450 protein-coding genes, 5 tRNA genes and 4 pseudogenes (2 of these 459 only partly in view) are annotated in these 448,359 nt (G+C 63.3%); 209 read left to right on the plus strand and 250 right to left on the minus strand.

Annotated features, from left to right (window positions below; all coding sequences use genetic code 11):
• Positions 1-179 carry the 5' end (the start) of an ornithine carbamoyltransferase gene (gene argF, locus FIU86_RS14670; protein WP_152475761.1) on the minus strand. 748 nt of this gene lie to the left of the window's left edge, so the window shows 179 of its 927 coding nt (coding positions 1-179); it begins with the start codon at positions 177-179; the stop codon falls past the left edge of the window.
• Between the two features lie 11 nt (positions 180-190).
• On the minus strand, positions 191-1,378 hold the full coding sequence (locus FIU86_RS14675; protein ID WP_152475762.1) for an aspartate aminotransferase family protein: 1,188 nt from the start codon (positions 1,376-1,378) through the stop codon (positions 191-193).
• Between the two features lie 269 nt (positions 1,379-1,647).
• Here FIU86_RS14675 and FIU86_RS14680 point away from each other — a divergent pair, with 269 nt between their 5' ends.
• From FIU86_RS14680 to FIU86_RS14710, 7 genes are all read left to right on the plus strand, one after another.
• Complete coding sequence (locus FIU86_RS14680) at positions 1,648-2,553, plus strand: DMT family transporter (RefSeq protein WP_152475763.1); 906 nt, start codon at positions 1,648-1,650, stop codon at positions 2,551-2,553.
• Between the two features lie 63 nt (positions 2,554-2,616).
• The gene (locus FIU86_RS14685; RefSeq protein WP_152475764.1) at positions 2,617-3,786 is read left to right on the plus strand and encodes a PLP-dependent aspartate aminotransferase family protein; all 1,170 of its coding nucleotides are present in this window, start codon (positions 2,617-2,619) and stop codon (positions 3,784-3,786) included.
• A 58-nt stretch (positions 3,787-3,844) separates the two neighbouring features.
• On the plus strand, positions 3,845-4,237 hold the full coding sequence (locus tag FIU86_RS14690) for a hypothetical protein (RefSeq protein ID WP_152475765.1): 393 nt from the start codon (positions 3,845-3,847) through the stop codon (positions 4,235-4,237).
• Positions 4,234-5,172, plus strand: a complete 939-nt coding sequence (locus tag FIU86_RS14695; protein WP_152475766.1) for a sterol desaturase family protein — start codon at positions 4,234-4,236, stop codon at positions 5,170-5,172. Before FIU86_RS14690 ends, FIU86_RS14695 begins: the two co-directional genes overlap by 4 nt.
• 109 nt (positions 5,173-5,281) lie before the next feature.
• Positions 5,282-6,133: a DMT family transporter gene (locus FIU86_RS14700; protein WP_152475767.1), complete on the plus strand. Its 852-nt coding sequence runs from the start codon at positions 5,282-5,284 to the stop codon at positions 6,131-6,133.
• Positions 6,134-6,179: 46 nt separating this feature from the next.
• Positions 6,180-6,902, plus strand: coding sequence for an alpha/beta fold hydrolase (locus tag FIU86_RS14705; protein WP_152475768.1), 723 nt, complete (start codon positions 6,180-6,182; stop codon positions 6,900-6,902).
• A complete protein-coding gene (locus tag FIU86_RS14710; RefSeq protein WP_152475769.1) occupies positions 6,899-8,047 on the plus strand; it encodes an alpha-D-ribose 1-methylphosphonate 5-triphosphate diphosphatase in 1,149 nt (382 codons plus the stop codon). Before FIU86_RS14705 ends, FIU86_RS14710 begins: the two co-directional genes overlap by 4 nt.
• Before the next feature lie 110 nt (positions 8,048-8,157).
• Here FIU86_RS14710 and FIU86_RS14715 read toward each other — a convergent pair whose 3' ends face one another.
• Genes FIU86_RS14715 through FIU86_RS14735 form a run of 5 tightly spaced genes read right to left on the minus strand, consistent with a single transcriptional unit; the run spans position 8,158 to position 11,202 of the window.
• Positions 8,158-8,520, minus strand: coding sequence for a hypothetical protein (locus FIU86_RS14715; protein ID WP_152475770.1), 363 nt, complete (start codon positions 8,518-8,520; stop codon positions 8,158-8,160).
• Positions 8,521-8,574: 54 nt separating this feature from the next.
• Positions 8,575-9,345, minus strand: coding sequence for an MFS transporter (locus FIU86_RS14720; RefSeq protein WP_152475771.1), 771 nt, complete (start codon positions 9,343-9,345; stop codon positions 8,575-8,577).
• Between the two features lie 34 nt (positions 9,346-9,379).
• Positions 9,380-10,450, minus strand: coding sequence for a 5-(carboxyamino)imidazole ribonucleotide synthase (locus FIU86_RS14725; protein WP_152475772.1), 1,071 nt, complete (start codon positions 10,448-10,450; stop codon positions 9,380-9,382).
• Positions 10,443-10,931 (minus strand): 5-(carboxyamino)imidazole ribonucleotide mutase, encoded by a 489-nt coding sequence (purE, locus tag FIU86_RS14730; protein ID WP_152475773.1) that lies wholly within the window; start codon positions 10,929-10,931, stop codon positions 10,443-10,445. Before purE ends, FIU86_RS14725 begins: the two co-directional genes overlap by 8 nt.
• A 46-nt stretch (positions 10,932-10,977) precedes the next feature.
• Positions 10,978-11,202, minus strand: coding sequence for a YdcH family protein (locus FIU86_RS14735; RefSeq protein WP_152475774.1), 225 nt, complete (start codon positions 11,200-11,202; stop codon positions 10,978-10,980).
• A gap of 169 nt (positions 11,203-11,371) precedes the next feature.
• Between FIU86_RS14735 and FIU86_RS14740 the strand changes: the two genes are divergently transcribed.
• From FIU86_RS14740 to FIU86_RS14760, 5 genes are all read left to right on the plus strand, one after another.
• Positions 11,372-11,785 carry an Hsp20 family protein gene (locus FIU86_RS14740; RefSeq protein WP_152475775.1) on the plus strand — a complete coding sequence of 138 codons (414 nt, stop codon included), beginning with the start codon at positions 11,372-11,374 and terminating at the stop codon, positions 11,783-11,785.
• 5 nt (positions 11,786-11,790) lie between these two features.
• Positions 11,791-12,018, plus strand: a complete 228-nt coding sequence (locus FIU86_RS14745) for a DUF1150 family protein (RefSeq protein WP_152475776.1) — start codon at positions 11,791-11,793, stop codon at positions 12,016-12,018.
• A 115-nt stretch (positions 12,019-12,133) separates the two neighbouring features.
• Positions 12,134-13,009: a TIGR01459 family HAD-type hydrolase gene (locus FIU86_RS14750; protein ID WP_152475777.1), complete on the plus strand. Its 876-nt coding sequence runs from the start codon at positions 12,134-12,136 to the stop codon at positions 13,007-13,009.
• Positions 13,010-13,123: 114 nt separating this feature from the next.
• On the plus strand, positions 13,124-13,567 hold the full coding sequence (locus FIU86_RS14755; RefSeq protein ID WP_152475778.1) for a MaoC family dehydratase: 444 nt from the start codon (positions 13,124-13,126) through the stop codon (positions 13,565-13,567).
• Positions 13,568-13,673: 106 nt separating this feature from the next.
• Entirely contained in the window at positions 13,674-13,856 is a 183-nt protein-coding gene (locus FIU86_RS14760) for a hypothetical protein (protein ID WP_152475779.1), read from the plus strand.
• Between the two features lie 18 nt (positions 13,857-13,874).
• On the opposite strand, the gene FIU86_RS14765 is transcribed toward FIU86_RS14760, so the two are convergent.
• Positions 13,875-14,501 (minus strand): glutathione S-transferase family protein, encoded by a 627-nt coding sequence (locus tag FIU86_RS14765; RefSeq protein ID WP_152475780.1) that lies wholly within the window; start codon positions 14,499-14,501, stop codon positions 13,875-13,877.
• A 123-nt stretch (positions 14,502-14,624) separates the two neighbouring features.
• On the opposite strand from FIU86_RS14765, the gene FIU86_RS14770 reads away from it, so the two are divergent.
• The 3 genes from FIU86_RS14770 to FIU86_RS14780 are packed head-to-tail and all read left to right on the plus strand — an operon-like array spanning position 14,625 to position 17,073.
• Positions 14,625-15,551 (plus strand): bifunctional riboflavin kinase/FAD synthetase, encoded by a 927-nt coding sequence (locus FIU86_RS14770; protein WP_152475781.1) that lies wholly within the window; start codon positions 14,625-14,627, stop codon positions 15,549-15,551.
• Positions 15,548-16,036: a YcgN family cysteine cluster protein gene (locus tag FIU86_RS14775; protein ID WP_152475782.1), complete on the plus strand. Its 489-nt coding sequence runs from the start codon at positions 15,548-15,550 to the stop codon at positions 16,034-16,036. Before FIU86_RS14770 ends, FIU86_RS14775 begins: the two co-directional genes overlap by 4 nt.
• A complete protein-coding gene (locus FIU86_RS14780; protein ID WP_152475783.1) occupies positions 16,027-17,073 on the plus strand; it encodes a low specificity L-threonine aldolase in 1,047 nt (348 codons plus the stop codon). The genes FIU86_RS14775 and FIU86_RS14780 overlap by 10 nt, the downstream gene beginning before the upstream one ends.
• Before the next feature lie 9 nt (positions 17,074-17,082).
• On the opposite strand, the gene FIU86_RS14785 is transcribed toward FIU86_RS14780, so the two are convergent.
• Together FIU86_RS14785 and FIU86_RS14790 are read right to left on the minus strand one after the other, a co-directional pair.
• Positions 17,083-17,484, minus strand: coding sequence for a DUF2177 family protein (locus FIU86_RS14785; protein ID WP_152475784.1), 402 nt, complete (start codon positions 17,482-17,484; stop codon positions 17,083-17,085).
• A gap of 97 nt (positions 17,485-17,581) precedes the next feature.
• Positions 17,582-18,388, minus strand: coding sequence for an alpha/beta fold hydrolase (locus tag FIU86_RS14790; RefSeq protein ID WP_152475785.1), 807 nt, complete (start codon positions 18,386-18,388; stop codon positions 17,582-17,584).
• Between the two features lie 174 nt (positions 18,389-18,562).
• Between FIU86_RS14790 and FIU86_RS14795 the strand changes: the two genes are divergently transcribed.
• Positions 18,563-19,579, plus strand: a complete 1,017-nt coding sequence (locus FIU86_RS14795) for a ribose-phosphate pyrophosphokinase (RefSeq protein WP_152475786.1) — start codon at positions 18,563-18,565, stop codon at positions 19,577-19,579.
• Positions 19,580-19,696: 117 nt separating this feature from the next.
• Here FIU86_RS14795 and FIU86_RS14800 read toward each other — a convergent pair whose 3' ends face one another.
• The 6 genes from FIU86_RS14800 to FIU86_RS14825 form a co-directional block, all read right to left on the minus strand.
• On the minus strand, positions 19,697-20,047 hold the full coding sequence (locus FIU86_RS14800; RefSeq protein WP_152475787.1) for an H-type lectin domain-containing protein: 351 nt from the start codon (positions 20,045-20,047) through the stop codon (positions 19,697-19,699).
• Positions 20,048-20,171: 124 nt separating this feature from the next.
• Complete coding sequence (locus FIU86_RS14805; RefSeq protein ID WP_152475788.1) at positions 20,172-20,615, minus strand: F0F1 ATP synthase subunit epsilon; 444 nt, start codon at positions 20,613-20,615, stop codon at positions 20,172-20,174.
• 75 nt (positions 20,616-20,690) lie between these two features.
• Positions 20,691-22,115 carry a F0F1 ATP synthase subunit beta gene (gene atpD / locus FIU86_RS14810; protein WP_152475789.1) on the minus strand — a complete coding sequence of 475 codons (1,425 nt, stop codon included), beginning with the start codon at positions 22,113-22,115 and terminating at the stop codon, positions 20,691-20,693.
• 20 nt (positions 22,116-22,135) lie between these two features.
• Positions 22,136-23,020, minus strand: coding sequence for a F0F1 ATP synthase subunit gamma (locus FIU86_RS14815; RefSeq protein WP_152475790.1), 885 nt, complete (start codon positions 23,018-23,020; stop codon positions 22,136-22,138).
• A gap of 15 nt (positions 23,021-23,035) precedes the next feature.
• Positions 23,036-24,574 (minus strand): F0F1 ATP synthase subunit alpha, encoded by a 1,539-nt coding sequence (atpA, locus tag FIU86_RS14820; RefSeq protein WP_152475791.1) that lies wholly within the window; start codon positions 24,572-24,574, stop codon positions 23,036-23,038.
• Positions 24,575-25,141, minus strand: coding sequence for a F0F1 ATP synthase subunit delta (locus FIU86_RS14825; RefSeq protein WP_152475792.1), 567 nt, complete (start codon positions 25,139-25,141; stop codon positions 24,575-24,577).
• 403 nt (positions 25,142-25,544) lie between these two features.
• Here FIU86_RS14825 and FIU86_RS14830 point away from each other — a divergent pair, with 403 nt between their 5' ends.
• The gene (locus FIU86_RS14830; RefSeq protein WP_152475793.1) at positions 25,545-25,904 is read left to right on the plus strand and encodes a VanZ family protein; all 360 of its coding nucleotides are present in this window, start codon (positions 25,545-25,547) and stop codon (positions 25,902-25,904) included.
• Here FIU86_RS14830 and FIU86_RS14835 read toward each other — a convergent pair.
• On the minus strand, positions 25,901-26,653 hold the full coding sequence (locus FIU86_RS14835) for a class I SAM-dependent methyltransferase (protein WP_103763263.1): 753 nt from the start codon (positions 26,651-26,653) through the stop codon (positions 25,901-25,903). The two genes, FIU86_RS14830 and FIU86_RS14835, sit on opposite strands and share 4 nt — an antisense overlap.
• Positions 26,654-26,717: 64 nt before the next feature.
• Between FIU86_RS14835 and gloB the strand changes: the two genes are divergently transcribed.
• From gloB to FIU86_RS14850, 3 genes are all read left to right on the plus strand, one after another.
• Positions 26,718-27,485: a hydroxyacylglutathione hydrolase gene (gene gloB / locus FIU86_RS14840; protein ID WP_152475794.1), complete on the plus strand. Its 768-nt coding sequence runs from the start codon at positions 26,718-26,720 to the stop codon at positions 27,483-27,485.
• A 186-nt stretch (positions 27,486-27,671) separates the two neighbouring features.
• The gene (gene clpA / locus FIU86_RS14845; RefSeq protein ID WP_152475795.1) at positions 27,672-30,005 is read left to right on the plus strand and encodes an ATP-dependent Clp protease ATP-binding subunit ClpA; all 2,334 of its coding nucleotides are present in this window, start codon (positions 27,672-27,674) and stop codon (positions 30,003-30,005) included.
• Between the two features lie 45 nt (positions 30,006-30,050).
• A complete protein-coding gene (locus FIU86_RS14850) occupies positions 30,051-31,073 on the plus strand; it encodes a M23 family metallopeptidase (RefSeq protein WP_152475796.1) in 1,023 nt (340 codons plus the stop codon).
• 31 nt (positions 31,074-31,104) lie between these two features.
• On the opposite strand, the gene FIU86_RS14855 is transcribed toward FIU86_RS14850, so the two are convergent.
• The 3 genes from FIU86_RS14855 to FIU86_RS14865 all read right to left on the minus strand — a co-directional run bounded on the left by FIU86_RS14855 (position 31,105) and on the right by FIU86_RS14865 (position 35,081).
• Positions 31,105-33,219 carry a peptidoglycan -binding protein gene (locus tag FIU86_RS14855; RefSeq protein WP_152475797.1) on the minus strand — a complete coding sequence of 705 codons (2,115 nt, stop codon included), beginning with the start codon at positions 33,217-33,219 and terminating at the stop codon, positions 31,105-31,107.
• 3 nt (positions 33,220-33,222) lie between these two features.
• The gene (locus tag FIU86_RS14860) at positions 33,223-34,446 is read right to left on the minus strand and encodes a biopolymer transporter ExbB (RefSeq protein ID WP_254703854.1); all 1,224 of its coding nucleotides are present in this window, start codon (positions 34,444-34,446) and stop codon (positions 33,223-33,225) included.
• A gap of 104 nt (positions 34,447-34,550) precedes the next feature.
• Positions 34,551-35,081 carry a gamma-glutamylcyclotransferase gene (locus FIU86_RS14865; protein ID WP_170067193.1) on the minus strand — a complete coding sequence of 177 codons (531 nt, stop codon included), beginning with the start codon at positions 35,079-35,081 and terminating at the stop codon, positions 34,551-34,553.
• A gap of 92 nt (positions 35,082-35,173) precedes the next feature.
• Between FIU86_RS14865 and FIU86_RS14870 the strand changes: the two genes are divergently transcribed.
• On the plus strand, positions 35,174-36,169 hold the full coding sequence (locus FIU86_RS14870; protein WP_152475798.1) for a DUF2125 domain-containing protein: 996 nt from the start codon (positions 35,174-35,176) through the stop codon (positions 36,167-36,169).
• Between the two features lie 147 nt (positions 36,170-36,316).
• On the opposite strand, the gene FIU86_RS14875 is transcribed toward FIU86_RS14870, so the two are convergent.
• The 13 genes from FIU86_RS14875 to FIU86_RS14935 form a co-directional block, all read right to left on the minus strand.
• Positions 36,317-36,922 carry an extensin family protein gene (locus tag FIU86_RS14875; RefSeq protein ID WP_152475799.1) on the minus strand — a complete coding sequence of 202 codons (606 nt, stop codon included), beginning with the start codon at positions 36,920-36,922 and terminating at the stop codon, positions 36,317-36,319.
• Positions 36,923-36,927: 5 nt separating this feature from the next.
• On the minus strand, positions 36,928-37,845 hold the full coding sequence (locus tag FIU86_RS14880; RefSeq protein ID WP_152475800.1) for a prephenate/arogenate dehydrogenase family protein: 918 nt from the start codon (positions 37,843-37,845) through the stop codon (positions 36,928-36,930).
• On the minus strand, positions 37,842-38,927 hold the full coding sequence (gene hisC / locus FIU86_RS14885; RefSeq protein WP_152475801.1) for a histidinol-phosphate transaminase: 1,086 nt from the start codon (positions 38,925-38,927) through the stop codon (positions 37,842-37,844). Before hisC ends, FIU86_RS14880 begins: the two co-directional genes overlap by 4 nt.
• 384 nt (positions 38,928-39,311) lie before the next feature.
• Positions 39,312-40,733: a homospermidine synthase gene (locus FIU86_RS14890; RefSeq protein WP_152475802.1), complete on the minus strand. Its 1,422-nt coding sequence runs from the start codon at positions 40,731-40,733 to the stop codon at positions 39,312-39,314.
• A 95-nt stretch (positions 40,734-40,828) separates the two neighbouring features.
• A complete protein-coding gene (rpsD, locus tag FIU86_RS14895; RefSeq protein ID WP_152475803.1) occupies positions 40,829-41,449 on the minus strand; it encodes a 30S ribosomal protein S4 in 621 nt (206 codons plus the stop codon).
• 773 nt (positions 41,450-42,222) lie between these two features.
• Complete coding sequence (mnhG, locus tag FIU86_RS14900; RefSeq protein WP_152475804.1) at positions 42,223-42,621, minus strand: monovalent cation/H(+) antiporter subunit G; 399 nt, start codon at positions 42,619-42,621, stop codon at positions 42,223-42,225.
• Positions 42,618-42,905: a K+/H+ antiporter subunit F gene (locus tag FIU86_RS14905; RefSeq protein WP_152475805.1), complete on the minus strand. Its 288-nt coding sequence runs from the start codon at positions 42,903-42,905 to the stop codon at positions 42,618-42,620. The genes mnhG and FIU86_RS14905 overlap by 4 nt, the downstream gene beginning before the upstream one ends.
• On the minus strand, positions 42,902-43,402 hold the full coding sequence (locus FIU86_RS14910) for a Na+/H+ antiporter subunit E (RefSeq protein WP_152475806.1): 501 nt from the start codon (positions 43,400-43,402) through the stop codon (positions 42,902-42,904). The genes FIU86_RS14905 and FIU86_RS14910 overlap by 4 nt, the downstream gene beginning before the upstream one ends.
• A 1-nt stretch (position 43,403) precedes the next feature.
• Positions 43,404-45,023 carry a monovalent cation/H+ antiporter subunit D gene (locus tag FIU86_RS14915; RefSeq protein WP_152475807.1) on the minus strand — a complete coding sequence of 540 codons (1,620 nt, stop codon included), beginning with the start codon at positions 45,021-45,023 and terminating at the stop codon, positions 43,404-43,406.
• Positions 45,020-45,379 (minus strand): Na+/H+ antiporter subunit C, encoded by a 360-nt coding sequence (locus tag FIU86_RS14920; protein ID WP_152475808.1) that lies wholly within the window; start codon positions 45,377-45,379, stop codon positions 45,020-45,022. The genes FIU86_RS14915 and FIU86_RS14920 overlap by 4 nt, the downstream gene beginning before the upstream one ends.
• A complete protein-coding gene (locus tag FIU86_RS14925) occupies positions 45,379-48,255 on the minus strand; it encodes a monovalent cation/H+ antiporter subunit A (RefSeq protein ID WP_152475809.1) in 2,877 nt (958 codons plus the stop codon). Before FIU86_RS14925 ends, FIU86_RS14920 begins: the two co-directional genes overlap by 1 nt.
• A gap of 180 nt (positions 48,256-48,435) precedes the next feature.
• The gene (locus FIU86_RS14930; protein WP_152475810.1) at positions 48,436-49,500 is read right to left on the minus strand and encodes a Hint domain-containing protein; all 1,065 of its coding nucleotides are present in this window, start codon (positions 49,498-49,500) and stop codon (positions 48,436-48,438) included.
• A gap of 108 nt (positions 49,501-49,608) precedes the next feature.
• Positions 49,609-50,541, minus strand: coding sequence for a lipid A-modifier LpxR family protein (locus FIU86_RS14935; protein ID WP_368373134.1), 933 nt, complete (start codon positions 50,539-50,541; stop codon positions 49,609-49,611).
• 457 nt (positions 50,542-50,998) lie between these two features.
• Between FIU86_RS14935 and FIU86_RS14940 the strand changes: the two genes are divergently transcribed.
• The gene (locus tag FIU86_RS14940; protein WP_152475811.1) at positions 50,999-51,781 is read left to right on the plus strand and encodes an arylmalonate decarboxylase; all 783 of its coding nucleotides are present in this window, start codon (positions 50,999-51,001) and stop codon (positions 51,779-51,781) included.
• Positions 51,782-51,886: 105 nt separating this feature from the next.
• On the opposite strand, the gene FIU86_RS14945 is transcribed toward FIU86_RS14940, so the two are convergent.
• The 4 genes and pseudogenes from FIU86_RS14945 to FIU86_RS14960 all read right to left on the minus strand — a co-directional run bounded on the left by FIU86_RS14945 (position 51,887) and on the right by FIU86_RS14960 (position 53,818).
• Positions 51,887-52,474: a GNAT family N-acetyltransferase gene (locus FIU86_RS14945; protein WP_152475812.1), complete on the minus strand. Its 588-nt coding sequence runs from the start codon at positions 52,472-52,474 to the stop codon at positions 51,887-51,889.
• A pseudogene (locus tag FIU86_RS14950) lies at positions 52,474-52,875 on the minus strand (ketosteroid isomerase-related protein). Before FIU86_RS14950 ends, FIU86_RS14945 begins: the two are co-directional and overlap by 1 nt.
• The gene (locus FIU86_RS14955; protein ID WP_103763242.1) at positions 52,872-53,333 is read right to left on the minus strand and encodes a low molecular weight phosphatase family protein; all 462 of its coding nucleotides are present in this window, start codon (positions 53,331-53,333) and stop codon (positions 52,872-52,874) included. Before FIU86_RS14955 ends, FIU86_RS14950 begins: the two are co-directional and overlap by 4 nt.
• Positions 53,334-53,338: 5 nt before the next feature.
• Positions 53,339-53,818 carry a UPF0262 family protein gene (locus FIU86_RS14960; RefSeq protein ID WP_152475813.1) on the minus strand — a complete coding sequence of 160 codons (480 nt, stop codon included), beginning with the start codon at positions 53,816-53,818 and terminating at the stop codon, positions 53,339-53,341.
• Positions 53,819-54,138: 320 nt separating this feature from the next.
• On the opposite strand from FIU86_RS14960, the gene FIU86_RS14965 reads away from it, so the two are divergent.
• On the plus strand, positions 54,139-54,537 hold the full coding sequence (locus FIU86_RS14965) for a c-type cytochrome (RefSeq protein WP_152477178.1): 399 nt from the start codon (positions 54,139-54,141) through the stop codon (positions 54,535-54,537).
• A 58-nt stretch (positions 54,538-54,595) separates the two neighbouring features.
• Here FIU86_RS14965 and hisD (FIU86_RS14970) read toward each other — a convergent pair whose 3' ends face one another.
• From hisD (FIU86_RS14970) to FIU86_RS22610, 5 genes are all read right to left on the minus strand, one after another.
• Positions 54,596-55,900 (minus strand): histidinol dehydrogenase, encoded by a 1,305-nt coding sequence (hisD, locus tag FIU86_RS14970; RefSeq protein WP_152475814.1) that lies wholly within the window; start codon positions 55,898-55,900, stop codon positions 54,596-54,598.
• A gap of 80 nt (positions 55,901-55,980) precedes the next feature.
• Positions 55,981-56,748, minus strand: coding sequence for a hypothetical protein (locus tag FIU86_RS14975; RefSeq protein ID WP_152475815.1), 768 nt, complete (start codon positions 56,746-56,748; stop codon positions 55,981-55,983).
• 31 nt (positions 56,749-56,779) lie between these two features.
• The gene (locus tag FIU86_RS14980) at positions 56,780-57,256 is read right to left on the minus strand and encodes a DUF2948 family protein (RefSeq protein ID WP_152475816.1); all 477 of its coding nucleotides are present in this window, start codon (positions 57,254-57,256) and stop codon (positions 56,780-56,782) included.
• Positions 57,253-58,521 (minus strand): UDP-N-acetylglucosamine 1-carboxyvinyltransferase, encoded by a 1,269-nt coding sequence (gene murA, locus FIU86_RS14985; RefSeq protein ID WP_152475817.1) that lies wholly within the window; start codon positions 58,519-58,521, stop codon positions 57,253-57,255. The genes FIU86_RS14980 and murA overlap by 4 nt, the downstream gene beginning before the upstream one ends.
• A gap of 6 nt (positions 58,522-58,527) precedes the next feature.
• Positions 58,528-58,698, minus strand: a complete 171-nt coding sequence (locus FIU86_RS22610) for a hypothetical protein (protein WP_170067192.1) — start codon at positions 58,696-58,698, stop codon at positions 58,528-58,530.
• 89 nt (positions 58,699-58,787) lie between these two features.
• Between FIU86_RS22610 and FIU86_RS14990 the strand changes: the two genes are divergently transcribed.
• From FIU86_RS14990 to FIU86_RS15020, 7 genes are all read left to right on the plus strand, one after another.
• Positions 58,788-58,862: transfer RNA gene (locus FIU86_RS14990), tRNA-Thr, on the plus strand.
• 268 nt (positions 58,863-59,130) lie between these two features.
• Positions 59,131-60,177: a rod shape-determining protein gene (locus FIU86_RS14995; protein ID WP_057792035.1), complete on the plus strand. Its 1,047-nt coding sequence runs from the start codon at positions 59,131-59,133 to the stop codon at positions 60,175-60,177.
• 85 nt (positions 60,178-60,262) lie between these two features.
• A complete protein-coding gene (gene mreC / locus FIU86_RS15000) occupies positions 60,263-61,204 on the plus strand; it encodes a rod shape-determining protein MreC (RefSeq protein WP_152475818.1) in 942 nt (313 codons plus the stop codon).
• Positions 61,197-61,736, plus strand: a complete 540-nt coding sequence (locus FIU86_RS15005) for a rod shape-determining protein MreD (protein WP_152475819.1) — start codon at positions 61,197-61,199, stop codon at positions 61,734-61,736. Before mreC ends, FIU86_RS15005 begins: the two co-directional genes overlap by 8 nt.
• Complete coding sequence (gene mrdA, locus FIU86_RS15010) at positions 61,733-63,676, plus strand: penicillin-binding protein 2 (protein ID WP_152475820.1); 1,944 nt, start codon at positions 61,733-61,735, stop codon at positions 63,674-63,676. Before FIU86_RS15005 ends, mrdA begins: the two co-directional genes overlap by 4 nt.
• A 10-nt stretch (positions 63,677-63,686) precedes the next feature.
• Positions 63,687-64,826, plus strand: a complete 1,140-nt coding sequence (gene rodA, locus FIU86_RS15015; protein WP_152475821.1) for a rod shape-determining protein RodA — start codon at positions 63,687-63,689, stop codon at positions 64,824-64,826.
• A 5-nt stretch (positions 64,827-64,831) separates the two neighbouring features.
• Positions 64,832-65,767 carry a glyoxylate/hydroxypyruvate reductase A gene (locus tag FIU86_RS15020; RefSeq protein WP_152475822.1) on the plus strand — a complete coding sequence of 312 codons (936 nt, stop codon included), beginning with the start codon at positions 64,832-64,834 and terminating at the stop codon, positions 65,765-65,767.
• 85 nt (positions 65,768-65,852) lie between these two features.
• On the opposite strand, the gene FIU86_RS15025 is transcribed toward FIU86_RS15020, so the two are convergent.
• Genes FIU86_RS15025 through pncA form a run of 3 tightly spaced genes read right to left on the minus strand, consistent with a single transcriptional unit; the run spans position 65,853 to position 67,801 of the window.
• Entirely contained in the window at positions 65,853-66,629 is a 777-nt protein-coding gene (locus tag FIU86_RS15025; protein WP_152475823.1) for an SseB family protein, read from the minus strand.
• Positions 66,622-67,212: a uracil-DNA glycosylase family protein gene (locus FIU86_RS15030; RefSeq protein WP_152475824.1), complete on the minus strand. Its 591-nt coding sequence runs from the start codon at positions 67,210-67,212 to the stop codon at positions 66,622-66,624. The genes FIU86_RS15025 and FIU86_RS15030 overlap by 8 nt, the downstream gene beginning before the upstream one ends.
• On the minus strand, positions 67,205-67,801 hold the full coding sequence (gene pncA, locus FIU86_RS15035) for a bifunctional nicotinamidase/pyrazinamidase (RefSeq protein WP_152475825.1): 597 nt from the start codon (positions 67,799-67,801) through the stop codon (positions 67,205-67,207). Before pncA ends, FIU86_RS15030 begins: the two co-directional genes overlap by 8 nt.
• 160 nt (positions 67,802-67,961) lie before the next feature.
• On the opposite strand from pncA, the gene FIU86_RS15040 reads away from it, so the two are divergent.
• The 3 genes from FIU86_RS15040 to FIU86_RS15050 are packed head-to-tail and all read left to right on the plus strand — an operon-like array spanning position 67,962 to position 70,489.
• Positions 67,962-68,510, plus strand: a complete 549-nt coding sequence (locus FIU86_RS15040; RefSeq protein ID WP_172977518.1) for an NADPH-dependent FMN reductase — start codon at positions 67,962-67,964, stop codon at positions 68,508-68,510.
• A 47-nt stretch (positions 68,511-68,557) separates the two neighbouring features.
• A complete protein-coding gene (locus FIU86_RS15045) occupies positions 68,558-69,478 on the plus strand; it encodes a rhodanese-related sulfurtransferase (RefSeq protein ID WP_152475827.1) in 921 nt (306 codons plus the stop codon).
• Between the two features lie 51 nt (positions 69,479-69,529).
• Positions 69,530-70,489 carry an SIS domain-containing protein gene (locus tag FIU86_RS15050; protein ID WP_152475828.1) on the plus strand — a complete coding sequence of 320 codons (960 nt, stop codon included), beginning with the start codon at positions 69,530-69,532 and terminating at the stop codon, positions 70,487-70,489.
• Between the two features lie 63 nt (positions 70,490-70,552).
• Here FIU86_RS15050 and FIU86_RS15055 read toward each other — a convergent pair whose 3' ends face one another.
• From FIU86_RS15055 to FIU86_RS15080, 6 genes are all read right to left on the minus strand, one after another.
• Positions 70,553-71,740, minus strand: coding sequence for a DegT/DnrJ/EryC1/StrS aminotransferase family protein (locus FIU86_RS15055; RefSeq protein ID WP_152475829.1), 1,188 nt, complete (start codon positions 71,738-71,740; stop codon positions 70,553-70,555).
• Positions 71,737-72,669: a GDP-L-fucose synthase gene (locus FIU86_RS15060; RefSeq protein ID WP_152475830.1), complete on the minus strand. Its 933-nt coding sequence runs from the start codon at positions 72,667-72,669 to the stop codon at positions 71,737-71,739. The genes FIU86_RS15055 and FIU86_RS15060 overlap by 4 nt, the downstream gene beginning before the upstream one ends.
• Positions 72,666-73,724 (minus strand): GDP-mannose 4,6-dehydratase, encoded by a 1,059-nt coding sequence (gene gmd, locus FIU86_RS15065; protein WP_152475831.1) that lies wholly within the window; start codon positions 73,722-73,724, stop codon positions 72,666-72,668. Before gmd ends, FIU86_RS15060 begins: the two co-directional genes overlap by 4 nt.
• A 111-nt stretch (positions 73,725-73,835) precedes the next feature.
• Positions 73,836-74,576 (minus strand): glucose 1-dehydrogenase, encoded by a 741-nt coding sequence (locus FIU86_RS15070; protein WP_152475832.1) that lies wholly within the window; start codon positions 74,574-74,576, stop codon positions 73,836-73,838.
• Positions 74,577-74,649: 73 nt separating this feature from the next.
• Positions 74,650-75,816, minus strand: coding sequence for a winged helix-turn-helix domain-containing protein (locus FIU86_RS15075; protein WP_152475833.1), 1,167 nt, complete (start codon positions 75,814-75,816; stop codon positions 74,650-74,652).
• Complete coding sequence (locus FIU86_RS15080; protein ID WP_152475834.1) at positions 75,813-76,592, minus strand: hypothetical protein; 780 nt, start codon at positions 76,590-76,592, stop codon at positions 75,813-75,815. Before FIU86_RS15080 ends, FIU86_RS15075 begins: the two co-directional genes overlap by 4 nt.
• A 260-nt stretch (positions 76,593-76,852) precedes the next feature.
• Between FIU86_RS15080 and panB the strand changes: the two genes are divergently transcribed.
• Positions 76,853-77,680 (plus strand): 3-methyl-2-oxobutanoate hydroxymethyltransferase, encoded by an 828-nt coding sequence (gene panB / locus FIU86_RS15085; protein WP_152475835.1) that lies wholly within the window; start codon positions 76,853-76,855, stop codon positions 77,678-77,680.
• On the plus strand, positions 77,677-78,519 hold the full coding sequence (panC, locus tag FIU86_RS15090; RefSeq protein ID WP_152475836.1) for a pantoate--beta-alanine ligase: 843 nt from the start codon (positions 77,677-77,679) through the stop codon (positions 78,517-78,519). The genes panB and panC overlap by 4 nt, the downstream gene beginning before the upstream one ends.
• A 38-nt stretch (positions 78,520-78,557) precedes the next feature.
• Here panC and FIU86_RS15095 read toward each other — a convergent pair whose 3' ends face one another.
• From FIU86_RS15095 to FIU86_RS15110, 4 genes are all read right to left on the minus strand, one after another.
• Entirely contained in the window at positions 78,558-78,905 is a 348-nt protein-coding gene (locus FIU86_RS15095; RefSeq protein WP_152475837.1) for a hypothetical protein, read from the minus strand.
• A 111-nt stretch (positions 78,906-79,016) separates the two neighbouring features.
• Entirely contained in the window at positions 79,017-80,303 is a 1,287-nt protein-coding gene (locus FIU86_RS15100; RefSeq protein WP_152475838.1) for an acetylornithine deacetylase/succinyl-diaminopimelate desuccinylase family protein, read from the minus strand.
• A 185-nt stretch (positions 80,304-80,488) separates the two neighbouring features.
• Complete coding sequence (gene gph, locus FIU86_RS15105) at positions 80,489-81,151, minus strand: phosphoglycolate phosphatase (RefSeq protein ID WP_152475839.1); 663 nt, start codon at positions 81,149-81,151, stop codon at positions 80,489-80,491.
• A 22-nt stretch (positions 81,152-81,173) separates the two neighbouring features.
• Positions 81,174-81,611, minus strand: coding sequence for a DUF1330 domain-containing protein (locus FIU86_RS15110; RefSeq protein WP_152475840.1), 438 nt, complete (start codon positions 81,609-81,611; stop codon positions 81,174-81,176).
• A gap of 119 nt (positions 81,612-81,730) precedes the next feature.
• Between FIU86_RS15110 and FIU86_RS15115 the strand changes: the two genes are divergently transcribed.
• Complete coding sequence (locus tag FIU86_RS15115; RefSeq protein ID WP_152475841.1) at positions 81,731-82,330, plus strand: hypothetical protein; 600 nt, start codon at positions 81,731-81,733, stop codon at positions 82,328-82,330.
• A 65-nt stretch (positions 82,331-82,395) separates the two neighbouring features.
• Here FIU86_RS15115 and FIU86_RS15120 read toward each other — a convergent pair whose 3' ends face one another.
• Positions 82,396-83,088 carry an NAD-dependent deacylase gene (locus FIU86_RS15120; RefSeq protein WP_152475842.1) on the minus strand — a complete coding sequence of 231 codons (693 nt, stop codon included), beginning with the start codon at positions 83,086-83,088 and terminating at the stop codon, positions 82,396-82,398.
• 121 nt (positions 83,089-83,209) lie between these two features.
• On the opposite strand from FIU86_RS15120, the gene FIU86_RS15125 reads away from it, so the two are divergent.
• The 5 genes from FIU86_RS15125 (at position 83,210) to FIU86_RS15145 (ending at position 87,734) form a co-directional block, all read left to right on the plus strand.
• Positions 83,210-83,923, plus strand: a complete 714-nt coding sequence (locus FIU86_RS15125) for a site-2 protease family protein (RefSeq protein WP_152475843.1) — start codon at positions 83,210-83,212, stop codon at positions 83,921-83,923.
• Between the two features lie 184 nt (positions 83,924-84,107).
• Positions 84,108-85,415, plus strand: coding sequence for a histidinol dehydrogenase (gene hisD, locus FIU86_RS15130; RefSeq protein WP_152475844.1), 1,308 nt, complete (start codon positions 84,108-84,110; stop codon positions 85,413-85,415).
• A gap of 7 nt (positions 85,416-85,422) precedes the next feature.
• The gene (locus FIU86_RS15135) at positions 85,423-86,427 is read left to right on the plus strand and encodes a D-cysteine desulfhydrase (protein ID WP_152475845.1); all 1,005 of its coding nucleotides are present in this window, start codon (positions 85,423-85,425) and stop codon (positions 86,425-86,427) included.
• Positions 86,428-86,434: 7 nt separating this feature from the next.
• Positions 86,435-87,115, plus strand: a complete 681-nt coding sequence (locus tag FIU86_RS15140) for an aspartate/glutamate racemase family protein (RefSeq protein ID WP_152475846.1) — start codon at positions 86,435-86,437, stop codon at positions 87,113-87,115.
• Between the two features lie 115 nt (positions 87,116-87,230).
• Positions 87,231-87,734 carry a helix-hairpin-helix domain-containing protein gene (locus FIU86_RS15145; protein ID WP_152475847.1) on the plus strand — a complete coding sequence of 168 codons (504 nt, stop codon included), beginning with the start codon at positions 87,231-87,233 and terminating at the stop codon, positions 87,732-87,734.
• Positions 87,735-87,931: 197 nt separating this feature from the next.
• Here FIU86_RS15145 and FIU86_RS15150 read toward each other — a convergent pair whose 3' ends face one another.
• The 4 genes from FIU86_RS15150 to ubiA all read right to left on the minus strand — a co-directional run bounded on the left by FIU86_RS15150 (position 87,932) and on the right by ubiA (position 92,511).
• Positions 87,932-89,017: a cell envelope integrity protein TolA gene (locus tag FIU86_RS15150; RefSeq protein ID WP_152475848.1), complete on the minus strand. Its 1,086-nt coding sequence runs from the start codon at positions 89,015-89,017 to the stop codon at positions 87,932-87,934.
• 232 nt (positions 89,018-89,249) lie between these two features.
• Complete coding sequence (locus tag FIU86_RS15155; RefSeq protein ID WP_152475849.1) at positions 89,250-89,573, minus strand: hypothetical protein; 324 nt, start codon at positions 89,571-89,573, stop codon at positions 89,250-89,252.
• Positions 89,560-91,482, minus strand: coding sequence for an OmpA family protein (locus FIU86_RS15160; protein ID WP_152475850.1), 1,923 nt, complete (start codon positions 91,480-91,482; stop codon positions 89,560-89,562). Before FIU86_RS15160 ends, FIU86_RS15155 begins: the two co-directional genes overlap by 14 nt.
• Before the next feature lie 63 nt (positions 91,483-91,545).
• Entirely contained in the window at positions 91,546-92,511 is a 966-nt protein-coding gene (gene ubiA / locus FIU86_RS15165) for a 4-hydroxybenzoate octaprenyltransferase (protein WP_152475851.1), read from the minus strand.
• Between the two features lie 11 nt (positions 92,512-92,522).
• On the opposite strand from ubiA, the gene FIU86_RS15170 reads away from it, so the two are divergent.
• The 3 genes from FIU86_RS15170 (at position 92,523) to FIU86_RS15180 (ending at position 95,194) form a co-directional block, all read left to right on the plus strand.
• Positions 92,523-93,251, plus strand: a complete 729-nt coding sequence (locus tag FIU86_RS15170) for a 16S rRNA (uracil(1498)-N(3))-methyltransferase (RefSeq protein WP_152475852.1) — start codon at positions 92,523-92,525, stop codon at positions 93,249-93,251.
• Positions 93,248-93,760 carry a hypothetical protein gene (locus FIU86_RS15175; RefSeq protein WP_152475853.1) on the plus strand — a complete coding sequence of 171 codons (513 nt, stop codon included), beginning with the start codon at positions 93,248-93,250 and terminating at the stop codon, positions 93,758-93,760. Before FIU86_RS15170 ends, FIU86_RS15175 begins: the two co-directional genes overlap by 4 nt.
• 63 nt (positions 93,761-93,823) lie before the next feature.
• The gene (locus tag FIU86_RS15180) at positions 93,824-95,194 is read left to right on the plus strand and encodes a glutamate--cysteine ligase (protein ID WP_152475854.1); all 1,371 of its coding nucleotides are present in this window, start codon (positions 93,824-93,826) and stop codon (positions 95,192-95,194) included.
• A gap of 143 nt (positions 95,195-95,337) precedes the next feature.
• On the opposite strand, the gene FIU86_RS15185 is transcribed toward FIU86_RS15180, so the two are convergent.
• The 9 genes from FIU86_RS15185 to FIU86_RS15225 all read right to left on the minus strand — a co-directional run bounded on the left by FIU86_RS15185 (position 95,338) and on the right by FIU86_RS15225 (position 101,156).
• Entirely contained in the window at positions 95,338-95,676 is a 339-nt protein-coding gene (locus tag FIU86_RS15185; RefSeq protein ID WP_152475855.1) for a hypothetical protein, read from the minus strand.
• Between the two features lie 12 nt (positions 95,677-95,688).
• Entirely contained in the window at positions 95,689-96,114 is a 426-nt protein-coding gene (locus tag FIU86_RS15190; RefSeq protein ID WP_152475856.1) for a hypothetical protein, read from the minus strand.
• A gap of 24 nt (positions 96,115-96,138) precedes the next feature.
• Positions 96,139-96,672, minus strand: coding sequence for a GbsR/MarR family transcriptional regulator (locus tag FIU86_RS15195; protein WP_152475857.1), 534 nt, complete (start codon positions 96,670-96,672; stop codon positions 96,139-96,141).
• A gap of 125 nt (positions 96,673-96,797) precedes the next feature.
• On the minus strand, positions 96,798-97,403 hold the full coding sequence (gene plsY, locus FIU86_RS15200) for a glycerol-3-phosphate 1-O-acyltransferase PlsY (protein ID WP_152475858.1): 606 nt from the start codon (positions 97,401-97,403) through the stop codon (positions 96,798-96,800).
• On the minus strand, positions 97,396-98,682 hold the full coding sequence (gene pyrC, locus FIU86_RS15205; RefSeq protein WP_152475859.1) for a dihydroorotase: 1,287 nt from the start codon (positions 98,680-98,682) through the stop codon (positions 97,396-97,398). The genes plsY and pyrC overlap by 8 nt, the downstream gene beginning before the upstream one ends.
• A complete protein-coding gene (locus tag FIU86_RS15210) occupies positions 98,679-99,209 on the minus strand; it encodes an aspartate carbamoyltransferase catalytic subunit (RefSeq protein ID WP_152475860.1) in 531 nt (176 codons plus the stop codon). Before FIU86_RS15210 ends, pyrC begins: the two co-directional genes overlap by 4 nt.
• Positions 99,206-99,634 carry a hypothetical protein gene (locus FIU86_RS15215; RefSeq protein ID WP_152477179.1) on the minus strand — a complete coding sequence of 143 codons (429 nt, stop codon included), beginning with the start codon at positions 99,632-99,634 and terminating at the stop codon, positions 99,206-99,208. The genes FIU86_RS15210 and FIU86_RS15215 overlap by 4 nt, the downstream gene beginning before the upstream one ends.
• Before the next feature lie 17 nt (positions 99,635-99,651).
• A complete protein-coding gene (locus FIU86_RS15220) occupies positions 99,652-100,209 on the minus strand; it encodes a hypothetical protein (protein ID WP_152475861.1) in 558 nt (185 codons plus the stop codon).
• Positions 100,206-101,156 (minus strand): aspartate carbamoyltransferase catalytic subunit, encoded by a 951-nt coding sequence (locus FIU86_RS15225; RefSeq protein ID WP_152475862.1) that lies wholly within the window; start codon positions 101,154-101,156, stop codon positions 100,206-100,208. The genes FIU86_RS15220 and FIU86_RS15225 overlap by 4 nt, the downstream gene beginning before the upstream one ends.
• Positions 101,157-101,318: 162 nt before the next feature.
• Between FIU86_RS15225 and FIU86_RS15230 the strand changes: the two genes are divergently transcribed.
• The 5 genes from FIU86_RS15230 (at position 101,319) to FIU86_RS15250 (ending at position 108,210) form a co-directional block, all read left to right on the plus strand.
• Positions 101,319-102,101 carry a uracil-DNA glycosylase family protein gene (locus FIU86_RS15230; protein WP_152475863.1) on the plus strand — a complete coding sequence of 261 codons (783 nt, stop codon included), beginning with the start codon at positions 101,319-101,321 and terminating at the stop codon, positions 102,099-102,101.
• Positions 102,098-102,703, plus strand: a complete 606-nt coding sequence (locus FIU86_RS15235; protein WP_152475864.1) for a metallophosphoesterase family protein — start codon at positions 102,098-102,100, stop codon at positions 102,701-102,703. Before FIU86_RS15230 ends, FIU86_RS15235 begins: the two co-directional genes overlap by 4 nt.
• Before the next feature lie 17 nt (positions 102,704-102,720).
• A complete protein-coding gene (moaB, locus tag FIU86_RS15240; RefSeq protein ID WP_152475865.1) occupies positions 102,721-103,263 on the plus strand; it encodes a molybdenum cofactor biosynthesis protein B in 543 nt (180 codons plus the stop codon).
• Between the two features lie 96 nt (positions 103,264-103,359).
• On the plus strand, positions 103,360-104,814 hold the full coding sequence (locus FIU86_RS15245; RefSeq protein ID WP_152475866.1) for an efflux RND transporter periplasmic adaptor subunit: 1,455 nt from the start codon (positions 103,360-103,362) through the stop codon (positions 104,812-104,814).
• 3 nt (positions 104,815-104,817) lie between these two features.
• Positions 104,818-108,210, plus strand: a complete 3,393-nt coding sequence (locus FIU86_RS15250; protein WP_152475867.1) for an efflux RND transporter permease subunit — start codon at positions 104,818-104,820, stop codon at positions 108,208-108,210.
• Here the strand turns inward: FIU86_RS15250 and FIU86_RS15255 are convergent.
• Positions 108,189-108,998: a protein-disulfide reductase DsbD domain-containing protein gene (locus FIU86_RS15255; RefSeq protein ID WP_152475868.1), complete on the minus strand. Its 810-nt coding sequence runs from the start codon at positions 108,996-108,998 to the stop codon at positions 108,189-108,191. The genes FIU86_RS15250 and FIU86_RS15255 overlap by 22 nt on opposite strands.
• 149 nt (positions 108,999-109,147) lie before the next feature.
• Between FIU86_RS15255 and FIU86_RS15260 the strand changes: the two genes are divergently transcribed.
• A complete protein-coding gene (locus tag FIU86_RS15260) occupies positions 109,148-109,702 on the plus strand; it encodes a YqgE/AlgH family protein (protein WP_152477180.1) in 555 nt (184 codons plus the stop codon).
• 63 nt (positions 109,703-109,765) lie between these two features.
• Here FIU86_RS15260 and FIU86_RS15265 read toward each other — a convergent pair whose 3' ends face one another.
• The 3 genes from FIU86_RS15265 to FIU86_RS15275 form a co-directional block, all read right to left on the minus strand.
• The gene (locus FIU86_RS15265) at positions 109,766-110,527 is read right to left on the minus strand and encodes a class II aldolase and adducin N-terminal domain-containing protein (protein ID WP_152475869.1); all 762 of its coding nucleotides are present in this window, start codon (positions 110,525-110,527) and stop codon (positions 109,766-109,768) included.
• Positions 110,528-110,702: 175 nt separating this feature from the next.
• Complete coding sequence (locus tag FIU86_RS15270) at positions 110,703-113,825, minus strand: efflux RND transporter permease subunit (protein WP_152475870.1); 3,123 nt, start codon at positions 113,823-113,825, stop codon at positions 110,703-110,705.
• A 12-nt stretch (positions 113,826-113,837) separates the two neighbouring features.
• Positions 113,838-115,031 (minus strand): efflux RND transporter periplasmic adaptor subunit, encoded by a 1,194-nt coding sequence (locus FIU86_RS15275; RefSeq protein ID WP_152475871.1) that lies wholly within the window; start codon positions 115,029-115,031, stop codon positions 113,838-113,840.
• 215 nt (positions 115,032-115,246) lie between these two features.
• Here FIU86_RS15275 and FIU86_RS15280 point away from each other — a divergent pair, with 215 nt between their 5' ends.
• A complete protein-coding gene (locus FIU86_RS15280) occupies positions 115,247-115,735 on the plus strand; it encodes a DDE-type integrase/transposase/recombinase (RefSeq protein ID WP_172977520.1) in 489 nt (162 codons plus the stop codon).
• A 198-nt stretch (positions 115,736-115,933) separates the two neighbouring features.
• Here FIU86_RS15280 and FIU86_RS15285 read toward each other — a convergent pair.
• From FIU86_RS15285 to FIU86_RS15310, 6 genes are all read right to left on the minus strand, one after another.
• Positions 115,934-116,007, minus strand: a tRNA-Gly gene (locus tag FIU86_RS15285).
• A gap of 188 nt (positions 116,008-116,195) precedes the next feature.
• Entirely contained in the window at positions 116,196-116,681 is a 486-nt protein-coding gene (locus FIU86_RS15290) for a DUF1772 domain-containing protein (RefSeq protein ID WP_152475873.1), read from the minus strand.
• A 61-nt stretch (positions 116,682-116,742) separates the two neighbouring features.
• Positions 116,743-117,171: a DUF4345 domain-containing protein gene (locus FIU86_RS15295; RefSeq protein ID WP_152475874.1), complete on the minus strand. Its 429-nt coding sequence runs from the start codon at positions 117,169-117,171 to the stop codon at positions 116,743-116,745.
• Between the two features lie 25 nt (positions 117,172-117,196).
• Positions 117,197-118,024, minus strand: coding sequence for an NAD(P)H-binding protein (locus FIU86_RS15300; protein WP_152475875.1), 828 nt, complete (start codon positions 118,022-118,024; stop codon positions 117,197-117,199).
• Positions 118,025-118,132: 108 nt separating this feature from the next.
• Positions 118,133-119,137, minus strand: a complete 1,005-nt coding sequence (locus tag FIU86_RS15305; protein WP_152475876.1) for an AraC family transcriptional regulator — start codon at positions 119,135-119,137, stop codon at positions 118,133-118,135.
• Between the two features lie 100 nt (positions 119,138-119,237).
• Positions 119,238-120,589, minus strand: a protein-coding gene (locus FIU86_RS15310; RefSeq protein ID WP_152473331.1) for an IS3 family transposase whose coding sequence is annotated in 2 segments (ribosomal slippage) — positions 119,238-120,253 and positions 120,253-120,589 — 1,353 coding nt in all. Because the reading frame shifts where the segments join, the coding sequence is not laid out codon by codon here.
• Positions 120,590-120,683: 94 nt separating this feature from the next.
• Between FIU86_RS15310 and FIU86_RS15315 the strand changes: the two are divergent.
• The 4 genes and pseudogenes from FIU86_RS15315 to FIU86_RS15335 all read left to right on the plus strand — a co-directional run.
• Positions 120,684-120,989, plus strand: a pseudogene (locus FIU86_RS15315) (integrase core domain-containing protein); the annotation flags it as partial.
• Positions 120,990-121,289: 300 nt separating this feature from the next.
• A complete protein-coding gene (locus tag FIU86_RS15325) occupies positions 121,290-121,745 on the plus strand; it encodes a DUF2924 domain-containing protein (RefSeq protein WP_152475878.1) in 456 nt (151 codons plus the stop codon).
• On the plus strand, positions 121,742-123,052 hold the full coding sequence (locus FIU86_RS15330) for a recombinase family protein (protein ID WP_152475879.1): 1,311 nt from the start codon (positions 121,742-121,744) through the stop codon (positions 123,050-123,052). The genes FIU86_RS15325 and FIU86_RS15330 overlap by 4 nt, the downstream gene beginning before the upstream one ends.
• Positions 123,049-123,444, plus strand: a complete 396-nt coding sequence (locus tag FIU86_RS15335) for a hypothetical protein (protein WP_152475880.1) — start codon at positions 123,049-123,051, stop codon at positions 123,442-123,444. Before FIU86_RS15330 ends, FIU86_RS15335 begins: the two co-directional genes overlap by 4 nt.
• Before the next feature lie 25 nt (positions 123,445-123,469).
• On the opposite strand, the gene FIU86_RS22855 is transcribed toward FIU86_RS15335, so the two are convergent.
• Positions 123,470-123,628, minus strand: a complete 159-nt coding sequence (locus tag FIU86_RS22855) for a hypothetical protein (protein WP_254703855.1) — start codon at positions 123,626-123,628, stop codon at positions 123,470-123,472.
• Positions 123,629-124,414: 786 nt separating this feature from the next.
• On the opposite strand from FIU86_RS22855, the gene FIU86_RS22615 reads away from it, so the two are divergent.
• Complete coding sequence (locus FIU86_RS22615; protein WP_172977521.1) at positions 124,415-125,104, plus strand: HNH endonuclease signature motif containing protein; 690 nt, start codon at positions 124,415-124,417, stop codon at positions 125,102-125,104.
• 2 nt (positions 125,105-125,106) lie between these two features.
• Here the strand turns inward: FIU86_RS22615 and FIU86_RS15350 are convergent, their stop codons facing one another.
• From FIU86_RS15350 to ychF, 5 genes are all read right to left on the minus strand, one after another.
• Entirely contained in the window at positions 125,107-126,135 is a 1,029-nt protein-coding gene (locus FIU86_RS15350; RefSeq protein ID WP_152475882.1) for a DNA adenine methylase, read from the minus strand.
• On the minus strand, positions 126,136-127,899 hold the full coding sequence (locus FIU86_RS15355) for an N-6 DNA methylase (RefSeq protein ID WP_152475883.1): 1,764 nt from the start codon (positions 127,897-127,899) through the stop codon (positions 126,136-126,138). It lies immediately after the preceding gene.
• A 56-nt stretch (positions 127,900-127,955) separates the two neighbouring features.
• Positions 127,956-128,447, minus strand: a complete 492-nt coding sequence (locus tag FIU86_RS23110) for a terminase gpA endonuclease subunit (RefSeq protein WP_368373135.1) — start codon at positions 128,445-128,447, stop codon at positions 127,956-127,958.
• A gap of 264 nt (positions 128,448-128,711) precedes the next feature.
• Positions 128,712-128,801: transfer RNA gene (locus tag FIU86_RS15365), tRNA-Ser, on the minus strand.
• Positions 128,802-128,995: 194 nt separating this feature from the next.
• On the minus strand, positions 128,996-130,093 hold the full coding sequence (gene ychF, locus FIU86_RS15370; protein ID WP_152475884.1) for a redox-regulated ATPase YchF: 1,098 nt from the start codon (positions 130,091-130,093) through the stop codon (positions 128,996-128,998).
• 176 nt (positions 130,094-130,269) lie between these two features.
• On the opposite strand from ychF, the gene trpA reads away from it, so the two are divergent.
• Positions 130,270-131,061 carry a tryptophan synthase subunit alpha gene (gene trpA, locus FIU86_RS15375; RefSeq protein WP_152475885.1) on the plus strand — a complete coding sequence of 264 codons (792 nt, stop codon included), beginning with the start codon at positions 130,270-130,272 and terminating at the stop codon, positions 131,059-131,061.
• Here the strand turns inward: trpA and FIU86_RS15380 are convergent.
• Complete coding sequence (locus FIU86_RS15380) at positions 131,058-131,915, minus strand: carbon-nitrogen hydrolase (RefSeq protein ID WP_152475886.1); 858 nt, start codon at positions 131,913-131,915, stop codon at positions 131,058-131,060. The two genes, trpA and FIU86_RS15380, sit on opposite strands and share 4 nt — an antisense overlap.
• A 188-nt stretch (positions 131,916-132,103) precedes the next feature.
• Here FIU86_RS15380 and FIU86_RS15385 point away from each other — a divergent pair, with 188 nt between their 5' ends.
• From FIU86_RS15385 to FIU86_RS15400, 4 genes are all read left to right on the plus strand, one after another.
• Positions 132,104-133,267 (plus strand): alpha-hydroxy acid oxidase, encoded by a 1,164-nt coding sequence (locus tag FIU86_RS15385; protein ID WP_152475887.1) that lies wholly within the window; start codon positions 132,104-132,106, stop codon positions 133,265-133,267.
• 63 nt (positions 133,268-133,330) lie between these two features.
• Positions 133,331-133,999 (plus strand): DUF998 domain-containing protein, encoded by a 669-nt coding sequence (locus FIU86_RS15390; protein ID WP_152475888.1) that lies wholly within the window; start codon positions 133,331-133,333, stop codon positions 133,997-133,999.
• A gap of 1 nt (position 134,000) precedes the next feature.
• On the plus strand, positions 134,001-134,513 hold the full coding sequence (locus FIU86_RS15395; RefSeq protein WP_152475889.1) for a DUF421 domain-containing protein: 513 nt from the start codon (positions 134,001-134,003) through the stop codon (positions 134,511-134,513).
• 125 nt (positions 134,514-134,638) lie between these two features.
• The gene (locus tag FIU86_RS15400; RefSeq protein ID WP_152475890.1) at positions 134,639-135,328 is read left to right on the plus strand and encodes a 50S ribosomal protein L25/general stress protein Ctc; all 690 of its coding nucleotides are present in this window, start codon (positions 134,639-134,641) and stop codon (positions 135,326-135,328) included.
• Between the two features lie 56 nt (positions 135,329-135,384).
• Here FIU86_RS15400 and FIU86_RS15405 read toward each other — a convergent pair whose 3' ends face one another.
• Complete coding sequence (locus tag FIU86_RS15405) at positions 135,385-136,062, minus strand: FkbM family methyltransferase (RefSeq protein ID WP_152475891.1); 678 nt, start codon at positions 136,060-136,062, stop codon at positions 135,385-135,387.
• Positions 136,063-136,148: 86 nt separating this feature from the next.
• On the opposite strand from FIU86_RS15405, the gene pth reads away from it, so the two are divergent.
• The 5 genes from pth to FIU86_RS15430 all read left to right on the plus strand — a co-directional run bounded on the left by pth (position 136,149) and on the right by FIU86_RS15430 (position 140,072).
• Positions 136,149-136,865: an aminoacyl-tRNA hydrolase gene (gene pth, locus FIU86_RS15410; RefSeq protein ID WP_152475892.1), complete on the plus strand. Its 717-nt coding sequence runs from the start codon at positions 136,149-136,151 to the stop codon at positions 136,863-136,865.
• A gap of 64 nt (positions 136,866-136,929) precedes the next feature.
• Complete coding sequence (locus FIU86_RS15415; protein ID WP_152475893.1) at positions 136,930-138,093, plus strand: serine hydrolase; 1,164 nt, start codon at positions 136,930-136,932, stop codon at positions 138,091-138,093.
• A 77-nt stretch (positions 138,094-138,170) separates the two neighbouring features.
• Positions 138,171-138,557, plus strand: a complete 387-nt coding sequence (locus FIU86_RS15420; protein ID WP_152475894.1) for a DUF2237 family protein — start codon at positions 138,171-138,173, stop codon at positions 138,555-138,557.
• Between the two features lie 207 nt (positions 138,558-138,764).
• On the plus strand, positions 138,765-139,565 hold the full coding sequence (locus FIU86_RS15425; protein ID WP_172977522.1) for a hypothetical protein: 801 nt from the start codon (positions 138,765-138,767) through the stop codon (positions 139,563-139,565).
• 249 nt (positions 139,566-139,814) lie between these two features.
• The gene (locus FIU86_RS15430) at positions 139,815-140,072 is read left to right on the plus strand and encodes a hypothetical protein (RefSeq protein WP_152475896.1); all 258 of its coding nucleotides are present in this window, start codon (positions 139,815-139,817) and stop codon (positions 140,070-140,072) included.
• 33 nt (positions 140,073-140,105) lie between these two features.
• On the opposite strand, the gene trpB is transcribed toward FIU86_RS15430, so the two are convergent.
• From trpB to cmk, 9 genes are all read right to left on the minus strand, one after another.
• Positions 140,106-141,335, minus strand: a complete 1,230-nt coding sequence (trpB, locus tag FIU86_RS15435; RefSeq protein ID WP_152475897.1) for a tryptophan synthase subunit beta — start codon at positions 141,333-141,335, stop codon at positions 140,106-140,108.
• A 112-nt stretch (positions 141,336-141,447) separates the two neighbouring features.
• On the minus strand, positions 141,448-142,071 hold the full coding sequence (locus tag FIU86_RS15440) for a class I SAM-dependent methyltransferase (protein ID WP_152475898.1): 624 nt from the start codon (positions 142,069-142,071) through the stop codon (positions 141,448-141,450).
• A 43-nt stretch (positions 142,072-142,114) separates the two neighbouring features.
• Positions 142,115-142,564: a GNAT family N-acetyltransferase gene (locus tag FIU86_RS15445; protein ID WP_152475899.1), complete on the minus strand. Its 450-nt coding sequence runs from the start codon at positions 142,562-142,564 to the stop codon at positions 142,115-142,117.
• Positions 142,561-143,205 carry a phosphoribosylanthranilate isomerase gene (locus FIU86_RS15450; RefSeq protein WP_152475900.1) on the minus strand — a complete coding sequence of 215 codons (645 nt, stop codon included), beginning with the start codon at positions 143,203-143,205 and terminating at the stop codon, positions 142,561-142,563. Before FIU86_RS15450 ends, FIU86_RS15445 begins: the two co-directional genes overlap by 4 nt.
• Before the next feature lie 11 nt (positions 143,206-143,216).
• Positions 143,217-143,567 (minus strand): lipopolysaccharide assembly protein LapA domain-containing protein, encoded by a 351-nt coding sequence (locus tag FIU86_RS15455; RefSeq protein WP_152475901.1) that lies wholly within the window; start codon positions 143,565-143,567, stop codon positions 143,217-143,219.
• Entirely contained in the window at positions 143,567-143,851 is a 285-nt protein-coding gene (ihfB, locus tag FIU86_RS15460; protein WP_057792171.1) for an integration host factor subunit beta, read from the minus strand. Before ihfB ends, FIU86_RS15455 begins: the two co-directional genes overlap by 1 nt.
• Before the next feature lie 383 nt (positions 143,852-144,234).
• Complete coding sequence (gene rpsA, locus FIU86_RS15465) at positions 144,235-145,920, minus strand: 30S ribosomal protein S1 (protein ID WP_152475902.1); 1,686 nt, start codon at positions 145,918-145,920, stop codon at positions 144,235-144,237.
• Positions 145,921-146,119: 199 nt separating this feature from the next.
• Positions 146,120-146,413, minus strand: a complete 294-nt coding sequence (locus FIU86_RS15470; protein WP_152475903.1) for a hypothetical protein — start codon at positions 146,411-146,413, stop codon at positions 146,120-146,122.
• Positions 146,414-146,448: 35 nt separating this feature from the next.
• Entirely contained in the window at positions 146,449-147,063 is a 615-nt protein-coding gene (gene cmk / locus FIU86_RS15475) for a (d)CMP kinase (RefSeq protein ID WP_152475904.1), read from the minus strand.
• Positions 147,064-147,315: 252 nt separating this feature from the next.
• Here cmk and FIU86_RS22620 point away from each other — a divergent pair, with 252 nt between their 5' ends.
• Entirely contained in the window at positions 147,316-147,483 is a 168-nt protein-coding gene (locus FIU86_RS22620) for a hypothetical protein (protein WP_172977523.1), read from the plus strand.
• 41 nt (positions 147,484-147,524) lie between these two features.
• Here the strand turns inward: FIU86_RS22620 and FIU86_RS15480 are convergent.
• The 6 genes from FIU86_RS15480 to FIU86_RS15505 all read right to left on the minus strand — a co-directional run bounded on the left by FIU86_RS15480 (position 147,525) and on the right by FIU86_RS15505 (position 153,153).
• Positions 147,525-147,598 (minus strand) — tRNA-Gly (locus FIU86_RS15480).
• A gap of 64 nt (positions 147,599-147,662) precedes the next feature.
• Positions 147,663-148,280 carry a hypothetical protein gene (locus FIU86_RS15485; protein ID WP_172977524.1) on the minus strand — a complete coding sequence of 206 codons (618 nt, stop codon included), beginning with the start codon at positions 148,278-148,280 and terminating at the stop codon, positions 147,663-147,665.
• An 83-nt stretch (positions 148,281-148,363) separates the two neighbouring features.
• Positions 148,364-150,406, minus strand: a complete 2,043-nt coding sequence (locus FIU86_RS15490; RefSeq protein WP_152475906.1) for an ASKHA domain-containing protein — start codon at positions 150,404-150,406, stop codon at positions 148,364-148,366.
• A 163-nt stretch (positions 150,407-150,569) separates the two neighbouring features.
• Positions 150,570-151,916 (minus strand): 3-phosphoshikimate 1-carboxyvinyltransferase, encoded by a 1,347-nt coding sequence (gene aroA, locus FIU86_RS15495; protein ID WP_152475907.1) that lies wholly within the window; start codon positions 151,914-151,916, stop codon positions 150,570-150,572.
• Between the two features lie 206 nt (positions 151,917-152,122).
• A complete protein-coding gene (locus FIU86_RS15500) occupies positions 152,123-152,488 on the minus strand; it encodes a RidA family protein (RefSeq protein ID WP_152477181.1) in 366 nt (121 codons plus the stop codon).
• Between the two features lie 206 nt (positions 152,489-152,694).
• Positions 152,695-153,153: a hypothetical protein gene (locus tag FIU86_RS15505; RefSeq protein WP_152475908.1), complete on the minus strand. Its 459-nt coding sequence runs from the start codon at positions 153,151-153,153 to the stop codon at positions 152,695-152,697.
• 133 nt (positions 153,154-153,286) lie between these two features.
• Between FIU86_RS15505 and FIU86_RS15510 the strand changes: the two genes are divergently transcribed.
• From FIU86_RS15510 to FIU86_RS15520, 3 genes are all read left to right on the plus strand, one after another.
• Positions 153,287-153,892: a thymidine kinase gene (locus FIU86_RS15510; RefSeq protein WP_152475909.1), complete on the plus strand. Its 606-nt coding sequence runs from the start codon at positions 153,287-153,289 to the stop codon at positions 153,890-153,892.
• Positions 153,885-154,295, plus strand: a complete 411-nt coding sequence (locus FIU86_RS15515) for a hypothetical protein (RefSeq protein ID WP_152475910.1) — start codon at positions 153,885-153,887, stop codon at positions 154,293-154,295. The genes FIU86_RS15510 and FIU86_RS15515 overlap by 8 nt, the downstream gene beginning before the upstream one ends.
• A gap of 75 nt (positions 154,296-154,370) precedes the next feature.
• Positions 154,371-154,625, plus strand: a complete 255-nt coding sequence (locus FIU86_RS15520) for a hypothetical protein (RefSeq protein ID WP_152475911.1) — start codon at positions 154,371-154,373, stop codon at positions 154,623-154,625.
• Here the strand turns inward: FIU86_RS15520 and FIU86_RS15525 are convergent.
• Positions 154,622-155,743: a beta-ketoacyl-ACP synthase III gene (locus tag FIU86_RS15525; protein WP_152475912.1), complete on the minus strand. Its 1,122-nt coding sequence runs from the start codon at positions 155,741-155,743 to the stop codon at positions 154,622-154,624. The genes FIU86_RS15520 and FIU86_RS15525 overlap by 4 nt on opposite strands.
• Positions 155,744-155,900: 157 nt before the next feature.
• Here FIU86_RS15525 and FIU86_RS15530 point away from each other — a divergent pair, with 157 nt between their 5' ends.
• Complete coding sequence (locus FIU86_RS15530; RefSeq protein WP_254703857.1) at positions 155,901-156,509, plus strand: exopolysaccharide biosynthesis protein; 609 nt, start codon at positions 155,901-155,903, stop codon at positions 156,507-156,509.
• Between the two features lie 30 nt (positions 156,510-156,539).
• On the opposite strand, the gene FIU86_RS15535 is transcribed toward FIU86_RS15530, so the two are convergent.
• The 7 genes from FIU86_RS15535 to FIU86_RS15565 form a co-directional block, all read right to left on the minus strand.
• The gene (locus FIU86_RS15535; RefSeq protein WP_152475913.1) at positions 156,540-157,493 is read right to left on the minus strand and encodes a D-glycerate dehydrogenase; all 954 of its coding nucleotides are present in this window, start codon (positions 157,491-157,493) and stop codon (positions 156,540-156,542) included.
• A complete protein-coding gene (locus FIU86_RS15540; protein WP_152475914.1) occupies positions 157,490-157,831 on the minus strand; it encodes a tRNA-binding protein in 342 nt (113 codons plus the stop codon). Before FIU86_RS15540 ends, FIU86_RS15535 begins: the two co-directional genes overlap by 4 nt.
• Complete coding sequence (gene proC, locus FIU86_RS15545) at positions 157,824-158,639, minus strand: pyrroline-5-carboxylate reductase (RefSeq protein ID WP_152475915.1); 816 nt, start codon at positions 158,637-158,639, stop codon at positions 157,824-157,826. Before proC ends, FIU86_RS15540 begins: the two co-directional genes overlap by 8 nt.
• A gap of 153 nt (positions 158,640-158,792) precedes the next feature.
• Positions 158,793-159,293, minus strand: a complete 501-nt coding sequence (locus FIU86_RS15550; RefSeq protein WP_152475916.1) for a YbjN domain-containing protein — start codon at positions 159,291-159,293, stop codon at positions 158,793-158,795.
• A gap of 283 nt (positions 159,294-159,576) precedes the next feature.
• Complete coding sequence (locus tag FIU86_RS15555) at positions 159,577-160,089, minus strand: hypothetical protein (protein ID WP_152475917.1); 513 nt, start codon at positions 160,087-160,089, stop codon at positions 159,577-159,579.
• Between the two features lie 220 nt (positions 160,090-160,309).
• Positions 160,310-161,419 carry a VWA domain-containing protein gene (locus FIU86_RS15560; RefSeq protein WP_152475918.1) on the minus strand — a complete coding sequence of 370 codons (1,110 nt, stop codon included), beginning with the start codon at positions 161,417-161,419 and terminating at the stop codon, positions 160,310-160,312.
• Positions 161,420-161,554: 135 nt separating this feature from the next.
• The gene (locus FIU86_RS15565; RefSeq protein WP_152475919.1) at positions 161,555-161,800 is read right to left on the minus strand and encodes an accessory factor UbiK family protein; all 246 of its coding nucleotides are present in this window, start codon (positions 161,798-161,800) and stop codon (positions 161,555-161,557) included.
• 97 nt (positions 161,801-161,897) lie between these two features.
• Between FIU86_RS15565 and lgt the strand changes: the two genes are divergently transcribed.
• From lgt to FIU86_RS15585, 4 genes are all read left to right on the plus strand, one after another.
• Positions 161,898-162,806 carry a prolipoprotein diacylglyceryl transferase gene (gene lgt / locus FIU86_RS15570; protein ID WP_152475920.1) on the plus strand — a complete coding sequence of 303 codons (909 nt, stop codon included), beginning with the start codon at positions 161,898-161,900 and terminating at the stop codon, positions 162,804-162,806.
• Positions 162,803-163,870, plus strand: a complete 1,068-nt coding sequence (locus tag FIU86_RS15575) for a class I SAM-dependent methyltransferase (protein WP_152475921.1) — start codon at positions 162,803-162,805, stop codon at positions 163,868-163,870. Before lgt ends, FIU86_RS15575 begins: the two co-directional genes overlap by 4 nt.
• Complete coding sequence (gene pgeF, locus FIU86_RS15580; protein ID WP_152475922.1) at positions 163,867-164,622, plus strand: peptidoglycan editing factor PgeF; 756 nt, start codon at positions 163,867-163,869, stop codon at positions 164,620-164,622. Before FIU86_RS15575 ends, pgeF begins: the two co-directional genes overlap by 4 nt.
• 735 nt (positions 164,623-165,357) lie before the next feature.
• Positions 165,358-166,140, plus strand: coding sequence for a Hint domain-containing protein (locus FIU86_RS15585; RefSeq protein WP_152475923.1), 783 nt, complete (start codon positions 165,358-165,360; stop codon positions 166,138-166,140).
• A gap of 38 nt (positions 166,141-166,178) precedes the next feature.
• Here the strand turns inward: FIU86_RS15585 and FIU86_RS15590 are convergent, their stop codons facing one another.
• Entirely contained in the window at positions 166,179-166,379 is a 201-nt protein-coding gene (locus tag FIU86_RS15590; protein WP_152475924.1) for a DUF2061 domain-containing protein, read from the minus strand.
• A gap of 130 nt (positions 166,380-166,509) precedes the next feature.
• Between FIU86_RS15590 and FIU86_RS15595 the strand changes: the two genes are divergently transcribed.
• From FIU86_RS15595 to FIU86_RS15605, 3 genes are all read left to right on the plus strand, one after another.
• The gene (locus FIU86_RS15595) at positions 166,510-167,355 is read left to right on the plus strand and encodes a helix-turn-helix domain-containing protein (protein ID WP_152475925.1); all 846 of its coding nucleotides are present in this window, start codon (positions 166,510-166,512) and stop codon (positions 167,353-167,355) included.
• A 102-nt stretch (positions 167,356-167,457) separates the two neighbouring features.
• A complete protein-coding gene (locus FIU86_RS15600; protein ID WP_152475926.1) occupies positions 167,458-167,913 on the plus strand; it encodes an SgcJ/EcaC family oxidoreductase in 456 nt (151 codons plus the stop codon).
• Between the two features lie 74 nt (positions 167,914-167,987).
• Complete coding sequence (locus tag FIU86_RS15605; RefSeq protein ID WP_152475927.1) at positions 167,988-168,284, plus strand: hypothetical protein; 297 nt, start codon at positions 167,988-167,990, stop codon at positions 168,282-168,284.
• A gap of 6 nt (positions 168,285-168,290) precedes the next feature.
• On the opposite strand, the gene FIU86_RS15610 is transcribed toward FIU86_RS15605, so the two are convergent.
• Entirely contained in the window at positions 168,291-168,791 is a 501-nt protein-coding gene (locus tag FIU86_RS15610) for an Lrp/AsnC family transcriptional regulator (protein ID WP_152475928.1), read from the minus strand.
• A gap of 218 nt (positions 168,792-169,009) precedes the next feature.
• Here FIU86_RS15610 and trxB point away from each other — a divergent pair, with 218 nt between their 5' ends.
• The gene (gene trxB / locus FIU86_RS15615; protein WP_152477183.1) at positions 169,010-169,990 is read left to right on the plus strand and encodes a thioredoxin-disulfide reductase; all 981 of its coding nucleotides are present in this window, start codon (positions 169,010-169,012) and stop codon (positions 169,988-169,990) included.
• 220 nt (positions 169,991-170,210) lie between these two features.
• Here the strand turns inward: trxB and FIU86_RS15620 are convergent, their stop codons facing one another.
• The gene (locus tag FIU86_RS15620; RefSeq protein WP_152475929.1) at positions 170,211-170,753 is read right to left on the minus strand and encodes a DUF6647 family protein; all 543 of its coding nucleotides are present in this window, start codon (positions 170,751-170,753) and stop codon (positions 170,211-170,213) included.
• Between the two features lie 109 nt (positions 170,754-170,862).
• Between FIU86_RS15620 and FIU86_RS15625 the strand changes: the two genes are divergently transcribed.
• Both FIU86_RS15625 and FIU86_RS15630 read left to right on the plus strand, forming a co-directional pair.
• Positions 170,863-171,774: a LysR substrate-binding domain-containing protein gene (locus FIU86_RS15625; protein WP_152475930.1), complete on the plus strand. Its 912-nt coding sequence runs from the start codon at positions 170,863-170,865 to the stop codon at positions 171,772-171,774.
• A gap of 113 nt (positions 171,775-171,887) precedes the next feature.
• Entirely contained in the window at positions 171,888-173,963 is a 2,076-nt protein-coding gene (locus tag FIU86_RS15630) for a bifunctional sulfate adenylyltransferase/adenylylsulfate kinase (RefSeq protein WP_152475931.1), read from the plus strand.
• Positions 173,964-174,065: 102 nt separating this feature from the next.
• Here FIU86_RS15630 and FIU86_RS15635 read toward each other — a convergent pair whose 3' ends face one another.
• The gene (locus tag FIU86_RS15635) at positions 174,066-176,267 is read right to left on the minus strand and encodes a primosomal protein N' (RefSeq protein ID WP_152475932.1); all 2,202 of its coding nucleotides are present in this window, start codon (positions 176,265-176,267) and stop codon (positions 174,066-174,068) included.
• A 121-nt stretch (positions 176,268-176,388) separates the two neighbouring features.
• On the opposite strand from FIU86_RS15635, the gene fsa reads away from it, so the two are divergent.
• Positions 176,389-177,042, plus strand: coding sequence for a fructose-6-phosphate aldolase (gene fsa / locus FIU86_RS15640; protein ID WP_152475933.1), 654 nt, complete (start codon positions 176,389-176,391; stop codon positions 177,040-177,042).
• Between the two features lie 15 nt (positions 177,043-177,057).
• On the opposite strand, the gene FIU86_RS15645 is transcribed toward fsa, so the two are convergent.
• On the minus strand, positions 177,058-178,695 hold the full coding sequence (locus tag FIU86_RS15645; RefSeq protein WP_152475934.1) for a hypothetical protein: 1,638 nt from the start codon (positions 178,693-178,695) through the stop codon (positions 177,058-177,060).
• A 322-nt stretch (positions 178,696-179,017) separates the two neighbouring features.
• On the opposite strand from FIU86_RS15645, the gene FIU86_RS15650 reads away from it, so the two are divergent.
• The 3 genes from FIU86_RS15650 to FIU86_RS15660 all read left to right on the plus strand — a co-directional run bounded on the left by FIU86_RS15650 (position 179,018) and on the right by FIU86_RS15660 (position 181,443).
• Positions 179,018-179,725 carry a DUF484 family protein gene (locus tag FIU86_RS15650; protein WP_152475935.1) on the plus strand — a complete coding sequence of 236 codons (708 nt, stop codon included), beginning with the start codon at positions 179,018-179,020 and terminating at the stop codon, positions 179,723-179,725.
• Positions 179,722-180,654, plus strand: coding sequence for a tyrosine recombinase XerC (locus FIU86_RS15655; protein ID WP_152475936.1), 933 nt, complete (start codon positions 179,722-179,724; stop codon positions 180,652-180,654). Before FIU86_RS15650 ends, FIU86_RS15655 begins: the two co-directional genes overlap by 4 nt.
• Positions 180,655-180,747: 93 nt before the next feature.
• A complete protein-coding gene (locus tag FIU86_RS15660) occupies positions 180,748-181,443 on the plus strand; it encodes a phosphatidylcholine/phosphatidylserine synthase (protein ID WP_152475937.1) in 696 nt (231 codons plus the stop codon).
• Here the strand turns inward: FIU86_RS15660 and FIU86_RS15665 are convergent.
• From FIU86_RS15665 to FIU86_RS15685, 5 genes are all read right to left on the minus strand, one after another.
• Complete coding sequence (locus tag FIU86_RS15665) at positions 181,440-181,880, minus strand: methylated-DNA--[protein]-cysteine S-methyltransferase (protein WP_152477184.1); 441 nt, start codon at positions 181,878-181,880, stop codon at positions 181,440-181,442. The two genes, FIU86_RS15660 and FIU86_RS15665, sit on opposite strands and share 4 nt — an antisense overlap.
• Before the next feature lie 72 nt (positions 181,881-181,952).
• Entirely contained in the window at positions 181,953-182,900 is a 948-nt protein-coding gene (locus FIU86_RS15670) for an OmpA family protein (protein ID WP_254703858.1), read from the minus strand.
• Between the two features lie 24 nt (positions 182,901-182,924).
• The gene (locus FIU86_RS15675; RefSeq protein ID WP_152475938.1) at positions 182,925-183,497 is read right to left on the minus strand and encodes a peroxidase-related enzyme; all 573 of its coding nucleotides are present in this window, start codon (positions 183,495-183,497) and stop codon (positions 182,925-182,927) included.
• Positions 183,494-184,243, minus strand: coding sequence for a GNAT family N-acetyltransferase (locus FIU86_RS15680; RefSeq protein ID WP_152475939.1), 750 nt, complete (start codon positions 184,241-184,243; stop codon positions 183,494-183,496). Before FIU86_RS15680 ends, FIU86_RS15675 begins: the two co-directional genes overlap by 4 nt.
• Positions 184,240-184,962 carry a molybdopterin-binding protein gene (locus tag FIU86_RS15685; RefSeq protein ID WP_152475940.1) on the minus strand — a complete coding sequence of 241 codons (723 nt, stop codon included), beginning with the start codon at positions 184,960-184,962 and terminating at the stop codon, positions 184,240-184,242. Before FIU86_RS15685 ends, FIU86_RS15680 begins: the two co-directional genes overlap by 4 nt.
• Before the next feature lie 46 nt (positions 184,963-185,008).
• Here FIU86_RS15685 and sfsA point away from each other — a divergent pair, with 46 nt between their 5' ends.
• Together sfsA and map are read left to right on the plus strand one after the other, a co-directional pair.
• Positions 185,009-185,710 (plus strand): DNA/RNA nuclease SfsA, encoded by a 702-nt coding sequence (gene sfsA, locus FIU86_RS15690; RefSeq protein ID WP_152475941.1) that lies wholly within the window; start codon positions 185,009-185,011, stop codon positions 185,708-185,710.
• Between the two features lie 60 nt (positions 185,711-185,770).
• Complete coding sequence (map, locus tag FIU86_RS15695) at positions 185,771-186,598, plus strand: type I methionyl aminopeptidase (RefSeq protein WP_152475942.1); 828 nt, start codon at positions 185,771-185,773, stop codon at positions 186,596-186,598.
• A 282-nt stretch (positions 186,599-186,880) separates the two neighbouring features.
• On the opposite strand, the gene FIU86_RS15700 is transcribed toward map, so the two are convergent.
• The 3 genes from FIU86_RS15700 to ileS are packed head-to-tail and all read right to left on the minus strand — an operon-like array spanning position 186,881 to position 191,217.
• Positions 186,881-188,044: a benzoate/H(+) symporter BenE family transporter gene (locus FIU86_RS15700; RefSeq protein ID WP_152475943.1), complete on the minus strand. Its 1,164-nt coding sequence runs from the start codon at positions 188,042-188,044 to the stop codon at positions 186,881-186,883.
• Complete coding sequence (locus tag FIU86_RS15705; RefSeq protein WP_152475944.1) at positions 188,044-188,283, minus strand: DUF3253 domain-containing protein; 240 nt, start codon at positions 188,281-188,283, stop codon at positions 188,044-188,046. Before FIU86_RS15705 ends, FIU86_RS15700 begins: the two co-directional genes overlap by 1 nt.
• Positions 188,284-188,310: 27 nt before the next feature.
• A complete protein-coding gene (gene ileS / locus FIU86_RS15710) occupies positions 188,311-191,217 on the minus strand; it encodes an isoleucine--tRNA ligase (RefSeq protein WP_152475945.1) in 2,907 nt (968 codons plus the stop codon).
• Between the two features lie 153 nt (positions 191,218-191,370).
• Between ileS and FIU86_RS15715 the strand changes: the two genes are divergently transcribed.
• Both FIU86_RS15715 and FIU86_RS15720 read left to right on the plus strand, forming a co-directional pair.
• Positions 191,371-191,646, plus strand: coding sequence for a hypothetical protein (locus FIU86_RS15715; RefSeq protein ID WP_152475946.1), 276 nt, complete (start codon positions 191,371-191,373; stop codon positions 191,644-191,646).
• Positions 191,643-192,062, plus strand: coding sequence for a group III truncated hemoglobin (locus tag FIU86_RS15720; protein WP_152475947.1), 420 nt, complete (start codon positions 191,643-191,645; stop codon positions 192,060-192,062). The genes FIU86_RS15715 and FIU86_RS15720 overlap by 4 nt, the downstream gene beginning before the upstream one ends.
• Positions 192,063-192,176: 114 nt before the next feature.
• Here the strand turns inward: FIU86_RS15720 and FIU86_RS15725 are convergent, their stop codons facing one another.
• Genes FIU86_RS15725 through FIU86_RS15735 form a run of 3 tightly spaced genes read right to left on the minus strand, consistent with a single transcriptional unit; the run spans position 192,177 to position 195,042 of the window.
• Entirely contained in the window at positions 192,177-193,184 is a 1,008-nt protein-coding gene (locus FIU86_RS15725) for a YcjF family protein (protein ID WP_152475948.1), read from the minus strand.
• Positions 193,181-193,618, minus strand: coding sequence for an N-acetyltransferase (locus FIU86_RS15730; protein WP_152475949.1), 438 nt, complete (start codon positions 193,616-193,618; stop codon positions 193,181-193,183). Before FIU86_RS15730 ends, FIU86_RS15725 begins: the two co-directional genes overlap by 4 nt.
• The gene (locus FIU86_RS15735) at positions 193,615-195,042 is read right to left on the minus strand and encodes a YcjX family protein (RefSeq protein ID WP_152475950.1); all 1,428 of its coding nucleotides are present in this window, start codon (positions 195,040-195,042) and stop codon (positions 193,615-193,617) included. Before FIU86_RS15735 ends, FIU86_RS15730 begins: the two co-directional genes overlap by 4 nt.
• 104 nt (positions 195,043-195,146) lie before the next feature.
• Between FIU86_RS15735 and truA the strand changes: the two genes are divergently transcribed.
• Both truA and FIU86_RS15745 read left to right on the plus strand, forming a co-directional pair.
• Positions 195,147-195,914, plus strand: coding sequence for a tRNA pseudouridine(38-40) synthase TruA (truA, locus tag FIU86_RS15740; RefSeq protein ID WP_152475951.1), 768 nt, complete (start codon positions 195,147-195,149; stop codon positions 195,912-195,914).
• A 48-nt stretch (positions 195,915-195,962) separates the two neighbouring features.
• Positions 195,963-196,039 (plus strand) — tRNA-Arg (locus tag FIU86_RS15745).
• 16 nt (positions 196,040-196,055) lie between these two features.
• Here the strand turns inward: FIU86_RS15745 and FIU86_RS15750 are convergent.
• Entirely contained in the window at positions 196,056-197,174 is a 1,119-nt protein-coding gene (locus tag FIU86_RS15750) for a tyrosine-type recombinase/integrase (RefSeq protein ID WP_152475952.1), read from the minus strand.
• On the minus strand, positions 197,159-197,365 hold the full coding sequence (locus tag FIU86_RS15755; RefSeq protein ID WP_152475953.1) for a hypothetical protein: 207 nt from the start codon (positions 197,363-197,365) through the stop codon (positions 197,159-197,161). Before FIU86_RS15755 ends, FIU86_RS15750 begins: the two co-directional genes overlap by 16 nt.
• Before the next feature lie 448 nt (positions 197,366-197,813).
• Here FIU86_RS15755 and FIU86_RS15760 point away from each other — a divergent pair.
• Positions 197,814-199,165 (plus strand): IS3 family transposase gene (locus tag FIU86_RS15760; RefSeq protein ID WP_152473331.1). Its coding sequence is split into 2 segments (ribosomal slippage): positions 197,814-198,150 and positions 198,150-199,165, totalling 1,353 coding nucleotides; the frame shifts between segments, so codons are not numbered across the junction.
• A 203-nt stretch (positions 199,166-199,368) separates the two neighbouring features.
• On the opposite strand, the gene FIU86_RS15765 is transcribed toward FIU86_RS15760, so the two are convergent.
• Complete coding sequence (locus tag FIU86_RS15765) at positions 199,369-200,673, minus strand: ATP-binding protein (RefSeq protein ID WP_152475954.1); 1,305 nt, start codon at positions 200,671-200,673, stop codon at positions 199,369-199,371.
• Between the two features lie 8 nt (positions 200,674-200,681).
• Positions 200,682-201,365, minus strand: a complete 684-nt coding sequence (locus FIU86_RS15770; RefSeq protein WP_152475955.1) for a response regulator transcription factor — start codon at positions 201,363-201,365, stop codon at positions 200,682-200,684.
• A gap of 76 nt (positions 201,366-201,441) precedes the next feature.
• Between FIU86_RS15770 and dsbD the strand changes: the two genes are divergently transcribed.
• From dsbD to FIU86_RS15795, 5 genes are all read left to right on the plus strand, one after another.
• Complete coding sequence (gene dsbD / locus FIU86_RS15775; RefSeq protein WP_254703859.1) at positions 201,442-203,193, plus strand: protein-disulfide reductase DsbD; 1,752 nt, start codon at positions 201,442-201,444, stop codon at positions 203,191-203,193.
• On the plus strand, positions 203,190-204,062 hold the full coding sequence (locus FIU86_RS15780; RefSeq protein WP_152475956.1) for a TlpA disulfide reductase family protein: 873 nt from the start codon (positions 203,190-203,192) through the stop codon (positions 204,060-204,062). Before dsbD ends, FIU86_RS15780 begins: the two co-directional genes overlap by 4 nt.
• Entirely contained in the window at positions 204,059-204,685 is a 627-nt protein-coding gene (locus FIU86_RS15785) for a DsbA family protein (RefSeq protein WP_152475957.1), read from the plus strand. The genes FIU86_RS15780 and FIU86_RS15785 overlap by 4 nt, the downstream gene beginning before the upstream one ends.
• Before the next feature lie 74 nt (positions 204,686-204,759).
• Positions 204,760-205,314 (plus strand): L,D-transpeptidase, encoded by a 555-nt coding sequence (locus tag FIU86_RS15790; RefSeq protein WP_152475958.1) that lies wholly within the window; start codon positions 204,760-204,762, stop codon positions 205,312-205,314.
• A gap of 8 nt (positions 205,315-205,322) precedes the next feature.
• Positions 205,323-205,910, plus strand: coding sequence for a L,D-transpeptidase (locus FIU86_RS15795; RefSeq protein ID WP_152475959.1), 588 nt, complete (start codon positions 205,323-205,325; stop codon positions 205,908-205,910).
• Positions 205,911-206,102: 192 nt separating this feature from the next.
• Here FIU86_RS15795 and FIU86_RS22720 read toward each other — a convergent pair whose 3' ends face one another.
• From FIU86_RS22720 to FIU86_RS15830, 7 genes are all read right to left on the minus strand, one after another.
• Entirely contained in the window at positions 206,103-206,606 is a 504-nt protein-coding gene (locus FIU86_RS22720) for a hypothetical protein (protein WP_216647183.1), read from the minus strand.
• A gap of 652 nt (positions 206,607-207,258) precedes the next feature.
• On the minus strand, positions 207,259-208,989 hold the full coding sequence (locus tag FIU86_RS15805) for a SulP family inorganic anion transporter (protein ID WP_152475961.1): 1,731 nt from the start codon (positions 208,987-208,989) through the stop codon (positions 207,259-207,261).
• Between the two features lie 131 nt (positions 208,990-209,120).
• Positions 209,121-210,800 (minus strand): bifunctional protein tyrosine phosphatase family protein/NAD(P)/FAD-dependent oxidoreductase, encoded by a 1,680-nt coding sequence (locus FIU86_RS15810; protein ID WP_152475962.1) that lies wholly within the window; start codon positions 210,798-210,800, stop codon positions 209,121-209,123.
• A gap of 66 nt (positions 210,801-210,866) precedes the next feature.
• Positions 210,867-211,358 carry a bacterioferritin gene (locus FIU86_RS15815; RefSeq protein WP_152475963.1) on the minus strand — a complete coding sequence of 164 codons (492 nt, stop codon included), beginning with the start codon at positions 211,356-211,358 and terminating at the stop codon, positions 210,867-210,869.
• Positions 211,359-211,400: 42 nt separating this feature from the next.
• Positions 211,401-212,285 (minus strand): MBL fold metallo-hydrolase, encoded by an 885-nt coding sequence (locus FIU86_RS15820; protein WP_152475964.1) that lies wholly within the window; start codon positions 212,283-212,285, stop codon positions 211,401-211,403.
• A gap of 351 nt (positions 212,286-212,636) precedes the next feature.
• Positions 212,637-213,302: a Crp/Fnr family transcriptional regulator gene (locus tag FIU86_RS15825; protein WP_152475965.1), complete on the minus strand. Its 666-nt coding sequence runs from the start codon at positions 213,300-213,302 to the stop codon at positions 212,637-212,639.
• A complete protein-coding gene (locus tag FIU86_RS15830; RefSeq protein WP_254703860.1) occupies positions 213,299-213,859 on the minus strand; it encodes an Rrf2 family transcriptional regulator in 561 nt (186 codons plus the stop codon). The genes FIU86_RS15825 and FIU86_RS15830 overlap by 4 nt, the downstream gene beginning before the upstream one ends.
• A gap of 33 nt (positions 213,860-213,892) precedes the next feature.
• Here FIU86_RS15830 and FIU86_RS15835 point away from each other — a divergent pair, with 33 nt between their 5' ends.
• The 5 genes from FIU86_RS15835 to FIU86_RS15860 all read left to right on the plus strand — a co-directional run bounded on the left by FIU86_RS15835 (position 213,893) and on the right by FIU86_RS15860 (position 218,376).
• Entirely contained in the window at positions 213,893-214,531 is a 639-nt protein-coding gene (locus FIU86_RS15835) for a peroxiredoxin (RefSeq protein WP_152475966.1), read from the plus strand.
• A gap of 21 nt (positions 214,532-214,552) precedes the next feature.
• On the plus strand, positions 214,553-214,984 hold the full coding sequence (locus FIU86_RS15840; protein ID WP_152475967.1) for a hypothetical protein: 432 nt from the start codon (positions 214,553-214,555) through the stop codon (positions 214,982-214,984).
• 135 nt (positions 214,985-215,119) lie between these two features.
• The gene (locus FIU86_RS15845) at positions 215,120-216,532 is read left to right on the plus strand and encodes a cytochrome ubiquinol oxidase subunit I (RefSeq protein ID WP_152475968.1); all 1,413 of its coding nucleotides are present in this window, start codon (positions 215,120-215,122) and stop codon (positions 216,530-216,532) included.
• A gap of 11 nt (positions 216,533-216,543) precedes the next feature.
• Positions 216,544-217,545, plus strand: coding sequence for a cytochrome d ubiquinol oxidase subunit II (gene cydB, locus FIU86_RS15850; protein WP_152475969.1), 1,002 nt, complete (start codon positions 216,544-216,546; stop codon positions 217,543-217,545).
• A gap of 291 nt (positions 217,546-217,836) precedes the next feature.
• The gene (locus FIU86_RS15860; RefSeq protein ID WP_152475971.1) at positions 217,837-218,376 is read left to right on the plus strand and encodes a GNAT family N-acetyltransferase; all 540 of its coding nucleotides are present in this window, start codon (positions 217,837-217,839) and stop codon (positions 218,374-218,376) included.
• A gap of 518 nt (positions 218,377-218,894) precedes the next feature.
• Here the strand turns inward: FIU86_RS15860 and FIU86_RS15865 are convergent.
• Positions 218,895-219,228, minus strand: a pseudogene (locus FIU86_RS15865) (transposase); the annotation flags it as partial.
• A 245-nt stretch (positions 219,229-219,473) separates the two neighbouring features.
• On the opposite strand from FIU86_RS15865, the gene FIU86_RS15870 reads away from it, so the two are divergent.
• The 3 genes from FIU86_RS15870 to FIU86_RS15885 all read left to right on the plus strand — a co-directional run bounded on the left by FIU86_RS15870 (position 219,474) and on the right by FIU86_RS15885 (position 222,848).
• A complete protein-coding gene (locus FIU86_RS15870) occupies positions 219,474-220,805 on the plus strand; it encodes a hypothetical protein (RefSeq protein WP_172977526.1) in 1,332 nt (443 codons plus the stop codon).
• 564 nt (positions 220,806-221,369) lie between these two features.
• A complete protein-coding gene (locus FIU86_RS15880; protein WP_152475973.1) occupies positions 221,370-221,762 on the plus strand; it encodes a hypothetical protein in 393 nt (130 codons plus the stop codon).
• A gap of 210 nt (positions 221,763-221,972) precedes the next feature.
• Positions 221,973-222,848 carry a M15 family metallopeptidase gene (locus FIU86_RS15885; protein WP_152475974.1) on the plus strand — a complete coding sequence of 292 codons (876 nt, stop codon included), beginning with the start codon at positions 221,973-221,975 and terminating at the stop codon, positions 222,846-222,848.
• Positions 222,849-223,077: 229 nt separating this feature from the next.
• On the opposite strand, the gene FIU86_RS15890 is transcribed toward FIU86_RS15885, so the two are convergent.
• Both FIU86_RS15890 and FIU86_RS15895 read right to left on the minus strand, forming a co-directional pair.
• Positions 223,078-225,516, minus strand: coding sequence for a hypothetical protein (locus FIU86_RS15890; protein WP_152475975.1), 2,439 nt, complete (start codon positions 225,514-225,516; stop codon positions 223,078-223,080).
• Positions 225,517-226,167: 651 nt separating this feature from the next.
• Positions 226,168-227,085, minus strand: coding sequence for a DMT family transporter (locus FIU86_RS15895; RefSeq protein WP_152475976.1), 918 nt, complete (start codon positions 227,083-227,085; stop codon positions 226,168-226,170).
• A gap of 242 nt (positions 227,086-227,327) precedes the next feature.
• Between FIU86_RS15895 and FIU86_RS15900 the strand changes: the two genes are divergently transcribed.
• Together FIU86_RS15900 and FIU86_RS15905 are read left to right on the plus strand one after the other, a co-directional pair.
• The gene (locus FIU86_RS15900; RefSeq protein WP_152475977.1) at positions 227,328-227,768 is read left to right on the plus strand and encodes a hypothetical protein; all 441 of its coding nucleotides are present in this window, start codon (positions 227,328-227,330) and stop codon (positions 227,766-227,768) included.
• 270 nt (positions 227,769-228,038) lie between these two features.
• Positions 228,039-229,445, plus strand: coding sequence for a hypothetical protein (locus tag FIU86_RS15905; RefSeq protein WP_152475978.1), 1,407 nt, complete (start codon positions 228,039-228,041; stop codon positions 229,443-229,445).
• A gap of 104 nt (positions 229,446-229,549) precedes the next feature.
• On the opposite strand, the gene FIU86_RS15910 is transcribed toward FIU86_RS15905, so the two are convergent.
• Complete coding sequence (locus FIU86_RS15910) at positions 229,550-229,732, minus strand: ribbon-helix-helix protein, CopG family (RefSeq protein WP_152475979.1); 183 nt, start codon at positions 229,730-229,732, stop codon at positions 229,550-229,552.
• A 121-nt stretch (positions 229,733-229,853) separates the two neighbouring features.
• Here FIU86_RS15910 and FIU86_RS15915 point away from each other — a divergent pair, with 121 nt between their 5' ends.
• The 3 genes from FIU86_RS15915 to FIU86_RS15925 all read left to right on the plus strand — a co-directional run bounded on the left by FIU86_RS15915 (position 229,854) and on the right by FIU86_RS15925 (position 233,228).
• Positions 229,854-230,339: a hypothetical protein gene (locus tag FIU86_RS15915; RefSeq protein WP_152475980.1), complete on the plus strand. Its 486-nt coding sequence runs from the start codon at positions 229,854-229,856 to the stop codon at positions 230,337-230,339.
• 85 nt (positions 230,340-230,424) lie between these two features.
• Positions 230,425-230,979: a hypothetical protein gene (locus tag FIU86_RS15920; protein WP_152475981.1), complete on the plus strand. Its 555-nt coding sequence runs from the start codon at positions 230,425-230,427 to the stop codon at positions 230,977-230,979.
• A gap of 11 nt (positions 230,980-230,990) precedes the next feature.
• Complete coding sequence (locus FIU86_RS15925) at positions 230,991-233,228, plus strand: AAA family ATPase (RefSeq protein ID WP_172977527.1); 2,238 nt, start codon at positions 230,991-230,993, stop codon at positions 233,226-233,228.
• A 417-nt stretch (positions 233,229-233,645) separates the two neighbouring features.
• Here the strand turns inward: FIU86_RS15925 and FIU86_RS15930 are convergent, their stop codons facing one another.
• The 4 genes from FIU86_RS15930 to FIU86_RS15945 all read right to left on the minus strand — a co-directional run bounded on the left by FIU86_RS15930 (position 233,646) and on the right by FIU86_RS15945 (position 238,696).
• Positions 233,646-235,844, minus strand: a complete 2,199-nt coding sequence (locus tag FIU86_RS15930; RefSeq protein ID WP_254703861.1) for a xanthine dehydrogenase family protein molybdopterin-binding subunit — start codon at positions 235,842-235,844, stop codon at positions 233,646-233,648.
• Position 235,845: 1 nt separating this feature from the next.
• A complete protein-coding gene (locus FIU86_RS15935; RefSeq protein ID WP_152475983.1) occupies positions 235,846-236,304 on the minus strand; it encodes a (2Fe-2S)-binding protein in 459 nt (152 codons plus the stop codon).
• Positions 236,305-236,466: 162 nt separating this feature from the next.
• Complete coding sequence (locus tag FIU86_RS15940; RefSeq protein WP_152475984.1) at positions 236,467-237,720, minus strand: FAD-binding oxidoreductase; 1,254 nt, start codon at positions 237,718-237,720, stop codon at positions 236,467-236,469.
• A gap of 31 nt (positions 237,721-237,751) precedes the next feature.
• Positions 237,752-238,696, minus strand: coding sequence for a GlxA family transcriptional regulator (locus FIU86_RS15945; protein ID WP_152475985.1), 945 nt, complete (start codon positions 238,694-238,696; stop codon positions 237,752-237,754).
• Between the two features lie 74 nt (positions 238,697-238,770).
• On the opposite strand from FIU86_RS15945, the gene FIU86_RS15950 reads away from it, so the two are divergent.
• Together FIU86_RS15950 and FIU86_RS15955 are read left to right on the plus strand one after the other, a co-directional pair.
• Positions 238,771-239,682, plus strand: coding sequence for a 3-keto-5-aminohexanoate cleavage protein (locus FIU86_RS15950; protein WP_152475986.1), 912 nt, complete (start codon positions 238,771-238,773; stop codon positions 239,680-239,682).
• Positions 239,683-239,758: 76 nt separating this feature from the next.
• Entirely contained in the window at positions 239,759-240,523 is a 765-nt protein-coding gene (locus tag FIU86_RS15955) for an SDR family oxidoreductase (protein WP_152477189.1), read from the plus strand.
• Between the two features lie 9 nt (positions 240,524-240,532).
• Here FIU86_RS15955 and FIU86_RS15960 read toward each other — a convergent pair whose 3' ends face one another.
• Complete coding sequence (locus tag FIU86_RS15960; protein ID WP_152475987.1) at positions 240,533-241,003, minus strand: DUF1203 domain-containing protein; 471 nt, start codon at positions 241,001-241,003, stop codon at positions 240,533-240,535.
• Positions 241,004-241,082: 79 nt separating this feature from the next.
• Here FIU86_RS15960 and FIU86_RS15965 point away from each other — a divergent pair, with 79 nt between their 5' ends.
• The 5 genes from FIU86_RS15965 to FIU86_RS15985 all read left to right on the plus strand — a co-directional run bounded on the left by FIU86_RS15965 (position 241,083) and on the right by FIU86_RS15985 (position 247,251).
• Complete coding sequence (locus tag FIU86_RS15965; RefSeq protein ID WP_172977528.1) at positions 241,083-241,616, plus strand: lipocalin family protein; 534 nt, start codon at positions 241,083-241,085, stop codon at positions 241,614-241,616.
• A 14-nt stretch (positions 241,617-241,630) separates the two neighbouring features.
• Positions 241,631-243,040: a carnitine 3-dehydrogenase gene (locus FIU86_RS15970; protein ID WP_152475989.1), complete on the plus strand. Its 1,410-nt coding sequence runs from the start codon at positions 241,631-241,633 to the stop codon at positions 243,038-243,040.
• Positions 243,041-243,044: 4 nt separating this feature from the next.
• Complete coding sequence (locus FIU86_RS15975; protein ID WP_152475990.1) at positions 243,045-244,205, plus strand: acyl-CoA dehydrogenase family protein; 1,161 nt, start codon at positions 243,045-243,047, stop codon at positions 244,203-244,205.
• A gap of 225 nt (positions 244,206-244,430) precedes the next feature.
• Positions 244,431-246,464 (plus strand): acetate--CoA ligase family protein, encoded by a 2,034-nt coding sequence (locus tag FIU86_RS15980; RefSeq protein WP_152475991.1) that lies wholly within the window; start codon positions 244,431-244,433, stop codon positions 246,462-246,464.
• Between the two features lies 1 nt (position 246,465).
• The gene (locus FIU86_RS15985; protein ID WP_152475992.1) at positions 246,466-247,251 is read left to right on the plus strand and encodes a carnitinyl-CoA dehydratase; all 786 of its coding nucleotides are present in this window, start codon (positions 246,466-246,468) and stop codon (positions 247,249-247,251) included.
• 99 nt (positions 247,252-247,350) lie between these two features.
• Here the strand turns inward: FIU86_RS15985 and FIU86_RS15990 are convergent, their stop codons facing one another.
• From FIU86_RS15990 to FIU86_RS16020, 7 genes are all read right to left on the minus strand, one after another.
• Positions 247,351-248,832, minus strand: a complete 1,482-nt coding sequence (locus tag FIU86_RS15990; RefSeq protein WP_152475993.1) for a TRAP transporter large permease — start codon at positions 248,830-248,832, stop codon at positions 247,351-247,353.
• 4 nt (positions 248,833-248,836) lie between these two features.
• Positions 248,837-249,562: a TRAP transporter small permease gene (locus tag FIU86_RS15995; RefSeq protein WP_152475994.1), complete on the minus strand. Its 726-nt coding sequence runs from the start codon at positions 249,560-249,562 to the stop codon at positions 248,837-248,839.
• Positions 249,563-249,696: 134 nt separating this feature from the next.
• Complete coding sequence (locus tag FIU86_RS16000; protein WP_152475995.1) at positions 249,697-250,698, minus strand: DctP family TRAP transporter solute-binding subunit; 1,002 nt, start codon at positions 250,696-250,698, stop codon at positions 249,697-249,699.
• Positions 250,699-250,949: 251 nt separating this feature from the next.
• Positions 250,950-252,287 carry an acyltransferase gene (locus FIU86_RS16005; RefSeq protein ID WP_152475996.1) on the minus strand — a complete coding sequence of 446 codons (1,338 nt, stop codon included), beginning with the start codon at positions 252,285-252,287 and terminating at the stop codon, positions 250,950-250,952.
• A 143-nt stretch (positions 252,288-252,430) separates the two neighbouring features.
• Complete coding sequence (locus tag FIU86_RS16010) at positions 252,431-253,669, minus strand: sigma-54 dependent transcriptional regulator (protein ID WP_152475997.1); 1,239 nt, start codon at positions 253,667-253,669, stop codon at positions 252,431-252,433.
• On the minus strand, positions 253,666-255,414 hold the full coding sequence (locus FIU86_RS16015; RefSeq protein ID WP_152475998.1) for an ATP-binding protein: 1,749 nt from the start codon (positions 255,412-255,414) through the stop codon (positions 253,666-253,668). The genes FIU86_RS16010 and FIU86_RS16015 overlap by 4 nt, the downstream gene beginning before the upstream one ends.
• A 61-nt stretch (positions 255,415-255,475) precedes the next feature.
• Positions 255,476-256,198, minus strand: coding sequence for an ATP-binding protein (locus FIU86_RS16020; protein ID WP_172977529.1), 723 nt, complete (start codon positions 256,196-256,198; stop codon positions 255,476-255,478).
• 204 nt (positions 256,199-256,402) lie between these two features.
• Between FIU86_RS16020 and FIU86_RS16025 the strand changes: the two genes are divergently transcribed.
• From FIU86_RS16025 to FIU86_RS16040, 4 genes are all read left to right on the plus strand, one after another.
• Positions 256,403-257,089: a response regulator gene (locus tag FIU86_RS16025; RefSeq protein ID WP_152476000.1), complete on the plus strand. Its 687-nt coding sequence runs from the start codon at positions 256,403-256,405 to the stop codon at positions 257,087-257,089.
• Positions 257,090-257,170: 81 nt separating this feature from the next.
• Positions 257,171-257,731, plus strand: a complete 561-nt coding sequence (locus tag FIU86_RS16030; protein ID WP_152476001.1) for a thioredoxin family protein — start codon at positions 257,171-257,173, stop codon at positions 257,729-257,731.
• A 485-nt stretch (positions 257,732-258,216) separates the two neighbouring features.
• Positions 258,217-259,131 (plus strand): MBL fold metallo-hydrolase, encoded by a 915-nt coding sequence (locus FIU86_RS16035; RefSeq protein WP_152476002.1) that lies wholly within the window; start codon positions 258,217-258,219, stop codon positions 259,129-259,131.
• A complete protein-coding gene (locus FIU86_RS16040; RefSeq protein ID WP_152476003.1) occupies positions 259,131-260,078 on the plus strand; it encodes an MBL fold metallo-hydrolase in 948 nt (315 codons plus the stop codon). The genes FIU86_RS16035 and FIU86_RS16040 overlap by 1 nt, the downstream gene beginning before the upstream one ends.
• Before the next feature lie 3 nt (positions 260,079-260,081).
• Here the strand turns inward: FIU86_RS16040 and FIU86_RS16045 are convergent, their stop codons facing one another.
• From FIU86_RS16045 to FIU86_RS16110, 14 genes are all read right to left on the minus strand, one after another.
• Positions 260,082-261,128: a YeeE/YedE family protein gene (locus FIU86_RS16045; protein WP_152476004.1), complete on the minus strand. Its 1,047-nt coding sequence runs from the start codon at positions 261,126-261,128 to the stop codon at positions 260,082-260,084.
• A gap of 207 nt (positions 261,129-261,335) precedes the next feature.
• Positions 261,336-262,553 carry a 5-aminolevulinate synthase gene (gene hemA / locus FIU86_RS16050; RefSeq protein ID WP_152476005.1) on the minus strand — a complete coding sequence of 406 codons (1,218 nt, stop codon included), beginning with the start codon at positions 262,551-262,553 and terminating at the stop codon, positions 261,336-261,338.
• Positions 262,553-262,984: a DUF302 domain-containing protein gene (locus tag FIU86_RS16055; protein WP_152476006.1), complete on the minus strand. Its 432-nt coding sequence runs from the start codon at positions 262,982-262,984 to the stop codon at positions 262,553-262,555. The genes hemA and FIU86_RS16055 overlap by 1 nt, the downstream gene beginning before the upstream one ends.
• 86 nt (positions 262,985-263,070) lie before the next feature.
• Positions 263,071-264,336, minus strand: coding sequence for an NAD(P)/FAD-dependent oxidoreductase (locus tag FIU86_RS16060; RefSeq protein ID WP_152476007.1), 1,266 nt, complete (start codon positions 264,334-264,336; stop codon positions 263,071-263,073).
• A 28-nt stretch (positions 264,337-264,364) separates the two neighbouring features.
• Complete coding sequence (locus FIU86_RS16065; RefSeq protein WP_152476008.1) at positions 264,365-265,081, minus strand: c-type cytochrome; 717 nt, start codon at positions 265,079-265,081, stop codon at positions 264,365-264,367.
• 4 nt (positions 265,082-265,085) lie between these two features.
• Positions 265,086-266,303 carry a c-type cytochrome gene (locus tag FIU86_RS16070; RefSeq protein WP_152476009.1) on the minus strand — a complete coding sequence of 406 codons (1,218 nt, stop codon included), beginning with the start codon at positions 266,301-266,303 and terminating at the stop codon, positions 265,086-265,088.
• Positions 266,287-267,561 (minus strand): sulfite dehydrogenase, encoded by a 1,275-nt coding sequence (gene soxC / locus FIU86_RS16075; RefSeq protein WP_152476010.1) that lies wholly within the window; start codon positions 267,559-267,561, stop codon positions 266,287-266,289. The genes FIU86_RS16070 and soxC overlap by 17 nt, the downstream gene beginning before the upstream one ends.
• Positions 267,562-267,586: 25 nt before the next feature.
• The gene (soxB, locus tag FIU86_RS16080) at positions 267,587-269,284 is read right to left on the minus strand and encodes a thiosulfohydrolase SoxB (protein WP_152476011.1); all 1,698 of its coding nucleotides are present in this window, start codon (positions 269,282-269,284) and stop codon (positions 267,587-267,589) included.
• Positions 269,285-269,374: 90 nt separating this feature from the next.
• On the minus strand, positions 269,375-270,199 hold the full coding sequence (soxA, locus tag FIU86_RS16085) for a sulfur oxidation c-type cytochrome SoxA (RefSeq protein ID WP_152477190.1): 825 nt from the start codon (positions 270,197-270,199) through the stop codon (positions 269,375-269,377).
• Positions 270,200-270,261: 62 nt separating this feature from the next.
• Positions 270,262-270,591 carry a thiosulfate oxidation carrier complex protein SoxZ gene (soxZ, locus tag FIU86_RS16090; protein ID WP_152476012.1) on the minus strand — a complete coding sequence of 110 codons (330 nt, stop codon included), beginning with the start codon at positions 270,589-270,591 and terminating at the stop codon, positions 270,262-270,264.
• A 23-nt stretch (positions 270,592-270,614) separates the two neighbouring features.
• Positions 270,615-271,037 (minus strand): thiosulfate oxidation carrier protein SoxY, encoded by a 423-nt coding sequence (gene soxY, locus FIU86_RS16095; RefSeq protein WP_152476013.1) that lies wholly within the window; start codon positions 271,035-271,037, stop codon positions 270,615-270,617.
• 21 nt (positions 271,038-271,058) lie between these two features.
• Complete coding sequence (gene soxX / locus FIU86_RS16100) at positions 271,059-271,532, minus strand: sulfur oxidation c-type cytochrome SoxX (RefSeq protein ID WP_152476014.1); 474 nt, start codon at positions 271,530-271,532, stop codon at positions 271,059-271,061.
• A 146-nt stretch (positions 271,533-271,678) separates the two neighbouring features.
• Complete coding sequence (locus FIU86_RS16105) at positions 271,679-272,230, minus strand: thioredoxin family protein (protein WP_152476015.1); 552 nt, start codon at positions 272,228-272,230, stop codon at positions 271,679-271,681.
• Between the two features lie 17 nt (positions 272,231-272,247).
• Complete coding sequence (locus tag FIU86_RS16110) at positions 272,248-272,988, minus strand: cytochrome c biogenesis CcdA family protein (RefSeq protein WP_152476016.1); 741 nt, start codon at positions 272,986-272,988, stop codon at positions 272,248-272,250.
• An 81-nt stretch (positions 272,989-273,069) separates the two neighbouring features.
• Here FIU86_RS16110 and FIU86_RS16115 point away from each other — a divergent pair, with 81 nt between their 5' ends.
• From FIU86_RS16115 to FIU86_RS16125, 3 genes are all read left to right on the plus strand, one after another.
• A complete protein-coding gene (locus FIU86_RS16115; RefSeq protein WP_368373136.1) occupies positions 273,070-273,438 on the plus strand; it encodes a hypothetical protein in 369 nt (122 codons plus the stop codon).
• Between the two features lie 80 nt (positions 273,439-273,518).
• A complete protein-coding gene (locus tag FIU86_RS16120; protein ID WP_254704026.1) occupies positions 273,519-273,827 on the plus strand; it encodes a helix-turn-helix transcriptional regulator in 309 nt (102 codons plus the stop codon).
• A gap of 42 nt (positions 273,828-273,869) precedes the next feature.
• Entirely contained in the window at positions 273,870-274,925 is a 1,056-nt protein-coding gene (locus FIU86_RS16125) for a YeeE/YedE family protein (RefSeq protein ID WP_152476017.1), read from the plus strand.
• A 65-nt stretch (positions 274,926-274,990) separates the two neighbouring features.
• Here FIU86_RS16125 and FIU86_RS16130 read toward each other — a convergent pair whose 3' ends face one another.
• The 6 genes from FIU86_RS16130 to FIU86_RS16155 form a co-directional block, all read right to left on the minus strand.
• Positions 274,991-276,361: an aspartate aminotransferase family protein gene (locus FIU86_RS16130; RefSeq protein WP_152476018.1), complete on the minus strand. Its 1,371-nt coding sequence runs from the start codon at positions 276,359-276,361 to the stop codon at positions 274,991-274,993.
• An 11-nt stretch (positions 276,362-276,372) separates the two neighbouring features.
• Entirely contained in the window at positions 276,373-277,839 is a 1,467-nt protein-coding gene (locus FIU86_RS16135; RefSeq protein WP_152476019.1) for an NAD-dependent succinate-semialdehyde dehydrogenase, read from the minus strand.
• Between the two features lie 112 nt (positions 277,840-277,951).
• Complete coding sequence (locus FIU86_RS16140; protein WP_152476020.1) at positions 277,952-278,434, minus strand: Lrp/AsnC family transcriptional regulator; 483 nt, start codon at positions 278,432-278,434, stop codon at positions 277,952-277,954.
• 7 nt (positions 278,435-278,441) lie between these two features.
• On the minus strand, positions 278,442-279,428 hold the full coding sequence (locus FIU86_RS16145; RefSeq protein ID WP_152476021.1) for a cyclodeaminase: 987 nt from the start codon (positions 279,426-279,428) through the stop codon (positions 278,442-278,444).
• A complete protein-coding gene (eutB, locus tag FIU86_RS16150; RefSeq protein ID WP_152476022.1) occupies positions 279,418-280,425 on the minus strand; it encodes a hydroxyectoine utilization dehydratase EutB in 1,008 nt (335 codons plus the stop codon). Before eutB ends, FIU86_RS16145 begins: the two co-directional genes overlap by 11 nt.
• A 371-nt stretch (positions 280,426-280,796) precedes the next feature.
• A complete protein-coding gene (locus tag FIU86_RS16155; RefSeq protein WP_152476023.1) occupies positions 280,797-281,849 on the minus strand; it encodes a ketopantoate reductase family protein in 1,053 nt (350 codons plus the stop codon).
• Between the two features lie 126 nt (positions 281,850-281,975).
• On the opposite strand from FIU86_RS16155, the gene FIU86_RS16160 reads away from it, so the two are divergent.
• Positions 281,976-283,382, plus strand: a complete 1,407-nt coding sequence (locus tag FIU86_RS16160) for a short-chain fatty acyl-CoA regulator family protein (RefSeq protein WP_152476024.1) — start codon at positions 281,976-281,978, stop codon at positions 283,380-283,382.
• Between the two features lie 72 nt (positions 283,383-283,454).
• On the opposite strand, the gene FIU86_RS16165 is transcribed toward FIU86_RS16160, so the two are convergent.
• From FIU86_RS16165 to FIU86_RS16205, 9 genes are all read right to left on the minus strand, one after another.
• Positions 283,455-284,975, minus strand: coding sequence for a tripartite tricarboxylate transporter permease (locus FIU86_RS16165; protein ID WP_152476025.1), 1,521 nt, complete (start codon positions 284,973-284,975; stop codon positions 283,455-283,457).
• A gap of 15 nt (positions 284,976-284,990) precedes the next feature.
• On the minus strand, positions 284,991-285,518 hold the full coding sequence (locus FIU86_RS16170) for a tripartite tricarboxylate transporter TctB family protein (RefSeq protein ID WP_152476026.1): 528 nt from the start codon (positions 285,516-285,518) through the stop codon (positions 284,991-284,993).
• A 138-nt stretch (positions 285,519-285,656) separates the two neighbouring features.
• Positions 285,657-286,640 (minus strand): tripartite tricarboxylate transporter substrate binding protein, encoded by a 984-nt coding sequence (locus FIU86_RS16175; RefSeq protein ID WP_152476027.1) that lies wholly within the window; start codon positions 286,638-286,640, stop codon positions 285,657-285,659.
• Positions 286,641-286,760: 120 nt separating this feature from the next.
• Positions 286,761-287,633 (minus strand): universal stress protein, encoded by an 873-nt coding sequence (locus tag FIU86_RS16180; protein ID WP_152476028.1) that lies wholly within the window; start codon positions 287,631-287,633, stop codon positions 286,761-286,763.
• 3 nt (positions 287,634-287,636) lie between these two features.
• Entirely contained in the window at positions 287,637-289,313 is a 1,677-nt protein-coding gene (locus tag FIU86_RS16185) for a formate--tetrahydrofolate ligase (RefSeq protein ID WP_152475732.1), read from the minus strand.
• 21 nt (positions 289,314-289,334) lie between these two features.
• Positions 289,335-290,252 (minus strand): methionyl-tRNA formyltransferase, encoded by a 918-nt coding sequence (locus tag FIU86_RS16190; protein ID WP_254703862.1) that lies wholly within the window; start codon positions 290,250-290,252, stop codon positions 289,335-289,337.
• 63 nt (positions 290,253-290,315) lie between these two features.
• Positions 290,316-291,590, minus strand: coding sequence for a formyl-CoA transferase (gene frc, locus FIU86_RS16195; RefSeq protein WP_152476029.1), 1,275 nt, complete (start codon positions 291,588-291,590; stop codon positions 290,316-290,318).
• A gap of 14 nt (positions 291,591-291,604) precedes the next feature.
• A complete protein-coding gene (gene oxc / locus FIU86_RS16200; RefSeq protein WP_216647184.1) occupies positions 291,605-293,377 on the minus strand; it encodes an oxalyl-CoA decarboxylase in 1,773 nt (590 codons plus the stop codon).
• A gap of 56 nt (positions 293,378-293,433) precedes the next feature.
• Entirely contained in the window at positions 293,434-294,141 is a 708-nt protein-coding gene (locus FIU86_RS16205; RefSeq protein ID WP_152476030.1) for a GntR family transcriptional regulator, read from the minus strand.
• Positions 294,142-294,445: 304 nt separating this feature from the next.
• Between FIU86_RS16205 and FIU86_RS16210 the strand changes: the two genes are divergently transcribed.
• The 13 genes and pseudogenes from FIU86_RS16210 (at position 294,446) to argE (ending at position 306,896) form a co-directional block, all read left to right on the plus strand.
• On the plus strand, positions 294,446-294,982 hold the full coding sequence (locus FIU86_RS16210) for a hydrolase (protein ID WP_152476031.1): 537 nt from the start codon (positions 294,446-294,448) through the stop codon (positions 294,980-294,982).
• A 27-nt stretch (positions 294,983-295,009) separates the two neighbouring features.
• Positions 295,010-296,203 (plus strand): ADP-forming succinate--CoA ligase subunit beta, encoded by a 1,194-nt coding sequence (gene sucC / locus FIU86_RS16215; RefSeq protein WP_152473459.1) that lies wholly within the window; start codon positions 295,010-295,012, stop codon positions 296,201-296,203.
• Positions 296,204-296,205: 2 nt separating this feature from the next.
• Entirely contained in the window at positions 296,206-296,697 is a 492-nt protein-coding gene (locus FIU86_RS16220) for a hypothetical protein (RefSeq protein WP_152476032.1), read from the plus strand.
• A gap of 100 nt (positions 296,698-296,797) precedes the next feature.
• A complete protein-coding gene (gene sucD / locus FIU86_RS16225; RefSeq protein WP_103763471.1) occupies positions 296,798-297,682 on the plus strand; it encodes a succinate--CoA ligase subunit alpha in 885 nt (294 codons plus the stop codon).
• Positions 297,683-297,883: 201 nt separating this feature from the next.
• The gene (locus tag FIU86_RS16230) at positions 297,884-299,050 is read left to right on the plus strand and encodes a succinate--CoA ligase subunit beta (RefSeq protein WP_152476033.1); all 1,167 of its coding nucleotides are present in this window, start codon (positions 297,884-297,886) and stop codon (positions 299,048-299,050) included.
• Entirely contained in the window at positions 299,050-299,922 is an 873-nt protein-coding gene (sucD, locus tag FIU86_RS16235) for a succinate--CoA ligase subunit alpha (RefSeq protein ID WP_152476034.1), read from the plus strand. Before FIU86_RS16230 ends, sucD (FIU86_RS16235) begins: the two co-directional genes overlap by 1 nt.
• 149 nt (positions 299,923-300,071) lie before the next feature.
• Positions 300,072-300,701: pseudogene (locus FIU86_RS16240) on the plus strand (methyl-accepting chemotaxis protein); the annotation flags it as partial.
• 472 nt (positions 300,702-301,173) lie between these two features.
• Positions 301,174-302,442 (plus strand): NAD(P)/FAD-dependent oxidoreductase, encoded by a 1,269-nt coding sequence (locus FIU86_RS16245; protein ID WP_152476035.1) that lies wholly within the window; start codon positions 301,174-301,176, stop codon positions 302,440-302,442.
• A 13-nt stretch (positions 302,443-302,455) separates the two neighbouring features.
• On the plus strand, positions 302,456-303,610 hold the full coding sequence (locus FIU86_RS16250; RefSeq protein WP_152476036.1) for an aromatic ring-hydroxylating dioxygenase subunit alpha: 1,155 nt from the start codon (positions 302,456-302,458) through the stop codon (positions 303,608-303,610).
• A gap of 79 nt (positions 303,611-303,689) precedes the next feature.
• On the plus strand, positions 303,690-304,109 hold the full coding sequence (locus FIU86_RS16255; protein WP_152476037.1) for a RidA family protein: 420 nt from the start codon (positions 303,690-303,692) through the stop codon (positions 304,107-304,109).
• A complete protein-coding gene (locus tag FIU86_RS16260; protein ID WP_152476038.1) occupies positions 304,106-304,780 on the plus strand; it encodes a DUF1028 domain-containing protein in 675 nt (224 codons plus the stop codon). The genes FIU86_RS16255 and FIU86_RS16260 overlap by 4 nt, the downstream gene beginning before the upstream one ends.
• A 59-nt stretch (positions 304,781-304,839) precedes the next feature.
• Positions 304,840-305,754 (plus strand): LysR substrate-binding domain-containing protein, encoded by a 915-nt coding sequence (locus FIU86_RS16265; protein ID WP_152476039.1) that lies wholly within the window; start codon positions 304,840-304,842, stop codon positions 305,752-305,754.
• A complete protein-coding gene (gene argE, locus FIU86_RS16270) occupies positions 305,751-306,896 on the plus strand; it encodes an acetylornithine deacetylase (RefSeq protein WP_152476040.1) in 1,146 nt (381 codons plus the stop codon). The genes FIU86_RS16265 and argE overlap by 4 nt, the downstream gene beginning before the upstream one ends.
• Before the next feature lie 108 nt (positions 306,897-307,004).
• Here the strand turns inward: argE and ureG are convergent, their stop codons facing one another.
• Genes ureG through FIU86_RS16310 form a run of 8 tightly spaced genes read right to left on the minus strand, consistent with a single transcriptional unit; the run spans position 307,005 to position 312,531 of the window.
• On the minus strand, positions 307,005-307,616 hold the full coding sequence (gene ureG, locus FIU86_RS16275) for an urease accessory protein UreG (protein ID WP_152476041.1): 612 nt from the start codon (positions 307,614-307,616) through the stop codon (positions 307,005-307,007).
• Complete coding sequence (locus tag FIU86_RS16280) at positions 307,613-308,239, minus strand: urease accessory protein UreF (protein WP_254703863.1); 627 nt, start codon at positions 308,237-308,239, stop codon at positions 307,613-307,615. The genes ureG and FIU86_RS16280 overlap by 4 nt, the downstream gene beginning before the upstream one ends.
• A 1-nt stretch (position 308,240) precedes the next feature.
• The gene (locus FIU86_RS16285) at positions 308,241-308,717 is read right to left on the minus strand and encodes an urease accessory protein UreE (RefSeq protein WP_152476043.1); all 477 of its coding nucleotides are present in this window, start codon (positions 308,715-308,717) and stop codon (positions 308,241-308,243) included.
• Positions 308,718-308,722: 5 nt separating this feature from the next.
• Entirely contained in the window at positions 308,723-310,483 is a 1,761-nt protein-coding gene (gene ureC, locus FIU86_RS16290) for an urease subunit alpha (protein WP_152476044.1), read from the minus strand.
• The gene (locus FIU86_RS16295) at positions 310,483-310,788 is read right to left on the minus strand and encodes an urease subunit beta (RefSeq protein ID WP_152476045.1); all 306 of its coding nucleotides are present in this window, start codon (positions 310,786-310,788) and stop codon (positions 310,483-310,485) included. The genes ureC and FIU86_RS16295 overlap by 1 nt, the downstream gene beginning before the upstream one ends.
• A 4-nt stretch (positions 310,789-310,792) precedes the next feature.
• Positions 310,793-311,368 (minus strand): HupE/UreJ family protein, encoded by a 576-nt coding sequence (locus FIU86_RS16300; protein ID WP_152476046.1) that lies wholly within the window; start codon positions 311,366-311,368, stop codon positions 310,793-310,795.
• A gap of 20 nt (positions 311,369-311,388) precedes the next feature.
• Positions 311,389-311,691: an urease subunit gamma gene (locus FIU86_RS16305; protein WP_152476047.1), complete on the minus strand. Its 303-nt coding sequence runs from the start codon at positions 311,689-311,691 to the stop codon at positions 311,389-311,391.
• 6 nt (positions 311,692-311,697) lie between these two features.
• Positions 311,698-312,531, minus strand: coding sequence for an urease accessory protein UreD (locus tag FIU86_RS16310; RefSeq protein ID WP_152476048.1), 834 nt, complete (start codon positions 312,529-312,531; stop codon positions 311,698-311,700).
• A 299-nt stretch (positions 312,532-312,830) separates the two neighbouring features.
• On the opposite strand from FIU86_RS16310, the gene FIU86_RS16315 reads away from it, so the two are divergent.
• The 8 genes from FIU86_RS16315 to FIU86_RS16350 all read left to right on the plus strand — a co-directional run bounded on the left by FIU86_RS16315 (position 312,831) and on the right by FIU86_RS16350 (position 320,737).
• Entirely contained in the window at positions 312,831-313,142 is a 312-nt protein-coding gene (locus tag FIU86_RS16315; RefSeq protein ID WP_172977530.1) for a hypothetical protein, read from the plus strand.
• A 294-nt stretch (positions 313,143-313,436) separates the two neighbouring features.
• Positions 313,437-314,711 carry an urea ABC transporter substrate-binding protein gene (gene urtA / locus FIU86_RS16320; protein WP_152476050.1) on the plus strand — a complete coding sequence of 425 codons (1,275 nt, stop codon included), beginning with the start codon at positions 313,437-313,439 and terminating at the stop codon, positions 314,709-314,711.
• 72 nt (positions 314,712-314,783) lie between these two features.
• Positions 314,784-316,739, plus strand: coding sequence for an urea ABC transporter permease subunit UrtB (gene urtB, locus FIU86_RS16325; protein WP_152476051.1), 1,956 nt, complete (start codon positions 314,784-314,786; stop codon positions 316,737-316,739).
• 70 nt (positions 316,740-316,809) lie between these two features.
• Positions 316,810-317,214, plus strand: a complete 405-nt coding sequence (locus tag FIU86_RS23115) for a DUF6636 domain-containing protein (RefSeq protein WP_152477195.1) — start codon at positions 316,810-316,812, stop codon at positions 317,212-317,214.
• Positions 317,215-317,322: 108 nt separating this feature from the next.
• The gene (gene urtC, locus FIU86_RS16335) at positions 317,323-318,579 is read left to right on the plus strand and encodes an urea ABC transporter permease subunit UrtC (protein ID WP_152476052.1); all 1,257 of its coding nucleotides are present in this window, start codon (positions 317,323-317,325) and stop codon (positions 318,577-318,579) included.
• A complete protein-coding gene (gene urtD / locus FIU86_RS16340; protein WP_152476053.1) occupies positions 318,576-319,316 on the plus strand; it encodes an urea ABC transporter ATP-binding protein UrtD in 741 nt (246 codons plus the stop codon). Before urtC ends, urtD begins: the two co-directional genes overlap by 4 nt.
• 1 nt (position 319,317) lies before the next feature.
• Positions 319,318-320,013, plus strand: a complete 696-nt coding sequence (gene urtE, locus FIU86_RS16345; RefSeq protein WP_152477196.1) for an urea ABC transporter ATP-binding subunit UrtE — start codon at positions 319,318-319,320, stop codon at positions 320,011-320,013.
• A gap of 40 nt (positions 320,014-320,053) precedes the next feature.
• The gene (locus FIU86_RS16350; RefSeq protein ID WP_152476054.1) at positions 320,054-320,737 is read left to right on the plus strand and encodes a DUF1989 domain-containing protein; all 684 of its coding nucleotides are present in this window, start codon (positions 320,054-320,056) and stop codon (positions 320,735-320,737) included.
• Between the two features lie 4 nt (positions 320,738-320,741).
• Here the strand turns inward: FIU86_RS16350 and FIU86_RS16355 are convergent, their stop codons facing one another.
• Positions 320,742-321,380 carry a phosphoribosyltransferase family protein gene (locus FIU86_RS16355; RefSeq protein ID WP_152476055.1) on the minus strand — a complete coding sequence of 213 codons (639 nt, stop codon included), beginning with the start codon at positions 321,378-321,380 and terminating at the stop codon, positions 320,742-320,744.
• Positions 321,377-322,123, minus strand: a complete 747-nt coding sequence (locus FIU86_RS16360) for a BtpA/SgcQ family protein (protein WP_152476056.1) — start codon at positions 322,121-322,123, stop codon at positions 321,377-321,379. The genes FIU86_RS16355 and FIU86_RS16360 overlap by 4 nt, the downstream gene beginning before the upstream one ends.
• 79 nt (positions 322,124-322,202) lie before the next feature.
• Here FIU86_RS16360 and FIU86_RS16365 point away from each other — a divergent pair, with 79 nt between their 5' ends.
• The 12 genes from FIU86_RS16365 (at position 322,203) to FIU86_RS16420 (ending at position 337,395) form a co-directional block, all read left to right on the plus strand.
• Positions 322,203-322,700, plus strand: a complete 498-nt coding sequence (locus tag FIU86_RS16365; RefSeq protein ID WP_152476057.1) for a LysR family transcriptional regulator — start codon at positions 322,203-322,205, stop codon at positions 322,698-322,700.
• 152 nt (positions 322,701-322,852) lie between these two features.
• A complete protein-coding gene (locus FIU86_RS16370; protein WP_152476058.1) occupies positions 322,853-323,986 on the plus strand; it encodes a spermidine/putrescine ABC transporter substrate-binding protein in 1,134 nt (377 codons plus the stop codon).
• A gap of 66 nt (positions 323,987-324,052) precedes the next feature.
• A complete protein-coding gene (locus tag FIU86_RS16375) occupies positions 324,053-324,904 on the plus strand; it encodes an ABC transporter permease (RefSeq protein ID WP_152476059.1) in 852 nt (283 codons plus the stop codon).
• Positions 324,901-325,698 carry an ABC transporter permease gene (locus tag FIU86_RS16380; RefSeq protein ID WP_152476060.1) on the plus strand — a complete coding sequence of 266 codons (798 nt, stop codon included), beginning with the start codon at positions 324,901-324,903 and terminating at the stop codon, positions 325,696-325,698. The genes FIU86_RS16375 and FIU86_RS16380 overlap by 4 nt, the downstream gene beginning before the upstream one ends.
• 1 nt (position 325,699) lies before the next feature.
• A complete protein-coding gene (locus FIU86_RS16385) occupies positions 325,700-326,785 on the plus strand; it encodes an ABC transporter ATP-binding protein (RefSeq protein WP_152476061.1) in 1,086 nt (361 codons plus the stop codon).
• Between the two features lie 3 nt (positions 326,786-326,788).
• Positions 326,789-327,676: a polysaccharide deacetylase gene (locus FIU86_RS16390; RefSeq protein WP_152476062.1), complete on the plus strand. Its 888-nt coding sequence runs from the start codon at positions 326,789-326,791 to the stop codon at positions 327,674-327,676.
• A gap of 16 nt (positions 327,677-327,692) precedes the next feature.
• The gene (locus tag FIU86_RS16395) at positions 327,693-328,136 is read left to right on the plus strand and encodes a nucleoside deaminase (protein WP_172977580.1); all 444 of its coding nucleotides are present in this window, start codon (positions 327,693-327,695) and stop codon (positions 328,134-328,136) included.
• A 514-nt stretch (positions 328,137-328,650) separates the two neighbouring features.
• Complete coding sequence (locus FIU86_RS16400; RefSeq protein ID WP_152476064.1) at positions 328,651-330,900, plus strand: acyl-CoA dehydrogenase; 2,250 nt, start codon at positions 328,651-328,653, stop codon at positions 330,898-330,900.
• Positions 330,897-332,195, plus strand: a complete 1,299-nt coding sequence (locus tag FIU86_RS16405) for an acetyl-CoA C-acetyltransferase (RefSeq protein WP_152476065.1) — start codon at positions 330,897-330,899, stop codon at positions 332,193-332,195. Before FIU86_RS16400 ends, FIU86_RS16405 begins: the two co-directional genes overlap by 4 nt.
• Positions 332,192-334,267, plus strand: coding sequence for a 3-hydroxyacyl-CoA dehydrogenase NAD-binding domain-containing protein (locus tag FIU86_RS16410; protein ID WP_152476066.1), 2,076 nt, complete (start codon positions 332,192-332,194; stop codon positions 334,265-334,267). The genes FIU86_RS16405 and FIU86_RS16410 overlap by 4 nt, the downstream gene beginning before the upstream one ends.
• Complete coding sequence (locus tag FIU86_RS16415; protein ID WP_172977531.1) at positions 334,260-336,092, plus strand: acetyl-CoA hydrolase/transferase C-terminal domain-containing protein; 1,833 nt, start codon at positions 334,260-334,262, stop codon at positions 336,090-336,092. Before FIU86_RS16410 ends, FIU86_RS16415 begins: the two co-directional genes overlap by 8 nt.
• Positions 336,093-336,156: 64 nt before the next feature.
• On the plus strand, positions 336,157-337,395 hold the full coding sequence (locus FIU86_RS16420; RefSeq protein ID WP_152476068.1) for an FAD-binding domain-containing protein: 1,239 nt from the start codon (positions 336,157-336,159) through the stop codon (positions 337,393-337,395).
• A gap of 4 nt (positions 337,396-337,399) precedes the next feature.
• Here FIU86_RS16420 and FIU86_RS16425 read toward each other — a convergent pair whose 3' ends face one another.
• The 5 genes from FIU86_RS16425 to dctP form a co-directional block, all read right to left on the minus strand.
• Entirely contained in the window at positions 337,400-338,917 is a 1,518-nt protein-coding gene (locus FIU86_RS16425; protein WP_152476069.1) for a malonyl-CoA synthase, read from the minus strand.
• On the minus strand, positions 338,914-340,176 hold the full coding sequence (locus FIU86_RS16430) for a malonyl-CoA decarboxylase (RefSeq protein ID WP_152476070.1): 1,263 nt from the start codon (positions 340,174-340,176) through the stop codon (positions 338,914-338,916). The genes FIU86_RS16425 and FIU86_RS16430 overlap by 4 nt, the downstream gene beginning before the upstream one ends.
• Positions 340,173-341,489 carry a TRAP transporter large permease gene (locus FIU86_RS16435; protein WP_152476071.1) on the minus strand — a complete coding sequence of 439 codons (1,317 nt, stop codon included), beginning with the start codon at positions 341,487-341,489 and terminating at the stop codon, positions 340,173-340,175. The genes FIU86_RS16430 and FIU86_RS16435 overlap by 4 nt, the downstream gene beginning before the upstream one ends.
• Positions 341,489-342,040: a TRAP transporter small permease subunit gene (locus FIU86_RS16440; protein ID WP_152476072.1), complete on the minus strand. Its 552-nt coding sequence runs from the start codon at positions 342,038-342,040 to the stop codon at positions 341,489-341,491. The genes FIU86_RS16435 and FIU86_RS16440 overlap by 1 nt, the downstream gene beginning before the upstream one ends.
• An 83-nt stretch (positions 342,041-342,123) precedes the next feature.
• Positions 342,124-343,110 carry a TRAP transporter substrate-binding protein DctP gene (gene dctP / locus FIU86_RS16445; protein ID WP_152476073.1) on the minus strand — a complete coding sequence of 329 codons (987 nt, stop codon included), beginning with the start codon at positions 343,108-343,110 and terminating at the stop codon, positions 342,124-342,126.
• 133 nt (positions 343,111-343,243) lie between these two features.
• Here dctP and FIU86_RS16450 point away from each other — a divergent pair, with 133 nt between their 5' ends.
• On the plus strand, positions 343,244-343,900 hold the full coding sequence (locus FIU86_RS16450; protein WP_152476074.1) for a GntR family transcriptional regulator: 657 nt from the start codon (positions 343,244-343,246) through the stop codon (positions 343,898-343,900).
• Positions 343,901-343,909: 9 nt separating this feature from the next.
• On the opposite strand, the gene FIU86_RS16455 is transcribed toward FIU86_RS16450, so the two are convergent.
• Positions 343,910-345,232 carry an aspartate aminotransferase family protein gene (locus tag FIU86_RS16455; RefSeq protein WP_152476075.1) on the minus strand — a complete coding sequence of 441 codons (1,323 nt, stop codon included), beginning with the start codon at positions 345,230-345,232 and terminating at the stop codon, positions 343,910-343,912.
• Between the two features lie 121 nt (positions 345,233-345,353).
• On the opposite strand from FIU86_RS16455, the gene FIU86_RS16460 reads away from it, so the two are divergent.
• The 3 genes from FIU86_RS16460 (at position 345,354) to FIU86_RS16470 (ending at position 349,452) form a co-directional block, all read left to right on the plus strand.
• Positions 345,354-346,313 (plus strand): TAXI family TRAP transporter solute-binding subunit, encoded by a 960-nt coding sequence (locus FIU86_RS16460; RefSeq protein WP_152476076.1) that lies wholly within the window; start codon positions 345,354-345,356, stop codon positions 346,311-346,313.
• Between the two features lie 115 nt (positions 346,314-346,428).
• Entirely contained in the window at positions 346,429-349,020 is a 2,592-nt protein-coding gene (locus FIU86_RS16465) for a TRAP transporter permease (RefSeq protein WP_152477197.1), read from the plus strand.
• 12 nt (positions 349,021-349,032) lie between these two features.
• A complete protein-coding gene (locus FIU86_RS16470; protein WP_152476077.1) occupies positions 349,033-349,452 on the plus strand; it encodes a universal stress protein in 420 nt (139 codons plus the stop codon).
• Here FIU86_RS16470 and rnc read toward each other — a convergent pair.
• From rnc to folK, 12 genes are all read right to left on the minus strand, one after another.
• On the minus strand, positions 349,449-350,138 hold the full coding sequence (gene rnc, locus FIU86_RS16475; protein WP_152476078.1) for a ribonuclease III: 690 nt from the start codon (positions 350,136-350,138) through the stop codon (positions 349,449-349,451). The genes FIU86_RS16470 and rnc overlap by 4 nt on opposite strands.
• 7 nt (positions 350,139-350,145) lie before the next feature.
• Positions 350,146-350,985, minus strand: coding sequence for a signal peptidase I (lepB, locus tag FIU86_RS16480; protein ID WP_152476079.1), 840 nt, complete (start codon positions 350,983-350,985; stop codon positions 350,146-350,148).
• A 116-nt stretch (positions 350,986-351,101) separates the two neighbouring features.
• A complete protein-coding gene (gene acpS / locus FIU86_RS16485) occupies positions 351,102-351,503 on the minus strand; it encodes a holo-ACP synthase (RefSeq protein WP_103764769.1) in 402 nt (133 codons plus the stop codon).
• 11 nt (positions 351,504-351,514) lie between these two features.
• The gene (locus FIU86_RS16490) at positions 351,515-352,936 is read right to left on the minus strand and encodes an alpha/beta fold hydrolase (RefSeq protein ID WP_254703864.1); all 1,422 of its coding nucleotides are present in this window, start codon (positions 352,934-352,936) and stop codon (positions 351,515-351,517) included.
• A gap of 2 nt (positions 352,937-352,938) precedes the next feature.
• On the minus strand, positions 352,939-353,373 hold the full coding sequence (locus tag FIU86_RS16495) for a hypothetical protein (RefSeq protein WP_152476080.1): 435 nt from the start codon (positions 353,371-353,373) through the stop codon (positions 352,939-352,941).
• An 8-nt stretch (positions 353,374-353,381) separates the two neighbouring features.
• Positions 353,382-353,999, minus strand: a complete 618-nt coding sequence (locus FIU86_RS16500; RefSeq protein ID WP_216647185.1) for a LysE family translocator — start codon at positions 353,997-353,999, stop codon at positions 353,382-353,384.
• Entirely contained in the window at positions 353,999-354,442 is a 444-nt protein-coding gene (locus tag FIU86_RS16505; protein ID WP_152476081.1) for an ABZJ_00895 family protein, read from the minus strand. The genes FIU86_RS16500 and FIU86_RS16505 overlap by 1 nt, the downstream gene beginning before the upstream one ends.
• Positions 354,439-355,209, minus strand: coding sequence for a pyridoxine 5'-phosphate synthase (locus tag FIU86_RS16510; RefSeq protein ID WP_152476082.1), 771 nt, complete (start codon positions 355,207-355,209; stop codon positions 354,439-354,441). The genes FIU86_RS16505 and FIU86_RS16510 overlap by 4 nt, the downstream gene beginning before the upstream one ends.
• 39 nt (positions 355,210-355,248) lie before the next feature.
• Positions 355,249-355,962: a DUF2062 domain-containing protein gene (locus FIU86_RS16515; protein ID WP_152476083.1), complete on the minus strand. Its 714-nt coding sequence runs from the start codon at positions 355,960-355,962 to the stop codon at positions 355,249-355,251.
• Between the two features lie 19 nt (positions 355,963-355,981).
• Positions 355,982-358,126: a bifunctional (p)ppGpp synthetase/guanosine-3',5'-bis(diphosphate) 3'-pyrophosphohydrolase gene (locus FIU86_RS16520; protein ID WP_152476084.1), complete on the minus strand. Its 2,145-nt coding sequence runs from the start codon at positions 358,124-358,126 to the stop codon at positions 355,982-355,984.
• Between the two features lie 38 nt (positions 358,127-358,164).
• Complete coding sequence (gene rpoZ, locus FIU86_RS16525; protein WP_103764763.1) at positions 358,165-358,518, minus strand: DNA-directed RNA polymerase subunit omega; 354 nt, start codon at positions 358,516-358,518, stop codon at positions 358,165-358,167.
• A gap of 75 nt (positions 358,519-358,593) precedes the next feature.
• Positions 358,594-359,160 (minus strand): 2-amino-4-hydroxy-6-hydroxymethyldihydropteridine diphosphokinase, encoded by a 567-nt coding sequence (folK, locus tag FIU86_RS16530; protein WP_152476085.1) that lies wholly within the window; start codon positions 359,158-359,160, stop codon positions 358,594-358,596.
• Between the two features lie 155 nt (positions 359,161-359,315).
• Here folK and FIU86_RS16535 point away from each other — a divergent pair, with 155 nt between their 5' ends.
• From FIU86_RS16535 to FIU86_RS16580, 10 genes are all read left to right on the plus strand, one after another.
• Positions 359,316-359,879, plus strand: a complete 564-nt coding sequence (locus FIU86_RS16535; protein ID WP_152476086.1) for an NYN domain-containing protein — start codon at positions 359,316-359,318, stop codon at positions 359,877-359,879.
• Between the two features lie 140 nt (positions 359,880-360,019).
• The gene (gene ispH, locus FIU86_RS16540; protein ID WP_152476087.1) at positions 360,020-360,970 is read left to right on the plus strand and encodes a 4-hydroxy-3-methylbut-2-enyl diphosphate reductase; all 951 of its coding nucleotides are present in this window, start codon (positions 360,020-360,022) and stop codon (positions 360,968-360,970) included.
• A gap of 206 nt (positions 360,971-361,176) precedes the next feature.
• A complete protein-coding gene (locus tag FIU86_RS16545) occupies positions 361,177-361,836 on the plus strand; it encodes a 1-acyl-sn-glycerol-3-phosphate acyltransferase (protein ID WP_152476088.1) in 660 nt (219 codons plus the stop codon).
• Positions 361,833-362,783 carry a phosphatidate cytidylyltransferase gene (locus FIU86_RS16550; RefSeq protein WP_152476089.1) on the plus strand — a complete coding sequence of 317 codons (951 nt, stop codon included), beginning with the start codon at positions 361,833-361,835 and terminating at the stop codon, positions 362,781-362,783. The genes FIU86_RS16545 and FIU86_RS16550 overlap by 4 nt, the downstream gene beginning before the upstream one ends.
• Entirely contained in the window at positions 362,780-363,148 is a 369-nt protein-coding gene (locus tag FIU86_RS16555) for a hypothetical protein (RefSeq protein WP_152476090.1), read from the plus strand. The genes FIU86_RS16550 and FIU86_RS16555 overlap by 4 nt, the downstream gene beginning before the upstream one ends.
• Positions 363,145-363,801 (plus strand): CDP-alcohol phosphatidyltransferase family protein, encoded by a 657-nt coding sequence (locus tag FIU86_RS16560; RefSeq protein ID WP_152476091.1) that lies wholly within the window; start codon positions 363,145-363,147, stop codon positions 363,799-363,801. The genes FIU86_RS16555 and FIU86_RS16560 overlap by 4 nt, the downstream gene beginning before the upstream one ends.
• A gap of 61 nt (positions 363,802-363,862) precedes the next feature.
• The gene (locus FIU86_RS16565; RefSeq protein ID WP_152476092.1) at positions 363,863-364,315 is read left to right on the plus strand and encodes a DUF3429 domain-containing protein; all 453 of its coding nucleotides are present in this window, start codon (positions 363,863-363,865) and stop codon (positions 364,313-364,315) included.
• Entirely contained in the window at positions 364,312-364,917 is a 606-nt protein-coding gene (locus FIU86_RS16570) for a class I SAM-dependent methyltransferase (protein ID WP_152476093.1), read from the plus strand. The genes FIU86_RS16565 and FIU86_RS16570 overlap by 4 nt, the downstream gene beginning before the upstream one ends.
• Positions 364,910-365,377 carry a ribonuclease HI gene (gene rnhA / locus FIU86_RS16575; protein WP_152476094.1) on the plus strand — a complete coding sequence of 156 codons (468 nt, stop codon included), beginning with the start codon at positions 364,910-364,912 and terminating at the stop codon, positions 365,375-365,377. The genes FIU86_RS16570 and rnhA overlap by 8 nt, the downstream gene beginning before the upstream one ends.
• Positions 365,374-365,997 carry a trimeric intracellular cation channel family protein gene (locus FIU86_RS16580; RefSeq protein WP_152476095.1) on the plus strand — a complete coding sequence of 208 codons (624 nt, stop codon included), beginning with the start codon at positions 365,374-365,376 and terminating at the stop codon, positions 365,995-365,997. The genes rnhA and FIU86_RS16580 overlap by 4 nt, the downstream gene beginning before the upstream one ends.
• 1 nt (position 365,998) lies before the next feature.
• Here the strand turns inward: FIU86_RS16580 and FIU86_RS16585 are convergent, their stop codons facing one another.
• The 5 genes from FIU86_RS16585 to def (FIU86_RS16605) form a co-directional block, all read right to left on the minus strand.
• Positions 365,999-366,238: a GlsB/YeaQ/YmgE family stress response membrane protein gene (locus FIU86_RS16585; protein ID WP_152476096.1), complete on the minus strand. Its 240-nt coding sequence runs from the start codon at positions 366,236-366,238 to the stop codon at positions 365,999-366,001.
• Positions 366,239-366,253: 15 nt separating this feature from the next.
• Positions 366,254-366,496 (minus strand): hypothetical protein, encoded by a 243-nt coding sequence (locus tag FIU86_RS16590; RefSeq protein ID WP_152476097.1) that lies wholly within the window; start codon positions 366,494-366,496, stop codon positions 366,254-366,256.
• A gap of 270 nt (positions 366,497-366,766) precedes the next feature.
• Positions 366,767-367,672, minus strand: a complete 906-nt coding sequence (gene fmt, locus FIU86_RS16595; protein WP_152476098.1) for a methionyl-tRNA formyltransferase — start codon at positions 367,670-367,672, stop codon at positions 366,767-366,769.
• A 20-nt stretch (positions 367,673-367,692) separates the two neighbouring features.
• A complete protein-coding gene (gene def / locus FIU86_RS16600) occupies positions 367,693-368,187 on the minus strand; it encodes a peptide deformylase (protein WP_152476099.1) in 495 nt (164 codons plus the stop codon).
• Positions 368,188-368,191: 4 nt separating this feature from the next.
• Positions 368,192-368,716, minus strand: a complete 525-nt coding sequence (def, locus tag FIU86_RS16605) for a peptide deformylase (RefSeq protein WP_152476100.1) — start codon at positions 368,714-368,716, stop codon at positions 368,192-368,194.
• 140 nt (positions 368,717-368,856) lie between these two features.
• Here def (FIU86_RS16605) and FIU86_RS16610 point away from each other — a divergent pair, with 140 nt between their 5' ends.
• Entirely contained in the window at positions 368,857-370,026 is a 1,170-nt protein-coding gene (locus tag FIU86_RS16610) for a MalY/PatB family protein (protein WP_152476101.1), read from the plus strand.
• A 52-nt stretch (positions 370,027-370,078) separates the two neighbouring features.
• Here FIU86_RS16610 and FIU86_RS16615 read toward each other — a convergent pair whose 3' ends face one another.
• From FIU86_RS16615 to cbiE, 3 genes are all read right to left on the minus strand, one after another.
• Positions 370,079-370,429 carry a hypothetical protein gene (locus FIU86_RS16615; protein ID WP_152476102.1) on the minus strand — a complete coding sequence of 117 codons (351 nt, stop codon included), beginning with the start codon at positions 370,427-370,429 and terminating at the stop codon, positions 370,079-370,081.
• A 101-nt stretch (positions 370,430-370,530) separates the two neighbouring features.
• The gene (locus FIU86_RS16620; protein WP_152476103.1) at positions 370,531-371,061 is read right to left on the minus strand and encodes a DUF6882 domain-containing protein; all 531 of its coding nucleotides are present in this window, start codon (positions 371,059-371,061) and stop codon (positions 370,531-370,533) included.
• Positions 371,062-371,135: 74 nt separating this feature from the next.
• The gene (gene cbiE / locus FIU86_RS16625; RefSeq protein ID WP_152476104.1) at positions 371,136-372,338 is read right to left on the minus strand and encodes a precorrin-6y C5,15-methyltransferase (decarboxylating) subunit CbiE; all 1,203 of its coding nucleotides are present in this window, start codon (positions 372,336-372,338) and stop codon (positions 371,136-371,138) included.
• A 215-nt stretch (positions 372,339-372,553) separates the two neighbouring features.
• Here cbiE and FIU86_RS16630 point away from each other — a divergent pair, with 215 nt between their 5' ends.
• The gene (locus FIU86_RS16630) at positions 372,554-373,528 is read left to right on the plus strand and encodes a glutathione S-transferase family protein (protein WP_152476105.1); all 975 of its coding nucleotides are present in this window, start codon (positions 372,554-372,556) and stop codon (positions 373,526-373,528) included.
• A gap of 9 nt (positions 373,529-373,537) precedes the next feature.
• Here the strand turns inward: FIU86_RS16630 and FIU86_RS16635 are convergent, their stop codons facing one another.
• Both FIU86_RS16635 and FIU86_RS16640 read right to left on the minus strand, forming a co-directional pair.
• A complete protein-coding gene (locus FIU86_RS16635) occupies positions 373,538-375,127 on the minus strand; it encodes a methyl-accepting chemotaxis protein (RefSeq protein WP_152476106.1) in 1,590 nt (529 codons plus the stop codon).
• Positions 375,111-375,395 (minus strand): hypothetical protein, encoded by a 285-nt coding sequence (locus tag FIU86_RS16640; RefSeq protein ID WP_254703865.1) that lies wholly within the window; start codon positions 375,393-375,395, stop codon positions 375,111-375,113. The genes FIU86_RS16635 and FIU86_RS16640 overlap by 17 nt, the downstream gene beginning before the upstream one ends.
• A 279-nt stretch (positions 375,396-375,674) precedes the next feature.
• Between FIU86_RS16640 and rpmB the strand changes: the two genes are divergently transcribed.
• Both rpmB and FIU86_RS16650 read left to right on the plus strand, forming a co-directional pair.
• A complete protein-coding gene (gene rpmB, locus FIU86_RS16645) occupies positions 375,675-375,965 on the plus strand; it encodes a 50S ribosomal protein L28 (RefSeq protein WP_103764807.1) in 291 nt (96 codons plus the stop codon).
• Positions 375,966-376,358: 393 nt separating this feature from the next.
• Positions 376,359-378,461: a sterol desaturase family protein gene (locus tag FIU86_RS16650; protein WP_172977533.1), complete on the plus strand. Its 2,103-nt coding sequence runs from the start codon at positions 376,359-376,361 to the stop codon at positions 378,459-378,461.
• A gap of 135 nt (positions 378,462-378,596) precedes the next feature.
• Here FIU86_RS16650 and rpe read toward each other — a convergent pair whose 3' ends face one another.
• The gene (rpe, locus tag FIU86_RS16655; RefSeq protein ID WP_152476109.1) at positions 378,597-379,280 is read right to left on the minus strand and encodes a ribulose-phosphate 3-epimerase; all 684 of its coding nucleotides are present in this window, start codon (positions 379,278-379,280) and stop codon (positions 378,597-378,599) included.
• A 136-nt stretch (positions 379,281-379,416) separates the two neighbouring features.
• Here rpe and FIU86_RS16660 point away from each other — a divergent pair, with 136 nt between their 5' ends.
• From FIU86_RS16660 to cueR, 5 genes are all read left to right on the plus strand, one after another.
• Positions 379,417-381,054: a long-chain fatty acid--CoA ligase gene (locus FIU86_RS16660; RefSeq protein ID WP_152476110.1), complete on the plus strand. Its 1,638-nt coding sequence runs from the start codon at positions 379,417-379,419 to the stop codon at positions 381,052-381,054.
• A gap of 2 nt (positions 381,055-381,056) precedes the next feature.
• Complete coding sequence (locus FIU86_RS16665) at positions 381,057-382,070, plus strand: phosphotransferase family protein (RefSeq protein ID WP_254704027.1); 1,014 nt, start codon at positions 381,057-381,059, stop codon at positions 382,068-382,070.
• On the plus strand, positions 382,067-382,480 hold the full coding sequence (locus tag FIU86_RS16670; protein WP_152476112.1) for a PaaI family thioesterase: 414 nt from the start codon (positions 382,067-382,069) through the stop codon (positions 382,478-382,480). Before FIU86_RS16665 ends, FIU86_RS16670 begins: the two co-directional genes overlap by 4 nt.
• A 105-nt stretch (positions 382,481-382,585) precedes the next feature.
• Positions 382,586-385,033 (plus strand): heavy metal translocating P-type ATPase, encoded by a 2,448-nt coding sequence (locus tag FIU86_RS16675; RefSeq protein ID WP_302848752.1) that lies wholly within the window; start codon positions 382,586-382,588, stop codon positions 385,031-385,033.
• On the plus strand, positions 385,030-385,416 hold the full coding sequence (cueR, locus tag FIU86_RS16680) for a Cu(I)-responsive transcriptional regulator (RefSeq protein WP_152476113.1): 387 nt from the start codon (positions 385,030-385,032) through the stop codon (positions 385,414-385,416). The genes FIU86_RS16675 and cueR overlap by 4 nt, the downstream gene beginning before the upstream one ends.
• Before the next feature lie 56 nt (positions 385,417-385,472).
• On the opposite strand, the gene FIU86_RS16685 is transcribed toward cueR, so the two are convergent.
• From FIU86_RS16685 to FIU86_RS16750, 14 genes are all read right to left on the minus strand, one after another.
• Positions 385,473-386,801 carry an FAD-binding oxidoreductase gene (locus FIU86_RS16685; protein ID WP_152476114.1) on the minus strand — a complete coding sequence of 443 codons (1,329 nt, stop codon included), beginning with the start codon at positions 386,799-386,801 and terminating at the stop codon, positions 385,473-385,475.
• Between the two features lie 82 nt (positions 386,802-386,883).
• Entirely contained in the window at positions 386,884-388,068 is a 1,185-nt protein-coding gene (locus tag FIU86_RS16690) for a cytochrome P450 (RefSeq protein ID WP_152476115.1), read from the minus strand.
• Between the two features lie 30 nt (positions 388,069-388,098).
• A complete protein-coding gene (locus FIU86_RS16695; RefSeq protein ID WP_152476116.1) occupies positions 388,099-389,652 on the minus strand; it encodes a trimethylamine methyltransferase family protein in 1,554 nt (517 codons plus the stop codon).
• On the minus strand, positions 389,649-390,413 hold the full coding sequence (locus tag FIU86_RS16700) for an NAD(P)-binding domain-containing protein (RefSeq protein ID WP_152476117.1): 765 nt from the start codon (positions 390,411-390,413) through the stop codon (positions 389,649-389,651). The genes FIU86_RS16695 and FIU86_RS16700 overlap by 4 nt, the downstream gene beginning before the upstream one ends.
• Positions 390,410-391,903, minus strand: coding sequence for an aldehyde dehydrogenase (locus FIU86_RS16705; protein WP_152476118.1), 1,494 nt, complete (start codon positions 391,901-391,903; stop codon positions 390,410-390,412). Before FIU86_RS16705 ends, FIU86_RS16700 begins: the two co-directional genes overlap by 4 nt.
• On the minus strand, positions 391,900-392,808 hold the full coding sequence (gene dapA / locus FIU86_RS16710) for a 4-hydroxy-tetrahydrodipicolinate synthase (protein WP_152476119.1): 909 nt from the start codon (positions 392,806-392,808) through the stop codon (positions 391,900-391,902). Before dapA ends, FIU86_RS16705 begins: the two co-directional genes overlap by 4 nt.
• Positions 392,798-393,502 (minus strand): GntR family transcriptional regulator, encoded by a 705-nt coding sequence (locus FIU86_RS16715; protein WP_254703866.1) that lies wholly within the window; start codon positions 393,500-393,502, stop codon positions 392,798-392,800. The genes dapA and FIU86_RS16715 overlap by 11 nt, the downstream gene beginning before the upstream one ends.
• A 240-nt stretch (positions 393,503-393,742) precedes the next feature.
• Positions 393,743-394,342 (minus strand): hypothetical protein, encoded by a 600-nt coding sequence (locus FIU86_RS16720; protein ID WP_152476120.1) that lies wholly within the window; start codon positions 394,340-394,342, stop codon positions 393,743-393,745.
• Entirely contained in the window at positions 394,339-395,190 is an 852-nt protein-coding gene (locus FIU86_RS16725) for a carbon-nitrogen hydrolase family protein (protein WP_152476121.1), read from the minus strand. Before FIU86_RS16725 ends, FIU86_RS16720 begins: the two co-directional genes overlap by 4 nt.
• Positions 395,191-395,212: 22 nt before the next feature.
• Positions 395,213-395,626, minus strand: coding sequence for a hypothetical protein (locus FIU86_RS16730; RefSeq protein ID WP_103764724.1), 414 nt, complete (start codon positions 395,624-395,626; stop codon positions 395,213-395,215).
• Between the two features lie 78 nt (positions 395,627-395,704).
• Positions 395,705-397,069, minus strand: a complete 1,365-nt coding sequence (locus FIU86_RS16735; protein ID WP_103764723.1) for an FMN-binding glutamate synthase family protein — start codon at positions 397,067-397,069, stop codon at positions 395,705-395,707.
• 68 nt (positions 397,070-397,137) lie between these two features.
• On the minus strand, positions 397,138-398,007 hold the full coding sequence (locus FIU86_RS16740; protein ID WP_172977534.1) for a GXGXG motif-containing protein: 870 nt from the start codon (positions 398,005-398,007) through the stop codon (positions 397,138-397,140).
• Complete coding sequence (locus FIU86_RS16745; protein ID WP_152476122.1) at positions 397,995-398,930, minus strand: glutamine amidotransferase; 936 nt, start codon at positions 398,928-398,930, stop codon at positions 397,995-397,997. The genes FIU86_RS16740 and FIU86_RS16745 overlap by 13 nt, the downstream gene beginning before the upstream one ends.
• Positions 398,931-399,010: 80 nt before the next feature.
• Complete coding sequence (locus FIU86_RS16750) at positions 399,011-400,480, minus strand: glutamine synthetase family protein (protein ID WP_172977582.1); 1,470 nt, start codon at positions 400,478-400,480, stop codon at positions 399,011-399,013.
• Positions 400,481-400,706: 226 nt separating this feature from the next.
• Here FIU86_RS16750 and FIU86_RS16755 point away from each other — a divergent pair, with 226 nt between their 5' ends.
• The gene (locus tag FIU86_RS16755) at positions 400,707-401,390 is read left to right on the plus strand and encodes a FadR/GntR family transcriptional regulator (RefSeq protein ID WP_254703867.1); all 684 of its coding nucleotides are present in this window, start codon (positions 400,707-400,709) and stop codon (positions 401,388-401,390) included.
• A 483-nt stretch (positions 401,391-401,873) separates the two neighbouring features.
• Positions 401,874-404,501: a calcium-binding protein gene (locus FIU86_RS16760; RefSeq protein ID WP_152476125.1), complete on the plus strand. Its 2,628-nt coding sequence runs from the start codon at positions 401,874-401,876 to the stop codon at positions 404,499-404,501.
• 463 nt (positions 404,502-404,964) lie between these two features.
• Here FIU86_RS16760 and hemC read toward each other — a convergent pair whose 3' ends face one another.
• A complete protein-coding gene (hemC, locus tag FIU86_RS16765; RefSeq protein ID WP_152476126.1) occupies positions 404,965-405,912 on the minus strand; it encodes a hydroxymethylbilane synthase in 948 nt (315 codons plus the stop codon).
• Between the two features lie 93 nt (positions 405,913-406,005).
• On the opposite strand from hemC, the gene hemE reads away from it, so the two are divergent.
• A complete protein-coding gene (gene hemE, locus FIU86_RS16770; protein ID WP_152476127.1) occupies positions 406,006-407,040 on the plus strand; it encodes a uroporphyrinogen decarboxylase in 1,035 nt (344 codons plus the stop codon).
• A 76-nt stretch (positions 407,041-407,116) separates the two neighbouring features.
• On the opposite strand, the gene FIU86_RS16775 is transcribed toward hemE, so the two are convergent.
• On the minus strand, positions 407,117-408,331 hold the full coding sequence (locus tag FIU86_RS16775) for a glycerophosphodiester phosphodiesterase family protein (RefSeq protein WP_152476128.1): 1,215 nt from the start codon (positions 408,329-408,331) through the stop codon (positions 407,117-407,119).
• A 184-nt stretch (positions 408,332-408,515) separates the two neighbouring features.
• On the opposite strand from FIU86_RS16775, the gene dddP reads away from it, so the two are divergent.
• Positions 408,516-409,859, plus strand: a complete 1,344-nt coding sequence (gene dddP / locus FIU86_RS16780; protein ID WP_152476129.1) for a dimethylsulfonioproprionate lyase DddP — start codon at positions 408,516-408,518, stop codon at positions 409,857-409,859.
• Positions 409,860-409,868: 9 nt separating this feature from the next.
• On the opposite strand, the gene FIU86_RS16785 is transcribed toward dddP, so the two are convergent.
• Both FIU86_RS16785 and FIU86_RS16790 read right to left on the minus strand, forming a co-directional pair.
• Complete coding sequence (locus tag FIU86_RS16785) at positions 409,869-410,957, minus strand: FlgO family outer membrane protein (protein WP_152476130.1); 1,089 nt, start codon at positions 410,955-410,957, stop codon at positions 409,869-409,871.
• 2 nt (positions 410,958-410,959) lie between these two features.
• A complete protein-coding gene (locus FIU86_RS16790) occupies positions 410,960-411,508 on the minus strand; it encodes a hypothetical protein (RefSeq protein ID WP_152476131.1) in 549 nt (182 codons plus the stop codon).
• Between the two features lie 229 nt (positions 411,509-411,737).
• Between FIU86_RS16790 and FIU86_RS16795 the strand changes: the two genes are divergently transcribed.
• Positions 411,738-412,982, plus strand: a complete 1,245-nt coding sequence (locus tag FIU86_RS16795; protein WP_152476132.1) for a bifunctional alpha/beta hydrolase/OsmC family protein — start codon at positions 411,738-411,740, stop codon at positions 412,980-412,982.
• On the opposite strand, the gene FIU86_RS16800 is transcribed toward FIU86_RS16795, so the two are convergent.
• Positions 412,964-413,341 carry a response regulator gene (locus tag FIU86_RS16800; protein ID WP_152476133.1) on the minus strand — a complete coding sequence of 126 codons (378 nt, stop codon included), beginning with the start codon at positions 413,339-413,341 and terminating at the stop codon, positions 412,964-412,966. The genes FIU86_RS16795 and FIU86_RS16800 overlap by 19 nt on opposite strands.
• 364 nt (positions 413,342-413,705) lie before the next feature.
• Between FIU86_RS16800 and FIU86_RS16805 the strand changes: the two genes are divergently transcribed.
• The 3 genes from FIU86_RS16805 to FIU86_RS16815 all read left to right on the plus strand — a co-directional run bounded on the left by FIU86_RS16805 (position 413,706) and on the right by FIU86_RS16815 (position 417,316).
• A complete protein-coding gene (locus FIU86_RS16805) occupies positions 413,706-414,875 on the plus strand; it encodes a lytic murein transglycosylase (protein WP_152476134.1) in 1,170 nt (389 codons plus the stop codon).
• Positions 414,872-415,987 carry a class I SAM-dependent RNA methyltransferase gene (locus FIU86_RS16810; protein WP_152476135.1) on the plus strand — a complete coding sequence of 372 codons (1,116 nt, stop codon included), beginning with the start codon at positions 414,872-414,874 and terminating at the stop codon, positions 415,985-415,987. Before FIU86_RS16805 ends, FIU86_RS16810 begins: the two co-directional genes overlap by 4 nt.
• 126 nt (positions 415,988-416,113) lie before the next feature.
• Complete coding sequence (locus FIU86_RS16815; RefSeq protein WP_254703868.1) at positions 416,114-417,316, plus strand: DMT family transporter; 1,203 nt, start codon at positions 416,114-416,116, stop codon at positions 417,314-417,316.
• Positions 417,317-417,374: 58 nt separating this feature from the next.
• Here the strand turns inward: FIU86_RS16815 and smc are convergent, their stop codons facing one another.
• Positions 417,375-420,830: a chromosome segregation protein SMC gene (smc, locus tag FIU86_RS16820; RefSeq protein ID WP_152476136.1), complete on the minus strand. Its 3,456-nt coding sequence runs from the start codon at positions 420,828-420,830 to the stop codon at positions 417,375-417,377.
• A 273-nt stretch (positions 420,831-421,103) separates the two neighbouring features.
• On the opposite strand from smc, the gene FIU86_RS16825 reads away from it, so the two are divergent.
• Positions 421,104-421,607 carry a hypothetical protein gene (locus FIU86_RS16825; protein ID WP_152476137.1) on the plus strand — a complete coding sequence of 168 codons (504 nt, stop codon included), beginning with the start codon at positions 421,104-421,106 and terminating at the stop codon, positions 421,605-421,607.
• A 10-nt stretch (positions 421,608-421,617) separates the two neighbouring features.
• Positions 421,618-422,091 (plus strand): GNAT family N-acetyltransferase, encoded by a 474-nt coding sequence (locus FIU86_RS16830; RefSeq protein ID WP_152476138.1) that lies wholly within the window; start codon positions 421,618-421,620, stop codon positions 422,089-422,091.
• Here the strand turns inward: FIU86_RS16830 and FIU86_RS16835 are convergent.
• On the minus strand, positions 422,079-422,462 hold the full coding sequence (locus FIU86_RS16835; RefSeq protein WP_152476139.1) for a hypothetical protein: 384 nt from the start codon (positions 422,460-422,462) through the stop codon (positions 422,079-422,081). The genes FIU86_RS16830 and FIU86_RS16835 overlap by 13 nt on opposite strands.
• Positions 422,463-422,647: 185 nt before the next feature.
• Between FIU86_RS16835 and FIU86_RS16840 the strand changes: the two genes are divergently transcribed.
• Positions 422,648-423,289, plus strand: a complete 642-nt coding sequence (locus tag FIU86_RS16840; RefSeq protein WP_254703869.1) for a PRC-barrel domain-containing protein — start codon at positions 422,648-422,650, stop codon at positions 423,287-423,289.
• A gap of 70 nt (positions 423,290-423,359) precedes the next feature.
• On the opposite strand, the gene FIU86_RS16845 is transcribed toward FIU86_RS16840, so the two are convergent.
• Positions 423,360-424,637: an FAD-binding oxidoreductase gene (locus tag FIU86_RS16845; RefSeq protein WP_254703870.1), complete on the minus strand. Its 1,278-nt coding sequence runs from the start codon at positions 424,635-424,637 to the stop codon at positions 423,360-423,362.
• Between the two features lie 203 nt (positions 424,638-424,840).
• On the opposite strand from FIU86_RS16845, the gene FIU86_RS16850 reads away from it, so the two are divergent.
• From FIU86_RS16850 to preA, 8 genes are all read left to right on the plus strand, one after another.
• Entirely contained in the window at positions 424,841-426,241 is a 1,401-nt protein-coding gene (locus FIU86_RS16850) for a selenium-binding protein SBP56-related protein (protein WP_152476140.1), read from the plus strand.
• 88 nt (positions 426,242-426,329) lie between these two features.
• Positions 426,330-426,986 carry a hypothetical protein gene (locus tag FIU86_RS16855; RefSeq protein WP_152476141.1) on the plus strand — a complete coding sequence of 219 codons (657 nt, stop codon included), beginning with the start codon at positions 426,330-426,332 and terminating at the stop codon, positions 426,984-426,986.
• A gap of 63 nt (positions 426,987-427,049) precedes the next feature.
• Positions 427,050-427,397 carry a Lin0512 family protein gene (locus tag FIU86_RS16860; RefSeq protein WP_152476142.1) on the plus strand — a complete coding sequence of 116 codons (348 nt, stop codon included), beginning with the start codon at positions 427,050-427,052 and terminating at the stop codon, positions 427,395-427,397.
• Positions 427,394-427,756: a Lin0512 family protein gene (locus FIU86_RS16865; protein WP_152476143.1), complete on the plus strand. Its 363-nt coding sequence runs from the start codon at positions 427,394-427,396 to the stop codon at positions 427,754-427,756. Before FIU86_RS16860 ends, FIU86_RS16865 begins: the two co-directional genes overlap by 4 nt.
• A gap of 74 nt (positions 427,757-427,830) precedes the next feature.
• Positions 427,831-428,598: an FCD domain-containing protein gene (locus FIU86_RS16870; RefSeq protein ID WP_152476144.1), complete on the plus strand. Its 768-nt coding sequence runs from the start codon at positions 427,831-427,833 to the stop codon at positions 428,596-428,598.
• 206 nt (positions 428,599-428,804) lie between these two features.
• A complete protein-coding gene (locus tag FIU86_RS16875; protein ID WP_152476145.1) occupies positions 428,805-430,127 on the plus strand; it encodes an NAD(P)-dependent oxidoreductase in 1,323 nt (440 codons plus the stop codon).
• A gap of 38 nt (positions 430,128-430,165) precedes the next feature.
• Positions 430,166-431,005, plus strand: coding sequence for a class I SAM-dependent methyltransferase (locus tag FIU86_RS16880; protein ID WP_152476146.1), 840 nt, complete (start codon positions 430,166-430,168; stop codon positions 431,003-431,005).
• A 32-nt stretch (positions 431,006-431,037) separates the two neighbouring features.
• Positions 431,038-432,342 carry an NAD-dependent dihydropyrimidine dehydrogenase subunit PreA gene (gene preA / locus FIU86_RS16885; protein ID WP_152476147.1) on the plus strand — a complete coding sequence of 435 codons (1,305 nt, stop codon included), beginning with the start codon at positions 431,038-431,040 and terminating at the stop codon, positions 432,340-432,342.
• A 408-nt stretch (positions 432,343-432,750) separates the two neighbouring features.
• Here the strand turns inward: preA and FIU86_RS16895 are convergent, their stop codons facing one another.
• Together FIU86_RS16895 and FIU86_RS16900 are read right to left on the minus strand one after the other, a co-directional pair.
• Positions 432,751-433,230 carry a hypothetical protein gene (locus tag FIU86_RS16895; RefSeq protein WP_152476148.1) on the minus strand — a complete coding sequence of 160 codons (480 nt, stop codon included), beginning with the start codon at positions 433,228-433,230 and terminating at the stop codon, positions 432,751-432,753.
• A 129-nt stretch (positions 433,231-433,359) separates the two neighbouring features.
• The gene (locus FIU86_RS16900; RefSeq protein ID WP_152476149.1) at positions 433,360-433,986 is read right to left on the minus strand and encodes a TetR family transcriptional regulator C-terminal domain-containing protein; all 627 of its coding nucleotides are present in this window, start codon (positions 433,984-433,986) and stop codon (positions 433,360-433,362) included.
• 192 nt (positions 433,987-434,178) lie between these two features.
• Between FIU86_RS16900 and FIU86_RS16905 the strand changes: the two genes are divergently transcribed.
• The 8 genes from FIU86_RS16905 (at position 434,179) to FIU86_RS16940 (ending at position 441,873) form a co-directional block, all read left to right on the plus strand.
• Positions 434,179-435,429, plus strand: coding sequence for a Zn-dependent hydrolase (locus tag FIU86_RS16905; RefSeq protein WP_152476150.1), 1,251 nt, complete (start codon positions 434,179-434,181; stop codon positions 435,427-435,429).
• Entirely contained in the window at positions 435,426-436,085 is a 660-nt protein-coding gene (locus FIU86_RS16910; protein ID WP_152476151.1) for a hypothetical protein, read from the plus strand. The genes FIU86_RS16905 and FIU86_RS16910 overlap by 4 nt, the downstream gene beginning before the upstream one ends.
• Positions 436,086-436,106: 21 nt before the next feature.
• A complete protein-coding gene (hydA, locus tag FIU86_RS16915) occupies positions 436,107-437,570 on the plus strand; it encodes a dihydropyrimidinase (protein WP_152476152.1) in 1,464 nt (487 codons plus the stop codon).
• A 4-nt stretch (positions 437,571-437,574) separates the two neighbouring features.
• Positions 437,575-437,901 carry a hypothetical protein gene (locus FIU86_RS16920; RefSeq protein WP_152476153.1) on the plus strand — a complete coding sequence of 109 codons (327 nt, stop codon included), beginning with the start codon at positions 437,575-437,577 and terminating at the stop codon, positions 437,899-437,901.
• 154 nt (positions 437,902-438,055) lie between these two features.
• Positions 438,056-438,862 (plus strand): ABC transporter ATP-binding protein, encoded by an 807-nt coding sequence (locus tag FIU86_RS16925; protein WP_152476154.1) that lies wholly within the window; start codon positions 438,056-438,058, stop codon positions 438,860-438,862.
• Between the two features lie 280 nt (positions 438,863-439,142).
• Positions 439,143-440,009 (plus strand): ABC transporter permease, encoded by an 867-nt coding sequence (locus FIU86_RS16930; protein WP_152477206.1) that lies wholly within the window; start codon positions 439,143-439,145, stop codon positions 440,007-440,009.
• Complete coding sequence (locus FIU86_RS16935; protein WP_152476155.1) at positions 440,006-440,851, plus strand: ABC transporter permease; 846 nt, start codon at positions 440,006-440,008, stop codon at positions 440,849-440,851. The genes FIU86_RS16930 and FIU86_RS16935 overlap by 4 nt, the downstream gene beginning before the upstream one ends.
• A 29-nt stretch (positions 440,852-440,880) precedes the next feature.
• Entirely contained in the window at positions 440,881-441,873 is a 993-nt protein-coding gene (locus FIU86_RS16940) for an ABC transporter substrate-binding protein (RefSeq protein WP_368373137.1), read from the plus strand.
• Between the two features lie 156 nt (positions 441,874-442,029).
• On the opposite strand, the gene FIU86_RS16945 is transcribed toward FIU86_RS16940, so the two are convergent.
• Both FIU86_RS16945 and FIU86_RS16950 read right to left on the minus strand, forming a co-directional pair.
• Complete coding sequence (locus FIU86_RS16945) at positions 442,030-443,304, minus strand: TrkH family potassium uptake protein (protein ID WP_152477208.1); 1,275 nt, start codon at positions 443,302-443,304, stop codon at positions 442,030-442,032.
• Between the two features lie 73 nt (positions 443,305-443,377).
• Positions 443,378-444,034: a TrkA family potassium uptake protein gene (locus tag FIU86_RS16950; protein WP_152476156.1), complete on the minus strand. Its 657-nt coding sequence runs from the start codon at positions 444,032-444,034 to the stop codon at positions 443,378-443,380.
• Between the two features lie 294 nt (positions 444,035-444,328).
• On the opposite strand from FIU86_RS16950, the gene FIU86_RS16955 reads away from it, so the two are divergent.
• Positions 444,329-445,810: a D-alanyl-D-alanine carboxypeptidase family protein gene (locus FIU86_RS16955; protein ID WP_152476157.1), complete on the plus strand. Its 1,482-nt coding sequence runs from the start codon at positions 444,329-444,331 to the stop codon at positions 445,808-445,810.
• Between the two features lie 140 nt (positions 445,811-445,950).
• Here FIU86_RS16955 and ccoS read toward each other — a convergent pair whose 3' ends face one another.
• The 3 genes in view from ccoS to FIU86_RS16970 are tightly spaced (each overlapping or abutting the next) and all read right to left on the minus strand, a layout consistent with a single transcriptional unit that may run on beyond the window.
• On the minus strand, positions 445,951-446,109 hold the full coding sequence (gene ccoS / locus FIU86_RS16960; RefSeq protein ID WP_152476158.1) for a cbb3-type cytochrome oxidase assembly protein CcoS: 159 nt from the start codon (positions 446,107-446,109) through the stop codon (positions 445,951-445,953).
• A complete protein-coding gene (locus FIU86_RS16965) occupies positions 446,106-448,301 on the minus strand; it encodes a heavy metal translocating P-type ATPase (protein WP_254703871.1) in 2,196 nt (731 codons plus the stop codon). The genes ccoS and FIU86_RS16965 overlap by 4 nt, the downstream gene beginning before the upstream one ends.
• Positions 448,298-448,359: the final stretch of a FixH family protein gene (locus tag FIU86_RS16970; RefSeq protein WP_152476159.1), read on the minus strand. 406 nt of this gene lie beyond the right edge of the window; the window shows 62 of its 468 coding nt (coding positions 407-468); its start codon lies off the right edge, out of view; its stop codon occupies positions 448,298-448,300. The genes FIU86_RS16965 and FIU86_RS16970 overlap by 4 nt, the downstream gene beginning before the upstream one ends.

The following is a 448,359-nucleotide window of genomic DNA, read 5'->3' on the forward strand; positions in this document are numbered from 1 at the left end:
CGCGTCCGCGTCGACGGCTTCTCGAAGATCAGCGCGACCATCCGGCCCGCAAGCGGCTGCTCGTCATCGGCCGCGCCGCGCGGACGGCCCTCGCGCGCGGTTTTCATGTGCCGCGCGCCTTCGATGATCCCGCGCAACTCGCCCGCATCGGTGGTGTGAATATCCAGAAAATGCTGCATCGTCCCGCTCCTCATGCCTCGGCCAGGGCCGTCTTCACCGCAGTCGCGGCCTTGTCCAGCCGCGCCACCGCGTCGCCGATCTCGTCGTCCGAGATGATCAACGGCGGCAACAGGCGCACCACATTCTCCGCCGCCGGTACCACGGCCACTTCGGCGTCATAGCCCGCGGCCACGACGTCGGTATTGGTCGCCACGCATTCCAGCCCCAGCATCAGGCCCGATCCGCGCACGCCCTTGAAGACCTCGGGATGCGCCGCCACCAGCCCTTCCAGCTTCTGCCGGAACAGGCCCGCCTTGCGGTTCACCTCGGCCAGGAATGCAGGGTCCGACACGATATCCATCACCGCGCACCCCACCGCACAGCCCAGCGGGTTGCCGCCATAGGTCGAGCCATGCGTGCCCGCCGTCATACCGCTGGCCGCATCCTCGGTGGCCAGCACGGCCCCCAGCGGAAAGCCCCCGCCGATGCCCTTCGCGACCATCATGATATCTGGGGTGGCCCCGGACCACTCATGGGCAAAAAGCCTGCCGGTCCGACCCATCCCGCATTGCACCTCGTCGAATATCAGCAGGATGCCCTTCTCGTCGCACAGATCGCGCAGCCCTTTCAGGCACTGGTCCGGCACCGGCTTGATCCCGCCCTCGCCCAGCACCGGCTCCAACAGGATCGCCGCCGTATTTTCGTCGATGGCGGCGTGCAGCGCGTCGTGATCGCCGAACGGCACATGCTTGAATCCCGGCAAGAGCGGCCCGAACCCCTTGGTCATCTTCTCCGACCCGGCGGCGGCAATCCCCGCGCTCGACCGGCCATGAAACGAGCCGTCGAATGCGATGATGTCAGTCCGCTCCGGCTGGCCCTTGTCGTGGAAATACTTGCGGCACATCTTCACCGCCAACTCGCAGGCCTCGGTGCCCGAATTGCAGAAGAAGGCCGTGTCGGCAAAGGTCTCGGCCACCAGCTTGTCGGCCAGCTCCTGCTGCTTGGGAATCTGGTAGAGGTTCGAGGTGTGCCAAAGCGCCCCCGCCTGCTCGGTCAGGGCCGCCACCAGCGCCGGGTGCGCATGGCCCAGCGCGTTCACCGCGATGCCCGCGCCAAGGTCCAGGAAACGTCGACCATCCGCCTCGATCAGCCAGGCGCCCTCGCCTTTGACAAAGCTGAGCGGTGCACGATTATACGTCGGCAGAACGGAGGGGATCATCAGTGGTATCCTCAAACATGGAAGCCCTTTGAGTGCCGTATGGCAGGGCGTTCGTCAATGGTGGAAAGGGTTTGGTGCGCTCCGGCACCGGGGGATCGAACAGGCGAACGGGACGTCAGGCGCAGGTGCGGCGGCGTCGGCTTTGAATATATGTGCGGCGTTCGATCATGGGCGCTGACATAGCCGGTTCCGCGCCCCGCGCAAAGCGTTTTCTTCCGGCGCTTACATGACGCTTGAGTTTCCCCCGTCCGCCTGCCACTGGACAGGCGATGACACCGCCCACCCAGAACCCCGGCGCAGCCGCGCTTTTGACCCTTGCCGCCGCCGCCTTCATCGCCGGTTGTACACTGCTGGCCAAGGCGCTCGGCACCGACGCGCTCGGCCCAGCTCTGCACCCGCTGCAAATCAGCCAGGGCCGGTTCCTCTTCGCGCTCATCGCCATATCGACCTTCGCCGCCGTCACGCGGTTTCGCATTGTGCGCCCGGCGCTGCACCTGCACCTTTTGCGCTCAGGCCTCGGCTGGGGCGGCGTCACGCTGATGTTCGCCGCCGCCGCGTTCATCCCGCTCTCCGACGCCACCGCGATCAGCTTCCTGAACCCGGTATTTGGCATGATGCTCGCCATTCCGATACTGGCCGAGCGTGTCGGCCCCGTCCGCTGGACTGCCGCCGCCATCGCCCTGCTGGGTGCACTGATCCTGACCCGCCCCGGCGGCGGCACGATCGAGCCCGGCGCGCTTTTGGCGCTGGCCGCCGCCGCCTGCCTCGGCGCGGAACTCATCGCGATCAAGTTTCTCTCTGGCCGCGAACGCCCGCTGCAAATCCTGCTGATCAACAACGGTTTCGGCTGCCTCATCGCCAGCGCGGCCGCGTTCTTCGTCTGGACCGCACCCACGCCTGCGCAATGGGCGGCGCTGGCCGGGATCGGCCTCCTGATGGCCACCGCGCAAACCTGCTTCGTCAACGCGCTGGCCCGCGCCGATGCCAGCTTCGTCGCCCCTTTCTTCTATGCCACGCTGGTCTTCGCCGCGCTCTACGATGCCGCCGTGTTCTCGGTTCTGCCCGATGCGATATCCGTTCTCGGCGCGCTGACGGTCCTGTCCGGCGCAGCCCTCCTCGCGTGGCGCGAAGCCCGGCTCAAGGCGCCAACTACTCCACCCGCGCGCCCGCTCTGACCCGGCTTGCCATTGCAGGCCAAATGCCTACGGTCTGCCCCGACGCTGAAAGGAACTCGCCCCATGGCCCATCGCCCCAACCGCCCGCTCTCGCCCGCCACCAAACTGGCGCAGGCCCTGCGCTATCTCGATCCCGCCACCGGCGCGATCGTGCCGCAGATTCAAACCGCCGCCACCTACGCGCGGGATGAAAACTACGAACTGCGGCAAAGCTACATGTACCGCCGCGACAGCAACGTCACCACCGAACAGGCCGAGGCGATCATCGCCGACCTCGAAGGCGCGACGGAAAGCCTGCTCTTTTCGTCGGGCATGGGCGCGGCCACGGCGGTGATCGAACATTTGCCCGCCGACGCGCATGTGGTGGTGCCCGAGGTGATGTATCACGGCGTCCTCGCCCAGTTCAAAACCTACGAGGCTAAGAACCGCCTGCGGGTCAGCTACTATCCCGCCGGCGATCTCGATGCGATGCAGGCCGCAACGCTCAAGGGCAACACCGCGCTGGTCTGGGTCGAGACCCCCAACAACCCCAACTGGGACACGACCGACATCGCCGCCGCCGCCAAGATCGCCCATGCCGCCGGCGCAAAACTGGTCACCGACTGCACCGGCACGCCCCCCTGCGCCACCCGCGCGCTCGATCTCGGCGCGGACATCTCGTTCCACTCTGCCACCAAGTACCTCAACGGCCATTCCGACGTGACCGCAGGCGTGCTTTCGGTCCGTGAAACCGGCGCCTTTTGCGACGAGATCTTCCACGTCCGCATGATCCAGGGCACCGTCCTGCACTCCTTCGACGCCTTTCTGCTGATCCGCGGGATGCGCACGCTGATGCTGCGCTTTGAGCGCGCGACCGAAAACGCCTTGGCCGTGGCGCAACATTTCGAAGGACATCCCGGCATCGACGCCGTCATGTATCCCGGCCTGCCCTCGCATCCCGACCATGAGATCGCCAAGTGCCAGACCGGCGGCCTCTACGGCGGGATGCTCTCGATCCTCGTCAAGGGCACCGAGCAGACCGCCATCGACGTCAGCCGCTATTGCGAGGTTTTCTACCCCGCCACGTCGCTGGGCGGCGTCGAAAGCCTGATCGAACACCGCAAGACCGTCTCGGGCGAAGGCTTCCCCGTCCATCCCCGCCTCCTGCGCTTGTCCATCGGGATCGAGGACGCGGACGACCTCATCGCCGACCTAGAGCAGGCACTGGAACGCGCCGGGGCGGCCACGTCGTAACGTCACCCTTGATCGCTGCCCCCCTTCCCGGGCTAGATGTGACCCGAGGGAAGAGGACATGCCGCTCAGCATCTTGTTACCGATGGTCGTGCTCGGCATCGCAGGGATTGCGGTGCTGCTGCACCTGCTCGGCCTCTCGAAACCCGCGACATTCGAGGATGAGGCCGCCGCCCGCCGCGCCTGGCTGCGCGAATTCCCCGAGGATACGCCGACCCGCGTGATCCTCAGCCACAACCGCCACGCCGCCCTCATCGAAACCGCGAACGGCCCCGGCGTCGTCTGGCCCATGGGTGCCGACACCACCGCGCGGCACCTCGACGGCGCGCGGATCACGCAGACCGACACGGGCCTGCGCATCGACCTGCCGGACTACACCGCGCCGCGCATCACCCTGACACTCGACCCCGACGAGGCCAGCCTCTGGCCCGGCCTGATGGAGGCATCCCGATGACCGATCAACTGACCTATCCCGACGTGGTGAACTTCGCCGTGCCGGTCTTCATCGCGCTCATCCTGATCGAACTCACCTGGATCGTTCTCAAGCGCCGCGGTGGCCGGTACGAGACCTACGACGCGCTGACATCGCTCGTGATGGGCGCCGGCAACGTGGCCTCCGGCATCCTTTTGGGCTTCGTCGCTTACGGGTTCTTCATGGCGCTCTGGGCGATGACGCCACTGGACCTCGGCACGTCGGTCTGGGTGGTGATCCTGTGCTTCGTGCTGGATGACCTGCGCTACTACTGGGTCCACCGTTTCGGCCACCGCATCCGCTGGGTCTGGGCCAGCCACGTCAACCACCACTCGTCGCAGCACTACAACCTCACGACCGCGCTGCGCCAGACATGGACCGGCACCTTCACCTTCATGATGCTGGTCCGCGCGCCGCTTATCCTCTTTGGCTTTCACCCCGCGATGGTGCTCTTATGCGGCGGTCTGAACCTGATCTACCAGTTCTGGATCCACACCGAGGCGATCACCCGCCTGCCCCGCTGGTTCGAGGCGGTGATGAACACGCCCTCGCATCACCGCGTCCACCACGGCCGCAACGCGCGCTATCTCGATGCCAACTATGCCGGTGTCTTCATCATCTGGGACAAGATGTTCGGTACCTTCGTCCCGGAACAGGACAGCGAAAAGGTCGACTACGGCCTCGTGCGCAACCTCGGCACTTTTAATCCGATCCGCGTGGCCTTCCACGAATGGGTCGGCATTTTCAAGGACGTGACTCAACCCGGCATCACCTGGCGCGACCGGCTGAACTATTGCATCCAGCCCCCGGGCTGGAGCCATGACGGCAGCCGCGACACCTCGGAAACGATCAAGCGCAAGCACCTTGCCAAGCATCCCGAGGATGCGAACACGCCGGGCTTCAATACCCTCGGCTGACGCAGGCGCGGGAATTTTCTTGAAAAGAAAATTGCCCGGAATTTTTTCAAAATTCCGCCCCCGCCAAAGTGAATTCCCTTTCGCCCAGCCCCGCGCTAGGCATGACCTCATGCGCCTTTTCCTGCTCACCGCCCTGACGATGGTGGCGTTCGCCGCCAATTCCATCCTTAACCGCCTTGCCCTCGCGGGCGGGCATATCGACGCCGTTTCCTTCGGCGCGATCCGTCTCGTCGCGGGTGCCGCGATGCTGGCCGGGCTCTGCATCGTCCTGCGCGGCGGCCTGCGCCTTGGCGGTCCCGCGCGGGTTTCGGGCGTGCTCTCGCTGCTGGTTTACATGTACGGTTTCTCGCTCGCCTACACCGCCCTCGACGCTGGGCTTGGCGCACTCATCCTCTTCGGTATGGTGCAAATCACCATGTTCGCCGCCGCTCTTCTAACGCGCGAGGCCCTGCCCGCCCTACGCTGGATCGGCGCAGGTCTGGCGCTCGCCGGCCTCGCCTGGCTGATGTGGCCCGGGGCCGGCACGGCCGTCAGCCCGTGGCACGGTGCCCTCATGGCTCTCGCAGGCATCGGCTGGGGCGTCTACTCTCTCGCGGGCCGCAAATCCAAGGACGCGTTGCAGGCCACCGCCGCCAATTTCACCCTTGCCGCGCCCGTCGGCCTGCTGGCCTGGCTCGTCCTGCCCAGCCCGGCCGAAGCCGCGGCACTTTCCGGCTACGGCATCTTCCTCGCGATTCTCGCCGGCGCCGTCACCTCGGGGCTGGGATATGCGCTCTGGTACAGTGTCCTGCCCACGCTCGCCGCCTCCGTCGCCGCCGTGGCCCAGCTCACCGTGCCGATCATCGCGCTTCTGGGGGGCATCCTCCTTTTGGGCGAGTCGCTCACCGTGCAGATCGTGCTCTCCTCTGCCCTCGTTCTGGGCGGTGTTGCGCTTTCCATGCCGCGCCGCCGCAATTCCTGACGCAGGGGGCTGTATCTGGACGAGCGGAAGGCTTATCTCCCTATCCATGAAAGCCGCGATCACCGCCCTTGCCCTTCTGCTCCCTGCCCCGGCCCTGGCCGACTGCGTGGTGCTGCTGCACGGCCTGGCGCGGACCGAAACCTCCTTCATCGTGATGGAGGAAGTGTTGCAAAACGAAGGCTTCACCACCTTCCGCCCCGATTATCCCTCGACCGAACTTGATATTGCCGAACTGGCCGAGGAAACCCTGCCTTTCGCCGCCCGCGTCTGCGGCGAGGACAAGATCCATTTCGTCACCCATTCCATGGGCGGAATCCTTCTGCGCCACTGGCTGCGCGACAACCGCCCCGACGACATGGGCCGCGTCGTCATGCTTGGCCCGCCCAACCACGGCTCGGAACTGGTCGATCAACTCGGCGGGCTGGAGCTGTTCGAGTGGATCAACGGCCCCGCCGGAATGCAGCTCGAAACCGGCAAGGACGGCTTTGCCAACAGCCTTCCGCCGATTGATTTCGAGCTTGGCGTCATCGCCGGCACCCGCTCGCTCAACCCCTATTATTCCACGCTGATCGAGGGCGCCGATGACGGCAAGGTCTCGGTCGAGTCCACCAAGGTCGAGGGCATGGCCGACCATATCGAACTGCCCGTCAGCCACACCTTCATGATGAACAACCCTTACGTCATCGCACAGGTACTTGCCTTCCTGAAGGATGGCGCCTTCGACCACGACATGAATATCACCGACATGTTCATGGGCCTCACGGAATGAGCCTGTCACTGTGCCTGACCGGGGCCGAGGTGCTGACGCCCTCGGGCCTCGCAGACACGCCGCTCTGCCTGTCGGACGGTGTCATCATTGACGAGGCGCCAGCGCGCGAGGTTGACCTCTCGGGCTATCTCATCCTGCCCGGCCTGGTCGATGCCCATGGCGATGCGTTCGAAAAACACCTCGCCCCCCGGCGCGGCGCCATGAAGGACCTCGACCAGGGCCTGATCGTGGCCGAGGCCGAGCTGGCCGCGAACGGCATCACCACCGCCACGCTGGCGCAATTCTACAGCTGGGAAGGCGGGATGCGCGGGCCGGACTTCGCGCGGCGCGTGCTGGAAAGCCTCGACGACATACGCCCCCGCGTCGGCACCGACCTGCGCGTGCAGCTGCGCTTCGAGATCTCGATGCTGGACGACTACGCCACGATAGCGGATTGGATCACCCGCTACGCCATCCCCTATCTGGTATTCAACGACCACCTGCCGCATGACCTGCTGGCCAAGGGCAAGACACCGCCGGGCCATGTGGGCAAATCCCTCAGGATCGGAAAGAACCCCGACAGGCACCTCGAAGACATTCACGCACTGCACGCCGGAATGGAGGCCGTGCCTGCCGCGCTCGACGCGCTTTGCACGCAGCTTGCGGACATGCCCGTGCGCCTAGGCAGCCATGACGACAGCACCGCCGCCCAGCGCGCCGCATGGACCGCGCGCGGCGTCCACATCGCCGAGTTTCCGGAAACCGCCGAGGCTGCAGAGGCCGCCCGTGCCAGCGGCGCGCCAATCGTTCTGGGGGCCCCCAACGTGGTGCGCGGCGGCTCGCACAAGGGCAATGCCAGCGCGCTCGACCTGATCGCGATGGGGCTGTGCGATGCACTCGCCTCGGATTACCACTACCCGTCCATGCGCCGCGCCGCGTTCCTGCTGGCAGATGGCGGCCTGATGGACTTCGCCGCCACCTGGGGGATGATCTCGTCGGGTCCGGCACAGCTTCTGGGTCTGTCCGATCGCGGCACGCTCACTCCCGGCCAGCGCGCCGACCTCGTCATTCTCGACGCGACCACGCGCGATATCTGCGCCACGCTCTCGGGCGGGCAGGTGACCTACATGAAGGGCAAGGTCGCAGACCGCTTCATCGCAGCCTAGAGCGTTTCGCCTTTAACCTGAGCCATCAGCTAAAGGCGAAACGCGTGCAATCATTGTCTGCTGCGCGACGTCTGGTGATAACCGGTAATCCTGGTTTGTCGCGAAACGCTTTAGGCTGGCCCCGCCGCCGCGAACTGGCGCTGCAAACGGCGAAACACCCCCCAAAGCACCGCGCAAAGCGCCATGATCAGCGCCGCCAGTATCAGTGGGCTTCCCGCCATGTCCGTGGCCGCCCGAACACCGCCAAGCGCCGTCGGCGCCAGCCCCATCAACCCATAGTAAAACGCCCAGTAGACCCCCATGCCCGAGGCGCGGACAGACGGGCGCGTGGCCTCGACCGGCAAGGTCATGATCATCGCCGCCGCCGGGCCGATCACGACGCCGACCAGCATCAGGACCCACATGTTGCCGATCCACCCGCCGCCCATAGCGAAGGCCAGCAACACCGCGAAGGACAGCGCGAAACACCCCAACGCGGCCCCGTCCGGTCGGGGCAGGGAACGCGCCAGAACACCCCCCGCCGCGACCTAAATGACAGCGGCCCAACCGATCACGCTGGCACCCGCGGCCGCCGCCACCACCGTGGCGCCCGTGTCAGACAGCTTGTCGGCGCTCCACGTGATCACGGCAATGAAGGCCACGTTGTACAGCCCCCAAATGACACCCGCCAATCCGATCAGGATCCATTCGGTCCGCATCACCCGGTCTTTCTGCACGCTTGCCGCCCCCGTCGCGGACGCGCCGAAGGGCGATCGCCAGACCAGCGCCAGAAGCACACCTGCCCCCACGCTGACCACAGCCGGCACCATTAGCAAGGTCTCAAGGGGCAGCGACAGGCCGAGATAGGGCAGGATCAACATCGCAAGGGCCAGTCCCGCGGGCCAACTGGACACCAGGATGCCCATGGCAACCGGAAGATCGCTGCGCCCCTGGAACCAGTCACCCGCCATCTTCGTCAGCATCACGTTCAGCGCCACAGCACCCACGCCCGCCACCAGTCGCGCCGCAAGCTGCGCTTCGAATCCGGCCAGCATCGCCCCGGCAAACCCGCCTGCCGCCATCAGCGTCAGGCCCGCCAGCGCTGTGCGGATATCGCCGATGACCTGCCCGGCCCAGCCGCCAAACAGCGCCGCCACGACACCCGGCAAAAGGTAGATGCCCACAAGCGTTCCGATGGCGGCAAAGCCAAGGCTCATCTGGTCGGATATCTGCGGGGCCAGGGCCGCGATGGATTGAAACTGCAACGCCATGGCGACACGCGCCAGCGTCAGTGCCGCAAGAATCGTCCATCGTCTCATGCCGCCTCCGAACCGCCCCGCCGGAGGCGTATGCTCAATCGCGCGTGATGCGGTTCACGTGCCCCATCTTGCGCCCCGGCTTGGCCTCGGCCTTGCCGTACAGATGCAGGCTGGTGCCCGCTTCCCCGGCAATCGCCGGAACGCGGGTAATATCGTCACCGATCAGGTTCTCCATCACCACATCGGCATAGCGCGACCCGTCGCCCAGCGCCCATCCCGCCACCGCCCGGATATGCTGCTCGAACTGGTCCACCGCACAACCCTGCTGCGTCCAGTGGCCCGAGTTGTGCACCCTTGGCGCAATCTCGTTCACGATCAGGCCCTCACGCGTCACGAACAACTCCACCCCAATGACGCCCACGTAATCCAGTTCGTTCAGTATCCGCCCGGCCAGCAGCACTGCATCCGTGCGTTGCGCCGTGCTCAGCGTCGCCGGAACCGTGGTCGTGTGCAAGATCCCGTCCCGATGCACGTTCTCGCCCGGGTCGAAACAGGCCACCTGCCCGTCCACACCCCGGGCCCCGATCACCGACACCTCTTGGCTGAAGTCCACGAACCCTTCCAGAATAGCCGGTGCGCCGTTCATCTCACCCAGCGCCGTTTCGGCCTCGGACGCATCGTTAATCCGCACCTGGCCCTTGCCGTCATAGCCAAAGCGGCGCGTTTTCAGGATCGCCGGTGTGCCCATCTCTTCCAGCGCCGCCTCGAGGCTCGCCAGATCGGTGATGTCGGCGTAAGGCGCGGTGCTCAGCCCCAGCCCGGTCAGGAATTCCTTCTCGGTCAGCCGGTCCTGGCTCACCCGCAGCGCCTCGCGCGCCGGACGGATCGGGCGGGCGGCTTCCAGCACGTCCAGCGCCGACGTCGGGATATTCTCGAACTCGTAGGTCACCACGTCCACCGCGTCCGCAAACTGGCGCAAGGCGTCTTCGTCGTCGTAGGGCTTCTGCAGGTGAAAGTTCGACACGTGGCTGGCCGGGCAATCGCCCCCCGGCTCGAAAATGCAGGTCTTGAACCCCAGCCGGCTGGCGGCGACGGACAACATCCGGCCCAGTTGCCCACCGCCCAGGATCCCGATCACCGCCCCCTGCGGCAAAGGCTCAGTCATCCGATGGCTCCTCCGGGATCGAGGTCGACAGCGCCTCGCGCCACCTGTCCAGCCGCTCCGCCAACGACGCATCTTCATTGGCCAGAATCGCCGCGGCCATCAGGCCCGCATTGGCCGCGCCCGCCGCGCCGATCGCCATGGTGGCCACGGGAAAGCCCTTGGGCATCTGCACGATGGAATAAAGGCTGTCCACACCGCTCAGCGCCTTGGTCTGCACCGGCACGCCGATCACGGGCACGCGCGTCTTGCTGGCCATCATACCCGGCAGATGCGCGGCACCGCCCGCACCCGCGATGATCGCCTTCAGGCCCCGGCCCACCGCGCTTTTGCCATAGTCCCACAAGCGGTCCGGCGTACGATGCGCCGAGACGATCTTCGTCTCGTACGCCACGCCCAGCTCGTCCAGGATCAACGCGGCTTCCTTCATGGTGGCCCAGTCCGACTGACTGCCCATGATGATGCCGATCTGCGGATTGCCCATGTCTCGCTCCCCTTTGCGGAGCGCGAACTATACCGATCAGGGGTGCCTACGCAATGATATCCGGCAGCAGCCGGTCCTCGATCCACTGGATCCGGTCTTTCAGCCGCAATTTTTGCTGTTTGAAGCGTTTCACGGTCAGAAAATCGCTGGTGCCTTTTTCCTCCAGCGCGCGGATCGCCTCGTCAAGATCGCGGTGCTGTCGGCGGAACTCCTCCAACTCCACCCGCAGCACTTCGTCCGACTTCATCGAAAGGTCGTTGAACTTGTTCATTCGGCCCGATTCTCCGAAAAATGCCCCGCGTCGCGACAGAATAGCGCCAAACCCTCTCGCAGCATAGCCCTTGCAGGCCCCACCCCGCGCCCCCATATTCATTCCAAGAGGTCGCCGCGAAAGGGGCCTTCACATACGGACTGTCGCTTGACTGCATAAGGACACGCCCATGACGAAGCACACGATGGGATCGCACCCCTACATGCTCGGCTTCGAGCAACTGGAACGCCTGCTGGAACGCAGCGCCAAGTCGGGAAACGAAGGCTACCCGCCTTTCAACATCGAACAGACCTCCGACAATTCCTACCGGATCACGCTGGCCGTGGCCGGGTTTGCCGAGGGCGATCTTTCGATCACGCTGGAAGACCGCCAATTGGTGATCCGCGGACGCCAGCGGGACGATGCGGATGGCCGCGTCTACCTGCATCGCGGCATCGCCGCCCGCCAGTTCCAGCGCAGCTTCGTGCTGGCCGATGGCGTCGAAGTGGGCGAGGCGATCATGGAAAACGGGCTGTTGCACGTCGACCTGACCCGCGCCGCACCAGAAACGGTGGTTCAGACCATCAAGATAAACAAGGGGTAAACAGTATGGAAACGCAGTACGAATTCGATCACGAGGCCGAGCGTCCCATCGTCTATGTCCGCCAGGTCAACGCCGAGGATCTGCCCGAGGACATGCGCGAACAGGTGGGCGAGCTGGAAACGCTCTACGCCGTGCACAACGAGGAAGGCGAGCGCCTGGCGCTTGTCGCCGACCGCAAGATGGCCTTCGTTCTGGCCCGCCAGAACGACCTCGATCCGGTCGCCGTGCATTAAAAACTGCAATCCCGTTTCGGCCCTTATCCCGGGCCGAAACGCCGGCTGGTCAAACAGCCCCTTCGCTGGCATATGGGTTTTCGACGCTCTCCCGACGCGAAAGGCCAGTACCCCAGTGACCCAGATCATCAATTCCCTCTCCGACATCTCCGGCAATTACGACGCGCTTTTCGTCGATCTGTGGGGCTGTGTGCATAACGGCGTCTCCGCCTACCCGGACGCGGTCGAGGCATTGATGACCTATCGCGCCGAGGGCGGAACGGTGGTGCTGGTCACCAACTCCCCCAAGCCCCGCGCAGGCGTCGAATCCCAACTCGAAAGCTTCGGCGTGCCCGCGTCCTGCTATGACGCCATTGCCACCTCCGGCGACAGCGCCCGCGCCGCGATGTATCGCGGTATGGTGGGCCGCAAGGTGTGGTTCATGGGCGAATGGGCGCGTGACGCCGGCTTTTTCGAGCCGCTGGAGGTCATCGACGATCCCGTCGAGATCGAGCGTGTCGACCTAAAAGACGCCGAGGGCATCGTCTGCTGCGGCCCCAACGACCCTATGGCCGACCTCGACACAAATCGCGCCGATTTCCTGTTCGCCAAGCAGAAGGGCCTGAAACTCCTTTGCGCCAACCCCGACATCATCGTCGACCGCGGCGATGTGCGCGAATGGTGTGCTGGGGCGCTGGCGCGGCTTTACACCGAAATGGGCGGCGAAAGCCTCTATTTCGGCAAACCGCATCCTCCGATCTACGACCTTGCTCGCCGCCGCCTTTCGGCACTGGGCAAGGATATCTCCAGCGACGGCATTCTTGCCATCGGTGACGGCATCGCCACAGACATCCAGGGCGCGACGGGCGAGGATATCGATTCTCTCTTCATCACCGGCGGGCTGGCGGCAGACGAGACCAAAACGTCGCACCAGCCCGATCCGGACGCGCTAAACGCTTACCTGCAAAAGGAAATGTCCTCTCCGACCTACGCCATCGGCAAACTGCGCTAACAAAATAACCCTTGATTTTCTGCGCCTGCAAAGTAATAAAGTTGCATCCTTACCTATCGTATGGTGTTATTTATTGCGCACCCGATGCTGGCGCAGGTGGAAATGGAGGGTCTGATGTTGGACAACATGCCGCGCGGAACGATCACGATCGAAGAGATCGAAATGGGAATGACCCGGTCGCTGCGCAAAGTGGTGACCGACGAGGACATTCGCATGTTCGCCGAGGTCTCGACCGACCATAACCCGGTGCACATGGACGACGACTACGCCAACGACACGATCTTCGAGGGCCGCATCGCCCACGGGATGCTCACGGCCGGGCTGATCTCTGCGGTGATCGGCGAACAGCTTCCGGGGCACGGCACCGTCTACATGGGCCAGACCCTGAAATTCCTTGGCCCCGTGCGCCCCGGCGACATGGTCGAGGCCGAGGTCGAGGTGACCGCCATCGACTACGCCAAGCGCCGCGTGACGCTCGAAACCCGCTGCCTCGTGGACGGCAAGAAAGTCCTCGTGGGCGAGGCGACAGTGCTGGCACCGACCGGCAAATTCGACTGAGCCGCGCACAACCGCTTGGCGATAGACCGCCGCGCGTCACACGCCCGGAACGCGAATCGTGTATGATGCGTTTCGTAAGTGGACAACCAGAGGGAGGACCCAACCGATGGATGCAATCCAGACAGCCGAATACGCCCGCGCCCTGCTCAATGCCCACGGCCCCAAGGCCGAGGCCGAAGCAGCGCGCAAGATGCGTGAATCGCAAGAGGCCGGGCGCAAATCAGAGGCCGAAAACTGGGCGGCCATCCGCCAGGCCGTGATGCAGCGGCGCGGCCCTAGCCAGACCTGAGGCACGCGCCAAGGGCGATCAGCCCATATCGGGCTCGGTCGCCTTGAAGCTTTCGATCTCCTGCACGGCGGCCCACCAGCGCGCCAGCTTGCCGGTAATGATATTGTCGGCCTCCGGCGTCAGCGACACGTAATAAATCATCGGCGCCAGCATGTAGTCCGCCAGCGTCGGCTCCTTGCCGCAGATGAACGGGTCGGCCCAGTCCATCAGCAGCGCGTTCAGCGTTTGTGAATCCGCAAGGCTCTTCGACAGGGCATCGTCATTCTTGCCGCCGATCAGCTCGGGGAACAGGTGATAGCCCGCCGCCCCCATCAGGGCGTCGTACCCATAGCTGGTGAAAACGCTGATCGCCTCGTTCATCTTCGCCCGCGCCTTGGGGTCGTCCGGCACAAGGCTCGGCCCCTTGCCCGTCTCGTTGATGTAGCGGCAGATCGCGTCGCACTCGCGCAGGCGCATATCGTCGATATCCATGACCGGCACCTTGCCGAAGGGATGCCGCATCAGGTGCTCCGGCTGCTTGGGCTCGCCTTCCAGCACGTTCACATGCACCTGATCGTAATCAATATCGTTGTCCATCAGGACCATGCGCGCCGTCCGCACATAGGTCGATCCATTGAAACCGTAGAGCACGGGTATGTCGGCCATTCTTTCTCTCCAATCATCTCGTTGCTGCTGCATGAACGCATCAGAACGGTTTACGTTTCTTTCAAAACCGAATGCGCGGCACCGCCTCTTGATCACCCCCCCGCATCCGGCTACCCCTGCGCCATGCGCATCATCCGCGATTACACCTTCATTGATCCTCAGGACCGGGGCGCCTCCGTCGCCATCGGAAACTTCGATGGTGTGCATCTCGGCCACCAATCGGTGATCGACCTTGCCCGCAAGGGCGACGGTCCCCTCGGCGTGCTAACGTTCGAGCCGCACCCGCGCGAGTATTTCGCCCCCGACGCGTCCCCCTTTCGCCTGATGGGCCACGAGGCGCGCGCCAACCGCCTCGCCAAGCTGGGCGTCGAACGGCTCTACGAGCTCAATTTCAACGCCGCCCTCGCCAGCCTCACACCCGAGGAGTTCGCCCGCAACGTAATCGCCGACGGTCTCGGACTGACACACGTGGTCGTCGGCGCCGATTTCTGCTTCGGCAAGGGCCGCGCCGGCAATTCCGCCGACCTGCACCGGTTCGGGCAGGAAATGGGATTCGACGTCACCATCGCCACGCTGCTCGAAGGCGACGACGGCCAGGTCTCCTCCACCGCCATCCGCGAGGCGCTCAGCGAGGGCCGCCCCCGCGACGCCGCCGCCATGCTGGGCCACTGGCACCGCATCGACGGGCCTGTCATCGGCGGCGAACAGCGCGGGCGCGATCTTGGCTATCCCACCGCCAACATGTCCATCGAGGGGCTGCATCCGCCGCGCTTCGGCGTCTATGCCGTGCTGGTCGACGTGCTCGACGGCCCGCACTCGGGCCACTACCACGGCGCCGCCTCTCTCGGTACGCGCCCGATGTTCCAAGGTGAAGTCCCCAATATCGAAACCTTCCTCTTCGATTTCTCCGGCGACCTCTACGGCGCCGACCTCTCGGTCGCCCTCGTCGAATACCTCCGCCCCGAGGAAACCTTCGACAGCTTGGAGGCCTTCATCGCCCAGATGGACGCCGACTGCGACCGCGCCCGCGCGGTGCTGGCCGCCACATGACCGACGCCTCCGATCCCATCGACCGCTCCGGCCTGCGCCCGCGCTACTGGGAAACCGTGTCGCTGGACCGCATGACACAGAAAGAGTGGGAGGCGCTCTGCGACGGCTGCGGCAAATGCTGCCTCAACAAGCTCGAGGACGAGGACACCGGCGAGGTCGCCCTGACCCGCATCGCCTGCCGCCTCTTCGACGACAGCACCTGCCGCTGCGCCAATTACGACATCCGACACCAGTTCGTGCCCGAATGCATCTCGCTCTCGCCCGAGAATATCGAAGGGAGCCTCTATTGGCTGCCCGAAACCTGCGCCTACAAGCTTCTCTGGACCGGCAAGCCGCTCTACGACTGGCACCCGCTCATCTCCGGCACACCCGACAGTGTGCACGCCGCCGGGGTTTCGGTGCAGAACGCCACCCTGCCCGAGTTCGAGATTTCAGAGGACGAGTGGGAAGAGCATCTGATAGAGGAACCGCTGGGATGCGACTAGCCTCCGACAACACCGGCCCTGCCCTGCCCCAGGTGATGGAGGCGCTGGCCCGCGCCAATGACGGCCACGCCACGCCCTACGGCGCCGACACGCTGACCGACGCCGCCCGCGACAAGGTGCGCGCGGTCTTCGCCGCCCCCGACGCCGCGGTCGAGTTCGTCACCACGGGCACCGCGGCCAACGTCCTCGCGCTCGCCACCCTGACCCAGCCGTGGCAGACCATCTTCTGCACGCCCCGCGCACACATCCTGGTCGACGAATGCCACGCGCCCGAGTTCTACACCGGCGGCGCGCGCCTGACCCTGACGGGGCATGAGGACAAGATGACGGCCGATGATCTCGCAGCCGCTATCTCAGCCCTGCCCCGCCGCGACGTCCACGCCTCCGAGGCGGGAACGGTCGCCCTCACCCAGGTCACCGAGATGGGCCAACTCTACACACTGGAAGAATTGCGCAGCCTCTCGAACGTCGCCCATGCCCACGGCCTTTCGGTGCATCTCGACGGCGCCCGCTTTGCCAATGCCTGCGCCGCCCTCGGCTGTACGCCCGCGCAAATGAGCCATGAGGCCGGCATCGACGCCGTCTCCTTCGGCGCCTCCAAGAACGGTTGCCTGAATGTCGAGGCTGTCGTCATGTTCGACCCGGCTAAGGCGTGGGAACTGGAACGCCGCCGCAAGCGTGGCGGGCATCTGGTTTCCAAGGGTCGCTTTCTTGCCGCGCAGATGCTGGGCTATCTCGAAGACGACGTCTGGCTCACCTCGGCACGCCGCGCCAACGCCAACGCCGCCCGCCTTGTCGCGGGCCTGCGCGCCCTGCCGGACTGCACCTTCCTTGCCGAACCGCAGGCCAACATGATCTTCGCCCGCCTGCGCCGCGCCACGCACCAGCGCTTGCACGCGGGCGGCGCGGTCTATGGCCTCTACGAAGGTCCTCTGGAAGATGGCGACCCGGACGAACCACTCCTGATGCGCTGCGTTTGCGACTGGTCCCTCACCGAGACCCAGATCGACGACTTCCTGGCACTCGCCAAAGGCTGAGCCGCCGCCTCAGGCCCACCACCGCGCCACCGCGACACCCACCGTGGCTGACGTGCCCGTCAGCAGCGTGCCCCAGGTAAAGTCCGTCGCAACCATCCGCCACGTCCAATCCTTCAGCGTCGCAAGGTTGGTGAACTCGTAGGTGCCATAGCCCATCGCCCCGATCAGCGCCGCGGTGCCGAACACCCACAGCAGCGTCCGCTCATGCTGCATCGCGGGCCAGCTGACGAACCACAGCACGCAGAAGATATAGAAGGCATAGAACACCACCGCCGGGCCCATGCGCGGGCTGTCCAGCAGCAGGCCCTTGATGTCCTTCTCGAAGGTCGGCTTGATCAGGTAACTCAGGCCCAGGTAGTCCAGCCCGAGGAAGACCGCGAAGGTCACGACGTAAAGAATGGCGATGGTCATGCTTGGCCTCCTGACCGATTGAACGCAGGCCGGACCGCGCCGGTTCCTGCCGCCCTTCAAGAGCTAGCGTGAAACCCGTCAGGACAACGCTTCCGTGTCACACGTTGCGCAGAAATCGCAGTATTTCCGCACTCACCTGCCGCGCATGGGTCAGCGGCACCATGTGCCCCGCCCCGGCCATGACCGCGCGCTCGGCCTTGGGCAATCGCGCTGCCAGCCCTTCGTTGATCGCACCGATGATGGCCGGCGAGGCGCTGCCCTCGATCAGCAGAGCGGGCTGCGTCACGCCCTGCAGGACACCGGGCGCCAGCAGCCCCCCCACATCATCGTAAAGCGCGGCATGCCCCGCCTCGATCAGCGGCATCTGCGCCGCCAGTCGGTCGCGCTCCGGCGCGCTCAGGCTCTCCCATTCCGCGCCATTGCCCCAGACCGACAGGAAGGCCCGCGCCGCCGCATATCCGTCACCGGCTTCCATGCCGTCGGTGAACCCGGCCATCTGCGCCGCGAAGCCGTCCCGCATCTGCGGATGATCGGCCAGCGCCACGGCAAAGAAAACCGGTTCGATCAACACCAGAGACCGCACCAGCTCGGGCCGCATGACCGCCAACCGCAACGCCACCGTCGCACCGAAGGAATGCCCGATGATATGCGCAGGGCCGTCCAGAAGATCAGCGGCAATCTTCGCCGTCACCTCCTGGATCTCGCCGCGTTCGTCCCAATCGCCGCTGCGCCCATGCCCCGGCATATCGAACGCCGTCAGGGTCAGCGCCCCCGACAAGTGCCGCGCCAGCGCGCCCCAAGTCCCCGAGTGTGCCAGCGAACAATGGATGGCCAACGCCGGTTGCGGCCCTTGCCCGAACGTCGTCCAATACGTCGGAAACCCGGCTTTCAACGCCTCAGGCATCGCTCCTCACGGGGGCATCTGCGGGGAAATGCGGCAGGGTGCGTCTCATTTTCATGGCCTTTCGCGGCATTCGGCACCCTCGCCCAATGCATGTCTTTGCCAGACGTGCCACCCATGCTAATCGGTGTCAACGTCACGAATCTGTCAAGATCGACCACCCGGGGACCCTTTCACATGTCAGTCACTCACGAGCCGAAGCTCATTTCCGGCAACGCCAACATGCCGTTGGCCACAGCCGTCTCGCGCCGCATGTCCATGCATCGCGGCGTCAATGTCGGGCTCGTCGATGCCCGCGTCGAACGTTTCAACGACGGCGAGATCTTCGTCGAGGTGTTCGAGAACGTGCGCGGCGAGGACATGTTCATCATCCAGCCGACGTCCAATCCGGCCAACGACAACCTGATGGAACTGCTCATCATGTCCGACGCGCTGCGCCGCTCCTCGGCCAAGCGCATCACCGCCGTGATCCCCTATTTCGGCTACGCCCGGCAGGACCGCCGCACCAAGGCGCGGACGCCCATTTCGGCCAAGCTGGTGGCCAACATGATCGTTGAAGCCGGCATCGAACGGGTCCTGACCATGGACCTGCACGCCGCCCAGATCCAAGGCTTCTTCGACATCCCCGTCGACAACCTCTATGCCTCGCCGGTCTTCGCGCTGGACGTGATGACCCAGTTCCGCGACCACCTCGACGACGTGATGATTGTCTCGCCCGATGTCGGCGGCGTGGCCCGCGCCCGCGAACTCGCCAAGCGGATCAACGCTCCCCTCAGCATCGTCGACAAGCGCCGCGAGAAAGCCGGCGAAGTGGCCGAGATGACCGTGATCGGTGAAGTCACCGACAAAATCTGCGTGATTGTCGACGACATGTGCGACACCGCCGGCACCATGTGCAAAGCTGCCCAGCACCTGATGGACAACGGCGCGCGCGAGGTGCACGCCTACACGACCCACGGCGTCATGTCCGGCCCGGCGGTCGAGCGGATCACGGGCTCGGTGCTGAAATCCATGGTCATCACCGACACGATCCAGCCCACAGAGGCTGTCAAGAACACACCCAACATCCGCATCATCCCCACCGCCCCGGTCTTTGCCCAGGCGATCTTGAACATCTGGAACGGAACCTCGGTGTCGTCGCTCTTCGAGACCCCGACGCTGGAGCCTATCTACGAAGGCCAGTTCGGCACCTGATCGCAGTCAAATCGAGTGGCTGCGCCACCCACTATTGATTGATTGAGGCCAAAGGAAGAACCAAGCCTGCGCGTCTTCCTCTGGCGTAAAATATCCCCGCCGGAGGCAAAGAACTCTTCAGTAGAGCTGCCAGTCGTCCTCGTGCGGCACGGCGCCGATCGCCATCCACCGGATGCGGGCGCGGGCGACGCGCGTGTCTCCCCATGTGCGAAAGACCACATCGAACCCCGTTGCCCCCACGTTCTCGGCGGTCACGTCGGCGCGGGCGTTCGTCGCGCTGTCCATGTCCCACATCGACAGGCTGACATGCACCGAAGGCGGCTCTTTGAAAGCCTTGCCGAACGTCACCTTGCGGCGGCGTTCGCGGGCGCCGGTGCCGGTCCACATCTCGCCGCCATCCTCGTAGTCGGAAAACAGGACGTCGTCGCCCTGTTCGATCCCGATGGTCTGATTGACAAGATACTTCATCTACCGCCACACGCCGTCACGCCACTGCTCCTACTATCGCTTTTCGGCGAAATTGAGAAACAAAAAGGAAAAGGGCCCGACATTTGTGGGCCCTTTCCGAAATATGTCGTCTGCCCGACCGTGCTCAGGGAGCGGGGGCCTTGGACGAGGTCGAAAGACCGATCTGGTCGCCCATCGCCACCATGTCGGACAACAGTTTCGCGGCGTCATCCACCGGCCCAGGCTCGTTGACGAAGGTCTCCTGCGCCTTTGCCAGCCGGTCCGTGGCCTCGTCGACCATCTTCTGAAACTCGTCCTGGGTCATGTCCTCGCGCGGCAGCGCGCGTTCGGCCAGCACCGAGATCGAGTCGGCGTTGATCTCGGCGAAACCACCGGTGACGACGTACTCCTTGTCGCCCTCCGGGCCGGACACGCTGACGACACCTGGGCGCAGCGTAGTGATCAGCGGCGCGTGGTTGGCCATCGCCGTCATGTCGCCGTCGCTGCCGGGGATCTGCACCTGCGTCACCTCGATCGACGCCAGCAGGCGCTCGGGGCTCACCAGGTCGAATTGCACTGTATCAGCCATATTGGCCTCCGTTTCTGTCGCGCCAGGCTTTACCCACCCCGCGGACCGATCCGTAGGGTGGGTGAAAACCCACGCTTATGCGGCGTCCGCGGCCATCTTCTCGGCCTTGGCCTTCACGTCGTCGATGCCGCCCACCATGTAGAACGCCCCTTCGGGCAGGTGGTCGTACTCGCCGGCCACAACCGCCTTGAAGGACGCGATCGTGTCTTCCAGCGGCACCTGGATGCCGTCCGAACCGGTGAACACCTTGGCCACGTCGAAGGGCTGCGAAAGGAAACGCTGGATCTTCCGGGCGCGGGCCACGGTCAGCTTGTCCTCTTCACTGAGTTCGTCCATGCCGAGGATCGCGATGATGTCCTGCAGCGACTTGTAGCGTTGCAGGATACCCTGCACGTCACGCGCGACCTTGTAATGCTCCTCGCCCACGATCTGCGGGTCCATCAGGCGCGAGTTGGAGTCGAGCGGGTCCACGGCCGGGTAGATGCCCAGCTCGGAAATCGCCCGGCTCAGAACGGTCGTGGCGTCGAGGTGGGCAAAGGTCGTGGCCGGCGCGGGGTCGGTCAGGTCGTCCGCGGGCACGTACACGGCCTGGATCGAGGTGATCGACCCCTGCTTCGTCGAGGTGATGCGCTCCTGCATCGCGCCCATGTCGGTGGCCAGCGTCGGCTGGTAACCCACAGCTGAGGGGATACGGCCGAGCAGAGCCGACACCTCGGAGCCCGCCTGCGTGAAGCGGAAGATGTTGTCGACGAAGAACAGAACGTCGGTCCCCGACGCGTCGCGGAACTGTTCGGCCAGCGTCAGGCCGGTCAGGGCAACACGGGCACGGGCACCCGGCGGTTCGTTCATCTGGCCGTAGACCAGCGCCACCTGGGAGTTCTCCAGGTTCTCGGGGTCGATCACGTTCGACTCGATCATCTCGTGGTAGAGGTCGTTACCCTCACGGGTCCGCTCGCCCACACCGGCGAAGACCGAGTAGCCCGAGTGCACCTTGGCGATGTTGTTGATCAGCTCCATGATGAGAACCGTCTTGCCCACACCGGCGCCGCCGAAGAGGCCGATCTTGCCGCCCTTGGCGTAGGGCGCCAGCAGGTCGACGACCTTGATGCCGGTGACCAGGATTTCCGACTCGGTCGACTGCGCCTCGAACTCGGGCGCGGGCTGGTGGATCGCGCGGGTCTCTTTCGCCTTGATCGGCGCGCCCTCGTCCACCGGCTCGCCGATGACGTTCAGGATCCGGCCAAGGGTGGCGTCGCCCACCGGCACGCTGATCGGGCCGTCGGTGTCGGTCACGTCCTGGCCGCGCACCAGACCCTCGGTGGAGTCCATGGCGATCGTGCGCACGGTACTTTCCCCAAGGTGCTGCGCCACTTCGAGGACCAGCCGCTTGCCGTTGTTGTCGGTTTCCAGCGCGTTCAGGATCTCGGGCAGGTGGTCGGTGAACTGCACGTCCACCACGGCGCCGATCACCTGCGTGATTTTGCCTTTTGCTTTGGCCATTGTCGTCTCTCCGGTTGTTCTTAAAGCGCCTCGGCGCCCGAAATAATTTCAATCAGCTCGTTGGTGATCACGGCCTGACGCGAGCGGTTGTACTCGATGGTCAGGTCCTCGATCATCTCGCCGGCGTTGCGCGTCGCGTTGTCCATGGCCGACATCCGTGCGCCCTGTTCGCTGGCACCGTTCTCCAGCAGGCCGCTGAAGATCGCGGTCGCCACGCCACGGGGCAGCAGGTCGCGCAGGATCGCTTCCTCGTCCGGCTCGTAATCGTAGACCGTGCCGGCCTCGTCCGAGTCTTCGGCGGCCTCTTCGTCGATCTCGAAGGGGATCACCTGCTTCATCGTCGGCTTCTGGCTGACGACGTTCTCGAACTCCGAGAAGAAGATCTTGCAGACGTCGAACTCGCCCTGATCAAACAGGTCCAGCACCTTCTGCGCGATCGCCTGCGCGTCGGCGTAGCCCACGTTCTTGACGTCCGACAGATCGACATGGTCGATGAACAGATCCGCAAAGTCACGCTTCAGCGCATCACGGCCCTTCTTGCCGACGGTGATGACCTTCACGGTCTTGCCGTCCGACTGCAGCTTGTTGATCTCGCCCCGCGCCAGCTTGGCGATGTTGGCGTTGAAACCGCCGCACAGACCACGCTCGGCGGTCATGACCACCAGCAGATGCACGTCGTCCTTGCCCGTCCCGCGCAGCAGCGGCGGCGCGTTCTCGGCGTCGCCCGCCGCGGCGGCCAGCTTGGACATCACGGCGTTGAACCGCTCGGCATAGGGGCGGGCCATTTCGGCCGCATCCTGGGCCCGCCGCAGTTTCGCGGCGGCCACCATCTGCATGGCCTTGGTGATCTTGCGGGTCGATTTGACCGACTCGATCCTGTTTTTTAGGTCCTTCAGACTCGGCATTGCCTCGTCACCCCCTTATCCGAAGTCGGCTGCGAACTCTTCGATGGCCGACTTGAGCTTGTCTTCGGCGTCGCCCTTGATCTTGGGATCCTCGTTGGTGATCCAGTCCAGGACATCCTTGCGCTTGGAACGCATGTGGTTCAGCAGACCGTCCTCGAACCGGCCGACCTGATCGACGCTGATCTTGTCGAGGTAACCGTTGGTGCCCGCATAGATGACGCAGACGATCTCGGCGTTGGTCAGCGGCGAATACTGCGGCTGTTTCATCAGCTCGGTCAGACGCTCACCCCGGTTCAGCAGCTGCTGAGTCGAGGCGTCGAGGTCAGAGCCGAACTGGGCGAAGGCCGCCATTTCGCGATACTGAGCCAGTGACAATTTCACCGGACCGGCGACCGATTTCATCGCATTGGTCTGGGCCGAAGAGCCCACGCGCGACACCGACAGACCGGTGTTCACGGCGGGACGGATGCCCTGATAGAACAGTTCCGTTTCAAGGAAGATCTGGCCGTCGGTGATCGAGATCACGTTGGTCGGAATAAACGCCGACACGTCGCCGCCTTGCGTCTCGATGATCGGCAGCGCCGTCAGCGAGCCCGAGCCGTTGTCCTCGTTCAGCTTGGCCGACCGCTCCAGCAGCCGGGAGTGCAGGTAGAAAACGTCACCCGGATAGGCTTCGCGGCCCGGCGGGCGGCGCAGCAGCAGCGACATCTGGCGATAGGCCACGGCCTGTTTCGACAGGTCATCGTAAACGATCAGCGCGTGACGGCCATTGTCGCGGAAATGCTCCGCCATGGCGGTCGCCGAATAGGGCGCCAGGAACTGCATCGGCGCGGGGTCGGATGCGGTGGCGGCCACGACGATGGAATATTCCATCGCGCCGGCTTCTTCCAGCTTCTTCACCAGCTGCGCCACGGTCGAGCGTTTCTGGCCGACGGCGACGTAGACGCAGTAAAGCTTCTTGTTCTCGTCGTCGCCAGCCGCGTCGTTATACGACTTCTGGTTCAGCATCGCGTCCAGCGCCACGGCGGTCTTGCCGGTCTGACGGTCGCCGATGATCAGCTCGCGCTGGCCACGGCCAATCGGGATCATGGCGTCGACCGATTTCAGGCCCGTCGCCATCGGCTCGTGCACCGATTTACGCGGGATGATGCCCGGCGCCTTGACGTCTGCGACACCGCGCTTTTCCGCCTTGATCGGGCCCTTGCCGTCCAGCGGGTTGCCAAGGCCGTCCACGACCCGGCCCAGCAGCTCGTCACCGATCGGAACGTCCACGATCGACTTGGTGCGCTTGACGGTGTCGCCTTCCTTGATGTCCCGGTCAGAGCCGAAGATCACGACACCGACGTTGTCGTTTTCCAGGTTCAGCGCCATGCCCATGATGTTGCCGGGGAACTCCACCAGCTCACCGGCCTGGACGTTGTCAAGGCCGTGCACACGGGCAATCCCGTCACCGACTGACAGCACGCGACCCACCTCGGCAACTTCGGCTTCCTGGCCGAAATTCTTGATCTGGTCCTTAAGGATCGCAGAAATCTCTGCAGCTTGGATACCCATTTATCCGACCTCTTTCATTGCATTCTGTAGGGAATTGAGGCGCGAGCGGATCGACGTGTCGATCATCTTCGAGCCCACCTTTACGACAAGACCGCCAATGAGGCTTTCATCGACGGTCGCATTGATCTTCACGTCTTTTCCGACGGTGCTTTTCAGCGTTTCGGCCAGCTTCTTCGACTGCGCGTCGGTCAGCTTGACGGCGCTGGTCACATCGGCGGTCACCTCGCCCTTGTGATCCGCGATGCGCTCGTTCAGCTGGCGCACCAGTTGCGGCACCGCGAACAGGCGCCGTTTCTGCGCCATCAGCGCAAGGCCGTTCTTCAGTTCGGGCACAAGCCCCATCTTATCCGCAATTGCCGCGATGGCGCGCTCCTGGTCTTCCCGGCTGACGACCGGGCTGCTGAGCAGGTCGCGCAGATCGGCACTGTCATCAAGAGCGGCGGAAAGATCGGCGAGGTTCGTTTCAAGCTTGTCCAGCGAGTTTGCATCTTTGGAAAGCTCGAAAATGGCAGTGGCATAGCGTTCGGCAATGCCGGAGGAGATCGAAGCTGGTTCGGACACGTCCACCCTTCCGATAGTTCTGACCCCGGCTCGACAAAAGACGGCGCAAAGGCCGTCTTTACCAGGGTGGTTAGAGACGATGAAACTCGCGAGACATCGATTTTCGTGGGCGGTTTAGCAGACCGTTGTGAAGCTCGCAAGCCAGCAGGACGGACTAAGACCCAAGCAGGGGGCTTTTGATATCAATGACTTACGGGCTATGCGACCGAATGCGCAATTTTATTGCGACAAAAATCGTAACTTTTCGTCGCTTTTTTGCGATTCCTTCCTGCGCCACCTGCACAGAAGTCAGGCATGACAGGGATTTGGCGCATCAAATGCCGTTAACGCTACCACCCTCCAAGCCCGCGCATGTGGGCCCACTTTCTTCCACGTTGCACAGCGCACTCCATCTCCCTAAGGACCCCTGATGACCCGTCCCGCCGCCTCCCGTGTTCGTCTCGCTCGCGTCCTGACGCTTGCGCTGGCGCTCGGCATCCTTGTCACCACGCTTTGGCCGTCGCACGCGCCGCCCGTGCCGGTCACAATCCGCGACAAGGTTCTGCACACTCTGGCCTTCGCGGCCCTGATCCTGCCCATGGCCGTGACCGAGCCGCACCGCGCCCTGCGCCTCGCGCCCCTCTGCATCGCCTTTGGCGCGGCCATCGAGGTGATCCAGCCCGCCGTCGGGCGCGGCGCCGAATGGCTGGACCTGCTGGCCGATGCGCTCGGCGTCGGGCTGGGCCTCGCTCTGGGGTGGAGTTTTCGCGCAGCCTTCCGACGCCGTTAAACCGGCTTGGCCTCCGGTTTCGGCTTCGGCGCCAGAACGCCCAGCGGGCTGCGCACCGTATCGCGGATGGCCGAGCCGCGATCGGTGGGCGCATGCACCCGCTTGGTGGCCTGCACGATCAGCACGCCGCCTTTCAGCACCACCGACAGCTTGCCGCCCATGTTCTCCCACATGCCTGCCGTCTTGCGCCAGAATTTCCGGTGCGACGGCGGCTGATAAAGCGCCGTCACATGCCGCTCGGGCAGGAAATTCCGGGTCTTCAGCTGCGCCTCCAGCTGGCTCTGGCTGTAGGGTCGCCCGTAGCCGAACGGCGTCCGGTCGCTGCGCGACCACAGGCCCGCGCGGTTCGGCACCACGAAGAGCGCCGATCCCCCCGGCCCCAGCACCCGCCAGCATTCCTCCAAAAGCTCGCCGGGCCGCTCGCAGGTCTCCAGCCCGTGCACTAGCATCAGCTTGTCGACCCGCCCCGTTTCCAGCGGCCACAGGGTTTCCTCGCACAGAACGCTGATATTGGGCTTGTCGGCGGGCCAGTGGATCACCCCCTGCGGCGCGGGCATCAGCGCGATCACGCGCCGGCTGTCCTTCAGGTAGGGCCGCAGAAACGGCACGGCAAAGCCGTAACCGGCCACCGTCTGCCCCTTCGCCTCGGGCCACAACGCCCTGATTTCGGCGCCCACGGTTTTCTGCACCGCACGCCCCAGCTGGTTGCGGTAATAGAAATTCCTCAGGTCCTGCACGTCCAGATGCATTGCAGCCCGCGCCTCGATCCGTCACTCTCGGGGCAAACATAACCACGAATTCAAGGATGGACCAATGACATTGCAGATCGAAACCGTCCCGTGCCTTTCGGACAACTACGCCTTTCTCGCCCACGACTCTGAGACCGGCGAAACGGCTGTTGTGGACGTCCCTGAGGCCGCGCCGATCCTCGCCGCACTCGCCGACAAGGGCTGGACCGCCACGCATGTGCTGATCACCCACCACCACGCCGACCACGTGCAGGGCCTGGACGAGCTTCTGGCCAAACATGACGCAAAGGTCGTCGGCCACGCCGCCGACGCCTCCCGCCTGCCAAAACTGGATATTGCGCTCAATGACGGCGATACGATCACCATTGGCTCGGACACCGGCACCGTCATGGATGTCTCGGGCCACACCATCGGCCACATCGCCTTTCATTTCCCCGACAGCAAAGTCGCCTTCACCGCCGACAGCCTGATGGCCCTTGGCTGTGGCCGCGTCTTCGAGGGCACCATGCCGCAGATGTGGGACAGCCTGTCGAAACTCGCCGCCCTGCCGCCCGAGACGACCATCTGCTCAGGCCATGAATACACCGCCGCCAACGGGCGTTTCGCGGTCACTATTGATCCCGACAATCCGGCGCTTATATCAAGGGTGAAGGCGGTCGAAGCCGCCCGCGATCAAGGGAAACCCACCGTTCCCTCCACCCTGTCCGAAGAACTGGCCACCAACCCGTTCCTGCGTGCCACCGATCCCGCCGTTCAGGCGCATCTGGGCATGACGGGCGCAGACGCCGCCGACGTGTTCGCCGAAATCCGCACCCGAAAGGACAATTTCTAGGCACGCTGCCGGGGCGGCCAAATTGTCACGGGAGGGCCTGCAAAAGCAGCTTTTGTAAGATCGGAAAGGGAAAAGTGAACGGGTTTAGGAAAAAAGTCCTTGAAGGCTGGCCTGTATCGACCAAACTTTAATCATATAAGGCGAAGGTCGCGGGACCGGCCCTAGCCCAAGCAGAGGGAGCACACCGTGCCGTCATTCTCGAACACCCTTGAACAGGCAATCCACGCCGCTCTGGCCCTCGCCAATGCGCGGCAACATGAATTCGCGACGCTGGAACACCTCCTGCTCGCCCTGATCGACGAGCCCGACGCGGCCCGCGTGATGAAGGCGTGCAGTGTCGATACCGAGGAACTGCGCACCACGCTGGTCGAATTCATCGACGACGACCTGTCCAACCTCGTCACCGACATCGAAGGTTCCGAGGCGGTTCCGACCGCCGCCTTCCAGCGCGTGATCCAGCGCGCCGCCATCCACGTGCAATCCTCCGGCCGCACCGAGGTGACGGGCGCCAACGTCCTCGTCGCCATCTTTGCCGAGCGTGAATCGAACGCCGCCTACTTCCTTCAGGAACAGGACATGACCCGCTACGACGCGGTCAACTTCATCGCCCATGGCGTCGCCAAGGACCCCGCCTATGGCGAATCCCGCCCGGTGCAGGGCGTGGGCGAGGAAGACGCCGACTCCGCCAAGTCCTCGACCGAGGGCGAGCAGGTGGAGAACGGCGAATCCGCCCTTGCGAAATACTGTGTCGACCTGAACGAGAAATCCCGTCAGGGCGATGTCGACCCCCTGATCGGTCGCGACAGCGAGGTTGAGCGCTGCATCCAGGTGCTCTGCCGCCGCCGCAAGAACAACCCGCTTCTGGTGGGCGATCCCGGTGTGGGCAAAACCGCCATCGCCGAGGGTCTCGCGCACAAGATCGTCGAGGGCCAGACGCCCAAGGTTCTGTCGAAAACGACCATCTTCTCGCTGGACATGGGCGCGCTTCTCGCCGGCACGCGCTATCGCGGTGACTTCGAAGAACGGCTCAAGGCCGTCGTGACCGAGCTGGAAGAACATCCCGACGCTGTGCTCTTCATCGACGAGATTCACACCGTCATCGGCGCCGGCGCCACGTCGGGCGGCGCGATGGACGCCTCCAATCTGTTGAAGCCTGCGCTTCAGGGCGGCAAGCTGCGCTGCATGGGCTCCACCACCTTCAAGGAGTTCCGCCAGCACTTCGAAAAGGACCGCGCCCTGTCCCGCAGGTTCCAGAAAATCGACGTGGTCGAACCCACGGTCGATGACGCGGTCAAGATCCTCAAGGGCCTCAAGCCCTATTTCGAAGAGCATCACAGCGTGAAATACACCGCCGAGGCCATCAAGTCCGCGGTGGACCTCTCGGCACGCTACATCAACGACCGCAAGCTGCCCGACAAGGCCATCGACGTGATCGACGAGGCCGGTGCGGCACAGCATCTCGTGGCCGCCTCCAAGCGGCGCAAGTCCATCGGTCCCAAGGAAATCGAGAATGTCGTGGCCAAGATCGCCCGCATTCCCCCGAAGAATGTCTCCAAGGACGATGCCGCGGTGCTTAAGGATCTCGAAGGCTCGCTCAAGCGCGTCGTCTTCGGCCAGGACACCGCGATCGAGGCGCTGTCGGCGGCGATCAAGCTGTCCCGGGCCGGCCTGCGCGAGCCGGAAAAGCCCATCGGCAACTACCTCTTCGCCGGCCCCACCGGCGTGGGCAAGACCGAGGTCGCCCAACAGCTGGCCGATACGCTGGGAGTGGAACTGCTGCGCTTCGACATGTCGGAGTACATGGAGAAACACGCGGTCTCGCGCCTCATTGGCGCGCCTCCGGGCTATGTCGGCTTCGACCAGGGCGGTCTGCTGACCGACGGCGTCGACCAGCACCCGCATTGCGTGCTGCTGCTCGATGAGATCGAAAAGGCCCACCCGGACGTGTTCAACATCCTTCTGCAGGTGATGGACCACGGCAACCTGACCGATCACAACGGCCGCACGGTGAACTTCCGCAACGTGGTCCTGATCATGACCTCGAACGCGGGGGCGACCGAGCTTGCCAAGTCGGCCATCGGCTTTGGCCGCGACAGCCGCGAGGGCGAGGATACCGCCGCGATCGAACGCACCTTCACGCCGGAATTCCGCAATCGGCTGGATGCCGTCATCTCCTTCGGCGCCCTGCCCAAGGATGTCATCCTGCAAGTGGTCGAGAAGTTCGTACTGCAACTTGAGGCGCAGCTGATGGACCGCAACGTGACCATCGAACTCACGAAGCCCGCCGCCGAATGGCTGGCCGACAAGGGCTACGACGACAAGATGGGCGCGCGACCGCTTGGCCGCGTGATCCAGGAGCACATCAAGAAGCCGCTGGCCGAGGAACTGCTCTTCGGCAAGCTCGCCAAGGGCGGTGTCGTCAAGGTCGGCGTCAAGGACGGCCAGATCGACCTGCGCATCGAAGGGCCGGAACATCCGCGCCTCTCGGGCAAGAAGCCGCCGTTACTCACGGCAGAGTGACGCGGACGCAGCCTTTGCGCTAGACTACATGACGGGCGGCATCCCATGCCGCCCGTTTTCCGTTCGACCAACCTGCGAGACGACCCCGTGCCGACACGCCTCCCCCTTGCCGCCCTTGCCGCCGCCCTGCTGGCCGCCCCCGCGCTGGCCGAGCCGCCAACCCTTTCGCTGCCCATCGACTGCGCCCTGGGCCAGACCTGCTATATCGAGGATTACGTCGATCTCGATCCCGGCCCGGGCCAGCACGACTTCATGTGCAGCCTCAAAAGCCGCGACGGCCACCGCGGCACCGACATTCACCTGCTCTCTTTCGAGGCGATGGACAAGGGCGTCAACGTCCTCGCCGCCGCCCCCGGCCGCGTCGCCGCCCTGCGCGACGGCATGAAAGACATCCCCGTGACCGAGAAGACCCGCGAAGCCATCGCAGGCCGGGAATGCGGCAACGCCGTGCGCATCGACCACGGCAGCGGCTGGCAGACACTCTATTGCCACATGAAAAAGGGCTCCATCGCCGTGACCGAAGGACAGGAGGTCGACAGCGGCACGCCCCTGGGCCAAGTCGGCCTCAGCGGTCTGACCAACGCGCCCCACATCCACCTTTCAGTCCTCAAGGACGGCGCCGTGATCGACCCCTTCCTGCCCGACGCCGAGCTGGGAACCTGCGGCACTGCGACCGGCCCGGGCCTTTGGGAAAGCGCCCTGCCCTATGACCGTGCAGGCCTCTTCACCGCCGCCTTCTCCACCGCCGTGCCGGAATTCGACGCGGTGAAATCCGGCGACGCCCGCGTGTCCGAGACCACCCCCGACACGCCGCTGGTGCTCTACGGTCACGTCTTCTACGCCCAACCCGGGGATGCTCTGCGCGTCACCGCTTCAGGTCCCGAAGGCGAAATTTTCACCCATTCCGAAACGCTGGAGGCCCCGCAGGCCCAGCTTTTCCGCGCCTATGGCCGCCGCGCGCCCGACGGCGGCTGGCCCCCCGGCGCCTATCGCGGCTACGTGACGCTGGAACGGGACGGCCAGGTGCTGGCCAACCGCCACGCCGACATCATCGTGCTGGCAGATTAGCGCCACCGCGCGCGCCCGGCAATCGCCGCGCCTACTTCTCCGTCAGCTTCAGCTCGATCCGCCGGTTCTGCGCCCGCGCCTCGGGCGTGTCGGCGGGGTTGACCGGCTGGTACTGCCCGAACCCGTTGGCCGACAAACGCTCCGGCGGCAGCCCCAGGAAATCGACAAGATAGCGCACCACCGACAGGGCCCGCTGCTGGCTGAGCTCCCAGTTATCCTCGAACCGCGCGCCCGCACGCACCGGCACGTCGTCGGTATGCCCATCCACCTGGATCACCCAGTCGATATCCTCGGGAATATTCTCGGCCACCGTTCGCAGGATGTCGGCCACCTTCGCTAACTCCCCTTCGCCCGCGTCCGACAGCCGCGCTTCACCTTGCGCGAACAGCACTTCGGACGAAAAGACGAACCGATCGCCCACAATCCGCACGCCTTCCTGCTCCTCCAGCAACTGCCGCAACCGGCCAAAAAACTCTGACCGGAACTTCTCCAGATCCGCGCGCTCCGCCTCCAGCCGCTTGCGCTCCGCTTCCTCCAGCTCGCGCCGCCGCCGTTCCTCGGCCGCCACCCGGGCCAGCGCGGTGTTCAGCTCGTTGCCCAGCGATTGCAACCGCACGTCTGCCGCCGCCTCTCGCGCCTTGGCATCGTCCAGAAGGGCCTGCAACTGTCCTAGCTGTTCACGCAATGCGCGGACCTGCTGGTTCAGCAGAGCCTCTTCCTCTTGCGCCTCGTCGGCCAGCGCGCGCTGGCGGTCCAGCTCCGCCTGCACCTGCCCCAGCATCGCCGCGCGCTGTTCGGATTCCGTCAGCCGCGCCTCGGCCTCCTCTTCGGCGGCCAGCTTCGCCGCCAGGGCCGCGGCCAGCTGCGCGCGCACATCCTCCGCCGACATCGCCTGGGCCGTGGCCGCCTCGTTCGCCGCCATCAACGACGCGATCCGCTTGTCGCGCGCCTGCACATCGGCCTCCAGCGCCGTGACCTGCCGCTGCAAATCCGCAATCAGATCGGCATTTTCCACTGCCTCGTTCTCGGCGGCGGTCTTCGCCGCCAGCGCCTCGGCCAGCCGTTCTTCCAGGCTCGCCGCCGTCTCCGCCACTTGCCCGCTTTCCTCCTGCAAGGCCGCCAGCTCCGCTTCGGTCTCGCTCAGCCGAACCTGCAACTCCTCGGCCCGCACCGTCTCGGCCTCGGCATCCGCCAGCGCCTGCGCCAGTTCTGCCTCGACAGAGTTCAACTGCGAGCGCGTCACCTCCTGTCCGCTCTCGGCCTCCGCCAGCGCCGCCTCGGCCTCCTCTTGCGCCATCAGCGCCGCGGCCAGCCGCACATCCAGATCCTCCTGCGCGTCCTGCGCGGCGGCCAGCATTGCCAGCGTTTCCTCGGCTTTCCTGCGCTGTTCCTCCAGCGCCAGCGTCATCGCGGTCAGCTCGGCATCCGCATTCTCCAGCCGATCACGCAGCGCCTGCGCCGCCGCCGCCTCGGCCAGCCGCGCCTTCTCTTCGTCCGACAACTGCGCCTGCAAATCCTCCACCTGCGCGGTCAGCTCAGCCTGCGCGGCCTCATCCGCCTCGGCCTCGCTGCGCAAGTCGGCGATCATCGCCTCCAGCGCATCGGCCTGCGCCGCCGCCAGCCGCGCGGCTTCTTCCTGCGCATCGATCTCGTCGCGCAGACCCGCCAATGCAAGCTGCAACTGCTCCTGCTCGCTCAGCAACTCTTCGCGCTGGCCTTCCAGATCCGCAATCGTCCCAAGGTTCTCGTCGCGCTGCGCCAGAAGCCCTGCCACCTGTTCCTCGAAACTGGCGATCCGGGCCTCTGCCTCGGCGATCTGCGATTCCTGCGCCGCGATCAGCGCCGCTTGCTGTTCCTGCCGTTCGCGCGCATCGCCCAGCGTCGCGGTCAGCGCGCCCACCCGCTCGGTCAGTGTCGCATTGCGGTCCTGTTCCAGCCCCAGCGCCCGGCTCAGCGCCGCCACCTCGGACGACAGCGCGTCCAGCCGGCTTTCCTGTCCGCTGATCGTCTCGCGCAGCACGAACTGCACCACCATAAAGATGGTCAGCACGAACATCAGCACCAGCAGAAGGCCCGTCATCGCATCCACGAAACCGGGCCATATCGAGGCCTGGAACCGTGCGCCGGTGCGCCGTGACAGGGCCATCGCCTAGCTCCCCTGCTCCCGCTCGGTGCGCCGCAGCGCCCGTGGCGCCGCATCGCCCCGGCCGTGGCTCGATGCCAACTGCCCGATCGCCCGCGACAGCGAATTCAGATCGGTGCGCAACTCGCTCATGCTTTCCTGCCGCCCGGCGCTGATTTCCTCAAGAATGCGCAGCATTTGCACGTCGATCGACCGCAGCCGCATCCGGCTTTCCGCGTCGATCCCACCGCTTTCACCCTCGTGGCTCGCCATCTGCCGGATCAGCTCTTCCTGCCCGTCCGCCACCCGCGTCAACGCGTCATGCAAGGGCGCGGTATCGGTCAACCGCTCCGTCAGTTTCTCCATAGAATCCGCCAGCAGGCTCAGCTTTTCATCCACCATCGCGCGGCTCACATCGGATTGCGTCAGCATCAGCTGCAGGCTCTCCATCTGCTCGCCCATGTGGTCGATGACGCCCGCCATCACCCCGGCCTCGCTGCCGCCCTCACCGTCACCCGACGCAAGACCGACCCGCGTGATCGTCGACATCCATTCTTCCAATTCGCGGTAGAACCGGTTCTGCCCGTGCCCCGCGAAGAGCTCCAGAAGGCCCACCACCAACGACCCGGCCAGACCCAAGAGCGAACTGGCAAAGGCCACGCCCATGCCGCCCAGCTGCGACTCCAGCCCGGTCATCAGGCGGTTGAACACGTCCACGCCTTCCTCGCCATCCTGCGGGGCCAGGCTGCGGATCGTGTCCACCACCGCCGGCACCGTCGTGGCCAGACCATAGAACGTGCCCAGCAGGCCAAGGAAAATCAACATGCTGGTGATATAGCGCGTGATCTCCCGCGCCTCGTCGATCCGCTGCGCCACCGAGTCGAGGATCGACCGCGCCGAGCCCGACGCGATCTTCATCCGCTTGCCGCGCTGCTTCAGCAGGGTCGCCAACGGCGCCAGCAGCAGCGGCGCCTTGATATCCTGGGGGGTTTCGCGCTCGTGGACAAACCCCTCGATCCATCGCACCGAACCGATCAGTTGGTACATCTGCCAGAAACAGGCCACCACGCCGATCACGAACACGAACAGGATGAACCCGTTCAGGTACGGGTTCGCCTGGAACACCGGCAACACCCGCGGCAACGCGAAGAACGCGCCAAGCCCCGTCAGGGCCAGCACGATCAGCATCAGCGTGATCTGCCTCACGGGGTGTGAAAAGTTGGGCTCGACCTCACGGTCCGGCTGGTCCATCTGGACGGCTCCCGGCGCGGTTATTGTTTGGCGACACCCTACGCGTTAACCACTTTGAAGCCAAGGTTTTAAAGCGTTTCCGGCGCGTCTGCCGCGCGCCTTGCTCAAACCCCGATCCCCTTCACCCGCCGCACCAGCCAGTCCAGCTCGGGATCAACGATCCCCAGCTCTTCCAGGTGCGCGACGGTCTGGAAAAGATACTCATGGTTCGGCCCCCGCCCGCCGTGGGCGCGTGCAATGATCCGCGCCTGTTCCTCCAGGTCCAGCCCGCCGCAATACTGCACGTGATCGGCGTCGATCACATAGGTCAGCGCCCGCACCTGCCGCCCGTCGCGCAGCATGATGTCCAGCTCTTTCTCAAGGTAAGCCGCCGACACCAGTTCGCGCTCGCGCAGATAGGCCAGCACCTTGTCCTCTTCGTCCTCGTGCACCGCCAGCGCCACCCCCCGGCACAGCGCATCGGGGCTTTCGTCCAGCGCCAGCACAAGGCCGGGGTTCTCCTCGGTGCCGCGATGGTGGATCGACCGCATGCAGAAACTGCGGTGATAGCCCGGCAAGGCGGCCAGCACCCGCTGCACCGGCGTGAACCCGGGGTTCCACACCAGCGACCCATAGCCGAAAACCCACATCGTCATTTTTCCGCTCCTTGCGCTTTCCCCTGCCCCCTAATCACTTTAGATACCACTCGGCAAGGGCTCGGAAGAAGGCTGATAGGCAGATGCGCGGCATGTTGATCCTCATCGTGGTGGCGGCTTTGGCGTGGTCCGTCTACTGGGCCGTTGGCTCCACCGGCGCGACCAAGGCGTTCGAAGCGTGGTTCGAGGGCCGCCGCGCCGATGGCTGGGTCGCCGAATATTCCGATCTCACGACCCGCGGCTTTCCCAACCGCTTCGACACCACCTTCACCGATGTCAGCCTCGCCGACCCCGACACCGGCCTGGCCTGGGAGGCACCGTTCTTTCAGGTCTTCGCGCTCAGCTACAAGCCAAACCACATCATCGCCGTCTGGCCCGATCATCAGCTGATCGCGACGCCCCAAGCCAAGTACGACGTGACCAGCACCGACATGCGCGCTAGCCTTGTCACGCGCCCCGCACCCGGCCTGCCTCTGGATCGGCTGACCCTGACCGCCGAAGATCTCGCCATTCAGCCCGACACCACCGTCCAGCCGACCACCGCCGACAGCCTGAGGCTCGCCGCAGAACGCACCACCGCCTCGGAAAGCAGCTATCGCCTTGGCCTCACCGCCGACGGGTTCACCCCCGCGCTGGACTGGCGGGTCAAGGTCGACCCGGGCGATACTCTGCCCGACGCGCTTGAGGCGCTGTCGCTGGACATGACTGTGGACTTCGACAAGCCTTGGGACCTCTCGGCGATCGAGGACGCCCGCCCACAGCCCCGCCGTATCGACCTCAAGCTGGCCGAGGCCCGCTGGGGCCGGCTGGAACTACAGGCCGCAGGCGAGGTGACTGTCGACGCTGCCGGCATTCCCACGGGCGAGATCACGATCAAAGCCCGCAATTGGCGCGACATCCTGCGCTTGGCCGTAGACAGCGGCGCGCTGCCGCAGGGCTTCGCCGGCACGCTCGAAGACGGCCTCGCGCTGGTGTCGCAAATGGCCGGCAACCCCAAGACGCTCGACATTCCGCTGGGCCTGCGCGATGGCCGCGTCCTTCTGGGCCCGGTGCCCCTCGGCCCCGCGCCAGTGCTGCGCCTGCGATAGCGTTTCCGGGTCAGCCTGAAAATGCATCGCTTTTTGCGTTTGAAAAGGCAGCGAAAAGCGGTTCAATTTTTTCCCGGAAACGCGCTAGAGCGCCAAAAGATTTCAGAAATCTTTTGGCAAATCTTTTCTCGAAAGATTTGCCCCGCCCTACCGGCAGTACGACCCGCTCCGGTAATCCGCCGTGTCGAAATGGAAGTGATCGCGGTGATACCCGTCGGATCCCGGCCCCAGAACCGTACCGAACGGCCCGCAAGCCGAGCCATGCAACTGCCGCAAAATCTTGCCGCGCTTGCCTGTCCCCCAGTCGTTCAGCACCGAGATATCCGTGCCGTCCCGCAAAAGAAACGCCGAGATGTCGATCGCGTTGCCCTTGGCATGCTCCGACAGCCGTGCGCCGCGCTTGTGATTGCGCGTCCGGCACACGTAATGCGCCGCGACCTTCAGGCTTCTGACGCCGCCGCCCGTGTCCCCGACAATGGGCTTCATGTCGTTCTGCACCCAGGCGTTCAGCGTGCGCGCCGTCTTGCAATTCATCTTCGCGGGCTGGCTCAGCAGAACCCCGCCGACGGCATCCACCTCGACCGCGTTGGCTATCCCGCAGGCGCCGTTCCCGGGCACCTCGCCCACCACGACGCCCTGGATCGACGGGTCGCCGCAGACAGCCCCGCGCGTGACCAGCTCTGGGTCATCCCCATCGCCGCCCCCAAACGAACAACTTGCCAGAAACACTGGAAAAACCCACGCCAAACGCATCCTGCTCAACCCTTTTTCACGCGCCCGAAATCCGGCGCATCCGTATCTTGCCCGGCCTCGATGATACCACGCCGAATGCTGCGCGTCCGCGTGAAATAATCATGCAGCAAGTCACCGTCCCCGGTGCGGATCGCCCGTTGCAGCGCAAACAGTTCCTCGGTGAAGCGCCCCAGCACTTCCAGCGTCGCTTCCTTGTTGGTCAGGAACACGTCGCGCCACATGGTGGGGTCGCTGGCGGCAATCCGGGTAAAGTCGCGGAAACCGGCGGCGGAATACTTGATGACCTCGCTGTCGGTCACCCGGCGCAGGTCGTCGGCCACGCCAACCATCGTATAGGCAATCAGGTGCGGCGTGTGGCTGGTCACGGCGCAGACAAGGTCGTGGTGGTCTGCATCCATCTCGTCTGTCCTGGCGCCCATCGCCTGCCACAACGCCTCCAGCCGCTCCACCGCATCGCGGTCGCTGCCCTCTACCGGCACGATCAGGCAGTACTTGTTCTCGAACAGCTCGGCAAAGCCCGAGCGGGGCCCGGAATGCTCGGTGCCCGCCATCGGGTGGGCCGGCACGAAGTGCACGCCTTGCGGCAGATGCGGACCGACCGCCTCGATCACCGCCTTCTTGACCGAGCCGACGTCGCTGACCGTGGCGCCAGCCTTCAGCGACGGCGCGATCTCTTCCGCCAGCGTGCCCATCACGCCCACCGGAACGCACAGCACCACAAGGTCCGCGCCCTCCACAGCCTCGGCGGCGCTGTCACAGACCCGGTCGCACAGCCCGATCTCGCGCGCCACGTCGCGCGTCTCCAGCGACCGCGCGAACCCTGTGACTTCGCCCGCCAGACCGGCGCGCTTCATCGCCCAGAACATCGACGAGGCAATCAGGCCCAGCCCGATCAGCGCAACCCGGTCATAGATCACGCTCATTCCGCGTCTCCCATGAACTGGCCCACCGCGTGCGCGACCCGGCGACAACTGGCCTCGTCACCCACGGTAATCCGCAGGCAATGCGGCAGGTTATACCCCCCGACCCGGCGCACGATCAGACCCTCGGATTTCAGGTAGTCGTCACAGGCCTCGGCCTGTTCCTGATCGGCAAAGCGGGCGAGAACGAAATTCGCCAGCGACGTGTCCGACGGGACGCCATGCCCGGCCAGCGCCTCTGCCAGCCACGCCCGCATCCGCGCATTGTCCGCACGGCATTTGTCGACCCAGGCCTGATCGCGCACCGCGGCCTCGGCCGTGACCAGCGCCGCCTGGCTCAGGTTGAACGGCCCGCGCACGCGGTTCAGAACATCCACGACATGCGCCGGACCATATCCCCACCCCACGCGCAGCCCGCCCAGCCCGTAGATCTTGGAAAAGGTTCGCGTCATCACCACGTTCTCGCGCGCATCGACCAGCGCCGCGCCACCGTCGAACCCCTCGACATACTCGGCATAGGCGCCATCCAGCACCAGCAGCACGTCCTCCGGCACCCCCTCGGCCAGCCGGGCGATCTCGCCGTCGCCTATCATCGTGCCGGTCGGGTTGTTGGGGTTGGCGAGGAACACCAGCCGCGTTCGTTTGGTAACCGCTGACAGGATCGCATCCACATCCGTCACCCGCTCGCGCTCGGGCACCTCGACCGGCGTCGCGCCGTTGGACAACGCCGCGATCTTGTAAATGGCAAAGCCATGCTCGGTATGAATGACCTCATCGCCCGGCCCGGCATAGCACTGGCACAGCAGCGACAGGATCTCGTCACTGCCCACGCCACAGACGATCCGGTCCGGATCCAGCCCGTGCACCTCGGCAATTGCGCCCCGCAGGCCGGCATGGTCGGTCGACGGATAGCGGTGCAGATCATACGCCGTCTTGCGAAACGCGTCCTTCGCCGCCTCGCTCGGCCCAAACGGGTTTTCGTTCGAGCTGAGCTTGACCACGTTGCTTATCCCCTCCACATGGCTCGACCCGCCCACATATGGGGCGATGTCCAGTATTCCGGGCTGTGGGGTGATTTTGGTCATGTGATGTCTTTCCTCCCGGGGGCAGCGGCACACACCGCCCGGGGCCGCAGCGGCCGTGGACAGGCGGTTTTGTTCCGCATTACCGAGACGCGCACGTCCTGACCAGCCCCACCAAGGTCAAATCGCACGAGATGCGGCGCGAAGACCACGCCGCGGGCATCAAAAAACCAGCGTCGATGTCAACGTTCCAGCCCCCAGCGCGGAATCAAGGCCGCAGGCCGCCGCGCAATCGACGGGCCGCCTCCACGGCACGTCGATACCTCAACATCAGCGCGCCGATCCAAGACTTTGCGGGAACTCTGAGATAAAGCACGCCCGCTCAGACCTCGGATCGACGCACCGCGGCCCGTCGATGGCGCGGCTCAGCGCTTATCGCCCGGCCCCTCACGACGCCAGCACGTTCCGGAAAAGCCACGGATCGCTCTCGTCGATATCCTCGGGGAAATGCTCCCAGCGGTCCTGCAGGGGCGTCCAGTCGGTGTAATGCGCCTCGACCGGACCCAGATACGGGCGCTGCACCTCAAGGCACCGGGCGTGGTCCATCTCGTCGGTCTCCACGATCCCCGCCTCCGGGTTCTCCAGCGCCCAGACCATGCCCGCCAGCACCGCGCTCGTCACCTGCAACCCGGTGGCGTTCTGGTAGGGCGCCAAATCCTTGGTTTCCTCGTTCGACAGGCGCGAACCATACCACATCGCGTTCTTCTCATGCCCGTAAAGCAGCACGCCCAACTCGTCGATGCCGGTCACGATCTCGTCCACGTCCAGAATCTCGTGCGTGGTCTGCTGCCGCCCCGCGCCGAACATCTCGTGCAGCGACAACACCGCGTCGTCGCAGGGGTGATAGGCATAATGGCAGGTGGGCCGGAACTCCGGCGCCTCCGGCGCGCCCACGGTGTAGAAATCGGAAATCGAGATCGCCTCGTTATGCGTCACCAGGAACCCGAATTGCGGCCCCGGCGTCGGGCACCACGTGTGCACACGGGTGATCGCGCCGGGCCGTTCCAGCCAGATCCCTGCCCGACAGCCGGTCTCGTGGCTGTGCCCGTTTTCCGGGAACCACGTCTCATGCGTGCCCCAGCCCAGCTCGGCGGGCTGGAACCCTTCCGCGATGAACCCCTCGACGGACCACGTATTCACGAAGGTCCCCCGTGGCCGTGGCAGGGCGCGCGCCTGCGTGTCCCGCTCAGCGATATGCACGCCTTTGACGCCCAGCCCTTGCATCAACCTGGCCCAGCCGTCTCGATCTCCGGGCGCGGCGGCATCCTTGCCTGTATCGCGGGCCAGCGTCAGCAACGCCTCTTTCACGAACCAGCTGACCATCCCGGGGTTGGCCCCGCAACAGCTCACCGCCGTGGTCCCGCCCGGATTGGCCGCCTTCTCGTCCCGCACCGCCTGTCGCAGCGCATAGTTCGTCCGCGCCGCGTTGTCTGCCGTGTCGAAGTAATAGCCCGCCCACGGCTCCACCACCGTGTCGATATACAGCACACCCTGCTCACGGCAGAACTTCATCAGGTCGAGCGACGATGTATCCACGCTCAGGTTCACCACGAACCCCTTGCCCGGCTCAATGAGCCCGCCCAGCAATTCGCGGTAATTCTCCTGCGTCACCGCCTCGGGCACGAAGCGCAGTCCCAGTTCGCGCAAAGCCTCGTGATTGGCCGCGTTCGGCTCGATCACCACGAACTTGTCCGCATCATAATCGAAATGCCGCTCGATCAGCGGCCACGTTCCCTTCGCGATCGACCCGAAGCCGATCATCACGATGGTCCCGTCGATGCGCCCGTACTTGGGAAAATCCTGTACCATGCTCTGCGTCTCCTCCACTTACAAATGCCTTACAAATGCAAAAGGCCGCGCCCAGCGGCACGGCCTTCCGGATCACGGGCTGCAGACCTAAAAACTTAGTTCTGCGCGTAGAATTCGATGACGAGGTTCGGTTCCATCATCACCGGGTACGGCACGTCGCCCAGGCTCGGTGTCCGCACGAAAGTGGCGGTCATCTTCGAGTGGTCGGCGTCGATATAGTCCGGCACGTCGCGCTCGGGCAGCTGCGTGGCTTCCAGGATAGCGGCCATCTGCTTCGAACGGTCACGAACCTCGATCACGTCGCCCTCTTTAACACGATAAGAGGGGATGTTCACCAGCTTGCCGTTCACGCGAACGTGACGGTGGTTCACGAACTGACGCGCGGCAAAGATGGTCGGCACGAACTTGGCGCGGTAGACGACCGCGTCCAGACGGCGCTCCAGCAGGCCGATCAGCAGTTCGCCGGTGTCGCCTTTCAGACGCTCGGCCTCACTGAAGATGCGGCGGAATTGCTTCTCGGTCAGGTCGCCGTAATAACCCTTCAGCTTCTGCTTGGCACGCAGCTGCAGGCCGAAGTCGGAAATTTTTGCCTTGCGGCGCTGGCCGTGCTGGCCGGGGCCGTATTCGCGGCGGTTGACCGGGGATTTCGGACGCCCCCAGATGTTTTCGCCCATCCGGCGGTCGATCTTGTATTTGGCAGCCGTTCTCTTTGTCATCGACTGATCTCCTTCTCAATGTGCTTCCACGCCTTGATCCGAAAACCGGTTTCCACTTTTCGGGGCGTGGACAGGAAGGGCGTTGTCCTTTCCGTGGATTTTGCCACGGCGACAGGCTTCCCCTTGCGGGGGCCACCAACACCAATGAAGCCGCGCTTATATAAGGGTTCGTGGCGGAGTCAACACCGTCATCGCCAGCCCTTGGGTTTTCTTTAGTGCGCAACGATTCAAGAGGGCGACCAAGCAATCGCACCGCAGCATCATTGACTTTCCGTAACTACATTGTATATACAATGCATCTACAATAATACTGGCGTCCCGCCATCCTCTCAGGAGTAAATGAAATGTCCCTTATTCACGCCCGCAGCGTTCTGGTACGCAACCGTCTCGACTGGTCCACCCCTCATCTAGGCTGGCTGCCCCGCCGCGTGTATCAGCGTTTCTTCAAGCCTCAGGTTTGAATGAAGCTGGCGAACGCGTTGTGCCATGCTCTTGTAAGCCGCGCGATCGCCAAACCGTGGGATCGCGACGCAACGAGACTTCGGCGCGCATTATTCCAGCCAGACCAGAACAACCTTCAGTCGACGCGCCAACTCCAGCCAATCGCCAGCCCGATGGTGCAGTCTGGCAATCGCGCGGCGGCGCGGCAAGCCGCGCCTTTATTCCGCGCGTGCACACTTGGAAAACCGCGGTCCCGAACCTGATCCGGGACCTCTCGCCGCTTTCGTAGGGTGGGTGAAAACCCACGCATCTCAAGCCAGAAAGGGCGCGCCCTACTCTTGCGCCTTCGCCGCGTCCGCCTCGGCCTCTCTTTCTAGGTCCGGGTCCTTCAGCGTCGACCACGTGTCGTCACGCGGCGGTGCGGGCGGCGTATCGCAGGCCCGTTTGTGGATGTTCACCTTGGCGATGAAATGCGCCGAGATGGGCGCCGTCACGAACAGGAACGCCATGATCAGCGGCTCGTGATAGGACGTGTCGCCGATCAGGAACGAGTGTATCATCGACGCCAGCAGGAACATCCCGATCCCGAGCGTGCCCACCTTCGTGGGCGCGTGCAGGCGCGTCATCGGGTCGTTGAACTTCAGCAGGCCGAACACACCGACCAGCACGAAGCCCGAACCCACCAGCAGGCAGAACGCGACGGCAAGATTTCCGATCTCCAACCAGCTCATTCGATGATGTCCCCCCTCAGGATGAACCGCGCCAGCGCCACCGTGGACACGAAACCCAGCATCGCGATCAACAGCGTGACCTCGAAATAGACCTGGACGCCTTGGTAGATGCCCACCATCACCACCAGCCCCAGCGCGTTGATTACCATCGTGTCCAGCGCAAGGATCCGGTCGCCCGGTGTCGGCCCCATCACCAGCCGCACCATCGACAAAAGCTGCCCCAGCGCCAGCGCGACAAAGGAAATGACGATGGCAATATCCATGATGTCAGCAGGGTTGCTCATGCGAAAATCTCCTCCAGCCGGGCCTCGTAGCGGGTCTTGATCTCGTCGCGCACCGCGTCCGGGTCATCGGTGTGCAACACATGCACCAGCAGGCTGTGCCCCTCGTCGGACAAATCCGACGACACGGTGCCGGGCGTCAGCGTGATCGTCCCCGCGAGGATGGTAATCGCCTCGGGCTTCACCAGGTCCAGCGGCACCACGATCCACGCGGGTTTCAGCTTGTCGTTCGGCACCGTCAGCACGATCCACGCCACCTCCAGGTTGGCGATTATGATATCCTTGATCACGATCATGCTGTAGGTGAACATCTTGAACAGGCGGAACCCCTCGGGCGTGTCCGGCCACCAGATCGACGTTATCCACGGGATGATGATGCCCAGGATCAACCCGAAAACCGCCATCCCCGCCGAGAATTCGTTCTGCAACAGGATCCAGACAAGTGTCAGCAGCAGGGTTAGATATGGATGCGGGAACACCCAGTAGAACGCGCGTGTCATGTCAGTGCCCCCCGTTCTCTTGCTTGTCCGCGCCATAGGCCGCGTCGCTGTCGCCATGGTCGTCATCGCCATAGCCACCCTTGGCCTTGTCCTCGGGCCGGCCCAGCTTGCCCGGCGTCTCCAGCACTGTCGAGATGTATGGCTCCGGCGCGAACAGCTGCGCCGAGATTGCCCGCGTGTAGCCATGCACCTGCCCGGCAAAGACCGTGTGCGCGATCAGCAGCGCGATCAGCCCGCCCACGGCGGAATAGCTCAGCACCGACGGTGCCGCCACCACCGGCGCCCCCTCGGGCGGCGCGATACTGCGCGCCTTCCAGAAGACATTGCTGCCCGCCCGGGCAAACCCGACTATGCTTATCAGGCTGGACACCAGCACCACCGCCCAGATCCACGGCATCTGCGCACTGTCATAGGCCGCGTCCAGCACCAGCAGCTTGCCCAGGAAGCCCGACAACGGCGGCAGCCCCGCCATGGCAATCGCGCCAACGAAGAACATCCCCGCGGTCAACGCCGCGCCCGACACTGGCGGCTGCGCCGTCAGGGTCGGGTTGTCGCGCCCCGCCCGCGCCAGATCGGTGATCAGGAACAGGATCGCGCCCGCCAGCGTCGAATGTACGATATAATAAAGCGCCGCGGCGATCCCGGCCTCGGTGAACAGCGCAATCGCCACCATCACCATGCCCATCGACCCGATGATCGAAAAGGCCACCAGCCGGTCCAGCTTCTTCGCCGCCAGCACACCGATCATCCCGATCGCCAGCGAGATCAACGCGGCCGGCATCAGCCACACCACGTGCAGCCCCGCCGTCGCCTCAAGGTCGGGCGGGAAGATCATCGTATAGACCCGGATGATGGCATAGGCCCCCACCTTGGTCATGATCGCAAAGAGGGCCGCCACGGGTGCGGGCGCCTCGGCATAGCTCGACGGCAGCCAGAAATGCAGCGGCACCAGCGCCGCCTTGATCGCAAAGACCAGCAAGAGCAGCACGGCAGCCACGCGAATCCCCACGGTCTCCTCCGCGCCGATCCGTGTCACCCGCTCGGCCAGGTCCGCCATGTTCAGTGTCCCCGCCTCGGCATAGATCGAGCCCAGCGCGAACAGAAACAGCGTGGAGCCGATCAGGTTATACAGAACATACTGCACCCCGGCCCGCAGCCGCGCGTTGCCGCCGGCGTGGATCATCAGGCCGTAGGAGGCAATCAGCAGCACCTCGAAAAACACGAACAGGTTGAACAGGTCGCCCGTCAGGAACGCCCCCATGATCCCCATCAGCTGGAACTGAAAGAGGGCGTGGAAATGCCACCCCCGCTCGTCCCATCTCGACCCGATGGCGTATAGCAGCACGAACAGCGCCAGCACGGAGGTCAGCAGCACCATCAGCGTCGACAGCCTGTCGCCCACCAAAACGATGCCAAAGGGCGCGGCCCAGTCGCTCAACTGATAGAGGATCACGTCGCCGCCCGACACGGACCACGCCAGACTGGCCGAAATGGCGATCAGCGCCACGACACCCGCGACAGAAAATGCCCGCTGAATCCCGAAATGAAACCGTGCGGCCAGCACGATGAACGGCGCCAGCAGCGCCGGCAGCACGACGGGCGCGATAATCCAATGGGTCATTGCTGGCCCTCCGCCTGCGCGTCGTCTTCTTCGTCCGGCTGGTCGTCCACATGGTCGTCATCCGCGCCCAGGAACGACCCAAGCGCGATCATCACCACGACCGCGGTCATCCCGAACGAGATCACAATGGCCGTCAGCACCAGCGCCTGCGGCAGCGGGTCGGTATAGGTCTCCACCCCGTCAACCAGAACCGGCGGCGCCCCCACGGTCAGCCGCCCCGAGGCGAACAGGAACACGTTGACCGCATAGGTCAGCAGCGAGATCCCAAGGATCACCGGGAACGTCCTCAGCCGCAGCACAAGGTAAAGCCCGCCCGCCGTCATGACGCCGATGGCCGATGCAACAAGAAACTCCATCAGACAGGCCCCCCGCTCGCGCCCACCGTTTTCGGCGGATCATCCCGTGACGGGTCGATATCCATCGGATGCTCTGTATCCGGCGTATGCGCCCGCCGCGCCAGCCGCGAAAAGCTCTCCAGCGACAGCATCACTGCGCCCACAACCGCCAGGAAAACGCCCAGATCGAACAGCGCCGCCGTCGCCAGCTCGAACTTCTCGAAGGGCGGAATGCGCACATAGGTGAAATCCGAGGTCAGGAACGGTTTGCCCACGAACCACGAGCCGATGCCGGTGAGACCGGCGATCAGCACGCCCGCACCGATCACCCCGTGATAGGGGTATCGCAACCGCTGCGAGGTCCAGGCAAAGCCGCTGGCCATGTACTGCATCACCACGGCGATCGACACGACCAGCCCGGCGATGAAACCGCCGCCCGGCTCGTTATGGCCGCGCAGGAAGATGTAGAAGCCCACCATCAAAACCACCGGCATGATCACGCGGGTCAGCACCACCATCATCATCGGATGCATGTCCCCCGCCCGCGACTGGTCCGGTTTGCGGTTCAGCAGCCGCGCCCGCACCTTGCTGTTCAGCAGAGTCTCGGTCAGCGCATAGATCAGTAGCGCCGCGATCCCCAGCACGATGATCTCGCCATAGGTGTCAAAGCCCCGGAAATCGACAAGGATCACGTTCACCACGTTGGTGCCGCCGCCACCCTTATAGGAATTGGCCAGGTGATACTCGGAAATCGGGCTGCTGACCGCGTCGCGCAGGAGGTAGTGATAGGACAGCGCAAAGGTCGCGAGCCCGCCGACGATCCCCACACCCGCGTCGCGCACCCGGCGCAGCAGGCTGCTTTCCACGGGCGTCGTCTTGGGCAGGAAGTTCAGCGCCAGAAGCAGCAGGATGATCGTCACCACCTCGACGGTGAACTGTGTCATCGCCAGGTCCGGCGCGCTGAAAAAGATGAAGCCCACCGACACCATCAGCCCCACGATCCCTATCAGGATCAGCGAGAAGAAGCGGTTGCGATGCAACAGCACCAGCGCCCCCGTGGCCGCCACCAGCATCACCCACCCGGCGATGGTCACCGCCGTCGCTGGCTGCAGCTCGCGCGTGGCTTCGGCCACCGTGCCCGTGGCCCAGGCATAGTATCCCACCACGATAATCGCCGCCGACCCCACGGCGGCATAGCGCGTGAAGGACCCGTTGTGGATCGGATGGATCAGCGCCCGCGCCCCCGCCGCCGCCGTCTCGACAATCCACTCGAAAATCACTTTGGCCTCGGGGCGCGGTGCGGCGTCCCACAGCTTCAGCAGCGGTTTGAACAGCAGCAGCACGATCAGCCCGCCCACCACGGCGGCGATCGACATGTAAAGCGCCGGCACCAGCCCGTGCCAGATCTTGATGTATTTCACCTCCAGCGGCTCGACCCCGCCAATCACGGCCTTGGCCACAAGGAACACGAAATCCTGCACAAGGAACGGCGCGACCCCGATCACCACCACAAGCACGACCAGGATCGCGGGCGGCAGCCACATGCCCGCCGGCGGATCATGCGGCTTGGCCGGATAGTCGTCGCGCACCGGCCCAAGGAAGGTGTGCGAAATGAAGCGGAAGCAGTACGCCGCCGAAAAGAGCGAGCCTATGACGGCCAGCGCCGGCACGAACCACCACGTATCGAACAGCACCGTGTGGTTGGCCTCCTCCAGCATCATTTCCTTCGACAAAAAGCCGTTCAGGAACGGTATGCCCGCCATCGACAGCGCCGCCAGCGTGGCGATGACGAACGTCACCGGCATCAGCTTTCGCAACCCACCGAGCAGTCGGATATCGCGCGTATGCGCCTCATGGTCGATGATGCCTGCGGACATGAACAGCGCCGCCTTGAATGTCGCGTGGTTCAGGATGTGAAACACCGCCGCCATCGCCCCGAACGCCGTGCCCGTGCCCAGCAGCATCGTGATCAGCCCGAGGTGACTGACCGTCGAGAACGCCAGCAGCGCTTTCAGGTCATGCTTGAAGAGCGCGATCACCGCGCCCAGCACCATCGTGATCAGCCCTGCCGTCGTGACGATCACGAACCATTCCGGCGTGCCCGACAAGACCGGCCACATCCGCGCCATCAGGAAGATGCCCGCCTTCACCATGGTGGCCGAGTGCAGATAGGCGCTGACCGGCGTGGGCGCCGCCATCGCGTGCGGCAACCAGAAATGGAACGGGAACTGCGCCGACTTGGTGAAGCACCCCAGCAGGATCAGGATCAGCGCCGGCACGTACATCGGATCGGCCTGGATCATCTCGCGCTCGGACAGGATCACGCTCAGGTCGTAGCTGCCCACGATCTGGCCCAGGATCAGCATCCCCCCGATCATCGCAAGGCCACCCATGCCCGTCACCGCCAGCGCCATCCGCGCGCCCTGTCGGCCCTCGGGCAGATGCTTCCAATAGCCGATCAGCAGGAAGGACGACAACGACGTCAGCTCCCAGAATACCAGCAAAAGCAATATGTTATCACTCAGAACAATCCCCACCATCGCGCCTTGGAACAGCAGCAGATAGGTGAAAAACTCGCCCATATGGTCTTCGCGGCTCAGGTATTGCCGGCCATAGGCGATGATCAGCATCCCGATGCCAAGGATCAGGAACGCAAAGAAGAACCCCAGCCCGTCCAGCATCAGCGTGAAGTTCAGCCCCAGCGCCGGCATCCAGTCGATCTGCGCCATCACCGTCCCGCCGGCCAGAACCGTCGGAAGGTTGGTCAAAAGCCCGATGAAAGCGGCCAGCGACACCGTGAACGTGACGCCCGCACAGGACGACCGCCCCGCCGAATTCATCAAGCCCGGCAGAAGGGCGCCGAAGAACGGAAGTGCTACGATAAAGAAGAGGGACACGCGAACTCCTTGGCGTAACAGTTTCGTAAATTCCGACCTAAACTGCATTCCAGCGACGAAAGCGCAAGGGAAAACGACCGAAATAGTCGGTTATAATCCTGCGTTATCGCGCCATAAAAATAGATAGATGCGTCACGGCACGCCCCGCCGGGCGACGCCGTGACAAACTGTCCGGGCGGCTCAGGCCGCCTCGTGCTGAAGGATCGCCGCCTCCGACGCGCTCAGGTTGCGCCGCGCGAACCCGCCATAGGTCTGCGGCTCGAACTCCAGCGTCGGATTGTACTCCAACAGCCGCTTGCGATCCGCGTCATCCAGCGCCTGCAGCGAGGCCGAGGCAGGGTGAAAGCTCTCGGTTTCCACCCCGTTGGCCCACAAGACCTGGTGGCGCGGCAACAGCAGATGCACGTAGGTCACTTCCCGCACCGCAAGGTCGATGGCGATGTTGCCGCCATTGACCAGGTCCTTTGCCGACACCAGCACCTCGGGCGTGTTGTACAGCGCCTGCGCGACCTCACCCTGGACCAGCATCCGGTGCTCGGGACTGACCAGCAGTTCCTCGTCCGGCCGCTCGACACCCAGCGCCCCGGCGCGAATTCGCACCGGCCGCAGATGCGGCATCGCGAAAAGGCGCGCGCCGCTCATCCGGCGGCTGCCGATCCACTGGATCTCCTCCGCGCCGTTGTCCTTGGTCTGCACATAGTCGCCTTCGCGCAGTTCCTCGACCAACCGCGGCCCGTCCGGCGTCTCGATCCGCGTGCCGGGGGTGAAACAGATCACCCCGCCGCTTTCCACGTCGGTCGTCTGGCTACGATGCGCCCCCAGCGACTGGTGCACGATCCACATCTCGGTGTTCCTCGGGGGAATATCATCGAGGAACATCACCAGCGGTGGTGCGCCATGCCCCACCTCGATCACGGTGATTGTGTAACTTCGGACCCCGTTGGTCACCACGAACCCGCTGTCCATCAACGGCTCGTGCACCTCAACCTCGTCCAGTTTCGTCGTACCCGTGCGTGCCGCCGTCACCAGCCGCCGCACCAGCTTTGCCGCGCATTTGCGGCTCATTGCGTCCCGTTCCGTCCGCTCAAGGCGCAGTACTTCATTGGGCCCGTCCACCCGCACCAGATCCCCGCGCCAGGACCATGCGGCCCCCACGTTAAGAGACTGGACAGGAGCGGCTTCCAAACCGTCCACTTCCGTCTGCGACCAGGAGATGACGAACGCGCCCCGAAAGGTCGTTCCCATTGCCTGTATGCCTGCCTTTTTTAGTCTTTTTTTGTCTTTTTTTGTCTTTTTGTAGCGGCAGGCTAGCAAAAACGAATCAGTCTGCAAAGTGTTAACAAAGGGTTACCGTCAAAATCTCAAGCGCAGTCGCAGCGATCCCACAAGCTGACTTTCCTTCTGGGCCTCGAATTCCTCGCCCAGCCAAGTCAAACCGTAAAAAATCGTTCTGCCGCCTTTGCCCTGCCAGTTGACCCCGCCGCGCACCCGCGTTCGCGCATCGGTCAGCTGAAAACCCCGGTCGCGGTTCAACAGCTGGCTGCTGTCCACATAGGCCACGTCGGCCCCGAAGACAAAGCTCGCACCGGGCGCCTCGACGCCCTGCACGGCCACGTATCGCTGCCCCGTCACCGTGTCGCGCACCAGCAATCCGTCGCGCCCGCGCTGGCCAATCGTCAGGTCGAACCCAACCCGCGCCAGCGTCTCGAACCCCCAGCGCCCCTCGACAAAAGGCCGGAACTCGGCATTGCCGCCCATGTCAAAGCTGCGGCCGGCCTCCATTACTAGTTCCGGGTTCACGTCGTTGCTGACCTGGTTGCGGCGCACCCGGCCCGAAATGTCCCGTCCGCCAAGGATGTCGTGCAGGTTGCGCTGGAAATCGTCCAGCCCGGTCTGCGGCCCGGTCACGTTCACGTCGACGCCCACGGCGAAATCCATGGGTCCGCGCGCGAAATGCGTGTGCAGCCCGACCGAAAGAACTCCGGCAAAGGGCCGGTCGCCCGGCGCGGGGTTGGTCAGGTTCTGCGGCGACACGATGCGCCCGCCCAGCCGCAGCTCCAGCACTTCACCAAACCCTTGCGGCAAACGCCCGCTCCAGCCCGGCCCCCAGACCCGGCTGGTCGTCAGCGATCCGGTCTGCCAGCGGTCGTGAAAATCACCGCCAATATCGTTGGTAGTCAGCCAGCCGAATCCGATGCGCTCCCGCGGGGTCGCCTCGGCGGCATGCCCGGTCAGAAGCACGGCAAAAACGGCAAGAAACGCTGCAAGAAGGCGCGTCATGTTCATCGTCAATTTCCCTTCGCCCCCCGGCCCTGAACTGGTACAATGAAAGCGCTGCACGGGGCTATCGTGCAACACCCGAATTTCCGCACCGTGGGCTTCGCGCAACATTTTGGCAAACCACGGATCCGCCGCGAGCATGGACATCGCGAAGGGCGACTGTGCGGACTTTGCTTCAGTGCGGGTAGCAAGCCGTGCGATTGCCAGACCGCCGGCTGGCGTTCTGCCGGATGTTCAAGGCGCTTTATGGCCGACATATCCGCGAGACCTCAGTTCGAAACGCCAACGTCACCCAATCGCCAGCCCGTCCAGGCGGTCTGGCGATCGCGCGGTGGCCTGCGGCCTAGATTCCGCGCGGCACAAGATCAGCGACAGAACTAAGGGCTCGAAGCGGACAATTGCAAAGGTTTCGGTTAAGCTATGAAGGAACACACCTTCCTTGCATCTGCAAAGGTCCCCACGCATGACCCACGCCGCCCCCCTCTCCGACACCGCCCGCGACGCCATCCTGTCCGCGCCGCGTTTCGACAGCGGCGTGCATCACCGCGCCCGCATCGGCTTTGTCGTGATCCCCAACGAACAGACGATCGAGCACGAGATGCTCCGCCACCTGCCCGCCGGCGTCGGCGGCTTCTTTGCCCGTGCCTCCATGCCGCGCGAGATCTCCACCGACAGCCTCGCGCAGGTCCGCGACACGCTCGCCACCGCCGCCGCCCGCATCCTGCCCGATGACGGGCTCGACGTGGTCGCCTTCGCCTGCACCTCCGGAACCGTCGCCGTGGGCGAGGCGGAAACCTGCGCCGAACTCGCAAGGGGCGCTCCGGGTGCGCGGGCCACGTCCCTCGCCGGGTCGGTCCGCAAGGCCCTTACCGCAATGGACCTCCGCCGCGTCGTTCTGGGCAGCCCCTACATTCCCGAACTCAACGACAACGTCGCCCGCTTTCTCTCCGATGCGGGCATCGAGGTGCTCGCCACCCACGGCATGGGCCTTAACTACGACACCGAGATGATCCGCGTCGCGCCCGACTACATCTTCGACTTCGCCGGCGCCATCGACCGCCCGGATGCCGACGCCGTCCTGCTCAGTTGCGGTGCCCTGCGCAGCATCGAGGTGGTCGACCGGCTGGAACAGCACTTGGGCAAACCGGTGATCTGCTCGAACCAAGCGATGCTGTGGGATGTGCTGCGGCTGGCCGGGATCGAGGACCGGCTGCCGGGTCTCGGCCAGCTTTTGCAGGACCACTGAGCGCGCGGCCTCGTAACCCGGTCAAACCGTGAAAATCGCACCGTCGGCGTACCACCCAAATACCGACGCAATACCGACGTCCCGATTTCCGGGTGTGTCCCGCTGTTAATCTTCGAGTCGCCGCATCCAGAATTGCAACGGGTGGTCGGTCTCTTGCGGCTGGTCGATATCCTTCCAGCGATAGGTTGCAACGGCCCCCTCGACCGGGGCATATCCGCGCTTGTGCCAGAACCCGTCCAGTGGCTGGTAGGCCTCTGGACGCAAAGGATGATCCTGTGGCCTGACCACCCCGCAAAAGGCCACGTAATCGCGCCCCAGCGCCCGCACATGGGCCTCCCGCGCGTCAAAGAACGCATGTCCCAGCCCGCGACCGCGGTACTCGGGCAGCAGAACACTCTCGGCGCAATAAAAGATATCTTTCATATCAATATCTTGCCCCGAAAACGCTGCCGCGAAATCCTCGGCATGATCCTCCATCGGTGTCCCCGTCGAGGCCCCGACGAGGCGTTCCCCGTCGAACGCCGCCACCAGTATTGCGTCCTCGCTCTGCCGGTACGGCTCCAGATACGCCCGTTCATAGGCGACATCGCCATCGTAAAGGTAGGGAAAGTCACGGAAAACCGTGATCCGCAGCTGCGCCACGTCATCCAACGCCGCTACAAGGTCCTGCCCCGTCAGCCGCTCAACCCGCATCAGGCAGTGACCTGTTTGGTCCAGTCCGCAAGGTTGTAATACGTCACGACCCGCGTTATCTTGTTGTTTTCCAAAGAGAAAAACGACCCCGCCGGCAGCTTGTAGGTCTGTCAGTTCGCCTCCGGCAGCCCTTCGTCGGTGGCCAGGTAGGTGCCGTTCACCACGAACTCCGCCGCACCCCGCCTGCCGCCTTCGGCCTCAAAAATCACCATGTTATCAAGGTGTTCGCGGTAGCATCGGTTCATGTGCTCGCAGAACGCGGCAAAGGCCGCCTTGCCTGTCCGCACCTGCCCTTCATTGACGTGGTGCGCCACATCCTCGCTCAGGCATTCCAGCATGCCATCCACGTCGCCGTTGTTGAACGCCTGAAAGTAAGCCTCAATCACGTTTTTCGCAGTCATTTCATATCCTTGGGGTCGCCCCACCGTCGTTTGAGATGTTCCACGATCTGGTCCCGGGTCTGTCGGTAAGCGTTCAGTTTCGCCTCCCGCGACTCGCCCAGTCCGGTCGGGTCCAGGATCGGCCAATAGACCACGTCGAGATGGAAAACCCGTGTCAGATCAAGGGCTTTGCGCTGGCTCGCCGGGCTCAATGCCACCACCAGATCGAACGAGGACAGGTCGTCACCCCACTGCTCCATCTCGTCAAAGCTGCGGGTGCGGTGCCGGGCAAGCTCGACACCGATCTCGTCGCAGACCGCGATCGAGAACCCGTCTATGTCCATATCTCCCTTCACTCCGGCAGACTGGACATAAGTGTCTGTTCCATAGAGTTTTTTCATGATGCCCTCAGCCATGGGCGAGCGCGCGGAATTGTGGTCGCAGCAAAACAAAACGGACTGAGGAAGCTCCTCGACCATCTGCGTCAGCTCCCGAAATGCAGCACGCAGATCAGCGTGAACAGGCGCCGCGCGGTATCGTTGTCGACCTTCGCCTTGCCTTCCAGCCGCTCTTCCAGCACCCGGGCACCTTCGTTGTGAATGCCGCGGCGGGCCATGTCGATGGTCTCGATCTGGCTCGGCGGCATGTTCTTCACCGCGTCAAAATAGCTTTCGCAGATTGCCCAATAATCCTTTACGACCTGTCTAAACGGCGACAAAGAAAGGTGAAATTCCGCTGCGGGCGCATCATCCTCGGTGCGAATGTCGAACACCAGCCGCTTTTCACGGATCGACAACCCGACCCGGTAAGGCCCATCCGGCGCAACCCGGTCGTCGCGAATGGGCAGGCTGAACGAGTTCTCCTCGATAAGATCGAACATCGCCACCTTCCGCTCCTGCTCGATCTCGGGCGTGGGCGGCGGCAGGTTGGCATCATCCAATTCGATATGACAGATACGGCTCATGGGTCTTCTCTTCGGCAGTCTCGATCCTGCGTACCCCACCAATCGTAAACGGGCAATGCAGCCAAGCGTCAATATAGGTTTTTCTGGGGAACTTGTGGCCATTCGGATCAACGGACGCTTGGCACATATTCGCTGTGTTTGGCACGTGTAGACGCGGACTCAATCTTCGCTCAAGCGCCGCGAAACCCTCGCGTTTAGCATGGTTTTTCTCGGGTTTCCTTGATGACCGTCAAAGACGGCCTTTGAAACCATTGAGAGAATCGTGCGCCGGCAAAACACCGGCAAAGTTCGTGAACCAAACTTTCGAAACGGAGGATACGATGGCTTGTCTCAACAAACCTTTATCCATTGCCGTAACGAGTTTACTGCTTGCAGCGCCCACGCATGCAGACGATTTCGGGCACGACGAGTACATGAGCGCCTGTGCGTCATGTCACGGCGAAAGCGGTGCCGGTGACGGGCCGCTCGCCGAACTCATGACTGTGCCGGTACCCAGCCTGACAGGGCTGTCCGCCGGGAATGATGGCGCATTTCCGATGCTGCGCGTGATCCAGACGATCGACGGTCGCCAAGGGATCAAAGGTCACGGCTACCCGATGCCCGTCTGGGGAAAACGCTTCCAGGAGGATATCGAGACGCCCGGTCCTTACGGAGCGGAAGCGATCGTTCGAGGGCGAATCCTTTCGCTGGCCTATTATCTGGAGTCAATCCAGGAGTAATGCGCCCCTGACATTAAGGTCTTGCGCCCATTGGTTTTAACACGAAGGGCGCAAGGCGCTAGCTTTCGTTCAGCTTGTCCAGACGCGCGCGGACGCTCAGCCCATGAGCTTCCAGGCTTTCCGAAGTTGCCAATGTTTCGGCTGCGGGACCGATTGCCTTCAACGCGCCAGGCGTCATCTTTGCCATCGTGGTTTTCTTCATGAAATCCAACACGTTGAGACCACTGGAAAACCGTGCCGAGCGTGCCGTTGGCAGCACGTGATTGGGCCCGCCGACGTAGTCGCCAATCGCTTCGGGCGTCCACGCACCAAGGAACATCGCGCCCGCATGCGTGATCTTCCCGGCAAGCATTTCCGCCTCGGACACACACAATTCCAGATGCTCGGGTGCGATCCTGTCGGCCAGCTGCGCGGCCTCGTCCATGTCACTGACCACGATCACCGCGCCAAAATCGCGCCAGCTTGCCCCGGCAATCGCCTTCCGGTCCAGCGTCTCCAACCGCGTCTCGATCGCCGTCTCCACCGCATCGGCGAATGCCGGGTCATCCGTGATTAGCAGCGCCTGCGCACTTTCGTCGTGTTCCGCCTGGCTCAGCATGTCCAGCGCAATCCAGTCCGGTTCGTTGTCGCGGTCCGCGATCACCAGGATTTCCGAAGGTCCGGCAATCATGTCGATGCCGACCCGGCCGAACACCCGCCGCTTGGCCGCCGCGACATAGGCGTTGCCCGGCCCGGTGATCTTGTCGACCGCCGCGATCGTCTCGGTGCCATAGGCCAGCGCCGCGATGGCCTGCGCCCCGCCCACTCGATAGATCTCGTCAACACCGGCGATCTGTGCGGCGGCTAGGACGGCGGGATTTGCCACGCCGTCCGGCGTCGGCACCACGATGGCCAGCCGATCCACCCCCGCCACCTTGGCAGGGATCGCGTTCATCAGAACCGAGGACGGGTAGGACGCCAGCCCGCCGGGCACGTAAAGCCCTGCCGCGCTGACCGCCGACCAGCGCCAGCCCAGCGTCGCGCCGCATTCATCCTGCCATGATGCATCCGCGGGCAACTGGCGTTCGTGATAGGACCGGATGCGGGCAGCCGCCAGTTCCAGCGCCGCCATCTCATCCGGCGGCACATCTGCCACCAGCGCAGCGACCTCTTCTGTCGTGAACCGCAATCTCTCCGACGTCAATTCCAGCCTGTCGAACTTCGCCGTCAGCTCGATCAACGCCGCATCGCCCTGCGCCCTGACATCGGCGATGATGCTGGCAACGGTGTCGTCCACGTCTGGGCTGTCCTCGCGCTTGGCGCTCAACAGCGCAGCAAACCGCGCTTCGAAATCGTCATCCTTGGTGGTCAGTCGCACCGGCATGGGCATTCTCCTGTTGCCGCGCAGACTTAGACCGACGCCTGCCGCGCCTCAAGTGCCTTCGCTTTTCAAAACGGGCGCCCCTATCGCGCAAGGCTGGCCGTGTAATCGGCCAGGATACGCAGGCCCGAAGGTGTGGTGTCTGCGATCAGTCGCCGGGCGAACCCGATGGCCCCTTCGCAGTAAAGGCCGGGATCCTCTTCATTCGACCACAGATAGGCTTGCATGGCCGGCGTCGTCTCGCCCTCCGCGTCGCGCCAGCCTTTCAGGAAAATACGCCAGTCTTCTTCCGACGGCTTCTCGAAGGCCTCCGGCATATCCCGCCCTGCCGCCATCGCCGCGAACTGCGCGGTCAGCCAACGGCCATGCAGGTTTGGCTCGATCCGGCTCAATTCGACACGGCTCAGCTCGCTCAATCCGCCCTTGGCGACAGCAAGGCACAGCTTCGGCGTTTCCGACAGACCTTTCAGAAGCGCCAGCTGCGCCCGCTGGATTTCAAGCAGCGGATCGCGACCCGCATTGCGGATATGTACTGCGTTCTCGGCGCGCAACTCGGCCACGAAGGCATCGCTTTCGGCCAAAAGCTCGGGGCCTAGATCGTACCGCGACACGTCGGTATCAAGCGCAATTTCCTCGATTTCGTCGACATGCTTGCCATATTCTTCGGGAAAGCCGGCCTCGATAGCCTCGTAGAGGCCCGGGAACGAGCGCTTGCGTAGATCCTCCATCAGCTTGCCGTCTTCCACCAGGTCACGGTGCGCGGCCTCGTCGACGGTCAGCGATTGCATGACGAAGTAGATGAGAACAACGCCCAGCGGGACGGCTATCATGACGAAACGCGCGATATTCATGACTGGCGGTCCCGTTTGCGGCAATGATGCGTCATGCGTCGTGGTCCGGCGCCTTGCCGGACGGTGCGCGGTAAGGGCGCGTGACATCCCGCAGCGTGACTTCCAGCGCCTCGATCCGTGCCCGCACGGCGCCGTCACCCGCCAGCGTCAGCGTCACGTAGCCCGCGACGTCTTCGGCACTGTCTGGTTCGAACCGCACGGAGAGCACCGACAGGATCACATCAAGGTCGTCGCGGTCCAGCCCTTGGCTGGAGACGCCTTCGACATTGTCGATTACCAAGAGCGCGCGCACGCGCTCGGCCCCGTGCCGCGCCCGCGCGCCGTCTTCCCAGCGAAACCGGTTGATCAACAGCGCCAGTCGGCGCTCGCGGGGGCGCCACGCCATGTCTTGCAGGGTAAAGACCGCATCCTGCACCAGGCTCGATACCACGTCGAGATCTTCGGCATCGAAGGCCCCCAGGTTCAGCGGCGCCTCGCGCCCGTCTTCGAAACGTGCGTCTTCGGTCATTCGCCCTGCACCCGCTCTATCTTGGCACCGACATTGCCCAGCTTTTCCTCGACCCGCTCATAGCCGCGGTCCAGGTGATAGACCCGGTTGACCAGGGTCTCGCCCTCGGCGGCCAGCCCCGCCAGGATCAGTGAGACGCTCGCCCGCAGATCTGTCGCCATGACCGGCGCGCCTTTCAATCGCTCTACGCCGGTCACTGTGGCTGTACCACCGTGAACGTCGATCCGCGCGCCCATCCGCATCAGTTCGGGGGCGTGCATGAAACGATTCTCGAAAATCTTCTCTTCCAAAACGCTGGTGCCCTCGGCGGTGCACATCAGCGCCATCATCTGCGCCTGAAGGTCGGTGGGAAAGCCAGGAAACGGCTCGGTCACCACGTCGACGGCGCGCACCCGGCCATTCTTCCGCGCGACCTTGAGGCCCACGTCGGTCTCTTCAACGGAAACTCCGGCGGCGTCCAACTTTTCGCAGAACGCCTCGACCAAGTCGATCCGCCCGCCCAGGCATTCCACCTCGCCGCCGCAAATCGCGGGGGCCAGCATGAACGTGCCCAGCTCGATCCGGTCGGTCACCACCGGATGGGTCGCCCCATGCAGGCGGTCTACCCCCTGGATGGTGATCTCGCTCGTGCCTTCGCCCTCGATCTGCGCGCCCATCTTTCTCAGGCACTGCGCCAGGTCGACGATCTCGGGCTCGCGCGCCGCATTCTTCAGTACCGTGCTGCCCTTGGCCAGAGTGGCCGCCATCAGCGCGTTTTCCGTCGCCCCGACCGACACCAGCGGAAAGTCCACGACACCACCTTGAAGGCCACCGGGGGCCTTTGCATGCACATAGCCTTCCTTCAGCTCAAGCTCCGCGCCCATCGCCTCCAATGCCTTGAGGTGCAAATCCACCGGCCGTGCCCCGATGGCGCATCCGCCCGGCAGCGACACCACCGCGTGGCCATCCCGCGCCAGCATCGGCCCCAGCACAAGGATCGAGGCCCGCATCTTGCGCACGATATCGTAATCGGCCACGTGGCTGTCCAGATCATGGCTCGACAGCGCCAGAACCTGGCCGTCCTGAAGCGTCGTCACCTCCGCGCCCAGCGATTGCAAGAGCTCGGTCATCGTCTTGATATCCGACAGGCGCGGCGCGTTGGTCAGCGTCAAGGGCTCCTCGCTCAGCAGAGTCGCCGGCATCAGCGTCAGGCACGCGTTCTTCGCCCCGGCAATCGGGATTTGCCCCTGAAGTGGGCCATTGCCCGTCACGAGTATCGAATCCATGTCGTTTTATCCGCCCTTTTTCTTGTCCTGGCCTGCCTCCGGCCCCTCCTGTCCCGACGCCTTTCCGCGCGCCTGTGCCTTTCGGCGGGCCAGGTTCGCTTTCAGCGCAGCCTTCAGCCGGTCCTCGCGACTTTGCTGGGATTTGGCGCCTGATTTGGGCGGGGGGTTCGTGCTCATGCCGCCTGTCTACAGCAGTCGCCAAAAACCGTCTAGATTACGCTTGCACGAATGCACGGAACGGTCTAATCACCCCGCCACGAACCGGCGCTGCTGTAGCTCAGTGGTAGAGCGCACCCTTGGTAAGGGTGAGGTCGGGAGTTCAATCCTCCCCAGCAGCACCATAATCACCGAAAGGTGATCGTCTCAATCCAATTCCTGCAGCACTGGAACGGCGCGCCCACGAGCGCTTACCTTGCCCGTTCATCGCCGGTTTGGGCGTGTCCGCGGCCGCACAGGACTGGCGCATTGCGATCACGCCCGGCAATTTGACGCTTAACAGGCCCGAAACCACTCTTTCACCCGACAATCGCGCACTCTATAAGAGCGAACGGTGTCCGGCGGTCGAGTCGGGGGCCATATCACTATTAAAACCACGGGACGCACCACCTCATGTCCATCTTCGACAAAATTCCCGGCCTTTTCACGGCCGACATGGCGATCGACCTCGGCACCGCCAACACGCTGGTCTACGTCAAGGGGCGGGGCGTCATCCTGTCGGAACCGTCCGTGGTGGCCTATCACGTCAAGGACGGCGTCAAGAAGGTGCTGGCCGTGGGCGAGGATGCCAAGCTTATGCTGGGCCGCACGCCGGGGTCCATCGAGGCGATCCGTCCGATGCGCGAAGGAGTCATAGCCGATTTCGACACCGCCGAGGCGATGATCAAGCATTTCATCCGCAAGGTGCACAAGCGTTCGACCTTCTCCAAGCCCAAGATCATCGTCTGCGTGCCTCACGGCGCGACGCCCGTTGAAAAACGCGCCATCCGTCAGTCTGTGCTCAGCGCCGGTGCACGGCGCGCGGGTCTCGTGGCCGAACCCATCGCGGCGGCCATCGGTGCCGGCATGCCCATCACCGACCCCACCGGGAACATGGTCGTGGATATCGGCGGCGGCACCACCGAGGTTGCGGTTCTGAGCTTGGGCGACATCGTCTATGCCCGCTCGATCCGCGTGGGTGGCGACCGGATGGACGAAGCGATCATCAACTACCTGCGCCGCCAGCAGAACCTGCTGGTGGGCGAATCCACCGCCGAGCGCATCAAAACCTCCATCGGCACCGCTCGGATGCCCGACGACGGGCGTGGCAGCTCGATGCAGATCCGCGGCCGCGATCTGCTCAATGGCGTACCTAAGGAGACCGAGATCAGCCAGGCCCAGGTGGCCGAAGCGCTGGCCGAACCCGTGCAGCAGATCTGCGAAGCGGTGATGACCGCGCTGGAAGCCACCCCGCCGGATCTGGCCGCCGACATTGTCGACCGCGGTGTCATGCTGACCGGCGGCGGCGCACTTCTGGGCGACCTGGACCTCGCGCTGCGCGAGCAAACCGGGCTGGCCGTGTCCATCGCCGATGACAGCCTGAACTGCGTGGCGCTCGGCACCGGCAAGGCCTTGGAATTCGAAAAACAACTCCGCCACGCCATCGACTACGACAGCTGAAACGCCCACCCTTTGAGGTTGCGGCGCGCGGTGGTATTCGTGGTGGTAGTTCACCGCCAAGGCCTTTTGCAATCCGGGGACGCCATTGGCCCGAGAAAGAGGACAAAGCAGCGACTACACCGCCCCCCTGAAGCGTCTGCTTCTGGGGTTGGTGGTATTCTGCCTGATCGGTCTCTTTGTGTTGTGGCGGATCGACAGCCCCCGCGTGGAACGCTTCCGGGCGCAGGTGATCGACCGGGTCGTGCCCAGCTTCGACTGGGCCATGGCGCCGGTCACCGGCGCCGTAAACATCCTGCGCGATTTCCAAAGCTACCAGCGTATCTATCAGCAGAACCAGGAATTGCGGCGCGAATTGCAGCAGATGAAAGCCTGGAAAGAGGCCGCCCTTCAACTGGAACAGGAGAATGCGCGCCTGCTCGACCTGAACAACGTCCAGCTTGACCCGCGACTGACCTTCGTCACCGGCGTCGTTCTGGCCGACAGCGGTTCGCCTTTCCGGCAATCCGTTCTGATCAACGTCGGCGCCCGCGACGGCATCGTCGACGGCTGGGCGGCCATGGATGGGCTGGGGTTGGTGGGCCGTATCTCGGGCGTGGGCAACAACACGGCACGGGTGATCCTGTTGACCGATACCTCCAGCCGCATCCCAGTCACGATTCAGCCTTCGGGCCAGCAGGCACTGCTGATCGGCGACAACACACCCTCGCCGCCCATCGATTTCATCGAAGCGCCGGACAAGGTGCGCCCTGGCGACCGCGTGCTGACCTCGGGCGATGGCGAGGTCTTTCCGGCCGGCCTCCTGGTCGGACAGTTGGCCGAGGACCCGGGCGGGCGTATGCGTGTCCGGCTGGCCGCCGATTACGAGCGGCTGGAATTCCTGCGCGTTCTGCGCAACTACGGGCATGAGCGCGTGCTCGATCCAGGCAGCCTGATCCAGCCGTCCGTCCCGGTCGTGCAGGGGGCCGATCCCGATCCGGAACCGCAACTGCCCGCCGAGGCGCAGACCAGCGAGGCCACCGATGGGTGAAAACGCCACCTTGCAGATGTGGACGATGCGCGCGCTCTATCTAGGGCTCGCACTGTTCGTGATGTTCTTCAGCCTGCTGCCGCTGCAGACCCTGCCACGTGGCTGGGCCGGGCCGGAACTGATCGTCGCGCTGACCTTTGCCTGGATCCTGCGCCGTCCAGAATACGTGCCGCCCCTTCTGGTAGCGGGCGTGATGTTGTTGGGAGACCTAATGTTCCATCGCCCGCCCGGCCTTTGGGCCGCGCTGGTGCTGATCGCGGCGGAAACCCTGCGCGCCCGCCATATCGGCCTTCGGGACCTGACCTTTGCCGTGGAATGGGTCTCGGTTGCCACGACACTGGTCGTCATGACCTTGGCCTACCGCACAATCCTCGCCGTTTTGCTTGTCGATCAGGCGCCGCTGGGCCTCAGCTTTATCCAGCTCCTGATGACAATGATTTGTTATCCACTGGTCGTGCTGGTCTCGCAATCTGTCTTCGGGGTGCGTAAACTGGCCCCCGGTGACATCGACGCACTCGGAGGCCGGACATGAAGCGCCCCACCCGCGACAATACCGAAAGCCAGCGCCGCATCACCCGGCGCGGCCTGGTGCTGGGCGGCGGCATGGCGGGCTTCGTGGGGCTTCTGGGTCTGCGCATGCGCTACCTTCAGGTCGATCAGGCCGACCAGTTCCGTCTGCTGGCAGACGAGAACCGGATCAATATCCACCTGATCCCGCCATCCCGTGGCCGCATCTTCGACCGCGAGGGGCGCGTGATCGCCGAGAACATCCCCTCCTACCGGATCAACATCATTCGCGAACAGGCCGGCGACCTTGAGGACGTGATCGCGCGCCTGTCCAAGCTTGTGCGGCTGAACCCCGAAGAACTGAAAAAGGCCCGCGAAGATCTGGCCAAGCTGCGCGGTGACACGCCGGTGACAGTGGCAGATCGCGTCAGCTGGGAGGATATCAGCCGCGTCGCCGTGAATGCACCCGCCCTGCCAGGCGTCACGCCGGAGGTTGGCCTGTCGCGGCACTATCCCATGGGCGAGGATTACGCGCATGTTGTAGGCTACGTCGGGCCGGTCAGCGACCGCGATCTGGAACGCATCGACGCGCCCGACGCGCTGTTGCTGATCCCGCGCTTCCAGATCGGCAAGATCGGGCTTGAACGCCGGCGCGAGGATACGCTGCGTGGCAAAGCCGGCACCAAGCGGGTCGAAGTCAACGCCGCGGGCCGCGTGATGCGCGAACTGGACCGGGTCGAGGGCGAGGCCGGCGCGGACATCCAGCTGACGCTCGACAATGCGCTGCAATCCTACATCACTGCCCGTCTGGAAGGCGAAAGCGCCGCCGCCGTGGTCATGGATTGCGACACCGGAGACCTTCTGGCCTGTTCGTCCACCCCCGGCTATGACCCCAACCTGTTCGTGCGCGGAATTTCCCAGGCTGACTACTCGGAGCTCTTGAACAACAAGTACCGCCCCTTGCCGAACAAGACCGTGCAAGGCGTCTATCCGCCGGGTTCGACCTTCAAGATGGTCACTGCGCTGGCGGCACTCGAGGATGGACAGGTCGATCCGAACGAGACCGTCTATTGCCCCGGGTTCCTGAAGGTCGCGAACCGACGCTTCCATTGCTGGAAACGCGCGGGGCACGGCAATGTGGACCTGCACCGCTCGCTGCGCGAAAGCTGCGATGTCTATTATTACGACCTCGCCCTGCGTGTCGGCATCGACAAGATCGCGGAAATGGCCAAACGCCTCGGTCTCGGTATCGAACACGATCTGCCGATGACGTCCGTCGCCGACGGCCTCATCCCCAACAAGCTGTGGAAGGCGACCTCGCGCGGCGAGGACTGGCGCATCGGCGACACGGCGAACGCCGCCATCGGCCAGGGCTACGTGCTCAGTTCACCCTTGCAGCTTGCGGTGATGACCGCCCGGCTGGCCACCGGGCGCTCGGTGTCGCCCCGTTTGGTGCGGTCCGTCGATGGCGTCGAGGAGCCGCCCAACCGGGGCGAGCCGCTTGGCCTGAACGAAAACACCCTACGCGAGATCCGGCAAGCGATGTATGCCGTGTCCAACAACCGGCGCGGCACGGCCTATGGCAGCCGCATCATCGAAGACGCATTCCGCATGGCCGGCAAGACCGGCACCAGCCAGGTCCGGAACATCACCGCCGCCGAACGCGCCAGAGGCGTTTTCCGCAACGAGGATCTGCCCTGGGAACGCCGGGACCACGCGCTCTATGTCAACTTTGCTCCCTTCGATGCACCGAAGGTCGCCGTGGCGGTGATCGTCGAACATGGCGGCGGCGGCTCCAGGGCGGCGGCCCCGATCGCCCGCGACATCACCCTTCAAGCGCTCTACGGCGATGATCCCCCGCTTGACGCCTACCCGTCCAAGGACCGTGGCCGCATCAAGACGCAGCAGGAACAGTTGCGCTCACGCCTCGACCGTCGCGGCGACGACGACAGCGACCGGGCATAAGGGGCGCTGCATGAGCTATCTTGAATATACCGTCAAACACACGCCCTCGGGCCTGCGCAAGGTGCTGTATCTCAACTGGCCTCTGGCGCTCTTGCTGACGGCAGTCGCCGCCATCGGAATCCTGATGCTCTACTCCGTCGCAGGCGGCGCGTTCAACCCCTGGGCCGAACCGCAGGCGAAACGCTACGCGCTCGGCTTTGCCGTGATGCTGTTCGTGGCCATGGTCCCGATCTGGTTCTGGCGCAACATGTCGGTGCTGGCCTACACGGTCTCCGTCCTTCTGCTGGTCGCGGTCGAACTGGTCGGCGTCGAGGGCAAGGGTGCGCAGCGCTGGATCGACCTGGGAGTCATGCGGCTGCAACCGTCCGAGCTGATGAAGATCACGCTGGTCATGTTTCTGGCGGCCTATTACGACTGGTTACCGCTGAAGAAAACGTCGCGCCCGCTCTGGGTTCTGCTGCCCGTGGTCCTGATCCTCCTTCCTGTGGCGTTGGTCCTGCGTCAGCCCGATCTTGGCACCTCCATCCTGTTGATCACGGGCGGCGGGCTTATCATGTTCCTCGCAGGCGTGCATTGGGCGTATTTCGCCGTGGTTATCGCGGCCACCGGCGGGCTCGTTACGGCAGTTTTCAAGAGCCGCGGCACCGACTGGCAATTGCTGGCAGACTATCAATACCGCCGCATCGACACGTTCCTGGACCCGGCGTCAGATCCTTTGGGCGCCGGCTATCACATTACCCAGTCCAAGATCGCGCTCGGATCCGGTGGCTGGACAGGGCGGGGCTTCATGCAAGGCACCCAGTCGCGTCTCAATTTCCTACCCGAGAAGCACACCGATTTCATCTTCACGACGCTGGCCGAGGAATTCGGATTCGTCGGAGCCATTTCGCTGCTGGCGCTGTACGCGCTCATCATCGTCTTTTGCGTCATTTCGGCGCTGGCGAACCGCGACCGCTTCTCGTCGCTTCTGACGCTGGGGGTCGCCGTCACGTTCTTTCTGTTCTTCGCGGTGAACATGTCGATGGTCATGGGCCTTGCGCCCGTCGTCGGCGTGCCATTGCCGCTGGTCAGCTACGGCGGTTCGGCCATGCTCATCCTCATGCTGGGCTTCGGCCTGGTGCAAAGCGCTCATATCCATCGCCCCCGGTAGGTTTCATGTCTCTCAATATTCTATTCGCCGCCAGCGCCGAACGCTGGGCGGACTACGAAGCCCCGCTGCGCAAGTCGCTCCACGACGCCGGGATCACCGAATACATCCTCTCCACCGACCTGCCCCCGGACGAGGTCGACTATATCGTGTATGCGCCCAACAGCGACGTGCAAGACTTCACGCCGTTCACCCGTGCGAAGGCGGTGCTCAACCTTTGGGCCGGGGTCGAAGGCATTGTGCGAAACGACACCTTGACCCAACCGCTGACGCGCATGGTCGATGACGGCCTGGAACGCGGCATGGTGGAATGGGTGACCGGCCATACCCTGCGCCATCACCTGGGCACCGATACCCATGTACTGGGGCAGGACGGCACGTGGCGTCACGACGTGCCGCCGCTGGCCAAGGACCGATCGGTGACGATCCTCGGCCTCGGCGCCCTTGGCCAGGCCTGTGCCGAAGCCCTGGTGCATCTGGGCTTTCCTGTAACCGGCTGGTCGCGCAGCCAGAAGTCCATCGACGGGATTACCTGCCTGTCCGGCGACGACGGTCTCGCGCAGGCGCTCTCAACCGCGCAAATCGTCGTGCTCCTGTTGCCCGACACGCCGCAGACCGAGAACGTGATTGACGCCGAAACACTGGCGCAGATGCCGTCCGGCGCCGTCGTGATCAACCCCGGGCGCGGCCCTCTGATTGACGATGACGCTCTTTTGGCCGCGCTTGATAACGGTCACATCGCCCATGCGACCCTCGACGTCTTCCGCACCGAACCGCTACCGCCCGAGCATCCTTACTGGGCTCATCCGAAGGTTACCGTCACGCCGCATATTGCCTCGGAAACCCGTCCCGACACCGCGGCGCAGGTGATCGTGGAAAACATCCGCCGTGGCGAGGCGGGCGAGCCGCTGCTTCACCTCGTCGACCGCGATCTGGGCTACTGACCCACGCTGTCACTGTCCGAGCGAGGCCGGAATAAGGTCGTGGAATTTTCGGAAATTCCAGCTCGTCCTGTCTAAAAAAACTTCCTTACCGCAGCTTTGGCGGCTGCTCCGGATCGGTCCCCGGTGCCGACGGTCTCGCCTCTTCAGGCTTGGGCAAGTCGAATCGCAGCCCCACCAATGCCATCCGCGCCCCCGCCGGGTCCGAGCTATGGAAAAATCCCACGTCCAGCAATCCGGCCTCCAGTCCCGAAAGCGCCAGCACCTCCGACACGGCCCGCGCAATGGCCGGCTCTGCCCCGGGCACTGCATCCACCACACCCAGCAGGTGGCCTTTGGCCCCGCTGTCGTAAGTTACACCCACGAGATACGCCAGTTCCGCCAGACCGCCCGCCGCCGCCAACCGTGCGTCAAGCGAGGTAACAAGCTCTTCGGGCAATCCCTTGGGCGGGTGAAAGGAATCCGGCTGCGCCTCCACCTCTTCGGGACCCTCGGCCAGCGTTTCGGCCAGCCAGACCATCGCCGCGTTCGGCAACAGCGCCGCCTGTGGCCCGGCCTCAAGGTTCAATCCCAGCCCCAGCCCCGCCTCGGCCAGCATCTCGGCCACTGCCCGACCCGATAGCGCGACGTAATGCGCCTCAGCCCCGGCAAATCCCGCCAGCCGCTCTTCGGTATCAAAGGCCAGCACAAAGGTTTGACCGTCCACCTCGAAGGCTTGCGGCACAACAGCATCCTCTTCGGCCTCGGCCTCCAGCAGCAGAAACAGTTCCGCCGCCGCTAACGTCTGGTAGTAGCGCAGTCGCTCGGCCTCGCCGCCCTCATCCTTCGCCGCATGAGCCCGGTCCAAATGTGTCGCTTCAGTCATCCAGTGCGCGCCTCACTTCTTCCCGTAGTGCTGGCAGCACTTCCGCCTCGAACCACGGGTTTTTCTTCAGCCACCCGGTATTGCGCCACGACGGATGCGGCAAGGGGAAAACCCCCGGTGCATGGTCGCGCCAGTTGCGCACCGTCTCGGTCACCGGTCCCTTCTCGCCCAGGTGGTAGCGATGCGAATAGCCGCCCACGATCACCCGTAACTTGACGGCGCCCAAGGCCGCCATCACCCGGTCATGCCAAGTTTGACCGCAGATCTTCGGCGGTGGCAGATCTGACCCCTTGGCGTCATATCCCGGAAAACAAAACGCCATCGGGATCACCGCAACCCGGCGCATGTCATAGAATTCTTCCGCCGTCATGCCCAGCCAGTCGCGCAGCCGGTCGCCCGACGGATCGTCGAACGGCTTGCCCGACTGGTGGACCCGCATGCCCGGCGCCTGGCCCGCGATCAGGATTCGTGCCCCGGGACGGAACCACACGACAGGGCGCGGCGCATGGGCCGTCTGCGTTAGGGCAAAACGGTCAGCGCATATCCGGCAGGCTTCGATTTCCCGGATCAGGCCCTCAGGCAAGCGTCACACCCGCCGCGCGCATGTCCGTCAGCGCGATCTCCAATGACCCGTCCAGATCGATCCCTCGGCACAGATCGCGTAGGACAGTCACCGGATAGCCCAGCCGTGCTGCATCCACCGCCGAGTAATTTACGCAGAAATCCGTGGCCAGCCCGACCATCACCAACTCGGTGATTCCGCGGGTCCGCAAGTAGCCATGCAGGCCGGTGGGTGTCTCGTGATCATTCTCGTAGAAGGCGGAATAACTGTCGATCGCCGGATTGTATCCCTTCCGCACGATCATGTCGGCCCGGTCGGTCTCCAGGTCGGGATGAAAAGCGGCGCCTTTCGTGCCCTGCACACAATGGTCCGGCCACAGAACCTGCGAGCCATAGGGCATGTCGATAACCTCGAACGGCGCTTTTCCCTCATGGCTCGACGCGAACGACGAATGGCCCGCCGGGTGCCAGTCCTGCGTCAGGATCACGGCGCCCGCATCCCGCATCATCGTGTTGATCCCGGCCACGATCCGGTCTCCGCCTTCGACGGCCAGCGCCCCCCCGGGGCAGAAATCGTTCTGCACATCGATGACGATCAGGGCCTTTGGCATGAGTCTCTCCTGTTGCGAACACGCGGCGGACCCTGAAGCAGCGATGCGCAATGGTCAACGCCAGCCTCACTTCTGTGCGCCAATGCAGAGAACGCCTGCGAACCTTTCTGTTTCCTTCATCCACAAACCGATTATGTCTGGCGTCAAAGGAGACATGACCATGACCAAAACACTGAATTTCGCCACCATCAGCGGCTCGCTTCGCAAGGGCAGCCACAGCACGTCCGTGGCCGATACCCTGCAAGAGCTTGTGCCCGAGGGCGTTACCGTCACCCGGCACGACATTGCCGATATCCCGCTTTACAATGAGGACATCAAAGACGGCGATACCGCGCCCCAGCCCGTCCGCGACCTGGCCGAGAACCTGGCCGCTGCGGATGCCATCATCGTGGTCTCACCGGAATATAACCGCGGCACCTCGGGCGTTCTGAAGAATACCATCGACTGGATGTCCAAAGAGCCGAACGCTCCCTTCTCGGGCAAGCCCACGCTGATCATCACCCAGTCGCCGGGTGCCACGGCAGGCCTCACCGCACATTACGACCTGCGCCAAGTGCTTTCGGTTATCAATGCGAACGTTCAGGCCGGGTTCGAGATCGCGATCGGCGGTTCGGCCGGCAAGATCGAAGGCGGCAAGCTGACCGACGGCGACACACGGGACTTCATCACCAAGCAGCTGAAACGCCTGACGAGCACCGCGTCAAGCTGACCTTGCGGGTCTTGCCGAATTCTACCGAAGGGCGTAGATCGCGGCGCATGTACACCATCGCCGCGCTCTACCACTTTACCCGGTTCAAAGACCCCGCCGCCATTCAAGGGCCGCTGCTTGCGCTCTGCGAGGCGGAAAAGATATCGGGTTCCCTTCTGCTGGCGCATGAGGGCATCAACGGCACCATCGCCGGGCCACGCGGCGGGATCGACACTGTAATCGCCCATATCCGCGCGCTTCCGGGCTGTGACGACCTGGAATGGAAAGAAAGCATCGCCTCTTCGCAGCCCTTCCGCCGTCTCAAGGTGCGCCTGAAGAAAGAGATCGTCACGATGGGTCAACCCGATGTCGACCCAATCGCAAAGGTCGGGCACTACGTCGACCCGGCCGACTGGAACGACCTGATCCAATCCCCCGACGTGGCCGTGATCGACACGCGCAACGACTATGAGGTGGCGATCGGCACCTTCGACGGCGCCATCGACCCCAAAACCGACAGCTTTCGCGACTTCCCCGCCTGGTGGGATGAGAACAAGCACCGCTTTCACAACAAGCGGATCGCGATGTTCTGCACAGGCGGCATCCGCTGCGAGAAATCGACCAACTATCTCTTGGGCCAGGGTGTAGAAGACGTCTACCACCTCAAGGGCGGAATTTTGAAATACCTGGAGGAAGTCGCGCCGGAGCACAGCACCTGGCAGGGCGAATGCTTCGTCTTCGACGGCCGCGTCTCGGTGGGTCATGGGCTGAAGGAAGGAGCGCACCTACTATGCCACGCCTGCCGTCGCCCAATCCTGCCCGAAGACACCAAGCGCCCCGAGTACGAACAGGGCGTCGCCTGCCACCTCTGTGCGCATGAGACCACCGAGGCGGACAAGAACCGCTTCCGCGAGCGCCAGAAACAAATGGCCCTGGCCGAAGCCCGCGGCACGACCCACATCAAGATAGTCCACGAGGACGAGGCTTGACCGGCCCCGCCTGCTCGGACAGGCTCGGCGCATCTTAGCAAAGCGATCCACATGACGGACACTCCGACCCCCACCGACATTGCGCGTGACGTGCTGACCATCGAACGCGATGCGCTCGACCTGATGCGCGACACCCTGCCAGAGACGTTCGACGCCGTGGTCGACCGCCTGCTTGAGGTGCCGGGCCGGGTGATCGTCTCTGGCATGGGCAAGTCCGGCCACGTGGCGGCCAAGATCGCGGCGACCTTCGCCTCCACCGGCACGCCGGCGCAATACGTTCACCCGGGCGAAGCGAGCCATGGCGATCTCGGCATGGTCACGCGACAGGACGCCGTGATCCTGATTTCCAATTCCGGCGAAACGCGCGAACTGGCCGACATCATCGCCCACTGCGCACGGTTCTCGATCCCGCTTGTGGCGATTACCAAGAAACCCGACAGCGCACTGGCGCGACAGGCCGATTACGTCCTAGCGCTGCCCGACGCACCCGAGGCCTGCGGCATCGGCATGGCGCCCACCACCTCGACCACCTGCACCATGGCGATGGGCGACGCGCTGGCCGTCGCCATGATGAAGCTGCGCGGATTCGAGCGCGAGAACTTTCTTACTTTCCACCCCGGCGGCACTTTGGGCGCACAGCTGCTGAAGGTCTCGGCGGTCATGCATACAGGCGACGCGCTTCCCACGGTGCTTCCGGATACACCGATGTCCGAAACACTGATCGAGATGACGGCCAAAGGGTTCGGCGTCGCCGCATTGGTCGAAGATGGACGCCTGACCGGGATCATCACCGACGGTGACCTCCGGCGCAACCTTGACAGCTTGATGTCCCGCAGCGCAGGCGAAGTCGCCACGCGCGACCCCCGTACGATCGCGCCCGAAGCGCTTTTGATCGAAGCCTTGGGCGTTATGAACACCAACAAGATCAGCGCACTTTTCGCGGTGGACGACACCGGCCAACTGCGCGGCCTCGTCCACATCCACGATGCTCTGCGCGCTGGCGTCGCCTGAGAAAATTCGAGCGAATTTTCTCAGGCCCAGATTATTCGCAGAATAATCTGGGCGATCCGCACACTATTGTGTCACTTCATCCAGCGCCGCGCGCAGAAGGTCCCATTGATTTGTGAGTGGATAATGGTGATTGCCGATGAAAAGGCCATTGGCATCAATCTCGTCGGCATTAGTCAAACTGCCATGGATCACGTGATCCATGTGCTTCGAGACAACCTCGTTCTTGGCGAAATTGCCCGCCACGACGGGCCGGCATTCCACGCCTTGCCGACCGAGGGATTCAATTAGATCCGCACGTGAAAACCCTGCATCCGGTTTGACCACCATGGAAAAGCCGAACCAACTCGACGCGCCGATTTCGCGCTGGATACGGATCTGCGGATAGCCCTGCATCAGACCGCGGAACGCCTCAGCATTCTTACGCCGCTCGCCGACGATCATCGGCAGCTTCGCGATCTGCTCCTGCCCGATCGCCCCGCTCATCTCCAGTGGGCGCAGGTTATAGCCCGGAAGCACGAATTTGAAACTTTCCTCGAACGGGTCTTCGCTCTTCTCGCCGGTAACGTGATTGAACTTTGGCAAATGCCGCGTCCAGCCGTGGCTCCGCACCGACAGCATGATGTGATGAAGTTCCTCGTCATCGGTCACCACCAGCCCACCTTCCATCGTGGCGATGTGATGCGAGAAAAACGAGGAATAGCTGCCCGCGATCCCGAAAGTACCCGCCTGCCGTCCCTGGAACGTGGCTCCGAGGCTTTCGCAATTGTCCTCCATCACCACGATGTCGCGCCCCGCGACAATAGCCTCGATCCGGGCGAAATCGTTAGGGTTGCCCAGAAGGTTCACCACCATGATCGCTTTCGTCTCCGGCCCGATCGCTTCCTCCAGCGCGTCAAGATCGTAGTTCAGCGTATCGGCGTCGATATCCACGAACTTCAGGCGCAGGCCGTATTGGTGCAGCGGGTAATACGTCGTTGACCAGCTGACCGCCGGCACGATCACCTCTGCCCCGGCGGGAAGGTCGATCGTCGAGTGATACCGCAGCGCTGCCACCATCAACAGGTTCGCCGACGACCCCGAATTCACCATCACTGCATGGGCCGACCCCATCGCCGCCGCGAACTGCTCCTCGAAGGCCTTAACCTCCGCGCCCATCGAGAACATGCCCGACTGCACCACCCGGTCGATGGCCGCGTATTCCTTCTCGTCCCAACTGGTCGTCGCCAGCGGAAAACCCTTGGCCTCGCTCATGCCGCCCCCCGTTCCAACAGGTCCTGAAAATGCGCATAGGTCTGCGCGATCCCATCGGCCAGCGAGGTTTGGGCCTCCCAGCCAAAATCCTTCTGCGCGCTCACGTCCAGCAGCTTCTGCTTCATGCCGGTGGGCCGGGTCAGGTCATGTACGAATGCACCCTCCCAGCCGATCACGCGGGCGGCCTCGGCGTAGTACTCGTTGATAGAATAATCATAGCCCAGGCCGATATTCATTCGTCCCGGCAGCGCGTCGAACCGCTCGACTGCCGCCCAGACTCCGTCCGCCAGGTCGCCAGAATACATGAACTCGCGCCGCGCCGTCCCGTCGCCCCAGATCTCCACGGTTTCGTCACCGCTTTCCTTCGCCTCGTGCACCTTGCGGATGATCGCCGGCACAAGGTGTGAGATCTTGGGATCGAATTTATCGTTCAGCCCATAAAGGTTGCACGGGATCAAGGTCTTGTAAGCCAGGTCGTCGCGTTCCTGGCTGACGAAGGCACACAGCCGTGCCACCGCCACCTTGGCCAGCCCGTAGCCTTCGTTCGTCGGCTCCAATTCGCCTTTGCCGAGGCTGTCTTCGTGCAGCGGATTGGGCGCATCATGCGGGTACATACAGCTCGAGCCGAGGTTCAGCGTACGCGGCACGCCCGCCTCGCGCGCGGCCATCACCACGTTGAAACCCATGTCCATGTTTTCGGTCAGGAACGCCGCCGGGTTGGCCATGTTGGCCTGTATGCCGCCGACGCGGCCAGCCGAATGGACGATGATATCGGGCGCGGTGTCGGCTACGAACGCCATCACTGCAACCCGGTCCGTCAAGTCCACCTCGGCACTGGTCGGAGCAACGATCTGATGCGCCGCAGCCCCCGGGTGGTCCTGGATGGCGCGGCCCACCATGCCGCGCCCGCCGGTCAGCAGTACCTTCATCCCTGCTCCTGCGCCCGCTTCTGCGCCGCCGCTTCCTCAAAATCCGAAAGCGCCATTTCCTCGACCAGCGTCTCGAACGGCGTCTCCGGCGTCCAGCCAAGCTGTTGCCGTGCCTTGCTGGCATCGCCCAGCAGCGTCTCCACCTCGGCGGGACGGAAATAGGCCGGATCGACCCGCACGATCACGCGGCCGGTCTCGTCACGACCCACCTCATCCACACCTTCGCCTTCGAAAGTCACGCTCATGCCAAGCACGTCGGCCGCGCGTTTTACGAACTCGCGCACTGAATACTGCTGTCCCGTGGCGATCACATAATCCTCGGGTTTGTCCTGTTGCAACATCAGATGCATCATCTTGACGTAATCGCGCGCATGACCCCAGTCGCGCAGCGCATCCATATTGCCAAGGCGCAGGTCCTCTTGCGTACCCAGCTTGATCCGCGCCAGCGCCCGCGTGATCTTGCGCGTCACGAAGGTCTCGCCGCGAATGGGGCTCTCGTGGTTGAACAGGATGCCGTTGCAGGCATAGATGTCATAGGCCTCACGATAATTCACCGTGATCCAGTAGGCATAGAGCTTGGCCACCGCATAAGGGCTGCGCGGGTAGAACGGCGTCGTCTCGCGCTGCGGGGTCTCCTGCACCAGACCGTAAAGCTCGGAGGTCGAGGCCTGATAGAACCGCGTCTTGTCGCCCAGGCCCAGGAACCGGATCGCTTCCAGCAGGCGCAGCGCGCCCATCGCGTCGGAGTTCGCCGTGTATTCCGGCTCTTCAAAACTCACCGCCACGTGGCTTTGCGCAGCAAGGTTATAAACCTCGTCCGGCCGCACCGCTTGAAGGATCCGGGTCAGGGACGAGCTGTCGGTCATATCCCCGTGATGCAGCTGGAACTGGCCTGTCCGTCCCGGCTCGCCCTCGAACAGGTGGTCGATCCGCGCCGTGTTGAACAACGACGTGCGCCGCTTGATGCCGTGCACCTCGTAGCCTTGGGCCAGCAGATGCTCCGACAGGTACGCCCCGTCCTGTCCCGTCACGCCTGTGATAAGTGCTTTCTTCATGGGCCTTGCCCCCGCAATCCTGTCTCTCGCATGTCCGTAATGCCTCGCGCGGAAAATGAACAGGCCCTATGCCGCCGGGCGCGTCTGGAACTGCGCGGATAATGCTCTCGCTCAGATGCAGCGCCCGCCATCGACCTCCATGCAGACGCCCGTGATCATACTGGCCTCGTCGCTGCACAGGAAAGCCGCAGCGTTGCCCATGTCCTCAGGCGTGGAAAACCGCCCCAACGGGATCGTGCTCAGGAACTTGGCGCGCATCTCGGGCGTGTCCTCGCCCATGAAGGATTTCAAGAGGGGCGTTTCGCCCGCCACCGGGTTCAGCGCGTTCACCCTTATGCCCTCGGGTGCCAGTTCCACCGCCAGGGCCCGTGTCGCCGTAATCATCCACCCCTTGGAGGCGTTGTACCAGTTGAGCTTTGGTCGCGGGCTGACGCCGGCGGTGGAGGCGACGTTCAGGAACACGCCCGATCCCCGCGCCTTCATTCCTGCCACGAAATTCTGCACCGAAAGGTAGACCGACTTGCAATTAACCGCGAAGACCCGGTCGAAATCCTCCTCGGCCACCTCTTCCGCCGGCGTCGGCAGATGGGTAACTCCGGCATTGTTCACCACGATATCCGGCAGGCCGAACGTCATCTCGGTGGCCAGCGTCAACGCCTTCATGCTCGCCGGATCCGCCACTTCCACCGGACAGGCCGCTGCGCCCAGTTCCTCGGCCAAGGCCATTGCGCCCGGGCCATTCAGGTCGGCGATCATCACCTGCGCACCCTCGGCGATGAACTTGCGCACGATCCCTGCGCCAAAGCCGCTTGCCCCGCCGGTCACTACCGCGGTCTTTCCTTGCAATCGCATCTGAAACCTCCCTTGCCGTCTTTTGGCGCATGGCACCTTGCCTTGGCCCTCGGCGCAAGCCCTATCTGACGGATCACACCGGGCGCGGCACGCTCCAGCCCACGTCCCGGATCCCGGCCAGACGTGCGAAGCGCTCCAATTCACGCTCCAGCTTGGCCAGCCGCTGCGCGGTCCACTTGACCCGCGGTTCGGGCCAGAAGCCCGTCACCCGCATCCAGCCCGCCGCCCGGTCGGCTTTCAGTTCCAGCCGCCCGACAAACCGATCGCCCTCCAGCAGCGGGTAAACGTAGTATCCCCAGATCCTTTGATCTTTCGGCACGAACATCTCGTTGCGGTAGGCAAACCCGAACAGCCGCTCCAGCCGCACGCGGTCGCGGATCGCCGGATCGAACGGGTTGAGCAGACGCAGATGCGACGAGACGCCCTGCGCTGCCGCCAGTCGGGCTTCGATATCGGCCACGCCCCAGGCTTGCCGCCATGTCCCATCCGCGCCTTCCACTTCCAGCGGCACCAACGCGCGACGCTCGGACCAGGCTTTTGCCTCAGGGGCGGTCATCGCATCCCAGAACCGCTGCACTTCGCCCACCGTGGCAATACCCAGGCGGTCGAGCGCGGCATCACACAGCCAGTCCGCCCCCACCTCCTCGCCCGGGCAGCGCCGCAGATCCGCAGGGAACACGCGCTCGCCAAGATCATAGAACTTCACGAAATTCTCGCGGTGGCAGGTCGCCAAGTCGCCGGCATACCACATCTGGTCCAGCGCCTTCTTGTGCGGCGGGCGTGCCCACATTTCCCGGCTCTCCGCCTTGGTGTCGAACGCGTGGGTCGACAACGGCCCCTCCTGCGCGATGCGCTCACGGATCCGTTGCACCTGGTCCTGCCCCAGCCCCGAACGGTACCAATCGGACCGCGACACTTTCGCGCCCAGCCGCCGGAACTGACGCTGCCAATAGGGCAACACTTCCATCGGGATCAGCGAGGCGTCATGCGTAAAATGTTCGAACAACTGCCGGTTTTTCAGAAGCGGCCACAATTGCCGTTCGTGATAGTTCCGGTTGCGGCTCCACAGGATGTGGTGATGGGCGCGGGTGACGTTGCGGATCGTGTCGATCTGTACGAAGCCCAAACGCCGGATGATGCCCATCACGTCCACCGGCCCGCCGGGCGCATCGGCCAACCCGTTGGCATGCAGCCAAAGCCGCCTTGCCGCCCGGTTGCCGATCCGCAGCGCCGCGGTCATGGCCGGCTCATATATACCAGCGTGTCGCGTAGGGCGCGGCCCTCGAACTGAAGAACCGTGTTCATGAAAAGCCGCCCGATGGCGCAAGCTTCGGTGTTGCTGGCGTGGTCGAGATTCATCATCGCGACCATCAAGTCCCCGGCCCGGTCAGTGGCCTGGATACTGCGCGTCATGCTGGCCTGTATGCGCGCCTCGACCCGTTGCGTCGTCGCATCGCTCAACCTGACCGGCGCACGACGCGCCCCAACCCGGGCGGCTTTTGCCTGGATGCGGTAATACTCCTGCAACGCCTCGGTGTTCAGCCGTGCCGCCACGCGCGAGGTCAGTTCGGCAAACCTTGCAGGGCGCATCCGGTTGCTCACTGCCATACCGCATTGCCGGATCGTCAGCGTCTCCATGATCTTGCGCTCGACGGTGTAATAGAACTTCAAATCCCGCGTCGGCAGATGGCCCAACCCCCGCTCGATCAGTGGCCACATCAACCCGTCCGAAACCCGCACGGCGGTCGGGTCCTCGAACGCCGCGATGACCTGGTCCGCAACATAGCCCGCGATCACAGGATCACGGTAAAGCAGTTCCGCCTGCGCCACCGCCAGCTCGAGGTTCTCGCCGCTGAACCCCAGCAGGCGCAAATCCTCGCGGATCGGCGCGATATCGGGAAGTTGCCCCAACAGCCGGATCACCTCTTGCCGCTCGGACGCCGTGGCCCTTTCCTGGGCCATGGCAAGTCCTGTGCCGGCCAGGGTCAGCCAGGCGAGAACGGCAAGAAAGCGCAAGAGATGTCTCCTATCCGGGGCGGCAGGGCGTGATCGGCGCGTGCCGCCGTCACTTGCGCTCAACCTAAGGATTCTGCGACGGTTTGAAAGCCCCTTCCGGACCCCGTACCTCGAATTGCCGCGCCAGTGCCGCGCAAGCACCCGAAGATATCGTCCAATACTCCCGGATATCAGGGCCTTGCCCCAGTGCGCTTCGATGCTGGATTCGCTGTCACTTACCTGTTAGGTCATCTCGCACGAAGCCATTGCCGGAGCGTCCCATGAGCGCCACAGCCCGCAAATCAGCCCACCTGCCCGACGATATCCGCGCCATGAAAGGCGGCACGCCCATCGTGTCGCTGACCGCTTATACGACACCGATGGCGCAGCTGATGGATGCCCATTGCGACTTCGTCCTCGTGGGCGACAGCGTCGGCATGGTCCTGCATGGCATGCAAAATACGCTCGCCGTGTCCATGGAAATGATGATCATGCACGGCCAGGCCGTGGCCCGGGGGCTCAAGTCCGCGATGCTGGTCGTGGACATGCCCTTCGGCTCCTACGAGGAAAGCCCGGCACAGGCCTTTCGCAATGCCGCGCGCATGATGGCCGAAACCGGCTGCGCTGCGGTCAAGCTCGAGGGCGGCGTGCACATGGCTGAAACCATCGCCTTTCTTGTGGCCCGCGGGGTGCCGGTCATGGCGCATATCGGGCTGACGCCGCAATCAATCAACACGCTGGGCGGCTACAAGGTTCAGGGCCGTGACGCCGGCGCGGGACAGGTCCTGCGCGATGCCCGCGCGGTCGCTGATGCCGGCGCCTTCTCGGTGGTCCTGGAAAAGCTGCCCGCAAGCCTCTCGGACGAGATCACCGAGGAAATACCGATTCCGACCATCGGCATCGGCGCCTCGGCGGGGTGCGACGGCCAGATCCTGGTGCATTACGACATGCTGGGCCTCTTCACCGCTTTCAAGCCGAAATTCGTCAAGCGCTACGCCAACTTGGGCGAGGATGCGGAAAAGGCCATCGCCGCCTATGCCGAAGAGGTCCGCGCCCGTGCTTTCCCGGCCGAAGAGCACATGTTCGCGGACAAGGCCCCCAAAAAATGACGGCGCCGATCCTGCGGCAACTGGACGATCTTCGCGCCACCACCGCGCCATGGCTGCGGGCAGGGGCCCGTATCGGCGTGGTGCCAACGATGGGCGCACTACATGACGGGCACCTCTCGCTGGTGGCAGCGGCGAAAAAGACCTGCGACCACGTCATCGTGACGATCTTCGTGAATCCCAAGCAGTTCAACAACCCCGAGGACCTGGCCAACTACCCCCGGACCGAGACCGACGACGCGAAGAAGCTCGCCCGCTTCGACATCGACGCGCTCTGGGTACCGGACGGCGACCAGGTTTACCCGGACGGTTTTGCGACCAGCGTGTCGGTCTCCGGGCTGACCGACGTGATGGACGGCGCCTATCGCCCGGGCCATTTCGACGGGGTCGCCACCGTGGTGACCAAGCTGTTCACCCAGACCTCCGCCACCGACGCATACTTTGGCGAGAAGGACTTTCAGCAACTCCTCGTGGTGCGCCGCCTCGCCGCCGACCTCGACCTTGGCGTGACCGTGCATGGCTGCCCCACGATCCGCGACATCGACGGGCTGGCGCTCAGTTCGCGCAACCTGCTGCTGTCGGACCGGGCCCGCACCACGGCCCCCCGCCTGCACGAGGAAATGGAAGAAATCGCCGCGGGCCTCTCCCGCGGAGACGCGTTCGAACCGCTGCGCGAGGCTGCAACGGCCCGCCTGCTCAAGGCTGGCTTCACCAAGGTCGATTATCTCGACCTGCGTGCCCAATCCGACCTGCGCAGCGTCTCTGAGACCGCGCAGCCCGCGCGCCTGTTCGCCGCGGCGCATCTTGCCGGCGTGCGGCTCATCGACAATATCGCGGTCTGATACACCCTGCTGCCGACCCCGCCACGCGGCAAGCTTTGTCAGTACTCGTTGGGATTTCCTTCCAGGATCGTGCCTGTGCCGTCGGCTGTGTCGCCGTTCATCCAGCTGACATTCTCTCCGTCCAGCGCGACGCTCCAGCAATTCTCGCCCTCACCGTAGTCAAAGCACATCTGGTCGTCCGACACCCGCCATTCCCCGGTGTACTCGGCGCCCAGGATCGTTCCGTCGGTATCGTAGAACTCGGTATAGGCCGTCCCGTTCGACATGTCGCCCTGAACTGTATTCCCGGAGATCGCTGCCTTGATCTCTTCGCCCGACGCAAGTTCGCCCGCCGCCAGCGGTCCCGCTGCAAATGCCGCCACCGCGGTAAAAACGAAATGTTTCATGAGTGTCCTCCTGTTGGATCAACCCATCGAACTGCGCCGAACAGGCAGGAAATCAAGTGATCCTCTGGGATGGTGGGCGATAGGTGCAACGGGCGTGGGTTGTCACCCGCCCTACGCCTTTAACAACGCGTGCAACGCCAACGCCATGACTTGCGCGCTTTCCACCATATCATCGATCCCGACATACTCGTCGGGCTTATGCGCCAGGTCCAGGATGCCCGGCCCATAGGCGATGCAGTTTTTCAGCCGCCCGATCCGGTCGATATGCTTCTGGTCATAGGTGCCGGGGCTGACCACGTATTGCGCTTCGCGTCCGAACACCGTTTCGACAGCATCCGACACCGCGCCCACGACCGGCGCATCCCGCTCGGTCATCGTCGGCTCGACACTGTGGATACCCTTGATCGTATAGTCGAACCCGGCCCGGCCTGCGCGCACCCGCTCCAGCACCTCGCGGACCTCCTGCTCGACCTCGCGAATATCCTCCTCGATCAGGAAACGCCGGTCGATCACCATCCGGCAGCGGTCGGGCACGCAGGGGCTGGGCAAGCCGGTATAATCCATGTCCTGCTCCGGCTCGCCGCCATGGATCGAATTGATGTTCAGTGTCGACTGCTTTGCCCCTTCCGGCACCACCGGCATGTCCGTGCGCTTCTGCGCCAATGCAGGGAACAGGCTTTTTTCCATCTCGGCCATGACAGCCCCCATGTGCCGCACCGCGCAATCACCAAGGAACGGCATCGAGCCATGGGCAATCTCGCCCAGCGTCTCGATCTCGGCCCACCACACGCCGCGATGCCCCAGACAGATACGGTCCTTGTTCAGCGGTTCGGGGATGATCACATGCTGCACCCGGTCGGGGCTGAAATATCCCTTCTCGGCCAGGTAGGCGACGCCACCGAATCCGCCCGATTCCTCGTCGGCCGTGCCACTGATCTCGATGGCACCGGCATATTCGGGGCATATCGCGATGAAAGCCTCGGCGGCCACGATACTGGCCGCCAACCCGCCTTTCATGTCACAGGCACCCCGGCCATAGACCCGGCCGTCTTTCACCTCGCCGCCGAACGGGTCGACCGTCCAGCCATGGCCCACCTCGACCACGTCGATATGGCTGTTGAAATGCACGCATTGTCCCGGGCCGCATCCCTCGCGCCGCGCCACGATGTTCCAGCGCGGATGCCGGTCACTGTCGCCCACGGCACCCTCGGCCCGGATCAGTTCGGTGTGAAACCCGGATTTGAGCAACCGCCGGTCCAGCAGATCACAGATCTCGCGGTAGAGTGCCCCGGGCGGGTTCAGCGTCGGGATGCGGATCAATTCCTGTGTCAGTGCCACCAGGTCGTCGCGCCGCGCCGTTACCTCGGCCAGCAATCTTGCGGTCAGGTCTGCGCTCATCCCCCTGCCCCGCTGACCCGGGTCTCGACACCGTTTCTGCAAGTTGCAAATTTCGACGGGAACACATAGCCGCGCAGGTCTTCGACAAGCGATGTAATCGACAGTTTCCGCATCTTCCCCGCTCGCTCCGTTCGGACGCCCCCGCTTTGGCACAGCCTAGCAGCGCCACCGCGAATTGAAAGCGCTCAGCCTACGCCCAGCAACCGCCTTACGATGGCAGGCAGATCGTCGAACGCGTCGAACCGCGCGTCATGAGGCAACTCCTCTGCCGAGGTTCTGCGATACCCTTGGGTGTATAGCGCGAAGGGCACCTCAGCCCGCGCAGCGGTTTCGGCATCGACTTCGCTGTCGCCGACGAACAACACACTAGCTGCCCCGAGGCGCGCTGTGACCTCGTGCAGCGGCGCAGGGTCGGGTTTGCGCACCGTCAGGGTATCGCCACCGACCACCACGCCGAAATACCGATCCAGTCCCAGATGCGTCAGCACCGCGGCGGTCGGCCCTTCCGGCTTGTTGGTGCAAACTGCCAGTTTCAGCCCCTCGGCCGCCAATGCGTCAAGGCAAGCCACCACCCCTGGGTAGGGCCGCGTCAAATGAACCGCACCCTCGTAAAGCGCCAGAAAATCATCCAGAACCTCCGTTTGCAACCCCGTGTCCGCGGCCAACCCACGCGCCGACAAGCAGCGTTCAACGAACACCGCCGCGCCGTGGCCCACGAAGTCGCGCGCCTCGGCCAGCGTGAAGGGCGCGATATCCCGACGCTCCAGCACCGTGTTGGCGGCGGCATGAATGTCCGGTGCGCTGTCGATCAGCGTCCCGTCCAAGTCAAAGACGACTGCCTGCTTCATGCCTCTTGCACCTCCAACACCCTCAGCCCTCAACCATCGTCATGTCCCCGAACCCGGCGCCGGGAATACCCGGCCACATCCGGATCAGGCGCGAATCCGCGACTGCGGCCTGCCGATGCAGCACGGCCTTGCGATACATAGGGTCGCGCAACATGCCGACAAAGGCGGACACGCTGGGATACTCAGCGATAAAGGCAATGTCCCACGCCTGATCCGCCGGCCCGATCAGCATCAATTCCGGCTGGCCCGCCCAGACGATCCGCCCGCCCAACTCGCGCAGCACCGGCGCACTCTCGTGTCCATAGGTGGCATAGGCCTCGGCCCCCGTCGCCTGCGTCCCGTCGTCGTATTCCGCGACCTGCCGCAGTCTTATGAGGTTCAGCATATGCACCGGACCCGGCCTCTCCATCTCGCGGAATCGGGCGAAACGCTCTTTCGTGGGGTCAATATGGCCGGGCATCTGTGCTCTCCTGTCGTGCCGCCACCCTGCCCGGCGCGCGCCGGAAAGGAAAGCATGGTTGAACCCCGGCACCCTCTGGACCGACGCACATCCATCAACCTTTAAAAGGAGCAATCGTCATGAAACGCCTTCTCACCCTGACATTCCTCGCGATTACCACCGCCATCCCCGCCGCTTTCGCCGAAGAGGGCACCATCGCCCTGGACGACCTGACGGACGACATCGTGCCCACCGTTGCCCGGCCCGGCGCCGACCGCGATTTCGACGGCAACGGTCCGATCATGACGCTGGGCACCGAACTGACCATCGGACGGAACGGGCGGGCCGTCTTCGCATCGGTAATCTTCTCTGCTCGCGAGGACGGCGGCGACGGCACCGCCACCTCGATCCGCACCGCGCCTACCGAAGTCTGGCGCTGGCGACCCTCCGACGGGGCCCGCTTCGTCAGCCGTATCATCACCAACCCCACCGTTACCACGCGCCTGCGGTCCGTGCCCGGCTGCGCGCCCATCGGCTGTGCCACGATCGGCCCGGCCGAGGATGGCGGGCTTATCCTGACCCAGCGCAACCTGCCGGGGTATCTGAATGCGGTCACCTATCTCAGTGACACCATGGGCGACGACATTTCGACTGACCAGAATCCCCACGGCGACACATCAATCCGCAACATCAGCTTCGACCCGATCGTGGTGGAATTCTCCAGCCAGCTCGGCGGCTGACCGAAGCGCCCGGCCTCCTCTCGCTCGCCCCCCATTCAACATCGGGCCGGGCGGGCGGAGCCAGTTCACCCTTTCAGGATCTCCTCCACCCAAAGCGGCACCACCTCGCTGGCCGGCCCACGGCGGTGCTCATCAAAGTCGCGCGAAGCAGTGGAGACCTCCAGGTTCAGCTCCACCGTATGCGCGCCCATCCGCCGTGCATGCTGACCATAAGCCGCCGCAGGATAGACGTTCCCCGAGGTGCCGATCGCGGCAAAGATATCCGCCTCGGCCAGCGCCGGGTCGATCCGGTCCATCCCATAAGGGATCTCGCCAAACCAAACGACATCGGGCCGTGTCTGGCATCGCCCGCATTCGGGGCACGCATCCTCGATGCGCATCTCGTCGGGCGCGGGCCAGCGATGGCCACAGGCGTGGCACAACGCCTGGTCCAGCTGACCGTGCATATGCAGCACGTTGCGGCTTCCGGCGGCCTCGTGCAGACCATCGACATTCTGCGTGATCACCAGCACATCGCCATCATGCTCGGCTTCCAGCCGCGCCAGCGCCTGATGGGCCGGATTGGGTCGCGCGCCGGCGGCTTGCGCCCTTCGCGCATTGTAGAATGCCTGCACCAGCGCGGGATTACGGGCAAACCCCTCCGGCGTCGCCACGTCTTCGATCCGGTGCTGCGCCCACAGACCGTCCTCATCGCGGAACGTGCCCAAGCCGCTTTCGGCGGATATCCCGGCCCCGGTTAGGATCACAATCTTCGTCATGACAATTCCATCACCTCGCCGCCGCCTGCCATAGTTCTGCTCACATTAACCTCTACAAACTCTTTTGAAACCATCCAGCGCCAGAAGACGACTGCCAGATATCGGCATAAGGAAGAAAAATTTGTTCCAGGATACCAACCCCGTTTTCGAATTTCGCGGCCCCTTTGGCGTTCCTGTGCAAATCGGCGGCTCGATCTTCTTTCTGCTGGCGTTCTTTGCCTACACGGGCAGCGGTGACATCGCGTGGACGGCGGCGTTCGTCGGCATGCTCATGGCCTCGATCTTCCTCCACGAAATGGGCCACGCCTGGGCCTGCCTCGTGCAGGGCGTGCCCGTGCGCCGGGTCATGCTCTATGGCGGTGGCGGTTTCTGCGAACGCGCCCGCTCGGCGACGGCGCATCAGCAGGAACTGATCGTGGCGATGGGACCGATCGTGAACCTCGTGCTTTGGGCACTGGCCTCGCTGGCCTCGGACGCGCTTTGGGACAGCGTTTTCGCAAATGCATCGGCCTACACCGATCCGACGCTGATCCTGTCCTCACCGCAGGCCCGGCTCGCGGAATATCTCGGGCTTTTCGCCCATATCAACGGCTTCTTGGCCATCTTCAACCTCTTGCCGGTGCAGCCACTGGACGGCGGCAAACTGTTGCATCTTCTGATGCTGCGTCTGGCGCCTCAACAGGTCGCAACGACAGTCACGGGTGGCATCGGCCTCGTGCTGTCGATCCTGTGGATCCCCGGAATACTGATCGCGTTCGGTATGGGATGGTGGCTGTTGTTCTTCATTCCCTCGATCCCACAGCATTTCGCCATGCTGCGCGGCCGTCCCGCCTGACACGAAAATTCGTACGAATTTTCGCGGCGAAGATTATTCGTATGAATAATCTTCTGCCCCGGACGCAGTTTCGCCTTTCCCGAAAACGCTCTTCCGGCCTTGGAAAAACAGGGGCGCACAAGGATCACGCCCCTTGCTTGAAAGCTACAATCGGCGCAGTCGGGATAGGGACAGGAGATTTGCCATGCCCCTTACCCATCTCAAGACCGCTCCCGGTCAGCCCCCCCAAACCGCCGCCGACATCGCGGACACCGTTCAGGTCATGCTCGGCCGGCTAAGGGCCGGCGGAGCCCAAACAGCCCTGGAATATGCCCGCCAGCTTGACGGCTGGACCGGCGAGGTCGCCGTGCCCGCCGCCACGATCGAGGCTGCTATCGCGCGCGTCCCGCAAGACCTGCGCGACCATATCCGCTGGGCCCACGACAACATCTCGCGCTTTGCCGCCGCGCAACGCGCCACCGTGCAGGATATGCAGATCGAGCTGCGCCCCGGCTTGATCGCCGGACAGCGACAAATACCCGTGCAGGCCGCCGGATGCTACGTGCCCGGGGGGCGCTACACCCATATCGCCTCGGCGCTCATGTCCATTGCAACCGCCCGCGAGGCGGGCGTGCCCGATATCACCGCTTGCTCGCCTCCCAACGGTGACGCGGGCATTCCCGACGCGATGCTTTATGCCATGCATCTTGCCGGCGCCACGCGCATCCTGTGCATCGGCGGCGTGCAGGGCATCGCCGCCATGGCCTTCGGCATGTTCGGGGCTCCCGCCGCGGATATCCTTGTCGGTCCCGGCAACGCGTATGTCGCCGAAGCCAAGCGCCAGTTGTTCGGCCCCATCGGCATCGACATGTTCGCCGGCCCCACCGACAGCCTCATCCTCGCCGATCACACCGCCGATGCCGAGGTCGTCGCGGTCGATCTGGTCAGCCAGGCCGAGCATGGCACGACCAGCCCCGTCTGGCTTGCCACCACCGACCGCATGCTGGCCGAGACGGTCCTCGCCCGCGTGCCCGAGCTGATCGAAACGCTTCCGGGGCCAAACCGCGCCGCCGCTAGCCAGGCGTGGGCCGACCAAGCCGAAATCGTGCTTTGCGACACGCCCGAGGACATGGCGCAATATGCCGACGCCAAGGCACCCGAACATCTTCAGGTGATGGCCGAGGACCTTGATTGGTGGCGCGAGCGGCTCACCGCTTACGGCTCGCTCTTTCTGGGCGAAAACACAACCGTCAGCTTCGGCGACAAGGCGTCGGGCCCCAATCACGTGCTGCCCACATCCGGTGCGGCCCGCTATACCGGGGGGCTGTCCGTGCACAAGTTTCTCAAGACCGTGACCTGGCAAACCGCCTCGGACGAGGCCGTGCACGACCTTGCCCGCGCCACCGCCGCCATCAGCCGCGCCGAACGCATGGAAGGCCACGCGCTGGCCGCCGACATCCGGCTGGACAAACTGGCCGGACCTGCGAAACTCACTGCAAATTTCAAAGGATAAGACAAAGATGAACCTCGCTAAGTTTCCCCGCGTGCGCCTAGCGCATCTGGCCACTCCACTCGAACCCATGCCGCGCCTCAGCGAGGCGCTTGGCGGGCCCGAGATCTGGATCAAGCGGGACGACTGCACGGGGCTCTCCACGGGCGGCAACAAAACGCGCAAGCTGGAGTTCCTGATGGCCGAAGCGCAGGAACAAGGCGCCGCGATGGTCATGACCCAGGGCGCGACCCAGTCGAACCACGCCCGCCAGACCGCGGCGGCGGCGGCCAAGCTTGGCCTTGCCTGCCATATCCTGCTCGAGGACCGGACCGGCTACAATTACGATAACTACAAATACAACGGCAACGTCCTCTTGGATCACCTGCACGGCGCGACGATGGAACATCGCGGCCCCGACCTCGACATGAATGCCGAAATGGAAGCCGTGGCCGACAAGTTTCGCGAAGAGGGCAAAAAGGTCTACACCATTCCGGGCGGCGGCTCTAACGCCACCGGCGCGCTGGGATACGTCAACTGCGCCTTCGAGATGCTGAACCAGTTCGTCACCATGGGCCTCGAAGTCGACCACATCGTTCACGCAACCGGCTCGGCGGGCACGCAGGCGGGCCTGATCACCGGCCTCAAGGCGATGAACGCGCAGATCCCGCTCTTGGGCATCGGCGTCCGCGCACCCAAACCCAAGCAGGAGGAAAACGTCTACAACCTCGCCCTCAAGACCGCCGAGAAACTGGGTTGTCCCGGCGTCGTCGCGCGCGAGGACGTGGTCGCCAACACCGACTACGTCGGCCCCGGCTACGGCATTCCCGCCGAGGACACACTGGAGGCGATCGACCTCTTCGCCCGGACCGAGGCGATCCTGCTCGACCCGGTCTATTCGGCCAAGGGCGCCGCTGGCCTCATCGACCTCTGCCGCAACGGGCACTTCAAGAAAGGTGAGCGCGTTGTCTTTCTGCATACCGGCGGGGCCATCGGCCTGACCGGGTACAGCCATTGCTTCGACGTGCCTAAGTAACCCTGCGATGAAGCCGGTCGGAATACTGGGCGGGATGGGGCCAGAGGCCACCATCCTGCTCATGCAGAAGGTTCTCGCCGCCGTACCGGCACGGGACGACGCCGACCACATTCCGCTGATCGTGCACCAGAACTCGCAGGTGCCCTCCCGGATAAAGGCATTGATCGAGGGCGGCGGCTCCGACCCCATGCCGGTTCTGATTTCCATGGCGCAGGATCTTGAACGTGCAGGCGCACAGGCGCTGGCGATGCCGTGCAACACCGCGCATCACTACGCCGTCGCGGTGACCCACGCCACCAGCCTGCCGTTTCTGAACATGATCAACCTGACCGCCGCGCGCCTCGCCACAGCGGGAGCCCGCACGGTCGGCATGCTCGCGTCCCCGGCCACACGCAAGGCCGGCGTGTTCGAGACCGCCTTCGCAGCGCATGACCTCACCTTGCTGTGGGCCGAAGACGAAGAAGCGCTCTTGTCCATTATCCGCGCGGTCAAGGCAGGCGAGGCGCTCGATACGCTTGCTCCCAGGCTGGGGCATATTGCGGCGCGAATGACCGCGGACGGTGCGGATCACCTGCTGATCGCCTGTACGGAACTCTCGCTGATGGCCCACGCGCTTCCCCCCGGCACACCGCACACCGACAGTTTGGACTGCCTCGTGGAGGCGATCGTCAGTTTCGCCAAGGCTTGACGGACGAGTACGCCCGAGAAGCCTCACGCCTGCATTTTTTCGGACCCCTTGCAGAAAATGTATATACAATGTGTTCCCCGGAACAATACATTGAGCTCACGTACGGAGCATCAAAATGACTGACCTCACCCGCGTCACCGGCATCGACCCTGGGCTTGCCGCGCAATTAGTCGCGGCCGGAATCTCCGACGCCGAGGCACTGGCAGAGGCAAGACCGGACGACTTCCTGTCCGTCCGGGGGATCGGCGCGGGCACCGCGCCTATCCTGATCGCACGCGCAAAACATCTCATGGCGCACACGCACGCGCAGGCCTCTCCCGCCACGCCTGACAGCGCGGAAAAATCGACGAAAGATACGAAACGGTCCAAGACGTCCACGACGGAAAAAAACCGGCAAGAAAGACGCCAAGAAAAAAGACAAAAAGCCCAAGGCCGCGCCCTCAAAGGCGGACATGGAAAAGGCGGAAAAAACCGCCGAAAAGATTCAGGCGAAGGCGAAAAAGAAGGCCAAAAAGGCCAAAAAGAAAGCTGCCAAGGCCGAAGAAAAGGCCAAGAAGAAATCGGGCAAGACCAAGGCCAAGGCAAAAAAGAACGCCAGCAAGCTGAAGTCCAAGGCTAAGTCAATCAAGGCCAAAGCCGGCAAGAAGGCCGAGAAGACCAGGAAGAAGGCTTTGAAAGCTTCAAATTGACCGAGTGCCGGGTCTCAGATTATTCGCATGAATAATCTGAGACTGAAAATTCGGACGAATTTTCATGCCCCACCGCGAAAGCTGGCCACCTCTGGCGATACCGGCTGGCGGAGAAGGGCCAAGCCCCTCAACGGTTGCGATAGACGAAGACCAGCTTCTCGGGCTGGCCGCTCGGTGGACGCGGGAAGGGGGCGGCACTGCGAACCTGCGCCTGGGCGGCGCTGCGGATCCCGGACGCGCCGGAACTGTCGAGAATGCGTATCCATCCCAGCGATCCGTCCGGATTTATCTGAAAATAGACCCGCGCCATCCCCGTGGCCTTATTGTCCACCCGCGGACCGCGGTTGAGCTGCATCAAGACCCGTCCGGCATAATTCGTCGTGCCGGCATTGCCCTGCCCCCCGGAACCACCGAAATCGCCTGGGCTGGCATTGCCGACGCGACCGAGCGCAGTAAGATCGGTGCCGTCGCGCTTATAGGCGGTCAGGGGCGATTCGTAGGTAGGCGCGCGACTCGCCTGCGCCGGAGGCTTGTTCGGAACCCCAAGCTGTTCCGCGGTGGGCCGTGTCGCCGGCGGGCGCAGCGACCGTGTGACGGCCGAGGCCGCCAGGTCCGGCTCTTCGGCAGCGATCACGTTCTCCGGTGCCTCTGGCGTCGGGGCCAGCGCAGCTTCGTCGGTTTCTGGCGTGATCGTCGCGGGCTCTGGCGGCGTCTCGGTCTCAGCGGTCTCTTCGGCGGGCTCCGGCGCGGCATCCTCGGTACCTTCAGGCGGCTGCGGGGTGGCCTCCGGCGCGTCAGGCGCAATCATGGCGATGTCCGACGTGCTGCTGTCCTCGCCGCTGTCCTCTGCCGTCTCCTCGGCCGGGCGATCGGCCCCCTCATCAGGGCTTCCGGTATCGCCCGCAGGGCCATCAGGAGCAGTGACGTTCTCGGGATTGTCCGAGGCCACCATAGCCCGGCTTGTCGGCATCTGATCCGGTTGTTGCGCATCGGGTGGCTGGGGCGCCGCTGCCGGCTCTGGCGCGGGCGGCTCCGGTAGCGGTTCGACAAGATCCTCGAAATTGCGTCCGGTCTCAGGCGGTGGCGGCACCTCTTGCGTCTCCGGCGGCTCCTCGGGCGCGTCCAGGATCTGCCGCCAGCCAAAGCCTGCGACGTGCAGGAAAAGCGATACCAGGATCGCCACCACGGCCACGGGAAGGGAACGTCGTATCATACGAAGGCTCGCATGGTCATCGCACGCAGCGCCGGGCAAGGCAACCCGCCGCACTGCCCGACGGGATCATCCGGCAAACTAGGCGTTTCAGCGACAGGAACAAGCGTTACGGCTCCTCAATGCATCGGGGTTCGCCCCCGCACTGGCCGCAGGTTACGCCAAGCTGTCGCGGTGCGAAACCATGCCCTACGCTATCGTGAACCCTGCCGGATCGTCCCGAGGCCGTTATGCCTCAGGCGCGGCTTTTCTCCAGCGCGTTGCGCAATTCCTCGGCTTCGTGCCGCGCCTCGCGCAGTCCGTCCATCGTCGCCGACAATTCCGCCTCGGTCTGGCTCAGTTGGTTGGTCAACTCCGCCTCGCGCTGTTGCAGGTAGGTGATCGCCTGATCGCGGGTTTCCTCTGCCTCGTGCAACTCCTGCGCCATGCGTTCCAACTCGCCCACATCCGACCCCGAGACACGGATGAACCGATGTACCAGCCAATTGGCGAACCACCCCATGCAGAACGCCACGAACAGGACAATCGCCGTGGCTATGATAAATTCAGTTCTGTTCATCCGTCCCAGATTCCTGCTCGGCGTCCCCATCCGCCGCATCGGTCTCGTTTAGCGCTTCTTCTTCCAGCGCTTCAAGCGTTGTTTGCTGTTCCTTGATCGGTTCCGGACGGATAACCCGGAATTCGATCCGGCGGTTGGCCTCGCGGCCTTCCTCGCTGTCATTCTCGGCGATGGGGTCGCTTTCGCCATACCCCTTGGCGCGGATGGCCGAGGTCAGCACCCGCCGCGCCCGCAATTCGTTCAGCACCGACTGCGCCCGCGCCTGGCTCAGCTGCTGGTTCATCACTTCGCGCCCCTGGCTATCGGTATGGCCCTGGATTTCCATCCGGATTTCGCCGCAGGCTTTCAGGATCTCGGCGATCCGGTCCATGATCTCTGCACCGTTGGCGTCAACATCGGTCTCGCCCGGCTCGAACGTGATCTTGTTCTCGGTCTGCACCTCGGCGATCTGCGCCTCGCATTCCTCGGGCGTGGGCTTGCTGGCCACAGGGTCCAGCTCCTCCCGGTAGGCGACGTCGATGTCGAACTCCGCCGCCTCGCCAAGCTTGGCGGCAAACATCGCCGAGATTTCCGCACTGGCTTCCTCCTGCCCGGTCAGGCCCGACACGACGATATCATCCGGGCCAACCGTCACGGCGCCGTTGGACAGGTAGGCCAGCGCCTCAAGCCCCGTCAGTACTCGCACCGTCCAGTCCGCAGGCAGGTTTTCGGCCACGCGTGCAGTGGTGCTCACCACGTCCGAGCTGAACTTGGCCTTTGCGAAACTGTCGACCATCTCGCGGGCCTGCGCGCTTTCGACTCGGCCGCGGATCTGCACCAGCCCCTCGGGCGACAGCGTGGCGACGAATTCCGGCGGCGCCTGCTCGGCGTCATCCTTGGGCTCGGGCAGCACAGCCTTCAGCGCAAAGACATCGGGCAGGCTCGTCTCCAACTGCCCGATCACCGTGTCATAAAGCTTCTCGTCAGTCCCTTCCGCTGCCACGAGCGCGATATCGGCGTCCGAGAACGTCACACTACCGCCGCCCAGTTCGCCCAGCGCCCCGATCGCAAGCTCCGCCGCACGGCCCCATTGCGGCGACGGCACACCCAGCGCCAGCGTGCATGGTGCCTTCTGCCGCAAGCCGGCCTGACCGGCCGCCGCCAGGATACGGTCCCGCGCAGCCTCGGTATCGGCCGCACAGGCGTCAAAGCTGCCTTCTCCATCCTCCAGCAAAAAGCGCAGGGTGAACGGCGTGACAACCGGGCGCGGAGCCGAAATGTCCAGCGACAGGCGCACACCGTCGGGCACCCGACGCGCCAGCTGGGTTTCGAGGTTGCGCTTATCCTCGTCGCTGTCAGCCATCGTCACCACGCTGACCCTGCGGGCCTCGACCGATATCTTGGTGCGCGGCATACGTTCCAGGACACCCACGGCATAGTCTAGCGCGTCTTCCCAGGTATCGGGACGCGGGTAGTCGGCTGTTTCCAGAAGGTCCGTCACCTCCTTGCCCGGCGCGTTCTCGGCGACGTCCTCGATCAGTTGCTCGCGGTCGGTCGCGGCGGGAATCAGCCCGATCAGCGACAGCCCGCTGTCATTGCTCAGGATCTCGACCGAGAATCGCGGTGGCGCAATGTCGGCACTGTCAGCGACCAGCATCTGGTCGATGATCCGCGCCGATTCCACCACGCTTCCCGCGATGGACAGCGCCCGAAAACGCGTGGCCTCGGACGGCGCCGTGCCGGCAAGAAACACCTGCAATCCGTCCGCATCCACCTCCGTCCAGGTCATCCCGCGCTCGTCCAGCGTGTCACGCACCGCGTTGCGCGAGCCTTCCTCGATCACCTGTACCGAGAATCGCGCCGCGAAAAGGCACAGCACGAAGGCCAGGAAAAACGTCCCGAGAATGGCGAAAATGGAGGAAAGGCGCATGAACCCAAGGCTCGCCGTTGTTTACCACCCAGCCTATTTATTCGCCACGGGGCGCGAGTGCAATCAAACGAACAAGGCTGCGGCGAAAAACGGCAGGGGCAGCAGGCCCGCATCGCGGTTCGACCGGAACAATCGCAAGAGCGTCGGATCGTCCTGCATGTCGAACTGCCTGAGCTGCCAGAACATGTGCCAGCCGAACGCCCACGGTCCGATCAGCGCCACCAGAACCGCCAAGGCCGAGCCGCCCACAGCCGCGCCGATCACCGCGATAGCCATCAGGCTGACCGCGCCGATAAGAAATCGCTGAAGCCAGACTGGCGTGCGCTCTGCGAACAGACGCGCCGTGGACTTCACGCCGATCAGCGCGTCGTCCTCGGCATCCTGCTGGGCATAGACGGTGTCGTAGAACAGCGTCCACGCTATCCCGGCCACGTACAGCACCACCGCCGGCCATTCCAGTCGCCCGCTATGCGCCGTCCACGCCAACAGTGCGCCCCAGTTGAACGCGAGGCCAAGGAAGATCTGCGGCCACCATGTGAACCGCTTGGCGAAGGGATAAATGCACACGGGAGCCAGCGAGATAATTCCCAGGATGATCGCCGCCATGTTGAACGTCAGCAGAATACAGAACGCCACCAGCGCCTGCGCCACCAGCCACGCCAGCGCCTGCATCACGCTCACCTGCCCTGACGGGATCGGGCGCGAGGCAGTGCGCGAAACTGACCCGTCGATGTGCCGGTCGGTGATATCGTTCCACGTGCACCCCGCGCCCCGCATCAGGAACGCGCCAATCCCGCAGCCTGCGAAAATCCATAAATCATGCCAATGGGCGCGCCCGTCATGCAGCATAGACAAGAGCAACCCCCACCAGCACGGCAACAGCAGCAGCCACGTCCCGATCGGCCGGTCCGCCCGGCTCAGCCGCAGGTAGGGCCGGCTCCAGGCCGGGGCCGAGCGGTCCACCCAATTGCCCTTGACGGCATCGGCCACCTCGCCGGTCGCATCTGGCGTCTGGTTCGGTCCGGTCATATGTTAGCCCCATGTCGACTGCAAAGATCAGGCTTTATGTAGAGCACCCCCTCGGGGAAGGGCAAACGGTTCCTCTGGACCGCGACCAGGCGCATTATCTCTTCGGGGTCATGCGGCAGGGCACGGGCGACGCCGTCCTGCTCTTCAACGGCCATGATGGCGAATGGCACGCCACCGTGGCCGAGGCCGGCAAGCGCAAAGGCCTGCTGAACGTCGAGCGCCAGACCCGCCCTCAGCAAGACCCGCCCGACCTCTGGCTGCTCTTTGCCCCGATCAAGAAGGCCCGCACCGACTTCATCGTCGAGAAAGCCGCCGAGATGGGCGCCGCCCGCATCTTGCCCGTTCAGACCGATTTCACCAATTCCGAACGCATCCGGCAGGACCGACTGCAAGCCCACGCCGTCGAGGCCGCCGAGCAATGCGGCGGCACTTATGTCCCCGAAGTGACGGACCTGCAAAAGCTCGACCGCCTGCTTGCCGACTGGCCCGAGGGCCGCCAACTGATGTTCTGCGACGAAGCCCTCGCCGGCCCGAGCGAGGCCGCCCGCAAAGAAGGACAAGCGGCGCCCTGGGCCATCCTGATCGGCCCCGAGGGCGGTTTTTCCGACGCCGAGCGCGCGCGCCTCAACGCCCTGCCCTTCGCCCATCCCACCGCCCTCGGCCCGCGCATCCTGCGCGCCGACACCGCCGCCGTGGCCGCCATGACCGTCTGGCAACAGCGCTTCGGAGACTGGACATGAGCTTCATCCGCCCCGAAGCCGCTCAAAGCCTCACCCGCTGGCGCGAGGTGCTAATCGGCATCGCGGTGATCGCCCTCGGCGCTTGGTGGTCGCTTGGCTTCATCGGCATCCTCTCATGGGTTGGCTACGTCCTCTTGCCCATCGGCACCGCACTCGGCTTCATCGGCCTGCAACGCGCCCGCTTTCGCGGCGCCACCGGCGGGCCCGGCATCGTGCAGGTGGATGAAGGCCGCGTCACCTATTTCGGCCCGCTCACCGGCGGTACCGTCGATCTGGCCGAGATGTCCCGCCTCACGCTCGACCACGCCGCCAAGCCCGCGCACTGGGGCCTACATCAACCCGGCCAGCCCACCCTCATGATCCCGACCACCGCGCAAGGGGCCGACGCGCTCTTTGACGCCTTCGCCACACTGCCGGGCCTGCGTGTGCAGAAAATGCTCGCGGCGCTCTCATCACAAGATCGCAACATCGTCACCGTCTGGTCCAACTACTCCAATCGGCTGCATTGACACCCCCGCCCATTCGGGCCAAGCCTCTCCCCCAAGTTCGCGCGCAACGCAGGAAAATTCTCTATGTCCATCCCCCAATCTGGCGGCGGCCCGATCGAGTCAGAGGCCCAACTGGCAGGCTATCTCGAAAGCGGCTGCAAACCACGCGACGACTGGCGCATCGGCACCGAGCACGAGAAGTTCGGCTACTGCAAGGACACGCTCAAGCCCATCCCCTATGACGGCGACCGCAGCGTGCGCGCCGTTCTGGAAGGCCTGCGTGACAAGCACGGCTGGTCCCCGGTCATGGAAGGGGACAAACTCATTGGCCTGGAAAAGGACGGCGCCAACGTGTCGCTTGAACCCGGCGGCCAGCTTGAACTCTCCGGTGCCCCGGTCGAGACCATCCACCACACCTGCGATGAGGTGAACGTCCACTTGGCCGAGGTCAAGGACGTCGCCGACAAGGTCGGTGTCGGCTTCATCGGCCTTGGAGCGGCACCGATCTGGCGGCACGAAGACATGCCGATGATGCCCAAGGGCCGCTACAAGCTCATGGACGCCTACATGCAAAAGGTCGGCACTATGGGCCAGACCATGATGCGCCGCACCTGCACCGTGCAGGTCAACCTCGATTTCGCGTCCGAGGCTGACATGGTGCAGAAACTGCGCGTCGCGCTGGCACTGCAACCCGTAGCCACCGCGCTTTTTGCCAATTCGCCCTTCCTCGACGGACAGCCCAACGGCCACAAGTCCTGGCGCGCCCGCGTCTGGCGCGACCTGGATGCGGATCGCACCGGCATGCTGCCCTTTGTGTTCGAGGATGGCTTCGGGTTCGAACGCTACGCCGATTACGCGCTCGATGTGCCGATGTATTTCGTCTACCGCGACGGGCAGTATATCGACGCGCTCGGCCAGTCCTTCCGCGATTTCCTCAAGGGTCAACTGCCCGCGCTCCCCGGCGAAACCCCCACGCTGTCGGACTGGGCCGATCACCTCACCACGATCTTCCCCGAGGCGCGGATCAAGAAGTTCATGGAAATGCGCGGCGCCGACGGCGGCCCGTGGCGGCGGCTATGCGCCCTGCCCGCCTTTTGGGTCGGGCTGATGTACGACCAGTCCGCGCTCGACGCGGCATGGGATATGGCCAAGGGCTGGGATGCCGAGACGCGCGAAGCCCTGCGTGTCGCCGCCAGCGTCGAAGCGCTGGATGCCAAGGTTGGCAACATCTCGATGCACGACCTCGCGCGCGAGGTGCTTTCCATCGCCGAGGTCGGGCTAAAGGCCCGCGCCCGCCCCGGCGCAGGCGGCATGGTCCCCGATGAGACCCATTTCCTCAATGCCCTTCAGGAAAGCGTCGACTCGGGCCGCGTGCCCGCCGATGAACTGCTCGAACGCTATCACGGCGCGTGGAACGGCGACCTGACCAAGATTTACGAAGAATTCAGCTACTGACTAGCGCGCCCGCCCCGGGCTTGACCTAGGAGCCCGCCCCGGGCTTGACCTAGGAGCCCGCCCCGGGCTTGACCCGGGGCCTCCCACGCAAACAGAAAAGACCGCCCCGACCGGGGCGGCCTTCCTCGTTTACGACGCCCGCCTCAGCTATCGGCAAGCACCTTGGACCTGTAAAGCGTCAGCCGCAGCGTGTTCACCGCGTGCGAAAACCCGAGCCCGAGGCACAGCACCGCAAGCCCCAGCCCGACGAAAAACGCCATCACCGGCGCCTGCGCCAAAATCGGGAACGCCGCCGCGATCAGCAACACGCCGCCCGCTCCAATGGCGCAAAACCCCGTGGCCACGGTGACCGCCACCAGCTGCGCCGCGGCCCCGGTCTCGGGACAGTCCCGCTGCATCGATCCGATCAGCAGGATCATTCGGGTCAACACCGCCAATGCGGCCAGAGCCAGCCCGATGAAACTCAGTAAAAATACCATCATGTCGTTTCTCCTTCAGATGGGGCGCGCGTAGAACTCGCGCCGGAAATTGCGGTAGAAGATTCCGAATACGCCACCCCAAAGCGGGGCAAAGATCAGGCCGAACCCGGCGAATATGACGAATTCCTGCGCCGCGCTCTGGCCACCGGTCACCAGCAGGTACAGCATGAAGATGCCCGCCGGCACGCCGTAACTGACCAGCGCCAGCCCCGCGATGCGCCACGGTTCCGGCGGTCTGCGGCCCAGGTACCACAGCAGCACCGGCACCCCGATTGCCAGGTAGAACGGCCCGCCGAACACCACTGCGAAGACCGGAATACCCAAGGCCCAGAAGCCCCCAACGGCCACCGCCAGCGGTGCGCCCACCAGCGCAAAAAAGAACGCCACGGGATCGACCACGTAAGTCTCGCGTGGTTTTTTATTTGCAGTTATTTCTGTCATGAGTGAAATATCTAGCCAAATTTTTTATCCGGTTTTGCCTTTCGGCAGGAACTTCGCGATCCGTGCGCCCAGTTTGACGGCGCTCAACTGCACCGAACGCGGCAAGCGAGAAACGTCGCGATACCAGTCGTCGAACAGCTGCATCGTGTCGAGCGTCTCGCGGATACGTCCTTGCACGTTCTTTGGTGTGCCATCCGCTTCGGCCTCTTCGGCCACCGCTCTCAGCGCGGCCAGTGTCGGCGCGTATTCCCGTTCCCGGCGCCCCTCGATGACAACGGTCACAAGGTCGAACATATCCCGCACCGAAGTGAAATGATCCCGCCGATCGCCCAGTTGCCGGCTGACCTTCACCAGCTTCCAGGCCTGCAACTCCTTCAGGCCGTTGGAGACGTTCGACCGCGCAAGGTTGAGCGTCTCGCTTATTTCCTCGGCCGTCATCGGGTCCGGCATGACATGCAGCAACGCGTGGATCTGCGCGACCGAGCGGTTGACCCCCCACTTCGCCCCCATCTCTCCCCAGTGAAGGATGAAGTTCTGTGTGGCCGGCGAAAGCTCCATGGCGCGATTCCAAAAATTTCTGTCATAGCAGAAATATCAGAACGCGCGGAAAGGTCAAGCCCTACACCTGTGCATTTCTCTTTTAGCGATATTGGCGAAGAATGCCGCACCACCCGCGGCCGGGATCATTTCTGGCCGATCTTCGGCTCCGTCCCGTCCCGCAACCGCCGTATATTGGTGCCGTGACGAAAAAAGATGAACAGGGTCAATACGATGCCCAGCACGAACAGGTCCCTGTACCCCAGGAACACCATCCAGATTGTCGACAGCGCCGCCATGTAGATCGCCGCCATGCTCGAAATCCGTGTCGCTGCCGCCGCCACCAACCAGCTCAGGCAACATGCAATGCCCACCGGCCAGGCCAGCGCCAGCATGATTCCCAGGAACGTCGCCACCCCCTTGCCGCCGCGAAACGACAGCCAGACCGGGTAGCAATGCCCGGCAAAAGCGGCGAGCCCCGCCAGTTGCGCGGCATCCTCGCCCGCCATCGCCCGCGCCAGAAGCACGGCGACAGCGCCCTTGCCACCGTCCAGGATCAGCGTCGCCGCCGCCCCCAGCTTGTTGCCCGTGCGTAACACGTTGGTGGCGCCGATATTGCCCGATCCGATGTTGCGAAGGTTTCCAAGACCCAGGACACGGGCCACCACCATCCCGAACGGGATCGACCCAATCAGGTATCCAATGACGCCCCACAAGGCGAGAACGGTCAAACTCGACTGGAAATCAGGCATTTAAGTTCTCGAAAACTACTTTCCCGGAAACATAGGTCGCAACAACCCTACCCTGCAAGCGTTGCCCGTCAAACGGGGTATTTTTCGATTTCGAGCGCAGCGTCCAGCGGTCCAGCACGAAAGGCACATCGGCGTCGAACAGAACAAGGTCCGCCGGGGCACCCTCGGCCAAGCGCCCGGCCTCCAGACCCAGGCGCTTTGCGGGATTCAGCGCCAGCGCGCGAAACAGCACCGGCAGGTCCAGCTCTCCGGAATGATAAAGTCGCAGCGCCGCCGGCAGCAGGGTTTCCAGCGCCACCGCGCCGCTCGCCGCCTCCTCGAAGGGAAGGCGCTTGGATTCCTCGTCCTGTGGCGTGTGCATCGACCCGATGATGTCGATCCTGCCGTCTCGCACGGCCTCGACCATGGCGCGGCGGTCGTCCTCGGACCGCAGCGGCGGCTTGACCTTGAAAAAGGTGCGATAGTCCGCCACGTCCAGCTCGTTCAGGGTCAGATGATGTATCGATGTGCCAGCGGTCACGTCCAGACCCGCCGCCTTGGCGCGGTCCAGCGCCGGCAGGCTGACCGCCGTCGTCACCTGATCGATGTGATACCGCGCGCCCGTGGCCTCGACCAGCGCAAGGTCACGCTCCAGCCCCAAGCGCTCGGCCACAGTGCCCACCCCCGGCAGGCCGCGCAACGAGGCGAACTTGCCGCTCGTCGCCGCCGCCCCGGCGCTCAGCCCCGGATCCTGCACATGCCCGATGACCAAAGCGCCCAGGCTGCGCGCATAGGTCAGCGCCCGGCTCAGCACCTTGTTGTCGGTCACCACATGGTCACAATCGGTAAAGGCCACGGCACCGGCATCCATCAGGAACCCGATCTCGGTCATCTCCCGCCCCTCGCGCCCCTTGGTCAGTGCCGCCATGGGCAGCACGTTGACCGGCGCCGCCTCATTGGCGCGGCGGGCGACGAATTCCAGCGTCTCCGGGCTGTCGATCGCGGTCAGCGTGTCGGGCCGGGTGATCATCGTCGTCACGCCGCCCGCCGCCGCCGCAGCCCCGGCGCTGCGGTAACTTTCCTTGTGCCGCTCGCCCGGTTCGCAGACCTTGACGCCCAAGTCCACCATGCCCGGTGCCAGGAATTTGCCGCCGCAATCGACCCGCTTATCCGCCCCTTGGGCGGCCCGCTCATATCCCCGAGCCTTGATGCGGCCACCCTCGACCAGCAGCCAGCCCTCGGTCACCTCGCCGGCCTCGGGATCGACCAGTCGAGCGTTCTCGAACAGCACCTTCGTCATGCACTCTGCCTTTCCTGAACCTGCCGCATCAGACGCAGCACCTCCCCGGCCTCCGCGATCCGCTCGAAACCAATGTCCACGCGGTAATGCCCGTTCTTGCGCCGTCTCATCTCGTGATCGAACATAATCGACCCCGGCGTACTATCCCGGAACTCAAGCCTTGTCCGGTCCGTTGTGGGATAGCTTTTCAGCGTCCGGCCCCGAAACGGCAGGTCCTGCGCAATGAAGGCCCGCCTGTCGGTCAGCGTGTACCACGTGTGCCGCCGTTTCCAAGGCTCCCAGAAGATCCCACCAAAGGCGATCCCCAGCCCGACCGAAAAATGGATCAAGCCGAACACCCAGAACAGACCACCCGCCTGCGCCGCCATCACCATCCAGAACAGCGCGAACCCCGCGAAGAACAAGCCGAAGACCAGCGCCACGGCATTCGCGGCCCGGAACGTGATCGCCGGATCGGGCCGTCCCTGCCAAAGCACCTGTTCGCCGGGGTCGAGGATGCCCTCCCACTCGTCCTGCGGGGCTGTCATGGGCGCGCCTCCGCCACCGCCGCCTCGATCCGGGTCTTCACGGCGTCCCGGTCGGCTTGGTATTTCATCAGGTGCTTGTCTCCCCCCGCCGTGACGATCTGCACAGCCGAGCCCAGCACGCGCACCTGCGCGATGTCCCGCAACCACGCCTGCTTGCCCAGAGGGCCCAGCACGCGCCGGTCGGTCAGATCCCACCGCGCCTTCATCTCGTCCGACGCCAAATACCCGGCGCGTACCGCGATCGCGGCCAACCCGCCCACGGCACCCGTCCAGACATGCGGATTGCCGATGGCCCAAAGCACGCCCGTGCCCAGCGCCATCGCGCCCGCGGCCATCCAGGCATGGTCACGCCAATACGCCGTGCGATCAGCGTGAAAAATCTCCAAAACCCGCTCTCCGGGTTCAAGTTCCGCCTGCGGCACCATGACGGAACGCGGGTCGCTCACGAAGCCACCCACACCACAACGGCCGTCAAAACGAACAGGACTAGCAGCGCGATCATCGCCACACGGCCCAACATCGCCGCGTCCGATTTCTTCTTCGGCTCGGCCTCGGTGGCCTCCTCCGGTGCGGGTGCCACTTGCGCCCCGGCGCTTGGCAGCGGTTCGAACTGCACCGGCGCCTTCTCTTCGTTCAACGTCGCCACCAGCGTCACTGGCGCCCGCGGGGTCAAAACCTGCGCCTGCCCGCCAAAGGCCCGCGAGCCGACGATCAGCACTGTACCCTTCAGACCCTCAATGACTACGTGCTCGTCTTCCAGATCGTCCCGGGAAACGCCCATCCCCTCTTCCAGGTACTGGTGCAGGCCAAAGCCGGTCAGGTCCTCCACCTGGATCAGGTCGACATGATGCGGGTCCAGCGTTTCGGCCCCAAGGGCATCCCGCAACGGCCAACTGCCGTTGCGCCGGTTGAAGGTCTCGGCCTCCGCGCGGTCCAGATTCACGTCAAAGACGCGTACCACGCCGCTCTCGCTTTCACGGATTTCGATCCGGTCGCTCATGCCATCACCTCCTTGGGCCTTGCCCGCAGGTTTCGTGCCAGCAGGTCCATCGCGGCCATGCGCACGGCCACGCCCATCTCGACCTGTTCCTGGATCACGCTGCGATTGATGTCGTCGGCGATCTCTCCGTCGATTTCCACGCCCCGGTTCATCGGGCCGGGATGCATCACGATTGCATCCGCCTTGGCATGGCCCAGCTTTTCGGCATCCAGACCGTAGCGGTGGTAATATTCCCGCTCGCTGGGGATGAAGCCGCCATCCATCCGTTCCCGTTGCAGGCGCAGCATCATCACGACGTCCACATCCTTCAGCCCTTCGCGCATGTCCTCGAACACCTCGACACCGAAGTCGGCAATCCCCGACGGCATCAGCGTGGGCGGCCCCACCAGCCGCACCCGGTTCTCCATCTTGCCCAGAAGGATGATGTTCGACCGCGCCACACGGGAATGAGCGATATCCCCGCAGATCGCGATGCTCAACCGATGCAGCCGGCCTTTCGCCCGCCGGATTGTCAGCGCATCCAAGAGCGCCTGGGTGGGGTGCTCGTGCCGCCCGTCACCCGCATTCAGAACGGCGCAATTCACTTTTTGCGCCAGCAGGTCCACCGCCCCCGATTGCGGATGGCGCACCACCAGAAGGTCGGGATGCATCGCGTTCAGCGTCATCGCCGTATCGATCAGAGTCTCGCCTTTCTTGATCGAGGACGCCTGCATCGCCATGTTCATCACATCCGCACCCAGCCGCTTGCCCGCCAGCTCGAAACTGGCCTGCGTCCGGGTCGAGTTCTCGAAAAACATGTTGATCTGCGTCAGACCCGCCAGCGCATCGGCATGCTTCTGGTCGCGGCGATTGAGGTCCACGTACTGGTCCGACAAATCAAGCAGGGTAGAGATATCCGACTGCGCCAGGGGCTCGATCCCCAGAAGATGCGCGTGTTGAAAAGCCATGCCACCGCTCCGACGTCAACTGCCTGCGCGCTTATAGGAAAGCGGGCGCGCCGGGGCAAGCGTAGGGTGGGCGAAAGCCCACGCCCCCCGGAAAGCCAGGCCAAGCTGCCGAACATGCAACCCGTCTTCCCCCGCCTCGCCACAGCCGCTATCTTCCGCCCCATGACCGCCCCCTTGGATTCGCACACCGCCCTTGCCATGCTCGACTGGCAGATCGACCTCGGCGCGACCGAGGCGATCGGCGATACGCCCGTGAACCGCTATGAGGTACCTGAAAAGCTGACACCGGCCAAGAAACCGGAGCCAGCGCCCCCCATCCCGGCCAAGGAACCCGCGGTCGACACTGCCGCCGAGGCCGGATTCGCCGCCGCCGACGCAGGCTCCCTCGACGCGCTCAAATCCGCCCTCGCCGCGTTCGAGCATTGCGACCTGAAACGCGGCGCGCGCAACCTCGTGTTCTCCGACGGCCACCCCTCCGCCCGCCTGATGATCATCGGCGAGGCGCCGGGCCGTGACGAGGACCAGCAGGGCAAGCCCTTCGTCGGCCGCGCCGGGCAGCTCCTGGACAGGATGCTCGCCGCCATCGGCCTGTCGCGACAGAACGACGATCCCGCCACCAGCGCCTACATCACCAACATCCTGCCCTGGCGCCCGCCGCAGAACCGCGATCCGAATCCCCAGGAAATCGCCATGATGCTGCCCTTCGTGGAACGCCACGTACAGCTTGCCGACCCTGAGGTGATCGTGCTCATGGGCAATATCAGCTGTCAGGCCTCGCTCGGCAAACGCGGCATCACCCGCCTGCGCGGCCAGTGGACCCAAGCCTTCGGCAAGCCCGCCCTGCCGATGTTCCACCCCGCCTACCTCTTGCGCAAACCCCATGAGAAACGCACCGCCTGGGCCGACCTGCTCGACCTTCAGGCCCGCCTCGAAGGACAGACATGAAGCTTCTCGCCTTTTCCGACCTGCACCTTGCCCGTGCCCGCGCCGCCGAACTGGTGACCGCCAGCGCCGAGGCCGACCTCGTCATCGGCGCGGGGGATTTCTGCAACCACCGCGCCGACTTGGACGAGGCGATGCACATGCTCTCGGGCATCACCGCACCCATCATCGCCGTCCCCGGCAACGCCGAAAGCTTCGACGAACTGACCTCAGCGGCCCTGCCCAACATGACCGTGCTGCATGGCACCTGCACCAGCCAAGGCGACCTCACATTCTTCGGCCTCGGCTACGGCGTGCCGGTCACGCCCTTCGGCGACTGGTCCTGCGATCTGTCCAACGAAGAGGCCGCGGCGTTGCTCGCGCCCTGCGAGACCGCCGATATCCTCGTCCTGCATTCCCCGCCCAAAGGCGTGGCCGACCTCACCTCGCTGGACATGTCCGTTGGCTCCACCGCCATCCGCGACGCAATCGAGCGCATCCAGCCGAAGCTGGCCCTCTGCGGTCATATCCACGACAGCTGGGGCGTGACCGGACGCATCGGCGCCACGCAGGTGGTCAACCTCGGCCCCCGCCCCAACTGGTTCGACATCACCCCTGAGACCTGAAAGCACAGCATACGCCAATGTCCAAGATCGACGAAACCAAGGAATTCATCCCGGTCCGCATCGCCGTTCTGACCGTCTCCGACAGCCGCGACCTCAGTCAGGACCGCTCCGGCGCCGTGCTGGTCGAACGCATCGAGGCCGCGGGCCACGTTCTCGCCGACCGCATGGTCGTCCGCGACGAGCGCGACCAGATCACCGAGCAGCTGCGCGAATGGATCGCCAGCCCCGAGATCGACGTGATCCTGTCCACCGGCGGCACCGGCCTGACGGGCCGCGACGTGACCGTCGAGGCGCACAGGGATGTCTACGAAAAGGAAATCGACGCGTTCGGCACGGTCTTCACCATCGTCTCGATGAAAAAGATCGGAACCTCCGCCGTTCAATCCCGCGCCACCGGGGGCGTGGCGAACGGCACCTATCTTTTCGCCCTGCCCGGCAGTCCCGGCGCCTGCAAGGATGCATGGGACGAAATCCTGGCCTACCAGTTCGATTACCGCCACAGCCCCTGCAATTTCGTCGAAATAATGCCGCGTCTGGACGAACATTTGCGACGGAAGTGACCTTTGGCCGCGTATCAGCCCCATGAAACCTTGCCGCGAGCATCTATCTTTATGGTATGACTGCCCCGCGCCAAGTGGCTTAAAAGGTTGATCTGAATGCGGTTCCTGCGCCACAGCCTGACCGGACTGTTCCTGCTGTCCCTGACAGTGGGCCTGTTCGCCTATGCCGGTCAAATCGTGTTTTCCGCCGTGCAGGAACGCATGAGCGCCGAAACCCAAGCGCCCGAGCGGCGCGAACGCGTCTTCGCCGTCAACACCGTCACCGCAACGCCGGGCACGCAAACGCCCGTCCTGACCGCCTATGGCGAGGTCGAAAGCCGTCGCACGCTCGAAATCCGCTCCGATACCCCGGGCCGCATCACCGAGTTGACAGCACTTTTCGAAGATGGCGGCCGCGTCCGCGACGGGCAGGTTCTGGCGCGGATCGACCCGTCGGACGCGCAATTCGCCCTTGACCTCGCCCGCGCCGATCTGACCGATGCCGAGGCCGAGGTGCGCGAGGCCGAGCGGGGCCTCAACCTCGCCCGCGACGAGCTTGCCGCGGCGCAGTCCCAGGCCGAGCTGCGCAAAAGTGCTCTCGACCGCCAGTTGGACCTTGAAGAGCGCGGCGTCGGCACCGCCGCCGCCGTGGAACTTGCCGAACTCGACGCCGCCAGTTCCGAGCAGGCTGTTTTGACCCGCCGTCAGGCCGAGGCCACCGCCGAGGCCCGCGTCGACCAGGCCCAGACCCGCCTCTCGCGCAGCCGCATCGCGCTCGCCGAGGCGCAAAAGGCACTGGACGAGACCACCATCACCGCCCCTTTCACCGGCACGCTTCAGGGCGTCAGCGTGGTCGAAGGGCGGCTCGTTTCCGCCAACGAAAAACTGGCCGATCTCATCGACACCACCGCGCTCGATGTGGCCTTCCGTGTCTCCACCGCCCAGCACCGTCGCCTGCTGGATGAAAACGGCGACCTGATCCTCGCCCCCGTTCGCATCCGCCTCGACGTCTTCGGGCTGGAAATGGAAACCACCGGTCGCCTCACCCGCGACAGCGCCGGGGTCGAGGAAGGCCAGACCGGGCGTCTGGTCTATGCCCGCATCGACGACCCCCAAGGCCTCAAGCCCCGCGACTTCGTCTCGGTCCTGATCGAGGAACCGCCGCTCGACAACGTCGTTCGCCTGCCCGCCACGGCGCTCGGCTCGGACGGCACCGTGCTGGCCCTGACCGCCGAGGATCGCCTGCGCGCCGTCCCCGTCACGCTCGTCCGCCGACAGGGCAACGACATTCTCGTGTCCGGCGACGGCCTCGACGGGCTGGACATCGTGACCGAGCGCAGCCCGCTTCTGGGCCCCGGCCTCAGGGTCCGCCCCGTAGGCAATGCGCCCCAGTCCGACGACACCGCCCAGATGCTGGAACTCAGCGCAGACCGCCGCGCCCGCCTGCGCCAGTTTGTTGAGGACAGCCCCGACATCCCCGCCGCAATGAAGACCCGGCTCTTGGGTCAGCTCGCGCAGCCGGAAGTTCCGGCGCAGACCGTCGAACGGCTCGAACGCCGCATGGGCAGCTAACCCATGGTGCGCGACCTGCCCGACCGCGCCGGCGGCATCCTGTCCTATTTCACCCGCCACCCCACGGCGGCGAACCTTCTGCTGGTGGTGCTCGTGGTCCTTGGCCTCGCCGCCGCCCCCCGGATGCAGGCCCAGTTCTTCCCCGATGTAGTCATCGACGAGGTCAGCGTCTCGGTCCTCTGGGACGGCGCCAGCGCCGAGGATATCGACGCCGGCATCGTGCAGGTGCTCGAACCCGCGCTTCTGGCCGTCGAGGGCGTCGAGACTTCGCAGGCCACCTCGCGCGAGAACACCGCCAGCATCCAGCTTGAATTCGAACCCGGCTGGGACATGGGCCGCGCCGCCGATGACGTCTCGGCCGCCGTCGACAGCATCACCGACCTGCCCGAAGAGGCCGAGGAGCCGCGCGTCACCCGTGGCGCTTGGCGCGACCGCGTCACCGATATCGTCCTCACCGGTCCCGTCGCCACGCCCCAGCTCGGGCAGTTCGCCGACGAGCTGGTCACCCGCCTCTACGACGCCGGCGTCACCCGGACCACGCTTCAGGGCGTCGCCGCGCCGCACACCATTGTCGAAGTGCCCACCACCAACCTCATCGCCTATGACATCACCATGGCCGAGATCGCCGCCGTGATCGCCGCCGAGGCCGACACCGACCCCGCGGGCGACGTGACCGGCGGAGCCACACGCGTTCGCATCGGCACCGAGAAACGCGACACCGACCAGATCGAGGCGCTGATCCTGCGCTCCAACCCCGACGGCTCCAAGCTGACGATCGGCGACGTGGCCGACGTGCGCGTCGAAGGCATCGACCGCGAACGCCAGTACTTCGTTGGCGACAACCCTGCCCTTCAGATCCGCGTCGACCGCTCCGCCAATGGCGATGCGCTCGCCATCCAGGCCCAGGTCGAAGAGATCGCCACCCGGATGGAATCCACCTTGCCCGAAGGCACGGAACTGACGCTGATCAACACCCGCTCCGACGCGATCTCGGGCCGCCTCGACATGCTCATGGACAATGGGCTGACCGGCCTTCTGCTAGTGGTGTCGCTGCTGTTCCTGTTCCTCAACGCTCGCACCGCCTTCTGGGTCGCGGCAGGCATCCCCGTGGCGATGCTCGCCACGATAGCGCTGATGTACGTGGCCGGGCTGACGATCAACATGATCTCGCTCTTCGCACTGATCATCACGCTCGGCATCGTGGTGGACGATGCCATCGTGGTGGGCGAACATGCCGACGCCCGTGTGCGCAAATATCGTGAAAGCCCCGTTCAGGCCGCCGAACGCTCCGCCCAGCGCATGGCGCTGCCCGTTTTCTCCGCCACCCTCACCACGCTCATTGCCTTCTTCGGGCTGGTCGCCATCGGCGGACGCTTCGGCGATCTTATCATCGACATCCCCTTCACCGTGATCGTCGTCCTGTCGGCCTCGCTCGTGGAATGCTTTCTGATCCTGCCGCACCACATGTCTCATGCGCTGGCCCATGCGGGCAAGGAACGCTGGTACGACTGGCCCTCCCGGACCGTAAACCGCGGCTTCGTATGGCTGCGCGAACGCGCCTTCCGCCCGTTCATTGCACTGGTCATCCGCGCCCGTTACCCCGTGCTGGCGGGGATCGTCGTATTGTTGGCCTCCCAGGCCGCGCTCTTCATCAAGGGCGACGTGCAGTGGCGCTTCTTCAACGCACCGGAACGCGGCAGCGTGACCGGCAACTTCTCCATGGCCCCCGGCGCCACGCGCGAGGATACGCTGGCCATGATGCGCCAGATCCAGACCGCCGTCGAAGACCTCGGCGCCGACTACGAGGACCGCCACGGCGCCAACCCCATCAAGTTCGCCATCGCCCAGATCGGCGGCAATTCCGGCGGTGGCCTCGCCGGTGCCGACACCAAGGAACCCGACCAGCTTGGCGGCATCTCCATCGAACTCATCGACCCCGACCTGCGCCCCTATTCCTCCTTCGCCTTCGTGGCCGAGTTGCAAGACGCCGTCACCCGCCACCCCCTGACCGAGGAACTCAGCTTTCGCGGCTGGCGCTCGGGCCCCGGCGGCGACGCGCTCGACGTAGAATTCTACGGCGCCACCGCCGAGACGCTGAAAGACGCCTCCGAGGCGCTGAAATCCGCGCTGCTCGACTACCCGGAGGTGTCGGCGGTCGAGGACAACCTCGCCTATGACAAGCAGGAACTGATCCTCGAACTCACGCCGCAGGGCCAGGCACTCGGCTTTACAATCGACGACCTGGGCACGGTCCTGCGCCATCGCCTGAACGGGATCGAGGCCGCGACCTATCCCGACAGCGCCCGCAGCGCCGAGATCCGCGTCGAGGTGCCGGAATCCGAACTTACCGCCGACTTCCTGGAGCGCATGCAGATCCGCGCGCCCACTGGCGCCTACGTGCCCCTGGCCGATATCGTCAGCGTGACCGAGCGTGTCGGCTTCTCCACCATCCGGCGCGAGAACGGCATCCGCCACATCAACGTCACCGGCGACATTTCCGAGGATGACCCCGCCCGCGCCGCCGAGATCAGCACCGCGCTCGAGACCGAGATTCTGCCCCGCATCGCCAGCGTCCACCAGGTCGAATGGCAGCTTGGCGGCCTCGCCGAACAGGAAAGCGAGTTTCTGAACGACGCCCGCCTCGGCCTAATCCTGACGCTGACCGGCATCTACCTCGTCCTCGCCTGGGTCTTCGCCAGCTGGACGCGGCCCATCGTGGTGATGTCGATCATCCCCTTCGGTCTTGTCGGCACGATCTACGGGCACGCCTACTGGGAGGTGCCGCTGTCGATGTTCACAGTCGTGGGGCTCTTGGGCATGACCGGCATCATCATCAACGACTCGATCGTGTTGGTGACCACGATCGACGATTACGCCAAGGAGCGCGGGATTATCCCCGCGATCATCGAAGGCGCCGTCGACCGCCTGCGCCCCGTCATGCTGACGACGCTCACCACTGTGCTGGGCCTCACCCCGCTACTGTTCGAGCAATCGACCCAGGCGCAGTTCATCAAACCCACCGTGATCACGCTGGTCTATGGCCTGGCCTTCGGCATGGTCCTCGTCCTGCTGCTGGTGCCCGCTATCATTGCCATCCAGTCCGACGTCGCGCGCCAGACCGCTTCCCTGCGCCGCGCCCTGCGCTCCAAACCGAGAGAATTGCGTGGTGTTATGCTGGCGGGCGCGGTGGCCATCTCGGCGCTCTTCGCCGCCACGCTGGGCTATGCGGCACTGACCGGCAACCTGCCCGGGCCGCTCGCCGCGCTGGCCCTTGCATCCCCGATGCCGACAGCACTGGTGCTTTTCATCGCGGGAAGCCTACTGATCGTGCTACTGCTCTACGCCATGGTCGCGATCCGCCACGCCATGCGACGTCAGCCCGCCGAACAGCCCTGAATATCCACGGCGCCGCCCCGGCTCAGCACGGTAAAGCGCAGACCCCTGCGATCGACCGCAAAGGACCGCCCGTCGACATGGCTCAACACCGTCCGCGCGATCAGGCTGTTGCCCTGCCGCGTGGTCTCGGGCGGCGAAACCCAGACCTTGGGGTCGCTCGATTCAACCACCGCGTATTCCGACACGCCCAGCTTTGGCATCCGGATCGTCGCGGTCAGTTGCACGCCACCCGCCACCGGCGACAACCGGCACGCCACGCTCCGCACCCCGGCCTCGTCGGCACCATAAGGCCGCTCGGTCAGGGCCGCGACGATGGCCGGATCCGGCTTCTTCGCGGCACCCGGCAAGACCTGCGCCACGTTGACGCTGACCGGCACACAGATATCCTTGCACACGCCGATCTCCAATTGGCCCTCCAACCGCACGTCACGCCCGCCCGCTTTGGGGCGAATGTGCAACGGCACAACCACGTCATCATCGTACCCGATGGTCATGAACCCGAATTGCGGCACCGGCTTGGGCGCGGGCCAGATCACCTCCAGCCCGGCAAGGTTGCGCGACCCGCGCCAGTTGAACAATGGCGGCACACCGGCCTCGCCCGGACTGCGCCAATAGGTCTTCCACCCCGGCGCCAAGTCCAGCCGCAGCCCCGCGTAGTGACTGCCATCCGACGCCCGCCATCCGGGCAGCACATCAACGCGCACCATATCAGCAGTATCCTGGGCCGACACCGGCCCGGCACAGGCCGCGATCAGGGCGGCTTTCAAAAGGGTCATGAACTTTTGCATGGGGCCTCTCATGGCGTGTTTCAGCGGCTTTGCCAATTCACATTGAAGCGAGAAATCCCGGCAATCTCAAGGCAGGATGGTTGCACAGAACGCCCCGCACCCCCATCATGGGAGATGAAACCAAACCACCGGGGACCGCCTTGAGCGACATCGACCTGACCGGAAAACTGCTGATCGCCATGCCTGCCATGGGCGACGACCGCTTCGCCCAATCGGTCGTCTTCATCTGCGCCCATTCCCCAGAGGGCGCCATGGGTCTCATCGTCAACAAGCGCGCCGACGACCTGCGCCTCAGCGACCTGCTGGAGCAACTCGAGATCGCGCAAGGGCGCGACATGACGAACCTGCCCGTACATTTCGGCGGTCCTGTGGAACATGGCCGCGGGTTTGTTCTGCATGATTACGGCTACCATTCGGCAATCTCGACGCTCGACGTGAACGACAATTTCGCCATGACCGCGACGATGGACATCCTCGAGGATCTGGCGCTTGGCCGTGGCCCGCTGCGCAACATCGTGGCCTTGGGCTATGCCGGCTGGGGCCCCGGCCAGCTGGAAAGCGAGTTGTCCCAGAACGCGTGGCTCACGGTCGAGGCCGACAAGGAAATCGTGTTCTCGCACGCCGACGCAACCAAGTGGGAATCCGCCCTGCAAAAGCTGGGCGTCAGTTCCGTCACGCTCTCCTCGGAGGCCGGTCGCGCCTGACGGCAAAAGCCTTCAAAAAGCTTTTGCCAAATCTTTTCTGCAAAAGATTTGGCCCGCCCCACCTCACGCGGCGTAATCCGACCCTTCCTCATCCAGGATCGCCATCAGTTCCGCCAGGTGCCGGTCGCCCTGCCCCGGGTACTCTTCCATCTCGCGCGCGGTCTTCTCGGCCACCTCGTCCGACAGCACCCGCAGCGGCTGGCCGGTCTGCAATGCCCGGATATACGTCTCGGCCGCCCGCTCGAAATAGTACATCCGGTTGAAGCAATCCGCGACGGTATCGCCCATCACCAAAATACCGTGATTGCCCATGATCATCACCTTCTTCGACGCATCACCCAACATCTGCGCACAGCGCTCACCCTCATCCTCAAAGGCAAGCCCGCCATAGCCGTCATCTATGACATAGCGGTTGAAAAACGTGGCACAGTTCTGGTCGATCGGCGGCAGAGTGCTGTCAGCCAGGCTAGCCAGCACCGTGGCGTGAATCGAATGCACATGCATCAGGCAGCGATGGTGCGGACAGGCCCGATGCACCCCGCCATGCAGCCCCCATGCAGTCGGATCGGGCGCGCCGGGCCGCTCCAGCGTCTGGGGATCATTGGCGTCGATCATCAGCAGGTCCGATGCTTTCACCCGGCTGAAATGTACCTGGTTGGGGTTCATTAGGAACTGCGTGCCATCCTCGTTGACCGACAGGCTGAAATGGTTCGCCACAGCCTCATGCATGTTCAGTCGGGCGGTCCAGCGAAACGCCGCAGCCAGTTCGACACGTTCTTTCCAGTGGGCAATATTGGGGGGGCTGGCGGGTTTGGTCTGCAACATGGGACATCTCCGTTCCGGGCGTTTTCAGCACCCTGCGTCAGTATAATCCAAGTTGCAATCTACGCACCGTCGGGCCTTATCAGACTCCGTGCCCTAAACCATTCATTTCACCAAAATTCGGGCGCACGCGACGCACGCGCCTGTCAATCGCCGCCATCCAAAGGCACCAAAGCCCCTATTCGGCTTTGGCGCCCTTGTCGGTCTTCCGACCAAAACGGAACAGCCGGGTGACGATTACGAAAAACAACGGCACAAAAATTACCCCCAGAACCGTGCCGGATATCGTCCCGCCCAGCACGCCCGAGCCAATCGCGTTGCGCCCGCCTGACCCCGCGCCGGAACTCAGCACCAAGGGCAGCACACCCAAAGAGAACGCCATCGACGTCATTATGATCGGCCGAAACCGCTGCCGCGCCGCCTCGACCACCGCGTCGATGACGCGCTCGCCGGCGACATGCCTGTCTCGCGCGAATTCCACGATAAGAATCGCGTTCTTGCCCGTCAGGCCGATTACCGTCAGCAATCCGACCTGAAAGAAAACTCCGTTGTCGAATCCACCGAAATAGGCCGCCGACAAAGCCCCCACCACGCCGATCGGCATGGCCAGCATAACCGCAAAGGGGATCGACCAGCTTTCATACAAAGCGGCCAGCGAAAGGAACACCGCCGCCAGAGAAAGCGCATATAGCAACGGTGCCTGGTTGCCCGATTGCCGCTCCTCCAGCGATAGGCCGGTCCACGACAGCGCGAATCCGGGCGGCAGCTGTTCGGCCAGCCGCTCCATCTCGGCCATCGCGGCCCCGGTCGACACGCCGGGGGCCGGTGCGCCCTGCAATTGCATCGATGGGACACCGTTGAACCGATAAAGGCCCTGAGGCCCGTAGTTCCACGACCCTTTCGCGAAATTCGAGAACGGCACCAGGCCGCCGCTGGCATTGCGCACCCGCCACTTGTCGATGTCGGACGGATTGGCGCGATCTGGCGCGCCCCCCTGTACATAGACACGCTTGATCCGGCCCTGGTCGATGAAGTCGTTCACGTAGGACCCAGCCCACGCCACCGTCAGCAACTGGCCCACGTCATTGGCCGTCACGCCCATCGCACCCGCCTTGCGCCAGTCAATATCCAGATTGTATTGTGACGCGTCCTCCAGCCCGTTCGGCCGGGCCGACGCGATCAGCTCGCTCTGCGAGGCCAGTCCCAGCAATTGATTTCGCGCCTGCAACAACTCCTCGTGGCTCTGCCCACCACGCGCCTGAAGGTACACGTCAAACCCCGACACGTTACCAAGCTCGATCACCGAAGGCGGCACGATGGGAAATACCATCGCATCGCGTATCCCGCTCAGCGCGCCAAAGGCGCGTCCGGCCAGCGCCTGCACGCTTTGCGCGGGCGACTTGCGCTCGTCCCAGTCCTTCAGCTGCACAAAGGCGATGCCCATGTTCTGGCCCTGTCCGGCAAAGCTGAACCCGACGACGCCAAACATCGAATTCACCGTCTCGGTTTCCTGGGTAAGGTAGTATTCCTCGACCTGTTCCAGCACGTCCAGCGTCCGCTCGGCGGTGGCGCCGGTCGGTGTCTGAATCAGCGTGAACAAAATGCCCTGGTCCTCGTCCGGCAGAAACGCGGTCGGCGTACGCGTAAACAAAAAGGCCATCGCGACGGCCAGTGCAAGATAGACGATCGCCACCCGGAAAGGGCGCTTGACGGTCCAGGCGACGGTGCCGCCATAGCGATTCAGCACCGAGTCGAACCCGCGGTTGAACCAGCCGAAAGCGCCCTTTTTCTTGTCGCGGTCTTTGTGTTTCAGGATCGTCGCGCACAGAGCCGGTGTCAGAGTCAGCGCGACCACCACCGACAGCGCCATCGCCGACACGATCGTGATCGCGAACTGCTTGTAGATCACGCCGGTCGAGCCGGGAAAGAACGCCATCGGCACGAACACCGCCGACAGCACCAGCGCAATGCCGATCAGCGCGCCGGTGATCTGCCCCATGGACTTGTAGGTTGCCTCGCGCGGGGGCAAGCCTTCTTCCTCCATGATCCGCTCGACATTCTCGACCACCACGATCGCGTCGTCCACCAGCAGGCCGATCGCCAGCACCATCGCCAGCATCGTCAACGTGTTGATCGTGAATCCGGCCGCCGCCAGAACGCCGAAGGTCCCAAGCAGGACCACCGGCACCGCCAGCGTCGGAATGAGCGTCGCGCGCAGGTTCTGCATAAAGAGGAACATCACCAGGAACACCAGCAGGATCGCTTCGAACAACGTCTTTATGACTTCCTCGATCGAGATCAGCACGAACGGCGTCGTGTCGTAGGGAATGACGTATTCCACGCCTTCGGGAAAGAACTCTGCGAACTCGGCCATCCGAGCCTTGACCGCTTCTGCCGTGTCCAGCGCGTTGGCCCCCGGTGCCAGGCTGACGGCAAGGCCCGCCGCCGGGTCCTGGTTGAAGCGCGCGATGGTGGCATAATTCTCTGCGCCTATCTCGACGCGCGCCACGTCATCCAGCAGCACCAGCCCGCCATCGGTCTCGGCCCGCAATACGATCTGGCGGAAATCCTCGGGCGAAGTCAGCAGCGACTGCGCGGTGATCGTGGCGTTCAGCTGCTGCCCCTCGACCGTCGGCCGCGAGCCAAACGCCCCCGCCGAAATTTGCGCGTTCTGCGCCGACACAGCATTCACCACATCAGCAGGCGTCAGTTCGAACGCGGCAAGCTTGGACGGGTCCAGCCAGATCCGCATCGCGTATTGCGCGCCGAACACCTGAACTGACCCGACCCCCTCGACCCGGCTCAGCTCATCGACAAGGTTGGTGACCATGTAATCCGACAGGTCCACCTGGTCGAACCCGTCCCCGCGCGAGATCATCCCGATCACCATCAGGAAGCCGGCCGAAGATTTCTCGACCGTCACGCCCTGCCGCTGCACCGTTTCCGGCAGCAAAGGCGTTGCGCGCGACAGCTTGTTCTGCACCTGAACCTGCGCGATATCGGCATCCGTGCCGGTCTCGAAGGTCAGCGTGATGCTCGATTGCCCCGCCGATGTCGAGTTGGACGAGAAATACCGCAACCCGTCCAGCCCGGTCATCTGCTGTTCGATTACCTGAGTCACCGTGTTGGCGACCGTCTCGGCCGAAGCGCCGGGGTAATTCGCGCTGATCGTGACCGAGGGCGGCGCGATTTCCGGATACTGCGCAATCGGCAGGATGCGGATCGCCAGTACCCCGACCCCCATGATCAGGATCGCGATAACCCAGGCAAAAACCGGGCGATCAATGAAAAAGCGCGCCATGGGAGTGAATCCTTATGGGGATTTCTGGTCGTCCGCCTCGGCGGGGTCTTCGTTTGCGTCGTCGGTCGCCTCGGCCTGTGGCGCTTCGCGCTCTTCTGGCGCGACGGCCGCGCCAACCCCGGTCTTCTGGAACCCGGCGACGATCACCCGGTCGCCGTCCTGCATCCCGCCGTTGACTACCCATTCGGCACCGCGGTCCTGAAGGATGGTCACCTGGCGCTCCTCGACGACATTCTCGGCGGTCACGACCCAGGTGATGGGGCGTCCGCGCCGGTCGCGCTGCACCGCTTCCTGCGGCACCAACAGAACGTTCTCGGCGGTGCCCACCGGCAGCTCGACCTGGACGTACATCCCCGGCAAGAGCAGGCGGTCGGGATTTTCGAATTGCATTCGCAGCACCACTACGCCGGTCTGCGGATCAACATTCGGCTCCGCAGCGGTGATCGTGCCCGTCTCGTCAAATTCGGACCCGTCCGCCAGCGTCAGACGCACCGTCGTATCGGCATTGCTCAACTGGTCCTCAGTCTGTCCGCGAGTCCACCGCAGCAGGTCGGCGGCCGATTGGGTGACGTCCACGTAAACAGGGTCGATATCCCGGATCACCGCCAAGGGCTCGGCTTGGCTTGCTGTCACCAGCGCCCCGGGACTGGTCCGCGCTAGGCCGATCTCGCCCGACAGGCGCGCCCGGATCGTAGTGCGCTCCAACTCGATCTCGGCCGACCGCAACTGCGCCTCAGCCACCTCGACCGCCGCTGCGGCGGTGTCGCGCACCGCCTTGGCCTCGTCAAAGGCCCGCTCGCTCGTCACGTTGCGCTCGCGTAGCTCCACCAGCCGTTCGGCCTCGACCTCTGCTGCATCCAGCTGGACCCTGGCCTGTGTCACCGCCGCCTGCGCCTGTTCGACGGCAGCGGAATAGGTCGCGGAATCAATGCGATAAAGCGCGTCACCCTCCTCGACAAAGCCCCCCTCCCGAAATAGCCGTTCCGTGATGATACCATTGACCTGCGGCCGCACCTCTGCCTCCGCGGATGCCGCAACCCGGCCGGGCAACGTCGAGGTCAGCGTCACCGTCTGCGCCTGCAACGTGACAACCACGACAGGCACCGGCTCCTGTGCCTGCTGAGAAACCGCGCGTCCCACGGACAGGCTCGACACGGCCAGACCAAGCAGCAGGGCCGTTATCGCTAGGATTAAACGGTTGATCATGCCTTTCACCCCCGATGGCGGATGCTTGCCGCGATGCGATATGGACTGCTTAGTAGACCCTTCCGTTCAGTTTATCCATAGCAATACGTAGTGGGCCTGTTTCGCGCCGCCGCCGCGTCGACCTATGGCCTAGGGATTTAAGCAGTCCGGTTGCGACGCCGACACACTTTTGGCGTCCCGAACATCCCCACACCCAACACGCGGTCTATCCTTGTTTGCCGAGGAAGATACAAGTCGACCGTCCGAACCACGTCTGGTGTGCCGACACCACCTTCGCGCCGGTCAGGAATGGCTTCCTGTATCAAGTCGCCATAATGGATTGGGCCTCGCGCAAGGTTCTGATTTGGCGGCTCAGTGACACGATGCAAGCCGACTACGGTCTCGAGGCCCCGAACGATGCCATCGCCCGGCACGGACGGCCTGAGATCATGAACACAGATCAAGGATCGCAGTTTACGCGATCAGCCTGGATCACGACGCTAACCGAAGCGGGAGCGGGCAGATCAATGGACGGACGTGGGCGCTATCTGGACGCAATCTTTATCGAACGGCTGTCGCGAAGTCCGGAACAGGAGGCGATCTATCTCGAAGAGACAACTGACGGCTTCCAAGCCCGAAAGCTCGTCAAAGACTGGATGACATTCTACAATACCGAGCGGCCCCATTCCGCACTTGATCGGCGAACGCCGGACGACGCAAATTAGGTCGACCTGGAAGAACAAAAACAGCATGAAACCTGAAACCAATACACCTTAGGAACGCTGCAAAACTGTCCAGAAAGATGGAAGCACTTCAAAATACGCGCCGCCTGAGAAGTATCGAGCCAGCCAAATTATCTACATACAGACATCAAGAACCCAGATACGCTATACTTAGCGTTCGGTTCTCAGTTCCTGTAGATTTGGAGCGGGCGACGGGAATCGAACCCGTATCATCAGCTTGGAAGGCTGAGGTCTTACCATTACACAACGCCCGCTCAACAATTCAGAGGAGTATTTCATGCACTCGGCGGGGTCAAGTGCAACGTCCGTACACGGCCCATTCCGGACTTCCGGAATATCACCAAGTGCTGCGGCGCAGCTTCTCCAGACCGGACCTTCGCAGTGCCTCAAATCATCTGCCGCGCTCAAGATCGCATTTTTTGGACAGTGGGAACCGCCTCTGTCAAACAGTCGTCAGCCCGAGCAGCAACAACGCCGCGGCGACGCTGCAGGCGATTGTTCGAACCGTGTTCCAGAATGTCCAGCGCGGCAGATAGGTTCCTGTCCAATAAGCGTGGGTCGCCTCGCGAGAAAGATCCATGCGGGCCAGCGCTTCGTTTAAGGGAACGTTGAAAGCAATCGTGACTCCGAAGCCGCCAAGAATGTAGACCAGCCCCGCCGCTGTGATTAGCGTCGCCGCTGGTCCGGTCAACATCAGAACTGCATAGACGATCAGCGCCAGGGAGAAAACGGCAAGACCCAGGAAGAGCGTCATAAAGACCCAGCGGAACACCTCTCGGTTGACGGCTTGCATCGCCTCCGCTCCACCTTGACCGCTGGTCACAGAGAGGGCGCGCATGATGAAATCCGAGAACGCGAGAAAAACGCCGCCGACCAGTGCATAGGCGAGGACAGCGAGGTGAGCGAGGTAGAAGAACGTGGGGGACATTACGAGTGTTCCTTGTGCGGGGAGGCGGCAGAGCTTCAGGGGCCGTGCCGCCCCGGCAGATTCATTTAGCGGGCTGCGCTATGTATGGGCCTTCTGCTTGCTGCCAGAGACGCCGGTGGAAGGCTGCAAGGCAGAGAGCTGCGATCCAGAGCTCGACGACGAGGGCACCGATGATGCTGCCGAACGGCACACCGTCCAAAGCAAGCCCGACCAGCCGGCCTGCCGGGAAGGCGATGAAGACCGTCAGGGCTGCCACCATGGCGGCGGGCAGGATTCTGTGCCGCCAGATGCCGAGCAGCATCAGAAGACCGAACCCTGCAAGACCGGCGCCGGGGGCGCGCAACTCGCTCAGCAGGTTGGGGTCTTGGCCCAGAGGGATGCCGTAGCTGGCATAGAATGCGTGTGGCGCGAACAGAATGAAAGTGCCGATGTTGAGCGCGGTGAGACCGGAGATACCGAGCGCGATCTTTTCGAACAGGGTAGGTCTCATGTCATTCTCCTTTCCTGGGATGGCGTCAGGCGGCACTTGCCCAGGCCCCGGTTCGGGCAGCCTCATGAGCAAAATCCGCGAAGTCGCGAGGGGCGCGGCCCAGTGCGCGCATCACGCCGTCTGTGGTGTGGGAGTTGCGCCCGTCCAGAGTTTCGCGCGCGATGGCGGTGAAGACGTCGGCGGCGAAGGTTCCGCCAGCCTCGGCGATATTGCCGTGGAAATCCTCGAAGCTGATCGGGATATGCCGGATCTCATGCCCGGTCGCCTGAGACAGCTCGGCCGCCATGTCTGCGAATGTCATCAGGCGTGGGCCGGTCACCTCGTAGAGTTCGCCCCTGTGCCCGTCTTCGGTCAGCGCCGCGACGGCGACGTCGGCAATGTCGTCGATATCGATGATGGGCTCGGCGACATCGCCGCCAGGCATCGGCAGGACGCCCGCCAGGACCGGATCACGCAGGTAACCTTCGGAGAAGTTCTGCGCGAACCAAGCGGCGCGGACGATAGTGAAGTCGACGCCGGAATTGCGCACCACCTCCTCGCCCAGCCGGGCGTGGTGTTCGCCCCGGCCGGAAAGAAGGACGAGATGCTCGACATCCACGTCGCGGGCCGTTTCGCAAAGCGACTCGAGCTTTTCCACGGCGCCGGGGAAGGCGAGATCGGGAAAGTAGGTGACATAAGCCGCACGAGCCCCGTGCAGGGCCGGCGCCCAGGTCTCCGGCGCCTCCCAGTCGAAGGGCGTTGCAGAACTGCGTGAGCCGCGGCGCACTGGAAGACCGAGCGCCTCGAGGCGGGTGGCGACGCGGTGGCCGGTCTTGCCGGTCGCACCGATGACGAGGATTGGTTGGTCTTGCATCGGTTATCTCCTTGGCTTCGGTTTCGATATCCAAGGGATAGGCGCTTTGATGCTGTTCGGTATTGACCCGCGATGTCAGCCTTTTGACCGCCGCCGCCAATGCGCCGGTCAGCGGTCGGACAAGTCTTTTCGGAACGACGCGGGCGTTGTGCCGACCCAACGCTTGAACGCCCGGGTAAAGGCGCTTTGCTCGGAAAAACCGGTCAGGAACGCGATTTCGGCCAGTGAGCGGCTTTCGTCTTGCAACAGCCCCTCGGCGAGGTCGCGGCGTGTTTGCTCGGTGAGCGCCTGAAAGTTCATTCCGTACTCGGAGAGCCGCCTGTGGAAGGATCGGGCGCTGAGTCCGAGACCATGAGCGATCTCGGCCATCTTCGGTGCCCCCTCGTTCAGGGCCTGGGCAATGGAGGCTTTCGCCTGCGCCACCAGCTCGGGCTCCCGGGTGATCTCAGAGAGTTCGGCGTCCAGATGCGAAGTAAGATACCTCGAAATCCCCTCGTCCCCGAGGATGTTTTGCCGGGCCAGCGTTTCTTCGGAATAGAGGATCGCGTCCAGATCGGTGTCGAAACGCACTGGGCAGCCAAACCATTCCTCGTGAGCCGTAATCGAGCGCGGTGCGGGATGCCGGACCATTACTTCCAAGGGCGCGAGAGGCTCCGGGCAGACCTGCCGTGCGATGGATACGGCGCTTGCAAGGGTCGCCTCGTTCGACAGCCGCATTCCGAGGCGCCGTTCGCCCGCCCGATGCAGGATGAAGAGTGTGCCCCCGGTCGTCGGCCGCAGCTCATATTCCGCGACGCTGGTCCATAGGCGCGCATAGCGCTCCACCCGCGCATAGGACGCCCCCAGAGTCGTCGCCGCCTTGAAGGCCAGCCCGAGCGCGCCGTACTCGTCAAGCCGCATTGAGGCACCCGTGCGCACCGGCAGATCGGTCACGTCGATCTGGTCCGCGATCCTTTCGAGCAGGTCGTAGTAGCGCTCTGCCGGGATCATCTGCTTTGGGTTCCAAGGGTGATCGACATCAATTTCGACCAAAGACAGCATCTCGGCTGCGTCGATTCGGTCACCAGCCGCAGCGACTACCTTGCGCGCGAAGAGAGATGTCACATAGCCCATATCCCGCACTCTACGACACGCGCGGTTGTCCGTCTTCAGAGTTTTTCGGACAAGTCGTTTGTTTTGGTAACGGAGGCTCTGGTTCGGTTTCTGTTTGAGTTTAGGCGACCGCGGCTTTGTGCTGCAACCGGCGCTTTCGGATTGTCTGTTTCTTGATCTCCTCTCTCATTTTCAGGATCGTCCGACCCCGACCGTGGTAGACGTCAGCCGGCGTCAGGTTATCCAGGCTCTCGTGGTATCGCCGAGTGTTGTAGTATCCGACGAAGTCGCCGATCTGGCGTTCAAGATCCCCCGGCAGATAGTAGTTCTCCAGCAGAACCCGGTTCTTCATGGTCTGGTGCCAGCGTTCGATCTTGCCCTGGGTCTGTGGGTGGTGCGGCGCTCCGCGGACGTGATCCATACCTTTGGTATCGAGGTAGTCGGCCAGGTCGGCCGCAACGTAGGACGAGCCGTTGTCGCTGAGCAGCCGGGGCTTGTGAACGACTGTCGCATGAGCACAGCCCGAGGCCTCCAGCGCCAGATCCAGCGTGTCCGTCACATCCACGGCCTTCATTGTCGTGCAGAGCTTCCACGCGATGATGTAGCGGCTGTAATCGTCGAGGATCGTGCTGAGATAGAACCAGCCCCAACCGATGACCTTGAGATAGGTGAAGTCGGTTTGCCAGAGTTCGTTGGGCCGAGTTGTCTTGTCCCGGAACTCATCGGCGGCACGGATCACCACATGGGCCGGAGCCGTGATCAGGTCCTGGGCCTTGAGAATGCGGTATGCCGAGGACTCAGATACAAAATACCGTTTCTCATCGGTGTATTTGACCGCCAATTCCCGTGGCGTCAGATCCTCATGATCCAGCGCGAACTCAACGAAGGCGTCGCGGATCTCGTCCGGGATGCGGTTCCACACCGCCCGAGGCCGCGGGGACGTGTCACGCAAAGCGTCAACGCCGCCATCGGCCCACCGCGCATACCACTGGTAATAGGTGCTGCTGGGAATGCCGAGCATGGTCAGGGTCCGCCTGACCGGCAAATGCGAGGCTTCGACTGTCCGAATGATCTCGAGCTTCTCCGAGGCTGGGTATCTCATGCGTCGTCCTCCCCATCCCCGAACGTGCTTTTTTTGAGCAGCCTGTTCTCCAGTGTCAGCTCCGCGACCACTTCTTTCAGCGCGGCTGCCTCAGAGCGCAGTTCCTTGACCTCGGGAGCTGTCGCCTGACGGGCTGTGTCACCCGCCAGCCGGTTCTTCCCAGCCTCAAGAAACTCCTTCGACCAGCTGTAATAAAGGCTCTCAGCGATCCCTTCACGACGGCACAGGGCCGCTATGCTTTCTTCGCCCCGCATCCCGGCAAGCACGATGCGGATCTTCTCCTCCGCCGAGTAGTGCTTGCGGGTCTTACGCTTGATACCCCTAACAAGCTTGTCAGCAGCATCCTTGGATGTTCCGGATCTCTTGTTCATCTTCGCTCCATTATGGCTTCGATGAACCAGAAATCCTCCGTTCCTCAAACACCTAAATCTGTCCGGTAGGTGCTGACGTTAGACACGATGAACCAAAGGTATGGATCACGTCCGCGGAGCGCCGCACCACCCACAGACCCAGGGCAAGATCGAACGCTGGCACCAGACCATGAAGAACCGGGTTCTGCTGGAGAACTACTATCTGCCGGGGGATCTTGAACGCCAGATCGGCGACTTCGTCGGATACTACAACACTCGGCGATACCACGAGAGCCTGGATAACCTGACGCCGGCTGACGTCTACCACGGTCGGGGTCGGACGATCCTGAAAATGAGAGAGGAGATCAAGAAACAGACAATCCGAAAGCGCCGGTTGCAGCACAAAGCCGCGGTCGCCTAAACTCAAACAGAAACCGAACCAGAGCCTCCGTTACCAAAACAAACGACTTGTCCGAAAAACTCTGAAGACGGACAAGAGCCCTTCGATGCGCAAAATTGAACTCAGCGGCGCAAACGCGTTGCCCCCTCTCCACATGACGCCCATCGAACGTCGCGCGGCGCTCTGCAAGATCCTGGCACTTGGCCTGGTGCGCCTGCGTCAGCGCCAGTCAAGTGAAGTATCTGCACAGGTTGGAGAAAGTTTGCTTCACTCTCCGCCCGACCGGAGCGGTCATGCAACCACCGAAACCGGAGGACACGCATGACAAAGCAAGACCCGATCCCCGCGCGCCTGGCCGCGCTGAAGACCGCCTCGACGCTGGAGCTGAAGGCGCAATGGCGCGACCTCTTCGACAGCGAGCCGCCGCCTTTCAACCGCCGGTACCTCGAAAGCCGCCTGGCCTACCGCATCCAGGAACTGACCTATGGCGGGCTGAAGCCGGAGACCACCCGCCGACTGGAACGGCTGGGAGAGGAACTCGACGGCGGTGATCGCAAGAAGAGCCGACGCCGTGCCGATCACGGCATGCTCATCGCCGGCACGCGCCTCATCCGGGAATGGCAGGGCGTCGAGCAGGTCGTCACTGTCACCAGCGACGGCTTCGAGTGGCAAGGGCGACCCTACAAATCGCTTTCGGCCATCGCCCGCGCCATCACAGGCACGCGCTGGAACGGCTGGGTCTTCTTCGGGCTCAAGAACCGGAGGGCACAGACATGACGAAGCCAGTCATCCGCAAGCTGCGTTGCGCGATCTACACCCGAAAATCATCCGAGGAAGGGCTGGAGCAGGAGTTCAACTCGCTCCACGCCCAGCGGGAAGCGTGCGAGGCGTACATCGCCAGCCAGCGGTCCGAAGGCTGGGTGCTGGTCCGCGATCAGTATGACGACGGCGGCATCTCGGGCGGCACGCTGGAACGCCCCGGCCTTCAGCGGCTGCTGGAAGACATCGAGGACGGGCTGGTCGACGTGGTGGTGGTCTACAAGATCGACCGCCTCAGCCGCTCGCTCGCCGACTTCGCCGAGCTGGTCGAGGTGTTCGACCGCAATGACGTGACCTTCGTCTCGGTCACACAGTCCTTCAACACGACGACCTCCATGGGGCGGCTGACGCTGAACATCCTGCTCAGTTTCGCCCAGTTCGAGCGCGAGGTGACCGCTGAGCGCATTCGCGACAAGATCTCCGCTTCTCGGCGCAAGGGCATGTGGATGGGCGGCGTGCCGCCTTTCGGCTACCGGGTCGAGAACCGGAAGCTGCGGATCGATGAAGCGAAGGCCGAACACGTCCGTTGGATCTTCGCTCGTTTTCTCGAAATCGGCTCGGGAACAGAACTGGCGCGCGAAGTTGATCAACGCGGCATCCGCACACCAAGGGGCAACAGGATCGACAAGAAGTACCTCTACCGCATGCTTAACAACCGCGCCTTTATTGGCGAAGCGGTCCACAAGGGCGAGAGCTACCCCGGCGAACACGACGCCATCATCGATCGCGAGACGTGGGACCGCGTTCACGCCATCCTGCAGGAGAGCCCCCGTAAGCGCGCCGCCCGCACCCGCGCCGAGACGCCAGCGCTGCTAAAGGGGCTGCTCTTTGGCCCCGATGGCGCGGCCTTCTCGCCGACGCACACCCGCAAGGGCGACAGACTCTACCGCTACTATGTCAGCCAGACGGTGCTGAAGCATGGCGCAGGGTCGTGCCCGGTGGGCCGAGTCTTCGCCGCAGATATCGAGGCCGCAGTCGTCGATCAGTTGCGCACCGTGTTCCGCCAGCCGGAGATCGTGGCGGGGACGTGGAAGGCGGCGCGCGCCGACGCCGACGACATCACCGAGGCCGACGCCCGCGCAGCACTCAAGCATCTCGATCCGCTCTGGGACGAACTCTTCCCGGCAGAGCAGGCGCGCATTGTTGCGCTGCTGGTTGAGCGCGTGGACATTGGAACCGATGGCCTGAATGTCCGGCTGCGCGTCGATGGCCTCGGCGGTCTCGCACGCGAGATGCAGACCAGCGGCACCGGAGAAGTGGCATGACTCGCGCTACGCCCATCCCCGAGACCGTGACACTCCACGTCCCGTTTCTGGTTGTCCAGCGCGGCGCGCGGAAAGAGATTAAGATGCCCGAGGGCGCCCCGCAGCCACGTCGGGCAGACAACACCCTCGTAAAGGCACTGGCCCGCGCCTTCCGTTGGAAGCGAATGCTGGAGTCAGGCGAGTATGCAACCATCGGCGATTTGGCCAAGCGCGAAGGGATCGCGCACTCTTACATGACCCGCGTCCTGCGCCTGAACCTGCTCGCACCGAACATCGTCGAGGCGATCCTGGACGGGAAGCAGGGGCCGGAGTTGACGCTGGCGCGTGCGCTGGAGCCGTTTCCGTTGGACTGGGAAAAGCAGTTTCAGAGTTTCAGTCTGGAGAAACTTTAACCACTCTTGACCATCGCGCGCACGGTCATTGCCTCCAGGCCATAGAAGCCGCCAGCCCGTCCGGAGCAGCGTGATCGGTCCAGCGCAGCCAGAGCGCCTGCAGCCGTTCGCGCACCGCGCGGTCGGGATGGGTGGGCTGAGGCTTTATCCCAGCGCCGACGACATTGCCGAAGAGGTTGTCCACTGCCCTCGCCGCGACCCACGGGTTGTTCCGCTAATACCACTCGGCCACGCCCGCTGGGGTTCCCGCGTTCAAGCCGTCGACCGACTGCGCGCCCTCCCAACGCCGCCCGCCAGCCGCAGCGCCTAAGCCACGAGCGCGCGCGAGGCCGAGAAGGCGATGGAGAAAGGTCCGCATACGAGAATCTTATCTACGTCCGCGACAAGGGCGAAGACAGAGCGTTTGAGAATATTTGGCAGCGCCCCATTGTGGGCGACGTGTCTGGTCTGTTACCTTTTTTCTAGGGAGCACATCTTGGCTGCTGCCCGGATTTCTTGATCAGACGAGGATATCTTGAAAACTGCGTCTATGCTCGTATTCCGGCGAATAACGCCGGCCGACTTCTACTTCATCTATCAGGATGGAGGCTCTGGTGGTGGGCGACAGTCTTACATAGATATAGATACAAGCGGCGTCTCAATCGCCAATTGGAATGCTTTTTTCTCAGGGATAACTCCCGAAATGAAAGCAGGCGGGCCAAGTTGGACATTCGAAGTAAATAGCCTTGGTCTCGGGACCAGCCAGATGTTGCGGATTGCGCAAAGGCGGAATACCACTTTTAGTATCCGCTCGCAAAAACTCGCAAGTAGAGACTCGAATCGAGTTCACGCGTGGCATCCAGATCGGACCTCTTTCCCAAAACCAGCGAGCGTGCCCTCTGGCTCTTCTGATCCTCAAATTCCGCCCCTCATTAAGGGCTTGACGATATTCATAATTCGAGCGACGGACGACACTTATTGGGCCGGCTGGATGCGCACGCAAAACAAGCCCGCAGGTTGGGCTGTCCCAAAAACGCTTGCGGCCTTGTTCACCGAAGATGATGGCTTCATTAATTTTTCTTCGGGAATTCAATTTGACGAAAATCAACTCAATTGGCCCTTCTACGTCTCTGGAGCGACGAGTTCCTCTCCTTCTCCGTCTTCCGGTTCTTCGAGCACAGGATCTGGCAGTGCGACGGGTGCAACGTCTCCAGCGAAGACAACTACGGCGTCTACATCGACAGGTGGACGAAGCTTCATTGTGCGAACCGAAGATGAGATCGCGAGTGATCTATTCGATGCAGATTATTCCGAAGTCCCTCCGGATAAAAAAGAAGTTGTTGCCAAAGTTCGGGTGAGAAATCAAAAGGCTGTTCGCGCTCTAAAAAAATTGTATGGCGAGTGTCAAATCTCCGGAGAACAGTACGTTTTTCCCAAAGAGGATGGCGATCCCTATTTGGAGGTTCACCATCTAATACCTCTCGGGCTTGGCGGCGCGGATTCGCCTGCCAATCTGGTCGTATTGAGCGCCCACATGCATAGAATGCTTCACTATGCAAATGTTGGTGAAATCGACTTGTCAAAGATTTCCGGAGATCAGTTGACGATCCGGATCAATGGTAATGAGTACACGATCCGCTGGCGGCCCGACCATGCAGCTATGATAAAAGCGCTTGAATGAAGCTACTTTGATACCTTGAAGAGGTATTCCTGCACTGCGCCGCCTGCACCTCCATTATTGCTCTTGAAGCGCTGGTGGATCAGGCTCTCGAATTCTACGGTCCCGAGTTCGGAAAATAGATTGAGCAGTTCGTCTCTACTCAGGAGGCCATCCTCGCTGTAGCTTACGAGAAACGTCTTGCAGTCCATCTCTCGGATTATTCTTCGGAATGAATCGCGTACTCGCAGCTTCGAGCAGAAATCAGAGTATTGATCGCGCCAAGGCCTTAGGCCACTGACTCCCACGGCATCTGGGCTATCTCCGCGCGCAATCGTTTCAATGATGTGGTAGTTGGCGGCATACTGCCGCTTCATGTATGGGGGATCAATGTAGCAAAGATCGGCAGAGATCGATACTGCAAGATCTTCAGCTTGCCCTTGTAGGACGTTATGATTTGTAGAAATGCCCCAGAGAAAGGTAGAAGGTCGAAGGGACAACGGAGCAAGTGATGCTCTGTTCCAAGTCGAGCGATAGTGGCCGTACGTCCCGGCAATATTTGCTACTCGGTTTACAGCCAGAACAAGGTCATGCCGTAGGAGGGAATTTTCGACTTCGCTGATTTTGCCTTGCTCTCTCCATGTATTAACCTCCTGAGTGATCGCATCAATGAGGGCAGCGTTCTCCGTGGAAAAATACATGCGTGGACGAGTCCCACTGCTCGGTTGTCCTCCTGGTGAATACTCGCGGAAAAAATGGCCAGATACTCCAGGCAGTGTCTCAAGGTGCTTGAGAACTCCAAGGTATCCGGTTCCAGACACGCTGGAAAACGAAGGGGGGCGATCGAGCTTCAAACGCACTACAGCATGATGAAATGCATATGACATCATGTCGGAAGCAATCACTCGGTAGCCTGCAACACGAAGGGCTTCGGAGACGCTTGCGGTCCCACACATAAGATCGGAAACAACGGCACCTTCAGGTGCGAGTTGTCTTATGCGCTCGATCAGTGGTCTTAGTAGGCGCGATTTGTTGCCAATATAACGGTAGGACATTCAAGCTACCCACCGTGGCGCGACACGCAACCCCTCGCCCAATCTCAATGTTCGAATGGGTTCTAGCGCCTCCGCCTGTTCCAGTACGTGCTCCACCCAAGAGTAGGAAGTCTCGTTAAAGCCAAAGAGCGCGGAGACCAGACTTTCGATTTCAATATCAGCTTCCGTCGCGGGCATGCTGCCTTTGGTCATTCTGTCGACAGATGCTGCAATTGCTTTTGCCTGGCCCCAGCTCCTGCTCCCTTCTTCAGGCATAGGGATGGGGAGACCGGAAATGACCTTTTGCGTCACGTAGGGATGAGAGCGCCACTCATTATCACCTGTTGTTCTGAGGTGGTATGCCAAGAGAGTGCGCGAACATAAAACGCCAAGGCAGTAAGACAGAAAGAACTCAGGAGGATTTGCGTTTGGATTGGGATAATAGTGGAAGACGACCTGATTGGTCATGCATGGCTCATCGACTATGGATGCCTTGATGCCGACGCCAGTCTTCCGAATGAGAAGTCTGCGACGCGAATAGACCTCAAGGCTTTTATAATTTATCCCAGGCATACCCGTTTTTATGTATCGACTTGGTGCTGCGAAATATCTCTTCACGTCTTCTCCAACAAGGAGGGGGAAGGTCCCATCAGCATTGGGTACTTCGGAAATAATCTGTTCGGCGTGGAATTCGTGGGCCGGCGCAGAGAATCCACAGTTGCCGCATGAAAGGTGCTTTTGTTTTGTTGCTGGACGGGTAAACGAGCAAGAGGGGCAGATCAGCACTCGCCCAGACTTCGAAAGTTCTACTCCGCGTCCAGAAACAAGCCAATCTGTCCATGATGAGCGTGCTGCCGAGAAGTTTTGAATGCTATGGTCTTCCGATGTTTTGCTATCGACATCCCATCTTCCGTAGTGGTCTTTCTGAAATCGAGACTGAGGTATTCTGATAGACTTTTCGCGCCGAATTTCATCAAACTCAGCATCTCCAGAAAATATCGATCGGCGATCCTGCTTGTTGAAGCGGAGCGTCTCGATTTCGTGATCTGGGCTGGGATTGATATTTTCAAACAGGACAACGGTCGTTCCTCGAAAGACGCGAGGAAAGAAGCCTTCCCCGAGGCGAGCGACAAACCTGATAGTCGTGGATGTGTGCAAAATCTCGCGTGTGCGACTGTGCTCCGGGAGGAATAACGAGTCGGGAATAATGAATGCGGCGATTCCGTACGGCGCCAGGTTCCGAAGTGATGCCTCGATGAATAGGTCCCAGCTATCAAATTGGCCCCTTGCCAGCTTGTAGCCGATGGAATGAAGCTCTTCCCGCGACGCTGTGAGCTCTGCTCCCCATGGAGGATTTGCGATTACGCCATCGAGACTGGCAGAGTTCAGTCCAGTAGCCCAAGTCGGGATGCATACTTTGAATGGATTTTTCAGGGCGTCGCGGGTGTAAATTTTAGCTGCTGTTCCGAGCCTTTCTGCGGCTTGTAAGGTTGCGGAGGGGTCGACATCAAGGCCAAGAGCTACAACGCTCGGTTGGTGTAGCATTACGGAATGCAGAAGCTCTCCGTCGCCACACGCAGGATCGCAAATGAGTGAGTTTTCTGGAAGCGAACCCATCTCAATAAAAAGACGAGCGACCCAATCTGCAAGTTTGGACGGAGTGTACACTGCACCCAGCTTTCTCTGCCTTTGGACAGCATTGTCTTCTAAGCACGGTTCTGCCGAGTGCGATTGGGATATCATAAACTGTGGCCTGCTGGTCTTCTTTATTGGTTTTTGGGACATGCAGTGGTTGCGCCGACTGAAACCCACAATATTTGGATTACCCCATCCTCCGGAACCTAATCAAGGTCTGCGTTGCCGATCGTAGCGGTTTTCCCATTTTGGCGGCCTGAGTGGTGATCCCCTCCACCTCCTCGCTCAACCTTAGCCCCATGCCTATCAGGCCATGCAGGGAGGCCTGGGCGTAGACGACGTTGTCGAGGGCCTCGTTGCGTTCGCCGTCGAGCTTGGGATGTCAGGAGCGGATGCGGCGCCCGCGCTGAAAGCGGGTGAAGACGCGCTCGGCGGTCAGCCGCCGAGAGTAGTCGGCGTCGAGGCGGACGCAGAAGTGGATCGCTCCGGGGGCCGGGCTCGGTCAGGCGCAGGCGGGCATAGACCGCGTCCTTCCCGGCATCGACGCCGACGATTAGGAGCGGTATCCCGCCCTTATTCGTGCGGGGCGGATGGAGCGGCCAGAACGGAATGCCTGGCCCGCTGCGGCCTTTGATCGCCCAGAAGCGGAGAGGCGTGCACGCAGAGCTTAATTGTTCTCGGCCGATGTTGGCATCCATGGGTTTGATACGGGTTCCATCTCGCGAACGCGATTGGCGTCGAAGTGTTTAGCCGGGAACTCTGTAAAACCATTTTAATTCAGAGATTTACAACCTATTCACCAAATCCGCGCAGTCATGAGTTCCGGAGAAAATCCACCCTGAGAGACCGCTTCCAGGCCTTCCAGCGCGGAAGCTGGTGCTCAGCCCCACCCACATAACCCTTGAACACAACGAGAAAATCCGGCCGCAGCCGGATCTGGAGAACGCTTTCTCATGAGCAAGTGGCGGAGACGAAGGGATTCGAACCCTCGAGACCCTTCCGGGCCTACTCCCTTAGCAGGGGAGCGCCTTCGACCACTCGGCCACGTCTCCGCCGACGCGTATAGCCAAGCAAACCTACGAATTACAAGGCCATTCTGCCCTGTCGGCGAAAAACCTTCTCTCGGTCCAAATTCATTTCCGGCGACCGCCGCACGACCGGGCACCTGCGCAAGAGTATCATTCCTGGTTTGCGCACAAACGTGTCGCATCAACGTGTACACAGCCACCGGGGCGCCGCTGACACTTCAGGTGTTGAACAAGAAGTGCAGCACATCGCCATCTTTGACGACATAGCTTTTGCCCTCGGCCCGCATCTTGCCCGCTTCCTTCGCCGCCTGCTCGCCGCCCAGTCCGACGAAATCCTCGTAGGCAATCGTCTCGGCCCGGATGAAGCCTTTCTCGAAATCTCCGTGAATGACCCCCGCGGCCTGCGGCGCCGCCGTGCCGGTGCGGATCGTCCAGGCGCGCGCTTCTTTGGGGCCTACAGTGAAATAGGTCTCGAGGTGCAGAAGGTCATAGCCTGCCCGGATAAGCCGGTCCAACCCGGCCTCTTCCAGCCCCATTTCCTCGAGGAACATCTCGGCTTCCTCGGCGTCCAGCTGGCTGATCTCTTCCTCGATTTGGGCCGAGATGATCACATGCGCCGCCCCCTGCGCCTCGGCCATCTTCGCCACGGCGGCGGAATGATCGTTGCCATCCGCCGCGTTGGCCTCGTCCACGTTGCAAACATACAGGATCGGCTTCGAGGTCAGCAGTTGCAGGTTCTTCCACGCCTTCATATCCTCGGCATCCACCTCGACCAGCCGCGCGGGCTTGCCCTCGTCCAGCATCGCCTGCGCGGCGGCCAGCAGACGGTCGGCCTGTACGGCTTCCTTGTCGTTGCCCTTCAGCTTGCGCACCAGACCCGCGCGGCGCTTCTCGATGCTTTCCAAGTCGGCCAGCATCAGCTCGGTCTCGATCACCTCGGCATCCTCCACCGGGTTCACGCGACCTTCCACGTGGGTCACGTCGCCATCCTCGAAACAGCGCAGCACATGGGCAATCGCGTCCACCTCGCGGATATTGGCCAGGAACTGGTTGCCCAGCCCCTCGCCCTTGCTGGCGCCCTTCACGAGGCCCGCGATATCGACAAAGGTCATGCGCGTCGGGATGATGGATTTCGACTGCGCGATCGCCGCCAACTTGTCCAGCCGCGCATCGGGCACCGCAACCTCGCCCACATTGGGCTCGATCGTGCAGAACGGAAAATTCGCCGCCTGCGCGGCGGCGGTCCGGGTCAGCGCGTTGAACAGCGTCGACTTGCCCACGTTGGGCAGCCCCACGATTCCCATCTTGAAGCCCATGATGCACCTCTTTGCTCTCGTTCCGGCGCCTTCTATGCCCAAGCCGCGCCCAGCGCAACGCCCCCGCTTTTTCTTGCCCCAAATACTCGAATCCTGCGCGCTCCACACGCACATCCCATTGCAATTCCGCGCCGCATTCGCCAAACCATGCCGGAACATTACGACGGGACCGCGACATGACACGCATCGACGCCAAATTCGAAGACCTGCGCAACGCAAACAAGAAGGCCTTCGTGGCTTACGTCATGGCCGGCGACCCCGATTTCGACACCTCGCTCGAGGTGGTCAAGGGCCTGCCCGCCGCCGGCGTGGACATCATCGAACTGGGCCTGCCCTTCACCGATCCCATGGCCGACGGCCCCACCATCCAGCTTGCCGGCCAGCGCGCGCTCGAAGGCGGGATGAACCTGCAACGCACGCTCGACATGGCCGCCGAATTCCGCAAAGGCGACGACACCACGCCCATCGTGCTCATGGGCTACTACAACCCGATCTACAATCGCGGGGTCGAGACGTTTCTGAAGGACGCCAAGGAGGCTGGCATCGACGGCCTCATCGTGGTGGATTTGCCGCCCGAGGAAGACGACGAGCTTTGCGTGCCCGCGCAGAAGGCCGGGCTGAACTTCATCCGTCTGGCGACCCCTACCACCGATGACAAGCGCCTGCCCAAGGTGCTGACCAACACGTCGGGCTTCGTCTACTACGTCTCGATCACCGGCATCACCGGTGCCGCCGCGGCCGAGGCCGCTGATGTCCGCCCCGAGGTGACCCGGATCAAGTCGCATACCGACCTGCCCATCGTGGTCGGCTTCGGCATCCGCACGCCGGAAAGCAGCCGCGAGATCGCCTCGGTCGCCGATGGCTGCGTCGTGGGCTCGGCCATCGTGGGCAAGCTGGCCGACGGCGAAAGCCCTGCGCAGGTGCTCGACTTCGTCAAGGGCCTCGCCGACGGCGCGCACTCGGCCTAAAGCGCGCGCCGCGTCCCGTCCATCGTCAGAAGCGGACCATAGGCATCGGGCCGGCGGTCGCGGAACACGCCCCAGCCGGCGCGCATCTCCGCGATTTCCTCAAGGTCGAAGCTTTCCACGATGACCATCTCCGACCGATCGTCGGCCCGCTTCCGGATCTCGCCTTTCGGTCCGGCGATGAACGATTGCCCCCAGAATTCGGTTTCACCCAGATCGCCCGCCTCGCGCCCGACCCGGTTCGCCGCCACCAGCGGCGTCAGGTTGGCGCCCGCGTGACCGCGCATGACCGTCTCCCAATGATCGTGGCAATCCGACCCGATCGCGGTGGGATAAAGCAATACATCGGCACCCTTCAGCGCCATGATCCGCGCCGATTCCGGAAACCACTGATCCCAGCAGATCGCGGCACCGACCTTGCCATGGGCCGTCTCGAACACCTGGAACCCGGTATCGCCATAGCTGGTGTAGATCTTCTCGAAACACCCAGGCGGACCACCGGGGATATGCGTCTTGCGGTAGACACCCAGAACCGTGCCATCGGCATCGATGACCGCGTTCGTGTTGAAATAGGCGTTGTTCGCCTTCTCGAAGAAATTGACCGGGATCACCACGCCCAAGTCCCGCGCAACCGCCTGCATATGCCGCACGATGGGGCCGTCCACGCTCTGTGCCAGTTGGAAATGCTCGGGCTTCCAATCCATGAACCCGAAGAAATGCAGCCCCACGCTTTCCTGCGGCAGGATCACCTGTGCGCCCTGCGCCGCGGCTTCGCGGATCAGGCGCTCGGCCTTGTGCAGGTTTTCCTCCATATCCCAGCTACAGCGCATCTGGGTCGCGGCGACAGTCAGGGTCATCGGGCCTCCGGGCTCAAACGAGTTCATCTCATGCTGAAAGTGTTCACGCTGCAATAAATGCCGATTCCCGACATACCTGGTCGTTTTCCTGCCATCCCTCGCACCCATCCCGGCACGCGGTCGCATGGACAAGCGGACCCGATCCGGGCTAGTGGTCATGAAACCTGACCAATGCCCGAGCCAGCGCCATGCCCGTCATCACCAATATCGACGACCTGAAAAAGATCTACCGCCGCCGCGTGCCCAAGATGTTCTACGACTACGCGGAATCGGGCAGCTGGACGGAACAGACCTTCCGCGAGAACACCAGCGATTTCAGTGATATATACCTGCGCCAGCGCATCGCCGTGGACATGTCAAACCGCTCCACCGCCAGCCAGATGATCGGTCAGGACATCTCGATGCCCGTCGCCCTCGCCCCCGTGGGCCTGACGGGGATGCAGCACGCCGATGGCGAGATCAAGGCCGCCCGCGCCGCCGAGAAATTCGGCGTGCCCTACACGCTCTCGACCATGTCCATCTGCTCGATCGAGGACGTGGCGGCCCACACACAAAAGCCGTTCTGGTTTCAGGTTTACACCTTGAAAGATAACGACTTTATGCAGCGGCTTTTCGACCGCGCCAAGGCCGCAAACTGCTCGGCGGCGGTCATCACCGTCGATCTGCAAGTGCTGGGCCAGCGCCACAAGGACCTCAAGAACGGCCTCAGCGCGCCGCCTAAACTAACTGTCAAGTCCATTGCCGACATGATGACCAAGGTGCAGTGGGGCCTCGGGATGCTTGGCACCAAGCGGCGGTTCTTCGGCAATATCGTCGGCCATGCCAAGGGCGTCACCGATCCGTCTTCGCTCAGTTCCTGGACGGCGGAGGCTTTCGACGAGGCGCTCAACTGGGACCGCATCCGCGAGTTCCGCAAGATGTGGGACGGCAAGCTGATCATCAAAGGCATCATCGACCCGCGCGATGCCAAGGAGGCGCTGAATGTCGGCGCCGACGCCATCGTGGTGTCCAACCACGGTGGCCGGCAGCTGGACGGCGCGCTCTCCGCCATCCGCGCCCTGCCCCAGATCATGGACGCTGTCGGCGACAAGATCGAGGTGCATTTCGACAGCGGCATCCGCTCGGGCCAGGACGTGCTCAAGGCCATCGCGCTCGGCGCCAAAGGGACCTATATCGGCCGCGCCTACGTCTACGGCCTTGGCGCTATGGGGCAGGAAGGCGTGACCAAGGCACTCCAGTGCATCCACAAGGAGCTTGATGTGTCGATGGCCTTTTGCGGGCACACCGATATCAACAAAGTCGACCGCGGTATCCTGATGGTGCCCAAGAACTTCTCCGGCGATTGGCAATAGGCCGGGAACATCGCCCTACCTGACCGCGTTCACGCTTCATCGTGGTGAACGGGGACAGGACGGATGGCGCAAATCGACAGGGAAGATTTCGATCCGGCGCACCGCAAGCGTCCGGTCCTCATGATTTTGTTGGGGATTCTCGGCATTGCCGGTTGTATCAGCCTCGTCCTCGGAACCTTTATCGCGCCCTTTTACGTGCCAAACTACAACTGGTGGTCGGATACGATCAGCGACCTTGCCGCGGGCGAGTCGGAAATCATCATGGACGTGGCGCTCTACGGGTTTGCCATTGGCGTAATGGCCACCGCGCTTGCGGCGTCGCATGACCACCTGGGCAGGTCCGGCTGGTCGATCGGCGTTGTCAGCCTCGCGGCCATCGCAGGGATCGTGGTCATTGTGGGCGCCCGGAATGAATATGGCGACGGCGACAACGAGGGCGTCGTCATCCATATCTACCTCGTCTACATGCTGGGCGCGCTCTTCACCATCGTGCCCGCGACGATGACCAGCGGCCTGCGCCGCGTCGCACCGTGGGCAGCCCGCGCCATGATCGCTTTCGGCGCGGTCTGGGTCGTGCTCGCGCCGATCTTTCTGACGATGGGCACCCGATGGGACGGCCTCGTTGAGCGCATCATGGGGCTGGCCGCCGCCGGCGTCATCACGGTCCTCAGCCTGATCGCCATCCGCAATGGACGCGGGTGCTTCGACGATCCCGAAATGAAAGGAGGCTGACATGCCCGATACCGTCCTTCAGACCGTCGTGGCGGTCGCCGTCATCATCCTGCTGGCCCGCGTCAACGGGCTGCGCTCCTTCTCCAAGATGTCCAGCTTCGACTTCGCCCTGACGCTGGCCAGCGGCTCGGTCGTCGCCACGCTGATGACCACCTCCAGCCGCTTCCTGCCCGGCATCCTCGCGCTCGCCGCACTCTTCGCCCTGCGCTTCGCCATCTCGGCGCTGCGCGTGCATTTTCGCGCCGTGGAACACCTGGTGGATACGCGCCCCATCATCCTGATGCACGAGGGCCGCATTCTCGACGACAATTTGCGCCTCGCCCGCGTCACCCGCGCCGACATCCGCGCCAAGCTGCGCGAGGCCAACGCGCTTCAGCCCGACCAAGTCCGTGCCGTGGTGATGGAAGCCACCGGTGATGTCAGCGTCCTGCACGGCGGCGACGTCGACCCCTCCCTGCTCGAAGGCGTCTCCTGGGGCCGTATGACACCGCCCGCCGAGACCGCGCGCACCTGACCCGCTGAATCCCGAAAGACCTTGCATATTTGGTCTTTTCAAGCCGCCCGTATTCCTCTACAGGGACGGCTTCACGCGGGGCTACAGCCTTGGAGGAGCCCCGCCTTTGCATATGGAGAACACAAATGGCTGGAGAAATTCCTGATCTTCACGCCCAGGAACGCACGGGGACGGGCAAGGGCGCCGCTCGTGCTGCACGCCGCGATGGCATGGTTCCGGGGATCGTATTCGGGGGCGACGTCGATCCGCTGCCCGTCAACATTCCGTTCAACGTCCTGTTGAAGCGGCTGAAACAAGGCCGGTTCAAGTCCACCCTCTTCAACCTCAAGGTTGACGGGCACGACGACGTCCGCGTGATCTGCCGCGACGTTCAGCGCGACGTGGTCAAGGACCTTCCGACCCACTTCGACCTGATGCGCCTGCGCCGCACCACCAAGATCAACCTCTTCATCCCCGTCGAGTTCATCAACGAGGAAGAGTGCGAAGCGCTGAAAACCGGCGTCCTGACCGTGATCCGCAACGAGATCGAGCTTGTCGTCACCGCTGGCGACATCCCCGAAAGCATCACCGTCGACCTCAGCCTGATGGAGAACATCGGCGACACGATCACCATCAGCCAGGTCGAGCTGCCCCAGGGCGCGAAGCCCACGATCACCGACCGTGACTTCGTGATCTGCAACATCGCGGCTCCGTCGGCTCTGAAATCCGACAGCGATGAAGAGGAAGACGAAGACGTCGCAGCCGATGAGGTCCCGGCAACCGAACAAGAGGCCGGCCCGGACAGCGTCGAAGAAGCGGAAGGCGGCGAAGACTAAGCCCTTCCCCCGCTTGCGAAAACACCAGCGCGAGGGCCCCCGGCCCTCGCGTTTTTTCATGTGTGCCGCACGCGCCGGAAGCACAGGATCCGTCCCCGCGACGGCCCCGGATCGTAGGTCAGGTTCGAGTCCGACATGCAATCCACGATTTGCTTGATCACCCGGTCGGGATACTGGTTTGGGTGCAGCTCCATCATCACCGCCCGCACATGCGCGGGCCACGGAGCACCGAACAGATGCCGCTCAGCGCCTTCCACGTCCATGATCACCAGATGCGGTCGGTATTCTTTCAGCAGCCCCGCCAACGGCAGCATAGGCACCGACACCAGCTTTTCGGGATCGGCTTCCTCGTCGGCGATCCGCCCTGCCCAGAACACCTTCTTGGGATCGAACGCGATCTCGTCCGCGTCCCCATCCCCGGTCACCGCCCCGTGGACAAGCCGCGTTGCCTGATGCCCGTTCCGATCGAGGTTGGCGCGGATCACCGGCAGCATCGCGGGGTTGGCCTCTACCGTGACGACGTTCTCGGCGCCAGCCACGCCCGCGCAGATCGAGGCGATGTACCCCACCCCCGCGCCCAGCTCGAGCACGCGCATCCCTTTGCGCAGCCGCATCTGCGCCGCATGGGCCTCATGCGCCTCGTAGGCGCCGCTGGCCAGCTTGCCCGCGACCCGGTCGTTCAGCATCTCGTCGGGCACCACCAGCGTGACACCGTTCACCGCGTATTCGCCCATTTCCCCTGCCCGTCCTTGCCGCTCACGTGTTGATTCAACGCGCCCCGCCGCGTAGACCATCCTCACCAAAGAACGGGTGATCGGCAATGCTGCTTTTCGTGGGCCTGGGAAATCCGGGCGGAAAATATGAGAAAAACCGCCACAATATCGGTTTCATGGCGCTCGACCGCATCGCCTCCGATCACGGCTTCGCGCCTTGGCGATCCAAGTTTCAAGGCCAGCTGACCGAGGGCAAGCTCGGCTCTGACAAAGTCCTGCTGCTCAAGCCCGAAACCTTCATGAACAAGTCCGGCCAGTCGGTCGGCGAGTCCATGCGCTTTTACAAGCTGGAGCCCTCGGACGTCATCGTCTTCCATGACGAGCTGGACCTTGCCCCCGGCAAATGCCGCGTCAAACAGGGCGGCGGCCATGCAGGCCACAACGGCCTGCGCTCCATCCACGCGCATATCGGCGAGGATTACGGCCGCGTTCGCCTTGGCATCGGCCACCCGGGCCGCAAGGACCTGGTGTCGCATTACGTGCTTCAGGATTTCGCCAAGGCCGATGCCGACTGGCTCGACGACCTACTGCGCGGCATCTCCGACGGCGCACCCGAATTGGCCGCAGGCCACAATGACAAGTTCCTCAATGCCGTCTCCCTGCGCACCGCGCCCGCCCGCTCCTCGAAATCCACCCCGAAACCTCAAGCCGACGCGAAACCTCAAGCCAACGCGAAACCGGCTGCAAAGCCGGACGCGCCCTCCGCTCCGTCCGACACCGAAGACCGCAGCCCGCTGCAAAAGCTGATGGACAAGTTCCGGTAACGCCGCGTTCTCCTTGCCGCCAGACGCACCGGGTGCTTTCCTGCACCAAAGGGAGGATCTTGTCATGCGCGGCATCCTGAAATGGACGCTCCGGATACTCGGCTTTCTAGCGATCGTCGCCATCGGTATCGGCCTTTGGAAGCGCGAGGAAATCGCGCGGCTCATGGCGGTCAACACGCTTTTCGCGTCCGAGCATATCGTTGAAAATTTCTCCAACATGAACAGCGCTTTCCTGCACACGCCCGTGCCACGTGGCGACGGGCCTGTCATGCCTCTGCCGCCGGGGGACCCCATCACCCTGACCGAAGGCACGCTAGACTGGATCGAAGACCGCGCCGTTACCTCGCTGCTCGTGCTCCACCAAGGCGAAGTCGTCCACGAAAGCTACCACCTCGAAACCGCACCGGATGACCGCCGCATCAGCTGGTCCGTGGCCAAGTCCTTCCTTTCCGCGCTGATGGGCGTCGTGGTAAACGAGGACTATATCGCCTCCCTCGACGACCCCGTCACGCAATACGCGCCCGAACTGAAAGACAGCGCCTATGACGGGGCCACGATCCGCAACGTCCTGCAAATGACCAGCGGCGTGCGCTTTGACGAGGATTACCTGGATTACGATTCCGACATAAACCGCATGGGCCGTGTGCTGGCTCTGGGCGGCAGCATGGACGGTTTCGCCGCCGGGCTGGACGCCCCCGACACGCCCCCCGGCGAACGCTGGCAATACGTCTCAATCGACACGCATGTCGTTGGCATGGTCATTCGCGGTGCCACGGGCCGCGACATCCCCTCGCTTTTGTCGGAAAAGATCATCGCGCCGCTCGGGCTCGAGTCCGAGCCCTACTATATCACCGACGGCGAAGGCGTCGCCTTCGTGCTCGGCGGCCTCAACCTGACCACCCGCGACTATGCCCGCTTCGGCCTGATGATCGAACAGAACGGACAGCTAGGCGGCCAACAGGTGGTCCCCGCCGACTGGATCGCCGCGTCCACGCAACCCAGCGCCCCGACCCATCCGGGCCAGATCGGCTACGGCTACCAATGGTGGATCCCCGAAGGCTCGGAGTCGGGCCAGTTCATGGCGCGCGGCATCTACGGGCAGTATATCTATATCGACCAGGCGCGTGACGTGGTCATCGTCACCACCGCCGCCGACCGCGCCTTTCGCGAACCGGGCGCGAATGACGCCAACATCGCCATGTTCCGCCGCATCGCGGGCGCGCTCTGACGCCGCGACACACCGCCTCCCTTGCCCCGCTTCCGCCTGGCGTGCAGGATATGCCCAACCGGACCAGGGAGCATCGCATGGCAATCGAAATGGACACCTCCGTCAACGTGCTGGGCGGCAAGCTCGAAAGCTGCTCCACCGCGCCCATGACCGGCTTTTTCCGAGACGGACATTGCAACACCTGCGCCGAAGACCAGGGCAGCCACACGGTCTGCGCCCTGATGACCGCCGAATTCCTCGCCTATTCGAAATACGTAGGCAACGACCTCTCCACACCGCGTCCCGAATTCGGCTTTGACGGTCTCAAGCCCGGCGACCACTGGTGCCTCTGCGCTAGCCGCTTCCTGCAAGCCCATGACGAAGGCTGCGCGCCCAAGGTGCGGCTCGAGGCGACCCACGCCCGCGCGCTCGATATCGTACCCATCGACGTGCTGAAACAGCACGCCTCCGGCGAGACATCATAAGGCTCTCTCGCCGCTCCCCGGATGCGCATTCAGGGACTCGCCTGCGGCCCACAGGCTGATCGAATTCTGTGCATGGTGCCCGGCATTCGGCAGAAATTCAGGAACTCACATCGCGACGGCACGTTCTTTCTCCGGGACGTCAATATCGGAGGAGTGACGCCACACCCGTCCTCCCGACCGTTTGAAAAAACGAAAGGAGACATCAAGATGAAGACCCTGACAACAACCATCCTGACATCCGCCGCGCTGGCCACAGCCGCCCCCGCGCTGGCCCAGCAGAACGATGCCGAAACCGACATGCCCGACTTCTGCGAAACCGCCTTCATGCCGGCCGACCAGAACAAGGACGGCTTCATGAGCGAGCAGGAAATCAAGGACGCACGCGACGCCGAATTCGCAGCACTCGACCTCAACAAGGACGGCTCGGTCGACCGCGAGGAAATGACCAACTGCATCGGCAACGCTCAAGAGAAACAGCAGGAGGCCAAGAACACGTCGCAGACCGACGGCAATTCGCGCGACTGGTCTAACCTTGACACCGGTGGCAAGTCCGAAATGTCGGTCGAGGAATGGCAGAACTTGACCAACAAGATCTGGAAAAGCGGCGACTCGGAGATGAAGTCGGCCGTATCCGAAGACACCGACGACGCCGAGCGGTTTGCCAAGACGGCCGTTGATCGGTTCAAGATGTACGATGGCAACGGCGACGGCGTCATAACCCAAGCTGAATACGAAGGCGAAGTCGACAAGGACTGGAGCCAGAAGGCGATGGAAAAGCGTTTCGACGCGATGGACTCCGATGACTCCGGTGCGCTTTCGCCCGTCGAATATCGCGGCGCCGGGACGAAGGCGCTCGACATGACCGCAGGCACGTCCGAAAGCAAGAACATGGACAGCGGCGACAGCTCCGATGCCTCGGGCAACAGTGACTCCAGCGCAAGCGACACGCAGAACGCCAGCGACGAAACGACTGTTCCTGTCGTGATCTACTACTACTCGCTCGTGTAAGCTGACGAAGATATGCGATCCGAATGACGATGGAACGGCGCGCCGGATGTCATCGTCCGGCGCGTCGTCTATCTCTCGGCGCCGAGCGTCGGCGATAGCATCCGTGTGATATGTTTTCGCCGATGGCAACCTATCGCCAGGATCGCGAGTTCCCTCGGAGCCAACTTGCTCTGCACCCTCACGGCGCTACCTCAAGTGTGTAAAACGCGCCGGCCAGCGCGCTAGTACCAGTAAGCGAAGGAGACCCGTATGCGACGCATTATTGCTTTCTCCGCGACCGCTATCCTGCTTTCCAGTGCGGCTATGGCCGACGACTCTGTCGCTGACTCCAAGCCGGAACAGTTGGAGCTCAACGCGGCTGGTTTCCTTTTCGACGACTCAATTCGCGAAGACGGCCAGCCCGATTCCGACGGTGACGAAGCCGCAGACGACGAAGACCGCGGCAACGATGAAAATACCTCGGACGACCAAGGCCAGGAAACCGAGGACGAAGAGGACGACGACTGAACGCCCTCATTCCTTACCCGGGCGCGTGGTGCCCTAGTCGCCCTCACCCATCTCGAAGCCCAGGTGCCGTGCGACGGTAAAAATGTCCTTGTCGCCCCGTCCACACATGTTCATGCACAGGATGTGATCCTTCGGCAGCTCCGGCGCGATCTTCATCACATGCGCCAGCGCGTGACACGGCTCCAGCGCCGGGATGATCCCCTCGGCCTCGCAGCACAGCTTGAACGCTTCCAACGCTTCCTTGTCGGTGATCGAGACATATTTTGCGCGCCCGATCTCGTGCAGCCACGAATGCTCTGGCCCGATGCCCGGATAATCGAGGCCCGCCGAGATCGAGTAGCCTTCAAGGATCTGCCCGTCATCGTCCTGCAACAGGTAGGTCCGGTTGCCATGCAGCACCCCGGGCCGCCCGCCGGTCAGCGACGCGCAGTGTTCCATCTTCTCGTTCACGCCCTTGCCGCCGGCCTCGACGCCGATGATGTTGACCTCTTTGTCGTCAAGGAACGGGTAGAACAGCCCCATCGCGTTCGACCCGCCACCGATGGCGGCGATGATCGTGTCGGGCAGGCGGCCCTCGGCCTCCTGCATCTGTTCTTTGGCTTCCTTGCCGATAATCGACTGGAAATCACGCACCATCGCCGGATAGGGGTGCGGCCCCGCCACCGTGCCGATGCAGTAGAACGTGTCACGCACATTGGTCACCCAGTCGCGCAGCGCGTCGTTCATCGCGTCCTTCAGCGTGCCGCGTCCGCTGGTCACCGGCACCACCTCGGCGCCCAGCAGCTTCATGCGGAACACGTTTGGCCGCTGACGCTCGACGTCATGCGCGCCCATGTAGACCACGCATTTCAGCCCGAACTTGGCACAGACCGTCGCCGTGGCCACCCCATGCTGGCCCGCACCGGTCTCGGCGATGATGCGCGTCTTGCCCATACGCCGCGCCAGCAGGATCTGTCCCAGCACGTTGTTGATCTTGTGCGCGCCGGTGTGGTTCAACTCGTCGCGCTTCATGTAGATCTTGGCACCGCCCAGCCGCTCTGTCAGGCCCTCGGCGTGGTACATCGGGCTCGGCCGGCCGACGTAATGCTTCCACAGGAAATCCATCTCGTCCCAGAAGCTCTGGTCGGTCTTGGCGTTCTCGTACTGCTCTTCCAGTTCCAGAATCAGCGGCATCAGCGTCTCGGACACGAATCGCCCGCCGAAGTCTCCGAAACGGCCCTTCTCGTCCGGGCCGGTCATGAAGGAGTTGAAGAGATCGTTCATGGTCATCATCCCTGTTTGCTTGCGCCTCAATAGGCCACGGGCCCGCCGGTTTCCAGCGCATTCCTCTGCGACACGCGGCCCCAAGAATATTCGTACGAATATTCTCGGGCGCTCACCTCACCCGCACGACATAGCCGGTGCTCAGCAAGTCCGGCTCGGCCAGAAGGAAGGGCCGGAAGGGTGGCGTGCTGTAAATGACCTTCCACGCGCCGGACGCCGCAAGCTTTTCCAGCACCGGCGGAAAGCCCTGATCCTCAAAAGTCGCATCCAGCAGGTTGAACACGCCAATACCCCCGGGCCGTGTCACCCGCGCCAGATGTTCCAGCGTCACAGGCGGCGCATGGCCCGGCCCGAACGCCCCGACGCAGACAAATCCCGCAAAAGCGTCGTCGTCAAAGGGCAACCCCACGCCAGTATCGGCCACCTCCAGCCGCTCGTAGGCGCCGGTTCTCTCGGCAAAACTCAGCATCTCGGTCGAGAGGTCGCAGCCCACAACCCGGCCATATCCCATCAGCCGCAGCGTCTCGCCCACCAGCCCGGTGCCACAACACGCGTCCAGCACCGGCGCGTCCGCCTCGCCCAGATACCGGCCCAGCAGCGCCGCGCCCAGACCGGGCAGGCGGAACCCCTGGCTCAGGCAATCGGCATCATAGCCGGTGGACCAACTGTCGTAGATCGCCCGCGATTCCTCGGGCGTCTTGGCCCCGTAAACATCGTCCAGATCCTGGCGGCTCATGCGTCTCTCCTTTTCGCCAGCTTGGGCAAAGCGGAGTGAGGCGTCAATCCAGTGCCAGCTTGAACCCGGTATGCGACGCGACAAAACCGATCCGCTCGTAGAACCGGTTGGCATCTTTCCGGCCTGAGTTCATCGTCAGTTGCACCAGCGTGCAGCCCGCGGCCCTCGCCCGCGCCTTGACGTCCTCGAACATCGCCTCGCCCACGCCCTGCCCGCGCATATCGCCCGCCACGCGCACGCTTTCCACCTGCGCCCGCCGCGCGGCACGCAGCGACAGCCCGCTGATGAAGGTGATCTGGTAGGTGGCGACGATCCGGCCCGTCTCGTCCTCGCCCACGATCAGATGGTTGCTACCCTCAACCCGCATCCGCGCAAAGGCGGCCTGGTAGAGTTCGGGCTCGGCGCCCTCGCGCCTCTGCCCCAGCATGTCATCTGTCAAAAGCGCCACCACGGCAGCGACATCCGCCTCTGCCGCCTCGCGGAACCGGATCATGCCCGCGCCGCGTCGGCGAAGGCACGCATCTTGCCGTGGTCCTTGACCCCCGGCGCACTTTCCAGCGCGGACGACAGATCAAGCTGCCGCGCCCCCGTCACCCGGATCGCTTCGGCCACGTTGTCCACGGTCAGCCCACCGGCCAGCATCCACGGCACGGACCAGTCCCGCCCCGCGATCAGGTTCCAGTCAAAGCTTTCGGCATTTCCGCCCGGGCGGGTGGCGTCCTTCGGCGGCTTGGCATCCAGCAGGATCTGGTCCGCCACCGCCGCGTACCGGTCGATCACCTCCAGGTCGCCCGCCTCGCGCACACCGACCGCTTTCATCACCGGCAGGCCATAGCGGGCCTTGATCTCGGCGACCCGCTCGGGGGGCTCCTGTCCATGCAATTGCAACATGTCCAGCGGCACGACGCCCGTCAGCTCGTCCAGCAAGGCGTCGTCCGCATCCACCACCAGCGCAACCTTGGCCACGCCGGGCGGCACCGCCAGTGCCATCTCGCGCGCCAGCTGAGGCGTCACGTAGCGCGGCGACTTGGGAAAGAACACGAACCCCACATAGGCTGCCCCCGCCGCCACTGCGGCAGGAATATCCTCGGGCCGGGTCAGCCCGCACATTTTGATCCGGATGTCCTGCGCCATGACGCAGTCGGTTAGCTGGCCTCGTCCAGAAGCGCAAGCACCTCGTCCTGGTCCTTGTGCTTCTCGCCTTTCAGCCGCCGAACCTCTGCGCGCAGCGCCGCCATCTCGCGCGCCTGCCGCGCCGCCGCCGCGCGCTCCTTGGCCTCGCGGATCCATTCCCAGATGAACCCGATCACCAAGCCCGCAAGGATGCCACCGAACATCACGATGAACAGCGGAAGTTCGTAGGACGGGTTCAGCGCTGCCATGCCGCCCAGTTCCTGCGGCAGGATCTGCACCTCGACAAACTGCCGGTTGGCCAGCGCGATCAAGATAAGCGCCAGTCCAAAGATTGCGATCGAAAGGTAACGGATATAACGCATCAGGACTTCCCGTTCAGCCGTTCACGCAAAAGCTTCCCAGCCTTGAAGAACGGCACATGTTTTTCCTCGACCTGCACCGACTCGCCGGTGCGCGGGTTGCGCCCGGTCCGGGCATCGCGTTTCTTGACCGAGAACGCTCCGAAGCCGCGCAGTTCGACACGGTTGCCTTCGGCCATGGCATTGGTGATTTCATTGAAAATAGTGTTCACGATGCGCTCGACGTCACGCTGATACAGATGTGGATTCTCGTCGGCGATCTTCTGAATTAATTCCGACCTTATCATCGGTTCCCCCCGGGCATTGTTCTTAGTTCGCACAGCGTATCGATTTACACGACTATAGATAGAAAAAGCGCAATTAGGAACTGCAACCTACCGGATAAACTCGGAAATTCGCGAGGAAAAAGCGCGCGGCGCTGCCGCGTGCTGATGTTTGCCTACCCGAAAGGCGGGCATCGCGGCACCCCCTGGCGGCAGGGTCAGGCGCATTTGGTCATGATTCGGACGCGCCCGGTGGCCTCCTGTCGCTTGGGCATGCAATCGGCTCGAAGACGGTGCGAGATGCGCGAAAACTGCCTCGGATCGAGACTTCGCCGGTAGACCGGCACAAAACGCAAAAAGGCCCCGCGCAATGGCGGGGCCTTTCCAATTTTCCAACCGTAGCCGGCTTATTTGTCCTCGTCGCCCTTAAGAGCGGCGCCCAGGATATCCCCAAGCGATGCGCCCGAGTCCGAGCTGCCGTACTGTTGCACGGCTTCTTTCTCTTCGGCGATCTCGCGCGCCTTGATCGACAGGCCCAGACGGCGGGTCTTGCTGTCGACATTGGTCACGCGCACGTCGACCTTGTCACCGACCGAAAAACGCTCGGGGCGCTGCTCGGAGCGGTCACGCGACAGGTCGGAGCGGCGGATGAAGGATTTCATGCCTTCGTATTCCACCTCGATGCCGCCATCCTCGATCGAGGTGACCTCGACGGTAATGATCGATCCGCGCTTCACGCCGCCCACGGCCTCGGCGAACTTGTCGCCGCCCAGGTTCTTGATCGACAGCGAGATACGCTCTTTCTCCACGTCCACTTCGGAAACGACCGCCTGAACGACGTCGCCCTTCTTGTAGCTCTGGATCGCGTCTTCGCCGCGCTCGTCCCAGCTGATGTCCGAAAGGTGCACCATACCGTCGATGTCGCCTTCCAGACCGATGAACAGGCCGAACTCGGTGATGTTCTTGACTTCGCCCTCGACCTCGGTGCCCTCGGGATGCGTTTCTGCAAACACTTCCCACGGGTTGCGCATGGTCTGCTTGAGGCCCAGCGACACGCGGCGCTTGGCCTGGTCGATCTCCAGCACCATGACCTCGACCTCCTGGGAGGTGGACACGATCTTGCCGGGATGCACGTTCTTCTTGGTCCAGGACATTTCCGAGACGTGCACCAGGCCCTCGACACCGGGTTCCAGTTCAACGAATGCACCGTAGTCGGTGATGTTCGTGACACGGCCGGTATGCACCGATTCCAGCGGGTACTTGGCAGCCACCAGATCCCACGGATCGTCCTGCAACTGTTTCATGCCAAGGCTGATGCGGTGGGTTTCTTTGTTGATCTTGATCACCTGGACCTTGACGGTCTCGCCGATGTTCAGGATCTCGGAGGGGTGGTTCACACGGCGCCATGCCATGTCGGTCACGTGCAGCAGGCCGTCCACACCGCCCAGGTCCACGAAGGCCCCGTATTCGGTGATGTTCTTGACCACGCCGTCCACGGCCTGACCTTCGGAAAGGTTGCCAATGACTTCGGCACGCTGCTCGGCGCGGCTCTCTTCCAGGATGGCGCGGCGCGAGACAACGATGTTCCCACGGCGGCGGTCCATTTTCAGGATCTGGAAGGGCTGCTTCAGACCCATCAGCGGGCCCGCATCGCGCACGGGGCGCACATCGACCTGAGAGCCGGGCAGGAACGCCACGGCGCCGCCCAGATCGACGGTGAAACCGCCCTTAACCCGGCCAAAGATCGCGCCTTCGACGCGCGCGTCGTCGGCATAGGCTTTCTCCAGGCGGTCCCAAGCTTCCTCGCGACGGGCCATTTCACGGGAAATGACGGCTTCGCCACGGGCGTTCTCTGCCGAGCGCAGGAACACTTCGACCTCGTCGCCCACTTCGATTTCGGGCGCTTCACCGGGATTTGCGAATTCCTTGAGTTCGACGCGGCCTTCCATCTTGTAGCCGACGTCGATGATGGCTTGTCCCGCTTCAACCGCGATGACCTTGCCTTTGACAACCGATCCCTCTTGGGGCGTGTCCATTTCGAGGCTTTCATTAAGGAGGGCCTCGAATTCCTCCATCGATGCGTTTTGAGCCATGTGGCGTTTCAATCCTAACGTTTCGTTGTGTCCGGCCGCGCGGTTGTCTCCGCCGGTCTTCAGGGTTTCGTTGGTCAGACGGACCACCTCATATACGCAAAACAAAGAGGGCCGGTATTCCCGACCCTGCTCGCTCTCAATGCTCTGCGGCGGTTCCGCCTTGTCGACGAGGGGGCTATAGCCCGCTCGGCCATGACAATCAAGGGGTTTCGAGGGCTTCGGCCTTCTCCAGCAGCCGCAATTGCAGGTACGCGCCCGGCGCCCGGCGCATCACCCTTTGTCCTTTGAAAGGCCCGTTGGGGTTCGATACCTCGACATGCACCTCGCCACCCGCCGACAGGTCGACATAAAGGATGTTGCTGCCGCACCAGTCGATCGTGGCTCTCAGCGTATGCTGGGTCGCCGCCACCTCGACACTCAACTGGCTGTTCCGCTTGATGTGCCCGACCTCCTCGCCGGTCACGCTCAGCCGGTAGGCCCGGAACCTGTCCATCCACCCGCCACCGCGGTGAAAGGTGATTTTCGCCGTCACAGCGCCGCACGCACCCGCGCGACCTCGGCACAGGCCGCTTCGACAGCGCCTTTGATCGACAATGCCGTCGTGTCCAGCAGTATCGCGTCCGACGCGGGTTTCAGCGGCGCCGTGGCCCGCGCCGAGTCGCGTTCGTCGCGCTGGCGCAAGTCGGCCAGAACCTCGTCATAGGTCGTCTCGGCCCCCTTACTCACCAGCTCTTCCAGCCGCCGTTGCGCGCGCACGTCGTCGCTTGCTGTCACGAACAGCTTCACGTTCGCATCGGGGCAGATCACCGTCCCGATATCGCGCCCATCCAGGACAGCGCCACCCGCCCGGGCCGCGAAGGCGCGCTGAAACTCCACCAGCGCGGCGCGCACCTCGGGCACCGCGGCCACCCGGCTGGCGGCCTGCCCAACCTCGGCAGAGCGCAGGTCGTCCGCCTGAAGGTCTTCGGCCGTCAACGCCCGCGCGGCATCCACCGGCTCGGTCCCGTCCAGTGTCCGCCGCCCGGTGGCGCGGTACAAAAGCCCGGTGTCCAGATGCGCAAAGCCGAACCGTTCGGCCACCGCACGCGCCACCGTGCCCTTGCCCGCCGCCGCCGGCCCGTCGATCGCTACCGTGAAACCCATCTTCTGCCCTGCCTTGCTCAGCCCGCTGCGCGCGATACGCCCGCGAACACTCTGTTTCCGTGCTCCGCCCGGCTTTATGGGTCAAAACACCCCAGTACGGCAAGAAAAAGGCAAATTGTCCCTATTCGTGGCACCTTCCAAGCGCAAAGCGACCCTGTAAAAAGTGATGCTGCCAAAACCATGTGTAACGATCAATCAACGGATAAACCCGAAATCCGGCTCAACCCTCCCGCACCGGACCGACGCTCGCGCATGGATGTGCGCCGCGCTTGGGGCCAGGGGCTCTTGTCCGGCCTGCCCTTCGCCGAGGTGGTCCTGCTGGCGGGCTTCCTGATGTCCGCGGGCATGGTCCTGTCCATCGACCACAGCCATGCCACCACTGGTGCCGGTGATCCCACGCCGAACGCCTATACGCGCTAGCCCGCGCGCCGGTCATTCGTTGATCGTGTGGTGCTGAGGCTTGGAGCGGGTAGCGGGAATCGAACCCGCGCGTTCAGCTTGGGAAGCTGACAGGCTACCATTACATCATACCCGCCTGCGCGACCGCTAGGTATGACGCCGGCCTTCCCCGGTCAAGACGGATTCGGCGCGCCATCACCTCATTCGGCCGCCCGCACCCCTGTGTAGTCATAGGTTTCCGCGCCCCCGTCCAGCGTGCTGGCCACCAACAGGCCAACCCCCATTTCCGGCAGGTAGTGATAGCGCTCGGAATAGGTCGGGTCGTCATTGAAGGTCAGGTCGATCGCGAAGGCCGGATAGGTGCAAGGTCCCAGCTTGATCGTCGTCATCGGCCACGATGTCGCCGTCCCGCCGCCGCTGCTTTCGTTGCGCCATTCTGCGTCGGGGCGGGGTTCGTCCCATTTCTCCAGATCGGCGTAACTGGCAAAGACATCCTTCTGTCCGACCTTCACGACCCCGTCCTCGATCGGTGTCGAACTGGCCAGGTAAAGCCCGTGCCGCGTCTCCAGGATCGAGCCCGAACCGTCGGGAAACTCGGTCTGGATCAGGATCAGCTCGGGGGCAAAGCGGCGGTGCGTCTCGGTCATCCCGTCGCGGGTTTCAAAAACAACGCCGGTTTCAAGCGTCTCGGCGCCCGGACAGGCCATCGCGGGCAGCGCCGTCGCCGCTGTAAGGACCAAGGAAAGCCAAAGCGATTTCGGTGTCATATCGGCCAGATCAATCGTTTGCGCCACGCCGGGCAGGAAAAAGCAAAACACGCCGCCACGGCGGGTGCGCGGGGGCCATGACCCTACTCTGCGCAATCACCCGCCGCCGAGCAATCTTGTTGTCCGCCGTCGGCTCAGCCTCGCCGCCGCCGACGGCGCGCGCCATCTTCGGCCCCGCCGGTATTGAACGACGGGTTCGGCAACGGCGCGACCTTCGCCAGTTCCGGGAACGGGTCGGTCTTGTGCGGAATGGCGTTGGCGGCCACGAAATGCTCCTGGAACTTGGGTTCGATCGCGGTCTCGACCTTCGTGATTTCGCGCACCACCCGCTCGATCTCGCGCCGCGCGCCCACGTTGCACAAGGCGATCCGCGCGCCCGTGCCGGCCGCGTTGCCCGCGCTGGTCACTTTGTCCAGCGGCACGTCGGGGATCATCCCCAGAACCATCGCGTGCTTGGCACTGATATGCGCGCCAAAGGCCCCAGCCAGCACGACCCGGTCCACCTTGTCCACGCCCCGCTCGTCCATCAACAACCGCGCCCCGGCGTAAAGCGCCGACTTCGCTAGCTGGATCGCCCGAATGTCACCCTGCGTCACGGTGATGCGCGGACCACCCTCGTCCGTGGCGTCATAGATGAGATACGAATGCGTCCGCCCCTCGGCCACCATCCGCGCGGTCCCGGTCGCCTCGGCGGAGCCAATGAGCCCGCTTTCATCCATCAGCCCCGCCATGCGCAGCTCGGCCACCGCCTCGATGATGCCGGACCCGCAGATGCCGGTGATGCCGCCCGGCCCCACCTCTTCGGCAAAGCCCGCCTCATTCGACCACTTCTCCGAGCCGATCACGCGGAACCGCGGCTCTTTTGTCTCGGGGTCGATCCGGATGGCCTCGATCGCGCCGGGCGCCGCCCGCTGCCCGCTGGAAATCTGCGCCCCCTCAAAGGCCGGTCCGGTGGGCGAGGAGCAGGCCAGAACCCGGCTCTTGTCGCCCAAAAGGATCTCGGCATTCGTGCCCACATCCACGATCAGCGCCAGGTCGTCGGATTTGCCCGGCTCCTCGCTCAACGCCACAGCGGCACAATCCGCGCCCACATGCCCCGCAATGCAGGGCAGCAGGTAAACCCGCGCCCGGGTGTTGATCGCCGACAGGTCCAGTTCCCGAGCCTCCAGCGCCATGCTGTCGGACGTGGCCAGAGCGAACGGCGCCTGCCCTAGCTCCACCGGGTCGATCCCCAGCAGAAGGTGGTGCATCACCGGGTTGCAGACAAACACCGTCTCCACGATCAGGCTCGGATCGATCTCGGCTTCCTTGGCGATTTCCTCTGCCAGCGTGTTGATCGCCTCGCGCACCGCACGGGTCATTTCCTGGTCGCCGCCGGGGTTCATCATCGCATAGCTCACCCGGCTCATCAGGTCCTCGCCGAACCGGATCTGCGGATTCATGATGCCGGAACTGGCCTTGACCTCGCCGCTTTCAAGATCGGTCAGATGCGCCGCAACCGTGGTGGAACCAAGGTCGATCGCCAGCCCGTAAAGCCCGCTTTCATGCAGTCCCGGCCAGATCTCGATCACCTGCGGCACGCTCTCAAGGTGTGACTGGTGCAGCGCCACGGTCACCCGGAACTTGCCCTTGCGCAGCACAGGCTGCAACTTCGACAGCAGGGTCAGGTCGGCGGTGATCTCGTCGATCTCCCATTGCTCGCGCAACGCCCGTTCCAGCCGCTCCAGATCGCCCGTGGGCTCGTGCATGTCCGGCTCGTCCACCTCGACGAAATAAAGCCGCGTCGCCGGGTCCATCTGGATCACCCGGGCCGAGGCCGCCTTGCGCACCACCTGCTTGTGCACCTGGCTTTCCGGCGGCACGTCGATCACGATGTCGCCCATCACCTGCGCCTGGCAGCCCAGCCGCCGCCCGGCCTTCAGGCCGCGCTTCTGGTCATAGCGCTCCTCGACCGCGTTCCACTCCGACAGCGCGTCCTGATGCACGGTCACGCCATGCTTGGAAAACTCGCCATAGCCGGGCGTTATCTGGCACTTGGAACAAATGCCCCGCCCGCCACAGACCGAGTCCAGATCAACACCCAACTGCCGCGCCGCGGTCAGCACCGGCGTGCCTTTCGGAAACCGCCCGCGCTTGCCCGAAGGCGTGAAAACCACCAGTGGATCGGTCTCGTTCATCTTGCATCGCCTTTGGCCAAAGCACATCCCAGCGGCACCATACCGCTTTCCCGCGCCGTCGAAAGCCTGCGACCGGCAGAATTTGGCACGCCCGCGACCCCGAAAATTCGTACGAATTTTCGCCGCCAAAGATTATTCGTACGAATAACCTCCGGCAGCCCGCTCAGATGCGTGTGATTTTTGCCCCCAGCGCGGACATCAGCGCCTCGAACACCGGAAAGGACGTGGCGATCGGCCCGCCGTCATCCACCGTCACGGGGTCCTTGCTGGCCAGCCCCAACACCAGAAACGACATGGCGATCCGGTGATCCAGATGGCTGGCACAGGTCGCACCGCCCGGCACGCCGCCCGCGCCCATGCCTTCGACGATCCACCAGTCCTCACCATCCTCGACCGTCACGCCACAGGCGCGCAGACCCGATGCCATCGCGTCGATCCGGTCGCTTTCCTTGACGCGCAGTTCCTTGACGCCGCGCATCACCGTGCGCCCCGTGGCACAGGCCGCCACCACCGAAAGCACGGGGTATTCGTCGATCATGCTCGCCGCGCGTTCGGGCGGCACCTCGATACCCTTCATGTCGGGTGAGAATCGCACCCGCAGGTCCGCTACAGGCTCGCCGCCTTCCTCGCGCTCATTCTCATAGGTCAGGTCAGCGCCCATCTCGCGCAGCGTGGTGAACAGGCCCGCGCGCGTTGGGTTCAGCCCGATATTGGGCACCAGCACGTTCGACCCTTCAGTGATCAGCGCCGCGCAGACCGGAAAAGCCGCGCTCGACGGGTCTCTTGGCACGACAATGGTCTGGGGCGTCAACTCCGGCTGCCCGGTCAGGGTAATGACCCGGCCCTCGTCGGTCACCTCGGTCGATATCTCGGCCCCGAACCCGGCCAGCATCCGCTCGGTATGGTCGCGCGTCGCCTCGCGTTCGATCACCACTGTCTGCCCCGGGGCGTTCAGCCCCGCCAGCAGCACGGCCGATTTCACCTGCGCCGACGGCACCGGCACCTCGTAGCGCACCGGCACCGGCTCTCGCGCGCCCACTATGGTCATCGGCAGCCGCCCGCCCTCGCGCCCCACGGCGCGCGCACCGAACAGCGCCAGCGGGTCCGTCACCCGCGCCATGGGCCGCCCGTTCAGACTGGCATCCCCGGTGAACGTCGCGGTGATGGGCGAGGTCGCCATCGCCCCCATGATCAACCGCACGCCGGTCCCCGAATTGCCACAGTCGATCACCTGGCCCGGTTCGGCGAAACCGCCGACACCCACCCCATGCACATGCCAAACACCGTCCGCGTCTCGTTCGACCTCGGCACCCATGGCCCGCATGGCCTTGGCCGTGTCCAGAACGTCCTCGCCCTCCAGCAGACCGGTCACAACGGTCTCGCCAACGCTAAGCGCCCCCAGGATCAGGCTGCGATGCGAGATCGACTTGTCGCCGGGCACATGCGCCTCGCCTTTCAGGCCGGAGGACAGGCTGGATTGCATCGGAACGGGCGCGCCATGACCAGACATCGGACATCCTTCTTTCAATACTCGCTCCGCTGATAGCGCAGCCCCCGGTCAGCGTCCATCATGCCTTTCCTCTGGCCATAAATATCCCGGGGGTTTGGGGGCTGGCCCCCAATCAAACCTGTGCTTGAGGGCTGACCCCGATTTAGACAAGCGTTTCGAAACTGCGCCAATCAATCCAACCTGCGTGGCGCAGCCACTCCTTCAGGTCACTTGCCCTCGCGCTTGCGCACCGCCGCCGTCACCAGCAGTTCCACCTTCAGCTCGGGATGCGCCAGCTTCGCCTCGCCACAGGCCCGGGCGGGGGCGTGACCTTCAGGCACCCAAGAATCCCACATCTCGTTCATCTCGGCGAAATCGGCCATGTCGGCCAGCCAGATCGTGCATTGCAATATCCGCGTCGCATCCGACCCGGCCTCGCCCAACAGCGCCTCGACCTTTTCAAGACAGGTGCGGGTCTGGTCAGCCACGCTGTCGCCGCGATTGCCCACCTGCCCGGCCAGATAGATCGTGTCGCCGTGGATCACGATCTGGCTCATGCGGGCGGCGGTGTGATGGCGGGTGATATCGGTCATGACGGGGCTCCCTTCCGAATGGTTCACGCCGTCATAACGCGGCCCGTCCTGCAGCACCAGATACGCGCTGTTCTCCGACATCCACACGAGGTCGCTACGCGGGGTGGCCTTTGGTTTCGGCTTCGACTTGACGCGCGTCCACGCCGCGATGCCGGCGCCGAAACTTTCCGTGGTCATGTCGCCGAGAATCCCGCTGACAAACCGGCTCAGATACTACCGTCTTCCAGGTGCAGCTTCATATCGATCAGAACCTGCTGCAACGCGGTGGTTTCCTTCAGCAGGCGCTTGGCCTCGTTCACCGTGATCACCCCGTCCTCGATCGACTGGTGATACTCGGTCATCAGCATGGCAAACCGTTGCGACAACGCGATCACGTCCGAGTTCACCCCGCCCGATCCGCCGTCATTCTGCCGCCGGTCGTCGAAACTCAGCTGCGTGCCATTCAGCTCCGCCAGCGCGGCCGTCACGTGCGGATAGGAGGCCGCCGCCTCCAGCGCCGCTACCGCGTCGACCGGCATGAACCGGTCGGCATGTTCGTCATGGTCGGAATAATACCGCCCCAGCGTCGCCTTGGACTTGCCGGTCAACTCGCATGCAGGCTCAACGCCGACATCCTTGACCAACGCCTCGGTGTGTTTCTTCAGGTATGATCCAGCGTTTGCCATGGCCATCGTCCCTTTGCTTGGGTCGTTATCCTGAATACCGGCCCATTGCGCAATGGTGGAAAACCATGCCGCAGGTCTCCGGTCACCGCGCGCGACGCTTGATCCCACGCACGTCATGCGGATAACTCCGCTCATGGCCAAGCTCTACTTTCACTACTCAACGATGAATGCCGGCAAGTCGACCCTGCTGTTGCAAGCCAGCCACAATTACCGCGAACGTGGCATGAACACCCACCTGCTGACCGCCGCGCTCGATGATCGCGCCGGGCCCGCGCGCATCGGCTCGCGTATCGGCATTGGGGCCGAGGCCGACACCTTCACCGCCGACGACGATCTGTTCGCCCGGCTCGACGCCCTCCTGGCTACAGGCCCGCTGGCCTGCATCTTCGTCGACGAGGCGCAGTTCCTGACCGAGACGCAGGTCTGGCAACTGGCCCGCGTGGTCGATGACCTGAACGTGCCGGTCATGTGCTACGGCCTGCGCGTCGATTTCCAGGGCCATCTCTTTCCCGGCTCTGCCACGCTTCTGGCGCTGGCCGACGAAATGCGCGAGGTGCGCACCATCTGCCATTGCGGCAAGAAGGCCACGATGGTCATCCGCCGCGACTCGCAGGGAAACGTGGTGACCGACGGCGCCCAGATCCAGGTCGGCGGGAACGAGACCTACGAAAGCCTCTGCCGCCGCCACTGGTGCGAGGTCACGGGCGATGCCGTGCCCACGTCAAGCCGATATGACTAAGGTGCTGAAATACACCGTTCTCGGCCTCTTGCTGCTCGCGGCAGCACTAATCGCGGTTAATCTCTACGCAATCAACACAGTCGACTTTTCCTTCGACAAGGCCACCGCCGCCCACACCGAGGCGCGGCAGGCGTTCCTGGCCGACCTGCCCGACACCGACTGCCTGCGCGCCGCCGACATCACCGGCGTCGCCCGCGCGCGCGGCTGGGACGCAATGCAACCGCCGCAATTCGACTGGTGCGTCACGCCCGACACCGTACAGACATGGCTGCGCGTGACGGTGGAGCCGCCCCTGCCCTTTTCGACCGAAGACGAGAACGCCCAGATTTTCGCTTTCGACGCGGCCGGCTGCGCCGTCGACTGGTCCTACGCCTCCGGTCCCGGCTCCACCTGCGCCGAGTGACGCGCGCCGCGGTGCGCTCAAGGAACCCGGGCCTCCGCTCCTGCGTTTCACTTGCGTAATGGAAAGGAGACCGACATGGACCGCCTATCCCTCTACCTCACGCTGCTCAGCGGCAGCTTCATCACCGGCGCCATCGTGATCGCCGGGTTTACGCTGGGATATTATTCCGTCTGGACTGTCGTCATCGGCGCCGTCGCAGGCTTCCTGTTTGCTTGGCCCACCAGCTACATGATCTCGCAGCGGATCAAGCGGCAGGATCCCGAGTGGACGCCCGAGTCCGATCCTGACAAGCAGCCCGCCATTCAGCGGCCCAACGCGCCCGAGGTCTAGGCCCGCTCCACCAGCACCGAGCCCACGGAGTAGCCGGCCCCGAAGGAACAGATCAGCCCGGTATCGCCCGGCTGCAAGTCGTCCGAGTACTTTGAAAAGGCGATGATCGAACCCGCCGATGACGTGTTGGCATAATCCTGCAGGATATTCGGCTGCTCGTCAGCCTCCGGCACCCGCCCCATCACCTTGCGCCCGATGAAATCGTTCATCGTCTTGTTGGCCTGATGCAGCCACAAACGCTTCAGCTTATCGGCCTCCACACCCTCATCCGCCATGTGCTGCGCGATATGCGAACTGACCAGCGGCAGCACTTCCTTGAACACTTTCCGGCCCTCCTGCACGAACTGCATGTCCCGCCGATCTTGCAGCTCCGGGTCCCGCGTCCGCCGCAGAAAGCCGTTGTTGTTGCGGATGTTGTTGGAAAACTGCGTCGCACAGCGCGTCGAATGCACAATGAAGTGCGCGCCCTTGGCATCCTCCGCCCGCTCGATCACGAGCGCCGTGCACACGTCCCCGAAGATGAAGTGACAATCCCGGTCGCGCCACTCCAGGTGCCCCGAACAGATCTCGGGGCTCACCACGATGGCACAGCGCACGCTGCCCGACCGCACCATGTCGGCCGCCGCCTGAATGCCGAACGTGGCCGAGGAACACGCCACGTTCATGTCGAATGCGAACCCCCTCGCCCCCAGCAACTGCTGGATCTCGATCGCCACCGCCGGGTAGGGCCGCTCATGGTTGCTCGCGGCGCAAATTATCAGGTCGACCTCGCCCGCCTCGCGCCCCGCCTGCGCCAGCGCCTTGCCACACGCATCCAGCGCCATTTCCGCCATGACTCCCGGCTCCTCATTGGACCGTGCCCGCAGCCTCGGGTGCATGACCTCCGGGTCCAGAACGCCGGACTTGTCCATCACGTAGCGTTGCTCGATGCCCGATGCGTTGACGATGAACTCTGACGAGGACTTCTCCTTGGCCGCAACCTCTCCCGCCGCGATGGCGTCCGCGTTCTCCGCGTTGAACCGCTCGGCATAGGCGTTGAAGGCCACAACCAATTCGTCATTGGTGATGGTCTCTTTCGGCGTAAAAACACCCGTGCCGGTGATCGCAGGCTTGAACATGTCTCTCTCCCTCGACGTGGCGGCCACCACGCCAGAACCCTGCCCCGAGGTCAAGTGAAACGCGGCGGCAAACCCTGCGTCGCGGGGAACCGCTCTCAAGGTGGCGGCGTTCTACATCCTGACGCGCGGCGCGTGATCAAGGCCCCAAGATCAATCCGTGAAAGGCGACATGGCGCATCCCGACACCTCATCAAGACCCATCACGGCCATTATCGACCGGCTGGAGGACACCACGACACGGGATCAAGTGACCCTGCGCTGCATGATCGAGGCCTTCGGCAAAAGTTCTTTCACCACCGCGATGTGCGTGCCCGCGCTGCTGGTCACCTCGCCGCTCAGCGGAATCCCCCTGTTCTCCAGCGCCTGCGGTATCCTCATCGCCTCGATCGCCGCACAGATGCTGGTGGGCCGGGATCACCTCTGGCTGCCCTCCTTCGTGATGAACCGAAGCATTGGTAACGACAAGATGCTGGCCGCGCTCCGGCGCCTGCACCGGATAGGCGAAAGGATCGACGCCATCACCCGCCCCCGCCTCAGGCCCCTGATGACCGGACCCTTCCGCAAGCTCTACCAGGCGCTTTGCGTGCTCTGTGGCGTCCTGATGATCTTCCTCGAAATCGTGCCGTTTTCGTCCTCGGTCCTCGGCATGGCAACGATCTTGTTTGCCACGGCGATCATCGTGCGCGACGGGGTGCTGGCCTGCCTCGGGGTCGCCATCATGTGCATCGGCGCCAGCCTGCCGTTCTTCGCGCTTCAGGCGATGTAGAGTGGGGTTTCACCCCACCGCCATGCCCCGTCAATTCACAAGGTTCGGCGGCGTCTCCCCGGCCAGGGCCGCGCGCAGGTTCTCGACCGCCACGCGCCCCATCTTCTCGCGGACCTCCAGCGTCGAGGTGCCCATATGCGGCAGCAACACCACGTTCTCCATCGCCTTCAGCGCGTCCGGCACCTCGGGCTCGTTCTCATAGACGTCCAGCCCCGCGCCCCGGATCCGCCCTTCCTGCAACGCGGCGATCAGCGCGGCCTCGTCCACGATGTCGCCCCGCGCGATGTTGATCAGGTGCGCGTGCCTCGGCATCAATGCAAGCGCATCCGCGTCGATCAGGTGCCGCGTCTCCGGGCTGACCGGCACCGCCACCACCGCGAAATCCGCTCGGGCCAACAGGTCTTCCAGTTCCACACGCTCGCATGGAAATCCCGGATCCTTGTCGCTCCGCGCGGTATAGATCACGTCCATCCCGAACCCGTGGTGACAGCGCTTTGCAATCGCACCACCAATCCGGCCCATGCCGATGATCCCTACGGTCTTGCCCGTCACATGCGTGCCCAAGAGTTGCGTCGGGTTCCAGCCGGGCCACTTGCCCGCCCGCACCATGCGCTCGCCCTCGCCCGCACGGCGCGCGCTCATCATGATCAGCGTCATGCCGATATCCGCCGTGGCCTCAGTGACGGCGCCCGGCACGTTGGTCACATGCACCCCCGCCGACCGCGCTGCGGCCAGATCGATATGGTTGATCCCAACGCCATAATTCGCCAGCACCTTGCACCGCGGATTCTGCGCCTCGCGGAACACCTCGGACGAAAAAGTGTCGCCGAACATCATCAGCACACCGTCATACAGGTTCAGCGCCGCGCGCATCTGCCCGATCTTCAACGGCGTGTTCTCCTCGCGCATCTCCACGTCGAAATGCTCGCGCGCCATGTCCGCCACGCTTTCGGGCAGGGGCCGCGTGAAATAGACCCGTTTCAATGCATCCGCCCTCCGACAGGCACATCCAGATCCGGCGACAAAAGGACGATCCCGCCCTCCGCGTCGCTCACGCCCAGCACCAGCACCTCGGACATTACCGGCCCGATCTGGCGCGGCGGAAAGTTCACCACCGCCATCACCTGCTTGCCGACCAGCGCTTCGGGCTCGTAGTGCTTGGTGATCTGCGCCGAGCTTTTCTTCTCGCCCAGCTCAATCCCGAAATCGACCCACAGCTTGATCGCAGGCTTCTTCGCCTCGGGAAACGGCTCGGCCCGCGTGATCTTGCCCACCCGGATGTCCACCTTCAGGAAATCGTCGAACGTGATCTCGTCAGCCACGGCGCAACTCCTTCGAGCGGTCGGCGGCGGCCTTCACCGTCGCGGCCATCAACGGCGGCAGGCCGGTGTCCTCATCCATCAGCACCTCCAGCCCGGCTTGCGTGGTACCATTTGGGCTGGTGACGTTTTCGCGCAGCTGCGCCGGCGTCTCGTCCGCCGCCTCGGCCAGCGTCCCCGCGCCCGCCACCGTGGCCTGCGCCAGTTGCATCGCCAGCTCCGGTGCCAGCCCTTCGGCCTCGCCCGCCTTGGCCATGCATTCGATCATGTGAAACACGTAGGCCGGGCCCGACCCCGACACGCCCGTGACCGCGTCCATCTGGTGCTCGCCTTCCAGCCGCACAACCTGCCCCACGGCTTTCAACAACGCCTCGGCCAGATCCATCTGGTCCGCGTTCACTTCGTCGTTGCCGACGATGGCGGTAATGCCCCGGCCCACGGCGGCTGGGGTATTGGGCATGGCGCGAATGATCGGGCTGTCACTGCCGAACGCCGCTTCGAACGCCTCGATTGGCGTGCCCGCGGCGACCGAAACAAACAGCGTCCCGCCCCCGCCCATGGCGGCAATCGTGGGCAGCGCCTCGCCCATCATCTGCGGTTTCACGGCGATAAGCACGATGGCCGGGCGCTCGGGCAGATCGGCGTTCAGATGCACACCCGTCTTTTTCAACCAGTCCGACGGCTTGGGGTCGATCACCCAGACCGAGGCAGGCGGCAGGTCGCGCTCCAGCCACCCGGCCAGCATCGCCGACCCCATCTTGCCACAGCCCAGCAGGACCAGGCCCTTGTCGGCCACATGCTGCATATCCATTCCGGTGCGCCCCTCTTTCCTTGTCTTTCACCCGGTTGATAGTGCCCGCATTACGCCGCTGCAATACGCCACCGCCCGCCTCGGCCACACCTCGCGCAAAAGAAAAAGGGCGCGCCACCCGGCACGCCCCGTTCGCCTTAAAATTGTGCGCCGTCAGGCCCGGCCATACGCCTCGCCGATGGCAATCTGCAGCGCCTCTTTCGGCTCCCGGTCGCCCCACACCACCAGTTGCAGCGCCGGATAGAACCGCTCGGCGCTCATCACCGCCGCGCCGATCAGCGTGTCGACCTGCTCGGGGCTGATCGCCTGCGCGCCCGTCATCACCAACCCGTAGCGATAGACCATCAACTGCTGCTCGGCCCAGAAGGTAAAGGCACCGGCCCAGCACTGGTCATTCACGTCGTTCAGCACGTGGTACAGCGCCGGCAGCTTGTCCTCGGGCGGCTCCATCTCGAAAGTACAGACCATGCGCAGCGTCTCGTCATAGGCCGACCAGGCCAGCGTGATCGAATAGGTCCGCCACTGTCCTTCCACCGCCATCGCGATCTGGTCGTCGCCGATCCGGTCGAAATCCCAGTCGTGATGCTCGGCCAGGTGTTCGACGATGTCGATGGGATGAAGGTCTTCTGAAAAGTACTGCTCGGAAAGTGCCATGGCGCCACCTCGTGTGTTGTAGCGGGGGCTGGCAGCGCCCCAAACGCTAGCTGCCTGCTCTAGGAAAGGGGTTCATTCCCGCTTTTCCTACAAGATATGGTGAGGGCGGATTTGCGGCCTGTAAAGCTATTTCTTGGGGATAACCGCAATAAGTTGTGGATGACATGAAAATTTCATCAAGGCTTGGCCCAAAGCGGCCAGTCGATTCAAACCACGCGATCCGAAATGAAAATGGCTGCCCGAAGGCAGCCATTTCCGTGAATTCTTTACTGTATCGGTGGTCTTAGCCGCCCGACGTCGTGCTCGCCTGCGCCTTCAGCGCGGTCTCGAACTCGGCTTTGGTCATGTTGACGGTCACGCCGTTGTCACCGACCATCATGGCGTTCAGCGGAATGCCAGCCCGTTCGACGGCCCGGTCATCTGCGCCTTCCATCTCGCCGTCCAGATCGACGACCGCGATGTTACCTTGCGAGTCTGCGTCGTTATACGTGCCGATCAGCTCACCGTCGGTGGTGTAAACCTCCGCGTCGCCGGTCAGCGCGGCGTCAAGTTCCGCCGAAACGTCACTTGCGGCGTCATAAGCGTCTTCGGCCACGCCACCCACGGCATCGACCCCGGCCTGTGCCGTGTCGGTCGCGCTCTCACCGATCGCATAGACGGTGTCACCGGCTTGCTCCGTCACGCTTGCTTCGTTTTCGGTCTCGACCTTGCTGGCCTCGTCGCTCGCGGCGAAGGTCATGACAGGTGCGGTTGCCAAGGCAGCGATTGCCAGTGCGGATGTGAACGTCGTCTTCATAAGGACTTCTCCTTCTTCCATCTTGCGGGCGTTTGGCCCGCGTGAATGTACCGGGGAAATGCAACCACCGCGCCACGTGTTCCATATCGTTTTCCCGAAGACGCCGGACCATGCCACGTCAGCATCATCCTGCCGAAACCCTACCGTCGGAGGGGCGGAAACTTACCAGCAATCAAGTGTTCCGGAACCGCGTTGGGTGGGGGATAACCCACCTCTGCCCCTACTCCGCGTCCAGCCGCATCTCTTCGCGATAGGCGTCCATCTTGGCATCCGCCTCTTCGCCCAAGGCCTTGAACCGCCCGATCAGGAAGCCGCCGTCGATCTCGATCTCAAGCGCATGCGCCGTCAGGATCTCCGCGCAGGCCGCCTCGGGCGTGGCATCACGCTCAGCCTTGCGCGCCCGGTTGATCAGGGCCGACTTTCTCTTCATCGGATCGTTCCGCGCGTAGCATCCCGCCAGCGCGACCCGCGCGTTGTGATAGGGCACCGCGATCCGGCCCAGATTGGCATTCACGCAATTGCGGTACCGCGCCAGCGACGCCTCCGCCGCCTTGATCGCATCAAGCTGCCGGCGCAACGCGGCCACGTCGTCCGCCGGGTAATAGGTTCCGCCCGCCGCCTCGGCGATGGCCTCCAGCTGCGCCGCCGTCTCGGCATCCACATCGAACCCGATCGTGTTGACCGTCGTGCGCACGCCCGCCTCATAAAGCGCCGCCGCCTGCGCCGCCGGATCCCCGTCACAGGTCTCTTCCCCGTCGGAGATCAGGTAAACCACAGGCGCCAGATCACTCTCCTTGGGCGGCTCCAGCCCCGCGACCACCTCCGCCGAGTAAGCCAGCACACCGTCCAGGGGCGTCCAGCCCACCGGCTCCAACGCCCCGATGCTCGCCTCTAGCGCCGCTCGCGGCGCATCGAACCCGTGCACCAACTCCGATGCCGCGCAAGACTCCGCCTTGCCGGACTCCTCGTTGTTCCCCTTGTGGCCATAGACCACCAGACCGACCGAAACCTCCTCGGGCATGTCGGACAGAAAGCCCAGCGCCTCGCGCTTGGCCGCCGCCATCTTGGTCTCGCCCCCGATGCGCCCCGCCATGGACCCCGAGGCGTCAACGGCCAAAAGGATATGGCTGCTGGGCCGTCCGCGTGCCGTCTGCGGTGCCTCGCACTGGCGCAGCTCGACCGGCACGATCTTTGCCACGCAGGATTGGTATTCCGTGGGACGGTCCGCCAGCACGTCGTTCAGCACCGCCTGGCAGTCGACGCTGCCCTCCTGCGCCAGCGCTGGCACTGCCATCGCGACACCCGCCGCCCAAACCACCAAACTGCGCATGACCCAAGCTCCCACAGCCTTCGCTCCGGACTTTTATACCCGGTTTCCCAACCGCGCGGCCAAGTTTTCCCATCCGCACGAAAAAGCGCGGCTCGTTGCCGAACCGCGCCACATCTTCCAGCCACTCAAAGCGGCTTATTTCGCGCTTTTCTCCAGCGCGTCCAGCCGCGCCTTCAGCGCCTCGTTCTCCTCGCGGGCCTTCTGCGCCATGGCGCGCACCGCGTCGAATTCCTCGCGGGTGACGAAATCGCGGTCGGCCAGCCAGCGGTCCACCATCGAAGACATCGCCGTCTCGGCTTCTTGCCGGGCGCCCTGCGCCACGCCCATGGCGTTCGTCATCAGCTGGCTGATATCGTCCAGAACCTTGTTGCGCGTCTGCATATCGCTCTACCTTCCGTTACACTTGACCTCTATATGGGCACCAAACCGCGTCGGGGCAAGGTTGACTTCGCCGCGACCCAACAGCAGAACGGCGCCCATGAAAGCAGCGATCCCCTTCCCCGACATCTCGTCCGAGCTTTTCTCGTTCACCGTCTTCGGGTTCGAGATTGCGCTGCGCTGGTACGCCCTGTCCTACATCGCGGGCATCCTGATCGGCTGGCGGCTGGTCGTAATGGCCGTGAACCGCCCCCACCTGTGGAAGGACAACATCGCCCCCATGACCGTGAAGCAGGTCGAGGATCTGGCCACATGGGTCATCCTCGGCGTCATCCTCGGCGGGCGGCTGGGCTTCGTGCTCTTTTACCAGCCGATGTATTACCTGCAGAACCCGGCCGAGATCCTGCTGATCTGGCAGGGCGGCATGTCCTTCCACGGCGGGCTTCTGGGGGTCATCATCGCCTGCATCACCTATTCCAAGCTGCAGGGCATCCGCTGGCTGACCGTGGCCGATATCCTGTGTGCGGTGACGCCCGTGGGCTTGCTCCTGGGCCGCATCGCGAACTTCATCAACGCCGAGCTTTGGGGCCGTCCCACAGACCTGCCCTGGGGCGTGATCTTCCCCGGTGCGGCCGCGCAGGACTGCGCCGGTGTGGCCGTCGGCATCTGCGCCCGTCACCCCTCGCAGCTTTACGAGGCCGCCCTCGAAGGTCTGATCCTCGGCGCGATCCTCCTCTACCTCGTGTTCCGCAAGGGACTTTTGAAACGCGTCGGCGCGGCCACCGGCATCTTCTTTGCCGGCTACGGCATCGGGCGCTTCATCGTCGAATTCGTCCGCCAGCCCGACGCGCAGTTCATCAGCCCCGGCAATCCGCTGGGCCTGGCGTGGCACGTGAACGGGTATGGCCTGACCATGGGCCAGATCCTCTGCATCCCGATGATCGCGATGGGGCTCATCACGCTGGTGCTGGCCTACCGCAAGCACGCCCGATCCACCGCCGCCGGATGACCGCGCTGGCGGACATCCTCCAAGCCGAAATCACGGCAAGCGGCCCCATGCGCCTCGACGCGTTCATGGCCGCCTGCCTGATGCACCCCGAGCATGGATACTACGCCACCCGCGATCCGTTCGGTGAAAAGGGCGACTTCATCACAGCCCCCGAGATCAGCCAGATGTTCGGCGAACTCACCGGCCTCTGTCTCGCGCAAACCTGGCTCGATCAGGGGGCCCCCAACCCCGTCGCCCTTGTCGAACTCGGCCCCGGCCGTGGCACCCTGATGGCCGACGCCCTGCGTGCAACGCGCGGCGTGCCCGGCTTTCACGACGCCCTGAAAGTGCATCTGGTGGAAACGTCCCCCGCCCTGCGCGCCCGCCAAGCCGACACCCTGTCCGCCCATGCCCCCACTTGGCACGACAGCGCCGACACCCTGCCCGCCCTGCCCACGCTCTCGATCGCCAACGAATTCTTCGACGCGCTGCCCATCCGCCAGTTCCAGCGGCAGGGCGACGGCTGGTGCGAGCGTGTCGTCGGGCTGGCCGAGGGCACCCTTTCCCTCGGCCTCAGCCCGAAACGCCATGAGCCCGCCCTCGCCCACAGGCTCGAAGACACGTCCCAAGGTGACATCGTCGAGACCTGCCCCGCCGCCGCCTCCGTCATCGACGCGCTGGCCCGCCGTATAGGGGCGCATGGCGGCGCGGCGCTCGTCATCGACTACGGCGACTGGCGCTCGCTCGGCGACACGATGCAAGCCGTGCAAGGCCACGACCGCGCCGACATCCTCGCCGCGCCGGGCATGGCCGACCTCTCGGCCCATGTCGATTTCGAGGCGCTGGCCGACGCCGCCCGCGGCACCTGCAAGACCACACGCCTCGCGCCGCAGGCGTTGTTCCTGTCGCGCCTCGGCATTACCCAGCGGGCCGAGGCCCTTGCCGCGCAAATGAGCGGTCACACGCTAGACGCGCATCATGCTGCATTTCATCGCTTGACCGGGCGGGATGAAATGGGGACGCTCTTCAAGGTGATGGCGCTCTATCCCGAGGGTGCCGCACCCCCACCCGGACTGGACCCATGACGCTGGAAATCCTCACCGACGACAGCCTCGCACCTGTCACCCACGGCTTCTTCACCCGTAAGGGCGGGGCGTCTTCCGGCGTGTTCCACGGGCTGAACTGCGGCCAGGGCTCGTCCGACCAGTCCGAGATCGTGACGATCAACCGGGCCCGCGTCGCCTACGCGATGGGCGTACCCGAGGATCACCTCGTCACCGTCCACCAGACCCATTCCACAGATGTCCATGTCGCCACCGGCCCGTCCGGGACACGGCCCAAGGCCGACGCCATCGTCACCGCCACGCCGGGCCTCGCACTCGCCATCCTCACCGCCGATTGCCAGCCGGTGCTCTTTGCCGACCGCAAGGCCGGCGTGATCGGCGCGGCCCATGCCGGCTGGCGCGGGGCCTTCGACGGCATCCTCGAATCGACCCTCGACGCGATGGAAACCCTCGGCGCCGACCGCGCCGAAACCACCGCCGTCATCGGCCCCTCGATCAGCCAGCCCGCCTACGAGGTGGGCACCGAATTCTTCGAACGCTTCGCCGACGACGACCCCGACAACACCCGCTTTTTCACCAACGGCAAGCCCGGCAAGTACCAGTTCGACCTGCCCGGCTTCGGCCTGCACCGCCTGCGGGCCGCAGGCGTGGGCGACGCCAGCTGGACACGGCACTGCACCTACAGCGACGCCGACCGCTTCTTTTCCTTTCGCCGTGCCACGCATAAGGGCGAGGCCGACTATGGCCGTCTGATCTCCGCCATCCGCCTTTAGGCTCGGGTCATGCCCGAGCCGGCCCAATTCTGTCGCGATCTGGGCAAGTGCGTCCACAAGATTGCCTCAATTTAGGAAACAATCACCCCGCCACACCCCGGATTGGTGATACGGACCGCGCGATTAACCTTGTTTTACTGAACTTCCACGACTGGGACGGTTCCACCACATTCCAGCCAGCGCCACCCCAAAAATTTTCAAAATTTTTTTCGCGCCGCCCAACCATGGCCCAAAACCGGGGGGAATATAGGGGCATCAGAACAACACGCCCCAAAAGGCGGCGAGGCAGAAAAGAGTTGAGAGGAAAGACCATGAAGAAGCGTTGGATGAGCTCCCTGATCGAAACAAGCCAGCAGGCCACCCCGGACCTGCCGTTCTCGCGCCGGGTGCGCTACGCCAACCGCGTTGCCCCCAAGCCGTCGGCACTTCGGATCGCCTGATCCACTCCACTCCCCGATCCCCGGACACCGTCGATGGCCGCCTCTTTGCTGGGGGTGGCCATCGCTGATTCTAACAAGCTCCTGACTTGAAATGTGGCGGGTCGGTCCCGCCTGCGCAGACAATATCCCGGCTTTTCGGGAAATTGTTCGGTCCCGTCGGACAATACTCCCCCAAATTTGACTACAATTCGCCCTTTCCGCCTTTATTGAGCCCATAACGCACATGACGGACCATCCCTCTGTCGTTGTCGGTGGGGGCCGACGCGGTTGTGATGACCCCAAAAAGGATCGCACCATGGGCACCCCGACCTTTGCCACCCCTCTCTCGGTGGCGGGCAACACAGATGGCACACCCGGTCGCACCGGCACGGCGTACGTCCCTCCCGCCGCCCGATCGCCGCGCCCGATGCGCAAGTTCCAGATGGCCTACCTGCGCCCGGACGGAACGCCCTGTTGGACCGAACAGATCGCGCCAGCCGCTCCGATCTTCGACAGCGCGTTCTCCGCCTTTTCCCATGGCACGCTGCTGCAGACGCCTTCCGGGCAGGTCGCCGTGCAGGATCTCGAACCGGGAATGAGCGTGTCCACCGCCGATCACGGTCCCTCCCGCGTGCTCTGGATCGGGTCGATGACCCTTGTTCCCGCCGCGCTCGGCGTCGATCAGGCCGCCTGCCGCCTGACCCGAATCATGCCCGACACTTTCGGCCTGGGTCGGCCCGAGGCGGGCCTCACCGCCGGCCCCGGCGCCCGCATCCTCGCCCGTCCCCCCGGCCTGCGCGACAGCTTCGGCCACGAACGCGTGCTGACCCCGGCCAGCGACCTTGTGGACGGCATGAACGTGATCGAACTGGTGCCGCCGCGCCCCGTGACGGTCTATCACCTCTGCCTGCGCCGCCATGCCATCCTGCGCGCCTCGGGGATCGAGGTCGAAAGCTTCCATCCCGGCCCCGGATTCGAGCGCGCCATGGGCCCCAACATGCTGGCGCTTTTCCTGTCGCTCTTTCCGCATGTGAAAAAACCGTCGGATTTCGGCAGCACCAGCCACCCGCGCCTGCCGCTGCAGGGGCTGCCCGTCTGACTTGGCCCGTTTAAGCTGGCCCGTCTTACCCGACCCGCTCAGGACCGGCCCCAGCCGATTCCGGCCCAGACCCGCTCGTGCAGAAAGAAAGTGACGAAACCGATCGTCGCCGTGATCATCGCATAGGCGCCGCCCTCGGCCACAGATCCGGTCATGAAAAACCCGATCAACGTCATCACCATCAGGCCCAGCACCTGCCAGGTTGTCGCCTTGGCCAGCGTGCGCTTCTTCGTTTCCATGTCCTATGCTCCCTTGCCGCGTCACGTTTTTCGTCTGCGCCTCAGCTAGCATCGCAGCGCCCTGTGGTATATTCTGTCTTTGCTTAACAAACCTGACGTATGTCCATAAAGCTGGACAAACAGCACCGATATGAACAAACAGGCCCGCGCCACGATCTTTCGCGACCGGCTCACCGGCGCCATGACGATGACCGGCACCAATCTCAGCGCGCTGGCGCGCCAGACCGGCGTCAGCCGCTCCACCGTGTCGCAACTGCTCGATACCGAGGCCGCCCGCATGCCCAACGCCCACCTTGCCGCCGGCTGCGCCGAGGCGCTCGGGGTCAGTTCCGACTGGCTCCTCGGCCTCACCGATCGTCCCGAACGCCCCGGCGACGTGATCGAAGCCGCGCTCAGCATGACGCAAGCCGACCGCACATCCGCCGACGCCCAGCTCCTGGACTGGCACCGCGAGGCCAGCGGCTACAAGATCCGCCACGTCCCCGCCACCCTGCCCGACATGCTCAAGACCGAGGCGGTCATGCGCTGGGAATACGCCGCCTTCCTCGGCAAGACACCGGGCCAGGCCGTGCGCGCCATGCAGGATAATATCGACTGGCTGCGCAGCGAAGCCACCGAATACGAGATCGCCATGCCCCGCCACGAGCTCGAAGCCTTCGCGCGCGGCACCGGTTACTGGCAGGGGCTCGACCGCGATGCGCGTCGCCAACAGATCCTGCATCTCGCTGAACAGGCCGAAACGTTCTTTCCCTCGCTGCGCCTCAACCTCTTCGACGCGCACAACCTCTTTTCGGCGCCCGTCACCCTCTTCGGCCCGCTCATGGGCGTGATCTACGTGGGCCGCTTCTACCTCGCCTTCCGCGAACCCTCGCGCCTGAAACTGCTTTCAGGCCACATGGACTGGCTGATCCGCGAGGCCGTGGTCGATGCCCGCGACGCCCCGGGCTGGATCGCCGGACTGACGAAACACCTCTGACCCCGCGTCGGACGCGCACCCGTTGCGCCGGGCCGCGCAACGCCGCTATCGTGACGGCACGCCCTAACTCCCCGGTCCATTTCCAAAAGAAAGCCTTTGCCCATGCCCCGCCTTTTCGCGCTCAGCCTCGCCACCTGTCTCGCCCTGGTCGCCGCCCTGATCCTGACCTTCCCGGCCCAGGTTCAGGCCCAGGCCCAGGACAATCCCGTCATCGCCCGCATGAACGCCTTCGTCGTCACCTACAACGCGCAGGACGCCGAAAGCCTCGCCGGCTTCTACGCCCCCGACGCGGTCCTCCTGCCGCCCGGCCAGGCCTCGGTGCGGGGGCGCGAGTCCATCGCACAGCACTACGCCCAGGCCTTTGCCGCCGGTGCGCGCGACCTGCAATTCAAGACCTTCGACATCCGCGCCTTCGACACCAGCGCGGTCGAGATCGGCGAAACGGTCGTCATGGTGGGCGAACAGCGCATCGTCGGCCGCTACATGCACCTGTGGGAGGTGATCGACGGCCAGCTCCTGCTGACCCGCGACATGTATCACGTGCTCAAGATCGAGTAGACGCGGGCCTGACCGCTTGCCGCGACAAGGCAAACGGCGCAAACTCCACTCATTGAGCCAAAACGGGGGTCCACATGCGCCATCTTCACCTGACCTGCCTTGCCATCCTCGTCCTTGCCCGGACCGCAGCTGCAAACGACCGCCCGCCGCCCCGCGAAAACGATCCCGACGATTTCGTCCGCTACATTTTCGAGGTCAACGCCTGCGTCCTGACCGAGGCGCAACTGCTCAAAATCTATCAGGATGCCGGCTACGGCCTCATGGGCGCCAACAACGCCGTCATCGCCGTGTCGAACCGCGAGGATATCGAGGTGCTCGACCGCAACCCGTTCCGCTATCGCTATTACGGCTCGGATTACTGCGGCTTCTGAGCGCGCTCACGCCGACCGGCTCAACCGCTCCTCCAGGATCTCGAAGGGCACGCCCGGTTCGTCCTTGGCACAGCGAATGACCAGCGAGGTCTTCACCGACGCCACGTTCTCCGCCGCCGTCAATTCGCCGGTCAGGAAGCTCTGAAAGGTGCTCAGGTCCGGCGCCACGCATTTCAGGATGAAGTCCACCTCGCCATTTAGCATGTGACACTCGCGCACCAGGGGCCACTCCCGGCACCGCGCCTCGAACGCGCTCAGATCCGCCTCCGCCTGGCTCACCAGCCCGACACTGGCAAAGACCTGCACCTCGAATCCCAACTCGCGCGCGTCCACGTCGGCGTGGTATCCCTTGATGTACCCTTGCTCCTCCAGCGTGCGCACCCGGCGCAGGCAGGGCGGCGCGGAAATCCCCACGCGGCGGGCCAATTCGACGTTGGTCATCCGCCCGTCCGCCTGCAATTCGGCCAGGATCATGCGGTCGATGTCGTCAAGGCGGGTCGCAGGCATCTCATCCTCCCGTGAGTTTCGCAATTGTTATAGCACCACTACCGGCACGCGCAATATTGTTTCACCTCAGCGCAATATCCTTTCGGGAAAGAAAATGTCGTCCCGATCCCCGCATACCGGGCTTGCGGGGCTACACACCCCCGCCCGGCCCCGTTATATCTGGCCAGACTCAGACGGGGCGTGTCATGCCCCGCTACACGGATCAAGGGGGATCGGACATGGCCGAGACACGTCACACCAGGGTTTTGATCATCGGCTCGGGGCCCGCGGGCTATACCGCCGGCGTCTATGCCAGCCGCGCCATGCTGGAACCCATCCTCGTGCAGGGCATCGAGCCCGGTGGCCAGCTGACCACCACCACCGAGGTCGAGAACTGGCCCGGCGACACCGAGGTGCAAGGCCCCGACCTGATGGTCCGCATGGAAGCGCATGCCAAGGCCATGGGCTGCGAGATCATCGGCGACATCATCTCATCGCTCGACGTCGATGCCCGCCCCTTCGTGGCCAAGGGCGATTCCGGCGCAACCTATACCGCCGACGCCGTCATTCTCGCCACCGGCGCCCGCGCCAAGTGGCTCGGCCTGCCGTCCGAGGATGCGTTCAAGGGCTTCGGCGTCTCGGCCTGCGCCACCTGCGACGGCTTCTTCTACCGCGGTGACGAGATCGTCGTCGTGGGCGGCGGCAACACCGCTGTCGAAGAGGCGCTCTTCCTGACGAACTTCGCCTCCAAGGTCACGCTCATCCACCGCCGCGACGAGCTGCGCGCCGAAAAGATCCTGCAGGACCGCCTGCTCAAACACCCCAAGATCGAGCCCCTGTGGTTCCACGAACTCGACGAGGTGCTGGGCGACGACAATCCCAAGGGCGTCACCGGCGTGCGCGTCAAGCACACCAAGACCGGCGAGACGCAGGAAATCCCCTGCAAGGGCGTCTTCATCGCCATCGGCCACGCCCCGGCCAACGAGTTGGTCAAGGGCAAGGTCGAGATGCATCACGGCGAGTATGTCAAGGTCGAGGCCGGCTCCACCCGCACCTCGATCCCCGGCCTTTTCGCCGCCGGCGACCTGACGGACCACGTCTACCGCCAGGCGGTCACTTCGGCTGGCATGGGCTGCATGGCCGCGCTCGACGCCGAGAAGTTCATCGCCGAGATGCCCGAGGACGCCCCCGCCCCCGAGGCCTACGTCCCGCAGGCCTGATCCGCATCGCCCTTCCGCCTCCGGTCTTCCTCTGGCCACAAATATCCCGGGGGTTTGGGCGCTGGCCCCCAATTGAACCTGCGTTTGGGGGCTGGCCCCCAATAAGGCCCGCACGTGCGAGATCGGTTGAAAACAAGGCATCGCCCGGACCTCGTCCGGGACCTCTCCAGGCAAGACACCACGCCGCAGAGTGGGTGAAAACCCACCTCTGCCCGTCCCCTCAATCCGGGTGAATGTCCCGCGGCGTGCATCCCGCCTCCAACACCACCGCCACCCAGTTCACATCCGGCTCCAGCCCTAGCGCATTCAGCCACGCCTGCTGCGCCCGGTAGGCCGGCAATTCCTGTGCGCCGGGGCAATACCAATGCCCATGCGCCGCCTGCCGGTGATGCATCAACTCGTGCAACAGCACGCTCACGTCATACGGGTTCTTCGCAGTCCAAGGCCGCACCAGCCAGATCGTCTCGGTGTCGGGATCATAGAGCCCCCGCGTGTGCGAGGATTCCGACGCCGCCCGCATCGGCGCCAGCCGCGCCACCTTGGCCTGCGACGTCAGGCGGATCTCCGGCATCGCGGCGCGTCTCGGCAAATCGGTGTTTTCATCCAGCCAGACCTCCATGTGCTCCACCAGCTCCGGCATCGCTTTCGCCTCGCGCCATGCCAGCAGATCAGCCGCCATCGCAGCACCAGAAAAGGCATTGAGAACAAGACAGAAAAGACCGCTACGCGCCGACCACAGGCCGGCTCGGGACAGGATGCGCATGGCAACCTCCTCTCGGGATTTGGATTGATGTCCCTAAAATGCTAAGCTGCGGTCGCGCCCCGGCGCAAAAGGCCATTTTTCATGTGCCAATGAAGGAAATTCATCTGCCATGGGACGGCACCTGCCCCCCTTCGCCGCGGTCAAGGCGTTCGAGGCCGCCGCGCGCCACAAAAGCTTCAAGCACGCAGCCCAAGAGCTGTGCCTGTCGCCCTCTGCCGTCAGCCACCAGATCCGCGCGTTGGAAGAGTATCTCGACACCGCGCTGTTCGAACGCAGCGGCAACCGGATGGACCTGACGCTGACCGGTCGGGCCTATGCGGGCAAGCTGACCGGCCTTCTGGACCTGCTCGACGACAGCACCCGCTCGGTCCGCGAGGCCGGGGACAAACCGCTGCGTGTACTCTGCACGCCCGGCTTCGCCGCCCGCTGGCTGGTGCCACGGCTGGGCGGGCTGTCCTTCGGCGACCGGATCCGCCTGCGCGTCTCGACCGGCGCACCCGACATCGATTTCTCGTCCAATGACAGCGACGTGGTGATCCAGTGGCGCGACACGCACCATCCCGGCGTGCATACCGAACCGCTGATGACCTCAAGCCGCTACCCTGTGATCTGCCCGGACCTCAAGGAACAGGAAAACATCCGCTCCCCGCAAGATCTGCTGCGAATGCGCCTGATGTACGACGAAACCGACGACTCCTGGGACGAATGGTTCGCCGCGACAGGCCTCCGCGCGCCCGACCTGCCGCCCGGCCCCACCTTTCCAAATTGCGAACTGGCCACCACCGCCGCCGAACAGGGGCACGGCGTGGCCATGGCCTTCGACGCGATGGTGCAGGGCACGCTGTCCTCGGGACGCCTCGTGCGGCTCTTCGACACCGACACCATGCCCGAGGTGATCTATTCCGTCGCCTGCGCCGAGGCCCGTACCGACGACCCGATGATCCGCGCCTTCCGCACCTGGCTGCACGACGAGGTTCGGCTGTCGCAGCCCGGATCCCCAAGGGTCTCCGCCGCCGAGTAGCCGTGACTCATCGGCAACATCGGGCAAACCTCGAAGAATTTAGGCATCTCCCCCTTTGCCGCGGCTGCAAACTGTGACATGTGTTCATGCGTGAACACACTTTGAGTCGCCGCATGACCGCGCATGATGCAAAACAAGGCCTTCCCGACCGGGACCTGCTCTTCCGCCTCCTGCGGCAGCTTGACCGGTCGTCCGAGGCCTCGCAGCGCTCACTCGCGGCGGCGCTCGACGTGTCCCTTGGCCGGCTCAACGCCCTGCTCCGGCAGGCGACCGAGGCCGGGTTCGTCAGCGTCGGCAACCGGTCCGGCCCCGACAAGCGCCAGCGTTTCGCTTATGCGCTCACCTCCCGCGGCGCGGCAGAGATGCTGCGCCTCACCGACGACTTCCTCGCCCGGAAATTCGCCGAATACGACGCGCTTCATGCCGAACTGACCGGCACGCGAAGCGGGCTCGACCCCCTCAAACACAGGACCAGACTAGTGCAGAACAACCTCGCCCCCATCCCCGAGCTTTACGTTTCCTACGAAAGCGCCCAGAAACTGAAGGTCGAAGCGGCCGATCTTGTCAGCTGGGATCTCTCCCCGCGCCAGATCTGCGACCTCGAACTGCTGATGAACGGCGGCTTCAACCCGCTCAAGGGCTTTCTGTCCGAGGAAGATTACAACTCGGTCGTCGACACCATGCGCCTGGCCGACGGCACGCTCTGGCCCATGCCCATCACGCTCGACGTCTCCCAGGATTTCGCCGACAGCATCGAGCCCGGCCAGGACATCGCCCTGCGCGACCAGGAAGGCGTGATCCTCGCCACCATGACCATCACCGACCGCTGGACCCCGAACAAATCGCACGAGGCCGAAAAGGTCTTCGGCGCCGACGATTCGGCGCACCCTGCGGTGAACTACCTGCACAACACCGCCGGCCCCGTCTATCTCGGCGGCCCCATCACCGGCATCCAGCAGCCGGTGCATTACGATTTCCGCGCCCGCCGCGACACGCCCAACGAGCTGCGCGCTTTCTTCCGCAAGCTGGGCTGGCGCAAGGTCGTCGCCTTCCAGACCCGCAACCCCCTGCACCGCGCGCACCAGGAATTGACCTTCCGCGCCGCGAAGGAGGCACAGGCCAACCTGCTCATCCACCCCATCGTCGGCATGACCAAGCCGGGTGACGTCGATCACTTCACCCGCGTCCGCTGCTACGAGGCGGTTCTGGACAAGTACCCCCAATCGACCACCACCATGAGCCTGCTGAACCTCGCCATGCGCATGGCCGGCCCGCGCGAAGCCGTCTGGCATGGCCTGATCCGCAAGAACCACGGCTGCACCCATTTCATCGTCGGCCGCGACCACGCCGGCCCCGGCAAGAACTCGGCAGGCGAGGATTTCTACGGGCCTTATGATGCGCAGGACCTCTTCCGCGAACACCAGGACGAGATCGGCATCGAGATGGTCGACTTCAAACACATGGTCTACGTGCAGGAACGCGCCCAGTACGAGCCGATGGACGAGATCGAGGACAAGGATAACGTCACCATCCTCAACATCTCGGGCACCGAACTGCGCCGCCGCCTGCAGGAAGGGCTGGAAATCCCCGAATGGTTCTCCTTCCCCGAAGTGGTCAAGGAACTGCGCCGCACCCGCCCGCCGCGGGCCAAGCAGGGCTTCACCGTGTTCTTCACCGGCTTCTCGGGCTCCGGCAAGTCCACCATCGCGAACGCGTTGATGGTCAAGCTGATGGAAATGGGCGGCCGCCCGGTGACGCTGCTGGACGGCGATATCGTCCGCAAGAACCTCAGCTCGGAACTCGGCTTCTCGAAAGAGCACCGCGATCTCAACATCCGCCGCATCGGCTACGTGGCCTCCGAGATCACCAAGAACGGCGGCATCGCCATCTGCGCGCCCATCGCGCCCTATGCCGCCACACGCCGCGCGGTGCGCGAAGACGTCGAAAACTTCGGTGCCTTCGTCGAGATCCACGTCGCCACCTCGATCGAGGAATGCGAGCGCCGCGACCGCAAGGGCCTCTACAAGCTGGCCCGCGAAGGCAAGATCAAGGAGTTCACCGGCATCTCCGACCCCTACGACGTGCCGGAAAACCCCGAACTGCGCGTCGAGACCGAGAATGTCGATGTCGACAACTGCGCCCACCAGGTCGTGCTGAAGCTCGAACAGATGGGCCTGATCGCGGGCTGAATTGCGCCTGGCAAATGACAAGGGCCGTCCCCACCGGGGCGGCCCTTTTCCTATCGGTCGCGCACAGCGTAAGGTGGGGTTCCACCCCACCGCCCGCCCGGATCACATGAAACTCTGCGGGTCGATATCCACCGCCAGCCGGAACTGGTTCGAGCCCTTCACCGGCGCGATCCATTGCGCCAGCGCCCCCTGCAAGGCCACGCCCTTCGGTGCCTTGACCAACAGCCGCACCCGGTGCCGCCCCCGCACCCGCGCAATCGGCGCCGGCGCAGGCCCGAACACCTGCGCCCCCACCGCCCGGATCTTGCCATCGTTGCGCGCCAGCGCATTACCGATATCGAACGCCTCTTGCATATCGGTCGAGGACAGGATGATCCCCGCCATCCGTCCGAATGGCGGCACGCCCGCGTGCTGCCGCTCCCCGGCCTCGGCGCGCCAGAAGCCCTCTTCGTCACCGGTCAGGATCGCCCGGATCACCGGATGCTCGGGCTGGAACGTCTGCAACAGCGCCACCCCGGCCTTCTCGGCCCGCCCTGCGCGCCCAGCCACCTGACGCATCAGCTGAAACGTCCGCTCGGCGGCCCGCAAATCGGACCCCTGCAGCCCCAGATCGGCGTCGATCACGCCGACCAATGTGAGGTTGGGGAAGTTATGCCCCTTCGCCACCAACTGCGTGCCGACGATGATATCGGCGCCCCCCGCCGCAATCTCCTCGATCTGCGCCTTTAGCGCCCGGGCCGAGCCGAACATGTCCGACGACAGCGTCGCCACCCGCGCCTCGGGGAACAGCGCCACGGCCTCTTCCGTCATCCGCTCCACGCCGGGGCCCACGGCGGCCAGCTTGCCCTCCACCTCGCAAGCGGGGCAGGCTTCGGGCATCGGCTTGGTCTCGCCGCACTGATGGCACATCAGCCGCTTCAGGAACCGATGCTCCACCATCCGCGCGTCGCAATGATCGCACCCCACCTGATGCCCGCAGGCCCGGCAGATCGTCACCGGCGCATAGCCCCGCCGATTGAGAAACAAGAGCGACTGCTCGCCCCGCGCCAGCCGCGCTTCCACCGCCGCCCGTAGGGTGGGTGAAACCCACGCGTTGCTAGGCAACCGCTCGTCGCGCATATCCACCGCGCGCAGCTCCGGCATCACCGCCGGCCCGAACCGCGCCGTCAGGTCCAGCCGCCGGTACTTGCCGGCCTCCGCATTGGCCCATGTCTCCAGGCTGGGCGTGGCCGAGGCCAGCACCACCTGCGCCGCACACAGGCTCCCGCGCAGCACCGCCATGTCGCGGGCATTGTAGAGCACACCATCCTCCTGCTTGTAGGAGGTGTCATGCTCCTCATCGACGACGATCAGCCCCAGATCCTGAAACGGCAGGAACAGCGCCGACCGCGCGCCCACGACCAGCTGGCACTGGCCCTGTCCCACCATCTTCCAGATGCGCCGCCGCTCGGTCATGGTGACTCCCGAGTGCCACTCGGCGGGCTTCACTCCGAACCGCGCCTGCACCCGCGTCAGGAATTCCGAGGTCAGCGCGATCTCCGGCAACAGCACCAGCGCCTGCCGCCCTTGCGCGATGCACTCCGCCACGGCCTCCAGGTAGACTTCCGTCTTGCCCGACCCGGTCACGCCGCGCAGCAGCGTCGTGCCGAATTCCCCGTCGCGCAGCCCGGCCCGCAGCGCCTCGGCCGCCACCGCCTGATCCTCGGTCAGCGCCGCGCCCGGCCGCGCCGGATCGAGCCGTGGGAACGGCGCATCCCGCGGCGTGTCCTCTTCGCGCACAACCCCCTGTTTCACCAACCCCTTCACCACCGAGGACGTCACCCCGGCCATGTCACTCACTTCCTTTAGGGTGAACCCCAGCCCGCCATACTCTTCCAGCACGGCGATCACCTTGCGCCGCGCCTCGGTCTCGCGGTCGGGCCGCCCCTGCCCCAGACGATAGATCTTCTGCATCGACGGCGGATCGCCCAACCCCGGCGCGCGCGTCGCCAGCCGCAGCATCGCGGGCAGCGGCGTCAGCGTGTAATCGGCGGCCTTCTGGATAAACGCCTGCAACTCCTCGCGCATCGGCGCCGCGTCCAGCACCCGGATGACAGACCGCACCTTGCTGAGATCATAGTCTCCCTTGCCCGCCCCCCAGACCACGCCCAGCACCTTGCGCGGCCCCAGCGGCACCTCGACGAACGCCCCCAGATGGCACCCCCCCTCCGGTGCCTTGTAATCCAGCACACGGCCCAACGGCTGCGTCGTCAGAACGCCCACCAGCTGGCCGGTCTCGAAAAAACTTGCACCGGAATACGTCAAAAACGGCGACCTTCGTCACGAGGTCCCGGATCAGGCCCGGGACAGGGGTTTCGGGCGCATACCTTATGAGGTAAAGCATCCGACAGGAAACCCCAACGCGGCCAAGAGAGGGCCTTTCGAGATGAAATTCTTCGTAGACACCGCCGACGTCGACGCCATCAAGGAACTGAACGAGCTTGGCATGGTCGACGGCGTCACCACCAACCCCTCGCTGATCCTCAAATCGGGCCGCGACATCCTCGAAGTGACCAAGGAAATCTGCGACATCGTCGAAGGCCCGGTCTCGGCAGAGGTCGTCGCCGTCGAGGCCGACCAGATGATCGAGGAAGGCCGCAAGCTTGCCAAGATCGCCGACAACATCGCCGTGAAGGTCCCGCTGACATGGGACGGGCTGAAGGCGTGCAAGGTACTGGCGGGCGAGGGCAACATGGTCAACGTCACGCTGTGCTTCTCGGCCAACCAGGCGCTCTTGGCGGCCAAGGCGGGGGCCACGTTCATCTCGCCCTTCATCGGGCGTCTTGATGACATCAACCTCGACGGGATGGACCTCATTGGCGACATCCGCACGATCTATGACAATTACGGGTATGAGACCCAGATCCTCGCCGCCTCGATCCGCACGGTCAACCATGCCACGCAGTCAGCGCTGATCGGCGCCGACGTGATGACCGCGCCGCCGGACGTGATCAAGAAAATGGCCGCCCATCCGCTGACCGACAAAGGGCTGGACGCGTTCCTGGCGGACTGGGAAAAGACCGGGCAGAAGATCCTCTGACGTCGCGGCCCCGCGTCAGTTCTGCTGCATCTGCTGGCCGGTCTGGTTAAAGGCCTGCATCGGGTTGAAATTGGCATTGTTGGTCAGCACGATAGATCCGTTCTGCAACTGCCATGCGTGGTTGTAGTTTTGGTTCAGCATCACCGTGCTGCCTGACGGCGTCTTCCACGGCTGCACCTCCCAGATACCATTGACGGACGCGTAATGGCCCGCGTCCTTCATCCCCTCACGCTTCTTCCAGCTTTCAAACATCATGTCCCCTATCGACGTCGTGTCCTTCACCACGCCGCCACTGCCGCCGCCGCTAGGCCTTGGCTGTTGCAGCTTTACAGACCACCATTGCTGCTCCAGATGCTTCCACTGCGGATTGGCCCTCAGATTGTTGAGGACCGTCGCAAAGCCCGGATGCCCCTCGTCCAGCTTGCCAACCGGGGTAAAGATCCCGAGGATCAACGCCGTCCGCCCGTCGCGGATCTGAATACCGGAATAGGTGGCCTCAGCATGTTTGGAGATGACGACGAAATAGGCGTCATTCTCTCGCGTCTGGGTGCTTACCCGGGCGCGCACCAGCACGCCGTCCACCCAGACATTTGTACTGGACGGCCAGCCGGCGCGCCAGCCCTGACCGATAAGCTGGACAATCGGCTCAAGTTCCGGCGCGCGCTGCACGTCTTCGATATTGACCCGCATCGCGCCCGAGATCGCCTGCAAATAGGTGCGCGCCACCATCTCGGCATCGGTCAGGTCCTGTCCCAGGCACATGTAGCGCACCGGACCTGTACTCGAAACGCCCCAGCTGATCGGGTCCATGAAGGCGATGCCATAGCCTTCGTCCTGCGTGCCCGTCCCCCACATCACCTGAGCACCGGTGAAACAGCCGCCCTGCCCGTCGGCGTTGCTCCACTTCACGCCGCCTTGGGTTTTCCATCCAGCAGGCACCAGCGTCTCATAGGCCACCACGGGTTGCCCTGCCGGACCGGCCTGATCCATGATCTGCACCTGGCGCACTTCCAGCGTCTCTTCGGGCCCGGACGCAGCGCCTTCCGCGACCTGCGCCGTGTGCTCTTCGGTCTGCGGCGCGGGCGCGTCGGACCGATCGCTGCCCGCCGTTTCGCTGAATGAGGTGAAATAGGCCTGCACATCGCCCACGGCGGCAAGACCGACACCGCCGAAGCCGAAAAGATCACCGCCGACAGATCCCAGCGACGTGCCGTTCAGCAAATACGAAATCTCATCACCATTTTCTTCGATGCTCAGCATGTTGGCCCCGCCTTGCTGAAACGCACTGCTGGATTGTTCCACCAGGGGCCGGAAGCCCTCACCATCACGGCGAAAGACACGCACCATGCCCTGCGCATCGAGCGTCACCATGTGGTAAAGATCGCGGGCATCACTCAGCCCATAAAGCAGCCCGGCAGACCCGGTGCTGTCAGGATGGATTTCAAGCACCGTACTGACCCGCCGCCGCCCTTCTGTCCCGGCTTCCGGGCCGATATAGAAATACTGGATCGCGTTCGGATCGCCGGTGTTCGTAATCTCGAAACTGGCGCCATCGTTGGAATAGCGCCAGATGTCGTCCTGTCCCGATGCAGGCAAATAGTCCGACAGACGCCCGAAACCCTCGCTGCCGGACTGCGCGGCAGCCGGGGTCACGTGCGCTACGCAGGTTAAGAATGCCGACAACATAACGGGAAGAAAAAATCGAAACGCTCGCATGGCATCTCCTTGGAAATTTCTGATCGCAATAAATTATGGTGGTGACGGTAAGGGAGAATCGGGTCCGGACAAAGAAAATTAGCCGACGATCGGCGCAGTGACCCAAGGCCTGAACCGCTCGATCCCTTTAGCCGCGATGATCGAACCCGCCACACAAAGCAGCCACGCAATTTGCAAAAATCCGACCGTTTCAAAGAAAATTATTGCGGCAAGCCTCCCTCGCATCTGATAAGCTTGCTAAAAATAATCAGAGGCAAAAATGAGCAGCAAGCCCGAGATCAACGACCAGATGCGCGACCACATCATCGCGCAACCCGATGTTATCCTTGAGGATCAAGACCTTATGCGCGCCCTCATCGCCGCGAACGAACGCGCGATGGGCAACAATATCGTCGACCTGCGCGGCATCGCAATGGACCGGCTCGAGGCGCGGCTGGAGCGGCTGGAGGATACCCACCGCTCAGTCATCGCCGCCGCCTACGAAAACCTCGCCGGCACCAACCAGGTGCACCGCGCCATCCTGCGCATGCTCGACCCTGTCGAGTTCGAGGACTTTCTCAAGGATCTCGGCGGCGACGTCGCCACCATCCTGCGCGTCGATTGCGTCAAGCTGGTACTGGAATCCGTCCAGAACGACGACGACCCCGCCGTGAAGCGCCTGGGCGACGTGCTGTCCGTGGCCGAACCCGGTTTCATCGAGCAATATCTCGGCGCCCGCCACTCCGGCCCCGTGCGTCAGGTCACCCTGCGCCAGGTCCACGAGGGCGACGCCCGCATCTATGGCCGCGAGGCCGAGTTCATGCGCTCCGAGGCGTGCCTGCTGCTCGATTTCGGCGAAAACCGCCTGCCCGGCCTGCTGGTCTTAGGCTCCGAGGATCCGCACCAGTTCAGCCCGCAACAGGGCACCGACCTTCTGTCCTTCTTCGCGGGCATCTTCGAACGAGCCATGCGCCGCTGGCTGTCATGATCTCGGCCGCGGCCCGCGACGCGCTTCAGGCCTGGCTCGATCACCACAAGTCCCTGCGCGGTGCGTCCGATCACACGCTGGACGCTTACGCGCGCGACGTGTCCGGGTTTCTGGCCTTCATCACCCAGCATAAGGGCGAGTCTCAAGGCCTCGGCGCGCTGGCCAAGCTCACCGTCTCCGACATGCGCGCCTGGATGGCCTTCACACGGGGCCGCGACGTGGGCGCCCGCAGCCTTGCGCGCAAGCTCTCGGCGGTCAAAAGCTTCTTTCGCTGGCTGGCCGAGCGCGATGGGGTCGATCCGGCGGCAGTCCTTGCCGCCCGCGCGCCCAAGTTCCAGCGCAAGCTGCCTCGGCCCCTGTCGCCGGACGCCGCGCGCGAGGTGATCGAGACCACCGAGGCCCAGCACCCCACCACCTGGATCGCGGCTCGCGACCAGGCCGTGATTACCCTCCTCTACGGCTGCGGGCTGCGTATCTCCGAGGCGCTTGGCCTCACGGGCCACGCCCTGCCCGTGGGCGACAGCCTGCGGATCATCGGCAAGGGCGGCAAGGAACGCATCGTACCGGTCATCGCCCCGGCCCGCGCGGCCCTCGCCCGCTACCTCGACCTCTGCCCATACCCGACCGAGCCCGACACGCCGCTCTTTCGCGGCGCGCGCGGCGGCGCGCTCTCGCCCCGCGCGGTGCAGAAACTCATGGCCAGCGTCCGGATGCAGCTTGGCCTGCCCGCCACGGCCACGCCCCACGCCATGCGCCACAGCTTCGCCACGCATCTGCTGAACGCCGGCGGCGACCTGCGCGCGATCCAGGAACTACTGGGCCACGCCTCCCTGTCGACCACCCAGGCCTACACCGCGGTCGACACAGCCCGCCTGATGGAGGTCTACAACCAGACCCACCCCAAGGCGCGCACCCCCCACAAGGCCTGACCCTGTCAGCCCAAAGCCACAAAGCCCCCACCAGACGTCGCACGCATGGATTTGCAATTGCATCCCTCCGCCCGATCCCCCATCACGGGTGCCATGACCCTGCGTATGAAAGCCCTCCTCGTGCACCTGCTGACCGCCACAGGTGCGGTCTTTGCCATGCTGGCGATGCTGGCCGCCATCCAGGAGAAATGGTCGCTGATGTTCCTCTGGCTCGTGGTGGCCTTCGCGGTGGACGGCATCGACGGTCCGCTGGCGCGCAAATACGATGTAAAGACCAACTTCCCGCTCTTCGACGGCGTGCTCCTGGACCTCATCATCGACTACCTGACCTACGTGTTCATCCCCGCCTTCGCGCTCTTTGAATTCGGCCTGCTGCCCGGCTGGACCGGCTGGGTCGCGATCATCATCATCACATACTCCTCGGCGCTCTATTTCGCCGACTCGCGAATGAAGACCAAGGACAACTCGTTTTCGGGCTTCCCCGGCTGCTGGAACATGCTGGCGATCGTGCTCTTCGCGATCGAGCCCAACTTCTGGGTCTCGCTCACCATCGTGACGCTGCTGGCGGTCTCGATGTTCCTGCCGCTGAAATTCATCCACCCCGTGCGCACCAAGCGCTGGCGCTGGATTTCCCTGCCGATGATCATCGCCTGGACCTTCTTCGCCGGATGGGCCGCCTGGGTCGATTTCCACCCCGAAAGCTGGGCGCATTGGGGCCTTGTGGTAACGTCCGTCTACCTCACCCTCGCAGGCGTTGCGCAACAGCTGATCCCCGAGCGCAACGCCTAGATAAGCAACCCCGCCGCGCCTTCGTGGCGCAGCAGCCAGACCTTGGTTTCGATCCCGCCCGCGCCGGAATAGCCGCCCAAGCCAGCGGCGCCCAAGACCCTGTGGCACGGGATGATCACCGGAATCGAATTGCCGCCGCACGCCCCGCCCACCGCCTGCGCGGGCACGCCCAGCGCCCTCGCGATGTCGCCATATTCCCGCGTCTCGCCCCACGGAATCGCCAGCATCGCCGCACAAACCTCGCGCTGAAAGTCCGACCCTTCGGGCGCCAGCGGCAAATCGAACGCCTGCAAACGCCGCTCGAAATATGCCGCCAGCTGTGCGCAGGCCTCATCCAGTTCGGGCCGCGCCTCCGCAGCCCCGGCCTGCCCCCAGCCCAAACCGACAATCGACGCGCCGTCGCTCGTCACCCGTAAAGGTCCCACCGGGCTCTCCATCCCGGCCTCGAAAACCGCCCCCGGCTTTTTCTTGCCAAAAATACTCAAATCCCGCCCTCTCGGCTCCGCGCCTCACTCGGTATTGAGCAGCACCGCCTCCACCCGCCGGTTGGCCTCGCGCCCCGTTTCCGTCAGGTTGGAGGCGACGGGCGCAAGATATCCCATCCCTTCCGCCTCCAGCTGGGTGCGCGGGATATCATACTCCGACACCAGCCGCTCCAGCACCGCCGCCGCGCGGCGGCGCGACAGCGCGGTGTTGTTCTCCAGCGTGCCCACCGTGTCGGTATGCCCGACGAGGGCAACGCGGCGCTCGGGGTCCTCGCGCAGGAACGCCGCCAGCGCCTCCAACGACGGGTGCGGCCCGGGCCCCAAGGACACCGTGCCGGTCTCGAAATCCAGGTCCGACAGCACCGCGTGCCCGCTCTGCAACAACCGCTCTGCCAGCGGCCCTGTGACCACGTCCGGCATGGCACCGGTTGTCACCGTCTCCTGCGCTGCCGCGCCGTCCTCGGCGGTCAGGCTCCCGGTCGCGGCCTCGGACTGCGCCAGCCGGATCACCTGGATATAGCCGCTGCCCGACACTTGGCTGACCAGCACGGTCACGTAATCCGAAAGCCCGTCATCGCCCTCCTTGCGAGCCGACAGGAAGCGGTAATCTCGCAGGTCCACGAACATGTCCGGCGCCGGCAGAACAGGCGTGTTGAACCGGAAATCAAAACCGCCGCATTCCCGCGCCGCGCAGTCCAGCATGATGGAATATCCCGCCTCGATGATCTGCCGCCGCAGGGGCCGCTGCAATTGCAGGCTGGTAAGCCCCGGCGCATCCAGCCGCCACGCCTGCTGCAGGAAAAACCCTTCGGCGTCGATCGCCGGGATCTGCCCGTCGGCAAAGACATCCGTCGGCACAAGATAGGCTTCGGCAGCCCGGCGCACCTCCCGGATCATCGTGGCGCCCTGTGGCAAGGTCAGTTCCAGCGCCCCGACGCCACCTGCGGACCAAAGGCCCAGCGCAATCCCCACCGAAGTCGCCCGCCGCCCCACCGATCAGCGGGCCTGGCCGTGATATTCGGGGTTGGGCTTCATGCCCACCGCACTGGCCATCCGGTTCGACATGCTGAAAAAGCCCACGACGGCGGCGATATCCCAGATATCGCGCTCGGAAAAGCCCGCATCACGCAACGCCTGCCGGTCGGCCTCCACCGTCTCGGCGCTCGCCTTGGTGACCTTTTCGGCAAATTCCAGCATCGCCGTCTGCCGCGCGTCCAGATCGGCGGCCCGCCAGTTCATCACCATCGCCTCGCCCAGGGCCGGGTCGCCCGACAGTGCCCGCACCGCGGCCCCGTGCGCCACCTGGCAATACCAGCACCGATTGATCGAGCTGACCACCACCGCGATCATCTCACGCTCCAGCTTGCTCAGGCCACTGTCACCCAGCATCAGCTCGTTATACATCGCCGTGAAGGAATTGAGCTTTTCTATATCGAACGCATAAGCCCTCAGCACGTTCGGGATCATGCCCAGTTTGTCCTGGCACACGTCGAAATATTTCCGCGTGTCCTCGGGCAGCGGGTCCGCCATCGGCAGGTTCAGGGCGGTGGGCAGATCATCCTGGCTCATGTGGTCGTGCCGTCCTTCTTGATACGGTAATGGTACTGTCCCACAAGCGTCATGCCGAGGGAAGAGTAGAGCGCGTTGGCCGCGTCGTTCGCGATGGTGCACAGCACGCTCACATGCGTCGCCCCCTGCCCGGCAGCCCAATGCGCCGCGTGATGCGTCAGGTGCCGGCCCAGCCCGCCGCGCCGCTCGCCCTGCCGGACCTCCAGCGCGTGGATCATCGCCACCCCGTCCGAGATCGCGACAAACCCGGTGGCCGCGGGCCGGTTCGCGGTCCGCCCGAAGAGCGACGTCTTGGGCCCCTCGACCCGGCGCATCACGTCGATCCGCGCAGGCCCGATGCCGCCTTCCTTCCAGATATCCATCTGGATCGCCATCGGCTCCCACAGGTCAAAGGTCGTCACCGGCGGCGGGTCCTCGGCAGTCAGCGTATCGACAGGACATACATACATGTTCACCGGGTCGATCACGTCATACCCGGCGGCCCGCAGCATCGCATCGAGCGACTCGTCACCATGCCGGATCATGAAGAGCAGATCCTGCCCCATTTTCCGCATCTTTGCCTCGGCCTCGGGCAGCGCGTCGCGGCCGACCGGCGTGCCCGGCTCGCGCAGCGTCGCCGCCGACACCCGCTTGCCGCCGCCCTTACCGTCGCGCAGGGTCCACGGCCCCGCGTCAAACATCTCGGCGGCGGGCCACGTGGCCTCCGTCACGGCATAAAGCGTCTTGGCATCGGGCAGCCCGCTCATGCCGGAAACGCCTCTTCCAGTTCCTTCATGGCGCGTGTCACCTCCGCCTCGTCCTGTCCCCGGATCACCACGTTAACCCCAAAGCGCCCGTTCACGATAAACGGATACGACCCGAAGGACAGCGCGTCATACCGCTCCGCCAATGCGCCCAGCGGCCCCGCGATGTCGCCCTCGCCGCGTTCCACGCGCAAGGTCTGCGACACCACCGGCTGCCCGCCTGTCAGCGTCGGCAACAGCCCTTCGACCATCGCCTCGAATATCTTGGGCACGCCGGCCATCACATGCACGTTCTCCAACGTGAACCCCGGCGCCCCGCTCACCGGGTTGTCGATCAGCGTCGCGCCCTCCGGCACCCGCGCCATGCGCAGGCGCGCCTCGTTGATCTCCAGCCCCTGCTTCTCGTAATGCGCCTCCAGGATGGCCCGCGCATCGTCGCGCACGCCAATAGACAACCCAAAAGCCGCCGCCACGTTCTCGGCGGTGATATCGTCATGCGTGGGCCCGATCCCGCCCGAGGTGAACAGTTGATCATACGCCTCCGCCAGCGCCTTGACCGCCTCTTGGATGGCGCGCGGATCATCCGCCACCACGCGCACCTCTTTCAGGTCGATCCCATGCTCGGTCAGACGGCCCGCAAGATGATGCATGTTGGCATCGCGCGTGCGGCCCGACAGGATCTCGTCACCGATCACCAGCATCGCGGCGGTTGGGTTGGGCATGGCGGCTCTCCTTGCGGCAGGTCTTGCTCCGGTATAGGCATGGCTGATGCGCTTTCAAACCCCTCTTGAGCCGGCCACGCTGATCCGCCGCTACAACCGCTTCCTCGCCGATATCCGGCTCGAGGACGGGCGCGAGGTCACGGCCCATTGCGCCAATCCCGGCTCGATGATGGGGCTGGCGGACGAAGGAATGCGCATCTGGGTCGAACCCAACGACGACCCGAAGAAGAAGTTGAAATACGGCTGGCGGCTGGTCGATCACGGCGACGGCCATTTCACCGGCGTCGACACCGGCCTGCCGAACAAGGCCCTTAAGGCCGCGCTGACCGCCCGCGACATCCCCGAACTGGCGGCCTATGACACCGTCCTGCCCGAGCAGAAATACGGGCAGAACAGCCGGATCGACTTTCTTCTGCGCGGCGCGGACCTGCCCGACGCCTATGTCGAGGTCAAATCCGTCACCCTGTCACGCAAACAAGGCCTTGCCGAATTCCCCGACAGCGTCACCGCCCGCGGTGCCAAGCACCTGCGCGAACTGGCCGAGATGGCCAAATCGGGCCACCGCGCCGTGCTCTTCTACCTTGTCCAGCGTACCGACTGCACGCGGCTGACCGTGGCCGCCGATATCGACCCCGCCTATGCCGAGGCACTGCTGATGGCCCGCCTCGCCGGGATCGAGGTTCTGGCCTATGATTGTGCAATTACCCCCGAAGAGGTCGAAATTCGCCGCACATTGCCCCTGCGATGACCTGCCCCTCTGGTTCTCGGGCCGAATTCGGCCTACATACACCTCAAAGAATTGACTCGCATGGACCCAGACGTGAACGAACAGCACCGAGGCAGACTGACCCGCGACGGTATCCGCATCCACGAGGCCGCGGATTTCGCAGGCATGCACAAAGCCGGCGCATTGGCGGCCGAAATCCTGGACGAGGTCGCCGACCTCGTAGAGGTGGGCCAGACCACCGCCGTTCTGGACAAGTTCATCGAGGACAAGGTCAACGAGGCCGGCGCGAAATCCGCCACCATCGGCTACAAGGGCTATCAGCACGCCAGCTGTATCAGCGTCAATCACGTGGTCTGCCACGGCATCCCCGGTGACAAGAAGCTGAAGGATGGCGATATCCTGAACATCGACGTCACCGTGATCGTCGACGGCTGGTATGGCGACACCTCTCGCATGTATGTCGCGGGCAAGCGCAATCGCAAGATCGAGCGCCTGATCCAGATCACCCATGACAGCCTGATGAAGGGGATCGAGGCGGTAAAACCCGGCAACACCTTCGGCGATATCGGCCACGCCATCCAGAGCTTCGTCGAAGGCCAGCGCATGAGCGTGGTGCGCGATTTCTGCGGCCACGGTCTGGGCCGGGTGTTCCACGCGCCGCCCAACGTGCTGCATTACGGTCGCGCGGGCACGGGGCCAAAGCTCGAGGAAGGCATGTTCTTCACCATCGAGCCGATGGTGAACCTCGGCCGCCCCGAGACCAAGGTTCTTTCGGACGACTGGACGGCCGTGACCCGCGACCGCTCGCTCTCGGCCCAGTTCGAACACTCCATCGGCGTCACAGCGGACGGCTGCGAGATCTTTACGCTGTCGCCCGGCAACCGCTTTCACCCGACGTGGAAGGACTAGGCGAAGCGCAAGGCCCGCAAGGGCGGCTTTGATCCAAAAGTGCTGTTGTTGAACTGTTGACGCACGGAATCAAGGCCGCAGGCCGCCGCGCGATCGCCAGACCGCCCCCCGGGCTGGCGATTGGGTGCCGATGGTGTGTCGCTCTAAAGTTTATCGGAATTTGCGGGGATCAAGTGCGCTGAAGGTCTGTGGGCCGCCAGCCCGCGGTCTGGCAATCGCGCGGCTTGCGACACGAGAGTCGGCCTCGTCCGCAAAGCGGTCATGCGCACGTGTCGCCGTGCACTAACGGTCGTGGCCCCTCTGCAAAACCTTCACGACCTGCACCAGCCCCCCGGCCAACAGCCCCCACACGGCCCCGCCCAGCCCGAACACCGTCACGCCCGACGCCGTGACCACAAAAGTGATCACCGCCGCCTCGCGATAGTCCGCATCGCCCAGCGCGGCAGCGGTCGAATTGGCAAACACGCTCAACAGCGCCACGCCGGCCACGCTGGCCATCACCATTGGCGGCGCAAGGCCGGCGAAGGCCGTGATCACACCGGCAAACACCCCCAACACGCAGTAAAACACCCCCGCCATCACTGCCGACCAATAGCGCAACCCTGCATCCGGGTGGCTGTCCTCGTCCGCGCACATCGCCGCCGTGATCGCCGCCAGACACGTCTGCGGCGCGCCCCCCGGCGCCGACAGCACGCTGAACCCGCCGACGACACTCAACAGCGGCCCCGGCTCCGGCGCGTATCCATGCGCCCGCATCACCGCCAGCCCCGGCACGTTCTGCGTCGCCATCGTCACCACGTAAAGCGGCAGGCCGATCCCCACCACGGCAGCCAATGAGAATTCCGGCATCACGAACACCGGCGCCGTCACCCAGCCCCCAGCGTCGAAAGCACCCAGATCACCGTAAACCAGCACCGTGATCCCCGCCGCCACGACCGCGCCCGGCACCGCCAACAGCTTGTTGATCCGGCCCAGCACGAACCAGGTCGCCAGGATCGGCGCAATCACCACCGGCGTCTCGGCCACGGCCAGCACTGGCGTGATCACCAGCGGCAACAGTACACCGCCCAGCATCGCCTGCGCCAGCGGCGCCGGTATCGCCGCCGCCAACCGCCCCAGGGGCCGCCAAAGCCCCGAGATCACTGTCAGCGCCCCTGCCACTAGAAACCCGGCGACTGCGCCGGCGAAGCCGGCTTCTACCGGCGCGGTTACAGCCAACAGCGCTGCCCCCGGCGTCGACCACGCCACCGAGGCGGGCATCTTCGTCCACAGGCTCAGCACGATCCCCGCCAGCCCCATCGCCAGCGCCGCCGCCATCAGGCCGGATGCCGCCTGCGCGTCGCTCGCCCCCACGGCGGCCAGCCCCTGCAACACGATGGGAAAGGAACTGAAAAAACCGACCATGGCCACCACGAACCCGGTCGAAATCGTCTGAAGGGGCGGCATCACGTCTCTCCTTCGGCCAAACCCAGCCGGATCGGCCCCTTGGCCTCCACCGGATCGACGGCCACGCCTTTCTGCGTCGCCACCAGCGGCAGTCCTGCCGCCACCTCGCGCACCCTTGGCATCAAATCCCGCCACTCTTCGGACAACACCCGCGCCGCCTCGGACGGGCAAAAGGTCTTGCCCGCCCAACGCACCCGCGCCGGCCGCATCAGTTCTTCGGCGATCTCGTCATCCGTCATGTCGTAGGGTGGGGTTTCACCCCACCGTCACCCCAACGCCTCGTTACACCGCGCGCAGGTCCCGTGATGACTGTGCGTGCCCACATCCGGCAGGATCTTCCAGCAGCGCTGGCATTTCTCGCCTGCCGCACGCTCGAACACCACGGTCACACCGTCCACCTCGGGCAGCCGGTACGCCTCCGCCGGGCTGGGATCATCGGTCAGCCGGATATCGGACGTGATGCAGATATCGTCGAAATTGACACTCTTCAGCACCTCCAGAGCGTCGGCATCCCGCACATGCACCACCGGCGCCGCCTCCAGCGACGCCCCGATCACCTTGTCGGTCCGCTGCACCTCCAGCGCCGCCGTCACCACGCGCCGCGCCTGCCGCACCGTGGCCCATTTCGCCGCCAGCGGCTCGTTCAGCCATTCCTTCGGCGTCTCCGGGATATCCACCAGATGCACGGAACTCTCATCCCCCGGGAACCGCTCCAGCCAGACCTCTTCCATGGTGAACACCAGCACCGGCGCCAGCCATGTCGTCAGGCGATGGAACAGGATATCCATCACCGTCCGCGCCGCCCGCCGCCGGGCCGTGTCGCCGTCGCAATAGAGCGCGTCCTTGCGTATATCGAAGTAGAAGGCGCTCAGCTCCACCGTGGCGAAGTTGAAGAGCGCCTGAAACACACCCTGGAAATCATAGGCGGCGTAGCCCGTACGCACCCGGTGATCCAGCTCGGCCAACCGGTGCAGCACCCAGCGCTCCAGCTCCGGCATGTCGGCGGGCGCCACCCGGTCCGCGTCGCTGAAATGGCTCAGCGCCCCCAGCATGAAGCGCATCGTGTTGCGCAGCCGGCGATAGCTGTCGGCGGTCCCTTTCAGGATCTCCGGCCCGATCCGCTGGTCGTTGGTGTAATCCGTCTGCGCCACCCAAAGCCGCAGGATATCCGCGCCATACTGCTTGACCACTTCCTCGGGCACGATAGTATTGCCGAGCGACTTGGACATCTTGTTGCCCTTCTCGTCCAGCGTGAACCCGTGGGTCAGCACGCCCCGGTACGGCGCGTGCCCCGTGGTGCCGCAGGATTGCAGCATCGATGAATGGAACCACCCCCGGTGCTGGTCCGTGCCTTCCAGGTACAGATCCGCCATCCCGTCCTCGGATCCGTCCTCGCGGTCGCGCAGCACGAAGGCATGAGTCGAGCCGGAATCGAACCAGACGTCGAGAATATCGTCGACCTTCTCCCACTCTCCGGGGTCATAGTCATTCCCCAGGAACCGTTCTTTGGCACCGTCCTTGTACCACGCATCCGCGCCCTCGGCCTCGAACGCCTCCAGGATGCGGGCATTCACGGTCTCGTCGCGCAGCAGAAAGCCTTCATCCGTCGGCATCGCGCCTTTCTTCACGAAGCAGGTCAGCGGCACGCCCCAGGCGCGCTGCCGGCTCAACACCCAGTCGGGCCGCGATTCCATCATGGAATACAGGCGGTTGCGCCCGGTCTTCGGCGTCCACTGAACCTTGTCGATCTCGGTCAGCGCGCGCTGCCGGATGGTCGTGCCGCTGTCGTCCTGCCCGTCGCCAACTTCCTTGTCGATGGCAGCGAACCACTGTGGCGTGTTGCGGTAGATCACCGGCGCCTTCGACCGCCAGCTATGGGGATAGGAGTGCTTGATCTTGCCCCGCGCCAGCAGGCCACCGACCTCAACCAGCTTGTCGATGATCACCTTGTTGGCGTTGCCCTCCTTGCCCTTGCGATCAAGGATATAGGTGCCGCCAAAGAACGGCAGATCGGCGCGAAAACCGCCATCGTCCATCACGTTATAGGTGATCACCTGGTCCAGCATCCCGAGACCACGATAAAGCTCGTATTCCTCCATCCCGTGGGACGGCGCGCAATGCACGAACCCGGTGCCTTCCTCGTCGGTCACGAAATCGGCGGCGCGGAAATCGCGCAGGTCGTCCCACTCGCCGTTCGATCCTTCGGCACCATGCAGCGGGTGCTTCAGGCTGAGGCCCTTCAACTCATCGGCACTCACGTCCCGCACCCGAGTCCACTGATCGTCGTTCAACCGTGCGCGGCCCATGACATCCCCGGCCAGCTTGTCGGCGAGGATGAACCTGTCGCCCACATTGGCCCAGCACTCGTCCGGCGTGCCCGTGACCTCGTAGAGGCCATAGGCGATGTCCTCGCCATAAACGACCGCCTTGTTCGACGGCATGGTCCAGGGCGTGGTGGTCCAGATGACCACATGCGCGCCTTCAAGACCGCCTTCGGCCACGGCGAACTTCACCCAAACCGTAAAGCTTTCCTTGTCGTGGTACTCCACCTCCGCCTCGGCCAGCGCGGTCTTCTCCACCGGCGACCACATCACCGGCTTCGAGCCTTGATACAGCGTCCCGTTCATCAGGAACTTCTGGAACTCCTCCGCGATGATCCGCTCGGCGCGGAAATCCATCGTCAGATAGGGCTTTTCCCACTTTCCGGTCACGCCCAGCCGCTTGAACTCGTCGCGCTGGATGTCGATCCAGCCTTCGGCGAACTTGCGGCACTCGGCGCGGAAATCGACGATATCCACCGCGTCCTTGTTCTGGCCCTTCTTGCGGTACTGCTCCTCGATCTTCCACTCGATCGGCAGGCCGTGACAGTCCCAGCCGGGGATATAGCGCGCATCGCGCCCCATCATCTGCTGGGACCGCACAACCATGTCCTTCAGGATCTTGTTCAGCGCGTGGCCGATATGCAGGTGCCCGTTGGCATAGGGCGGTCCATCATGCAGCGTAAACGGCTGGCGCGTCTCCGCTGTCGCCTTCTCGCGCAGGCGGTCGTAAACCCCCAGCCCGTTCCACCGCTCCAGCCACTCGGGCTCGCGCTTGGGCAGGCCCGCGCGCATCGGAAAATCGGTCTGGGGCAGGTTCAGCGTATCTTTGTAATCGGGTGTGTCAGAACACATCTGTGACGTCCTTTGTCACTGGCATTTCAATCCCTGGGTGGGGGCGGCGCGGTGGTCCTATACGCCTATGATCCCGGCGGCTCGTCTGTTTCAGAGCGCCGGGCATGTAATTCGAATGATGATCGCAAAGCGGGTCATGATGGGGGGCGTTATATGTGTCAGCGTTCCAAGGGGCAAGCCGTAGAACCCGACCCCGCCATCCGCGCCAAGACTTTTCAGAAAAGTCTTGGCAAAAGCCTTCTCAAGGCTTTTGCAACGCCCGCCCCGTTAACCGACCGGATCGGCAAAATCCGCACCGTCGGCGGACCACCCAAATACCGACGCGATACCGACGTGCCGATTTCCGGCAATCCGGCGGCGTTAACCATTTTCCCGAATCGCGTTTCCCATTGCATCCCGCCCATCCAACGGCCAGATTCCAGGCCATGACACCGGTCCTGCCCCCCCGTTTCGAGATCACCCGCGCCGAGATCGAGCGCGTGGTCTCGGCCTTCTACGCGTCATGCCGCGCGCATCCTGGGCTGGCCCCGGTCTTTGCCGCGCATGTCACCGACTGGCCCGCGCATGAGGCCCGCGTCAGCGATTTCTGGGCCAACACGATCCTGCACGAGCGGTGCTACGTGGGCAATGCCATGCAGGCCCATGTGCAGGCGGGTAACGTCAAGCCGGGCATGTTCTCGATGTGGCTCGACCTCTTCGACAGCACCCTGCAGTCCGAACTTCCCCCGGCAAAGGCCGCCGCCTGGTCGGCGCTCGCCCACCGCATCGGTCAGACCCTGCGCGCGGGCGTCGTGAACCGTGAGACACATACCGGCGGCATTCCAAAACTGGGCAACCCGTTCTGACGCGCGCACCGGCGACCGGACGTTAAGGTTTTTCTGTCAGATTGGACACAATCGCGAGGTCTATCCGGCCTTCCGGCAAGAATACCGACCCACCGACCGAAAACCATCGCTCGTTTACCCTTTGTTAACCCCGCCGAAGAGGCCCGTCAGCGCCCTTTGCACCATCCGCGTCACCGACGGCCGCTTACCCGCCCGGAACGGCAAGGGCCGGCACACTTCCATCGCCGCCACGCCCACCCGCGCGGTCAGCGCGCCATTGACGATCCCCTCGCCGAACCGGCGCGACACCTTGGACAAAAGGCTTCCCCCGGCGACCGAGCCAATGAGGTCGTCGCCCACCGCCACGGCCCCCGTGGCCACCAGATGCGTCATCACCGCCCGCGCCAGCCGCCAGCTGCCCAGCGTGCCCGAACGTCCGCCATAAATCTCGGCAATCCTCCGGATCATCCGCAGGTTCGACGTCAGCGCCGCGATCACGTCGGCAAAGGCCAGCGGCACCACCGCCGTCACCGTCGCCACCTGTCGTGCGGCCGCCTCGATCTCCTTCGCCGCCGCCCGGTCCAGCGGCGCAAGAAGCTCGGTTTCCGCCAGCCCCAGCAGGCTGCCCGCGTCCATCTGCTCGGGGCCATACTCGCGCAGACGATCCCGGCCCCAGCTGGTATCCTCGCGCCCCGCATAAAGCTGCGTCAGGTCCTGCACCACGCCCCGCGCCTGTTTCAGGTCCGCCCCCGCCAATGCCGCATCCGCCGCCCGGTGCAGCTTGTCGATCCGTGCCAGCCGGGAAAACGCCGCCATCTCGCGGATCACGATGATCAGGCAAACCAGGGCAAACGCCGCGATCAGCGCGGTGACGGCGTAGCCCAGCACCACGTTCCGCGCCAGCAGCGCCATGACGAAGTCCCACGCGGCAAAGGAAATCACCGCCCCCAGGATCGACAGCAGCAGCCCCCAGAACCATCGTGCCAGGCGCGAGGGTTTCTTCGCCGCCAGGGTCGCCACGGTCTGCATCGCCCGCCCCTCGGGATGGCCTTCCACAACGGGGTCCGGCACCGGCGGCACCATGTCGGGACGCGGGCTGTCATCCCCGTCTTCGATGTCGATCAGAACCGGCCGCTTGCTCATGTCTCTACCCTTGGCTCCACCCTGCGCTCCGGGGGCCAGACCATCAGGATCTCGGGCCGCCCCTCGTCATTTCCCGCACCGTCAGCACGTGTCTTCTCGGCAAAGCCATGCCGGCAATAGAACCGCCGCCCTCCAGCGTTTTCCTGGGCAACCCAAAGGTTTAGCCGATCCCGCTCTCGCTTGGCATCCAGCAACAACAGGCGGCCCACCCCTTTGCCCTGCGCCTTTGGATGCACGTAAAGCGCATGTAGTTCGGGCCCCGTGCAAAGAATGAAACCGGCCAGTCGCGTATCGTCGCGCACCGCCCGGACACAGCCGCGCCGGGTCATCCTGACCATGATTTTCACGTCATCCCACCAATGCCCGGTGCGATGCTGCCACAAGACGGCCAATAGGCCCGGCACATGCTTAAGACGTGCGTCGAAAGGGGTCATAACCGATCCCCGATCAGAAACTGCGCCGCCCGATCCAGCCGGATATGCGGTGGGCCTTCGCCGCGTTTCAGCGTCAGGCGCGCGGGCGCGAAATTCATCACCTCGTACTCGGCCTCCAGCCACGCTTCGGCTCCGTCCCGCGCCGGCCCCAGCAAACGCGCCGGGTCCTCCGGCAAGGCACCGGGATAAAACGCCGCCTGCTTGCCGCGCCCGCCTTCGGGGCCCATCAGCGTGCCGCGCACACAGTCCAGCGTCTGGCCCCCATGCTGCCGCGTTTCCTCGGTCGTGGCCCGCAAGGCGGCAATCGCCATGCCTGCCGTCTCCGCCCCGGCGAAATCCGCCCGGTTCCGGGCATCCCGCATCAGCGCCTCGATGATCCCCGTAAGGCGCCCATGTTGCGTATGGTGCAAATGGTCGGCCTTGGTCGCCGCGAACAGGATTTTCTCCACTCGTTGCCCGATTAGAAGCCTGGACAAAAAGGCGTTCCGCCCGGGACGGAACGCCCCAAGGATATCGGCCATCGCGCGGCGCATGTCCTCGACCGCCTGCGGGCCGTTGTGAATGGCACCCAGCGCATCCACCAGCACGACCTGCCGGTCGATCCTCGAGAAATGATCACGGAAGAAGGGTTTGACGACCTTGGATTTATAGGCCTCGAACCGCCGCTCCATCTCGCGCCACAGCGACCGGCGCGGCGGACTGTCGGGCGCGGGCAACGGCGTGAAAGTCAGCACCGGAGAGCCGGCAAGATCGCCCGGCAGCAAGAACCGCCCCGGCGTGCAATCCGACAGTCCCGCCGCGCGCGCGGCGTTCAGATAGGCGGTAAACGCCTCGGCCAGCGACTGCGCCACGGGCTCCTCCAGCTTGGCCGTCGCATCCACCTCACGGGCCTTTGCCAGAAAATCCTGCGCCTGCTCGCGGCTTTCTAACCGGCCCAGTGTTTCCTCGGACCATTCGGCATAGCTCTTGTCCATCAGTCCCAAGTCCAGCAGCCATTCGCCGGGGTAATCCACGATATCCAGATGCACGGTTCGCGGCCCCTGCAGGCCCGCCAGCAGGCCCGAGGCACGCACCCTCAGCGACAGGCGCAGCTCCGACACCGAGCGTGTGCTGTCGGGCCAATGCGGCGTCTCGGCGGTCAGCGCGCCCAGGTGTTTTTCATACTCGAACCGGGGCAGCGTATCGTCGGGCTGCGGCTGCAAGTAGGCGGCCGAAATGCGCCCCTCGGCGGCGGCGACAAGCCCCGGCATCCGCCCGCGATCCATCAGGTTGGCCACCAGTGACGTGATGAACACCGTCTTGCCCGCGCGGCTCAGCCCAGTGACACCCAGCCGGATCACCGGCTCCATGAACGCGCCCGACAGCGTGTCGCCCACGCGCTCCATCCCGCGTGTCAGCCCATCTGCGATATCCGAAAGCACCAAACTGCCCCTTCTCTTTGCGCTCAAGATAGGCCGCACGCCCGCCATGTGCCAGAGGGGAGCGTTGGGGGATTGTTCCCCGCCGCCGGCCACGCTAAGGGCTTTTCATGCCTCGGTTTGCATTGAAAGTCGAATATCACGGCGCGCCCTTCGTCGGCTGGCAGCGACAGGCCGATCAGCCCTCGGTGCAAGGCGCAATCGAGGATGCGCTGGCGCGGCTTGAACCGGGCCCGCACACCATTGCGGCGGCGGGCCGGACGGATGCGGGCGTGCATGGGCTGGCGCAGGTCGCACAGTGTGACATGGCCAAGGATTGGGACCCCTTTCGCCTGTCCGAGGCATTGAACTACCACCTCAAACCCTTGCCCGTCGCGATCCTCGACTGTGCGCAGGTCGCAGACGATTGGCACGCCCGGTTCTCGGCGGTCGAGCGCCGTTACCTTTTTCGTCTGCTGACCCGCCGCGCACCGGCCACCCATGGCAAGGGGCTGGTCTGGCGGGTGCAGAATCCACTGGATATCGAGGCCATGCGCGAAGGCGCGGCGCATCTCGTGGGTCATCACGATTTCACCACCTTCCGATCGACCATTTGCCAGGCGAAAAGCCCGGTGAAAACACTGGATGACATCGTCATTTCGAAGATCGAAGGCCTCAGCGGGCCGGAGATCCAGTTCCGTCTGCGCGCCCGGTCTTTCCTGCACAACCAGGTACGCAGCATCGTCGGCACGCTGGAACGCGTCGGCGCCGGAGCCTGGTCACCGGACCAGGTCAAAACGGCGCTCGACGCCCGCGACCGCGCCGCCTGCGGCCCGGTCTGCCCGCCGCAAGGGCTCTATCTGGCCGGCGTGGGGTATCCCGAAGACCCTTTCGCGTGATTTCGCCTTTGAATTCGCAACCGCGCTTGGGTAAGGCTTTTGCCAAGCGGTCCCGTAGCTCAACTGGATAGAGCAGCTGACTTCTAATCAGCAGGTTCGGGGTTCGAGTCCTCGCGGGATCGCCAACCTCTGAAATTATGCTTATTTTTTCAGTGGCTTAGAGAGGTTTTTGGCGAACTTTCTCGGAAGGTTCGCCGCATTTCGTTCACCATTTGGCCTTGCGATCAGTTTGTCGAATGCAGAATCCGCCATACATTCGCGTTCCACTTCTTCGGTATATCGCTGCACCTCTGCGAGTGTCCTGTGGCCAGTAACGGACATAATTTCGTGTGCGGATGCCTTTGCCTCGGCCAGACGTCGCGCACAGGCTTTGCGCAGTCCGTGGGAGGAGCAAGTCGCAAGCCCGGCTTGGTCGCACCATTCGCGCATCATGTTGCCAAGTCCATCTGGCGAACGAGGCTTCCCGTAGGCAGTAGCCAAAAATGGCTGATCCTTCGACAGGTCAGCCAGAACAGCAGCCAAGTCAGGGTGTAGGGGGATACTTACCTTTACGCCATTGCTACGGATCGTTTTTTGACGACGGTATTCTATCCGGTGATCCTTGATATTCCATGGCCCCAACTTCACTGCGTCCGCTCGCGCCGCGCCGGTGTAGAGCATCAAGGTCACGGCACGATGCGCCATGGTGCCGCTTTGGTGAACTTCAAAGAATCGCGCGATCTCACCCTCTTCCCAAGTGTGATGCCCGCCGAGGTCAAGGCGATAGGGTTTTGTCGTGCTGACCGGGTTATCGTCCCGCCACTCTAGCGACACGGCATGATCCAGCAAGGTCATTAAACGTTTGCGAAGGTTGTTCGCCGCTGCTGGTGTCTCGGCTTTCTCGGCAAGGATGTTCTGCACGTGCCTGCGCTTCATAAGCTTGACTGGCTTGTCGCCGTGTTTCTCGCGAAAGCGCTCAATGATGCTGCGGTAGTTACGTTTGGTGCCGTCGGATAGACCTAGAAACTCCGGCGAACGGTAATAGGAAGCGATCAGTGCGGAGACGGAGCCCGGACGTGTGCGCTCTACACCCACGAGCCCGCGCGTCCTGTGGCCTTCGACTGCCGCTTCATAGCGACGCTGAAAGACTTCTGATCCATAGTCTGTGCCGAGTTCTGCTGAAAAGGCACCCTTACGGAACCGCCAGCGTCTACGGCCGTGGCGGTCTGTATAAGGTGATGCGCCGGGGTATTGCCTACGATGCTTCATGCTGCATCCCATGGGTTTGGTTCTTCGACAGCAGCGCTATCGAATGTGTGGATTGTTACCTTGCCATCACGCCCGATTTCAGTTCGCGCCACCGGAATACCTGCATCCCGATACGCTTTAAGATATCGGGTAAGCTCTGCTTGGGTGACAGTTGCGCGGCGGCTCGGGCGCGAATTAGTTATATCATTGGTTTCTATTTGCATGTCCCGAAAGCCTTACCAAATGACAGGTTTCAGGAAGGTTTAAGAGACCGTTTACCTCTATTTTTCTTCGTTCACCTCTCTTAAGCTCTTGTTTGCATCCGCGAGTATGTCTTTCTACTCGCGTTTCGATACCCTCCAGAATTTAGAATTTGGACGTTGCGACTCCGCACACGACAAATTGTTTGGCAATATTAAACCCAGCCTAAGAGCCGTCAGTATCAAGTCAAAAGAAACTCAAACGGCTCCAGGCAATCATGCCAATCTGTCCTGTCGATGTATGATCAGTGGGTCGTGGACCTATCCCACTCCTCTTGTTTCGGAAGTCGCTCAAACGTATGCTCCGGCGGTGGTGATGGCAACGTCTGTCTAACGTCAGCACCTACCGGACAGATTTAGGTGTTTGAGGAACGGAGGATTTCTGGTTCATCGAAGCCATAATGGAGCGAAGATGAACAAGAGATCCGGAACATCCAAGGATGCTGCTGACAAGCTTGTTAGGGGTATCAAGCGTAAGACCCGCAAGCACTACTCGGCGGAGGAGAAGATCCGCATCGTGCTTGCCGGGATGCGGGGCGAAGAAAGCATAGCGGCCCTGTGCCGTCGTGAAGGGATCGCTGAGAGCCTTTATTACAGCTGGTCGAAGGAGTTTCTTGAGGCTGGGAAGAACCGGCTGGCGGGTGACACAGCCCGTCAGGCGACAGCTCCCGAGGTCAAGGAACTGCGCTCTGAGGCAGCCGCGCTGAAAGAAGTGGTCGCGGAGCTGACACTGGAGAACAGGCTGCTCAAAAAAAGCACGTTCGGGGATGGGGAGGACGACGCATGAGATACCCAGCCTCGGAGAAGCTCGAGATCATTCGGACAGTCGAAGCCTCGCATTTGCCGGTCAGGCGGACCCTGACCATGCTCGGCATTCCCAGCAGCACCTATTACCAGTGGTATGCGCGGTGGGCCGATGGCGGCGTTGACGCTTTGCGTGACACGTCCCCGCGGCCTCGGGCGGTGTGGAACCGCATCCCGGACGAGATCCGCGACGCCTTCGTTGAGTTCGCGCTGGATCATGAGGATCTGACGCCACGGGAATTGGCGGTCAAATACACCGATGAGAAACGGTATTTTGTATCTGAGTCCTCGGCATACCGCATTCTCAAGGCCCAGGACCTGATCACGGCTCCGGCCCATGTGGTGATCCGTGCCGCCGATGAGTTCCGGGACAAGACAACTCGGCCCAACGAACTCTGGCAAACCGACTTCACCTATCTCAAGGTCATCGGTTGGGGCTGGTTCTATCTCAGCACGATCCTCGACGATTACAGCCGCTACATCATCGCGTGGAAGCTCTGCACGACAATGAAGGCCGTGGATGTGACGGACACGCTGGATCTGGCGCTGGAGGCCTCGGGCTGTGCTCATGCGACAGTCGTTCACAAGCCCCGGCTGCTCAGCGACAACGGCTCGTCCTACGTTGCGGCCGACCTGGCCGACTACCTCGATACCAAAGGTATGGATCACGTCCGCGGAGCGCCGCACCACCCACAGACCCAGGGCAAGATCGAACGCTGGCACCAGACCATGAAGAACCGGGTTCTGCTGGAGAACTACTATCTGCCGGGGGATCTTGAACGCCAGATCGGCGACTTCGTCGGATACTACAACACTCGGCGATACCACGAGAGCCTGGATAACCTGACGCCGGCTGACGTCTACCACGGTCGGGGTCGGACGATCCTGAAAATGAGAGAGGAGATCAAGAAACAGACAATCCGAAAGCGCCGGTTGCAGCACAAAGCCGCGGTCGCCTAAACTCAAACAGAAACCGAACCAGAGCCTCCGTTACCAAAACAAACGACTTGTCCGAAAAACTCTGAAGACGGACACCACCTCCGGTATCACCCTCCGGTCACATAAAGGTGCTCCGGAGCCGCACTTCACGAATGGCGTTTGCGCCATCGTCTAGCATGCGGATATCTGGAGCGAACTTACAGACCCAGCGATGGGTCGCCACTTTAGAAATTCAATGTAAGCGTGACAGTCTGCCCACGCTCAGGTCCCTTAAAAAACTCAATACTGCCGCCAAGGCGCTCCATCGCGCTTGCAACGATGGACAGGCCCAGCCCGCTTCCATTGGCTTCTTGACCACGTCCCCGGGTAAATCGCGTTTGCATGCGATCCAGAAGCTCCGGCGGTATTCCATTTCCTTCGTCACTAATGATGAACGAACGATCTCTAAGCGCCACGCTCACTCCCTCCCCAACGGGCGACGCATTGATTGCATTCTCGATCACGTTGCGCAACGCCGCTTGCAGAAGAAACGGGTTGGTACGGACATACGAAGTTCTTCTAGGCGCGTCGACTTTAAGCGTGACTTCCCGCTCCGCAGCAAAAGCCCGAAGGTCCGTTACAGTCTCGCGCATCAGCTCTGATAGATCGACTTCCTCCATTCCTTCCTCGGATCGTTCTACGGCGGCTAATTCAAGCAGTTGACGCACCATACGGTCGGTCCGATCCACAGACCTCTCGATTGCCGCCAACGCTTTTTCGCGCACCTTCGGATCATCGGTTAGGCGCATCACCTGCGCGTTCGTGCGGAGGCCGGACAAAGGTGTTTTCAGCTCATGCGCCGCATAGGTGGTAAAGTCTCGCTCAACGTCCCGCGCCGAGGCCACCCGTTCGAACAAGCTGTTAAGAGCAGAGCGCACTGGTTTGATCTCGCGTGGGTCGGTCCCTCCGAGCAAAGGACTCAGGTCCGACGGCGAGCGGTTCCGGAGCGCGTTCGCCAAATGATCGAGCGGCGCAAGCCCCCTCGCCACACTGATCCACAAGATCACAGCCAAGATCGGTAAAACGAGTGCGCCCGGTAACAACAGCCCTTCCAGCACGTCCCGAGCCAGGTTGTCACGTACGGCCAAGCTATCACCTACCATAACCTTGACGCCAAGCTCCTGATTAATCAGCGTGTAGACCCTCCACGGCTCTCCATCGATGACTGAGCGGGTATAGCCTTCGACCGCAGCGTTGGTCAGTTCGACATCGGGCGCCCCGTCCGACCGACCAACCATGCTGCCATCCAGCGACCAGATTTGGCACGACAGTTGTTTCGAGTATGTCGCATCTCGCGGGGTCGGAATCGGCAATGTCTGGTTTCCCGCCCGGGCGACTTCGATCCGGTGATCCGAAATCAGCGACGACACCATCTTGGCTGCCTCTGCGAGTCTGGCGTCTAGCACCTGCTCCACCTCGGACCGGGTCGAAGTCTGAATCCAAAGTGCGGCGGACAGCCAGACCGCGCCCGTGGCCAGAGCAAGGATCACGAAAAGTTTCAGACGGATCGAGATGATGCGTCCTCCTCTTCGGCAAGTCGATAACCGAGACCTCGCACAGTCTCGATGAAGTTACGCCCAACTTTAGTACGCAGCTTGTGAATATGAACTTCCACTGCGTTGCTCTCGACCTCTTCCTGCCAGCCGTAAAGCCGCTCTTCCAGCGTATCGCGACAGGTCACGCGGCGGGGATGCTCCATTAACGCACAGAGGATCGCGCACTCCCGGCGCGAAAATTTCAGGCTTTGCTCTCGGAAGCGGCCGCTCAGCGTGGCCGGATCAACCGTCAGTCCATTGTGGCTCAGGGCATTCGAGGCACGCCCCTCCCGCCGTCTCATCATAGCACGCAACCGAGCCGCCAGTTCGTCCAAATCGAATGGCTTGCCAAGGTAGTCATCCGCCCCCGTGTCCAATCCGCGAATCCTATCTCGCACCTGATCGCGCGCGGTCAGTAGCAGCACTGGCAGGTTCGATCCTTGCGCACGCAGCTCTGTCAGCAAGTCCAACCCAAGGCCATCGGGCAACATGATATCCAACACGACCCCGTCGAAATCAGACACCTCCAGCGCCGCACGGGCATCGCCAAGCGTCTCGACGGTATCCGGCGTAAAGCCGGACAGCCGAAGACCGGCAGACAAGCCTTCGGAAAGGACATCGTCATCTTCCACGATCAATATGCGCATCTCGCCTCCAGTTCGCCGGGGCTATCACTCAAGAACCTTAAGGCCTGCTTAAGGTTTCCGAGCCATTCGGCGCAACATGATGATGATCCGTACTTTTCTGGCCACGCTGGCGGCCCTTGCGATTTTGGCGCCAACAGATGCTTTTGCGCAAACCTCCTCCGACCCGCTTCTGGCTGAGCAGGCATTCGACCTTAGGGTCGACCATGATGACAGCGCCATGACCCTTACCTGGGACATCGCCGAAGGCTATTATCTCTATCGGGACAACTTAAGAGCGGAGGGGCCTGATGGATCTTCATTAGCGCTTCAAACGCCGGATGGTGAAATCAAGGAAGACCCGAACTTCGGCACGGTCGAAGTCTTCTACAATCAGGTAATCGCACGCCTCGATGCTACCGCCGGACCCGTCACGCTGACTTGGCAGGGCTGCAAAGATGCCAGCATTTGCTATCCACCGCAGACACGGGTTATCGACATCGTTGGCGACAAGGGGTCAAGCGCCACGGGCAACGCGTCTGATGTGGATGCCGAACCCGCAGGCTTCAGCTTGGCCGATGAACCTGGCCTCTTGGCCGACATGTCGGATCGCGGCGGTGCAACGCTCGTGGTAGCTAGCTTCTTTGGCCTGGGCCTGCTTCTGGCCTTTACACCCTGCGTTTTCCCGATGTTTCCAATCGTGGCCGGTATGGTCATGGGGTCTCAGTCTTCACCAGGCCCGCGCCGCGGGCTGACCCTTGCGGCAGTCTATGTGCTGGCTATGGCGTCCGCCTTTGCCGGGCTGGGCATCGTCGCCGCATGGTCTGGACAGAACCTTCAAATCGCCCTGCAGTCGCCCATTGCCATCGGTGTGGCCGCTACGATCTTCGTATTTCTCGCGCTCTCAATGTTCGGCCTCTTCACCTTACAAATACCCCAAGTCATCACCGCACGCCTCAAAAGGGTCGAGGGTCGACGCGGCTCGGTCGGAGGCGCTGCGTTGCTAGGCTTCACCTCTGCGCTAATCGTCGGTCCGTGTGTGACTGCGCCGCTGGCCGGGGCACTACTCTATATAGCGCAGACCGGCGACGTGGCTTTGGGCGCACTTGCACTCTTCGCCCTAGGTCTCGGTCAGGGCATACCTTTGTTGGCCATTGGTGCATTCGGACCGCGCATCCTGCCGAAATCAGGGTCGTGGATGGACACGACGGAATGGCTTTTCGGAGTTATCTTCCTTGGCGTCGCAATCTGGCTTGTCGGGCGCGTTCTACCAGGTCCGCTGACACTTGGATTGTGGGCAGTACTACTAATTGGTGTTGGTGTGGTCCTGGCTGATGCGCCAATTCCGGGTATGAAGGGCAGGCTGGGCCGCGCCGCAGGCGTGATTGTCCTAATTGCGGGCGCGCTCCAGGGAATCGGCGCAGCGGTCGGTGCAGTCGACCCCACGCGTCCGCTCGCCCCTTTCACGGCGCGTGGCCATGAATCGACGGCCCCTGACGATGGATTCGCCGACATACGCACGCACGACGGGCTGAGATCCGCTTTGGCCGAAACCAACCGCCCAACCCTCGCCTACGTCACAGCTGACTGGTGCACCACCTGCCGCAGCATCGAGCGTGGCCCGATGTCTGACGCAAAGGTGCGCGCTGCGCTTGATCCGCTTACCCTACTAAAAGTCGATGTCACCGACTTCGGCCCCGAAAGCCAAGCGATGCTGGACCTGCTGGGCGCAGCGGGACCACCCACCATGGTTTTCTTCAACGCCAACGCGGCCGAAGCTACTGGCAGCCGGATCGTCGGCGATACCGGAAATGAGGAGATGTTGCGCTCGCTGCGGATGGTCTCGCGATGAACGCCATCGAACTTGGTCCGTTCGTTTTTGCAACCGAACGCTTCGCCTTCCTACTTGCTGCGGTGACCTTTTTTGGGTCGTTCCACTTGCTAACGTTGTGGCATATCGCAGGAGTCAGGGAAGATGTGCGCGCTTGGGCTTTTCCAGCGGCGATGATCTGGCTTCTGGGGGCTCGCACGGGATACGTGATGCAGCAATGGGATGTGTTCTCACAACATCCCCTCGACATCCCAAAAGTTTGGCAGGGCGGCGTTTCGGTCTGGACGGGGTTCGCCGGGCTGGCGGCTTTCGCCATCCTGGCCTACGCACGGCGTCGGGCCGCAGTAGCTCCTTTGCTCGCCGCAGCCTTCGCCGGCGGGCTGGTAAATCTGGGCTTGCTGAGCCTCAAGGAAACTGACGAAACCGCAGCCCTACCCACAACCGCCTTTCCTACCATGGCCGGCGACTTCACTCAGTTGAACGAGCGCGATGGTGCACCACTGATCCTCAACCTCTGGGCCAGCTGGTGCCCGCCGTGCCGACGCGAGATGCCGATGATGATGGATGTGGCCAATACCATCCAAGGCGCCGACCTGGTCTTCGCCAATCAAGGCGAGACGCCAGCGCAAGTGACCGATTTCCTAGACACGCTTGGTCTCGGCGACCGCCATTTATTGCTCGACCCGACCTCTAGCCTCATGGCTCGCTTTGACGCAGTTGGACTGCCGACGACGCTGTTCTTCGACGCCTCCGGCACCCTGCAAAACGTACATTTCGGCGAAATCTCACGCACCGAGCTGTTGTCGCAGATTGCGACAATCGACACCGCCGCGTCCAACTTGGGCGACGGTGACATACCAGATTCCGACCAGACAGGAGACCCCCAATGATCCTTACAAGACGAAACCTCATCGCAACCGGCGCCGGCGGCCTGCTTTTGGGCGCCGGGGCGGTCTCCCTTTGGCCCGAAACCGGTCAGGCGCAACAACTGACCATCGACGCCGTGCTTAACGATCCTGACGCGCCTGTGCAGGGCAACCCTGACGGCGATGTAACTCTGGTCGAGTATTTCGACTATCAGTGCCCGTTCTGCAAACGGATGCATCCGATGTTGAAGGACGTGGTAGCCGAGGACGGCAAGGTGCGTCTCGTGATGAAGGACTGGCCAATTTTCGGCGCGGCCTCGATCCGGGCCAGCCAACTCACTCTCGGCGCGGTGTCGCTCTGGGCATACGAGCAGGTGCACGACGCGCTCATGGCGACTGAGGCGCGCCTCAGCATCAAGGACGTGGAAGCCACCATTGCCGAAGTCGTCGCAGTGGAGAAGGCCGAAGCTGCCTACCACGCTAACCGCGACACTTGGGCCGGCCTGCTGACTCGCAACGACCACCAGGCCGTAGCTCTCGGTTTTCGCGGCACGCCGGCTTTCGCCATTGGAACGACACTCTACACCGGCGCACAGAAGCGCAAGAACCTTGTCGACGCTATCGCGAAGGCCCGTGCCGAAGCTTAAGCCCCACTTAAGCTGCGGCTGCGACTTGAAATAAGTTCACAATAAAACAAAGGGCTGACAAAAAGGAAATCCCGATGAAACATCTCCTGACACGTCGCGCGGCCATTGCACTCGGCCTCGCCACCGGGGCTGGCCTTGCCGCGCCATCATTGGCTATCGCCCAAACAACCAGCCGCAATACGTCAAGCTTCACCATGCAGGATTGGCGCGACCACTTCGAAAATCTCGGCAAGGCGTCCATCGTAGCGGACACCACTTCGCGCGCGCTACATTTCTGGAATCATGACGGCACCGACTACCGGATCTACCCAACATCCGTGCCGATGTCGGAAGAGCTGACCAAGCGCGGTTACACAAGAATCGTGCGAAAGAAAGTGGGGCCGGACTGGACGCCGACTCAATCCATGTTGGAGCGCAATCCCGACCTTCAATACATGCCACCGGGCCCCGACAATCCACTTGGCACTCATGCGATGTACCTGTCTTGGCCCGCCTACATCATTCATGGCACCCATGACACGCGCAAGATCGGGCGCAAGTCCTCGGATGGCTGCATCGGTCTCTATAACTCGATGATCGAGGAACTCTATGGCCTCTGCCCCGTCGGCACTCAAGTGCACGTGATCTGAGGGCAGGTATGAAACGCAGAACCTTTATCCTAAGCGGGGTCGCCCTCGGGGGCCTTCCGACTACCGGACAGGCCGTTGCAGAAGATGCATCCCCGCTGATGGTGCCTCATATCGTCCAGATGGCGTCGCCCGCCCCGCCGCCGGGCGAGGTACATGTTGTGCCGGGTCCTTTCCGGCTCTACTGGACGCTGCCTAAACGGCGCGCCATCGTCTATCCTGTGCGCATTGGACGTGCTGAGCTCTACGAGGCCGGGGAATATTATGTTGGTGCGAAGAAAGAGTGGCCGTCCTGGATGCCAACGCCGGGAATGATCGCACGAGAGCCCGAGCGTTATGCCAAATACGCGGACAGTGGTTTGCCGGGCGGGCCAGGGAATCCGCTAGGGGCTCGAGCGCTCTATCTTTTTACCAAAGAGCGCGGCGATACCTTTCTGCGAATTCACGGCACAGATGATCCAAGCACTATCGGGCGTGCAGTATCTAACGGCTGCGCGGGGCTGATAAACGCGCACATGATCGACCTGTACGAAAGGGTTCCCATGAATGCGCGTGTGATCCTGCACCCGAAGCCGATAGGCGGCGGATTTTCCGATTGAAGGCAAGCAACTCATCCCTCTTCCGATACCAAGATGATCTGCGGCATGTTGCAGGTACAGTTGTAGAGATAATATCAACGTTTAGTTGCGGGAAGCCGGTTTATGATGAGACGACGCAAGTTCCTATCCTGTTCCATGGCGGTATTTGTTCCCGGCACGACGCTCGGGAGTGACACGCTTCCACCTGCCCGCTCAATACACGACCGTGAAGGCGAAAGCACACTGCTTCCGGCGCATGGCGCGGGTCCGTTGGTCTACGTTTCCCACAGGCTCGGCGGCGTTCCGGCGAAGGGCCGCCAGCGGGAAGCGCCGTGGGTAATGTTCGACGCGATGCGGCGTGCTGGCTGGCATCTCGTGCGAAGTGCCGATGCCGGTCCCGACACGTACGGAAACGACCTTGCTCTGAGCTATTGCGCACGTATGTGTAGCAAAGCAATCCAACGGGTCGAGTGGAACGGACAATTGTTTGCGCTTGGAATCTCTATGGGCGCGTTGCCAGCGCTTCAGATGACGTGGAAAGGGTTGTTTCCCCAGCCAGTTGTTGCCGTGGCGACAATTGACGGGGCGATGAATCTGCAGGCCATCCATAGCAGCCCGCCAGAGCGCCGTAAGAGGATCGAAGCGGCATACGCAGAAGAGGAAGAAGGTTCCTTCAGAAAAGCCAGCCGGGGCCATGACCCCTTGAATGATTTTCACGATTTCTCGTATAGAGGCATCCCTCTGCTAGCGCTAGCCAGTTCAGACGACGCTGTACTTCCTATAGCAGAGCATTCTAAGCTGATGGTGGCTGCTAGCCGATCAATTGGCGGAAAGTCTGAAATTGTGCGAACAAAAGGTCCGCATCTTGCTGATAGCCATTTTTCCGAAGACGCCTCTAGGCTCATAATCGAATTTTTCTCAAAGCATGCGCACGGGTTGTAGAAGCGGTAGCAGCCATTGGAGGTCTCTTGAGCAGGAGCAACCCTTTGCAGTGAATGATGCATATGAGAACCGGGAGTCACCTTGGAGCAAAATGATCGCTTCAAGTCCTTCTTGACCGCGACAAGGAACAGAGTTCTCTCAGTTCCAGCACGAACGGCCGGGGTGTGAACAGCCCATTGCCGACGTCCGGCGATCTAAAGAAAAACGCGTGCGCAATCCGCGTTGCCAAAATTCGCTTCAAGCGCAAGCTTGTTAAGCTTGTTGTAGTCTTCAGCGCGTGGCAAAGCCGCAATATGCTTCTTAGCGCTTCGTTGGCGTCGTCGGCAGATTTCAACCCTTGCACTTAAGTGAACCTAATGCGCCAGCACAGCTTACGGATCTGTACAATTCTCCGTCGCATTTTCCATTGAGGTACCGCCCCAGCCAGCTATTCCGACGCAGACCTAGGCGATTTTGCTAGCTGCCTCCAAGCATCGAACTGAGACAAGAATACCTCGCCGTTTAGCTCGTCCAGAAAATGGGAACGACTGAGTCGATCCATCACCGGTCCTTTTACTTCTGACAGGTGCAAACCAACCTGCATATCTCTTAAACGGAGATTGATCGCTTCAAGGCTTTCGAGGGCCGAATAGTCGACTTCGTTCACCGCCGAAAACATCAAGACCACGTTCATGACGTCACAGCCGTTGGTCACCCGCTTCTGGATCAGGTCCTCCAGAAAGCGGGCATTTACGAAGTAGAGGCTTTCATCAACACGCAGCGTCACAAGGGTTGGATCGGTTTTGACCTTGTGCCGATGAATGTTACGGAAGTGTTGGGTCTCAGGGACCAGACCGACTTCGGCCACATGTGGTCGCGAAGTTTTGTAGAGGTGCAAGAGAACAGACACTGCGACACCGGATGCTACGCCGACCTCCACGCCCAGACTAAGAGTAAGGATAATCGTCGCGGCAACGGCCGTGAAGTCGGCACGGCTGTAGCCCCATGTCTTTTTGAGGATCGAAAGGTCCACAAGGCTGAGCACAGCGACTATGATAGTAGCGGCAAGCGTTGCGTTCGGCAAAAAGTAGACCAGCGGCGTAAGAAAAAGTGCCGCGATAGCGAGCCCAAGTGCAGTGTAAGCTCCAGCTGCGGGGGTCTCGGCACCAGCGTCGAAGTTGACGACTGAGCGCGAAAAGCCACCCGTTACCGGAAAGCCGCCTGTAAACGCAGCACCAAGGTTTGCGGCACCGAGACCGATCAACTCTTGGTCAGGATCAATACGCTGACGCTTCTTCGCCGCAAGTGTCTGCGCAACAGAAACGGATTCGACGAAGCCGATGATCGAAATCAGAATGCCTGGGACCAGAAGAGTACTGAGCAGGTCCGGCGAAAACCCAGGGAGCGTAAGTGGCGGCAGACTTTGCGGCACCTCGCCGACGATCTTGACACCACGGTCGGCAAGCCCGAATGCCCAAACCGCAACAGTGGTGGCCACGACCGCGGCCACCGGCCCCGCCTTTGTCAAAATGTCGGCCACCAGACGCGACGCGCCCAGTTTTAGCAAAGACGCCTTTAGGTTCTTGCGCACCCAGAAAAGAAACGCTGTTGCGGTCGTTCCGATCATGAGCGTGATCCAGTTCACCGCATTCAGATGCGCAAAGATCGAAGCAATCATCTCGGGAAGCGTATGGCCATGCGCGCTCACTCCGAGGATGTGTTTCAATTGGCTAGTGGCGATAAGAATACCCGACGCCGTGATGAACCCCGCAATCACCGGGTGGCTCAGGAAATTTGCTAGAAAGCCCAGTCGAAACACGCCCATCAGCACAAGAAAGCCACCAGACAGGAGTGCAAGCGTCAGGGCTGCGACAGCATAGCCCGCTGTCCCTTGTTCCGCGACTTGGCCAAGCGCGGAGGCGGTCAAGAGCGAAACGACTGCTACCGGACCGACCGCCAATGCCCGGCTCGTGCCGAAGATCGTGTAGAGCAGGATCGGGGCAATCGACGCATAGATACCCGCCTCGGGTGGTAGGCCAGCAAGAAGCGCATATGCCAGCGACTGAGGGATCAGCATAATCGTTACAATCACCGCAGCGATTAGGTCGTTCGATAGGGCCAGCCTATTGTAGGTCCGGCCCCAATCGAGAATTGGAAAGTATTGTCGCAGGCTGGGCATTGTCGTTTCGCAATCAAGAAGGGCGGTGTGAGGCGCGACGCCGCCAACCACCGAATTTCAGGCCAGACCGAAAGGTTCTGATCGTGCTTTTTGAGACGGACGCATCCGCCTCAAAGTGGCCTCTAGTTGAACTACTCGGCTGCGACCTTTAGCTGCTCAGGTTTTGCCATCCATTCCTTACCCCTCAGCATGGCTTGCCAATAGATTGGAGGAAGCATCTTTTCCTTAAGGAACCAGGCGGCACGGGTAGGCTTAGTGCCATCGACCAGCCAGGCTGGGAAGGATGGCTTCAGGGCCCCGCCATATCCGAACTCTGCCAGCACAATCTTACCGCGCTCGACAGTGAGCGGGCACGAGCCGTAGCCGTCGTATTGGGCAACGGCCGACCGACCACGTATGTCCGCGACAATATTTTCGGCTACGGTCGGAGCCTGCTTGCGCGCCGCCGCAGCCGTCTTGGCGTTCGGGGCATTCATCACATCGCCGAGCGACCATATGTTGTCGAATGATTTGTGACGCAGAGTGGCCTGATCCACGTCGACCCACCCAGTGGCATCGGCCAGGGGCGAAACACGGATGAAGTCCGGCGCAGTCTGTGGCGGACAAACATGCATCATGTCGAACTCGACGGTGACCTCGGTTGGATCCGTATCGGGTTTCGCCACCCTGAACGTGGCCGTCTTGGCCGGACCATCGACAGAGATGAGGTTATGGAAAAAGTTCAGCGTCGCGTCGTACTTTTCGACGTATTCCATGAGAGCCGGCACGTAGTCCTTCACGCCGAACAGTACGCCCCCGGCATTCATGAACTGGATATCGATGTTCTTCAGAACGCCGCGCCGAAACCATGCGTCACCAGACAAATACATCGCTTTCTGCGGTGCGCCCGCACATTTGATCGGCATCGGCGGCTGCGTAAAGAGCGCTCGGCCCTGCTTCGTCTCCTGCACAAGCTGCCAAGTATAGGGCGCGAGATCGTAGCGATAGTTAGAAGTCACGCCGTTGCGCCCAAGCGTTTCTTCCAGACCTTCGACGCAACTCCAGTCCAGCTTCAGGCCCGGGCAGACGACAAGGCGGTCGTACTTCACGACCCGGCAGCCATCGAGGATAACGGCATTGTTCTGCGGCTCGAAGGCGGCGACAGCAGCCTTGATCCATTTGACACCGCTAGGTATCAGGCTGCCCATTGTCTTTGCGGTCTGGCTTGCCTCGAAGATGCCGCCGCCGACCATGGTCCAACCGGGCTGGTAATAATGGATATCGGCAGGATCGATCACAGCGATACTGAGGCCGGATTTCCGAGACTTCAGGCTGGCAGCAACCGAGATACCGCCGGCGCCCGCCCCAACGATCACAACATCATATTTGGCATCGCCAGTATCTGTCGGCGTCTTGCCGCCGTTGGCGATACGCCGTGCAACGCCGTTCATGTCGTAGCCAGCGTCCTTGGTCGCTGCCAGGATGTCCGGCATCGAACGCGTCTTGGCTTCACTTAAGGACCAGAGCGTGGCGGACCGAGTGCCCGTGCGGCAATACGCCAGAACCGGACGCGGCAAGTCTTCGAGAGACGCACCGAAAGCCGCCACATCTTCATCGTTGACCATTCCGGACTCCACCGGAACATAACGCGCGTCGATTCCGACGGCTTTCGCTGCAGCTTCAACTTCCTCAAAGCTTGGCTGGTCCGCTCCTTCGCCGTCCGGGCGGTTGCAGATGATAGCGCGGAAACCCGCAGCCTTGATCTCCGCAATATCGTTGACTGTAATCTGTGGTGAGACCGATACTTTCTCGGTGATTTTTTTGATGTCCATGTCATGCACCTTTTCGCGTTTCAGAAGTGCGGCGCAGAGGCGCCGTCAGACCAATTTATGGTGCCGTTACACGGCCGGGGCCTCTTCCTGAGTCACCGAAACCAGCTTCGCACTATACGCTTGCTCACCGATCCGCTCGATAAGATCGATTTGCAGCTCAAGCCATGACTTGTGACCTTCCTCATCAAGCGCAATTGTCTCGAAGAGCGTGCGCGAACCGATGTCATTCGCCTCGAATGCTTCTCGCGCAGCACGCGTATAGAATGCGATTGCGTCTTCTTCATCGGCAAGGTCAGCTTTGAACATTTCGTTCAACGTCTCGGCGCGTTCTGGAAGCTTCGCAAAGGAGATCTCTGGGGTACCCTTCAGAAATAAGATGCGCTCGATGAAGAGATCGGAGTGCCCGATTTCCTCGGCCTGCTCTTCACGCATCTTGGCTGCAAGAAGGTTGAGGCCCCAATCGTCAAGCACATGCGCATGCAATTGATATTGGTGCGCGGCGCTCATTTCCATCTGAAGCGCACGGTTCAAGTTTTCTACCGTCTTGTTATTAGACATAAGTTATTTCCTTTCGAAGGGATGAGTGACGCAATTCTCGTTTCAGAGACCGTTCACCGGCACCTTGAGCATCGGGTTGCCGTCCTTGTCCTTCGGCACCTCGCCCGCGCGCATGTTCACCTGAAGGGACGGGATGATCAGCTTGGGCATCGCCAGGGTCGCGTCCCGCTCGGTGCGGAACTTGACGAAATCCTCTTTCGTCTTGCCACCGCCGACATGGATGTTGTGCGCCTTTTCGTCGCCCACGCTGGTCTCCCACGCGATATCCCGGCCATTCGGCCCATAGTCATGACACATGAACAGCCGCATCTCGTCGGGCAGGGCCAGCACTTTCTGGATACTGTCATAAAGCTGCCCCGCATCCCCGCCCGGAAAATCCGCCCGCGCCGAGCCGCCATCGGGCATGAACAGCGTATCGCCCACGAAGGCCGCGTCGCCCATTACATGCACCATGCAGGCCGGCGTATGACCGGGCGTGTACATGGCGAAACATTCCATCTCGCCCACGCGGTACGTATCGCCATCCTCGAACAGCGCGTCGAACTGCGACCCGTCGCGCTGAAACTCCGTGCCTTCGTTGAACACCTTGCCGAACGTGTCCTGCACGATCATGATCTTGGATCCGATCCCGATCTTGCCGCCCAGCTTTTTTTGGATATAGGGCGCGGCGGACAGGTGGTCGGCATGGACATGCGTCTCGATGATCCACTCCAGCCGCAGGCCCTGATCCTCGATCTGCCGGATCAATTCGTCAGCATGATCATAGGTGATCCGCCCGGCGGCATAGTCGATGTCCATCACGCTGTCGACAATGGCGCAGGCGTCGCTGGCGGGGTCTTTCACGATGTAGCTAATCGTATTCGTCGCATCGTCGAAGAATGCCTGAACCTCTGGTTTGATATTCATGGTCACGGGATAGTTTGTCATATCATCTCCTCCGAAAGAGCTCATGCAGCAGCGCGTGCCGCGGTATTTCGAGGCAACTTTTGCAGTAAGACCCCGCGGCAGTCGCCAGTGGTAAAACAGCGATGCCCGCCACCTATACCCAGGACCGGGATCGCCGCATCGTATGTGGTGACCGGCACGCAAAGCGAAGCAGGCCGCCCAAGAAGACTGGGTGAAGATGCCCGGCGCCAAGCACTACATACCTACCGCGAACGATGGCGCCGATTTCGGTCGCCGCAGCCTCCTCCACACGAATAAGTTCTATTCTGAGTAGAAGTTAAAAAATTCCGCGTCAGTGATATTGTCACCGAAGCTTCAGTTTAAGCCACCGCGCTACGTGCTCTCGGCCAGTGCGCGCAGCGCCGGCTTGTCGACAATGGCGATCCGACCGCGCGACTGCGCGATGTAGCGACGCTTCTGGAAGTCATTCAAAACACGACTGATCACCTCGCGCGCGGTCCCAAGCTCACTGGCGATCTGGGCATGGGTTGCGGAAATTTCCTTGTCACCGCCGACCAGCGTCAGCAGGCGCTCCGCAAGACGCACATCGATGCGGCCGAAGGCTACATCGTCAACCACGCGCAGCAGGTCGATCAATCGCCTGGAATATGCGCTGAAGACGAATTTCCTGAACGTTTCTTCTTCAGCCACGAGGCCGTCGAACGCGGCTTGCGGAAGGACGATGACCGTAATGTCTGTCTCGGCCACCCCCTCTGCGTTGTAGGCTTCCTCGGCAAGCATGCAGGCCGTCGTCAGAACACAGCTCTCTCCCGCGTCCACGCGGTAAAGCACGATGTCCCGACCGTTTTCCGAGGTCTGCGAAACCCGAATCGTACCTTCGAAGAGAAACAGCAGGCTGTCGGGAACATTGCGGGGCCCGAAAACCTCGTGACCTTTGGAGTACCTGCTGACCTTTGCGACCTTGATCAACCGATCTCGCACAGACCGCGGCAGCGCCCGCGTTCCCTGAAATTTCTCCGTCCAGTCCCCGATATTCATTGCGCCCTCCGCATTGGTGCAACGATGCCATCCTGAAGGGGGGCAATTCGCTCCAGCAATTCGTCCTTGTTCGAGGCAATGTCTGCCAGCGTCAGGTCATCAAGGACGGCCATGAAGGCTTTGGTCGCCGTCTGCAGGGCACGGGAAAGCTTGCATATACCGATCAGCGGGCATGTGTTTCGTTCAGGATTGAAACACTCGACCAGATCTAGGGGCCCTTCAGTAAGGCGGATGACATCGCCGATGATGATCTCGCCGGTCGGACGCGCCAAGCGGAAGCCCCCGCCCCGCCCCCGCAGGGTCTCAAGGTATCCCGCGCGCCCAAGCTCGTGAACGATCTTGACGATATGCGGGCGCGCCAACCCGTGAATGCGCACCACGTCATCCACCTTGATCCGATCCGGGGCCTTGAGCGCCGCAAGTTGAAGCGACCGCAGTGCATAATTCGAATAAGCCGTGAGTTTCATTCTGTCCTCCACTCTAAAACTTATATTGCTGATATAAGTTTTTGCAAGTTCGGTGACGATGTCACTGAACACCTGGTCGAGAAAGCGCACAGTCCCTGTCATACATATCGAAAGGACCGAACAATGACGCTGCTCCTTGGGGATACCGTTCCCGACTTCACGGCGAACACGACCACGGGACCGATCTCTTTCCACGACTGGATCGGCAATGACTGGGCTTTCTTCTTCAGCCATCCGGCCGATTTCACGCCGGTGTGCACGACAGAGATGGGACGCACCTCGCAATTGAGCGATGAGTTCACAAAACGCGGCGTAAAACCTATCGGCCTAAGCACCGATACCGTCGAAGAGCATCTGAACTGGACCGAAGACGTGAACGACACTCAGAACACCACGCTGCGCTTCCCAATCGTCGCGGATCCGGATTTCCAGATCGCCAAGCTCTTCGAGATGATCCATCCCGGCGAGTCGGAAACCGCCGCCGTGCGCTCTGTTTTCATCATCGACCCTGACAAGAAACTGCGTCTTTCGATGACATACCCGATGAGCGTTGGCCGGAACTTTGACGAAATCCTTCGCGTGATCGACGCGCTGCAAACCGGCGATGCCCACGGCGTGGCCCTGCCCGCCGATTGGCGACCGGGCGACCGTGCCATCATTCCTCCATCCCTTTCGGACGAAGGTGCAAAAGCCAAGTTCCCACAAGGCTTCGACACGATCCGTCCGTATTTGCGCACCGTCGAAATCGACTTGGTCAAATAGTTCAAAACAAAGGAACTCCTGATGAAAAAGACACTCCTTTCATGTGCCGCAGCCCTGGGGCTGGCGGGTGCGGCCCACGCCGATGAGACACCGAATCTGGTGACGATCCTCGCCTCGGGCGAGCCACAGACCCAATTGATGAGCATGGTGCTGTCCATGCAATCCATGCAGCAAGGCGCAGAGACGCGTATCCTGCTATGCGGTCCGGCGGGAGACCTGGCCCTGAAGGACCCACCGGTCTCCGCCACCGCGCCGCAAGAGCCTCGTGGAATGAGCCCGCAGGGATTGATGCAAAAGATAATGGCAGGCGGCGCCACGGTCGAGGTTTGCGCGATTTACCTTCCTAACAAAGGGGTTGAAGCAGACGCATTGCTGGATGGTATCGTTGCCGCTGCGCCTCCGGACATGGCCGCGCGCCTCTTGGCTCCGAATACGCGCATCATGTCTTTCTGAAACGCTGTTCTTACGCTTATCCCGCCGGTCTGATACGGCGCCCCAAGGGCGGCGCGCTTGGCCCGGAGGCAAATACAGATCTCCCACTTCATCTGCGACGATCTTGTGGGAGATTTATCTTAAAGGTGGCTCAACATGTTCGACAGTTTCAGTGCAGAAATGCTTGCCAGGGTCCAGTTCGCCTTCACGGTCTCGTTCCACATCGTCTTCCCGGCTTTCTCCATAGGCCTTGCCAGTTATCTCGCCGTCCTGAACGGGTTGTGGCTGAGAACGAGAGACAAGACCTATCTGGCACTCTTCAACTACTGGAAGAAGATCTTTGCGGTTGCCTTCGGTATGGGCGTGGTTTCGGGCATCGTGATGTCCTACCAGTTCGGAACCAACTGGTCGGTCTTCTCCGACAAGGCTGGCCCCGTGGTTGGCCCGCTCATGGCCTACGAAGTCCTGTCGGCCTTTTTCCTCGAAGCGGGGTTTCTGGGCATCATGCTTTTCGGCCGTGAGCGCGTGGGCGACAAACTGCACATGTTCGCGACTGCGATGGTGGCCTTTGGGACGCTAATGTCGGCAACCTGGATCCTGTCCGTGAACAGTTGGATGCAGACGCCCGCTGGCTACTCCATCGCAGAAAACGGCCAGTTCGTTCCGGAAGATTGGTGGGCGATCATCTTCAATCCATCCTTCCCATACCGCCTCTTCCACATGGTTCTAGCCGCATATCTGACGACTGCGCTGGTTGTCGGTGCCGTCGGCGCGCTTCACTTGCTGCGGGACAAGGCAGACAAAGAGGCTCGACGGATGTTCTCGATGGCGATGTGGATGGCCGTGATTGTGACGCCGATCCAGATCTTTGCCGGGCACGAACACGGGCTGAATACGCTCGAGCATCAGCCGGTCAAGATCATGGCCATGGAAGGCCATTACGAAAGCTATCCCGAAGGTTGGACGCCTCTTTATCTGTTCGGAATACCAAACGACAAGGAACAACGGCTGGACTACGCCATCGGCATTCCCGGGCTTGGCAATCTGATCTTCGAGCACCCGCTCGATTATCCAACAAAAGGCCTCGATACGATCCCCGACGCGGATCAACCGCCCGTGTTCATCGTCTTCTGGTCCTTCCGCGTGATGGTCGCCTTGGGCTTTCTGATGCTCGGTCTTGGAGTGTGGTCCGCTTGGGCGCGCTGGCGCAACAAGCTCTTCGAGGCTAAATGGCTGCATCGCGCCAGCATAGCCATGGGCCCCTCGGGTTTTATCGCCGTCTTGGCCGGCTGGATTACGACAGAGGTCGGCCGCCAGCCTTACACGGTCTACGGGCTTTTACGCACCAGTGACAGCCTTGCTCCCATCGATGCCCCGGCGGTCGCGGCCTCGCTCATCGCCTTCATCATCGTCTACTTCGCCGTTTTCGGTGCCGGCACCTACTATCTGCTGCGTATGATGAACAAACGCCCCGCGACGCCAAAACTCGGCCTCCGCGACGGCCCGATCCGCACCGCTGGCATCACACCGGCTCCGCAAGTCGATCCCGACTTCATCCTCGGCGAATAAGGAAATCAGGCATGGAATTCGATCTCGCTTTCATCTGGGCCGGCCTCATTGCATTCGCAGTCTTGGTCTATGTCATCCTCGACGGGTTCGACCTGGGGATTGGCATCCTCTTTCCTTTTGGAAAATCCGACGGGGATCGGGATCTCATGATGAACTCTGTCGCGCCGGTTTGGGACGGCAATGAAACCTGGCTTGTTCTGGGCGGCGGCGGCCTCTTCGCCGTGTTTCCGCTGGCTTACGCCGTCGTCATGCCCGCGCTTTACATGCCGATCACCCTGATGCTTCTGGCGCTGGTGTTCCGGGGCGTTTCGTTCGAGTATCGCTGGCGAACCGAGAACAAGGGCCTTTGGGACGCAGCTTTCTTCGGCGGTTCATTTGTCGCCGCGCTATGCCAAGGGATCGCTCTAGGCGCTCTCGTTCAGGGGATCGAAGTCGATGGCCGTGCCTATGCTGGCGGCTGGTTCGATTGGCTGACCCCATTCTCGGTTCTGACCGGATTCGCCGTGGTCGTGGGCTATGCCCTTCTCGGTGCCACTTGGCTGGTGTTGAAAACTGAAAACGATATCCAGATCCAGATGCGCAGCTACGCGTGGTGGCTGGGCGCGGCAACCCTTGGACTGATTGGCGTTGTAAGCGTCCTGACGCCATTCCAAGAACCGGAGTACTTCCAGCGCTGGTTCAACTTGCCGGGCAGCCTGTTCTCAATGATCGTACCCCTCATTATGCTCGGTCTTACGTGGAAATTCTTCGCTGGCCTGAACGACGGAAAGGACCTTCAACCGTTTCTTTCAGCACTCGGTTTCTTTGTTGTCAGCTTCGTGGGCATCGGCATCAGCTTCTACCCCATGATGGTCCCACCATCCCTGACCATCTGGGAAGCGGCAGCGCCGGATTCGAGCCTTGCCTTCGCGCTTGTGGGCGCGGTGATCCTGGTACCGATAATCTTGGCCTACACCGCCTACGCCTACTGGGTGTTCCGCGGAAAGTTGGACCCATCGGAGGGGTATCACTGATGAAATATCCGCGGCTTTCAAAATGGGCCTGGTTTATCGGTCTGTGGGCTGCAAGCGTGCTTTCACTTGGCATCATTGCAGCGGTGATACGGACAGTCTTGCTCTGAGGTCGACCCAATCATTCGTCGATATCGAAAACCAATCGAAGCAAGGCATCTAGCGCTGTGCAGATTTCCTGATGGGGTCCGATGTTGGCATCCTGGCAGATTTCGAAAAATATTTTGAAGTGGAAATCAGTTGTTTCGTTTCAAAGGCGCGGGTTGCGACTGAGACAAACCGAAAGGTCCTCCAATGGAATTCACCAGTGGTTATGCAGACCGCAGAGACGACATCATCCGACTGTTCAAGGATACCTTCACGGTCTCCGAGGGTGCGGCCGAAGGCGATCTCATCGCCAGCCTCGTGACAGACATGTTCGGCAAGGTGACGCCGGGCGACATCTTCGTATTCTCGGCGTTCGAGGGCGGCACGCTGGTCGGAGCCGTCATCTTTTCGCGAATGACCTATGCCGAAGATGAACGCACGGTTTTTATCCTGTCTCCTGCAGTCGTCGCGACCGGGCAGCAGGGCAAAGGGATCGGTCAGGCACTGTTGTCGCATTCCATGCGCAGCCTGCGCGAGAACAGCGTAGATGTCGTTCTCACCTACGGAGATCTCAATTTCTATTCGAGGGTGGGCTTTCATCGGATCACCGAAGAGATCGCCCAGGCCCCGCTGCCTTTGTCATATCCGGAAGGCTGGCTAGCGCAATCGCTGACAGAGAGTACTCTCACACCGCTAAGGGGATCATCGACCTGCGTCGAACCACTGAACGACCCAGCGATGTGGTAATAGCTCAGCAAAACAGGAAGAGGCGCAAAGTCGAACTCCTCGTGCCTCCTCGACAAACCGACATTCGACCCGCGATCATCGGCTGACGGAAAGGATTCATAGCAGTTGCGCGGCGGCGTTGCGGGAACTCCAGTTCGGACTCGACTACCATTTTCGCTCACGGCCCGTTCCGGACCTTCGCTAACCTGGCAGTCGCTGCGTTGCGGATACCCCAGAGCGGCCGTTCGCGTTAGCGCGCAACATCGCTCGGATAATGAATGTTCTCTGTGAATGGTTCCTGCGTCGCAAGAGTTGTCTTGTGGCTTCTGCGGTCATGTTCGTCAGTACCGTCGTTCGTCCGACTTAATTGCGTGGCGGCATTGTCGCCACCCGTCCTGATGAGTTACGCGATCGAGGTTCCGATTGGCTTATCGTCCTCAAAAGAGGGCCGCTGACATTCCCAGAGTGTCCTTGCTCTTGGTTGACTAAACTCTGGATTATCACCTCAACGTCCGGCGAATGGTAAACACTCGTCGTTCTCAGAACGCGGGCTGCCGATATTTCTGTTTACTCGATAGCGTGGCCCAGATGATCTCCGCTTTCTTGTTCGCCATCGCGGTTGTGGTCAGCCGGAATGGCTTGTCCGGGATGAGCTTGGCGCTCCATAGGTCGACTTTCTTGGGTGAGCGCTTCGCCATGACGGCGCACAACGTCATGCTGACGACAGCAGCTTTCGAAGGAAGCGATCGCTTTCTTAATGATCTTACCGAGATGCCCCTTGCCCCGACACGATTTGTTGAGCGGGGTCACGCCCAACCACGCCGCCAAGTCACGTCCTGCACGGAACTGATGCGCGTTAACGATAGTGGCGACAGTTCCTGGCGCGATAATCGGCCCCTTCTGCCTCATGCGCTGAGCGGGACCATGCCGACATCGTGATCACCCGTTTTCTGGGAAGTTTCGCGGAGCAGGGTAGCAAGCCAAAAAAGGTTTGGTCCAGGGGAATAGCAGGATCACTCTGCAGGACAAAAAGGCGCAGGAAGCGGTGCAGAACATAGAACTCCAGACGTTACCGTCGGCGGACCATGGGCTATTGACAGCTAAGAACGATGCTTGCCATGGTTTCACTCATTGTAAAGAGAGTTACATTCTTCGGCGGAGATGATTTTGTTATGCATAGATTTGAAAATCCCGCTTTTGAATTTCTCTTACTAAGAGTGGTTGGCAGCGACCGATGGAGCGTCTCGTCAATTGTTTCCATTCTCGCCCTTATTCTCCTCATTGTCCTTATCTCCGCCGGGCAGGCCAGCTCTCAGGATATAGCCGATCTCAAAATCAGAATGACGAACGCGGGCTGTTACGACGGCAAGCCTCCCCATGATGAAAGGCAGAGCCTGAAGTTCCGCACTGGCGTCCGATGTGTCCAAGACATGATAGGTCAAGATCGCACCGGCAATCTCACAACTGAGGTCATCAATCACCTTGCTGGTTTCTCACCTGAAATCCCAGAAGAACCGGCGTTGATTCTCGGGGTGACTGAGCAGATGATTGACCGGATTCGCATGGAGGTCGAAGGTTCGAGGGAGGTGGCCCCCGATTTTTATACCGGCCCAATCTTGAGCGGCGTGCGTGCCTACAACTTACTCGACCGGATTTACCGTGGGGATTTCGCCCGCATCCCATCTGCACAGCGCGGCGAGGTCGCTGCCGCCTATGCCGCACTCTTATTGGAATACCATACGCTTGTGCGCCGTTTCGGGCCGACCTGCGTCTACCCTGGCGACGTCCAGTTCAAATTCACGCATACACGGTCAAGCCGCACAGCTTTTGGGATCGCGACGAGCGATCACTACGAGCAGGACTTGTTTGCGCCGCAGGCGCATGAGAAAACTGCGCGTGCCAGTTTTTCCTCGGTCGGCATCACCCCGGGCCTGAGCATCCTGCAGGACATGATGCGGATTGCCAAGCGTGAGGGTTGCCGAAGCCCGCGCATGGCGCTCTTGCGTGAGAACCTCCATCGGTATCTCGCGGGGATCGCTCCGTCAAACCTCGATAGCATGAAAGCACGCTACCCACTGCCTGCCCCGACCGCGCAAGCGTCCATTGGCGGAGGTTTCCCCGATGATCCAAGACCCTTCAATAATTCTTGCCTGTTGGGCCAGAGGGAGGTTGGAGGTCACCCGTCCGCATTGGGGGCTGCTATCTATTGCGTCTGCATCGAGCGACACCTGCGTGCTGCCGATTTGGCGGGTATCGATGTTGTCGAGCTTTATGCACTTTTGACTTCAAACTGGGCGGTCGGATATGATCGCTATCGTTCGCAAAAGCTCATCAATACGCTTATGAGCACGTGCAACCGGTACCCTTATGAGGGCGATCTTGAGGAGGGAAGGAACCTACTGCGGTCGAGGGGTATCCCGCTCGACATGGGGCCACGCGGAATTCGGTAGCTACCGGAGAGGTCTGGGCCTGACGCAGCTCGGTGTCGCTCCTTTTTACATCATCTCGTTTTGCTAAGAACTTCTGCGTTACGTTCGCACGCAGTTCAAAACCGTAAAGACCGGGCCGCCTCGCTCCGGACCTGCTCTGCAGCCGCGGAGCAACCGCCATGACAATTGCGGACTTAACTGCCTTGCAAGCCTGCCGACCTACCCAGAACAAGGGCCGTGTCGTAGGCCAGAAGCTCGCAATCGACAGCAATCTGCAAGGTTGTGACCCGGTGTAGCGAAACGTAGTTGATATTTACGCATCCGTTACGTCAAGGAGCGCGTCTCGGCCATCCAAGCCAAAACCCAGAAACCAGTTAGCTTCGAACCTACGGAGGGGACCGAAAGTATGGATGCCATGACCAGATCCATCTGCCAATACGGTCGAGATCGGAAGAAACGCTGTCTTGCTGCCTCGTGTCGAATATCTCAGTTAGCCTGGAAAACTTGACTGGTTCAGGAATTTGCAGGACCGTTAGACCGGATCGTCAACTTAAAGACGGCGAATTGCTTAGGGAAGTTTTGACAATGAGAAGTTTTATTCTTGGCTGCTTGGCCGTAATAGCGCTTTCGGGTGCCGCTACTGCACAGGATGTCATGGCAATTTATGACGCCCGGCTCGATCCACATGATCTCGTTAACTCAGGCGGGCAGCCTTTGGGCAGTGTGTGCGCCGCGGTTCAACAGGATCGGGCCAACTACCACCGTTTCAAAAAGCGCGGAGAGGTCGATGACGCCGATCCTATCTTTGCTGACAAGACAATGCGGGCGCGGATCGCCGGGAGCTGTCGCATCATGCCGGGCCATGAACATCTGCGGGAGGCTGTCTTCAGCGGCGTTGGATATGGTATAATTGTACGCGTACAGGTGCTCAACGATGCTGGAACTTTACAAATCCTTGTCAGCGAGCGTGCCGGTTAGAACTTTTCGACGGCCGCACAGCAGTTTGAATCAGCAAATGTCGAAAACGCTCAGTGCATGAAATGACTATTGACCGCGAAGTGAGAGCCGCGGACGGTTTCGGATTTACAGGAAAAAGCGCAAAGTTCGCTAAATTTCTCTTATGATTGCCAAGCAAGAGGAGTCGTATCTTATAATCGTTCCCTGGGTTTCGGCACCTAATTCGCCACCATGACCCGCGATGCGATAAATTCCGTAAGTTTGTGGGGCGTGCTCGTGTTTTCGGGTATCATGTTTTCGAACATGGTTTCGGCATGCGAACCTGTTGATTTCCATGCGGCTGAGCTGCCCGCGAGACAGGATCAACCCATTAAAACCGCCTTGGAACTTGCTTACCCTGATCTTCGCGTTACTGGCGAACCAGCTAAGGTGGTCTTGCCTGGGTCCGCGGCGCTTCCGCTTGAGACGGTGCGGGAGGTTGCGCCAAAGGATATGCTGTTCGCGCCCACGATTGCCGAACAATTCGTCTATATATACCCATTGGGTTTCGACTTGACGCAGCGGCTCAAGCCTTTCCATGATCCCGGGCGCTTGCGGAATGCGGCGTTTTTCCAGACGCTCTATTTCAGCGAGCCACACGCAGCCCGTGCCAGCCTTCGCACGATACCTCTCGGCGCTCTGGGCAAGGGAGCTTTCACTGTGACTCGGAAGCATGGTGTCGACTGCCAACTGGAGACCGTGCTGGCGCATCTGCAGACCTTGACGACTGACTATTCGGCATTCTTCGGATCACCCGGTGGAAGCTTCAACTGGCGCAGAATCGCCGGCACCGACCGTCTGAGTGCCCATTCCTTTGGGATCGCAGTCGATCTCAACGCCGATCTGGGCAACTATTGGCGCTGGAGCGGTGCGCACAGGGGCAATGTGGGTCGGTACGACAACCGCATGCCTGCTGAACTTGTGGCGACGTTCGAACGCTATGGTTTCATCTGGGGCGGGAAATGGCATCACTATGATGGAATGCATTTTGAATACCGTCCCGAACTCATCCTGTATTCGAGATTGTCCAAAACTGGAAGTGGAAACGGCAAGGCGAATGAAAGGTGATCGATAAGGAGAACACTCTCAGAAAGCGAACATTGGATGGTCCGCAAGACTCTGATGCTGAGTAGTGGAAGGAAGCGTAGAGAAAGGCGCAGGCCAAAGAGGATAGACGCGACGCCCGGCTTCGCGAGCGGGCCAACAGCGCCCCGAAGCCAAGCCGATACTAAAAGCCACAAGAACACGGCATTCTTCGGCGTGTGTCATGTTGGCCAGGCTGTCCCTTCACAATTCTTCAGCGCGACACGCGTTCGACGCTGACAGCCTTCAGCAGATCGGCCGACAAGCGCTTTTCCGCCATCTCGACCAACGCAGCGCCGGTTGGAATGTCGTCGCCGCGATAAAGCGGTGCACCCTGTGGCGGGGCATGCCACGAGATAAGTTCCCCGCTTTCGCCATAAAGGTTTTGGCCGAAAGTCACATAGTCCGAGAACTCGGGTGGCAACTCCTGCCCGTTCAGCGAGATCAGCTTCAGTGCATCCTCGACCCCATCGGCGCGCGGATTGAAATAAGCCACGGCAGTTCCCTCCCGCACGAATTGCAATACGCCGTCGCTGTCCTTGATGACCACGAGGATCCGGCCGGTATCGTCTATGACGGCAACGTGTTGTTCCACATCCAGCCCACCGGCCAGCGCGGCACCTCCGTCGCGTGCCACTTCAATAAGGGCAAGACGCCTTTGAAACCCACCGGGCTGCTCACGGATCTCGGATCGCGGTTTCGCAGTTTGGCCATCATGCACGTAGAGCGTGGCCAATGGGCCATCATCGTCGCCATAGCGACGGACGACGGACATCAGCAAGTCACGCCCCGGTAGCCAGGCGGCATATGACACCGGAGGAGCCTCCAACCTTCGCACTGACATGTCCGTCAAGTCGGCCACGAATACTTTCTGGTCGCCTCTCACCGCAAAGGCGGCGTCGTCATGGGAGAAGCCCAGCGGCACAATTTGAGTCGACGAGCTACGCTTCGCGACCGGGAACGATAGGCTGCTGCGATGGGCACCGGTAGCGGTGTCGTAGAGGTGGACAGTCGCAACCCCGGCCTCGGTTAGAGCAACCACGTCGCCGGCAGCGGTGAAGAACGGGTATGTGGTCGAGCCATACGCGCTACCATCTGCGCGGCGCAGCGAGGCAATCAAATCGCCCGAAGGCATGGCGTAAAGTGCCGGGTCATCGCCGCCGAGGGCCATCACCTGCCCCTTGGGGCCGACCATCGGAGCCGGCGCGACTGTGTTCATACGGGGCCATGGGATCGGCAGTTTCAGCGAGCGCGAGGCTATTGCCCGGTAGAGCATCAGGTGCGCCGCACTGAAACGCTCGAGGTCGGCCTCTGACGGAGTATCGGGCAAACCCTTCAGCGCCTCGGCAATGGCACCGATCGTGTCACCTGACCCCAGGAGGCGTGCCGCCTCATGGGCAAAGGCATCGGATCGCCGCTTGGCCGTGTCACTGGTCTGGGCCTCTGCGGACTGCCCCGTCGCGACGACGCCGCTCACCAGAGCGCTGGCGGACTCGTGCAGGTCCAGCCCAGTCGGTTGCCCTCCGCCGTAGTAGGCGGTGTTCGGGTCGGTGGTGTCGACGCCACCGACTACGTGACCCGACGCGCCTCTTATACTCTGGAACAGCAAGGTGTAGTCCTCGGGGCCGGTGGGAAGTGGGTTGCCGTCAAGATCGTAGACGTCAATGCGCACCTCGGCATTGCTGCCGGTGAAATCGTGCAGGACGGCAAAGGCTGCACCGCCCCGAGCAAACTGGCCGGACCACGAATTTACGGGAAACTCCGCCCTCAGTTGACCCTCCGCGCTGTAGATACGGTATTTGTCCTCGCCGGCCACCAAGAACACCTGGTGGGCCGGGGCGGCGACCACGCGCCCCATTGGGACATCGTTCAGCATCGTCATGGTCGCACCGTCCAACCGATGATATTCAACCGACATCCGCCCGGCCTGTTCCCTTGGCCGACCCAGCACTACGCCATCATCCGTTGCCCAGGATGCCATAGCAGGAAGTGCAGTCAGGGTGGCCAGTTGTTTACCCGTCTCCAGATCCCAAACGGTATCGGTCAATAAAAGCTTCCCACCGCCGGGCGAAAATCTTGGCTGCAGGCTCGCCGCCGGCAACTGCATAACCTCACTACCGTCCACCGCGTCAACGACGACAGTAACAGAGTCGGTGGTAAAACTGACCGCAGCCAGCCGGCTATCTGACGAGAAGGCCAAGTAGGGCGCGGCCGCGCCGCTTGTGCCGATGGGTTTCTGCGCCGTGATCGGCGCGCCAATCGGCGCCATGGTTAGGGCATCGACCAGCTGTGCCTGAAGGTGCGCACCCGAGGAAGGTTGCTCGAACCGACCTATCAGCGCGCGGGTGCCATCCGGGCTGATCGCGCCAATGTGAGGATGGTCGTCCTCTGTCCGAAGAAACCGCATCCAGTGCGCCATTGCCAGCGCCGCCCAGGCTTCGGGATAGTGATTGAGGTCGGCCTCGGCTGGCGCTGGCGGCAGACCAGCGAGTGCAGCCTGCATAGCAGCCGTTCGATCACCATTGTCGCGGAGCGCGGCGATGGCCATTGCCGCTTGGGCACGAGACTGTTCGGCGCTCAGATCCTGTGCAAAACCGGAGGCTGCTTGAAGCACCAGTAGGCATGCGAGTGTTAAAAAATGCTTAAATGTCATGTAACGTCTGCCTTCTTAGCGTTCGCTAACTTCCGCGAACCACAAAAATCTATAGCGTTTGGAGGCAGGAAGCCTCTTGGATTGAATGCTGGCAACAATATACATATCGCGATGACGATAGCCAGCCCATACGGTTCACCCGCACGCGAAGCTACCAGTCTCGCAGTCCTGTAGGATTGCACGACGTCGCCTCTTGACGAACCAGAAGCGAGCGGACTGCCTGATTGATAGCTCAAGACAATAGCTGGTCCACTCTGGAGTGCCTCAATCCCTGCAAGCGGCGATCAAACAGGCAAGCGTCAGGCTTGAGAATTATCAAATAGCCGCCGTTCTGGCATACCGCAGCGAAGGTCGGCTCCCCGCCCTTATTGTTATAAACTTTTCGATCATACTAAACGTCGGCTGATTGCACTGCCCCCCAGAAAGCAAACCCCGGTCAGAATAGCTTTCGAGCCCGGAATTCTGCGCTGCTCCGTAACTTGGTGTGGATGTTTGATTTCGTTCAGGGCGAATTGTCGAGGTTGCCAACGGAGCCTGCCGCAGGCGGCTACAGTGTGGAATGGCTCATCTTCGGACCATTCGCGCCAAGTGCAGTTTACCCCGCCACCAGCCAACAGAAGAAGCACATCGGGCTGCTCAATAAAGAAAATTCTACGGCGACGTAATCGGTGGCGGCTTCCGGCGTTTACCCGAAATCGCATTGCCGGCAATCGCCAATAGCAGCACGGCACCGCCGATCAGAGTATTGACGCTCGCCGTCTCGCCGAGAAACAACCAGACCCAAACCGGCCCGAGCAGCACCTCTGCCAATGAAAGTAAGGCCAGCTCCGCGGCGGGAAGGCTACGAGATCCGAGCGTGTAGAGGATCAGTCCGGCTCCGACCTGGAACAGCCCCATACCCATTGCGACCCCGCCATCGTTCCAAGTCAGTACAAGCGACTGCCCCAGTATCAGGCATATGGACGACGTGATGATGATCGCAAAAATGCCGGACAGGAAAACAGCCGGAAGCATCTCCCCTGTCCGCCCCCAACGCAGCGCGACGGTGAACACGGCAAACCCGAACGCCGATCCGAGCGCTGCAAGGCTGCCTGCCAGAACCACACCGCCGGACTTATCGGCCACCATTATGCCGATACCACCGATGGCAACCGCGATGGCAATCCAGGTCGCGGGCCTTACGGGCTCTCGCAAAACGAGCCAGCCCAGGACCGCAGCCATGAACGGCGCTGTCGCGAACAACAGCATCGCATTTGCGACTGACGTGTTCTGGATCGCGAATATGCCCCCCGAATACGCCGCAACCAGCGACAGCCCTGCGACAACGGCGGGCCCGCCGATACGGCGCGCCTGAGCGAATGGACTTTCACCTGACCTGACACGAATGACGACATATAGGAACACTGACATGCTGACCGACCGATACAGCAGGATCTGCCAGACCGATGCCTCCTCGATCAGGCGGATCCCCAGGCCGACCGTCGACCACAGAACGCCTGCCGCGAACACGAACAGCACGCCATATCTGTGGCTCTCGCCGTGCGAAGCGGGTTGATCAATAGACGTCATTGGGTCCAATCTGGAAAACCTGCGCGGCAAGGCAGAGTAAAGTAGATCCATGCCCCCTGCCCTTACCATTGTTGAGAACGTACTTCTGCGTCTAAGGCATTTCTTTCAGAGCGGCCATAGAGCGGTCGACATTTGAAACGGACTAGCATTTCCTTCGCCGTGGTCAAAATGCATGTCCACCGCTCGGGATTAACGTTCTAGCAATGTAGGCCTCCATCTTCTCCCAAGACAGGGAGAAGGACATGAGTAACAGCCCGAATTCAGAGAGCGACACGTGGCGCGTTTCAGCCGAAGAGACGAGGCGAGACTACACCTCATTTGCTTTGGCCGGGTTAAGAGCCCGGCACTACGCAGGCGTGTTTCACAGAGTCGAGCGCGCAAAGAACCCAACGTTCCTGGCGACCATCCTGCTCGACGGGTTCGAGCGGGCGCTGGAAGTCAAGTTCACTTCTGTGCCGAAGACCGGTGGCAATGTCCTCATACAAGGCCAACTTTCGGGGTTACCCCTTTCCGAGAACCACCGCCGCTTTGACTTCTGCCGCGATGTCGAAGCGCCGTACCGGGCACAAGGCATCATCAGTCTGACTGGAGCAACTCTGAGCATTGGCATTCTGCCGGCGCGCTCCGCCGACGGCTCGAGGATTTACGTTTGTCACCTGGAGATCGTTCGAGACCATGCATAATCCGACGAAAAGCCCGAGGCCGAAAGTTCAACAATTCCGTTACCAGACCGCGCATTTCTGCGACCGAAGTTTGGCGGTGCGTTATCGCGATATCGGACACAGGGCTTCTGGCGCCTTCGGTTTTTCATTCAACTTTCACGTTCTGAATAACCATCCTCCCCCTCCGGTCCAGGGGGATCACTATGGACAGCGGCGGACTCTGAAGAAACGCTCCCTTATTCCAGCACGAATTTCAGGTCACCAAATTTTCAATTTCTGGAGACATCTCAAATGACGAAACATGATCGCGATCTCACACGGTCTTCGCAGAGCAGTCCTGCAGCAACAGGTAATCCTTCAGACGACTTCGAAGGCTACAACACGGACCTGTTAGAAGCCTCTGTGCAAGCACACGAACTCGCCGTCAGAGCCCAAAAGAGTGTTTCAGCCACGTCACTCTATGAAAGCGGTACCTGGGCAAAATACGAACAGCGTGCCAAGTCTCTCGCAAGAAAGCACCCGTCACGTGATCCGTTTCGCGCATACCTTTTATATGATGAGCACGGCACCTTTTCGAGCTCGAACAGCCGGCAGAGCTACAGGTCCGCGCTCGTTCGCCTCGCGGCACGAGATGTCCTCGAATTGGCGCCCTCGTTGTGGCGTCAAATCCTGAACTTCGCAGCCGGAGAAGAAAAAATACGCGATCTGGAGCCAACGATTTCAGCATTTATTGACGGAGAAACCTGGGATCATATTCAGCAAGCGAGTGGCACTCTTTCCAATGTCCAATTGCGTAAGCTCGAACGTGCGGTCGAGTTCATCATCACAGTTCAACCCGATCCTGACCACACAGCACTGCGGCACCGATCTCGCCAGCCGTCGTCAATGGAGACCAAATCGGGCTCTTCCACTTCGAAGAACAGCACTCTCTACAAGCTGAACCAGCATCAGCGACGCAGGGCCAAGATGCTTCCCGCATACGATTGGCGCAGCCATTTCTGGAACGCTGCGGTCATGCCCGACACACATCTCGATGATCGCAGGCGTGCTTGTATTGCAGTCATGATGCTCACTGGCTGCCGGCCCTCAGAGCTCTGCGATGACCTCGGCATTACAGTCGCTGCTATTGCCCTGGGTGACAATCACCACCTTGCGTTTGAGATCGCCGGGGCAAAGTGCACAGAAAGTGGCGGCACTCATCCCGGCAAAGGTCAGCAGAGCCGGTACATCGAAATCGCATGCGAAACACCGGAAGCCGCATGGCTTTTCGACCATGTTGCCGAACAGCCAGATCGTGCAGTCCGGTTGTTTCTCGGCGCCCCGACATATGACCGGAAAGGGATTGCATTGATGCCGACAGAGCGCCGGCGTCGGGTATCCAACCAGCTTGGCAAACTGATCTGCAGGCTCGGGAAGGTTGCCTTTCCAAGGTTGAGTAGCAATCTGTCGCCATATGTATTCCGGCATGCTCTTTCATCCGATCTGCGCGCGCCTGGACACCAATCCGACCGCGGCGGTATCGCGTCAGCACTCGGGCATCAAAGCGAGAAGACGCAACAACATTATGGAAGTCCGAATACTTCGAAAGGATTGAACGGCAGCCGGGCCGCGCAGATCACGCATGTGTCAGCGACCTCACCGGTCCGGACATTCGAGCGCACACGATATGGGCAAAATCCCGACGTCACCCCAGAATAATTTTCCGGCATTTCGAAAGAGGCGCGTGAAGGTTTGGCTTTGCACCCCCCCCACCGGCATCTCCTGTCCTCTCGACAGGCAGATTTCAATCTCTGGAGACCAACTTACCTGTCGGAATCTTGTATTTTTTGGTCGAGCCAATCCGCGATGATCCTTCGGATCATTTCCGGTCGTGTCGGAACATCCACTTCTTCGCGCCGAATATCATCTATTGCCTGAAGCATATCGGCATGAAGGCGCAACGTGACGGCGGATGTGTCTGTTTTTGGGCGTCCGAACTTGCTCATCTGGGGTGATTCCAAATTAAGGGTTGACTTTATGATGGCAAAATGTCATAAAGTCACGAGCAAGGCAAGAGTGGCTGCTCCTGCCTTGCTCTAACCAAAGCGATCTACAGAGGAGATCACCATGACTAAAAATATTCATATCACTTCCAACCCGGCTCCGAAAGCGAGCGCGAAGCCGCAAAAATATTTGTTTGACGGGTTTTCGGACCTGCTGATCAGAATGCACTACGCATTGGAAGAAGAAGAGTGGGCCGATGATACCATGTGGGACATCGCCTGCGCGCAATCCGCCTCGGAGGTGGAAAAGGCCTGGTGTTTTGTCAAGCTGAAAGCCGAAGACCTCATGGCAGTTCAGCCACTCTCTGAAAACGACCTAGTCCTGTATCGCATGGCGGGCTTGGTGAAGCGCGCAGTCTCCACCGACAATATCGTCACACTGTGCGCAACGCATGCGAAAGCGCTCGAGTGCCTTTCAAACGCGTCTCAAGGCCTTGCGCCTGCCGTCAGGGATCTGGCTCAAGAAGCCGAAAGCTGCCTCGATCAAATGTTCGAGCATGCCTTGGAGAGCGAAGGCACTCCGGACAGCATTCTGCCGCTCGCCGCGTAACCGTCACCACAATTAAATCAGCCGCTTTGCCCGGTCGGTGTTCCAACCGACCGGCAGCTCAGACTCATTCAAAAGGATATTGAAAATGAAGAAACAACCACCATTGCGTGGCTTCGAAGAGCTGTTCGACTCTGAAGAGCCGTCGTACAGCGAAGACCTGCGGGATTTCCCTAACTTGTCACGAAACACTCTGGCCCGAAACGCAAAGTGGTTCGGGCTCGCGGGAGAGCATTTTGTCGACAGCATTCTGTTCCGCTTCGGTCTCCACTCCTCCGACCTGCCTGAGATGCTTCCGGCCGATAGGGTCGTGTATTTTGCAGGTGTAGGACTGCGCATGCAGATCAAAACCGCCTGCCGGCCGAGGAATGGATTTTTCCACTTCAACCTAGTGAAGGGTTATCATCGGTCCCCAACGGGCGTTCGGCATTACGACCGAGAGGACTTCGATATCGTTGGCCTTGTGGCGCTGTCCGAGAACGTCGTGAAGTTCACCGCCGACCGGCGCCAGTCGCACCGGATTGCGACCTCCGAAATCGGGAGATTGCGCGCGAGCCCCTGCACGAGTTTCATGCACGCGATGGAGGATCTGGGAGTTTCGAATGCTCTGGCCGCAACCAACGCGCCGGGAGGTCAAAGATGACGGAGCAACACATGAACACACCGACAAAGTCCGCGTCTGAGACCTCATCGGAATTCGCAGAACGCCTGTCTCGGTCAACCGTCTTGAGCCTTTTCGAGACCGAGTGGCTCGGCTTCGTCTCTGTCGACCACTCCCCGGATCCCGATGAATTTGAGGATGATGAAGATCCTGAATTCATTGCGAACCTGCCTGACGATGTAACGGAGGTTGCCGCGAAACGGTCCTGGAAGAGCCCCAAGACTCCGCTTGCTCAGGCTATGACCGAGGCTGAAATCGCGGAGGCAATCGGCAACGGTTGCGACCCCTGGGCACAGTCTTCGCCAACTGAAGGCAGGATGCAGCAAAAAGACGATCCACCTGCATCCATCATCACCGCAGCATTGGGTCTGAGCATGCTTGTGGACAGCGACGAGCATTTGCATGAGCTCTTTGCGCCAGGCAGCGTGACGAACTTTGTGTGTCCGAAACAGTTTTTGTGGCAGATGCTGCAGATCCTGGAGCGAGCAGCGAAGCGCTGGAAAAGCCATCTGCGCGACCCGGAGGGCGTCGAACTACGTCACTTCGTCCAGGACGAAGATGACAAGCGCGGCCGTCGCCTGAAACCTCTCAAGCAAGAGATGTGGGGTGCGCGTTTGGAACGAAGCCTCTCGCAAGGTGGTGCCGTGCTTCTCGTGACGACTGATGGCGGACAACTCGATGATGCAATGAACGCCCTCGTGACGCGTCAGGTGTCGTGGCGCGGTCTTTCGTCGGATGTGGTGCTGGAGACGCTGCGGTTGACGCACTCAGCGACGGGCCAGCTTTCCGAGGCTGAAATCCGCAGGCGCTTGCCGGGTGATCAGAAATTGAACATGTTTCAACCGGCGCAGATCGACGCGGCTTTTGCTGCACCTACGTCGATCAAAGTTGCAGATGGCCTCGCCAAAATCGCAGGTAAACTGACGCGCCAAGTACCAACGGTCACGCTCGATGCGGTATTCGGTCTCGCTGAAGTTCGGAAGTCGCTTGATCGCATGTTGAACGATCTCAACCTTTGGCAACACGGTGATCTCGCTTGGGCAGACGTCGCGTCGAGCGCGGTGTTCCATGGGCCTCCAGGCACTGGCAAAACGACACTGGCGAAAGCATTCGCAGGGTCTGCCGGCATTCCGATTATCGCGACATCGTATAGCGATTGTCAGAAATACGGACACCAGGGCGACATGCTTGGCGCTCTCGACCGCGCTTTTGTCGATGCGAAACAATCCGCACCTGCGGTGCTCTTCATCGATGAGCTCGACAGCTTCTCGCAACGGGACGCACGAGCGCAAAATGCTGATTACCTCCGAGGCGTCGTAAACGGACTGCTGGAACAAATTAACCGGACGAAAGATATCGGTGGCTTGGTGCTGTTCGGAGCCACAAACTACCTCGATACCGTCGACCCGGCAGTCATTCGCAGCGGCCGCTTCGACCTAAAAATTCACGTCCCCTACCCCGACAAAACCGGGCTCGACGCAATCCTGAAAGCAAAGATTGGGTCCGCAATCGCAGAAGATGTGGATACTGGTGCGATTGCAGACCGCCTGGTCGGGCTCTCTGGCGCAGACGCAGAGGCTGTTGCGCGCGATGCGCTCGGACGCGCGCGGGCCGATGCCGTCCATGTGACTCAGCGGCATCTGGAGATTGCCGCGGATCAGGTTGCGCCCCAGCTCGACGACGACACTTTCAGGCGCGCAGCGGTGCATGAGGCTGGACATGTCTTGGTCATGCTGCAGCTTGGATTGCCGCTTCCGAAGCGCGTTTCGCTCTCCACACAAGGGGGCCGGGTAGAGCACGTGCCCGTCAATTCGCTGACGCCTGAGACAGCCCAAATGCGGCTTCAGGTCCTGCTCGCCGGGCGCGCTGCGGAGATCTGCGCCTTCGGAGATGCGAGTTCCGGCGCTGGCGCGGGGGAGCAAAGCGACCTGGCAAAGGCGACAAGCCTCGCACTGGCCATCGAACGCCACTGGGGGTTCGGTGACAGCGGCTTGCTTTGGGACGGCATTGAAGCTGCGGATGTGTGGCGTGCGCCGTCAGATGTCCGGGATCGAGTCGAGACCCATTTGCGTCGCGCGCAAGACCAAGCACTTGATCTGGTCGACAAAAACAAGGGCTTTCTTCTCCGCCTTACCGAGACACTGATCCAGCAGCGAGAAATCCACGGCGAGGACATTGAAGCCGTCAAACGGGAGTGCACGCATTCCCCTGAAGCAGGCTATGCGAATTGAACCCAAGGTCTATTGATCATAGAGGCCGGGGCGCCAATCGCACCCGGCCCCACTTGGCTATTCTCAGTAGAATGCAGCTGGCGTCGAAATTTCGGGCTGGTCCTGAAGCGCGTTCTACAGCCACCGGTACGTCGAATTCCAACCCCTAACCCGAAGCCTTCTACAGCGTCATTGACCGCAGATCCACGCACCACTTCGCCAAAATTTCTTTTGCCGCATCTTGGTACAGGCGGTTCGCCAGACTGAGAAAATCAGCTATAAAATCAACAGCAGCTTTCTGCCGGTTCGCCGACGTAACTATTTGATTTATTTACATTGCCCCACTCCTCGCGGGATCGCCAGTAGCTCCGCCGCAGTTCGCCGGAACGGAAAAAAAGGGGCGTTGCCGCCCCTTACTGAATTTCATGCCAGGCGTGGTCAGGCCAACCCGTGCTGCGACATCGGCAGGCTGCGCACCCGCTCTCCCGTCGCCTTGTAAACCGCATTGGCCACGGCAGGGCCGATCGGCGGTGTGCCCGGCTCACCAATGCCGGTGGGCGCCTCGGTCGAGGGTACGATATGCACTTCAACCTCGGGCATGTCCGAAATCCGCAGCGGCGTGTAGTCCGGGAAGTTGAACTGGTCCACCTCTCCGTCGGTCATGGTGATCTGCTCCCGCAGGATGGATGACAGGCCGTAACCAAGGGCGCCCTCAACCTGTGCCACGATGTTGTCGGGGTTGATCGGAACACCGCAATCCACGCCGCAGGTGACTTTCTCGACCTTGATCGTGCCGTCTTCACGCAGTCGCACATCAGCCACTTCGGCCACGTAGCTGCCAAAGCTCTTGTGCACGGCAATCCCGCGATGGGTACCTTCCGGCCCGGACTCTCCAGCCTTTTCTACCGCCAACCGCAACGCTCCGGCCAGCCGCGCATCTTCGCCCAGATAGGTCAGGCGAAACTCGACCGGATCTCGCCCGGCGGCTTCGGCCAGTTCGTCCATCATGGTCTCCATGACATAGGCCGTGTGCGTGTGCCCGACCGAGCGCCACCACAGGACCGGCACGCCGACATCAGGGTGGTGCACGTCGACCGCAAGGTCGGGAATGGCATAGGGCGTGGGGTGAATGCCTTCGATCGTGGTGTCGTCGACCCCTTCCTTGACCATGTACTGCTCGAACGGCGTGCCCTTGGCGATGCTCTGGCTGACGATGCGGTGCTCCCAGCCCGAGATATTGCCGTCGGCGTCAAGCCCGGCCCGCACGCGGTGCATCGTGAGGGGGCGATAGTAGCCGCCCTTGATGTCATCCTCGCGCGTATAGACCAGCTTGATCGGCCGCGCGTCGTGACCGGCCTCCAGCCAGGCCTTGCCGATGGTTGCGGCCTCGGCGACCAGGTGCGCGTCGCCCGTCGCGCGACGACCGAATGATCCGCCGCCCCACTTGGTATGCACCTGCACCTGCCCCATCTCCAGCCCGAGGACCGAAGCCGCGGTGCCGTGATCCACGGTCTGCAACTGTGAACCGCCCCAGAACTGCGCGGAACTGCCGTCGAACAGCACGGTCATGTCCAGCGGCTCCATCGGCGCGTGGGCCAGATAGGGAAAGACGTAATCCGCCTCGATGATCGTCTCGGCCTGCTCCAGTTTGGCGGCGGCGTCGCCTTTTGGCTCTGCCGGGTTTCCGGGCTGATCCAAAAGCGCACGGAACTCTTCCATCAGGGCGTCCGTCCCCCGGGTCTCGCCCGAGCCTTCAGCCCATTCCAGCGCCAGCGCATCCCGCGCCTGCATCGCTTTCCACGTGGTGTCGGCCACCACGGCAATGCCTTGGGGGATTTCCAGTACGTCGTGAACGCCGTCCATCGCTTTCGCGTCGGCCGCGTCCATCGAGGCCAAGGTCGCGCCGAACCGCGGAGGGCGGGCCGTTACGGCAACCAGCCCACCCTCGGGCTGCTGGTCGATCCCGAACATGCCGACGCTGCCTTGCGTTTTTTGCGGCACCTCCACGCGGGCAAAGGACTTGCCGATATAGACCCAATCCTCGGGTGCCTTCAGCGTAACATCCTCGGGCGGTTGCTGGCCGGCCGCAAGGCTCGCCATCTCGCCGAAAGTGACACTGTTTTCGCCAGCCGATAGTTTGCCCTCGGAAACGCTGATCTCGGAGGCATCGACGCCCCACTCGCTTGCCGCCGCGTTGATCAGCATCGCCCGGACGGTCGCGCCGGCCTTGCGGTACTGCTCCCACGAATTGGGCATGGCGGTAGACCCGCCGGTACCCTGCACGCCGAACGCGGTGTTGGCATAGACCTCGGGGTTCGAAGGCGCGAAGTCCGTGGTGATCTGGTCCATCGAGGCATCCAGTTCCTCGGCCACCAGCGTGGCAAGGCCCGTTGCCGTGCCCTGCCCCATATCAAGGTGCTTGCTGAGCACCAGGACGGTGTTGTCCGGCATCACGTGCACGAACGGCGTCACCAACACTTCGCCCTCGGCACCGGACTGGGCCAGACCGCGCACCGGCACGGCAGCCCCAAGCAGCAGACCACCGGCGGCACCGGCAGACAGGGTCAGGAATCCGCGCCGCGTCGTGGTGAGCGCGCGTGTGGCGGGCATCAGGTCGCGTTTGTCGATCAGTCTCATCTTACGCCTCCATGATTTCTGCGGCCCGGTGAATGGCCTTGCGGATACGGGCATAGGATGCGCAGCGGCACAGGTTGCCATCCATCGCCGTGTCGATGTCTTCGTCGGTGGGTTTGGGCGTTTCGGCCAGCAGCGCCGAGGCCGACATGACCTGCCCCGATTGGCAATAACCGCATTGCGGTACCTGAAGCTCGACCCATGCTTCTTGGATCGCCTTTGCAGCCTCGTTTTCGACGCCTTCGATCGTGGTGATCGACGCGCCCTCGAGGTCGCCGAGGTAGGTCTGGCAGGATCGCGACGGCACGCCGTCGATATGCACCGTGCACGCCCCGCAAGAGGCGACGCCGCATCCGTACTTGGTTCCGGTCATTTTCAGTTCATCGCGCAGCGCCCAAAGCAATGGCATATCCGGGCTTGCATCGATTTCCGTTTCTTTTCCGTTGAGCGTGAATGTCGTCATGTCTGGCTCCTATCCCTGTTGGCAGTCGCTGGAACGTCAAACGGGCGCGAGGACCGCGCCGTGGTGATTACAACTTACGAGTTAGAGCGGATCCGCAAAAGTCGATACCGGCCACGTCACCCGCACAGACCTGCGTTCAAATTCGCACAAGGCTTCGGCGGATCAGCGCGTGAAACGGTCCGGCGCAAAGGGTGTAACGTCGATATTCGGACGCTTGCCAGAGATCATCTGCGCCAGCAATCGGCCGGTTTTTGGTCCGCCGGTCAGCCCCACGTGATCGTGACCGAAGCCGGTATAGGCACCGGCAGCGCCCGGCACCGCCCCGATCAACGGAAGCGAGTCCGAGACTGCCGGTCGATGGCCCATCCAACGCGTGGTTTCGCGCCATGTCAGACCCGGCAGCGCCGCTTTCAGATGACGCATGAACATGCGGTAGGGCGCCTCCGGCGGCGGCGCGTCGAACCCGCCATACCCGACCATCCCGGCCAGCCGGATGCGGCCCTCCATCGGCGTGATCACGAACTTGCCCGCCGAAAACATCAGGGGCGACCGGGGCATCTGCGACGGCTCCCAAAGCTCGACGTGAAAACCGCTTTCGGGATGCAGGGGAACCGCGATGCCAAGTGACTCCGTCAGGGGCTTCGACCATGCGCCGGCCGTGACAACGGCCGTATCCACCGCCAGCGTTTCGCTCGGCAGGCGTACCCCCGTGACCCGTCCATTGGTGCGTTCGATCGCTTTGACCTCGTCGCGGATCAGCCGCACTCCAAGGCGTTCGGCGGCCTTTGCCAGTGCCTTGACGTACGCGCCCGGATCCGAAATGCGCCCATGGTTCGCGATACGGGCGGCACATCCGATCGCGTCCCCGTAGACCGGGTCGTAAGCACGCAATGCATCGCGATCCATCACCGAAAAGTCGAACCCCTGCGCCGTGCGGGTGTCCCATGTGAACCGATCCGCATCGAACGCCTTGCGGGTCGCGTAACCATAGAGATAATCGCAGGGCACGACGTATTTTTCGGCTTCGGTTCCCGCCGCAAGGGCCTGGTGGTCGGACAGACTGTCGCCGATCAGGGGCAGGATCGCGTGCGCCCGGGTCTTGGCGGCCTCCGCCGTCGCGTGACGCAGGTATTTCATCAGCCAGGGCGCAAGTGCGGGCAAATGGCGCCACCGGATGTAAAGCGGTTCGCGCGGGTCCAGTGCCATGCGCGGCGCCTTGCGCAAGAGGCCGGGACCGGGCACAGGCAATGTGCCCGCGGACGCCAGAAGGCCCGCGTTTCCGAAACTTGTCGCCTCGCCGGGACCGGCCTTGTCGATCAGGGTGACGGTATGACCTTCGCGCGCCAGCCAAAGAGCGGTGGAGAACCCCACGATGCCAGCGCCGATCACCGCTACATTGCATGTCTTGCTTGTCATGCGCGCAGCTTTAGCGGCGGCTTTTTCGCTGTCAATGGGATCGCAGCATCCGGGGCGTGGTGCCGTATTGTTGCCGGATGGCACGGGTCATGGAGGACGGCGAATCGTACCCGCAGCGGATGGCGATCTCGGCAATCCCCAATGTGCTGTCCTCGATCAGCTTGCGCGCGGCGGCAAGGCGCAGATGCCGATAGACCTTGCCCGGAGCCGCCCCCAACCGCGCGCGAAACCGGCGGTCAAGTGTGCGGGGCTGGCACGACAATCGCGCCGCAAGCTGTTGCAGAGTCAGCGGTTTTTCGACGGTGTCGCGCATGATCTGCAATCCACGGCGCACCAGTGGGTCAGCGACCTGCGTGGTCCTGCCCCGCCCCACCGGCGGCTCGCCATGCAGAAACAGCGCCTCGACGTCCAGCCGGACGGCCATGCCGGCATGCTGCGCGATCAATTCCAGGGTCAGGTCGAGCGCCGACATGGCCCCGGCGCAAGTGATCACGTTCCCATCCCGCAATACCCGGGCCTGCTCGGCATCGACGGCCAGAAACCGTTCGGTAAAGGCGTCCAGAAGGTCCCAATGTACCGTTGCCCGGCGTCCGTCCAACAACCCGGCGGACGCCAGCAGCCACGGCCCTGCATCCAGTCCCACAACGACGTCGGCGTGGTGAACGGCATCGCGCAATCGCCTGCGGGTGCGCGGGCTGTCATGCGCTTCATGGCCGTAGCTGGCCACTACGAACAGGTAGTCGATCTTCGGCATCGCGGTCACCGAGGTGCGGGCGATCATCTCGATGTCGCTGGAGGACCGGGACGGGCCGCCATCAAGGCTGAGCACCGTCCAGTCGAAAATCGGCCTTGGTCCGACCGTATTGGCCGCTCGCAGTGGCTCGATGCAATTGGCCAGGCACAGGTTCGAGAACCTGTCGAACAGCAAAAACCCGATCCGCGTGGTGTGATGTGCTGATTTTGTCCATTCCGGCATGATTTTTGTCAATTACCGTAAACTCGGCAATATCGCCAGCGCGATATGATCTGGCCAACGAAAGGGAGATCACCATGCCGCTTACCATGAACCGAGAGGTTTTCATCACCTGTGCCGTGACCGGATCGGGCGGCACACAGGACAAGAGCCCGCACGTGCCGCGAAGCCCCGAGCAGATCGCAGACAGCGCCATTGCTGCGGCCAAGGCGGGGGCGGCGGTGGTGCATTGTCATGTGCGCGATCCCGAGACCGGGGTGCCGTCGCGGGATGTGAAGATGTTCCGCGAAGTGACGGAGCGGATCCGGGATGCGGACGTCGACGTGGTGCTGAATCTGACCGCCGGGATGGGCGGGGACATGGTGTTTGGCGATGTGGAAAATCCGCTGCCGCTAAACCAAGCGGATACGGACATGATCGGCGCAACCGAACGGGTGGCGCATGTGGCCGAGTGCCGCCCGGAAATCTGCACGCTGGACTGCGGCACGATGAACTTTGCCGAGGCCGATTACGTCATGACCAACACGCCCGGCATGCTGACCGCGATGGGCCGGATGATGACCGAACTGGGCGTGAAGCCCGAGATCGAAGCCTTCGACACAGGGCATTTGTGGTATGCAAAACAGCTGGTTAGCGACGGAGTTCTGGACAGCCCCGCATTGGTGCAGCTGTGCATGGGCGTACCGTGGGGCGCCCCGGATGACCTGAATACCTTCATGGCGATGGTGAACAACATCCCCGACGACTGGCACTTCAGCGCCTTCGGCCTCGGGCGCAACCAGATGCCTTACGTCGCCGCCTCGGTGCTGGCGGGGGGCAATGTGCGCGTCGGGCTGGAGGATAACCTGATGCTGGACAAGGGTGTGCTGGCCACCAACGAACAGCTTGTTGCCCGTGCAAAAGAGATCATCGAGAGGATGGGTGCCCGTGTGATCGGGCCCGAGGACGTGCGCAAGAAGCTGGGGCTGACCAAGCGGGCGCCGGTCTGAAAATGGCTGTCGTTATCGCGTCGGTATTTGGGTGGCATCGCGTCGGTGTCTTTTGCGCATGTCGGGCAACCCGGCCATGAGCCGCCGCGTGGTCATCACCGCCGGGGCGTCGGGCATTGGCAAGCGGCTGGCCGAGCGGTTTTTGGAAATGGGTGACCGCGTGGCGATTTGTGACGCCGACCCGATGGCGGTGGCGGCGATGGCCGACGCCAACCCGTCGCTTATCGCGCAACAGGCCGAAGTCACCGATGAAGCCGAGATGGACGCCTTTCTGGGCCAGGTCGAAGGTGAATGGGGCGGGGCCGACGTCGTATGCGCAAATGCCGGTACCGGCGGACAGGCGGGACTGATCGAGGACCTCGATTATGCCGCGTGGCAGCATTGCGTGGCGGTCAACCTGCACGGGTCGTTCCTGACCTGCCGCTGGGCCGCGCGGGTGATGCGGGCGCAGGGCTCGGGGCTGATCGTGCTGACCACCTCGACCGCGGGGCAATGGGGCTATCCCTATCGCTCGCCCTATTCCTCGGCCAAGTGGGCGCTGGTGGGTCTGACAAAGACACTGGCGATGGAGCTGGGCCCGGCAGGCGTGCGGGTGAATGCCATCGCCCCCGGTGCGGTGGAAGGCGACCGGATGGACCGCGTTGTTGCCATGGAGGCCGCCGCCAGCGGCAAGACCGAGGACGAAGTGCGCGCGCAATACGTCAAGGGCGTCAGCCTGCGCTCGTGGGTCAGCGCCGATGACCTTGCCGACATGGTGCTGTTCCTTGCCTCGCCGGGCGCCGCGAAGATCTCGGGGCAGGTTATGGCGGTGGATGGCCACACCGAGACACTGGTGCCATGACCATGCGCTCTATTCGGCCCGCACCACCCGGCACAGGAAGCAGTTGTTCGACGCGCTCCGGATGTCGACGAACGCGACCTTCGGGTTCTCCAGCAAGCGTGCCGCGTAGCTCCGAATCCGTGGCGTCGCTGTCACCTGACCCGTGCCCGGGCATATCCGCTCGTCATGTGTGTAGCCCCGGACGATATAAGCCGGTGCCACAAGCATCAGCGGCAATGCGTCTGATCGCGAGGCCGCCTCGCAGTCGTCTGCACATAGAAAGATCGGACCGGTTTCGGCGTAGGGGTTCAGCCCCCGGAACGGCCGCCATGCCAACACGAGATAACCCTGCCCGTACGGGACGTTGCGCAGGCAGTGACGACAAGGGGCTCCCACGCCGTCGGAAACCAGCGCCGCGATGGGCTGATCGTAAATGTCGCGCAGGGTTCCGCGCAGGTGCCGCACCTGATCGGTCGGCAGAGGTTGAAACTGGATGCTCATCATGTGTCTCCTTTACCAAGGGCAGTCTTGCCGCGTTCGGCGGCGCGGACGACCCGGATTTTGCGGAAAGGAACGCGCGATGCTGAGATACGTGACCGGAGCAGGTATAGGCTTGCTGATGCTGGCGGGCTGCGCCAGCGGGCCGATGGCCCCGGACAGATCATTCCGCGACACGGGTCAGCCGCTTTCGGTGACGACGCGCGGTAACGGGATGCAGGACATGGGCGGGCCGTGGTTCGTGCGCGGGTATTTCCCCGGCGACGGCGGGCTGGCGATGGTGACCTTCCTGCCTGACCTGCGCGGCCAGCAGGCGGTGGAGTTTCGCACCGAGGCGTGCCTGCTGTCCGGCGACTGTGAGACGGACACCGAGATATGGACGGCCAGGCCGCTGGGTCAGAACCGCTGGCAACTGAACCGCGAGGGCGTAGCGCCGCGGCAGATGTGGGTCGTGTGGGTGGATGACGATTTCCGCACGGCGGCGATCGGGACGCCCGATGGCAGCTATGGCTGGATCCTCGACCGCCGCCCCGAGGGCGGTGCGGACCGGCTGCGGGCGGCGGCGGAGATCCTGAATTTCAACGGCTATGACACCTCGCGGATCAAGGTGAGATGACGAAGGGAACGACGATGACGAAACGAGCATCCATCATCGGTGGCGGCGTGATCGGCGGCGGCTGGGCCGCGCGGTTCCTGCTGAACGGCTGGGACGTGCGGGTGTTCGACCCCGACCCGCAAGCCGAGCGCAAGGTGGGCGAGGTGCTGACCAATGCGCGCGGCGCGTTGCCGATGCTCTATGACTGCGCCCTGCCCGCCGAGGGGAAGCTGAGTTTTCACGGCTCGATCGCGGAGGCGGTCGACGGCGCGGACTGGATACAGGAAAGCGTGAGCGAGCGGCTCGACCTGAAGCAAAAGGTCTTTGCCGAGATCCAGGCCGCAGCACCGGGCGTGCCCATTGGCTCCTCGACCAGCGGGTTCAAGCCGTCGGAGTTGCAGCAAGGTGCTTCCGACCCGTCGACGATCATGGTCACGCATCCGTTCAACCCGGTCTACCTGCTGCCGCTGATCGAGGTGGTGCCGTCCGAGGCCACGGCGCCCGCGATGGTCGAGGCGGCCAAGGCGGTGCTGACAGACGTGGGCCTTTACCCCCTTCATGTGCGCAAGGAGATCGACGCGCATATCGCGGACCGTTTCCTGGAAGCGGTCTGGCGCGAGGCGCTATGGCTGGTGAAGGACGGCATCGCCACGACCGAGGAGATCGACAACGCCATCCGCTATGGCTTTGGCCTGCGTTGGGGGCAGATGGGCTTGTTCGAGACGTACCGCGTGGCCGGCGGCGAAGCCGGGATGCGGCATTTCATGGCGCAGTTCGGCCCGGCGCTGAGCTGGCCCTGGACCAAGCTGATGGATGTGCCGGAGTTCACACCCGAGTTGGTGGACCTGATCGCGGACCAGTCTGACGCGCAGTCGGGCCACCTGTCGATCCGCGAGCTGGAGCGCAAGCGCGACCGCAACCTGATTGCCATGATGCGGGCGCTGAAGCAGCAGGGGACGTCGTCGGGCAAGCTGGTCGGTCAACATCAACGCACGCTGATGCATCCGCCGCAGGACACCCGGCCGATGATCACGCAGGACCGGATGGTTCCGGTCGATTGGACCGACATGAATGGCCACATGAACGAAGGCCGCTACGGGCAGGTGTTCAGCGATGCGGCCGAGGGGGTGATGGCGTATGTGGGCGCGGACGAGGCCTATGTGTCCGAGCGGCAGCTGAGTTATTTCACTGTGGAGACCACGATCAAGTACTTGGCCGAAACGCAGGCCGGAGAACAGATCATCGTCGAGAGCCGGGTGACCGAAGGCGGCGGCAAGAAACTGCGCTGTTTTCACCAGATGAAGCGCAAGAGCAACGGCGAAGTGATGGCGACCTGCGACCAGCTAATGCTGCATGTGAGCCTGGAGACCCGGCGCACCTGCGCGCCGCCCGAGGATGTGGCAGAGAAGGTGGCGACGCTGGCTGCCCTGCACGCGGAGGAGTGAGACCATGCATTTCGGATTGACGGACGAGCAGGAGATGATCGTCTCGACGGTGCGCAGCTTCGTCGAGAAGGAGATCTATCCGCACGAGGAGCTGGTCGAACGGACCGGCGAGGTGCCGGACGAAGTGGCGCAGGACATCAAGCGCAAGTGCATGGATCTCGGGTTTTACGCCTGCAACTTTCCCGAAGAGGTGGGCGGCGCCGGTCTCGGCCACGTGGACTTCGCGCTGGTCGAGCGGGAACTGGGGCGCGGGTCGATGGCACTGACGCATTTCTTCGGCCGTCCTCAGAACATCCTGATGGCCTGCGAGGGCGACCAGCGTGAGCGGTACCTCCTGCCCGCCGTGCGGGGCGAGCGTATGGATGCGCTGGCGATGACCGAGCCCGATGCCGGGTCGGACGTGCGCGGAATGAAGTGCTTCGCCAGACGTGACGGGGGCGACTGGGTGGTGAACGGCACCAAGCATTTCATCTCGGGTGCGGATCATGCCGATTTCATCATCGTCTTCGTCGCCACGGGCGAGGACGACACGCCCAAAGGCCCCAAGAAACGCATCACCGCCTTCCTTGTCGATCGTGGCACGCCGGGCTTCACCATCCGCGACGGCTACAAGTCGGTCAGCCACCGGGGCTACAAGAACATGGTACTGGAATTCGACGATTGCCGCCTGCCCGACGCGCAGGTGCTGGGCGAGGTCGATGGCGGTTTTGCGGTGATGAACGAATGGCTTTACGCCACGCGCATCACCGTGGCGACGATGAGTGTCGGGCGGGCCCGGCGGGCCTTTGACTACGCCTTGAGTTACGCCGCCGAACGCCGCCAGTTCGGCCAGCAGATCGGCAAGTTCCAGGGCGTGAGCTTTCAGATCGCCGACATGTTCACTGAGATTGACGCCGCCGACTGGCTGACTTTGGCCGCCGCGTGGCGGCTGGATCAAGGCCTGCCGGCGAACCGCGAGATCGCTTCGGCCAAGCTTTATGCCAGCGAGATGCTGGCCCGCGTGACCGACGCGGCTTTGCAGATCTTCGGCGGCATGGGTCTGATGGACGACTTTCCCATCGAGCGGTTCTGGCGCGATGCACGGGTCGAACGGATCTGGGACGGAACCTCGGAAATCCAGCGTCACATCATCAGCCGCGAGCTTCTGCGGCCGCTGGGAGCATAAGAGACGAATGCCTTCGGCGAGGATATTTGTGGCCAGAGGAAAAGGGGGGAGCCTGCAAAGCTCCCCCCGGGAAAAGGTGTTGCCTCTTCCCCTGGCGCGGTCATCGGCGTCCCCGCCTGTACCGCAAAGCAAGCTTTGCAGGGTGTGGTTAACAAACCGTTTCTTCCTCTGGCCACAAATATCCTCGCCGAAGGCAAAATACTCTTTGGTGCAAGGATCGGCCCCATGCGTGACCTGAGCCGCCTCTTTCAACCCAAGTCGATCGCCGTCATCGGCGGCGGCGCCTGGTGCACCAACGTCGTGGAGCAGTGCCAGAAGATGAGCTTCTCCGGCCCGGTCTGGCCGGTCCACCCCATCAAGTCTGAAATCGCGGGTCTGCCCGCTTTCGCCAGGCTGGAAGACCTGCCCGAACCGCCGGACGCAGTCTTCATCGGGGTGAACCGACGCATAACGGTAGAGACGGTGCGCCAACTTCGCGAGATAGGCGCGGGCGGAGCGGTCTGTTTCGCAAGCGGCTTCAGCGAGGCGCAGGCCGAAACCGGCGACGGGGCGGACCTGCAGGTGGCTTTGCTGGAGGCCGCGGGCGAGATGCCGATCCTGGGACCCAACTGCTATGGCTTCATCAACTACCTGGACGGCGCGCTGCTATGGCCCGACCAGCATGGCGGAGCGCCAGTCGAGAGCGGCGTGGCGGTGTTGACGCAAAGCTCCAACATGGCGATCAACATCTCGATGCAGTCGCGCGGCCTGCCACTGGCCTATGTGGCCACGGCCGGAAACCAAGCGCAGACGGGTTTGGCGGAGTTGGGCACCGCCCTGCTGCAAGACCCGCGGGTTACGGTACTGGTGCTGCACATCGAAGGTATCGGCGACGTGCACGCGTTCGAGCGGCTGGTGCGGACCGCAAGGGGCCTGGGCAAGCCCATGGTCGCGCTGAAAGCCGGCAAGTCGGCACGGGCACAGGCGGCGGCGGTGTCGCACACGGCCTCGCTGGCAGGCAGCGACGCCGGGGCGCGCGCGCTTTTGCGGCGACTGGGTGTGGCTCAGGTAGACAGCCTGCCCGCCTTGCTGGAGTCGGCGAAACTGTTGCACTACGCGGGTCCTTTGCCCGGCGCCTCGTTGGCCTCCCTGTCCTGCTCGGGCGGCGAGGCGAGCCTGATGGCCGACAGCGCCGAAGGCCTGGAGGTGCAGTTTCCCGAGCTGACCCAAGCGCAACGCGACCACCTGCGCGAGACGTTGGGGCCGATGGTCGCGCTGGCCAATCCGCTGGATTACCACACATTCATCTGGGACGATGCGGAGCGCATGGCGCAGGTCTTTGCCATCATGCAGGAGGGCGCGGCGGACCTGACCTGCGTGATTATCGACTTTCCGCGCACGGATCGGTGCGACCCCGCGGCCTGGGATTGCGTGTTCGAGGCCGGGGCGGCAGCGGTCGCCAAGACCGGCAAGCCGCTGGCGCTGGTCTCGACCCTGCCCGAACTTCTGCCCGAGTCGATGGCCGGGCGGGCCACCGCAGGCGGCATGATCCCGATGCAGGGGGTGGACGATTTTCTGACCGCAATGATGGCGGCGGCTTTCACTGGCGGGTGCGGCCCGCTGCCTGCGCCCGTGTTGCAGGGCGACCGGCCCGAAGGTGCGCGCTTGCTGGAAGAGGCCGAGGCCAAGTGCGCGCTGGCCGCCGCCGGCCTAGACGTGCCGCGAGCAATGGTCGCGGATACGGCGGAGGAGGCAGTGGCGGCGGCCAAGGACATCGGCTTCCCTGTGGTTTTGAAAGGTACGGGCGTCGCACACAAGACCGAGGCCGGACTGGTGGCGCTTGACCTGAAAGACGCGCTGGAAGTCGAGGAAACGGCCAAAGGCATGGTCTGTGACCGCTTCCTGCTGGAGGAGATGATCGGCGGCGGCTTGGCCGAGCTGTTGCTGGGGGTCGTGCGGGACCCCGCGCACGGTTTCGTTCTGACGCTGGGGGCTGGCGGGACGCTGACGGAGATCCTGCAAGACACGGTGTCGCTGATCCTGCCGGTCACCGAAGACGAGGTATTCGGGGCGCTCGACAGATTGCGCATCGCGCCCGCGCTGGCGGGGTATCGCGGCAAGCCCGGAACAGACCGCACCGCCATTGCACGCGCCGTTATGGCGGTGCAGGACTATGTCACCGCCGAACGCGACCGACTGGAGGAAATCGAGATCAACCCGCTGATCTGCACGCCCACCCGCGCGGTGGCGGCGGATGCGTTGATCCGGAAAGGAGACTGATATGACGGAGAGCCCTGTAAAGACCGAGACACGCGGCCATGTTCTGGAAGTGACACTGGACAGGCCCAAGGCCAATGCGATTGATCTGGCGACAAGCCGGATCATGGGCGCCGTCTTCAAGGAGTTCCGCGACGATCCGGAGTTGCGCGTGGCGCTGATCACCGGGGCGGGCGACAAGTTCTTTTGCCCCGGTTGGGATCTGAAGGCCGCCGCGGATGGTGATGCCGTGGACGACGACTATGGCGTTGGCGGCTTCGGGGGCTTGCAGGAGATGCGCGCGATGAACAAACCGATCATCGCCGCCGTCAACGGCATATGCTGCGGAGGCGGGCTGGAATGGGCGCTGAGCGCGGACATCATCCTGGCGGCGGATCATGCGCAGTTCGCTCTGCCCGAAATCCGCTCCGGCACGGTGGCCGATGCGGCCAGTGTGAAGCTGCCCAAGCGCATCCCCTATCATATCGCGATGGAAATGCTGCTGACCGGGCGCTGGATCGACGCCGAAGAGGCCGCGCGGTGGGGGCTGATCAACCAGATCCATCCCGGCGATCAGCTTGTGGCGAAAGCGCGGGACATGGCGGATTTGCTGGCCAGCGGCCCGCCGCTGGTCTACGCCGCGATCAAGGAGATCGTGCGCGAGGCCGAGGCGATGACGTTTCAGGACGCGATGAACCGGATCACCCGGCGGCAATTCGAAAGCGTCGATGTGCTGTATGACTCCGAGGACCAGCTGGAAGGCGCCAAGGCCTTTGCCGAAAAGCGCGACCCGGTCTGGAAGGGGCGCTGAGGGCGGCCCCGGGCGCCTGAAAATTCGGAGGATTTTCTGGCCACAGTCTTTTGCGAAGACTGTGCTGGCGCGCGACGAGCAGGCCGCGCGCCAGTGACGTCAGTTGGTGATGATCTCCGGCCCCATGAAGGTCGTGGGCAGGTAGGTCGATATCCACGGGATATACGTCACCATGATCAGGAAGACGAAGAGCACGGCGAGGAACGGCAGGGCCGCGCGCACCACGTTCATCATCGGCATGCCCGCAACGCCCGAGGTGACGAAGAGGTTCAGTCCAACGGGGGGCGTGATCATCCCGATTTCCATGTTCACCACCATGATGATGCCAAGGTGAATGGGGTCGATCCCAAGCTCGATGGCGATGGGGAACACCAGCGGTGCCACGATGACCAGCAGGCCCGATGGCTCCATGAACTGGCCGCCGATCAGCAGGATCACGTTGACCATCACCAGGAACATCACCGGGCCGAGGCCGGCTGCCAGCATGCTTTCGGCGATGGCTTGGGGGATTTGTTCATCGGTCAGCACGTGCTTCAGGAGCAGTGCGTTGGCGATGATGAACATCAGGGTGATCGTCAGCTTCGCGCCCTCAAAAACGGTGTTGACCGTGTCGCGGTGCCAGAAGGCGGTCACCAGCGCCCAGGGCTTTTGCAGCAGGGATGCCGGGCGCGGCGCCTCGGCGGCGTTGACGCTGCGCTCGCCCATGGCGCCGGTATAGGTTTCCTCTTCCGAAGGGGCGGCCAGGGGCCCCATGTCGCGGTAGATGAAGCAGGCCACGAAGAACGCGTAGACGGCGGCGACGGCGGCGGCCTCGGTCGGGGTGAAGGCGCCGGGTTGCCAGTAGATCAAGCTGCCTTCGCCAGTGAGGTTGACCCATGGATGGCCATAAATGCCGCCCATGATGATCCCGATCAGCAACAGGCCCCAGAAAGCGTCGCGGAAGCTGTCGAGGATTTCGCCCCAGCCTTTCCACTCGCCCGCGGGCATGTTGCGGATCCGCGCCATGATGTAGATCGTGATCATCAGCATGGTGCCGGCCAGAAGGCCGGGGATGACGCCCGCGAGGAACATCCGCCCCACCGACACGTCGGTGGCCGAGGCATAGACGACCATCACGATGGAGGGCGGAATGAGGATGCCGAGCGTACCGGCGTTACAGATCACCCCGGCGGCGAAGTCCTTGGTGTAGCCCACCTGCCGCATGGCGGCGATCACGATCGTGCCGATGGCAACCACGGTAGCGGGCGAGGAGCCCGAAAGTGCCGCGAAGATCATGCAGGCCAGAACGCCGGCGATGGCCAGGCCGCCCTTGAGGTGGCCCACGCAAGCGATGGAGAAGCGGATGATCCGTTTCGCCACGCCGCCCGTCGACATGAAGCTGGAGGCGAGGATGAAGAACGGGATGGCCAGCAGTGTGTAGTGTTCGGCCATCGCGTCATAGAGCGACTTTGCCACCGCGCCGATGGACGTGTTCGAGAACATCAGCTGGAAGACGATCGAGGAGAACCCGAGCGAGACCGCGATCGGCACGCCGATCAGCAACAGGCCGATGATCATGATGAAGAGAAATGCGACTTCCATAATCTCAGACCTTGTTCGCGTTTTCGCCACGGGCGAGCTTGTCGGCGGCGGTTTCCACCGCGTCCTCGGCCTCGTGGCTGGTGATGATGCGCTGGCGGGCGCCGCGGATGACGCCGAGGGTGGCCTGACACACGCGGAACAGCAGTAGCGCTGCGCCGATTGGCAGGATCAGGTAGGGGATCACGCGGGGTAGGTAGTCGTATTCCTCGACCACGCGGGTATCGCCATCCATGTACCAGTTGAACGTGTTCTCCAGAAACTCCTTGCCGAAGGGGATCGGCACGGGGCGGACCACGGCATAGCCTTGGGCGCGGGCCTCTTCAAACCCGGTGGGGAACCAGCGGCCGGAGGTCGGATTGAGGTTGGAGAACGGCGCCCAGAAATCGTAGGCCCCCTTGAGCAGAAGGAACGCATAGGCCACACAGACGACACAGGCAATCAGCGCCAGCGCGCGTTTGAGTCCACCGCCAAGCATGTTGATGATGGCATCCACGCCCAAATGGGCGGTGACCTTGAACCCATAGGAAATGCCGAAGAGCACCAGCCAGGCGAAGAGGATTTCCACCACTTCCTGCCCCCAGAGCAGGCTTTCGGAAAAGCCGTAGCGCAGGACGACATTGGCGAAGGTGATCAGGGTCATCGCGCCAAGGATCAGGGCAATGAAAATTTCCTCGGCGCGGTGGACGACGCGTCCGACCGGGCCCGATGGTGTGTATCCGCTCACGCTCATGGCGTTTCCCTCCGGATCATGTGGGGTAAGGCCGGTGCAGGTTCCGGCGGCACGGGGTGTGCCGCCGGGGTCCGGCGCTGCGGGCGCGCTCTGGCCTCAGAGAAGCCGCAGGCGCGCGCCCGCTTTGCCCTAGGTCAGCTGCCGCTGTTGTGGGACTGAGCCGCGTCGATGTTGTCCTGGCCAACATCCTCGACGAACTGGTCCCAGACCGGGCGCATCGCGTCCACCCATGCCTGACGCTGGTCGGCGTCGAGCTCGCGCACCTCGCCACCGGCGTCGATGATCGCCTGGCGGTTTTCCTGGTTCACGTTGTAGCTTTCGGCGTTCCGGGTCTGCGTCACTTCGCTGACGATGGTCATGAACTGATCGCGCACGTCAGGCTCCAGCGAATCCAGCCAGTCGCTCGATGTCACCAGAAGGTAGTCGATGATGCCGTGGTTGGTTTCGGTGATGCCGTCCTGCACCTCGAAGAACTTCTGGCCATAGATGTTGGACCAGGTATTTTCCTGCCCGTCGACAACGCCGGTCTGCAGCGCGCCGTAGACTTCGGAGAAGGCCATCGGCTGCGGCGAGGCGCCGAGTGCTTCCATCTGTGCCACCAGAACATCCGAGGTCTGCACGCGGAACTTCAGACCTTCGGCGTCTGACGGCTCGATCAGCGGGACGTTGGCCGAGAACTGCTTCATGCCGTTGTGCCAGAAGGCCAGGCCTTGCAGGCCACGGCGCTGCATGGAGTCGAGCATGTCCTGGCCGGCCTCTGAGGCCTGGAAGCTGTCCACGGCGTCGATGTTCTTGAACATGAAGGGCAGGTCGAAGATGCGGAAGACCTTGGTGAAGTTCTCGAATTTCGACAGCGAGGGCGCGGCCAGCTGGACATCGCCCTGCAGCATCGCCTCAAGCACCTGGTCATCGTTGTAGAGCGTGGAGTTGGGGAACACCTCCATGCACATCTTGCCGTCCATTTCCTCGTTGACGCGCTCTTGCAGCAGCGAGGCGGCGATGCCCTTGGGGTGCCGGTCGGTGTTGGTGACGTGGCTGAACTTGACGACAATTTCGCCATCGTCACAGGCGGCGCTTACGGCGCCGGCAGACACGGTCAATGCGAGTGCCGCGGTGGCGGCATACAGGAATTTCATGGTCTCTCCTCCCAAATTCGAGACTGGTTTCGATACCGTCACGGTATTGCGGGGCACAGAATGGCGATTAAGAGAAATGCAACAAGCTGATTCGGGGAAAGAACGACCGGATCAAGATTTTCCAATCGGTATCAACGCGTTGGTCGTCTCGAATCGCTATGGGAGGCAATGCATTCGAGATGTCTGTGCGGATTCTCGCACGCGCCTCGTCGCTGCTGTGCGGATTTCCGCACATTCACGGTCTACGGCGTTCAGGCCGCCTTGCCCGGCCAGCGCCGCGTCGCCACCAACACGCCGACCGCCACAAGACCCACGGCCAGCCAGTTGACGCCGGTTGCATTATCAGCGCCCAGCCCGACCATGGCCATGACGATAAGCCCGGCGCAGGTCATCAGGGCGCCCAGCATGGCGAGGATCGGGCCGGGGCGACCGATGGGTTTGGTGCGGCTTCCGGCCTCGAACCTAACGAAGATCAGGACGAGCGGCACCAGTACCACGGTGAAAAGCGCCAGCCACAGGGGGCGCATGGCCCACCACGCGCCGCTGCCCGGCGGCTCTTGCAAGCCGACGCCGCCAAGCAGCACGGCGACGCCCACGACGATGATCAGCGCCGTCATGTGCCACAGGTAGATCGACATGATCATCTGGTTGAAGAGGATGACCAAGGCCCAGGGACGCGTGCGTTGCAGCCACGCCTGTGCGATATCCGTAAACAGCAGGATCGCACCGATCTGCACCGCGCCGACGGCCAGCATCGCCGTGGTGGGCGGGCGGGTGTTGGACATTTCGGCGCCCGGCACGCTGACCATCGCGACGGGGTATCCGAATTGCACGATCAAAACGTAGAGGCCCGCGACGCCCAAGCCGATGAAGCCCAGCGCCCATGTCTTGGGTCGCGCGGCGCGGCGCCACCAGTAGCCAAGCTGGTGCACCGCAAGCCAGACGAAACCGTAGTTGGCCCAGCGCAGCCAGCCCTGGTCCAGCCCGAAGGCGATGGCGTCCACGGCGATGGCGCCAAGAGCCAGCAGAAGAACCGACAGGACACCGATGCGATCCCAGAGCGCGACGGTGACCGGCACGGCCATGGTGATGACGATGTAAACGGCCAGAAACCAGACCGGGACCAATGCGGCCTGCGAGGCGAAACCGATCAGCTCGGGCGAGACGCCCATGGCGCGAGCGACGACCCCGCCAGCGGCCCAGGCCAGAACCACGGGAACGGTGGGTTTCAAAAGGCGTGACAGGCGTGTGGCGGCCCAGGCGCGCTTCTTTTCCGGGTCTTTCCGGGCGGAGTCCCACGACAGGCTGTTGGAAAACCCGCCGACGAAGAAGAAGACCGGCATGACCTGGAAAAGCCATGTCGCGTAATGGGTCCACCTTTGTTCGGCCAGCAGTATGACCAGCGTCGCCTCGCCGTCGCGCATGACGGCGGCGACGAGGAGCCAATGACCGAGGATCACGAAACTGATCGCTATGGCCCGGTAAAGGTCGACGGCGCGGTTGCGGGTGTCGGGTGTGCGCTCGGCGGCCCAGCGGGCGGCGGCCATCAGGCCCTTGGGCATCTTGTCGGGGGGTGTCGCGGTGGTCATGGGGTCTGCCTGCTCTGCCGTCCTTCGTCCGCGGTCTGGCGCCGCGTGTCTTGTCGCAGAATCCTAAGGTTTTTGAGCTGTGCGCGGAATCACCGTTTGCCGATCTGAGCGCCAAGGCCCCGGTCTGTGGCACGGATGCCGCGTTAGCTATCGCCGCGTCGATAGTCCTCGGGCTTTATTCCGTAGCGGGCCAGCTTGTCGTAGAACGTCTTGCGCGGCAGCTTGAGCGCCTTCGCTGCCTCAGACGCACGGCCATTCTGACGGCCGAGCGCGGCGATCAGCAAAGAGCGTTCCACTTGCGCCATCTGTTCCGAGAGGCCCAGATCGGCGGCGCGGGTGACCTCGTCTGGCATACCGAGGACAAAGCGCATGGCGGCGCTCATAAGGGAGCGTGCGTTACCGGGCCAGTCCTGTGTCATCAGGCGGGCCAGATGATCCGGCGCGATATCCGGCGCGGCGATACCCGACTGTTCGGCGGCCTGTGCCACGTAATGCCGAAAAAGCACCGGAATGTCCTCGGGCCGTTCCGACAAGGCCGGGATGCGCACCAGCGCCACGTCAAGGCGGTAATAGAGTTCGGGATAGAAACGCCCGTCCTCGGCGGCCTTGGCGAGATCCGTCGTCGTGCCTGCTATCAGCCGGGTTTCGGCGCCTTCCTCGAGCCGGTCCAGAAGGGCGTGCTGCGCGTGCGGCGGCAGCGCCGTGATCTCTTCGATGAACAGGCTTCCGCCGCGGGCCGAGGCGAGGGCGTCGTCCAATGCCGACACGTCAAGCGCCGCCGCAGGGCGTTTGACATAAGGTCCGCGACCCGCGGGCGTCATCAGGTGCACCACCTCGGCCACCTTCGATATCCCCGCGCCGGGGGGCCCGATCACCAGCACGTCGGCCCCCATCGCCGCGACGCGCCGCACCCGTTCGCGCAGGTTTTCGGCCAGTTCGGAAGTGCCGAACAGCATTCGCGCCGCGGCATCCCCCGTCTCGAGCTGGCGTTTCAGCCGGCGGTTTTCCAGAACGAGCGAGCGGGTCTGCAAGGCCCGGGTCAGGACAGGCAGCAATCCATCGGGAGCACAGGGCTTTTCCAGGAAATCGAACGCGCCTTGCCCCATCGCGCGGACCGCCATGGGAATATCGCCTTCGCCGGTAAGCAGGATGACGGGCAGTTCTGCATCCGTCTTGCGGGTGTAGTCCAGAAGGTAGAACCCGTCGCGTCCCGGCATACGGATGTCCGACAGGATGACGCCCGGGAAATCGGGAGTGATATGGTCCTTGGCCTCGATGAACGAGCCGGCGACCCGCGCCGAAAGCCTGTTGAGTTCCAGTGTCTGGGCCAGGGCTTCGCGCACGGACGCATCGTCGTCGACGATCAATACCTCCGTCGTCATGCTGCGGCCTCGTCCTGCCAGGGATCCAGTTCGACACGGAAGATCGCACCGCCGTCCGAGGCGTTGCTGCCGCTGATACGGCCACCGAAGCTTTCGACCAGGCCGTAGGATATGGAAAGACCAAGACCGAGCCCGTCCTCGCCACCGACTTCCTTGGTGGTGTAGAACGGCTCGAAAATCTTGGCCGGATCAGAAATACCGGGCCCGGTGTCCCGCACCGTTACGGTCGGGCGGTTACCGGCAACAAGTGTCAGTTCGATGCGTTTCCCGGGCTGTCCGCTCATGGCGTCAATCGCGTTGTTGATCAGGTTCACGAACACCTGGCCCAGCCGCACTTCGCCCGCAAGCACATAGACCGGGAATTCGGGGCGCTGCCATTCAAGCGCAACGCCTTCGCGGGCAAGGCGCTGTTCGGTCAGTTCGACCGCGCTGTCGATGACGCCCACAAGGTCGACCTTGCCGGCAGGCTCGGCCTCGTTGCGGGCAAATGCGCGCAGATTTCGGATAATGCGTGCCGCACGTGCCGCAAGGTCGGAAATACGGCTGAGGTTGTGCCGAGCGGCGGGTGTCTTGCCGGCGTCGAGGAACGAGGCTCCATTGTCAGCAAATTGCTGAATCGCCATCAAAGGCTGGTTGAGTTCGTGGCTGATGCCCGCGGACATCTGCCCCAGCGCACCCAGCTTGCCGGCCTGCACCAGGTCCTCCTGGGCGCGGGTCAACGCGGCCTCGGCCTCCATCCGCTCGGCCACTTCACGGCGCAGGGCAGCGTTGGTGTGGGATAGTTCCGCCGTGCGGTCCGCCACGCGCGCCTCCAGTTGGGCATTGGAAATGGCGAGCGCGCGGCGGCGTTCGGCCAGAAGCAGGAGCACCGCTCCGAAGGCAAGACAGATCGCCGCGAAGAACGCCGATTGCAGGCTTGCCATGCGGGACACCGGCGCGACATTCATCAGCGCGTGTCCGGTCATTCCGATCACGGGCTTGGGGCTGGCAAGGTGTAAAGCGCGCTTCGGCAGGTATTCGCCGTGATCCAGCGTCCAGATATCCGGGGCCAGGCGCCTCGTTTCGCCAGCCGTTGCGTCGTCTTCGGGCGGGGCAAGCCCGGCCCCGTCGGGCCGAATGCGCCAGCCAAGGATCTCTGCACGATTGGAGAGAAAGACCCGACGATTCTGGTCGGTAAAAAAGACCACCGGCTGACCGCCGATCCAGCCCCACTCGATTTCAGCGATGTCGACCACGGCAATAAGGCTGCCACGAATCGAACCGTCCGCCGCGAAGGAAGGCGCGGCATAGGCGTAGACGCGTCGTCCGTCGGGTCCGAGCCTGCCGAAGAACGACCCCAGCGCCCCATGCATGGCACGGGTGAAATAGCTGCTGCCGGATGGGTCGAGCGCAACCTCGCCGGCCTCGGCCAGCACCGCGCCGGCGGCATCGGTGAAGATCAGCGCAGCGGCACCGCTTTTGTCGACGGCTTCCTGAAGCAGTTGCGTGGCCGCTGGAACGTCGGGAGAGTCCCCTGTCAGGTTTGCCAGTTCGGGATGATCCGACATGAGAACCGCCAGTTCCCGGAAACGGCGCATTTCGCCGGTAAAGCGATCGGCCGCGAGCGCGAGGTCGGCGCGCCCCTGCTTGGACAGCTGCGTCAGACCTTGGCTGTAGCCGTAGCGCCAGACTGTCGCCGCCGCCGCGACAACGGCGAGCAGGAAGAGGGTAATGACAATCCACCGGGCGCGAAGGAGCGACAACATGCGATGGTGATAGCAAGCCTATCCCCAGCTTGACCAGACAAAGCGTGAGGAATGGACAGGGTCAGTGACCGCCATCCGCGCGCGGCAGGTCGAAGAGTAGGCTCAGGCCGCGGGGCGCCTCTGTCGGGATAATCGCGATCTCGCCATGCAGACTGCGCACGACTTTCTGCGCGATGGCGAGACCGACGCCGGAACGGCCCGTCTCGCTTTTCGGGTGCAGGGTGGCGAGGGGCTTGAAGACAGCGGTCCAAAGAGCAGGTTCGATCCCGGGACCATCGTCGGTCACGACCACCTGAACACGGTCTTGCCACGGCGTAGCCGTGACCCGCAGCTTCCCGAAGTCGCGGTCGTGATGCACGGCGACGTTGCCGAGGACCGCCTCGAAGAGCCTTTTCAGGTCGTTCCTCGGGCCCGTCACACTCAGCCCGCCGCAATCAATGTCATGGCTTAGCGCAGGGTGCGCAGGCAGATCGTTGCACACTTCGGTGACCAGCCCTTCAAGAGCATGCATTGCGGGCGGATCGGCCAGGCGACCCACCCTGGACAGCCCAGTCAGGGCGGTCAGCGTGTCGTCCAGCCGACGCGCGTAGTCGCGCAACATGTCGAGGTTGTCCGCGGCGTCGGTCGACAATACAATCCGCTGCGCCGCGAGATCCTCGCCGATCCAGTCGGGAATCGTGCGCATGGCCCGGGCGAATGCTTTGAGGTCGTGCGTCAGGATGTACAGAAACTCCTCGGCCTCCCGTACCGGGTCCTGACTGTCGGAGGTGAACGAGTGTGACACGTATCTCCTCTCTTTCCTTGACTGTTCGCGCAACCGCAACATTCGCAGAGGCGGGTTTCCAACCAGTGAACACCTCTGCCGGATAAACGGATCAATCGTTTAAAATCCACGGTATCGGAAATTTCGCCGGTAACGGATTGGTAAGGTACACGTATCTAGCATCGGATCACGCATTCAGGATGTTTTCGTAAGAAAGGAAACGAAATGGCGTCTATTTCCCCCATCCCCGAGGAACCGATGGTCGCTCAGGCGCTTCCAGCCACCAGCCTACACGGCGGCCGGCGCGGCGATTGCTTTGACGTGCTTATCCTTGATGACGATCCGTTTGATCAGAAACGACTGGCGCGCACTTTGGACGCCACCGGGATGCCGGTGAATTCAGTCAGTGCCGCGACGATCGGCGAATTCGGCGCAGCCTTGGATTCGGGCAGTTTCGACGTGATCCTGATTGATTACATGCTGCCTGACAGTGACGGACTGGAGGCCCAGAAAATGGTGCAAAGCCATCCGACGAACTTTGCCGCCGCAGTGGTGATGATGTCGAACCGGATGCGCACCGACGTTGCGATCGAATCGATCAAGCAAGGGTCGCTGGATTGCCTGGACAAGGTCGAGTTGAACACCGACAAGCTGCGCGAACTCATGATGGCGTCGGTCAAGGTTCTGGCGGAAACCTCGCGGCACTGGCTCGGCGAGCTTCTGGCGCAGCAACGAACGCTGATCGCGCAGGATGTTGCCAAGCTGGTGCGTGACGAAATGGAATTCGGACGGTTGATCGACACGATCGACAAGCGCATTCTGGATATGCTGGCCGCCCGCGGGCTGACGCTGGCGGACCGCTGGGATGCCGAAGGTGTCATGGACCCGGACCCGCCCTTCGCATTTCGCTAGCGTCGGCCTAGGCAGACGCCCGTTGCCAAGCCGCCTTTGCTCGGCAAGACTGTCCCCGGTTAACCGAGACGGAGGACGATCATGGCTGCAAACGAACCGCCCGTGTGTGATTTCAATTGTCCCGCCCCTGATTTCCGGCTGCCGGCCACGGATGGGCGTATCTATACTTGGGACGATATCGCGGGCCCACGGGGCACGCTGATCATGTTCATCTGCAACCATTGCCCCTACGTTCTGGCCGTGCTGGACAGGATCGTGCGCGATGCAAAGGACTTGCAGGGGATTGGTATTGGGGTCGCCGCAATCTGTTCCAATGACGCCGACGCCTATCCGGACGACAGTTTCGAGAACATGATCAAGCTTGTCGAGAAGGCGGGCTTGCCGTTTCCCTATATGCATGACGAGGATCAGTCGGTGGCACGGGCCTATCACGCGGCCTGCACGCCGGATTTCTTCGGATTCGACGCGCGCGGCGGGCTGCAATACCGCGGTCGGCTGGACGCATCGCGAATGAAACCGGCGCCGGAGGACGCGCCGCGCGAGCTCTATGACGCGATGAAGCAGGTGGCGGAAACCGGCGAAGGCCCGCGCGACCAGGTCGCGTCGGTCGGGTGCTCGATCAAGTGGAAACCGGCAGCGTAAGGACCGGTCCTTTGCGGTACATGATGCAATTCCGAGATTAGAGCCGTTCAAGACGGGCCGATGACAACAAACCAGTTCCCGAAGAATTTCTCGGGAACTGGTTGCGATGAGTGTCGCCAATGCGGACTTTGCTTCCGTGCGGGTAGCAAGCCGTGCGATTGCCAGGCCGCGGGCTGGCGTCCTGCCGGATGTTCAAGGCGCTTTATGGCCGACATATTCGCGAGACCTCAGTTCGAAACGCCAACGTCACCCAATCGCCAGCCCGTTCGGGCGGTCTGGCGATCGCGCGGCGGCCTGCGGCCTTGAGTCCGCGCGGCACAAGATCAGCGACAGCACTAAGGGCTCGAAGCGGTCATTGCGCTTTGATCTCGCAACGCGTTGTCGCGTGCATCAGTTACTGCAAAGGGCTGGGCATAAGGGACGGCGCTTGCGCTGCGCGCAACATTCGCACATATTCCTATAAGAGAATTCTTGGGAGGAACACCATGCGAATGACCCGACGCCACCTGATGGCGACCGGTGCGGCCCTGCCCCTTGCCGCGGCGTTGCCGCGCTGGAGCCTGGCGGAAATATCCATTGGCGATGCGACGGTCACGACCGTCAGCGACGGCAACCTCGTTTTGCCGGGCGATTTCATCTTCGAGCCGATGCCGCAAGATGAACTGATGCCGATCCTCGAGGCCACCGGCCAGAGCCGCGACGAGTTGCGCCCCGAATGCAACCTGACGCTTTACCGCGATGGCACCAACACCGTGCTGTTCGATGCCGGTGCCGGGTCGAATTTCATGCCCAGTGCAGGCGAGTTGCCGGCGAGCCTGGAGGCCGCGGGGCTGTCGCCCGAAGACATCACCCACGTCGTCTTCACCCACGCGCATCCCGACCATATCTGGGGCGTTCTGGACGATTTCGGTGATCCGTTGTTCACGGAAGCGGTGCACATGATGGGCCGCACCGAGTGGGATTACTGGTGGGATCCCGAGACGGTGAAAACCATCGGCAAGGCGCGCGCCGCGTTCGCCGTGGGCGCCAAGAACCGGATGGAAGCGATTGAGGATGTCGTTGAGTTCTTTGATGATGGTGAGGAAGTGCTGCCGGGCATCGCCGCGGTCTCGACCCCGGGCCACACGCCCGGACACATGAGCTTCGAACTGCGTGGCGGAAGCGAGGCCGCGATGGTAATCGGCGACGCGATCGGCAATCACCACGTGGCCTTTGCCCGGCCCGCGTGGCCCAGCGGATCGGATCAGGACGCGGACTTGGCGGTGGCCACGCGCAAGACCCTGTTCGACCGCCTGACCGCCGAGGACATGACCCTGATCGGGTTCCACCTTCCGGGGGGCGGCGTGGGCCGGGCCGAGGCGTCAGAGACCGGATACCGGTTTGTCGGGAAGGATGCGTGATGCGTACGCTTGCCGCTTGTCTTGTCGCCCTGTGCACAGCCCCCGCGCTGGCCGATGAGAATATCCCCGACCAGTATCCCGGTTCTCCGCTTTATTCCAAGCCGGTCGAGGTGATCCCGCATGTCTGGTCGGCCATCGGCGCGACCGCGCCGCCGACCTATGAAAACACCGGGCATAACAACAACCTGAGTTTCATCGTCACCGGCGAGGGCGTTGTCGTGGTGAATGGCGGGGCAGCGTATGTCCTGGCCGAGGCTCTGCACGACGAAATCACGCGCATCACCGATCAGCCGGTGAAGCTGGTGATCAACGAGAACGGCCAGGGTCACGCGATGCTGGGCAATGCGTACTGGGCCGAACAGGGCGTGCCGATCCTGGCGCATGTGGATGCCGCCGAGGAGTTCGAGGAATACGGCGCGCAGATCCTTCGGCGGATGGAGGAATACAACCGGGACAAGGCCGAGGGTACGGTTCTGGCCGGACCGACGGAAACCTTCGAGGATGAGAAGATCATCGAGATGGGCGATTTCCGGATCGAGGTGCTGCATCTCGGCCCCGCGCACAGCCCCGGCGACATCTCGGTCTGGTTGCCCGAGCAGAGCCTGGTGATCGCGGGCGACATGGCGTTTCACGAGCGGATGTTGCCGATCTTCGAGGATACGATCACGAAGGACTGGCTGGAAACGTGGGAGACCGCGTTCGAGCCGCTGGAGGCGACGTATGTGATCCCCGGCCACGGGCACCCGACCAACATGGCGCAGGTGCGGCGATACACGCGTGACTACCTGGTTTACCTGCGGGAACAGGTGGGCGCCCATCTGGAGGAAGGCGGCAGCCTGGCCGATGCCTATTACGTCGACCAGACGCCATACAAGCATCTGCATACATTTGAAGAACTGGCCACCAAGAATGCGGGCCGGGTCTTTGAGCAGATGGAGTTCGAGTAGGGCTTACTCGGCGGGAACTGCGACACCGCGCGGTGCCAGCACGCCGCGGGCCGCGACCGCGCCCAACACGATGAACCCGAGCGCCAGCAAGGCGGCGATGCTGAGGTTCGCGCCGCCGCTGAGGCCTGCGCCGATGGTGCAGCCACCGGCCAGCACGCCGCCGAAGCCCATCAACACCGCACCGGCGCTGTAGCGCAGGGTTTGCACAGGGGACTCGAAGCTGTGCAGGGCAAGTTCGCCGCGCGCGGCGGCGCTGAGGAAGCTGCCGACGATGACGCCGCCGATCACACCGACACCGAAGCCTGCGGGCACGGCGGTGGACGCGATGGCGTAGAACAGAGTGTCAGTCCACGGCAGGGTGAAGGCCATCGACTGGACGGGCAACGGATCGAAATCGTCCATCAGCAGAACGGACGTTCCGGCCCAGCCGGCCACGACCACGAGGCCGATCACCGCGCCCATGACAAGGTGCAGGGCGCGCGCGCCGGAGCGGTGTGCTAGCAGCACGGCGACGGCCAGCAGCGCCAGCGCCACCGCCGGGGCAACACCCGGAATGGTCGCGAGGCTGCCGATGCCGAAATCGTACTGGACCGCGCCGAGCGATGTGCGGACCGGCGCAAGCACACCTTTCAGAGTTGCGTGGGCGACGATGGCAAAGAGCGCGATGACGCTGACCGCGCGCAGATTGCCGGTGCCGGCCAGCACCGTCAGGCGGGACATGCAGCCGCGCGTCAGGACCATTCCAATGCCAAAGGCGAGACCACCGAGGGCGATCGCGGCGACCGGCACGCTGCTGGACAGGTAGCGGTGGTCGCCAAGCTCGATGAAGCCCATGCCACCGGCCAGGGCGATCCCGACGATGGCCACGGCCAACGCGACCAGCCAGACCGAAAGCGCGGAACGATCCACACCGTTTTCGCCCGCCACGGCACGCCGCAGGCAGAAGCGCGAGATCTGGGCGGCAATGCCGAAAGCAAGGCCCAGAAGTGCGCCCAGCAGCAGGTGCAGAGTTTGCGCGGGCAGTTCGAACGGCAGGGATTCAAGCAGCATGGGTCATGTCCTGATTCAAATGATCCGCTCTTATCTGGTGCGTTTTCGCGCGAGTCAAAGCCCAGCGGAAAGAGCGTTGTTCCGCTTTCCGCAGCGAAGGCGGAACAACGTTCCGGAACGCGGAAAACGTTACAACGCCGGACCATCAGGAGACGGTCCGGCGAAACGGGTTTTCCTATTTTTCGCGTTGGCGGGAAATTTTTCCGATTACTGCGCCGCGATGGGCAGCCGGGCAAGCTGGCACTGCGCCCAAAGCTCTTCAAGGGCGGAGATCAGCCGGTCGACATCCTCGGCGGAGTGCACTGGCGACGGCGTGATGCGCAGCCGTTCGGTGCCCTTGGGCACGGTCGGATAGTTGATCGGCTGGATGTAGATGCCGTGGTCGCGCATCAGCACGTCCGAGATGTATTTGCACTTTACCGGGTCGCCGACCATCACCGGGATGATGTGGCTGGGGTTCTCGATATGCGGCAGGCCGATGGCGTCAAGCCGGGCGCGCACCTCGGCGACGCGGGCCTGTTGCTGGTTGCGTTCCTCGCTGCTGTGCTTGAGGTGGCGCACGGCGGCGGCGGCACCGGCGGCGACACAGGGCGGCAGGGCCGTGGTGAAGATGAAGCCCGAGGCGAAGGAGCGGACGAAATCGCAAAGCTCTGTCGAGGCGGCGATATAGCCGCCCATCACGCCGAACGCCTTGCCCAGCGTACCCTCGATCACGGTCAGGCGGTGCATCAGCCCCTCACGCTCGGCAATGCCGCCGCCGCGCGGACCGTAGAGGCCCACGGCGTGCACTTCGTCGAGATAGGTCATGGCGCCGTACTTGTCGGCCAGATCGCAGATCTCCTTGATGGGGGCGATGTCGCCGTCCATCGAATAGACGCTCTCGAACGCAATCATCTTGGGGGCGTTGGCGGGCAGGGCCGCCAGCTTGGCCTCGAGATCGGCGAGGTCGTTGTGTTTCCAGATCACCTTTTGCGCACGGGAATGGCGGATGCCTTCGATCATCGAGGCATGGTTGAGCGCATCGGACAGCACCACCAGCCCCGGAATGCGCGACGCCAGTGTGCCCAGCGCGGCCCAGTTCGACACGTAGCCGGAGGTGAAGAGCAGCGCACTGTCCTTGCCGTGCAGGTCGGCTAGTTCGGCCTCGAGCTGCACATGGGCGTGGGTGGTGCCGGAAATGTTGCGCGTGCCCCCTGCCCCGGCGCCGGTGGTGTCGAGGGCATCGTGCATGGCATCGAGCACGACCGGGTGCTGGCCCATGCCGAGGTAGTCGTTCGAACACCAGACCGTCACGTTCTCGGGGCCGTTATAGCAATTCGCCTGCGGAAACTGGCCGCGCCGCCGCTCGAGTTCGGCAAATTCGCGATAGTTGCCTTCCGCCCGCAACCCATCGAGTTCGGAGCGGAAAAATTCCTGGTAGTTCATCAGTTTTCTGTCGCCTCTTTCACGATCTCGGCCAGCAGCGCCTCGACCTTTTCCATCGGACCGTCGGGGTAGTCGCGGTAGCCGATCGTCACGGCGCCTTCCGCATTCTCGGCCACGAAAATGCCATAGGGGCAGTGCGCGATGTTCATCGGGTCGGCCTCCATCACTTCGCGCGACACCACGGCGGAGCAGAAGATGAAGATATCCGCCTCCTTGAACAGCATCACGTCGCTGCCCACGTCCTCACCCGTGCGGTTGAGCATTTCGCCCACATGGCTGACATAGTCGATCACGAGCCCCTGCCCCACGATTGCGGTTTCAACCGCAAATGCCGCGTCGTCGAACGAGCCTTCGTAAGGCACGGTGATAGGGCCTTCGGCATGGGCCGCGGTAGCCAAGCCAAGTGCGGCCGCAAGAATCACGGGTTTCATGGTCAGTCCTCCTCGCTGTCGTATGTTTTTCGCATGAGGGACCGCCCCGGTCTTTGCTCCAGATCAAAGCCGGGGCGGAGAAGCGCCTAGCCGAACATGTCGGTCGTGATGCCGGTGTACCAGCCTTCGGATTCTTCGTAGGTTGCCTTGCGCAGGGCGGAATCCTCGCCGGTTTCGCTGATGAAGCCGTCGACCTTGGCGATTTTCTCTTCGGTCGCTTCGTAGGTCGCACCCACTTTGACGCCGTCATCGGTGGCGATGAGCGACCAGCAGGTGTTCGAGAACTTGGCCGGGAACACCTTGGACCCCGTGAGCGCACCGCGCACGGCATTGGCGCAGACCTTGGCCTGGCTGTTGGCGGCAAAGCCCGATTTCGGCATGTCGCCCTGTGCCGCCGCGTCGCCCAGAACATAGACATCCGCGTCGGCCTTGGTGGACATGTCGGCGGCATTCACAGGCGCCCAGTTACCGTCGGTCACGCCCGCCATGTCGGCGATGCGGCCCGCTTTTTGCGCGGGGATGACGTTGCAGACGTCGACGCTGGTTTCCTCGCCGTCGATGGTGACGGTCATGTTCGCCGTGTCGACCGAGACGTTGCCGCCGCCGAACTCTTCGCCGATCCAGTCGACCATGCCCGGGTAATGCTTGTTCCAACCTTCCTGGAACAGCGCCATCTTGGAGAATTTCGGCTTGGGGTCGGCCACGATGATCTTCGCGGTCGGGTTATTTTCCTTCATGAAATGTGCGACCATCGAGATCCGCTCGTACGGCCCCGGGGGGCAACGATAGGGGTTCGGGGGGGCCACCATGGCGAATGTGCCGCCCTCGGGCATCGCCTCCAATTGGGCGCGCAGCAGTTCGGATTGCGACCCGGCCTTGTAGGCGTGGGGCATGGCGTTCTGGGCCTCGACGCTCCAGCCTTCGACGGCGCCATCGACGAAATCGATGCCGGGGCTGAGGATCAGCTTGTCATAGGGCAACGTGGAGCCACCGGCGAGCGTCACACTCTTGGCGTCGCGGTCGACATCGACAGCCCAGTCGTGGATTACGTTCACGCCGGTCGAGGCGATGGTGCCGTAGGTGTGGCCGATGTCGCTGAACTCCTTGAAACCACCAAGGTAGAGGTTGGAGAAGAAGCAGGTGAAATAGGTCCGTGTGGGCTCCACGAGCGTCACGTCGATGGCGCCGTCGCTGTCCTTGGCGATATAGCGGGCCGCCGTGGCCCCGCCTGCCCCGCCGCCGATCACGACCACACGCGGTTTACCCGCGCCTTGCGCCAGCACGTTCGGTGCCGCGAGCGTGGTCGCTGCGGCGGCTGTCGTTCCAAGGAACGTCCGTCTGTTAAGTGTCATTTTTTGTCCTCCCTAGGGTAATTTATTTTTATTCTGTGGTCATTTGGCCGAAATAGGCGGCCAGTGCGGCGATCTCCTCATCGCCCAACCGCCCGGCGACCATTTGCATCACCGGATGTTTGCGTTGCTTGTTCTTGTAGGCGTGCATGGCCACCACGAAATCCTCCTCCGGCCAGAGCACGATAGACGGAATGCCGTCATTGGCGCCACCCACCTGATGGCACGACACACATTCCCCGCTGAGATATTCGCCATATTCCGGGTCGCCCACAAGTGCGAGGATTTCCGGGTCGAGGTCATGGTCCATGCCCTGGATGGTCGGGTCCGCCTCGGGGATGTCGCGGGGATTGTCGGAAAAGCGCCGCAGATAGGCGATGAGGTCCAGACGCTCTTGCGGGTCCTCCAACCCGTCAAAACTCATCCGGGTGCCCGAGGCGATCGCGGTGGGATTTTCGAGGAAGATGTCCAGTGTTTCGGCGTGCCATTCCAGCCCGCCGGTGCCAGCGCGCTGGAAGCTTTCGGAATAGCGAAACCCCTCTTGCGTAGCGGCTTGCCGACCGAAAAGGCCGTTGAGATGCGGACCGATGCCATGCTCGGCGCCCTTGCCCACCTCGTGGCAGCCGGAGCAATAATCGAACACTTCCTTGCCGGCCTCCGGGTCGCCCTCTTCAGCCGCCGCAGAGGTGGCGCAGGCCAGAAGGCCTGCCGCTAGGGCGAAGGGGAGAGTGCGCAGTCCGACCGTCATGCGGTCAGTCCCCGAAGCTTTGCAGATAGGCGATGATCGCGTCGATATCCTCGTCTTTCTTGAGACCGGCAAAGCTCATCTTGGTGCCTTTCATGTAGCTTTTCGGCGCGGCAAGGAATTCGGCCATGGCGGCCTCATCCCACACGCGGCCTGCTTCTGCGGCTTCCTGGAACACGCTGGAGTACTTGAAGTCGTCGTGGCCGCCGATGGTCGCGCCCATGACGCCGTTCAGCACCGGGCCGACCCGGTTCTTGGCAGCCTCGCCGACCATGTGGCAAGCCTTGCACTTACGGAAGACCTTTTCACCCGCTGCGACCAACTCGGGATCGGGGCCGGCGCCCTCGTCGGCATCTGTCGTGGTCGTCTCGACGGGTTCGGGGTCTGCGGCGGCCATCTTGACCTCCTCCGCCGCTTCTTCGGCGGCGGGTTCGGCGGCGGCTTCTTCCTCGGCGCCCTCTTCCTCGGGCGTCACGTCGACGACGGAGGCCCGCATGGTGATCTCGACGCTGTCCTTGCAGCCTTCCATGCAGGGCTCGGTACGCCAGATGGTGTATTCGTTTTCGGGGCGGTCATCGACGATGAAGCCGTCGGCGTTGGGCATCTCGAATTCGGCAAAGTTCTCGTGGCTGAGCTCGAAATCATCTTCCACCAGGTAGTTGGAATAAAGGATGTAGGCGGTGATCGCGTAGACCTCATCGGGGCTCAGCGACTGCGCGTTGCCGAAGGGCATGGAGCGGTGCACGTAGTCCCAGACGGTCGACAGGTACGGCCAGTAGGAGCCGACGGTTTTCACCGGGTCCTTGTCGTCGAGCGTGTCGAAGCCGCCCGCCAGTACCGGCCAGTTGCCCACACCCTCGGCGAAGTCGCCGTGGCAGACGGCGCAGGCTTCGGCGAAGACCTCTTCGCCTGTGGCCACGTCGCCGCGCCCTTCGGGCAGGCCGATGCCACCGGGGCGAACGTCGACATCCCAAGCGGCGATTTCCTCGGGCAGCGCTTCGCGGCCCAGGCCGAAGCCACCTTCGGGTGTTTCGGTTGCGGCGGCTTGGGTTTCATCCGTGGCACTGTCGGCCGCATCGGTCGAGGCGGCACTGGCCTGTGACACCAGCGCGGGGGCAATCGAGGGGATGTCCACGACGAACTGGTCAGCCAGCACGTAAGCCATTGTCAGAACGCCCGCGGCGCCACCGGCGGCGGGTGCGAATATCTTAAGAAACTTCGACATTTTCGGCCTCCCCGTTGGCTTTGACGTGCCAGGTCTGAATGCAGTTGTTGTGGTAGATCGAGTTTTCGCCGCGCACCTCGCGCAGCTGCGCCTTGGTCGGCTGGACATAGCCCGTCTCGTCCATCGCGCGGGCCTGGAGCAGCATCTCCTCGCCGTCCCAGGTGGTGTCGAGGTAGAAGCGGGTCAGCGCCTTGGCATCACCCTGCGTGCCGAGGCGGGCGGTTTCCCACGTCACGCCGCCATCGCGGGAGACATCGACACGGGTGATCTTGCCGTGGCCGGACCAGGCGAGGCCGGAGATGACCAGCGGACCGGGTCCGTGGCTGATGGGCGATTGCGGGCTGGGGGAGGTGATGACCGATTTGGCATCCATCACCCAGGTCCATTTGCGGGCCGTGCCGTCGGCCAGTACGTCGGTGTATTTCGACGTCTCCTCGCGGCTTTCCACGGGGCCGTCCATAACCTCGATCCGGCGCAGCCATTTGACCCACATGTTGCCTTCCCAGCCGGGCACAACAAGGCGGACGGGGTAGCCGTGCTCCTTGCGCAGCGCCTCGCCATTGGCCTTGAAGGCGACAAGGCAGTCGTCCAGCGCCTTTTCCATCGGGATCGAGCGACCGTTTGAGGACGCGTCGGCGCCTTCGACATAGACCCACTTGTCCTTGAGATCGCCTGCGGCATCCAGCCCCGCCTCTTCAAGCAAGGTGCGCAGGGTGACGCCGGAATATTCCATGTTGTGGATCATGCCGTGGGTGAACTGCACGCCGTTCAGCTGTGCGCCCGCCCATTCCATTCCGGTATTGGCCGCGCATTCGCAGAAATAGACGTGGTTTTCGCGCGGGAAGCGTTCGAGGTCGGCGTAGTGGAAGACCAGCGGCTTATCCACCAGACCGTTGATCATCAGACGGTAATCTTCCTTGGCGAGTTCGATGGCGCCGGAGTGGTGCCGCTCGAACGCACAGCCTTGCGGGGTGATCGTGCCGTCCAGCGCATGGATCGGCGTGAAGTTGATCGAGCTGATCGGGTCGGCGGTCAGCCACGGCACGTTGCGGCGTACCACGTCATCCTCGAACCGGATCGGCAGGCCATAGGGGGTCTCATCCACGCCCTCGCCCGTGATCGCGGCCCAATCCTGAACCTCGGTGATCAACGGGTCGGGATCTTGTGCCGAGGCCGCGCCGGCCACCGAGCCTGCGACCGCTGCCGCGCTGCCACGCAGGAAGGCGCGGCGGGACGGTGATTTGAAAAGATCATTCATGGCTGAACGCTCCCTTGATGAATGCTCAGACGCCGGTCACTTCGACGCTGTCGTTTTCCTGCACCGTGACGGTGCCCATTTTGCGGATGTGGCTTTCGACCACGTCCCAGATCTGCGGTCCTTCGGTGCCCTCGTTGACCGAGGCCCAGCCGGCGATGACGTAGTTGCGCGACGGGTCGATCGGCTCGCCGCTGCTGAGCAGGGTCATGTTGCTGATCCGCTCGCCCTGCGGCTTGCTGACGTCGATGCTGTAGCCAAGGCCGCCGGTGCGGACCATGTCGCCGCCTTGCTGGTAATAGGGGTCGGGGTTGAAGATGTTGTCGGCCACGTCTTCCAGCACGACCTTGAGGAATTCACCGGTCATTTCCGTGCGATACGCCTCGCCATAGGTCATGGAGGTGACGTTCCAGATATCCTCGCGGGTGATGTCCTGACCGGGGATCAGTGACGGCCCCCAGCGCACGCCGGGGCTGAGCGCGATTTCGGCGTCCCGCTCGGACAGGAGCGCGTCGCAAATGAGGTCGTCCCAGCTGCCGTTGAAGTTGCCGCGACGGTAAAGCAGACTATCGGTCTGGCCGATCACCTCTGACAACTTGTCCTCGTAAGGTGCGCGCTGTTCATTGATCAGGGCGGTCATGTCCGCATCGGGTTCGATCACGTCCGAGAAGATCGGGATCAGCTTGTGACGATAGCCCATCATCTGGCCGTCGCGGATGTCGAGATCGACGCGGCTGACGAATTTGCCGTTGCTGCCTGAGGCGATGATGAGCGTCTCGCCCGACAGAACCGGTTCCGGCAGCGCATCGTGGGTGTGGCCCGACAGGATCACGTCGATTCCGCTGACCACGGTGGCCATCTTCTTGTCCACGTCGAAGCCGTTATGGCTGAGCACCACGACACATTCCGCGCCCTCGCTGCGGACCTGGTCGACCATGGTCTGCATGTTCTCATCCCGGATGCCGAAGGCGTATTCCGGGAACATCCAGCCCGGGTTGGCGATGGGCATGTAGGGGAAGGCCTGACCGATCACGGCGATCTTGGTGCCGCCGCGTTCGAACATCGTGTAGGGTGGGAAGAGATCGGTGGGTTCGTCCCACTCGGCGTCGAAAATATTCTGGCCGAGCGCGGCGAACGGGAGAGACTCGACGAGCTCGGCCACGCGATCGGACCCCAGCGTGAATTCCCAGTGGAATGTCATCGCATCGGGTTTGAGCGCGTTCATCACGTTGACCATGTCCTGGCCTTGGGTGTGATAGCAGGTGTACGAGCCGTGCCACGTGTCGCCGCCATCGAGCAGAATGGCGTCGGGACGGTCGGCCCGGATGGCGTTGACGACGGTCGCCACGCGGTCCAGCCCGCCGACGCGGCCGTATTCACGGGCCAGCGACGTGAAGTCGCCGCTGCTGAGCGCATAGTGGCTGGGGCTGCCATCCTCGATGCCGTAGAGGCGGCGGAAATCGGCGCCGGTGACATGCGGCACCTCGCCCTTGTTCTCGCCCACGCCGATATTGACCGAAGGTTCGCGGAAATAGATCGGTTTCAGCTGCGCGTGGATGTCGGTGACGTGGATCAGGGACACGTTGCCGAACGTGTCGAACTGCAAGAGCTGGTCCTGTGTCAGCGACTGTTGCGCGGCCAGCTTGGCCCAGTTGCCGAAGCCAGAGGCCCCGACGAGTGCCGATGCCGCAATGCCGACCTGTAGGAAATCCCTGCGCGAAATCATGAGTGGTTCATCCTTCAAGACATATGCGCATATTTGAATGTAGCGCAGATGAAAAAGGCCCCGCCTATGCGACGGAGCCTTGAATTGAGTTTAATTTCGGACCGACGGTCCTTCGACGCTGAGGCCGTTGCCGCGCGATGCGACATAAAGCTCGAGCGCCACGAACTCCGGGCTGCCGGGCGAGAAGGTGTGTGCCCGGGTGTCTCGGATGCAGCCCTTGAAGCGGGCATGCACGGCGTTCAGCTTGGTGTTCTTCAGACGGTAGGTCGGAAAGCCGTTGATCTGGCCCTGGCTGAGATGGTCGGCGCGGATCATATTGCCGTAATTGTCTTCGTGACAATTGGCGCAGCTGAGTTCCAGCTGACCGTAGCGGGTATAGTAGATCTCCTTGCCCTTTTCCCAGGTGGACTGGGCCGGGCCGTCGATGGCCACGTTCACGGGCATGCCACGCGACACCGAGGCCAGCAGCGCCGACATGTTGGTCATGTCACCGCCGGCGTATTTCCACGGCTCGGCCCCCATGCGGTTTTCGCGGCAGTCGTTGACCTGCATCTCGATCGTGCGAACTTCGCCGGCATCCTCGTTCCACTTGGGATAGACCGCCTTGACGCCAGCCATGCTGTCGACGTCGTTGTGGCACGACGCGCAGGACTTGCCCTCGGACCCTTCCGCCGTGTTCCAGACCTCGGCGGCCTGTTCCACCCAGAGCATCGCCGGGTTGTCGAAATCGTCGGTCTGCACCGCCTGCGTCTCGTCCGAGCGGAACCGCCAACCCGAATAGATCGTGTCGATGTTTTCCATATGCGCAGGCGCATCGGTCTTGGTGACCATTTCGATATCTTCGTTGACCACCAGTTCGTCTTCGTCGGGCCCGGCATAGGCGGCCAGCGCGAACACGCTGGCGGCTGCTGCCATGATCAGACGCCCACCCGTTACAGTCGTTCTTGTCATGTTATCCTCCCTGACGCCGAGGCGCCTTATCCGACCGTAACCGTCTTGGTCTCTTCGTAGACGGACCCGTCATCGTCATGCCAGGTGAACGTGAAGTCACCGGTTTCGGGCACGGTCGCCTCGAATTCGAAGAACGGGTTGGTCGAGATCGCCGGCTCCAGCGTGACGTCGATCACGTTCTCGCCGTTGAAGTCTACAACGAAGCGGTTGATGATCGAGCGCGGAATGACGTTGCCGTCATCGTCCTTGCGCTGACCGCTTTCCATCTGGTGGCTGATCAGCGTCTTGATGGTGATCGTTTCGCCGGCGGACGCCGACTTCGGGACCTTGACGCGGGGTTTTACACCTTCGGCCATGTTCTAATCTCCTTGTCCTCTACTCAGCCGCCGCAGCCGCCGATGGTGACTTTGACGTTTGCCGATGCCTGCTTGTACGAGCCATCTTCCATCTGGGCGACGGCGATGACGTTCTGCGTGCCGGCAAGGCGGATACGGGTCGACGCGAATTGCGACGCGGCCAGCGGGCCGAACTTGAACGTGGCAACGGCGGGCGTCGGGTTGCCATCGGCGAAAACCGAAATGGCAACGGCGCCCGGGGCGCTGACCTCGATCGGCACGGTGTTGCCGTTCTCGGCGATTTCCGGCGCGGTCAGTTCGACACCGCCCTCGCCCACATCGGCGCCGCCGGTGAATTTCGCGATTGCGTCTTCGGTGGCCGACGCGAAGGCCGGCAGCGCGCCGAAGGCCGTCACGGCTGCGCCTGCGGTGCTCAGCACCAGCATCTTTCGGCGATTCAGTTTCATCTTGTCCTCCAGATATCTGAGTTATTCGTACTTGAGCGTCATCAGGTAGGAGACGACGTCTTCGATTTGCTGGCCAGTCAACAGCGGCTCGACCTCACCCTCGTGGGCCTTGCCGGTATAGGCGTCGCCAAGGCGCGTGAAGCCGTCGACCTTGTAGAAGGCCGGCATCATCGTGCCTTCGAACATGACCTTGGCGTTGGCTACGATGCCGCGGATCTCGGCCTCGCTCCAGCGGTCGGCAACGCCATCGAGCGGCGGGCCGATTTCCCCGTGAAACTGAAGCTGCGACTGGTCAGAGATCATGTGGCAGGCGATGCAGTTGCCCGCCCCCTTGTTCATCAGCACGGCGCCCGCTTCGGGGTCACCGGGCTGGCCGGTCAGAGAAGTTTCAACCGCACCATCGACGTATTCGACGTCTTGCGGTGCAATGGTTTCCGCAGCCGCAACGGTCGCGAAAAGCGCTGCTCCGGCTACAAAAGCAGTTAGACGTGTCATGTGACCTCCCGTATGACAGTTACTGTATACTTGCACACACAAAACCGATTCACGCAACAACAAATTCAAGTAAGTGAATTTTTAAATCTGTTCGCTTTCGCAGAAAAAACAGGCGGATTTCTTTGCGCGCGCAGCATTACCTGTGCTTATTCCGCGAGTTTCCGCGCCAGGTATTTCTGGAACGGTTCGTCGCTCTCATACCCCTTTTCGACGACCCAGCGCAGCAGGTTCAGGGTGGTGCCTTTCTCGAATGCGCCGGGCATGGTGACGACCGCCAACTCGTCGGCAGGCAGCTTGCCTTCGGACTCTTCGGGGAAGAACATCATGGTGGGCGTGAACATGGCATTCCAGCGGCGCACGGCGTCTTTCTCGGGCATCGCCTCGCCGTCGAAATCGGTCACTTCGACATCGCCGAACATGTTGATCTGCACCACGAAATAGTTGTCCTCGATAAACTGCTCGATCTCGGGGACGACGAACACTTCCTCGTGCATCTTGGTGCAATAGATGCAGCCGCGCTGTTCGATCAGGACGAGCAGGCGCTTGCCTTCGGCGGTCGCCTCTTCGAGGTCGTCGCCAAGATCCTTGAAGGTGTCGCGCATCCACGGGGCCTTGTGCAGGCCGTCGTCACCCAACTCGGCCGCGAAGACCGGCAGCGCGATCAGCGCGGCAGTCAGGAAAGCGAAAATTCTGGTCATCTGAAGACTCCTCCCGTTTATCCGATTGTGCTGAACCAGGGGACATTTTCAAGCATCCACTGGGCGATGATGTTCACCGAATTGGTCGCGATCAGGACGCCGAACAGGATCAGCAGCGCGCCCATGATCCTCTCAATCAGGCCTAGATGGCGGCGGAACCGCGCCATGAACCGCATGAACGGGCCGATGAAGAGCGCCGCCGCGATGAAGGGCAGCGTCATGCCGAGACCGTAGACGAAAAGCAGCGTGGCGCCCTGTGACGCCGACTCCTGTCCCGCCGCCGTGAACAGGATCGCGGCCAGAACCGGCCCGACGCAGGGCGTCCAGCCGAAGGCGAAGGCAAGGCCGATCACGAAGGCGCCGGCAAGCCCGACATTGCTGGTGTCGCCGGCATCCGCCCGAAACTGGCGATAGAGAATGCCGATGCGGACTACGCCAAGGAAATGCAGGCCCATCGCGATGATGATCGCCGCCGCGACCCAGCGCAGGACGTCGAAATACTCCTGCACCAGCTGGCCGAAGGCGGTGGCCGAGGCCCCCAGCCCGACGAAAACGGTGATCACGCCAAGCGCAAAGAAGCATGCCGCGAGGAAGGCGCGCACGCGCACCCCGCGTGAGATTTCGGCCTCTGCCGTGATCTGGTTCATGCCCACCCCGGCCAGGTAGCTGAGGTAGAATGGCACGATCGGCAGGATGCAGGGCGACAGGAACGACAAAAGCCCCGCGATCAACGCCCCGTAGATCGTTACGTCAAACATTCACAGACCCACCGCATTTTCTTGAAATATTCGAATATTAGATTATGATCGGTTCTAGCAAGCCGTCAATCGGAGTTTCACGTGGCAGCGATCAGAGCATTCCTGCTCGTTATCCTGACCTGGCTTCCCGCGCCCATGCTGGCAGAGACCTATCTGCTGATGGCCGAGGAAGACGGGTGTTATTGGTGTGCCCAGTGGAACGAGGAGGTTTCGGCGAAATATCCGAAAACCCCCGAAGGACAAGCCGCGCCACTGCGCCGCTATGATCTTTACAGCGAATCGCCGGACGTGGAATTCGCCCGGCGCGTGCGCTTTACGCCCACCTTCATCCTTGTCCGGGACGGCACCGAACTGGGCCGGATCGAAGGATACCCCGGAGAGGATTTCTTTTGGGGTCTGCTTGGCATGATGCTGGAAGAGGCGCGCATCGACCTCGACAAAACAGGCTGACGAAACCTATGACACTCGATCCCCAGAATTCTTCCGACGCATCCGAGCCCGAAACGCGGCTGCCGGTGCTCGACGCGAACATGCGCGCCGAGGACATGGAAAAGATGATGAAGAACGCCCAGCGGGCGTCGAACTTCCTGAAGGCGATCAGCCACGAGGGGCGGCTGATGATCCTGTGCCATCTGGCCTCGGGCGAGAAGTCGGTGACGGAACTGGAAGACCTGTTGTCGGCGCGTCAGGCGGCGGTGTCGCAGCAGCTGACACGCCTTCGGCTGGAAGGGTTGGTGACGCCCCGGCGCGAGGGCAAGGCGATCTACTACAGCTTGACAGACGACAGACCGCGGCAAATCATGGAGGTCGTCTATGACCTCTTTTGCAGGGAAGACTGACCGGGATTGAGGAGAGGTTCCGGTCGTTAAACGGGAACCAAGATGCTGGACGTTCTGGGCGAAGCCAATAGCGCAGCCTTGATCGGGCTGTTGGGTGGTCTGGCCTTGGGGCTGGCCGCGCGGCTGGGGCGATTCTGCACGCTGGGCGCGATCGAGGACGTGCTCTATTCCTCGGATGATCGCCGCATCCGCATGTGGGGCATCGCCATCGGCGTGGCCATCATAGGCACGCATTTCGCCATGGCCGGTGGCTTGATGGACGGCACCGCCACCGCGTATCTCGACAGGGTCTGGAACCCTTTGGGCACCATCATCGGCGGGCTGATGTTCGGCTATGGCATGGCGCTGTCGGGCAATTGCGGCTACGGGGCGCTGGCGCGGCTGGGGGGCGGCGACCTGCGGTCTTTCGTCATCGTGATCGTGATGGGACTGTCGGCCTACCTGGTGATGTCCGGCCCGCTGGCCCATTTCCGCGTCTGGCTTTTCACTGTCGAGGAAGGCGCAAGATCGCCCCAAGGGTTCAGCCAGTTGGCGCAGGTGCATCTGGGGATTGGCCCCGCTCTGACCGGTCTTCTTCTGGGAGGGGCCATCCTGATATTTTCCCTCGCCAGTGCCCGGATGCTGCGCTCGCTGAACATGGTGTTCTGGGCCGCCGTGGTGGGCATAGCTATCGTCCTTGGCTGGGTCGGCACCTACTGGGTGGCCATGACGGGGTTCGAGGCCGAACCGATCGAGACCCATTCCTTCGCCGCGCCCATCGGCGACACAATCTATTACGCGATGACCGCCTCGGGCAACAGCCTGTCGTTCAGCGTGGGTTCGGTACTGGGCGTGGTTGTGGGCGCCTTCGTCGGGTCGCTTTTCAAGGGGCATTTCCGCTGGGAAGCCTGCGAGGACCCGCGCGAATTGAAGCGGCAGATCTTCGGTGCGGCCCTGATGGGGCCGGGTGCGATCTTGGCGGTGGGGTGCAGTATCGGACAGGGGGTTTCGGCCTTTTCGGTGCTGGCCTTTTCCGCGCCGGTGGCGTTTCTGGCGATCTTTGCCGGGGCGGCGCTGGGGTTGAAACAGCTGATCACCGGGTTCGCGCCGGCGGAATAACCAACCGGCGGACAAAAAGGCCACGCCGGGATAGCGCGGCCTTAATCGATTCCCACAGGACGGTCTTAGCCCAGCACGTTTTTCACGACCTTGCCCAGCTTGGTGGCCACTTCGTCGGCCTCTTCGCGGGTCATGCAGAAGGGCGGCGCGAAGCCAAGGATATCGCCCTGCGGCATGGCGCGGGAAATCACGCCCTCCTTGACCAGTTCACCGGCCAGCCGTGCGCCGACCTTTTCCGAGGCGTCGAAGAACACGCGATCGTCGCGGTCCTTGACGAACTCCACGGCACAGAGCAGGCCCTCGCCGCGCACTTCGCCGACATGGGCATGGTCTCCCACGGCCTCGGTCAGCGCCTTCTTGAAGTAGGCGCCCACCTCGCCGGAGTTTTGAACCAGATTCAGGTCGTCGATCAGCTTGAGGTTGGCGACACCGGCGGCGGCCCCGATGGGATGCGCCGAGTAGGTCCAGCCATGGCCGATGGGGCCGTTCTCATCCGTGCCTTGCTCCAGCACTTTCCAGACCTTGTCGGACACGATGGACCCGGACAGGGGCGCATAGGCCGAGGTCAGGCCCTTGGCGATGGTGATGATGTCGGGCTTGATGCCGTAATGGTCCGAGCCCATCATGCTGCCCAGGCGGCCAAAGCCGGTGACGACCTCGTCGGCGATCAGCAGGATGTCGTGCTTGGCCAGCACTTCCTGAATCGCGGCCCAATAGCCGGCGGGCGGCGGCACCAGGCCCCCGGTGCCCAGCGCGGGTTCACCGATGAAGGCGCCGATGGTGTCCGCCCCCTCGCGTTCAATCAGCGCCTCCAGCTCGGCCACGCAATGGGCGACGAACTGCTCCTCGGTCTGGTTCACATCGGCGCGGCGATAGTAATAGGGCGCCTCGGTGTGCAGCACCTGCGCCAGCGGCAGGTCGAACTTCTGGTGAAACAGGTGCAGCCCGGTCAGCGAGCCGGTCATCAGGCCCGAGCCGTGATAGCCGCGCCAGCGCGAGATGATCTTTTTCTTCTGGGGAAGCCCGCGGATGTTGTTGTAGTACCAGACCAGCTTGATGTTGGTCTCGTTGGCGTCCGAGCCGCTGAGGCCGAAATAGACTTTCGACATGTGGTCCGGCGCGCGGTCCAGCACCATCTTGGCCAGCGTGATCGCGGCCTCGGTGCCGTGGCCGACATAGGCGTGGTAATAGGCCAGTTCGCGCGCCTGTTCGGCGATTGCGTCGGCAATCTCGGGCCGGCCATAGCCGACGTTCACGCAGTAAAGCCCGGCAAAAGCATCGAGCAGGCGGTTGCCGTCGCGGTCCTCGATATGACAGCCGGAGCCGCCGGTCACGATGCGCTGCGGGGCCTCACCCCGGGCGAATTCCGCCAGGTGGGTCGAGGGATGGAAAAAGTTTTCGCGGTCCCACTGGTCAAGTTGATCGTTCTTAAGCATTCGTACTCTCCTTAGCCCCAATCGCGGCAGACGTATTTGATTTCCATGAACTCTTCCATGCCCTTTCGCGCGCCCTCGCGGCCGAGGCCGGACTGCTTGACCCCGCCGAACGGGATCGGCGCGCCGGTCACCTTGGTGCGGTTGACCGCGACCATGCCGAACTGCAGCGCGCGGCTGAGCCGGTAGATGCGGCGCGGGTCGTGGGCGTGGACGTAAGCCACAAGGCCGTACTCGGTGTCGTTGGCGCGGCGGATGGCCTCATCCTCGGTTTCGAACGGTGTGATCGGCGCGACGGGACCAAAGGTTTCCTCGCGCATGATCTCGGCCTCGTCGGGCACGTCGGTCAGAACGGTCGCGTCATAGAACAGCCGCCCGAGCGGATTACGCTGGCCGCCGCAGGCAAGTTTCGCGCCTTTTTCCAAAGCGTCGGCGACATGTGCCTCCTGCTTGGCGACGGCGCCTTCGTTCATCAGCGGGCCAAGGTCGCAGTCATCCATGCCGACGCCAATCGTCAGCGCCTTTGTCGCGTTGGTGAAACGCGTGCAGAATTCATCGTAGATGCCACGCTGGACATAGATGCGGTTCGCGCCGAGGCAGTCCTGACCGGACGTGGCGAACTTGGCCTTGATGGTCTCGGCCACGGCATGATCGAGGTCGCAATCGTCGAACACGATCACCGGCGCATGGCCGCCCAATTCCATCACCAGTTTCTTCACGGTTTCCGCCGATGCGCGATAGAGTAGCCGCCCGACCTCGGTCGAGCCGGTGAAGGACAGCGCCCGCACCCGCGAGTCGTCGGTCCATGGCGGCACCACGGTCGAGGCGCGGCCGGTGACCACGTTGAACACGCCCGGCTCGACGCCTGCACGCTCGGCCAATTCGGCCAGCGCCAGCGCCGAAAATGGCGTCTCGTGGCTGGGATGCGCGACGATGGTGCAGCCGGCAGCGAGAGCCGCGGCGGCCTTGCGGGTCAGCATGGCCGAGGGGAAATTCCACGGCGTGATCAGCGCCACGACGCCCACGGGTTCAAGCCACAGCTCGACCTCGGCGGTGTTCAGGTGGCTGGTGACGCCCTCGATGTTGGGGCGCTTGGCTTCCTCGGCGTAGAATTCGACGAAAGACGCGGCATAGTCGATCTCGCCCCGCGCCTCGGACAGGGGTTTGCCCTGTTCGGCGACCATCAGCTTGGCCAGATCCTCGCGGTTCTCGATGATCAGGTCAAACCAGCGGCGCAGGATCGCGGAGCGGTCCTGTGGCAACTTGGACGACCACTTGGGAAAGGCCTCCTGGGCGACGGTGACGGCCTCGGCGCTTTCATCAGCAGAAAGGCTGGCAACCTCTCCGACGACCGCCCCGTCGGCGGGGTCGGTCACGGTCAGGGTGCTGCCATCGGCGGCGGCGACCCATTTGCCGCCAACATAGGAAAAGTTGCGGACGAGCCGCAGGTCTTCGATCAGGCGCAAAGACGTGTCAGGCATAAGTTCCTCCTTTAACTTACGGAGGTTTTATATGGCTTGAGCAATGGGTGAGCCTGAATGGGCCTGCCGTGGAGGTGGATTTTTCTGCAAACCGCAGCGAATGCAGAAGAATCTACTGCGCACCCAGAATCACGTCGATGGGCGGGGCGGTCAGGCCCTTGACCGGCTTGGTCACGACATAGCTGAAATACCGCGCCATCCCGATCCGGTCGTTGAGCATCTGGTCGACAAGCCGCTGATAGGCATTGATGTCGGGGGTCACGACCTGCATCAGGTAATCGTAGCCGCCGCCTATACCCCAGCAGGCGACGATCTGGGGATATTGGTGCACGGCATCCTCGAAAATGCGGAATGTCGCGGCGGTATGATCGGTCAGTTCCACAGCCACGAAGACCGTCACATGCGGGCCGATTTTCCGCAAAGCGATCTCGGCGCGGTAGCCGCTGATCAAACCCGCCTTTTCCAGCCGCTTCAGTCTTTCCCAGCACGGCGAGGCCGACAAGCCCACACGTTCGGCAAGCGCGGCCTTCGTGATCCGTCCGTCCTCGGCCAGGACCTTGAGGATCTCGATATCGCGCGCGTCCAGCCGTGTCATGGCCGGGTCAGGTCCGAATACGCGTACCGGCGTCGGGCAGTGCCGCGCGGACGTGACTGGCGATAGCGGTATCCTGCGCCCCGGTGCCGGTGAGGTCGCAAATGGTGATGTCCTGCGCCGACTGTCGGCCCCGGGCTTTGCCGGCGATGATGTCTCCCAGTTCCGGCGGGGTGGCGTCCGTCAGAACGCCCGCGGCCCGGGCGGCTTCCAACTCGCCGCTGGTCTCGCATTGGCTGACCCGATCACAGGCGTAAAGGTCCGCGGCCGCGATGGCCTGCGGGTCGATCTCGTTCTTGCCTTCCTGGTCGGAGCCCATGGCGGTGATGTGAAGACCGGGATGAAGCCAGTCGGCCATCAGTACAGGGGATCGCGCTGGCGTGGTGGTGACGACAAGCTGGCTGTCAGCCACCAGCGCGGCGGGATCGGTGACGGCCTCGGCCTCGACCCCCAGAGCCGCGGCAAGATCCTCGGCACAGGCGGCGGCCTTGTCGGCGTCGCGCCCGTGCACAAGCACGCGCTTGAAAGGACGGACCAGATGGGCCGCCTGAATCTGAAGCCTGGCTTGCACGCCGGTTCCGATGACGCCGGCTGTCTTGATCGTGTCCGGGGCGAGGTGCCGCGCGGCCACGGCACCCGCGGCCGCCGTACGGATATCGGTGAGATATCCGTTGTCCAGGTATACCGCCTCGACCAGTCCGGTCTTGGCTGAAAACAGGATCATCAGGCCGTTGAGGCTGGCAAGACCCAGTGCGGGGTTGTCGAAAAAGCCCGGGCTGACCTTGATGGCGAAGCCGTCGAAGCCGGGGATATAGGCCGTCTTGACGTCGACCTCGGCATTGGCTTGCGGCAGGTCCATGGAAAGGATCGGCGGCATCACGACATCGCCGCCCGCCAGCGCGGCAAAGGCGCGTTCGATGACATCGACCATGTCCACGTCCAGCCGGATCGCCGCGCGCAATTCGGCCTCGGTCACGATCTGGATTTCATGCGCCATAGGTGTTCCCTTTCACCAGCGTGTCGCCCAGCTGAATATCCTCTCCCGCCATGATTTGATGAAACATTCCCATATCGAGGTTGCGGCCCGTGATGATGGTGCCGATCGGCCCCGACACCTCTGGCAACTTGCCTGCTAGAAGCGCGGCGATTCCGACAACGCACGCCCCTTCCGCCACGATACGGTCCTCGTAGAACAACACCTGCATGGCGTGGTAGATTTCTTCTTCGGTGACCAGCACCGTGTCGTCGAGGTGGTCACGGCAGAGCGCAAAGGATAGTTTGTTGTCCATTCCAATCCCGCCCCCAAGGCTATCGGCAAGGCTTGCGACCTCTTCCACCTCGACCGGGTGACCGGCGGTGATGGAGGCGTGCATGGCGGCGCCTCGATCCATGCTGATGCCGATGACCTTGATCTGCGGGTTGATCGTTTTTGCCGCGACGGCAACGCCCGCCGCCAACCCGCCGCCTGACAGTGGCACAAGGATCGTGCGCAGATCGGGACGCGCCTGCAACATTTCCAGCCCGATCGTCCCCTGCCCTGCAATGACATGCGGATCGTCGAACGGTGAAATTTCCACCAGGCCCTCGGCCTCGACCAGCCTCAGGCTTTCGGCCAAGGCGTCGTCCTGGCTTTTACCGCAGGTCCGCACCTCGGCGCCCAGGGCCTTGATGCCGTCCACCTTGGCCTGCGGCACTAGGTTGGACATGCAGATCACGGCGCGCAGCCCGCGATGCTCGGCGGCATAGGCCACGCCGCGCCCGTGGTTCCCGGTCGAACAGCATGTGACGCCTTCAACATCCTCGGGCAGGTTCATCACCGCGTTCACCGCACCGCGCAGCTTGAACGCGCCGATAGGCTGCATGTTCTCGAGCTTCATCAGGAATTCGCTGCCTGCCTTCTGCGTCATGAACGGGGACGGCACGAACGGGGTGTTGTCGGCAATTCCCGCAATCGTCCGTCGCGCGGCAAGGATGTTGGACAGCGCAAATGCCAAGTGGAAACTCCTCTGGCTGTTAGCTTTGCAGACCCGGAAGTGATGTGACCCGGTCCCTTTCGGAACAGGATGCGGGATGCGATGGGTCAAACGCAACCGGAATGCGCCTCGGCGCAGTTAGTGGGTCGTATCGCTTGGGCGAGCACACGGTTTCGGCGCGTGCCGGCCTGGGTACGGGGTACGGACAGAACGAACTGCTCGAGCCGGGCCAACGCTTTTGGCTTTGCGACCAGAAATGCAATTGGCTTGCGGTTCAGGATGGGTCCATAAAAGATGCGATACCCCCCTGGCTGGCTGATCCCGGCGCAAAAACAAGACCGCCCCGGTAACGCACATCACGGGACGGTCCAGTTGCCCTTGGTCCGGAATAGTCAGGCGGCCTTCTTGCGGTTCTCTTCCAACCGGGCGTTGATGATATCGGCCGTCTCGTCCGCTTCTTCCATTGGCTGCCCCATCTGGTCCGCGATCAGTTTGACCAGCAGATCCACCCGCTCAATTTGCTCGGCACCACCGTCGATGGCCCGCGCGGCCGAGGACGGTTTCAGAAGGCCGTTCGCCGCTTTGGCGTATTTCTCGAAGGGAACCTGATCGTCTTCGTCTGCCCCCAGGTGCGTGACGAGATCGCAGACTTTCTTGTAGATCGATTGGGATTCCAAAAGATCACCATGCACAGCCTCCTTGATGGGACGGATGCCGTCGCGCTGAACACAGCGGTAATTGCCGGTCAGCAGCATGGCCCATTTGGCGAAGGGCACGAACAGCGAGTCGAAGAGGCGCAGTTTGACCGGCACGTCCTTTCCGTCCACCCGCACCGCTTCGATCTTTTCCTCCAGCTCGCGCACGATGGCGGTATGGGCCGGATCCTCGAAAGGCGCGGCCTTGAAGTTGGTGGGCAGTCCGACATGAAGGACATTGGGACCCTCCTCCGGCGGACGGAAGGCTTGCGGGTCGGGGCTGCACAGCGAGACAAGGCCGGGCTTGAAACCCTCCCACGGCTCGACGTGGTTGAAGGCGGGGCGCAACTCCTCTGCATCCAGCTTCTCGATCCGCTTCAGGTACGGCAGCGGCGGCATGTTCATGATCGACATGCAAGGACAACCGGACGCTGCGATGCGCTTCATCAACGCGGTTATCTCGGCGTTGCCATATTGCGGCTCGGACATGGCCAGCGCGACCAGATCATACTCTTCGGGCGCCACGTCGGCAGGCGCCTTGGCATCGAGCCGTCCAGGAAGATCCCCCGATTTGAATGCGCGGTGCTCGTCTTCGTCGCGCAGCTTGATGCGGACTTCGGTTCCTTTTTCGTTGATGGTGTCGGCGGTGGCTTGGCGGCACACAAGCGTCACGTCCTGCCCTGCCATCAAAAGCTTTGTCCCCAGCAGCGAGCCGTAGGATGCACCCAGAATAAGAATCTTGCGAGCCATGTGATCTCTCCTTGCACTATCACCGCGCAACATAATTACCCATAGAGATTCTGCTACAAAATTCGTGTAAATGTGTTATTGATAATATTTACAAGTCAACAAATCGTAATTGTGTAAACTCGCTAGATGTCAAAGACTTTCATCGGACCCAAGTTACGGCAGCTTCGGATCAGCCACGATCTGACGCAGGCCGATGTTGCAGATCGGCTTGGCGTCAGCGCCGCATACGTTAACCTGCTGGAAAACAACCAGAGAAGCCTGTCGGTCAAGATATTACTGGCCATTTCCGAGGCGTTTGATGTCGACGTGAAGGAACTGACCCAGGACGATGGCGCGCATGTGCTTGCGGACCTGCGCAATGCGTTCAGCGACACGACGCTGGAAGGCGATCCGCCGGATGTGCAGGAGCTGCGCAGCGCGATTGAACGTGCGCCGGCGTTTGTCGATCATTTCCTGCAACTGCATCGCGCGCACCGCGCCGCTTTGAGGGTCATCATGCGGGGCGGGTCGGAAGGCCGCGACGAGAAAATTCTGCACGCCTCCCCGGAAACCGCGATCCACGACTTTTTTCGTAAGAACAGCAATTATTTCGCCGTGCTCGAAGTTGCGGCCGAGAGCGCGCGGCACTCAATATCGGTGGCGCCGGAGTCCCTTTTTGTCGATCTTCGCGCCGGGCTTCGCGAAATCCATGGCGTGTCCGTGGAAGTGCGACCCATCGAGGAACTTGGCGACTCGCTGCGCATCTACGACGAAGACAGCCGCACGCTCTTGTTGTCGCAGGCGCTCAATACCGAAAACCGGGCGTTCCAGATGGCGCATATCCTGGCCTTCCTGACCGAAGGCCGAATGATTTCGAGAATGGCGCGCAATGCCCAGGCCGACCCCGAGCGGGTGCAGCCCAGGCTGGAGGTCGAGCTGGGAAACTACTTTGCGGCGGCCTTCCTGATGCCCTACGAGGATTTTCTGGCAACAGCCGAAAGCACTGGATACGACATCGACCGCATCGCGCTGGCCTTCGGCGTCACGTTCGAACAGGTCTGCCACCGCCTGACAACCATGCAGCGCGACAAGGCGCACGGGATTCCGTTTTTCCTGCTTCGGCTGGACCGGGCTGGAAATGTCACCAAACGGTTCAATGCCTCGTCCTTCGACCTTGCCGAGTATGGCGGGGCCTGCCCGGTTTGGAATGTTCATGCCGCTTTCTCGGTGCCGGGCGTCATCTTTCCGCAGTTCGTGGAAATGCCCGACGGACAGCGCTTCTTTTCGATCAGCAGGACCGTGCATCGCCCGGTTTTCAGTGCGGACACGCAGGACCGGAGGCTGACACTGACGCTGGGCTGCGAGGCCCGGCACGCGCATCGCCTCCGCTATGCAGCTAGCTTCAAGATCGACGATCCGACGCTTTATCAGCCGATCGGTATCAACTGTCAGCTCTGCCCGCGTCAGGCGTGTTCGCAGCGCGCGCACCAGCCATTGTTCATCAACCTGCCGATCGACGCCAACCGGCGCGGCTCTACCCGTTACGAAAGTTGACGGCGTAAAAAAGCCTGCCCCCCGGGAGATCAGGGGGCAGGCGTTGGGCGTCGCGGTCAGACGTGGCCCGTATCAGGCCTGGCCTTCCGCCGCCTTCTTGCGCTTGCGCATGATGCGTTGCACCACCGGGAACAAGACCAGCGCCAGTGCAAGGCAGATGCAGACCAGCGAGATCGGGCGGGTGATGAACGTGGTCGCGTCACCCTGAGCGGAGATCAGCGACTGGCGAAGCGACCGTTCGGCCAAGGGCCCCAGAACGATGGCCAGCACCGCCGGCGCCACCGGATAGTTCAGCTTGCGCATCAGGTAGCCCACCACGCCGATGATCAGCATGATCCAGGTGTCGAACATCCGGTCGGTCGTGGCGAAGACGCCCAGCACGCAGAGCGTGAAGATGATCGGCGTCAGCAGGGTGAACGGCATGGCCAGCACCCGGATGAAGACCGGGATCAGCGCGATGTTCAGGATCACCGTCACCGCGTTGGCCACGTACATCGAGCCGATCAGGCCCCAGACGAAGTCCGGACTTTCGGTGAACAGCAGCGGCCCGGGGCGCAGACCCCAGATGATCATGCCGCCCAGCAGGATCGCCGTGGTGGGCGAGCCCGGAATGCCCAGCGTGATCATCGGCAGCATCGAGCCTGTCGAGGCCGCGTTGTTGGCCGATTCAGGCGCGGCCACACCGGCCACGTTGCCCTTGCCGAAGCTGTCGGGATCCTTCGAGAACGTCTTGCTGAGGCCATAGGACATCAGCGCCGCCGGGGTTGCCCCCGCCGCGGGCAGCGTGCCCACGAAGAAGCCGAGGAAAGAGCCGACCCATGTCGAGTTGATGTATTCCCGAATCTGCTTGAAGTTGTTCTTCATCCGCGACATCGAGATCTTGACGTTGTGCATCTGGACCTTGCCGCTGGTGGATTCCAGCGTCCAGAGCATCTCGCCCACACCGTAGATGCCGATCGCCAGCACCAGGAAGCCGATGCCACGCTGGAACTCGACCATGTCGAAGAAGATCAGGCGCGGGCTGCCCGAGATGATGTCGAACCCGACCGCGGCCAGAACAAGGCCCAGAAGGATCGAGAAGATCGTCTTTGGTATGTCGTCCCCGCCCAGACCGATGAAGGTGGCGAAAGCCAACAGCATCAGCGCGAACTCCTCCTGTGGTCCGAACTTCAGCGCGAAGGCGGCCAGTGGCGGCGCGAAGAGCGTGAAGAGGATGATCGAGACCGTGCCGCCGATGAACGACGCGATGGCCGCGGCCATCAGGGCCTGGTCGGCCCTGCCGCTCTGGGCCATTGGCCTGCCGTCGAACACTGTCGCCACGGCCGTCGAGGCCCCGGGAATACCCAAGGTGATCGAACTGATCGCGCCCCCGTACATGGCGCCGTAGTAAAGTGCGGCAAGGAAGATGATCGCCGTCGTCGGCGGCACCAAGAAGGTGATGGGCAGCAGGATCGCCACCCCGTTGACCGAGCCGAGGCCCGGCATGCAGCCCACGAACAGCCCCGCAAGGCAGCCCGCGAAAATCATCATCAGGTTCAGGGGCTGAAACGCCTCAAGAAGGCCTGCTGTCAATGATACAAGTATCGTTTCCATTTTTCGTCAGACCTCTCAGTAGAACCATTCGTAGCGGAAGTTGTCGACCCAGAGGAATGCGTCCTCGAAGATCGGCAGACCCTTCGGCAGGTACTTCGTCAGCGCCACCTCGAAGAGCAGGTAGACGAAGATCGGCGTGCCGATTGCGAATGCCAGGGTCATCGGCCAGGAATGCCGCCCCATGAAGCGCACGAAGAAGAGCATGAAGACGACCAGCGCGACATATGTGCCGACGAACGTCATCATGATCAGCAGTGCCAGGATCGACCCCGCCGAGATCGACACGAGGAAAATCGTGTCTCTCGAAATGTAGGGATCGGTGTTGCGCGACTCGGGCGTCTTTTTCTGCGCCCACCGCACGAGTGTGGCGACGGAAGCCAAGGCCATCCCCGCCGACAACCAGAACGGCCACATGCCTGCACCGGGACCTCTGCCCCTGACCCAGCCGATACTGAGGTCGTCTGTGTATACGTTTAGCATCAGGCCGAGCGACACTATCAGTGTCGTGATGGCCATCAGAAGTTCCGCTGTCCGGACCGTCATTCTCTTTGGCTCCGTATAAATCGTTTGCGATCTTTCGAGGGGGCGTGTCCCTGCCGGACGAATCTGCCCGCGCCCGGATCGTCAGGCATCCAGGTGCAGGGCCCGGTACATCCGGACCCCGCCGTTTTCAGGACTGTCTTACTCGCCGGTAATCGACGCGGCGCCGACCTTTTCGATCAGCTTCTCATGCGCGACCTTCTGGTTAGCGTGGAACGCGGCGAGGTCTTCGCCCTTCATCATCGTTTCGCAAGTCAAACCGTCGGACTTGCAGAACGCCTGCCATTCCTCGCTGTCGAACAGCTCCTGGAAAAGGTTGGTGTACCATTCGACCGCTTCCGGATCCATGTCCGGCGGGCCATTCACGGAGCGCTGCATGTAGTACTCGATCTCCACGCCCAGTTCCTTGGCTGTCGGCACGTCCGGGAAGGCCGGCATGCGTTCGGCGGTGAACTGCACCAGCGGCTTGGTGTTGCCCGCGCGGAAGAACTCCATCTGCTCGGCGGGGTTGTTCACCGTGCTGTCGATCTGGTTGCCCACCAGGTTCTTGGCCACCGTGCCGCCACCCGGGAACGGGATGTAGGTCACATCATAGCCGAACTCGGCTTCCATCATCGCGGTCAGAACGCTGTCTTCCTGCCCCGATCCGGTGCCGCCGACCTTCCAGTCCTTGCCCGCCTCGGACACCGTCGCGTTGAAGCTGTCGAGATCGGTGATGTCCTCGCGGTCGGTGTTGACCCACAGCAGGAACGTGTCCATCGCCATCAGGCCGATCGGCGTGAACTCGGTCACGTCGACGCCCAGGTCCTCCTGGATGATCGGCGTGGTGTAGAAGCTGTTCAGCGTCATCATGACCGTGTGGTTGTCGCCGGCCTTGTCCTGCAGGTAACGCAGTGCCTCGGCGCCCGAGCCGCCCGGCTTGTTGATCGGAATGAACGGCCGCGGGCTCAGGTCCTTTTTCTGGATCAGGCCCTGCAGCAGGCGCGCGATCTGGTCAGCGCCACCGCCAGTGCCGGCCATGATGATGAACTCGACCGGTTTGCGCGGCTGCCATTCCGCCAGCGCCGCCGGCGCCGTCAACGCCAGCGCCGATGCGCTCGCAACGAGTAGTTTAAACGTTTTCATGGTTATCCTCCCTATGGTCTCCATGTGTGTCAGGGCTGGTGTGCGCTCTTTCTTGATATGCTTGGCGCCCGCCCCATTCTTGGTACTGCGGTCAGTCTTCGCCTGTCCTCCCTTCTCTCCTCAATGAACCATGACGACCGGAAAATCCGCCTCGGCGACAACAACTTGCGAGTTGCCACCGAACAGGGATTCCCGTTCGTAACTGTCGTGATAGGCGCCGATGATCAGCATTCCGGCGCCCGCCGCGCGGGTTTCCGACAGAAGCTGCCGGCCCACGTTGCGTCCCTCCGCCTTGAACAGCCGGATCTCGGACGCGACGCCGCGCAGTTCGAGATAGCGCTGCAGCTGATCCGCCCCGGGATGTTCGTCCTTGGGACTGTCGCCGGTGTGCAGGATCGTCACCTTCTTGGCACTGGAAATCAGCGGCATCGCCATGGCCACGGCCCGCGTCGCCTCGAGCGACCCGTTCCAGCCGATGGCCACGTGATCCGCGAAACCCGCGTCCGACACGTCGTTATCGGGGCACATCATCACCGGGCGGCCCGAGGAAAACAGCGCCGATTTCAGCGTGTTGACACCGAGGTTCATCTTCTGGTCCGGCTTGGCCACGCAGACGATGTCGCACAGGCGACCGTATCTTTGCACCGCGTCGACCTGTTTGCCCTCGTATTCGATGAACCGCGTCGTCGGCTTGTCCATCTCGTGATCGGCAATCTCGAGCCCGAGTTTCTTGGCTTGCTTCTCGAACTCACCGTAGAGCTGGTCGCGGGTCACGTCGGCATTGGCATGCGCCGCATCCTCGATCTGGCGGCGCAGCATGGTCGGGATCACGACGCCGTACGGCATCATGTCCTCGGTTTTCGGATGACAATGCACCACGCGGACCCGGGCGCCGAAGCGCCGCGCCAGGGCGGCGGCGTGGGCAAACACGTTGTCGCCTTTGCCGTCGCCCCGCACCGGAAGCATGATGCTGTGAATGGAGTCGTAAGCCATGGCTTAGAACAATCCTTCGATTTCGCCTTGGTCGTTCAGGCGGATGGATTCGGACGCGGGTCTGCTGGGCAGGCCCGGCATGGTCATGATCTCGCCGCAGACGACGACGACAAAGCCAGCACCCGCCGACAGGCGCACTTCGCGCACCGGGACCGAGTGGCCCGTGGGCGCGCCGCGCTGCGTGGGATCGGTCGAGAAGCTGTATTGCGTTTTCGCCATGCACACCGGCAGGTTGCCATAGCCCTGCTCTTCCCAGCTCTTCAGCTGGTCGCGCACCTTCTTGTCCGCGATCACCTCGTCGGCGCGGTAGATCTTCTTGGCGATCGTCTCGACCTTCTCGAACAGGCCCATCTCGTCGGGGTAGATCGGCTTGAAGTCCGCCTCGCCCTTCTCGATCGTCTCGACCACTTTCGTCGCCAGGTCCGCCGAGCCTTCCGAGCCCAGCTCCCAGTGGCGCGACAGCACCGCCTCGGCGCCGTTCTCGGCCACGAAGTCCTTCACCGCCTGCACCTCGGCATCGGTGTCGGTCACGAAGTGGTTGATCGCCACCACCACCGGTACACCGAAAGACTTAACATTCTCGATATGCCGGCCCAGGTTCGGGCAGCCCGCCTTCACCGCGTCCACGTTCTCGGCCCCAAGATCCGCCTTGGCCACGCCGCCGTTCATCTTCATCGCCCGCACCGTGGCGACCAGAACCACCGCCGACGGCGCGATCCCGGCCTTGCGGCACTTGATGTTCATGAACTTCTCGGCGCCCAGGTCCGCGCCGAAGCCGGCTTCCGTCACCACGTAATCGGCGAGTTTCAGCGCCGTCTTCGTGGCGATCACCGAGTTGCAGCCATGCGCGATGTTGGCGAACGGGCCGCCATGCACGAAGGCCGGGTTGTTTTCCAGTGTCTGCACCAGGTTGGGCTGCATCGCGTCCTTCAGAAGAACGGTCATCGCGCCCTCGGCCTTGATGTCGCGGCAATAGACCGGGCTGCGGTCGCGACGATAGGCCACGATCATCGCGCCCAGCCGCTCCTCGAGGTCCTTGAGGTCCTTGGCCAGGCACAGGATCGCCATGACCTCCGAGGCCACGGTGATGTCGAAGCCATCCTCGCGGGCAAAGCCGTTGGCCACGCCGCCCAAGCTGGACGTGATCTGACGCAGCGAGCGGTCGTTCATGTCCACGACCCGGCGCCAGACGATCCGGCGGGTGTCGATCTCGGCGTCGTTGCCCCAGTAGACGTGGTTGTCGATCATCGCGCTCAAGAGCGCGTGGGCCGAGGTGATCGCGTGGAAGTCGCCGGTGAAGTGCAGGTTCATGTCCTCCATCGGCACCACCTGCGCATAGCCGCCGCCCGCGGCGCCGCCCTTCATCCCGAAGTTCGGGCCCAGGGACGCTTCGCGGATGCAGATCATCGCCTTCTTGCCGATGTGGTTGAGACCGTCGCCCAGCCCTACGGTCGTGGTGGTCTTGCCCTCGCCCGCCGGCGTCGGGTTGATCGCGGTCACCAGGATCAGCTTGCCGTCCTCGTTGCCCTGGACCGAGTTGATATATTCCTGGCTCACCTTCGCCTTGTCATGCCCGTAAGGCAGCAGATGTTCGCCCGGAATCCCAAGCTTGTCGCCAATCTCCTGGATCGGCTTCTTCGACGCCGCACGCGCAATCTCGATGTCTGATTTGTGGCTCATGATGTGTTCCTTTGTCGCGTTTCAGCTTGGAAATTCTTCGCCGACCTCAAGGCCGACTTCGGATGCCCACTGGGCGGCGGGTGTCTTGTCCCCGCCCTCGGGGCGTACTCGTTTCACCAGGATACGTCCGCCGACGCACTGCACCTCGATGCCGTCGTCGGTGATGGCGCGGACCCGGCCCGATATGCCATCGCCGGAAGCGCGGGCACTGTCGAAAATTCCCAGCTTGGCACCCTTGTAGGTCGTCCATGCGCCGGGGGCGGGGTTGGTCCCGCGAATGAGATCATAGACCTGTCCCACCGGGCGGTGCCAACAGATTTCCGAGTGCCGCGCGGTGCAGCGGCGCTCGTAGGTGGCCTCTGCCTCGTCCGGCACGATATGCGGCGGATTGCCCGCGCGGAATAGGTCGCAGACCTCCAGCACGCTGTCCACCGCCGCCGGGTAGATCTTCTTGAAATAGAGGTCGATCACCGTGTCGTCGGGGCCGATCTCGCATTCCCATTGCATCAGGCTGTCGCCTTCGTCCAACCCGTCCGAAGGGTAGAACCAACTGAAGCCCGACTTGTCCGAGCCCATGATGATCGGCCAGTTGACCGCGCTCGGGCCGCGATGCAGCGGCAGGAGCGACGGGTGAAAGCAGATCGAGCCGTGCGTGGGCGTGTCCCGCGCCGCTTCGGGCACGAAGACGTTGACGAAGGCCATGACCATCAGGTCGGCGTTGTAGCCTGCCAGCGTTTCCAGTGCCTCGGCATCGTCGAAATTCGCCGGCTGGTGTACGGGCAGGCCCTTCTCCAGCGCGAACTCCTTGATGGGGTCCACCGGCTTGCCGTCCCGGTCAGGCTCGCAATACACGGCCACGACCTCGTCGGTTCCGGCTTCGATGATCTTGGCCAGCGCGTCCTTGCCGAAGGCTTGCTGCCCCATGACGATCAATCGCATTTTCTTCCTCCCTTGGGTCCGGCAGGCGCGGATTTGCGCCGCACGCCACCGGTCTTTCCTTTTCTATTCCGCCGCGGTTTTCTGGGCATCACCCACGGCACCGCTATCCAGCACCGCCTGCAGCTCGTCGCCGTCATAGCCCAGCACATCGCGCAGGATCTCCACCGTGTGCTCTCCCAGAAGCGGCGAGCGGGTCACGTCCACCGGGCTGTCGCTCAGCTTGATCGGGCAGCCCACCGACGCATATTTGCCGCGCTTGGGATGATCCACGTCCACGATCGTGCCCGTCGCCCGCAGGCCATCGTCCTCGATCAACTCCTTGGTCGACAGGATCGGGCCCACCGGGATGTTCAGCGGGTTGCAGATGTCCATCACCTCGAACTTCGTCTTGGTCATGGTCCACTCCTCGATCGCGCCGAAGATCTCGTTCAGCTTGTCCAGACGCTCGGGCGGCGTGGCATAGCCCTCGGCCGTCTTCCACTCCGGCTTGCCGATCACGTCGCAGATCTGCTCCCACACCGCGGCCTGGGTGATGAAGTAGGTGTACGCGTTGGGGTCCTCCTCCCAGCCTTTGCACTTCAGGATCCGCCCCGGCTGGCCACCGCCAGAGTCGTTGCCCGCGCGCGGCGTCGCCTCGCCGAACTCGATGCCCTCGCCATACTGGCTGTATTCCTTCAGGGGCCCCGCCTCCAGCCGCTGCTGGTCGCGCAGCTTGACGCGGCAGAGGTTCAGCACCCCGTCCTGCATCGGCGCCAGTACCTTCTGGCCACGGCCCGTGCGCTCGCGCTGGAAGAGCGCCGTCATGATGCCGAGCGCGAGATGCAGGCCCGTGCCCGAGTCGCCGATCTGCGCGCCGGTCACCAGCGGTGGACCATCGCGGAAACCCGTGGTCGAGGCCGAGCCGCCCGCGCATTGCGCCACGTTCTCGTAGACCTTGCAATTCTCGTAATTGCCGGGGCCGAACCCCTTGACCGAGGCCATGATGATCTTTGGATTGATCTCCTGGATCCGCTCCCAACTGAAGCCCATGCGATCCAGCGCGCCGGGCGCGAAGTTCTCGACCAGCACGTCACATTCCTCGATCAACCGGGTCAGCACCTGCTTGCCGGTCTCGTTCTTCGAGTTCAGCTCGATCGAACGCTTGTTGTGGTTGAGCATGGTGAAATACAGGCTGTCCGCGCCCGGCACATCCACCAGCTGCTGGCGCGTGGCATCGCCCACGCCCGGCCGCTCCACCTTCAGAACATCCGCCCCGAACCACGCCAGAAGCTGCGTGCAGGTCGGTCCAGACTGAACATGCGTGAAGTCCAGAATCTTGATGCCGTCCAATGCTTTCATTGTCTCTCTCCCGCTCAAATCTTCTTGGCCTGGGGATAGCGCGCCTGCGCCACCACCGAGGAGGGGTTGAGGTTGCCGATATTGCCGCTTTCCTTGCCCGCTGCGGGGTCGATGGCGGCGTTGATCAGCGTCGGCGTGCCGGAGGCCAGCGCCTCTTCGATGCCCTGGCGCAGTTCGTCGGGGTTCTTGGCCCAGACGCCCACACCGCCGAAGGCTTCCATCATCATGTCATAGCGCGAGTCCTCGACGAAGACCGTGGTGGCCGGGTCATCCCCGTCGCCCCAGTTCTCGCCATCCCCGCGATAGATGCCGTTGTTGTTGAAGATCACGATGCAGACCGGCAGGTTGTAGCGGCAGATCGTTTCGATCTCCATGCCGCAGAACCCGAAGGCACTGTCGCCCTCGACCGCCAGAACCGGTTTGCCGGTTTCCACGGCGGCGGCCACGGCGGCGCCCATGCCGATGCCCATGACACCCCAGGTGCCCACGTCGATCCGGTGACGCGGCTTGTGGATGTTCACGATCGAGCGGCACATATCAAGCGTGTTCGCCCCTTCGTTCACGAGGATGGTCTCGGGCCGCTTGTTGACGGCCTCCTTGATTACGCCGAGCGCGGCGAAATAGTCCATCGGGTCGTTGTTGTTCTGCAGCTTGGTGGCCATCTTCTCCATGTTGGCGGTGGCCTTGGTATTCACCTGGTCCAGCCACTCTTTCGGCGCCTTGATGCCTTCGTTTTCCATGGCGTCGATCAGGGCCTGCGCGCAGGAGCCGACGTCACCCACCAGCGGCGCCGCGATTTCGACGTTGCTGTCCATCTCCTCGGGGTCGATGTCGATCTGGATGAATTTCTTCGATCCCGGCTCACCCCATTGCCCGCCTTTGCCGTGGCTGAGCAGCCAGTTGATCCGCGCGCCCATCATGATGACTGCGTCGGATTCCTTCAGCACCAGCGACCGCGCCGCAGCGGCGCATTGCGGATGGGTGTCGGGCAGGATGCCCTTGGCCATCGACATGGGCAGGAACGGCAGGCCGGACTTCTCGACCAGCTCCTTGATCACGTCGTCGGACTGGTCATATGCCGCGCCCTTGCCGATGACGATCAGCGGGCGTTTGGCCTCTTTCAAAACATTGATCGCGCGGTCGATGGATTCCTTTGACGGGGTCTGGCGCGGTGCGGGGTCGATGACCTTCACGAGGCTTTTCTTGCCCTCTTCGGCGTCCATGATCTGGCCCAGCATCGCGCCGGGAATATCCAGGTAGACGCCCCCGGGGCGACCCGAAACGGCGCTGCGGATGGCGCGCGCCACGGCGATGCCGATATCCTGTGCATAGGTCAGACGGTAAGCGGCCTTGCAGAACGGACGCGCCATGGCCAGCTGGTCCATTTCCTCGTAGTCGCCTTGGGCGAGGTCGACGATCTCGCGCTCGGAACTGCCCGAGATCAGGATCATCGGCCAGCAGTTCGTCGTGGCGTTGGCCAGCGCGGTCACACCATTCAGGAAGCCCGGCGCCGACACGGTCATGCAAACGCCCGGCGTCTTGGTCAGAAACCCGGCGACAGAGGCGGCATAGCCCGCGTGCTGTTCATGCCGAAAAGAGATCACCCGCATGTTCTGCGCTTGCGCATAGCGGCCCAGGTCAGTGATCGGGATACCCGGGACGTTATAGATCGTCTCGATCCCGTTCAGCTTCAGCGCGTCGATCAGAAGATGAAACCCGTCGGTCAGCGTTTCCGGCGCCGTCTCGGCCCGTGCGACGAGGTCATCGGTCATCTGGGTCACACCCATGGTCTTCCTCCCTGTTCGGGGCCCCGTTCGGCCCCTTTTCTAGTACTCATTCCCTGTTAGCTGGCCTTGGCGCCTCCCGCGCCGACAGCCAGTTCGAAACTGCTCCAGGTGCGATTGACGTGTGTGTGCAACCGCATCGTGTGCTCGCGGACGAGGCGCTCCGACAGATCAGCATCCCGCGCTTCGATCGCCTCTATGATTTCCGCATGATCGACGACCGACCGCCGCACGCGGTTGCCCTCGCCCATCGCCCGAACCCGCACCGCGTTCATGTGCAGAAACAGGCCGTCCGCCATCTTCCGCAGCAATTTACAGCGCGAGATCTCGAGGATGCGCTGATGAAAGCGGATATTGTCGTCGGAGTATTCCGAGATGCGCGTGTTGGCGATCTCGTCGTTGTATTTCGCCGCGATGGTGCGCAGGCTGGCAATCTCGCGATCCGTCGCGTGTTCGCAGGCCAGACGCGCCGCCATGCCTTCCAGCGCGGCCCAGGCAACGATCATGTCCAGGATGTCCGAAAGGCTCTTGCGCTGCACGAACACGCCTTTGCGCGGCTGAACCTCGACCAGACCATCACGCTCCAGCCGGGCCACGGCCTCGCGCAAAGGTGTCCGCGAGACGCCCAGCTGCTCGGCCAGATCACGCTCGTCCAGACGCAGATCTGTCGCGCTGTCGTAGATGTTCATATCAGTGATCGCTGCCCGAAGCATTTCGTAGACGTGATCCTTCAGCGTGAAATTCGAAGGCACAGGTTTCAGCTTCATGCGCCCTCTCCGATCAGGTGTTGCGCGGCGTCGTTTGCGACGCTGGTATACCATACACAGCATACCTTACACGACAAACGATTTTTCAGTTCTGCTCAAAAAATCGCCGGTATCCGGCAAAAATCCAGTCCAAAATTCTAGGTCAAGATGCTTTTTTTATTGCACTTTTTCACACGAAAAAAAATCTGCCCGAGCGATCAATCAAGGTTATCAAAGGCACGAATCTCGCAGGTTGCGATACTATGAGTTTATTGGTATCTGGTATTCCACAAGGTCATCACCATGTGCATGAAAGGACCTGTTTTTGCTTATCCGCGCCGACGAATCAGCCCTCATCGTCATCGACATGCAGGAGCGCCTGGTGCCCGCAATGCAGGCACCGGCCCGCACGATTCGCAATACGAGAACGCTCTGTGCCGGCGCACGCGAAATGAACATCCCCATCGTTATGACCGAACAATATCCAAAGGGGCTTGGCAAGACCGTGTCCGAGCTGGAGACGCCGGAGGCCACGGTGCTTCCGAAGATGCATTTCTCCTGCATGGAAGACGAAGATTTCGCCGCGCATTTCCGTAGCCTGAATCGCAAACAGGCCGTGATCGCGGGGATGGAGGCGCATATCTGCGTGGTCCAGACCGCCGCCAGCCTGATCGAGGATGGCTACGAGGTTTTCGTGGTCTCTGACGCCACGGCCTCGCGCACGCTGGAAAGCGAGGCGGCCTGTATCGCTCGGCTGAGCGCCTGTGGCGCCGGCATCGTCACCACGGAGATGGTCGTGTTCGAATGGCTTGGCAAGGCCGGGACACCGCAATTCAAGAACATGTTGCATCTCATCAAGTAAAAAAGCATCGGGAGGAGCTTTGAGACAATGAACATCCATGAATACCAGGCGAAGGCCTTGCTGCGCTCTTACGGGGCGCCTGTATCGGACGGGCGTGTCGTTTTGCGCGCGGAAGAGGCGAAGACGGCGGCGGGGGAGCTTGACGGCCCCGTCTGGGTGGTCAAGGCGCAGATCCATGCGGGCGGCCGCGGCAAGGGCACCTTCAAGGAGGCAGGCGCCGGCGACGCGGGCGGCGTGCGCATCACCAAGTCGGTCTCCGAGGCCGCCGAGGAGGCCAAGAAGATGCTGGGCCGCACGCTGGTGACCAAGCAGACCGGCGACGCCGGCAAGCAGGTGGGCCGCATCTATATCGAGGAAGGTGCGGCCATCGCCAAGGAATTCTACCTGGCGCTTCTGGTGGACCGGGTGACCTCCCGCGTCAGCTTCGTCGCCTCCACCGAGGGCGGCATGGACATCGAGGAAGTGGCCGAGAAAACGCCCGAGAAGATCCTCAGCCTGAGCGTCGATCCCGCCACCGGCTACCAGCCGTTTCATGGCCGCCGCATCGCCTTCATGCTGGAGCTCGAGGGCGCGGCGGTGAAGCAATGCGTCAAGCTGATGGGCACGCTTTACAACATGTTCCTGGAAAAGGACATGGAGATGCTCGAGATCAACCCGCTCATTCTCACCGAGAGCAACGAGCTGAAGTGCCTCGACGCCAAGATGGGCTTTGACTCCAACGCGGTCTATCGCCATTCCGACATCGCCGAGCTGCGCGACACCACGGAAGAAGACCCCAAGGAGCTGGAAGCGTCCAAGTACGACCTCAACTACATCGCGCTGGATGGCGAGATCGGCTGCATGGTCAACGGCGCGGGGCTGGCCATGGCGACGATGGACATCATCAAGCTTTACGGCGCCGAGCCGGCGAACTTCCTCGACGTGGGCGGGGGTGCCACCAAGGACAAGGTGACCGAGGCGTTCAAGATCATCACCTCCGACCCGCAGGTGAAGGGCATCCTGGTGAACATCTTCGGCGGCATCATGCGCTGCGACGTGATCGCCGAGGGCGTGGTCGCGGCCGTGAAAGAGGTCGGCCTGCAGGTCCCTCTCGTGGTCCGGCTCGAGGGCACCAATGTCGAGAAGGGCAAGGAGATCATCAACACCTCCGATGTTGACGTGATCGCCGCCGACGACCTCAAGGACGGCGCCCAGAAGATCGTGAAAGCCGTCAAAGGCTGACGATGGGGCGCTCGGTAAACCTTGGCCTGCTGGCCGCCACGCTCCTGCTCTCCGCTTGCGGGTCCGGCGGCGACGGCATCTCGCGCTCCGGCACCGACCCGGTCAGCCTCGATCGCGTGATCGTCCTGAACGACAGCATCTGCGGCCCGACCCGCCCCGATTTTGCCGGGGCCAAGGCGCGCATGGTGGCCGAGGGCCTGACGGTCGAGGAGGGCGGACGCAACTTCTCGCCCACCGAGGCCGTCTCGGCCGCCGTCACCCGCACGCCCGAGGGCCGGACGTTCTGTGCCGTCAGCGCGCGCTTTCCCGGCAACGTCTACACGCTGGAACAGGCCATGACCGAGCGCTTCGGCGCGCCGCGCATGACCGACCGGATCACCCCGCCCGCACGCGTCTACAACCTGGGCGCCAAGGGCAACCTGATCCTGGTGATCCGGGGCACCCCGGGCCGCACCGTGACCGCCTATGACCTGGGCTATGCCACGGGCATCTGAGAGGTTCGAGATATCCGCGTGCGGGGGCTGAGCCCCGCGCGCCAAGACCAACATAACCCCGGTCGCCGGGGACAGAGATCATCAAGGAAGGAGACGCCACATGGCCGTTCTCGTCGACGAAAACACCAAAGTCATCTGCCAGGGCCTGACCGGCAGCCAGGGCACGTTCCACACCGAGCAGGCCATCGCCTACGGCACCCAGATGGTCGGCGGCGTCACCCCCGGCAAGGGCGGCCAGACGCATCTCGACCTGCCGGTCTTCAACTCGGTCCACGAGGCCATGCATGAAACCGGCGCCAACGCCTCCGTCATCTACGTGCCGCCGCCCTTCGCCGCCGACTCGATCCTCGAAGCGATCGACGCCGAGATCCCGCTGATCGTCTGCATCACCGAAGGTATCCCGGTTCTGGACATGATGCGCGTCAAGCGCGCGCTCGAGGGCAGCAGCTCGACCCTGATCGGCCCCAACTGCCCCGGCATCATCACGCCCGACGCCTGCAAGATCGGCATCATGCCCGGTCACATCCACAAGCGCGGCAGCGTCGGCGTGGTCTCGCGCTCCGGCACGCTCACCTACGAGGCGGTCAAGCAGACCTCCGATGTGGGCCTGGGCCAGTCGACCTGCGTGGGCATCGGCGGCGACCCGATCAAAGGCACCGAGCATATCGACGTGCTGGAATGGTTCCTCGCGGATGACGAGACCGAAAGCATCATCATGATCGGCGAGATCGGCGGCAGCGCCGAGGAAGACGCCGCGCAGTTTCTGAAGGACGAGGCCAAGAAGGGCCGCTCCAAACCCTGCGCCGGCTTCATCGCAGGCCGCACCGCGCCTCCGGGCCGCCGCATGGGCCACGCCGGCGCCATCGTCGCCGGCGGCAAAGGCGGCGCCGACGACAAGATCGAAGCCATGAAATCCGCCGGCATCACCGTCGCCGAATCCCCCGCTGGATTGGGTGAGGCGGTGCTAGAAGCGATCGGAAAATAAGACGTCAAGCGTCGGGCCGGGAGCAGTTCCCGGCCCACGCAATCCGCGGCAGCCCCGTCATGCGGACCCGCGTTCATACCAAGGTCTAGCCTTCAAGGGGGCTGGCGCCATAGGCCAACACGACGCATACTCACCTCATTGACACGAAGCTTACTCTTGGCATACCAAATACCAAGAGCCATCGCCGAGGGGAGGCCGCGCATGCTGCTTGCAGAATACCAGTCCAAGGAATTGCTGGCCCAGTACGGCGTGTCCGTACCGCCGGGCAAGATGGCCCGCACGCCCGACGAGGCCGAAGCCGCCTGCGCCAACATTCCGGCGCGCAAGTTCGTGGTGAAGGCGCAGATCACGTCGGGCGCGCGCGGTCTTGCCGGCGGCATCAAGTTCGCCGCCACCGCCTCTGCGGTAAAGGACGAGGCTGCCAGGCTTCTGGGAAAGCAACTGGTCACGAACCAGACCGGGGTCACCGGGGAAACGGTGCATGCCGTCTATGTCGAAGCCGACGTCAAGCATGACGCCCAGTATTACATTGCCTTCGCGCTCGATCCCGACACTGGCGCGCCACTGCTCGTTGCCTCCCCCGATGGTGGGGTGGAGTTCGAGCAGAAGGCGCAGATGAATGCCAGCGAAGTCGCCAAGCACAGCCTGACCGGCAGCCCTGACGCGGATCGCGCCGGTCTGACCGAGTTTCTGTCCGGCCTCGGGATGAAAGACGAGAAGGCAGTCGAACAACTGCTGTCGGCCTGCGAAGCGTTCATCGAGAACGACATGGCCCTGCTGGAGATCAACCCGTTCGTCCGCACGCCCGACGGCACCTGGATGGCCATCGACGCCAAGGTCGCGCTGGATGCCAGCGCCGCGTTCCGGCACCCGGAGTGGGATTCGATGGTCTCGGGCGAGGGCCTGCCCGCCGTGGAAACCGCGGCGCAAAAGAGCAACATCAACTTCGTCAAACTGACCGGCAACCTCGGGGTCGTGGTCAACGGCGCGGGGTTGGGCCTGGCCACGAACGACATGATCATCGATGCGGGCGGAAAGCCCGCGAACTTCATGGATATCCGCACGACCGCCACCAGCATGGACATCGCCCGCGGTGTCGAATTGCTGCTGCAGGAGCCTTCGGTCACTGCCATCCTGCTGAATGTGCATGGGGGCGGCATGACGGTCTGCGATACCATCGCCGAGGGCGTCAACTTCGCCTATTCGCGCAACAACGGCACCAAGCCCGTGATCGCACGTCTGGCCGGCCAGAACGCCGAATGGGGCCAGCGCATTCTCGTCGACCGAAAGGTCCCGGTCGAGATTTGCGGCACCATGTCCGAAGCCGTGAAACGCGCGGTCGAAATCGCATCCAAGGGGGGACGCTGATGGCCATTCTCGTCGACGAAAACACGCGCCTTCTGGTGCAGGGCATGACCGGTCGCGCCGGCACGTTCTATACCGACCAGGCGATGCGTTACGGAACGAACTGCGTTGCGGGCGTACGCCCCGGGCGTGGCGGCACCTCGCATCTCGGCTTGCCGGTCTTTCACACCTGTGCCGAAGCGGTCAAGGAAACAAAGGCGAATGCCAGCCTTGTCACCGTGCCCGCCCCCAAAGCCGCCGACGCCATGATCGAGGCGATCGAAGCCGAGATAGAGGTAGTCGTCTGCATCACCGAACGTGTGCCACAACACGACATGCGCAGGGTCAAGGAGGCGCTCGAAGGGTCGCAAACGGTACTGATCGGCCCGAACAGCCAGGGGATCCTGACGCCCGGACAATGCAAGATCGGGGTGATGCCGACCGTCGATGCAAAGCCGGGCCAGATCGGCATCGCGTCGCGCTCAGCCTCGCTCACTTCCGAGGTTCTGGCCAGTTGCAGCGCCGCCAATCTGGGCCAGTCCACCACCGTCGGTGTCGGAGGTGACGTGCTGCACGGGATCGGCTTTGTCGGCTGCCTGGAGAAGTTCCGCGACGACCCGGATACCAAGGCCGTGGTCCTGATCGGCGAAATGGGTGGACGCGAAGAGGAACTGGCCGCGGAGTACCTCTCTTCGGTCGATTACGGCAAGCCCGTGGTGGGTCTGGTGGTGGGGCGCCACGCGCCAGTCGGCCGCCGGATGGGCCACGCCGGCACGTTGTCGGTCTTCGGCAACCTGTCGGCCGATGACAAGGTTTCGCTTCTGCGCGATGCGGGCGTTGTGATTGCCCGCGATGCAGGAACCGTGGTGGAAACCGTCCAATCCTGCCTGTCCTGATATTGCAAACGCGCAAACGGGTTGTCGGGCGGGCTCTGAAGCGTTTCGCTTTTCGCTGATGGAGCAGTGTGAAGGCGGAACGCTCTAGTGACGTGATGTTCGCCGCTGCCGACGAGATCCACACCCGCGCAGAGCAAATAGGTGCGTTTTCGAACGACTTGTCTCACCGCACCGAAAAACAGGCGACGACCCTCGAAAAGGCAGTCGCTTCGCTGGACGAGCTTACCGGGTCAGTATGCTCTAACGCTGACCGCGCAATCGAGGTCGAAAGTGTTGTTCAAAGCGCACGCAACGAGGCCGAATCCAGCGGGCGAGTAGTGATCGACGCGGTGAACGCAATGGACGAGATCAAGCGCTCGTCCGAAACGATTTCCAAGATAATCCTGCTGATTGACGATATCGCTTTCCAGACCAATCTACTTGCCCTTAATGCAGGGGTCGAGGCGTCTCGTGCCGGGGATGCAGGGCGCAGCTTCGCAGTTGTCGCCTCGGAAGTCCGTTCGCTTGCCCAGAACTCGGCGGATACCGCCAAGAACATCAAGGACACCATCACAGCCAGCTCGCAACACGTAAACTCCGGCGTCGATCTGGTAAACCGTGCCGGGCAGGCGCTCGAGGATATCGTCGAACGCGTGATCAAGATCTCCGAACTTGTCAGCGAGATCGCCAAAGGAGCGCAGTAACAGTCCGTCGGCCTCGCCGAGGTCAACGGAGACATGACCCAGATCGATCAGGTCACCCAGCAGAACGCGACCATGGTCAAAGAGGCGACTGCGGCCAGTGTCACGCTCAAGCAGGAGGTCGACGGCCTTCGCAGCCAGGTGGCCCGATTTGGCCTGCGCAGCGGTCCTGCCGACGTTTCGACCTCTCCGAACCTGTTGGTGGTCGGCGCTTGAGCGCCGCATTCCGGTTGTCGCCTTCGCTCCACCAAAACCGAAGACATCACGCGTCGGCGCTGCGGTTACACCAACTCCGCCAGAAAAAACTGGTGCAGTTCAGACCACTTCAAAATGAATTTGCGCGGCGACGCGGCAGACACTCAGCATATCCCATCTTAGGATTTGCCTAAGCGACCCTGAGGGACGTTCTTCTTTTCCCCTTTCGCAAAACGTGCCACTTCAGTTCCAAGCCTAATTGCTTTTCGTTCACGTGCTGGAAGGTCAGGCGGTTCGTACCGTGGGCCAGACTGCATTTCACGAAGACTCCGATAAACGGCTTTTCGGAGAACGAAAATATGACGGGAGACAAGACATGACCGACTACACCGACACATTGGTCGTCGGCGCGGGCCAGGCCGGCATCGCCATGAGCGAGCATCTTCGTCGCCACGGCATCCCGCATATCGTCGTGGAAAAGAACCGTATTGCCGAGGCCTGGCGCACACGCCGCTGGGATTCGCTGGTGGCGAACGGTCCGGCTTGGCATGACCGGTTCCCCAACATGGAATTCAGCGCATCACATCCCGAGGCCTTTCCGACCAAGGAAGAGGTGGCCGATTACATGACCGCCTACGCGCAGATGATCGACGCTCCCATCCGCACCGGCGTCGAGGTGAAACGACTGGACCGCAATGAAGGCCGCCCCGGATTTACGGTGACCACCTCGGACGGCGTGATCGAGGCCAATTCCGTGATTGCCGCCACCGGCGCGTTCCAGCATCCCGTTATCCCCGGCATCGTCCCCGACTGCGCGGGCGTCACGCAACTGCACTCCGCCGACTATCGCAACCCCGCCACCCTGCCCGAGGGCGCGGTGCTGGTGGTGGGCGCGGGCTCTTCCGGCGGACAGATCGCCGACGAGCTGCAACGCGTAGGCCGCAAGGTATTTCTCTGCGTCGGGCCGCATGACCGTCCGCCGCGCATGTACCGGGGTCGCGACTATTGCTGGTGGCTGGGCGTGCTGGGCCTGTGGGATGTGCCGGCCAAGGCGCCGGGCACCGAGCATGTGACGATTTCGGTCAGCGGGGCCGAGGGCGGCAAGACCGTGGATTTTCGCAAGCTGGCGCAGGGCGGCATGACGCTGTTGGGTCGTGCCAATGCCTTTGAGGGCGGGACGTTGTTCATCGGTAACGACCTGCAAGCCAATATAAAAGCGGGCGACGATTATTACATCGACCTACTCGATCAGTGCGATGCCTATGCCGCGCGTCACGGCCTTGACCTGCCGCAAGAGCCTCAAGCGCGGGAGTTTTTGCCCGACCCAGATTGCCTGACCAATCCGGTCCGCACGTTGGACCTTGCGGCCGAAGGTATCGGCACGATCATCTGGGCCACCGGATATCGTCAGGATTTCAGCTGGATGAAGGTCGACGCCTTCGACGAAAACGGCAGCCCCATCCATAATCGTGGCGTCTCGCCCGAGACTGGCATCTACTTCCTCGGCCTGCCATGGCAGTCGCGGCGCGGCTCGACCTTTATCTGGGGCGTTTGGCACGATGCGGCTCATGTCGCCGATCAGATCGCGATCCAGCGCAAGTACCGTGACTATAGCCCGACACCCAATGCCGCCGCAGCGGAATGAGCAGAGCCACAGCATGACCCTCGCCAAGTCCATCGCAAACCCGATCGACGCCCTGCGTGCCAATGTCTCGGTCCCGTTCGAACAGGCCCGTGCCATGCCGCCCGAGGTCTACAAGACCGATGCGTTCCTGCAGGCCGAGATCGATCATATCTTCCGCAAGGAATGGTACTGCGTCGGCCGCGCCGACGCGCTGGCCAAATCGGGCGACTACGTCACCTGTGATCTGGCCGATCAGCCCATAATCGTCCTGCGCGACCGCGAGGGCGACCTGAAAGCGTTCTCGAATGTCTGCCGCCACCGCATGTCAACGCTCTTGCATGGTCGCGGGCATACGAAATCCATCGTCTGCCCCTACCACGCCTGGACCTACAACCTCGACGGCTCGCTACGCGGCGCGCCTGCGATGTCCGGCAACGCCGGGTTCTGCAAATCCGACTACTCCCTGCCCCGGATCCGCTGCGAGGTATGGCTGGGCTGGGTCTTCATCACCCTGAACCCAGAGGCCGAACCAGTCGCCGCACGGCTTGCCGAACTGGAGCATATGATCGCCGGCTACGACATGAATAACTACACCGAAACCTTCTTCGAGGAGCATGTCTGGGACACGAACTGGAAGGTGCTGGCCGAAAACTTCATGGAAAGCTATCACCTGCCCGTCTGTCACGCGGGCACCATTGGGGGCCTCTCAAAGCTGGAGGAAATGGTTTGCCCTCCGGGTTACGCCGCCTTCAACTATCACACGATCCTCAAGGACGACTCCCTGCGTATCGCCATGGCGCACCCGAGCAACACACGCCTGGAGGGCGATGAGCGCCGCATGACCTATCTCATCGCGATCTATCCCAGCCTGATGATCACCCTGACGCCGGGCTATTTCTGGTATCTGAGCCTGCATCCACAAGGCCCGTCGCGGGTGCGCATCCGGTTTGGAGGCGGCATGTCCAACGACTATGCCGGAGACGCCGAAGCGGAACAGAACCTGGCGGACCTCAAAGCCCTGCTGGACGACGTGAATATCGAGGATCGCGGCTGTACCGAGAAAGTCTATCGCGGGCTCTGCGCCGACGGGGCGGAGCCGGGACATCTGTCGCATCTCGAACGGCCCAACTTCGACTTCGCACAATACCTGATGAGCCGGATCGACCCGGGCTTCGAGCCGAGACTCTGACGCGGGGGGCGGGCAATCGCCTGACAGACCCGCCCTTTTCGGCTATGGCCGACCCATCATTCGTAACGGAGCAGCCCGCATGGCCCACACCCGCATCCGCCCCTTCAACACCTCGGATACCTACCCCGAACAGAACCTCGACAACGACCTCTGCCAAGCCGTTGTGACCGAGGCCTCGGGGCGCATCGTCTGGCTGCGCGGCCAATGCCCGCAGAACCTGGATGACGCCCGGAACATCGAAAGCCACGACCCGGTCGAGCAGACCCACAAGGTGATGCAGAACATCCGCCAGCTGATCGAGGAAGCGGGCGGCGACATGAGCCACCTCGTGAAGGTCGTGGTCTATATCACCGATGTCCGCCACCGCGAGGCGATCTACCGGACGATAGGAGAATACATAAAAGGCGTGCACCCGGTGTCGACCGGACTGGTGGTGCAGGCGCTGGCGCGGCCCGAATGGCTGGTGGAAATCGACGGCACAGCGGTGATCCCGGCATGACTTTCTCGCTTGTCGCCCGCTGCGCCGAGACCGGCATGTTCGGTATCGCCATCTCGTCCTCGTCGCCCGCCGTGGCGGCGCGATGTTCCTTCGCGCGTGCCGGCGTTGGCGCCGTCGCCTCCCAGAACGTGACCGACCCGACGCTTGGCCCCCTGACGCTCGACCTGATGGAAAGCGGTCTTTCCGCATCCGACGCCATCGCCGAAGTACGAAAGCGCGGCGCGTTCATCGAGTACCGTCAGGTGCTGGCCGTCGACGCTCAGGGCCGCACCGCCATCCACTCCGGCCCCAACTCGCTGGGCATCTGGACTCAGGCCGAAGGTGCCGACGTGGCCTCGGGCGGCAATCTTCTGGCAAACGATGAAGTCCCCGCCGCTATCGTCGCAAACTTCACCAAGGCCACGGGCCATATCGGCGACCGCCTTTTGGCGGCCATGCGAGCCGGACTTGCGGCAGGAGGCGAGGCCGGGCCGGTGCACTCGGCAGGCATGAAGATCGTGGATCGGGTTGCCTGGCCCGTGGCCGACCTGCGCTGCGACTGGACCGAGGACTGCCCGATCGAGGCCGTGGCCGCCGCTTGGGAGGTCTATAAGCCACAGATCGACGCCTACGTGCAACGCGCCCTCGACCCGCGCGAGGCTCCGTCCTACGGCGTGCCGGGCGACGATTGAAGCACTGGACGCAGGCTTACCCATCCGCCACCATGGCCTGGCCTATCGGAGACCCGCTCATGCCTCTCAGGTTCACCCTGCGCCAGCTTGAATATTTCGTTGCCGCCGGCGAAAGCGGCAGCATCGCTGCGGCCAGTCAAAAGCTCAATCTCTCGTCTCCCTCGATCTCTGCCGCCATCTCGCAGTTGGAGTCGGAACTTGGCGTGTCGCTTTTCGTCCGACAGCACGCGCACGGGCTGCGCCTGAACGAAGCGGGCCGGACACTTTCCTTGCAGGCGCAAACGGTCCTAAGCGAGGCGACGGAACTGATCCGGCTTGCCGCTACAGTCTCGGGCACCGTTCAGGGGCCGCTGCGCGTCGGCTGTCTCGTCACCTTCGCCCAGATCGTCCTGCCCAGCCTGCGCCGCAGTTTCGAGGCGCGGTTTCCCGAGGTGCGGATGAGCCAGGTCGAACTTACACAAAGCGACATCTTCGCCGGCCTGCGCCGGGGCGAGATCGACCTCGCGCTGAGCTATGACATGACCCTGCCCACCGACATGGAATTCCATCCCATTTGTGAACTCGCGCCCTTCGTACTTCTGTCGCCGGACCATCCGCTTGCCTTGCGGGACAGCCTGACCGTGCGGGACCTCGCGCCGCATCCGATGGTTCTGCTGGATCTGCCGATGAGCGCGGATTATTTTCTCTCGTTCTTCACACGCGCCGACCTGCGGCCGATGATCAGTGAACGCACCCGCGACATGGCGGTGATGCGCAGCCTTGTGGCCAACGGTTTTGGCTATTCCATCGCCAATTTCCGCCCGCGCAGCACCAGTGCGCCCGACGGCAAACCGCTTAGCTTCGTGCCGCTTGTGGGCGATGTCTCCCCGATGGCGATGGGTATGCTGAGCCTGCCCGGTGCTTTGAACAGCCGGACCAACGCCGCATTCTTCGAACATGCGAGCCGCGAAATGGCCCACGAGGACGCGACATGACCGACACCTTGGCGTTGCTCGACCGCCTGATCGGCTTTGAGACGGTCAGTGACCAAAGCAATCTCGCCCTGATGGACTTCGTCGCCGATCACCTGTGCAGCTTGGGCTTTCGCGTCACCCCCCTACCCGCACCCTGCGGCGACAAGATGGGCCTCTATGCCGAAATTGGGCCGCAGAGCGCGGGCGGGGTGCTGCTGTCGGCCCATACCGACGTGGTGCCCGTCGCCGGACAGGACTGGACCCGCCCGCCCTTTCGCCTGACCCGTGAAGACGGTCGATTGTACGGGCGCGGGACGACCGACATGAAGGGTTTCGCCGCCTGCATGTTGTCGCTGGCGGCCCGCGCGGCGCGGGCGGACCTGAAGGAGCCACTGAAACTGGTTCTATCCTATGACGAGGAGATCGGCTGCAAGGGGATCGCGGAGATGCGGGACAGGCTGGCACCTTTGCTGGCCGCGCCCAGGGTCTGCATCGTCGGCGAGCCGACGCAAATGGACGTGGCCACCGGCCACAAGGGCAAGCGTGCACTCGCCGCACGTTTTCACGGCGAAGCGGGCCATTCGGCGCTGGCCCCGCGCTATCTCAACGCGGTGCATCTGGCTGCGGATTTCCTGTCGCGCCTGCGCGCCTTGCAAACCGAGCTGGAAGAAAGCGGCGCGCGCGACCCGGCGTTCGACATTCCCTTCTCCACGGTGCATTGCGGACGTTTTTGGGGCGGCACGGCGGTCAATATCGTCCCCGACGCCGCCGAGATGGATTTGGAATTCCGCCACCTTGCCGCCGATGACCCCGACGCGCTCCTCGCCCGGATCGACCGCATCGCGCAAGATCTCGAAGCGACGCACCCGGCGGCCAAGATCACGCTGCACGAAAAGAGCGCCTATCCCGGCCTCGACACACCGACGGACTGCCGCGCGGCAAAGGACGTGGCCGACTGGGCGGACACCGGGATGACGAAGGTGGCGTTCGGCACCGAGGCCGGCACGTTCCACGGGTTGGGCATTCCGACGGTTGTCTGCGGCCCCGGTTCGATGGAAGGGCAAGGCCACAAGCGCGACGAATATATCGATGAGGGCCAGTTGGCCGACTGTGACCGGATGCTCAACCGGATGCTGGCCGATATAGCCGCATCGCCGCCCTAGCCGTGAAAGCCGCCTGAGACTGCGAATAGCAACGGACCAAGGTTCCGGGATGTCTGCGCGCCTGATGGTCCACCTCCGCACGTTCACACGCTGCACCAAAGGCCGCGTTCAAAGCCCGGACAGGCTCTTGATCTCGGCTATTACCGCATCGGCACCGTCACCCGCCTTGAGGGATGTGAAAAGAAACGGCCGGTCCTGCCGCACGCGCGTGGCATCATCGCGCATTACGTCCAGCGACGCCCCGACATGCGGCGCGAGGTCGGTCTTGTTGATGACCAGAATGTCCGATCGTGTGATCGCCGGACCACCCTTGCGCGGGATTTCCTCGCCCGCGGCGGTGTCGATCACATAGATCGTCAGATCGGCCAGTTCGGGGCTGAAGGTGGCGGACAGGTTGTCGCCGCCCGACTCGATCAGCACCACCTCCACATCCGGGTGCCGTTCGCGCATCTCGGCCACGGCGGCCAGGTTAATAGACGCATCCTCGCGGATCGCGGTGTGCGGGCAGCCCCCCGTCTCTACCCCGATAATCCGGTCCGAGGGCAGGATCTGCATCCGCATCAGCGCCTCGGCATCCTCCTGCGTATAGATGTCGTTGGTGATCACCCCGATCGAGTAATCGTCTTTCAACCGCTCCGACAGGCGCGCGGTCAGGGTCGTCTTGCCGGCGCCTACGGGACCACCGATCCCAATGCGCAGGGGGCCGTTCATACGTGTCATGACTGGAAAAGCCTCGGTTCGAGGGTTTCGTGCCGCATCGCCGCGATGTCGGACAGAAACGCGTTGCTGAAAACGTCGTGACGGGTTGCGCTGCGCGTCTCGGCCTCGATGATCAGGATATCGTCCTGAAGAGCCGCAAGAACCTGCTGCCCTTCGGTCTGTCCCAGGGGCATCAGGCGCAACGCCGCAGAGACAAGGTTCGATGCGACGGACTGAAGGTACAGCAGCACTGCCGCGTCCACATCGAGTGCCATCAAATGCACAGCCCGTCCCACAGCCATGGGCAGCAGCAGGTCGGGCAGGTCCAGCCCCCAGACCGCGTTCGTCGTCCGCACGAAAGCCGCCCCCTGCCGTGCCGTCTCGGCCAGCCGTTCGGCGGAGGGTGCGAAGGCGCGCGCCTCTGCATCTAGATCATGCACGTCGCCCTGCCCTGCTGCCAACCGCAGCCAAATCGCATCGGAGCGCCCCGAACCTTCGCGCAGGCAGCTGCGCAACCAGCCCTCTAACCCGATCGCATCGGCAATCCGGCCATCCTGTATCGCCTGCTCCACACCGTGGGACCAGGCAAAGGCGCCGATGGGATAGGCCGGTGACAGCCATTGCGCCAGCGTCAGAAGCTTCATGTCAGTGCGCATGATGCGCCGAGGCCCCATGCTCGTGACTGTGCGTGCGACCGTGCCCATAGGCACCGCCTTCGGGCCGGAAGGGCTCGGTCACCGTTGTTGTGCTCGCCCCCAGATGCGCCAGCATGTGCGCGATCACCGGGTCTTGCCGGATCAGCAACCTGTCCGCCTCGACCTGGCAGGGCGTGTGCCGGTTGCCGATGTGCCAGGCCAGCCGCGCCAGGTCCGGCCCCGTGACCGCCAGCAGCGCCTCGGGCGCCGCCACGATCCGCACCAGCAACCCCTCGCCGATTTCCAGCGCGTCGCCGTCGTTCAACGACACCGTCTTCTGGAAATCCGCGATGATCGACCAGCCGTCCTCGACCGTCAGCTTGCGGCGGCGGAAAAAGCGGTCCTCGTAGGTCAGCGGACACAGCGCGGCCACGCCGCGCCACGTTCCGGCGGGATGAATTATCTGGGCTACGGGAAATTTTGTCATGGCTCTCAATACAAAAAGTAACGCTGGGCCATCGGCAGTTCGCTGGCCGGCTCGCAAGTCAGCAGCTCACCGTTGGCGCGCACTTCATAGGTTTCGGGGTTCACGTCGATCTCGGGGCAGGCATCGTTCAGCTTCAGATCCGCCTTGCCGATGCCACGGGTGTTCTGTACTGGCAGCGTCTGCTTGACGATCCCAAGCGTATCGCCGATGCCGTTGTCATGCGCCGCAGCTGACACGAAGGTGACAGCGGACGCCTCCAGCGCTCGTCCATAGGCACCGAACATGGGCCGCGTGTAGACCGGCTGCGGCGTCGGGATCGAGGCATTTGGGTCGCCCATCTGCGCACAGGCAATCGAGCCGCCGATCAGAACCATGTCTGGCTTCACGCCGAAAAAGGCCGGGCTCCACAGCACCAGGTCGGCGCGCTTGCCTTCCTCGATGGACCCGATGTGATCGGAAATGCCATGCGCGATGGCCGGGTTGATCGTGTACTTGGCGACATAGCGACGGGCCCGCAGATTGTCGTTCTCGCCGGTTTCGTCAGCCAGCCGTCCGCGCTGTTTCTTCATCTTGTCGGCGGTCTGCCACGTGCGGATGATCACCTCGCCCACACGACCCATCGCCTGGCTGTCCGAGGCGATGATGCTGAACGCCCCCATGTCGTGCAGAATGTCTTCGGCGGCGATCGTCTCGCGGCGGATGCGGCTTTCGGCAAAGGCGATGTCCTCGGGGATAGACTTGTCCAGATGGTGACAGACCATCAGCATGTCCAGATGCTCTTCCAGCGTGTTGACGGTGAAAGGACGCGTCGGGTTGGTCGAGGACGGCAGCACGTTGGACTGCCCGCAGATCTTGATGATATCCGGCGCATGGCCTCCGCCCGCGCCCTCGGTATGGAAGGCGTGGATCGTGCGGCCCTTCATCGCCGCCACCGTGTTCTCGACGAACCCGGATTCGTTCAGCGTGTCGGTGTGGATCATCACCTGCACGTCCATCGCATCGGCCACCGACAGGCAGCAATCGATGGCGGCCGGGGTGGTGCCCCAGTCCTCGTGCAGCTTCAGCGCGCAGGCCCCGGCCATCACCTGTTCCTCCAGCGCAGCGGGCAGCGAGGCGTTGCCCTTACCGGCAAAGGCCAGGTTCATCGGGAACGCATCGGCGGACTGCAACATCCGCCCAAGGTGCCACGGCCCCGGCGTGCAGGTGGTGGCCAGCGTGCCGTGCGCAGGTCCAGTGCCACCGCCCAGCATCGTCGTCAGTCCCGAATGCAGCGCATCCTCTATCTGTTGCGGGCAGATGAAATGGATATGGCTGTCAAAGCCGCCGGCGGTCAGGATACGCCCCTCGCCCGCGATGATCTCGGTGCCCGGGCCGATGACGATGTCGATACCGGGCTGCGTGTCCGGGTTTCCTGCCTTGCCGATCTTGTGGATCGCCCCGTCCTTCAGGCCGACATCGGCCTTGTAGATGCCGGTGTAGTCCAGAATCAGCGCGTTTGTGATGACCGTATCGACCGCCCCGTCGGCGCGCGTCGCCTGGCTTTGGCCCATCCCGTCGCGGATCACCTTGCCGCCGCCGAACTTGACCTCCTCGCCATAAAGCGCCGCGTTCCCGCCAATTCCACCCGTCGCGGCGGCACCGGCATTCAGCGCGGTCAGGTCGCGCTCGACCTCGACGATCAGGTCGGTATCGGCCAGGCGCAGCCTGTCGCCCGTGGTGGGGCCGAACATGGCGGCGTATTCTGAGCGAGAGATGGTTGCGGGCATTACAACTCTCCCATGATCTGCTGGTTGAAGCCGAACACGCGGCGGGCGCCCGATATCGGAATCAGTTGAACCTCACGGCGCTGACCAGGCTCGAACCGCACGGCTGTGCCAGCGGCAATGTCCAGACGGTGCCCTCGCGCCGCATCGCGATCGAAGTCCAGCGCGGGATTCGTCTCGGCAAAATGGTAATGGCTGCCCACCTGCACGGGTCGGTCGCCGGTATTGGCGACCTCCAGCGTGATCGGTTGGCGGTCCGAATTCAGTTCCAGCATGCCCTCGGCGGGAAAGATCTGTCCGGGAATCATAGTCTTACCCCGCCATGACCAAGGCAGACCCACCCAACGCGACAGCGACTCCGGCCCCGCGCGCCACCAGCGCGCCGCCGAGCCGGCCCAGCGCCCAGCCCGCGGCGGCCCCAAGCGCATGAAGCGCCGCCGTTGCGGTGACAAAGCCGGCAAGATAGCTATGCGCCGTCGCACCGCCGATCTCGGCACCATGGGCGTGGCCGTGGAAAAGACCAAGTGCCGCCGTGATCGCAACTGCCGCGGACAGCGGCAACCGAGCCGCTGTGGCGACCAGCACCCCCAAGACAAGGACCGAGACCAGAATCATCGGCTCGACCATCGGCAGCGCCAGACCGCCCAGCGATACCAAGAACCCCAACGTCATCGCGCCCACAAATCCCACCGGCAAGGCCGCGAAAGCCCGACCTCCAAGACTTGCGGCCCACAGGCCCACCGCCACCATGGCGAGGATATGGTCCGCCCCTAAGACCGGATGCGACAGCCCCGCGGCAAAAGACCCGTGCGCGCCCGGATCCAGATGGGCAAAGGCCGGCCCGGCCGCCAGCAATGCGGGAAAGAGTGTCAAAACGAGGCGTCGCATGGGTCAGGTCTCCTGTCGGGTCAGCGAATGGGGTTATGTACGGTGACAAGCTTGGTGCCGTCGGGAAAGGTGGCCTCGACCTGCACTTCGTGGATCATCTCGGGCACACCCACCATGCAGTCGTCCCGGGTTATGACCTCGGCCCCGGCCTCCATCATGTCGGCGACGGTGCGTCCGTCGCGGGCGCCTTCGACCACCGCGTCGGTGATCAGCGCAACCGCCTCAGGGTAGTTCAGCTTGACCCCCCGCGCCATTCGCTTGCGCGCGACCTCGGCGGCCATGGCCACCATCAGTTTGTCTTTCTCTCTGGGCGTCAATTGCATCTTGGGTCAAAGCCTCCAGGATCTTGGCAGGGCCGCATTCGACAGGGTTTCGAGCACAGGACACAGCGTTCGGCGCAACTCGAAGCCGTCGCGCGCCAGTACCCGCACCACCAGCACGTCCGGCCCCAACAGGCTTGCGCCCCCGGTCACCGGCAGTAGCGCCCGCACTTTGGGCAAAAGGCTTTTCGCCCGGCGCCCCGCATAGAGCGCGCTTGCCATCGCAGTCATCCCCGCAGCGACCGCCGCTTGTGCCAACCGACCGGGAATGTCACCAGTCAATGCCACGCGATCCGCGTAAACCGGACTATTGCCACGGCGCACGATGACCCGGTCAATGAAATCTGCGTGCGCGACTGTTTCGCCCATGGCAAGGCGGCCGAACACGACCGGCTCGGCCATGATGAACTCTGCCGTATCGTCGATCTCGGCCTCCAGCCGTCTCTCCAGCGCGGCGCCGTCGAATACCAATAACTCTTGCGGCAGCCAGCAAAGCGTCGCGCCCGCCCCGACATGCAGCCTCGACCGCACCCGTGCCAAGCCTGAGTTGCTGCGATATGCCCGCTCGGCCGCCTGCGTTGTGACAACAAGACGGCTGCTTTCCCCGGCCGTCGCCTCGATGTCGAACCGATCCCCCCCGGTCAGACCACCCGAGGTGTTCACCACGACCGCCTCTACCGCGTCGGTCCGGCCCGTGAACAACGCCCGAGCACAGCCCGCGCTATGCAGCTTGTCCAGAACACTTTTTCCCTCCCGTAGCTTGGACGAAACGCGCAACTGTCCGGTAGCCCTTGGCAGGGCCGTGGCGTCGGAACGAACCGTGATGTCCGGGGCAAGAAGCATGGCAGCCTTGTGTCTTCGCAACGCGCAAAGCCAGCACCAAGGGGTGCACCTGTTCCACCTCCACCAGCGGCCGCACACTGCGCGCCAGCCTTGACGACCAACAAAGTGGCAGATTTTGGCGGTTATGCTTCGTTTTTGGGCGCAATCGGTACCGCAGGAACACACCCGGCCAAAAAGGGAGCGCGCGGTCGAATGCAGGAGTTGCCCGCCCGATTTACAGGCGTGACGATCAAGGCATGTGCGGTTTAAGAACTTTTCTCGTAGTTTGCTGCCTCTGTATCGGCACGGCGTCATCCGCCTTGCCCTTGCCCGAAGTTTTCGCCGGCTGCACAGGCCGCTTTTCCGCAGAACTCGAACATGCCTGGCTGCTCCGAGATCCCAAGGCTGACCTTTTAGAAGCCCGGCGCGCACGATTCGAGCAAATGCTCGCGGCCATATCCTTGGCCGATCGGCGCAGCCACCTGTTGGCACATCGCATCAGCGCCAAGATCGTCCACGCGCAAATTCTCAGCACCGCCCAATTCTCGCGCGATCCGCATCGGGCACGCTGGGCGCGGCGGCGGGCAGATGCGGAGATCCGCTACTGCCAGAGTTTTCTTCTTGAGAGTTGAGGTCAGCTGGACACCGCGCCGTCGAAAAAATAGGCGCTCGCGCCAAAAACCGCTGAATAAATAGACCACTCCGGCAGTAACGGCGTCTCGGGCCGCCTGAATCGTCGCCGCAGCGCAGAATCTTGTGAAACCAATATGTCCGACGGGCGCTTGCCGCCCGCTCGAACGTGCGATGGTGCCGGTCTTGCAATCCAGAAACACCACCGCACTCCGCAATCAAGTTGCGTGGGGGAGATATGGGACATTCGGTTTCGGCTCACAAGAACCCTGCGCGTTACGCAAGGGAATTTTGACATGACTAGCAAACTTTTGAGCACTGCGGCCGTCCTGACGACGCTGTCTGCTCCGGCCTTCGCACAGGACTGCCCGATCAAGGTGGGTGTGCTGCACTCGCTGTCCGGCACGATGGCAATCTCGGAAACGACGCTCAAGGACACTATGGAAATGCTGATCGAACAGCAGAACGAGAAAGGCGGCGTTCTGGGCTGCGACCTCGAAGCAGTGGTCGTCGATCCAGCCTCTGACTGGCCGCTATTTGCCGAAAAGGCACGCGAACTGCTTACCGTGCACGAGGTCGACGTGATCTTCGGCAACTGGACCAGCGTCAGCCGCAAATCGGTGCTGCCGGTCATCGAGGAATTGAACGGCCTTTTGTTCTATCCCGTGCAATATGAGGGCGAGGAAAGCTCCAAGAACGTGTTCTACACCGGCGCGGCACCGAACCAGCAGGCGATCCCGGCAACGGATTACTTCCTCGAAGAACTCGGCGTCGAAAGCTTTGCGCTGCTGGGCACCGATTATGTCTATCCGCGCACGACGAACAATATCCTGGAATCCTATCTGAAATCGAAGGGCATCGCTGACGAAGACATTTTCGTCAACTACACGCCCTTCGGCCATTCCGACTGGTCCAAGATCGTGTCGGACGTGGTAGCGCTGGGTGCGGGCGGCAAGCAGGTCGGCGTGATATCGACCATCAACGGCGACGCCAACGTGGGTTTCTACAAGGAATTGGCAGCACAAGGCGTGTCGGCCGATGACATCCCCGTCGTCGCCTTCTCTGTGGGCGAAGAAGAGCTTTCGGGTCTTGACACCTCGAACCTCGTCGGGCATCTGGCGGCGTGGAACTATTTCCAATCCGCTGACACCGACGCCAACGCCGAATGGATCGAGGCGTGGAAGGCCCGCATGGGCGAGGAACGTGTGACCAACGATCCGATGGAGGCGCATTACATCGGCTTCAACATGTGGGTGAACGCCGCCGAAGAGGCCGGCACCACCAAGGTCGACGCGGTGCGCGAGGCGATGTACGGGCAGGAATTCCCGAACCTGACTGGCGGCACCGCGGTCATGCTGCCGAACCACCACCTGGCCAAGCCGGTTCTCATCGGCGAAATCCAGGAAGACGGCCAGTTCGACATCATCAGCCAGACCGAGGAAGTGCCGGGGGACGCCTGGACGGACTACCTTCCGGAATCGGCCGTGCTGAAGTCCGACTGGCAGGAGCTCGAGTGCGGTATGTACAACACCGAGACCGAGACCTGCGTGCAGATCAAGTCGAACTACTGATCCACTGAGATCCGAAGGGCGGCCCCTGCGCCGCCCTTCACCCCCTTCTTTTTCCCTTTGGGAGGTTCGTGCATGGCACGCCTGTTGCTGATCCTCACGCTCGTTTTCACATACTTGCCCGCCGCGGCACAGCAAGCGGATGCGCCGATCCAGCAACTGATGCAGGAGCATGCGGACCAACTGGCCAAGCCATCGCGCACCAAGGTCGCCCCCACCATCGACGCCATCGCCGGAAGCGGCCTGCCTGAGGCACAGACCGTCCTGCGCAAGTGGCAGGACAAGGAGCTGTGGCGGAATGCTGAGACCGGCCTTTTCATCTGGGCCGAAGAGATCGACCGTGACACGATCCGCGGCTTTGACTTTGCCGGGGACACGCCACTGGGCGAGTTGCCCGACGACGACTACGACCAGTCCAAGCCCAATTCAGGCGTGCGCAAGATGATCGGCGCCGCGCTGGTGAAATTCCAGCTGACCGCCGAAGACCTCGCCACCCGCCGCACCGCCATCGACAATGTCGAGCGGGACGCCGAAGCCTCGCACTTGCCCCCCCTGCGCGCGGCGATCGAGGCCGAGACCGATCCGACCCTCAAAGCCCGCGCCGAACGCCTCGAACGCTTGCTGACCATCCGTTTCGGCGAAACCGAAGAAGAACGCATCGCCGCTATCGAAGGTTTTCAGGGCGATCTGGGCGTCGATCTGCGCGGCACGCTGAACCCGCTGGTGACGACCCGGCTGGAAGCAGCGGAAACCGCGCCCGCGAGTCCCGAAATCGCCCGCGTTCTGAAACCCGGCTCCGAGGTTCTGTCCCGCGAGGACGCCTATGACCTGCTGGTCTCGGAAGGCTTCGCCAAGCCACGCATCAGCCGTGCCGACAAGGCCGCAGCGCTCGTGGCCAATCTTGAAAACGACACGGTTGCCGGGGTTCAGGTTGCCACGCTCGACACCGAAGACGCCCGCGACATGGCCTATGCAAAGCTCGCGGAACAGGGCACGGTCGACCCAGTCGCCACCGAGGCCGAGATAGACGAGACGCTTGGCCAGTATTCTTTTTACGAGGTCTTCACCGGCGCTCCACCCGCCGTCGCGCTGGCCGCGATGGTTGCCCTCAACGGCATTGAAACGCGCGTTGCCGTCAACCAGGCCGCCGACCTTGCGCTCGACGCCATTTCGCTCGGGTCGATCTATTTCCTCGCCGCCATCGGACTTGCCATCACCTTTGGCGTGATGGGCGTGATCAACATGGCCCATGGCGAGTTCATCATGATGGGCGCCTATACCGGCTTTGTCGTGCAACAGATCATCCCGGACCAGACGCTGTCGGTGATCCTCGCCATCCCGCTGGCCTTTGCCGTGACCTTCGCGGCGGGCGTGGCGATGGAACGGCTGGTCATCCGCTGGCTCTATCACCGCCCGCTGGAAACGCTGCTGGCCACCTTCGGCATCTCAATCGCGCTGCAACAGATCGCCAAGAACATCTTTGGCACGCAGGCCCGCCCGCTGACGGCGCCCGGATGGCTTGACGGTTCACTGGTGTTCAACGACATCGTCTCGATCAGTTATATCCGCATCGCGATCTTCGTTTTGGCACTCTTGTTCCTCGCCCTGTTCCTCCTGGTGATGAATCGCACCCGGCTGGGGCTGGAAGTGCGCGCGGTCACGCAAAACCCCCGCATGGCGGCCTCGATGGGGATCAACCCCGACCGGATCAACATGCTGACTTTCGGCTTCGGGTCGGGCATCGCGGGCATCGCGGGCGTGGCCATCGGGCTTTACGCCAAGGTCACGTCCGAGATGGGTGCCGACTATATCGTGCAAAGCTTTATGACCGTGGTCGTGGGCGGCGTCGGCAACATCTGGGGCACGCTGCTCGGCGCTACACTCGTGGGCTCGCTCCAGAAAGGCATCGAATGGCTGAACCCGTCGAACACGCTGGCGGCGCAAACCTACATGATCCTCTTCATCATCCTCTTCATCCAATTCCGGCCGCGCGGCATCATCGCGCTCAAGGGCCGGGCGGCGGAGGCATAGATGCGTCTTGACAGAGGAATGCCGGATCGGAACGCTAGGGTCATATTCAGCATGGATGGAGATTTGCATTATGCGCATTTTGACTGCTCTTCCTTTTCTTTTTGCCAGCCCAGCGCTTGCGGACGTTTTCCTGTTCGAGACGCCGTCCGGAAACATCGAATGTTCCGTCGGCATAGGGCAAACCTCCTCCGACATAATTTGCGAAATCATAGAGAAAACCGGACCGGATGCGCAGCCAAGACCGTCGAATTGCAGCGCGACCTGGGGGCACAAGTTCTCGATGCTAGAGACCGGGACGGTCCAGATGGAATGTGCCAACACACCGAGGAATTCCGACATTGCCGAAAAGGCTCCCTACGGCGTAAGTGCGACCTGGGGCGAGATCACATGCTGGTCGGAACGCACGGGATTCGAGTGCCGGAACGCCTCCGGTCACGGGTTCTTTCTGTCTCGACGCGTGCAACGCGTCTACTGACCCGCATCGGCCTCGGCCCCGGCCATAGACCGAGGCCGACACCTCTGCGCCAATTGTCCACCATAAGGCTCGATATCCAGACACTTCGAGCACACGGAGGGCATGGCAATGTCTGATGTCGCGCTATCGACCCGTCGCCAACCGCTGGTCCTGCGCTTTCCGGCGATCCTGATCTTCATGGCGTGCCTCGCGCTCTTCACGGTCGGCGTAACCATCCTGTCCGAAGGGTTCGGCATCGGCGCGATCTCAACCAGCTTCGTCAAGACACTGGGCAAGACGCTTTGCCTGTGTCTCGTGGCGCTGGCGATGGACCTCGTCTGGGGCTATTGCGGGATCCTGTCGCTGGGGCACATGGCCTTTTTCGGGCTGGGCGGCTACGCCATCGGAATGTGGCTGATGTACGAACGCACCCGCCTCATCGTGGTCGAAAGCATGTCCGCCGAAGTGCTGCCACCCACCCCCGAACAGATATCCGACGGCATCGCCAGCCAGATCTTCGGCGTCGTCGGCGCGTCCGAGTTTCCGTCGATCTGGGCGGTCGCCCACTCGCTGCCCCTGCAACTGGCCGCCGTGGTGTTGGTACCCGGCCTACTGGCGCTGGTCTTCGGCTGGTTCGCCTTCCGCAGCCGGGTAACGGGCGTGTACCTGTCGATCCTGACCCAGGCGATGACCCTCGCGCTCGCCCTCTACCTCTTTCAGAACGACAGTGGCTTGCGCGGCAACAACGGCCTCTCGGGCCTACAAAACCTGCCCGGCCTCGGCAATGTTCCGCAATCGGTCGTCTCAGTGTGGTTCCTCTGGGCCTCGGCGCTCGCGCTCGGGCTGGGCTACTGGCTGGCCACCTGGGTCGTCTCGGGCAAGTTCGGCTCGGTCCTGCGCGGCATCCGCGATGACGAGGCGCGCGTGCGCTTCCTCGGCTACCCGGTCGAGGCGTACAAGCTTTTCGTCTTCACACTATCGGCCGTCATCGCGGGCATCGCCGGCGCGCTTTATTATCCGCAGGCCGGCATCATAAATCCCGCGGAACTGGCGCCCATCGCCTCGATCTATCTCGCCGTCTGGGTCGCCATCGGCGGGCGAGGGCGGCTTTACGGCGCGGTCATCGGCGCCGCTTTCGTGTCGCTTTTGTCCACGTGGTTCACCGGCGGGCAGGCCCCCGATATCGTGCTGGGCAGTTGGCGCATCCAGTGGGTCGACTGGTGGACGGTGCTGCTGGGCTTGTCATTCGTCGCGGTCACGCTGTTCGCCCCGAAAGGCATCGGCGGGCTCTTCGACCTGCTGGCGGATCGCCTGACCCCCGATCGCCACGGCGCCGACCTCGGCCCCGACCAGGGCGCCCTGCGCGAACAGGAGGCCGACAAATGAGCCAGCTTCTGGAAGTTTCCGGCGTCTCGGTCAGCTTCGACGGCTTCAAGGCGCTAAACAATCTGTCGTTCTCGATCGGAAACAAGGAGTTACGCGCCGTTATCGGCCCCAATGGCGCGGGCAAGACCACTTTCATGGACGTGGTCACCGGCAAAACCAAGCCCGACGAGGGCCGTGTCCTCTGGGGCGAGCCGCCCGTGTCGCTGCTTGGCAAATCCGAAAGCACCATCGCCATGGCGGGCGTGGGCCGCAAGTTCCAACGCCCCACCGTGTTCGAGGATCAGACGGTTGAGGCCAACCTGATGATGGCGCTGCGCAAGCCACGCTCGCCTTTCGCCGTTTTGTTCTTCAAGCCCAGCACCGATGATCGTGAGCGCGTCGCCGACCTTGCCGAAACCATCGGTCTGGCGCAAGCGCTTGGGCGCAAATCGGGCGAGCTGTCGCACGGACAGAAACAGTGGCTGGAAATCGGCATGCTGCTGGCGCAAGACCCGCAGCTTCTGCTGGTGGACGAACCGGCCGCGGGCATGACCACCGCCGAGCGGGAAAAGACAACCGACCTGCTGCGCGAGGCCGCCAAGACCCGTGCCGTCGTGGTCGTCGAACATGACATGGAATTCGTCCGCCGCCTTGGCTGCAAGGTCACTGTCCTGCACGAAGGCTCGGTGCTGGCCGAAGGCTCCATCGACCATGTGACCAAGAATGAAAACGTGATCGAGGTGTATCTTGGCCGATGATATCCTGAGCGTCGAGGGCCTGACCCTCCACTATGGCGGCAGCCAGATCCTGAACGGCATCGATATGGGCGCGCGGCAGGGCGAGGTCACCTGCATCATGGGCACAAACGGCGTCGGCAAGACCTCCCTGCTCAAGGCGCTGTCCGGCACCCATCCCCGCTCCGGCGGGACCTACACGCTGGCGGGGGAAAGCATCGGCAAACTGGGCGCTTATGACATGGCACGCCGCGGTATCGGCTATGTCCCCCAAGGGCGGGACATCTTCCCGTTTCTGACGGTCGAGGAAAACCTCGAGACAGGATTTGCCTGCCTGCCGCGCAGTGAACGCCACTTGCGCGACGATATCTTCGACCTCTTTCCAATCCTCAAGGAATTCATACCAAGGCGCGGCGGCGACCTGTCGGGCGGTCAGCAGCAACAGCTTGCCATCGCCCGCGCGTTGATCACCAAACCCAAGGTCCTGCTGCTGGACGAGCCCACCGAGGGCATCCAGCCCAACGTGATCCAGCAGATCGGCGAGGCGATCCGCCTGTTACGATCCCAAGGCGACATCGCGATTATCCTGGTCGAGCAGTACTTCAGCTTTGCCTTCGACCTGGGCGACCGATTTTACGTGATTGAACGCGGCGCGGTGAAACTCGATGGCGACAAGGACAGCCTGACCAGCGACCAATTGGCGGAAAGCACTGCGATTTGACCCGCTTGGCGTACCGACGCCAATAGGTCTAGGATACGCCATGCAGCAATACGATCCCGGCCGACCCGACGGCACGAACGCCAGCCTTGACATCGCCATTTCCCCGGACGGCACGCCCGAGCCCGGCCGCACCTACTCGGTTGAGGCCCGCTGCGGCCTGGCCGTCCGCATGGCCAAGGGTCAGACCCTCACCGTCATCAATCCCAGCGGCCACCAGGTTTGCGACTTCTGGGCCTTCGCGGATCGAAACATGCACGAGCATCTCTCCATGGGCCGCCTGCATACCACGCTCGGTTCGATCTTTCCCAAGACCGGCGATCCACTGGTCAGCACCCTGCGCCGCACGCTTCTGACGATCACCGAAGATACCTCGCCCGGCGTGCATGACACGGTCATCGCCTCCTGCGATGACGCCCGCTATCGCCAGCTCGGCTGCACCGCCTATCACGACAACTGCGCCGACAATCTTCGCATGGCGCTGATCGCCATCGGCCTTCGTGCGCCGGTGATCCCCGCGCCGTTCAATCTTTGGATGAACGTGCCATTGGCCCCGGACGGAACGACCCGCTTCGCCCCGCCGGTCGCCGCCCCAGGCGACCGCATGTGCTTTCGCGCCGAGGCGGACGTTATTGCCGTCATGTCCGCCTGCCCGCAGGATCTGACTCCGGTCAATGGCGACGGCGTGGCTCCCGGCCCGCTCGCCTTCGTGGTGAACGACATCTGAGGCTTCAAACCGGAAAGGCGCGCTCCGGTTCATAAATCTCAAAGCTCGACAGTGTTTGCGCATTGCACTCTTCTTGCCAGCGTGACCCCGGCACCACCGCCGATACACATGGATACGCTTCGCGATATGCGACAGTGCGCGCGTTCTCCTCGATGGCCACCGCCACCATGCCCGCCACGACCCCTTTCTGCCGCTCCACCAGCCGGATTGCACCATCCATCGTGCCACCTGTTTCGACCCATTGATCCGCCAGCAAGACCCGCGTTCCCGGCGCGAAGGCCGGCAAGCGCATCTCCATCTCCTGCGTCCGGCCCGAGTAGTTGCCGAAACTCACTTTGTCGGTGTCCACGCAGAGCTTGCCCGCCTTGCGGATGGGCAAAAACCCCACACCAGACCGCGCCGCCAGCGCCGCGCCCAGCACGAAGCCCATCGCGTCGAGTCCCGCAACCACGTCATAGTCCACGCCCTCAAGGTCCGCCATCAGGTCATCCAGCAAGTCCGTGAACGCCCGCTGATTGATGTAGATCGAGGTCGGGTCCAGCCACGCGAACGTCTCGCCTTTGGTATTGGGCGCCATGATGTTGAGATACCAGCGATCATCGCGTGGGCCTTTGTCGTGCTCCGTAATGTCGTGATCCGTCATGCTGCATCTCCCGTGCCGATCTCGCGACTGGCGGCCATCAATGCGGCAAGCCTGTCGGGTTCTATGTCGTAGAAATTGCCCTCTGCATTGATGCCCGTCGCCACCATGAAACAGTCGACATCGCGATAGGCCCGCGCGTTATCCGGCGTGATCCCCGAGGCAAGCGCCAGCGGCACGTGTCCGATAGCCTGCCGGAATGTCCTAATTTTCGACAGGTCCGCCTCCTGCCCGGTCGCCACGCCCGAGGTCGTGACCACGTCCATGAAGGCGCAGGCCTCGCGCGCGGCGTCGCCATAATGCTCTGGCGCAACCTCGCGCTGCTTCTTGAAACAGGTGCCGCCGAAATACATCCCGCGCCAGCCCGCGCTCTCATAGACGCGTCCGATCTCGCGCGCCTCGGCGTTTTCTCCATGTTCGTCGATGCGGGCGTCATCAGCCCAGTAGGCGTCGATCACACAGCCTTTCTGTTGAAGCCCGGACAGTATCGGAAAAGCGTCCCGCCCCGTCACGCCAAGAAAGTTCACCCCCATCCAAAGTCCCGGAAACCGGGCACGCACATCGCGGATGATGGGCAGAAACCGCTCTGGCTCGAAATCGTGGTTAATCAAGAAACACCCCGCCGCTCCGGCGGCGATGACCTCGCGCACGTTGCGCAGCGTGCGCGGCGTGTCCAGCACATGGATCACCGGCAGAACCACCGGGCCCACGGATTTGAAATGCTTGTGAAACTCATCGCGTGTCATGCAGGCAGTCTACGCAGGCGCAAGCGAATAAAGAAATTTATTGTTGCAATTAGCCCATTTAAATCTGAAATGAGTTCCGATGCGGACCGTGAACCTGCCAACTGACCTGCTGCGCACCTTCGTCACTGTGATTGAAGTCGAAAGTTATACCCGCGCGGCCGACCTGCTTGGCCGGTCCCAACCGGCCGTCAGCCTTCAGATCAAGCGATTGGAAGATTTGGTCGGATACAAGCTGATTACCCAGAAGGGCCGTACGATGCAGGTCAGCGAACGTGGCGATGCGCTGGCCATGCACGCCCGTCAGATCCTGCGTATCAATGACCGCGCCATGGGATTGTTCGACCAGCGTCGCGAAACGGCCACGCTGCGCGTCGGCCTGGGGTTTTCCGCGCCAACGGCCTCGACCATCCAGACCGGGATGCGCCCAATCACTGCGCAGAACGGATTGCCCGATCTGGACCCGTTGCAGATCGGCGTCTTCTACCGACAGACCCGGCTTGGCAGCTGGGGAGATCTGGTCGCCGGATGTCTGACCGATACGATAGAGAGCAGCCTGCACGATACAACGTCTGGGTGACCACTAAATAAGCGATCCTAATGCAGCCATATCGGGCATAAATTTCCATTCGAAATCGAAACTGTCTAAAATCCCAGCAGAACCGCGCGACGACAAATCCGCCGCACGATTCCCATTAAGAATAACGCAAAAACAGCGGGGAGCTACACCAGATGACCACCCATAAAAAGAAGCCGGGTCAGTATCTTAGACGTGACGTCCTGCGGCTCGGCGGAGGTATCGCCCTCAGTGCGCCTTTCGTCAGCCGGGCCTGGGCGCAGACCACCGAAATCAATATGCTGGCGTGGTATGGACACGGCGAACCCGACATCGTGGGCGCCTTCGAGGAGGCTAACAACGTCAAGTTCGTGCCCAAATACTATGCAGGCGGTGACAATATGTTGGCACTCATCGCGCAATCGCCTCCGGGTACATACGACCTGATCCTGTCGGATGCCGAGTTCGTGCAGCAGCTCAATGCGCTGGGATACATCGAGGAGTTGAACGCCGCCGACTATCCCTTCGACGACATGCTGCACCCCGACTTCGAGAAGTTCCCCGGCCACTGGGCCGATGACAAGCTCTTCTCGATGATGGTCCGCGGCGGTCATTTGGGCGTCAGCTACAACACCAATTCGGTCAGCGCCGAGGAGGCCGCCAGCTATGACGCCTTCTGGAAGCCCGAACTGGAAGGCAAGGTCGGTCATTTCGACTGGCACCTGCCCAGCCTTGGAATGATGAGCCTCAAGAACGGCAACGGCGCCGGCCTGTGGGACCTCGACGACGACCAGTGGCAGGCGGTACAGGAAACCACCATGTCGCTGCGCCCGCAGGTCGGCGGCTTTTTCGACTATGGCGGCACTTTTAATGGTCTGAAGAACGGCGAGATGCAGGCGATGGTCGGCATCGGCGACTGGATCACCGGCGTTCTGGAACGCGACGGCGCGCCCGTCGCCTCGGTCATCCCGACCGAGGGTGGCATCCAGTGGACCGAAAGCTATTCCATCGGCATCGGCAGCGAAAAAGCGGATATCTGCAAGCAATTCATCCAGTACATGCTGTCGCCCGAAGGCCAGGTGAAATCGGCGCAGATGGCGGCCTATCCGGGATTCTGCATCACCAAGGCCGGCCGCGCGATGCTGCAAGAGGTCGACCCCAAGGAAGCCAAGCGCAGCCACCAGATGGAGGGTATGCCCAACGACCCGATCGCCCTGATAAAAGAGGGGCGCATCCATTACCGCGACATTCCCCAGCAGCAATCGCTGGAGGACTGGAACGACTTCTGGTCGGAGTACAAGAACGCCTGAGCACGCACCCCCGCCCCGGGTCAAGCCCGGGGCGGCGCGCGCTGCAAGTAATCCGGTACTGCCGACATGAAGAAACGCCTCGATCTCTATGCCATAACATGGCGCCTGCCCATCATCCTGTGGCAGCTCGTCTTCTTTGTCGGACCGGTCCTTTTCATGGTTGCGATCTCGTTCTTCGTGGTCCGAAATTACCGGATGCAACCGGCGTTCGACTTCGTAAATTGGGAAAAGATGCTCAGCCGCGGTTATGTCTGGGACAGCTATTGGTACACGCTTCTCATCGCCTCCCTCAGCGCCACCATCGCCATGCTTATCGCCTTCCCCGCGGCCTATGCGCTGGCCTTCCGCGCCAGTGAAAACCTGCGCCGCTGGGCGATCTTCCTGCTGATCATTCCCTTCTTCACCTCCTACCTCGTGCGGACCTTCTCGTGGTACGTGATCCTTGCCGAAACCGGCGTGCTGAACGCGTTGCTGGGCTATGTCGGACTTGGCCCCTACACCATGCTCAACACCCATTTCGGCACGATCGTGGGGTATCTTACACTGACACTGCCGCTGGCGGTGATCCTGCAAACCGTGACCATGGCCAATATCGACTGCACGCTGATCGAGGCCGCGCGGAATCTCGGGTGCAAGCCGCTGGCCACGATCTGGCGCGTGGTCATCCCGCTGTCAAAGACCGGGCTGATCATCGCCGCGCTCTTCTGCTTCATCCTGTCCTTCGGCGACTTCATCGCGCCTTTCTACCTGGGCGGCAGCCAGGAACCGACCCTGCCGATCCTGATCCTCGACACCACGAAGTCGGGCCAGCAATGGCCCCGCGCCGCCGTCGTGGCGATCATGATGATGGTCACGCTGTTCGCAATTGCCTTCACCGCCATCGCGCTGGCCTACCGCAAACCGAGAGGGGCCCGATGACCGGCAATCGCACCCTCAACCTCATCCTCGGGCTCTACGTCCTGCTGATCTTCGTCTTCGTCTTCGCGCCCATCATCTTCAGCCTCGTCTTCTCGCTGAACTCGCAGCGGTTCCCGACGATCCCGCTGGGCGAATTGTCGACCGAATGGTACGAAAAGATCCTTGCCGATCCCGATATCTGGCGCGCCGCGCTCAACTCGCTGATCGTCTCGGCCTCCAGCGCGGTACTGGCCACGATCCTCGGCTTCGCCACCGCCTATTCCGACTTCCGCTACAGCTTTCGCTTCAAGGGGCCGTATCTGGCGCTGATCCTGCTGCCGCCCACGATCCCGCTGATCATCATGGCGCTCGCGATGCTCGCATGGCTGTCGCGCCTCGGCATGTCGGGACAGCTCTGGTCGATCATCATCGCCCATTCCGTTCTGACCGCACCTTTCGCCATGGCCATCATCCGCCTGCGCCTGCAGCAGATGGACCCGGATCTGGAGGCCGCCGCATGGAACCTCGGCGGCAGCGAATGGCAGGCGATGCGCCACGTCATCCTGCCCTACTGCGCCCCGGCCATTGTCTCGGCGCTCTGCCTCACCGCAGCCGTCTCCTTTGATGAATTCGCCGTGGCGTGGTTCGTCTCGGGCCTCAACAAGACCGTGCCGGTCGCCATCCTGGAAATCGTGCAGGGCAATATCGACCCGCAGGTCAACGCCATCGGCACGTTCGTCTTTCTCACGTCCATGACGCTGGTGATCCTCGCGCAGGTCTTCTTCATCAGCCGCCAGCTAAGAAAAACATCCTGACATGTCCGATCCACTCGTCACCTTCCGCAATGTCCAGAAACGCTTTGGCGATTTCGTGGCGGTGCGCGACATGACCCTCGACATTCAACCCGGCGAGTTCCTCGCTATCATGGGCTCCTCGGGCTGCGGCAAGACTACGACCCTGCGCATGTTGGCGGGGCTGGAACAGCCCTCGTCGGGCGAGATCCGCATCGCGGGCCGCCTGATGAACGACGTCAAACCCCATGACCGCGATACCCCGCTGGTCTGGCAGTCGCTCGCACTCTTCCCGTTCCTGACCGCGCGGGAAAACGTCGAGTTCGGGCTGAAGATGCGCGGCGTCGATAAGGCCGAACGCAAACGCCGCGCCCTCGACTGGCTGGAGCGAATGCATATCGGGGAATTCGCCGACCGCAGTGTCGACACCCTGTCGGGCGGTCAGAAACAGCGCGTCGCGCTGGCCCGCAGCCTGGTTATGGAGCCACAGATGCTCTTGCTGGACGAGCCGCTCTCGGCGCTCGACGCCAACCTCGTGATCCGGATGCAGGGGGTGCTCACCCAATTGCAAAAGGAACTGGGCATCACCTTCGTGTACGTCACCCACTCGCAGTCCGAAGCCTTCGCCATGGCCGACCGCGTGGTGATCATGAGCCAAGGCGACATCGCCCAGGTCGGCACGCCCAGGGATATCTACCGCGCCCCCGCCAACCGCTTTGTGGCCGAGTTCGTTGGGCGAAACAACATCCTGACCGGAACAGTCAAGGACGTCAGCCCCAAGGCCACGCAACTCGCCACCCCAGCGGGCACCTTCACGGTCGAGACGCCCGAAACCGCACCGAAGACGGGGACGAAACGCAGCTTCGTTGTCTCCGCCGACCTTGTCACGCTGTCGATCGAAGACCCCGAGGCAACCAATAAGGTACAGGCAAAAGTAATCTCCGAAGAATTCATCGGCTCAGTCGTCACCCTCTTTCTGGAAAGTGGCGACGGGCAGGAATTCAAGGTACAGATGCAGGAACGCCAGTTGATGAATTACGATCTGCAGGCCGGATCGCAGGTCTGGCTCGGATGGGAGACCCGGAATGCCCACATGCTCGACGGTGACTGAGCGATGATCCGCAACCCCATCCCCTGGCCAAACAAGGCGCGCTGCGCGGTCGCCATCACCTTCGACATGGACGCCGATAGCCTCATTCACATCGCGCGATCCGAGGACAGCCATCGCAGGCTCTATCCGACCAGCATGGGCCGCTACGGGCCGAACGTGGCCCTGCCTCGCATCCTCGACACCTATCGCCGCTTCGGGCTGAAACAGTCCTTTTTCATCCCAGGCTGGTGCCTCGAGCAGTATCCCGGCACGGTCGAGGCTATCCTTGAGGACGGGCACGAAATCGGCCACCACGGCTGGATTCATGAGGACCCGATTGCCACCTACGGCAACCAGCGCGAACCGTTCGAGCGGGCGCTCGACGCGCACCGCCGCATCTGTGGGCGGGTGCCCCGCGGTTATCGCGCCCCTGTTTACAACATCACCGACGAGGTGGTGGACCTGATGCTGGAACACGGGATGACCTATGACAGTTCGCTCATGGGCGACGACGTTCCGCATGTTCTGAAAGCGCCCAAAGGCCGCCTTTACGAGATGCCGGTGCATTGGGGCACGGATGATTGGCCGCCCTTCGCCCATAACGATGAGATCGGCTACCTCATGCCTGTCAAATCCCCGTCCGAGGGGCTGGCCGCCTTCTGGGAAGAGTTCGAAGCGCAGTATGAGGCCGGCGGTTTCTTCATGCTGATCCTGCACCCATTCCTGACCGGGCGGCTGGCCCGCTGGCGGCAGGTCGAGAGATGGATCGAAGGCGTGCTCAAGACCCGCAACGTTTGGTTCACCACTCTGGGCGGCATCGCCGATCACATGGCGGCGCTGGAAACCTCCGGCGACTGGTCGCCATCGGTCGAGCCTCTGCCCTATTTCACCACGCCCCCCGCGCAACATTAGCAAGAGGCAGACCATGATGACCGACGACGACACGCGCATGCTGCGCATCGCCTATGACGAGGCCAAGGCCGGGTTCGACGAGGGCGGCTGCCCTATCGGCTCGGTGCTGGCCCGTGGCAGCACGGTCGTGGCGCAAGGCCGCAACCAGCGCGTCCAGCAGGGCGACCCGATCGCCCACGGCGAAATGGACGCTTTGCGCAAGGCGGGCCGACAGTCCACCTATCGCGACACTGTGCTTTATACCTCGCTCAGCCCCTGCATGATGTGCTCGGGCACCATTGTTCAGTTCGGCATCCCGCGCGTCGTCATTGGCGACACACAGAATTTCGGCGGAAACGAGGATTTCCTGCGCAGTCGCGGCGTCGAGGTGGTGATCGCCGACGACCCGGACTGCATCGCGCTGATGCAGCGTTTCATCGCCGAGCGCCCCGAACTGTGGGCCGAGGATATCGCTGAATAGGTGCCCGCGCGCGCCGTGCGGACCCTGGCCAAAAAGGCGGAATTGACACCGGGCCAACGCCAGCTGTGGCCTGTTCTGTGTGCGCAACCGCCGACGCGCATCAAGCCGCCACAGGGCAGTCTGCGTGGCACCGTTGTTGACCACGGACTGCGCAAGGTCATGGGACGTACCGCCAAATTGAAAATCGAAGCGTTTCACTGGTAAGCTAAGATTCAGGTTTGTCGCGAAAACGCTTTGGCGGCCCGAACGCTCAGAAAGATGCGCGATGCACCTGGCCTTTCGCCGATGACCGGCAGCGCCAGCCTTGTTGCGCTTTCCCGGATCGACCGCTCTTGGCAAGCGGGTTGGATGACGCAGGCGCACGGAGCGCGATCCGAAACCCGATCCTTCGTGATTACTCCCTCAAGTAAACGGATAGGTGATATCTTGATATGACTTTGCCGGTCTTGACCGACCGCGCGCGAACGGAACTTTTGCTCAAGCCCGCACGTTTTGTGAAGAAAGGAGTTCCCGCATGTCCAGCTTCCGCGCACGCGCGATTACCAAGCCCATCTTCAAATGGGCCAAGGGCGTTCTGCCCGGAATGTCCAAGACCGAAAGCGAAGCCCTGAACGCCGGCGAAGTCTGGTGGGAGGCCGAGCTGTTCTCGGGCAACCCGGACTGGTCCAAGCTGCGCGCGGTCAAGACGCCGAAATTGTCGGACGAGGAACAGGCGTTTTTCGACGGTCCCGTTCAGGACCTCTGCGAAATGATCGACGATTGGAAGATCAACCACGAAACCGGCGACCTTGCCCCGGAGGTCTGGCAGTTTCTGCGCGATAACAAGTTCTTCGGGATGATCATCCCCAAGGCACATGGCGGGCTGGAATTTTCCGCCTTCGCCCATTCCGAGATCGTTCGCTATATCTCTACACGCTCTGTCGCCGCTGCCGTGACGGTCATGGTGCCCAACTCGCTTGGCCCCGGCGAGTTGATCCACCAGTTTGGCACCGACGAACAGAAAGACTACTGGCTGCCCCGCCTCGCCGACGGTTGCGAACTGCCCGCCTTCGGTCTGACCAGCGCCGAGGCCGGGTCCGACGCCGGCGCCATGGTCGATGACGGGGTTGTCTGCAAGGGCCAGTGGAACGGCGAGGAAGTGCTGGGCATCCGCCTCAACTGGGCCAAGCGCTACATCACGCTGTCGCCGGTCTGCACCGTGCTGGGTCTGGCCTTCAAGCTGCGTGACCCCGATGGCCTGCTGGGCGACACTCCCGATATTGGCATCACCTGCGCGCTGGTTCCGACCGACCTCGAGGGTGTCGAAACCGGTCGCCGCCACATCCCGTCCTCCACGATGTTCATGAACGGGCCGACCACGGGCAAGGACGTGTTCATCCCGCTCGAAAACATCATCGGCGGGCAGGAGTATGCCGGCGAAGGCTGGATGATGCTGATGAGCGCGCTCGCCGCCGGGCGTGGCATCTCGCTGCCCTCCATGGGCTGCGCCGCCATTGCCTTGTCGGCCCACACGACCGGCGCCTACGCCCGCATCCGCGAACAGTTCAACCTGCCCATCGGTAAGTTCGGCGGCGTGCAGGCCCGCCTTGGACGCCTTGCCGCCGACGCCTACTCCATGGATGCCGCCCGCCACCTGACCTGCGCCGGGCTGGACGAGGGGCGCGCGCTGTCGGTGATCTCGGCGATCATGAAGGCCCATGCGACCTTCCGTATGCGCGAGGCGCTGAATGATGCAATGGACGTGCATTCCGGCAAGGCTGTGATCGACGGCCCGTCGAATTACCTGCTGCCACTCTACCGCGCCGTGCCCATCGGCATCACGGTCGAGGGGGCGAACATCGTCACCCGCAGCCTGATCATCTTCGGGCAGGGCTCGATCCGCGCCCACCCCCATATGCTGGACAATATGCTAGCGTTGGAAGAGGACGACCCCGACAAGGCGCTTGAGATGTTCGACAATTCCCTTTGGGCCCATGTCGGCCACAGCACGCGCACCTTGTTCCGCAGTTGGGGCCGCGCCCTGACCGGCGGTCGGTTCGCGCCGGCCCCAGCGGCGGGCGCTGCCACGGACATCTACAAGCAACTGTCGCGCTGGTCCGCGGCCTATGCGCTGACCGCCGACATGCTCTTTTTGTCGTTGGGCGGGGAGCTCAAGCGCAAGGAAATGATCTCGGGCCGCATGGGCGACATCCTGTCCGAAATGTACATTCTGTCCGCCGCCCTCAAACGGTGGGAGGACGAAGGCCGTCAGAAGGCCGACCTGCCGGTTCTGCGCTATGTCGCCGCCGACGCGTTCCACAACATCCAGACGGCCTTGGACGAGGTCATTGCCAACCTCCCGGCCCGCTGGGCGGCGTGGCTATTGCGTGTCTTCACGCTGCCGGGCATGGCCCAGCGCAAGCCCGACGACAAGCTCACCGCTGAGTGCAGCGACATTCTGTATGACCCGTCTGAGGCCCGGGGCCGGATCGTCGGTCGTATCGCCGGCGGGTGCAACCGCGACGGTGTGCAGGTGCTGAACGAATGCTACGCCAAGGTCACCCAAATGGCGCCGGTGATGAAGCGCCTGCGCGATGCGAAAAAGTCCCCGCAGGAGGCACTGGAGGCCGGCATTCTGAGCGATGCCGAAATGGCCGATATCGAGGAAATGTCGCGCCTAGTCGATGAGGTCGTCGCCGTGGAAGACTATGCGCCCGAAGATTTCGCGGCGCTTTTCCCCGCGCCGCAGCAAAATGAGCGCACCCAGCGCGAGGCGGCGGAATGACGGCGACAAATGGCAACCGCGTCTTTCTCGTAGACGGCGCCCGCACCCCTTTCCTCAAGGCGCAAGCCGGCCCCGGGCCGTTCACGCCCGTGGATCTTGCCGTGCAATGCGGCAGGCCCCTGCTGGCACGTCAGCCGTTCGACCGCGCCGCGCTCGACCTCGTGATCCTTGGCTGTGTCAACGTCATCGCCGACGAGATGAACCCCGCACGCGTCGCCGGACTGCGTCTTGGCCTGCCCGAGGCAACCGTGGCGTTCACGGTTCAGATCAATTGCGGCTCGGGCATGCAAAGCATCGACACCGCCTATCGCTATATCTGCGAGGGCAGCCACCAGATGATCCTTGCCGGCGGGGCCGAGGCCCTCAGCCACGCGCCCCTGACCCTGCGCCAGTCCGCCGTCGAATGGTTCGGCCGGATGAGCACCGCCAAGGGACCGCTGGAGCAGGCAAAGAACATGGCCGGGATCAAGCCCGACTTCTTCAAGCCGGTCATCGGCCTGGAACGCGGCCTGACCGACCCCATCACCACGCTCAGCATGGGCCAGACCGCCGAGGTGCTGGCGCACCATTTCGGCATCGACCGCGAAACCGCCGATGCCTACGCCATGCAAAGCCACCATCGCCTTGCTGCCGCGCACAAGGAAGGCCGGCTGGAGGGTGAATTGATGCCCGCCTTCGCCAAGGACGGCACGGTCTATGACCATGACAACGGCGTGCGCCCCGACAGCGACATGGACGGCCTGTCAAAGCCCAAGCCGGTGTTCGAGCCGCCCTACGGCAAAGTCACGGCGGGCAATTCCAGCCAGATCACGGACGGTGCAAGTTGGTGTATCCTCGCCTCGGAAAAGGCCGTGGACGCGCACGGCCTCGAACCGCTCGCCGAGATCACCGACAGCGAATGGGCAGGGCTCGATCCGTCGATCATGGGCCTCGGTCCGGTCATGTCTTCCACCCCGATCGTGAAACGCCATGGTTTCGGCATCGGGGACATTGACCTGTGGGAGTTGAACGAGGCGTTCGCGGCACAGGTGCTGTCCTGTCTCGCCGCCTGGAGCGATGAAGACTTCTGCCGCGAGGTGCTAGGGCTCGACGGCGCCTTTGGCCGGATCGACCGCGATCAGCTGAATGTCGATGGCGGCGCCATATCGCTGGGCCACCCTGTCGGCACCAGCGGTAACCGCATCGTGCTGCATCTTGCCAACGCCATGAAGACGCGCGGTGCGAAACGCGGCATCGCAACGGAATGCATCGGCGGCGGGCTTGGCGGCGCGATGCTGCTGGAGGCTGTGCAATGACCGGACACGTTCTGAAATTTCTCGGCGACACCAAGCTGGAACTGGGCCCGGTCGAGGAGACCGACGGCAACTGGCGCACGGCGCGGGACGGCGACAACGTGCTTTGGCTTGTCCTCGACAAGACCGGCAGCAGCGTCAACACGATCTCCGAGGACGTGATCCGCGAGCTGGACGAGCATATCGCCGCCGCCGAGGCCGAGAAGCCCGCCGCCCTTGTCATCCGATCCGCCAAGAAAGCCGGTTTCGCCGCCGGGGCCGACATCACCGGGTTCGAGTCGATGACCGATCAGGGCGCCGCTGACCTGCTGCGACAGGCGCATGACGTTCTTGACCGGATCGAGGCGCTGCCCTGCGCCACCATCTGCGTCGTTCACGGCGCGGCCCTGGGGGCCGGCTTCGAACTGGCGCTCGCCTGCGACTACCGCATCGCCACGCCCGGCGCATCCTTCGGCTTTCCCGAGGTACAGCTTGGCCTGCACCCCGGCCTTGGCGGCACGTTCCGCCTGCCCGCCCTGATTGACCCGACCGACGCCATGACCATGATGCTGACCGGCAAGACCGCACATACCAAGCGGGCCAAGTCACAAGGCATCGCCGACAAAATTGTCGAGGAACGCCACGTTGCCACCGCGATCACGGCGGCCCGAAACGGCAAGATCGAGCGTCAGGCGCCCAGCCTTAAATCCCGCGCTTTTTCGTTCGACCAGGCGCGCGGCCTCGCCGCCCGCCAGATGCGCAGCAAGACGGAAGAGAAAGCACCGAAAGAGCATTACCCGGCGCCCTACGCCCTGATCGACCTGTGGGAAGAACATGGCGATGACCGCGATGCGATGCAGCAGGCCGAAATCGACAGCTTCGCGCGGCTTCTCGATACGGACACCTCGAAGAACCTGCGCCGTGTTTTTTTCCTCCAACAATCGCTGAAGGACGCCGGGCGCGGTGGCGACGGCATCGCGCATGTCCATGTGATCGGCGCCGGCGCCATGGGCGCAGAAATTGCCGCCATCGCCGCGATCAAGGGCAAGAGCGTGACGCTTGGCGATATCGAAAACGATCCGCTGGGCCAGGCGATCAAGACCGCCGCGAAAATCTGCGAAGACAAGCACCTCAGCGGAACCGAGACGCGCGATGCACTCGACCGCCTTATGCCCGACCCACACGGTTACGGCCTTGCCCATGCCGATCTGGTGATCGAGGCGGCCAGCGAAGAACAGGACATCAAGCAGAAGATCTTCAAAGGGATCAAGGGCGCTTTGAAGAAGGACGCGATTCTTGCCACCAACACATCCAGCCTGTCGGTGGATGACCTCGCCGCCGCCGCGCCTGCCAAGTCTCGCTTCGCCGGGCTTCATTACTTCAACCCGGTCTCCAAAATCGACCTCGTCGAGGTCGTCAAGGGCACCGCCACCAATGACAAGACCGCCAGCAGCCTTGCCGCGTTCTGCGGTGCGACCGGCAAGCTGCCCGCATTGGTGACCGACTATCCCGGTTTCGTCGTGAACCGTGCTCTCGTGCCCTACATGCTAGAGGCGATGGTCTTGATGGACGAAGGCGTTGCGAAAGAGGTCATCGACACCGCCGCCATCCGCTTCGGGACGCCCATGGGGCCGGTCACGCTGGCCGATCAGGTCGGGCTGGATATCGGCCTGCACGTGGCCGAAAGTCTTGCCGACAGCCTCGACACCGCCATGCCACCGATCAGCGACGACTTGCGTCAGCGCGTGGAAAATGGCGAGTTGGGCAAGAAGACCGGCAAAGGCTTCTATGACTGGTCCAACGGCACGCCGCACCCGGATGCCGACATGGACAACGCACCGGCCGACCTGACCGACAGGTTGATCCTGCCGATGCTCAACGCCTGCGTCGAAGTCCTGCGCAAGGGTGTGGCGAAAGATGCCGACCAACTGGATGCCGCAATGATCTTCGCCACCGGCTGGGCGCCCTTTCGCGGCGGCCCCATGCACTATGCAAAGGCCCGCGGCACCTCAGAGATCACCACGAAACTGAAGGAGCTGGAGTCCACCCACGGCCCGCGCTTCGCCCCTGATCCCGGCTGGTCAAACCTTGGCTGAAACGCCAAAGGTCCATACCGACGCCGACGCGATAGCGCGGGCCACCTATGACGCGACGGGCGGCGAGATCCGCCTCGCGCTTCCGCTTGGACTTGGCAAACCCGTCACTTTCGTCAACGCGCTGGTGCGGGCCGCGGTCGATGACCCGTCACTGTCGCTCAAGATCTTCACCGCGCTGACCCTGCAACGCCCCGAGCCCTCATCGGACATCGAGGCGCGCTTTCTCAACCCGGCAATGAACCGCTTTTTCGGCGCCGCCCCGTCTCTGGCCTATGCCGACCTCATCAAACAAGGCGCCCTGCCCGACAACATCGACGTCTCCGAGTTCTTCTTTCAGGCCGGGGCATGGCTCGGCAACGACTACGCCCAGCGCAAGTACATATCGGCCAACTACACCCATGCCCGCGATGTCCTGATCGCACAGAACCCCAACGTTCTGGCCCAGCTCATGCCGCGCGAGGGCGACCGCTTCAGCATGTCGTGCAACACGGATATCTCTGCCGATCTCTTTGCGCGCCGCGCGGCGGGCCGGATGGATTTCATCGCCGTGGCCGAATTGAACGATGCGCTGCCTTTCATGGGCGGCCCCGCGGCACTGGATGCCAGCGAATTCGCCATGGTCTTGGACCCGCCGGAACAGATCGACCTCTTTTCCGCCCTGCGCCGCCCCGTGGCCGATGCGCAGCATGCCATTGCCCTGCATGTGTCGCGCCTCGTGCCCGATGGCGGCACGCTTCAGATCGGCATTGGCGCCATCGGGGATGCCGTGGCCAACGCCCTGATCACCCGCGACCGCGCATCCCTTCACGAGGTCTGGCGGCAATCACCTCTCCCGCTTCAGGGCGCCGAGGAAGGACCGTTCCGCACGGGCCTTTACGCGGTCACCGAAATGCTGGTCGGCGGCTTGGTCGCCCTGTTTGAGGCCGATATCCTGAAACGCGAAGTGGACGGCGCGGTGATCCACGCGGGCTTTTTCGTCGATGCCCGCGACATGTACGAACGCCTGCGCGCTCTGCCGCCCGACCGCCGTGACAAAATTCAGATGATGCCGGTCAGCTTCACCAACGCGCTTTACGGGGACGAAGCGGCCAAGCGCACTGCGCGGCAGGACGCTCGTTTCGTCAATGGCGCCATGCAGGTCAGCCTTCTGGGCGACGCGATGTCCGACGCCGCCAAACCCGGCCAGGTGGTCAGCGGGGTCGGCGGCCAGTTCAACTTCTTCGAACAGGCCTTCGCCCTCGAAGACGCCCATGCCATCCTGACACTGCCCGCGACGCGGCAAAGCGGTGGCACGCTCACTTCGAACATCGTCTGGCAGCTGCCTGTCACCACGGTTCCCCGCCACATGCGCGATATCGTCGTCACTGAATATGGCGCGGCCTTCCTGCGCGGCTTGCCCGACGAAGAGGTCATCAAGCGCCTTGTCTGCATCGCAGACAGCCGGTTCCAGCCTGGCCTTCTGGAAAAGGCCCGCAAGGCAGGCAAACTTGACCCGGACTGGGAAATTCCCGACGCGCACACGCGAAACACACCCGAGACGATTGCTGAATGGCTCACCCCCTACCGGGACAGTCTGTTGCCCGACTATCCCTTGGGCACCGACTTCACCGAGACCGAGAAAATCCTTGTCCGCGCCCTCTCTCATCTCAAGGACACCTCTGGCAGCAAGCTTGGTCTTCTGTCGCTGGTATGGTCAGGTGTCGCCCACGCACCACATTCGCACGAGGGCCCGGCGATGGAGCGCATGGGCTATGCCGCCACACCCCGCCTGACAGAACCGCTTCAGGCGCGCGCCCTGCGTGGTGCGTTGCGCGACATAGCCTGAGGCGCGCGTCGACAACCTTCCGGTTCGCATTACCTCTCTGACCGACTGGCAGAACAGGCGCGCAATGACCGACAATATTTCCACTCCGGACTGGCCCACCCCGACACGCGAAGCCGCCGAGCAGCATCTTGCTGCCGTCCTGCCGCGCCTTGGCGCCCGATACGCCCACCGGCGGAACGTCGATCATGGTCCGGGACAGCACCACCACGTCTCGCAACTCTCTCCCTTCCTGCGCCGGCGTCTGCTTCTGGAAACCGATGTAATGGCTGCGGCCATCGCGCAGCACGGCCCTGAAGGAGCCGAAAAATTTCTGCAGGAAATCCTGTGGCGCAATTACTTCAAGGGCTGGCTCGAACGCCGCCCGCAGATCTGGCACAGCTACCGCGACGGGCTTCGTGCCGACCTAGACCGCCTCGACGGCGACCCCGACCTGCGCGATGCCGTCGAGCGGGTCCGAACGGGTGAAACCGATCTAGACTGCATGAACGCCTGGGCGCGGGAATTGACCGAGACCGGCTACCTGCACAACCACGCCCGCATGTGGTTTGCCTCGATCTGGGTGTTCACCTTGCGCCTGCCGTGGCGGCTGGGCGCGGATTTCTTCTATCGCCACCTGCTTGACGGCGACCCGGCCTCGAACACGCTCAGCTGGAGATGGGTCTGCGGGCTTCATACCCGGGGCAAGTTCTATGAGGCGCAGGCGTGGAACATCGCCAAGTTTACCGACCATCGCTTCACACCCGACGCCGCCGACCTCGCCGAGGTGACCGCCGGACTGGAAGATCACGAACCGGGTGGCCTGCCGGACCTTCAGCCCTTGCGCCGCCCAAACGCGCCCGATCCCGACAGGCCGACTGCCCTGCTTGTGACCGAAGAGGACTGCCGGCCCGACGACTTCCCACTGGACCGTTTCGATATCCGCGCCACGGCCACCCTCGCCGCAAGCGCCCTGCGCGCCCCCGGCCCCGTGGCCAAAAAGGTGGTGGAATTCGAAGCCGCGGCGCTGGCCGACACGGCGCAACGCATCGCGCGCAAGGCCGACAACCTGCAGGCGGGCGATCCAGACATGCTGGCGCATTGGGCCGCCGAGGCGGGCGCATCCCAGATCGTGACACCCTACGTGCCAACGGGGCCCTTGCGCGATTGGCTCGACGCCGCCGAACCCGAGCTGGAAAAGGCCGGCATCACGCTGTGCGAATGGCGCCGAGATTGGGACGCGCTTGTCTGGCCCCACGCGACGGCAGGTTACTTCAAGGTCCGCAAGAAACTGCCGGACCTTCTGCACCAAGCCGGTCTGGCCTAAGCCGTCAGGCCGCGGTGAACAGGTCCTTGAACTCGTCCCGCAGAAGGTTCTTCTGCACTTTCCCCATGGAATTGCGCGGCAACTCGTCCCTGACGATCAGTTTCCGGGGATGTTTGAACCGCGCCAGCGCCTTGGACGTGGCTGCGCCGATCGCATCAAGGTCCGGCTGCGCCCCGGCCTCGGGCACGATCACGCCCACAACCGTCTCGCCGAAATCCGCATGCGGCACGCCGATCACCGCGCTTTCCAGCACGCCGGGCTGCTCGTCCAGCACCAGTTCGATCTCTTTTGGATAAATGTTGTATCCACCCGAGATGATCAGGTCCTTGTTGCGCCCCACGATCTGGACATAGCCGCGATCGTCGATAACGCCGAGGTCGCCAGTGATGAAAAACCCGTTCTCCCGCAGCTCTGCCGCGGTCTTCTCGGGCATCTGCCAATATCCCTGGAACACGTTCGGCCCGCGCACCTCGATCTGGCCGACCTCGCCCTGCGCCACCTCCTCGCCCGTCTCGGGGTCGGTGATCTTCAGCTCCACCCCTGGCAGCGGAAAGCCCACGGTACCGGCGCGCCGGTCCCCGTCATAGGGGTTCGACGTGTTCATGTTGGTTTCCGTCATGCCATAGCGTTCGAGGATGCGATGGCCGGTGCGTTTTTCGAACTGCGTATGCGTCTCGGCCAGAAGCGGGGCACTGCCCGACACGAACAGCCGCATATGCGCCACAAGGTCCTTGTCGAACCGCGGATCGTCCAGAAGGCGCGTGTAGAAGGTCGGCACCCCCATCATCGCGGTGGCATCCGGCAAAAGCTCGATGACCGTGTCCAGATCGAACTTCGGCAAGAAGATCATCGCGCCACCCGCCACCAGCGTGATGTTGGTGGCCACGAACAGACCGTGCGTGTGAAAGATCGGCAGCGCGTGCAGCAGGACATCATCACTGGTAAACCGCCAGTGCTCCGCCAAGGTCTCGGCGTTCGACAGCAGGTTCTCCTGGCTCAGCATTGCGCCTTTTGACCGCCCCGTCGTCCCCGAGGTGTAGAGCAGCGCAGCCAGGTCATCTTCCTTGCGGCTTACGGTCTCGAACGTCTCGGACGCCTCCGCCGCCTTCTCCGACAGACTGCCAGAGCCATCTTCGTCCAGTGTCTCCAGCGCCGCGCCGTGCTCCGACGTGATAGACCGTAGCGCACTCCGCCTGTCGCCCTTGCAAATCACCATCGACGCGCCGCTGTCCTCGATGAAATAGCTCAGTTCCTCCACCGTGTAGCCGGTGTTGAGCGGAAGAAAGACCAACCCTGCCTGCACACAGGCAGCATACACGGCCAGGGCGTGGTGCGATTTTTCAACCTGCGCCGCAACCCGGGCACCGGGCGCCAGTCCCGCATCCGCAAAGGTGTTGGCATATTGCGCGGCCAGCCGCAGAAACCGATCATGGGTCAGCGTCTCGCCGTCTGGCAGATACAGAAACGGCGTGTCCTTGCCGACGTGATCGCCGAACAGGGCATCGAAAAGGGGATTGGTCATGCGTGTCCCTCCTCCGGCAGTGTTTTTGCGGCACTTGCGGCCTGCGATTTGATTTCGCTCGACGTCGCGACCCTCTGTTCCGCCGCGAAGCGTTCGTGGTTCTGCGACACCTTGCCCAGGTCATAGAGGTAATTCACCATCACCCCCGCGGATTGCTTCATCCCGTTGGTGGATACGTCCGCATTGGCGTGAACCTTGTGAACCTGCGCCCCGTTGCCAAGGTGGAACCGCGCCACCGGGTCCAGCGGCAGGCCATCGTCGCGCTTGGCCTGCGTCAGGTAATAGGCCGCGTAATCGCACAGCGCATCGGGCTGCTGCGCCTCCGCGTTGATGTCCTGGCTTTCCATCCAGCGGGTCAGGCCGGGGATAGGTGACAAGGTGACGAAATTCCTCAGCGCGGGGTTTTCCAGCGCCAGATCCGCCGCCACCTGCTTGATCAGCGAGTTGCCGAAAGAGATCTGCGCCAGACCGGACTGGCAGTTCGAAATCGAGTAGAACACGGCGGTGTTCGCCCGTTCGACGTCGATCTGGTCGCGCTCTTCAGCCAGAACCTCCTGAATCGAGCCCGGGATTCCATCGGTCAGCGCCACTTCCACGAAGATAAGCGGCTCGTCCGGCATGGCCGGGTGAAAGAACGCGAAACAGCGCCGGTCCGCCGGCTCCAGCCGCCGGCGCAGATCGTTCCAGCTGTCGATCGCGTGCACGGCCTCGTAGGCAATGATCTTTTCCAGGATATGCGCCGGGCTTTCCCAACTGATCGGGCGCAGCACGAGGAACCCGCGATTGAACCAGCTTGCGAACAGATGCCGGAAATCCAAGTCCAGCGCCTGAAGCTCACCATCGTCCCGGCCCAACCGCAGCAGGTCCGTGCGCATCCCGACCAACCGCTTGGTCGCGCCCGGCACCTGGTTCATCCGCCGGATCAGTTCCTGCCGGGGCGACTCCGAGGCGTTCAGGAAAGCGCGATAGGTGGCCTTGGACTGGCCGCGCTCATACGAGTCCAGCGCGTCACGCACCTCTTCGGGGTTGATGACCATATCCCGCGCGAGGTGCCGGAAAAACGCCAGCTTCGCGGCATCGTCCCAGCCTTCGTACCGGCCCAGGATCTGCCGCGCCACCGCCTGGCCCGAAACCTCGCCGGTGGCCCCGATCAGGTCGGCGGTCAGATCCTCGATGGGACGATCGTCACGCGGCACCCCCCGGGACGCGCCGTAGCGACGCTCGAACACTGTTGACAGAAGATCGGCCAGCAAGGTCATAGCTCCGCTCCCATCACCATATCGGGCAGCCACGTGGCGATGCCCGGAAACAGGCACAACAGGACAATCGCGATAACCATGCAGGCCACGAAGGGCAACGACCCGGTCAGGATCGTCTTCAGCGAGATGTCCGGCGCAATGCCGTTGATCACGTAAAGGTTCAGGCCCACGGGCGGCGAGATCAGCCCGATTTCCATGTTGATCGTCAGAACCACGGCAAACCAGATCGGGTCGAACCCGGCAGTGGTGATGATCGGCAGCAGGATCGGCGCGGCCATCAGGATCACCGCGACCGGCGGTAGGAAAAAGCCCGCGATTATCAGAAAGACGTTGATCGCGCCCATCAGCACCCAGCGGTTCACGTCCAGCGTGCCGATCCACTCGGCGATGGACTGCGTGATGAAAAGCGACGACAGCATGTAGGAGAACACGCCGGCCGCCGCGATGATGAACAGGATCATCACGCTTTCACGCGTGCTGTCGCGCAGCACGGTCCAGATCTGGCGCGGGTCCCACATGCGGTAGATGATCATCGCGATCAACATGCACATCAGCGCGCCGACGGCGGCCGTTTCCGACGGCGTGGCGATGCCGCCATACATGGCGTAAAGCACGCCTAGGATGATGAACAGGAACGGCAGTACACGCGGCAGGATCTCCAGGCGTTCCTTCCAGCTATAGCTGCCCGCCGACAGGACGCTCGCGTTGCCCGACTTCCACGTGGAATAGAGCGACCACGCCATGAACAGGCCCACCAGCAGCAGGCCGGGGAACACACCCGCAAGGAACAGCCGCCCGATCGAGGTCTCGGTGGCGATGCCGTAGACGATCATCGTGACCGACGGCGGAATGAGGATACCCAGCGTCCCGCCCGCGGCGATGGACCCCGCTGCGACGCCATCAGGATAGCCCCGCTTGCGCATCTCGGGGATGCCCATCTTGCCGATGGCCGCACAGGTGGCCGGGCTTGACCCCGACATCGCGGCAAACAGCGCACAGGCCCCGAGGTTCGACACCACAAGCCCACCCGGCACCCGGGTCAGCCAGCGTTCCAGCGCCTCGTAAAGGTCCGCGCCTGCACGGGTCGAGGCGATGGAGGCGCCCATGATGATGAACATCGGAATCGACAGCAGCGCGAAGTTGTCCAGCTTGCCAAAGAAAATCTCCGGCATCAGCGACAGCGAGCTCATCCCGTCGAAAATGATCAGGAATCCGGCAGAGACGACCAGCAGGCCCGCGGCCACGGATATCCCCGAAAACAGGACAACGATGGTGATGATGGCAACCAGACCACCCAGTGCAAGCGGATCCATCAGACGTCCTCCAGCCCGAAGGGCTTGTCGATGCCCGTCGTCATTGCGAAAAGATCAGCCGCCAGTTGCAGCGCATAGAGGCCAAAGCCCAGCGGCAGCGCAAGATACGGCACCCACAGCTTGGGGTTCCACGGCGTGTTCGACGTCTCGCCCCAGTCCCAGGCCTCGTGCCAGAAATGATAGCCATGCCAGAGCATCATGCCGACCACGGCGAGCGTCAGCGCCATGACGATCCCGGCCAGCACCCGCCGCGCCTTGTTGGGGATCATGATCGGCAGCAGGTCAACGTTCACATGCCCCCGCACGTATTGCACGTAAGGAAGGCCCAGCATGGTCGCACCGATCATCAGGTACGTCACGCCTTCGGTGTGCCAAATCGTGGACTGGTTCAGCACGAACCGGATGAAAATCATCTGACAGACGATCAGGACGGACACGACGATCATCAGCGCAGCGACGACGCCGCAAGCCTGGCTGATCCAGCCGATGACGCGCAAGATTGGGTTGCCACCGTGGCGGGCGGCCGCTGTGGCGTGGGCGGAACCGGACATCGCTCGGCCTCCGTTGAAAAAGTGGAAAGGGTACGCGGCGGCGGGCCCGGCGCGGTGCCGGGCCCGACGATTGGTTCAGCGGATCACTCGACGGCCAGCGCCTTGTCCAGCAGCGCCTGACCTTCGGGCGAGCCTTCCAGGAACGCCTTGTAGGCCGTTTCCTGCGCAATCTCGCGCCACGCGTCGAACTCTTCCTGGCTCATCTCGGCGATCTCGACACCGTTCTCGGCAAAGACGTCACGCGCATTGCCGTCCTGGCTCTTGGCCTCTTCGAGGTAGAACGCCTCGGCCTTCTCGGCGGCCTCCATCAGAGCGGTCTGCTGTTCCTCGCTCAGGCTTTCGAACTTGGATTTGTTCATCAACAGCGGCTGGTACATGAACCACAGCGCATAATCGCCCGCCGGGGTAAAGCACGACACCTGCTCGTAGATGCGGTAGCTGACAAAGGAGGAAGACGAGGTATTCGCCGCGTCCAGAACGCCGGTCTGCATCGCGTTATAGATCTCGGCCGAGCTCATCGACGCGATGGAGGCACCGGCCCCCGCCAGCATCTGCTCGAACGCCTTGCCAGCGGCACGGGTCTGCAGGCCTTCCACGTCCTCCGGCGCGGTGATGCACTTTTCCTTGCCGGCAAAGCCACCGGCCAGGTAGCCGTGGACCAACACCATGATGTCATCCTCGGCCATGATGCCTTCGATATCGCCCATGAACTCGGATTCGTTCAGACGTGCGGCGTGGTCGTGGTTCTTCACCAGCCCGGGCATCAGGGTCAGGTTGTAGGCGTTGCGCAGGCCGCCCGCATAGGACAGCGGAAAGACGATCATGTCGACCTGCCCACGGGCCAGCGGCTTGTATTGCTCGCGCGCCTTGAACAGCGACTGCGACGGGAAAATCTGGATGTCAAGATCGACATCCGCCGCCGCGACTTCGTCTGCGACCATCTGGGCCACCTTGTGACGCACGTCGCTCGTGGACCATTGGTGCGACAGGCGCAACTCTTCGGCACTCGCCGTCAGGCTGCCTGCGAATAGCGCTGCTGCCGCGACTGCGGCTGTGAAATTCAGTTTCATATGTTCCTCCCAAAACGTCCTGATTCGTACTCGGACTGCCCCGCACCCTAACGAGATTGTGTCACCAGTCAAATTTTTTGTATACAAGAACGGATTTCTTGCGCTCTAGGCGGCGCTGTGCTAGCGGATTGAAATGGAACGCAAGCGCGCAGATCTCATCGCGGACGCCATCGAAGAGCTGATTTTCGATGGCACGTTCGAGGATGGCGCCCGCCTGGACGAGGTCCAGCTGGCCGAACGCTTCAACGTCTCCAGAACCCCGATAAGAGAGGCCCTTCAAAGGCTTATCCTGTCCGGACTGGTGGAACAGCTGCCACGTCGCGGGGTCTTCGTGCGTCAGCCTGGACCGGTCGAACTGATCGAGATGTTCGAGGTCATGGCCGAGCTCGAAGCGGTCTGCGCCCGGCTGGCCGCGTCACGCATTTCCGACGCGGCCCTTGCCCAACTGCGCGCCATAAACGAGCGATGCCGCACCGCGACCCAGGCGCAGGACGCCGATGGCAACTACGACCAGAACGATCTTTTTCACGCCACGCTCTACGCCCAGACCGGCAACGCGTTTCTCGAACAGGAATGCCTGCGGCTGCAACGCCGCCTGCGCCCGTTCCGCCGCCTGCAATTGCGCTGGCGCGGGCGCATGGCGCAATCGGTGGCCGAACATGACGCCATCCTCGCCGCGATCGAGGCCGGAGACGGCGATCAGGCCGGCAATCTGCTGCGCCAGCACGTCGCGGTCCAGGGCGAGAAATTCCACCGCCTAATGTCCAGCCTGAAGCCCGCGGCCGAGTAACTCCGGCGCTCAGGCCAGTACGGTCTCAACCGCCTGCCCCAGCTTGTCGACCAACTCGTCCAGCTGGCTTTCGGTCAGAATGAAGGGCGGTGCCAACAGCACGTGATCGCCGCGCTGCCCGTCCACGGTGCCGCCCATCGGATAACAGATCAGCCCCGCCTCGAACGCCGCCGCCTTTATCTTCGCGTGCAGCTTTCGGCCCGGATCGAATGGCGCTTTCGTCTCGCGATCCTCGACCAACTCGATTCCCTGGAACAATCCGCGCCCGCGAACGTCGCCCACATGCGGATACTGTCCGAATCTGTCGACCAGCCGCTCCCGCAGCGCATCGCCCAGCGGTGCCACCCGCGCCGCCACGCCGTCGTTCAGCAAACGGTCCAGCACCGCCCCCGCGGCCGCGCAGGCGGTCGGATGGCCCAGATAGGTATGGCCATGCTGGAAAAAACCGGACCCTTCCGCGATCGTGTCGTGTATCTTGGCCGTGCACATCATCGCGCCGATCGGCTGATACCCGGCCCCAAGCCCCTTGGCGATGGCGCAGATATCCGGCGCGATCCCGTCCTGCTCGCAGGCGAACAGCGTGCCGGTGCGTCCCATTCCGCACATCACCTCGTCCAGGATCAGCAGGATGCCATGCCGGTCGCAAACCTCTCGTACCGCACGGTAATACCCGTCGACCGGCGGCACCGCGCCCAGCGTCGCCCCCACGACGGGCTCGGCCACGAAAGCCATGATCGTCTCGGACCCATACTCCTTGATCTCGGCCTCCAGCTCGGCCACAAGCCGCGCGACATAGCCCTGCGCTGTCTCGCCCTCCTGCATGCCCCGATAGGCATAGCAGGGCGAAACATGGCTCACCTCCATCAAGAGCGGCGCGAACGGCGCGCGCCGCCACGCATTGCCGCCCGTCGCCAGTGCCCCCAGCGTATTGCCGTGATAGCTTTGCCGCCGCGCGATCACCCGGCTGCGCTGCGGCTGTCCAGCTTCGATGAAATACTGTCGCACCAGCTTCAGCGCCGCTTCCATCGCCTCGGATCCTCCGGACACGAAGTAAACCCGCTCCAGACCCTTGGGCGCCACGGCCACCAACCGATCCGCGAGGGCCTCCGCCGGTTCGGACGACAAAAATCCGGTATGCGCAAACGCAACCTTGTCCAGCTGCGCCTTGATCGCCGCCGTCACATGCGGGTCGCCATGCCCCAGGCACGACACCGCCGCGCCGCCGGACCCATCGAGATACGCCTTGCCCGATGTGTCGTAAAGATAGGCCCCTTCGCCCCGCGACACGGTCGGCGGCTCGGCGCGGCTGTTGCGGTGAAATACGTGGCTCATTCGGCTAACACCTTGAATTCAATAATTTGTCGTCCGATGGCCTTGCAAGCGGGGCCAGTTCTGGCTCTACTGTGCACATCGACTCATCCCAGGATGATGTTCGCAACACAGGGAGAACACCATGAAAAACTACCTTCTCGGCGCGTTTGCCGCCGCAGGAATCGCCATTTCCGCCCCCGCATCGGCGCAGGAGTTCATCTCCATTGGCACCGGTGGCGTGACGGGCGTCTATTATCCCACCGGCGGTGCGATCTGCCGTCTTGTCAACAAGTCCCGCAAGGATCACGGCATCCGCTGCGCCGTGGAATCCACCGGCGGCTCGGTCTACAACATCAACACCATCAAGGCCGGCGAGCTGGAATTCGGCGTCGCGCAGTCCGACTGGCAGTACCACGCCTATAACGGCACCTCGAAATTCTCCGACAACCCGTTCCCGGAAATCCGCGCGGTGTTTTCGGTTCACCCCGAACCCTTCACCCTTCTGGTGCGCGGCGACAGCGGCATCGAAAGCTTCGAGGGCCTCAAGGGCAAGCGCGTCAACGTCGGCAACCCCGGCTCGGGTCAGCGCGCCACGATGGAAGTCGTGATGGACGCGTTCGGCATCACCATGGACGATCTTGGCCTCGCGACCGAGTACAAGGGCTCTGAGATGGCCAAGCAGCTGTGTGACGGCAATATCGACGCGATGATCTATACCATCGGTCACCCTGCCGCCGCGATTAAGGAAGCGACCACCACCTGTGACGTGAAACTGGTCGACGTCGTGGGCGAGCCCATCGACAAGCTGGTGGACGAGAACCCCTACTACCGCGTCGCCACCATTCCCGGCGGCATGTATGCTGGCAACGATGAGGACAACACCACCTTCGGCGTCGGCGCCACCTTCGTCACCTCCTCCGAGGTGTCCGAAGACGTGGTCTATATCGTGTCCAAGGCGGTGATGGAAAACATCGACGATTTCCGCCAGCTGCACCCGGCCTTCGCCAACCTCGAGCCCGAGCAGATGGTTCAGGACGGCCTTTCGGCTCCGCTGCATGCCGGTGCGGAGAAAGCCTACAAGGAACTGGGGCTGATGGAATAAGCCTCTGAAACTGGAAGGGCGCCCCGATGCGGGCGCCCTTTTCACGACGACAAGAGTTGCTTGAGGGGGCAGTACAGTGAGCGATCAAACCGAGAATACCCGCAGTGCCGATGATATGGTGGCCGAGGCCGATACCGGCGCGCGCAACCCGTCCGCGGCGTGGCAGACCAAGCTGATCGTCGGCACCTGCATCGTCTGGTCCCTGTTCCAGCTCTACATCGCCTCCCGCGTGCCGGGTATCGTGGCCGAGGTCACCGGCATGTCCATCTTCGCCAATATCGTCGCACAGGCCCGCTACGTGCACCTGGCCTTTGCCATCATGCTGGCGACGCTCGCCTTTCCGCTGTTCAAGACCTCGCCGCGCGACCGCATCCCGCTTTATGACTGGGTGCTCATCATCCTTGGCGTGTCCGCCTGTCTTTACCTCGTGGTTTTCCGGTTCGAGATCGCCGACCGTCCGGGGCTGTGGAACACAACCGACGTCACCATGTCCGCCATCGGCATGACCGTGCTGATGATCTCGGTCTATCGCTCGCTCGGGCTTCCACTGGTGATCATCGCGTCCTGCTTCATCCTGTTTGCCTTTTTCGGCGGCTATTCGGAATGGGCCCGCAACATCACCAATTACGGCGGCGCGTCCCTGTCCAAGGCGCTCGGTCACTACTGGATGCAGACCGAAGGCGTGTTCGGCGTGGCCCTTGGCGTGTCGACCACGATGATCTTTCTCTTCGTGCTGTTCGGCGCCCTGCTCGACCGCGCTGGGGGTGGCAACTGGTTCATCAAGGTGGCCATCGCCCTTCTGGGCGCCCTGCGCGGCGGCCCGGCCAAGGCCTCGGTCCTGTCGTCCATGATGACCGGCATGATCTCGGGCTCGTCCATCGCCAACACCGTCACCACCGGCACGTTCACGATCCCGTTGATGAAACGCATCGGCTTTCCGGCGGAAAAGGCCGGCGCGGTCGAAGTGGCGTCCTCTACCAACGGTCAGCTGACCCCGCCCGTCATGGGCGCCGCGGCCTTCCTGATGGTCGAATACGTCAACATTCCCTATATCGACGTGGTCAAACACGCCTTTCTTCCGGCGGTGATCTCCTACATCGCCCTGCTCTACATCGTGCATCTCGAAAGCCTGAAAATGGGCCTCAAGGGGCTGGAGAAACCGGGGCGCCGCATCGGCGTGCTCATGATCCTGATCCTGTTTTTGTCCGGCTTCATCTTCCTCGGTATCTGCACCTTCCTGATGATCGGCCTGCGCAGCATCCTCGAGCCGATCATGGGCAATTCCATTTATGCGGCGGTCGCGCTCGTCGGTGTGCTCTACGTGTTCCTCGTCGCTGTTGCGGCGCGCTACCCGGACCTTGCGATGGACAAGGATGACGACGGCCCGCCCGTCGCCCCCCGCCTGACACCGACGCTGATCGGCGGGCTCTATTTCGCCATCCCGATCTTCATCCTGGTGTGGAACCTGATGGTGCGCACCGACACGCTCGACCGTCTATCGCCCGCACTTTCGGCCTTCTGGGCGACGATCTTCATGATCATCATCGCGCTGACACACCGCCCCTTGAAGGCGATGTTCCGGGGTGAGGGCTTTGCCGGCGAAACCTGGCACGGCTGGCGCGATTTCATCGACGGGCTGATCCTGGGCGCGCGAAACATGATCGGCATCGGCGTCGCCACCGGCGCCGCCGGCATCATCGTCGGCACGATCTCCCTGACCGGCGCACACCAGGTCATCGGCCAGGTGATCGAGGTCATCTCCGGCGGGAATATCTGGGCCTTGCTGATCCTCGTCGCGATCCTGTCACTGATCCTCGGCATGGGCCTGCCCACCACCGCGAACTACATCGTGGTCTCGTCCCTGATGGCTCCGGTGATCATCTCGGTCGGCGCCACGGCGGGCTACCAGTTCGAACTCATCGCCGTGCATCTGTTCGTCTTCTACTTCGGCATTCTGGCGGATGATACGCCACCCGTGGGCCTCGCGGCCTACGCGGCGGCGGCAATCTCACGCGGCGACCCGATCAAGACCGGTGTCCAGGGCTTTGGCTACGATATCCGCACGGCGCTCCTGCCGTTCCTGTTCATCTTCAACACCGACTTGCTTCTGATCGACGTGGGGCTGCTCAAGGGCGTGATGGTTTTCTTCATATCACTCATCGCCATGCTGCTCTTCGCGGCCGCCACGCAAGGCTATTTCATCGCCAGATCGCGCAAGTGGGAAAGCGCGATGCTCCTCGTCATCGCCTTCATGCTGTTCAGGCCCGGCGTCTTCCTCGACCAGATATCAGAGCCGTACCAGACTGCCACAGGCAGCGAGGTCTTTGCGCTCATGGACACGGCCGACACCGGTCAGGACATTCGCCTGACCATCGAGGGGCCGGACTTCGACACTGCCGAGATCCGGCCAACCACCATCGTGGTCCCGGGTATCGCCGGCGACGGCACCGCGGCGCTCTCTGAACAGGGGCTCAATGTCATCGAAGAAGACGGTGTGCTCAAACTCGAGGAGCCCTTCCCCGGCACCCCGCATTTCGAAGCTATCGGCATCGAGTACGACTTTTACGGCGACAGCCCCGTTGTCCTGGACAAGGTCGAGATCGAGAATGACCGCATGCCGAAGGAGCTGTTCTTCATCCCCGCCCTGATCCTGCTGGCAGGGATCGTCCTGATCCAGCGGCCCAGGGCCAAGCAACCGGCTTTCTGAGGAGGACACGCCATGTTCCAGAAACTGCTTCTGGCCGTCGACATCAACGCGATGGAAGGCGCCGGCCGGCTGGCGCAGGCGGCCAAGCTGCTGGCAGCCGGCGACGATGCCGAAATCCACGTGATCAACGTGGTCCCGGGCAGCGGCATGAACATGGTCGGCGCCGCGTTCGAGGGCGACTATAACCGCTCCGTGAAAGGTGCGGCCGAAAAGGCGCTGAAAGACTGGACCGACAGTGCCTTCAACGGCAAGGCGCATCTGCACGTGACCGAGGGCACAATCTATGACAGCGTGCTGCGCATGGCCGACAAGATCGGCGCGGACGTGATCGTCGTGGGGGCGCATCGACCAGAGTTGCGCGATTACCTCGTCGGCCCGAACGCAGCTCGGATCACGCGCCACGCCAACCAGTCCGTGATCGTCATCCGCTAAGGCTTTTTCGCCGTCACCCGCGCCAGCAGCGCCTTTGCGGCCGACTGCTCCGCCTGCCGCTTGGCCCCGGCGGTGGCCTCTTCGGCCTCGCCGTTTTCCAGCCGCGCCTCGATGGTGAATTGCGGCGCGTGATCCGGCCCGCTGCGCGCCGTCTCCGCGTAGACTGGCGGGGCCAGCCCCTGCGCCTGCGCCCATTCCTGCAGCGCGGTCTTGGCATCCCGCGCGTCGGCCTTGACGGACGTCACGCGGTCCCCCCACAGCCGCAGGATCACCTCCTGCGCCGCGTCAAACCCGGCATCGCGGTAGACCGCGGCGATCACCGCCTCCATCGCATCGCCCAACAGCGCCTGCTTGCGCCGCCCGCCCGACATCATCTCGGACCGTCCCAGCTTCAGCACCTGACCAAGCTCGATCTGCCGCGCCACCTCGGCACAGGTCTCCTTGCGCACCAGCGCGTTGTAGCGCGGGGCAAGTTGCCCTTCGGCGGCGCCCTTGTCGCTTTCCAGAAGCGCCTCGGCAATGACCAGCCCCAGAACCCTGTCGCCAAGGAACTCCAGCCTCTGGTTGTCATCCCGGTTGGCCGTGGTCATCGACCCGTGCGTTACCGCCCGCACCAGCAGTTCGGGCCGCCCGAACGCATGCCCAAGGCGGCTCTCGAACGCTTTGAGATCGCCCGACAGCTTCATTCCTGCCTCAGTCCAGCTTCTCGAAGAAGCGGTCGCCGCGCCATGTCCAGAAGAACAGCATGGACCGGCCCGCAGACGAAAAGATCACCCGGTCCGCCCGGCCAATCAGGTTCTCGAACGGAACATAGCCCACTCCGCCCGGCGCCGTGAGCGGCGCGCGGCTGTCGGTTGAATTGTCCCTGTTGTCGCCCATGAAGAAGTAATGCCCGTCCGGCACCTCGTAGACACCGGTGCTGTCGTAGCGTTGCGGCCCCACGTTCAGGATGCTGTGCGACACGCCGTTGGGCAGGGTTTCGATCTGCCGCTCTTTCTCGCAAATACCCCCCACGCCCACGGCGCCATTGGCACAGCGCGGCGTCTTGCCCAGCGGACCCTGCGCTTCCAGCACTTCCTCGAAGGTTCCGGCATCTTCCAGTTCGACAGGCTCGCCGTTGATGTTCAGCACGCCGCCCTTCATCTGGATACGGTCGCCCGGCAGGCCCACGACCCGCTTGATGTAATCCGTGCCGTTGCTGGGGTGACGGAACACGATGATGTCCCCCCGCTCGGGCTCCGAGCCGAAGAGCCGCGTGTTGTCACCGTCGAGGAACCCGCAGATGTTCTTGGCGTCGATGTCGATCCCGAGCCGCTCGATCTTGATGTTCGGGCAGGACGCATAAGAATAGCCATAGGCGAACTTGTTGACGAACAGGAAATCCCCGATCAGCAGAGTATCCTTCATCGACCCGGACGGAATCCAGAACGGCTGGAACAGGATCGTGCGGAAAATACCGGCGATCAGCAGCGCCCAGAAGACCGTCTTGACGGTTTCCCAGATCGTGCTCGATGTCTTGGATTCTTCGGCCATGCCTGCCTCCGCTTGCTCTTCTGCGCTACATGCGGGGCGGGGTGACGAGTGTCAAGCCAAGCTCACGTGTGCAGTCGGCGTCGCAGCCAGCCACAGCGTCGCACCGCACAACGATTTCACGCCGCCTGTCGCGCCTCGATCACCACAAAGGCCTGCGCCCAGGGGTGGTCGTCGGTCAGCGTCACGTGAATAATCGCCTCATATCCCTCGGGCGTCATTTCCGCCAAGCGCTCCGCAGCCCAGCCCGTAACCTTCATCACCGGCTGCCCGGTCTCCAGATTGCTGACCGCCATGTCCTTCCACGCGATCCCCATGCGCAACCCCGTGCCCAGCGCCTTGGAACAGGCCTCCTTGGCGGCCCACCGCTTGGCATAGGTGCCTGCCACATCGCGGCGGCGCTCGGCCTTGCGCTGCTCGATTGGCGTGAACACCCGGTTGCGGAACCGGTCACCGAACCGCTCCAGCGTGCCCGCGATCCGGTCTATGTTGGCCAGGTCCGTGCCGATGCCCAGGATCATGAATGCGCCCCTTATCCGGCTGAAAACAGGGGGAAACTTACACCCAAAGCCCAGGCAAGCGCCAGCCCCAGACCGACACCCGGGCCAACCGCGCCAAAGCGCAGCGCCGCCATGCGCCCAGTCCAGCCGAAGCTAAGGAAGAACAAAACGATCACCGGCGCGATCAGCAGCAGAAAGAAAAGCCCCTTGAAATCCAGCGCCACCGCGATGGCCAGCGATACCAGAAAGCCAAGCCTTGCAAGCACCCTGCGCCCCAGACCCGCGCCCTGAACCGCCCACGCGTCGGCCAACATGAACGGCACGGCCCCCAGCGCCAGCGCCGCGATGACCCCGTACCGTTCGGGCACGGGCCAGAAATTGGCGCCATAGCGATCCAGAGCGAACCCCAAGACGCCCACGGTCCAGACCAGCACCAGCACCGCGCCCAAGATGCTGATCGACCCCGGCCGCGCCCCCGTGGCCGAAAGCGCGCCAAGCTGCACCACGCCATATATCAGCAGGTGCAGCGCAAGGTAATCCGCCACCAGAACCGGCAAGACCTGCGTATCCACAGGCGCGGACAGCATCGGGGCCGCAAGCATCGGCACCCCCACGATTGCAGCGAACCGCCGCCACGACAGCTCATCGGGCACTCCCGCGACCGACGGGAACAGCCGTGCGACGGGCGCGAACAGGATCGTGATCGCCGCCAGCAATCCGATCAGCGCCCAGCCCGTCTGGCGCACCCGCGCCTGTCCATCCCATCCGTAATAGGCGTTCAGCCAGTCCAGCGCCGCGGCCCGGCCTGCACGCGAGTGCAGGATCGCCACATGCTCCACCGCCGGTGCCACGATCGCCTCGCGGCGGACGCCATCCGAGGCCTCGGCCACTGCGTCAGCGGCAAACCCTTGCAAACGCGGCTCCCACGCGCCGGTGATCATCAGCATGTCATCGGGCGCCTGCGGCGTGACCGCGCCGGAAAACGTGGCCAACAGGACCAGCGGCCCGATACCGTCGCTCTCCAGCGCCGCCCGGACCAGCACATCGGTCGCCATCGAATGCCCGACCAGCGCCACGTCTTCGGCATCGGCCCGCGCCGCCGCGATCACCTCCAGCGTCTGGTTCACCAAGAGCCGCGTGGTGCCATCCACGGCCGTGACATCGCCCGACATCGGCGTCGGATGCCGCCCGTGGCCTTCGAAATCATAGGCATATACCCGGTACCCCGCCTGTGCCAGAAGCAGCCCATATCCCTGCATCATCTGCCGCGACCCGGCAAAGCCATGCGCCATGACCACCGCGGGTCCCTCCTCGGACCCGGCCCAAACGGTCACAGGCGTCGGCCCCACATTCATCTCTTCGAACGTGACCCCTGAACGCGCGCGCTCCAGCGTCCAAAGCGCCCAACAGCCCAAAAGCAGCGCCGCCACGGCCAGCCACCGATGCCGTCGCACCGTCACCTCAGGCTGGCCTCGATCGCACCGCTTGCCTGGTTCACGCTGAATCGCAGCATCCGGTCCTCGGCCTCGATCGGCCCCGGGATCCGCACCGCAAGCTCGAAGATCAGCCCAACCGACGGATCATAGTCCGCCTCCAGCGAACTGAAATCGACGTCCGCGAACCCGCGCGTACCCTCGACGCTCAGAATCCGGCACTGCCGCGCGCCCAGCACGTCATAGGGCGGTGACAGGATCAGGATGTGCAAGGGCGACGCGCCCGGCTCGATCCGGTCCACGAGGGCGATCCGCACTTTCCCGTCCGAGAACGTCCGCGTGTAATCCTCCCAAGGTTCGATCAGCCCTTCGGCACCGCTGCGCCAGTCGCACGGCCCGACCTCCTGCGCGTGCACAAATCCACCCCACCCCATCATGGCCGCGACCAACGAAAACATTATCCGTCTCAAGGCTCTGCCCTCCAGAACAACAACCGCACACCTGCTAGGCCAAAAAACAGGGCAAAGGCCGCTTCGATCCCGCGCCGCGCTCTCGCATACCCCGCCCGGACAGGCATAAGCGAAAAGACGGTGGCGTAGAACAGATAAAGCCCAAGACCCACACCGGCACAGAGCGCAATGGTCAATGCATCCCCGGCACCCAGTGCCAGCGCCACGACCCAGGCCAAAACCGCCTTCGGATTCAGCACGTTGAGCAACAGCCCGCGCCGGAACATATCCGCGTTGCCTTGCGCCAGGCCCTGCGACTCCAGGTCCGGTGCCGCGTCGGTGCGCAGCGCCGACCGCGCGGACACGAAAGCTAGAAAGATCAGGTACGCCGCGCCCACCAGCTTCAGCGCCAGCAGCGCGGGGGCGAAATGCGCGATCAGCAGACCCAACCCCAACCCGGCCAAGACGCCCCAGACCGCAAGCCCGAGTGACAGCCCCAAGGCCATCGCGACGCCCGCGCTGCGGCCTCGTGCCATCGCCGTTCCCGCCACGGCCAGCGTCGCCGGCCCCGGCGATCCGGCAGCAAAGGCAAAGCTCGCCACCGAGGTCAGCATCGCCAGTTCGCTCGCGCTCATCACTTGCCTCCCCGCTCCTCGCGGGCCTTCTCGCGGCTCATCGTGTTGCCAGCGCCGATCCCGTAAAAGAACCGGTTGGCCAGCAGGTAGCCGCCCGCATACATCAGCAGCAACGTCACGAATTGCTGCGATCCCGGCGCGGCGATGGCCAGCTTGGCAAACTCAGGCGCCACCTGCGGCCCGGCATAGGCCAGCGCCACGTTCAGCACCGTCGCCACACCCATCCCGATGAAGCCAAAACGCCAAGCCCGGCTCGACCCGGGCAGCGTGGCGTGACGGCGCACATATTGCTGCCCTTCGATCAGCGCGGCGATCATTGCCGGCACTATGATCTGCGCGGCCGAGCCCAGCATCTCGTCCTTCGTGATCCCCAACAGGCGCACCACCTGCGCCACGCCGATGGCCACGGCCAGAAAAACGGCGCTGTAGCGCAGCCAGATCATCCCGCCGAGCGCAGCGTTTCGCCCCGCGCCTCGTCCATCAGCCGCCGCATCTCCTCGATCGCCGGCCCGAGCCCGCGAAAGATCGACTCACCGATCAGGAAGTGCCCGATATTCAGCTCCATCACCTCGGGGAACGCCGCGACCGGCTTCACCGTGTCATAGGTCAGCCCATGACCCGCATGGACTTCCAGCCCCAGCGACTGGGCGAAAGCCGACATTTCCCGCAGGCTGTCCAGTTCCCGGTCGCGCTCTTCGAAACGGCCCTCTGCATGGGCATCACAATAGGCCCCGGTATGCAACTCGATCACCTCGGCGCCGATCCTGTGCGCGGCTTCGATCTGGCGCTTGTCGGCGGCGATGAAAATCGACACCCGGCACCCTGCCTCCCGCAAGGGCGCTATGAAATGCGCCAGCCGGTTTTCCTCGCGCGCCACTTCCAGCCCGCCTTCGGTCGTGCGTTCCTCGCGCTTTTCGGGCACGAGGCACACCGCATGCGGCTTGTGGCGCAGCGCGATCTTCTGCATCTCGTCGGTCGCGGCCATCTCAAAATTCAACGGCCCCTTAAGCGCCGCCATCAGCCCGTCTATATCCGCATCCGAGATATGCCGCCGGTCCTCGCGCAGATGCGCGGTGATCCCGTCCGCCCCGGCCTCCTCGGCCAGCTTGGCGGCCCGTACCGGGTCGGGACAGGCCCCGCCGCGCGCATTCCGCACCGTCGCGACGTGGTCGATATTCACGCCAAGGCGCAGTTTTCCGGCTTCGCTCATGAAATTCTCCAGCTTTTGATCGGCGACTCGTCCTTGACCCTAGTGCTTCTCGGGCTTCACGTCAGCCTTGTCCTTCACGGCCGTTCTGGCCTCCTTGGCCGCGGCCTTTTCCGCGGCTTTCTCTGCCGCCTTTTCCCGGATCGCGGCGAGCTTGGCCTTGATCCGGCCCTTGCGGCGGTTCTGATAGGCCTGGATCAATGGCAGGCTGATGTAATAGCAGGTCAGCCCCGCAATCGTGCCCGGGATCAGCGCGCCGATCATGTAGGGAAAGAACACTTCGTCGTAAAAGACCGTCAACCGGCTCCAATCCGCCGTCTGCTCGTTGAAGATTGCCCACAGATTATCCTTCAGGTCCCGCCCCGCATCGACGAACTTGCTGCCAAGGGTGCCATGCGCCTCCAACTCAGGATTGTTGCGCAGACCCAGCAGGTAATACCCGGTCTGTAAAGACGACGCCCCGATAAATACGAACGTGAGGGGATTGCCGAAAAACGTCGACAACAACGCCGCAACAATATTCGCACGCAAGATCCATGCGAGCGCGACCGCCAGGAAAAAGTGCAGCCCGAAGAACGGTGTGAAGCTGACGAAGACCCCGGCAAAAATGCCGCGCGCGATCCGGTGCGGCGGATCCGGCAGGCGTCTGACCCGGTGCTTGACGTAATGAAAGGCCCGCGTCCAACCCGATCGTGGCCAGAGAAACCGTAACGTGGCCTTCCACCAAGGCAGTCTGTCACGGCGTTTGAAAACCACGGGGCGCGGCTCCTTCGGGTCAGCTCTGTTCCGTTCCGCTACTGGCCGCCAGCCGGCCGGGGTCGCGGAACCTTTCCACCGTGGCCACGTCGCTTTCGGCATCCAGAACCGAGATCACACCGTGCAGATGCTCCGCATCGCGCAACTCGACATCTATCAGCAGCCGGTAAAAATCCGGTTTGCGGTCCACGAATGTCAAGTCCGAGATATTGGCCTTCTGCTCTCCGATCAACGTGCAAATACGTCCCAGCACCCCGGCGTCATTGCCGATGGTCACATCCAGCGTCGCCTCGTAGACCGCCGCGTGCGTGCCGCCGTGCCATTGCAGGTCCATCCAGCGCTCGGGCTGTTCCTCGTAACGCTGCAGGTTCTCGCAGTCGATCGTGTGCACCACCACGCCCTTGCCGCGATAGGTGATCCCGACGATCCGCTCCCCCGGCAGCGGCTGACAGCAGGGCGCACGGTCGAATCGCTGGTCCGGCTCCAGACCGATAACGGCACGGTCCAGCCCCACCTCGTTGCCGGTATCCGGCGCAAGGTCCGGGTAGACCGCGTTCAGAACCCGGCTGGTGGTCAGTTCGGCACTGCCCAGCCGCGCCAAGACCTCGTCACGCCCCTTCAGACGCAGGGTCTTGGCCGCGCGTTCCAGCGCCTTGTCGGTGGGTTTCTTGCCCACATGCTCGAACGCCGCCCGCGCCAGCTCCCGGCCCAGCCGGATATAGCGGTCGCGATCGACCTCGCGTAGCGCGCGGCGGATCGCGGCCCGCGCCTTGCCCGTCGTCGCGATGTCCAGCCACGTGGCCTGCGGCGTCTGCCCGTCGGCGGTGATCACCTCGACCGACTGGCCATTCTTGATCCGGGTCCACAGCGGCACCCGCATCCCGTCCACCTTGGCGCCCACGCAGCCATTGCCGATCCGTGTGTGAATTGCATAGCCGAAATCAATCGGCGTCGCGCCCCGCGGCAACTTCACCACGTCGCCCTTGGGCGTGAAGCAGAACACCTGGTCGGCATACATCTCCAGCTTCACCGCCTCGAGGAATTCGTCGTGGTCCTCCTCGCTGTCGAACTGCTCGGTCAGGCTGGAAATCCACTTGGCCGGGTCCACGGCAAAGGGGTTTTCGGCCGGCACGCCGTCACGATAGGACCAGTGCGCCGCAACCCCCGTCTCGGCCACCTCGTGCATCTGGCGTGTGCGCAACTGCACCTCGACCAGCTTGCCGTCACGCCCTGACACCGTGGTGTGGATCGACCGATACCCGTTCGATTTGGGCTGGCTGATGTAATCCTTGAACCGCCCCGGCACCGCGCGCCACCGCCGGTGGATCACGCCCAGCGTGCGGTAACAATCATCCTCCGACGCGGTGATGATGCGAAAGCCGTAGATGTCGCTCAGCCGGGAAAAGCCCATCTCCTTTTCCTGCATCTTGCGCCAGATCGAATAGGGCTTCTTGGCCCGGCCCAGGATCTCGGCCTTGATCCCCGCCTCCTGCAATTCCAGCCGCATGTCCCCGGTGATCCGCTCGATCACGTCGCCCGCCTCGCGCTGCAGGGTGATGAAGCGCCGCATGATCGACGCCCGCGCCTCGGGATTGATGACGCGAAACGCCAGGTCTTCCAGCTCCTCCCGCATCCACTGCATACCCATCCGGCCCGCCAGCGGCGCGAAGATATCCATCGTCTCGCGCGCTTTCTTCAACTGCTTCTCGGGCCGCATCGCGCGGATCGTGCGCATGTTGTGCAGCCGGTCCGCCAGCTTGACCAGGATCACGCGCATGTCCTTCGACATGGCCATGAACAGCTTGCGAAAGTTCTCCGCCTGCTGGGTCTCGGTGCTGGACAATTGCAGGTTCGTCAGCTTGGTGACGCCATCCACCAGGTCGGCGATCTCGCCCCCGAACCTTTCGGCCACAGCGTTGTACGATGCACGCGTGTCCTCGATCGTGTCATGCAACAGCGCGGTGATGATCGTCGCATCGTCCAGCCGCTGTTCCGTCAGAATAGCCGCGACCGCCACGGGATGGCTGAAATAGGGCTCCCCGGAATGCCGGGTCTGGCCCTCGTGCATTTCCATTCCGAACGCATAGGCGTCGCGGATCAGGTCGCTATGACTTCTCGGGTTATAGGCGCGGACAAGATCGACAAGCGTATCTGCACCAATCATCTGGTCCGCGTCCCATCACCTGCCCGCAGGCCGGGGTCTCAGCCCTGGCCCTGCGCCTCCATCAGCGCGCGCAGCAGTTTCTCTTCGGACATGTCGTCCTCGGCAGGCTTCTCGGCTTCTTCGCCCATCAGCAGCGCCATGGAATCGTCTTCCGGCTCGTCGACCTCGATCTGGCTCTGGTTCGATTCGATCAGACGCTCGCGCAGATCGTCCGCGGCTTGCGTTTCCTCTGCGATCTCGCGCAGCGCCACGACCGGGTTCTTGTCGTTGTCGCGGTCCACGGTGACCGGCGAGCCCGACGAAATCTCGCGCGCACGGTGCGCCGCCAGCATCACCAGGTCAAAGCGGTTCGGGACTTTGTCAACGCAGTCTTCAGTGGTTACGCGCGCCATGTGGCCTCCGGATAGGGCAGATATCTAAAGAAGCCCTTCGTTTAAAGCGTCTCCCTAGGCTTTACAAGCAGAGAATCAGTCCAGCGCCACAACCTCCGCAACCGCATCGCCCGGCAGATCCGACAGCATTTCGGCCACGGTCCTCTTCAGAACCGGATGAACCCAGCCTGACGCGACGTCATTCAGCGGCACCAGCACGAAGGCCCGCTCGTGCAACCGCGGGTGCGGCAGGATAAGGCGGTCGGGCGCATCCCGCATCTGCCGCTCAAGCGGCAGGCCTTGCCATGCGGTGTATGTCACTTCGTCCGGCACCACGCGCGCCCCCGCAGCCAAAAGATCAAGGTCCAGTGTCCGCTGCCCCCAGCGCTGGTCCCGCGCGCGCCCGAACGCGCCCTCCAATTCGTGCAAAAGTTGCAACAATTCGGCAGGATTGGCCTCGACCGCAAGCTCAGCAGCCGCATTGACATAGTCCGGTCCCGCGCCTGCGGGAAAGCAAGGCGTTCGATACATCCGGCTTGCCTGCAACACGCGCGCACCCATCTGCGGAAACCGCGTTAACGCGGCCCGCAAAGTCGCTTCCGGCGCACCCGCCTCGGACGGCAAGTTCCCGCCCAAGGCGATCAGGTAATGTTGCTCGGACATCCCTCGGCCCTATCCTCATTCTTGCGTAACGCTCTTGCGAAGGTCAGACTAAACTTTTAAGTACAGCACTTGCTCTGCCGAGTTTCAAATCCACTCACCGGTTTTTCGTCTAGAACATCGTCGCGGCAGGGCAAACACATTCGGAAGGACATTTTATGTTTTACAAGGACGAACGGCTCGCGCTGTTCATCGACGGCTCAAACTTATACGCTGCGGCCAAGGCACTGGGCTTCGACATAGATTACAAGCTTCTGCGGACGGAGTTCATGCGCCGTGGCAAGCTGCTCCGTGCCTTTTACTACACGGCGCTGCTCGAGAACGACGACTATTCACCGATCCGCCCGCTGGTCGACTGGCTCAACTACAACGGCTTCACCATGGTCACGAAACCGGCCAAGGAATACACCGACAGTCAGGGCAGACGTAAGGTCAAAGGCAACATGGACATCGAACTGACGGTGGACGCCATGGAACTCGCGCCCCGAATCGACCATATCGTCCTGTTTTCCGGCGACGGCGATTTTCGCCCGCTCGTGGAAAGCCTTCAGCGCCAGGGCGTGCGTGTGTCGGTCGTCTCGACCATCCGCAGCCAGCCGCCAATGATCTCCGACGACCTGCGTCGTCAGGCCGATAATTTCATTGAGCTTGAAGACCTCAAGGAAGTCATCGGACGCCCCCCGCGCGAGGAAGCGCCCGAACGCCAGCAGGCCTCTGCCTGACGTACCGCCGAGCTTGAGAACGGCCCGGGACGCGCATCATGCCGACGTCCCGCGCCGCCACGCTTATGCGACCGATATTCCCACCCCCTCTGGACGCAGCCTGTCACAGCCTTTACGTCTGAGGGCGAACAGGAGTGTCCATGACCAAGCCGCCCCTTACCCTCTACCTTGCCGCGCCACGCGGTTTTTGCGCCGGTGTCGATCGCGCCATAAAGATCGTGGAAATGGCGCTCGGCAAATGGGGAGCGCCGGTCTATGTCCGCCACGAGATCGTGCATAACAAGTACGTGGTCGACGATCTGCGCGCCAAGGGTGCCGTCTTCGTCGAGGAACTCGACGAATGCCCTGATGATCGCCCCGTGATCTTTTCGGCGCACGGTGTCCCCAAATCGGTCCCGGCCGAGGCCGCCTCGCGCGAGATGGTCTATGTCGACGCGACCTGCCCGCTCGTGTCCAAGGTCCATATCGAGGCCGAGCGCCATGCCGCGAACGGCCTTCAGATCATCATGATCGGCCATGCCGGCCACCCCGAGACCGTCGGCACCATGGGCCAGCTGCCGGACGGCGACGTCCTGCTGGTCGAAACGCCCGAGGATGTGGCGCATGTCGAGGTCCGCGATCCCGCCCGTCTGGCCTTCGTCACGCAGACCACCCTTTCGGTGGACGACACCGCCGATATCGTCACCGCGCTGCAAACCCGGTTCCCCGACATCACCGGCCCGCACAAAGAAGACATCTGCTACGCCACCACCAACCGGCAGGAGGCGGTCAAGGCCATGGCTGAAAAGGCCGACGCGATGCTTGTGGTCGGCGCACCGAACTCCTCAAATTCCAAACGCCTGGTCGAGGTCGGCGCCCGCGCCGGCTGCTCGTATTCCCAGCTTGTGCAACGCGCCGCCGACATCGACTGGCGCGCGCTCGACGGCATCACCACCATGGGCATCACCGCCGGCGCCTCGGCCCCCGAGGTGCTGATAAACGAGGTGATCGACGCCTTCCGCGACCGCTATGACGTCACCGTCGAACAGGTGGAAACCGCGCAGGAAAACGTCGAATTCAAGGTCCCCCGGGTTCTGCGCGAACCGGCCTGATGACATGGCCCGCCACGGCATCGCTTAGCGCACAGATTTTGATCCGTCCCGATGTCACCAGCACCACGCCACTCGAAACGCAGCAAAGGCGCCACTTGCACCACCCGTCCCGGGCCTGACCCGGGACCCTCCGTTGCGAGTCAGGTTTTCCTGTCTTTCCAAATTCCACGGTGACTGTAGGCTCTTGCGAAAGACGGGAACTCAACTTGACACGCGACATCCTTGCCTGGCTCACCGGCAGCGCCATCACCACTTTCGCGCGGCTCATCACCGCGGTTCGCGCCATCTGGGACGGCACGGACCCCGAACCGGTCCAGCGGGTCTATTTCGCCAACCACACCTCCAACGGCGATTTCATCCTGATCTGGACGGTCCTGCCGCCCAACCTGCGCCGCCGGACCCGCCCGGTGGCTGGGGCCGATTACTGGCTGAAATCTCCGCTCAAGACATTCATCGGCCGCGATGTGTTCAACGCGGTCCTGATCGACCGCGACACCGAAACGCGCACCGAGGACCCGATGAAGCTCATCCTAGACGGGCTCGATACCGGCGCCTCGCTCATCATCTTTCCCGAGGGCACCCGGAACACCACGGACAAGCGTCTGCTGCCGTTCAAAAGCGGGCTCTACAACATCTCCGATGCCCGCCCCGAGGTGGACCTGGTACCGGTCTGGATCGACAACCTCAACGACGTCATGCCCAAGGGCAAACTGGTGCCGATCCCGCTGCTGTGCACCGTCACCTTCGGCGCACCGATCCGCGTCGAACCCGGTGAAACCCGCAAGGATTTCCTCAAGCGGGCCGAAACCGCCCTGTTGGCGCTTGCACCTGCCGATGACACATCGGCAGAGGAGGCGCCGGCATGACCGACACGCACGCCGATTTCCTCACCCTGCTGGCCGGCATCATCGGAGTCCTCATCGTCGCCAGCGGCGTTGGCTACGTGCTCAAGCAGCGCGTCGCGCCCGATGGCTCCAACGCCACGATCGAAAACCTCAACGCCCGCATCCTCGCCTGGTGGGGGATGACCGCGTTTCTCGCGGTGGCGTTCCTCGCCGGACGCGGCGGCGTGATCGCGCTTTTCGCCTTCACTTCCTTCGCCGCCTTGCGCGAATTCGTCACTCTCACCACCCGCCGCGCGTCCGATCACTGGGCCATCGCCTGCGCCTTCTTCGTGATCCTGCCCCTGCAATACTGGCTCATCTGGTATGAATGGTACGGCATGTGGTCGCTCTTGATCCCGGTCTACGCCTTCCTCATACTGCCCATCATCGCCGTGCTGCAGGGCGACAGCCGCAATTTTCTCGTCCGCATCAGCCAGATGCAATGGGCCCTGATGATCTGCGTTTTCTGCGCCAGCCACGTGCCCGCGCTCCTGTTCCTCGAAATCCCCGGCTTCGAGGCGCGCAACGTCCTGCTGATCGCCTTCCTCATCGTCGTGGTCCAACTGTCGGACGTGCTGCAATACACCTGGGGCAAGCTCTTTGGCCGCCACCCGGTCGCGCCCTCGCTCTCGCCCTCCAAGACATGGGAAGGGCTGATCGGCGGCGTCGCCTCGGCCACGCTGATCGGCACGGCGCTGTTCTGGATCACGCCCTTCACCCCGCTGCAGGCGGCGGGCATGTCGCTCGTCATCACGCTCGCGGGCTTCTTCGGCGGGCTGGTGATGTCGGCCATCAAGCGCGACCGCGGCGTCAAGGACTGGGGCCACATGATCGCAGGTCACGGCGGCTTTATCGACCGGCTCGACTCAGTGGTCTTCTCCGCCCCGCTCTTCTTCCACCTGACGCGGTACTACTGGTCGCTCACATGAGCCTCCTGCGCTCGAACCTCGTGCATATGGCCGGCGGATTCGTCCTGATGGGCGGCTGGGCGGTCTTTGCCAACGCGGGCCACCCGATGCCGGCGCCGGTGATTGCGGGCCTCGTACAAGGCGCATTGTCCGCCGGCATCACGTTGGCACTTAAATCTGTGATCGAACGCCTGCTGCCGCATATCTCGGGCACCCCCGGCCTGATCCTGCCGCCGCTCGCCTGTGCCACGGTGTCGATCACGCTACTGTTCCTCGTGCATCGCACCGTGGGCACGCCGGAAATCGCGGCGACGCTCGCCCTGCCCGTCACCGTCGCCACCAGCTATGCCGCACTCTACAATTACCGCCTGAGGCACGCCCCATGACCGACACCCGCCGCCCCCTGAACAGCCGAGACACCGGCTGGGCCCGCCGCATCGCCCGGTGGCTCAGCCGCACCTCGCTCACACCCAACCGCATGAGCCAGGGCTCGATCCTCTTCGCGGCGCTGGCCTGCCTCGCCTTCTGGGCCTCCGCGCACACGGGCAAGACCGCCGCCATCGTCCTGCTGCTCCTCGCCGCTCTCGGCTGTCAGTTGCGCCTGCTCTGCAATCTTTTCGACGGCATGGTCGCCGTCGAAGGCGGCAAGTCCGAACCCGACGGCCCCTTCTGGAACGAGGCACCGGACCGCGCCGCCGACCTGCTGATCCTGACCGGCGCGGGGCTGGCCACCGGACAACTCGCACTCGGCCTGCTGGCCGGGGCTTTGGCCATCGCCACCGCCTATATCCGCGAGCTGGGCCGGGCAGAGGGGCTGGGCCCGGATTTCTCGGGCCCCTTCGCCAAGCCGCAGCGTATGGCCGCGATCACCGCCGGCGCAGTCCTGACCGCGATCGAACTGGCGCTTTTCGACACGCGCTACGCCTTGCTTGTCGCGCTGATCGTGACCGTTCTCGGCACAGGAACCACCGCCCTCTCCCGCTCCGCGCGTATGATCCGCGCGCTGAAACGACGCCCGCGCGACATGTCGGACACTTGATCCCGCCTAGGCGGCCTTCTAAACCAAGTCTGACGCTTGCAGCCAAGGACCGCCCCGCCCCGTGAACGAGATCCCCCGCACACCCCTGATCCTCGCCCTGGCCGGCCTGCTGCCGTTCCTCTGGAGCGCCGCGACCGTGCTTTGGCCCGATCTGGCGATCTGGACCCAGCGCGTGGTCGGGCCGCGCTTCGTCGGCCCTTATGTAGGGCTGTTCTACGGCGCGGTGATCCTCAGCTTCATGTCCGGCGTGCTCTGGGGGTTTGCCACGCGCATGACCGGCCCCTCGGCCACCACCGGCTACGTGCTCTCGGTCATTCCCGCGCTCTGGGTGTTCTTCACCCAAGGCGGCGGCGCGTACCAGGCCGGGATCATGCTGATCCTCGGCTTCGCCGGCATCCTCGCGCTCGACTGGCTCTTTTGGCGCGACGGGGTTGCGCCGAACTGGTGGATGCGCCTGCGCCTGATCATCACCACCGTGGTCGTGCTCTGCCTCGTGATCGGCCTCACGCAATGAGCCATGACGACGAGACCATCCGGGTCTACGGGTCCGAGGCCGCACGCTATGCCGACGTGACGAAGAATGCAGGCAAGGACCCGGCGCTGCGCCTCTTTCTCGACCATCTCGCCCACGGCAGCAGCATCCTCGACCTCGGCTGCGGCCCGGGCATCGCCTCGGGCATCATGGCCGCCGAAGGGCACGCGGTCACCGCCACCGACGCCACACCGGAAATGGTGGCCCTCGCCGAGGCGCGACCGGGCGTGACCGCCCGGCGCGCCACCTTCGACGACATCGACGAGGTCGCGGCCTATGACGGGGTCTGGGCCAACTTCTCGCTCCTGCACGCGCCCCGCGCCGACCTGCCCCGGCACCTTGCGGCACTAGCGACCGCGCTGAAACCCGGTGGGCTTTTCCACATCGGCATGAAAACCGGCACCGGCGAACACCGCGACACGCTCGGACGGCTTTATACCTATGTCACCCAGACTGAGCTTTCCGACCTCCTGAACGCGGCGGGCCTGCACCCGTTCGAGACGCGCACCGGTGCCGACAAAGGCCTTGACGGCAGTCTGGCGGAGTGGGTGACCATCCTTGCAAGAAAGCCCAACGATGGCTGAACTTTTCGCCTATACCGACGGCGCCTGTTCCGGCAATCCCGGCCCCGGCGGCTGGGGCGCGCTGCTCCAGGCCAAGGACGGCGATGATGTCGTCAAGGAACGCGAACTCAGCGGTGGCGAGGCCGAGACCACGAACAACCGGATGGAATTGCTGGCGGCCATCACCGCGCTCGAAACCCTTTCGAAACCCACGCGCATCACCATCGTCACCGACAGCGCCTACGTGAAGAACGGCGTAACTGGCTGGATCCACGGCTGGAAGCGCAACGGCTGGAAAACCTCGAACAAGAAACCGGTCAAAAACGTCGACCTGTGGCAACGCCTCGATGCCGCGGCCAATCGACATGATGTCTCCTGGGAATGGGTCAAAGGCCATGCCGGCCACCCGGAAAACGAGCGCGCCGACGAACTGGCCCGCGCGGGCATGGCGCCCTTCAAGCCCGGCAAGGCCAAGTCATGACGGCGCTTTTCCTGCTGGATCATGCCTCGGTTCTGATCTTCGCACTGACCGGGGCACTGGTGGCGTCGCGCGCGCAGCTCGACGTGGTGGGCTTTGCCTTCATCGCCTGCCTGACGGCCGTGGGCGGCGGCACGGTGCGCGACGTGCTTCTTGACCGCAACCCGGTCTTCTGGATCGCCAATCCCAGCTTCATCGCCACCGCCTGTGCCGCCGCGCTCCTGATCTTCTTCACTGCGCATCTGTTCGAGAGCCGGTACCGCCTCCTGCTCTGGCTCGACAGCCTCGCTCTCGCTGTGGCTGTTCCGGCAGGCGTCGCCACCGCGCTGGCCATGGCGCAACCGCTGCCCATCGTGGTGATCATGGGCATGGTCACCGGCTGCCTGGGCGGGTTGATGCGCGACGTGGTCTGCAACGAACTGCCTCTGGTGTTGAAACAGGGCGAGCTTTACGTCACCGCCGCCTTCGCCGGGTCGCTGGCTGCGGTGGCAACGCTGATGGTCACAGACCGCGAGCTTTTCATCCTCGCCGCCTGCGCCGGCGTCACCTGGGCCTTGCGTGCAGGCTCGCTGGCCTTCGGCTGGCGCCTGCCGGTCTACCGCTCTCGCCCGCCGCGGGCGTAAGCTATTTTCGCGCCTTGTAGGCCTGATACCCCCAGATCAGCACCAGCGCGCCCAGAACCGCGCCGATGATCCCGCCCAGCAGGCCAAGGAAGGCCAGGATACCTTGCAGGATCAGCCCGCCCAGCAGTGCCCCGGCCACACCAATGCCGATCGTCACCAGCGGATCGGCATCGATGCGCATGATACGTGTCGCAAGATACCCCGCCACGGCGCCGATGATGATGAGATAGACCAGCCCCATAAAGCTTCTCCCTTTTCAGCGCCCCCGGCGCCAATGCGTCGGAATGATAATCAGCGCCCCGATGGACGAAATGATCGCGTCCACCCCGGGCGCGCCGAAGCGGAAGCCGAACATGATCCGCACGAAATAAAACAAAAATGCCCCGCCGACGCAGATGATGATCGACTGCAGGATGCCATTGCGGGTGAAGCCGGATTTCTCGCTGAGATAGCCGACGATCCCGGCGATCACCACGGTGCCGAACAGTTGCAGATACATGAGACCTCGTTGCTCTGGTTGGCGCGATGCTGGCCTGTTTCCGGACCGGAAGCAAGCGCGGGGCCGCGGGTTTCGGACGCGCAGGCGCAGTCCGACCGGGGCGAGGGGCCAGCCCCTCGCGCTCCCCGAAGCGTTTTACGAAAGACTGGCGTGGCCGCTTTCGGAAATCGCGGCGCGACATGCGGACGTTGCGCGCGTTCTGCCCCCATCCCGGAAAACGTGATCGGGGCAGAACGCTTTGGGATATTTATAGCCAGAAGAAGAGGGCGGTCAGAGTTGGGTCCCCTTGGGCAGATCCATGCCGCGCAGGAAATCGTCGGTCGCCTGTGCGCCACGTCCGGCCTTTTGCAAACGCAGGACTTTCACCGCGCCGCTGCCGCAAGCGATGGTCATTGCATCGTCGAGCACCTCGCCGGGCGTTCCGCTGCCCGTTCCGACACGTGATGCGAGGAACTTGATCCGCGTGTCCTCGTGGTCGATCCAGGCGCCGGGAAAGGGCGAGAGGCCGCGAATCTGGCGGTCGACAACTTCAGCGGGACGGGTCCAGTCGATCCGCGCCTCCGCCTTGTCGATCTTGTCAGCATAGGTGACGCCGTCCTCCGGTTGAGGTTCGGGCGTCAGCGTATCGAGCTGTGCCAGAGCCTCGGTAATCGCCTCGGCACCCAACCGCGACAGGCGATCATGCAGCGCCCCGGTGGTCTCCTCGCCGCCGATCGGTGTCTCGCGGCGCAACAGCACCGGGCCGGTGTCCAGCCCCGCCTCCATCTGCATGATGCACACGCCGGTCTTGTCATCCCCCGCCATGATCGCACGGTGGATCGGCGCCGCCCCGCGCCAGCGCGGCAGCAGGCTGGCGTGGATATTAAGGCAGCCTCGCCTCGGCGCATCCAGAATGGCTTGCGGCAGGATCAGCCCATAGGCGACAACCACCGCCGCATCGGCGTTCAGTGCCGCGAAATCCGCCTGCTCCGACTCGCCTTTCAGGCTGAAGGGATGGCGCACGGTCAGCCCCAAAGCCTCGGCCCGCGCCTGCACCGGGCTGGGGCGGGCTTTCTTGCCGCGCCCTGCCGGGCGGGGCGGTTGGCAATAGACCGCCGCGATCTCGTGCCCGGCATCGACCAGCGCGTCCAGCACCGGCACCGAAAAATCGGGCGTTCCCATGAAGATCAGGCGCATGACACTCTCCTGCTGGCGCCTCAGCGCTGTTTGCGGGCGCGGCGCAGCAGCATGTCCCGCTTCACCTTGCTCAATCGGTCGAAATACATGCGCCCGTCAAGGTGATCGACCTGGTGTTGCACGCTCGTCGCCCAAAGCCCGACGAAATCACGTTCCTCGACCTCATCTTCGGCGTTCAGGAACCGCACCGTCACGGCGCGCGGACGGCTGATCCTGGCATGCACACCGGGCAGGTTCGGGCTGGCCTCGTCATGCTCGCGCATCTGGGCACTGACATGTAGGATCTCGGGGTTCGCCATGCGTACCGCCTGACCACGCGTGTCGCTGGCATCGACCACGGCCAGCCGCTTCATCACCCCGATCTGCACGGCGGCCAGACCCACCCCCGGCATCGCGTCCATCGTCTCGATCATGTCGTCCCAGATCGCCTGCTCAGCCTCCGTCACCGCCTCGACCTCGGCCGCCGGCGTGCGCAAACGCCTGTCCGGCCAGGGCACGAAGGGACGAACGGCCACGGGGCTAGCCCCGCGCCTTTTCGCGCTTCAGCTTCTGCATCTTGCGAGTGATCAGCTGCCGTTTCATCGGACCAAGGTAGTCGATGAAAAGCTTGCCGTTCAGGTGGTCGATCTCGTGCTGCACACAAGTGGCCCACAGCCCGTCGAACGTGTCCGACTGCTCGTTGCCATCACGGTCGATCCACGTCACTTCTACCACCTTTGGGCGCGTCACCTCGGCGAACTGGTCGGGAATCGACAGGCAGCCTTCCTCGTAGACGTTCTTTTCGTCCGACGCCGCCACCACCTCGGGGTTGAACATCACCAGCGGGCGCGGCGGCTCGCCGGCCTCCTCGTCCTTGGCGCAATCCAGCACGATCAGCCGGTCCATCACCCCGATCTGCGGCGCGGCCAAGCCAATGCCCGGCGCGTCATACATCGTCTCCAGCATGTCGTCGGCCAGTGCGCGCAAATCGTCGCTCAGGTCGGATACCGGGTCGCACACCTTTTTCAGGCGCGGGTCGGGATGGATTAGGATCGGTCGCAGCATGCGTGTTATGTAACCGTTCGTCGTCAGATTTTGAAGCCGGGCGCCCGGCCATCGCGCGGAATGCTTTAGGCGATTGCGCCCGGCCCTGCAACGCCATAGCTTGCGCCGGACGCGACCAGACACCAACAGCGGAGACAGCCTTGAATTTCGACGACCCGATCGACCGCCGCGGCAGCAATTGCAGCAAGTGGGACAAGATGGAACAGATCTATGGCGTGACCGCCGAGGACGGGCTGGCCATGTGGGTCGCCGACATGGATTTCCGCCCGCCACAGGTTGTCAGCGATGCGCTCGCCGGGATGCTCGATCACGGCGTTTTCGGCTATTACGGGGATGAGGCCGGCTATCGCAAGGCCATCACGTGGTGGATGGACACCCGCCACGGCTGGCAGGTGGACCCGTCCTGGATCTTCACCACCCACGGACTAGTCAACGGCACCGGCATGTGCGTCGACGCCTTCACTCAGCCGGGCGACGGCGTGGTCCTTTTCACGCCGGTCTACCATGCCTTTGCACGTGTGATCACATCGGCAGGACGTCGGGTGGTCGAGTGCCCGCTGACCAACAATGACGGCCGCTACGAGATGGATTTCGCTGCCTATGACGGCATTCTCGACGGGTCCGAGAAACTGTTGGTCCTGTGCTCACCGCACAACCCGGGCGGGCGCGTCTGGACGAAGCGGGAGCTTGAAGACGTGGCCGAGTTTGCCCGGCGGCACGACCTCATTCTCGTCTCGGACGAAATCCACCACGACCTCGTCTACCCGGGCCAAAGCCACACCGTCATGGCCCATATCGACGGCATCGCCGACCGGCTGGTGATGATGACCGCCACCACCAAGACGTTCAACATCGCAGGCGCCCATGTCGGCAACGTGATCATCCCCGACGAGACTTTGCGCAGCCGCTTTGCCGCACGGATGGCCGGCCTGGGCCTGTCGCCCAACGCCTTCGGTCTGGTCATGGCCGAGGCAGCCTATTCCCCCGGCGGGGCGGACTGGGTGGATGCGCTGATGACCTATCTCGACGAGAACCGAAAGGTCTTCGACGCGGGCATCAACGCCATTCCCGGGCTACGTTCCATGCCGCTCGAGGCGACCTATCTCTCGTGGGTCGATTTCTCCGGCACCGGAATGCGCGCCGATGAGTTCACCGCGCGGGTCGAGAAAACGGCCAGGATCGCGGCCAACCACGGGCCAACGTTCGGCACCGGCGGCGAAAGCTTCCTGAGGTTCAATATCGCGACGCCACGGGCCCGGGTCAAAGAGGCGGTTGCGCGGCTGCAAGACGCGTTTTCCGACCTGCAATAAGCGTCTGTACGCATGTCCCCGGCCGTCGTCGCGGCCCGGGACTCACCCCGGTTCAGCCTTCCGCGATCAGGGCCACCGGCGCGTCATCGGGCCTCTCGAAATCCACCGGCTGCTCGCCCGAGGCCTCGTTGACAACCTTCAGCTCAAATCGGATCTCGCGTCCGTCCTCTTCGGACGCCACGATAAGACACCGCTTGAGGTGCCGCGCACCATCGTAAAGGTCCACCAACCCACGCAGATGCGGCGCCGCTCCGGCAGGCAGTGCAAAACCGTCGTTCCAGGCCCGCAGAACGGCGTGCGATTGCGCCCCGGCCTCGACCCTCAAACGATTGCTCTTTTGCCAGCCACGCATCCGCGCTTCTTCGAGGCCCGCAAGGATCTCGGGGGAAAGAAAAGTCGTCATGGCCAGCACCCTTGCAGAGAATCGTCCCGACAGAATGTAAGGCTAAACCATGACAGTCACGTAAAAATTTCGCCGCATTGCCGCAATGCAGGCGCGGCGCATCACGTTTCCAGAAGACCGTTCAACTGATCGCCCAGGTAATAGCAGACAGCCACCTGCCCACCTGCGCCATGCGGCCCCATGAAAACCCCGTCGGCATCCGAGATATAGGCGCAGATTGCCTGGAACTCCGCCAGCCGCGCCGCGTCCAGCGGCCCGCCCCGGCTCAGCAGCTCCTCGATCTCCTGCCGCTCCCCGAATTGCTGCACCGCCCATGCCGCCTGCTGCATCGGCAGCGGCACGTCCGGATGACCCCAAGCCCACATCCAGCTGCCATCGTCGGAATAGGTGCCGATCACCTGCGCCTGCGCCGCGGTCTCCTGCCCGCCATCGTGGAAGAACACGATCCGGCCTTTCTTCAGGTTCAGTCGAAACGCGTTTGATCCGTCCCGTGGCGGTGTGAAACTGCCACCGGCCATGCGGGTCTTCAGGAAAAAGCCCGAATTGACCGCCAATTGCCGATAGGTCTCCGGCAATTGCGTCGCCCCGGCATCGGCTTGACGACCGGCGAATTCCAACAGGATCTCGTTCATTCTATCGTTCCTTTCGGGATGGCGGGTGGGGCGGCGTTGCGCCACGGCGCAACCAGCGTCACCCGCCATCGTGGCTAACGCTTCACCAGGCTCCATTGCATGACCGGCTGCAACGCGCGCCAGCGGGTGTCGCCCGCCACCGGCTCGGCCCGCTCCACCGACAGTCTGACAAGATCTCCGCCATGCGCACCATGCAGATCCGACAGCAAAGCTTCGGTTTCCGGCGTATCCGCATTCGCCACCAGCCGCCCCAGCGGGCGCAGCCGCGACCACGCCGCGTCGAACACGTCCCGGCTCAACCCTCCGCCGATGTACACGGCGTCCGGCGCGGGCAGACCCTCGAACGCCTCCGGCGCAGTGCCGTCGACAAGCTCAAGCTTCGGCACGCCCAGCGCCAGCGCGTTCGCCGCGGCCATCGCCCGAAGCTCGGCCCGCGGCTCGACCCGGATAGCCCGAGCATACCGCGCGCCGCGCATCCATTCCACGGCGACCGACCCGCACCCGGTCCCGATATCCCACAGGACCGCGCCACGCATGGGCATCAGCTTGGCCAGCGTCGCGGCGCGGACCTCGCGCGGGGTGACGGTGCCGTCATGTTCGAACATCTCGTCCGCAAGTCCCGGCACGCGCGGCAACAGTGCGGCGTCCGGCGCGGCCACACAGTCCACCGCCAATGTGTTGAACGCAGGCACCTCGTGATCCCACGTTTCCGCCACCCCATCAAAGCGTGCTTCCTGCGCGCCGCCCATCGCGGCAAGTACCGTCATGCGGGACGCGCCGAACCCCCGCGTCGTCAGGAACTGCGCGATCCGGCCCGGAGTGCCCGAGCCTGTCGCCAGGATGATCAACCGCGCGTCCGGCTGAATGAAGGCGATCATCTGTTCCACCGGGCGGCCATGCACGGTCAGCGTTTCCACGTCCGGCAGGCTCCAGCCCATCCGGGCGGCAGCCAGTTGAAACGCGCTCAGCTGCGGATGATAGGTAATGTCTCCAGGATCGAGAACGCGCCCGATCCGCGCGCCGATGGAAAACCACAAGGGGTCCCCCGCCGCCAGCACCACCACGCGCCGCCCGCGCAGGCTGCGCAACAGCGCGATCAGGTCATCGAACGCCTCGGGCCACGCCAGGCGCTCGGCCTCGCCCGCGCCCTTCAATACCGGATGACGGTCGCCGCCAATGATGACCTCGGCGGCTTCGACCACGGCCCGCGTCGCGGGCAACAGGCCATCCATGCCGTCCTCGCCGATGCCCACGACATGCAACCAGGCTGTTTCCATCGCTCGTCCCTTCCCGGCGTGAAGGCCGCGCGGGGCGCTGCGCCACCTGTCGCGAAGACACCTACAGCAGGCGTCGCGAACGGGCAAACCAAAGCGGGCGCGTGGTGGCCGATACGACATCCCTGTGTGTGCCCGCACAGCCTCTGCGCGGCGATCGGTCCTGCCCGAAACCTTCCGTGCCGCTATGTGTTGAGCCAAGGACAAAGGAGGATCCGATGGGCGAACTGATAGACGGCACCTGGCATACCGGCTGGTACGACACCAAGAAACACGGCGGCGCGTTCAAACGCGACACGTCGAAATTCCGCAACTGGATCACCGCCGACGGCAGCGCCGGGCCAAGCGGCGAAGGCGGCTTCAAGGCCGAGCCGGGTCGCTATCACCTCTATGTTTCGCTGGCGTGCCCTTGGGCGCACCGCGCGCTGATCTTTCGCCGCCTGAAGGCGCTGACGGACATGATCGACGTCTCCGTCGTCCATCCTCATATGCTGTCGGACGGCTGGACATTCGACACGGATTTCCCCGGCACCACAGGCGACAAGCTCTACGGTCTTCCCTTCGCGCGCGATATCTACATCCGCGCCGACCCAAACACGACCGGCCACGTCACCGTGCCGATCCTGTGGGACATCCAGCGCGAAACAATCGTATCGAACGAAAGCGCCGAGATCATCCGCATGTTCAACACCGCCTTCAACGATATCACCGGCAATGAAGACGACTACTATCCCGAGGACCTGCGCAGCGAGATCGACCCGGTCAACGACCGCGTCTATGACACGGTGAACAACGGCGTCTACAAGGCCGGCTTCGCCACGACGCAAAAGGCCTATGAAGACGCCGTCAAACCGCTGTTCGAGTCGCTTGACTGGCTGGAAGACATCCTGTCACGGCGCCGCTACCTTGCCGGCGACCGCGTAACAGAGGCCGACTGGCGGTTGTTCACCACGCTCATCCGCTTCGACAAGGTCTATCACGGGCATTTCAAATGCAATCGCGCCCGGATCGTGGATTACCCGAACATGTGGGGCTATCTGCGGGAACTCTATCAATGGCCCGAAGTGGCGATGACGGTGAACTTCGATCACATCACCCAGCATTACCACTACAGCCACGATACGGTGAACCCGCACCGGATCATTCCCATCGGTCCCGATCTCGACCTCACCGCGCCCCACGGGCGCGGCTGACAAGGCCGGTCACGCGGCGCGCCAATCCCCGGCTTCCGGCTCCGCACCGGCGTCTTCGCCATCGGCATTAGCTGCGCTTTCGGGCTTGCGCGCCTTCAGGCGGAACGCTGTCACCATTCCGTGCAGGGTTTCCGCCTCCGTCTTCAGCGCAGTCGAGGCTGCTGACGATTCCTCGACCATCGCGGCGTTCTGCTGTGTCACCTGGTCAAGCTGCGCGACGCTGGTGTTGAGTTCCGAAAGGCTGGTCGACTGTTCATTCGCTCCATTGGCAATATCGCCGATCAGGCCCGCGATGTTCCCCACGCGAGTGACGATGTCGGTCAGCGCGTCGCCCGCGCTGTTGACCAATGACACGCCATTCTCCACATGCGCGCCACCCGCACTGATCAAGCTCTTGATTTCGCGTGCCGAGTCCGCACTACGCTGCGCCAGCGCCCTCACCTCGGAGGCGACAACCGCGAAACCGCGCCCCGCATCGCCCGCACGCGCCGCCTCTACCCCGGCGTTCAACGCAAGAAGATTGGTCTGGAAAGCGATGTCGTCGATCACGCCGATGATCTGATTGATTTCGTCCGACGACTTCTTGATTTCGGACATTGCCCCTATCGCGTCACGCACGACCTCTCCACTGGTCTCTGCCTTGCCACGGGTCTGTTCTACGACCTCCTTGACACGCGTGGTGCCCTCGGCTGCCGATCGCACGCTGGACGTCATCTCTTCAAGCGCCGCGGCTGTTTCCTCCAGCGTGGCAGCCTGACCTTCCGTCCGTCGGGACAAGTCCAGCGACCCGGTGCTCAGCTCTTCGGCCCGCAAATGGATCTCCGTCGCATTCTCGGCCACCGCGCCGATCAGGTCGCGCAGGCTCCCGACCGTGGTGTTGAAGTCCTCCCGCAGGCTTTCATACTCGGGCGGGAACGGATCTTCGATCGTCTCGCTCAGGTCGCCAGCGGCAAGCATTTTCAGCCTATCGCGCAGAACACCGACAAGATCCTGCGCCTCCTGGCCTGCCCGCTGCGCCGCCTTCCGCGCAGTGTCCGCCTCTTCGGTCAGCCGCAATGCCTCGCTGCGCTGCTCGATCATCGCCGCGCGCCGCCGGTTCGCGTCCAGCATCGAAAGCGAAAGGATGCCGCCCTCGATAACGACGATTGTGCCATGTATGGCCGTGCGCATCACGTTGCTCAGCAGATCGGCCGAAGGGTAGACCATCGCCGGCAGCGCCAGCGTCAGGCCAAGGTGGTGCACCGCCGTCAGGCCGCAGGCCATGATCAGCACCCGTATACTGCCCATGGTAGACACCACCGCCAGCACGGCGAAGAACATCATATGGGTGTCGATCTGCCACGGGTGTCCGGCCAGCGCCGCCGTCAGCAGGGCCGATTGCCCCACGAGTCCCGCCGCCAACACGCCGCGCGCCAGCCCGCTGCGCACCCGATGCGCCAGCAGGCCCGCTCCGGCGAAACCAAGCGACAAAAGCATGAGCGGCAGGGCGGCGTTGCCGACGGCCCATGCAGCCGCCGCCGGTAGCGGCGTCATCAGCAGCAGCATAAGCACCGCGAATTTCATGCGCTTCTCACCGTGATCGCTATCGTACTCCGTCATGCCAAGCTCCCTGGAAACCGCAAATTGACGCCAGCGCCGTCGCGTCGAGAACTGCCCACGCCCCGCCCGCGACCGCGTCCGCCGGTCTGTCCAGCACGGCAAGCCGCGCCAATGGTGCCGCCACCAGCCCGATTTCCCTGCCTCCGGCCGCCGCGATGATCCGGCCCGGGTCCGCGCCCCATGGCGGCACCAAGACCAGCGCCGGCCACCCCGCCTGTGCGGGGCCGGACATCATCAAAGTCACGGGCAGCGTCGCCAGAAGCTGCACGGCGAGAAACCCTGCAAGGCAGGAATCGATGACAAATGACCGTCGCACATCGCGGGTTTTAGAGGTAGAATCCCTAACAGCAGGTTTAGCCGGCCGAAAAAACCGGCCACGCATTTGCATGGGGGAACGCAGGCCTGCAAAAACCCCGCCCGAATCCCTTGACGGCCTGTCCCAATGGCCGTAGACACGCGCAACGGAATTCAGGGCGCTGCCTATGGCGGTGCCCCTTTGCATTGAGTGGGTCCGCCCGTGCGGCCCGACAAACACGAGGATGAACCCATGTCGCGCCGCTGCGAACTGACCGGAAAAGGCCCGATGGTTGGCAACAACTCCAGCCACGCCAACAACAAGACCAAGCGTCGCTACCTGCCCAACCTGAACGACGTGACCCTGCAATCCGAAACGCTGGGCCGCGGCATCAAGCTGCGTATCACCGCCGCTGCCCTGCGCAGCGTCGACCACCGCGGCGGGCTGGACCGCTTCCTGGCCAAGGCCAAGGACACCGAGCTTTCGGACCGCGTACTGAAGGTCAAGAAAGAGATCGCCAAGGCCCAGGCCGCCAGCGCCTGATCGCCTTTCGGCATCCCACAAGACGAAGGCCCTGCCGTTTGGCGGGGCTTTTTTTTTGCGCACAGGGCGCCGGGTTGGGCGGGGCCCGGGCCAAGGTCGCGGCAAACAAACGAATGGCGCCTCGAGATCAGAGAACCGCAGCTGGCAATGGGTGCCTCAGGCCACCTGCGTGGTCCCGCCTGACTCCTGAAAACCCTGAAGTGTCGCCAGAGGGCCGCGCTCCGCGTGGTCACGGCACCGGTGAATTTCCTGTTGGTTGAGCGAATTCCCAGAAGGAAACATTCCCCGATCTCGACAGAGAGCGGTCTTAATTAGGCCCAACTGGAATCCCAAAATGCGCATAAACAGGGGCTTGGGTCTAAAATGGAAACAATACAGGTCTTTTTCGACAGTGTGATTGCGGCGCCGTTCAGCCTGAATGTGCGCTACTCCCTATTTTATCTGTGCTGCATGGTCGTGATCGCGTTCTTCATCTGGAAATACCAGGGAAGCAACGGCAGTTTCGTCAAGTGGCTTCTGCCGAAAGAGGTCTATCGACACAAATCCAACCTGCTCGACATAAAACTGTTTTTTGCCAGTCGCGTGTTCGCTTTTTTGGGCCTCTTCAGCGCGGTTTTCTTTCCGACGACAGTCGCCTACACGCTGTTGGTCAACCTGACCAGTGCGGATTTCACGCCACCGCCTATCACCTGGACACGGACCCTGGTTGTCACGTTAATCGTCGTGGTCGCCTCGGATTTTTGCAAGTACTGGGCACATCGGGCGCATCACGAATGGCCGTTTCTCTGGCCGTTCCATGCGGTCCATCATTCGGCAGATGTTCTGACGCCGCTGACGGTGCAGCGCGTCCATCCGGTCGAGCCGATCATACGAAACCTGCTGATGACCGTTCTGGTTGGGATCGTTCAAGGTCTGGCGCTCTATGCGTTTATCGGCCAGATCAACGTCACCACCATCGGCGGCGCGAATGCAGTGTACTTCATTTTCAACGCCCTAGGCGCAAACTTCCGGCACAGCCACATCTGGATAAGCTACGGACCGATCCTTGAACGGATCCTGATCTCCCCGGCGCAGCACCAGGTGCATCATTCCGTGGCGATCAAGCATCATGACAAGAATTACGGGTCCATATTTGCAATCTGGGACTGGATGTTCGGCACGCTTTACATCCCGACCGAGCGTGAAAAGCTGACCTTTGGTGTCTCCGACGGAACAGGAAAACCCGCCGATCAGCCCTATCCCACCCTGATTGCCGCGCTGGTCTCTCCTTTCAAGGAAAGCTGGCAGGCATGTGCCGCTCATATGAAAGCCAAACCCGGCATGACGCAACCGGTCAGTGCCGGCCTTCCAGCGATGACCACAGGGTTTTCACTCTGGCTCGATGTCCTTCGCGCTGCTGCGGCCTTTGCCGTACTCTTCGGCCACATGGCGCATATCCGGTTCACGCGCGGCGACTATTACTTTCTCAGGGAATGGAATATCGCCAGTGATGCAGTCGTCGTATTTTTTGTGCTGTCCGGCGTGGTGATCGCCTATGCCGCGGGCCGCGATCAGACTCTCGGGCGCTTTGCCTTCAACAGGATTACGAGAATTGCAACCGTCTTGATTCCGGCGCTGCTGATGACTTTGATCTTTGACGCCATCGGCACGCGTGTCAATATGACGGCCTATCCTGAGCGGTACTACCAAGCGTTGCCCCTTGGAGAGTTCCTGTGGCGTGGCCTGACCGTTACGAACCTGTGGACAGGGACAGCGGACTGGGTCCGTTTGGGGTCCAACGGTCCGATCTGGTCGCTAAGCTACGAGGTCGGGTTCTACCTGATCTTCGGCAGCATCATGTTCCTGCACGGTGCTTTACGCCTCGTGATACTGGCCACCCTGGTCCTGCTCGTCGGCCTTCCGGTTCTGGCATTGTTCCCGGCTTGGTGGCTGGGCGTGATGGTCTGGCGCAATGCCGAGGCCGCGACTGGATCCAGGCCGCTCCGCGCCCGATCCTGGCTGATGGCAATCGGCAGTCTCGCGGTTCTGGTGACGCTAAAAGCTTCGAACCTGCCGCAGTTCCTGGAATATGTGACATACACGGCCCTGCAACCGATGAGCCATCACGCGGTGCTGGTCTATTCCAACGAGGTGCTGTGGAATTCGATCATCGCGATCTGTATTGCGATCCATCTGGTCGGTGTGCGGCGTCTTGCGATGAACGCGCCCCAGCCCGAAGAAGGGCGGCTTGTCCGCGCCGTCCGCTGGGTCGCCGGGGGCAGTTTCTCACTCTACGTGATGCACTACCCGACACTGCACCTGCTCGATGCCACCTTGCCCGAAACCCTGCCGGCATACGACCTGTGGCTGCTGGGGCTAACGCTAACGGTATGCTTCGTCTTCGCGGCGCTGTTCGAGCGTACATTGAAACCGTTTCGGCTCTACACGAAAACTTTCGGAAACCGCATGGCCCAGGCCTTTGCTACCCCTGGGCAGACCAAGTCACCGATGTTGTGATCGCGGCCCGGTCGGCAGAATTGCCGCCTGACGCAGGTCAGACCTTGCGCGCGCGGCCATTGGCTGCAAGGCAGGCTGTTCGGGCCGTCTTTCAACCTTAAGGGCGCTCACCACGGATGGGGCGAGCCCTTCGCCTCAGCCGCCCACCGACGCCCGGATCGCCGCCATGTTCTGTCCGTAGACTTCCGGTTTCTCCACCGAACCACCCTTGAACACCGCCGAGCCGGCCACCAGCACATCCGCGCCCGCCTCCACCACCAGCGGCGCGGTCTCTGGCGTCACGCCGCCGTCGATCTGGATATGCACCTCGCGGTCCCCGATCATCTGGCGCAACCGCCGCGTTTTCTCGATGCCCGACGTAATGAACCTTTGACCGCCAAAGCCAGGGTTCACCGTCATCAGAACCACCATGTCCACCATGTCGAGCACGTATTCGATGCTCTCCAGCGGCGTGCCGGGGTTCACGCAAACCCCCGCCTTGCACCCCGCCCCGCGAATGGCCTGCAAGGTCCGGTGAATATGCGGCCCCGCCTCGACATGGGCGCTGATCATGTCCGCGCCCGCCTCGGCATAGGCGTCGATATACTGATCCACCGGCGCAATCATCAGATGCACGTCCATGAAGGTCGTCACATGCGGACGGAACGCCTTCACCGCCGGGGGCCCGAAGGTCAGGTTCGGCACGAAATGCCCGTCCATCACGTCCACATGCACCCAGTCCGCGCCCTGATCTTCCACCGCCCGGATCTCGGCCCCGAAATTGGCGAAATCTGCGGACAGGATGGATGGAGCGATCTTGACGGAACGGTCGAACGGCATGGCAGGCTCTCCTTGGGGTTTGCCCTGCTCTTGCGGCGTTTGGCGCACGCCGTCAAGCCTTACGCCGCCGGATTGCACCGCACCGCCATCCATGCAACCAATTGATCCCGCCATACCGTCAAGGGGGACCCGCGCCATGCTCGGCCAGATGCAGCACCGCCCGCTCAGGATCATCGACATCCTGACCTACGCCGCCGAAGCCTTCCCCGAACAGGGGCTGGTCTCGGTCCGTGACGAAGGCGACATTCACCGCACCACCTATCCACAGGCGCTGGCCCGTGTCTGCCAACTGGCCCACGCCCTCGACGCGCTCGGGCTGAAGACGGGCGACCGCATCGCGACGCTGGCCTGGAACGGCTACCGCCATTTCGAGCTTTACTATGCCGTCGCCGGCATCGGCGGCGTCTGTCACACGATCAACCCCCGCCTGCCACCCGACCAGATGCAGTATATCCTCGACCACGCGCAAGACAGCGCGATCTGCGTCGACATCAGCCTCGTGCCGCTCTTGGAAAAGGTCACCCTGCCCGAGGGCTGCCGCGTCATCGTCCTGACCGATGCCGCGCACATGCCCGACGCCCCCGACGGCGCCCTCGCCTACGAGGACCTTCTGGCGGACCAGCCCACCACCTACGACTGGCCCAGCTTCCCCGAGGAGACAGCCGCCGGCCTCTGCTACACCTCCGGCACGACCGGCAACCCCAAGGGCGCGCTCTATTCGCACCGCTCCACCGTCCTGCACGCGCTCCTGGTCATCGCCGGCCACCCGCAAAGCCTGCGCCACGGCGCCCGCGTCCTGCCCGTGGTCCCGCTCTTTCACGTCAACGCCTGGGGCATGCCCTACACCGCACCGCTGGCGGGCATGACCATGGTCATGCCGGGCCGCCACCTCGACGGGGCCAGCCTTTATGATCTGATGGACCGCGAAGAGGTCTTCTCCGCCTGGGGCGTGCCCACCGTCTGGGCCGGGCTACAACAGGAGATCGCCAAGCGCGGCACGCCACCCGACGGATTCAAGGACCTCGTGGTCGGTGGCTCCGCCGCCCCCCGCTCGATGATCGCCGCCTTCGAGAAAATGGGCATCAACGTCAACCAGGCTTGGGGCATGACCGAGATGAGCCCCATCGGCACCCGCGGCATCCTGCCAAGCCACCTTGCCGACGCCCCCCTCGAAGAACGAATCGACGCCAAGGTCGGCGCAGGCCGCCGCCTTTTCGGTGTCGAATTCAAGCTCAAGGACGACAACGGCACCCTCGTGCCGCACGATGGCGAAACCCCGGGCGAGCTCTTCGTCCGTGGCAGCACCGTGATCTCGGGCTACTACAACAATGACGACGCCACCGCCGCCGCCATGGACGACGACGGTTGGTTCGGCACCGGCGACGTCGCCACCGTCGATGACAATGGCCGCCTGATCGTGCGCGACCGCGCCAAGGATCTGGTGAAGTCGGGCGGCGAATGGATCAGCTCGATCGACCTCGAAAACGCCGCCATTTCACACCCGCTGATCGACACCTGCGCCGTCATCGCCATCCCGCATCCCAAATGGGACGAACGCCCGGTTCTGGTCGTGGTCCCGGCCGGTGACGAAAAGCCCACGCTGGAGGACATCCACACCCATCTCGAACCGCATTTCGCCAAGTGGCAGATGCCCGACGACATCCTCTTCACCGATGCCCTGCCGCTGACCGCGACGGCCAAGGTCTCCAAGCTGACCCTCCGCGAGCAATTTTCCGATTACGTCCACCCCGACCTGCGTGAGGGCGGCGCGTGAGCCTGCCCCTCGACACCGCCGCGCTGGAGGCGTGGGCCAAGACCCACCTGCCCGCCCTCGGCGGCCCGGTCACGGCCACCAAGTTTTCCGGCGGGCAATCCAACCCCACCTACCTTCTCGACGCGCCCACGGGCCGCTTCGTGCTGCGCCGCAAACCCCCCGGCGTGCTGCTCAAATCCGCCCATGCCGTCGACCGCGAATACCGCGTGCAAAAGGCACTGGCGGACACCGACGTGCCGGTGCCGAAGATGCACGCCCTCTGCGAGGACGACAGCGTGATCGGCTCGGCCTTCTACATCATGGACCACATCGAAGGCCGCAATTTCGACCAGCCGTCCCTGCCCGACGTCGCGCCCGAAGACCGCGGGCCGCTCATCGACGCCATGAACCGCACTCTCGTGGCCATCCATTCCGTCGATCTCGACGCCACCGGCCTTGCCGACTACGGACCCCCCGGCCACTACTGCGAACGCCAGACCGAGCGCTGGACCAAGCAATACCGCGCCACCGCGACCGAGGACATCGCCGAGATGGACGCCCTCATCGACTGGCTTTTCGCCAACATGCCCCCCGATGACGGCCAGCGCACGCTGGTCCACGGCGACTACCGCCTCGACAACCTGCTCTTTGCGCCGGACGCCCCCCGCGTCGCCGCCGTGCTGGATTGGGAACTGTCGACCACCGGCCACCCCTATGCCGATCTGGCGGCGGTCATCATGCAATGGTCCATGCCCGCCACGACCGAGGGGCGCGGGCTGGAGGGGATCGACCGTACCGCCCACGGCCTGTGGTCCGACCAGCAGTTCATCGACACCTATTGCGAAAGGCGCGGCCTCCCCGGTATTGCCGATTTTCACTTCTATCTCGCCTTCACCTATTTCCGCATGGCCGCCATCCTTCAGGGCGTCAAGAAACGCGCCCTCGACGGCAACGCGTCGGACCCCGACCGCGCCCTGAAACTGGGCGCCTACGTTCCCTTCTTCGCCCGCTCCGGGCTTGAGGCCGCCACCCAATGACCGACACGTTCGATCCCAACCTGCGCGAGGCGCCCTCGCCGCTCTCCGCAACCCTCGGCTTCGACATGACCGACTGGTCCGAAGGCTACGCCCGGGTCGAGGCCCCGCTCGCGCCGCACCTGATGAACCGCCAGGGCCTGCCCCACGGCGGCGTCTATGCGGCGATCCTCGACACCGCGATGGGCTTCTGCGGATGCTTCACCGGCGATCCGAAGGTCAAACAGAACGCGCTTACGCTCAGCATGACGGTCAACTACCTCGCACGCGCCACCGGCACGCACCTGGTGGCCGAAGCCCGCGTGACCGGCGGCGGTCGCTCGACTTTCTTCGCCAAGGGCGAGGTCCGCGACGACACCGGCACCCTCATCGCCGAGGCGACCGGCGTCTTCAAACTGCGCTCCCGGAAGTAACCGCCAACTCCGCAAGGTGGGGTTCCACGCCACCACCCGCACCCTACACACAAATCCCACGTCGCCCCTTGACCTTCCAGTCACTGGAACCCTTATCTCTGCGACATGACAACGCTTCGCCTAGAGATTGACGGCATGTCCTGCGCCGGCTGCGCGGGTCGGGCCGAACGCGCGCTCACGTCCCTTCCGGGCGTGGACACCGCGACCGTGAACTTCGCCACTCATAGCGCTCAGGTGTCGACCGGCACCGCGTCGCTCGACGCCATCACCGGTGCGCTCTCCTCCGCCGGCTACCCTGCCCGCACGGCGCAGACGACCCTGGCGATCGACGGCATGCACTGCGCCTCGTGCACGGGCCGGGTCGAGGACAGCCTGACCGCCATGCCCGGCGTCCTGACCGCCGCCGTCAACCTTGCCAGCCAGACGGCACAAGTCACCTACCTGGCGGGCACCACCACGCCCGCCGACCTCGCCCGCGTCGTCACGCAGTCCGGCTACCCGGCCCGCCCGTCCGAGGAAGACACGCCCGATCCCGCCGCCTCCCGCCGCGCCGCAGAGATCACCCATGCCCGCCGCATGACCCTGCTGGCCGGCGCCCTGACCCTGCCGGTCTTCGTCACCGAAATGGGCGGTCACCTGATCCCGGCCTTCCACCACTGGCTGCACGGCGCGATCGGCCAGACCCCGCTCTGGACCCTGCAATTCCTGCTCGCCACGCTGGTCCTCGCTTGGCCCGGACGGCAATTCCTGACCTTGGGTATCCCCGCCCTCCTGCGCGGCGCGCCCGACATGAACAGCCTCGTCGCCTTGGGCACGCTCGCCGCCTGGGGCTACTCCACCCTCGCGCTCTTCGCGCCGACTGTCCTGCCCCCCGGCACCGTCGCCGTCTATTACGAGGCCGCCGCGGTCATCGTCACCCTCATCCTTCTGGGCCGCTGGATGGAGGCCCGCGCCCGCGGCCAGACCGGCGCCGCCATCCGCCGCCTGATCGGCCTGCAACCCGACACCGCCCGCGTGATCCGTAATGGCGAAACCACCGAAATCCCCGTCGCGCAGGTCGGCGTCGGCGACAGGGTCCAACTGCGCCCCGGCGAGCGCATCCCCGTCGACGGCACCGTCACCGGTGGCACGTCCTACGTCGACGAATCCATGATCTCGGGCGAACCCCTGCCGGTCTCCAAATCCGACGGGCACGCCCTCATTGCCGGCACGATCAACGGCGACGGCGCGCTCACCATGACCGCCACCGGCGTCGGTCGCGACACCATGCTCGCCCGCATCGTCGCCATGGTCCAAGAGGCCCAGGGCGCCAAGCTCCCGATCCAGGCGCTGGCCGACAAGGTCGTACGCATCTTCGTGCCCGTGGTCATCGCCGTCGCACTCCTCACAGTCCTCGCATGGCTCGCCTTCGGTCCCACTCCCGCCCTCGGCCTTGCCCTGGTCGCCGGTGTTTCCGTCCTCATCATCGCCTGCCCCTGCGCCATGGGCCTCGCCACGCCCACCTCGATCATGGTCGGCACCGGGCGGGCCGCCGAGCTTGGCGTGCTCTTCCGCAAGGGCGACGCGCTCCAGACGCTGGCCGAGGCCCGCGTCGTCGCTTTCGACAAGACCGGCACGCTCACGATGGGCCGCCCAACCCTCACCACGCTGCACCTCACGCCCGGCTTCGACCGCGCCGAAACCCTCGCCGCTATCGCCGCCGCCGAGGCGCAATCCGAGCACCCCATCGCCCGCGCCATCGAGGCCGCCGCCCACGACGAAGGCCTCAATCTGCCCGCGGTCAAGGCGTTCAAGGCCATGTCCGGCCACGGCCTCTCCGCGACCGTGGGCCAACACGACATCCTGATCGGCACCGCCCGCCTGATGCAGATGCACGACATCGACACCGCACCCTTCAAGGCCAAGCTTGATGAGCTTGCCAGCAAAGGCGAGACGCCCGTCTTCGCCGCCATCGACACCCGGCTGGCCGCCTTGCTCGCGATCTCCGATCCCGTCAAGGACCAAGCAAAAGACGCAGTCCAGGCCCTGCACGACATCGGCCTCGAAACAGCCCTCATCACCGGCGACACATCCGCCACGGCCCACGCCGTCGCCACGCATCTCGGCATTGACCATGTCGAGGCCGAGGTCCTGCCCGGCGACAAGCGCGACACCATCGCCCGCCTGCAAGAGGCGCATGGCGCAACCGCCTTCGTCGGCGATGGCATCAATGACGCGCCCGCGCTGGCACAGGCCGATATCGGCATCGCCATGGGCACCGGCACCGACGTCGCCATCGAAAGCGCCGACGTGGTGCTCGTCTCCGGCAACCCCGCAAACGTGCTGACCGCACTCCATGTCTCGCGCCGCACCCTGCGCAACATCCGCCAGAACCTGTTCTGGGCGTTCGCCTACAACGCCGCGCTCATCCCCGTCGCCGCCGGCGCGCTCTACCCGATGACCGGCACGCTCCTGTCGCCCATGCTGGCGGCGGGCGCCATGGCGCTCAGTTCGGTTTTCGTGCTGACCAACGCCCTGCGCCTGCGCCGCCTGACCCCGGAGACCACGCAATGAATATCTCGCAGATCGCAGAGAAAACCGGCCTGCCGCCCAAGACCATCCGCTATTACGAGGAGATCGGCCTCATCGCGCCCGACCGTGGCGCCAACGGCTACCGCGTCTTCACCGACAGCCACCTGCACAAGCTGGCCTTCCTGGGCCGCGCCCGCGCCTTGGGCTTCTCCATCGAGGATTGCCGCACGCTGCTAGCCCTTTACGAGGACGACACCCGCGCCAGCGCCGACGTCAAATCCATCGCTCGCCAGCACTTGAAACAGATCAATGAGAAAATCTCGCAACTGCAATCCATGGCCGACACGCTCGGCCACCTTGTCGAGTGCTGCGCCGGCGACAATCGCCCCGATTGCCCGATCCTGAACGACCTCGCCCGCCACTGAGCACCAGAATTTTCGCACGAAAATTCTCCCCCAATATTATTCCTACGAATAATCTCTCACAGCTCCGCGCCTGCCTTCCATTCCCCCCACTTCATCGTCGCATTCGCCCCGATATAGGTGAACGGCAGCGGCGGCAGGCGTGATGGCTCCCCCTGCGCCATGACGTGTTCCGCGATTTCCGAGCGGTACCCCGAGGCCAACTCCGCCATCGCCATCCCGTGCAGCGTACCCCGCGCCGTCCCCAGCCCGTTCTGGCAACAGGCCGAGAACAGCCCTTCTTCCACCTCGCCCAGCGCCGGCGCGCCGTTCCAGCTGAGGCACAGCCGTCCACCCCAGCGATACTCCATCTCGGCACCCGCAAGCTGCGGAAACCGTGCCGCGAACGCCGTGTCATGCGACCGGCCCATTGCCGCTACTCGCCTTTGGGAAATCTTCAGCGACGGATCATAGGTCACACGGTTGCGCATGATGATCCGCGTGCCGCCCGTGCCACTGATCTTGCGCACCGTGCTGCCCATCGGGTCCGCCGGTGTCAGCCCCCAGCGTTCCGCGCCAAGCCGGGCAGTCTCGCTGTCAGTCAGCGGCCGCGTCATCGAGGCATACAGAAACAGGTGCAACAAGCGTCCCGTGAATTGCCCGAAACTCTCCGCATGACCATTCACCGCCAGTATTACCTTCGGCGCCGTCACACGGCCCCTGGGCGTCACCGCAACCCAATCGCCCTCGCGCCGCAGCTCGGTCACAGGCGACTCCTCGCAGATGCGCACCCGGTTGCTGGCCAAACCCTTTGCCACGCCCCGCACGAACAGCGCCGGCTGGATCATCGCCGTGCCGGGCGTATAAAGCCCGCTACGATAATACTCCGATCCGGTCATGTCCCGCATCGCATCGGCATCCAGCAACTCATGCGCCTCGCCCATCGCTTCAAGATGCGCGGCATAATCAAGGTTGTGGCGATGCCCTTTCTCGCTCGCCGCCGCGTTGGTCTTGCCCGACCGCGTAAAGGCTTCCGCGCCCAGCCCGAACGCCTCCGCCATCTCTCCGGCAAAACCGATGGCCGTCCGGTTCATCCGCGTCTGCCTGACGTCCTTCTCCAGCGCCCCGCCGTAATCCTGCGACGACAGGTCATGCGGCAAATCGATCATGAAGCCCGAGTTGCGGCCCGCCGGCCCTTCCCCGATTCGCTTGGCTTCCAACAGGACGATCCGAGCCTCCGGGTGCAGCTGGCTCAACCGCCGCACGGCCGCCAGCCCGGCGAACCCGCCGCCGATCACGAGCCAATCCGCCGTCATCGCCGAATCCAGCGGCTTTGCAGGCTCCGCTTCAGGCAGGATCGCGTTCCACCCGGTCACACCCGGATCACACGGCAACTGGCGCACCTTCATGGCAGATGCAACCTTGCGAACCGGCCCACGCCCCAAGCCCGGACCTCGTCCGCAACCAGCGCACCCGTAACCGGACACCGCATCACGCCACCTCGTAGCGAACGGGCAGGCGCAGCGCGCCCGTGTTGCCGCTGTCCGGCAACCATTCCGGTGTGCCGTCATACGCAACCGTACGGAATGTCTGACGCAACGCATCCAGCGCACAACCCGTGTCGGTCCGCGCCACGAAATGCCCGATGCAGTGATGCGCCCCGCCGCCGAACCCGAAATGCCGCTTGCGCTTGACCGTGATGTCAAAGCCCGGGTCCTCGCAAATCTCCGGGTCCCGCGCCGAGGCATGGACCAGCAGATTCAGAACCGTGCCCTTCGGGATCACCATCCCGTCCATCTCGACAACCTCCACCGCCTCGCGGGTGGACCACGTCGTGGTGGGCCGCGCGCGAATGAACTCTTCCACCGCGTTCGGGATCAGGCTCTCATCCTCGCGCAGCATTTGCCACTGCTCGGGGTTCTCGATGAACAGCGACAGGCCAAGCCCCAGCAACGCCCGCGTCGTATCCACGCCCCCGAAGATCGAAATCACGATGGTGTTCAGCAATTCCTCGTGCGTGCAGTCCCCGTTGCGGTCGAACTCCGCCACCATGCGCGCAACATACGACTGCGTATCCTCGCCGCGCCGCACCCTGGCCACCAATTGATCGGCCAGCTGGAACAGCGTCTCGCAGGCCGCGTTGAACCGCTCCTGGTATTTCGGCGCCTCGATCCCCATCGCCAGCCCCAGATCGGCGGCATTGTGCGCCACCAGCGGCCACGCCTCACGCTCCATCCCCAGCAGCGTCGTGATCGCTTGCCCCGCAAAGGGCTCGCAAAACGCCGACTGAAACTCGCAGGAAGATTTGCCGCGCAGGTCCGCACAAAGGTCCCGCGCAATCTCATCAAAGGCCGGGACCAGCGACAGCACATACTCCTCGCTCAACGCCGGCACCGCCAGCGCGCGCAGCTTCTGATGCGCCTCGCCCTCTCGCCCGATCACCGAATCCCGCCAAAAATCCGCGAACCGGCCTTCAATCCCGACCGTCTCGGGCCAGTTGTGGCTGCCCTGCCGAAACCGCCGGTCGCGCAGGATCTTGCCCACCTGACGGTATCTCAAAACCGCCAAGCCAAAGGGCGTCTCGGCGCACCAATGGGCCTTGCGCGCCGCGACAACCTCCGCCCCCCGGGTCGAGAACTCCGGGTCTTTGAGGTCCAGATACGGCAGGTTGCCCATTCGCGTCACTCCCCGCGCCGCGGCGCGTTCTCAATACTCCTGGTTCAGCGCATCCGCCGCCGGGATCTCGCTTTCGCGCGTGGCAATATACGCCAGCAGCGCCTCGTTCACACCTTCGTCCAGCTTCGGTGCCTGATACTCGTTCAGCATCTTGCGCGCATAGGCCTGCGCCCGCGCATTGGCCTCCACAGCGCCCTCGGCCTGCCACTGCTCGATCGAGTTGTTGTCGAACAGGTCCGGCATAAAGAACGCCCGCTGAAAATTCGCCAGCGTATGGGGATGGCCCAAGTAATGCCCGCCCGGCCCGATATCGCCCACGGCGGCCACCGCCTCGTCGAAATCGTCCCAGCGGATGCCTTCGGCCATCCGGTAAGCCATCGCGCATTGCTCGGCGTCAATCACGAACTTTGCCATCGAGCAATGCATCCCCGCCTCGTTCCAGCCCGCGGCGTGCCACATGTAATTCGTCCCGGCCATCTGCAACGCCATCAGGGTCGTCGCACTCTCGTACCCCGCCTGCGCGTCCAGCGTCTTGGCCCCGCCAAGGCTGGCAGAGGACCGCCACGGCACGCCATAGAACCGCGCCATCTGCCCGATCATCATGTTCATCAGGCTGATCTCGGGTGTCCCCGCCATCGGCGCGCCCGACTTCATGCTGACCGTCGACAGGTAGTGCCCATAGATCGCCGGTGCCCCCTTGCGAATGACCTGCGTATAGGCCAGCGCGCTCAGCGCCTCGGCATTCAACTGCGCCACCGTCGGCGCGACAGACGCCGGCGTATTGGCCCCGCCCAGCACGAACGGGCTGCACAGCACCGGCTGGTTGCGGCGGCAGAACGCCCGCATCGCACCCAACATGGTTTCGTCCCAGACCAGCGGGCTGTTGCCGTTGCAGTTCCCCGTCACAACCGGGTGCGTCTCCATGAACTCCTCGCCAAAGAGGATCGCGCACATCTCCATCACGTCCTCGGCGTTCTTGGGGCTGGTCGTCATCCCCATGAACGTCTTGTCCGAGTGCTTCATCGATGAATAGGTGATCCGCAGATGCCGCTGGCTGATCGGGTGGTCATACGGCTCCACGATATGATGCGCGCTGGAATGCAGCGCAGGCGACATCTGCGCCAGCTTGTGGAAATTCGCCAGATCCTCCAGCGTCGGGTTCCGCCGCACGTCGTCCAGATCGCGCAGGAACGGCGCGCCCGTCATCGGCACGAAAATCGCATGCTCCTTGCCGAAGGGCAGGTTATTGGCCGGGTTCCGCGCGTGATAGGTGAACGTCTCGGGGATCGTCCTGATCAACTCCCGCACCAGCCCCCGGTCCAGATGCACCCGGTCGCCATCGCGCACCTCCGCGCCGACCCGCTTCCAGTCGGCAATCGCGATCTCGTCGCGAAAGATCACGCCGACGTTTTCGAGGATATCCATACTCGCCGCATCGATTCGCTCGATCTCGCCGGCACTCATCGGCTCGGTCAGCGGCAACCCCCGCTTCAAGCTGGGCAACATGGTCACGTCCCGCACGGCCCGCAACGCGGTCCGCGTGCCGCGCCCTCGACGCGCCGGTTTTTCTGCAATTGCTGTCACGCGTCGTCCTCCATGCTGTCTGAAATTCCGTCCAGTATTCCGGGCAACCCGTCAAAGGCCCTCTGCGCCGCCAGCCCCTCGACCATCTGCAGGTTCAGGGTGTTGGGCGTGGCCAGCGCCATCTTCTCGTTGTGCAACTCTCCCGCGTGATCTCGGCCGAGGCCGTTCAGCACGCCTGTCACCAGGTTGCTGACGTAGATTTCCGCCGCCTCGGGCGACCCGGTCTTCCCCGCCAGCCACCCGGCGCCTTCTTCCAGAAGGCCAAGCGCTGCGGCCACCATCGTCGAGGCCGCGAAATGGTGATTCAGCGCCGCCTCGTCCGCCTGCGGCAGCACAGGGTTCTCGGCCCCAAAGAGCGCCCGCACGACGCCCGGATCCCCCGCCACTGGCAAGGGGCAGCCGCCGTTCTCGATAAACCCGTAAGGGATCGTCACCGACACATCGCGAACCGGCGCACAGGCTGCCTCGATCTCGGCCAACGGCACGCCCGCCATGACCGACACGATCTTCTGATCCGCCCGGAACGGCAGGCCCGCAACGACGTCTTTCCAGACCGCCGGACGCAAGCACAAAAGAACGATCTCACTCCGCTCCACGACCTCGGCATTCTCCGCCACCGCGATGCCCACACCACTCTCCGCCAGCGCCGCCGACACCGCCTCACTGCGCCGCGACACCGTCACGTCATGCCCGGACCGGGCCAGCGCCCGCGCCATCGGCGCCGCGATATGTCCGGCTCCTAGGAATCCAACCCGGCTCATCCCACCAGATCTCCGTCCTTGGGATCACTCAGATCGACCCAGATCGTCTTGACCTCGGTGAACTGGTCATGCGCATGCACGCCATTGTCACGCCCGCCGAAACCGGACTGCTTGTAGCCCCCGAAAGGCGTGGCGATGTCCCCTTCGCCATAGCAGTTCACCGTCACAGTCCCCGCGCAGATCTCCCGTGCCGCCCGGATCGCCCGCCGCACATTCGAGGTATAGACCGACGCCGCCAGCCCATAGGCCGTGTCATTGGCCAACTCGATGGCCTCCGCCTCGCTCGCCACCTCGATCACCGACAGGACCGGGCCGAAAATCTCTTCGCGCGTGCGCTTGTCGTCTTTCTTGACCTCGTAAACCGTCGGCTCGACGAAATTGCCCTTTGGCTTGCCGCCCCCGGCCACCGCCTTGCCCTTCAGATACCCGGCCACCTTCTTGCAATGCTCGGCATCCACCAGCGCGCCCAGATGGTTCGCCGGGTCCAGCGGATCGCCGGTTTTCCAATCGCGCATCCGCGCCACGATCCGCTCCATCAGCGGCGCCTTGACGGCCTTGTGCACGATCAGGCGGCTACAGGCCGAGCAATTCTCACCCATGTTCCAGAACGCCGCGTTCACCACATGCTCGGCTACGTGATCGAGGTTCTCGGCATCCTCCAGAACAACAGCGGGGTTCTTGCCCCCGCATTCCAGCGTGACCTTCTTCATGTTGCTGTCCGCCGCATAGCGCAGGAACCGCTTGCCGATCTCGGTCGAGCCGGTAAAGCTTACCATGTCCACGCCCATGTGCAGGCCCAGCGGCTCGCCCACGCTCGGCCCATCCCCCGGCAACACCTGCAACACGCCGCGCGGCACGCCCGCCATATGCGCCACCTCCGCCAGCCGCAACGCGGTCAGGCTGGTCTGCTCGGCGGGCTTCACGATCACCGAATTGCCTGCCGCCAGCGCTGGCCCGATCTTCCAGGCCATCATCAACAGCGGAAAGTTCCACGGCAGCACGCAGGCCACCACGCCCAAAGGCTCCCGTACGATCAGGCTCAGCGCGTCGTCCCCCGACGGCCCCACCTGGTCATAGATCTTGTCGATCAGTTCGGCATGCCACTTGATCGTGTGAATGACCTCGGGAATGTCCACGGTCTCGCAGTCCCGGATGGGCTTGCCGCTATCGAGGCTCTCCATCACCGCGAATTCGTGCCGCCGCCGCGTGATCAGTTTGCACAACCGGATCAGCACATCCTTCCGCGCGCCCGGATGCGCCTTCGCCCACTCGCCGCGCTCGAACGCCTCCCGCGCCTTTTCCACGGCGAAATCCACATCCTTCGCGTTCGCGGTCGATATCTTCGCCAGAACGTCCCCCGTCGCGGGGTTCACCGTCTCCATCACCGGCCCCGACCCCTTGCGGAACTTGCCATCGACAAAAGGCGCCTTGGGCAGATCGATCTCGGCGGCAATCGCGCCGTATTCTTCCCGTGTCAGAAGCTCGCTCATGTCCTGCCCCCTTCGATCGCGGCAATCGCCGTGTTCATCGTGCGGATCACCTCTTCGAGGTTCCGCTTGTCATCCTTGTTCAGCGGCAACAGCGGCTTGCGCGGCGGCCCCGCCGGAATGCCCCGCATCGTCACACCATGCTTGATGCACTGGATGAACTTGCCGCCCTGCTCCAGCACCCGCATCAGCGGCATCATCGCCGACATGATCGCCCGGCCTTTGGTGAAATCCCCCTCCACCACGCAGGCCCGGTACAGCGCCACATGCGCCTCGGGCGCGAAATTCGACCCGGCACAGACCCAGCCCTTCGCCCCCCAGGCAAAGAATTCCAGCGCCTGGTCATCCATCCCGCACAGAAGGCCCATATGCGGATACTCCCGGGCGATCAGGTGCAGCCGGTTGATGTCGCCGCTGCTCTCCTTGATGCCGCAGAAATTGGGCGAACGGCCCAGGCGATCCAGCGTCTCCTCGTCCATGTTCACGCCCATCCGGCCCGGGTAATTATACAGCATCACCGGCATATCCACCGCCCGGTCGATGGCCAAAGCGTGCAGCGCAATCTCGCGCCCCGTCGGCACCGAATAAGGCGGCGTCGCCACCAGGATCGCATCCGCGCCCACATCCTTCGCCATCTTCGCAAACGCGACGCTATCCTCGGTACGCAGCGCGCCCGTGCCCACGACCAGCGGCACACGCCCCTTGATCAGCGCATGCGTCTTCCGGGCCAGCCATTCGCGCTCTTCAAAGCTCTGCGCATAATACTCCCCCGTGGTCCCGGCACTGATGATCCCGGCCACGCCGCCCGCGATCAGCTGCTCCACCACGTCCCCCAGCGCGCCCTCGTCCACCGTGAAATCCTCACGATAGGGCGTCACGATGGGCGTCCAGATCCCCTCAAACTGCATCTTCACGATCCTTCATCGGCAAAACGTCGATCGGCAACGGATCGGGACTCACGAACCGCTCCAGCCGATCGCGCGACAGGTTCCAGTGCTCGATCGTCAGATCCACCATCAGGCCCGGCTCCTGCCGCTCGATGGCCACGATCATTGCGTCATGGTGGTCGCACGCCTTCACCACCCGCAACGACTCGTCCGCCGAGGCGGGGCGATAGAATGTCTGGCTCAGCCGCGTATGGTCGATCAGCATGCGCTTCAGGCTGGGCAACAGATAGGGATTGTGCGCCATCTCCCCCATCGCCAAGTGAAAGCGGTGGTTCTGCAACGCCGCCTTCGCCGCGTCGCCCGTCTGCGTCGCCCGGCGAAACGCGTCCTGGATCCCCTTCAGCCCGTCGATCTCATCCGGCCGCCGGTTTTCCGCCGCCAGCCGCGCGACATTGGCATAGATCATCGGCGCGGTCTGAAAGAACGTCCGCAGCACCGGCAGATCCATCGACGCCACCTTGGCGCCGCGGTTCTGCGTCAGGTCCACATACCCCTCACCGCCCAGCCGCTGCAGGATCTCCCGCATCGGCGTGCGCGACATGCCGTACCGCTCGCACAGCGTCGCCTCATCCAGATCGCTGCCCGGCGCGATATCCTGCGTCAGGATGCGCATCCGCAAGTCTTCCAGGCACTGAGTCTTCTTGTCGGCGGTCAAAACGAATCTCCTTTCTGAATACACAATGTATACATCTCGTATTCATACGTCGATTCAATTCGACATCGCCCGACCGATTGCCCCAAGCCCATATTTTTTCTTGCCAAAAATACTCGCGCCGCAGGCCCCCCGTCTGCCACGCGCGCACGGTCAGGCACAGCGCGTCACGCTGCCCTCACGCCCACGAGGCCAAAGGCCGAGACAAACCTGCGCGCGTGAAACGCGCTCAATCTGACTGGATTACCGCCGCCCACCCACCGGCGGATCGGCCCGGCTCGCGTCCCAGTCGGGCTCGAACCCCAGAACCTCGGTCGCCGGCGGCAGGGTCGGATTGAACAGCACGTTATGCGCCATCGTCGACTGGTGCAGCATGTTGTGCGGCGCCAGCCGCCAGACCTTGCAAGCCAGCTCGAACTCCTGCCCATAAGCCGCGAAGCGCAGCGTCGCATGGCCCGCCTCGTGCAGCGTCTTGGCGCCTTCGCTGCCCGGAGGGAAGGTCGCGGTCAGGATGTCCGAGAACTCCTTGGCCTTCTGATAATACGTCGCCGACAGGAACTGCAGCGCGTTTTGCCGCCGCTGCGCCGGGTCGTTGGTCTTGGCCGCCATGTGCTGCAACTCGGGCGTCACCGAATACCCCGGCGCTTTGTTCAAAAGCGTGATCACAACGCCCATCGGCTGGTCATGCCCCTCTGGCGTGACTTCCGGCATAATCGCGTCATCCGGCCGCCCGTCATTGTTGCGCATCGCCAGCTGCCGCACATGGCACTGCCACTTCAAAAACCCCAGTCGCAGCGGATTGTCGGAATAGCTTTGCCCCAGTTGGGCCGCCAAAGATGTCATGCCACGCTCCTCTCGGGGTCTGGCGTTTCCATATCGAACTCCCGGTCGCTGGTCAGGCTTGGCACCCGACCGGCGGCCTTTTCCACGTCATCCAGGTCGATCTCCGCCTGCACCACGCCCGGCTCCGTGCCACCCTCGGCAATCACCTCGCCCCACGGCCCGACGATCAGCGAATGCCCGAAACATTCGCCCCCGCCCGGCACCGGCCCGATGGCACAAGGCGAGACGACAAAGCGCGTGTTTTCGATCGCCCGCGCCCGGTTCAGCACATGCCAATGCGCCTCACCCGTCTTCCTGGTAAAGGCGGCAGGACATATCAGCATCTCCGCGCCGGCCTGCGCCAGCCCACGCCACAGCATCGGAAACCGCAGGTCATAACAGATAGTATGCCCGATCCGCCCGAACGGCGTGTCGTGAATGACGGCCCGGCTGCCCGGCGCCACCCGTTCGCTTTCGCGATAGACTTCCGTCTCGCTCAACTGGATATCGAACATGTGGATCTTGTCATACCGCCCGGTGACCCTGCCGGACGCATCCAGCATGATCCCGCGATTGATGATCCGCCCGTCCGGGCCATCGACGGCGATGGAGCCGAGGTTGATCCACACCCCCGCCTCCCGCGCGAACGCCTGCGCCTCGCGCAAAAACGGATGATCGTCCTCGGGGGCCGAGGGCGCCGCCACAGCCGCACCCTCCGTTTTCAACCCGCCGCAATATTCCGGCAGGAAAAGAACCTGCGCCCCGTCAGCGACCGCCTGTTCGGCCAGTGGCCGAGCCTCCGTCCAGGCCGATGCGAAATCGGGCATGGGCCGTGTCTGCAGGCAGGCGATATTGATCGGGCGCGTCATGTCTGGTCCTTTCAAAGTTCCTTCAGAACTTCATATAGGCCTTGCGCAGGTTCACCAAAGGGTGCCGGTCCGACATCTGGAACTTGATCAAGAGTTCCCGCGCGATCATGTCCCGATCCTGCTGGTTGTCGGGCAGCTCGATCGTGTCGGGCACCCGCACCCAGCCGTTGTTGTTGCGGTCGAACACCGCCGGCGAGCCTTCCTCGTAGCCCATGTGCACGTCTTCCAGCCAGTTCAGGTCGTCCCAGCCCATGGTCTCTATGTATTTTTCCAAGAACGGTGTGATCCGGTCATAATCCGGCACAAGGTTCACGTCATAGCGATAGCCGATATGCTGGCCGATTTCCTTTTCACGTTCCGAGCCAAGCCCGTCCTTGTCCTTCAGGAACTGGTCGACATCGGTAATCTCCGAGCCGCGATATTGTGTTCCAGCCATTGTTTTCCCTCCTTGTCGGGAGGTGGGGTGAAACCCCACCCTACGCCGTAAACGTAGGGTGGGTTTCCAACCCACCGTTTAGAAATGGTGATAATCCTCGACGCCAACCGTATGGCCGGTGCCCGCCAGCGGAACCCCCGCCATGGCCGAGGCTTCCATCGTCAACGCGGCCAAGTCCTCCGGTTCCAACGAGTGCAGATAGGTCTTGCCGCACGCCCGTGCGAACAACTGCGCCTCGATGGTCAGCGTGTGCAGGAAGTTGTACACGCGCTCCGCCGCCTCGTCCGGGTCCAGCCGCTCGCGCAGCTTGGGGTCCTGCGTTGCCACGCCCACCGGGCAGCGGCCCGTGTGACAATGGTAGCAATAGCCCGGCTCGGCCCCGATCTCTTCGGGATAGTTGGCCTCGGGAATATCCTTGTTGCAGTTCAGCGCCATCATGGCCGAGTGGCCGATCGCGATGGCATCCGCGCCCAGCGCGATGGCCTTGGCCACGTCCGCGCCGTTCCGAATCCCGCCCGCGTAGACCAGGCTGATCTCGCCGCGCTTGCCAAGGCTGTCGATGGCCTTCCGCGCCTGACGGATCGCCGCCATGCCAGGCACACCGGTATCTTCCGTGGCCAGGTGCGGGCCCGCGCCCGTGCCACCTTCCATCCCGTCGATATAGATGCTGTCGGGGTCACACTTCACCGCCATCCGCACATCGTCGAACACGCGGGACGCGCCCAGCTTCAGCTGGATCGGGATCTGCCAGTCGGTCGCCTCGCGGATCTCCTGGATCTTCAGCGCCAGGTCGTCCGGGCCCAGCCAGTCGGGGTGACGCGCCGGCGAGCGTTGGTCGATCCCCGCGGGCAAGCTGCGCATCTCGGCCACCTGGTCAGTCACTTTCTGACCCATCAGGTGCCCGCCCAGGCCAACCTTGCAGCCCTGCCCGATGAAGAATTCACAGCCATCAGCCAGAACAAGGTGGTTGGGGTTGAAGCCATAGCGCGACTGGATGCACTGGTAGAACCACTTGGAGCTATAGCGCCGCTCGTCGGGGATCATCCCCCCCTCGCCCGAACAGGTCGCCGTGCCCGCCATCGTGGCGCCCCGCGCCAGCGCGGTCTTCGCCTCGTAGGACAACGCGCCGAACGACATGCCGGTGATATAGACCGGGATATCCAGTTCCAGCGGCACCTTGGCGCGCGGCCCGATCACGGTCTTGGTCTCGCATTTCTCGCGATACCCTTCGATCACGAACCGCGTCAGCGTGCCGGGAAGGAAGGTCAGGTCATCCCAGTGCGGGATCTTCTTGAACAGCGAGAACCCCCGCATCCGGTAGCGGCCAAGCTCGGACTTGATGTGGATGTCATCCATCACACGCGGCGGGAAGATGAAGCTGTCGCCGATGCGGTTTACATCGCGGTCCAGCTGTTTTTTCTGCGGCAGATCACCATCAGCCATGATTTTGTTCCTTTCGGTTCAACACCGTAGGTCGTGTCCACCCCGTAGGGTGGGTGACAACCCACGCGTTACAGGATGAGCTTCTTCTCGGACGGCTCGAGGTTGTCGTAGTTCCACAGCATCTTGCCGGCGACGACCTTGGTGAAGTGATCCACCCCCTTTTCGGGCATCAGGCCGTATTGCGTCAGCTTCCGTGTCAGCCACTTCTTGTCCAGATCGGTCAGCTCCGCCTCGACAGCATCCACACCAAGGCTCTTGATTTCTCCGCCCACGTAAATCGTGCCGTCATACATCGAGTCGCCCAGGTTCTTGCCCGCGTTGCCGCAGACCACCATCCGGCCCCGTTGCATCATGAAGCCACTCAGCGCGCCCGTGTCGCCACCGACGATGATCGTGCCACCCTTCTGGTCGATCCCCGTGCGCGAGCCCACCGAGCCGCGGCACACAAGGTCGCCGCCTCGAATGGCCGCGCCAAAGGTCGAACCGGCGTTCTTCTCGATCATGATCGTCCCGGACATCATGTTCTCGCCGCAGGACCAGCCCACACGCCCGCTGATGCGCACGTTCGGCCCGTCGATCAGGCCGACGGAAAAGTACCCGGTCGAGCCTTCGATGATCAGGTTCAGCTTGCTCAGGATCCCCACGCCAAGGCTGTGCATGCCCCGCGGGTTCTGCAGCACGATCGTGCCATAACCTTCCTTCATCAACTCGCGGATGTTCGAGTTCACTTCCGTCACGGTCTTGCCGTCACAGTCGATCTCGGTCCGCTTGTTGAAGTCCACGTCGGGCGCCCACGGATAGGTGAAACGCTCCTCGGCATCCGGGTCGAACTCGACGTAAAGCGACTTGCCCGTCAGCTGTTCGGTCCGCATGCCCAGCGCGGTCACCCGCTCCTCCTGGGTCATCTTCTTCAGTTCTGCGTCGCTCACGCTTGCCATACCCGGACCTCCTCATCATAGGGATCTGTCGTGTCGATTTCCTGCGGAAGGATCGCGCGGATCGCCACCTCTTCGCTCGCCATTGCAATGAGGTCGTCGGATTCGTAAAGAACCAGCGGTTTCGCCGCCATCGTGTCCTTCGCCATGCCCAGCTGGTCCTTGGTGGCCACGAGGTACGTGAACACCCCGTCGATCTCCTCGATCGACTTGCGCAGGGATTCTTCCAGCGTGATGCCGTTGGCCAGGTTGTGCGCGGTGTAGACCGCCAGCAGTTCGCTGTCGCAGTTCGACATGAACCGGTGACCCTTGCGCTCCATCTCGCGGCGCATGATCCAGTAGTTCGTGATCTGGCCGTTATGCACCACGCTCACGTCGTTATAGGGAAACGCCCAGTAAGGGTGGGCCGACTTGATATCGACATCCGATTCCGTGGCCATCCGCGTGTGCCCGATGGCGTGCGTGCCCTTGAAATCATTCAGGCCATAGGCCTCGGACACCACCGACGCGTCGCCCAGGTCCTTGATCAGCTCCAGGCCGTTGCCCATCGACAGGATCTCGATTCCGTCGGTTTCCTCGATATGCTCGGCCATCTCGCCGACATTGTCGGCCCCGTTGAACACGTAGCGCAGCGCGTATTCCAAGGGCGCTTCCTTGGACTTGATCTTGGCGCCATGCTCTTCCATGACCTTTTCGACATAGGCGATGCGATCCTCGATCACCTTGTGAACGCCACGGCCCTTTTCCATGTCCTCGGCCTCGGCCACCTTCAGGCGCATGATGTAATCGCCCTCGGTCGGTTCACCATATACCGCGTAGCCGGTACTGTCCGGCCCCCGGTGCTTGAGCGCCAGCAGCATCGAGGTCATCTCCGACCCCACGGCGCTGCTCTTGCCCTTGTAGATTAGTCCAGCAATTCCACACATCTGGAAACGCCTCCTCTGGGTTGCATAGTCGTTAGATCGGCGGCGGGCTCCTCAACCCGCCGCCAGACGCATGGAATGCCTCAGGGCAGGCATTCCATGTACGTGTCCTTGTCCCAATCCGTCACGGTGGACATGAACCGGGCATATTCGTCGTGCTTGTACTCGTCGAACAGGCGGTACATCTCGCCGGGCATCCCGCGCTGCACCACTTCGTCCTTCTTCAGGAAGTCCAGCGCCTCGCCAAGCGACATGGGCAGCTTCTTCACTTCCTTGCCGGCCTCGATCGCGGCGTAGATGTTGCGCTCTTCCGGCTCGCCCGGATCCAGCTTGTTGTCGATCCCGTCGTCCATCGCCGCCAGCAGCGTCGTGCCCATCAGGTACGGGTTCACCATGCTGTCGACCGAACGGTACTCGAACCGCCCCGGCGCCGAAACGCGCAGACCCGTGGTGCGGTTCTGGAAACCCCAGTCGGCAAAGACCGGCGCCCAGAAACCCGTGTCCCAAAGACGACGGTAAGAGTTCACCGTCGAACAGCCCACGGCGGTCAGCGCCTGCAGGTGATGCACCACTCCGCCGATCGCCTCGAGGCCTTCCTTGCCGGGCATCTGCGGGTCGTCGTCATCGGGCATGAACGTGTTCTCGCCGCCCTTGACGTACATGTAGTTCTCTTTCATCCCCGGCAGATCCTTGGGATCATTGCCGCACTTGACGAACTCGTCCTCGCCGCCCCGCCACAGGCTCATGTTGTGGTGACAACCGCTCGCCGACACGCCCATGAACGGCTTGGTCATAAAACAGGCGAAAATGCCGTTCTCGCGCGCCACCTGCGCACAGATCTGGCGGTAGGTGGTCAGACGGTCCGCGTTGCGCAGCACGTCGTCGAACATCCAGTTCAGCTCCAGCTGGCCGGGCGCGTCCTCGTGGTCGCCCTGGATCATGTCGAGGCCCATCATGCGGGCGTACTTGATCACCTGCATCGACACCGGGCGCAGGCTCTCGAACTGGTCGATGTGATAGCAATAGGGCTTGGAATAGCCGTCGCGCGGCTTGCCGTTCTCGTCGAATTTCAGCCACATCATCTCGGGCTCGGTCCCGATCCGCAGGCTCCGGCCATGCTTCTTTTTGAAGTCTTCGTGCATGCGCCGCAGGTTGCCCCTGCAATCCGAGGTCAGGAATCCACCCGGATTTTCCTTTTCCTCGCGGTTGCGGAACAGCGTGCAATAAAAGCGCCCGATCGTCGGCGCCCAGGGCAGCTGCATGAAGGTTTCAGGTTCCGGAATGCCCACCAGCTCGGCCGCTTCCGGGCCATAGCCCAGGTACTCGCCCGCGCGGTTGGTGAACAGGTTCACAGTGGCGCCATAAACCAGCTGAAAGCCCTTCTTCGCGACGGTTTCCCAGTGATCGGCAGGAATGCCCTTGCCCATGATCTTGCCGGTCACCGACACGAATTGCAGATAAAGGTACTCGATGCCTTTCGCATCGATCATCTTGCGGACTTCTTTGATTTTCTCGTCGCGCCCGGGGGCCTCGACAAATTTCTCAAGATCCATTTCAGCCACGGTCTAGCTCCCTGATGTTGTGCCGCCCTGGTCGGATCGAGGATCGAAGGGCAGCTGGTCTTTTAGGTGGCATGAGCAGACATCGCGGTGCCGCCCAGCACCCTCACGATTCCGAGCCTCAATCCAAAAGTCAACCGATTTTGATCCAAACATGCATATTTCGCTGGAAATAGCCGCCATATGGTATATAATTGGTCTAGTTAACGGAGGAATCACAGTGGGTGACGCACAAAGAATGGGCGCGGCGGATATCGCCGGCCTTATCCGGCGCGAAATTTCCAAGGGCACGCTGCAACAGCATGACCGCCTGCCACCCGAACGGGTGCTGTCCGAGACATACGGCGCCGCTCGCGGCACCGTGCGCAAGGCGCTCATGCAATTGGAATCCGAAGGTTTTGTCGAGATCCGACCGGGCAGCGGCACCTATGTCATGCACAAGACCGAGACGGCGGCGGCCAGCGCCATCGACAACGCCACGCCGCTGGAACTGATGGATGCCCGATTCGCGCTCGAGCCGCACAGCTGCCGTCTGTCGGTCCTGCATGGCCGCCACGCCGATTTCGACCGGATGGAAGAGCTTTGCGACCAGATGGAGGCCAGCCTCGACGACCCCGCCGCGTTTTCCGAGGCCGACACGCAGTTTCACCGCGCCATCGCCGACAGCACCCGCAACGGCCTACTTGTCTGGATCCTCACCCAGATCGGCAGCGTCCGGGGCCAGGACGACTGGACCCGCATGCGCCGCCTGACGCTGGATGAGCCGACGATCACCACTTACAACAGGCAACACCGCCAGATCCTCGAGGCGTTGCGCGCCCGCGAACCCGAACGCGCCGCGAACATCATGAAAGAGCATCTTGAAACCGCAAGGCTGTCACTCACGCGGGCGTCCGAGACATAAGACCCGCACAACAGCCCCCAAACCTGCCCGCAATCGACACAATTCGGTGACATTGCAGCGAAGGTTCGATTTGAGCCCATAGCGGTCGCTCGCAATAATCTTAGAAAAGGACACTTCGGGCTGGACGCAGACATTCGCTAAAAGCTATGCCAGCGTCAGCGTCAGCGTTAGATGGATAAGAACCCGATCTTTGGCTCCGAAGCGATTCATCTCAATTAATGCCATGGGACACGTTCTTCATGTGGCTCCCTGACATGCTCGGCGTATACAGTTTTTTGACCGCAACCTAAGGATGCTCAACCTAATCAATTACACGTTGCCTATGATCTGCAAATTCTGTTTGACTGAACTTTGGGGGAAAACGTTCTGTGCAATTGGCACTGAAGCTGCGCAGCTTATAATTCTGGTGCGCGGAACTGCCAAGTTTATCTCTTTTTTCCCTAAGAAGTGTTTGGAGCAAAAAGTATTTGGAGAACGTTTGCTATGCCAATTCTGTTTAGGTCAGACGGTAACAACGACGCAGGTATAGAGCCTTGGGTCACTGACGGAACGGTTATCGGCACAGCTTTATTGCGTGACACATCTTTCGGCGGGACCTTGGACGCTGGTGGCTTTGATATCGCTTACACGGTTGATAGCGGGGTCATTTTCCGGGTTTCCAATGACGACTATGACGGTTTGTGGTGGACCAATGGAGTGGCGGCACAAACAAGTCTCTTGATCGACGATTTTGGCACCAGGCTTTATCGCCAAGGCGCGCTGGAGTTTGACGGCGACTTCATTGTCCAGGGCTTTGAGATTGCTTCTGGCAGAGGCGGGGTTGACGAGTTTCTTATCAGACTTGGCCGAGACGGCTCTCAAACTGTGCTCACCGAACTTGAGGCCAACGCCAATTCACTTGTTGACCTTGGGTCTTACCTGCTCTTTGAGGACGACGGCAGAGTTTATGGCAGCGATGGTACCGCAGCGGGCACTGCCGCTTTGCCTCTCTTCCTTTCGGAAGCGAACGCAGGTTTCGGTCGCATTCTGCAAGTGCTTCCGGATACGTCGAACGGAGAAAGCGTTCTTATACAGGCCCGTTCCGATGAAGATATCGTTACGCTGAACGGTATCGCGCGTGTTGAGGGCAACTCGCTTTGGCTGTCGGACGGAACAGAAGCAGGGACGGTACGCCTCGACGAAATCGGCAGCATATCGGGGATCCAAGGCGACATCGTCAGCGAAAACGGCATATCTTTTGTTCAGGTTGAAGCAACCCGTCTTTCGGTTGATCCGGATTTCCCAAATGTCATTGTTACCGATCGAGAAGACCAGTTGTGGCAGGTCGAATTATCTTCCGGAACGACGTCACTCATCGCGTCGTTGGACACGCTTTACACCGGGGACCCGGCATTACCAAACCCACAGACGTTCGGAACCGGTCTGTCGGAGCCCATCATAGACGGTAACCAAGTTGGATTTGTTGCTTTTGCGACTAACCGGTTTACAGACGGTTTCATCTCTCGAGCCGAACCATTTGCAGAGTTCTATCAAGTGCCCATCGGAACTCAGGCCACACCCGCCGATGCGGTACGGCTTGAACATGTTCCGGAAAACGCTGAGTTCTTCATCTTCAATGATCAGTTGGTCTATACCGTCGTCGAAGGCGCCAACCGACAATACTATGCAGCCGATGTGGAAACCGGCTCTTCCACCTTGATACTGGAAACCCCGAGCGTACGTCGCATGTACACGGTGACGGAGCCGTTCTTGGTTGGCGCCAATGTAATTTTCGCAACGGTGCAATATGTCGGCGGCATTGGGCTCGTCCAACTGCATTCCTGGGATGGCACGTCAAACTCCGCAGTACTAATTGGCGAGTTGCGAGGCCCAAGTTTCACATCGAGTCTGGCTGATACTGTGATTGATACGGTCATCCGACAAGATGGCGACCTGCTCTACTTCGCCGATAGTTCAACGGGTCTTTTTGTTACCGACGGGACTGTCGCCGGAACCGTTCAATTGAACTCTGATGTCGATGCTAGAATCCTGGGCGTGGTCCCTTTTGCATCACCGGTTTCATCAGGTTCCGAAGGGACCTTTGGCGACGACTTCATTTCCGGCGATGCCAGTGCCAATGAGATACTAGGCCTTTCTGGCAACGACAGTATCTCCGGAGCGGGCGGCAACGACACCCTTGTTGGTGACGAAGGCGAAGACAGCCTGACCGGAGACTCCGGATTTGACGAGTTGCGGGGCGGTTTTGGGAACGACACTCTCGAAGGCGGCGCTAACGCCGATGCCCTTTTGGGCGACGGCGGCGACGATTTACTCATTGGCGGCGACGGATTTGACTTCATTGAGGGTGGCGCTGGAAATGACAGCATTTTTTCCGGGGCAGCCCCTGATCGCGTCTTCGGCGGCGATGGTGACGACCTGATCGACGCTGGCTCTAACTTCGGAAATTCGGTGGACGGAGTCGAGGGCGGCGCCGGCAACGACACCATCTTCGGCGGCATCGGCTTTGACCTTCTTCAAGGCGGCGATGACGACGACGAAATCGACGGCGGCGATCAAGCCGACAATCTTTATGGCGAGGACGGCAATGACACCCTGAACGGCGGCAACGGGTTCGACCGTCTCTTTGGTGGCGAAGGCGATGACTTGCTGGAAGACTTCGAAGGCTTCGGCGGCCAGTTTGGCGGCGGCGGCAACGACACGATGCGGGGCGGTGACGACAACACCAACTTCTTCGGTCAGTTGGGCAACGACCTGATCGAAGCTGGCGGTGGCGATGACCGGATCGGTGGCAACGCCGGTTTTGACATCATCGACGGCGGTGCTGGCAACGACCTGATGTTCGGTGATTTCAACGCCGATACGTTCGTCTTCCAGAACGGCCACGGCGTGGACACGATTGGCGATTTCGATGCCCTCAATACCTTTGAGCGGATCGACCTGAGCGCTGTCACCTCGATCACGTCGCTGGCGGATCTGAACCTTGGCTCCGCCTCGACCGGGGCGGCCACACAGATGGGCGCGAACGTGGAAATCGACACAGGCGGCGGCAACCTCATCATCCTCAACAACGTGACCATAGGTGATCTCGACGCGACCGATTTTCTATTCTGAGGCGATAATGATGTTCTGTGCGATGCTGGCTTTAAACTACGGCTTTGTCCGCTTAGCGACCTCGAAAAACAAACATCCTGCGCGGGATCGAGGCGCGGCTTGCCGCGCCGCCGCGCATCGCCGGGCCGCACCCACGGCACGGCGATTTGGTGAGGCCGGGTGCTTCGCTCGAAAGTCCTTCAGATTTGGCAGGGATAAAGTGCTGTAGAACAACTGCAGGATCGCCGCGCCGCGGCCCGTCTATGCGCGGCCCCCAACAACCTACCGTCCGCTTCGTCCCGCAAACCAGCCAATCAGCCGCACCCAACCTTAACCCCTCCTCAACAGCCACATTGTCTGGCGCGCGTCGCACCGCACGGCGCATTAACACCACGGCCTGCCGACGCCCACACCGTCGCGATACCACCCGGATACCGCCGCGATACCGACGTCCCAAATCAGCAAAACAAGGCCGTTAACCTTTTCACTCGCACCAGTCGAAGAATCCCGGCCCCGCGCGCTCCAGCAATCCGCGCGCCAGCGCGTCACCCAGCTTGGCCCCGTCCTCGACCGGCGCCTCGCCCTCGTCACTGAGGCTCTCGCTGCCATCGGGGCGCAGCACTTCGCCGCGCAGCCGGATGGTGTCGCCCTGCAACTCCGCCAACCCAGCAATCGGCGTCTCGCACGACCCGTCCAGTGTCGCCAGAAAGGCGCGTTCCGCCGCCAGGCGCTTGCCCGTTTCTACGTCATGGATCGCCGCCAGCATCTCGGCCGCGCGGCTGTCATCCGCACGCCGCTCTATGCCAATGGCCCCCTGCGCCACGGCGGGCAGCATGTCCTCGGTATCCACCGCGCCCACCGCTACCTCGGGCTGTCCCAGCCGGTTCAGCCCGGCCATGGCCAGAAAGGTGCATTCCGCAACGCCGTCATTCAGTTTCTTCAATCTTGTCTGCACGTTACCGCGAAACTCCACCACCTCCAGGTGCGGAAACTTCACCAGCACCTGTGCCTTGCGCCGCAAGCTCGACGTGCCCACCTTGGCGCCCTCGGGCAACCCGGCCAGTCCTTCGTAACGCGGCGACACGAACGCATCCCGCACATCCTCGCGCGGCAGATAGGTGTCCAGCATCAGCCCCTCGGGCTGCAACACCGGCATGTCCTTCATCGAATGCACAGCGATGTCGATCTCGCCCGACAGCATCGCCTCCTCGATCTCGCGGGTGAAAAGCCCCTTGCCACCGATTTCCTTCAACGGCCGGTCGATCACCCGGTCGCCGGTTGTCTTGATGACGACGATCTGGAACGCCTCATGCGGCAGGTCAAAGGCATTGGCCAGACGGTCGCGCGTCTCGTTCGCCTGCGCCAGCGCAAGCGGGGAACCTCGTGTACCGATCTTCAGCGGCGCGGCGGGGGTGGGCATGGTCACTGTCATGCAGACGGTCTAGACGTGTAAATCTGGGCTGACAAGTTTTGGTTGACTTTCCAAGGCTCAAAGAGGACCAAACCATCAAAAGGGAGACCGGACATGGCGTCACAGAAAACCATCCTCAAGGCACTGGCCGGCGAAACGCAACAGACGCCGCCGATCTGGATGATGCGCCAGGCCGGGCGCTATCTGCCCGAATATCGCGCCACCCGGGCCGAGGCCGGGGATTTCCTGTCACTCTGCTACAATCCGGACCTCGCGACCGAGGTCACGCTGCAACCGATCCGCCGCTACGGCTTTGACGGGGCGATCCTTTTTGCCGATATCCTCTTGGTCCCGCAGGCCCTTGGCGCCGATCTGTGGTTCGTCACCGGCGAGGGGCCGCGCCTGTCGACCATCACCGAACAGGCCGATTTCGACAAGCTCGGCCCGGCGGACGAGGTGCACGAGACGCTCAATCCGATCTACCAGACCGTGCGCAACCTCTCCGGCGCCCTGCCGTCCGAGACCACGCTCATCGGCTTCGCCGGCGCGCCCTGGACCGTCGCCACCTACATGATCGCCGGTCGCGGCACGCCCGACCAGGGCCCCGCCCACGCGCTCAAATCCGAAAACCGCCCCCTGTTCGAGGCGCTGATGGAGCGCATCACCGAAGCCACGATCCATTACCTGTCGGCCCAGATCGACGCCGGCGCCGAGGTGGTCAAGGTCTTCGACAGCTGGGCCGGCTCCCTGAAGGGCCAGGATTTCGAGGATTTCGCCGTGGCCCCAACCCGCCGCATCATCTCGGCGCTCAAGGAAATACATCCCGGCATCCCGGTTATCGCTTTCCCGCGCGAAGGCGGCGACGGCTATATCGGCTTCCACGAAAAGACCGGCGCCGATTGCGTCGCCATCGACAATTCGGTCAGCCCCGAATGGGCCGCCGAACACGTGCAAAAGGACGGCTGCGTGCAGGGCAACCTCGCCTCGTCGCACATGGTCACCGGTGGCGACGCACTGGTGCGCGAAACCCGCCACGTGGTCGAGGCGTTTCGCGGCGGCCCGCATATCTTCAACCTCGGACATGGGATCACGCCCGACGCCGACCCCGACAACGTGCAACTGATGATCGACACGGTGCGCAGCGCCTGACCGCGCCTTTCATCGTTCCAAAAATACTCAAAGAACATCCGCCCGACGCACACGCACCGGGCGGCTCTGACGTGGCTCAGTCGAGCCCCATGCAATTCGCATAATACGTCACCGTCGCGGGCCAGTCGCTGAACACGCCGACCACACCGACCTTGTCATGCAGCGCGTGCAGCATGGTGAAGTAATCCGCATCGGTATCGATCGTGTCCGCCACCGACTGGAAATACCAGCCGCCACCACCCGTCAGAGGGCCAGAACGTTCCAACGTCCAGGTAATGATGTTCAGCCCCGCGTCGTTTGCCGCCGTGGCATAGGGCGACGGCACAATCTCGTCGCCCTCCAGCGTCACCAACATCCACATCGGCGGCGCGATGTAATTCACACCCTGGTCCGCCAGCGCCTGCATCGACGGCTCGAACGTCGCCGGGTCCATGAAATCGAACCCTTCGACGTTATAACGGCCGTCCAGATACACAGCCTGCGCGCCGAACTCCGGCTCGTTCTCGATCCAGTAAAGCACATCGTCCAGGTTGAAACTCTGCGCCCACACGTCCGACGCCGGAACGCCCGCCGCCTTATACGCGTCGATCATCTTCTGGGCATAGTCTTCCTGGCTGAACCCGTCATGCGGCATCTCCACCGCCGGGCTCTTCAGCTCGGGCGTGAACTTCGCGCCCAGGTCGCGGAACAGTTCGATCGACTCGGCGTGGGTCATCAGCGTCCCGCCCTCCGCGGCGTAAAGGTCCGTGCGCCAACTGGCCGTCCCGTCCATGTAGTCCTCGACCGTCGTCGCCGAGGTATCCGCCGCGTCCATTTTACCGGTCAGCGTGCGGAACTCGGCCAGCGTGATCTCCGAGGTCCGGCATTCCGCCGTAGCCTCCATCTCGCCCTCGGCAGGGCTGAACGGCGTCACGCAGGTCCCCGCAAGGTCCGAGGCCAGAATATCGGTCGTCGTGTGCAGATCGTTCTGCGCGTGCCGGCAGACCAGTTCATGATCCTTGGTAAAGGTAACGTCGCATTCCAGAATGCCCGCGCCCATACGTGCTGCCGCCTTGTTGGATTCAACTGTATGCTCCGGAAAGAGCAGCGGCGCCCCCCGGTGCCCGATAGAAAAACCCGACCGCGCCGGTGCCTGGCCCATGCACCCGGCCAGCTTCTCCTTCAACGGCCCCTCTGCCATCCGGTCGATCAGGTAACCCGGGCGCGGCCCGTACCCGACCTCTTCGGCGGCCAGCGGCGTGGCCAGCCCGGCAATGGCAAGCGGCACCGCGACGAATGTGAAACGGATCATTCTCGATCTCCCATGAAGTGTTTTCATCGCCCGGAATTACCGCCGCTCTTCCAAAGCACTGTGACGATTTCGCGAAACCTTTGTAACGCGCCGAGGCGCAGTTCCGACATTCCCGATGTCGCATTCCGTCGCGCAGCGCATGCCTCGGGCGCTCAATCTTGGACCAGACCCGGAGCAACCGACCATGAACACCCATTTCCGCGACACACGCAAGATCGACCCCACCCGCGGGCCCGTGCTGGGCGACAACACCCCCAACGACGCCGACCGGATCGAGATCGGCCCCACCCAGCTGGCCTTCCGCGAATGGGAGGCCGCGGGCCTGCAACTGCCCGACCTGCAAGCCATGCGCCGCTACCGCTGGGAACGTCTGACCCGCTTCATCCAGGACCGCGATTATGCCGGGCTGCTGGTTTTTGATCCTCTCAACATCCGCTACGCCACCGACTCGACCAACATGCAGCTCTGGAACACCCACAACCCGTTCCGCGCGCTGCTGGTCTGTGCCGACGGCTACATGGTGATGTGGGACTACAAGAACTCTCCGTTCCTCAGCACCTTCAACCAGCTGGTGCGCGAACAACGCTCCGGCGCGGACCTCTTCTACTTCGACCGGGGTGACAAGGTGGACGTCGCCGCCGATACCTTCTCGAACGAGGTGCGCATACTCCTCGCCGAACACGCGCCCGGCAACACGCGCCTCGCGGTGGACAAGATCATGCTCCACGGCCTCCGCGCGCTGGAAGCACAGGGTTTCGAGATCATGGAAGGCGAGGAACTGACGGAAAAATGCCGCTCCGTCAAAGGCCCGGATGAAATCCTCGCCATGCGGTGCGCCTCGCACGCCTGCGAGGTCGCGGTGGCCGAAATGGAGCGCTTCGCCCGCCACAACGTGCCGCTTGGCCAGACGAGCGAAGACGATATCTGGGCGGTCCTGCACGCCGAGAATATCCGCCGCGGCGGCGAATGGATCGAAACGCGCCTGCTCGCCTCCGGCCCTCGCTCCAACCCGTGGTTTCAGGAATGCGGCCCCCGCATCACGCAGCCCAACGAGATCATCTCGTTCGACACCGACCTCGTCGGCAGCTACGGCATCTGCGTCGACATCTCCCGCAGCTGGTGGATCGGTGACGCCAAGCCGCGCCCCGACATGATCTACGCCATGCAGCACGCGCATGAGCACATCATGACCAACATGGAAATGCTCAAACCCGGCGTCACGATCCCGGAACTGACCGCCGGCACCCACTTGCTCGACGACAAATACCAGCAACAGAAGTACGGCTGCCTGATGCACGGGGTCGGCCTTTGCGACGAGTGGCCCCTCGTCGCCTATCCTGACAAAGCCGTGCCCGGCGCTTTCGATTACCCGCTGGAACCCGGCATGACCCTCTGCGTCGAGGCGCTGGTGGGCGAGGTTGGCGGCGACTTCTCGATCAAGCTCGAAGACCAGGTCCTGATCACCGAAACAGGCTTTGAGAACCTGACGAAATATCCCTTCGACGCTGTGTTGATGGGTCTTTCCTGACGCGGCGGCTCAATCCGCCTGCATGTCGTAAAACCCGACGGACTGCACCACGAATGTCTCGTTCTCATCCGCGTTGGGCGTCACCACCAACTCGAAAGCCAGCGACATTTTCGCGTCTTCCAACCCCTTCTGGCCCTGCATCCGGAAATTCAGCTGCGCGACCTTTCCAGGGGTCAGGATCGTGGCGTATTTCGGATCGCTCCCATTGCAAAGGCCAAGCCTGTTTTCGGAATAGCAGCTGCGCAGCCCCGACCAGTTATCCTTGTAACTCATGAACCCGCCTACACCGTCCGCGACGGAAACCGAATTGGGCAAGTACGCCAGCGCGATAGGCGTGTCGGCCGTATTCTTGAACCGCACGGCAAAGCTCGTCTCGCCATTGCCCTTGTTGTAAATCAGGCTGCTGACTTCGGCCTCAAAGACATCCGAAGAGAACCGCCGCGACGGCTGCACGAGGCTTTGCCCCTGAACCGAGGTTTGACCGCCGCCGCTCTCGACCACCACAACCTGCGTGGCCGCGTCGCCCTCCCCGGTCCCCGTCGCCGAGGCAAAGCCGCAAGCCGCGCGGCTGCGGGTGGCCATCATCTGCGCGACGCTTCCGACGCTAGGAAACTCCGAACGCGCCGTTGCAAAAAGCCGCCCGTCCTGCGTGCTTATCATCCGCGCCTGTAGCTTCACCTTTTCGCCAAACTGGATCAACGAGCCGGTCACCAACGCATCGACCCCCTCGATCTCCCCCAGCCTTTTGGCGGCATCTGGTGCGATGGTACCGTCGAAAACCAGCTCCATTTCCCGGAAAATCGCGCTCAATTGCGAGCGTTCGATGATGTCGATCTTGCCCTCGCCTGAATTGAACAGACTATCCACGACAAATTCGCTGACGTAATTTGAAAGGTCCGAACAGGTTCCGTCACTGTGGGTAAAGGTCGATATGCCGATGGTCGCTGTGCCGTCCGTGCGCGTGCGCTCGACGATCTGCCGCGCGATCTCGTCGAGGCTTTCGTCCACGGACGAAGCCGCCTGCGCGTTCTCCGCAAGACCCGCCATCCCTGTCACACCCGCCAGAAGGCAGGCAATCGCAGCTTTTCTCAACCCCATGTTCACTTCCCCTTACAATTCGCCTTGAAAATTTCGGTCTGCGTCACCTGCTCGCCAAAGCCGCGCAGGGCCATGTCGGTGGCGCCGATTGCCCCCGTCGGGCCCTTTCCCGACCCGACCAGCCGCATTCGCTCCGGCCCATCGGACCCTGCCAGAACCACCGCCGCTTCCAGCGTATGGCCCTCGAAACCGTGGGTCGTCTCTTCGTCAGGCACCACACGCGCCGTTGCCGTGACCTGCTCCACCCTGACACCGGCGCAGTCGTGTTTCTGGAGCTGCTCTTCGATCCGCGTGGCCAGCTCGCGCTCCAGCACACTGCGCGTGGGCGCGTCGGGTGTTTCAACGGCTGCCGACTGCCCCCCGCCGCTCTCGCCCCCGGTGGTGCCCGTCTGACCGTTGTCCAGACCGCCCGTGATTGACTGGGTGGTGATCTTGCCATCCTCTTCGGTCGAGACCATGAACCTGTCGCTAAGTTCGAACATGCCGACGACCCCGCCTACAAGGGCACTCACAAGGATGACCGACTTGGCCATGAAGGAATTGGTGGACATGTAGCTATTATCATTTGACGTCTATGCACCCACCATTGCACAGCGCTTTCAGCCCATCAACGATTCCGCGCAGAATGACGGACAGGCGATCGTGGGACAAATCTGAAATATGGCCGCCCCAAGATGGTGACCAACCGTGCAGGCGCCTCACATTCGCGAGACGGCCGTGAAACAGTCCTTACGGATGCGATGCAAACTGCCATCTTGAAGGCAACCGAAAGGATCACCCATGCCAAGCGAACGCTTCACTTTCAAAGGCCATGACGGGCATGAGCTCGCCGCCCGGCTCGACCTGCCCGAAGGCCCGCACCTGGCCACTGCGCTCTTCGCGCATTGCTTCACCTGTTCCAAGGACATTCCCGCTGCGCGTCGCATCTCCGCCCGGCTGGCGGGGGCCGGCATCGCCGTGCTGCGCTTCGATTTCACCGGGTTGGGCCATTCCGAAGGCGAGTTCGAGAACACCTCCTTCACCTCGAATGTCGAGGATCTCGTCCTGGCCGCCAAAGCGCTGGCGGCCCGCGACATGCCGCCCAGCCTTCTGATCGGCCACTCGCTCGGCGGCGCCGCCGTGCTGGCGGCCGCGTCGCGGATCGACAGCGCCCGCGCCGTGGCCACCATCGCAGCACCCTTCGATCCCGGCCACGTCACCCACAATTTCGACGGCGCGCTCGAAAAAATCGCGGCCGACGGCGCCGCCGAGGTCGAATTGGGCGGTCGCCCCATCCGCATCGGCCAGAAATTCGTCGAGGATGTCCGCGCCGAAAACCTCGCGCCGCGCATCGCCGGCCTCAAGCGCGCGCTCCTCGTGCTGCACGCCCCGCTTGACGAGACCGTCGGCATCGACAACGCCACCGAGATCTTCAAGGCCGCGAAGCATCCCAAGAGCTTCGTCACCCTCGACAGCGCCAACCACCTGATCACCGATCCCGGCGATGCCGAGTATGCCGCAGGGGTCATCGCCGCCTGGGCACAGCGCTATCTTGACCTCAAGCGCCCCGCGCCGCCCCCCGGCGCGCCCGAAGGCGTCGTGCGGGTCTGTGAAGTGGACCCCGACGGCTTTCTGCAGGACGTGCATGCCGGCCCCGATCACCATGTCCGCGCCGACGAGCCCGAGGCCTATGGCGGCACCGACCGCGGCATGAGCCCCTATGGCTTTCTCGCCTCGGGTCTCGGCGCCTGCACGTCGATGACCATTCGCATGTATGCCCGTCGCAAAGGCTGGCCGCTGGATCACGTCTCGGTCGACGTCACCCATGACAAGGTCCATGCCCAGGATGCCGACGGCAGCAGCCCGGCCAAAATCGACAGTTTCATCCGCACCATCCGCCTCAGGGGGGATCTCAGCGACGACCAGCGTCAGCGCCTGCTCGAAATTGCGGATAAATGCCCCGTGCACCGGACGCTGGAAAACGCGTCGAAAATCGAAACCCTGCTGGCTGACCCGGACACGAGGCCTCAGCCCGAGCGGGCGTAGTGCTCCACCATCGCCGTCAGGTCCTCCGGCGGCGTCGCGGCATTCACGTAGGCCCGCGCGTTGGCGCACAACCCAAACACCGACCCGTCCGAAAAGAACGACGTATTCGTGACGAACAGGATCGGGATACCGGGATGCCGCGCCTCGGCCTCGTCGGCGACCGAAAACGCGCTGCTGCGCGTCAAAAGCAGGTTCAGGATGATCAGGTCACAGGGCTGCGTGTCCAGTGCATCGCGCGCCCCGGCTTGATCCTGTTCCAGGCGCACGCGCATACCCTGCCGTTCAAGGTGCTTCTGCCAAAGACGGCCAAGCGACGCGTCGCTCTCCACGATGAGCACGTTGAGTTGATCTTTTTCCACTTTTAACTTCTTCTATTCGTTAACCGTGCGCGACCCGCGCCCGGTCTGGTTCTTAATGAAAAGTTAATAAATCGTTAAATACGCAAACAAATCATAAAGGATTCAAGGTTTTCGAAAATGACGTAACGTCCGCACCCGGTGGTACGCTTACGGTATACATCATATGTTACACTCAAATCTGCCGCCTAGTCCAGTTTTACCTCTCGTGCCGCGCGTCCCCGGTGTCGGAGCACACAAGGGAAACCCCACCGGCTCGAATGCGTTGATCCCCTGATATTGAATAGCACACCCTCCGAATACAGGTTTTCCAGACTGTCCACGGCCAGCCCTTTGCTGCACTCTCACGCGAAAAAGGAAGTACTGAATGATCCGCTGCCTCGCCCTCGCCTTGTCGCTCTGCACCGCCACGACCGCCTATGGTCAAAGTTGCGGCGGCTCCTTCTCCGGCTTCGTCGACGCGCTGCGACAAGAGGCGATCGCCCGCGGCCACGCCCCCGACAGCGTGAACAGCTTTTTCGCCTCGGTGCGCCAGGACCAGAGCGTGCTGCAGGCCGACCGCCGTCAGGGTGTTTTCCAGAAACCTTTCACCGACTTTGCCCGCCGCCTGATCAGCGCGAACCGGCTCAACACCGGCCGTGCCAAGTCGCAACAATTCGATGCCGTCTTCGACCGGATCGAGGCCGAATACGGCGTGCCGCGCGGCGTGCTGCTGGCCTTCTGGGCGTTCGAGACCGACTACGGCGGCTTCCAGGGCGACTACAACACGCTCAACGCGCTGGTCACCTTGTCACATGACTGCCGCCGGCCCGAGCTTTTCCGGCCCCAGGTCTTTGCCGCCCTGGAACTCTACGAGATGGGCAATTTCGATCCCGTGCGCACCACCGGCGCCTGGGCCGGGGAAATCGGCATGGTCCAGATGCTGCCCCAGGATATCATCGACAATGGCGTCGACGCTGACGGCGACGGCGAGGTCAACCTCAAGACCTCCGCCCCCGACGCGCTGATGTCGGGCGGCAAGATGCTGCAACATCTCGGCTGGCGCGCGGGTGAGCCGTGGCTGCAGGAAGTCGACGTGCCCGATGATCTCGACTGGTCCAAGACGGGCCTGCGCACGACGCTTCCCGCCTCCGAATGGGCCGCGATGGGCGTCACCCCCCGCCACGGCCAGATCCGCGGCGACCTGCCCGCGAACATCCTTCTGCCCGAGGGGCGCAAAGGTCCGGCGTTTCTCGCCTACCCCAATTTCAACGTCTATTTCGAGTGGAACCAAAGCTACACCTATGTGCTGACCGCCGCCTATTTCGCCAACCGGCTGGAAGGCGCACCAGTCTTCGACGCGGGCAACCCCGATCCGGGCCTTTCCGGCGATCAGATGAAGCGACTTCAGGAAAAGCTCGCCGCGCGCGGCTATGACGTGGGCGGGGTGGACGGCATCCTCGGCTCCGGCACCCGCGCCGCCGTGCAGGATGTACAGCAGGAACTGGGCATGCCCGCCGATGCCTGGCCCACGCCCGCGCTTCTGAATGCCCTATGACGCCACGCCGCGCGTTCGAGATCTTTCTTACCGCCCCGCCCGGCCTCGAACTCGCCCTCAAGGACGAGGCGCACGCCGCGGGGTTCGCCAAGCCCAAGGCCACCCCCGGCGGCGTCCGCTTTCGCGGCCATTGGCCGGACATCTGGCGCGCCAACCTTTCCCTGCGCGGTGCGGGCCGGGTTCTGGCCCGCGTCGCCCGCTTTCAGGCGATGCATCTCGACCAGCTTGAGGCCCGCACGCGCGAGGTTGATTGGGCGGGCCTCCTGCGCCCCGACGTGCCCGTGACCGTCGAGGCGACCACCCGCAAATCAAAGATCTACCACCAAGGCGCCGCCGCCGAACGCGTCGACCGCGCCATCCACGAGGTCACCGGCGCCCCGCTCGAAGGCGACGACCCCGTGCGCGTCCAACTCCGCATCGAAAACAACCAGTGCCTGCTCAGCCTTGATACCTCGGGCGAACCGCTCCACCGCCGCGGCCAGAAGCCCTTCGTCGGCAAGGCGCCCGTGCGCGAGACCCTCGCCTCACTCTTCCTGCGCCAATGCGGCTACACCGGCACCGAGCCGGTCCTGGACCCGATGTGTGGCTCAGGCACCTTCCTGCTGGAGGCTGCCGAAATCGCCCTCGGCCGCGCCCCTGGCCGTGACAGATCCTTCGCCTTCGAGCGTTTCGCCACTTTCGATGCAAGCGCATGGCAGGACCTGAAACGCAGCCAGACTGACACCCGAACCGCCCTTCACTTCCACGGCAGCGACCGTGACGCGGGCGCTGTCACCGGCGCGCGGTCCAACGCCGACACCGCCGGCCTCAGCGACCGGGTCATGATCTCGCACCATGCCTTCAGCGACCTTCAGCGCCCCGACGGTCCACCCGGTCTCGTCATGGTGAACCCGCCCTACGGCACCCGCATCGGCGAGCGCAAACAGCTCTTCGGCCTCTACGGTGCCCTCGGCAAGACCCTCGCGGAACGTCTCGCAGGCTGGCGCGTCGGCCTCGTGACCACCGACGCCAGCCTTGCCAACGCCACCGGCCTGCCCTTCACCGACCCCGGCCCACCCGTCGCCCATGGCGGCCTGCGCGTACAGCTCTTCCAGACCGGCGCCCTGACGTAAATCGACAATCATCACGGATAGTTGAGGGACGTTACGAAACTCGTCACTTCCAACTGACGTGGCTCCTGCCGACACGATCCCAATCGCGTGTCGGAAAGCGGGCCATGCCCGAGGAAGAGACGAAACGTGACCACTACGGCAACCGATATCCTGCCAGAAATGCGCCGCCTCGCGGCACGCTTCCAGCTGGCGCGGATGGGCATCGTGTTTGCCTGGACCGCAGTGCTGATCTATGCGGCATCCAATTCAATCGTCACCTCCCTTGTCGATATCGGCGCCACCGCATCCGGCGACAGCCTTCGGAATCCGATAACTTTTCCGAACCTTCTGCTGCTCGGCTCAATGCTGTCTCTTGTGCCGCTGGCGCTTATTTTCCGCCGCGATCTGACACGCACCAACCTGCGTCGGCTTCGCCCCCATGACTGGCGCGTGCTAACGCTGTCAGCCTTCTTGTCCTCTGCACTGACTCCGGGGCTCTTCTTTTTTGCGCTGTCGCAAACCTCGGTCACAAACGTGGTCTTGGTCAGCCGCATCGAGCCGCCGTTGTTCCTGCTGGCCGCCTGGCTTATCCTGAACGAGCGGTTCTCGGCCCGCGCCATGATCGCCGGTCTCGTCGCGCTCTGCGGTGCGCTGGTCATCATCGGCATGGGGGACGGGCGCGCCATCCACGACTTCGGCACCGGCGAATGGGCCGCCATCGCAGCCACCCTCAGCTACATCGCCTCGACGCTGGTGGCCCGCAAGGGCCTGCGCGACGTTCCCATGGGCATCTTCGCGGTTTACCGCACCTTTGCCGGGTCCGCGATGTACGTGGCGCTGGCCATGGTTCTTTACGGCCCGGATGTGTTCCGCGATATCCTGTCACCCATCCTCTGGAGCTGGATCTGGCTCTATACTGGCATCGTGATCGTGCTGGGCCAGGTCGCGTGGAACCTTGCCCTGAAATACGCCGCCTCAGGCGATATCGCGCTGGCGACATCCTTTTCGCCTCTGGCCGCGATCATCATCGCCATGGCGCTTCTGGGTGAAGACCCCGGGGCCGGCCTGTTGCCCGGCGCCGCGCTGATCGGTCTGGCGATCCTCATCGGTCGCGGTCTTCTCGGCAGCGGTCCCGACATCCCGGCCACCATCACCGCCATCATGCGCCCATCAAAACCCGCGACTTACGCGGCACCGCGTATCAGCCACCCGATCCCGCTTGCCCGCATCGGCGCACGCTGGAAAACGCTGGCGCCCAATACGGCCGCGCCGCCCGGCCAACGCCGATGGTCGCCTGACGACACGGATTTTTTGCGCATCGTCTTGTCAAGGGTCGGAGGGTCGCAATAGCTTGCACCGAAACCAGCGATGCAGGTTCAATCGTCGTAAGATCCTGACGACCGACGTCTCACGCCACCATTTGCTCCGCCTTCTTCAGGTCGACCGATACCAGCTGGCTGACCCCCTGCTCGCCCATCGTCACCCCGAAAAGACGGTCCATCCGGCTCATCGTCACCGCGTGGTGCGTGATGATCAGGAACCGCGTCTCGGTCCGGCGGCACATCTCGTCCAGCAGATCACAGAACCGGCCCACGTTCGCGTCGTCCAGGGGCGCGTCGACCTCGTCCAGCACGCAGATCGGCGCAGGGTTGGCCAGGAACACGGCAAAGATCAGCGCCAGCGCGGTCAGCGTCTGTTCACCCCCCGACAGCAGGCTCAGCGTGGCAAGCTTCTTGCCGGGCGGTTGGCACATGATCTCCAGCCCCGCCTCCAGCGGGTCGTCGCTCTCGACCATCACAAGGTTCGCCTCGCCACCGCCAAAGAGGTGCTTGAACAGCATCGAAAAGTTCGAATTCACCTGCTCGAACGCCGTCAGCAGCCGCTCGCGCCCCTCACGGTTCAACGACGCGATGCCATTGCGCAGGGTGCGGATCGCTTCCTCGAGATCGGACTTCTCATTAACCAGCGTGTCGTGCTCTTCCTGTACCTCGCGGGCGTCTTCCTCGGCCCGCAGGTTCACCGCGCCCAACGAATCGCGCTGGCGTTTCAGGCGATTCACGTCGGCCTCGATCGCGTCCGAGGCGGGCATGGTCTCGGGATCGGCCTGCAACGTCTCCAGCAGGTCCTCGGGCGAGCACTCCAGCTCCTCCTCGATCCGCGCCGCCGCCTGCCCTTGAGTTTCCCGCGCAGCTTCCGCCCGCGCCTCAGACCGCGCCCGCGCCTCGCGCGCCTCACCGGCCAGCCGCTCGGCATCACGCTCGTTCGCCACCGCCTCACGCGCCACGCCTTCGGCGTTCGACAGCGTTTCGGCAGCCTCGGCCCGCCGTGCCTCGGCCTTGGATATGTCCGCGCTCAATTCCTCGCGCTTGGCGGCCAGTTCACCCGGCTTCGCCCCGGCCTCCGCCAGCTCCGCTTCGCTCGCCTCTTTGCGCTCGGCCAGCTCCGCGCTCCGCGTCTTCGCCGTTTCCAGCCTGTGCCGCCAGCCCGACAATTCCTTGGTCACTTCCTGTGACCGCTTCAACCGCGCCTCGCCCTCGCGGCGCAGCTCGTCATGGGCCGAGCGTTTGGACATCATCGTCATCCGCGCCGCCTCGACCGTCATCTTGACGTCTTCGACCTCGGCGCGCGCGGTATCCAGATCACCCAGGTCGCCCATCGCCTTCTCGGCCTCGGCGAGCGTCTTGCGGGCGGCCAGCGCCTCTTCCTCATGGCGCTTCACCGCCAGCCCGAGGCTTTCCAGCTTGGACCCGGCCAGGCTCCGCTCCGCCTCGGCCCGGCTCAGCGCCCGGTTGGCCTCGGCCACCTTGCCATCGGCGGCGCGACGTGCCTCGCGCGCGGCCTTGTCCGCCTCGGTCAACTCCACCAGTCGTGCCTTCAGCGTCTCATGCGCCCGCTGCGCGCCCTCAGCCCGCGCGGTGGCATGGGACAATTGCTGTTTCAGTTCCTCCAGCCGGTTCAACTGTTCCAGCCGCAGCGCGGCGGCAGACGGCGCATCCTCGGCCCAGGCGCGGTAACCGTCCCAACGCCACAGATCACCCTCGACGCTGACCAGCCGCTGCCCCGGTTTCAGAAGCGCCTGCAACCGCGGCCCGTCATCCGGATCCACCAGCCCGATCTGCGCCATCCGCCGCGCCAGCACGCCAGGCACGTTCACATGAGCGCCAAGCGCCACGACCCCCTCAGGCAAGGTCTGCGCCTGGGCATACCCGTCCAGCGGCACCCAGCCCGACGGCCCGTCCGCGTCCACCTCCGGCGCGCGCAAGTCGTCGGCCAAGGCCGCGCCCAGCGCCTTTTCATAGCCCGAGGCCACCTGCACCGCGTCAAGGATCTGTCCGCCCTCGGCCGTGTCCCGTTCGAGCAACCGCGCCAGAGCCGACACTTCCGCAGACAGGGCACTCACCTCGCCCTCGGCCTCGGAGCGTTCGGCCCGCGCATCCGCCTCGCGCCCCTGCGCATCGGCCCGCGCGTCGTCTGCTGCAGTCAACGCAGTTTCAGCTGCCTGCGCCGCCTCGGTCGCGTCCTTCTCGGCTGTCTCGGCGGCCTCGAACTCTTCGCTCGCCCGCGTCACCGTGTATTGCGCCGCCTCCACCGCGTCCTTGGCGCGTGCCGCCTCGGCATCGGCCCGGTCGCGGGTCTTGCGGCTGTCGTCCACCAACCTTTGCGCCGACTGGTGCCGGGCCGCCAGCCTTGCTACATCCTCCGTCAGCTCCGACAGTTCGGTTTCCCGCGCCTGCAACACCTGGCTGGCATCCGCCGCTTCGGCGCTCGCCGCCTCCAGCTTGTCGTTATGCCCCTCTGCCGCCTTGGACAGTTCCTGCGCTTCCCATTCCAGCCGTTCGATCGTCTCGCCCGCGTCGCGGTTCAGGCTGTCCTCGCGCTCCATGTCGCGGGCCAGCTGCTCGATCCGGGATTGCAGCGTCTCGATCCGGTCCTTGGCCGCGGCTTCCTGCTCGGCCAGCGTGTCGCGGCTCACTTGCAACCGCTGCAACACCGCCGCCGCGATGGCCTCTTCCTCGCGCAGGGGCGGCAACGCCTCGTCCGCCCGCGCCCGCAACTTCGCCGCCTCGCGTGCCGCCGCCTCGGCCCGCGCCGCATCACTGGTCCGCTCGGTCAGCTCGCTCTGCGCATTGGCCCGCGCCAGGTCCGCTTCCTTCCAGCGACGATACAGCAACAGCCCCTCGGCCTGCCGCAACTCCTCGCCGATCTGCCGGTACCGCGCGGCCTGCTTGGCCTGCCGCGCCAGTTGCGCCAGCTGCGTCGCCAACTGTTCGATCACGTCATCGACGCGCGCGAGGTTGCTTTCCGCTCCCTTCAGCTTCAGCTCCGCCTCGTGCCGCCGCTGATACAGCCCGGAAATCCCCGCTGCCTCTTCCAGAATGCGCCGCCGCGCCGTTGGCTTGGCGTTGATCAGCTCCGAAATCTGCCCCTGCCGCACCAGCGCCGGCGAATGTGCACCGGTCGAGGCATCGGCAAACAGCATCTGCACGTCCCGCGCCCGCACATCCTTGCCGTTCACCTTGTAGGCGCTGCCCACGTCCCGCGTAATCCGCCGGATGATCTCAAGGTGATCCGCATCGTTGAACCCCGCCGGCGCCAAACGGTCGGAATTGTCCAGGTGGATGCTCACCTCGGCAAAGTTGCGCGCGGGCCGCGTGGCCGCCCCGGCAAAGATCACGTCTTCCATGCCGGAGCCACGCATCGATGTGGGCCGGTTCTCCCCCATCACCCAGCGCAACGCTTCCAGCAAGTTCGACTTGCCACAGCCGTTCGGCCCCACCACCCCGGTCAACCCGTCCTGGATGAACAGGTCGGTGGGGTCGACGAAGCTCTTGAACCCGGTCAATCTCAGCTTGGTGAACTGCACGGCACGTGTCCCTCTGGTCGGGCCGGATTGCTTGTTGGATGTGATTCCGGCCTTGGGAGGACATGCAAGCGCACCATCTTGCCCCCTGTCAACGGCAAACCCCTGCATATGGCGCAACACAGGCACTTATCCACAAGATATTGCGACCCCTGCGCAAGACTGAATGCTTTTTGATCTGTTTCGCCACGCGTGTCCTTGCGCATTATTGCGGCGTTCGCCCCGGGAACATATGCTGCCAAGCAGATCAGCATCGAAGCTACGGATAACCGCGCTATGTCCAACCCCATCGCCCTTCTCGTGGCCGGTCTCGTAGGCGGAGCCGGCCTGGGCGCGTTGGTCACCGCAACGGTGATCGACAGTCCCGCCATGTCGAAACAGGACATGTCCGATGGCATGGCCCACGACCACTCCGCGCATGACCACGGGCAGGGCGACGCCATGCACGACCACAAGATGGTCGAGGCCGGCGATCCCGCTCCCACCCTTGCCATCGAGGTCCATCCCGACGGACCGCAAAGCCGCAACCTGCATATCGTGACCACCAACTTCACCTTCGACCCCGAAGGCGTAAACGGCGAACACCGCCCCGGCCACGGCCACGCACATGTCTATATCAACGGCGTCAAACAGCCCCGCGCCTACAGCCCATGGGTCCAACTCGACGCGCTGCCCAAGGGCACGCACGAAATCCGTGTGACACTCAATGCCAACACCCACGGTCACCTCGCAACGGACGGCACACCGATCGAGGCCGTGACGACCGTGACCATAGACTAGACGGCCCACAATGCTCATCGTCGAAATCGCCAAACCGTCCAGTCCCGGTCCCCGCGCCCTGCTGGAACAAAGCCACGCCATGATGCGCGACCTCTTCCCGCCCGAGGACAATTACTTCCTGGACCTCGAAGAGTTGTGCGGCCCCGATATCCGCTTCTACGCCGCCCGCGACGGGGCCGAGACGCTGGGCACCGGGGCGCTGGCCCTCAAGCGCGGCTATGCCGAGGTGAAATCCATGTTCACGTCAGAAGCCGCCCGTGGCCGGGGCGTGGCCGCCGCGATCCTGCGCGCGCTGGAAGACGAGGCGCGGGGCGAAGACATCACCGTTCTGCGCCTGGAGACGGCCGAGGCGCTGGACGCCGCCATCCGCCTCTACGAACGTCACGGTTTTGCCCGCCGCGGCATTTTCGGCGATTACCGTCCGAACGCCACCAGCGTCTTCATGGAAAAGATCCTGTCCCCGGTGGCGGTTCAAAACGGGTAACAGATCAACTCGCCGCCACGCGCGTCCAGCTCGAACGCGTCGCATTCAAGATACGTCTCGCGCTGTCGTGGCACCGGGGCGCCCGCCCCGCAATCCAGCGTGGCCCACATCATCGCCTGGTCCCCGCGCAGCCGGTCCACCCGGCACCCGCTGACCCGCTCGATGGCCAGCACGGCGGGCACGCCCACGCTGGCCAGCCGCATTGCGGGGCGCTGGTTCAGCCGAATCGCTTCGGCGCGCCGCCCCGCCACGCGGATGTCGAAGACCGACGCGCCCAGCTTGACGCGCACCGGCGCGACCCCGGAAAACTCCGGGCTGGGCGTCCCGCAGGCGGCGATGGCAAGGACCGAAAGAAGCAAGAGCAGGCGCATGGCGCAAGTATCGCAGGATCTTGGTTAACAAACAGTGTTGGTTGGCTTTTCCCAGCCTCGCGAAACGCGAAACACCGCGTTTTGTTTCATCGCAAAAGCGCAATCTTTTTCACGCTTCCGCCGGAACGTAACAGGGGGTCGCAGACGTTGTCCCGGCAGATACAACATGACGAAGGAGAAACATCATGAAACTCATTGGTAGCACAGCCATCGCAATGGCCTTGGCCGCGACGACCGCATTTGCGGACGACCATGAAGAAATGGAAAACACCAGCGACTCGACGCAAGTCGAATCCTCGGGCGAAGCAAGCACGTCCGACAGCAGCGCCGACGCAAACGGCAGCATGCAGACCGAAGGCGACTCCGAACAGTCCGCCATGGATGACAGCGAATCGGACATGGACACCGAGCAGTCGGCCATGAACGACAGTGACAGCGGCATGAACTGGGACAAGTCCAGCGAAGAGATGAACCAGATGCAAGGCGAGCTGATCCGCAGCCGCGACATCACCGGTGGTGCAGTTTACACAACCAATGAGGCCAACGACGAAGGCGAAGGCTGGGATATGACCGAGTATGACGAAGTCAACTCGGAATGGAACCAGATCGGCGAGATCGAAGACCTCGTCATGTCGCAAGACGGCAAGCTGACCGGCATCGTCGTCGAAGTCGGCGGTTTCCTCGACATCGGTGACAAGCACGTTCTGCTGTCGGTCAAAGACGCCAAGCTCGTCCCCGTCGACGACATGAGCTACACCTTCGTGACACGCTTCAACGAAGAAGACATCGAAGCCATGAACGGCGTTGACGAAGCCTTCTGGAACTAAGTCGAGACATATCTCGCTTTTGCCGCCGCCCCTCGCCGGGCGGCGGTTTGCGTTTGCGCAACTGCTGGGCCTAAAAGCTCTTCCAAAGCTGATGCGCCACGAACCCAGCGCGCATCGCGCCGGTTTTCACCGCTTTGAATGGCACACGCTTCAGATCACTCATCGGTACCGGCAGGTCCGCCGGATCCCCGCCCGCGATCAGCTCCGCCATGCACTGCCCGAACACCGTCCCGGTCGTGATCCCCCGCCCGTTATACCCGATCGGCGTCAGCACACCGGCCGCCAGCCGGATGATCCGCGGCAAGTGATCGGGCGTCATCGCGATCTGCCCGTGCCAGGCCACCTCGAACCTCACCGGCCCCAACTCCGGAAACAGCCGCTCCAGCCGTTTCGCCGCCCAGCGCCGAGACAAGCCCCGCCCGGCCTCCCCCACAACCGGACCCATCGACCCCAGAACGATCCGTCCTTTCGCGTCGCGCCGCAGGCTGGTCATGATCATCCCGGTGTCCCACACGCCCTGCCGCCCCGGCAGGACATGCGCCATCTCCGCCCCCAGCGGCGGCGTCGCCAATTGGAAGAACTCGATCGTCGTGAAGATATCGCGCAGCCCGGGCCACAGAGTGTCGGTATAGGCATTTGTCGCCAGCACAACGTGCTCCGCGCGCACGATGCCGCGATCTGTCTCGATCACCCATGCCTCCCCGTCCCGTCGTAACGCATTCGCCCTCACGCCGGTATGCACCACCGCGCCGGCCCCCTGCGCCGCCCGCGCCAGCCCGCGCACATAGCCCATCGGGTTCACCGTCCCGGCGCGATGATCCAGCAAGCCGCCGTGAAACGCCCGCGTGCCCGTCCGCTCGGCCACCGCGTCGCGCGACAGCAGTTCCACCGGCGCACCCAGCCGTTGCCATTCCTCGTAGCGCTCCCGCAGGCCGCGCATGCCCTGTGCCGCATGGGCCGCATGAATGGTCCCCGTCCGCGTCACCTCGCACCGCATCTGGTGCATCTCTATCAGGTCGAACACCTGCCCCGGCGCGCTCCCGAACCGCTCGATGAATCGCGGCCCATAGGTGTCGCCCAACAGCTTGCGCACCTTGTCCGGCGGGTACCACACACCCGCATTCACCAGCCCCACATTGCGCCCCGACCCGCCAAAGCCGATCCGCTCGGCCTCCAGCACATGCGCCTGCATCCCCTTCTCGGCACAGTAAAGCGCGGTCGCCAGCCCGGTGTAGCCGCCCCCCACGATGGCCACGTCCGTCGTCACGTCGCCCGGCATCGGCGTGCCGCTCTCCGGCTCCTCCGCCGAATGATCCCAAAGGGATATGCCGGGTATGTCCCCTGTCACGGATGTCCTCTCATGGCCCGCCCATGCCGCGGCACCGTGAAACGCGGATGCAACGACGTCAATATCGCACCGCCCCCGCGCAGCCTCGCCGCGCCCAACGCGCGCGAGAAATAAAAATTGGCCGATCACCGATTCTGTGAGACGATTTTCTTCTGATGTGCGCAAAACCGGAACAGCGTCCGCACCCAAGGGAGGAATTGCAGATGAACCTGAGACCAGACCCAACCTTCTACCCGACTCCGAAAATGGCGATGGAGGCCCCCGCCGAGAAACTCGCCTTCACCCTCATGCTCTGCCCCGACGGCAGCCAGCCCGACGGCCTCGCCATCGTCGATGTCGACCCAAGCTCCAAGACCTATTCCCAGATCGTCCACCAGGTGATCATGCCGAACAAGGGCGACGAGTTTCACCATTTCGGCTGGAACGCCTGTTCCTCGTCTCTCTCGCCGCTCTCTGGTCACGCCTTCCTCGAACGGCGCTACCTGATCATCCCCGGCATCCGCTCCTCGCGGATCTACGTGATCGACGTCAAGGAACCGCTAGAGGCCAAGATCCACAAGATCATCGAGCCCGAGGAAGTCTTCGAGAAAACCGGCTATTCCCGCCCCCACACCATCCATTGCGGCCCCGAAGGCATCTATGTCTCCACCCTGGGCGGCGGCGGGAAGGACGGTACCGACGGCCCTCCGGGCATCTTCATCATGGATTGCGAAACCTTCGAGATCCTCGGCCGCTATGAGATGGACCGCGGCAAACAGGACAAGCACTACGATTTCTGGTGGAACCTGCCGCGCGACTACATGGTCAGCTCTGAATGGGGCCTGCCCCCGCAATTCGAGAACGGCATCGTCGCCGAGGATCTGCTTTCCAACAAGTACGGCCATTCGATACATTTCTGGAACCTGCGCCAGCGCAAGAACGTCCAGACAATCGACTTGGGCGAGAACCACCAGATGGCGCTCGAAATCCGTCCGGCCCACGACCCGGGCAAGGATTACGGCTTCTGCGGCGTGGTGGTGGACACCACCAACCTCCAAGGCTCGATCTTCACGTGGTGGCAAAAGGACGACGGCACGTTCGAGGCGAAGAAAACGATCACCATCGACCCGCGCCCCGAGAAACCGGAAAACCTGCCGCCCCTCCTGCAAGGGTTCGAGGCCGTGCCACCACTGGTCACGGATATCGACCTCAGCCTCGACGACCGCTTCCTCTACGTCGCCTGCTGGGGCATGGGCGAGATGCATCAATACGACGTCTCCGACCCGTTCAACCCGAAGCTCGCCGGCAAGGTCGAACTGGGCGGCATCGCCCGAGGCACCAAGCACCCCAACGGCCAGCCTTTCGCCTACGGCCCGCAAATGGTCGAGATCAGCCGCGACGGCAAGCGCGTCTACTGGACCAACTCGCTCTACTCCACGTGGGACGACCAGTTCTACCCGGATGACCAAGGCGGCCAGATGGTCATGGCCAATGTCGGCGAAACCGGCGGGCTGGAACTGGACAAGGACTTCTACCTGTCCTTCCCCGAAGGCTATCGCAGCCACCAGATCCGGCTCGAGGGCGGCGACTGCTCCACCGACAGCTTCTGCTATCCTTCGGTCTGATCCATGCAAAACGGCGTCCCGGGCTTGACCCGGGACCTCCGTTCCAAAGGCACGAGGCCCCGGGTCAAGCCCGGGGCGGGCATTCCTCATGACCGCTGAACTCTCCACGACAGCGGCCCTGTGGTGGGCCGTCCTCGCCTCGGGGCTTTACCATGGCGTCAACCCCGGCATGGGCTGGCCCCTCGCCGTGTCCTCGGCCCTGATGGAGCGCCGCCAATCCAGCCTCTTCAAGGCGCTCGCCGCCCTCGCCCTCGGCCACCTCGCGGCGATGACGGCGATCCTCCTGCCCTTCACGGCCCTTCTGTGGCTGTCCGAATGGCAGACCGTCCTCCAGACAGGCGCCGCCCTCTTGGTCATCGCGCTCGGGATCTACCTGCTGATCAACCGCCGCCACCCGCGCTTTCTCGCCCGCGTCCCGCCCTCGCGCCTCGCGCTCTGGTCCTTCCTCGTGGCCATGGCCCACGGCGCCGGCCTCATGCTGGTGCCGATCTATCTCGGCATCTGCGAAACGACCGAGGCCGGACACACCGCCGCCGACACGCTCATGCGCGGCACGCTCTCCACCGCACTGCTGGTGGCGCTGGCCCATACCGCTGCCATGATCCTTTCCGGCGGTGCGCTGGCGCTTGGCACCTACCATTGGCTCGGCCTGAAATTCCTTCAGAAATCATGGTTCAACCTCGATGTCCTCTGGGCGCTCAGTCTCATCCTCGTCGGCCTCCTCGCCCTCCTGCTGACCCACTGACGCCTTGCATTTTCACCGTTCCAAAAATACTCAAATCCCAACGCCACCCACGGGAGCCTCCACATGCCCAAAACGCGCCTTCTCACCGAATTCGGCATCGGCTCGTCCCTGCGCCACCGCGACTACACCGCCGCCGCCCGCCGCGCGTTGCAGGATGCGCTCTGGCGGAACTCCATCAACCTCGCGGAACTCTTCGGCCAGCCCAAGGAGGCGATGATCATCGACGTCGAAATCGCCGCGCAGGACCCCGGCGCCGTCGACACCACGGCATTGGCGGACGTCTTCCCCTACGGCCAGGTCACCGTCACCGCCCACAAGGGCGGCCTTGACGTGCCCCGCCCCGACGGCGAGCCCACCGTCATCGTCAACGCCGCCATCAATGTCAGCCTGAACCTGGAGCCCGCCCAATGACTGATCACCGCTTCATCATCGAAATGGGCATGGGCAACGACCAGTACGGCATGGACTATCAAAAGGCCGCCGCCCGCGCGATCGAATCCGCCATCCGTCGCTCGGCCATCCCGATGTATTCGACGACCGCGCTCGACCCGTCGCAGATGCGCGTAGAGGTCACAATCGGCGTGCAGGAACCCGATAAGCTCGACGCCGATGCGCTCGCCGCCTGCCTGCCCCGCGGAAACGCCACCGTCACCGCCACGTTCGGCGGGCACAACGTGGTGAACCCCGACACCGGCGACACAATTGTCATCGCCACGGCGGCGGTCGAGGCATTCCTGCCCGACCAATCGGACAACTACATCTCCGGCTAACCACGAACGGCCCGGCGCTTGCCCAATGTCGCCTCTGGTCATATGATTTGACCAATTCAATCCAGAGGCGCCCCATGCCGTTCCAGAAAGTCACGCCGGAAAAACTCTCGCTCGCGGTCACCCGCCAGATCGAGAAACTGATCCTGCGCGGCATCCTGCGCCCCGGCGAACGCCTGCCCTCGGAACGCGAGCTTGCCGACCGCTTCGGCGTCTCGCGCCCCTCCCTGCGCGAGGCCGTGTCAGAGCTTCAGCAGAAAGGCCTGCTGACCACCCGCGCCGGCGCCGGCATCTTCGTGGCCGACGTTCTGGGCAGTGCCTTCTCCCCCGCGCTGATCGAGCTTTTCGCCAGCGATGACGAGGCCGTGTTCGACGTGATCGCCTTCCGCCGCGACATGGAAGGGCTGGCCGCCGAACGCGCCGCCCGGTTGGCCTCTGACACCGACCTGCAGGTCATCGCAGCCACCTTCGACCGCATGGAACAGGCCAAGGGCCGCGCCAACCCCGAACGCGAGGCCCGGCTCGATGCCGAGTTCCACATGGCCATCCTCGAGGCCAGCCACAACGTCGTGATGCTGCACATGATGCGCTCGATGTTCCAGCTGATGCAGGAGGGCGTTTTCTACAACCGGCAGGTCATGTTCAACCAGTCCACCACGCGCACCAGCCTGCTGGACCAGCACCGCGCCATCCGCGACGCCATCCTCGCCCGCGACCCCGTCGCGGCCCGCGCGGCGGTCGAGGCCCATCTCGATTTCATCGAACGGGCGCTGGCCGACCAGCGCAAGGCCGAGGCGCATGAGCATATCGCCCGCCAGCGGCTCGAACACGAGAATCGCCGCTGAACCCTCCCCGAACATCGTAGGGTGGGTGGTTCTGCGCAACGCGCAGGGTCACCCACCGCTGCGCCCTACGCCAAGCCCTTCAGCGCCTGTCGCGTCTACAAACGCGCCCCTTCAGCCGTGTTCACAAATCGCCTAAATTTTACCAATTGATAAAATTTTGATCTGTGCAATACTTTCCCCAAAGCGCACAGCCACTGGAGCCCTCCATGAGCCATTCCGCCCTGACCCCCGGCATCACCTCAGGCCGCCTGTCAGAGGACGACCTCGCCCGCAATTTCTCCGATCTGCACCCGCCGCTCGATCCGCATGAGGCGCTGGTGGCCGCCGACCGCTGCTATTTCTGCCACGACGCACCCTGCATCACGGCCTGCCCCACCGATATCGACATCCCGCTCTTCATCCGCCAGATTGCCACCGGCACGCCCGAGGCTGCGGCAAAGACGATCCTCGAACAGAACATTCTCGGCGGAATGTGCGCCCGCGTCTGCCCGACCGAGACGCTCTGCGAACAGGCCTGCGTGCGCGAAGCCGCCGAAGGCAAGCCCGTCCTGATCGGGCAACTCCAACGCTTCGCCACCGACACCCTGCAGGCCGCGGGCACGCATCCCTTTGCCCGTGCGCCCGAGACGGGCAAGTCGGTCGCCGTGGTGGGCGCGGGACCGGCCGGACTGGCCTGCGCCCATCGTCTGGCGATGCATGGCCATTCCGTCACGCTCTATGACGCCCGGCCAAAGCCCGGCGGCCTCAACGAATACGGCATCGCCGCCTACAAGACGGTCGACAGCTTCGCCGAGCGCGAGGTCGATTGGCTGCTTCAGATCGGCGGCATCACTCTAGAGAATGGCAAGGCCCTCGGGTCCGACCTAAGCCTCGACACCCTGCGCACCCAGTTCGACGCCGTCTTCCTCGGCATCGGGCTGGGCGGCGTCAATGCCCTCGGCCTCGACGGCGAGGACAAGACCGGCGTGCTCGACGCGGTCGATTTCATCTCCGACCTGCGCCAAGCCAGCGACCTGCGCGCATTGCAGATCGGTCGCGACGTCGTGGTAATCGGCGGCGGCATGACCGCTATCGACGCCGCCGTACAAGCCAAATTGCTGGGCGCGCTCAACGTCACGCTGGTCTATCGCCGGGGCCGCGACCGCATGAATGCCAGCGTCTTTGAACAGGACCTCGCCGCCTCCAAGGGCGTGCGCATCATCACGAATGCAACGCCCCGCGCCATCCACGGCAACGGCACAGTCCGCGAGATCGAGTTCGAATACACCGACGACGCCCTCACCCCCACGGGCGAGACCGTGCGCATCCCCGCCGACCAGGTCTTCAAGGCCATCGGACAGGCGCTCGCGGGCGACGCCCTGCCCGATCTCGACGGCCGCAAGATCGCCGTCACGGGCGCGGGCCGTACCTCCGTTTCGGGCGTCTGGGCCGGGGGCGACTGCGCCGCGGGCGGCGACGACCTGACAGTGACGGCGGTGGCCGAAGGGCGCGATGCCGCCGAAGACATCCATAAAAGCCTCGTTTCGTGATACACTGCGCACCATCCCGGTTCCGCAGGAGAAGCGCTATGAGCGATGTCGAGTCCCGTGTGTCCACCCATTATTCCACCACCAACCTCATCGACGCGATCCGCGCAGCCCTCGAAAAGGCGGGCGCCAACCCCGACGCGCCCGACCTCGATGACCTCAAGCCGGTGGACGAGTTCCACACCGGCGGGGTTGAGGCCACCGATGCCCTGATCGACCAGCTCAGCATCACGCCCGAGACCCGCGTTCTCGATATCGGCTGCGGCATCGGCGGCGCCTCCCGACATGTCGCCGCCCGCACCGGCGCCCATGTGCGCGGCGTCGACCTCACACCCGATTTCATCGCCGTGGCCAAGGCGCTCAGCGCCGCCACCGACATGGCCGACCGCACCAGTTTCACAACCGGCAGCGCACTCGACCTGCCCGTGGCGGATGCCAGCGTCGACCTCGCCCTCATGTTCCATGTCGGCATGAATATCGAGGACAAGACCCGCCTGTTCGCCGAGGCCGCCCGCGTCCTCGCTCCCGGCGGCACCTTCGCGCTTTTCGACGTGATGCGCACTTCGGACCGCCTCCTGACCTTCCCGTTCCCCTGGGCGGAACAGGCCGATTTCTCCTTCGTGGCCCCGCCCGAGACCTACCGTCAGGCCGCCGCCGCGGCCGGCTTCTCGCAAGTGGGCGAACGCGACCGCTCCGAATTCGCCAAGGCTTTTTTCGACCGCGTTTTCAAACGTATCGAAGAGGCTGGCGGCCCGCCGCCTGTCGGCATCCACCTTCTGATGCACGACACCGGCCCCGAAAAAATCAAGAATTACGTGACACATCTGCAGGCGGGCGACATTGCACCGGTGGAAATGATCTTTCGCCGCAACGCGTCCTAGCCACCGCGACACCAGACAAGGGAAACACGCTCATGGCAGACCTGATTACGAACTTTATCGGTATCACCTCGCCCAACCCGTTCTGGCTGGCCTCGGCCCCGCCCACGGACAAGGAGTACAACGTCCGACGCGCCTTCGACGCCGGCTGGGGCGGCGTGGTGTGGAAGACCCTCGGCGAGGAAGGCCCGCCCGTCGTCAACGTCAACGGGCCTCGATATGGCGCGATCTGGGGTGCCGATCGCCGCCTTCTGGGGCTCAACAATATCGAGCTTATCACCGACCGCCCCCTGCAAACCAACCTCGACGAGATGACGCGGGTGAAAAAAGACTACCCCGACCGCGCCCTCATCGCCTCACTCATGGTCCCGGTAAATGAGGACAGCTGGAAGTCCATCCTCGACCGCGTACTCGAAACCGGCTGCGACGGGGTGGAACTGAACTTCGGGTGTCCCCACGGGATGTCCGAACGCGGCATGGGCTCCGCCGTGGGCCAGGTGCCGGAATATGTTGGTCAGGTCACCGAATGGTGCAAAAAACACTCAAACCTGCCTGTCATCGTCAAGCTGACGCCGAACATCACCGATGTGCGCAAACCCGCGCAGGCGGCCAAGGATGGCGGCGCCGACGCGGTGTCACTGATCAACACGATCAACTCGATCACCTCCGTTAACCTCGACAGCTTCGCGCCTGAGCCCACCATCGATGGCAAGGGCGCCCATGGCGGCTATTGCGGCCCCGCGGTGAAACCCATCGCGCTCAACATGGTGGCCGAGATCGCCCGCACGCCCGCGCTCGCCGGCCTGCCCATCTCAGGGATAGGCGGCGTCACCACATGGCGCGACGCGGCGGAGTTCATGTCGCTGGGGGCTGGCAACGTGCAGGTGTGTACAGCTGCCATGACCTACGGCTTCAAGATCGTGCAGGAAATGATCTCGGGCCTGTCACAATTCATGGACGAAAAGGGTTTCACCTCGACGGAAGAGCTTGTCGGCCGCGCCGTTCCGAACCTCAGCGACTGGCAGCACCTCAACCTCAACTACATCACGAAAGCCCGGATCGACCAGGACCTCTGCATCAAGTGTGGCCGCTGCTATGCCGCCTGCGAGGACACCTCGCATCAGGCGATTTCGATGTCCCCGGACCGTACCTTCGAGGTGATCGACGAGGAATGCGTCGCCTGCAATCTCTGCGTCAATGTCTGCCCGGTCGAAGGCTGCATCACGATGGAGGAACTCAGCCCCGGCACGACAGATCCCCGCACCGGAAAAACGGTGCAGGACGACTACGCCAACTGGACCACCCACCCCAACAATCCCGGCACCTGCGCCGCGGAATGACCGCCTTAGATTCTTCGTACGAAGAATCTGCATCCCCAGAAAATTCGTACGAATTTTCTGGGTGCGATCCGCGCCGCATCAAAACACGATGCGAATGGGCCCGCGCATGGCAGAACACGATCATCTGGTCGCCCTTTCCGATCAGGTGAAAGCCACGCCGGAGCACTTCGCGCTCGAATTGCTCACGCCCGACCTCGCGCTCCACACACCTCCGCGACCGTCGCACGACAGAGCCTTTGCGTGCCGATTGGCTCGAAAAGAGTTGCGACACCCAAGGGGCGGCAGGAACGGGACGGATGGACTGCGTCATGCCTCGACGCTGCCGCCACCGTGGTAAAGATCAGGTTAAGGCGTCAACGGTCCTTCCGTTACCCTGCCGATCGCCGCCCAAGGTTTCCCGCGCGCTCCTCAGGACCCGTCTTCAACGGCAGGACTGTCTGACGGGCTTGGCGATTGGTTCCCGCCCACCTCGATCTTCAGAACCTCGATCATCTCGCGCAGATCGGTGATGTCGCGCGCGGCCTGCGACTGCTCCAGTCGCGTGCTGGCCCGCAGAAGGTCCTGCTGTCGTCCGATCAGCTCGTACTGCGCCGCGATCAGTTGATCGCGCGGCGTTTCCTGGCTCTTGATCCGCGCGTCGAGCATGCTTTCGCCCGACGCCTTGGCCGGCAGCCGTGAGACATCGTCGCTAGCCGGATCACGGGCCGGACGCGCCGTCGCATCCATGCGCGGCCCGTCTCCGCCCGTGGCATTGTCGGAATTATTGCCGCTCGCACTGCTTTCCGCCGACCCCGCGGCGCTCTTGACGGCGAGTTTCTGAAGGTTCTGCCCGGCGCCGGCCGGCACCGAGGCCAGGAAGGTCACAGGGGCTGGTCCTGTGATGTTCATGTGTCCACTCCATACACGGGGGATCGCTAGATCCGGCGCCCGCACCCAACTGCCTTATTACCACGCAGCGGGCAGGTGCCGCGACCCTATTCTAAACAGCATTTTATGCGTTTTCGTCCCGCGCGCGCCTCAGACCGCCAGCATCCGGCGGTAAAGCGCATCCAGAAACACCGAAGCCTCGTCATGCGTATCACGCCCATCCATCAACGCCTGAACCTGCGCATCGAAATCGGCGTAATGCTGCGTCGTGGCCCAGATCGAAAAGATCAGGTGCCGCCCGTCCACCGGTTGCAAACGGCCCGCCGCCGCCCAGGCCTCGATCAGCGCGGCGGTCTCGTCCACCAGCGGCTTCAAATCCGTCACCAGTCCCGCCCCGATCCTTGGCGCGCCTTGCAGGATCTCGTTTGCGAACAACCGACTCTCGCGCGGCAGCGCCCGGCTCATCTCCAGCTTGCGATGCACGTAGCGCAGGATCTCCTCCAGCGGCTCACCGCCGGGGTCGATCTCGCGCATCGGGTCCAGCCACGTGTCCATCAACCCGCTCAGCAGCGTGACGTGGATCTCTTCCTTGCCCGCGAAGTAATAGAGGATGTTGGGCTTCGACAGCCCCGATGCCTCGGCGATCTGGTCCAGCGTCGCGCCACGGAACCCGTGCATCGAAAACACGTCCAGCGCCGCGTCCAGTATGCGCTTGCGGTTGCGCAACTGTATCCGGCTCGGCCTGGCGCCGCCCGCCGCCTGCGTCCCGTCTTCCATCGCGCCTCTCACGTTTCACTGCCCGAAGATTTAGCATCACCCGGCCCGAATTGGCCAGCAACAGGTGCAATGCTTGACAGACCCGCCCCGCTTCGCAATCGTGGTTTTACCATTTGGTAAAAAAGTGGCAACCGGGATGGCAGCCAGTATCGCGTCCACCCGTGCTATGATACGACAGACAGGGGGACAGCGATGACCGCACCGGGCCAAAATCTCAAGATCGACGGCGACCGGCTCTGGGACAGCCTGATGGAAATGGCCAAGATCGGCCCCGGCGTCGCGGGCGGCAACAACCGCCAGACCCTGACCGACGAGGATGCCGAGGGCCGCGCGCTCTTCCAGACGTGGTGCGAGGCGGCGGGCATGACCATGGGCCTCGACACGATGGGCAACATGTTCGCTCGGCGCGAAGGCACCGACCCCGACGCGCTGCCGGTTTACGTGGGCTCCCACCTCGACACGCAACCCACCGGGGGCAAGTATGACGGCGTCCTCGGCGTGCTCGGCGGGCTGGAAATCATCCGCACCCTCAACGACCTCGGCATCAAGACGAAACACCCCATCGTCGTCACCAACTGGACCAACGAGGAAGGCACACGCTACGCCCCCGCCATGCTCGCGTCAGGCGTCTTTGCCGGCGTGCATGAACAGCAATGGGCCTATGACCGCGTCGATGCCGACGGCAAAAAATTCGGCGACGAACTCGACCGCATCGGCTGGAAAGGCGACGAGCCTGTGGGCGAGCGAAAGATGCACGCCTTCTTCGAGTTGCATATCGAACAGGGCCCGATACTGGAGGCCGAAGGCAAGGATATCGGCGTCGTCACCCACGGCCAGGGCCTGCGCTGGATCGAATGCACCGTCACGGGCAAGGAAAGCCACACAGGCTCCACCCCGATGCACATGCGCAAGAACGCCGGGCGAGGCCTCGCGCGCATCACCGAACTGGTCCACGAGATCGCCATGCAGAACCAGCCCAATGCCGTGGGCGCCATCGGCCAGGCCAACGTCTATCCCAACAGCCGCAACATCATCCCCGGCAAGGCTGTTTTCACCATCGACTTCCGCTCGCCCGACCTCGACAAACTCGAAGGCATGGTCGCCGAACTACTGGAAAAGGCGCCGAAACTCTGCGAGGAAATCGAGGTCGGCTTCTCGTCCGAGATCGTCGGCCAGTTCAACCCGCCCGCTTTCGACGAGACCTGCGTCAAGGCCGTCCGCGACGCCGCCGAACGGCTGGGCTATTCCCACATGGACATCGTCTCGGGCGCTGGCCACGACGCCTGCTGGATCAATGACGTCGCGCCGACGGCGATGGTCATGTGCCCCTGCGTCGACGGCCTCAGCCACAACGAGGCCGAGGAGATCTCCAAGGACTGGGCCACGGCAGGCACGGACGTGCTAATGCACGCGGTGGTCGAAACGGCGGAGATTGTGGAGTGATCGAAAGTGTTGGCCTCACATCAATAAGCGTCGGACCGAATAGCACCTATGCTCACGTTCCGGTCGCAGAATGGGCCAAGCGGGAGATGTTCTGTCTGGAGACATGCCGGTGTTTGGAGCGACTGGCGAAAGAGCACGGCTACGTTTGTGACGGACAGGAAATATCGCACGAACTGAGCGATTACTACATTTTCGCTGATGTAGGTTTCGGCAAGGAGTACACCACGACTTGGGTTCGCTGGTTCTCTATCCCACTGGATGTCAAGAAACTGCTTGTCGAGATTCTAGGAATCAGGAATCTCGATAGTACCGAACTGCCGTCAAGCAGCGGAAAAGGGCACAATGACCATGGTCTTTCGGCCGAGGAAAACGCGTCGCGAATAATCGAACATATGCGTCAACTGGCTAAAGAACAGTCGAATCCGACATCCTACACAGATTTCATTCGATCTCACCGCGACCACCACCGATTTCGTGAAATCGAAGCTGTAAGCCTATTGGCTGAGGGCAGATATGATGAGGCCAGTTCGCTCTGTACTGATGTCCTAACCGGAAAAATCAGAGACGCAGGCATTCCGACAGTTGTGATCTCAGACGATCAGGAATTTAAACGTATTCAATATGTTGCTGATTGGCTGGAAAGACCAATCGGCTAGAGATACGAAGGGAGACACCCCATGACCACCAAAGTCATCAAGAACGGCACCGTCTGCACGGCAGACCGCACGTGGAAGGCCGATGTCCTGTTAGAGGACGAGAAGATCAAGCAGATCGGCGAGGACCTGAAAGGCGACGAGACCATCGATGCGGAAGGCGCCTATGTCATCCCCGGCGGCATCGACCCGCACACGCATCTGGAAATGCCCTTCATGGGCACGACGGCGGCGGAAACCTTTGAGACCGGCACCTGGGCCGCGGCCTGTGGCGGCACGACGATGCTGGTGGATTTCTGCCTGCCCGGCGCCGACGGATCCATCAAGAACGCAATCGAGGAATGGCACCGCAAATCCGCGCCGCAGATCTGCTCCGATATCGGCTATCACATGGCCGTGACGGGCTGGAACGAGACCATCTTCAACGAGATGAAGGACGCTGTCGACATGGGCGTCAACTCCTTCAAGCATTTCATGGCCTACAAGGGCGCGCTGATGATCGAGGATGACGAGATGTTCGCCTCCTTCAAGCGCTGCCGCGAGCTGGGCGCGCTGCCCATGGTCCATGCCGAGAACGGCGATCTGGTCGCCGACATGCAGCAGGAAATGCTGTCCAAGGGCATCACCGGCCCCGAGGGCCACGCCTATTCCCGGCCGCCCGAGTTCGAGGGCGAGGCCGCCAACCGCGCGATCACCATCGCCGATGCGGCGGGCGTGCCGCTCTATATCGTGCATGTCTCCTGCGAACAGGCGCACGAGGCCATCCGTCGCGCCCGCCAGAAAGGCATGCGCGTCTATGGAGAGCCGCTTGCGCAGTTCCTGACCCTCGACGAGGGCGAATATTTCAACAAGGATTGGGACCATGCCGCCCGCCGCGTCATGTCGCCCCCCTTCCGCAACAAGGAACACCAGGACAGCCTCTGGGCGGGCCTCCAAGCCGGGTCGCTTCAGGTCGTCGCCACCGACCACGCCGCTTTCTCGACCGAGCAGAAGCGCATGGGTGTAGATGACTTCACCAAGATCCCCAACGGCTCCAACGGGCTGGAAGAACGGATGCCGGTGCTCTGGACGCGCGGCGTGGAAACCGGACGCCTGACGCCCAACGAGTTCGTCGCCGTGACCTCCACCAACGTCGCCAAGATCCTCAACATCTACCCCAAGAAAGGGGCCATCGTCGAAGGCGCCGACGCCGATATCGTGGTCTGGGACCCCAAGATCACCAAGACGATCTCGGCCTCCAACCACCACTCGATCCTAGACTACAACGTGTTCGAGGGCTTCGAGGTCACCGCCAATGCCCGCTACACCATCTCGCGCGGCGAGGTCATCTGGGCCTGGGGCCAGAACTCCCAGCCCCAGCCCGGTCGCGGCCGCTTCGTCCCCCGCCCGGCCTTCCCCTCGGCACACGAGGCGCTGTCGAAGTGGAAGGCGTTGACGGCCCCAAAGATGATCGAACGCGACCCGCTCAACATCCCGGCGGGCATCTGACCCCATGCGTCTCACCCTCACCCTTCTCCTGCTGGCCAGCCCGGCGACTGCCCAGCTGGCAGCCCCCCTCGGCAACCCTGACGGCTGCGCCCATATCCTGGGCGAGGAGGCCACCAAGGAAAACGAGGTCGCCATCGTCGCGGGCCACCTCAACCTGCACGGCGCGATCTGCCAGATCACCGCCGTGCAGACCGGCACGCTCATGGCCACCTGCCCCGGCGACGCCGACAGCCGCAAAAAGGTCCTCGGCATCACCCGAAGCGCCGATGGCAGCGGCGTTACGCTCACCCTGCCCGACGGCTCGGTCGAAGACCTGTTTCCCTGCGAATGACTCCCGCCGCCATGCACCCGCGCCCTTGCCCGCAAATTCATCATTTGCCTGAATCACAGGCAGGTGACGCCGGGGCCCGCCTTGACACTGCCATGCGGCGTGGGATTGTTCCCCGCAGCCGCTCCGAGACCCGGCCCGGAGACACGACACCGTAATGCAAGACGCCCAAGCCAACACCACAGCCAGCCCCGTGATCGCGGCCCGCGACCTGTCCCTGACTTTCCAGACCAATGACGGGCCTGTGCATGCGCTCAAAGACGTGACGCTGGATGTCGAAAAGGGCGATTTCGTCTCCTTCATCGGCCCCTCGGGCTGTGGCAAGACGACGTTCCTGCGCTGCATGGCCGACCTCGAACACCCCACCGGCGGCAGTATCTCCGTCAACGGGATGACCCCCGCCGAAGCCCGCCAGCGCCGCGCCTATGGCTATGTGTTCCAGGCCGCTGGCCTTTATCCGTGGCGCACCATCGCCGGCAACATCCGCCTGCCGCTGGAGATCATGGGCTATTCCAAGTCCGACCAGCAAAGCCGCATCGCCCGCGTGCTGGAGTTGGTGGACCTCGCTGGTTTCGAAAAGAAATTCCCCTGGCAACTCTCGGGCGGCATGCAGCAGCGCGCCTCCATCGCCCGCGCGCTCGCCTTCGACGCCGACATTCTCTTAATGGACGAACCTTTCGGCGCGCTGGACGAGATCGTCCGCGACCACCTCAACGAGCAGCTGCTGCACCTCTGGGACCGCACGAACAAGACCATCTGCTTCGTCACCCACTCGATCCCCGAGGCAGTCTACCTGAGCACGAAAATCGTCGTCATGTCGCCGCGCCCCGGCCGCATCGCCGATGTCATCCAAAGCACCCTGCCGCGCGAACGCCCGCTCGACATTCGCGACACGCCGGAATTCCTCGAAATCGCCCACCGCGTCCGCGATGGCCTCCGCGCGGGGCACAGTTATGACGAGTGAGCGTGCAAGTAGATATTCGTCTTTTATGGAAGTACTAGTACGACTGCTGTTGATTGTAGCGACAATCGCTTTTTGCGCTATGGTCTGGACACTAGCTTTCGGGAGGATCACGGACGGTCCGGGCGCTTTAGTCGCAGCCCTTTTCGTAATCACAGCAAACTATTTGTCTTCAACCTTATTGGGTAGAATTTGGCCTTGGTGGAGTCAGAGGCTTCAGCGCAGATCGGAAAAGAGACGTCAAGCGTCTGATTTTCATGGCCAGAAGGGACCAGTTCACTCGATTCTCCCCGTCCTGGCGGTCGTCGCAACCCTCATCGCGCTCTGGTATGCGGGCGCGGTCGCCCTCAACGCGCCCTGGGCCTATGACAAGGCCGCGCGGGCCGAGGTCACGCTTACGTTCCCCGAACTGGTGGCCGACACCTGGAGCCAGGAAAAGCCTAAGCTGCCCGCCCCACACCAGGTGGCCGCAGAGATGTGGAACACCACCGGCGCGATGATCGCCAGCGGCCGGCCCTTTTCCAAGCGCTCGCTGATCTACCACAGCTGGATCACGTTCAGTTCCACCGCCCTCGGTTTCCTGCTGGGCACCGCCCTCGGCACGCTGCTGGCCATCGGCATCGTCTACAACCGCACCATGGACATGAGCGTCATGCCCTGGGTCATCGCCTCCCAGACCATCCCGATACTTGCCATTGCGCCCATGATCATCGTCGTGCTGAACGCCGTGGGCATCTCCGGCCTGCTGCCCAAGGCGATGATCTCGATGTACCTGTCGTTCTTCCCCGTGGTCGTCGGCATGGTCAAAGGGCTGCGCAGCCCCAGCGCCATGCAGCTCGACCAGATGCGCACCTGGAACGCCAGCCGCTCGCAAACCTTCTGGAAACTGCGCCTGCCGTCCTCAATGCCCTATTTCTTCACCTCGCTAAAGATCGCCATGGCCGCCAGCCTCGTGGGCGCCATCGTCGGCGAGTTGCCCACCGGCGCCGTCGCGGGCCTTGGCGCGCGGCTTCTGGCCGGCAGCTATTACGGCCAAACCATCCAGATCTGGAGCGCGCTGATCATGGCCGCCACCCTTGCCGCCGTGCTGGTGGGCCTGATCGGACTCATCCAGCGCATCACGCTCAAGCGCATGGGAATGGCAACATGAACTGGCTTATCGCAGGGGCGCTCGTCTGGGCCGTGGGCTGGTGGATCAACACCCGCCTCGCCCGCCACCCGCAGAACACCGCCGCACAACTCGCCGCGCCCATCATTTTCGGCGCCACGCTCATCGCGGTCTGGGAATGCCTCGTCTGGGGCCTCGGGATCAAGCTCGCGCTCCTGCCCGCCCCCAGCGTCATCGCCGCCACCTTCGCGAACTCGCTCAACATCCTCTGGGGCGATTTCCTGCAGACCGCCATCAAGGGCGCGCTCACCGGCTATATCCTCGGCTGCGGGGCTGCGTTCCTCACGGCCATCGCCGTCGACCGCTCCGATTTCCTGAAACGCGGCCTCCTGCCCGTGGGCAACTTCGCCGCCGCCCTGCCGATCATCGGCCTCGCGCCCATCCTGGTGATGTGGTTCGGCTTCGACTGGCAGTCCAAGGCCGCCGTCGTCGTGGTCATGGTGTTCTTCCCGATGCTGGTGAACACCGTGCAGGGCCTCGCGGAGGCCGACGCCATGCAGCGCGACCTCATGCGCACCTATGCCGCCGGCTACTGGACGACGCTCCTGAAGCTCCGCCTGCCCGCCGCCATGCCCTTCGTCTTCAACGGGCTCAAGATCGGCACGACACTCGCCCTTATCGGCGCCATCGTGGCAGAGTTCTTCGGCTCGCCCATCCAGGGCATGGGCTTTCGCATCTCCACCTCGGTGGGTCGCCTCGCGATGGATCTCGTCTGGGCCGAGATCGTTGTCGCCGCCCTCGCCGGCTCGGGATTCTACGGCGCGGTCGCTCTGGTCGAGCGCGCCGTCACTTTCTGGCACCCGTCGCAACGGGGCCGGACATAACCAAAACAAACCAGACCAGGGAGAAGATAATGAAACATCTCACCACTACCCTCGGCCTCGCCGCCGCCACCCTCTGGGGTGGCATGGCTCAGGCCGCAGACGACGTCACGCTGCAACTCAAATGGGTGACGCAATCGCAATTCGCGGGTTACTACGTGGCACAGGACCAGGGCTTTTACGAAGAGGAAGACCTGAACGTCACCATCAAGCCCGGCGGGCCGGATATCGCCCCGGCACAGGTCATCGCCGGCGGCGGCGCGGACGTGATCATCGACTGGATGCCCTCGGCGCTCGCCAGCCGCGAAAAGGGCCTGCCGCTGGTCAACATCGCCCAGCCCTTCAAAAGCTCCGGCATGATGCTGACCTGCCGCAAGGACACCGGGATCGAAGGCCCCGAGGATTTCCGCGGCAAAACGCTCGGCGTCTGGTTCTTCGGCAACGAATACCCCTTCCTGTCGTGGATGAGCCAACTGGAAATCCCGACCGAGGGTGGCGAGGATGGCGTCACCGTCCTGAAACAGGGCTTCAACGTCGATCCCCTGCTGCAGAACCAGGCAGCGTGCGTATCCACCATGACCTATAACGAATACTGGCAGGTCATCGACGCAGGCCTGACGCCCGACGACCTCGTGGTGTTCAAATACGAGGATCAGGGCGTCGCAACGCTCGAGGATGGCATGTATGTGCTGGAAGAAAACCTCGAAGACCCCGAATTCGTCGACAAGATGACCCGCTTCGTCCGTGCCTCGATGAAGGGCTGGAAATGGGCCGAAGAGAACCCCGACGAGGCCGCGCTGATCGTGCTCGACAACGACGCCACCGGCGCCCAGACCGAGAAGCACCAGAAGCGGATGATGGGTGAGGTCGCCAAGCTGACGGCCGGCTCCAATGGCGCGCTCGACCCCGAAGATTTCCAGCGCACGGTCGACTCGCTGCTGTCGGGTGGCTCTGACCCGGTGATCACCGAGGACCCGGGCGAGGCGGCCTGGACCCACCAGATCACAGACAAAGCCCTGAACTGAAGCCTCTGAAAGCCTGACATCGGAACGCCCTCGCAGGACACTGCGGGGGCGTTTTGCTTTGGGAATGGACCCGTCCCGGACTTGATCCGGGACCTCTTGCTCCCAAGCCGCGCGTGGCACTACAACCTCGTAGGGTGGGTGCAAACCCACCAAGCGCTACCCCAGGAACACCTTGTCGCTCGGATACCGCACCCTTGGCCGGCTCTTCGCCGCCAGGAAGAAACCCAGCGTCAGCGGCCCCACCCGGCCCAAAAACATCACCGCGATGATCACAGTCCGCCCCAGCCAGTTCAACTCGCCCGTCGCCCCGTGCGACAGCCCCACCGTGCCAAAGGCCGAGGCCACCTCGAACGCCAGGTCCCGGAACGCGATGTTCTGCGTCGCCGTCAGCACGAACAGGCTCGCGAACATCAACAACCCGCTGATCGTTGCCAGCGCCATCACCTTCAGCACCTGGTCCAGTTCCAGGCTCCGCCCGAAGACATGCAGCGCCGGCCGCCTTTGGAAAAACGCCGCTGTCGCCAGCAGCATCACGATCAGCGATGTCACCTTGATGCCCCCGGCAGTCGAGGTCGACCCGCCCCCAACGATCATCAACATGATGGTCAGCAGGGTCGTCCCATCCCCCATCGCGGCGGTGTCTATCGTGTTGAACCCCGCCGTGCGCGGCGTCACCCCCTGGAACCAGCTGGCCCACAGCTTGTCGCCCGTGCTCTCCAGCGCGCCCAGGGTGCGCGGGTTGTCCCATTCCAGCAATGCGAAACAAACCACACCGATCACGATCAGCCACAGCGTCCCCGCGATCATCAGCTTGGAATGCAGCGACAGCTTCCGCCAATTGCGATTCTGATAGATGTCGCCCACCACGATAAAGCCGAGCCCGCCAAGGATGAACATCACCGTCACCGTCAGGTTGACCACCGGGTTCCCGACCCAGTCCGACAGGCTGTCAGGTTGCAGGGCAAAGCCTGCGTTGTTGAAGGCCGAGATGCTGTGAAAAATCGCATGCCACAGCCCCGCGCCCCAGCCCATCTCGGGCACGAAGACAAAACCCAGCAGCACCGCGCCCACCGCCTCGCATCCCAGCGCCACGTAAAGGATGATCCGAACCAGCCGGCCCAGGTTGCTGATCGTCGCCTGGTTCAGGTCCTCGCGCAGCATCACCTTGTGCGGCATCCCTATGGGAATGCCGAACGCCGTCAGGATAAGGACCGCGAACACCATCAGCCCCAAGCCCCCGAACTGCATCAGGCAGGCGATGATGATCTGCCCCAACAGGGTGAAATCCGATCCGGTATCGACCACCACCAACCCCGTCACCGTGACCGCCGAGGTCGCGGTAAAGATCGCCTCGCCCAAGCCCACCTTGCCTTGATGAGACACCGGCAGCCACAACAGCAACGCGCCCAGAGCGATGACAAGCAGATACATCACCGCTAGCACCGCCGGCGGCGACAGGCTCAGCCGGGTCGACCCCAGCTTGATCGACGATCTGCGCGCCACCTCAGAGGCTCGCGGAGAAGTCGCGCAGGTTGTTGCGTTCTCCCAGCATCAGCAGCAGGTCGTCGGTCTTCAGCGTGCAATCGTCCCCGTCGCGGCCGATAAACTTCGTCCCGCGCATCACCCCAAGGCAGCGCAACTCGAATTTGTCCGCATGGCCCAGCTCGGACAGTTTCTTGTCCTCCACCTCCTCGGGCACCTTCAGGTTCACCACGAAGAACCCGTTGCCCAGCCCTACGTAATCGCGCACCAGCGGGTTGTGCATCACCTGCGCGATCCGCTGGCCTATTTCCACCTCGGGGTGAATCACCCGATCCACGCCGATCCGCGACAGGATGCGGTGATGCGTCCGGCTGGTGGCCTTGGCCCAGACCGCGCCCGCGCCCACCTGCCGCAGATTCACCGCCGCCAGGATACTCGACTCCAGATTGTCGCCCACCGCCACCAGCGCCATGTCGACCTCGCCCAGGCCCGCTTCCTTCAGCGCCTCGTCGTCGCGCGCGTCTAGGATGATCGCCTCACCCAGCTTATCAGCATGGCGGCTGACGCGGGTCTCGTCGATATCCACGCCGATCACGTGATTCCCGAACCGTTCCAGCTCGGTCGCCACCGTGCTGCCGAAATTCCCAAGGCCGATCACGGCGAAACTGCGATGTGACATGGGGTCCCCTTCCTGTTCGCACGCAAACGCGCATAACCGTGCGCCGGTTCCGCAACCGCCATGGAACCCGGCTTCCGGACGGGCAATCTGGCGCGCCACAATCCCGCCACAATTGCCGGTTTAGCGGTCGGGGCGCGCAGAACCACTACATGTGCCCCGAATTATTGAAGAATGACTTCAAAATCTTTGAAAATAAACACTTTATTCAAATGACCCCCTGTGCTACCGTTTTCACTAATAAATAAGGCCAGCCGAAAAATCGGCGGTTGAACGAGGCAGAGAAAGAGCAGTTCCATGAGAACGCGGAGCAGGCAGCCCATCCGTTGGGGTCTGGTGGCTTTGGCCACCATATGGATGATGGTTATCGTACCGCTAAGCGCGGTCGCGGCCCCCTACGCAGCTTTGGTGATGGACGCACGATCCGGCGAGGTGCTTCATTCGCGCAACGCCGACACCCGCCTTCACCCGGCATCGCTGACCAAGATGATGACCCTCTACGTGGTCTTCGAGGCGGTCGAGAACGGCGAGATCACCCTCGACACACCCGTGCGCATTTCAAAACATGCGGCCAGCGAGCCGCCGTCGAAACTCGGCCTGCGCTCGGGCTCGACGATCAAGCTGCGCTATCTCATCCGCGCCGCCGCGGTCAAATCTGCCAACGACGCCGCCACCGCTTTGGGCGAGGCGATCGAAGGTTCCGAGGCCGCCTTCGCCCGGCGCATGAACCGCACCGCCAAGTCGCTCGGCATGACGCGCACGACCTTCAAGAACGCCCACGGCCTGACCGAAAAGGGCCACCTGTCGACGGCCCGCGACATGACCCTGCTGGGCCGGCACCTGTTCTACGACTACCCGGAATACTACAACCTCTTCTCCCGAGTGACCGCCAATGCGGGCATCAAGAAGGTCTATCACACCAACCGCCGCCTGCTGCGCGACTACAGCGGCGCCGACGGCATCAAGACCGGCTACACCCGTGCCGCGGGCTTCAACCTCACGGCCAGCGCGGAACGTGGCGGCGAGCGCATCATCGCCACCGTCTTCGGCGGCCGCTCCACCGCGTCGCGCAACGCCAAGGTGGCCGAACTGCTGGACCTCGGCTTCCGCCGCGCCCCCAGCCGCGTCGCCGTGAACCGCCCCTCGAAACCCGCCTACATGGGCAAGATCGGCCCCGCCGACAATCACTCCGTCCCCGGCGGCAAGGGCCGCACCGTGCGCCTCGCCTCCGCCGCCGCGGTCAAGAAATCCCTCCGCCCGCAGCGCCGCCCCGGCGAGGCTGTTGTGGCCGACGCCACACCCGATGTGGGCAACAAGAAAGACATCGAAAAGGCGCTGCTGGCCGCAGCCGAGACCATCACCGAGGACGCCACGCCGCCCGCCGCCCAAGGCAGCGCCACGCCCACGGCGACGCCCAAGGCCCGGCCCAAGGACCTCGTTCTGGCGAGCGTCGACTCCAAGGTACAGACCACGCCCAAGGCCAAGGAGCCCGCTGGCGACCCTGTGCAAAAGGTCGTCACCCGGATCTCCACCTCCGGCGGCCGCCACTGGGGCATCAATGTCGGCCGTTATCCTTCGGAATACAAGGCCCGCAAGGTCCTGCTGAAAACCGCCCTGAACGAGATGGAGACGCTCGACGGTTCGCTCCGCAAGGTGGTCAAGCGCTCCACCGGGTTCGAGGCGAATTTCATGGGTATGACCCGCGAAAGCGCCGACCTCGCCTGCCGCCGCCTGCAGGCCAAGCAGATCACCTGTTTCATGATCGACCCCGGCGCTTAACGCCAAACCCGATCCAGAGAACGCCTGCGCCTCCTTCCGCACAGGCGTTTGCCCTTCCGGCCCCTACCCCCGGCTTTCACTGTTCCAAAAATAATCAAGATACCACGGACGCCACCGGCACGCCGCTCTACAGCGGTGCGCTACCGCTTCGGCTTGTCGTCGTAAGTGTCGCTCAGGATGCGCTGCGCATTGCCCTCTGGGTCGTCATACTGGTTGCTGCGCACCGTCCACACGAAAAACGCCAGCCCCAGCCCCCCCAGGATCAGCGAGATCGGTATCAGATAAGCCAGAATGGTCATGCCCGCCTCCCCGACAGCCTTAGCGCGTTCAGCGACACGGTAATCGAACTCGCCGACATCGCCAAGGCCGCGATCAACGGCGTGGCCAGCCCCGCGACCGCCAGCGGCACCGCGATGACGTTATAAAGCGTCGCCAACCGGAAATTCTCGGTGATCCGCCGCCGCGCCTTCCGCGCCACGACCAACGCGTCGGCCAGCGGGCTCAGGTCCGTACCGAGCAGCACCACGTCGCTCGCCACCCGCGCGGCATCCAATGCCGAGGCGGGCGAGATCGACACATGCGCCGCCGCCAGCGCCGCGGTGTCATTCAGCCCGTCGCCCACCATCAGAACGCGGCTGCCCGTGTCGGACAATTCCGCCACGATCCGCCCCTTGTCCTCGGGCAGCACGCCCGCGTTCCACGCCTCAATCCCCAACCGCTCCGCCAGCGCCTTCACCGCCGGCTCCGTGTCGCCCGACACCAGCCAAACGGCCTTGCCCGCGCGCAACAACGCCGCCACGGCCTCCTCCGCGCCCGGCCGCAACGCATCCTCGAACGTCAGCGCCACTGGCGCCGCCGCCCCGATCTTCAGATAGGTCGCCGTCTCGGCACACGGCTCCGCCCCGACCCAGGCCGCCCGGCCCAGCCGCACGTCCAGGTCGCCCACGCGCCCCGACACGCCATAGCCCGGCACCTCGGCAATCCTTGTCACGTCCGCAGGCTTCGCCTCCGCCTCACCCAGCGCCTTGGCAATCGCCCGCGCCAGCGGATGCGCCGAACCCCGCGCCAGCGCCAGCGCTACCCCCCGCGCCGCATCGTCCAGAACGTCCGCGTTGGTCAGCACCGGTACCCCGGCGGTCAGCGTCCCGGTCTTGTCGAACACCACGGTATCGACCTCCGCCAACCGCTCCAGCGCGGTCTCGTGCTTGATCAACATCCCCTTGCGAAACAGCCGCCCCGACGCCGCCGTCGTGACCGCAGGCACCGCAAGACCCAGGGCACAGGGGCAGGTGATGATCAGCACCGCCGCCGCGATATTGAGCGCCGTGCGCATGTCGAACGTGTAAAGAAACCAGCCCGCAAAGGCCAAGGCGGACAGGATATGCACCCCCGGCGCATAAAGCTTCGCCGCCCGATCCGCCAACGAGGTATAGCGCGACCGCCCCGACTCCGCGATGGCCACCAGATCCGCCATCCGGTGCAGCGACGTCTCCGCCCCCACCGCGCTCGCGCGGATCCGCAGCGGCCCGGTCAGGTTCACTTCGCCCGCCGACACCGCCTGCCCCGGCCCGGCGAAAACCGGCACGGTCTCGCCCGTCAACAGCGACCGGTCCAGCTCGGACGTGCCTTCGACGATCTCGCCATCCACCGGCACGCGCCCCCCGGCCCGCACCAGCAGCACGTCGCCAACCGCCAGTTCCGCGATGGGGCGTTCGACCTCCGTACCGTCCTCGATCCGCCACGCGCGCGGCACTTCCAGCGCCGTTAACTCCTCGGCCGCCGACCGCGCCACGGCGCGCGTCCGGTGATCCAGGTACCGCCCCGCCAACAGGAAGAAGACAAGCGCAATCGCCGCGTCGAAATAGGCGTGATGCCCCGACAGCGCCGTTTCCCAAAGCGACGTCACCACCGCCAGCGCCACGGCCAGCGTGATCGGCACGTCCATGTTCAGCCGCCCCTGCCGCAGCGCACTCCACGCGTTGCGATAGAACGGCACGCCGCAGAACGCCACGGCGGGCAAGGCAATCGCCGCCGAAATCCAGTGAAACATATCCCGCGTCGCGTCATCGGCGCCGGACCAGACCGACACCGACAGCAGCATCACGTTCATCGCGGCAAAGCCCGCAACCGCCAGCCGCATCAGCAAGTCGCGCCCGGCCTTGTCCGTCGCCGTGGCGTTCAGCGTACCGGGGTCCAGCTCATGCGCCTCGTATCCCAGCCCTTCGACCAGCCCCACCATCTCGGCGGGCGTCACCTCGGCCTCAGCGTCGATGCTCGCCCGTTTCAGCGTCAGGTTCACCCGCGCCGAGCGCACACCGGGATGCGCGTTCAGCCCGTCCTCGATCTTGGAAATGCACGCCGCGCAATGAATCGTCGGCAGCGACAGCGCGATCTGCCCTGCCTCCGGCGCGACCTCCACGTCGTCGGCACCGGGGGCCGCCGCACAAGCCGGGCAGCCCATCGCCGCCTGATGCCGCATCGCCACGGTCACGCACCGCTCTCCTTGATCAGCACCACGCGCTGCTGAAACACCGTGCCGTCCTCGGCCC

The organism is Roseovarius sp. THAF9 (genome assembly GCF_009363715.1).
GTDB lineage: Bacteria > Pseudomonadota > Alphaproteobacteria > Rhodobacterales > Rhodobacteraceae > Roseovarius.

Excerpts from the sequence above, each read along its gene's own strand:
- FIU86_RS14675 (WP_152475762.1), bottom strand. The coding sequence starts at position 1,378 with ATGATCCCCTCCGTTCTGCCGACGTATAATCGTGCACCGCTCAGCTTT.
- FIU86_RS14680 (WP_152475763.1), top strand. The coding sequence starts at position 1,648 with ATGACACCGCCCACCCAGAACCCCGGCGCAGCCGCGCTTTTGACCCTT.
- FIU86_RS14685 (WP_152475764.1), top strand. The coding sequence starts at position 2,617 with ATGGCCCATCGCCCCAACCGCCCGCTCTCGCCCGCCACCAAACTGGCG.
- FIU86_RS14690 (WP_152475765.1), top strand. The coding sequence starts at position 3,845 with ATGCCGCTCAGCATCTTGTTACCGATGGTCGTGCTCGGCATCGCAGGG.
- FIU86_RS14695 (WP_152475766.1), top strand. The coding sequence starts at position 4,234 with ATGACCGATCAACTGACCTATCCCGACGTGGTGAACTTCGCCGTGCCG.
- FIU86_RS14700 (WP_152475767.1), top strand. The coding sequence starts at position 5,282 with ATGCGCCTTTTCCTGCTCACCGCCCTGACGATGGTGGCGTTCGCCGCC.
- FIU86_RS14705 (WP_152475768.1), top strand. The coding sequence starts at position 6,180 with ATGAAAGCCGCGATCACCGCCCTTGCCCTTCTGCTCCCTGCCCCGGCC.
- FIU86_RS14710 (WP_152475769.1), top strand. The coding sequence starts at position 6,899 with ATGAGCCTGTCACTGTGCCTGACCGGGGCCGAGGTGCTGACGCCCTCG.
- FIU86_RS14720 (WP_152475771.1), bottom strand. The coding sequence starts at position 9,345 with ATGAGACGATGGACGATTCTTGCGGCACTGACGCTGGCGCGTGTCGCC.
- FIU86_RS14725 (WP_152475772.1), bottom strand. The coding sequence starts at position 10,450 with ATGACTGAGCCTTTGCCGCAGGGGGCGGTGATCGGGATCCTGGGCGGT.
- purE (WP_152475773.1), bottom strand. The coding sequence starts at position 10,931 with ATGGGCAATCCGCAGATCGGCATCATCATGGGCAGTCAGTCGGACTGG.
- FIU86_RS14735 (WP_152475774.1), bottom strand. The coding sequence starts at position 11,202 with ATGAACAAGTTCAACGACCTTTCGATGAAGTCGGACGAAGTGCTGCGG.
- FIU86_RS14740 (WP_152475775.1), top strand. The coding sequence starts at position 11,372 with ATGACGAAGCACACGATGGGATCGCACCCCTACATGCTCGGCTTCGAG.
- FIU86_RS14745 (WP_152475776.1), top strand. The coding sequence starts at position 11,791 with ATGGAAACGCAGTACGAATTCGATCACGAGGCCGAGCGTCCCATCGTC.
- FIU86_RS14755 (WP_152475778.1), top strand. The coding sequence starts at position 13,124 with ATGTTGGACAACATGCCGCGCGGAACGATCACGATCGAAGAGATCGAA.
- FIU86_RS14760 (WP_152475779.1), top strand. The coding sequence starts at position 13,674 with ATGGATGCAATCCAGACAGCCGAATACGCCCGCGCCCTGCTCAATGCC.
- FIU86_RS14765 (WP_152475780.1), bottom strand. The coding sequence starts at position 14,501 with ATGGCCGACATACCCGTGCTCTACGGTTTCAATGGATCGACCTATGTG.
- FIU86_RS14770 (WP_152475781.1), top strand. The coding sequence starts at position 14,625 with ATGCGCATCATCCGCGATTACACCTTCATTGATCCTCAGGACCGGGGC.
- FIU86_RS14775 (WP_152475782.1), top strand. The coding sequence starts at position 15,548 with ATGACCGACGCCTCCGATCCCATCGACCGCTCCGGCCTGCGCCCGCGC.
- FIU86_RS14780 (WP_152475783.1), top strand. The coding sequence starts at position 16,027 with ATGCGACTAGCCTCCGACAACACCGGCCCTGCCCTGCCCCAGGTGATG.
- FIU86_RS14785 (WP_152475784.1), bottom strand. The coding sequence starts at position 17,484 with ATGACCATCGCCATTCTTTACGTCGTGACCTTCGCGGTCTTCCTCGGG.
- FIU86_RS14790 (WP_152475785.1), bottom strand. The coding sequence starts at position 18,388 with ATGCCTGAGGCGTTGAAAGCCGGGTTTCCGACGTATTGGACGACGTTC.
- FIU86_RS14795 (WP_152475786.1), top strand. The coding sequence starts at position 18,563 with ATGTCAGTCACTCACGAGCCGAAGCTCATTTCCGGCAACGCCAACATG.
- FIU86_RS14800 (WP_152475787.1), bottom strand. The coding sequence starts at position 20,047 with ATGAAGTATCTTGTCAATCAGACCATCGGGATCGAACAGGGCGACGAC.
- FIU86_RS14805 (WP_152475788.1), bottom strand. The coding sequence starts at position 20,615 with ATGGCTGATACAGTGCAATTCGACCTGGTGAGCCCCGAGCGCCTGCTG.
- atpD (WP_152475789.1), bottom strand. The coding sequence starts at position 22,115 with ATGGCCAAAGCAAAAGGCAAAATCACGCAGGTGATCGGCGCCGTGGTG.
- FIU86_RS14815 (WP_152475790.1), bottom strand. The coding sequence starts at position 23,020 with ATGCCGAGTCTGAAGGACCTAAAAAACAGGATCGAGTCGGTCAAATCG.
- atpA (WP_152475791.1), bottom strand. The coding sequence starts at position 24,574 with ATGGGTATCCAAGCTGCAGAGATTTCTGCGATCCTTAAGGACCAGATC.
- FIU86_RS14830 (WP_152475793.1), top strand. The coding sequence starts at position 25,545 with ATGACCCGTCCCGCCGCCTCCCGTGTTCGTCTCGCTCGCGTCCTGACG.
- FIU86_RS14835 (WP_103763263.1), bottom strand. The coding sequence starts at position 26,653 with ATGCATCTGGACGTGCAGGACCTGAGGAATTTCTATTACCGCAACCAG.
- gloB (WP_152475794.1), top strand. The coding sequence starts at position 26,718 with ATGACATTGCAGATCGAAACCGTCCCGTGCCTTTCGGACAACTACGCC.
- FIU86_RS14850 (WP_152475796.1), top strand. The coding sequence starts at position 30,051 with ATGCCGCCCGTTTTCCGTTCGACCAACCTGCGAGACGACCCCGTGCCG.
- FIU86_RS14855 (WP_152475797.1), bottom strand. The coding sequence starts at position 33,219 with ATGGCCCTGTCACGGCGCACCGGCGCACGGTTCCAGGCCTCGATATGG.
- FIU86_RS14860 (WP_254703854.1), bottom strand. The coding sequence starts at position 34,446 with ATGGACCAGCCGGACCGTGAGGTCGAGCCCAACTTTTCACACCCCGTG.
- FIU86_RS14865 (WP_170067193.1), bottom strand. The coding sequence starts at position 35,081 with ATGACGATGTGGGTTTTCGGCTATGGGTCGCTGGTGTGGAACCCCGGG.
- FIU86_RS14870 (WP_152475798.1), top strand. The coding sequence starts at position 35,174 with ATGTTGATCCTCATCGTGGTGGCGGCTTTGGCGTGGTCCGTCTACTGG.
- FIU86_RS14875 (WP_152475799.1), bottom strand. The coding sequence starts at position 36,922 with ATGCGTTTGGCGTGGGTTTTTCCAGTGTTTCTGGCAAGTTGTTCGTTT.
- FIU86_RS14880 (WP_152475800.1), bottom strand. The coding sequence starts at position 37,845 with ATGAGCGTGATCTATGACCGGGTTGCGCTGATCGGGCTGGGCCTGATT.
- hisC (WP_152475801.1), bottom strand. The coding sequence starts at position 38,927 with ATGACCAAAATCACCCCACAGCCCGGAATACTGGACATCGCCCCATAT.
- FIU86_RS14890 (WP_152475802.1), bottom strand. The coding sequence starts at position 40,733 with ATGGTACAGGATTTTCCCAAGTACGGGCGCATCGACGGGACCATCGTG.
- rpsD (WP_152475803.1), bottom strand. The coding sequence starts at position 41,449 with ATGACAAAGAGAACGGCTGCCAAATACAAGATCGACCGCCGGATGGGC.
- mnhG (WP_152475804.1), bottom strand. The coding sequence starts at position 42,621 with ATGAGCTGGTTGGAGATCGGAAATCTTGCCGTCGCGTTCTGCCTGCTG.
- FIU86_RS14905 (WP_152475805.1), bottom strand. The coding sequence starts at position 42,905 with ATGAGCAACCCTGCTGACATCATGGATATTGCCATCGTCATTTCCTTT.
- FIU86_RS14910 (WP_152475806.1), bottom strand. The coding sequence starts at position 43,402 with ATGACACGCGCGTTCTACTGGGTGTTCCCGCATCCATATCTAACCCTG.
- FIU86_RS14915 (WP_152475807.1), bottom strand. The coding sequence starts at position 45,023 with ATGACCCATTGGATTATCGCGCCCGTCGTGCTGCCGGCGCTGCTGGCG.
- FIU86_RS14920 (WP_152475808.1), bottom strand. The coding sequence starts at position 45,379 with ATGGAGTTTCTTGTTGCATCGGCCATCGGCGTCATGACGGCGGGCGGG.
- FIU86_RS14930 (WP_152475810.1), bottom strand. The coding sequence starts at position 49,500 with ATGGGAACGACCTTTCGGGGCGCGTTCGTCATCTCCTGGTCGCAGACG.
- FIU86_RS14935 (WP_368373134.1), bottom strand. The coding sequence starts at position 50,541 with ATGAACATGACGCGCCTTCTTGCAGCGTTTCTTGCCGTTTTTGCCGTG.
- FIU86_RS14940 (WP_152475811.1), top strand. The coding sequence starts at position 50,999 with ATGACCCACGCCGCCCCCCTCTCCGACACCGCCCGCGACGCCATCCTG.
- FIU86_RS14945 (WP_152475812.1), bottom strand. The coding sequence starts at position 52,474 with ATGCGGGTTGAGCGGCTGACGGGGCAGGACCTTGTAGCGGCGTTGGAT.
- FIU86_RS14955 (WP_103763242.1), bottom strand. The coding sequence starts at position 53,333 with ATGGTCGAGGAGCTTCCTCAGTCCGTTTTGTTTTGCTGCGACCACAAT.
- FIU86_RS14960 (WP_152475813.1), bottom strand. The coding sequence starts at position 53,818 with ATGAGCCGTATCTGTCATATCGAATTGGATGATGCCAACCTGCCGCCG.
- FIU86_RS14965 (WP_152477178.1), top strand. The coding sequence starts at position 54,139 with ATGGCTTGTCTCAACAAACCTTTATCCATTGCCGTAACGAGTTTACTG.
- hisD (WP_152475814.1), bottom strand. The coding sequence starts at position 55,900 with ATGCCGGTGCGACTGACCACCAAGGATGACGATTTCGAAGCGCGGTTT.
- FIU86_RS14975 (WP_152475815.1), bottom strand. The coding sequence starts at position 56,748 with ATGAATATCGCGCGTTTCGTCATGATAGCCGTCCCGCTGGGCGTTGTT.
- FIU86_RS14980 (WP_152475816.1), bottom strand. The coding sequence starts at position 57,256 with ATGACCGAAGACGCACGTTTCGAAGACGGGCGCGAGGCGCCGCTGAAC.
- murA (WP_152475817.1), bottom strand. The coding sequence starts at position 58,521 with ATGGATTCGATACTCGTGACGGGCAATGGCCCACTTCAGGGGCAAATC.
- FIU86_RS22610 (WP_170067192.1), bottom strand. The coding sequence starts at position 58,698 with ATGAGCACGAACCCCCCGCCCAAATCAGGCGCCAAATCCCAGCAAAGT.
- FIU86_RS14995 (WP_057792035.1), top strand. The coding sequence starts at position 59,131 with ATGTCCATCTTCGACAAAATTCCCGGCCTTTTCACGGCCGACATGGCG.
- FIU86_RS15005 (WP_152475819.1), top strand. The coding sequence starts at position 61,197 with ATGGGTGAAAACGCCACCTTGCAGATGTGGACGATGCGCGCGCTCTAT.
- mrdA (WP_152475820.1), top strand. The coding sequence starts at position 61,733 with ATGAAGCGCCCCACCCGCGACAATACCGAAAGCCAGCGCCGCATCACC.
- rodA (WP_152475821.1), top strand. The coding sequence starts at position 63,687 with ATGAGCTATCTTGAATATACCGTCAAACACACGCCCTCGGGCCTGCGC.
- FIU86_RS15020 (WP_152475822.1), top strand. The coding sequence starts at position 64,832 with ATGTCTCTCAATATTCTATTCGCCGCCAGCGCCGAACGCTGGGCGGAC.
- FIU86_RS15025 (WP_152475823.1), bottom strand. The coding sequence starts at position 66,629 with ATGACTGAAGCGACACATTTGGACCGGGCTCATGCGGCGAAGGATGAG.
- pncA (WP_152475825.1), bottom strand. The coding sequence starts at position 67,801 with ATGCCAAAGGCCCTGATCGTCATCGATGTGCAGAACGATTTCTGCCCC.
- FIU86_RS15040 (WP_172977518.1), top strand. The coding sequence starts at position 67,962 with ATGACCAAAACACTGAATTTCGCCACCATCAGCGGCTCGCTTCGCAAG.
- FIU86_RS15045 (WP_152475827.1), top strand. The coding sequence starts at position 68,558 with ATGTACACCATCGCCGCGCTCTACCACTTTACCCGGTTCAAAGACCCC.
- FIU86_RS15050 (WP_152475828.1), top strand. The coding sequence starts at position 69,530 with ATGACGGACACTCCGACCCCCACCGACATTGCGCGTGACGTGCTGACC.
- FIU86_RS15055 (WP_152475829.1), bottom strand. The coding sequence starts at position 71,740 with ATGAGCGAGGCCAAGGGTTTTCCGCTGGCGACGACCAGTTGGGACGAG.
- FIU86_RS15060 (WP_152475830.1), bottom strand. The coding sequence starts at position 72,669 with ATGAAGGTACTGCTGACCGGCGGGCGCGGCATGGTGGGCCGCGCCATC.
- gmd (WP_152475831.1), bottom strand. The coding sequence starts at position 73,724 with ATGAAGAAAGCACTTATCACAGGCGTGACGGGACAGGACGGGGCGTAC.
- FIU86_RS15070 (WP_152475832.1), bottom strand. The coding sequence starts at position 74,576 with ATGCGATTGCAAGGAAAGACCGCGGTAGTGACCGGCGGGGCAAGCGGC.
- FIU86_RS15075 (WP_152475833.1), bottom strand. The coding sequence starts at position 75,816 with ATGACCGCGGCGCTGCGGATCGGCAACCGGGCGGCAAGGCGGCTTTGG.
- panB (WP_152475835.1), top strand. The coding sequence starts at position 76,853 with ATGAGCGCCACAGCCCGCAAATCAGCCCACCTGCCCGACGATATCCGC.
- panC (WP_152475836.1), top strand. The coding sequence starts at position 77,677 with ATGACGGCGCCGATCCTGCGGCAACTGGACGATCTTCGCGCCACCACC.
- FIU86_RS15095 (WP_152475837.1), bottom strand. The coding sequence starts at position 78,905 with ATGAAACATTTCGTTTTTACCGCGGTGGCGGCATTTGCAGCGGGACCG.
- FIU86_RS15100 (WP_152475838.1), bottom strand. The coding sequence starts at position 80,303 with ATGAGCGCAGACCTGACCGCAAGATTGCTGGCCGAGGTAACGGCGCGG.
- gph (WP_152475839.1), bottom strand. The coding sequence starts at position 81,151 with ATGAAGCAGGCAGTCGTCTTTGACTTGGACGGGACGCTGATCGACAGC.
- FIU86_RS15110 (WP_152475840.1), bottom strand. The coding sequence starts at position 81,611 with ATGCCCGGCCATATTGACCCCACGAAAGAGCGTTTCGCCCGATTCCGC.
- FIU86_RS15115 (WP_152475841.1), top strand. The coding sequence starts at position 81,731 with ATGAAACGCCTTCTCACCCTGACATTCCTCGCGATTACCACCGCCATC.
- FIU86_RS15120 (WP_152475842.1), bottom strand. The coding sequence starts at position 83,088 with ATGACGAAGATTGTGATCCTAACCGGGGCCGGGATATCCGCCGAAAGC.
- hisD (WP_152475844.1), top strand. The coding sequence starts at position 84,108 with ATGCCCCTTACCCATCTCAAGACCGCTCCCGGTCAGCCCCCCCAAACC.
- FIU86_RS15135 (WP_152475845.1), top strand. The coding sequence starts at position 85,423 with ATGAACCTCGCTAAGTTTCCCCGCGTGCGCCTAGCGCATCTGGCCACT.
- FIU86_RS15140 (WP_152475846.1), top strand. The coding sequence starts at position 86,435 with ATGAAGCCGGTCGGAATACTGGGCGGGATGGGGCCAGAGGCCACCATC.
- FIU86_RS15145 (WP_152475847.1), top strand. The coding sequence starts at position 87,231 with ATGACTGACCTCACCCGCGTCACCGGCATCGACCCTGGGCTTGCCGCG.
- FIU86_RS15150 (WP_152475848.1), bottom strand. The coding sequence starts at position 89,017 with ATGATACGACGTTCCCTTCCCGTGGCCGTGGTGGCGATCCTGGTATCG.
- FIU86_RS15155 (WP_152475849.1), bottom strand. The coding sequence starts at position 89,573 with ATGAACAGAACTGAATTTATCATAGCCACGGCGATTGTCCTGTTCGTG.
- FIU86_RS15160 (WP_152475850.1), bottom strand. The coding sequence starts at position 91,482 with ATGCGCCTTTCCTCCATTTTCGCCATTCTCGGGACGTTTTTCCTGGCC.
- ubiA (WP_152475851.1), bottom strand. The coding sequence starts at position 92,511 with ATGACCGGACCGAACCAGACGCCAGATGCGACCGGCGAGGTGGCCGAT.
- FIU86_RS15170 (WP_152475852.1), top strand. The coding sequence starts at position 92,523 with ATGTCGACTGCAAAGATCAGGCTTTATGTAGAGCACCCCCTCGGGGAA.
- FIU86_RS15175 (WP_152475853.1), top strand. The coding sequence starts at position 93,248 with ATGAGCTTCATCCGCCCCGAAGCCGCTCAAAGCCTCACCCGCTGGCGC.
- FIU86_RS15180 (WP_152475854.1), top strand. The coding sequence starts at position 93,824 with ATGTCCATCCCCCAATCTGGCGGCGGCCCGATCGAGTCAGAGGCCCAA.
- FIU86_RS15185 (WP_152475855.1), bottom strand. The coding sequence starts at position 95,676 with ATGATGGTATTTTTACTGAGTTTCATCGGGCTGGCTCTGGCCGCATTG.
- FIU86_RS15190 (WP_152475856.1), bottom strand. The coding sequence starts at position 96,114 with ATGACAGAAATAACTGCAAATAAAAAACCACGCGAGACTTACGTGGTC.
- FIU86_RS15195 (WP_152475857.1), bottom strand. The coding sequence starts at position 96,672 with ATGGAGCTTTCGCCGGCCACACAGAACTTCATCCTTCACTGGGGAGAG.
- plsY (WP_152475858.1), bottom strand. The coding sequence starts at position 97,403 with ATGCCTGATTTCCAGTCGAGTTTGACCGTTCTCGCCTTGTGGGGCGTC.
- pyrC (WP_152475859.1), bottom strand. The coding sequence starts at position 98,682 with ATGACGAAGGTGCTGTTCGAGAACGCTCGACTGGTCGATCCCGAGGCC.
- FIU86_RS15210 (WP_152475860.1), bottom strand. The coding sequence starts at position 99,209 with ATGACAGCCCCGCAGGACGAGTGGGAGGGCATCCTCGACCCCGGCGAA.
- FIU86_RS15215 (WP_152477179.1), bottom strand. The coding sequence starts at position 99,634 with ATGGTGCCGCAGGCGGAACTTGAACCCGGAGAGCGGGTTTTGGAGATT.
- FIU86_RS15220 (WP_152475861.1), bottom strand. The coding sequence starts at position 100,209 with ATGAGCGACCGGATCGAAATCCGTGAAAGCGAGAGCGGCGTGGTACGC.
- FIU86_RS15225 (WP_152475862.1), bottom strand. The coding sequence starts at position 101,156 with ATGGCTTTTCAACACGCGCATCTTCTGGGGATCGAGCCCCTGGCGCAG.
- FIU86_RS15230 (WP_152475863.1), top strand. The coding sequence starts at position 101,319 with ATGACCGCCCCCTTGGATTCGCACACCGCCCTTGCCATGCTCGACTGG.
- FIU86_RS15235 (WP_152475864.1), top strand. The coding sequence starts at position 102,098 with ATGAAGCTTCTCGCCTTTTCCGACCTGCACCTTGCCCGTGCCCGCGCC.
- moaB (WP_152475865.1), top strand. The coding sequence starts at position 102,721 with ATGTCCAAGATCGACGAAACCAAGGAATTCATCCCGGTCCGCATCGCC.
- FIU86_RS15245 (WP_152475866.1), top strand. The coding sequence starts at position 103,360 with ATGCGGTTCCTGCGCCACAGCCTGACCGGACTGTTCCTGCTGTCCCTG.
- FIU86_RS15250 (WP_152475867.1), top strand. The coding sequence starts at position 104,818 with ATGGTGCGCGACCTGCCCGACCGCGCCGGCGGCATCCTGTCCTATTTC.
- FIU86_RS15255 (WP_152475868.1), bottom strand. The coding sequence starts at position 108,998 with ATGCAAAAGTTCATGACCCTTTTGAAAGCCGCCCTGATCGCGGCCTGT.
- FIU86_RS15265 (WP_152475869.1), bottom strand. The coding sequence starts at position 110,527 with ATGTTGCAGACCAAACCCGCCAGCCCCCCCAATATTGCCCACTGGAAA.
- FIU86_RS15270 (WP_152475870.1), bottom strand. The coding sequence starts at position 113,825 with ATGGCGCGCTTTTTCATTGATCGCCCGGTTTTTGCCTGGGTTATCGCG.
- FIU86_RS15275 (WP_152475871.1), bottom strand. The coding sequence starts at position 115,031 with ATGATCAACCGTTTAATCCTAGCGATAACGGCCCTGCTGCTTGGTCTG.
- FIU86_RS15290 (WP_152475873.1), bottom strand. The coding sequence starts at position 116,681 with ATGTCCCCCACGTTCTTCTACCTCGCTCACCTCGCTGTCCTCGCCTAT.
- FIU86_RS15295 (WP_152475874.1), bottom strand. The coding sequence starts at position 117,171 with ATGAGACCTACCCTGTTCGAAAAGATCGCGCTCGGTATCTCCGGTCTC.
- FIU86_RS15300 (WP_152475875.1), bottom strand. The coding sequence starts at position 118,024 with ATGCAAGACCAACCAATCCTCGTCATCGGTGCGACCGGCAAGACCGGC.
- FIU86_RS15305 (WP_152475876.1), bottom strand. The coding sequence starts at position 119,137 with ATGGGCTATGTGACATCTCTCTTCGCGCGCAAGGTAGTCGCTGCGGCT.
- FIU86_RS15325 (WP_152475878.1), top strand. The coding sequence starts at position 121,290 with ATGACAAAGCAAGACCCGATCCCCGCGCGCCTGGCCGCGCTGAAGACC.
- FIU86_RS15330 (WP_152475879.1), top strand. The coding sequence starts at position 121,742 with ATGACGAAGCCAGTCATCCGCAAGCTGCGTTGCGCGATCTACACCCGA.
- FIU86_RS15335 (WP_152475880.1), top strand. The coding sequence starts at position 123,049 with ATGACTCGCGCTACGCCCATCCCCGAGACCGTGACACTCCACGTCCCG.
- FIU86_RS22615 (WP_172977521.1), top strand. The coding sequence starts at position 124,415 with ATGCGCACGCAAAACAAGCCCGCAGGTTGGGCTGTCCCAAAAACGCTT.
- FIU86_RS15350 (WP_152475882.1), bottom strand. The coding sequence starts at position 126,135 with ATGTCCTACCGTTATATTGGCAACAAATCGCGCCTACTAAGACCACTG.
- FIU86_RS15355 (WP_152475883.1), bottom strand. The coding sequence starts at position 127,899 with ATGTCCCAAAAACCAATAAAGAAGACCAGCAGGCCACAGTTTATGATA.
- FIU86_RS23110 (WP_368373135.1), bottom strand. The coding sequence starts at position 128,447 with ATGGATGCCAACATCGGCCGAGAACAATTAAGCTCTGCGTGCACGCCT.
- ychF (WP_152475884.1), bottom strand. The coding sequence starts at position 130,093 with ATGGGCTTCAAGATGGGAATCGTGGGGCTGCCCAACGTGGGCAAGTCG.
- trpA (WP_152475885.1), top strand. The coding sequence starts at position 130,270 with ATGACACGCATCGACGCCAAATTCGAAGACCTGCGCAACGCAAACAAG.
- FIU86_RS15380 (WP_152475886.1), bottom strand. The coding sequence starts at position 131,915 with ATGACCCTGACTGTCGCCGCGACCCAGATGCGCTGTAGCTGGGATATG.
- FIU86_RS15385 (WP_152475887.1), top strand. The coding sequence starts at position 132,104 with ATGCCCGTCATCACCAATATCGACGACCTGAAAAAGATCTACCGCCGC.
- FIU86_RS15390 (WP_152475888.1), top strand. The coding sequence starts at position 133,331 with ATGGCGCAAATCGACAGGGAAGATTTCGATCCGGCGCACCGCAAGCGT.
- FIU86_RS15395 (WP_152475889.1), top strand. The coding sequence starts at position 134,001 with ATGCCCGATACCGTCCTTCAGACCGTCGTGGCGGTCGCCGTCATCATC.
- FIU86_RS15400 (WP_152475890.1), top strand. The coding sequence starts at position 134,639 with ATGGCTGGAGAAATTCCTGATCTTCACGCCCAGGAACGCACGGGGACG.
- FIU86_RS15405 (WP_152475891.1), bottom strand. The coding sequence starts at position 136,062 with ATGGGCGAATACGCGGTGAACGGTGTCACGCTGGTGGTGCCCGACGAG.
- pth (WP_152475892.1), top strand. The coding sequence starts at position 136,149 with ATGCTGCTTTTCGTGGGCCTGGGAAATCCGGGCGGAAAATATGAGAAA.
- FIU86_RS15415 (WP_152475893.1), top strand. The coding sequence starts at position 136,930 with ATGCGCGGCATCCTGAAATGGACGCTCCGGATACTCGGCTTTCTAGCG.
- FIU86_RS15420 (WP_152475894.1), top strand. The coding sequence starts at position 138,171 with ATGGCAATCGAAATGGACACCTCCGTCAACGTGCTGGGCGGCAAGCTC.
- FIU86_RS15425 (WP_172977522.1), top strand. The coding sequence starts at position 138,765 with ATGAAGACCCTGACAACAACCATCCTGACATCCGCCGCGCTGGCCACA.
- FIU86_RS15430 (WP_152475896.1), top strand. The coding sequence starts at position 139,815 with ATGCGACGCATTATTGCTTTCTCCGCGACCGCTATCCTGCTTTCCAGT.
- trpB (WP_152475897.1), bottom strand. The coding sequence starts at position 141,335 with ATGAACGATCTCTTCAACTCCTTCATGACCGGCCCGGACGAGAAGGGC.
- FIU86_RS15440 (WP_152475898.1), bottom strand. The coding sequence starts at position 142,071 with ATGAGCCGCCAGGATCTGGACGATGTTTACGGGGCCAAGACGCCCGAG.
- FIU86_RS15445 (WP_152475899.1), bottom strand. The coding sequence starts at position 142,564 with ATGATCCGGTTCCGCGAGGCGGCAGAGGCGGATGTCGCTGCCGTGGTG.
- FIU86_RS15450 (WP_152475900.1), bottom strand. The coding sequence starts at position 143,205 with ATGGCGCAGGACATCCGGATCAAAATGTGCGGGCTGACCCGGCCCGAG.
- FIU86_RS15455 (WP_152475901.1), bottom strand. The coding sequence starts at position 143,567 with ATGCGTTATATCCGTTACCTTTCGATCGCAATCTTTGGACTGGCGCTT.
- ihfB (WP_057792171.1), bottom strand. The coding sequence starts at position 143,851 with ATGATAAGGTCGGAATTAATTCAGAAGATCGCCGACGAGAATCCACAT.
- rpsA (WP_152475902.1), bottom strand. The coding sequence starts at position 145,920 with ATGGCTCAAAACGCATCGATGGAGGAATTCGAGGCCCTCCTTAATGAA.
- FIU86_RS15470 (WP_152475903.1), bottom strand. The coding sequence starts at position 146,413 with ATGGACAGGTTCCGGGCCTACCGGCTGAGCGTGACCGGCGAGGAGGTC.
- cmk (WP_152475904.1), bottom strand. The coding sequence starts at position 147,063 with ATGGGTTTCACGGTAGCGATCGACGGGCCGGCGGCGGCGGGCAAGGGC.
- FIU86_RS22620 (WP_172977523.1), top strand. The coding sequence starts at position 147,316 with ATGGATGTGCGCCGCGCTTGGGGCCAGGGGCTCTTGTCCGGCCTGCCC.
- FIU86_RS15490 (WP_152475906.1), bottom strand. The coding sequence starts at position 150,406 with ATGAACGAGACCGATCCACTGGTGGTTTTCACGCCTTCGGGCAAGCGC.
- aroA (WP_152475907.1), bottom strand. The coding sequence starts at position 151,916 with ATGTCTGGTCATGGCGCGCCCGTTCCGATGCAATCCAGCCTGTCCTCC.
- FIU86_RS15500 (WP_152477181.1), bottom strand. The coding sequence starts at position 152,488 with ATGACCGATATCACCCGCCATCACACCGCCGCCCGCATGAGCCAGATC.
- FIU86_RS15505 (WP_152475908.1), bottom strand. The coding sequence starts at position 153,153 with ATGGCAAACGCTGGATCATACCTGAAGAAACACACCGAGGCGTTGGTC.
- FIU86_RS15510 (WP_152475909.1), top strand. The coding sequence starts at position 153,287 with ATGGCCAAGCTCTACTTTCACTACTCAACGATGAATGCCGGCAAGTCG.
- FIU86_RS15515 (WP_152475910.1), top strand. The coding sequence starts at position 153,885 with ATGACTAAGGTGCTGAAATACACCGTTCTCGGCCTCTTGCTGCTCGCG.
- FIU86_RS15520 (WP_152475911.1), top strand. The coding sequence starts at position 154,371 with ATGGACCGCCTATCCCTCTACCTCACGCTGCTCAGCGGCAGCTTCATC.
- FIU86_RS15525 (WP_152475912.1), bottom strand. The coding sequence starts at position 155,743 with ATGTTCAAGCCTGCGATCACCGGCACGGGTGTTTTTACGCCGAAAGAG.
- proC (WP_152475915.1), bottom strand. The coding sequence starts at position 158,639 with ATGGATATGCAGCATGTGGCCGACAAGGGCCTGGTCCTGCTGGGCTGT.
- FIU86_RS15550 (WP_152475916.1), bottom strand. The coding sequence starts at position 159,293 with ATGGCACTTTCCGAGCAGTACTTTTCAGAAGACCTTCATCCCATCGAC.
- FIU86_RS15555 (WP_152475917.1), bottom strand. The coding sequence starts at position 160,089 with ATGAAGACGACGTTCACATCCGCACTGGCAATCGCTGCCTTGGCAACC.
- FIU86_RS15560 (WP_152475918.1), bottom strand. The coding sequence starts at position 161,419 with ATGCGCAGTTTGGTGGTTTGGGCGGCGGGTGTCGCGATGGCAGTGCCA.
- FIU86_RS15565 (WP_152475919.1), bottom strand. The coding sequence starts at position 161,800 with ATGCAGACGCGCAACAAGGTTCTGGACGATATCAGCCAGCTGATGACG.
- lgt (WP_152475920.1), top strand. The coding sequence starts at position 161,898 with ATGAAAGCAGCGATCCCCTTCCCCGACATCTCGTCCGAGCTTTTCTCG.
- FIU86_RS15575 (WP_152475921.1), top strand. The coding sequence starts at position 162,803 with ATGACCGCGCTGGCGGACATCCTCCAAGCCGAAATCACGGCAAGCGGC.
- pgeF (WP_152475922.1), top strand. The coding sequence starts at position 163,867 with ATGACGCTGGAAATCCTCACCGACGACAGCCTCGCACCTGTCACCCAC.
- FIU86_RS15585 (WP_152475923.1), top strand. The coding sequence starts at position 165,358 with ATGGGCACCCCGACCTTTGCCACCCCTCTCTCGGTGGCGGGCAACACA.
- FIU86_RS15590 (WP_152475924.1), bottom strand. The coding sequence starts at position 166,379 with ATGGAAACGAAGAAGCGCACGCTGGCCAAGGCGACAACCTGGCAGGTG.
- FIU86_RS15595 (WP_152475925.1), top strand. The coding sequence starts at position 166,510 with ATGAACAAACAGGCCCGCGCCACGATCTTTCGCGACCGGCTCACCGGC.
- FIU86_RS15600 (WP_152475926.1), top strand. The coding sequence starts at position 167,458 with ATGCCCCGCCTTTTCGCGCTCAGCCTCGCCACCTGTCTCGCCCTGGTC.
- FIU86_RS15605 (WP_152475927.1), top strand. The coding sequence starts at position 167,988 with ATGCGCCATCTTCACCTGACCTGCCTTGCCATCCTCGTCCTTGCCCGG.
- FIU86_RS15610 (WP_152475928.1), bottom strand. The coding sequence starts at position 168,791 with ATGCCTGCGACCCGCCTTGACGACATCGACCGCATGATCCTGGCCGAA.
- trxB (WP_152477183.1), top strand. The coding sequence starts at position 169,010 with ATGGCCGAGACACGTCACACCAGGGTTTTGATCATCGGCTCGGGGCCC.
- FIU86_RS15620 (WP_152475929.1), bottom strand. The coding sequence starts at position 170,753 with ATGCGCATCCTGTCCCGAGCCGGCCTGTGGTCGGCGCGTAGCGGTCTT.
- FIU86_RS15625 (WP_152475930.1), top strand. The coding sequence starts at position 170,863 with ATGGGACGGCACCTGCCCCCCTTCGCCGCGGTCAAGGCGTTCGAGGCC.
- FIU86_RS15630 (WP_152475931.1), top strand. The coding sequence starts at position 171,888 with ATGACCGCGCATGATGCAAAACAAGGCCTTCCCGACCGGGACCTGCTC.
- fsa (WP_152475933.1), top strand. The coding sequence starts at position 176,389 with ATGAAATTCTTCGTAGACACCGCCGACGTCGACGCCATCAAGGAACTG.
- FIU86_RS15650 (WP_152475935.1), top strand. The coding sequence starts at position 179,018 with ATGAGCAGCAAGCCCGAGATCAACGACCAGATGCGCGACCACATCATC.
- FIU86_RS15655 (WP_152475936.1), top strand. The coding sequence starts at position 179,722 with ATGATCTCGGCCGCGGCCCGCGACGCGCTTCAGGCCTGGCTCGATCAC.
- FIU86_RS15660 (WP_152475937.1), top strand. The coding sequence starts at position 180,748 with ATGACCCTGCGTATGAAAGCCCTCCTCGTGCACCTGCTGACCGCCACA.
- FIU86_RS15665 (WP_152477184.1), bottom strand. The coding sequence starts at position 181,880 with ATGGAGAGCCCGGTGGGACCTTTACGGGTGACGAGCGACGGCGCGTCG.
- FIU86_RS15675 (WP_152475938.1), bottom strand. The coding sequence starts at position 183,497 with ATGAGCCAGGATGATCTGCCCACCGCCCTGAACCTGCCGATGGCGGAC.
- FIU86_RS15680 (WP_152475939.1), bottom strand. The coding sequence starts at position 184,243 with ATGAGCGGGCTGCCCGATGCCAAGACGCTTTATGCCGTGACGGAGGCC.
- FIU86_RS15685 (WP_152475940.1), bottom strand. The coding sequence starts at position 184,962 with ATGCCCAACCCAACCGCCGCGATGCTGGTGATCGGTGACGAGATCCTG.
- sfsA (WP_152475941.1), top strand. The coding sequence starts at position 185,009 with ATGCGCTTTCAAACCCCTCTTGAGCCGGCCACGCTGATCCGCCGCTAC.
- map (WP_152475942.1), top strand. The coding sequence starts at position 185,771 with ATGGACCCAGACGTGAACGAACAGCACCGAGGCAGACTGACCCGCGAC.
- FIU86_RS15700 (WP_152475943.1), bottom strand. The coding sequence starts at position 188,044 with ATGCCGCCCCTTCAGACGATTTCGACCGGGTTCGTGGTGGCCATGGTC.
- FIU86_RS15705 (WP_152475944.1), bottom strand. The coding sequence starts at position 188,283 with ATGACGGATGACGAGATCGCCGAAGAACTGATGCGGCCGGCGCGGGTG.
- ileS (WP_152475945.1), bottom strand. The coding sequence starts at position 191,217 with ATGTGTTCTGACACACCCGATTACAAAGATACGCTGAACCTGCCCCAG.
- FIU86_RS15715 (WP_152475946.1), top strand. The coding sequence starts at position 191,371 with ATGTGTCAGCGTTCCAAGGGGCAAGCCGTAGAACCCGACCCCGCCATC.
- FIU86_RS15720 (WP_152475947.1), top strand. The coding sequence starts at position 191,643 with ATGACACCGGTCCTGCCCCCCCGTTTCGAGATCACCCGCGCCGAGATC.
- FIU86_RS15725 (WP_152475948.1), bottom strand. The coding sequence starts at position 193,184 with ATGAGCAAGCGGCCGGTTCTGATCGACATCGAAGACGGGGATGACAGC.
- FIU86_RS15730 (WP_152475949.1), bottom strand. The coding sequence starts at position 193,618 with ATGACCCCTTTCGACGCACGTCTTAAGCATGTGCCGGGCCTATTGGCC.
- truA (WP_152475951.1), top strand. The coding sequence starts at position 195,147 with ATGCCTCGGTTTGCATTGAAAGTCGAATATCACGGCGCGCCCTTCGTC.
- FIU86_RS15750 (WP_152475952.1), bottom strand. The coding sequence starts at position 197,174 with ATGGGATGCAGCATGAAGCATCGTAGGCAATACCCCGGCGCATCACCT.
- FIU86_RS15755 (WP_152475953.1), bottom strand. The coding sequence starts at position 197,365 with ATGCAAATAGAAACCAATGATATAACTAATTCGCGCCCGAGCCGCCGC.
- FIU86_RS15770 (WP_152475955.1), bottom strand. The coding sequence starts at position 201,365 with ATGCGCATATTGATCGTGGAAGATGACGATGTCCTTTCCGAAGGCTTG.
- dsbD (WP_254703859.1), top strand. The coding sequence starts at position 201,442 with ATGATGATGATCCGTACTTTTCTGGCCACGCTGGCGGCCCTTGCGATT.
- FIU86_RS15780 (WP_152475956.1), top strand. The coding sequence starts at position 203,190 with ATGAACGCCATCGAACTTGGTCCGTTCGTTTTTGCAACCGAACGCTTC.
- FIU86_RS15785 (WP_152475957.1), top strand. The coding sequence starts at position 204,059 with ATGATCCTTACAAGACGAAACCTCATCGCAACCGGCGCCGGCGGCCTG.
- FIU86_RS15790 (WP_152475958.1), top strand. The coding sequence starts at position 204,760 with ATGAAACATCTCCTGACACGTCGCGCGGCCATTGCACTCGGCCTCGCC.
- FIU86_RS15795 (WP_152475959.1), top strand. The coding sequence starts at position 205,323 with ATGAAACGCAGAACCTTTATCCTAAGCGGGGTCGCCCTCGGGGGCCTT.
- FIU86_RS15805 (WP_152475961.1), bottom strand. The coding sequence starts at position 208,989 with ATGCCCAGCCTGCGACAATACTTTCCAATTCTCGATTGGGGCCGGACC.
- FIU86_RS15810 (WP_152475962.1), bottom strand. The coding sequence starts at position 210,800 with ATGGACATCAAAAAAATCACCGAGAAAGTATCGGTCTCACCACAGATT.
- FIU86_RS15815 (WP_152475963.1), bottom strand. The coding sequence starts at position 211,358 with ATGTCTAATAACAAGACGGTAGAAAACTTGAACCGTGCGCTTCAGATG.
- FIU86_RS15820 (WP_152475964.1), bottom strand. The coding sequence starts at position 212,285 with ATGACAAACTATCCCGTGACCATGAATATCAAACCAGAGGTTCAGGCA.
- FIU86_RS15825 (WP_152475965.1), bottom strand. The coding sequence starts at position 213,302 with ATGAATATCGGGGACTGGACGGAGAAATTTCAGGGAACGCGGGCGCTG.
- FIU86_RS15835 (WP_152475966.1), top strand. The coding sequence starts at position 213,893 with ATGACGCTGCTCCTTGGGGATACCGTTCCCGACTTCACGGCGAACACG.
- FIU86_RS15840 (WP_152475967.1), top strand. The coding sequence starts at position 214,553 with ATGAAAAAGACACTCCTTTCATGTGCCGCAGCCCTGGGGCTGGCGGGT.
- FIU86_RS15845 (WP_152475968.1), top strand. The coding sequence starts at position 215,120 with ATGTTCGACAGTTTCAGTGCAGAAATGCTTGCCAGGGTCCAGTTCGCC.
- cydB (WP_152475969.1), top strand. The coding sequence starts at position 216,544 with ATGGAATTCGATCTCGCTTTCATCTGGGCCGGCCTCATTGCATTCGCA.
- FIU86_RS15860 (WP_152475971.1), top strand. The coding sequence starts at position 217,837 with ATGGAATTCACCAGTGGTTATGCAGACCGCAGAGACGACATCATCCGA.
- FIU86_RS15870 (WP_172977526.1), top strand. The coding sequence starts at position 219,474 with ATGGTTTCACTCATTGTAAAGAGAGTTACATTCTTCGGCGGAGATGAT.
- FIU86_RS15880 (WP_152475973.1), top strand. The coding sequence starts at position 221,370 with ATGAGAAGTTTTATTCTTGGCTGCTTGGCCGTAATAGCGCTTTCGGGT.
- FIU86_RS15885 (WP_152475974.1), top strand. The coding sequence starts at position 221,973 with ATGACCCGCGATGCGATAAATTCCGTAAGTTTGTGGGGCGTGCTCGTG.
- FIU86_RS15890 (WP_152475975.1), bottom strand. The coding sequence starts at position 225,516 with ATGACATTTAAGCATTTTTTAACACTCGCATGCCTACTGGTGCTTCAA.
- FIU86_RS15895 (WP_152475976.1), bottom strand. The coding sequence starts at position 227,085 with ATGACGTCTATTGATCAACCCGCTTCGCACGGCGAGAGCCACAGATAT.
- FIU86_RS15900 (WP_152475977.1), top strand. The coding sequence starts at position 227,328 with ATGAGTAACAGCCCGAATTCAGAGAGCGACACGTGGCGCGTTTCAGCC.
- FIU86_RS15905 (WP_152475978.1), top strand. The coding sequence starts at position 228,039 with ATGACGAAACATGATCGCGATCTCACACGGTCTTCGCAGAGCAGTCCT.
- FIU86_RS15910 (WP_152475979.1), bottom strand. The coding sequence starts at position 229,732 with ATGAGCAAGTTCGGACGCCCAAAAACAGACACATCCGCCGTCACGTTG.
- FIU86_RS15915 (WP_152475980.1), top strand. The coding sequence starts at position 229,854 with ATGACTAAAAATATTCATATCACTTCCAACCCGGCTCCGAAAGCGAGC.
- FIU86_RS15920 (WP_152475981.1), top strand. The coding sequence starts at position 230,425 with ATGAAGAAACAACCACCATTGCGTGGCTTCGAAGAGCTGTTCGACTCT.
- FIU86_RS15925 (WP_172977527.1), top strand. The coding sequence starts at position 230,991 with ATGAACACACCGACAAAGTCCGCGTCTGAGACCTCATCGGAATTCGCA.
- FIU86_RS15930 (WP_254703861.1), bottom strand. The coding sequence starts at position 235,844 with ATGAGACTGATCGACAAACGCGACCTGATGCCCGCCACACGCGCGCTC.
- FIU86_RS15935 (WP_152475983.1), bottom strand. The coding sequence starts at position 236,304 with ATGACGACATTCACGCTCAACGGAAAAGAAACGGAAATCGATGCAAGC.
- FIU86_RS15940 (WP_152475984.1), bottom strand. The coding sequence starts at position 237,720 with ATGACAAGCAAGACATGCAATGTAGCGGTGATCGGCGCTGGCATCGTG.
- FIU86_RS15945 (WP_152475985.1), bottom strand. The coding sequence starts at position 238,696 with ATGCCGGAATGGACAAAATCAGCACATCACACCACGCGGATCGGGTTT.
- FIU86_RS15950 (WP_152475986.1), top strand. The coding sequence starts at position 238,771 with ATGCCGCTTACCATGAACCGAGAGGTTTTCATCACCTGTGCCGTGACC.
- FIU86_RS15955 (WP_152477189.1), top strand. The coding sequence starts at position 239,759 with ATGAGCCGCCGCGTGGTCATCACCGCCGGGGCGTCGGGCATTGGCAAG.
- FIU86_RS15960 (WP_152475987.1), bottom strand. The coding sequence starts at position 241,003 with ATGAGCATCCAGTTTCAACCTCTGCCGACCGATCAGGTGCGGCACCTG.
- FIU86_RS15965 (WP_172977528.1), top strand. The coding sequence starts at position 241,083 with ATGCTGAGATACGTGACCGGAGCAGGTATAGGCTTGCTGATGCTGGCG.
- FIU86_RS15970 (WP_152475989.1), top strand. The coding sequence starts at position 241,631 with ATGACGAAACGAGCATCCATCATCGGTGGCGGCGTGATCGGCGGCGGC.
- FIU86_RS15975 (WP_152475990.1), top strand. The coding sequence starts at position 243,045 with ATGCATTTCGGATTGACGGACGAGCAGGAGATGATCGTCTCGACGGTG.
- FIU86_RS15980 (WP_152475991.1), top strand. The coding sequence starts at position 244,431 with ATGCGTGACCTGAGCCGCCTCTTTCAACCCAAGTCGATCGCCGTCATC.
- FIU86_RS15985 (WP_152475992.1), top strand. The coding sequence starts at position 246,466 with ATGACGGAGAGCCCTGTAAAGACCGAGACACGCGGCCATGTTCTGGAA.
- FIU86_RS15990 (WP_152475993.1), bottom strand. The coding sequence starts at position 248,832 with ATGGAAGTCGCATTTCTCTTCATCATGATCATCGGCCTGTTGCTGATC.
- FIU86_RS15995 (WP_152475994.1), bottom strand. The coding sequence starts at position 249,562 with ATGAGCGTGAGCGGATACACACCATCGGGCCCGGTCGGACGCGTCGTC.
- FIU86_RS16000 (WP_152475995.1), bottom strand. The coding sequence starts at position 250,698 with ATGAAATTCCTGTATGCCGCCACCGCGGCACTCGCATTGACCGTGTCT.
- FIU86_RS16005 (WP_152475996.1), bottom strand. The coding sequence starts at position 252,287 with ATGACCACCGCGACACCCCCCGACAAGATGCCCAAGGGCCTGATGGCC.
- FIU86_RS16010 (WP_152475997.1), bottom strand. The coding sequence starts at position 253,669 with ATGACGACGGAGGTATTGATCGTCGACGACGATGCGTCCGTGCGCGAA.
- FIU86_RS16015 (WP_152475998.1), bottom strand. The coding sequence starts at position 255,414 with ATGTTGTCGCTCCTTCGCGCCCGGTGGATTGTCATTACCCTCTTCCTG.
- FIU86_RS16025 (WP_152476000.1), top strand. The coding sequence starts at position 256,403 with ATGGCGTCTATTTCCCCCATCCCCGAGGAACCGATGGTCGCTCAGGCG.
- FIU86_RS16030 (WP_152476001.1), top strand. The coding sequence starts at position 257,171 with ATGGCTGCAAACGAACCGCCCGTGTGTGATTTCAATTGTCCCGCCCCT.
- FIU86_RS16035 (WP_152476002.1), top strand. The coding sequence starts at position 258,217 with ATGCGAATGACCCGACGCCACCTGATGGCGACCGGTGCGGCCCTGCCC.
- FIU86_RS16040 (WP_152476003.1), top strand. The coding sequence starts at position 259,131 with ATGCGTACGCTTGCCGCTTGTCTTGTCGCCCTGTGCACAGCCCCCGCG.
- FIU86_RS16045 (WP_152476004.1), bottom strand. The coding sequence starts at position 261,128 with ATGCTGCTTGAATCCCTGCCGTTCGAACTGCCCGCGCAAACTCTGCAC.
- hemA (WP_152476005.1), bottom strand. The coding sequence starts at position 262,553 with ATGAACTACCAGGAATTTTTCCGCTCCGAACTCGATGGGTTGCGGGCG.
- FIU86_RS16055 (WP_152476006.1), bottom strand. The coding sequence starts at position 262,984 with ATGAAACCCGTGATTCTTGCGGCCGCACTTGGCTTGGCTACCGCGGCC.
- FIU86_RS16060 (WP_152476007.1), bottom strand. The coding sequence starts at position 264,336 with ATGACACTTAACAGACGGACGTTCCTTGGAACGACAGCCGCCGCAGCG.
- FIU86_RS16065 (WP_152476008.1), bottom strand. The coding sequence starts at position 265,081 with ATGACGGTCGGACTGCGCACTCTCCCCTTCGCCCTAGCGGCAGGCCTT.
- FIU86_RS16070 (WP_152476009.1), bottom strand. The coding sequence starts at position 266,303 with ATGTCGAAGTTTCTTAAGATATTCGCACCCGCCGCCGGTGGCGCCGCG.
- soxC (WP_152476010.1), bottom strand. The coding sequence starts at position 267,561 with ATGAATGATCTTTTCAAATCACCGTCCCGCCGCGCCTTCCTGCGTGGC.
- soxB (WP_152476011.1), bottom strand. The coding sequence starts at position 269,284 with ATGATTTCGCGCAGGGATTTCCTACAGGTCGGCATTGCGGCATCGGCA.
- soxA (WP_152477190.1), bottom strand. The coding sequence starts at position 270,199 with ATGGCAGCAGCCGCCAGCGTGTTCGCGCTGGCCGCCTATGCCGGGCCC.
- soxZ (WP_152476012.1), bottom strand. The coding sequence starts at position 270,591 with ATGGCCGAAGGTGTAAAACCCCGCGTCAAGGTCCCGAAGTCGGCGTCC.
- soxY (WP_152476013.1), bottom strand. The coding sequence starts at position 271,037 with ATGAAACTGAATCGCCGAAAGATGCTGGTGCTGAGCACCGCAGGCGCA.
- soxX (WP_152476014.1), bottom strand. The coding sequence starts at position 271,532 with ATGACACGTCTAACTGCTTTTGTAGCCGGAGCAGCGCTTTTCGCGACC.
- FIU86_RS16105 (WP_152476015.1), bottom strand. The coding sequence starts at position 272,230 with ATGACCAGAATTTTCGCTTTCCTGACTGCCGCGCTGATCGCGCTGCCG.
- FIU86_RS16110 (WP_152476016.1), bottom strand. The coding sequence starts at position 272,988 with ATGTTTGACGTAACGATCTACGGGGCGTTGATCGCGGGGCTTTTGTCG.
- FIU86_RS16120 (WP_254704026.1), top strand. The coding sequence starts at position 273,519 with ATGCGCGCCGAGGACATGGAAAAGATGATGAAGAACGCCCAGCGGGCG.
- FIU86_RS16125 (WP_152476017.1), top strand. The coding sequence starts at position 273,870 with ATGCTGGACGTTCTGGGCGAAGCCAATAGCGCAGCCTTGATCGGGCTG.
- FIU86_RS16130 (WP_152476018.1), bottom strand. The coding sequence starts at position 276,361 with ATGCTTAAGAACGATCAACTTGACCAGTGGGACCGCGAAAACTTTTTC.
- FIU86_RS16135 (WP_152476019.1), bottom strand. The coding sequence starts at position 277,839 with ATGCCTGACACGTCTTTGCGCCTGATCGAAGACCTGCGGCTCGTCCGC.
- FIU86_RS16140 (WP_152476020.1), bottom strand. The coding sequence starts at position 278,434 with ATGACACGGCTGGACGCGCGCGATATCGAGATCCTCAAGGTCCTGGCC.
- FIU86_RS16145 (WP_152476021.1), bottom strand. The coding sequence starts at position 279,428 with ATGGCGCATGAAATCCAGATCGTGACCGAGGCCGAATTGCGCGCGGCG.
- FIU86_RS16155 (WP_152476023.1), bottom strand. The coding sequence starts at position 281,849 with ATGGCTCGCAAGATTCTTATTCTGGGTGCATCCTACGGCTCGCTGCTG.
- FIU86_RS16160 (WP_152476024.1), top strand. The coding sequence starts at position 281,976 with ATGTCAAAGACTTTCATCGGACCCAAGTTACGGCAGCTTCGGATCAGC.
- FIU86_RS16165 (WP_152476025.1), bottom strand. The coding sequence starts at position 284,975 with ATGGAAACGATACTTGTATCATTGACAGCAGGCCTTCTTGAGGCGTTT.
- FIU86_RS16170 (WP_152476026.1), bottom strand. The coding sequence starts at position 285,518 with ATGACGGTCCGGACAGCGGAACTTCTGATGGCCATCACGACACTGATA.
- FIU86_RS16175 (WP_152476027.1), bottom strand. The coding sequence starts at position 286,640 with ATGAAAACGTTTAAACTACTCGTTGCGAGCGCATCGGCGCTGGCGTTG.
- FIU86_RS16180 (WP_152476028.1), bottom strand. The coding sequence starts at position 287,633 with ATGGCTTACGACTCCATTCACAGCATCATGCTTCCGGTGCGGGGCGAC.
- FIU86_RS16185 (WP_152475732.1), bottom strand. The coding sequence starts at position 289,313 with ATGAGCCACAAATCAGACATCGAGATTGCGCGTGCGGCGTCGAAGAAG.
- FIU86_RS16190 (WP_254703862.1), bottom strand. The coding sequence starts at position 290,252 with ATGCGATTGATCGTCATGGGGCAGCAAGCCTTCGGCAAGGACGCGCTG.
- frc (WP_152476029.1), bottom strand. The coding sequence starts at position 291,590 with ATGAAAGCATTGGACGGCATCAAGATTCTGGACTTCACGCATGTTCAG.
- oxc (WP_216647184.1), bottom strand. The coding sequence starts at position 293,377 with ATGGGTGTGACCCAGATGACCGATGACCTCGTCGCACGGGCCGAGACG.
- FIU86_RS16205 (WP_152476030.1), bottom strand. The coding sequence starts at position 294,141 with ATGAAGCTGAAACCTGTGCCTTCGAATTTCACGCTGAAGGATCACGTC.
- sucC (WP_152473459.1), top strand. The coding sequence starts at position 295,010 with ATGAACATCCATGAATACCAGGCGAAGGCCTTGCTGCGCTCTTACGGG.
- FIU86_RS16220 (WP_152476032.1), top strand. The coding sequence starts at position 296,206 with ATGGGGCGCTCGGTAAACCTTGGCCTGCTGGCCGCCACGCTCCTGCTC.
- sucD (WP_103763471.1), top strand. The coding sequence starts at position 296,798 with ATGGCCGTTCTCGTCGACGAAAACACCAAAGTCATCTGCCAGGGCCTG.
- FIU86_RS16230 (WP_152476033.1), top strand. The coding sequence starts at position 297,884 with ATGCTGCTTGCAGAATACCAGTCCAAGGAATTGCTGGCCCAGTACGGC.
- sucD (WP_152476034.1), top strand. The coding sequence starts at position 299,050 with ATGGCCATTCTCGTCGACGAAAACACGCGCCTTCTGGTGCAGGGCATG.
- FIU86_RS16245 (WP_152476035.1), top strand. The coding sequence starts at position 301,174 with ATGACCGACTACACCGACACATTGGTCGTCGGCGCGGGCCAGGCCGGC.
- FIU86_RS16250 (WP_152476036.1), top strand. The coding sequence starts at position 302,456 with ATGACCCTCGCCAAGTCCATCGCAAACCCGATCGACGCCCTGCGTGCC.
- FIU86_RS16255 (WP_152476037.1), top strand. The coding sequence starts at position 303,690 with ATGGCCCACACCCGCATCCGCCCCTTCAACACCTCGGATACCTACCCC.
- FIU86_RS16260 (WP_152476038.1), top strand. The coding sequence starts at position 304,106 with ATGACTTTCTCGCTTGTCGCCCGCTGCGCCGAGACCGGCATGTTCGGT.
- FIU86_RS16265 (WP_152476039.1), top strand. The coding sequence starts at position 304,840 with ATGCCTCTCAGGTTCACCCTGCGCCAGCTTGAATATTTCGTTGCCGCC.
- argE (WP_152476040.1), top strand. The coding sequence starts at position 305,751 with ATGACCGACACCTTGGCGTTGCTCGACCGCCTGATCGGCTTTGAGACG.
- ureG (WP_152476041.1), bottom strand. The coding sequence starts at position 307,616 with ATGACACGTATGAACGGCCCCCTGCGCATTGGGATCGGTGGTCCCGTA.
- FIU86_RS16280 (WP_254703863.1), bottom strand. The coding sequence starts at position 308,239 with ATGAAGCTTCTGACGCTGGCGCAATGGCTGTCACCGGCCTATCCCATC.
- FIU86_RS16285 (WP_152476043.1), bottom strand. The coding sequence starts at position 308,717 with ATGACAAAATTTCCCGTAGCCCAGATAATTCATCCCGCCGGAACGTGG.
- ureC (WP_152476044.1), bottom strand. The coding sequence starts at position 310,483 with ATGCCCGCAACCATCTCTCGCTCAGAATACGCCGCCATGTTCGGCCCC.
- FIU86_RS16295 (WP_152476045.1), bottom strand. The coding sequence starts at position 310,788 with ATGATTCCCGGACAGATCTTTCCCGCCGAGGGCATGCTGGAACTGAAT.
- FIU86_RS16300 (WP_152476046.1), bottom strand. The coding sequence starts at position 311,368 with ATGCGACGCCTCGTTTTGACACTCTTTCCCGCATTGCTGGCGGCCGGG.
- FIU86_RS16305 (WP_152476047.1), bottom strand. The coding sequence starts at position 311,691 with ATGCAATTGACGCCCAGAGAGAAAGACAAACTGATGGTGGCCATGGCC.
- FIU86_RS16310 (WP_152476048.1), bottom strand. The coding sequence starts at position 312,531 with ATGCTTCTTGCCCCGGACATCACGGTTCGTTCCGACGCCACGGCCCTG.
- urtA (WP_152476050.1), top strand. The coding sequence starts at position 313,437 with ATGACTAGCAAACTTTTGAGCACTGCGGCCGTCCTGACGACGCTGTCT.
- urtB (WP_152476051.1), top strand. The coding sequence starts at position 314,784 with ATGGCACGCCTGTTGCTGATCCTCACGCTCGTTTTCACATACTTGCCC.
- FIU86_RS23115 (WP_152477195.1), top strand. The coding sequence starts at position 316,810 with ATGCGCATTTTGACTGCTCTTCCTTTTCTTTTTGCCAGCCCAGCGCTT.
- urtC (WP_152476052.1), top strand. The coding sequence starts at position 317,323 with ATGTCTGATGTCGCGCTATCGACCCGTCGCCAACCGCTGGTCCTGCGC.
- urtD (WP_152476053.1), top strand. The coding sequence starts at position 318,576 with ATGAGCCAGCTTCTGGAAGTTTCCGGCGTCTCGGTCAGCTTCGACGGC.
- FIU86_RS16350 (WP_152476054.1), top strand. The coding sequence starts at position 320,054 with ATGCAGCAATACGATCCCGGCCGACCCGACGGCACGAACGCCAGCCTT.
- FIU86_RS16355 (WP_152476055.1), bottom strand. The coding sequence starts at position 321,380 with ATGACGGATCACGACATTACGGAGCACGACAAAGGCCCACGCGATGAT.
- FIU86_RS16360 (WP_152476056.1), bottom strand. The coding sequence starts at position 322,123 with ATGACACGCGATGAGTTTCACAAGCATTTCAAATCCGTGGGCCCGGTG.
- FIU86_RS16365 (WP_152476057.1), top strand. The coding sequence starts at position 322,203 with ATGCGGACCGTGAACCTGCCAACTGACCTGCTGCGCACCTTCGTCACT.
- FIU86_RS16370 (WP_152476058.1), top strand. The coding sequence starts at position 322,853 with ATGACCACCCATAAAAAGAAGCCGGGTCAGTATCTTAGACGTGACGTC.
- FIU86_RS16375 (WP_152476059.1), top strand. The coding sequence starts at position 324,053 with ATGAAGAAACGCCTCGATCTCTATGCCATAACATGGCGCCTGCCCATC.
- FIU86_RS16380 (WP_152476060.1), top strand. The coding sequence starts at position 324,901 with ATGACCGGCAATCGCACCCTCAACCTCATCCTCGGGCTCTACGTCCTG.
- FIU86_RS16385 (WP_152476061.1), top strand. The coding sequence starts at position 325,700 with ATGTCCGATCCACTCGTCACCTTCCGCAATGTCCAGAAACGCTTTGGC.
- FIU86_RS16390 (WP_152476062.1), top strand. The coding sequence starts at position 326,789 with ATGATCCGCAACCCCATCCCCTGGCCAAACAAGGCGCGCTGCGCGGTC.
- FIU86_RS16395 (WP_172977580.1), top strand. The coding sequence starts at position 327,693 with ATGACCGACGACGACACGCGCATGCTGCGCATCGCCTATGACGAGGCC.
- FIU86_RS16400 (WP_152476064.1), top strand. The coding sequence starts at position 328,651 with ATGTCCAGCTTCCGCGCACGCGCGATTACCAAGCCCATCTTCAAATGG.
- FIU86_RS16405 (WP_152476065.1), top strand. The coding sequence starts at position 330,897 with ATGACGGCGACAAATGGCAACCGCGTCTTTCTCGTAGACGGCGCCCGC.
- FIU86_RS16410 (WP_152476066.1), top strand. The coding sequence starts at position 332,192 with ATGACCGGACACGTTCTGAAATTTCTCGGCGACACCAAGCTGGAACTG.
- FIU86_RS16420 (WP_152476068.1), top strand. The coding sequence starts at position 336,157 with ATGACCGACAATATTTCCACTCCGGACTGGCCCACCCCGACACGCGAA.
- FIU86_RS16425 (WP_152476069.1), bottom strand. The coding sequence starts at position 338,917 with ATGACCAATCCCCTTTTCGATGCCCTGTTCGGCGATCACGTCGGCAAG.
- FIU86_RS16430 (WP_152476070.1), bottom strand. The coding sequence starts at position 340,176 with ATGACCTTGCTGGCCGATCTTCTGTCAACAGTGTTCGAGCGTCGCTAC.
- FIU86_RS16435 (WP_152476071.1), bottom strand. The coding sequence starts at position 341,489 with ATGGATCCGCTTGCACTGGGTGGTCTGGTTGCCATCATCACCATCGTT.
- FIU86_RS16440 (WP_152476072.1), bottom strand. The coding sequence starts at position 342,040 with ATGTCCGGTTCCGCCCACGCCACAGCGGCCGCCCGCCACGGTGGCAAC.
- dctP (WP_152476073.1), bottom strand. The coding sequence starts at position 343,110 with ATGAAACTGAATTTCACAGCCGCAGTCGCGGCAGCAGCGCTATTCGCA.
- FIU86_RS16450 (WP_152476074.1), top strand. The coding sequence starts at position 343,244 with ATGGAACGCAAGCGCGCAGATCTCATCGCGGACGCCATCGAAGAGCTG.
- FIU86_RS16455 (WP_152476075.1), bottom strand. The coding sequence starts at position 345,232 with ATGAGCCACGTATTTCACCGCAACAGCCGCGCCGAGCCGCCGACCGTG.
- FIU86_RS16460 (WP_152476076.1), top strand. The coding sequence starts at position 345,354 with ATGAAAAACTACCTTCTCGGCGCGTTTGCCGCCGCAGGAATCGCCATT.
- FIU86_RS16465 (WP_152477197.1), top strand. The coding sequence starts at position 346,429 with ATGGTGGCCGAGGCCGATACCGGCGCGCGCAACCCGTCCGCGGCGTGG.
- FIU86_RS16470 (WP_152476077.1), top strand. The coding sequence starts at position 349,033 with ATGTTCCAGAAACTGCTTCTGGCCGTCGACATCAACGCGATGGAAGGC.
- rnc (WP_152476078.1), bottom strand. The coding sequence starts at position 350,138 with ATGAAGCTGTCGGGCGATCTCAAAGCGTTCGAGAGCCGCCTTGGGCAT.
- lepB (WP_152476079.1), bottom strand. The coding sequence starts at position 350,985 with ATGGCCGAAGAATCCAAGACATCGAGCACGATCTGGGAAACCGTCAAG.
- acpS (WP_103764769.1), bottom strand. The coding sequence starts at position 351,503 with ATGATCCTGGGCATCGGCACGGACCTGGCCAACATAGACCGGATCGCG.
- FIU86_RS16495 (WP_152476080.1), bottom strand. The coding sequence starts at position 353,373 with ATGTTTTCGTTGGTCGCGGCCATGATGGGGTGGGGTGGATTTGTGCAC.
- FIU86_RS16500 (WP_216647185.1), bottom strand. The coding sequence starts at position 353,999 with ATGAGCGCGAGCGAACTGGCGATGCTGACCTCGGTGGCGAGCTTTGCC.
- FIU86_RS16505 (WP_152476081.1), bottom strand. The coding sequence starts at position 354,442 with ATGATCTGGCTGCGCTACAGCGCCGTTTTTCTGGCCGTGGCCATCGGC.
- FIU86_RS16510 (WP_152476082.1), bottom strand. The coding sequence starts at position 355,209 with ATGAGCGAAGCCGGAAAACTGCGCCTTGGCGTGAATATCGACCACGTC.
- FIU86_RS16520 (WP_152476084.1), bottom strand. The coding sequence starts at position 358,126 with ATGATTGGTGCAGATACGCTTGTCGATCTTGTCCGCGCCTATAACCCG.
- rpoZ (WP_103764763.1), bottom strand. The coding sequence starts at position 358,518 with ATGGCGCGCGTAACCACTGAAGACTGCGTTGACAAAGTCCCGAACCGC.
- folK (WP_152476085.1), bottom strand. The coding sequence starts at position 359,160 with ATGTCCGAGCAACATTACCTGATCGCCTTGGGCGGGAACTTGCCGTCC.
- FIU86_RS16535 (WP_152476086.1), top strand. The coding sequence starts at position 359,316 with ATGTTTTACAAGGACGAACGGCTCGCGCTGTTCATCGACGGCTCAAAC.
- ispH (WP_152476087.1), top strand. The coding sequence starts at position 360,020 with ATGACCAAGCCGCCCCTTACCCTCTACCTTGCCGCGCCACGCGGTTTT.
- FIU86_RS16550 (WP_152476089.1), top strand. The coding sequence starts at position 361,833 with ATGACCGACACGCACGCCGATTTCCTCACCCTGCTGGCCGGCATCATC.
- FIU86_RS16555 (WP_152476090.1), top strand. The coding sequence starts at position 362,780 with ATGAGCCTCCTGCGCTCGAACCTCGTGCATATGGCCGGCGGATTCGTC.
- FIU86_RS16560 (WP_152476091.1), top strand. The coding sequence starts at position 363,145 with ATGACCGACACCCGCCGCCCCCTGAACAGCCGAGACACCGGCTGGGCC.
- FIU86_RS16570 (WP_152476093.1), top strand. The coding sequence starts at position 364,312 with ATGAGCCATGACGACGAGACCATCCGGGTCTACGGGTCCGAGGCCGCA.
- rnhA (WP_152476094.1), top strand. The coding sequence starts at position 364,910 with ATGGCTGAACTTTTCGCCTATACCGACGGCGCCTGTTCCGGCAATCCC.
- FIU86_RS16580 (WP_152476095.1), top strand. The coding sequence starts at position 365,374 with ATGACGGCGCTTTTCCTGCTGGATCATGCCTCGGTTCTGATCTTCGCA.
- FIU86_RS16585 (WP_152476096.1), bottom strand. The coding sequence starts at position 366,238 with ATGGGGCTGGTCTATCTCATCATCATCGGCGCCGTGGCGGGGTATCTT.
- FIU86_RS16590 (WP_152476097.1), bottom strand. The coding sequence starts at position 366,496 with ATGTATCTGCAACTGTTCGGCACCGTGGTGATCGCCGGGATCGTCGGC.
- fmt (WP_152476098.1), bottom strand. The coding sequence starts at position 367,672 with ATGCGCCTGATCTTCATGGGAACGCCCGATTTTTCGGTGCCGGTGCTG.
- def (WP_152476100.1), bottom strand. The coding sequence starts at position 368,716 with ATGCTGCGACCGATCCTAATCCATCCCGACCCGCGCCTGAAAAAGGTG.
- FIU86_RS16615 (WP_152476102.1), bottom strand. The coding sequence starts at position 370,429 with ATGACGACTTTTCTTTCCCCCGAGATCCTTGCGGGCCTCGAAGAAGCG.
- FIU86_RS16620 (WP_152476103.1), bottom strand. The coding sequence starts at position 371,061 with ATGAACGAGATCCTGTTGGAATTCGCCGGTCGTCAAGCCGATGCCGGG.
- cbiE (WP_152476104.1), bottom strand. The coding sequence starts at position 372,338 with ATGGAAACAGCCTGGTTGCATGTCGTGGGCATCGGCGAGGACGGCATG.
- FIU86_RS16630 (WP_152476105.1), top strand. The coding sequence starts at position 372,554 with ATGGGCGAACTGATAGACGGCACCTGGCATACCGGCTGGTACGACACC.
- FIU86_RS16635 (WP_152476106.1), bottom strand. The coding sequence starts at position 375,127 with ATGACGGAGTACGATAGCGATCACGGTGAGAAGCGCATGAAATTCGCG.
- rpmB (WP_103764807.1), top strand. The coding sequence starts at position 375,675 with ATGTCGCGCCGCTGCGAACTGACCGGAAAAGGCCCGATGGTTGGCAAC.
- rpe (WP_152476109.1), bottom strand. The coding sequence starts at position 379,280 with ATGCCGTTCGACCGTTCCGTCAAGATCGCTCCATCCATCCTGTCCGCA.
- FIU86_RS16660 (WP_152476110.1), top strand. The coding sequence starts at position 379,417 with ATGCTCGGCCAGATGCAGCACCGCCCGCTCAGGATCATCGACATCCTG.
- FIU86_RS16670 (WP_152476112.1), top strand. The coding sequence starts at position 382,067 with ATGACCGACACGTTCGATCCCAACCTGCGCGAGGCGCCCTCGCCGCTC.
- FIU86_RS16675 (WP_302848752.1), top strand. The coding sequence starts at position 382,586 with ATGACAACGCTTCGCCTAGAGATTGACGGCATGTCCTGCGCCGGCTGC.
- cueR (WP_152476113.1), top strand. The coding sequence starts at position 385,030 with ATGAATATCTCGCAGATCGCAGAGAAAACCGGCCTGCCGCCCAAGACC.
- FIU86_RS16685 (WP_152476114.1), bottom strand. The coding sequence starts at position 386,801 with ATGAAGGTGCGCCAGTTGCCGTGTGATCCGGGTGTGACCGGGTGGAAC.
- FIU86_RS16690 (WP_152476115.1), bottom strand. The coding sequence starts at position 388,068 with ATGGGCAACCTGCCGTATCTGGACCTCAAAGACCCGGAGTTCTCGACC.
- FIU86_RS16700 (WP_152476117.1), bottom strand. The coding sequence starts at position 390,413 with ATGAGCCGGGTTGGATTCCTAGGAGCCGGACATATCGCGGCGCCGATG.
- FIU86_RS16705 (WP_152476118.1), bottom strand. The coding sequence starts at position 391,903 with ATGAGCGAGCTTCTGACACGGGAAGAATACGGCGCGATTGCCGCCGAG.
- dapA (WP_152476119.1), bottom strand. The coding sequence starts at position 392,808 with ATGCAGTTTGAGGGGATCTGGACGCCCATCGTGACGCCCTATCGTGAG.
- FIU86_RS16720 (WP_152476120.1), bottom strand. The coding sequence starts at position 394,342 with ATGACATCTTTGGCGGCCCAACTGGGGCAAAGCTATTCCGACAATCCG.
- FIU86_RS16725 (WP_152476121.1), bottom strand. The coding sequence starts at position 395,190 with ATGACGCGCCCGATCAATATCGCCTGCCTGCAGACACGGCCCATGCCC.
- FIU86_RS16730 (WP_103764724.1), bottom strand. The coding sequence starts at position 395,626 with ATGGCTGGAACACAATATCGCGGCTCGGAGATTACCGATGTCGACCAG.
- FIU86_RS16735 (WP_103764723.1), bottom strand. The coding sequence starts at position 397,069 with ATGGCTGATGGTGATCTGCCGCAGAAAAAACAGCTGGACCGCGATGTA.
- FIU86_RS16740 (WP_172977534.1), bottom strand. The coding sequence starts at position 398,007 with ATGGCAAGCGTGAGCGACGCAGAACTGAAGAAGATGACCCAGGAGGAG.
- FIU86_RS16745 (WP_152476122.1), bottom strand. The coding sequence starts at position 398,930 with ATGTGTGGAATTGCTGGACTAATCTACAAGGGCAAGAGCAGCGCCGTG.
- FIU86_RS16750 (WP_172977582.1), bottom strand. The coding sequence starts at position 400,480 with ATGGATCTTGAGAAATTTGTCGAGGCCCCCGGGCGCGACGAGAAAATC.
- FIU86_RS16760 (WP_152476125.1), top strand. The coding sequence starts at position 401,874 with ATGCCAATTCTGTTTAGGTCAGACGGTAACAACGACGCAGGTATAGAG.
- hemC (WP_152476126.1), bottom strand. The coding sequence starts at position 405,912 with ATGACAGTGACCATGCCCACCCCCGCCGCGCCGCTGAAGATCGGTACA.
- hemE (WP_152476127.1), top strand. The coding sequence starts at position 406,006 with ATGGCGTCACAGAAAACCATCCTCAAGGCACTGGCCGGCGAAACGCAA.
- FIU86_RS16775 (WP_152476128.1), bottom strand. The coding sequence starts at position 408,331 with ATGATCCGTTTCACATTCGTCGCGGTGCCGCTTGCCATTGCCGGGCTG.
- dddP (WP_152476129.1), top strand. The coding sequence starts at position 408,516 with ATGAACACCCATTTCCGCGACACACGCAAGATCGACCCCACCCGCGGG.
- FIU86_RS16785 (WP_152476130.1), bottom strand. The coding sequence starts at position 410,957 with ATGGGGTTGAGAAAAGCTGCGATTGCCTGCCTTCTGGCGGGTGTGACA.
- FIU86_RS16790 (WP_152476131.1), bottom strand. The coding sequence starts at position 411,508 with ATGTCCACCAATTCCTTCATGGCCAAGTCGGTCATCCTTGTGAGTGCC.
- FIU86_RS16795 (WP_152476132.1), top strand. The coding sequence starts at position 411,738 with ATGCCAAGCGAACGCTTCACTTTCAAAGGCCATGACGGGCATGAGCTC.
- FIU86_RS16805 (WP_152476134.1), top strand. The coding sequence starts at position 413,706 with ATGATCCGCTGCCTCGCCCTCGCCTTGTCGCTCTGCACCGCCACGACC.
- FIU86_RS16810 (WP_152476135.1), top strand. The coding sequence starts at position 414,872 with ATGACGCCACGCCGCGCGTTCGAGATCTTTCTTACCGCCCCGCCCGGC.
- FIU86_RS16825 (WP_152476137.1), top strand. The coding sequence starts at position 421,104 with ATGTCCAACCCCATCGCCCTTCTCGTGGCCGGTCTCGTAGGCGGAGCC.
- FIU86_RS16830 (WP_152476138.1), top strand. The coding sequence starts at position 421,618 with ATGCTCATCGTCGAAATCGCCAAACCGTCCAGTCCCGGTCCCCGCGCC.
- FIU86_RS16835 (WP_152476139.1), bottom strand. The coding sequence starts at position 422,462 with ATGCGCCTGCTCTTGCTTCTTTCGGTCCTTGCCATCGCCGCCTGCGGG.
- FIU86_RS16840 (WP_254703869.1), top strand. The coding sequence starts at position 422,648 with ATGAAACTCATTGGTAGCACAGCCATCGCAATGGCCTTGGCCGCGACG.
- FIU86_RS16850 (WP_152476140.1), top strand. The coding sequence starts at position 424,841 with ATGAACCTGAGACCAGACCCAACCTTCTACCCGACTCCGAAAATGGCG.
- FIU86_RS16855 (WP_152476141.1), top strand. The coding sequence starts at position 426,330 with ATGACCGCTGAACTCTCCACGACAGCGGCCCTGTGGTGGGCCGTCCTC.
- FIU86_RS16860 (WP_152476142.1), top strand. The coding sequence starts at position 427,050 with ATGCCCAAAACGCGCCTTCTCACCGAATTCGGCATCGGCTCGTCCCTG.
- FIU86_RS16865 (WP_152476143.1), top strand. The coding sequence starts at position 427,394 with ATGACTGATCACCGCTTCATCATCGAAATGGGCATGGGCAACGACCAG.
- FIU86_RS16870 (WP_152476144.1), top strand. The coding sequence starts at position 427,831 with ATGCCGTTCCAGAAAGTCACGCCGGAAAAACTCTCGCTCGCGGTCACC.
- FIU86_RS16875 (WP_152476145.1), top strand. The coding sequence starts at position 428,805 with ATGAGCCATTCCGCCCTGACCCCCGGCATCACCTCAGGCCGCCTGTCA.
- FIU86_RS16880 (WP_152476146.1), top strand. The coding sequence starts at position 430,166 with ATGAGCGATGTCGAGTCCCGTGTGTCCACCCATTATTCCACCACCAAC.
- preA (WP_152476147.1), top strand. The coding sequence starts at position 431,038 with ATGGCAGACCTGATTACGAACTTTATCGGTATCACCTCGCCCAACCCG.
- FIU86_RS16895 (WP_152476148.1), bottom strand. The coding sequence starts at position 433,230 with ATGAACATCACAGGACCAGCCCCTGTGACCTTCCTGGCCTCGGTGCCG.
- FIU86_RS16900 (WP_152476149.1), bottom strand. The coding sequence starts at position 433,986 with ATGGAAGACGGGACGCAGGCGGCGGGCGGCGCCAGGCCGAGCCGGATA.
- FIU86_RS16905 (WP_152476150.1), top strand. The coding sequence starts at position 434,179 with ATGACCGCACCGGGCCAAAATCTCAAGATCGACGGCGACCGGCTCTGG.
- hydA (WP_152476152.1), top strand. The coding sequence starts at position 436,107 with ATGACCACCAAAGTCATCAAGAACGGCACCGTCTGCACGGCAGACCGC.
- FIU86_RS16920 (WP_152476153.1), top strand. The coding sequence starts at position 437,575 with ATGCGTCTCACCCTCACCCTTCTCCTGCTGGCCAGCCCGGCGACTGCC.
- FIU86_RS16925 (WP_152476154.1), top strand. The coding sequence starts at position 438,056 with ATGCAAGACGCCCAAGCCAACACCACAGCCAGCCCCGTGATCGCGGCC.
- FIU86_RS16935 (WP_152476155.1), top strand. The coding sequence starts at position 440,006 with ATGAACTGGCTTATCGCAGGGGCGCTCGTCTGGGCCGTGGGCTGGTGG.
- FIU86_RS16940 (WP_368373137.1), top strand. The coding sequence starts at position 440,881 with ATGAAACATCTCACCACTACCCTCGGCCTCGCCGCCGCCACCCTCTGG.
- FIU86_RS16945 (WP_152477208.1), bottom strand. The coding sequence starts at position 443,304 with ATGTATCTGCTTGTCATCGCTCTGGGCGCGTTGCTGTTGTGGCTGCCG.
- FIU86_RS16950 (WP_152476156.1), bottom strand. The coding sequence starts at position 444,034 with ATGTCACATCGCAGTTTCGCCGTGATCGGCCTTGGGAATTTCGGCAGC.
- FIU86_RS16955 (WP_152476157.1), top strand. The coding sequence starts at position 444,329 with ATGAGAACGCGGAGCAGGCAGCCCATCCGTTGGGGTCTGGTGGCTTTG.
- ccoS (WP_152476158.1), bottom strand. The coding sequence starts at position 446,109 with ATGACCATTCTGGCTTATCTGATACCGATCTCGCTGATCCTGGGGGGG.